The following is a 452,523-nucleotide window of genomic DNA, read 5'->3' on the forward strand; positions in this document are numbered from 1 at the left end:
AGAGCGGGAACGCCAGCAAAGCTCTTCGCGACATTTTCAGCGCTGAGGAGAAGCGGCGCAGCGGCGCCGTTCTCGTTGGTGATACCTTCGTTCTGCATCATCTTCCCGTCCTCCCCGGGATGAGATGGCTCGGGCGCTTGTCGGCCCGCAGCCTTTCCGTTTTCAGGCAGCTTTGTTGATCTCGGCCCGACGAACGGCTTCTTCCCAACGGCTTTCGATGAAGGCCCTGGCATGCGCGGCGAGCGGATTGTTGTCGGTCCAGGTGTCGCGCCAGATGCCGCACACACGCGACAGGGCCTCGTCGACGATGGCGCTGGAGAAGCTCTCGAAGGTGACGTCGCGATTGTGGAAGCCAATGTCCACCAGCGCGGAAAAGATGCTCGAGAAATCGATCGTGCCGGTGCCGAGATAGCCGCGGTAGTTCTCGTTGAAGTGGAAATAGCCGAGCTTGTCACCGGCCAGACGGATCGCGTCGGCCTGGCTCGCCTCTTCGATGTTCATGTGGAACGTGTCGAGATGCAGGAAGACGTCGTCTCGACCTGTGTCCTTGATGAACTTCAGGCCTTGCGCGGTCGTGTTCAAGAGGTTGGACTCGAAGCGGTTCACCACTTCCAGGACGATCTCGACGCCGCTATCCTTGGCCACCTCGGCGGTCGCGGCGATAGAATCGGCGCTGTTCATCCAGCCGGTGCGCGTGGGCAGCCCGTCATACTTGCCGTGCATCGAATAAAGAATACCGCCCAACCGGATGCCGCCGATGTCACGGACCGCCTTGACCGCGTCGGACAGGAGCACCTTGCCCTTGGCGACCACGGCCTTGTCCTCGCTCGAGACGTCCGCATCCGCCGTCAGGCCCATGGTGACCACGATATCGATGTCCAGGTCCTTGGCCATTTTCGCCAGGCGATCGAGGTCGAATTTCTCGGGCCGCAGATAGGCGAACTCGATCAGGCGGTAGCCATGCTCTGCTGACTTGTCGAGCGCCATTTCCAGGCCCTCCTGGGTCTGGCCGTTTGTCCAGACAAATGAATGGATACCAAGACGCCGCATTCAGATCCTCCGATGACTAAGTTTGCATGTTTAGAATACAAACTAAGTCCTAGATGCCCAAAATTTAGCATCGGTGCAAGAGGATTCTGACAGGGCCGGTTCGAATTGATCAGATGGTATAAGAAATTACACATAAAAAACAGAGTGTTGTATAAAAATCTGGAAATGTAAAAAAGCTTCGCTCTGCTTAGGCCGAGCGAGAAAATATGCATCTTTTCACAACAAACATCGCCATTATGTGCAAATTTGAATGGCAATGGACGGCTCATTCGGGCGGATGCGGCACCGAGCCGAAGACGGGCTGACTCGGCGCCTCATGGGTTAAAGCCCGGTGCCACCAGGATATCTCGATAGAGCCGTTAAGCTTCGCGCAATCTATGCCGCCTATCCTCGCTTGCAGATTGTCGAGGGAACATGAAACGCAAGCCGCTTCTGCTTTTCGCTTTTCCGTTTCTCATTCTTGCGGTCCTGGCAGGGGAACGCATGGCGACCTTCCTGCTGGGCACCTATCCAGCCAGCCCTACCGCTTGGTGGCTATGGCTTGAACTGCGCCCCTTGTCGGGGATGCTTTGGCAGCAGGTCGATGTCTATCTGGGCGGCTCGATGGCTGTCGACGCCGCCATCCTTGCCGCCGCATCGATCGTCTGCTGGATAGCGTGCCACGCCAGAAAGTCGGCTTTCTTCTTCCTCGCCAACCATGTCGCCCTGATTTTCGCCGGGCTGATGATCGCGGTCGGCAGCCACTCGGAAACGGCGAGCACGATCGCTGCATTCACGTCGCCCAACGGTCTTCCGTTCTCGTTGACGGTTGATTTCACCTTGAAGAACAGCCTGGTGCTGCTTCTGGGCACCGTGGCCTGTGCATACTGCCACATCGCCTTCCTCGCCGAAGCGCGAGAGCGGTCCGTCCGGGCCATCCGCATCCTGGCCCTGCAGCGCGATCTCTAGATCGTTCCAGGCAGCGCTCGCTACCTGCGCCCTGCCCAAATCCAGACCCTAGAGTCTAGTTGATCCTTCGGTAATAAACCTTGCCGTCAGGCTGCTCGATGCGCTGGTAGGAAGAGCTTGGGGCAGGGGGCGATGCCGATGCGGTCCTCTTCCTGGGCGCAGGCGGCGCTTCGATGACGCCGGGTTCGCTCGTGCTCGCGCCATCGAGAGCTTCGGGCGCTTGCGCCAGCGTGCTGGTGGTGATCTCGGACGGTTCCGCCGCACTCGACATGGCCTCGCCGCCGGCGACAGGCAAATTCTGTCCCAACCGGGCAATGCTGTCATCGATCTCGTTGAAGCTGCCTTGCAACTGGCTGTCCAGTTTCTCGAACCGGCTCTGGAAGCCGTTGTTGACCGTGTCGAGCCGCGCTGCGATCCGCTGCTCGAACGCGCCGAGCTGCTCCAGCCGCGCTTCGACGAAACGCAGGTCGCTTATGCCCCGATAGAGATAGACCGCGGCCGCCATGTTGATCGCGGTGATCAGCAAGGCGCCGCCGGCGACGATGATGCCGACCGTCCTTGTGCTGCTGGGCCTTTCGACGGCCCGCTGTTCCTGGTTGCCGATGTCGATCGCCGGCATGTCCGGTTCGCTGATCGTCGTCATTGGACCACCACCTTTGCGCCGACCGCGACGCGCTTGAAAAGATCGATCACATCCGTGTTGGTAAGACGAAAACAGCCTGACGTTCCGTCGAAGCCGACACCCGACGGATCGTTGGTGCCGTGTATGCGGTAGAGCGTGTCGCGCCCGTCACGAGACAGATAGAGCGCTCTTGCGCCCAGCGGATTGTAGGGGCCGGCGGGCACCATTTTCGGCAGCTCAGGCTGGCGGGCCCGCATTTCCTGTGGCGGGCGCCATTCCGGCCATTCGGTCTTCGCCCCCACCTTGACGACGCCGGTCCAGCCAAACCCGTCGCGCCCGACGCTGATCTGGTAGCGCAGCGCCTGGCCCTGGCGGGTCACCAGGTAAAGCGCCTTCTCGTCCTTGCGGATGATGATCGTTCCCGGCTGCTCGGCGGTTGCAAAGGCAACGGCCTTGCGCAGACTTGGCCCCATCGCCGGCAGCGGCGGCCGTTCCGAAACTGCCGATCGCGCGTCGGCGAAATCGTGGACGGACATCGCCAGCGCCACGCCGAGCACGCAGGCGCCGGCGAGCCTCCGGCCGATCCGATATTTATCGGGCAGCGTCATCGAGCCGCTCTTTGAACATCCGCTTCAGATCCTTGTTGAAGCGCGCCCGTCCATCCACTTCGGAAGGTGGGATGGCCCTGTTCAGCGCATCGGTCAGAAGCGCGTTGTCCAGCGCGACCGACTTGATGTGCGGCGCCTTGAAGATCTTTTCGAGCTCGCTGCGCGAAAAGTGGTTCCCGAACCATTTGCGCTTGTGCTTGTTGGCGACCAGGGTGATGTTGACCGCGTTGCCGCGCAGCTCGCGGATCTTCTTGTAGAGCCGCTTGCCTTGCCGCAGCGAAGCGACATTGAGCTCGAAGACGATGAAGATCTCGTCGCTCGTCGAAAGCACCGAATTGTGCCAGGGCGTTTCGAGATTGGGCAGGTCGATGACGATGTCGTCGAAGCGGTAGGCGACGAGGTCCAGTAGCCGGAAGACGAAATCGCTGCCATGCGGCTCGAACGGCAGTTGCGGCCTCTCAAACGCGTAGAGGGTGAGGCCGGACGGGCGCGACAGCTTGATCACATCCATCAACTCGACATCGAGCCGTTCGGGCTGGCCTATGATGCCGGCAAGGTCGAACTGGTTGAACAAATTGAGATAGGCGCCGCAATTGGCGCTCTGGAAATCGAGGTCGACCAGGCAGGTGGACGCCGCGCGCTCAGTCGATTTCGAAGCCAGGAATTCGGCCGCCGAAAGCGCCAGCGTCGTCGCACCCGCGCCGCCGCTGGCGCCGATGAAGGTGATGATCCGGCTTTTCGTTCCCTGGTTGCCGGTGTCGTGGAAGGTCACCGCGTTGAGCAGCTCCTTGCCGTCGAGCGGCTTGTGCAGCCAGTCGGAGGCGTTCATGCGCACCAGCACGCGCGTCTGTTCTGACGTCAGCTCGTCGGAAACCGCGATCAGCGGCACGGTCGCCCACAGCGCGCGCGCCTCGACGATGCCGGGCCTGCCGAGCAACTCGCCATTGCCGAGATCGAGGATGACGATGCCCGGGCGCGTGTCGGCGGGCGGCCCCTTGAGAAAGTCGTTCGTCTCGGAAATCCTGACGTCATAGATCGCCAGCGCATCGAGCCGCGTCGCCACATCGCGCCTGAAATTCGGATCCGACGAAAACAGCGCAACCTGCTTTCGCTTGGTCGGCGTAACCTTGGTGTTGATGGCATTCATGGCCAGGTGCTCTTCATGTCTTCGCCCGTAACCGTGCTCAGCATGGAGGGCATGGTGATGTTTGCGAATCCGAGCAATCCGCCCAGAAAGAAGAACTGGAAGGGATGGTTGGTGATGCTGACTGTGATGGTCGGCACCGGCCCGCTGGGACGCGTCCAATAGCCGAGACCGGATGCCTGATATTGGATCCTGACCTCGGACTTCTTTAAAATTGGCAGGAACGTATTCATTCCAGCCCGGCTGCCGCTGCCGTTGAAGATGAAATCGAACGCAGGCTGGCTGGCATTGAGGTTCTTGCACGCGGCGCTCGCGCCGCAAGTGCATGAGGCAGTCCCGGCACTATCGGCTGTACAGATGTAATTATAGGTGGTGGAATTGGCGGGTACCGGCTTGCCTACGTCCAGCGGGTCGGTGGGCGTCTTTGCCTCAAGCAGAAGTCCGCTGGCGACCGGGGCGGAAATCTGCGCCAGCCTTGCGCCGGCTTGCACGGCCTTGTTGGCGGCATTCCACTGGTAGAAGGCGTAGCCGAAATCGACGAAGCCAAACAGCAGGGTCAGCAGCAGCGGCATGAGGATGGTCACCTCCACCATGGTGGCGCCAGACTGATCCACGCGGAAATTTTTGCTCGCCCTCACCATCCGAATACGCGCTCCTGATGGGACGCATCTATGTTGATGGTTGCAATGCCTATAAGCCCCAGCAGCCCGACGCCACTGTAAGGCAACGAAGTGCTGACCTGGACGACGACGACGGTTCCGGTGCTGCTGAGATAGAGTTGAGTCCCGCTGCCATCCACCGCTGGGAAGAAAGTTCTGTCGACATGGACCTGCGAAACGTCCCAGTTGGGAACTCTTAGGCTGCCACCGGTGATGGCGCCATTGACCGCGAGGTTCTTTGCAAGGGTGACGCAATTGTCCCAATTGCTGTCATTGCATCGCGCCAAATAGCGTGCTGCGTCTTCCACGCCAGCCTCGAGCAGCAGGCGCTTGTTCAGAACGTTGGAGAATTCGAACACACCGGCCGAGAGAAGCAGCACGAATGGAACGACGAGTGTCGCCTCTACCAGAGCGCCGCCGCTTTCATCGCTGCGGAATCGGCGGATGGCCTGGCCCAGTGCGATCAACATGGCGCTACCGGTACAACTGTGCTTCGTTGCGGAATGCTTTGTCGAGAAGGGTGTTATTCGCAAACCCACCGTCGACATCGACGATCTCCAGGCTGATGGGCTTCTCGCCGGCCGAAGAATCTTCGTCGTCCTTGCTGTTGTCCTGCTTCTGGATAGGGCTGTTCAAAAAGACGCTCGCATAGCCGTCCGGCTTGAGCTGGACATGGCCATTGATCTTGTCTCGGTTGGCGATGCAGTTGACGATTGCCATGTTGAGCAGCCGCCGATCGGGATCAGCTGTCGGCGTCGTGCCTTTGAAGCACGCCGGAACGCCTGATTCCTTGGTCGGCGCCAGGGACTTGTCGGCGACGCGTCCGTTCGCGATCTCGTATTTATAGACGTCATATCTGGAAGCCGGCACAGCGGTGCCGGTCGGATTGGTGGTGCTCGGGACGGAGGGGTATGACGCGCCATGGTTGATCAGCCAGTAATTGTTGCGATCCCAAGTCGAGTTCGTCATTCCGGTTGCGGAATCGAAGCTGTCGCCCGGCGGCAGCGCCATTGCCGTTCCGTCTGTGTTGGGCTTGTATTTGTTGCAGTTCGCGGTCTTATCCACGCCCTTGCGCACATTGCTCGCCGGCCGATATTGCCAATTGTTGTCCTGGCTCTTCAGCGAAGTGCTGTAGATGTCGAAGCGAACATTGAGACCAGCGTTGACCTGGCCCAAGGTGACGCCGGTTTTCGTGGTCAGCGCGTCACGTCGGTAGCAAGTACCGGCGGTTCCGATAGCGAGCGCGTCCCTCAGTGATGCGAAATCGTTGTCGATCAGCCCGAAATTGCCGGGGCCGGGATTGCTGTCGACTTTGAGGACGCGGAGTTCGCGGCTGTAAGTGAGACCGGCTGCAAAAGCTTGCTGGATGGTCTTGCTGGTCAGGGGGTCGGTCGTCTCGAATGGGTTGCACATGAAGAGAGGCACGGTTTCGCAGATCGACTGAACGAACCCGGCCACTGCCTGGGGCTGGATGTCGATGGTGGTTGTGCCGCCGAGATAGTTTATCGGGAAGAGCGCTGCAAAAGCGCCGGCGCCATTCGTCACCCCTGACGGATTTACGGTCACCTCTGCGAGTGAAACCGCCCTTGGGTCGGTGCTTGCCCAGTTCACGCCATTGGCGTCAACACCGTCAGCCCTCAGCCCAGTGCTGTCGTCGGTGGGTATTCCGGTCAAATATTTAACGGTCACATCTGCCAGGGCAAGCGTGTGATTGCCTGCTCTTGAAAATTTGGTCGTGTTGCTGAGAAGAGTGGTTACCGCCAGGTTTGCTCGCGTGATCGAATCCGATCTGCCGTCCAGTTCTGCAGCTGCGGCAAGGGCGAGCGCATCGACGCCTTTTTGCAGGTCGTTGTGAAGCCCGTTGGCCCGGCTCATATCGATTGCCAGAACGGCGAAGCCAACAAGAACAGGCAGCATGATCGTCACGAGGATCATCGCTATGCCGCGTTGATCGTTCCAGAATGCACGAATGGTCCTCAACATGACCGTACTCTCTGATCCCATGGCGCCAGGATCCCTCGTTTTACCTGACGCGTCGAAACCGCATCCTTCTGTGCCTTAGTTCGTAGGTGTGCCGACATTGACAGTGATCGCTGGCGGCGGTGGTGGTGGTGGTGGAAATTTGTAGCTGTGTGCAACGCCGGCGGCGCGCGCGCCGTCGCCTTCGATCCTGGTATTCCTGGAAGCCGGGTTGAGCGGGTCGACCGTCTGCAGCAGCGAATTGAATTTCTGCGTGTCGCCGGCGGCCAGGGTCACCGAATCGTAATGGTTCAGATAGTCCGCCGCGCAGCCCGACAGCGCACCGGCGCACAGGATGAGGATCAAGGCGCTATTTCTTGACATAGAGCATCTTGTCCTTCGATTTGAAGTCGAGCATGTGGCCGTACGGTCCGGTGACGCCTTCGCCCAGTTCATATTTGCGGACCATGTCCTTGGTCACTTCAAGCTGGCCGAGCACGAAGAATTCGGGATCGTTGGCAGGCCGTGTCTTGTCGAACGGCGTCGCCAGCTGCTCCCCGGGCTTCACCGGCCGCACGATGTGCGGCGTGACGATCACCACCAGTTCGGTCTCTTCCTTCTGGTTGCTCGAATTGCGGAACAGCGTGCCGATGACCGGCACCTGGCCGAGCCACGGCACCTGGTTCTGCAGCTTGGTGGTCTTGCTGGACAGAAGCCCACCGACGGCGAAGCTCTGGCCATCGCGCAACTCGACGACGGTGTCGAGTTTGCGGTTGGTGAAGATCGGGTCGCCGGCGGTGGTGAAGCCGGTCAGGTCGCTGACCTCCGGCGCCAGCTTCATATGAATCTTGTCGTCGGCGAGCACGACAGGGGTGAACTGAAGATTGACGCCGAATTGCTTGTACACGATGCTAATCTTGTCATCTTTGTCGACAGTGCGGATCGGCACTTCGCCGCCGGCGTTGAAGCTGGCCGGCTCTCCGGAAAGCGTGGTCAGGTTGGGCTCGGCCAGCGTGCGCACGACGCCCTTGGCCTCAAGCGCCTCGATGATCAAATCGACCTTGATGTTGCTGTCGATCACCTGGGTGATGAGTGACGCGAATGGATTGGTTTTCGACAACAGACCGGTCACCAAGGTTCCTGGGTCTGCTCCCGGCGGAGTGGTAGCTGCGATGCCCGTTCCAAACGTGGTTGTGTTGCCTCTGCCCCGGAGCGACACGCCGAGATCGCGTCCGGCATTGCGCTTGGCTTCCAGTACGCGCACCTCGAGATTGACCTGCTGGCTGTCGTCGACGGTGACGGCATTGATGACGGCGTCGGGGCCATATTGCTGCGCAACCTCCAGGATCGTCGCCAGCGTGGCTCCGTCCTTGACATGGCCGCCGAGCCTCACCTTGCCGTTGACGGAGCCGATTTCAATGCGCGACCTTGGCGCCACTTGCCGGATCGCCTGCGCCATGTCGCTGACGTCGACGCCGACCTCGATCTGGAGGACGCCGAGCGAGCGTTTGTCCGTCGAGAACAGATTGACCGTTGTGGTGCCCGCGCCCTTGCCGATCACATAAAGCGTGCGGTCGGTCATCGGCTGGGCATCGGCGATCTTCTCGTCGCCGACGACGATATCGCCCAGATTCGCACTCACCTGGACCGTCACCGATTGCGACATCGGCAGGAAAATTCGATGCACGCTGGGGGTCGACACATCGATGAAACGGTCGGCCGCATCGGCCGCAAGGCCCGAAAGCAACAGCGCCGCCCAACAGGACAACGCCGCCACCATCCTCAACCAAGACCCCTGCATCCCCGTCTCCCCAATTGCTGCCGGTGGCAGCCCCATTCCGTTTCGCCGCGTTTAGTTATTGTTGTCGCGGCACGTCATATGTCTCGAGCTTCACGCCCCGAAAAACGCCGATCGTCGCCCGTGCCGGAGGTTCAGGCTGCACGTATTTGACCACTTCCTTGACGACTTCCCGGACTTCAGGAGCCGATGCCACGGCCGGAGCCGGCTTCACCTTGCTCAACTGGTCGAGACGGCTTCCCACTTGTTCCACGGCCTGAGTCAACCCGGCAATCTTGTCCTCGGCGCGCTTGCGCTCGGCTGCAGCCTCCGCTTCCGCTGCTGTCTTCTTGTCGAGTTCCGCCTGCCTGGCGGCGACATCGGCCGGTGTTTCACCGGTCAGGTCGGAAAGAGTAATGCGTTCGGTCGTCTCGCCCTGGCTGGCAGCGGCCTGGCGAAGCGCCAGCGACAATTGGCCGGCACCCGCCGCGAGCGTCAGCTTCTGCGCGTCCCTTGTGCTGGCCTCGAGCGTCACTGCCTTGACAACGGTTGGACTGTCCTTGCTTTCGTCGGCGACCTGGTCGACGGCGAGCACCTTCATGCTCTGCAGCAGGACGTCGACGAAGCTCCTGTCCGCGCCGTCGCTGTCACGCGCGGTGCGCGTCAAGAGCACATCGACACGGTCGCCCGGGAAGACAAAGCCGGCAACGCCGAGGACGTCATTGACCCGGATGGAAACTGCCTTCATGCCTTCGCCGAGCACGGCCGAAAGCGTGGCGCGCTGGCCGGGGCCGGTGATCTTGGTGGCGAGTATGGGCTCGTTGGCGCTGATTGACTGCAACGCCTGCCTGGGGGCGTCGCCGGCCAAGGCTTCCTTCGTTGTCTTGAAGGCGCCGACCGGCGCCGCGCCCGCCGGCCAGGCGATCTCGCGCAATTTGTCCGATGTCAGAGCGTCGCCGAATTTGAGGGCGACAGCGGCCACCACAACGGTGTCACGCGGGACGTCGCTGGTCTGCGCCATCGCGTTGCGCTGATTGGCCAACCAGATGTTGGCTAGCACCACTGCCAACACGCCGAAAACGCCGGCGAGAACGATCATGATGACGGTGTTGGCACGCATGAAGCCTATCCGATCAAATCGAGAAACCTATCCATCAAATCCGATCGCTCCGCGACCAGTCTTGTCTTAAATTGCCTGGAGAGGCCCAAACTCTCTGGCCTGGGCCTCTCCCTAGGCTTCGGTTAGGCGGTCACGACGGCAGCGCAGGCACGGTGGCCAGCGCGGTCGTAAGGCCCTGCCACCGGCCGGTGACCCAGGTGCCGACAACGATAACCGAAGCGATGACCGCCACGGTGATGATGCCGAGCAGGATAGTGTATTCGACCATGGCAGCGCCGTTTTCATCGTCGCGGAACTGCCGGGTCATCGTCATGAGCTTGTTCATGTCAATTTCTCCCTTTGGAGTTTCAACCCGACGAGACAGAGCAAAGGATGAAATCCATACCCAAGCATCCCCCGTCATCTCGATCCTAGGTCCCACGAAAAAGCAGAGTCAAACGAGATTAAGCGTTTGTTAACGTTTGAATACCTGATTTGCCGAGGTTCGAGCCGATCTAAATTCCAACAAGATCTTGATTCGACTAATTTTTCAAGCGATCTTAACCATTCGTTCACAATTTGGCCACGGCTGAGGCTGTGGCACTTTAATATTAGCTGAACTGCATATTCCTTTATATCTAATGGGTTAGAGAGTGATTTCAGGATCACACTGCCTGCTGCGGCTCGCAGAGTTTTGTGAGGTTGGGTGGAAGGGGTGCCTCAGGCAAAATAAACCGATATTTTCAGCGCAACGGCTTAACTATGTTGTAAGTATTGGAATGCAGCGCGCCGCCGGGCGCTTGCTCCCTCCCGTGGTTAATGGTTAGTTTAGAAATTGAAAATTTAGCTGGGACTAACTTTTGTGTTGAGCCTATCGGAGACGGGGCAGGCGGGGAGTGAGGAGCGGTTCGCGAGACCGCTGCAGGACCGCGCATCCGACGTGACACCGCTGGCTCGCAATGATTCTTCGACATCCGATCGCCACTTGGTCCTGCTTCTGGCGGTCTTGCTCGCAGGGCTTGGAGCCGCAAACCTGATCTGGCTTCCGTTCTCGGCCGTGAGCGGCGGCTCAGGAGTTTTGCTCGAAGCTGCGATAGTTGCCGCGCCGTTGGCCCTGCTATGGGCTGCCCTCGCAGCCATGCGGTACCAGTTCCGAGAAATGCCTTTTCGCCACCGCGACCTGTTGAGTAATCATGCGGGTAGGATCCAGATGCTAGTCATAGCCTTGAGCGTTATATTGATGCTCTCGGTCGGCCTTCTGCCCCTGACCTATCTCGCCAGTGCAACGAGACGCCCATTGATGGATTTCTATCTGGCTGCCGGCGATGCGGCGCTGGGGTTCAACTGGGTCACCTATGTCGGCCGGCTCAACGACCATCCCTGGATCGCATCCGCGCTTTCGTGGGCTTATTTCACCTTGAAGGCTCAACTCTTTCTGCTGCCAGCGATCCTTGCCGTGACTGGTCGATCGAAGCGGTTGCAAGAATTCGTTGCGTTTTTTGGCCTGTCCGGTTGTTTGACATGCCTGGTGATGGTGGCTGTGCCAGCGGCGGGAACTTTTGATTTCTACCATCCTTCGTCGGATATTTTGAGTTCGTTTGCTCCCGGCGCCTCGATCCGGCACCTTGAACAGCTCCACGCACTCAGGACCCTGAAGCCGTTTCTGATCGAGCGTCCGGAAGGCCTTGTGACTTTCCCTTCGTTCCACTGCGCACTCGCCGCAATATTCGTCTATTCGGTGCGAGGCATCCGATTTGTCGCCGCACCGGTCTATCTGCTGAACGCCATGCTGATCCTGGCCACGCCTGCCGAAGGCGGCCACTATCTCGTCGACATCCTGGCGGGTTTCGCCGTAGCTGTCGTGTCGATCCAAACTGTCCGCTGGATAGCCCGGATTGGTGCGCCGAAGCAGACGGATTATGGGAAATCGCAGTCTCGGGGGGAACTTCCATGGGCTTGATGATGACCTTGTCTCGCGCCGAAATTGATCGCCTCACGATCCCGTGCCGGCTCACCTGCTGGTCACTTCGCGGCATTCGTCTGGGGATATTGGGGGATCACGGAACATGTTAGGCCGTTTCATCAAGGGGCCGGCGGAGCAGCCGGTCCAGCAACCATCGCCGCATGCGTCGCTGGCCGTTTCGGTATCGCCGGCGCCGGTCCCCGATCTTGCGCCGCATGGCGACGAATTCCTGGCTTTGAAAGTAGATCTCCATCGACATCTGATCGATCGGTTCAACCTGACGGCGCTTGAAAATTCGTCGAAGGACGAAATCCTGAATGAAATCCGACCGATCGTGCGCGAATTCGTTCGTGGCCGCGGCGTGCCATTGAATGCGCGCGAGCTCGACCAGCTGACGGGCGACACCGCTGACGAGATGCTCGGCCTTGGCCCGATCGAACCCCTGCTGAAAGACGATTCGATTTCAGACATCCTGATCAATACCCACAAGCGGGTCTTCATCGAGCGGCGCGGCATGATCGAAGAGACGTCGATCCGGTTCCGCGACGAGGCGCATCTGCTGCGTATCGTCAACAAGATCGTCGCAGCCATCGGCCGTCGCGTCGATGAATCCGCGCCGATGGTGGATGCGCGGCTGGAGGACGGCTCTCGCGTCAACATCGCGGTACGGCCGATCTCGGTCGATGGCCCGCTGGTGTCGATCCGCAAATTCTCAAAAAATCCCTATTCGCTGGAACGTTTGATGGCTTTCAACTCCATCCGGCCGCCGATGATCGACCTGCTGCGGATCGCTGTCCAGGCGCGCAAATCGATCCTGGTTTCAGGCGGCACCGGCAGCGGCAAGACGACCTTGCTCAATGCACTGTCGAGTTACATCCCCTCCAAAGAGCGACTGATCACCATTGAGGATGCGGCGGAATTGCAACTGCAGCAGACTCATGTCGGCAGGCTGGAGACGCGGCCACCCAATGTCGAGGGCAAGGGCGAGGTACGCCAGCGCGAACTACTCAAGAACGCCCTTCGCATGCGGCCGGACCGCATCATCGTCGGCGAGGTTCGCGGCGAGGAAGCCTTCGACATGCTGCAGGCGATGAACACCGGCCATGAAGGCTCGATGACCACCATCCATGCCAACACGCCGCGCGATGCGATCTCGCGGCTCGAACAGATGGTCGGCATGGCCGGCATGCCGATGAGCCATGATTCCATCCGGGCGCAGATTGCGTCGGCCATCGACATCATCGTGCAGACGCAGCGCCTGTCCGACGGCGGCAGGCGCGTGACGTCCATTTCGGAAATCACCGGCATGGAGGGCAATATCGTTCAGATGCAGGAAATCTACCATTTCGTCCGCCGCGACGTGGCCGCCGACGGCGCTATCATTGGCGAGTTTCGCGCCACCGGTGTGCGGCCGCGCTTTGCTCAGGAGGCGGCGACGCTGGGCCACCATTTCGCCAAGGACGCCTTCAATCCGCAGGTTGCGCTCTGATGCTGACCGGCCAGACGCTCCTTTATTTCATCTACGTGCTGGCGGCAGCGTCGGTGATCCTTGCTGCCGAATCCTTTTACCTCTCCTTTTCGGGACGGCGCGCGCGGGCGGGGGCGATAAATCGCCGCTTGCAACGGCTGGGTGAGGAGGCGCCCGCCGAACAAAGCCTCGAGAGGCTGTTGCAGGAGCGCGGGCTGACGGCATCGGGCGACTTTGCCTTTGGTGCGGTCGGGCTCAACAGGCTCTACACGCAGTCCGGGATTACCGGCAATCCTCTGACCTTCGCTGCGGTCTTCATCTTCGCCGGGGCCATATTGGCGCTGTTGCTGAATATGATCCTTGGGTTTTCGGCTCTAGCCGTAACCATCACCTTCGTTTTTGTCGGCTTCATCCTGCCGCTTCTCGTCCTACGGCGCGCGCGAAACAAGCGAATCCAGAGATTCGCCGCCCAGCTTCCCGACGCACTCGATATGATCGTGCGCTCGTTGCGCGCCGGCCATCCGACCACCGTGGCGATCGGTCTCGTGGCGCGCGAAATGCCCGATCCACTCGGCACGGAGTTCGGCATCGTATCCGACGAAATCACTTTCGGCCTCAGCCTCGAACAGGCGGTTCGAAAACTATCGGAGAGAGTTGGCTTCGAAGGCCTTCATCTTCTATCGGTGTCGCTCTCCATCCAGGCCAAAACGGGCGGTAATCTCACCGGCATCCTGTCGAACTTGTCCTCCGTATTGCGCGAGCGGCGCAAGCTGCGGCTGAAGATCAAGGCGCTTTCCGCTGAAGGCCGGATGTCGGCCTGGATCATCTCGCTCTTTCCAATCTTCATGTTCGGCATCTTGATGCTCATCGCTCCAAGCTATTACGGCGACGTCTGGGACAGTCCAGTACTCATGCCGGTTTTTGTCATCTTTGGAGGTTGGGCGTTGCTGGGCGACTTCATCATGTACCGGATGGTCACTTTCGATTTTTGACGAGCGAGACAAACCTTGTTTGCAAACCTTCAAAATCTGGGTCTGTTGTTGTCCATCGCTATTTTCCTGGCGGCGGCGGCGCTGTTCCTGCTGATTGCCTTCACGTTCATACCTGTCGTTCAGACGAGACGGCTCGTGGCCCGCAGCCTTTTGTCCGAAGGAATTACCGATCGTCGCTCGCTCTACGCCCAGCAGGAAATCAACAGGATTTCGGCGCAACGGCCCGTCGATGCCTATTTTCGCGCCCTGGAGAAGGAACGCGGCGAACCGAATGCGCTGGAGGCGAAGTTGTTCCGGGCCGGGTTTTACAAATCCGGCGCCCCAGTAATCTACACGCTATGCCGCCTCGCTGCAGTGTGTATCGGCTTTCTCGCCACCTATGCATTGTTGTCGCGTGTGCTGCCGCCGCAACTGCCCGGCTTGTTCGCATTCATGGGCGCGGCCTTGATCGGACTTGGTTGCATCGTCATTCCCAGTATTGCGCTCGACCGATTCGAGAATCGGCAAAAGCAGACCTATCGTCGCGGCTTTCCTGACTTCATGGACATGATGATCACTTGCGCCGATGCAGGCATGAGCCTGGAAGCGGCGGTCGAGCGCGTCGGCGCCGAACTGGCCGGAACCCACAAATGGCTCGGCATTCAGCTGGCCATCATGAATTTGCAGCTGCGCGCCGGCAAGCCCCTGCGTGAGGCGTTGCGCGAGCTCTCGGACCGGATCGGGCTTGAGGAGGCGCGGGCCCTGGCAGTGCTGTTCCGACAATCCGAGGAACTCGGCACCAGCCTGACGGATGCCCTGCGCGTCTACAGCGATGAGATGCGTAGCCAGCGGATTTTGCGCGCCGAGGAGCGCGGCAATGCGCTTCCGGTCAAAATGATGATTCCGCTGGGTCTGTGCATCTTTCCGGTCGTCATGATGGTCGTGATGCTGCCTGTGGTCATTCGCATGAAGGGCATTTTCTACTAGTTAGGTATATGATTTGGTCCTAATATGAGTCGGGGACCCTAGGGGACACATTTATGAAGAGGGCTATCGCGGTCGCGGCCTGTCTGTTGATGGTGGTGCTTGCCGGCTGCCAGACAAATGGGGCGGACACAACCGACGGTGTCGTTCGCACCAATGAACCGTCGAAAGGCGACGTAACCGCCTTTGGCGATGCTTTCGACGGGCTGAAGACAGTCAGCGACGTCGAATATTATGCCTCGGACCAGGCTGTTGCCGAAGCCAAGAACCAGTTCCGTGCCGAGAATTACGGCAATGCCGGCGCTCTGTTCTTCAAGGCGACGCAGCTGGCGCCCAATGATGGTGGCGCTTGGATGGGGCTGGCCGCCTGCACCGACCGCATCCACCGCTTCGACCTGTCCGACCGGGCCTATCTCAGGGCCTTCAAGCTGGTCGGCGCGACGCCCGAATATTACAACAATGTCGGCTATTCCTACCTGTTGCGCGGCAAGTTGCAGGACGCTCGCAGCAATTTCCTCAAGGCCTATGAACTGGCGCCCAACGACCCGACCGTGGCCAACAATCTGAAGCTGCTGTCGTCAAGCGTGCAGAACATCGAGCGCTAGCATGTTGCTCGTCGAGGCGCTGCTGCTGAAAGTGCTCGCCATCCCTCTGCTGGCAAGGATTGCCTGGCTCGACTTCAAGACACAGAAGATAGCCAATCGCGATGTGCTGCTGCTGCTCTGCTTGGGAGCGGGGTCGCTGCTGCTGCTGTCGCTCCAGTCCGGATCGTGGTGGGACACCGGGCTGAGTGCCCTTGCGGGGCTTCTGCTGTTTGTCGCACTCTTCCCGTTCTGGATCCTGCGCAAGGTCGGTGCCGGCGACGTCAAGCTGATGGCGGTCATGCCATTTCTGATCGGTGGCAGCGGCCTCGTCCTGTTTTCCATGCTGTTGCTGGTCTTTGCTCTGATCTCGGTAATGGTGGTGAAAACCCCTTTCATGCTGCCCGAGGGTGCATTCCGGCTCTACATCCAGCATATGGATCGCAAAGGCGTCGTCCCTTTCGGAGTGCCGATCTCGATGGCGGCGATTTGCACAGTCGTATTCCAAATCTACAGCTACTCGATGGCCTATAGCTTTGTGCAAAATTAAGCAGGGGCCAAAATGAATCGGCATTGGGATTACGACAGAGCAGTCAGGCGACCGAAGTCGTCTTGGGTGAGGATGTTAACTAATAGTAAACCTTTTTCTTGTCGAGACGTGAATGCGATGCTTCAATGAATCTTTGAGGCGGAGGGCAGGATGTTAACAGAGGATTTTATCGGTCGTGTTGCTATCGTCCTTGTGGTGACGGTTTTGACGACGTTTAGTGCAATTCATCTGTTCGTCTATTTTCAGCACGAGACCTCTGCGAGTTCCCTGGCCGTCGGCACTCGAACCGCCACAATCGCCTTTATGTTGTTGCAGCTTGTCATGACTGTCAGCCGCCTCCCCCCGAAGGGAACTGCGCGAGGCATCGAGTCAAGGGTTACCTCCGTAGCCGGAACATTCCTGATATTGGTCGCAGCGTTTCTGATTCCGGCAGTGGACAGCGAAGCCGTGCAAGTCACGGCGCTCTGCCTGATTTTCATTGGCACTGTCAGTTCGATTTTTTGTCTTTACTGGCTTGGGCGCTCTTTCTCCATCATGGCCACCGCACGCAAGCTTGTTACTTCAGGTCCGTATTCCGTTGTCCGCCATCCGCTCTATGTCTGTGAGGCGATATTTGTTTCCGGAGTCATTGTTTCGCGTTTTTCCGCGTTAATGGTGGCGCTGGGTGCGCTCCAATTTCTTTTGCAATATCGGCGCGCCAAGAATGAGGAAGCCATCCTGCGACAAACCTTCCCAGAGTACCACGCCTATGAACGAACCACTCCAATGCTGATACCATCCTTGTCGTCACTCGATTGGCGGTGAAGACCGATTTCCTATTCGTCGCCGGTAGCTGTGCAAGATCTCATTCAGATAGAGCGTTGATGACTAAATAAACGATCACAGGGAGAAGGCAGCATGGCACTTCACCTTTCGGCAGATGCCCCGGTTTCAGTCGCGGCACCCCCGCAGAAATATCTGTTTGGTCCGTTCATCGACTTTTTCCTGCTTGGCGGGAGCGCGTTCGTGATTCTGCCAATACTGTATTTTGTGCCTCTCAAATACGAAGGCCTCGTGGCACTGACGGCGTTTTTGCTGTCCCATCTCATAAACCAGCCGCACTTTGCTCATTCGTACCAGATTTTCTATCGCAATTTTGCGCGCAAGGTGCGGGGAGACGGATACGACAGGAACCTCCAGATCCGCTACATTTTCGCGGGCATTGTGGTTCCGCTGATCATGGGCGCTTTCTTTGCCTATGGTTCCGTAACCGGCAACGCTCGCCTGCTGGGATATGCAACCAATGCGATGGGCTTTTTCGTGGGCTGGCACTACGTCAAGCAAGGCTACGGCATGCTGATGGTGGACGCCGTGTTGAAGCGCAAGTTCTTCAAGGATCAAGACAAGAAAGTGTTGCTGTTCAACGGCTATGCCGTGTGGCTGTTCGCATGGCTCCAGACAAACGTGGTGATCACCGAAAGGCAGTTCTGGGGCCTGGATTACTACACATTCGCTGTCCCTCCGTGGCTCCTCAACATTGCGCTCGCGGTCGCGGCTGCTTCCTCGGCGGCCACCGTCGTGATGTTTGTCAATCGCTGGCGCAGGCACGGTGGCACGCTGCCGTATAATGGCGTCGTCGCTTACATCGTGACCCTTTATGCCTGGATTCTGCTCGTGACCTTGAATCCGCTTTGGCTGCTCGTGGTGCCGGCGCTTCATTCGCTGCAGTACCTGGCGGTGGTCTGGCGTTACCAGACCAATGTCGAGCGCGACCGCGTGGATGCCGTCAAGGATTCGGGACTCAAGGCCCTGTCGATTCTTGGACCGCTGTATAGGCTGCGGGTGCTGATATTCATCATCGCCGGCACAATTCTCGGCGCTCTTGGTTTCTGGCTCGTGCCGATGGCGCTGAGTGCCCTGGTTCCCTATGACAAACAGGTGCTCGGCTCGTCGCTTTTTCTCTTCATAGCGTGGATATTCATCAACGTGCACCACTACTTCCTGGACAATGTGATGTGGCGCCGCGGCAACCCGGAAGTATCGAAATACCTGTTCCGCTAGCCACGTAACCCTTTGCTCGCGAGATGTTCAGTCCCGCAGCAGATCGAACATCGGCTTGAAGAAGCGGTCCGCATCGACCTCATATGCGATGCGGGCATTGTCCTTTTCACCGCGCTCGCCCCAGTAATCGGCGATGGTCGCGCCGAAGGCGTAGGTACCGGACAGGTCGACGCCGATATGGGCAGGGCGCGTGCGCACCAATGTCGGGTCGATGGCCCGCGCCAGCGCCAAGGGATCGTGCATGGCCCCGCCGACGCCCATCGAGTTGCGATGCAGCTTCTCGTAGAACAGCAGCCAGTCGTTGACGAGCCGGCCGAGCGGCGTGTCGATGGTGGCGAGTTCGGCATATTGCGGCGCCTCGATCAGCACCTGCATGGTGACGTCGAGGCCGACCATCAGCATCGGCACGCCGCTGTCCAGGACGATCTTCAGCGCTTCGGGGTCGCAGAACGCATTGAACTCGGTCGGCGTGATGATCTCGCTCTTGCGATAGAACACGCCGCCCATCCAGATCAGCTCCTTGATCTTGGGCAGCGGCCCTTTGCAGGGTCAAAAAATGTCTCGAGGCTTGCTGAAACCGGTCGTCCGGTATTGCGCCTGGGTGCCTTGGGAAGATGGTGGGGCGGATGTTTCGCTGCGCGGACGAGCCTTGCGATCGTCGCCCTCCGGGCGGCGGATCGTGGCGATTACAAGACGCCTGCCTGACGGGCGAAGCGGAATTTATCAGATGTCGGCGGCTCCCGGTTAAGGCCAAGCCCCAATCTTCATGGCTCTACTTCACGCCGATGCCGGCGGTCAGGCCGCCATCGATCCTGTAGTCCGCGCCGGTGCAGAAGCCCGCCTTCGACGAACACAGGAAAGCGATGAGTTCGGCCACCTCCTCCGGTTCGCCGATGCGGCCGATGGGATGCGCTTCGCCGAAGCGCTTGTAGGCAGCCTCGACATCGGCATCGCTGCCATTGTCGCCACGCGCTGCCTTTTCCAGGATCGGGGTGCGGATCGAGCCCGGGCTGACGGAATTGACGCGGATGCCGGAGCGCGCATGGTCGAGGGCCAGGGCACGCGTCAGCGTGTGGATGGCGCCCTTGGTCGTGGCATAGGCGGCGACGTTCTGCTGGCAGGCAAAGCCCTGCACTGAAGCGACATTGACGATGGCGCCGCCGCCCCTGCGGACCATTTCCGGGATACCGAAATGCGCGGTCAGATAGATCGACCCGACATTGACCGACATCGCCTTGTTCCAGGTCTCGAAATCGGTGCTGACGGCGGTTCCGTACGGATGGACCGCCGCCGAATTGACGATGACATCGAGGCCGCCGAACCGCTCGACGCCGGCCGTGACCGCGTCGCGAACCTGCTCCGGTATGGAGACGTCGGCGCTTATGACCAGCGCCCCGGGTCCGGAATTCTCCAGTTCCGCTTGCAGCGCCGCGTTGGCCGCGCGGTCGATGCCGCAGGCGATGATTGCAGCACCGCCTGCGGCGAGGCGTCTGGCGGTCGCGAGGCCAATCCCGGTCGTCCCCGTCACCAATGCCACCTTGCCGTCGAAATCCTTCATCGCGGGAACTCCTTCATTCGCTATCCCGGTTTTGGGCAACGAAATGCATAAAACAAAGACCTACAGCGCGTCGCCTGAATCCGTTCAAACGCGACGCGCTTTAGTTTGACACTCATTGTGGTCCAACAATAGGTTGCCGCTCTCTCGCAGAAGGAAGCGGCAATGGAACAGTGCTGGCGCTGGTATGGACCGAACGACCCGGTAACACTCGATCATGTCAGGCAGGCAGGTGCGACAGGCGTGGTGACGGCCTTGCACGATATCTATGACGGGCGCGCCTGGCCGCTCGAGAGCATTGTGGAGCGCAAGCGGATCATCGAGGCGACAGGGCTGACATGGTCGGTTGTCGAGAGCATCCCGGTCCACAACTCGATCAAGATCGGCGCGCCGGAACGCGAACGCTACGCTGGCTATTATCGCGACAGCATCCGCGCGCTTGCCAAGGCCGGCATCGCGACGATCTGCTACAATTTCATGCCCGTGGTCGACTGGACCCGCACCGATCTGGCCTATCGGCTTCCGACGACGGGCTATGCGCTGCGTTTCGATGCGATCGATTTCGCCGCCTACGATTTGTTCGTGCTGAAGCGCAGCAACGCCGAGGCCGGCTACAGTGCCGCCCGCATCGCGGAGGCGGAAGCGCGGCTGAAGGAGTTGAGCAGCGAGGCGATCGACAGGATCGAGCGCAACCTGATCGCCGGCCTGCCTGCGACCGAGCGCAGCTACGACAGGGACAGTTTTCGCGAGGCCCTGGCGGAGTACGATGCGATCGGACCGAAGGAGTTGCGCGACAACCTTGCCTGGTTCCTGCGCGAGATCATTCCGGTGGCCGAAGAGGAGGGGGTGCGCATGTGCATCCATCCCGATGACCCGCCCTTCTCGCTCTATGGCCTGCCACGCATCGTTTCGACGGCCGAGGATGCGCGTTTCATCCTCAACGCCGTCGACAGCCCCGCCAATGGCTTGACGTTCTGCACTGGCTCCTACGGGACACGCGCCGACAATGACATCGTCGCCATGGTCAAGGAATTTGCCGACCGCATCCATTTCGCTCATCTGCGCAACATCACCATCGAGGATGGCGGCTCGTTCTATGAGGCCGAGCATCTCGAGGGCGGCACCGATATGGCGCATGTGATCCTCGCTCTGATGCAGGAAGAAACGCGCCGCCGCAGGGAAGGCCGCGCCGACTGGCGCATTCCCATGCGACCAGACCATGGCCATCTGCTCGCCGACGACATCGGCAAGACCAGGATCAATCCCGGCTATTCGCTGATCGGCCGGCTGAAAGGCCTCGCCGAGCTGCGTGGCATCATGCGCGCCGTCGAGCAGTTCGGGTTGGCTTAGGGATCGCTGCGCCGCGCCCCCCGGTGCCTACGCGACCTCGTTCAGCAATGCTGTTCCGGCCGCCGCGCGGGCGATGTTTTCGAGCAGCATGTCGACGACGCGCGTCTCGTAGCGGCTGGTCTCGCCCGCACTGTGCGGGGTCACCAGGACATTGGGCAGGCGCCATATCGGCGAACTCGCCGGCAGCGGCTCCTCGTAGGCGCAATCGAGCGCCGCGCCGGCAATGGCGCCGCTGCGCAGTGCCTCGATCAGGGCCGGCTCGTCGACGACACGTCCACGCGCCACATTGACGAGAAACGCACTAGGCCGCATCGCGGCCAACGCGGCAGGACCGATCAGGCCTTCGGTCTCGAGGGTGAGGGGGCAGGTGAGGGCAACAAAGTCGGCTTGCGGCAGCACATCGAGCAATCGCGCCTGCGACACCACTCGCGCCACGCCTGCCACCGCGACCGGATCGCGCTTCACGCCGATCACCTGCATGCCGAAGGCGTTGGCGAGGCGGGCAAGCCGCGCGCCGATGCGCCCCAGGCCAACGATCAGCAGCGTCTTGCAGTTGAGCTCGTCTTCACGCTGCGAACGGTCGCCGATCATCGGGCGCCAATGCTCTCTGGCCTGAAAGTCGCGCGCCAGATGCAAGTGCCGCGTCAGGCCGAGCATCAACGCCATGGCGTGCTCGGCGACAGCGATTTCATTGGCACCCTGGGCACTGGCGAGCTTGATGCCACGGTCGCGCAGGAGCGGCCGCGAGAACTGATCGGTGCCGGCGCTGATCGACTGGATCAGCCGCAGCTTCGGTGCGCGCTCCGCCAGTTCGTTGCGCCACAGGCCGGAGACGACGAGGACATCGGCCTCGGCGACGCGCTGCTCCAGTTCGGCGAGGCTGCGAACCTCGAAGCTGGGCATGGGTTGCCCGCGCGTCAGGAACTCGTCACGCAGCCGATAGGCGGCGTGAGCGAAGCCGATGGTGAGCTCAGCCATGGTGGAGCTGCGCCAATGGGACGACCCCGACACCAGGCAGCGCCTTGTCCGGCGTCGAAACGACGACAAGCGCGGCGCGTGCCGCATTCTGAGGATGCACCGCGTCGACCTCTCTGATTGCCAATTGAATCAATGCGATCCAACCTAGACCCAACCCGAACTGGCTGACAAGCCGCGACCCAGCCGCGGTCCATGTTGCCCATGGCCAAGTCGCGCTCGAAAGGCGGCCCACGAGATGCATTGCGGGTAGAATACCTGTTGGGAACATTATTTGCCGACAGACCACAATATGCAGCGTTGACGTTCTTCCATTCGACCCAGATTGGACTGTCTGTTGCTTTGATCAGCACCTCTTGCGTGTCATTTTGGAAAGGCCATTCATGCTCGAAGCTCTTGCCGGTGACCACTTCTACTTCTCTTGGGCAAGGCAGAGAAAAGAAGGAACCTGACCATGCCCAGAATTGTGCCGGTGCTTGATCTGAGCCGTCTCGAACAAGGTGCGTCCGAATATCGTACCTTTCTCCTGGACTTGCGCACGGCGGCCCGGGACGTCGGCTTCTTCTACCTCAGCGGCCACGGAATTTCCGCCTCGGAGATCGACGACGTGCTCGATGCGTCGCGCCGGTTTTTCGCATTGCCAGAGACTGACAAGCTGGCGATCGAAATGGTCAAGTCCTCGCAGTTTCGCGGCTACACCCGCGCCGGTGGCGAACTGACCAAGGGCGCGGCCGACTGGCGTGAGCAACTCGACATCGGCGTCGAGCGCCAGCCCATCGCGCAGGGGCCCGGAATTGCGCCCTGGACGCGGCTGCAAGGGCCGAACCAGTGGCCGTCGGCACTGCCTGAACTCAAGCCGGCGCTGCTGGCATGGCAGGCCAAGGCGACAGCGGTGGCGATCCGGCTGCTGAAAGCCTTCGCGCTGTCGCTCGATCAGTCCGAGGATGCCTTCGACGCGATCTACCGGGACTCACCCAACCATCGCATGAAGATCGTTCGTTATCCCGGCCGTGACGCGACCGAAGGCGACCAGGGTGTCGGCGCGCACAAGGATGGCGGCTTCCTGACCCTCTTGCTGCAGGACGACAACAAGGGGCTGCAGGTCGAGTACGACGGAAGCTGGGTGAATGTGGATCCGCTGCCTGGAACGCTGGTCGTCAACATCGGCGAACTGCTCGAACTGGCATCGAATGGCTATCTGCGCGCCACCGTGCATCGCGTCGTGACGCCGCCTGCCGGCGTCGAGCGAATTTCCGTCCCCTTCTTCTTCAGCGCGCGGCTCGATGCAACCATCCCGCTTCTCGGCCTTTCCGAGGAACTGGCGGCGCAGGCGCGCGGACCGGCAAGCGATCCTGACAACCCGTTGTTCCGCGATGTCGGGACCAATGTGCTCAAAAGCCGGCTGCGTTCGCATCCCGACGTGGCACGCCGCCACTATGCCGATCTTCTCGAGACCGGAGTTGCGGGCTCGTGAACGCTATGGGGAATATGGAGCACGAATTTTTGCCATTTTGCCTGTTCTTTGGAACGTCATTCGTCGCCAAAGCCCGGAAATAAGCTCAAACAGGTAAAATCGTTCGGCGGTTTCCTCCCATTCCGCTGGACGGTGTTCCCCTCTGAAGGTTTTAACCTTCTTTTGGCCGGGCCGCGTTCGAGCCCGGCCATTTTTTGCCCCGGGGCCTCGGGCGCAAAACTGAAATACTGCAGAAGCCCGGCTCGGCGGAACGGAATACCTTCCAGAGCTGGGCGCATCGTCCGATCCTGAGAACCAGGATTCGAGCGCTGATGCTCGACTGGATCGAACGGTCGGAACGACTTTCATGACACGAAAACAATTGCGGCTTGGCGCCTTCATGCGTCCTGTCAGTCTGCACACCGGCGCCTGGCGCTATCCGGGCGCCTATCCCGACGCCAATTTCAATTTCGCGCATCTGAAGCGCTTCGCCCAGACCCTGGAGGCGGCGAAGTTCGACGCCTTCTTCATGGCCGATCATCTGGCCGTTCTCAACATGCCGATCGAGGCGCTGCGGCGCAGCCATACGGTCACCTCGTTCGAGCCGTTCACGCTGCTGTCGGCGCTGGCCGCCGTCACCGACCACATCGGTCTGGTCGCAACCGCATCGACGACGTTCGATGCGCCCTATCATATTGCCCGCCGCTTCGCCTCGCTCGACCATATCAGCGGCGGGCGCGCCGGCTGGAACATCGTCACCACGTCCAATCCCGATGCGGCGCTGAATTTTGGTCTCGATGAGCACGTCGAGCATGACGAGCGTTACCAAAGGGCGCGGGAATTCTACGACGTCGTCACCGGCCTGTGGGACAGCTTCGCCGACGATGCCTTCATCCGCGACGCCGAAAGCGGGCTCTATTTCGATCCGGCCAGGCTGCATGTGCTCGACCACAAGGGCGAGCATCTCTCGGTGCGCGGCCCGCTCAACATTGCGCGGCCGGTGCAGGGCTGGCCGGTCATCGTCCAGGCCGGTGCGTCGGAGGCGGGGCGGCAATTGGCGGCAGAGACGGCGGAGGTCATTTTCGCCGCCCATGCCGATCTCGCAGCAGGGCAGCGTTTCTTTGCCGACGTTAAAGGCCGTGCGGAGAAGCTCGGCCGGTCGCGCGACGACATCAAGATCCTGCCGGGTGCCTTTGTCGTTGTCGGCGACAGCGTCGAGGACGCGCAGGCCAGGCGGGCGAAGCTCGACAGTCTCGTCTATTACGAGAGCGGCATTGCCTCGCTGTCGATCGCCATCGGACATGACGCGTCCGGTTTTGATCCCGACGCGCCCTTGCCCGAAATCCCCGAGACCAATGCCTCGAAGAGTGGCCGAGAGCGCGTCATCGAACTGGCCCGCCAGGAAAACCTGACAGTCAGGCAGCTCGCGCAAAGGCTGGGCGGCTATTCCGGCCTTGCCTTTGTCGGCACGCCTGAAACAATCGCCGACGAGATGGAGGAATGGCTCGTGGGCGAAGGCTCCGACGGGTTCAACATCATGTTTCCCTACCTGCCTGCCGGGCTCGATGATTTTGCCGAGAAGGTCGTGCCCGAGCTGCAGCGGCGAGGGATATTCAGGCGGCAATATGAGGGATCGACGTTGCGCGAGAATCTCGGCCTGAAGCGGCCACCCAACCGGTTTTTCGAGTAGAACGTCTTTCGCAGAGAAGGTCTCCAATGTCGATCCAGACCAACACCCGCATCGTGCTCGCGGCGCGACCGCAAGGTCGGCCGAAGCCAGGCGACTTCCGCATCGAGACCGTTGAAATTGTTCAGCCGGGGGAGGGCGAACTGCTGCTGCAGATACTCTATCTGTCGCTCGATCCCTATATGCGCGGGCGGATGAACGCCACGAAATCCTATGCCAAGCCGGTCGATGTCGACGGTGTGATGGAAGGCGGTACCGTTGCGCGAGTCGTGATCTCTCGCCACGCCGACTTCGTCGAGGGTGACATCGTCCTGTCCCATTCGGGATGGCAGAGTTTTGCATTGTCCGACGGTGTCGGGCTGCGCAAGCTCGATCCCGCGGCTGCACCCATCACGACGGCGCTTGGCGTGCTCGGCATGCCGGGCTTCACGGCCTATGCCGGCTTGCTCACCATCGGAGAGCCGAAGCCTGGCGAGACGGTCGTCGTGGCGGCGGCCAGCGGCGCGGTCGGGTCGGCCGTCGGCCAGATCGCGCGCATCAAGGGGGCACGTGCGGTCGGCATCGCCGGCGGCGCCGACAAATGCGCCTTCGTGCGAGACGAACTCGGCTTTGACGCGGCCGTCGATCACCGTGCCGATGATTTTGCCGAGCAGTTGAAGGCAGCCTGCCCTGATGGCATCGATATCTATTTCGAGAATGTCGGCGGTCCTGTCTGGGATGCGGTGTTTCCCCTGCTGAACGAGTTCGCGCGTGTGCCGGTCTGCGGGTTGATCGCGCAATACAATGCCATCGCGGATACCGGCATCGACCGGCTGCCGACATTGATGCAGCAAGTGTTGCACCGCAGCCTGACGATCAGGGGTTTCATCCAGCGCGAATTTGTCGACCAGCGCCCGGCCTTCTATCGTGAGATGGCCGACTGGATCGCGTCCGGCCGCGTTCGGTACAGGGAAGATATCGTGGATGGCATCGAGAATGCGCCACAGGCCTTTCTTGGCCTTCTCGAAGGCAGGAATTTCGGCAAGCTTGTTGTGCGTATCGCGGAATAATTGTCGCGCAACGATGAGGCGGAGGCTGCCGAGACAATTTCTGCCACGGCCCGTGGCCGCGCCTTTTTGTTCACCACATCATGAAGGAGGCGACGTCCGCGTCCGAGACCTTGCCCGCATTCACGTCAGCGATCGCCTGGTCGACGATTGCGACGCCCTCCGCCACCTCGTCTTCCGTCAGCGTCAGCGGCGGCATGAACTCCAGCACATTCGCCTTCAGCCCGACATAGGTGAAGGCCGCACCCAGTTCGTAGCCGCGATAGATGATCTTGGCCGTGGTCGTCGCCGCAACCGGCTCGCGCGTCACGCGGTCCTTGACCAGGTCGACGCCGACGGCAAGGCCGCGCCCGCGCACGTCACCGATGATCTCATGCTTGGCGCCGAGTGCCCGCAGCGCATCGGAAAACATCGTGCCGATCCGCGCCGAGCGCTCGACCAGGCCTTCCGCCTCGATTGTCTTCAGCACCGCGTTGCCGGCCGATGTCGCCACCGGATTGCCTGCGGTCGTCTGCAGCGCGAAGGCCGGCGCATGGTCCATGATTTCCTTCGGGCCGATGACGGCCGACAGCGGCAAGCCGCCGCCGATGCCTTTGCCGAAGACGACGAGGTCCGGCGTCAGTCCTTCGTGCTGGAAGCAGTGCATCAGGCCGCTGCGGGCAAGGCCGACCTTGACCTCGTCGACGACAATCTTGATGCCGTGCTTGCGGCAACGCTCCTGCAACGCCTTGAGGAAGCCGGGTGGCGGCACGATCAGCCCGCCATCCGACATCAGCGGCTCGATGAACGCCGCCGCGACCTGATGCGGCGGGCAGGTGGTCTCGAACTGGTAGTCGAGCAGCGCAAGCACGTCCTCAGCGCTGAAGTTCGGCCGGAACGGATCGGGGTAGGGCAGCAGAAGCACACCCGGCCGCGGCAGTGTGTGGGTCATGGCGGTGTGGCCGCTGATGCCCATCGAGCCCGAGAGGTTGCCGTGATAGGAACCGATAAACGAGATGAAGCGCGAACGGCCGGTGGCCGCCTGCAGCACGCGCACCGCGCAGTCATTGGCGTCGGACCCGGAATGGCCGAACCAGACGCGCCGTTCGCCTTCTCCGGGCGTGATTGCCAGCAGTCGTTCGGCCAGCGATACGGCGGGCTCGTTTGGGTAGAGCAGTAGGCTGGCGCCCGCCATGTTGCGGATCGACGTCTCGACCGCTTCGACAACAGCCGGATGGTCGTAGCCGAGCACCGCCGGACCAGCCGATCCCGACAGGTCGAGCAAGGAGCGGCCGCCTTCCTCGATCAGCCGGTTGCCCCGGCCGCCGATGACACTGAGCGGCGAGAAACGCAGCTTGCCGATCTGGGCGATGGTCGCGGCGTCGCGTTCGCGCAGGCTGAGATTGCTCACGGCACGGTTTCCGTCTCTAGTGCGGGCAGTGCCGCCGCCAGGCGGTTCGCCCATTCCTCGATGCCGGACCGTGTCGACAGCAGATCCTGCCGGATCTCGACGAGGACGGCGGGGATACCACGATCGTCGCCATGGATGGGCACGGCATAGTCGGCCTCGCGGCTGATCACATAGGGCACGTTGGCCGCGACATTGAGCGCCGCGTCGGTGCGCAGGCCCGAAAGGATCGCCGCGGCGAGATGGCTAGCCTGGCTATGCAGCACGCCGGCATGCCAGGGCCTGCTGACACCGAGGAAGACCGGCGTGAAGGAATGGATTGTCACGATCCGCGTCTGCCGGCCTGCTTGCGCCCGGCGGTCGAGATACGCGGCCACCCGGCCATGAAACGGCAAAAACATGGTCTCCGCGCGCCGGGTCCGCTCCGTCGCATCGATGCCGACATTGCCGGGAATGTCGGTGTCTTCCGACAGAACCGGAATGCTGCCTTGGCTATGAAGCGGCCGGTTGAGGTCGATCAGCAGCCGCGAATAGCCGCTGAGGAAGGCCGGAGCATCGAGCTTCGACGACAGCAGACGGGTCATCTCGGCGGCACCGATATCCCAGGCGATGTGGCGTTGCAGATGGCTGGCATCGAGGCCGAGCTGCCGATACTCGGCCGGCATGTGGTTGGACGCATGCTCGCACAACAGCACGATATCGGAATGGCCGTGCTCGTTGAGGACCTCGACGGCCTCGGGCCAATCTTTTTGAGGGAGCAGGCCTTTTTCAGTCTGTGCAGTCATCAATAGAGCGTCCGGTAAAGATCGCAGATGGAAGCCGGATCGAGACCGGCAAGGCGCTCTGCCTCGTGTTGCTTGAGGCCGACGAAGGTTTCGATGAAGACAGGCGTGAACCATCCCCTCACGGTGCTGTCGGCCACAAGCGCGTCCAGCGCCGCTGGCAGGGTTTCGGGCAGGCGCACGAGACCGAGCTTTGCCCGCTCCGCCTCGCTCATCAGCGTCGGGTCGCCGGTGACCAGCGGCGGCGAGGGCAGGTTCGCCTTCAGCCCCTCCAGCCCGGCGCGGATGATCGCCGCCAGCGACAGATAGGGATTGCCGGTGGCGTCGGCGGCCCGGTACTCGATGTTGTACTGCCGCGCCGGATCGCGCCCGCCGATCGTCACCGTCGGACAGATGCGCAAGGATGCCTCGCGGTCGCGGTCGGCAAGCCAGGTGTAGGACGAGCTCCAGCTGTGCGGCTTCAGCCGGTAGTAAGACGACACGCTCGACGCCGTCATGGCGGTGATACCAGGCAGATGACACAGCACGCCGGCGCAGAAGGCGCCAGCTTTGGCGGAAAGGCCGCCGGGTTGCGCCGGATCGTAAGTCACCGGCTTGCCGGCCTCGTCAACGAAGCTGAAATGGATGTGGACGCCGTTGCCGACGGCATTAGGCGCTGTCTTGGGCGCGAAGCTCGCACGCCAGCCGGCATTGCGCGCCAATTCGCGCGTGATTTCGCGGATGGCGACGGCGCGGTCGGCTGCTGTCAGCGCGTCCGCCGGCTCATGCGTCACCTCGAACTGGTCTTCGCCGTACTCGGCGATGACCACTTCAGGCGCGACTCCGGCTTCCTCCAGCGCCGCCATCAGATTGGGCGCAAACGGGTCGGCGCGGCGCAGTGCGGCGAAAGACATCGAATGCGCCGGTGCGAAGCCGCCGTCGGCGACATGGAATTCATGCTCGAAGGCGGCGATGACCGACAGGCCGGTTGCGGCTTTCAGCTCGGCCAGCGCGTCTTTGAGCATCGTGCGGGTACAGCCGAGCCATGGGCTGCCATCGAGCTCGACGATGTCGCCGGCGACCATGTCGAACGGCGTCGCCGATCCGGTGCGTGTCGTGCGAAAGCGCGCCTTGAGATCGGGGATCAGCCGCAGGTCGCCCGACGAGCCCCAGGGGTTGGGATCGACGATCGAGTTGAACGGCGTCAGCGACAAATTGGCCTGCAGCCAGCCGACGCCGGTCGTGGCGGTTTTCTGCAATTTGCTTTCGGCAACGAAGCGGCCCCGCGTGACGGCGGAGAGATCCGTGGTGACGACGGCAACCAGGGGCTCGACGGTCGATGTCATGCCGTTTTTCCCAAAGCGTTGAAGCGGTCGACGACGGTATCGGTGTCGGTGACCCAGCAATATCCGCCGAAGGCCTTGAGTGCGATGTCGTGGCGTTCCTGCGTGATGGTGGCGCAGGCGTCCGCTACACAGGTGACGAGGTAGCCGCGGTCGGCGCCGTCGCGCACCGTCATGTCGACGCATTGATCGGTCAGCACGCCGACCACGACGAGATAGCGAATGCCGAGGTTCTTCAGGAGGTAGTCGACATTGGTCGAGTTGAAGATGCCCGACGACGTCTTCGGCAGCATGATCTCGTCGCCGACCGGCGCCAGCGACGCCACCGGCAGGCCCTCGGGGAGGCTGGGCGCAACATGGATCGGTGTCAGCTTGTGGTCGAGCGAGCGGTCGCGACCGTCTTCGGTCAGGCTCTGGATGATCGTGTGCAGAACCTCGACGCCGTTGGCGCGCGCGGCGGCCAGCAGACGCTCCTGGTTGGGGATCGTCTGCGACGATGTCTGCCGGTAGAAATAGTGATCCGGGCCACGCTCCGGATGCGACGGATCGGCGCCCGGTTCCAGCCAGATGCGCTGCATATCGACGAGCAGCAGCGCCGTTTCACCGGCACGGAAGGCTTCGTTTCGTCTGGGTAGGGCCTGGGTCATGCTTTGTCGTCCTGCTTTGCTGATTTGGGTCCCGGCGTCTTGCGTGGTCCGGGTGTATGGCCCGCGCCGTTCTCTTGCGGGTCGCTGTCGAGCGTTACGGCATTGGCATGCCGCACCTTCTCAAGCCGCTCGATGCGAGCACGAGCGTCGTCGTCCAGCGTCGAAACAATATGAGCGGTGAGGGCTTCCATCTGGGCGATCGCCGGCGCCAGCGTGTCGTAGGGCGAGGCCACTTCGAGCGGGCTGACGATGGTGACTTCGGCGAGATCTGATATCGGCGACAGCCACTGGTCGGTGAACAGGACAATGCGCACATCGAGGGCCGCCGCCTGTTTTGCATAGGCCATCACGTCGAGCTGGTAGCGGCGGTAGTCGAAGACGACTAGCACGTCGCGCCGGTCGAGGTCGGCCAGTGTGTCGAAAGTCTGCGGAGAGAGCACACCGAGATCGCGAACCTTGGGGCGAAACTGCACGAGATATCCGGCAAGCATGCCGGCGATGTGGCGGCTGAACCGGCCGCCAACCAGCACGACCTCGCCCTTGGCCTCCATCAGCAGACGGGCCGCCCGCTCGTATGTCTGGACGGGTGTCGCGGCGGTGGCTTTCTGCAAGGCCGTGGTGACGCTGTCGAGATAGGCCAGCACGGCGCTGTCGTTGGAACCGCTCTGCCGCTTGGCCTCCATCATCAGCAGCGGCGAATGCAGCCTTGCCTCGACCTCGGCCAGAAGCCTTGCCTGGAAATCCGGAAAACCCTCATAGCCGAGTTTCATCACCAGCCGCACCACGGTCGGATCGCTGACGCCGGCGCGCCGCGCCAGCGACGAAGCGGTGCCGAGGCCGGAGGTCGGATAGTCCGTCAACAGCAGCCGGACGATCTTCTCCTCCGACGGCGTCAGCGTGAGATCCCCGCGCATCAGAACATCGCGTATCGCCATGGGCCTCCCCGAAATCCGTGTTCTCTTGTTTTGTCGAGTTTATTACAGAGATTTAAATCTCGGTCAACAATGAAGAGATGTTGACATTGCGCGATCGCTGGCCCTACCTTGTCGGAAAGCAGCCAAGAGACTGTGGGGAACAGCCATGCGAAACGGGAGCGACGTCATCGTCGTCGGTGCGGGTATTGTCGGATCGAGCACCGCCTATCATCTGGCCAAGGCCGGTGTGAACCTCACGCTGGTCGAGCAGACCCATCCGGCCGGCGGCCCGTCGGGCAAATCGTCGGCGCTGCTGCACGCCTTCTACCTGATGCCGGAACTGTCGCAGCTTTCCATCCGTGGCCGCGAGATCCTCGTGTCGCTGCCGGAAATCGGGGGCGAAGGCTCTTTCGTCACCGAGGTCGGCATGATGTGGGTCTGCGGCAACGACAACAAGGCAAGCTGGACATCGGCAGCCGAACGCATCCGCGGCGAGGGCGCGCGCATCGAGACATTGTCGCCGCAGGCCTTTGCCGACGCCGCGCCCGGCTTTGCCCTGGACAATGTCGCGCTGGCGCTGTGGGAGCCGGAATATGGTTATGCCGATGCCTTCGGCGCCACCAATGCCATCGCCCGTGCCGCTCGCGCCAACGGTGCGAAGATCATGCAGAACACGTTGGTCGAGAGCCTTCAGCGGCAGGGCGACCGCATCACCGGTGTCGCACTGACCGATGGAACCGTGCTGGAAGCCGATACGGTTGTTCTTGCCGCCGGGCCGTGGACGCGCCGCCTGCTGGCGACAGTGGGCCTCGATTTGCCGCTGCATGTCGAGCGCCATCCGATGGCCGTGCTCGACGCTGCTGGCAAGGCAAGGCAGGTCATGCCATTTGCCTGGTGCGACGACATCTCCTGCAACTATGCACGGCCCGACAATGACGGCGTCATCCTGGCCGGCACCTGGGCCGGCGGCGGCACCGGCCTGCGCCACGAACATGCGGGCCGGCCCCGCTTCGTCGAAAATCCCGACTCCTACATGGAAGGTGTCGAGGAATCAGAATCGGTCGAGATTCTGGAGACCTTCGCCACCCGTGTGCCGGCCATGGCCGAGCTTGGCATCCGGCCGGGCTATGCCGGGCTCTATGACATGAGCCCCGACGATCTGCCGGTCATCGGACCCATGCCTGGCGTCGAGGGGCTGGTCGTTTCGGCGGGATCCTCCGGCCACGGCTTCAAGACCGGTCCGGCCGTCGGCGAGGCGGTCGCCAGGCTGGTCACCGAGGGCGTGCAGCCGATCCTGGCGCCGTTTTCGCCCAGCCGCTTCAAGGCCGCGTGATGGCGTCGGTGACGATAAGCGAGAGCAAGCCCAGCGGCTTCATGCCGGCCGCGTTCCGCAACGCCACGGCCGACGCCTTGTGCATGGTGGCGGTGCTGCTGCTGGTGGCGCTTGCCGCCTTCATCTTCGGCGGCGCCGCCATGCAGCGCGTGGTCACCTATGCCGCGATCATGCTGACGGCGGTGCTTGGCCTGCAGATATTCTCCGGCAACAGCGGCATCGTCTCGTTCGGCCAGGCAGCCTTTGTCGGCCTCGGCGCCTACGCCACCGGCATCCTCACCATGCCGACCGCACTGCAGCGAACGGCACTGCGTGACCTGCCGCAGTTCCTCGCCGGGCATCAACTCTCCTTCTTCGCGGCGCTGGCCGTGGTCCTGGTCCTGGCGGTCGTCATCGGCCTGTTGACCGGCACGCCGCTGCTCAGGCTGTCCGGGTCGAGTGCCTCGATCGCCACGCTGGCCATGCTGATCATCGTCTACACGCTGCTGGTCGCCGGGCGCGAGATCACCCGTGGCAGCCAGCCCTTCTATGGTGTGCCGCGCGAGGTCGGGCTGTGGACCGCCGCAACTGTCGCTTCGGTGGCGCTGGTGGCGGCGAGGCTGTTTCGCGAAACCTCCTTCGGCCTTGCCACGCGCGCCGCCGCCAATGACGAGCGCGGCGCGGCCGCCGTCGGCGTCGACCAGCGCACGGCGCGTCTGGCCGCCTGGGTGGCGGGCGTCGTCGCCGCCATGGCCGCCGGTTCCTTGATGGCGCAATTCCTTGGTGCGTTTTCGCCGCGCGATTTCTATTTCGATCTCGGCTTCACCATGCTCGCCATGCTGATCGTCGGCGGAATGACCTCGTCGCTCGGCGCTTTCGCCGGCGTCATCGTCACCATCGTTTTGATCGAAGTGGTGCGCCGCTTCGAAGGCGGCGGCGAAGTGTTCGGCCTGCACCTACCTGTCCTGTTCGGTCTGACCCAGGGCGTGCTGGCCATCGCCATGATCCTGGTTATCTGGCGACGCCCGACCGGCCTGTTCGGCGAGCGTGAGCTGAACCTCCTGCGCCGGCCCGGACGCCAAGCCGTGACGGCTTCGGCGGCACCTCCGCGGCATGTCGAGAGTGACCGGCTCACCGCCGACCATCTGTCGCGCCGCTATGCCGGCGTCGTCGCCGTCGACGATGTCAGCCTGAATTTCCAGACCGACAGCATCACCGGCATTATCGGCCCCAATGGCGCCGGCAAGACGACGCTGCTCAACATGCTGGCCGGTGATATCAAGCCAAGTGCCGGTACCGTGTCGGTGGGTGGCGCGGTGCGGCAGGCTTCAGCCTTCCGCTTTGCCCGCTCCGGCGTTGCCCGCACCTTCCAGAACATCCGCGTCTTCCCGCACATGACGGTGCTGGAGAATGTCGTCGTCGCTGCACGCCAGGTGGAGCCGGATCTTGGCCATGCCGAGGCGGCGGCCATGGGCGAGCTCGCGCGCATGGGGCTGGAGAAATTTGCCGATCAGCCGGCCGCCAGGCTCGCCTATGGCCAGCGCCGCCGCCTGGAAGTGGCACGCGCCCTGGCGTTGAAGCCGCGCTTCCTGCTTCTCGACGAGCCGGCCGCCGGCATGAACGCTGTCGAGACCGCTGAACTGGTCTCCATCCTGTCGACGGTTCGCACTGAGCGCCGCATAGGCGTCGTGCTGATCGAGCATGACATGCGGCTTGTGATGAACCTGTGCGAGCGCATCGTCGTTATCGATCATGGCCGCGTCATCGCCGACGGCACGCCAGGCGATGTCCAGAAGAACCCTGCCGTGATTGCCGCCTATCTCGGCAGCCGTACGGCCCGCGCCAAGACCGCAACAGCTGAAAACCAGACCGCATGATCCGCAACGACAGCCAATCCAGCCAACCATAAGAAATCCAGAAGGAGAACCGACATGCCAAGCCTCTATCGACTCCATCGCGCCGCCCTGTGCGCGGCCGTGTTCGGCATCGCCGCCATTTCGACGGCCAGCGCCGAGGAGATCATCATCGGTGCCGCGACCGCGCAGACCGGCGGCCTTGCCCCTTACGATCAGCCGGCACTTGCCGGCTTGCGCATGTCGCTCGACGAGCTCAACGCCAAGGGCGGGCTCGGCGGCAAATACACCGTCAAGCTGCTGATCAAGGACACGCGCTCCGACACCGCGCAGACCGCCACTGTCGCCCAGGAACTGATCGACGCCGGCGCCAAGATCATGATCACGCCGTGTGATGCCGATCCCTCGATTTCCGCCGGCCAGCTCACCCAGCCGCTCGGCATTCCGACCCTGACGCTGTGCGGCTCTGCCCCGGTGCTCACCGGCGCGGTCGGCGACGTCATGTTCGGCACCTATCCGGCCGATAATGTGCAGGCGACGGCGGTCGCCGACTTCGCCGTCTCCGAGGGCAAGAAGAAGGTGTTCCTGCTGACCTCGCCGGACTCCACCTACACCGCCAATCTGCCGGAATATTTCGGCAAGGTGTTCGAGAAGAAGGGTGGCGCCATTGTCGGCCGCGGCACCTTCAGCATGGGCCAGCCCGACTTTTCCGCCGAGATCACCAACATCAAGGGCCTGGCCGACAAGCCGGACCTGATCATGACAGCGGCTTACGAGCCCGATTTCCCGGCCTTCATCCAGCAATTGCGCGGCGCCGGCGTCACCATCCCCGTCTATGGCGCCGATGCCATCGGCACGCCGACCATCAAGGCACTTGGCAAATTGGTCGACGGTGTCGTCTACACCGCGGCCGGCTATGCCGAGCCGGGCAGCAAGCTCGAGGCCTTCAACGCCGCCTTCACCAAATATGCCGGCCACGCACCGGAATCGACCTATGAAGTGAATGGCTACGAGATCGGCCTGATCCTCGACCAGGCGGTCAAGACGGCCGGCTCCGACGACCCGAAGGCGGTCCGCGACGCCATCGCCGGCCTCAAGGATTTCGAAGGCATCACCGGCAAGATCACCTATGCCGGCACCGACCGCATGCCGCTGCGGCCAGTGGCGCTGATGCGCTACGAGGGCGGCGAGGGCAAGCATGTCCAGACCCTGATCCCCGACGCCGCCGACGTTCCCGCGCCGTGATGTCATGCTGAGCGTCGAAGCCCTGAAAATCCGGTATGGCGAAGTCGAGGCGGTGCGCCGCGTCGACCTCACCGTCGACAGCGGCGAGATCATCGCGCTGGTCGGCGCCAACGGCGCCGGCAAGAGCTCGACGCTCGGCGCCGTCGCCGGGCTGGTGCCGGCTGCATCCGGCAAGGTGGTCTTCGACGGTGTCGACATCACCGGCCTGGCGCCGGAGGCGATCGCCCGCAAGGGCGTCGCGCTGGTTCCCGAAGGCCGCCGCATCTTCGCCAGCCTGACGGTGGCCGACAATCTGCGTCTTGGCGGCGCGGTGCACCAGCCGGCCGCCGAGGCCCGACTGCGCGAGGAGGAGATGCTGGAGCTGTTCCCGATCCTGCGCCGCTACCATCGCGTCAAGGGCGGCAATCTGTCGGGCGGCGAACAGCAGATGCTGGCCATCGCACGCGCGCTGATGGGCAAGCCGCGCATGATCCTGCTCGACGAGCCCTCGCTCGGCCTTGCCCCGCAACTGATCGACACCGTCTTCGACCTGATCGCCGAACTGCGCCGCAAGGGCCTGACCATCCTTCTGGTCGAACAGAATGTGGCGCTGGCGCTCGAAATCGCCGACCGCGCCGTGGTGCTCGCCAATGGCGAGGTGGTGCTGTCGGGCACGGCAAAAGAACTCGCCTCCTCGGACCTCGTCCGCCAAGCCTATTTGGGAGCTTAAGAAGCATGGTCGCGCAGCAGATCATCAATGCAGTGAGCCTCGGCGGCGTCTATGCGCTGCTGGCGCTCGGGCTGGCGATCGTCTTTTCCATCGTCGGCCTCATCAACTTCGCCCATGGCGAACTGATGACACTGTCGGGCTATGCGCTTCTGGCCTCGCTGGTGCTCGGCTTTCCCTTCCCGGTGGCGGTGCTTGTCGCCGTGTCCTGCGGCGCGCTCGCCGCCGTCGCCATGGAGCGTATCGCCTTCCGGCCGATGCGCGGCGCCAGCGTCACCAGTCTGTTGCTAACCAGCTTTGCCGTTTCCAGCCTGCTCAAGGTCGTCTTCCAGAACGGCATCTCGGCGCGGCCGCAGGCTGTCGCCATGCCTGGCTGGATGACCGGCGCCTTCTCCTTCGGCGATTTCACCATCGGCGTCGGTCCCAGCATCTCCATCGTCGTCTCCGCACTGGCGCTGATTGCGCTGGAAGTCTTCCTGCGCCGCTCGGTGACCGGCACGGCGATGCGCGCCGCGGCGGAAGATTTCGACGTTGTGCGCCTGATGGGCATTCCGGCCAGCCGCATCATCGCCACCGCCTTCCTGCTCTCCGGCCTGCTGGCCGGGCTGGCGGCAATGCTGTGGGTGGCGCAGCGCGCCTCGGTCGATCCGCTGATGGGCTTCACGCCGGTGCTGAAGGCCTTCATCGCCGCCGTCGTCGGCGGGCTGGGTAGCCTGCCCGGTGCTGTCGCCGGCGGCTTCCTGCTCGGCATCATCGAGGTGCTGTTGCAGGCGACATTGCCGGGAGCGATCGCGCCCTACCGCGACGCCATCGTGCTGTCGGGTGTCATCGCGGTACTGCTGGTTCGCCCGCAAGGCCTGATCCCGGCGGTTCGCGCCCAGCGAAGCTGACCCATGTACAGCAAGCCTGAATTCGCGCCGCTGTCGCGCGACGAGGTGTTCGGCCTGATCGAAGCCGCGGCCTTCGCCACGGTGGTGACGTCAGGACCGCAGGGCCTCGCCGTATCGCATCTGCCCTTCGTGCTTGATCGCATGCGCGGTGAAAACGGAACGTTGGTCTCGCATCTCGCCAGGGCCAATCCGCAAAGCGCGCTGATCGCCGAGGGCAGGGAGACGGTCGCCATCTTCCACGGCCCGCATGGCTACATCTCGCCGTCCTGGTATCCGCGCAACCCGGTGCGCGACAGCGCGCCGACCTGGAATTTTGCTGTCGTGCATTGTCATGGGCATCCGGTTCCGCTCGACGATCACGCCACCGCCCGGCATCTCTTGCAGCTTGTCGACGTGCTGGAGAAGGATCGCGACGATCGCTGGCGCATGCGCGAGCTGGGGCCAGGCGGCATGGAGCGGCGCATACCGCATATCATCGGCTTCGACCTGCCGATCGATCGGCTCGAGGCCAAGTTCAAGATGGGGCAGGATGAGCGCCTCTACGATACAAGCGAAGCCATCAGGGCGCTGGAGCAAAACGATCCGGCGCTGGCAACGATGATGAAGGCGCACAACGCGCATCGCCAGGACTGACCGCCCGCGTGCGGCAAGGATAAGAAAAAAATGATCCCCGATCTCAACATCGTGCCCTTCGTCAGCGTTGACCACATGATGAAGCTGGTGCTGAAGATCGGCGTCGAACGCTTCCTCGTCGAACTCGCCGGCTACATCGAGGACGATTTCCGCCGCTGGGAGCTCTTCGACAAGACGCCGCGCGTCGCCTCGCACAGCGCCGAGGGCGTCATCGAGCTGATGCCGACCAGCGACGGCGAGGTCTACGGCTTCAAATATGTCAACGGCCACCCCAAGAACATGCGCGAGGGCCGCCAGACGGTGACCGCCTTCGGCATGCTCGCCGACGTCCACAATGGCTATCCTGTGCTGCTATCCGAAATGATCATCCTGACAGCGCTGCGCACAGCGGCGATGTCGGCTCTGGCCGCCAAGTACCTGGCGCCGGCCGGCTCGAACTGCATGGCGCTGATCGGCAACGGCGCACAGGCCGAATTCCAGGCGGTGGCCTTCAAGGCGCTGCTCGGCGTCGACAGGCTGAGGCTTTACGACATCGACCGCTCGGCGACGCAAAAATGCATCCGCAATCTCGCTGGTCTCGGCTTTGACATCGTTGCCTGCGGCACCGCGCAGGAGGCGGTCGAAGGGGCTGACATTATCACCACCGTCACTGCCGACAAGCAGTACGCCACCATCCTCACCGACAACATGGTCGGCTCCGGCGTCCACATCAACGCGGTCGGCGGCGACTGCCCCGGCAAGACCGAACTCCACCGCGACATCCTGCTGCGCTCCGACATCTTCGTCGAATACCCGCCGCAGACCCGCATAGAGGGCGAGATCCAGCAGCTTGCGCCGGATCATGAGGTGACCGACCTGTGGCGGGTGATGTCAGGCGCCGTGCAAGGCCGGCGCGACCCTGGCCAGATCACGCTGTTCGATTCGGTCGGCTTCGCCATCGAGGACTTTTCGGCGCTGCGCTATGTCAGGGATCAGCTGCGCTCGACCGGCCTCTACCAGGAACTCGACATGCTGGCCGACCCCGACGAGCCGCGCGACCTGTTCGGCATGTTGCTGAGAGCGGCCCACAAGGGTTGAAGCATAGTCGGGTTGTTCAGATAGCCGAACCCCACATGGCATCCGGCACCACCACCAGCTTGCCGACGAAATCCTTGGCGATGAAATCCGCCTGCGCATGGTGGAAATCGGAGAGCTTGTAGACGCCGCCGACCAGCGGCCGGATTTTCTTGGCTTCGATGTATCCGACGATGCGGCGGAAATCGGCACGTGTGCCCTGGCTCGAGCCATGCAGCTGCAACTGCTTCAGATACATGGTCCTGAGGTCGAGCTGCACGACCGGACCGGCGATCGCGCCGGCGGTGGTATAGCGGCCCTCGGGCCTGAGGATACGCAACAGGTCGTTGAAGATGGCGCCGCCGACGAGGTCGGCCACCACGTCGATCGGCTGGCCGCCGGTCGCTTCAGTCATGGCTTGCGGCAGGTCGGCAACGCCACGGGTGATGACAGCCTCGGCACCGATATCGAGCACCGCCTGTTCCTTGCCTTTGCCGACGACGGCATAGGGAATGGCGCCGCGCGCTCGCGCCAGTTGCACGATGCCCGAACCGACTCCGCCCGAGGCGCCGGTGACCAGCACGCGCTCGCCGGCCTTGAGCGCGGCCCGTTCCAGCATCTGTTCGCCGGTGAGGTAGGCGCAGCAGAACGTGGCGAGCTCGACATCAGTCAGGTCGGTATCGACGACATGGGCATTCTCGGCCGGCACGGCCTGGTATTCGGCGTAGCCGCCGTCGCGGCCGTGGCCCATATAGTCGATGTCGGCGAGTGAATCGTCGTCGCGATTGTAGATCGAGAAATCGACCATCACCCGTTCCCCGATACGGTCCGGCGAAACGCCTTCGCCGACAGCGGCGATAGTGCCGACCGTGTCGGTGCCCTGGATGCGCGGGAAACTCAGCGTGTTGCCCTGGCGCCGCCATGTCGACACCGCGGCAGCGTCCTCTTCCGTGCCATAGGCGCCCTGGCGCACCCAGACATCGGTGTTGTTCATCCCGCAAGCACTGACCTTGACCAGCACTTCACCGGCAGCCGGCGCGGGCACTTTCACGTCAGTGCTGTAGACAAGCTTTTCAGGGCCACCGTGCCCGGTGAGCAGCACGGCGGCCATGGTGGTGGGGAGGGTTCTGGTCATGGCATTCATGGTCGGTCTCAGAGATTGGCAAACACGCTCTTCACCGCATCAGCCGTCTTCGACACGACGATGTCGGCCTCCTCACGAGTCAGGCAGAGCGGCGGCGCAAAGCCGAGAATGTCGCCCTGCGGCATGGCGCGGCCGATGACGCCGCTTGCGGCAAGCGCTGTCGCCACCTGCGGCCCGATCTTTTGCGAGGCGTCGAAGAACACCCGGTCGTCCCTGTCGGCAACGAATTCGACCGCCGCCAGCATGCCGTCGCCGCGCACGTCGCCGACATGTTTGTGGCCGCCGACGGCTTTGGCGAGCTCGGCGCGGAAATAGGCTCCTGTCTCGCGGGCATTGGTCACCAGATCCATCTCGTCGATCAGTTCGAGATTGGCGACGCCGGCGGCAACGCAGATCGGATGCGCCGAATAGGTCCAGCCATGGCCGAGCGAACCGAGCTTGTCGGAGCCCTCAACCAGCACCTGCCACATCTTGTCGGCGACGATGACGCCCGACAGCGGCGCATAGGCCGAGGTGAGGCCCTTGGCGATGGTGATCAGGTCCGGCTTGATGCCGTAATGGTCGGATCCGAACATGGCGCCCAGACGGCCGAAGCCCGTCACCACTTCGTCGGCGACCAGCAGCACGTCATACTTCTTCAGCACCGCCTGGATCTTTTCCCAATAGCCGGCGGGCGGCGGCACGATGCCGCCGGTGCCGAGGATCGGCTCGCCGATGAAGGCAGCGACCGTTTCCGGGCCCTCGGCCAGGATCATCTCCTCGAGCTTGTCGGCGCAATGCTGCGAAAACTGCTCCTCGCTCATCGAACGGTCGGCGCGGCGGAAGTAATAGGGCGCCTCGGTGTGCAGGATCGGCGCGCGCGGCAGGTCGAAGGCGTTGTGGAAGAGGTCGAGCCCGGTCAGTGATCCCGTCATCACGCCCGAGCCGTGATAGCCGCGCCAGCGCGAGATGATCTTCTTCTTTTCCGGCCGTCCGAGCACATTGTTGTAGTACCAGATCAGCTTGATGTTGGTTTCGTTGGCATCGGAACCCGACAGGCCGAAATAGACCCTCGACATGCCTTGCGGCGCGCGGTCGATGATCATCTTGGCAAGCGTGATCGAGGCCTCGGTGCCGTGGCCGACATAGGCGTGGTAGTAGGCGAGGTTCTTGGCCTGGGCGGCGATGGCATCGGCAATCTTCTGCCGGCCATAACCGACATTGACGCAATAGAGGCCGGCAAAGGCATCGAGGCTCTTCTTGCCATTGTTGTCCCAGACGGTGACGCCTTCACCGCCGGCCATGATGCGCGTCGGGCTCTCACCGCGCGCATGCGTGCCCATATGGGTCGAGGGATGGAAGAAGTGGTCACGATCCCAGGCGGCGAGTTCGTTGGACTGATCGAGCATTTTTTGACTCCTGACGAAGGGACGATTCCGGCGCAGCTTAGGCTACGTCCAGGCAGAGATATTTTAGATCAGTAAAGGCTTCGAGCCCGTGGCGCGAACCTTCGCGACCGATGCCGGATTGCTTGACGCCGCCGAACGGGATCGGCGCGCCGGTGATCTTGACGCGGTTGATGGCGACCATGCCGTAGTCGAGCGCGCGGCCCATGCGCTGCTGGCGGGCGCCGTTCTCGGTCACGACATAGGCGACGAGGCCATATTCGGTGGCATTGGCGCGGGCAATGACCTCATCTTCGCTGTCGAACGGCGTCACGGCGGCAACCGGGCCAAAAGTTTCTTCGCGCATGATCAGCGCTTCATCGGTGACATCGGCCAGCAGTGTCGGCTGGTAGAACAATGGCCCGGCTTGATGCCGTCCGCCGCCAGTGAGGCAGCGCGCGCCAAGGGCGAGCGCATCGGCGACCTGTTCCTCGACCTTCTTGACAGCACGCTCATGCATCAGCGGCCCGATGTCGGTGTCACCGGCAAGGCCGTTGCCGCTCCGCAACGTCTCGATGCGCCGGGCGAAAGCGGCGCAGAAGCGCTCATAGATCGGACGCTGGACATAGATGCGGTTGGCGGCGAGGCAGTCCTGGCCCGATGTCGCGAATTTGGCGTCGATGGCGATATCAACCGCTTTGTCCAGATCGGCATCGGCAAAGACGATCAGCGGCGCGTGGCCGCCAAGCTCCATCACCAGCCGTTTCATTGTGGGCGCGCTCTGTGCGGCAATCAGTCGGCCGATCTCGGTCGAGCCGGTGAAGCTCATGGCGCGGATGCGCGGATCCTCGCACATCCGGCCAACGATCGTCGAAGCCTTACCGGTGACGATGTTGAAGACGCCGGCGGGCAGACCGGCGCGTTCGCCGAGTTCGGCCAGCGCCAGCGCCGAGAGCGGTGTTTCCGAGGAGGGATGCGCGACGATGGTGCAGCCGGCGGCAAGGGCGGCGGCTGCCTTGCGGGTCAGCATCGCCGACGGAAAATTCCACGGCGTGACGACACCGACAATGCCGAGCGCCTCGCGCCGCACCATCATTTCGGCGCCGGCCAGATGGCTGGTGACGCTCTCGGCATTCAGACGCTTGGCTTCCTCGGCATACCATTCGACGAAGGAAGCGGCATAGTCGATTTCGCCCAGCGACTCCTGCAGCGGCTTGCCCTGTTCCAGCGTCATCAGCAGGGCGAGGTCTTGCTTTGCAGCGATGATCAGCTCGAACCATTTTTTTAAGATTTTCGAACGCTCCTGCGGCAACAGCGCCCGCCATGCCGGAAAGGCGCGCGCGGCGGCATCGATCGCCTTTGTCGTCTGCCGGCCATCAAGCGCGGCGACGAAAGCAACGGTGATGCCGGTGGCCGGATCGGTGACCTCGAAGCTTTCCGCCGCCTCGCTCGCTGTCCAGTGGCCGTCGACATAGGAGAGTTCGCGCAGCAGCCGGCGATCGGCCAGGCGGTCGAGCGCTTCATGGCGATGCGAGCGGGCGAAATGCGCGGACATGGTCGAGGCCTCCCGGTTCGGACTGATGCGGGAAGATTATCCGCCCGATGCAGACAGAGAGGCTGTTTGGATGCCTTGAAGGAGAGAGACTCTCTCTATTGTGCCATCTCGGCAGCCGATCTCTCCGGTCCTACGACGACGCGGGCAGCAGGTCGGCTATGGGCAGCGCAACCTCGTCCTTCACCGTCTTGATGACGATGTAGGTGAAGTAGCGATCGATGCCGATTTCGCGATCGAGCAAGCCATCGACCAGCCGCTGATAGGCGTCGATGTCGCGTGCCATCACCTTCAGCACATAGTCGACGCCGCCTCCCACCGACCAGCAGGCGACGATCTCGGGGATGTCGCGGATGACGCGCTCGAAGCGGTCGAAGTCGGCCTGGCGGTGGTTGGCCAGCGTCACCTCCATCAGCACGGTGGCGACGGGTGCGACGACGCGCATGGCGATCCTGGCGTGGTAGCCCGAGACGATGCCGGCCTTTTCCAGCTTGCGCAGCCGCATCCAGCACGGCGTCGGCGACAGGCCGACCTGTTCGGCCAGCGCCAGCTTGGTGATGCGTCCGTCGCGCTGGATGGCGTCGAGGATTTTCAGGTCGATCGGGTCGAGTTTCGCAGCGTTCATCGGCGTCCACTTTTTCGTCCACTGCACCATGACGGCGCATTATTTCGATTGTCAATTGCACTGATTTCGATCTCTAATAAGTCATGACATTGTGGCAACCCGATCCCGCGCTCATCCGGCGGCCGGCCTATCAATCGCTGGCCGACCAGTTCGCCCGCGCCATCCATGACGGGCGTCTTGCCAATGGCGCCCGGTTGCCGACCCATCGCCGGCTGGCCGACGACCTCAAGCTTTCGGTGCAGACTGTCAGCCGCGCCTATGAGGAGCTGATCCGGCGCGGCCTGATCTCCGGCGAGATCGGCCGCGGCAGCTTCGTCCAGACGCAGCGCCGCGAGCCGGAGCCGCCCTATCTGCCGGAGCGGCTCGGCGAAGTCATCGATCTGTCGATCCTGAAACCGGTCTGCGAGCCGATGCATCTGGAGCGGCTGAAGCAGGCGCTGGGCTGGCTGGCCGAGAACCTGCCGTCGAGTTCAGCGCTGTCGTTCCGCCCCAACATGGTGTTTCCGCGCCACCGCGCGGTGGCGGTCGAATGGCTGAGACTGTGCGGGTTCGACACCTCCGCGCAGAACATCAGCCTGACCAACGGCGCCACCGCGGGCATGACGGTGGCGCTGATGAGCGTCGCACCGCCGGGCTCGACGGTCGCCACCGAGGCGATCGGCCACCACACGCTGGTGCCGCTCGCCCGCTATCTCGGCTTCAACCTTGAAGGCCTGCCGATCGATGACAACGGCCTGATCCCGGAGGCGCTGGACGAGGCCTGCCGGCTTTCCGACATCCGCGCCGTGTTCGTGCAGCCCTCGGTGATCAACCCGACGGCGACGCTGATGGATGCGGCGCGGCGCGCTGAGATCGCGGCTGTGGCGCGCAAGCACGACATCGCCATCATCGAGAACGATGTGCTGGGCCCCCTGGTCGAGGACAGGCCGCCGCCTGTCGCCGCTTTTGCGCCGGAGCGCACGCTCTACGTCACCTCCTTCACCAAGATCACCGTGCCCGGCCTGCGCATCGGCTATCTCGCAGCGCCCGACCGCTATGTCGCCGCCGTCGCCAACCGGCATCTGGTCTCGAACTGGATGGCAACGCCGCTGGTGGCGGAGATTGCCACCAAATGGGTGACCGACGGCACGGCGATGGAGCTTGTCCATTGGCAGCGCGCGGCATTGCGGCGGCGGCAGGATATCGCGGCGCAAGTGCTGGCAGGGGTTGACTATCGCGCCAAGCGCGACGGGCTGCATGTCTGGCTGCAACTCCCGACCGACCGCTCCGAGGAGAGCTTTGTCGCCCAGGCTCGTCTGCAGGGCGTGGCGATTGCACCCGGCACATCCTTCCGCATCTCGGATGCGCCCTGGCATCCGGCGGTGCGCATCTCGCTGGGATCGACCACCGAGGGGGAACTGCGCGCTGGCCTCGGCGTTGTCACCAAGCTTTTGCTCGGCGATCCGGAGCATCTGCTGCTCGCAATCTAGCGAGTACGCCGCTATTCGGGTGATGCCGGCCTGCGAAAGGCAGCCCCCTGCGCTTCCGGTACTCACGTACGAAAAGTACGCTCCGTTCCGGTTCTCGGAGGCTCCCATTCTCGGCTCGGCCTGACCGTATCCCGGCGCACTCTTCGGCACTGATTGCCTGAGAATTGTGCGGAATGGGAAATATTGTCATGATATTATTTTCCCAATTGACATGATTTGGCGCGTTCCGCATCGTTAAGGGGCACAGGCTTCTCCAGCACGGGGAAATTCATTTGTCCGCATCAGCGCCCATCATCAAGATCGACGGCATCTCGAAGAGCTTCGGCAGCTTCAAGGTGCTGGACGGCCTGTCGATGCAGGTCATGCCTGGCGAGAAGCTGGCGCTGATCGGCCCATCAGGCTCGGGCAAGACGACGATCCTGCGCATCCTGATGACGCTGGAGCGCATCGATGGCGGTCATATCCAGATCGACGGCGAGCAGCTTTACCACATGGAGCGCAATGGTCAGTTGTTGCCCGCCGATGAGCGGCACCTGACAAGGATGCGCCAGAAAATCGGCATGGTCTTCCAGCTGTTCAACCTGTTTCCGCACAAATGCGTCATGGACAATGTCACCCTGGCGCCGATGCTGACCAAGGGCACGCCGCGCGCCGCCGCCGAAAAGCGGGCGATGGAACTGCTCGAGATGGTGGGCATGGCCGACAAGGCCAAAAACATGCCGGCACAGCTGTCCGGCGGGCAGAAGCAGCGTGTCGCGATCGCCCGGGCGCTCGCACTGTCGCCGAAGATCATGCTGTTCGACGAGGTGACGTCGGCGCTCGATCCGGAGCTGGTCGAGGAGGTGATGAACGTCATGCGCAAGCTCGCCGCCGAGACCGACATGACCATGCTGCTGGTCACCCACGAGATGGGGTTCGCCCATGATTTCGCCGACCGGGTGCTGTTCTTCGATCGTGGCAGAATAGTCGAGGAAGGCAAACCCGACGAGATTTTCCGTCATCCCAAGCAGGAGCGCACGCAAGGCTTCCTGAAGAAGATCATCGCGGCCGCGGACATCGCGTCTGACCGCCATGCCCCAGGGCGACGAAGTCGTCCCGGAGCGGCTACGCCGCCCCGTAACAAAAGCAAGACAAGAAACAAGGAGTTGGGAACAATGAACAAACCTAGCATTCTGGCCGGCGTTGCCGGTCTTGCACTGACGGCGGTGCTGGCCGCCTCGACCGCCGGTTCGGCTGACGACAGCAAGCTCGAGCAACTCAAGGCACAAGGCTTTGCCCGCGTCGCCATCGCCAACGAGCCGCCCTATACGGCGGTCGCCGCCGACGGCAAGGTCTCGGGCGCGGCGCCCGATGTGGCGCGCGAGATCTTCAAGCGCCTGGGCGTCGCCGACATCGTCGCCTCGATTTCCGAATATGGCGCCATGATCCCCGGCCTGCAGGCCGGCCGCTTCGATGTGGTCACCGCCGGCCTGTTCATGAAGCCGGAGCGCTGCGCTGCGGTGGTCTATTCGGAGCCGGTGCTGTGCGATGCCGAGGCGATGCTGGTGAAGAAGGGCAATCCGAAAGGCTTCAAGAGCTACGAGGATGTCGCCAAGGACACCACCGCGACCATCGGCGCCCCCGGCGGCGGCACGGAAGAGAAGCTGGCGCTCAATGCTGGCGTGCCGCGCGAGCGTGTCATCGTCGTGCCGGACGGCCAGAGCGGCGTGAAGATGCTGCAGGATGGCCGCATCGACGCCTATTCGCTGCCCGTCCTGTCGATCAACGACCTGGTCAAGAAGGCCGCCGATCCGAACCTCGAAGTCATCGCGCCGGTGCAGGGTGCGCCTGTCTATTGCGACGGCGCCGCCTTCAAGAAGGGCGACGAGGCGTTGCGCGATGCCTTCGACGTCGAACTGGCCAAGCTGAAGACATCGGGCGAGTTCGCCAAGATCATCGAGCCCTATGGCTTCTCGGCGGCAGCCGCGATGTCGACGACGCGCGACAAGCTCTGCGCGGCGAAGTAATTTTTCCTTCTCCCCGTTCAACGGGGAGAAGGTGTCACGAAGTGACTGATGAGGGGCCGCGCCATACCTTCGCAAGTTCGCGCTGCCCCTCATCTGCCTGCCGGCATCCTCTCCCGTAAAACGGGAGAAGATGCTGTCGCCGCTGCCTCGCACAACCGCAAATGAAGTGGAATAATAAACGCAGATGACCCAGTGGTCCGGCTATTTCGGCCTGATATTGCAGGGAGCGCTTGTCACCATCGAACTGACGCTGATGGGGTCGGTGCTTGCCCTGTTCATGGCCTTTCTCGCCGGAATGGGGCGGCTCTCGCGTTTCTTCGTGCTGCGCGCGCTGGCCACCGCCTACATCGAATTCTTCCGCGGCACCTCGATCTTCGTGCAGTTGTTCTGGGCCTATTTCGTGCTGCCCTTTGCCGGTATTTCGCTGACGCCGTTGCAGGCCGGCGTGCTGGCGCTTGGCCTCAATGTCGGCGCCTATGCCGCCGAAGTGGTGCGCGGCGCCATCCAGTCGATCGGCCGTGAACAGTATGAGGCCTGCACCGCGCTCAATCTCGGCCGCTGGCAAGGCATGCGCCACGTCATCCTGCCGCAGGCGCTGCTGGTGATGCTGCCGACCTTCGGCAACAACGCCATCGAATTGCTCAAGGCGACCGCCGTGGTGTCGCTGATCTCGCTCACCGATCTGACCTTCCAGGCGCAGGTGGTGCGGGCGCAGACCGGCAACACAATGGTGCCGTTCGCCACCATCCTGATCCTCTATTTCATCCTCGCTTTGCTCATCTCATGGGGCGTGCGCTCGCTGGAACGCCGCATGGCGCGCGGCCTTGATGGGGTGCGTGCCTGATGGCCGGAGTCTGCTGATGGAGTGGGATTGGAACTTCGTCTGGGAAATCATGCCGACGCTGATCCAGGGGGTGAAGATCACCATCCTGGCGACGCTGCTCGGCTCGGTGCTGGCAGCGATCGTCGGGTTGGGCATCGCGCTGGCGCGCCGCTCGCCCAACAAGGCGTTGTCGCGCACGGTCGGCTTTCTCGCCGAGTTCATTCGCGGCACGCCGTTGCTGGTGCAGCTCTATTTCATCTTCTACGTGCTGCCCGACATCGGCATCCTGTTGCCGCCGCTGGTCGCTGGTGTCATCGGGCTCGGGCTGCATTACGGCACCTACACCGCCGAGGTTTATCGCGCTGGCATCGACAATGTGCCGCGCGGCCAATGGGAGGCCGCCAAGGCGTGCAATCTCAGCGCCAGACAGACCTGGACCCACATCATCATTCCGCAAGCCATTCCGCCGATGATCCCGGCGCTGGCCAATTATTTCATCGCCATGTTCAAGGAGACGCCGCTGCTGTCGGCGATCACCGTGCTGGAACTGATGAACCAGGCGAAAAGCGTCGCCAACACCTATTACCGCTATATCGAGCCGATCACCCTGGTCGGTGCCTTCTTCCTCGTCATCAGTCTGTTTTCGGTCGTGCTGCTGCGCTGGCTGGAACGCCGCTACGGCAAGATCGAGAGGTAGCCGATGAAACCCTTGCCCGAGATCAAGGTCTATCCGAAACGGCCGGAGTTGGAGACGCGCCCGCTGGAGCGGCGCATCGGCCTGATCATCCTGGCCACCGACCACACCAGCGAGCCGGATTTCCGCCGCATGGTGGCGAGCGAGCGGATTGGCGTCTACGTCGCGCGCATTCCCTACGCCAACCCGACGACACAGGAAAACCTGCGCAAGATGCAACCGGCGCTGACGGCAGGTGCGGCCCTGATCCTGCCGGACGAGAAGCTCGATGCGATCTGCTATTCCTGCACTTCGGCGTCGGTGGTGATCGGCGATGCCGAGATCGAGGCCGCGATCCAGGCCGCCAAGCCCGGTGTTTCAGTCGTCACCCCACCGATGGCGGGCGTGCGTGGGCTGCGTGCGCTGGGCGCAAACAAGATCAGCATCCTCACTCCCTACACGGTCGAGACATCCAGGCCGATGGCCGCCTATTTCGCGGCGCGCGGCTTCGACATCGCCAGCTTCACCTGTCTCGGCTTCGAGGACGACCGCGAGATGGCGCGCATCGCCCCGGCAACGCTTGTCGATCTGGCGCGTGAGGCGACCGACGCGAGCGCCGATGCGCTGTTCGTGTCCTGCACGGCGCTGCGCGGTGCACTTGCGGTCACCGGCATGGAAAAGGCGATCGGCCGCCCCGTGGTGACCAGCAACCAGGCAACCGCCTGGAATTGTTTGCGGCTTTGCGGCGACGAGACAGCCCATCCCGAATTCGGCCGTCTGATGACGCTGCCATTGCCGCGTGATTGATGATCATGACACAGGTCACCCCTCAGCACATTCGCGCCGCGCGTGAGCGCATTGCCGGCAAGATCGAGCGCACGCCGACCGTGCTATCCCAGAGCCTTTCCGAAAGGCTGGGCGCACTGGTCCACCTCAAGCTCGAGCACCGGCAGACCACCGGCAGCTTCAAGTTGCGCGGCGCCTCGAATGCCGTCGCTTCGCTGAGCGCCGAGGAGAAGGCTCACGGCGTGGTCGCAGCCTCGACCGGCAATCACGGCCGCGCGCTTGCCCATGCGGCGAAGCTTGAAGGCATGCGCGCGGTGATCTGCATGTCGCGGCTGGTGCCTGAAAACAAGCTCGACGAGATCCGCCGGCTTGGCGCGGAGGTCCGCATCGTCGGCAACAGCCAGGACGATGCCCAGCAGGAGGTCGATCGGCTGGTGAAGCAGGAGGGGCTGGTGATGCTGCCGCCCTTCGACCATCCCGCTATCATCGCCGGGCAAGGCACGCTCGGGCTGGAGATGATCGAGCAAATCCCGGATGCTGCTCTCGTTCTGGTCCAACTCTCGGGGGGCGGGCTCGCCTCCGGCGTTGCCGCAGCCATCAAAGGCGTCAGCCCCCGGACAAAAGTCATCGGCGTCTCGATGGCGCGTGGTGCGGCGATGAAGGCGAGCCTCGATGCCGGCCACCCGGTGCTGGTGGAGGAACTGCCGACGCTGGCGGATTCGCTCGGCGGCGGCATCGGCCTGGACAACCGGCTGACCTTCGCCATGTGCCGCGACCTGCTCGACGATGTCATCCTGCTCAGTGAGGATGAGATCGCCGCCGGCATCCGCCACGCCTATGCGCAGGAACGCGAGATCGTCGAGGGCGCCGGCGCGGTCGGCATCGCCGCGCTGCTCGCCGGCAAGGTCAAAGCGAGCGGGCCGGTGGTTGTTCTGCTTTCCGGCCGCAACATCGATATGAACGCGCACCGCACAATCGTTTGCGGCGAGGCGCCGTCGCTTAAGGAGCGTGCCGCATGAGCCGGATGACGATCCTAACCGAGAAAGAATTGCGGGCGATCGTAACGCTCGATCTCGATGCCGTCGCCTGCGTCGAGAACGCCTTCCGCGCGCTTGCCACTCTGCCGGTGGCGATGCCGCCGATCCTACGGCTTGACATTCCCGAGCATCGCGGAGAGGTCGATGTGAAGACCGCCTATGTGCCAGGCATCGACGGTTTTTCCATCAAGATCAGCCCAGGCTTCTTCGACAATCCGAAGCTCGGCCTGCCCAGCGTCAACGGCATGATGGTGCTGCTGTCGGCCAAAACCGGCTTGGTTGAGGCGCTGCTGCTCGACAATGGTTATCTCACCGACGTCCGCACGGCCGCTGCGGGGGCCGTCGCGGCCAGACATCTGTCGCGACCCGATTCCGCTGTGGCCGCGATCTTCGGCGCCGGCGTCCAGGCCGGGCTGCAATTGGAAGCACTCATATTGGTGCGGCCGATCGCCGAAGCACGCATCTGTGCCCGCGATGCGGTCAAGGCCGAGATGGCCGCCGCCGCCTTGCGCGAAAAGCTCGGCATCGCCGTGCGCGCTGTATCAGACGCGGCAGAGGCGGTTGCCGGCGCCGACATCATCGTCACCACCACGCCTTCGGCCGAGCCGCTGATCAAGGCAGGGTTCGTTTCCGCCGGCCAGCACATCACCGCCATGGGCTCCGATGCCGAGCACAAGAACGAGATTGCGCCGGCAATCCTGCGCATGGCCGATCTCTATGTCGCCGACAGCGCCCGCCAGACAAGGCGGCTGGGTGAATTGCATCATGCCATCGCGGCGGGCGTGATGGCCGCCGAGGAAGAGGTGACCGAACTCGGTCAGATCATCGCCGGCGAAAAACATGGCCGCCGCTCGGCCAGCGACATCACCATCGCCGATCTCACCGGCACCGGCGTGCAGGACACGGCGATTGCCACGCTCGCCCGCGACCGGGCGCGGGCGGCCAATTCCGGGACCATTTTCGAAAGCTGATACTGGCCGCGAGGCCCAACAAACGAGGACTAAGAACAATGCAACCGAACCTGAAGTTCTCGCGCGGCGAATATGCGGATCGCCTCGCCACGACGCGCAAAGCCATGGAGGTGAAGTGCGTCGATCTTCTTGTTATCAGCGACCCTTCCAACATGGCCTGGCTGACCGGCTATGACGGCTGGTCGTTCTATGTGCACCAAGCCGTCATCGTGCCGCCATCTGGCGAACCGGTCTGGTACGGCCGTGGCCAGGATGCCAACGGCGCCAAGCGCACTGCCTATCTCGCGCACGACAATATCGTCGGCTATGCCGACCACTATGTGCAGTCGACCGAGCGCCATCCGATGGATTTTTTGGCCAGCGTGCTTGCGGATCGCGGCTGGGGCAAGCTCACCATCGGCGTCGAAATGGACAATTACTGGTTCTCGGCGGCCGCCTTTGCCTCGCTGCAGAAGCATCTGCCCAATGCCCGCTTTGTCGACGCGACGGCGCTGGTCAACTGGCAGCGCGCGGTCAAGAGTTCGCCCGAGATCGACTATATGCGCAAGGCCGCCCGCATCGTCGAGGCGATGCACCAGCGTATCGTCGACAAGATCGAGGTCGGTATGCGCAAATGCGATCTCGTTGCCGAAATCTACGATGCCGGCACGCGCGGTGTCGATGGCATTGGCGGCGACTATCCGGCGATCGTGCCGCTGCTGCCGTCGGGTCCCGATGCCTCGGCGCCGCATCTGACATGGGACGACAGACCGATGCAACGGGGCGAGGGCACCTTCTTCGAGATCGCCGGCTGCTACAACAGGTATCACTGCCCGCTGTCGCGCACCGTCTTCCTCGGCAAGCCGACGCAGGAATTCCTCGATGCCGAGAAGGCGACGCTGGAGGGTATGGAAGCAGGCCTGGCCGCGGCGAAACCCGGCAACGCCTGCGAGGACATCGCCAATGCCTTCTTCGCCGTGCTGAAGCGATACGGCATCGTCAAGGACAACCGCACCGGCTACTCGATCGGTCTGTCCTATCCGCCGGACTGGGGCGAACGCACGATGAGCCTGCGCCCCGGCGACCGCACCGAACTTAGGCCCGGCATGACCTTCCATTTCATGACTGGCCTGTGGTTGGAGACGATGGGGCTGGAGATCACGGAGTCCATCCTGATCACCGAAACCGGTGTAGAGTGCCTGGCCAATGTGCCGCGCAAACTGGTGGTGAAGAATTGAGCCCGATGTCCAGTCTCCGCCCATCGCCAATCGCGCCGACCGTCGATTTCGACCGCGATGGCATACAGCACGGCTTCCTGCGTTTGCCCTACAGCCGCGACGACTCGGCGTGGGGCTCGGTGATGATCCCGATCTGCGTCATCCGCAATGGCAAGGGGCCGACGGCGCTGCTTTCCGGCGGCAACCATGGCGACGAGTATGAGGGGCCGCTGGCGCTCTACGATCTTGCCCGCACGCTCGACCCCAAGCAAGTCAGCGGAACGGTCATCATCGTGCCGGCGATGAACTATCCGGCCTTTCGCGCCGGCACGCGCACCTCGCCGATCGACAAGGGCAACATGAACCGCAGCTTTCCCGGCCGGCCGGACGGCACGGTGACCGAGAAGATCGCCGACTATTTCCAGCGTGAACTGCTTCCCCGCGCCGACATCGTGTTCGACTTCCATTCCGGGGGCAAGACGCTGGACTTCGTGCCGTTCTGCGCCGCCCACACGCTGCCCGACAAGGCGCTGGAGCAGAAAGCCTTCGACGCGGTCGCTGCATTCGCCGCCCCGTTCTCGATGCGCATGATCGAGATCGACGCCGTCGGCATGTACGACACGGCTGCCGAGGAGATGGGCAAGGTCTTCGTCAGCACCGAGCTTGGTGGTGGCGGGACGTCGCGCGCGCAAACCGTGCGGATCGCGCGGCGCGGCATTCTCAATGTGCTGCGTCATGCGGGCATTGTTGATGGTGCGGTCGAGAAGGCCTCGACCCAATGGCTCGACATGCCATCCGGCGATTGTTTCTCTTTCGCCGAAGATGACGGCATGATCGAAACCATGGTCGATCTCGGCGAGCCCGTCGAAGAAGGCGCGGTGCTAGCGCGTATTCATTCCACCGGCCGCACCGGCATCGCTCCTCAGGAAATCCGGGCAAAAATGTCGGGCATGCTGGCGGCGCGGCATTTTCCCGGCCTGGTCAAGGCCGGCGACTGCGCGGCCGTGGTGGCTGTGCACGTCTGAGCGGTTCCGCCAGAGCCCGCCCCGCACGGGTCCATCAACTGCTCTGCATCCTTCGCGGAGCGCTTCGGCGCGGCGGAAAGAAGCAGCATGGCGAGCGGAGTCGACATTGCATGAGGATGACACTATATACCGGCGGCTTCGACCCGCGCGCCTGAGGGTTTGCGCCGCGAAGCGACTGTAAATGTGTTGTGTGTTGCGCCATCTATTGTGACGAAAATCGGCTCGGAAACCGGAAAAAAGCAAATAGAAACAGTGGCGCAAAGCTGGGCATGGCCCAGCCAATGGTAGCGACCTCCCAGAATCAGAAAATGCTCTTGACCCCTCGATTTCCTATGGCTCTGTGGACCTTGGACGGCATCGGCTTGCCGGTTGGTCGCGACTCGGCTCGAATGGGGACATGCATCCTTTGTGGGGTGTCGACGTTTGTGATTACCAACCGGCTTTGCCGCCAGGGAACAGCAGTATGAGTGAACACGCGATCGAGTTCTTGCGGGGATGGATCGGCGAAAAGGTCCATTGCCAGTCATCCCAGGCCCGAATCGACAAGCAGGCCGAGACTTTGGCCAAGGAATGCGCTGCCGAGGCGGCCGAGGTCGGCATTCCGCTGGAGGATATCCAGGAAGAAGTCGGCGATATCAAGGAACTCATCGCCTCCCGGCTCGAGGAAGCGGCCGAGGCCGACGAGCAGCAGGCATCCAGCAAAGCCGCGGAATAACCGCATAAGATGATTCCATCTGAAACACGCGGGCTTGCTCGGCCCGCGTTTTCGTTTCAGCGATCGCTTTCAGCCAAATTTTTCTTTCAGCCACGTCTTCGGCAGCGCCGGTACGAAGTTTCCGTCGCGCCCGGTCATGTCGTCATTGGCGACCAATGCGTTGAGGATCGCTTCCTCCACGCTCTGGATCACCGCATCGAAAAACGGATCGATGTCGGTGTCCGGAATAAAATCGGCGCTGGCGATGCGGCCAGATGGCGAAAGCGCCGCGCTCGCATTGGCGGTCGAGAAGGCGATAAAGATGTCGCCTGAACTGTGGTAGCCGAAGCCGCCGGTCATGGCGACGCCAAGCGGCACGCGGCGGGCCAGTCGCTTCATCTGATGCGGCAGGAACGGTGCGTCGGTGGCGACGACGGCAATGATCGAACCCTTTTCGGCGCGCGGCGTGCCTTCGCGGACTGCCGGCTGGATGAGTTCCGGCCCGGCGCGCAGGCCGCGAACCGTAAAATTGTGCCGCTTGCCGAAATTCGACTGCACGAAGGCGCCGACCGTGTAAGTGCGGCCGTGCCATTCGACGATGCGCGACGCGGTGCCGGAGCCGGCCTTGAAGCCGAAGGTGATCATGCCGGTGCCGCCGCCGACACTGCCTTCCTCGATCGGTCCGCCCACAGCACCGTCCAGTGCCTGGGCGACGTGCTCTGACGTCACATGGTGGCCGTTGATGTCGTTGAGGAAGCCGTCATAGGTCTCCGCCGCCACCGGCAGCCCCCAGCCGCTGTCGAGCGCCGCCGGCAGCACGCTTTGCATCCATCGCAGCGTGCCGTCGCGTGAAACACCGCAGGAATGCGTGTTGGTGATGGTGATCGGGAAGTTGAATGCACCAGTTTCCTCAACGATATGCGAGCCGGTCAGTTCGCCATTGCCGTTCTGGCTGAAGATGCCGGCAAAAACCGGCGTGGCCAGATCGGCGCGAGGCCTGGGCAGGATCGCGGTCACGCCGGTGCGCACCGGTCCCTGGCCGACGACGAGCGCGCCATCGCCCGAAATAAGCGTCGCATAACCGACCGCTACACCAGGTACATCGGTGATCGCATTGAACGGCCCAGGCGTCCCGTCGAAGCCGATACCGAAACTTCGCGCGCGCGGCTTGCCGGAAGGCGTTGCCAGATGGTTCGGATTGTCGGTCATCGTGTCAGAACAGGGACCCTTGATTGCCCGGCTCTTTGGTCTTGGCTGCCGGCTTCGCCAGGACTTTCGGCTTTGCCGTGCCGCTGATTGCCACCGCATCGGCGGTGCCATCGGCGAACTCCAGCGAAAGCGCCATTCCCGATGCCACATCGGCCGCCTGCTTGATCACCACCCCGTCGGCATCCTTCACCAGGGCAAAGCCGCGTGCCAGAACGGCCTTGTGCGACAGTGTGGTGAGTAATCTGTCGGCCTGGCTCAATTGGCCGCGCAGGCGCTCTAACCGCACCGAGATCACCCGATCCTGTCGCCGCGCCAGCACCGCCAACGTGTCCCCCAGCAGTTTCTGGCGCCGTACGATCGGTGCCGGCGACAGCCGCGTCGCGGTGCGCGAAAATCGCGCGCGGCGTTCGCGCACGATGGCAAAAAACGCTGCCTGCGCGCGGGCGAGGTCGCGGCCGGTCAGCGTGCGGGCTTCATTGATGCGCCGCGACAGGGTGGCCGGCGTCAGCCTTTGGCCTTGCAGCCGCGCCCGCTTGCGGTCGACGCTGACGGACAGCGCCCGGCCGAGCCTGGATGTCGCTTCGTCGAGGCGCCGCCGCGGCAGCGCCAGCAATTGATCGGGCGAGGGCAGCGCGCGGGCGGCCGCACGAGCGGCTTGCCGCTTGCGCTCGAAATTGCGCAAGACCGCCGCTTTCAGCCGCGCACCGAGACTGGCCAGCGTCGCTTCGAGGTCGGCCTTCACCGGCACGGCAATTTCGGCCGCGCCCGTCGGTGTCGGCGCCCGCACATCCGCGACGAGGTCGATCAGCGTCCAGTCGGTCTCGTGGCCGACAGCCGAGATCACCGGAATGCCGGAGGCGGCGACGGCGCGGGCCAGCGCCTCATCGTTGAAGCCCCAGAGGTCTTCGAGACTGCCGCCGCCGCGCGCCACGATCAGCAGATCGGGCCGCTGGATGGCGCCATCCCATGCCAGCGCATTGAAGCCGTTGACCGCGGCGGCCACTTCCGCGCCTGATGTCTCGCCCTGTACACGCACTGGCCAGACCAGGATATGCAGGGGGAACCGGTCCTTGATGCGGTGGATGATGTCGCGGATGACGGACCCTGTCGGCGAGGTGACGACGCCGATGACCCGCGGCATGAACGGCAGCAACTGCTTGCGGCCGGTGTCGAACAGGCCTTCGGCCTGTAGCCGCCGCTTGCGCTCTTCCAGCAGCGCCATCAGCGCGCCGGCGCCGGCCGGCTCCAGATTGTCGATGACGATCTGGTAGTTGGACTTGCCGGGATAGGTGGTGAGCTTGCCGGTGGCGATCACTTCCATCCCCTCCTCGGGGCGGAACTTCAGCCGGCTCATCGTGCCTTTCCACACCACGGCGTCGAGCCGCGCGCGGTCGTCCTTCAGCGCGAAATAGGCATGACCTGAGGAATGCGGCCCGCGATAGCCTGATATTTCGCCACGCACCCGCACATTGCCGAAGACGTCCTCGACCGTGCGTTTCAGCGCGCCGGAAATCTCGCTCACCGTGTATTCGGCGGCGTTGGTGCGTGATTCGGATGCTGCGTCGCTCATCGCCCGATTGGGGGACGGTTGGGCGCCCGCGTCAAGGTGGCCGTGTCAGGCCAGGCGTTCATAACCGGCATGCCTGACCCTCCCTACCAGCCATATGCGCTAAGATAGGTGTTGCAGCGGGGAATCGGTTGTGATTCTACGCTGCGATGACTCACGAATCGCTTGTAGATGACGGCTGGGCCGAGACGATTGAACTCCTCGGCGGTGAAGAGTTGATCACAGGGAGTGCTCGCGAGACGAGGGCGTTCCTGCGGCCGCGGGGTGTCAGGTCGGCTACTGATCTGTTGCGCCTGACGCTGGCTTATTGCCTTGGCAAGGTGGGCATGCGGGGCGTCGTGGCCTGGGCGGCGGCAAGCGGGATCGCCGACATCTCGGATGTGGCGTTGCTCGGCCGGCTGCGCAATGCAGGGCCGTGGCTGCAGCAGTTGATTGGGTATCTTTTGAAGCGCGAGGAGAAAGGCCTGGCCAAAGGCCGGCTGATCCGCATCCTCGATGCGACGGCGGTTGCCAAGGCCGGTGTGCATGAGAAGAAGAACAATGGCCTTTGGCGGATGCACTGCGCCTTCGAGCTTGAGCGCGAGCAGTTCGATTTCATCGAGATCACCGACCAGAGCGAGGCCGAGCTGATCGACCGCGTGCCGGTGATACCGGGCGAGATCCGCATCGGCGACCGCGCCTATCTGCAGGCCGAGCGGATCGCAAAGGTCCTGGCGCAAGGCGGCGACGTTCTCGTGCGCGCGGCGTGGAAGAATGTGCGATGGCTCGACGCCAGCGGCACGGCGTTCGATCTCATCGGCCACCTGAAGAGCTGCCGCGAGGAGGTCATCGAAACGCCTGTCTGGCTGGGCCTCAAGAAGGGCGATCCCCTGAAGATGCGCCTGATCGCCTTGCGCAAATCCGAGGCCGCGGCACAAGAAGCACGACGCAAGATCAACAAGGAAGCCAAGGCCAAGGGCACGCAGGTTCGACAGGAGACGCTGATTGCTGCCGGCTTCGTGATCCTTGTGACCTCGCTCGACCAGGATGAGTTTGACGCCGACACAGTTCTCAAGCTCTATCGCATGCGCTGGCGCATCGAGCTCGCCTTCAAACGTCTGAAGAGCCTGATCGGACTGCGCGCTCCCCCCGCCAAAGACCCAAGGATCGCAAAGCCTTGGATTCTTGCCCACTTCCTCATCGCGCTTGTGACCGAACCCCTCTCGCAGGAGTTTGGTGTCTCTCCCCCTTGAGCGACGGGCGCCCGCTACTGTGGCGCGCCACCCGCCAGATCGTCGCCTCTCTGATCGCAGCGATCTTTGCTCAACCTCCCTTGGCAATCCTGCGCCAAAATCTCCCTGCCTTGCGACATCGATGGCGTGAGCCACCACGAAAGCGCAAATTTCAGTCCATGCCAAAACTATCTTAGCGCATATGCCCTACCAGCCGGGCAGGATCTGGTTCGGCTTGGTTCGCCGCAGCTTGGTGAAGGCAAGTGCTGCGAAATCGAATGTCCCGGTGTCTTCGCCGATCGGCACCGAAATATTGTCCAGGCTTTCCGAAATATGGCGGGCGAGCGCATCGACGATCTCGGGTCGCGACGTCTGGCCGCGCATGATGCCGATGCGGCAATCGGGCAGGGCGCCGAAGCCGTCGGCTTCACCCAGCACCCGCATACCGGGCCTGAGCGCGCATTCCGGCAGCACCGAGATCGCCAGGCCGGAAAGCACGGCGGCGGTGATGACGGTTGCCGAGAAGCTGGTGAACAGGATGCGATAGTCGCGGTTCTGCTGGTCGAGCACATCGACGGCGGCGCGCCGCCAGATGCAGTTCGGCCGGCCAAAGGCCATCGGCAGCGTTACCTGCTCATGCGTCGCGTGGTTGGCCGAGGTGACCCACAGCAGCGGTTCGCGCCGCACCACCTCCGACTGGCCGCGTACGTCGTTGTGCGTCACCAGCGCCAGGTCGAGATTGCCGCGCTTGATATGTTCGACCAGCCCCGGCGTCGGCTCGCAGATCACCGTCAGTTCGACGCGTGGATTGGAGCGCGTGAACCGCGCCATGATCTCCGGCAGGAAACGGTCGGCATAGTCGTCGGGCGTGCCGATGCGGATCGTGCCTTCGAGCCGCCGGTCGTCGAAGGCAGCCAGCGTTTCGCGGTTGAGATAGAGCAGCCGCCGCGCATAGGAGAGCAGCTTGTCGCCTTCCTCGGTCAGTCTGTTGGTGCGCCCGTCCTTTTCGAACAGCGGCTTGCCCAGCCGCTCCTCCAGCCGGCGCATCTGCATCGACACTGCCGACTGGGTCCGGTGCACCTCTTCGGCCGCCCGTGTGAAGCTGCCGGTGTCGGCAATCGAGATGAAGGTCTGCAACTGATCGAGATCGAGCGGCGATTTCATCGATATGATCCATCACTGGTGTTGATGCTAAAGATTAGAAACATTCGTTGGATTAATCAATCGAGCGATGGCAAATTCGCATTGTCCACATGAAGGCATGTGAATTGAAGCCGGAACGGCCGCTGACGCCAGCGCCGATCGTCGGGTTTCGTCCGTTCGAGTCTGAAGGAGACCGACATGACCACGTTTGATTTCGCCACCGAGACCTCGCGCATCACCTCGCGTCCGGCCGTTGCGACGCGCGTGGCGAACACCGTCTCCAACGCCTACCGCGCCTGGAAAAATCGCCGTGCCTTCTATCGCCTTGGCGAGATGTCGGATTCCGAACTCGCCGATATCGGCCTGACGCGCGCCGACCTTCATGTCGCCATCGACGTGCCGTTTGGCCGCGACCCGACGGCGATGTTGCGCGAAATCGCCAGCGATCGCGTCGAGACGATCGAGGACATCGCCCGCAAGGTGGCCTGATCTATCGCTTGTCGTTCAGGTTGCCGTGAACCTTTTCGAGGTTCGACGCGACTGAAAAGTATGCAGGCCCCCACTCCCTGCCGGTCCCCGCCGGCCCGCCTGCACTCTGCCCGGTCCCAGGACCGGGCTTTTCTTTTCTTGGCCGGGATGGCGCTTGTTGTCGGCCTACCGCCGGTCCATGTCCCGCTTGAACTGGTCGAAGATCGTTTCCACGCCCTTCTGGTAGTCGTCACGCTGCTGGGCGCCGGTCTCGAACATCTTGCCGAACAGGTCGTCGAACGGATTCCTTGGCCTGCCGCTCGGATTGGCCTGTGGCTGCGGTGCCTGACGTTGCTGCGGGGGCGCTTTAGGCTGTTGCGGCGCCGGCTGGCCGCCCGGCACGCCGAAGCCGCCACCGCCGCCTTGCCGCAGCATCTCCTCGAAGATCTTTCCCAACGGATTGTCGCCATAAGGGCTTTGCGTCTGCTGAGGCTGAGGCTGCGCCCGGCCTTGCGGCTGCGGCTGCGGCGCGCCACCGCCGAACATGTCCTGCAGCACCTTGCCGAGCGGATTGTCGCCATAGGGATTGGGTGCTGGCTGCGGCTGGCTTTGCGGCTGTGGCGTCCCGCCGCCGAACATGTCCTGCAAAACCTTGCCGAGCGGGTTGTCCATCGGGTTCTGGGGCTGCGGCGCCTGGCGTTGCTGCGGCGCCGGGGCCTGCATGCCGCCGCCCTGCCGCATCATCTGCTCGATGATCTCGCCGAGCGGATTGTTGCCGCCGCCGCCAAAGCCGCCGGCGGCTTGCATCTGATTTGTCGTCTGCTTGAACAGCCCGCCCATGACCATCGAGGCGATCGCCGGCAGCATCTGCTGCAGGATCTGCTGATTGACGCCGCTCGCTTGCGCCGCTTGGCTGGCCACGGCACGTGACAGATCCTTCGAGCCGAACAAATGTCCGAGAATGCCGTTGCCCTCATCGACGCCTTGCGGCGAGAAGGCTCGGGTTGCGTCCTCGAAATACTTGGCGTGCTGGCCGCTGGCCATCGCGGTCATGAAGGCGCCGAGCCCATAGGGATCGGCAGTGTTGCGTTGCAGCCCCTGCGAAAAGGCCGGCAGCAATGCGGCAACCGCCGCCTGCGTCTGCTGCATCGAAAGCCCGTATTGTTGGGCAAGGGCCTGCATGCCGTTGCCGTTCTGGGCCTGCGTCAGCATGTCGAACAAGGTAGGCATCGGCGTCTCCTCCGGAAATCCTCGCCGAAGAAGCCTAGTTTGTTTCCACTTCCGATTGAAGCGACTTTTGCCGATCAATCGGCTGCGTCAAATCCGAGCGTTAATAGGCATATTCCATGAACACCGGCTCGATCGAGCCACCCCAGCGCGTGTGGTAGGCGGACAGCATCTCCTCGGCGCTGGTGGTGCCGCGCGCCACGACTTCGTCCAATGTGTTGAGGAACGAGGTCTCGTCGTAGCCGTCGCGGTTCTTCCTGGCGCGGTTCTTCAGCCCCATGCGCGAAATGACCATCACGTCACGCGCGATCTCGCGCAGCGTGGTGTTGCGGAACGGCGCGGAAATGCCTTGTTCCGGCACCGCGTTGCGCATCGCCAGCGTTTCTTCATACGTCCAGCTCGACGTCAGCGCCTCGGCGGCATCGAGTGCGGCCTCATCATAGAGCAACCCGACCCAGAAGGCCGGCAACGCGCAGATGCGCCGCCATGGCCCGCCGTCGGCGCCGCGCATCTCGAGGAAACGCTTCAACCGCACGTCCGGGAATAGTGTCGACAGATGGTTTGCCCAGTCGCCCATGGTCGGTAGCCCGTCCGGCACCTCATCGCGCGCCGCACCGGCCATGAATTGGCGGAAGGTGATGTGCGTCATGTCGTGATAGTGGCCGTCGCGGATGACGAAATACATCGGCACGTCGAGCGCCCATTCGACATAGTCGGCGAAACCGAAATCGGGCGAGAAGCAGAACTCCAGCAGGCCGGAGCGCTGGTTGTCGGTGTCGCGCCAGATGTCGCCGCGCCAGCTCTGCAGCCCGTTCGGGTGGCTCTCGGTGAACGGCGAGTTGGCGAACAATGCCGTCGACAGCGGCTGCAGCTTCAGCGACACCTGCATCTTGCGACGCATGTCGGCTTCGCTCTCGAAGTCGAGATTCACCTGGATCGTGCAGGTGCGGTACATCATGTCGAGGCCCTTGGTGCCGACCTTGGGCATGTAGCGCGTCATGATCTCGTAGCGCGATTTCGGCATTTTCGGCGTCTCGGCCAGCGACCATTTCGGGCTGCCGCCGAGGCCGAGGAAGCGGATGCCCATCGGTTCAGCGATCTCGCGCACCTGCGCCAGATGGGCATTACCCTCCCGGCAGGTCTGGTGGATCGTCTCCAGCGGTGCGCCGGAAAGCTCGAACTGGCCGCCGGGTTCTAGCGAAATCGCACCCTGGCCGGTCGGTTCGACCAGGCCGATGATACGGCCGTCATCGACGATGGGATCCCAGCCGAGCTTCGACTGCATGCCTTCGAGGATGGCGCGGATGCCGCGCTCGCCACCATAGGGGACCGGTGCATTGCCGTCGACATAGAAGGGAAATTTCTCGTGCTCGGTGCCGATGCGCCATTTGTCGCGCGGTTTGTTGCCTTCGGCCAGATGCTCGACGAGTTCGTCGATGCCTTCGATGGGCCGGAAATCGGTTGTGTCACGCGCCATGATCAAGCCCTCAGAGGCGGTTGGACAACCGCCGGCGCTAAATGGACGAAATGTCAGCAGACGATCAAGCAAAAAATCCTGAGCCACAGGTCAACAGGAATTGAACGTTACTGCACTCTCCGTCCCTTGCAAGAGATGAAGTCTCACCAGTCTCCGACCGTTGCCTGCATCACCGCGAGCGCGGCCACCGCCGCGGTATCGGCGCGCAGGATACGGGGGCCGAGCGGAATGGCGGTGACGAAGGGCAGGGCGCGCAGCATCTTGCGCTCGTCGTCGGAAAAGCCGCCCTCCGGCCCGACCAGCAACCCAAGCTTCTTTTCCTTGACCGCCTGCAGCGCGGGCAGCGGATTGTTGGTCGAGGCGTCCTCGTCGCAGAAGATCAGCCGTCGCTCCTTGTCCCAGCCGGTCAGCAGGCGGTCGAATTTTTCCGCGTCGCGCACCTCCGGCACCGCCAGGATGCCGCATTGTTCGGCGGCTTCGACGACATTGGCGCGCAGGCGATCGATAGAAGGCTTGGCCACCTGCGTGTGCTGGGTGATGACAGGCTGCAGGACGCCGGCGCCCATCTCGACCGCCTTCTGGACGAGATAGTCGAGCCGGCCCTGTTTCAGCGGCGCAAAGCAGTAAACGAGATCGGGCAGCGGCGGCTGTGGCCTTTGCAGCGCCGACACCTTCAGCCGCACCACCCTTTTTGTCTTCGCTGCGATGGCCGCTGACCACTCGCCGTCGCGGCCATTGAACACCAGGATTTCGGCGCCTTCGGCAAGCCGCAGAACATGCAGGAGATAGTGGCTCTGCTGTTGGCCGGCGTCGAACTCGATGTCCGGCCGCAGATCGTCGGGCACGAACAGACGTTGCATCTTGTAATTGGCGCGCATCGCCGAGGAATGAGCGAGCCGGTCGCCGGCGTCAAGCCTCGGCGGTCGGATGCCACACCGGCCGAAAGCCGTGCCGCAGCACGCCGAGCGTCGTGGCCGGCGTCAGCAGCGACAGCGTCTTGCCTTTGAGCAGGCCGAAATCGTCGGGTTGCCCATATCCCGCAAAGGACCAGCGCAGTGCCTTGCCCCTACGCAGAGCATAAACGGTGCTGCCATCCGCAACCATGACGCCGTCCGGCAGGCCGGCAAGGCCTTCAACAGCAACCCCTGGCGGCTTGCCGCCCGACGCCAGCCGCTCCTTGTGCAGCCGCTTGTCGACCATCGGCGCACGCGGCTCGGCAATGCCGAAAGCCTCGCCGAAGCGGCTGACGAAATCCTTGGCCCGTTCGCGCTGGCAAAAGAAGCAGGGGCGATGCCCGGCCGCCAGTGCCGTTGCCTCGTCGAGGAAGAACAGCTCGGTCCAGCCCGCTTTACCGCCCTTCCGGTTGCGGCCCATCGGCTCGCGCCGCACATCGCGGAATTGGCAGATGCAGATGATCCAGGCCTGAAGCGCCCAGCGCCTTTTCAGCAGCGTCTTCGTCTGGGGATCGTGGAGGATGCCGCGATTGCCGGTGAACAGTCCGCGCTCGGGCACGGCGTGGATGGCGCCGAACGGATCGACCCGGTTTTGCAGTGGCATAGCTTTCTCTCCGAACGCGCATCTTGGCTGCAATGCTGACGACATGGTATCGCTCGTCGCATCATTTCCATGTCAGCAGGGTTTTTCATGCGGGTGCTGGTGGTCCAGAACTACGACAATACCGGCCTTGGCCAGGTTGGTGCCGCCCTTGCGGAGGCGGGCGCCGATCTCGATCTGCGTCTCCCCTACAAGGGCGATCCCCTGCCGGATGACGCGGCCGGGCACGATGCCATGATCGTGCTCGGCGGTGGCCAGAATGCGCTGGCCGACGATGAGTACCCCTATTTCCCGGCACTGCTCGAACTGACCCGCGATTTCGCCGGCAAGGATCGCGCCGTGCTCGGCATCTGCCTCGGCAGCCAGCTCGTCGCCCGCGCCTTCGGCGGCGAGAACCGCATCGGCGGCGCCAACGAGTTCGGCTGGCACGGCGTGTCGCTGACGCCGGATGCCAAGGCCGATCCGGTGCTGGGTGCGCTGCCGGAAAAATTCCCGATCTTCCAGTGGCACGACGACACCTTCGTTTTGCCTGAAAACGCCGTGCGGCTCGCCGGCAACGATGTCGCCGAGAACCAGGCGTTCCGCGTCGGCCGCGCCGTCTACGGTTTCCAGTTCCATTTCGAGGCCGACAGGCCGATGGTTAGGGACTGGAGCACGTCCTTTGCCCCGACCATTGCCGCGCGCCATCCCGACTGGGCCGGCAAGCTCGATGGCGAAATGGCCCGCAACGGGCCCGACGCGGATGCCGCCGGCCTGGCCATCGCCCGCGCCTGGGTGGCGACAATCTGAGCATCCATCCCTCGGTGCCCTGCCGCGTGACATAATTGGCACGCCGCAATGAATCCGCCTGGGGAAAACGCCTTTCACCCTTGGCTTGTGTGCGCCCGCCAGCCTAGAAGGCGCGCGCTCTGCATCTTCTGTGCAACCGCGATGAACCTTTTGTGTGACCCGCGCGACACACCGTTGATACAGAACATGCCTAGAAGCGCGAAATCGTCGAAACTTTGAAGCGAATTCTCCGTTTCAACGCATTGGTAACCGCCTCGTGCACAGATGCAGAAAGCTCAACAAGAGATGACGTCCGTGAAAGCAGCGCTTCTGTCCTTTGCCATGGTATCCGCTATCGTGCTGTGCGGCCTCGGCATTTATGCCGCCGACGCAGCCAACAACCACAACGCCGTCGACGGCTACGGCGTCACCGCCTCGCTTCGCTAAAGCCGGGGCTGCGTCACGAGCCGAGCGTCTCGTCTTTGGACGCGCCGCGCTCAAGCTTCCTTTATCGTCCCAGGTTCCTTGATCGTCCCGGGTTCCTTGATTGTCATTGTCAGGATGCGTTTGTCCGGCCCGTCGACGACGAGCGCGGTCAACATGCCTGATTGCCAGGCGAGCGTGTCGACATTGACGCGGTTGGCCATCACCTCTGCCTCCGGCACCGGCGTGTGGCCGTGCACCACGATCTTTGGATAAAGGCCGGGGTGGTTGTGGAAGACGTCACGGATCCAGATCAGATCCTGCGGGTTTTGCCTGTCCAGGGGAATGCCCGGCCTGATGCCGGCGTGACAGAAGAAGAAGTCGCCCAGCGTCACCGAAAACGGCAGCGATCGCAGGAAATCGATGTGGCTTTGCGGCACGGCCTCGACCAGGGCCTGATGTCCTTTGCGCACGGCGGACTCGGCCTTGCCGAACCATGCGCTGGTGCCTTCACTGATCGCCACGCCGTAGGACTGCGCCGTCTGGATGCCGCCAAACCGGATGAAAAGTCCGTCCGGGTCGGGGGTCTTGAGAAAATCGAGAAAGCCGATGTCGTGGTTGCCGGCCAGCATCAGGTAGCGCGGGTCGCGCTCTCGCGCTTCGATCAGGAAATCGATGACGCCCTTTGAGTCCGGCCCGCGGTCGACATAGTCGCCAAGATGGATGACGCGCCAGTCGGCAGGCGCCTCCCGCTCGATCTCAACCTTGATGCGCTGATGCATGGCGGCCAGCAGGTCGAGCCGGCCGTGGACGTCGCCAATGGCGTAGAGACGCACACCGTCCGGCCCATGCGCGTCGAGAAAATGGATACCGGGTTCCGCCAACGTCTCGTCGTCTCCGTGGGTCAGGCTGTCACGGGACTTAGCGCCGGAGCTGGTCCTTGCCCATGTCGGTGACCAGACGCTTTCCGCACAGCGCCAGCGTGATGTCCATCTCCTTGCGGATGATTTCCAATGCCTTGGTAACCCCTTCCTTGCCAAGCGCACCCAGCCCGTAAAGAAATGGCCGGCCGATATAGGTGCCCTTGGCGCCGAGGCAGAGCGCCTTCAGCACGTCCTGCCCGGAGCGGATGCCGCCGTCCATGTGCACTTCGATCGTGTCGCCGACCGCATCGGCAATCTCTTCCAGCACGCCGATCGACGAGGATGCGCCATCGAGCTGGCGTCCGCCATGGTTTGAAACGATGATTGCGTCGGCGCCGGTCTTGGCCGCCATCAGTGCGTCTTCCTTGTCGAGAATGCCTTTGAGGATCAGCTTGCCGCCCCAACGCTCCTTGATCCAGGCGACGTCCTTCCACGACAGATGCGGATCGAACTGCTCTGTCGTCCACGATGCCAGCGAGGCCATGTTACCGACGCCTTTGGCGTGGCCGACAATGTTGCGGAAGGTCCGGCGCTTGGTGCCGGCCATGGCGGCACACCAGCGCGGCCGGATGGCCATGTCGACGATGTTCGTCAGCGTCAGCTTGGGCGGCGCCGAAAGCCCGTTGCGGATGTCCTTGTGGCGCTGGCCGAGAATCTGCAAGTCGAGCGTCAGCACCAGCGCCGAGCATTTCGCCGCCTTCGCCCTGTCGATGAGGTTGAGCACGAAATCCTTGTCGCGCAACACATAGAGCTGGAACCAGAACGGCTTGGTGGTTACGGAGGCAACATCCTCGATCGAGCAGATGCTCATCGTCGAAAGGGTGAACGGCACGCCGAACTCTTCCGCTGCCTGCGCCGCCAGCATCTCGCCATTTGCGTGCTGCATGCCGGTCATGCCGGTTGGCGCCAAAGCAACCGGCATCGAAACCTTCTCGCCGATCATCGTCGAAGCCAGCGAACGGTTATCCATGTCGACGAGGACGCGCTGGCGGAACTTGATCTTCTGGAAGTCCTCTTCGTTGGCCCGATACGTGCCTTCGGTCCACGAGCCGGAATCGGCATAGTCGAAGAACATCTTCGGCACGCGCCGGCGCGCGAGGTCCTTGAGGTCGGCGATGGTCAGGATTTGGCTCATGGGCTTCCCGTTTCGATGGCTAGGAGCGTTTGCGTGCAGGTTCGGTATCGGTGGCGTCGACGCGCTGTTTCAGCCGCAGCCGCGAGACGCGCTGCCAGTCGCCGCTGCGCTCGGCCTCCGCCATCGACCGTTCGACGTAGGTGATGTGGTCCATCGCCGCTTGCCGGGCAGCGGCCGGGTCGCCGGCCTTCACTGCCGCATGGATCGCCCGGTGCTGCGCAAGCAGCGCCTCGCGCGCGCCGGGCACGGTGAACACCAGCAGCCGGTTCTGGAACACGCCTTCCGACAACAGCCGATAGCAGGAGCGCAGCGTGTGCAAAAGGATGATGTTGTGGGCGCATTCGCAGATCGCGTGGTGGAACTCGACGTCGATTTCAGCCTCGTCGTCGAAGTCGCCGGTCCGGTGCGCGTCGTCCATGCGTGCCATGATCTTGTCGAGCAGCGCCATGTCGTCCGGCGTGGCGCGCCGCGCCGCGTATTCGGCCGCCACCCCTTCGATCTCGCGGCGGTATTCCAGATAGTCGGTCACAGCCTTGCGGTGCATCGAGATCAGGTCCGTCACCGGCTTGGTGAACAGCTGGCCGATGACATCGGCGACATGCGTGCCGCCGCCGGGTCTTGTCGTCAGAAGGCCGCGCCCTTCCAGCGCCTTCAGTGCGTCGCGCAGGATCGGCCGCGACACGTCGAACTGGCGTGCAAGCTCGCGCTCGCCCGGCAACCGGTCGCCGGTGCGCAGCACGCCTTCGAGGATGAGGCTCTCGATCTGCTGCACCACCTCGTCGGCGGTCCGCGAATGCTCGATCCTGGAAAAAATGTCGCTCAACTCAATGCCTGGAAGGTGAACCGATGTCGCGCAGGATAAAGCCTGCGTCGCCAACTGGTCAAATTATTTATCCAATTGGCCGAAGCGTGTCGAATTTGCCGCCCGACGCCATATCATCTTCGGCTAAACTTTGCTGTTTGCGTCATCAGGCTATTGGCTCTAGAGGGACGCGAGTGCAAGAGGGTTCAGAGAAACCCGGGGGACAAGCCGTGTCAGACGACCCGTCCAATCTCGAATTCCAGCCGCGCGCCAAGGGCAGCGTCATGGGGTTTCCCGCGCATGAGGGCCGGCCCGGTGCGCTCGGCGAGGTCCATGCCCGGCCGCATCCGCTGATCGAAAAGCCGCGTGTCCTGGTGCAACTCGCCTTCATGACGGAGGGCGGCTCCGGCGTCGACATGGCCGTGCTTTCCGAACTGTCACGACGCCTCGGTATCGCCGCTCCCGACCGCCAGGCCCGCCACCACGCCATGAAATGGGGCAAGGGCTCGCTGCGCTGGGAGCGACATACCGAATTCTCGACCTATCTGTGGGAAGGGCCGCTCTCCGAGAGCGGTAGGACGCAGGAAGATTCGCCTTTCGGCAACGGTTTCTCACCTCCAGGCACCGTGATTTCCGGCATCAGGCTCGAAATCCGCAAATGGACGCAAGCGAGCGAGCGGCTGATCGCCGGCTTCGATCCGACCAGCCTGTGCTATTCGCTGGTCGAACGCGGCAACGCCGCCATCATCACCGACTTCCGCCAGGATGGCGACGGCATGACCCGCATGCTGGTGCTCGATCGTGGCCTGACCCCGGCGCGCACCGGCGCGTTGTCGCAGCGGCTGATCGACATCGAAACCTATCGCACGCTGGCCATGCTCGGCCTGCCGCTGGCGCTGAACCTGTCCGGCCGCGCCCGCCGCATCGAGGACCGGCTGGCGCAGACCACGCTGGAGATGAAGGTTGCTGAGACCCGCGACAGCCAGACCTTGCTGGCCGACCTGACCGAACTTGCCGCGGAACTGGAGGCGGACGCGGCGTCGAGCCTCTACCGCTTTGGCGCCAGCCGCGCCTATGACGGCATCGTCGTCGAGCGGCTGGAAGCGCTGGAGGAAGAAGCCGTGCCCGGCTACGACACGTGGGGCGGGTTTCTGCAGCGGCGCGTAGCGCCAGCCATGCGCACTTGCCGCTCGGTCGAGGAGCGGCAAGCCAATCTATCGCGAAAACTGACCCGCGCCACGACGCTGCTGCGCACCTGGGTCGATGTCGAGGTCGAGAAGCAGAACCGCGACCTGCTCGCTTCGATGAACAACCGGGCCCGCCTGCAACTGCGCCTGCAGCAGACCGTCGAAGGCCTCTCGGTCGCCGCCGTCTCCTATTATGTGGTCGGCCTGATTGGCTATGTCGCCAAGGGCGCCTCGATCTTCGGCCATGCCTTCGCTCCGGAGGTCGTTACGGCCGCTTCCGTGCCACTTGCCATCCTACTGGTCTGGTGGGGCGTGCGCCGGGTGCGCCGGATGCATTCCGAACCCGGCAAGCTGGCGGGCGAATAGCGGAACAGGAGGCAGCGGCAGATTGCCGCTGCGGAAGCCCGTCTCGACCCTGAGGCTGGATTCCCCGCCAAGGCAGGATTTGCAACCAACGCGCTTCACTGGTAAAAGATTTTGACCAGTCAAGCGAGAAGAGGCTGCTGATGTCCGGCCTGGCCATGCCGAAACCAGACGACGCCACGATGCGCCGGCGCGACGAGATCGTCGCCGACATGCGCATCATCGTGCCGGGCGAGGGCGTCGTCGACGCCGCAAATTCCATGCGTGCGTTCGAGAGCGATGGCCTGACCGCCTATCGGCAGCTGCCGCTGGTTGTCGTTTTGCCGCAAACGGTGGCGCAGGTTTCGCGCGTGCTGAAATACTGCAACGACCGCAACATCCGCGTCGTGCCGCGTGGCTCCGGCACCTCACTGTCGGGCGGCGCGCTGCCGCTCGAGGACGCGGTGCTGCTGGTCATGAGCCGCTTCAACCGCATACTTGCGATCGATTTCCCCAACCGCGTCGTCGTCGCCCAGCCGGGCGTCACCAATCTCGGCATCACCACCGCCGTCGAGCAGGAGGGCTTCTACTACGCGCCCGATCCATCCTCCCAGATCGCCTGCTCGATCGGCGGCAATGTCGCGGAGAATTCCGGCGGGGTGCACTGCCTGAAATACGGCCTCACCGCCAACAATGTGCTCGGCATCGAGATGGTGCTGATGAACGGTGAGGTGGTGCGGCTCGGCGGCAGTCACCTCGATGCGGAAGGCTATGACCTGCTCGGCGTCATGACCGGTTCGGAAGGGCTGCTCGGCATTGTCACCGAGGTCACCGTGCGCATCCTGAAGAAGCCGGAGACGGCGCGCGCCTTGCTGATCGGCTTCCCGACCAGCGAGCAGGGCGGCCAGTGCGTCGCCGACATCATTGGCGCCGGCATCATTCCGGGCGGCATGGAAATGATGGACCGGCCGGCAATCCACGCGGCCGAGGATTTCGTTCATGCCGGCTATCCCCTCGATGTCGAGGCACTGCTGATCGTCGAACTCGATGGGCCGGGCGTCGAGGTCGATCATCTGATCGGTCTTGTCGAGGCGATCGCCTACAAGAACGGCTCGACCACCTGCCGCATATCGCAGTCCGAACAGGAGCGGTTGAGCTTTTGGGCCGGCCGCAAGGCGGCATTCCCTGCCGTCGGCCGCATCTCGCCCGACTATTACTGCATGGACGGCACTATCCCGCGCAAGGAGCTGCCGCGTGTGCTCGCCGGCATGCGCGAGCTGTCGGAGAAATACGGTCTCGGCGTCGCCAATGTCTTCCACGCCGGCGACGGCAACCTGCATCCGCTGATCCTCTACGATGCCAACGTGCCGGGTGAGCTCGACAAGGCCGAAAGCTTCGGCGCCGACATATTGCGTCTCTGCGTCAAGGTCGGCGGCGTGCTCACCGGCGAACACGGGGTGGGCGTGGAAAAACGCGACCTGATGCCGGAAATGTTCAGCCAGGTCGACCTCGACCAGCAGATGCGCGTCAAATGCGCCTTCGATCCCAACCATCTGCTCAACCCGGGAAAAGTCTTCCCGCAACTGCGCCGCTGCGCCGAGCTTGGGCGCATGCACATTTCGGGCGGCAAACTGCCGTTTCCGGACATTCCGAGGTTTTGACCGGGCATGTCGGTGCTTGAACACCCCCCTCTGTCCTGCCGGACATCTCCCCCGCAAGGGGGGAGATTGGATGTCGTATTGGCTTTCGCCAATCACCAAGGTTTGAAAGACGCGGTCGTGCGAGCTGCCAATCTCCCCCCTTGCGGGGGAGATGTCCGGCAGGACAGAGGGGGGTGTGAAGGAACGCGGCCGATATGGCCTTCCCCGCTTCGCGGGGCGAGGAATCAGCGATAGCCATGACCACCTTCACCCCAACCACGTCAGACGAAGTCCTGTCCACCGTCGCCTGGGCCGCGGCGGAAGGCTCGCCGCTGGAAATCCTCGGCCATGGTTCGAAACGCGGCATCGGCCGTCCGCTGCAAACCGAGCACACGCTCGACCTGTCGAGGCTCACCGGCGTCACGCTCTATGAGCCGGCTGAACTGGTGCTGTCGGCCAAGGCCGGCACATCGCTGGCCGACATCGAGAAGCTGCTGGCGGAAAACGGCCAGCAGCTCGCCTTCGAACCCATGGATTACGGCCCGCTGCTCGGCGGCGAGCCTGGAAAAGGCACGCTGGGCGGTGTGCTCGCCGCGAACCTCTCCGGTCCTCGCCGGCTGAAGGCGGGTGCTGCGCGCGATCATATTCTGGGTATCAATGTGGTGTCCGGCCGTGGCGAGGCCTTCAAGTCGGGTGGCCGCGTGGTCAAGAATGTCACCGGTTATGACATGTCCAAGCTGATGGCCAACAGCTGGGGCACGCTGGCCGTATTCACCGACGTCACTTTCAAGGTCTTGCCCGCCGCCGAAACCGAAGTGACGCTCGCCATTCGTGGCCTGCTCGACGATGCGGCTGCCGCCGCCATGGCCATGGCGCTAGGCTCCAGCGCAGAAGTGTCGAGTGCCGCCCATCTGCCGGAACGGATCGCCGCGCGCGTCGCCGGCGGCAGTCTCGGCAGCGAGGCCGCAACGCTGCTGCGTGTCGAGGGTTTCGGCCCGTCGGTCGCCTACCGCATCGCCGCGCTGAAAACGCTGCTCGGCAAGGCCGGGCCGCTGGAGGAGATTGCCGGCGAAGCTTCACGGCTGATCTGGCGCGACGTGCGCGATATCAGACCCTTCGCCGACAACAGCGAGAAACCGGTCTGGCGCGTGTCGATGACGCCGGGACAGAGCCACCAGATGGTTCTGACACTGCGCATGCAGGCCGCCGTCAGCGCCTTCTATGACTGGCAGGGCGGGCTGGTGTGGCTGCGCATGGAAGAGGGCGACCCGGAAGCCGCTCTGCTGCGCGGGCTTTTGAGAAAACATGGCGGCGGCCATGCGACGCTGGTGCGCGCGGCACCCTCCCATCGCGCCGCCTTGCCGGTGTTCGAGCCGCAGCCGCCCGCACTTGCCGCATTAGCGGCGCGCCTGAAACAGGAATTCGACCCCAAGAACATCCTCAATCCCGGCCGAATGGCCTAGGATCCAACGCGATGCAGACCAGTTTTTCCCTTGCTCAACTTGCCGATCCGCATGTCGCGGAATCGGAAAAGATCCTGCGCAAATGCGTGCATTGCGGCTTCTGCACCGCGACGTGCCCGACCTATGTGACACTGGGCAATGAGCTCGATTCACCGCGTGGGCGCATCTACCTGATCAAGGACATGCTGGAGAACGGCCGTCCGGCCGACAAGGAGATCGTCACCCATATCGACCGCTGCCTGTCGTGCCTCGCCTGCATGACGACATGCCCGTCGGGCGTCAACTACATGCATCTGGTCGACCATGCGCGTGCCCATATCCAGGAGACCTACAGGCGGCCGCTGCTCGACCGCCTGACCCGCGCCATGCTGGCCTTGATGCTGCCCTATCCCGCGCGTTTTCGCGCAGCACTCAGATTGGCGAAGCTGGGCAAGCCGTTCATTGGCCTGTTCGACAAAGTCCCGGCGCTGCAACCGCTCGGCGCAATGCTCAGGCTCGCCCCGGCCGCGATCCCCACGGCCTCACCGATGGCTTCCCCTGGCATCCATGCCGGGCAGGGGGCGAAAAAAGGTCGCGTCGCCATTCTCACCGGCTGCGCGCAATCGGTGCTCGATCCCGCCATCAACGACACGACGATTTCGCTGCTGACGCGGCTCGGCGTTGAGGTGGTGGTGCCGCCGGGCGAGGGCTGTTGCGGCGCCCTGGTGCATCATATGGGGCGGGAGCAAGCTGCCCTTGCCTCGGCCAGACAAAATGTCGATGCCTGGACGCGCGCCATCGAGCAGGGTGGGCTCGATGCCATCGTCATCACCGCATCCGGATGCGGTACCACCATCAAGGACTACGGTTTCATGCTGCGACTGGACCCGGCCTATGCCGACAAGGCCGCGCGCGTGTCGGCACTGGCCAAGGACATCACCGAATATCTGGCCGGCCTCGACTTGCCCGACCCGGTGCGCAAGCCCGGCACCATCGTTGCCTATCACTCGGCCTGTTCGATGCAGCATGGCCAGAAGATCACGCGCCAGCCGAAAGAGTTGCTAGCCAAGGCCGGCTTCATCGTGCGCGAGCCGCGCGAAGGCCATCTGTGCTGCGGCTCGGCCGGCACCTACAACATCCTGCAGTCCGAGATTTCAGCCAAACTGCGCGACCGCAAGGTGAAAAACATCGAGGCGACGGGTGCGTCGATCGTTGCCACCGGCAACATCGGCTGCATCACGCAGATCGCCTCGGCGGCTAAGCTGCCGGTGGTTCACACGATCAAGCTGCTCGACTGGGCCTATGGCGGGCCGAAGCCGGAAGGCGTTGCAGAAGAGAGCCTAGTCGCCGCCGAATAGTGCGTTCGGCGTTTACTCCGCCGCGAGCCTGTCCGCAGTGCCGTAGGTCGCCTCATAAAGCGCGCGCTGGCGGCTGAGCGCGACCATCGTGTTGCGCAGCAGGATGGCCACCGTGATCGGGCCGACGCCGCCCGGCACCGGGGTGATCCAGGATGCAACCTCGCGCACGCTTTCGGTGTCAACGTCGCCGACGATACGGCTTGACCCGTCAGGCCCAATCTCGGAATTGATGCCGATGTCGATGACGGCCGCACCCGGCTTGACCATGTCGGCCTTGATCAGCCGCGGCTTGCCGACGGCGACGAACAGCGCGTCGGCGCGCCTTGCATGGGCGGCAACCGATCGCGTCATGTGGTGGCAGACCGTCACTGTCGCGCCTTCGCTCATCAACAGGAAGGCGATCGGCTTTCCGACGATTTCCGAATGGCCGACGATGACGACTTCCAACCCCTTGAGGTCGAGGCCGGTCTCCTTCAGCAGCTCGACCGAGGCGGCCGCCGTGCAGGGGGCGAGGTCGAGCTGGTTGTAGACGATGTTGCCGATCGAAGCCGGGTGCATGCCCTCGACATCTTTCAGCGAGTGCACCGCCGCCTGCAGCGTCCTGATCGGGATATGGGCAGGAACCGGCCGCTGGATAATGATGCCGGTGACGCGCGGATCGGCGTTCAGGCCGTGGATCGCCGCTTCCAGTTCGCCTGAGGTGATGGTGGCGGGAAAGCGCCGTTCCTCGAAATCGATGCCGGCCAGCTGCGCCTTGGCGCGCTGGTTGCGCACATAGACATCCACCGCGTCGGTGTCGCCGACGGTGATCGAGATCAGCTTGGGCGGAAAACCCTCGGCTTTGGCAATCGCGGCATCTTCGCGCACAGCGGCGATGATGCGCTGGGCGACCGGGCCGCCCTTGAGATAGCGGCTGTCATCGGACAGGGGCATGAATGAACTCTCTGGCTGGAACGTGCCGCCGAGATAGCAAAAGAATCTGGCGAAGGGCAGCATGAAAGCGAACCGCTATGCCCTTGGCGCGACGTTCGGGCGAAGTCTTGCCTTGCTGTCAGCTCGCTTTTTGCTCAAAAACGGAAAGGGCAGCGCGGTTTCCCGTGCTGCCCTTCCTGACTGGCCGCATCCCCATACGACCCGTCCCCCGTTATCTCTGAACTGATCTCGAAAAGCGGACTGCTTTGCCGGCCAGGTGATTCGCCAACACTATCATATCACCTCGACCGTGGTTCCGACATTGACGCGTTCATAGAGGTCGACCACGTCCTCGTTGCGCATGCGGATGCAGCCCGAGGACACCGCGCCGCCGATCGTCCACGGCTGGTTGGTGCCGTGGATGCGGTACTCGGTCGTGCCGAGGTAGAGCGCGCGTGCGCCAAGTGGGTTCTCCATGCCGCCGGCCAGATAGGTCGGCAGATAGCGGCCCTTGGCGGCTTCGCGCTTGATCATCTCCGCCGGCGGACGCCAGTCCGGCCACTCGCGCTTGTTGGTGATCTTGTGCGTGCCCGACCACTCGAAGCCGGGTTTGCCGGTACCGACGCCATAGCGGCGCGCCTTGCCGTTCTTCTCGACCAGGAAGAGGAAATTCTGCGTGGTGTCGATGACGATCGTGCCCGGCTTCTGCGGGCCGTCATAGGCGACTTCCTGCGGCAGGTAGATCGGCTTGATCTGTGGGCGCATCGCGATGCGCTTGGCCTGTGGCTGCACCGCCGCCGTCTGCACCCGGTCGGGCTGGGTCAGGCGCAGGCGCCGCTGTTGCTGGACGACCTGGCGGTTCTGGCGCACGATGCCGGGCGCCTGGCCAAGCTGCAGCACCCAGGGTGCGGAAAGGTCGGGACTCACCATCACCGGCGGCCTGTCGGCATAGCGGTCGCCGGCGGTGGAGGGCGTGACGCCGGCGGCAAACACAGCCACCGCGCCGAGCACGGGAAACAACACTGTCTTCATCGGAACGCACCTTGATCGTCTGATACAAACGGGTGGAAACGTCCGCCCGGTTCGGCGATCATTGGCGTGGAAGCAGCAACCGAAACATGAATCGGAATGCGTAAAATGCGCAAGTGTCGATAAACCTTTTGGTGTGGTTACCGCCGGGTTCAGGAATCTGGTAAAGCCGCAGTAAATGCAGCGCAAAAGCGCGTTAACGAACGGATTTTGGCTTATGGACAAGGAAAACACCGGCCTGCTCGCCGGTCCAGACGGTATCGCGCGCTGCTTCTGGCACGGCAATCTGCCCGACTATCTGCACTACCACGATCATGAATGGGGCCGGCCTGTGGCGGACGACCGCAGGCTGTTTGAAAAGATCTGCCTCGAAGGTTTTCAGTCGGGCCTGTCATGGCTGACCATCCTGCGCAAGCGGGAGAATTTTCGCGAGGCCTTCGCCAATTTCGAATTCGACAAGGTCGCCGCCTTCACCGACAAGGATGTCGAGCGCCTGCTCGGCAATGCCGGCATCATCCGCCATCGCGGCAAGATCGTCTCGACCATCAACAACGCCAAGCGCGCCCGCGAAATGGCCGATGAATTCGGCTCGCTGGCAGCCTGGTTCTGGAAGTTCGAACCCGGCAAGGACGAGCGGCCGGTGATCGTCGATCTCGCCCATCTGCGCGCCAACCCGACCACGGCGGTCTCGGTGCGGATTTCGAAGGAGTTGAAGAAGCGCGGCTGGAGCTTCGTGGGGCCTACCACGGTCTACGCCTTCATGCAGGCGATGGGTCTGGTCAACGACCATCTCGAGGGCTGCGTCTGCCGCAAAGAGGTCGAGAAGGAGCGGAAGGCGTTCAAAAGGCCGAAGTAACCCCTCCTGCTTTCGGTAAGCCGAGTAATTTCAGGTGCCGTTGGCGCTGGCCAGCATCAGACCGGCGACGATCGCCACCACCGTGGCCACGGTCGGATAGATCACCAGCAGGCCGGTCATCAACGCGTCGCGCATGGAAGGTCCCTTGCCGGTGTCGGCAGGTACTTCGAACGGGCCGGCAGCCTGGCTGACCATTTTCGGAGCGTGGATGTCGGCCGGGCGCAAGCACGCGGGCAATTCGCCCGCATCGCTGTCGATGGCATGGAATCTTGCTGTGCTGGTCATGGCCGCGAACCCCTCATTTCGACGCGTTTATGTCTTGCGATTGTGTCGGCACGATGCCGCGCTCATGGCGGGATTGTTTCATTTTTGGTGCGGTTTTGTTTCGGAGGCAACGGAAACGAAGGCAAGCGCCCGCGTCCATCTTGCTGAGAGAGCGGAGATGGCTGCCCCTCGGCGGCCTTGCCGCACAAAGCCGCTTCGGCTAGGACACGCGCACTCGAAACAAGTCCGCATTTACCCAACAAAAAGACCCCAGCTCATGGCCGACAAATCGGAAAAGACGAAAGCGCGACTGCCGCGCGGTTTTGCCGACCGCAGCGCCGAGGACATCCGCGCCGTCGAGAAGATGATGGCAACGATCCGCTCGGTCTATGAGCTTTATGGTTTCGAACCGGCCGACCAGCCGCTGATCGAATACACGGATGCGCTCGGAAAATTCCTGCCCGACCAGGATCGGCCGAACGAAGGTGTGTTCTCGTTCCAGGACGATGACGACCAGTGGCTGTCGCTGCGCTATGACCTGACCGCGCCGACGGCGCGTTTTGTCGCCGAGAATTACGAGCGGCTGCCCAAACCCTATCGCAGCTATCGTTCCGGCTGGGTGTTCCGCAACGAGAAGCCCGGTCCCGGCCGCTTCCGCCAGTTCATGCAGTTCGACGCCGACACGATCGGCACGCCGGGCGTGGCCGCCGACGCCGAGATGGCCATGATGATGGCCGACGTCATGGAAGCGCTTGGCGTCAAGCGCGGCGACTACGTCATCCGCGTCAACAACCGCAAGGTGCTGGACGGCGTGCTGGAGGCGATCGGCCTTGGCGGCGAGGAGAATGCCGGCCGCCGGCTGACGGTGCTGCGGGCGATCGACAAGCTGGACAAGCTCGGGCCGGAAGGCGTGAAGCTTCTGCTTGGGCCGGGGCGCTGGGATGGCGGCAAGGAAGGCGAAGGCGACTTCGCCAAGGGCGCCGGGTTGAACAGCGGGCAAGCCGAGGCGGTTCTTCTCGCGACAGCGAAGAATATACAGGCCGGCCAGGATTCCATGGTCAGTTCGAACTCGACCTATCAGGAAGGCGTTGGAGAACTCGCGACGATTGAAGCCCTGGTCAGGGCGGCAGGATATGGCGAGGACCGTATTGTCATGGACCGCTCGGTCGTGCGTGGCCTTGAATACTACACCGGTCCGGTCTTCGAGGCCGAACTGCTGGCCGAAATCCCCAACGAGGACGGCCAGATCGTGCGCTTCGGCTCGGTCGGTGGCGGCGGGCGCTATGATGGCCTCGTCTCGCGCTTCCGCGGCGAGCCGGTGCCGGCGACAGGTTTTTCCATCGGCGTTAGCAGACTGATGACCGCGCTGAAGAACCTCGGCAAGCTCGACGCCTCGGATGTGATCGCGCCGGTCGTCGTGCTGGTGATGGATAAGGACACCGACAGCCTCGGTCGCTATCAGAAGATGGTGGCGGAGCTGCGTGCCGCCGGCATCCGTTCCGAAATGTATCTCGGCGGCGCCGGCATGAAGGCGCAGCTCAAATATGCCGACCGGCGAGGCTGCCCGGTCGCAATCATCCAGGGCGGTGATGAGCGCGCCACGGGCGAGCTGCAGATCAAGGATCTGATCGAAGGTGCGCGCATGTCCGCCGAAATCACCGACAACGCCGAATGGCGCGCCGCGCGCCCGGCGCAGGTGACCGTGGCGGAGGGCGAACTGGTCGCCGAGGTCAAGAAGATCCTGGCGGCGCAGGCTGCTGATCGCGCGAAATAAGAGCGCGACCAGTGACATCCCGCTACCCCGCCATATCAGCCGACATCACAAACCTCTTCGCCAGCCGCAACACGCATGCGGTCGAGGTTGCCGTGCTGCAGCCGGCCGACCCGTTCCTCGATATGGCCGGCGAGGATTTGCGCCGCCGGATATTCCTCACCGAAAGCGAGACCGGCCAGACATTGTGCCTGCGGCCGGAGTTCACCATCCCGGTCTGCCTTGATCACATAAGTTCGCAGGCCGGCACGCCGCGCCGTTATTCCTATCTCGGCGAGGTGTTTCGCCAGCGCCGCGAAGGCGGCAACGAGTTCTTCCAGGCCGGCATCGAGGATCTCGGCGACCGTGACACCGCCGAGGCCGATGCCCGTTCGCTGGCCGACGCGCACGCGCTGCTGTCGCTGGTGCTGCCTGGCCAGGCGCTGGCGGTCACGCTCGGCGACCAGACCATTTTCGAGGCGGTGCTGGCCGCCCTTGGGCTGCCGCGCGGCTGGCGCATGCGCCTTGCCCGCGCCTTCGGCTCGGCGCCGATGCTTGAGGCGGCACTCGCCGACCTCGCCAATCCGCCGCGCAACAGCCAGCTCTCCGGGCCGGTCGCTGCCCTTGTCCTCGACGGTGACCTGGACGGTCTTTCTGCGCACATCACCAGTGGCATGGAAGAGGCAGGCTTGTCGGCCTCCGCCGGACGCGCACCGTCCGACATTGCCCGGCGGCTGATCGAGAAAGCCGAATTGCGCAGCGTGCGGCTGTCGAACGAGGCCTTCGCGGCGCTGAAGGGCTTTCTGGCGATCGACGTGCCACTCGATAGCGCGTCCGAGGCGCTGGCGACCTTCGCCAGCGATGCCGGGCTTTCGCTTGAGACGGCGCTGGAGAAGTTCGCTGCCCGCGCCAAGGCGATCGAGACGCATGGCCTGCCGGCTGGAAAAATCCGTTACGACGCCGCCTTCGGCCGCCCGCTCGATTACTACACCGGGCTGGTTTTCGAAATCGCGGCTGACAATGGCGACCGGCCGTTGGCCGGTGGCGGCCGCTATGACCGGCTGCTGACCCTGCTCGGTGCGAAGACGCCGATCCCCGGCGTCGGCTTTTCCGTCTGGCTCGACCGCATCGAGGCGTTGCGGGAGACGGCGCGCCATGATCACGCTGGCGGTTCCGTCGAAAGGCCGGCTCAAGGAACAGGCGCTGGACGTGCTGGCCAAGGCAGGGCTCGCCGTCAGTCTGCCCGGCGACGAGCGCAAGTACCACGCCCGCGTCGAGGGCCTGGACAATGTCGAAGTGGCGTTCCTGTCGGCTTCCGAGATTGCGGGAGAGATCGGCCAGGGCACGGTCGATCTCGGCATCACCGGCGAGGATCTGGTGCGCGAGAACCTCGCCGACTGGGAGACCCGCGCCGAAATCGTCGCCCGTCTTGGCTTCGGCAATGCCGATGTCGTGGTGGCCGTGCCCGACATATGGCTCGACGTCGACACCATGGCCGATCTCGACGACGTCGCCGCCGATTTTCGCCAGCGTCACGGCAGGCGGCTGCGCATTGCCACCAAGTACTGGCGATTGACCCAGCAATTCTTTTCGCAGAAACACGGCATCCAGGTCTACCGCATCGTCGAGAGCTTAGGTGCCACCGAGGGGGCGCCGGCGGCGGGACTGGCCGATGTCATCGTCGACATCACCACGTCAGGCTCGACGTTGCGCGCCAATCATCTCAAGGTGCTGGGCGATGGCCTCGTCCTGCGCTCGCAGGCCTGTCTCGTGGCGTCGCGCAAGGCGCGAGCGGTGGCCGATGAAGCAGTCTTGCGCGACATTGCCGCCAGGATGGCATCCCAGGTCGGATAGACCCCAGTACCATGGACGGGATTTCCTCCATCCCGGCAGGCTGATAGGCTCGGCCAGTCCCGGGAGGAGAGAGCGATGCCAGTCAATCTCGACGAGCTGAAGAACGCCACCAATTTGCGCGGACGCGGAGCGCACAATGGCGGCACCTTCGTCGCACCCGTCGACGGCAAGGCGCATGTCTCAGGCGAGCGCACGGTGCCGCTGCTCAACAAGACAATCCCCGCGCTGTTTTCCGACACGGCCAGCAAATATGCCACGCAAGACGCCGCCGTCTTCGTCGACCAGGACAAGCGCTTCACCTGGAGCGAACTGTCGGACACGGTCGATGCGCTGGCCGCCGGCTTCCTGGCGCTGGGCCTCGAAAAGGGCGATCGCCTCGGCATCTGGTCGCCCAACCGCTGGGAATGGCTGGTGACGCAATTCGCCACTGCCCGCATCGGCCTGATCCTGGTCAACATCAACCCCGCCTATCGACTGACCGAGCTCGACTATGCCTTGAACAAGGTAGGCTGCAAGGCGCTGGTCACGGCGGCCAAATTCAAGACCTCGGATTATCTCGGCATGATCGAGACGCTGGCGCCTGAGATCGCGAAGGCCACGCCGGGCAAGCTCAAGGCGCAAAAGCTGCCGGCGCTGAAGATCGTCATCCGCATGGGCGATGAGAACTCACCCGGCATGTTCAATTTCGGCGACGTGCTGGCCATGGCCGGCCGCGACGAGCACGACAGCCTCGACCGCATCTCGGAGGGGCTGAAGCCCGGCGACGCCATCAACATCCAGTTCACGTCCGGCACGACAGGGGCGCCCAAGGGCGCGACGCTGACCCACAACAACATCGTCAACAACGGCAATTTCGTCACCTCGGCGATCAAGCTGACCGTCGACGACCGGCTCTGCATCCCGGTGCCGCTCTATCATTGCTTCGGCATGTCGATGGGCACGATGGGCTGCGTGTCGAAAGGCGCCACCATGGTATTCCCAGGCGAGGGGTTCGATCCCGGCGCCACGCTGAAGGCGGTGGCGCAGGAACGCTGCACCGGGCTCTATGGCGTGCCGACCATGTTCGTCGCACTCCTCGATCACCCCGAGTTTTCCTCCTTCGATCTCTCCAGCCTGCGCACCGGCATCATGGCTGGTTCGCCCTGTCCGATCGAGGTGATGAAGAAGGTGGTGTCGCTGATGCACATGGAAGAGGTGACCATCGCCTATGGCATGACCGAAACAAGCCCGGTCTCGTTCCAGAGCGGCGTCGACGACCCGCTGGAAAAGCGCGTCTCGACCGTCGGGCGCATCCACCCTCATGTCGAGGTCAAGGCGGTCGATGCCGATGGCGCCACCGTCGCCGTCGGCGCGCCGGGCGAGCTTTGCACGCGCGGCTATTCGGTGATGAAGGGCTATTGGGACGACGACGACAAGACCCGCGAGGCGATCGACACCGACGGCTGGATGCACACCGGCGACCTCGCAACAATAGACGCAGAGGGCTATTGCAACATCGTCGGCCGGGTCAAGGACATGGTCATCCGCGGCGGCGAGAACGTCTATCCCAGAGAGGTGGAGGAATTTCTCTATCGCCATCCCAAGGTCAGGGAAGTGCAGGTGTTCGGCATTCCCGACGCCAAATATGGCGAGGAGCTCTGCGCCTGGATCGTGCTCAAGCCCGGCCAGATCGCCACCGAGCAGGAGATCAGGAATTTCTGCGCCGGCCAGATAGCCCACTACAAGATCCCCCGCCACATCCGCTTCCGCAGCGAATTGCCGATGACGGTGACCGGCAAGCCGCAGAAGTTCCTGATGCGCAATGCGATGGTCGAGGAACTGGGATTGGTGACGCAGAAGACGGCGTGAACGGATGAACGCTTCGATCTGTCGGTGCGCGAATGCAGCCACGGTTCGCAGAAGCGCGCAGGGGCTTGCATGAGCGGTTTCGGACGATCAGTGACTTCTTATGCGATGCCGCTGGCCGCCTTGGTGATGGCTGTCGCCGTCAGAGCCAGCGGGCTGTCGGTAGACGTAGGTTCGCCGAGCACCAGGGTCCTTGTCGGAGCGCTTTCGAGTGCGATCATGTTCGTCACCATTTTCGTGGTGCTCGACCACGCCGAGGCGGTAGCTCGGCGGGTAGGGGAGCCGTACGGCACGCTGGTGCTGACGTTTGCCGTCACGGCGATCGAAGTGTCGATCATTGTTTCCATGATGCTGCATGGAGAGAACAACCCGACGCTGGCACGGGAGTCCGTCTTCTCGACGGTGATGATCGCATCCACCGGCGTTGTCGGCATGTGTCTCGCGCTTGGCGGCTGGCGTCATCGCAAGCAGGCCATCGTGCGGCAAGGGACCAGTGCCTATCTGGCGGTTCTGATCGCGCTGACCGTCATGACGCTTATTCTGCCGACCTACACCCAGACCACGGGTCCCGGCACGTTTTCGGCAGCCCAACTTGGTTTCGTCAGCGTCCTTTCAGTGTTGCTCTATGCAAGCTTCGTGTTCGCGCAGACCGTCCGGCACCGGGAAGACTTTATCCAGGGACAACCACACGACGTTTCGGTGCGCGCTGCCCCTCACGAGAACATCTCTGCCAGCGCTCTGCTGCTGATGGCCGGGCTGATCGGAATTGTCATGCTCGCCGAGCAGGTCGCGGCAAGCGTCGAAGATACGCTCGTTGCCTACCAGGTAACCCAGGCTGACAGCATTGTGGGGGCAATGATCGCGGGGCTGGTGTTGATGCCGGAGGCCATTTCGGCGGTGCGCGCTTCACTCAACAACGAGCTGCAGCGCGGCTTGAATGTCGCGATGGGTTCGGCTTGCGCCACGATCGGCCTGACCATACCGGGAGTCGCAGCCGCCAGCCTGCTGACGGGGAGAGGAGTGACCCTGGGGCTGCCGGCTGCTGATGCGGTCCTTTTGGTCTTGGCGCTTTTCATATGCAATGTAAGCTTCAGCACTGAAAGAACGACGTTCTTGACCGGAATGGTCCATCTTGTAGTATTTTTTACTTATGTATTTCTGATATTTATACCATGAAGGCTCCGGTGCAACCGAAGCGCCAAGGTGCGGCACCTTCGTTACCTCAGGCCGCGGATTTGAGGTGATCGATGAAGGCGCGCAGCTTCGGCAGGACCTGGCGTTTGCCGGGATGATAGAGGAAGACGCCCGGCGTCGTGGCGGCGACGTCGTCCAGCACCGATTTGAGTTTTCCCTGTTCTATCGGAGCTTCGGCGACGGGTCGCGGCACCTGTGCCAGCCCGATGCCCTGCATCGCGGCCCCGAGCAACGTCGGGTAGTCGTGCGCGATCAGCGGGCCTGAGACCATCGCTTCGATCGCCCCGTTGCCGTCGACGAAGGACCAGGGTGCGATGGCGCCGTTCGAGCGGCGCAAGCGCAAGCAGGCGTGGTGGCGTAAGTCCTCGACATGCTCGAGGCTGCCGTGGCGCTCGATATAGTCCGGGCTGCCGACGACCACGAACGGGAACGACGGCGTCAGCCGCACAGCGACCATGTCGGGCGCGATGAACTGGCCAAGGCGGATGCCGGCATCGAACCCGCCGGCCGCGAGATCGACCATCTCGTCACTCGCGGCGATCTCCAGTTCGATCTCGGGATAGGTTCGGCAGAACGACGCGATCATCGGCTCCAGGATCAACGGCACGACGGCGCGGGGTACGGACAGGCGTAGCAGACCGGTCGGCCGCTGGCCGACATCGCGCGCGGCCTCGCCTGCCGCGACGAGTTCCTCGAAGGCGGGGCCTGCACGATCGAGGAACCGCTGACCAGCCTCGGTCAAACCGACGCTTCGCGTCGTGCGCACGAACAGCGCAGCACCTATGCGAGCCTCCAGCGTGCGCACCGCCTGGCTCACGGCGGACGGCGTCACGCCGAGATCGGCGGCCGCACGGCGGAAGTTGCGGCGCCTGGCGACGGTCAGGAAAACCTCGACGCCCTCCAGCGCACCGTGCCGGACTGTGTAGTTCTGCTTCATAGGTTGTTGTGATTACACCGGGTAGTCGAACTATGGAAGCGGGCTTAGAGGTAACCGACTGAAGCAGGGGCCGCGTGAACCAGCTGCTGACAGGAGGCCAAATGTCCACGGAAATGCTGTTCCAAACCCATCTCGTTCTAGGCTACGTCGCGTGGCTGCTCTGCTTCGGCGCATACGGTCTGCCGTGGCTGAGCTCAATGGACCGGGTCGCGGCGCAACGTGCTATCGCCACTCTGCACAGCTTCCGCTTCTTCGGGCTCGTCTTCATCCTGCCGGGCGTCGTGGGCCTCGATCTCCCAGCCGGCTTCGCCGTGTTCGCCGCCTACGGTGACTTTGCAACAGGGCTGCTGGCCATGCTGGCGCTGCTCACGGTGAGGCTACCTCGGCTATTCTGGCCGTTCGTCGTCGCCTTCAATCTCGTAGGCACAGTCGAACTCGTCATCGACTATTACCATGCCATCCAGGTCGGCCTTCCTGCACACGCGGAAGAACTGGGCGCTGCCTATGCGATCCCCGTCATTTATGTGCCGCTGCTGATGATCACGCACATTGCCGCATTCTATTTTCTGCTGCGTCCTCACCGGAGCGCGACTCGCGCCATCGCAGACGGTGCGACTGTTTCCTAGAGGATCGAAGAAGGTCCGTCTTCGGATGCTAACGCCGCCCGCTCCGCATCTCCGACGGCCTCGGCGCCGTACCCGGCTCCTGCACAAGCGGTCCGAGCAGCACTTCTCCGAACAGCGGCTGGTAGCGGCGGCGCACGGCCGGGTCTTCCTTGAAGGACAGTGCGTACTGGCCGATCTGATGGAAATAGGTGATGCGCGCCCGCACGATGCTCTCGTCCTGCGAATAGCCCATGGCGCGGAACGACCGGATGAGCAGCTCGATGCGCAGATCGTCGATATCCTTGACCTCCTGGGCGAGCTTTTTCGACGTCCGCGACCAATCGCGCACGGCCAGGTCAAGCAGCGGGCTGAAAGGGGCTTCATCCACCCAGACATGCACGATGTCGGTGAAGAACTGCAGGCCGTCTATGTCGTGAATCTCCCGCATTGCCCAGAACGGCGCGCAGTTGCTGTTGCGCCATTCCTGCAAGAGGCCGCCGCGCAGGTCCGCCAGGCTAGCAAAATGGAAATAGAAGCTGCCGCGCGTGACCTTCAATTGCTGCGCCAGGCGGTCGATCTTTACCTCGCCGATGCCACGCTTTTCGAGCACCTTGCGCGCCGCCGCGATCCAGGCCTCGCGGCTCAGCGTCTGCCGCGCCGCTTTTGATCGCGCCGCCGGTCGAGGCGTTTTTTTCGTTTTCGCCAGCGCGCCTTTCTCGTTCATCGGATTCGAGACCTTCGTCGCCGCGCGCAATGCGCATGGCCGATTCGCCAATCGAACCGACCCCTGACTGCTTCGCAATTCTCCGTGTCACCGTCTATCGCTGAACACGCATTTTCAGGGCAGTGCACTGATCCGCTCCAGCATCAGCGCGAAGAACGGAGCCGGATCGATCCGGCGCAGGACGTTGCAGTTCTTGCGGCGGCCGGTGACATGCCACCAGTCGACGACGGTCATGCCTATGGTCTCCGGCGAGACGATATCGACCGTCACGGCGCACTGGCGTTGCTCGTAGATTTCGGGCGCCAGCAGGTAACCGGTGACGCACGCATCGTGGATAGGGCGTGCCGCGGTCGCGAATTTATGGGTGCCGTATTGGCGATAGAAGTCGGCCATGTTGGCGGCCTCGATCGCCGCGCGACTGCCCGTGGCACGCAGGGCGTCGAGCCATTCGGGCGTCATCAGGGCGGTGTAGGTGCAGTCGATGCCGGCCATCGTCACCGGCGCGCCGCTGTCGAACACTTTGTGCGCGGCATGCGGATCGACGAAGATGTTGAACTCCGCGGCAGGCGTGGCATTGCCGCCCTGGAAAAAGCCGCCGCCCATCAGCACGACTTCGCGCAGCCGGGGGATGATTTTCGGTTCCATGGTCATGGCCATGGCCAGGTTGGTCATCGGGCCGAGCGTGCAGACGGTCAACTCGCCTTCCGGCGCATTCATGATCGTGCGCACCAAATAGTTGACCGCGTGTTCGCCCTGCAACGGCGTAACAGGTTCGGGCAGATCGGCGCCATCGAGGCCGGTTTCGCCGTGGACATATTCGGCCGTGATCAGCTTGCGCACCATCGGCGCCGGGCAGCCGGCAAAGACCGGCAAATCGGACCGCCCGGCCAGTTCCACGACCTTGAGCGCGTTCTTCGACGTCAGGGCGAGCGGCACGTTGCCGCCGACCGTCGTGATGCCGACCACCTCGAGTTCGGCTGGCGAACCGAGCGCGAAAAGGATTGCAAACGCGTCATCCTGACCAGGATCGGTGTCGATGATTATCTTGCGTGGTGCCATTGTGCCGCGTTTTTCCCGTTGCGTTCGAAAGCCTATTGCTGAGGCGATTTGGATGTGTAGAAATACAGTACTGTATCTTATGTTCAAGACAAGGTGTTCGAATGGACGCACGCGGCGACTTTTCCGAAATTCCGATCCTCGACGTGTCGGCGCTTTACGGCGGCGACCAGGATGCGATCGCCGCGACGGCGGCGACACTGCGCAGCCATCTCGAGACGATTGGCTTCGTCTATGTCGTCGGGCACCCGATCCCGCGTGCCGACGTCGAGGCGGTTCGCGAAGCCAGCAAGCGCTTCTTCGCTCTGCCCGACGAGCAGAAACTGGCGCTGAAGATCGACAGGAATTTCCGCGGCTACCTGCCCTTTGCCGGCTCCACCATCGTGACGTCGTCGGTGGCGACCGTGAGCAAGCCGAACCAGAGCGAATCGATCTTCTTCATGCACGAGGTCGAGGCCGACGACCCCAGGGCGTTGGCCGACAAGCCGCTGCAGGGTCCCAACCAGTGGCCGGACGAGGCAGCACTCGCCGACTTCCGGCCCATCATTGAACGCTATGTCGATGAGATGAGCACGCTGGCCCGCAAGATGGTCGGCGCCATCGCGCTTTCGCTTGGGCTTCCGACCGACAGTCTCGACCGCTATTTCGATCAGCCGACGACCTTCCTGCGGTTGCTGCACTATCCGACGCAGCCCCAGGAAGAGGGGCTTTTCGGCTCTGCCCCGCACACCGATTACGGCTTCATCACACTGCTGGCGCAGGACAATGTCGGCGGCCTGGAAGTCAAGAACAAGGCGGGCGACTGGGTTCCCGCGCCGCCGGTCCCGGACTCCTTCGTGATGAATGTCGGCGACATCCTGGCGCGCTGGTCGAACGACCAGTTCGTCTCGACGCCGCATCGCGTCATCAACCGGTCGGGGCGTGAGCGTTATTCCCAGCCCTTCTTCTTCGACCCGTCGATGGATGAAACGATCGAAGCGCTGCCGGTCTGCGTGCCGGCCGGTAGCCAGCCGAAATATGAGCCGGTGCTTTACGGCGACTATCTGATGGAGCGCATCGACAAGAACTATCACTACCGCAAGAAAAAGGCTGCGGAAGCGGCCGGTTCATAGACGGATCAATGCTTGGCTGCGTCGGTGCGGACGCGAGGCCCGGATTGGAGAGCAGACTGCAAGAACCGTTGTAATCAAAAAAGGGGAACGAAAATGAGAGCACATTTGCAGATGGCCGGCTTCGCGCTGGCTGCACTTGCCGTAGCCTGGGGCGGACCTTCGGGCGCCGCCGAGGTGACGAAATCGGCCGAGGTCCAGCGGACCGGCATGCTGACCGTCGCCAACACGCTGGACTATGCGCCGTTCGAGTATCTCGACGCAGAGGGCAAGCAGACCGGGATCATTATCGAACTGGCCGGTGAGGTGGCCAAGCTGGTCGGCGCCAAGCTGGACGTGGCGCGCACGCCTTTCCCCTCAATGATACCGGGGTTGGCGGCCGGCCGTTTCAAGGTCGCCTGGGAGACGTTCTCGGCCACGCCCGAACGGCTCAAGCAGGTCGATTTCGTCATGTTCCTGAAGGCCGGCCTGGCCGTTTCGACGTCGCCGGACAAGAAGGCGAGTTTCAGCGGCGACACCCCGCTCTGCGGCAAGCGGATCGGTGTCTCGGCCGGCAGCGCATCGGATTTCCTGGTCGACAAGCTGAGCACGGAGTGCTCCGGCAAGGGCCAGGCGGCGATCGAAAAATCGGTCTTCAACTCGTCGACGGATATCGTCCAGGCGGTGCTGTCCGACCGCGTCGACGCCCGCATGGACGATGCGACCGCATCGAGCTATTTCGAGGTCACCAGCAAGGGCCAGCTTGTGGTGCTGCCGACCCTCTATGAAGTCGCGCCGCTCGGCATGGCGATCGCCAAGGACGACAAGGAGACCGCCGACATGATGGTGGGCGCACTCTCCGAACTGTTCAAGAATGGCACCTACAAGGCTGTTCTCGACAAATACGGCATGGGCGCCTACGCAATCAAGGAGCCCTATTTCGTCGGCACCATGGAGGCGCTGCGCGCCGACTGAGGCCTTGTGCGTCCCTTCGGACGCGCTTTGAGACTTTGAAAGTTCGCATCGTGCTTTTCGCACGCATGTGGGAGCGATTGTCGGCGCCCGGTCTCGCATCGGGCGCCGTTTGCGGATCAAGACCAGGAGAAGCCGAGATGGGCGTGGCCCACCCAACCGAGATACGCATCGAGCCAGGCGTCGCCGAGGCGGTTTCGCGCCTGACCGTCGTGCCGCAGCGCCGCTACGGCATCTGGGTCGGCACCGCGCTGGCCCTGTTGTTGGCGTTCCTCGTCATCCGGGCCTTCGCCAGCAACCCTGCCTTTGCCTGGCCCACGGTCGTGGGTTACCTCCTGCATCCCTCTGTTATGCGCGGCCTCGGCAACACCTTGATGCTGACCGGCGTGATCATGATATTGGCGATCATTGTCGGCACGGTCATTGCCATCATGCGCGTGTCGCCAAGCCCGGTGCTGCGTTCATTCGCGGGTCTGTACGTCTGGTTTTTCCGCGGCGTACCGGCCCTGATACAGCTGATCTTCTGGTTCAACCTGTCGCTGCTCGTGCGCGAGGTCTCTTTGACCATCCCGTTTGTCGGCACGCTGTTTTCCGTGCGCACCAATGATTTCATGACGCCGTTCTTTTCTGCGGTCGTTGCCCTTTCCCTGTGCGAGGCGGGCTACATGGCCGAGATCATCAGAGCCGGCATCAAGTCGGTGCCGTCGGGCCAGGCCGAGGCGGCGAGCGCGCTTGGCATGCCCTACCGCATGATCCTTAAGCGCATCACGCTGCCGCAGGCGATGCGCTTCGTGCTACCGCCAACCAGCAACGAAGCCATCAACCTCCTGAAGATGACGTCGCTGGTGACGTTCATCGCCGTCGACGATCTGTTCTACTCGGCGCAGAGCATCTATGCGCGCACCTTCGAGACAATCCCGCTGCTGATCGTGGTCGCCTTCTGGTATCTCGCTGTGGTCAGCATCATGTCGGTGGGACAGCATTTCCTCGAGCGCCATTTTGGTCGCAGCGACACGCGCCGCGATCCCATGACGAGGCGCTTCCTGCGCAATGTCATCAGTCTGCGGGGCATGTCCCGATGAGCGACGTGAAGGACGAAAATCGCGCCCGCTTCGGCGTGCCAGCCGACTCCATGGTTTTCGCGCGCGGCGTGCGAAAGTCCTATGGTCCGCTCGAGGTTCTCAAGGGGGTCGATCTCGACGTACCCGCCGGATCGGTCGCCTGTATCATCGGCCCTTCGGGTTCCGGCAAGAGCACATTCCTGCGTTGCATCAACCATCTCGAGAAGCTTAGCGCCGGCATCCTGCTCGTCGACAGCCAGTTCGTCGGCTACGACCTCAGGGACGACAAGCTCTACGAGGTCAAGGACGACCTGCTTTGCCAGCGGCGTGCCGAGACCGGCATGCTGTTCCAGTCGTTCAACCTGTTCTCCCACATGACCGTGATGGAGAATTTGATCGAGGCGCCGACGCAGGTGCGGCGCATCCCGCCGGACCAGGCAAAGGCCGAAGCGGAGATCCTGCTCCGGCGCGTTGGTCTCCTGGACAAGGTCGACCGGTATCCAAGGGAACTGTCCGGCGGCCAGCAGCAGCGTGTCGCCATTGCGCGGGCCATGGCGATGAAGCCCAAGGTTCTGCTCTTCGATGAGCCGACATCGGCGCTCGATCCCGAACTGGTCGGCGAGGTACTGCAGGTCATGCGCGATCTGGCCGAAAGCGGCATGACGATGGTCGTGGTTACCCACGAGATCGGCTTTGCCCGTGAGATCGGTGATCAGTTGGTGTTCATGGATGGCGGCGTGATCATCGAACGCGGCGCTCCGCGCGAGATGATCGCCAATCCGGTATCGCCGCGAACCCGCGAGTTCCTGTCGCGGGTGCTTTGACGGCAAGGCATCCACCAAAGAAAAAGGCGCGGACCTGGCCCGCGCCTTTTTTGTTCAGCCTTCCAAAGCTCAGTCCTTCTCGAAGATGCGTGCCTTGGCGACGACGCCGGCGATGGCGCCGCCGATCAACGGTGCAACGATGAACAGCCAGAGCTGGCCGATCGCCGCAGTTCCCGAAAACAGCGCCAGGCCGATCGACCGAAAGCATCACGCCTATCAGAAGGTCGGGCACAAGGGTTATTGACCAGCGCGCCTCAAGCCGGGCTGCTTCTGGCCGGTTTGGTCAGTTCCTGCTCCAGATCGATCAGTTCCTTGCCGCCCGCCATCAGATTGAGCAACTGATCGCGATCAATTTCGCCCTTTGCGTAAGTGCCGGTGCTTTTGCCGCGCTTCAACAGCGTGAAGCGATCGCCAACCACATAGGCGTGATGAACGTTGTGGGAAATGAAGATGACGCCGATGCCGCGCGCCTTGGACTGCACGATCAGCTTCAAAACCACGGATGCCTGATGGACTCCCAGCGCCGATGTCGGCTCATCCAGGATCAGAACCTTGGCGCCGAAGTATACGGCGCGGGCGATAGCCAGGCACTGACGCTCGCCGCCTGAAAGCGTGCCGACGGGTTGCTCGGGATCGCGCAGCTGGATTCCCATCGCCGCCAACTCGTCATACGCGGTGCGGTTCGCGAACTCGGTGTCAAACTGTCGGATCGGTCCGAACTTTCGCATCGGCTCGCGCCCGAGAAAAAAGTTTCGCGCCACGCTCATCAGTGGCACCAAGGCGAGGTCCTGGTAGACGGTGGCAATGCCGCTGTTGCGCGTATCGGCCGGTGAGGCAAACCTTGCGGGCTTGCCCTGTACGCGGATTTCACCTTCGTCAGGGGTGTAGACGCCGGATAGCGTCTTGATCAGCGTCGACTTACCGGCGCCATTGTCGCCGAGCAGGCAATGCACCTCACCGGGACATACATCGAAAGACACGTCTTTCAGCGCGACGACCGACCCAAAATACTTGCTGACCGATCTCAGTTCGACATAGGGCTCGGCCATCACCGGCTCCTCATGGCGCGGTTGCGCACATAGCTGTTGAACAGCACCGCGATGACCATCATGGCACCCATGAACAGCTTGAACCAGTCTGTGTCGATGCCGGTGTAAAAGATGCCCATTTGCACCACGCCGAAGATCAATGCGCCGAACATGGCGCCTATGGCCGATCCGTAGCCACCGGTGAGCAGCGTGCCGCCGATGACGACGGCGATGATGGCCTCGAATTCCTTCTGGGTGCCGCGCAGCGTGTCGGCAGAGCCGGTGACCAGGACCTGGATGGCCGCAAAGAGCGCCGCCGCCATGGCCGTCATGACGAACAGCGTGATTTTGGTGCGCGCCACCGGCACGCCGAGGTTGCGCGCGGCATTGGCTTCACCTCCCGCAGCGAAGATCCAGTTGCCGAAGCGGCTGCGCGTCAGCAGCCACGTACAGCCTAGGGTCAATACGATCCACCAGACGATCGACACTGGAATTCCTGATATCGACGGCAGGCCGTCTGCCCGCTTGCCGACAAGGCCGATGTCCGAAAGCCACGCGATCAGACCGGAAAACACTTGTCCCGAAAACAGGCTGTTGAGAGGATCGTTCGCCGCCAGTTCATGCACGCCGGAAACCTGGGTCCGCCCTGAAATGCCGCGCGTGAGACCGAGCGTCAGGCCGCGCAGCATGAACAGGCTTCCAAGCGTCACGATGAAGGAGGGCAGGCCGGTCCTGACGACGGCGAGCCCGTTGAGCGCACCGATGCCGCCGCAAACTGCGAAGGAAAACAGCAGCGAAAGCCAGATCGGCCAGCCCCAGAATACGGAGGGGATGGCGATCAGGATTCCGGCAAACCCGATCATCGAGCCGACCGACAGGTCGAACTCACCCGCGATCATCAAAAGGGCCACGGGCGCAGCGAGAATGCCAAGCTGGGCCGAGACTTCAAGGAAATTGATGATGCCCTTGGCGCTGAAAAGCCCCGTATTTCCCGCCGTGATGGCGAAGAACACAAAGACCAGAACGGTTCCGGCCGCCGCGCCAAGCTCCGGCCTGCTCAGAAGACGGCTCAGGCGGGAGACGGAGCGGACCCGCTCGTCGCGAAGCTCTGCAGTCATGGATGCGTTACCTTCGTCAGTGAAGGCGGCCGGGCTGATGCCCGGCCGCGAACTGTCAACGCTTGCCCAGTTTTGCCAGCTCGATGACCGAGGCGGCGGTATCCTTGGTGACGAAGCCAGGCCCCGTCGGATAGTCGGCGATCGGCATGATCTTGTACTTCTTCCAAAGGTCGAACATGGCGACCGGTATATAGCCCATGGCATATTGCTGGGCGTCGATACCCCATTCCATCTTGCCGGCAACTACGGCCTGCAGGATCGTGGGAGAAAGGTCGAATGTGCCAGTCTTCACCTTGCCAGAGAGGCCCAATTCATCAAGCGCGGCCAGCGTCGGTTCGGCGCCGCTGGCGCCGACGGCGAGAATGAACTGTGTATCGGCATGAGCGGTCATATAGGCGATCACGCGGTTCTTCATTTCGGTCGGGTCAATGACGCCGTTCATCACCGGAACATCGACACCAAGACCTTTGGCGAAGCCGGCACAGCGGTCATCAAGGCTCGAATTGCCCACTTCATGATTGGCGCAGACTGCCTTGGTGAGGCCGAGCGCCTTGATGCGCTCGCCCGCCATGACGCCCGCCTGGAACTCGTCCTGGCCCATGAACAGCAGGCCGCCAAGGTCATGCGTCAGTTTGGAGCCACCGGAATCGATGACGATGACCGGGATGCCAGCGGCAATGGCATTCTTGACAGGCGCTGACAGAGCCGCCGCGTCGGGGATCGAAACAACCATTCCGTCAGGCTTCGAGGCTGCAATGGCGTCTATCATCTGCGCCATCTTGGCCATGTCGAAGGTTTCGGGCGCCAGATATTCAGCCTTGACGCCCAGGGTCTTGGCCGCGTCGTCCATGCCGTTCTTCACGACCGACCAATACGGATCGCCGCTCTGGCCATGGGTCACAAATACCACGCGCGTATCGTCGGCGGCCGCAAGGCTCGTGGCCGCTGTCATCAGTGTGACGCCGGCCAAAAGGCCGAGCGCAGGCTTTATTAATTTCGCGAGCGAAAACATAGAACCTCCTGTTTGTTTTCCGCCGCCGCAGTTACGGTCGGCAGTCCAGTTGCCCCTTCAGTCCAGTTTCATTCATCAGCACTGGTTCCCTTGGAGGCCGCATCGCGGCCTCGATCATTCCATGACGGTAAATCCGGCTCCCCTGGCCATGCGCGAGAGATTTTGGAATCCCATTGTCGCATAGGTCAGCGGGTTGGCCTTGTTGGGATCCTGCTCGGCCTCGACGACCATCCAGCCACTGTAACCGTTGTCGGCAAGCACCCGCAAAATGGCCGGGTAATCGATGAATCCGTCACCGGGGACCGTGAAGATCCCTTCCATGACCGCGTCCATGAAACTCATGTCGCCTGCGCGGGCACGATCAAGGACGGCTTTGCGCGCGTCTTTGCAATGCACATGCACGACGCGTTTGACATGCGCCTTGATCAAAGCCAGCGGGTCGCCGCCTGAAAATATCGAATGGCCGGTGTCATAGAGAAGGCCTACCGCCTCGCCGGTGTGTCGCATCAGCGAGCCCACCTCGGCATCGGTCTCGACGATGGTCCCCATATGGTGATGAAAGGCCATGCGCACGCCGAGATCCGCCATCCTCTCGGCCAGCGCGGTCAGTTTTCTGCCGTAGGCCGGCCATTCCTCAGTGCCAAGAGCCGGGCGCTGCGAGATCGGCCCCCAAATGGCATTGTGGCGCCCTCGCGAGGTGTCGGCATAGACGACATGGGTCGAGCCCATATCCTTCAGAAGCTGGAGATGCGGCGTGATCGCATCCATTTCCGCGCTGACATCCTTCTCGTCGCAACGGCCATCATACCAGCCGGAGATCACGGCAAGTCCATACTGCTCCATGATAGGCTTCAGTTCAGCCGACCGCCGCGGAAACTTGCCGCCAAGCTCGGTGCCGGAATAGCCGGCCTGTTTGGTTTCACGAAGACAGACCTCGAGTGGCGTATCGCCGCCGAGTTCCGGCACATCATCGTTGGTCCAGGTGATGGGATTGATGCCGACGCGAACCTTCACGGGCGAACTCCTGATTGCTTGAGTTGGGCAAGGTGATGCCGCGTGAGGCCGACCAGAAGCACCATGTCGCGACGAGCGTGTTCGGCCGTGTTGCGCACCGGCGTGCCTTCGACGATCGCCGACCAAAAACCTTTCAACTCTTCGACAAACGCCGCTTCGTAGCCGCTTCGAATCTCCCGGCTGGAGAGGGTGTGGCCGTCACTTGTGCGCACGGTCAGGCGCGTCGGCTGGTGGTTGAGATAAGGCGAGGGAAATTCCAGTTCCAGCGAGGCATCGTCGAAGTAGAGAGTGATGCGCTCGCGGTAGTCGGCCAGTCCCGGTACGGCCAGATGCACCATGTTCCACAGTGCCTGGCCATCGAGCAGCCGTACGGCGCCCTGGCCGCCTTCGCCCTTGGCAAAAAGCGAGCCACCAACAATTTCGCCGTCCGCGACTCCGAGCGCGTCGAGCAACCCGTGGATGGCGTTCACGTCATGCACGATCGACGAACAGTAAGCGCCAACGAAGCCGCGAAAGGCGTCCGTGTCGTCTATACCGGGCAAGGCGCGTTCCACCTGCTCGCGCTGCTTGGCTGTGGTCGAGGCAATCAACATCGCCGCGACGTCGTCCCCCCGGCATGTGGAATGATGACGTACGAAGGGCCACGCGTCGGCATCATTGACCTCGACCGAAACGTAGCGAAGCGCTTGCGCCGTGCCCGGCAGCATTTTCAGTGCCGCCTCGTAGCTCGGATCGAAACGCTTCATGTAGCCGACCTGAAGTACCGTTCCGGCGCGGCCCCTGGCGACGATCAATTCGTCAATGTCCTCGGCGCTGTAGCAAAGCGGCTTTTCGCAGAAGACGTGCAGGCCCCTGGCGAGGGCAGCGAGACTCTGTTCCAGATGCAACGCATCCGGCGAAGCTATGACTACGGCGTCAAGCGGCATCGCAAGAAGCTCATCGAGCTCGGCAAATGTCCTGAGGCCGAACTCCTCTTCGACAAAGGCGCGGACTTTCTGCGACGGATCATAGACCCCGAGGACCTCGAACTGCCGGTGCAATTTGAGCAGATTGGGAATGTGTTCGACCTGGGCAACGCCACCGGCACCGATCACACCCACCCTTATGCATTGCATCGGTCAGCCCCATCTGAACCTGATCGCATTTTTCTTGAGCCTAGGACTGCTTTGGTTCCATTGTTAGAACCAGATCGCTTTGATTTTTTGGAACCACAATGAAGACCAGCTTTCCAATCGACGGCATTTCACTGGATCGCGACAGCCCCGCCAATTTGCATCGGCAGATCTATGTCCAGTTGCGTGATCTGATCGAGCACCGTGTGTTGCCGAGCGGTCACGCGCTGCCCTCGACACGGGTTATGGCGCGGGATCTGCACGTTGGCCGCAACACCGTGATTGCCGCTTGCGACCAGCTGGCGCTGGAAGGCTACCTGGCCATGCGGCCGCGTAGGCCCTCGGTGGTGATGGATCTACCAACCCGTTCGACCGTGCAGGAACATGTCTCGGCAGCGGACGAGAACCCAATATCCTTGCGTGGGCAGACTATGCTCGCCCAACCCTACCATCATGGCCGGCCCGGTATGCTGGCATTTCACCCCGGCATGCCGGACCCGGATAACTTTCCTTTCAACACCTGGTCCAAGCTGCTCAGTCGCCGTGCAAAATTCGCGCACATCGACCTTTTCGGAACCTATCACGTCAAAGGCTATCCTCCTCTTTGCGAAGCCATAGCTCGCTATCTCACGGCTTCGCGGGGCGTGAAGTGCAGCCCCGAACAGATCGTCGTGACCAATGGTGCCCAGTCGGCGTTCGATCTTCTGGCTCGGCTGCTGATAGATGAAGGCGACACGGTATGGATGGAGGAGCCAGGATACTACGGCGCGGGTTCGGCTTTCGTCTCGGCGGGAGCGAAACTGGCCCCGCTGCGGGTGAGCAATGCAGGGTGGGACCTTGATCCACCGCCTGTCATTCCGCGCATGATTTTTGTGACGCCCTCCTGCCATCACCCTCTCGGCATAACCATGCCGATGGAACAGCGGCTCAATCTCCTGCACATGGCCGAGACCTGGCGCTCATGGATCATCGAGGATGACTATGACGGCGAATACCGTTTTCAAGGACAGCCGATTCCTGCGCTGCAGGGCATCGGCGCGTCAAATCGCGTGGTCTATGTCGGCACCTTCGCGAAGATACTGTTTCCAGCCATGCGCCTCGGCTTTCTGGTGGCGCCCAAGGCCATAGACCCTACGATCGTCTCGGCGCTGAGCGTGACCGGCCAGTTTGCCCCACTGCTTACCCAGGCTGCACTGGCCGACTTCATGAACGAGGGGCACTTTACTCGCCATCTTCGACGCATGCGGCGTCTCTACTCGGAAAGGCGGCAATTCTTCCTGGAAAGCTCCCAGAGATATCTCGGAGAATGGCTGGATTTCCACGCCACCGAATCCGGCATCCAGGTTGTCGGCATTTTCCGCGAGAGATGTAACGACACGTCGATTGCCGAGGCGGCGCTCCAGCACGGGATCAATGTATCAGCCTTGTCGATTCAGTACCGTCATGGCACGAAACAGAACGGTCTTGTCATGGGCTTTGCGGCTGCCGATGCGCAGGCGACCGAAAAGACTATGCAGAAATTTCGGACCCTGCTGAAAACCTGTTTCTCAAGAACACCTGATCTCGGGTAAAATGCGAGATTAATCATTGTTTTGAGGCCGAGCCGTTGGCGAGAATTGGATGGGTCTATGGCCAACAAAAAAAGGCGCGGACCTGACCCGCGCCTCTCGATGTCCGAGCTTTCGAAACTCAGTCCTTCTCGAAGATGCGTGCCTTGGCGACGACCCCGGCAATGGCGCCGCCGATCAACGGTGCAACGATGAACAGCCAGAGCTGGCCGATCGCCGCACTTCCCGAAAACAGCGCCGGGCCGATCGAACGGGCCGGGTTGAGCGACGTGCCGGTCACCGGGATGATGGCGAAGTGCAACCCTGCCAGCGTCAGGCCGATGACCAGCCCGGCGAACGCCGTCGAGTGCTTTTCAGCCGTGACGCCCAGGATCACGGTGACGAAGGTGAAGGTGCCGATCACTTCCCACAGGAATGCCGAGCTGACACCCCATTTTGCCACGTCCCAGCCATTGGCGCCGAAGCCTGTGGTGTGTCCGCCAACCTGGCCGGAGACGATGATCCACAGCGCCAGCGAAGCAAGGACGCCGCCGATGACCTGCGCGATCCAGTAGGGGATGACATCCTTGGCCGGCAGGCGGCCGGCAAGGAAGACGCCGAGCGTCACCGCCGGATTGAGATGCGCGCCCGAAATGGGGCCGATCGCATAGGCCGCCGCAATCAGGCCGATGCCGAACGCCAGACCGATGCCTTCCTGGCCGAGCGGCAGCGCACCGCCGAAGCCACCCGTCACCACCGAAGCCGTACCGATGAACACCAATAGAAATGTGCCTAGAACTTCCGCCAGATAAGTCTTCATTGCCCTCTCCTCGTGTCGACCCGCCGGTCCGCCTTTTCCGCGCCGCGAATCACAACCGAAAGAGTATTCGCAACCAGAAAAGTTGGAAAGCAGAGCGGTTGTGCTGGCCGGCCTGCTTGTGCGCGCCGGTTGCGCGCTCTAGAGCAGGGCCGGAATAATTTTCTGCGTAACGGAACAAGACCATGCGACTTGGCGGACGGCTGGCTGCGGCCATCGAAGTGCTGGAAGACATCGGCCGGCGCCACCGGCCGGTGGCGGACGCGCTGAAGGATTGGGGCCTGTCGCATCGCTTCGCCGGCGGCGGTGACCGCGCGGCGATCGGCAACATCGTCTATGACGCCTTGCGCCACAAGCGTTCCGCCGGCTGGCTGCTGGGCGAGGACACGCCGCGCGCCATCGGCTTCGGCGCGCTGCTGCTCGAATGGGGCCAGACGGCCCAGTCGCTCAACGACGCGCTCGATGGCGACAAGTTCGCACCGCCGCTGCTGACCGCCGCCGAGCTTCAGGCGATTGCCGGGCAACGGCTTGCCGATGCGCCGGACGCGGTGCGGGCGGATGTTCCCGACTGGTGCGCGCCGCTTTTCGAGCGAGCCTTTGGCTCCGCTTGGGTCGATGAGGGTGCGGCGCTGGCGACACGCCCGCCGCTCGATCTCAGGGTCAACACCTTGCAGGCCAGTCGCGACAAGGTGCTGGCCGAACTGACGGGAACCGGCGCGAAACCCGCGGCAATAGCCCCGCACGGCATCCGCATCCCGCCGATCGACGGCGACGGCAGGCACCCGAACGTCCAGGCCGAGCCGGCCTTCCAGAAAGGCTGGTTCGAGGTCCAGGACGAAGGCTCGCAAGTGGCGGCCGCCCTTGCCGGGGCGCAAGCCGGCATGCAGGTGCTGGATTTCTGCGCCGGCGCCGGCGGCAAGACGCTGGCATTGTCGGCTTCGATGGACAACCGTGGCCAGATCTTTGCCCACGATGCCGAAAAGGCGCGGCTGGCGCCGATCTTCGACCGCATTCGCCGCTCGGAAAACCGCAATGTCCAGATCGTCACCAAGCCGGCCGAACTCGCCCCCCTCGCCAACCACATGGACATCGTGCTGGTCGACGCGCCTTGCACCGGCAGCGGCACCTGGCGGCGCCGTCCCGATGCCAAATGGCGGTTGACGCAAAGACAGCTCGATGCCCGCAAGGGCGAGCAATCGGCGATCCTCGATGCGGCCAAGGCCTATGTAAAACCCGGCGGCCTGCTGGTCTACATCACCTGCTCGGTCTTCGATGAGGAGAATGGCGAGCAGGTCGCGGCCTTTCGGGATCGTGACAACGGATTTGTCCCGGTCGACCATCGCGCGCTCTGGGACGGCCGTTTTCCCGGCCATGAGGCGGCCGCACGCATCGGTGCCAAAGGCGACATCTCGCTGTCGCCAGCGCTGAGCGGCACCGACGGGTTTTACTTCTGTGCGCTGCGCCGGGCAAACTGACGCTGCCGTTGACAGATGACGACAGCGTCCCAGTTTCAGATGCGCGGCGTCGGCCGCCCATCAATGGGGAAATCCTTGCAAAGATATCTGTCGCTTCTGCTCTTTCTCATCGTGGTGTTGGGTGGTGGCCTGCTGATCGGCTACGCGACGCTGCCGGGCGAATGGTACAAGTCGCTGGCCAAGCCGCCCTTCAACCCGCCGAACTGGGTCTTCGGACCGGCCTGGACACTGCTCTATGTGCTGATCGCCGTGGCCGGCTGGCGGACATGGCAGCGGGAGCCCACGGGGGGCGCGATGAAGATCTGGGGTACCCAACTTGTCCTGAATTTCCTGTGGTCGCCAACGTTCTTCGGTGCCAGGATGATGGGGCCGGCTCTGCTTGTCATCGCGCTTCTTCTCGCCACCATCGTCCTGTTCATCGCCAGGGTCTGGAACCGCGATCGGCCTTCCGGCTGGCTGTTTGTGCCATACGCGGCATGGGTGGCGTTCGCCGCTTTGCTCAACGCTTCGCTTCTCTGGTTGAACTAGTGCGACCTTGGATCGTTTTGCTGCAGTGCAGCAAAAGCATTTGCCTGCCGCCCATGCCTCTGCAATAAGCTTATCCGCATAAAGGAAGGCAGCGGCCATGGCAGCAAAGATCGTACCCGCCCCGGACTATGAAGATCGCGTCAGGACCTCCTTCGCGCGCCAGAAGGCGATGGCGACGATCGGCGCCGAACTGACGCTGGTGACGCCCGGCATCATCGAGATCGAGATGCCCTATTCGGCGGCACTGACCCAGCAGCACGGCTTCCTCCATGCCGGCGTCATTTCGACGGCGCTGGACTCGGCCTGCGGCTATGCCGCCTTTTCGCTGATGCCTGAAAACTCCGGCGTGCTGACCATCGAGTTCAAGGTCAATCTGCTGGCGCCGGGCAGGGGCGAGCGCTTCCTATTTCGCGGCTCTGTGACCAAGCCCGGCCGCACCATCATCGTCGCCGATGGCCAGGCCTATGCCTTCGCCGCCGATGGCGAGGCCAAGCTGATCGCCACCATGACCGGGACCATGATGACGGTGGTCGGGCGGGACGGCATAGAAGGGTGATCCTATGGGCAACGTTGCACGAATAGGCGGCAAGGACGTCCTTTTCGTCATGGCGGCGCAGGCCGAATACGGCCCGCACCTCAAGCGGCTGTTCACGCCGCTGATGACCGGCGTCGGACCGGTCGAGGCCGGCGTCAGGCTGGGCGCGGAACTCTCCTGGCTGAAGTCGCAGAAGGCACTGCCGGATCTTGTCGTTTCGCTCGGCTCAGCCGGCAGCCGGACGCTGGAGCAGACGGAAATCTACCAGGCCGTTTCGGTCAGCTACCGCGACATCGACGCCTCGCCGCTCGGCTTCGAGAAGGGGGCCACGCCATTTCTCGACCTGCCGGTGACGGTGCCGCTGCCGTTCAGGATTCCTGATGTAAGGGAGGCGACGCTGTCGACCGGTGGCGCGATCGTCACCGGCGCGGCCTATGACGCGATCGCCGCCGACATGGTCGACATGGAGACCTTCGCTTGCCTGCGCGCTTGCCAGTTGTTCGACATCCCCCTGATCGGTCTGCGTGGCATCTCCGATGGTGCTGCCGATCTCAGGCACGTCGGCGACTGGACCGAGTACCTGCACGTCATCGACGAGAAGCTGGCGGACGCCGTCATACGGCTCGAACGGGCCATCGGCTCAGGCGCGCTTCGGACGGAACCATCCCATAAAGATGCCAGACCCGTCTGAAGGTCAGGCCTCGCAACCCATTGCGCCGACTCATTTCTTTCTCTAAACGCTCGCCATGAAAACAGCCAATCATCCCGATACCGTCCTGATTGTCGATTTCGGCAGCCAGTTTACCCAGCTCATCGCCCGCCGCATCCGCGAGGCAGGTGTGTTTTCCGAGATCGTGCCGTTCCAGTCGGCCGAAGCGGCGTTCAAGCGCATCAATCCGAAGGCTGTCATCCTGTCCGGTGGCCCGGCGTCGACCGGCGATATCGGCAGCCCGCGCGCGCCGCAGATCGTCTTCGACGCCGGCGTGCCGGTGCTTGGCATCTGCTATGGCCAGATGGCCATGTGCGTGCAGATGGGCGGTGTCGCCGAAAGCTCCGACCATCGCGAGTTCGGACGCGCCTTCGTCGAGATCGAGAAGGACAGCCCGCTGTTCGAGGGCCTGTGGGCACCCGGCCAGCGGCACCAGGTGTGGATGAGCCATGGCGACCGCGTCATCTCCTTGCCCAAGGGGTTCGAAGTGTTCGGCAAGTCGGAAGGCTCGCCCTTCGCCATCTTCGGCAACATCGAGCGCAAGATGTACGGCATCATGTTCCACCCCGAGGTGGTGCATACGCCGGACGGTGCCCGGCTGCTCAGGAACTTCGTCCACAACATCGCCGGCATCCAGGGCGACTGGACCATGCGTGCCTACCGTGAGCACGCGGTCGAGACGATCCGCAAGCAGGTCGGCAATGGCAAGGTCATCTGCGCGCTGTCGGGCGGCGTGGATTCCTCGGTCGCGGCCCTGCTGATCCATGAAGCGGTCGGCGACCAGCTGACCTGCATCCTTGTCGACCACGGGCTGATGCGCAAGGACGAGGCCGCCGGTGTGGTGGCGATGTTCCGCCAGCATTACAATTTGCCGCTGATCCTGGTCGATGCCTCCGAAAAATTCATCTCGGCGCTGGAAGGCGAGTCTGACCCCGAGAAAAAACGCAAGACCATCGGGCGGCTGTTCATCGAGGTGTTCGAGGAAGAGGCCAAGAAGCTTGGTGGCGCCGATTTCCTGGCGCAAGGCACGCTCTATCCCGATGTTATCGAGAGCGTCTCCTTCACCGGCGGCCCGTCGGTGACGATCAAGTCGCACCACAATGTCGGCGGCCTGCCCGCGCGCATGAACATGCAGTTGGTCGAGCCGCTGCGCGAACTGTTCAAGGACGAGGTGAGGGCGCTCGGCAAGGAGCTCGGCCTGCCCGAAAGTTTCATCGGCCGGCACCCGTTCCCAGGCCCCGGTCTCGCCATCCGCTGCCCGGGCGGCATCACCCGCGAAAAGCTGGAGATCCTGCGCGAGGCCGACACCATCTATCTCGACGAGATCCGCAAGGCCGGCCTCTACGACGCCATCTGGCAGGCCTTCGCCGTGCTGTTGCCGGTGCAGACGGTCGGCGTGATGGGCGACGGCCGCACCTACGAGTTCGTCTGCGCGCTACGCGCCGTCACCTCGGTCGACGGCATGACGGCGGATTTCTATCACTACGACATGACATTCCTCGGCGCCGCCGCCACCCGCATCATCAACGAAGTCCGCGGCATCAACCGCGTCGTCTACGACGTCACTTCGAAGCCGCCGGGAACAATCGAGTGGGAATAAAGCTTGGTCGTTCGCCAGCATTTGGTGGCTATCGGCGGCATACATGTAACTCCTTGAACTGTAACTGTTTTCCCCTCTTTGCCTATCGCTGACTATCGCCCACAAGCGGAATCATTTGGCGGTAGACGTGACGGCATCCTTTCCCTCATCATCCTCCCTTGAAGCTAGTACCGTCACGACCTTGTTTCCTAGTACGTTAGCTAATCTCTAGGTAAGCCGTTGAATTTTCGATGATACGGTCGGGCCTTGACGGTAAAATCGATGACGGTAAAATCTGGCGCTGGATATGTGGCCACGCACTTAGATTGTCCTCGCCATGCTTACTGACATTGCACTTAAGAAGCTGAAACCAAAAGACAAAATATACAAGGTCGCTGATCGTGACGGTATGTACGCCACGGTGTCCCCCGCAGGGCAGATCTCGTTCCGATACGACTACCGAATGAATGGTCGGCGAGAGACAGTCACGCTAGGCCGCTATGGTGAGGGTGGCCTCTCGCTAGCAGAGGCGCGCGACCGCTGCATTGCAGCTCGAAAAATGGTGGCAGCCGGACAATCGCCGGCGCACGAAAAGCAGCGTGAAAAGCGGCGCCTGTCTGCAATGGCCACCTTCGGCGATGCCGGCGGGGGGTGGTTTAAGGAGGCCAAGATGGCGGATAGCACGCGCTCAATGCGCAAAGCCATCTTCGATCGAGACATCTTGCCGATTTGGGACAAAAGGCTCCTCACAGAAATAACAGCTGACGACTTGCGGGCGCTCTGCGCAAAGGTGCGCGACCGCGGCGCGCCGGCAACAGCCATTCATGTCCGGGATATTGTTAAGCAGATCTATGGTCATGCCATTCTGCACGGCGAGAAGATTCCCAATCCAGCGGACGAGGTAGGACCGGCCTCGATTGCCACGTTCGAGGCAAAAGACCGAGCATTGTCCCCCGCAGAAATCCGAATCATGCTGAACGAGTTGGAAAATGTGCCAACGTTGCCGACGATACGGCTCGGGCTAAAGCTGATCCTGCTCACGATGGTTCGGAAGGGTGAGCTGCTGGACGCGACGTGGGACGAGGTCGATTTTGAGAATGCTGTTTGGAGCATTCCCAAAGAGCGAATGAAACGGAAAAAGCCGCATAACGTCTACCTGTCCCGCCAATCCCTCGATATCCTGATTGCGCTCAAGACTTGCGCAGCGAACTCGCGATACGTGCTGCCATCTCGCTATGACGCCGACGAACCCATGTCGCGCGCCACCTTCAATCGGGTCACCATGGCCATTGTCGACCGCGCAAAAAAACAAGAATTGCCGCTTGCGCCCTTTACAGTGCACGACCTACGGCGGACCGGCTCGACACTCCTAAACGAGATCGGATTCAATCGCGACTGGATCGAAAAATGCCTTGCCCACGAAGACAGCCGTACCTCTCGCGGTGTTTATAACAAGGCTGAATATGAGCCGCAGCGTCGCCATATGCTGCAGGAATGGGCGGACATGGTTGAGGCATGGGCGGCGGGCAAGAAGCACACGCCCGTACTCCAGCCGGCTGCCGGGGCGGCGATCATCCTCGATCCGATTTGACAGGTCTCGTCTTCCGCGACCGCACATCTGGACCTGGGGCAATTTCGATCGCGCCGGCAGACGATGCGTTTCGCCTTGCCTGAACCCAGGCTTCGACCTCCGCCAGATCCCAAACAACACAGCGGGGGGTCAGATTGAAGCGTCGTGGGAACTCGCCACGCTGTTCCATCTCATAAATGGTCGTGTCCGATAAGGGGACGATTTCTCGCAATTGTGACCGGCGGACAGTTCGCACGACTTGTCGCGCCTTAATGTGCGGCAAAACGGGGAGGGACCGGTCTTCTGGTATGCTTCGGTAGCTTTCCGGTTGATTCTGCCATTTGACCATGTGTATGACCGGGAAGACTCCTTGGGAGCGAATGATCGCGTGTCTGCCCAAATTCCGATATAGCTCTCAATTACGACCACATCGTCGTCTTTGACCAGCAGGCGGACCTCATCAAAGGGGAGCATTCCCTAGCGGAACCTCAGGCCTGGTTCTCAAGCATTCTGATTTTGGGAACGTCGGAAATTTCCGGTCAGTGGGTTAGGGTCCGTCGGCGCGCAGACATTCGAGTCTCTGGCTCCTCCGGCAAATGCTGGAGTGTTCGACTTAGAGAGCGTCTTTCGACTTCACACCTAACGCGCTGAAAACATTGACCTGTTCGCGCTGTTCGTTACACAGTTTGTTACACGGATACAACGACGATTTAAGCTCTTGGCTTCTGAGCTTGCCCGCCCAATCCATCCCACCTGATGGAGCCGAAGCCTTGTCAATACCTGCTTGCGCGGGTGCGCCAGCCGGACGAGCCTGTGCGCCAGATGCGGGCGGTAGAGCGTATGGGTGATGAAGAAGCGCAGCGCCGACACGATGCTGTTCATCGTCGGAACGGGAACGCCGTCCTCCTGCTGTTCAACCTGGAATCGTCGCAGGTCGTCGGCCGTGGCCCTATGCGGAGATCGGCCGAGGAAGCTGGCGAACCTTCCGACATCGCGGAGATAGTTGCGCTGCGTCTCCTTGCCGAACCGGCGCAGGGTCATATCGTCGATCAGCCGCTGGCGCAACGGGCTGATCGGAGCTTGAGAACAGGATGGGGCATGGTTAGGCTCCTTGCTGAAGAAGCCCGTCATCCTCTGCCGCTGCCGGATTATGCTCAATGCGAGTGCGACGGCCGGCAAGTGCCCTCTACCTAACCGCGCGCGCCCATCCCGCGTAGCGGGTTCGTTCTTCGGCCCCACTCCAGCCATTCACCACGTGGTCACCAACCTTCGCAAAAGGCGCGATCTGGACACCCCATGTTGGGTGCCTGCATCGAAATTTGGAGAGCGAACGGCCCCGGAGGTTTTTATGCGTCTTTCAGCCGTTCTTGGTTCGCCCATCTTTCGGGGCGCAGTCGCCATGCAAAGTGCGATCTTCTGCACGACGATCACTCTCCGGTTTTGAGGTGCGCTTCCCGCGGCGACGAAACTGAGTGGAGCAGCGCTGCGCGAGCGATGCGCCTAGAGCGTTTCCAGATTTGACGGAATCGAGGGGATTCCAGATCTGTCTGTTTTGTGATTCAAGATGCTGGCTGGAATGGAGGCCAGCATCTGATGACCCGACCCCTTTCCAATGATCTTCGCGAGCGGGTGGTGGCGGCGGTTTTGAGCGGCGAGAGCCGCCGGTCGGCCGCGAAACGGTTTGGCATTTCGGTTTCGGCGGCAGTGAAGTTGTTGCAGCGCCATCGGGCGACCGGCTCGGTAGCACCTGGCAAGATGGGTGGACATCGCAAGAGAGTGCTGGAGCCGCACCGTGCCTTCATCGAGGCGCGTATACGTGAGACACCTCATCTGACGCTGCACGGTCTGAAGGATGAGTTGGCTGGTCGCGGGGTCAAGGTCTCGCACAACGCGGTGTGGTCGTTCCTGCGCCGTGAGGGTCTGAGCTTCAAAAAAAACGCTGTTCGCCCTTGAGCAGGCACGCGCCGATATTGCCCGCAGGCGCCAACGATGGCGATCCTGGCAGGCAGGCCTCGATCCGCAGTGCCTGGTCTTCATCGACGAGACCTGGATCAAGACCAACATGGCTCCGCTGCGCGGTTGGGGGCCGAAGGGCAAACGGCTGCGAGGCTTGGCTCCGCACGGCCACTGGCGCACATTGACCTTCCTTGGCGCGCTGCGCTGCGATCGGCTCGCGGCACCTTGCGTCTTCGACGGGCCAATCAACGGCCAATGCTTCCGCGCCTATGTCGAGCAGCAGCTCATCACCGTGCTGAAGCCCGGCGATATCGTCGTCATGGACAACCTGGGAAGCCATAAGTCGGCCGCCATCAGGCAGATGATCAAGGCTGCCGGCGCCAGGCTTTGGTACCTGCCGCCCTACTCCCCCGACCTCAACCCGATCGAGCAGGCCTTCGCCAAGATCAAACACTGGATGCGCCAAGCCCAAAAGCGCACCATTGAGGACACTTGGCGCCACATCGGCCACCTCGTCGAAACCATCGGGGCAGCCGAATGCAACAACTACTTCAAAAACGCTGGATACGCTTCCGTCAAAACGTGAAACGCTCTAGTCCAACTCGAGACTGCCCAATCTGGTCGAGCTGGTGCTCTCTCGCCCGCCTTGTCTCCACCGGCATGGTCCAGGAGAGGCTAAAAGGGAGCATGGAGCGCTCCACCTCCTCGGGAAGCCAAGTCTGCGCGAGATAACGCGGAGGGGGAAGGTTCCGAGCGTCGCGAATGATCCGAGACCGAGCTTCTCCGTAATCCTCAGCGACCGGGACGGTCGCCTCGCAACACTCTCTTGATCCACGGAAGCAGGTCGTCGCGGTCGACTTTCCCTTTGGCACGCTCTCCCCGCTGAATTGCGTGCTGTGAGAATCCGCGGCTACCGAAGGACGCGGCCGAGCACCCCGACATCTATGCGTCGTCGGCCGTCGGCGTCTGCATGGAGCCCCTGATTTCTCGGGGCTCAAAGACGCGGTTTTCGAAGCTGAAGAAGCTGGTGCCCGGGGATATCGTGATTGAATGGGTGAAGCCGGAAGGATACGGCGCGGGCTCGAGCAATGCCGCGTCAAGCGCCCTGCTGGCGATCTCTGAAAGGGTTATCTCCTCAAGTTGTTGAACCTCGGGAGCGAAAGCGGTTCCGTTGGGAGAGCAACGCGCTAAATAAGTGCGTCGGCTTGTCTGCCGCGTCACATTATTCCGCTGGAGCCTGCGAACTGCCTCCTTGATCTCTACGGCCTGAAGGGTTCCCAAAGCGAACCTTTCCGTTTGGGCGGTGCATTCGGTCCGTCAGATAGAACAATCCCAGCAATGTGTTCGACAGAATGTTGGAAATGATAAGCGAATACGTGAACCAGAACACACCGAAAGCCAGATCTAACCCCTCAGGCCAAAAGGGACGGATTAGATAAGGCTCTGCGATGGTAAAGGCGATGCCGTACACGTAAACCGCCAATGCCATAAATGCTAAATATCCAAACAAGAAAGACAGGAAGCGGCGTCGAGTGAGCTTCTCCTCGTGGGGGACTGAATTCCGATTGTGCTGAAGAACAACTGGACCCGGCATCTCCTCGTCCATTTCGGAACTGCCAAATGTCGCAACAGCCGCGAGCGCCGCAATAAAAAAACCGACTAGCAAGCCGACAAAGTTGCCAAGCGTGCCAACTATGTCGAGGGTAGCGATCGCGTCGGAGCGGAACTTCGCGGAAAATAGCGGGAGGCAAGAAAAAGTACAAAAGATCAGCGGCAAAATCAAGTCGAACTTGATTTTCTCCGGATGCAATATCCGCAAGTAGTAAAGTGGGACTGCCGCTCTCCACATAGCCTAGGATATCTGCTTTAGCATTCTTCCGATCAGTTCTTCACTTATGTCGGCGGATATGTCGGGCAAGGGGTTGTCGAGCGATAGTTCCGCACTTTTGGTGAAAAGGGCTTCGCCAGCATCCTGGCGCGCTGTTTCCACTTTCGCTGACTGAGGCTTTTTCACGCCCTCTTCACGCCAACGCACCCTCATACTCTCATATCCGTTGTTCTTTGCCCATACCTTCACCTTTTCGATAAAGCGGAGACCCTCACCATGGGGCAGCGTTTTGGCGATAGAAAGGCTGATATCCTGCCGGGCGTTTTTTATATATCTCCCTTCGTCGAAGCCCCAATCCTTCTCAATCGGCGTGAAGAGTTCAATGTGAAGCAGCCGTCCTCTTTCTAAGGAATTCCGTAGACAATCGGATGCGTGGCCAGCTATGTCGACCATCGGACGAGTTTTGATGCGACTTTTTCCCTCTCTGAGGAAATGTGTGTCGAGGTCGTCGCATACGATGCGAAATTGGCTCCGAAGAAAACGTTCGATCAGGCTCCTGCCAAACCCCGTCACATCTTCGTATAGCATCCGGTAGATGTGCCCCTTGGGCTTTGTGGGCTGCAGCTCAAGAAGCGCGTGAACGGACAATCCACCGGCTTCACCTCGCTCGGGTTTGATGACACGTACCTTCCCGGTGCTGAAATTGGTGAACCCTGGCTCAGCTTTGTTTTTGTCCCCAAGACAGAACAGCAGAGCGATTGCTTGCCTCGTCTCGTCGACAGCCAAGCGCTTTGTTGCCGCAAGCCGGATCACGCGTGACTCGTTGTCGATAACTTCGAATGCCTTACCATCATCGCACGCCTTTTCGAGGTGCGGCATCAACTCATCAAGTGGAATAGGCTCCGCATCAGAAGGATAGGGCGACATGGCCAAGTCAAAGAATAGCACATGTCGGATGTTTGCCTGGATCATTACGCGCCTACCCCACCCTTAAGCGATTGCAGCGCATCTCGCGCATCTCCTGACCCTCAGGGATTCTCGCTCCCATTGCAATAAGGGTAAAGGTTTTCCACCACAGAGATAGCGCCCTGCCGCTATCGAGCCAAAGAGGAGACCGGCATCAGCTTCCGTTGGCGATTTCTGATAGCAGCTTCTTCAAGAATGATGTGAAGTGTTGCCTTGTGAAATTGTCTATTGTGCCCCGGAATCCAGCGTCGCGACTTCCATTTTGCCCCTGCACCTGAGCGTATGTCGCGACATGCCGGGCATCATCCACCTCCAACGTGTATCGCGGGCTCTTATGTCCTGAACTTTCCAGTGCGCCGACAAAAAAGGTGACACTGCAAATCACGTGTCCGCTTATCTCGCGAACCTCAACGTCTTCGTAATTAACCAACACCTTCCCAGCCAAGCCATCCTTTGCTGACTTTAATTCAGGCAGAATATTATCTGTCAGCCAGGTTGTTGCGTCTGCGCGATTCTTTTCGGACTTGTCTTTGTTTTCCTGAGCCTTGGCCCTGGCTAGCGCCTCTCGTGCGGTCTTTGCCGCCTGCGCCTTATCCCAGAGATCGCTGTAATCGGTCATGTCACCCCTCCATTAAATCCCGCTTAGAATGGCATCGCGGGGCGGGGGAGTCGATTCGCGTCTTGCCGGCCGACCGTATTCTAGGGCAGGCTGAAGAGCGAGTTGGTTTTCCAACTGGCCACTGCGTTACACGCGACAGCCGTCGCTACACTGATCCCAGTGATCCAACAGGCCAACCATGACGCGCGACTGGGAACATGAAATACGTCCCAAGCATGGAAACCAAGATGGCGCGATCGGTGCCAACCGGTTGCTAAAGATAAGGTTTCCTGAGATAGACGCGCGCATTAGAGAGATGGAGCGATTGGCAGACACAGGCCGATGGAAGGTATGTTGGCATTATTCTAGTCGAGATCAAATCCCGCGCCTGATAGCGGAATAATCGAGGATTTTCACGGCTGAGAGCTTAAAATGGGGAGCGGGGGAGACGAAGGAATGTCGAAGGTAAAAACACTCATCACTTCATGCCAACAAGCTGACGCCGATCCTGGAATCGATCGCAGACGCCGTGCATCTCCTCCGAAACATGGCTCCGAGCGAGAGAGTGGGTGAGGCGGAAGCTTTAACCAACCGGATCTTGGCTGAGTTGTCGAAACTGGATACGCCGCGCTCGATCAACGAACGCACAAAGCAAGCTCAGAAATTCAATTTGGAAACGGCAAAACCGCTTTTATGGCGAAAGCTCCGCGACTGAATTTTGTCCTTTCGGACGGGATTAGGGATAAACGAAAGTTTCGTGAATAGAAGCTGTTAAAACAAATAGATAGCGACAACAAGTGGCGGAGGGAGTGAGCGTATTTTTGTGGCGTCAAATGTCGTCACAAACAGCCAGAAGCGCCTCTATTGTTTTGATTATCCTCAACCTTAGCCGCTCACTAGCGATCAAGAGCGGTCAGGGTCAAAAATCAGATGGTGAGGCGGATTTGGTGAGTGGTTAGCGTGGCGACTAACCAAAAAGGACACCCACCAGATGACCGTCGCAACTCCCAAAAAGGGCTTGTCGCCCCGCATCATTCAAACCCTTGTTGAAGCCGCCGAGCCGGGCCTTTGGTCGCATCGGTACGGGTTTTCGCGATCTATCAGCAAGGCCGGTTCCGCGACATGGACGTTTCGCTACAGTGCACCGGACGGTAAGCGCCGATTGATGACGCTGGAAACCGTCAAACTCAAATGAGCCGATAACCGTCGCCAGCCTGAAAGCCCTTGAAGTGCAGGCGGAAGGATTGCGGCTGAAAGTCCCGGGCCGGTCACGATCCGCTTGCGGCACGGAACGCCGCTGCGAACAAGCCAGAGCGTAGCGCAGGACCACGCACCGCGTCGCGCGCGACTAAATTGCGCAGCATGAAAGCGACTGGAAAAACGACAAGCACCGGGCGCAATGGACGGCCACACTCGAAACCTACGTCTATCCGAAGATCGGCAACAAAGCGCCGCACGAGATCACAACCGATGACGTGTTGGACGGTAAGCGGTGCACCAAGGCACCTTGCAATACGCCGATGAACATGGAGTTTTTGCGCCATGACATTGGAACATGCAAGGGGCGATACGGTCGCCGAGTTAAGCGGCGCCGCGGCGGCTGAAGATGGTGCAACGATTCCCGGCCGCGCGCGGCAACGGAGGCTGTGGAGTTGCGCCGAGAAGAGCGCGTTGGTCGACCTTGCGAGCGCGGCGGGATCGTCGGTGACCGAGGTCGCGCAAGCGTTCGGCGTAGCTCCTTCGCAGCTCTATGCCTGGCGCAAGCAGATGGCCGGCGGCGAGCTCGATGTCGACCAGGCGGTGGCAACCTTCGCGCGGATCGAGGTGAACGATCTGCCCGAGGTCGAACGCCCCGTTGCCGATTGCCCGCATCCGGCCGGCAGGATCGTCGTGGTTTTTCCGAGCGGTGCGCGATTGCGCATCGACGGTCCCGTCGATCCGACAGCGCTGCGTATCGTTATCGCGGAGTTGACCAGGTGATCACAGTGGTGCCGACCGACCGGATTTATCTGTGCTGCGGCGCGACCGATATGCGCCGCGGGATCAACAGCCTGGCGCGGATGGTGCAGCAGGTTCTCGCGCTCGACCCGCACACCGGCGCGATCTTCTGCTTCCGTGGACACAAGGGCCATATCATCAAGATTCTGGCGCATGACGACCAGGGGTTCTGCCTGTTCACCAAGCGGCTTACCGATGGTTGTTTTGCCTGGCCAACCACCAAGGAGCAGGTCACCGTGTCGCTCACCAAGGCGCAGCTTTCGCTGCTTTTGGACGGGATCGATTGGCGCCGACCGAGCAAGATTTATCGACCGCGTTTGGCTGGCTAATTTGGACGTTTCTTATTGATTTTGTGATGATTCTGCTTCCGTAACGAGGGCCTTTCGGGTATAGGTTTTGGGTGTCGGAACAAGCTCCCTCAACCGCAGATTTCTTCGCTCGGATCGCCCTTCTGGAGGCGGCCGTTTCTGCCCGCGACATCACCATCGCCGAACGCGATGAACAGCTGCGAAGAGAGCGCGCCGAGGCCTCACTTCGCATCCAGCGCCTGCAGCTGCAGATTGATCGCTTCAACCGCAAGGCCTTCGGCCGCTCGTCCGAGAAGCTGGGCCAGATGCGGCTAGAACTCGAAGATCTCGAGACTGATTTCGCCGCGAGCGTGCCCGATATCGAGCTGCCCATCGTCGCTGACACCGACAAGGTTCGGGTGTTGCCGGTGCGCAAGCTCACCCGAACCTGCCGCGCAAGCGGGTCGTTCGCGAGCCGTCTTGCGCATGTTGCCCAGGCTGCGGCGGCGATCTGCGCGCCATGGGCGAAGATAGCGACGAGATGCTCGATCTGGTCGCCCAGACCTGGCAGGTGATGGAGACCGTTCGACCCAAGTACAGCTGCCGGACCTGCGATAAAATCATCCAGGCGCCGGCACCAGCCAAGGCCATTGCACGCGGCAAGCTCAGCTATGCCGCGCTCGCCCATATCATGATGGCGAAGTGGGGTTATCATCTGCCCTTCTACCGTCAGGGCCAGATGATGGCCGCCAAGGGCGTCGATATCGAGCGATCCACGCTTGCGCGCAGCGCCGGCTACGCCGCCGCCTTGCTCGATCCCATCTACAACCGCATTCGCGAGATCGGCCGTACCCGCACCAAGATCCACACCGACGACACGCGGCTTCCGATCCTGGCGCCCAGCACCGGCAAGACACACAAGGGCGCGCTCTGGGTTTACGTCGCCGACGACCGCAACTCGGGTTCGCAGGAGCCGCCGATCGCCTGGTATCGCGCCACCATGGGCCGCGCCGGCGAGAGCGTGATGACCGAGCTCGCCGGATTTGCCGGCACGCTCCAGGCCGACGGTTTCAGCGGCTACAATCAGATCTACAAGGGCGGCGCCATTCGCGAAGCTGCCTGCCTGGCCCATCTGCGTCGCAAGATATTCGACGTTCACGACAGCCAGCCGACCGAGCTCAGCACGACGGCGATGGCCGGGATCCAGGCGATCTACCGGATCGAGGAAGAGATACGGGGGCTCCCGCCCGCCGAGCGATTGGCCGCACGACGAAGGCGGTCCCGACCACTGGTCCGGGCGCTGCGACGACAGCTCATGCGGCAGGGCAAGGGTTTGTCGCGCCATGCCGATATCGCGAAGGCCTTCGCCTACGGCACCAGGCGATGGCGCGCGTTCAACCGCTTCCTCTACGATGGCCAGCTCGAGCCCGACAACCTGATCGCGGAGCGGGCCATTCGTGGATTTACGGTCGGCAGGCGCAATTGGCTTTTCTCGGGCAACTTCGCCGCGGCAGAGCGGTCAGCGGTCGTGCTCAGCATCATCGAGACCTGCAAGCTCTGCGGCGTCGATGCCGAAGCCTACATGGCCGATGTCACCGAGCGCATCCAGAACCACTGGCCAGCCTCGCGCTGGGACGAGCTGATGCCCTGGAACTGGGCGCGCCGCCAAGAGATGCCGCTCCCGTTGGCGGCATGAGCGCGCTCGATGACATGGCGCTGTCGGACGAGGCGCTCGAGGCCTGGATGGCTGCCAAGACCAACCGCCCGCTGGTGCGGACCATGTCGGCGCTGGATGGCTTCGTAACGGCAGCGATCACCGGGCCGCGGTTTGCGGACCCGCAGGACTGGATGTGCCCGCTCATGGGGTTGCCGCGCGACGTCTTGGCCAAAGGGTCTGCAACCGATCACGCCGTGTTTGCCAGCGTCGCCAGGATCCACAACCGGATCAACGAAACGCTGTTCGACAGACCGCAGGATTATGCGCCCCGATTCGCCATCAAGCCCAGCGGCGGCATCGATCCCCGGCCGTGGTGCCAGGGGTTCTACGCGGCCATGAATCTCAACATCAAAAGGTGGAAACGGCTACTCGACCTCAACAATCCCAATCACGGCCTGCTGCTGCCGATCCTGATCTACTGCGTTGACAAAAAGGGCAGGCCCGTCCTCGGCAAGCCCAGGCCGGGGCCCGAGACCGCGCACATCATCGAGCACGAGGCGTAAAAGACATCGCCCTGGTCATCCCCGCCCTCCGCGAACTCCACTACGTCACCCATACCCGGAGTGATCGCCGCCGGCGCGCCGACTAACGGCTGACCTACCATAGACGCATCACAAGACGATATTGGGAGGTGCCTTGGCGCACCGCTTACGTTGGACGTGCTGCCGCAAGATCACTCTCGCAATGGAAAGACGGGGCCGCTTTGGAAGAATGCCCGCGAGACGGCATCGCGGACGGCAGAAAAGAACGCTGCATCCAGATACAGTTGCAGAAATGGCGTTGGCACAAAAAGGTTGTGCCGCTTATCGCCGTGGCACGAGGCTTTTTGAACGTCGTTAATGCAACAATGGTGTGACTATTTTTTTGTTAATCCAAATATGTACGTGAAAAAATGGCGCCGACTGCTTGCACAACCTTATGCAAAAGCATCATGAGCGATGAAGCATACCGCTCATTTCCGCCGCAATCCCACGCCGGAGCAGGTACATAACACATCGACCTTCACGAAATGAGACGGAGTTGGAATGGAGCTAGCCGCGAACCATCAACATCTGTTCCCGGCTTTGTAGCCAAGCCAAACAAAAGGTTCTCGATTTCTTCCTTTGGCAGGTCAAGATCGTTAGCAATCTCTGCCTTGGTCACTCTCTCTTTCCAAAGTTCAGTCAAAACTTTCTGCCAAACAACGGACTGTTCCCGTTCAATCCCAAACGGCTCGGATCGACGATAACCGAGTTCTGTCGCCTGGATGCAAAGCATCCGGTATTGCCAATTCGACATCGTTCCAAGCTGGTGTAGGCGGTGAATAAGAGCCATTGCTGAGACAGCCCATCGCTTCTTTAGCGCGACAACTTGATTCAACGTATGAACGCGTGGGATAGCCGCGATTACATCAGCCGCCGGCATCAAGAATGCGGATGCAAAACCATTCGCATCGTCCTCAGCACGGCGGCCACGTGGTCCACCATGTCGGTGCAAAACCAGATGTCCGAGTTCATGAGCAGCATCAAACCGACTGTGTTCCGGCGTCTTTGACGTGTTAAGGAAAACAAACGGACGATTGCCGCGCCAAAGGGAGAAAGCGTCAACGGTCCTGGTGTTTTCCGCCAAAGTAAAGACGCGGACACCTTTCGCTTCCAACAAGTTGACCATATTTTTGATTGGCCGCTCACCGAGCGCCCAACGCTCCCGCAGCGAACGAGCCGCAATTTCGGGGGGATCGCCGTCCAAATCTTCCAAGTCAACACGGGGTAAATCGAACCGCTGATCAACCCAATCTGAAAGAAGGAAGGATAATGTGCCCGCCGCTAGCGCGGCATCTCTTTCGCCTGCGGACATTGCTGACATGCTGCGGAAACTCGCAGCGCCGTCTTGGGGTTCTTGGATGTCATTTCCTGCGAAAAATTCCACAGGGAACTGAAGCGTTCGTGCTATTACCCGGAGCGTTTCGGGTCCCGGCACTATTTCTCCAGCCTCGTACCGAAAGACAGTGTTAGGCTTTACCCCGACCGCCTCGGCGAGTCCTTTCTTGGTCAACCCTCGCCGGCGGCGAGCGAGGCTAAGTCTGCTAGGCGTGAACATAAAAGCTACCGGCGGCGAACGGCGATATCGAAATCCGGTTCCTGCGGCTCAACCGGAGACGCCACGGCAATTTTCGACCAATCATCCCCGCTTAGGATGAATATGCGCTCGCTGAATTTTTCGAAGTACCCAGACTTAAAGCTAACGGGTCTAGAAAGCTCCGCTCGGACGTTCTTACCGTCATCAAAAATGCACAAATACCAAGTTGGATAACCACTCGGCTCCGGACCGACTTCCTTGTGAGAAAACATTTCCAACTGGTCATTTAAGTCCGTAACTTTACCGGCGGCTGGTCCTTTTATTGTATGGTTGCGCGGAGAACGCGCGGGATCAGAAGTCCCTTTGTCGGCATTCATAATAGTGACTTGTACTTTAAGCTCATGGTTGACAATGGTTTCGATCCCGCCATCGTCCCCTTTCACCCATCCTTCCCTGCGGAAGGTCTGACGGAGGCGTGCTATTGCGCCTGACCAAGCATGAAATCCGGGGGCCGACTTTGGGTAGTCGTCGGTACATCCACCGCGGGCCGCTACAGCCGCCTTTACAACCTCCGTCCACTGACCTCGATCCGACCAAAAGTACTTCCGAAGGCGGCGATCAGCCTCACGGGCGGTCTCATAGATAACGGCAGCCATTAGAATCAGCCTTCACGTTGTTTTCTTCGATCACGTTCGTGAGCCGAAAAAACGACGCGGTCAAGGCAAAATGAAGCGATTTCCCTGTTTTGCCCATTCCGACAGGCAAGTAGACGCTTATAGCCCTTGGCCATTCAAGTGCTTCGGTACGCGTCAATTGCGTGATATGGATTCCAGTACATGCGGTGGGGCTCTAATGTCCGACGGCATCGATCAAATTTCGAATGGCTTCTTGAAAGCGATTTTCGGCGCGGCGGGATCGGCGGTTGATAATTGGCGTCGAAAACGACGCCTGAAGCAAATGCTTCAGGACAAACGATTCCCGAAAGGCTTCAGAACGACTAAGCAGCTTACTGATGGGATCGGCTGTGACGTCGAGACTACCAGGCGGCTGCTGCTCGCAATCGGCGCGAGAAAATCAGAAACGACCGATGAATGGACACTCCGCCCACGGGCGGCCTGAGGCACATGCAAGGCATTCAACTACTCGAGATGCGCCACTAGGTTCAAAATGGCAGCGAAATGGGGCGCGGATTCGTGCGCAGCCTTCGCCTCTCGGTGCTGTTTCAAGTGGTACACAGTCGCTGATCTTGATACCTGCACGTACTGGTCATGCTGGCAGGCGGAGTCCGGCACACCGCTTTTGCTGACTTCCCGGACTTGAAAGTCGAATGCAAGCTGTCGAGCATCTTCCTTATGCATAGTCGACCTCCGCCTTAATCAGGTGCTTCTCACGGAGGCCCTTCACAACCAACGCTTCGAGCGTAGGAAGAGCTTCCAATGTTTTGTCGAAGCGCGGTTCAGAACGCCTCGGGTCTACTCTAACCATCTTGCCCCCCGATTTGCGGGTATCACGAGGCACCTTGAAGAGCTTCATGAAACGTGATGGAGCAACGCCATCGTAGGGTAGTATCCTGACTCTTCCACTATCCGACTCTTCTTCGGTAACGGCATCATTGTGCAATTTGGTTGCCAAACTTTTACGATAGGGCTCGATGTAGTAAATTTCGGTTATCCCAGCAGCGACCAAGTGTCTCGCACAATTATGGCAAGGATATGTTGTCACAAACGCTTTTCCGCCTTCAATCCGATCGCCCGCCAATTGCCCCGCTCTGATAAGTGCATGCATCTCTGCATGAACTGCACGAGAGAATTCAATTAAACTTTTCAGTTTGCCATTCTTCAGTATCGTATGCTTGGCAACAGCCATGTTCTTATCGTCTATGACGCCGGCTTTATTAAGTTCATGCACTAGCAGATGCGAAATTGCGGTCTTCTCTTCATCATTAAAGCAGACCCCTCCCTGAAGATTCCAGCAGCGCTTGTCCTTGTCAGAAGTCGGGTCGTTTACGGGGTCAGTCATATACAGGCTGCCGCCAAATTTCGGAACGTCATTCCATCCAACGGCAATTACCGCGCCGCTCTTATCCGTCAAGGCGGCACCGACCTGGCGAGAGAGGCAGGCAGAGTTCCCAGCCGCCGAAGCCGCTGTATACATCGCAGTTTCTGAAGGGGTGGGGGTTATAACCCGCGTCCCCAAAATCAGGTGAAGAAAGCGCTCCACTCGTGACTTTATCTGCGTATCGGTATCCGCATCTATCCGTAGAAAAAAATCGGCATTTGGAAAGGTATCGCGCACCGTTTGACCATGGATCACCTCTTCCCCAGAATCTTGGTCGATTAGTTCATATATTTGCGCCTGAGACATTCCGTTCTGCTCAAGTGACTTCACTCGCGCGGGCAACGGTGCATAAACGCCAACGAAATAAATCATGTCTCCGTAAACAAGGCGCAGAAGTTCCAATTCTTCCTGATTCTTTATCGAATCGATGATGTGGCAAGAACGGCGGGGGACAAAAGCGGCAGAGCCGGACGCGGATTTAATCCGTTGCCGCTCAAGGACTATTTCACTCACGGCCAATTCTGCGAGCACACTCGGTCCGTGCTTCTCCCGGAGCAGGTCACCTTTTTCGATAAGGCTTTTGGTGCGGTCGAAGGGATTGCTGTCGGCTGCATAGCCCCCGTGCTGTTCGATGATTTTGCTGAGACGTAGAATTGTGCATGGATCGTATCCGAACTCGGTTTCCAGGGACGCCTTGAATGCCTGGGCGACCTTATGGAGTGGCGACCCGATAGGCCCACAAAGCGCTATTACTAGTTCGCTCGTGTGGGTGGATTGAATCTGCTGCTTGGCATCGAATAAGCCAGCGCCTGCTGCTGGTGCTTTCTTGATCTGCGCGACGGTACTCATGTTGATAAATGGCCCCCCTGCCAATGGAGAGCGTAAACGGGAATCAGGCCAGCCGCAATTGGGTATGGGCCGGAACTGTGGACTGCTTCCACTACAGGTCCGTGACTGCTTGACGCACGTGAGCGCTTGTGTTTCGTCATGAATGCCGCTCGACCGGATGGCAGCCGCGCAATGGTCGGATGACCTAAGCCGCTTGGACCTGCGCTCGCTGAGCGGATGACAGCAAATCCCCAAAAATCCGAGATTTTTGAAGGCATCCTACCATGTCAGACAACACCACAAAATTGTGTGTCTTCTCATATTCTCACGCTGACGAGGCGCTGAGAGGTCCGCTCGAAAAGCAGTTGTCGATGCTCAAGCGCCAAGGGGTGATCGATACCTGGCACGATCGCAGGATCGGAGCCGGCCAGGAATTCGCCCATGCAATCGACGAGCAGATCAACTGCGACGACATCATCTTGCTGCTCGTCAGCGCCGACTTCCTAGCTTCCAACTACTGCTACGACATCGAGATGAAGCGGGCGATGGAACGCCATGAGGCCGGGGAGGCGATCGTCATCCCGGTCATCCTGCGGGCTTGCGACTGGCATCATGCGCCATTTGGCAAGCTCAACGCGGGTGCCGGGCGACGGCAAGCAGATCACCCAATGGGCGGACATCGACGAGGCATTCCTGCAGGTCGCGAAAGCCGTCCGCGAGGCTGCGGCTCGACTGAACAAGGCAGCCAAGCACCTGCCCTGGGTGCGTCGGCCACTACCCAGCCAGACCACGTGCCGCTGAAGGGCCGCGTTCCAGCAACCTGCGCCTGGCCAAGTCCTTCACCCAGCGGGACAAGGACCGCTTCTAGTCGGAAGCGTTCGAGTTCATGGCGCGCTTCTTCGAGAATTCGCTGGCCGAACTTGCCGAGCGCAACCCAGGCATCGAAGGAGTATTTCGGCGGGTCGACGCGTTGCGACGCTCTATCGTGACGGCAAGGACGTTGCCAAGGCGACTATCTACATGGGCGGCGACAGCTTCGGACGGGGCATCAACTACGTCCAGGGCCACACGACAGCCAAACAATACGATCAACGAGTCCCTCAGCGTCGAGGCCGACGACCAGACCATCTACCTGACGACTATGGGCATGATGCATTACGGCAGCCAGAAACCGAAAAGAAGCTCTCCCACGAAGGCGCTGCAGAGCTCTATTGGGAGAACCTGATCCGTCCGCTGCAGGAAAGGTGGTAGTCGATGCTTGCGCCTGAAGAGTTCACCGTCGGGACGTTTGCCTGGCTCCCGCTGGAAGCCTGATCCTGCCTCGCAACAATCATGAAGCGCCGTCATTGTCGGGCTCCTCGACGAGGCACCGACAGCCGTCTTCCTCAGCGATCAGTTCCACTTCCACTATTTCCCCACTGCAGGTTCAGAGAACTGGTCAGGCCTGATCATTCCGAATGTGCGTATTGAGGTCGACGAGTCGACTGCCTTCGATCCGACGTATACTGCTTCACCCTTGGGTACCGTGGTGATGGAAGCCACCCAGTTGAGCGTCTACGCCAAGACGGAACGATCCGATTGGCCGGTGTCGAGCGGTGCCGCTGGTGTCAAACCTGCCGGCTACCGACAACGGCAGCGTTGGGTTCACGAAATGGCAGGTCGTGCTTAGGGTGGGGCCTGACAAGCGAACACTCCACAAGATCGAGGTGCACTGCGGTTCATGAGCCGCAGATCGCTTGTGGACCGAAAGGTAGCGGGGCGATGCTCGTGAATGCGGAGGGATCCAGGCGGAGAGGCCGCACTAAGGGGACAGCGACACCTGGGCAGGCGGATGCATATGCCTCTCCACCGTTGCGATAGACCTGTTCACTGCCGCGGCTGCCGTGACGCGAACACCTCAGAACGACAACGGTCAGGCGGAGCGGGAGTTACCTCGCCAGTCCCCCCGGGCCGCCAATCTGTGCTAACCCGCCACTGAACAACCAAAGGAGTACAACCGTGAGCGAGCCGACCGTGTCCGAGGCAACCGACAGCATCTATGCATCGCTCCAATCAAACAATGCCGAACATCGACCTACATATCGCGATCCTCAAGGCAGCGCTGACACGGGAGGCATGAAAGAGGCAGTGTTCGATCCGACCAGGCTGGCATAGAACAACCGTTCGGGCCGCAAGCCGATGCAGGCTTATTTTCGGCACGCGGTGTGAGCGTGAGGTTTTCCGCCTAGTAAAGCCGCCCGGGTGCGTGATTAGTACTCACGGCAGCGGGTGACCACATGATTGGAAGCGTTCGTCTGGCGCTTCCGTGCCGCGAGCGGCAATGATGGCTTTGCGCCGATCAGCTTCGATTGAGAGTCTGAAGAACGGGCGACGAAACGAAGGATTGCGGAAAAAGAGCATGACAACAGTCACCCCTTTCCGAGGTCTGTCAGCCTTCCCGCTCACGACGGCGGACGAACACGGTCGCGTCGACACCGAGACGCTTGCCCGCCTCGTGGAGCGGCTATGCGAGGCAGGTGTCGACTCGATCGGCCTTCTCGGATCGACGGGCATCTATGCCTACCTCTCGCGCGAGGAGCGGCGGCGTGCCGTCGAGCCCGCAAGCGAATGCGGGCGCGGGCGCGTGCCGCTCTTCGTCGGAGTGGGCACGCTGCGGACCGACCATGCGATGGATCTCGCGCGGGACGCCGAGGCCGCGGGTGCCGACGCGCTCCTGATGGCGCCGGTCTCCTACACGCCGTTGACGCAGGACGAGACCTACGAGCATTACCACGCGGTGACGGGCGCCTCGGGCCTGCCGCTATTGCATCTACAACAATCCGGGCACGACGCAGTTCACCTTCGGGATCGACCTGCTAGCGCGGCTGTCACGCCGTCCGCCCCCGCCAGCATTGCATCGGCCATGCCCCAGTCGCCGCTGTAGCCCACAGCGAGCGCCGTGCGGCCGCGCAGGCTCCCCAACTCGCCTACGAAGTCACCGCCTGCCGGAAGGGGCATCTTCACAGCCCGGATCGTCGGGAGACGGCGCTGGTACCAGCCGAGCGACCTGAGGGAAATCTTTGGGGACGTTGAGGCCGAATTGGTGGGAGCAAAATGAGTTGCAAACGCGAATGGACGCTCAGCAATGCCCATGAGATTGGGCAGCTTGTGGTCGTTCAAGTTCGGGCTCTGCAACGTCAGGCGCGCTGCCGCGCTTTCGTCTTCCACCAGTATCGGGCATAACCAAAAATAGGAACTCATTCCTCGATGAGTCAATTCGCACTTGACTCTTTTGTTCCGTTTTTGTTCACTGCAGCCAATGGAACGTTCGGGGTGATCGCCATGGACCACATAGTGACGCTAGACAGCCGCTAGGAGGCCCGCCCTACAAGCAATCGCCGACAAGTTCTTGCCCAGCACAAGGGCGATCCAGTGAAGGCGCTCAAGGAAATGAGCGTCCTCAACGGACACCTTCAGGAGCGGCTCGACGCCTTGTCCGTACCGCGCCGGGCAACGCGGTAAGCCACCAAATGGGCATTATGCATCTTGATCCCGACGCCAAGGCGGAACTGCACTCCGAAGCCGAGAGACTCATCGCTCGCTACGACAGCCCGCTTGAGACCGTGAAGGCGCTCATGGCCTACAACTGTGAGCTTGAGACTCAAATCGTCGCCCTCGCTCACCGGCATCCGGGGCTGGTGCACGTCAGCTACGACGACACGCCTGCCGTCTTGGGCTGACAATCCGGGAAACGCGAACAGGTCATGCAGGAACTCATCGCCTTTTTAGAAACCAACTCAGCGCTGGTGCTGTCGAATCCTGCCCCGTTTGCCACGTTTGCCGTTCTGTTCGGAGGAGGCGGCTTCCTAGTTGGCCGCTACTTGCTGACCGAACGCGTCTCCAATCTGGAAAGCCGCATTGCAAGACGTGATGAGGAAATCACAGACCTTAAGGCCAAACAGAAAGCGCCAAAGCGGGAGCTGCCGATGGTGCCAATAGTCGGCACTGTTGAGGCCAGTCCGCGTGAAGTCCTACCATTGAATAAGCTCGTCCCCTTGGGGGCTGAGCGGCGGTTCAACGAAAGACAATGAGCATGTCAGAGAACATTCTTCCGCAGCAGAAGACCCCCAAGCTCATTGTCGTCACCGCGTTCGACCGTGATGAAACCGGCGACCTTCAGCCTGCCTTCGGTCCAGCCGAGCAGCAGACCGAAGACCGCGCAATAAGGACCGCCAAGGGTCTGGCGGGGAAACATGCTGGTGTCATTGCGTGGTCGCGCGATGCTAAACCGGCGCTCGGCGAATACGGCGAGCCGACAACGCTCTTTGTGGGTGGCGACGTGCCGGACATGGAGTGACGGTTGGCCAGTACCCCTTAGGCTCCCCCTGAAGTTCCTCTCAGGGTGTAGCCGAGGGGGCACAGGGCACAGGAGATCCGCCTGTTTATTAGTCCAGACCGTAACCAATGCCCCCTGACAGCTATCTACCGGTAGAGTCTCGGGTACTTGGCCTTCTCAGTCTGGCAATCATCCCCGCGCCGCACCGCTTTGTTGTAAGCGGCTTCATAGGCGCGGATGGCCCTCTTGAACTTAGGTGGATTGGGTGTCAGGTGTTTATCCAGACCGTCCCACAAAAGGGATGGAACAGCTATAATGGCTTTTCCAGCCTCAGCGCCCGGCATCTTTGCATAGCACCGATGACGTTACCTGCCATTGTAGCGGTCAAATTCAACCTGGCGTCGGGCATCCGAGCCATGAAGTTAATGTTTTGCTGCTCTCCCTGTCCGGCTGAAGCAGCCGAAGATATGACGCAGACTGCCGCGCCGAGGGTAATCAAAATGCGGTTCAAAAGTTGCCCCCTCAATATTTCGGATTGGAGACCGCCCTGGCGGTTCGGGCATGGCCGCAAATCTCAGCAGATGACCGATGTCTAATACAACCGAGGCCGAAGGGTGCCTTCCCCCAGGGCCTCGGTTTTCAGAGCACTATTCGTCGTCCTCATCATCTGAGGAGTCGGCATTCTGTTCGACGTAGGACTGACAACCTTCGATAAACGAGTTGCTGTTCCCGCCGCAATCGGAAGCGCTCGCAACGCCTTTCCGTTCTGCCCAGTCATAACCGGCCTGATGGCCGAGCAATCCTGAGTGCAGTCGTAGCCGTTAAAAGTCTGAGCGAGGCACAAGCTCGGCACAAAGACACCCACGAAACACGTCAGGCATAGCAGCTTGAGTGGCTCACGAATGCCTAGTGACAATGGTATTCCCCCGTCTTCCTATTGTGGTGACACCCGTTTTCGTCTGTGCCACCGCTGTGTGCGACGGCAGTGCCGATTGAAAAAAGCAAGCAAGCAATAGCCAATGCGTACTTCATTTTTAGCCCCTATGTTAAGCCCAAGTGCGAATCCCAATAACCACGGATGGCCTGAACTCTACAAGTGGGCCTTTGACTTGCCGGTAAAGAAAGCATGTATCCGAAGGACCGCAAAACGCATCGGCGTGACCTACAACGTGAACAACGCCCATGCTGCAGCCGAGCAGCCGATTGAGTGGTACAAGAGGGGCCCCAAGTGGCAGAAGGCCGGGGAGGTTGGAGGGCACGGGTTCCCCTCATGAAGTCCGCAAGTGCCTCGAGGCAGCGGCCAATGCCTCGGGGATGCTTCCCTGGTCGATAAAGTGGCGCGCGGTCTCCAGCCCGAAGCCAGAGGAACATCCGGTGATCATCACGGTATTCATGATTGTGTCTCCTTTTCTTGGATGCCTCGGCATATCGACCTTGCAGCGCGAACTTTCTATAATCACATGTCCGTAGTTGTTTATCGAAAGTCCGAAATGTCAGATCCACTCTCCGAAGTGATTGCCCTTTTGCGCCCGCGGGCGCCCTTTTCGAAGCTGGTGGATGCTTCCGGGGCCTGGCGCGTGCGTCGGAATGAGGTGGGCCAAGTCTACTACTGCCTGCTCCTTGCCGGTCGGGCGCGTCTCGAGGTGGACGGCAAGCCGCCGATGGAACTGCGCCAAGGCGATTTCGTGCTGGTGCCGGCAGTGCAAGGGTTTTCCATGTCGAGCGCCGATCCCGCGCCACCACCTGGGCTGGAAAGCCGCCCTTCGATCCGTCCGGACGGAACGGTGCGGATCGGGCCAGAGCGACGCCCCTGTCGAGGTGCAGCAGCTCATCGGGTATTGCAGCTTCGGCGCCCCGGACGCGGAGCTGCTGGTGCCGCTGCTTCCCGACATAGCCGTGGTGCGGGGTGAGCAGCGTCTTGGCGATCTAGCGCGGCTGGTGCGGGACGAGGCGTTGGCAGATCGCCCGGCCCGCGACGTGGTTCTGGAACATCTGCTGCAGGTGCTGCTTATCGAAGCTCTGCGTTGTTCGACGGAGACGTGCGCGACGCCAGGCCTACTGCGCGGCCTGGCGGACGACCGGTTGACCGGCCCGCTGCGCGCCATTCATGCGGCGCCGGCCCGCGCATGGAGCGTCGCCGAACTGGCGCGCGAGGCGGGGCTGTCCCGCTCAGCCTTCTTCACGCGGTTCAACCGGGTGGTGGGCATAGCGCCGATGGAATACCTGCAAAGCTGGAGGATGACGCTAGCCAAGCACATGCTTAGATCGCGGCAGCGCAGCATCGCAGAGATTGCGGCGAAGATCGGATATGGCTCGACGAGCGCCTTCAGCTCGGCGTTCTCGCGGCGCATGGGGGGCACCGCCAGCGCAGTACGCCCGCGGTGCATGAAGCTGCGAAATAGGTGTTTATAGCGGTGCCAGTTTGCGGCCGTTTGCCGACCGGCAGTTTCTGGCGTCCAAAAAAGCGATAGCGACATTCGATCCGGTAGGTCCGAGGTCCCTGACTGACCCGTTCGAGACCTTCATTCTCGGCGTTGCGAATGGCAGCAACGCGCCTCAAGTCGGTCATTCCACGTACAATTGCGGGTGTCAAAAGCCGCCATTGTGGCGCCGTCGCAATGGCTCAACGGCTTGCCCGATTTCCTATCCCGGTTTCCCCGGCACTAGATCGATAGCGACATGAACCAGTCGGTCGGGTATCGGCGCACAGACAAAACGCGACAGGGCATTCTCTTGCAAGGCTGATTTGGATGAACAAAGTTATGATAACAAGAAGATCCGGTCACCTCCGCACGCTAGGAGTCTCGATCTTCAGGCCGGGGCCACATGGTCGTAAAAAGCTCGAGATCGACATACTCCTGAGAGTTCGGTTAGTGGGGCTCGTCGCGCGCTGCGTCGTTGCACCGAGCAAAAAACGTCCACAACGCGAATCTGATAAGCGCCAAAATTTGATACTCATAATCCTACTCTCCCTAGCCTCGCCGCCCATCCGACACAGTCAGAGATGATCCGGATTGCCAACATCGACGCGCGGAGATCCACGACGCCAAGTGCGACGCGGAGAAGCGCCTTGGCTAAGTGTCCTAGAGGCGGCTCGGTGAGTTAGCGTCGGGGAGGGGCGCCGTGCATCCAGGCGATCCGGGCACGAAGCGCATGCGCGACCGGCACGGCCGTTTACTGGTGACGATCACGGTTGACGGCCGCGACGTCGGCAAGAGCATGATTGCTGAGCGTGGTGCGCGCGTGCGAGGACAAGCGAAAGCTATGGTGCTCTCATCATCAGGGGCACTAGAAGTGGTCGCGGCATTTAAACTCCAAATCCCTGGCCCTTGTCGAGTACGGGCTGAACTGGCAACGGCACGACACGCCTCAACCGGTGTTCCAATGTCGTGACGAAAAAGCGCATCGCCGCGTAGATAAGAACAACGAATATCAGCATCTGGCCAGCCATGAACGCCGGCTGACGCACATAGCCTTGATCCGTCAACAAGATCAAAGCGTGTAGCCCAGTAGGTAGAATACAAGCAAGCAAACAGATCTGGTTGAAGTATCGTCTATTCTGTTTGATGCCACGATTCACATCCTCCGCCGCCCGCGCAGAGACAATGTCGGTCACTATGCAAAGGCAGACCGACGCTGAAGCCAAGGCGAAAGCTATGCCAACGTTTATCTGCATGACATGGATCAGATTGTCGCGATCCGCCAACTCGCCAGCTCTCGCATAGTATACGATCCACTGAAGCATCAGCGCCGGCAACGCCATGATCCAGCCGATCAAAAACAACCCAAAATAGGACGAAACGGGGGTCGTTGGCAAATCATAAAACGGCAGCCATTCCTCATTTCGAATTCGTGACGACCTCATAAAGAGCGCGATCGACGCGGAAAGTAAGAATGCTAGGCCAAGAAAACCAACGTCTGACGCCGAGCTTGTGAATGAGTTACTTATGAGACTGTCCAAGGTCTGGGGCTTAAGCTTTTTCAGATTCTCGGCCGGAAGGACATATCTCCGAATGACGTCATTGTCGGTCGCTAATCGATAGAGCACGCAGAAAGGATATGCAAACCCGGAACCCACCAACGTTGCAAGCAAGATACTGTTGAACCATGGCTCGGCGGATATGTTGTTGCTTCGTAGGAGTTGCGCGAAGAAGCGCAGTCCAGGGTCAGCGTAACGCTTATCAAGCACGCCAGGCGAGGTAGTTTTGGAGCTTTTCGCATTCTCCGGACGGACGAGCTCACGCATCGTGCGACGGTCGTTCCGAACAACTATTGAAAAGAGAGCGATCAGCCTCTTAGCGTCAACTTCGGACGCCTTTATATGCTCTGACCATTCCTGACGTGCGAACTTCAGATCTTCTAAGAGCGGAATCTGATTAGGGACCACGCCCTTCTTCTTGCCCTGAGTTAGCAGCTTCTCTGCCTCGACCCGAAGGGTCTGCGCCGAACTCGCATCGATCCGACCGCCAAGTAGCACAGTTGGGTTGCTAGCTAGAACGCTCTTCACGAACGCGTTGGATTCCGTCTCAAAAATTAGATCTTCAGTCTTCGCGCGGAGAGAGAGGTACTGTGGCTTCAGCATAGCAACGACGTCGGTGTAGCGCTGATATTCCGCTTGAGACCAGAGGTCTGGTCGTTCCAACGTCCACTCGCCAAACAATCGCAGGGACACACATCTGCGCGATCCGCGCACGGCGTCATCGTATTCGATGCCGAGTATCGACAGGACAGCGATCAGCGTCCAGAACGTCTCAATATCACTTTCGTATTCGGGCGCTCCTGCCACCACCGTCTCTATCTCTTGGGCAGAAAGAGCGGTTACACGATTGTAGAACTCGTCTGGAATGTTCGCGATCGCGTGCGCAAACCTACGAAGTGAGTGTTCGATCTGGGCCACAACAGGAGTAGCGGGGAGAACGCCAACCACCAGAAGAGCTGCGAAAAGTGGCCAGGAAGCACCCTGGAATTTGATCGTTGTCTGTCCGCCGATAATATCCACCAGCGGCTGGAAAATACAGAGGACGAAATAGAAATACAATAGAAGAAAAACGTAAAAAATTTTTGCTCGATTATATGTATCTCTCCCTACAAGTAGAGGGAGAGTCAGCATACTGGTGAAATCGTATTCTGCGCCCTTGGGCGGTGTAATCAACTCGCCCAGTCGCTTCCCGGCATAGAGAGCAATGACCAAAGTGCCGAAGAGGAAAGACAGACCGAAAGATTTCTCTGCCAGTTTGGAAAGAAGTTCTACTAACGAACCCGCAATTTGATCCGGGGCTGGAGCCTGCTGAATCGGCTCGGGCACGTTAACAAATCGATACGTTCGGGTTGCAACCTGCTGCAGAACTGGTCGTGGGCATTGCGGCAATAAATGTCGTGCAGATGCTGAGGGCCGCTATCAGCAAAGCTGCATTCTTAAGCGCCTTGCGCATTACGCGTCTCCATATATACAAGCTGCAACATTAGTATGCGCTTCACAAGCCGTCAATCGGTGTGAGTGCTGATCGCTGGAAACTCGGCCTTGCGACCAGTTGCTGAGGGTTCCTGAGCTTGCCTCCAGCCAGACCTAGCCGCCCGGATTGCGGTGGAATTTATTCTGGAGCAAACCGGGCCTTGTTGCAGCGGTACCCGACGGGGGGCTTAAAGCGAGTGCGACAATACACGGCTCTTCCAATGACCTAGACGAGTTCGCACCGCGACTAACTCGTTCGCGCATAGGCTGCACACCTATGCTCAGGATGCTAAGCGGTATGTCACCATCGACGCCTGTCTTGTCGCGGCGGCAGCCAAAGAAGACAAGCGTCGCCGCCACTGCCGCCGACGGCGAGGAGGTCGGTTACCGAATGACAGCTATCCGCTGAACTCGCTCGATAGCGGACAGTCGGCTGTCGTGAAGAGTTTCGGGCGCCGGCAGGCGTACGAAAGTCCCCGAGGAAGGAACCCGCGGGCCACGGCGATGGCTATGGAGATTTCGATTTTCGGCTGGTGAGGGGGATGGCGCGACCGCCGCCGGGAAGCGGCGGGATTGATGCACACGGACCGCCTTGTCTTCCGGCCGTGCGGCATCGTCGGCTCGGCACGCGGTCGGACGCAGCCCTGTCGACGCCGATGATCACCATGGACGCGCGTGGGTTCGTTGCCGGAGGCTGAGTGCCTGCGCCTGAAGGCTGCATCAAGCTATGCCGGGTCATGGGGCGTTCTCCCGGCCCGGTGTACTTGCGTAGGGCGGTCCGCGCTGCTGCCTCCACCGTTCGAACATCTCGATGACGATCATGCGCCCGCCGCAGCACGGGCACGGCGGGCGGAAGTCGTCCGGTTCGGCCGATGATCGTTCGTGGCGGGAGGCGCGGCCGCGAGCAGTTCGCGCGCGAGTGCGAGGCTGCCTTGCGGGCGGAGCGGGCGAGCAAGCCGTAATGGCGGATGCGATGGAAGCCACGCGGCAGGACATGGAGCAGGAACCGACGGATGAACTCGTCTGCGGTGAGCGTCATGACCTGCTGCCGGTCCGCGCCGTTGAGACGATAGTCCTTGTAGCGGAAGGTGACGTCGCTCTTGTCGAACGGATGATGCGGCGGTTCGAGATGGCGACCCGGTGCGTGTAGCGCGACAGATAGGCGAGCACCGCTTCCGGCCCGGCGAAGGGCGCCTTGGCGTAGGCCGACAGCATGGCATTGCCGTACCGCCCGCCCTTGCCACGCTCGATGCGCAGCAGCATGCGCTCGCTGTCGACGTCGGTGACCTTCAGCGTCGACACCTCCGCGACGCGCAAGCCCGCGCCATAGGCGACCGAGAGCGCGGCCTGGTGCTTGAGGCAGGTGGTGGCGTTGAGGAGACGGGCAACCTCGTCGCGGCTCAGGACCACCGGCAGCTTGCCAACCGGACCAGCTTGCGCGCCAGGTCCGGGCGGTCGACCGTGTGGGTGAAGAAGAAGCGCAGCGCCGACACAATGCTGTTCATGGTCGGCACGGGAACGCCGTCATCCTGCTGCCCGACTTGGAACCGGCGCAAGTCATCCGCTGTCGCCGTGTCCGGCGATCGGCCAAGGAAGCTTGCGAACCGCCCGACATCGCGGACGTAATTGCGCTGCGTCTCCTGGCTGAACCGGCGCATGGTCATGTCGTCAATCAACCGTTGGCGCAGCGGGCTGATCGGTGCATCGAGAACAGGGTGGGGCATGGTCAGGCTCCTTGTTGAAGAAGCCTGTGATGCTCTGCCCCCGCCGAACGACGCTCAATGCGGGCGCGGCAACCGGATCGCGACCTCTACCTCACCGCGCGCGCCCATCCCGCGCAGCGGGTTCGTTCTACGGCCCAAAGCGGACGTACATGGCGCGAACGCCTTCCCATCTGGACGTCGACAGAACCAGCCACGCTTGAAAGCTGGACATCGACCTGCAGCGGCTTAGACTATACGATGCCCAACGAAGTTGGAGCCATAGTCACCTTTTCGACCGGCCCCAACCAGCCGCGCGCGCCTCGTCTTCCGAACAGAACATTTGCTCACCCGTGGCAGGGCTGATTACTGTCTTGTCATAGAAACGCTGGCCGGGGAGGTGGTAGATGCGAACGCCCTTGTTGCTGATGTTGCCCTTGATGTCGCATGAGCGGGAGAGCAGTCGAACTGGATTCGTGGTTTCACGCTTAGGCGCCTGCTGCGCGGCACGCCATTCCCACGGAGGCTGAAACTCGCCTTGCCAGATTCCGCGCTTCGCCGGCCGAGCTTCATCCTGATAGCTCGCGTAGGCGCCGCCCGAATGCCGCGGCCAGTCCATTGCGTGCCCAGCGCTGACCAGCCATGCGGCCACCGCCGCGCCATCGGAACGATAGCAGTCGCCTACGAAGCGGCCGTAGCTATCCCACTCTACAAAAATGCAAGTCACGGGCCGGGACTTCGCCAGCCAAGCATCAAGCGCTTTCGCGGCTGACTGGCCGCAGCGGTAATTCTTACCGTTGGCGTTCTGGCAGAGCTGAGCGCTCTCAGGCGCATCGATGCCATTGAACCGCACTCTTGTGCCGGAAATGTCGATCGTGTCTCCGTCGATGATGGTAGCGCGGCCTGAGATTGTGTTATTGTCAGAAGTTGACAGTGCGCTTGCGACCTGCGGTGCTAACGGCGAAGTAGTTGCCGCTGGTTCAGGACGCGGCTCCGCGAGATAATCGCCTCGAATCCAGCCCGAATAGTTCCCGTATGAAACGTAGTGCCAAGGCCCCTCGCTCTTTGACGACAATACTGCAGATCCAACTGGGACGGTAAGCACAATCGGCGACTCAGCCGATGGGGATGTCCGTAGGCGAACATTTGTAGTGCTATAAAGTGTCTTTTCAACGGAAGAGGCGGGCCCGGCATAAGCTTCTGTAATCTGGGAGGCCCGCGGGTCCGGTTCTGCTGTCGCGGGTTTTAGGTTCGGCTGTTCAGACCCGTTCGTCGGGGAGCGCTCGCTGGTAAACTTGGTTTCGTTGGACGGCGCGGCGCACCAGACCAGTCCAGCACCAATGGCAAGTAGCAGAAGCGCGATCGGGCCCTTCGAAGACGGCTTGGTTTGAGAAGCATCAAGTTGCGATGGGGCGCTAGGCACTGACTGTCGCTTCGAAGAAACACCCTTCGAATACGAAAGACCTGTGCCGGGGATGCTCGCACTAAAGCGCTTTTTGCCTGTCGTGCTAATTGTATACCCGAGCCCTTTCGGTCCAACCCGAACGCTGGCACTTTTCGCGCTGAGATTTATCCGGACTCCTGGCGCAATCCTTAAAGATTTTCGAAATCGGAATGCCATCCCTCAAGCGTTCCCCCCATGAATATTATGATGTGACGAAAGCGATCGCGAGTCGAGTCGGTTGGCGAAACACTTCATACACTGCATTCAACTGACGAGGGTTACGAAGGAGCGAAGCTGCAGAAACCTCTTCGTACTTGAAAGCCTCCCGTCCGGTCCCGGCCGATCTTCAGTCACCTGCCCATTGAAGCACTGTGGAGGGAAAGGGCGCAAAACTTCTACGCTGCGGCGAAGAACGTTGACGCGGATGTTCGCATTCGCTCGTACATACTTGAGAAGACAGCTTCGAAGCCTGCCGGCATGCCGCTGGCGCTTACAGTAGCCAAAGGAGATCGTAGATCGGACCAAGCTTCCGACACTGACCTCGGAAGGCAGAGGTCACGGTTCGAATCCTGTTGGGTGGTACGCCTCCGGCGAAGGCCGCCTTGCGAGAAGATGGCACGATAGCGAGGCTGCGCTCTTAAGGTCGTCCTTACGAGCGAAGTTAGCAGCACAGCATGAGCCATGTGACGTTATTGACCGGGCCGGAGCGGCGGCGTCGTTGGAGTGAAGCGGATCAGTGCCGGATACTGGCCGCGGCATTCGCGCCCGGGGCCACAGTGGCGGCGGTGGCGCGTCAGTACGATGTCGCGACCAGCCTGATCTATAAGTGGCGCCGCACGATGAGAGCCCGCGAGACGGGCTTTGCCGAAGTTGTCGTGGCTCCCGACGAGCCTGTCGCCGTTTCGCGGCCGGCGGCATCCCCAGCGGTGATCGAGCTGGAGGTCGCCGGCAAGGTGCGGCTGCGGATTCCGCTGACCACGCCGCCAACACTGGCGGCGGCGATGGTGAAGGCGCTGGGCGTTTCATGATCCCGGTCCCGAGCCAGGTGCGGATCTGGTTGGCGGTCGGCCGGACCGATATGCGTCGCGGGATGCAAGGGCTCGCTCTGCAGGTTCAGGAGACGTTGGGCCGGGACCCGCATGCCGGCGATATTTATGTCTTCCGCGGACGCAGCGGCAATCTGATCAAGATTATCTGGCATGATGGGCTCGGCATGTCGCTGTATGCAAAACGGCTCGAGAAGGGCCGGTTTCTATGGCCGTCGCCGGCGGACGGCACGGTTTCCATATCACCGGCCCAGCTCGCCTACATGCTCGACGGGATCGACTGGCGCAACCCGCGTCACACGTTCCGACCGCAGCGCGCGGGCTGAGTTTTTCTTTGAGTTTGCGCCATTTTCCGCGAGTCAGCGGACTCGTTTTATGATTCACTCCAGGGCATGGTTGCCACCGCCCAGGATGCTGTTCCGGACGATATCGGCGCGCTGAGAGCAGCGCTGACCGCGGCGCTGGCCAGAGCCGAAGACGAGGCCGCGCGCGCTGCGCTGGTCGAGGCCGAACTGGCGGTCGCCAGGGCCAAGGCATCGGATGATGCGGCGCTGATCGCACATCAGGATCTGACGATCCGGAAGCTGCAGCGGGCGCTGCATGGTCAGAGTTCTGAACGCTCAGCCCGCCTGCACGACCAGATGGAGCTCACCTTCGAGGAGCTCGAGAGCACCGCGACGGAAGACGAGATCGCCGCCGAACAGGCCGCGGCCCGGACCACCGAGGTGGCGCCTTATATGCGCAAACGACCGGCGCGCCAGCCATTTCCCAAGCATCTGCCGCGCGAACGCGTGGTCGAGCCGGCGCCGGCCGCTTGCCATTGCTGCGGCGGTCATCGGCTGCGCAAGCTCGGTGAGGATATCACCGAGACGCTGGAGGTGGTGCCGCGGCAATGGAAGGTGATCCAGCACGTGCGGGAGAAGTTCACCTGCCGCGACTGCGAGACGATCAGCCAGGCTCCGGCGCCCTTCCACGCCACCCCGCGCGGCTGGGCCGGTCCCGGCCTGCTGGCGATGATCCTGTTCGAGAAGTTCGGCCAGCATCAGCCGCTCAACCGCCAGGCCGAACGCTATGCCCGCGAAGGCGTGCCGCTCAGCCTGTCGACGCTCGCCGATCAGGTCGGCGCCGGCGCCGCGGCGCTGATGCCGCTGTTCAAGCGGCTCGAAGCCCATGTGCTGGCCGCTTCGCGTCTGCACGGCGACGACACGACGGTGCCGGTCCTGGCCAAGGGCAAGACCGATACCGGCCGATTATGGACCTATGTGCGCGATGACCGACCGTTCGGCGGCGCCGATCCGCCGGCGGCAGTGTTCTACTATTCCCGCGATCGTCGAGGCGAACATCCCGCGGCGCATCTCGCCGGCTGGAGCGGCATTCTGCAGGCTGATGCCTTTGGTGGTTATGGCGATCTCTATGCGACGGGTCGTCAGCCGGCGCCTGTTCTTGAAGCCAGCTGCTGGGCCCACAGCCGGCGCAAAGTGTTTGAGCTGGCCGATGTCGAAGCGGCGGCGCGCAAGAAGGCGCACGGCGAGAAGCCCAACCTGGTCTATCCGCTAGCGGTGGAAGCCGTGAAGCGCATCGATGCCCTGTTCGATATCGAGCGCGCGATCAACGGCCTGTTGCCGGCCCAACGCCACGCCGTGCGCCAAGAGCGGAGCGCGCCGCTGGTCACCGAGCTCGAGCGCTGGATGATCGAGACACGCGACAAGCTCTCGCGCGGGCACGACCTGACCAAGGCGTTCAACTACATGCTGCGCCGCTGGTCATCCTTCACCCGGTTCCTCGATGATGGGCGGATCTGCCTATCCAACAATGCAGCCGAGCGAGCCCTGCGCGGCATCGCTCTCGGCAGAAAGTCCTGGCTGTTCTGCGGTTCCGATCGCGGCGGACAGCGCGCGGCCATTCTCTACAGCCTGATCGTCAGCGCCAAGATGAACGATATCGACCCGCAGGCCTGGCTCGCCGACGTCCTCGCCCGACTGCCCGCCTATCCGGCCCATCGGATCGATGATTTGCTGCCGTGGAATTGGAGATCCGCAAAACTGCGGACCCAACCAGCTGCGGCCTGATCATGCAGCGCAATAAGGTGCATCACGTCTACACCGTCGAACGTGTCGCCAGGGACCTCGGCGTCAGCGAAGCGCTCATCCAGGAACTGACCCTCGGTCTCGAGCCCGAGGACGGCGTCATCTGGGTGTACGGCGCCAACGATGACGACGGGATCTTGGCCTTCACCGATGAAGGCATCGAGGAGGTCATACTCCTCCTCGAAGAATATCATCGCGTCTCCCCATCGAAAGCTTGACCTCAGCACCGCGGTGCTCAGGCCCTCACGGCCGCCCGATACGCACGTCTGCGGTCTTCACCGGATGCGTACGTTGGGTGCGCCGCACGAGATGAAAATGGGCACGCTTATGTCATTGCTTTTGCAGTGTAATTTCTGATCAGCCTAAAAAGGGCTAAATTCACATACGTAACCGACCATGCGTGAATCCGCGCAATATCGCCGACCCCATGAGTGCGCTCGAACCCAAACCATCCGCACGTTTCGCGCGCGCCGCCCCTTCTCCCGCGGGAAGCCTCAAAAAGGCCGCGAAGCTGTAGCCAATCTGCTCCTTGATCGTTTCAAGCTTCATCAGGTCCGTTTCATCCGGCACTGCGTTGGTCGACTTCTTGACCTCAATGACAAGGATGTTCTCACGATCATGGCCCGGTTGATGGACAATGATGTCGGGAAACACGCGCGACCTTGTAAGAACGCCATTTGCATTCGGAAGCTCAATTTCCTTAGGATCAACGCCATGCCGGTTGTACTCGGCATGGACGGAGTGGTCGCGAAAGGAAGGCTGCAAGATAGCTGACAGCCGCGCGCATAGTGTCCGTTCCGCGACGTCCACAACGATCATCTGCTGGTCGTGCTCGTAAAGCGCATCGAGGGCAGCGTTCAAGATTCTATCAAGGTCCTCCTGGTCCATAGGCGCTTCAAGCGGTTTCTAATATTCTGTTTTCACGTACATGCCGCTGCGGCCCAGACACGCGTACGGTGCTGCTCGGCTACCGGACACAGATGCAGATGACGCATTCCTATATTGCCTGTGTGTCAGGGCTGTCGAAAGGGCGGGCACGTCTTCACACCATCTTTGACTGGGCGTGTACGCCACTCGACGCTAACCTGGAGCCGGTCTCGCCCGCGGTAGTGCGCGGTGAGATAGAAGACCTGCTCGCCAGTTAGCTGGAAGCAAACGTATACGGCGGCACAATTCGAAGGGCGGCCGCCCAGACGATCGCGATGCAGCCGCCCCGCCGGTCCGCGGCCGCGCGGAAGCTTTGCTCCTTGGCACCGGCGGCCTTCATCAACGAGCGGCAAAGACATGGCGCCATCCTGGTGCGCAATCAAGGGATTCAAGAAAGACTGAGCATCCTAATGAGGTTGGGCAACCCAGCCCCTTGCATATAACGATCACGCCCGAGATCGGTACAACTGTCCAAGAGGATTTTCTTTGACCTGTCCGGATAGCCAATGAACTCGCGTCGCATCGATAGGAACGCGGCAAGCACTCCGGATACGTGGGGGGTTGCCATCGAAGTCCCGCTCATCTCCACGTAGAGGTCGTCCACAATCCGTTGTTCGTCGTCCGTCCAGTTGTGGAGAGCAGACAGAATCCGCTCTCCGGGAGCAACAAGGTCCGGCTTTTGACGACCGTCTGCTGTCGGGCCGCGGGAGGAGAAATAGGAAATCCCATACGTGTGTGGGTTTTCCTTGTGAACCGACCCGACAGCGATAGCCTCTTCCAGATTGGCTGGATCACCGATTGACAGATCCCGGTTCGTCGGCACGAAGCCGCCCTGTTCCTGGACAAGTGCCCAACCCTCGTTTCCTGCCGCGAGGCACACGACAACACCTTGCCGCCAGAGACGGCGAAGCTCCTGGCAGAGGGGCGTATGCCCGACACCGTAGACGCGGGGGTCGAAGTTGCCGCCGAGAGAGAGATTCACCCCATGGATGAGCGGACTCGATGAACTCTCGTTCACATCGGCGATGCAATCGAGCGCCTTGATGATATACGAATCTTGGCCGTTGCCGTTATCGTCGAGAACTCTGAACCCGTAAAGCTTCACTTCAGGGGCCATCCCAGCGAATTCAATCGTTGGCACCTCTTCCGGCTTTTCCTCTCCCTTTCGTCGGCGCGGCTGCACCTTGAGCGCTCCACCGATCGTTGCCGCGACATGGGTACCGTGTCCGTTCCTGTCAAGCTGGTTCCATTTTCGCGAATCCGGTTCGAGCCTGACTGGATCGCCTCGACCTACGCAATCCCACTGAGGTCCCAAATTCCGATGTTTTCTAAAGTGCGGATGGTCGCCTCTTATGCCCGTATCGAGGATTGCCCAGCCGATGCCTTTACCCGTCGCTCCATAGCCGAGATTGGCTGGTTTCGCCTGCACGGTATGGGTCGATTGATGGATCAGGGCTCGCTTGGCGGCATCGGCCCAAATGTATGAAATCTTCAGGTCTGCGTGCCTCGTGCGTAAGGTCTCGGCTTCCGCTCTGGTGAGATCAGCAGCAATGAAACGCTTGAGACGTTCAGGTTGGAGGCGTTCGCTGTTACCACTTGCCGCGACAAGTGCACGGATTTCCTCGACGAGACGATTTCCGAGCGCTGTTAGGTCTTCGACCTGTCCGTCGAGAGATGCATCGTTCGATTTTAGCTGGATGAGCGTGGGAATGGGCTCGTTCTGCCGGGCATCCTCGAAACGCTCGGAAAGATCACGCGAAATGACAAATCGGCTTATGGCCTGAGTAAAACCATTTCCTAGTGTCTGCAGCACAGCTCTCCGCACCCAGTCGGTCCCGAGGTATCCAGTTCCCGAGTGGGGATGACGCGGGCTATCGAGGTTCAGGCCGAATGAAGCATGGTTTTCGATCTTGGGGGTGGCTACAAAATCGTTGCTGATGTCGGAATCGAACGCGACCGGATCGAACTTGTCTGCGACATTGACCCAGCGTGAGACACAGGATGGCGCCTCCAATTTCTGCTTTCCGGTCCAGGTCCGGAAGGCGTCCTGAACTTCTTTGAGCCCAAGCGGCGATCCGATCGTGACAAAGAGCGGCACCTCCACCTTGGCACGATCGAGCTGTCGCAGGACCTCGTACGCAATCATAGTCCCTTGGCTATGGGCGATGACCACGAATGGCCCGCCGCCACTCGCAAGGCGCTCGACAAGGCTGTCCGTCATCGCCTTGCGGCGATCTGCGTGAAATAGGAAATCGTTGACGTCACGCAAAAAGGCACGCGTTAGGTGGCGAACGACGATCCGACGAAGAAACCGTGGAAGCGGCAAAACCCGGGCGCCAACCGCAGCCGCAGAAGTACCGGTCGGAAGGGCTGCTTCAGACAACGCCATCTTGTCAGCAATCGAGGCTAGGAAGGACTTCTGCTCCGGGGTTTCGGCAAGTGCATCGATTTCCCGTTGTATCGCCTCGCGGTCGGCTTGGCCGAACTTTGCGGCATCGCCCGACAGAGCCATAATAGTCGACGTGGTGACCTCGTCGTCTTCCACTTCGATCAGATCCTGGTCACGACATGTAGCGATCTCTGGCCTGGGGTAGTACTGTCGATTGACCCAGTAAGCCATTCGGCTCCTGTCACCGAGTTCGGTCCCGAAGAGCGCGTGATCCCACTGACATTTCAAGACAGAGGCGATCGGCTTGTTGCCGATGCCATGAACGTAGACGACTGTACGAGCGTTCGGTTCAGCACCGGCCGAGACCGTAAGATTGCCGCGAAGCACGGTGACGGGAGGGTCGATCTCGATATTTCCGGGGGCTGGCATCTGACTCAGCGCGGAAGATCTCGCAGCTTTCGGATATTTCCTGTGGACGGGCGACCCTGAAGTCCTGGTTTTGTTTCGGGCAAGTCCTGTGCGCGCCCTCGTTACCTTCTTTACCATGGTATTCCTCCTCCCTATGGGTCCGTACTTAAGCGGCAATATTGGAGACGACGGCAGAGTAGAAGGTGATAACGCTCTAAGTAAGGACGAAATACTTGGGCCGGTAAGTAGCCGACGTCAGCTACTGTGCAGCCGCTGCAATTTCGCTATCTTATCCAACGTTGCCGTGAAGCCTGCCTCTTCTTCCCCCATCCTGCTCCAATCAGAGCAGTGATCTCCTTTGTGTTGCCCTTCTCGTCCACATCCGTGAAGATTCTGACTAGATCACATCCTTTGTTCTTCAGCCATTCTCACACAGCCTTCGCGCCCGGGGCACTTCCCCGTAAAGCGGCAGTTCGCCTGTCTTATTGACACCGATCACCACGGCCGCACGTTTCATCCCCAAGACCCCTTCTAGCATAAGTGGTTCGAGGACCCGTCGATTGTGATCCTAGCCGTAAGGTAAGACTGGAACGCAACTCAGCGTATTAGCTCACAACATCCATCCCATTCCTATGGGCAATTGCAAGCTTGCGGTTAAGGCTTTAGGGCACGCGATACATAATCGGGCCAATACAAGTTCACGATCCAACCGAATCTCGTAAGCGCCAAGCAGGCCCCGTGTTTCGCGGACCGATGAAGGACGCGACACTCTCGTGATGATTCTCACGGGAGGTTTGTTTGCAGTCTGCACCCAAGTCCAGACCTGGAACTTTTACAGTCATCGAGGCGGTTCCCGATCGTCTCGAGGCGAGCCCGGCGGTGCCGCGCCGTCGCTGGTCGGATGAAGCAAAGGCGCGGATTCTGGAAGAGGCGATGACGCCGGGCGCGAATGTCTCGGCGGTAGCGCGATCGCACCAAGTAAGCCCGCAGCAGGTGTTTGCCTGGCGGCGGAAGGCGATCCGCTCCGGCGCCCTCGCGATCCTGTCGGCAAAGCCGGAGATCCAGACGCAGAGCTTCGCGCCAGTGGAAGTGGCGCCTGGGGAGGGCGATCGTGCGGGCGGTCTGGAGATCGTCATCGGCGATGCGACGATCCGCGTGGGCAGCGGTATAGCAGCGACCCTTCTGGTCGAGGCGATCCGGGCGTTGCGATCGGCATGATCCCTTCCGGAGCCAAGGTCTATGTGGCGACGCGGCCGGTCGACTTCAGAAAAGGTCCGGACGGTCTGGCAGCGCTGGTGCGCGACACAGGCGCTGATCCGTTCTCCGGCGCGCTTTACGTGTTCCGAGCCAAGCGTGCGGACCGCGTGAAGATCGTATGGTGGGATGGGTCGGGTCTATGCCTGTTCGCCAAGCGGCTGGACGAGGATAAGTTCCGCTGGCCAAGGGTGGAGAATGGGGTGATCCGGCTTGCCGCGCCGCAATTGATGGCGCTCGTTGAAGGCATGGATTGGACGCGTGTTCGGGCCGAGCGGAGGCGACGCCCGACATCTGCCGGATAGACCGTGGCGAAGTGACTCAGGCGGCACAAAAGCAGTCCCGGAAGCGGGTCGAATATGCTTCTGTTGGCCTATGACGAATAGCGCTTCGGCCCTTCCCGACGACGTCGACACGCTCAAGGCGATGCTCGTCGCCATGGCGTCGGAAAAGGCCGAACTGCAGACCGAGGCGGGACAACTCCGGGGCGAAACGGCGGAACTCAAGGCCGAGATCGTCCGGATGGCGACGCTCAACGAGCGCGCCGAAGAGCGGATCGCCAATCTTCATGTGATCATCAAGCAGTTGGAGCGCGCCCGCTTCGGCCGTAGTTCCGAGAAGCTCGATGCCGACCAGCAGGCCTTCGCCTTCGACGAGGTCCAGACCGGGCTTGGCGCGATCGAGGCCGAACTCGAGGCGGCAAGGTCGACAGGCGAGCGGCGACGTGCGAGCCGCCCGCGCAAGGCGTTCCCGGCGCATCTGGAGCGCGTCGAGATCATCGTCGAGCCGGAGACTGTCGCCTGCGCCTGCGGCGCTTGCCAGCCGGTCAGGATCGGCGAAGACGTCTCCGAGCGGCTCGACGTGACGCCGGCGAAGTTCCGCGTCATCGTCACCCGTCGCCCCAAATATGGCTGTGCGCAGTGCAAGGAGGGCGTCAGCCAGGCGCCGGCGCCGGGTCACCTCGTCGAAGCCGGTGTGCCGAGCGAAGCGCTGCTCGCCCATGTCGCCGTCTCCAAATATGCCGATGGCCTGCCGCTCTATCGCCAGGAGGGCATCTATGCCCGCGACGGCGTCGAGATCAGCCGCAACTCCATGGCCAACTGGATGGGTCATGTCGGCTTCCATCTCGCCCCGCTCGCCGACCGTATCCTGGCGCTGATCAAGGAGGGCGCGCGGGTCTATGCCGACGAGACGACGCTGCCGACCTTGTCGCCAGGTTCCGGCAAGACGAAGACGGCCTGGCTATGGACCTACGCACGGGACGATCGAACCTTTGGCGGCACGGCGCCGCCCATGGTCGCCTACCTCTTCGAGGACAGCCGCAGCGGCGACTGCGTGGAGCGCCATCTCTCCGGCTACACAGGACTGCTTCAGGTCGACGGATGGGGTGCCTATAACCGGCTCGCGGAAGCGAAGCGCGCCGGGGGTCCGCTGACGCTGGCGGCGTGTTGGGCGCATCTGAGGCGCAAGTTCTATGAATTGCACGTGTCCGGCGTCTCGCATGTGGCGAGCGAAACCGTCGAGCGGATGGCCGAGCTGTGGGCGGTCGAGGAAGAAATCCGCGGCCAGGACCCCGACGTCCGCCGTTCCGCACGCCAGGAGCAGTCGGCCTCCATCGTCGCCAAGCTCTGGCCGTTCTGGGAAAAGGAACTGGGCCGCATCTCCGGCAAATCGAAACTCGCCGAGGCAATCCGCTACACCAGGAGCCGCCGTGAGGCGCTCGAACGCTTCCTGCACGACGGCCGTCTCGACATCGACTCCAACGCTGTCGAGCGGGCAATCCGGCCCCAGACAATTACAAGAAAGAATGCATTGTTCGCGGGCAGCGACGGTGGCGGGAAGACATGGGCCACGATCGCCACACTCCTGCAGACCGCCAAAATGAACGGCGTCGACCCCTTCGCTTGGCTCACGAAAACGCTTGAGCGCATCGCCAACGGCTGGCCGAACCGCGATCTCGACCAACTCCTGCCCTGGCATCATCACGCAAACTGAACGGCCACGGCTGGGCGCTTACCGAATCTCGCCTGTTGACCGCAGTCAATCGCAGTCTCGCTTCGTCGGGCGCGGGTTCATAATCATTGCAGTCCTTGCGGCGTGGAAAGTTGTGCGAATGTCTTCGTAGTCCGTATTGTAAGCCAACAGGCGCAAACAAACGGATAGCGGTGTACCAGACAGCACGGTGCGGAAAAATTGTTGCATTGCCGCATGCTTTTGTTGCGTAATGATGACGTTGACAATCTTCTGCTCATAACTTGTCTCAGGGGCTTATGTTGCCGCACCAGAGATTGTCCCCTTAAAACTTATTGCCCGCATCATAAAAACGATATCGACAACAATTACTGATTGCAGTTAAATCAATTGGAGTGTTTAGTCGTACTTCGCTTCGTGTTTAAGTTGCCGACGCTGGGGGCATTGGATTTCATGGCGCGATTGCTCGTCGTTGCCACCGTGACGATGCTGGTGCTTCAGACCACCGTTTGTGGCCAAGCGGCAGCGTTGCGCGATCTCCCAACATCGCAAGCGGAACTCTGCGCGTTGCGCGACAACCTTGCAGCAGCACTGAAAACGTACAGGAACCTGAATTGGCCGGCGATTCGAGAAGCCTGTAGCGCCCAAGTCGATACCGCTAAGAAACGCGACCCAATCGGCTTTTCCTGGTTTGCCAACGCCGGAAATGGGTTCGTCGGAACACCGCTCGTCATTCAGAAGATCTTGCCAGACCTAGCGCCGGAGATTTGGGGCCCACCGCACGATCTCTTCCAGAGCTTCGGGCTTTTCACAGACCCAAATCAGCCGAGCCGCATCCTGCCGCGTGGTCTTGGTGTAACCGCTACCAGCGGGCGACCTGTCAATGCGACCGGCAATGTCCTCGGTGAGATCGACTACACCAAGCCTGACCTCTACTTTGTCACTCTAGCCTGCGGCGCGTGCCACACAGGCCAGGCAATCGGTCCCAACGGACGGATCGTACTGGAGGGTGCCCCAAATACGCAGTTCGACGTGCGCAAATGGCGGCAGGCGTTTTCGATGACACGACAGCGCTATCTCACTCGCGAGCAGATCGGCACCCCTGATGCCCCAGGAGATACCACGCAGCGGATCATCGCTATGATCGACTCTAAGCCGGTCGGCTTCTTTGCCCGTGGCCTGCCTGGCCTGAAGGACGACGCGATCGCTGCGGTCGATGAGATGCAGCGAGCAGTGGTGAAGGGGCGTATTGTCCCAATTCTCGAGGCGTTCTCAACCGGCACAGGCGTGCGTGCCGCCGCAGTCATGCTGCAGACGAGGCCGGGGTCAAGCTATGGCCACGGGGACCGGTCGCCGCCACTCGTCGGCTTCAGCGCCGGCCAGTCCGACGGCAGCGGCGATCTGTTGGCCGACCTCTTGGCGGCTCAGAAGCTCGGTAGCGGAATGGATCTGCAGACCTTCCTTGGCGGCACCTATGCCGAACTACCGCCCTTCGCCACCGTCACCGACGCGCCGTCGGTGTGGAATCAGGAGAAGCGCTCCGTGGGACAATGGGATGGCAGCGTGCTCTATAGCTTCTGGCGCAACATCGCTGCCCAGCTTCCGATCGTCGGCGACCCGAGAAAGCTCGATCTGCACAACACCCACATTGTCGCCGACTTTCTACGCGGGCTGCCGGCGCCGCCCTATCCCTTTGAGGTCAATCTGGACCGCGCGGCACGGGGCGAAGAGTTGTTCAACCGCCATTGCAGCGACTGTCATCGGCCTGCAAACAATCGGCAATATTGGCAACTGCATACCGACTTCAACCGCGCCCAGGTGCTGACCCGGGCCGGCGCGGCGCTGTTTACTAACGCATTTCGCGCCGCCTGCCACGACAAGGATTTCGCCTATACCGATCGCAACGGCACCCGCGTCCAACCTTGCATCGCCCCAGACAGCCATATCCTTAAGGACACGACGGCAGCGCAAAACCAAGGCTATATTGCCGGCGTGCTCGACGGTATCTGGGCGCGGGCGCCTTATCTGCACAACGGCTCGGTGCCCTCTCTGATGCATCTGCTCAAGCCGATGACGCGGCCTGAACGGTTTTTGCGCGGCGTCATTGAATACGACACCACCAATGTCGGTTGGATCTGGAACGTCGACTTCAAGAACACCTACAAGGCGAATATGCCCACTATGTCCGAACATGACACTCGCCGGGACGGTTGGACCAATGTAGGTCATGACAAGGATATCGTGATCGACGGCAAATCCTACCAGCTCGATTGGAGTAATCCAATGCGCGCCGAAGCGCTGCGCGACCTCATCGAATATCTCAAGACCATATAGAGCACCGTAATGGTCGACCTGCGGACCACAATACCTCTCGTCATGAAGGGACGATCATTTACATGGCCGATATTGCGCTTCCAATTCAGACGGTAACAGCCATTCAACTTGCCTTGCAGAAGGCCACGGCACCCGACGGGCGCGGCCAGCATGCCAAGATGCACGGCTGCGTTGAGGCGATATTTCGTGTCAGATCGGATGTTCCCGAGGCGCTGAAGGTCGGCCTCTTCGCGACCCCGAAAGAATATGCTGCTGCGGTCCGCTTCTCCAACGGCGCGCAACGCGATGACCGCAAGCCGGATATCCACGGGATGGCAATTAAGCTTTTCGACGTTCACGGCGCCAAGGTTTTGGAGGCCGAGACGGAATCACTTGAGCACGATTTCATTCTCGCCGACAATCCAGTGTTCTTTATCCGCACAGCCGCCGACTACGTGCTCTTCATGCAGGACTTTGCTGCCTCGGCGCCCCGCGGCCTGGGGCCAGAAAAGTTCATCGCCTATTTGAAAGATCACTACCCTGCGGACATTCCTGTCCTCCTCGGCTTCCGCCAGCATCTACAGGACAATCCGCTGACCACTACTTACTGGAGCCAAGTGCCCTACGCGTTCGGTCGTGGGGTCATCTGCCGGTACCGCTGCATGCCTCTTCCAGCAGCGCCGCCGTCCGGCTCAACAGGCCCGACCCATGACTATCTTAGAGAGCGTATGGTTGAACGGCTTGGCGATGGACAGCAGGATATCGTCTTCGAGTTTGCGGTTCAGGTGAAAAATGGCGCCGATGCCGAAGTAATCGACAACCCGACGATCGAATGGCCCGAACCCTTTGTTCCCGTCGCAACTATCCACATTGCGGCGCAGACCTTCGACACAGGCGAGCGCCGGCAGTTTGGCGACCGGCTTTCTTTTACGCCGTGGCATGCCCTCGCCGAGCACCAGCCTGTCGGCGAGGTCAACGAAATCCGCAAAGTTGTCTATCTGGCCAGCAAGAATGTCAGACAGCAGACGCTGGCGATCGCCCACGACAATCTGCGGCTAACCGAGCAAGAACTAACCCAAAATATCGACGATGAGTTCAAGGCCATTATCGATACCTTGCAGCGCACTTTCGGATTTCTCGCCCATCAGAAGCGTGGCCGGGCGACCCACACGTGGGGTGCGGCCGGACGGGGCACCGCGCGCTTCATTGTAGCAGCGGAATTCCCGACCAACGGGTATTTTGTCGCCGGCAAGACAGTGCCGGTCATTCTGCGGCATTCGTCGCCCGGCGCGCGCGAGGACGATCGGGCTCGCGATGGCGTCGCGGCGTCGATCAAGTTCTTTCCAGAGAAGTCGAATTATTCCGGACCAGGCGAACTCGACATCCTGATGAACGCCGGGCAGCAGTTGTTTGTGCGCTCGATCCGCGATTTTAGCAGCTTCGTCCACGCATCTCCCGAACAGCGCAAGGAACTGGTGGCGCAAGGAATCATGATGGAACCGGAATTAATCGAGGCCTATCGGATCAGAGGATCGTTCCTCAATTCGCGCTACCATTCGTGGCAGTGTTTTGAATTCCTCCCCGACGACGGTGTGATGCGCTATATCCGCTTCCGGCTGATCCCCGGCGACCGCGGACCTGAACGCGGGCTGCCAGCAGGAGAATTCCGTGCTGAAGGCGCACCGTCGATGGACCCGGTAGCCGACGATCCGCGCGCGCCCGACTTTTTACGCCAGGAATGGATCTACCAGGTCAAGTATTCGCAGGTCGCGTACATCCTTCAAGCCCAGCTTCATAATGCGCCCACAACCGGCGACAAGAACCCGGAAGTCCTCAATCCGGCAAAGGCGTGGGACGAGAAGCTAAATCCATGGATGGACTTATGCGAGATTCATATCGACGAGCCTATCCTGGACCGCGATGTAGTCAGCCGTCTGGAAATGAATCCCAATCGTAGCCCGCCTTGCATCACGATCCCGCTGGCGACCTCGCCGGATCAGTTCGCATCGCTCGGCCACGCGCGGGCAATCGTCTATCCCGGATCCCGAGCTGTACGGGCGGCCGTCGAGAAGCCGGAGAATAACTAGTCGAGATCGGGCAGGGGGCAGCCATGCGTGACAAGAGCCGTGATGGCCTTATCAATCGAGTCGAAGCTTATTCACTCTCTCATTTCTCGCTGTTTTGGCGCCTGATAATGGCAATACCGCCGCTACGCCGGTGGGCCAACAAGCGGATCATTGGGCGGGCGGCGCAACGCGCGCCGAGTCGGCCCCACGCCTTAAGCTCAATGCCGTGCAAGGGCGATCCTAGCGCCGCGATGGCTGGCTACACATCTTGGGAATCGCTGACCGACCGCAACTGGTTTTCACGGCATCTGCCGCCCAGGACACTAAAGGTCTATCCCGACATGAAGCTTGTCGCCGAACTTTTCAAGGTTCGTGATGATGGCCCGGTGATTTCCGAGGATTCGACTGTCCTTTTCCTGTCGTTTGCACAATGGTTCACTGACGGATTTCTGATGACCGACACCGCTGACCGTCGGCGTACCCACGCTTCACATCATATCGATCTCAACCCGCTTTATGGCCTCACGCGCGAGCAAACCCACGCGGTCCGAATGATGTCGGAAATCCGCGGAGAGAGGGGGCGGTTGAAATTCGAGGAGATCGGCGGTGAGATCTATGCGCCCAAGCTGTATGATGAGAAAGGCGTGGTGAAGCCGGAATTCGCAGTCCTGCGCGCTCCGCTCGGCATCGGGGATTATCTCAACAGGCTTCCGCCAGACCGCGCTGCGGAAATTCGCAAGAACCTCTTCGCATTCGCCGGGGACCGAGCAAATTCAACGCCCTTTACGACAATGCTGAACACACTGTTCCTTCGGGAGCACAATCGCCTCGCGAAGATATTGGAGACGGCCTATCCCGCTTGGGATGATGAGCGGATCTTCCAAACTGCCCGGAACATCAATATTGTTGAGCTGATAAAGATCGTTGTTGAAGATTATATCAATCACATTTCACCTTACCACTTTCAGCTCTTAGCCGATCCGAATGTATGCTGGCGGGAATATTGGAACAAACCGAACTGGATCCCGATCGAGTTTAACCTGCTCTATCGCTGGCACAGCTTGGTGCCCGATAGTTTTATGTTTGAGGGCGAGCGTGTAGCGGCGAAAGAAGTCGGCTTCGACAATTCCTTTCTTATCGCATCCGGCCTCGGGTCACTTGCCGCTTCGGCGAGCCAGCAACGCTCCTGGGAGATTGGCTTGTTCAATACCGCGCCATTCCTCGTTCCAATCGAACTCGCTGCGGTCGAACAGAGCCGGACCCATCTGGTTGGCTCGTACAACGACTACCGCGAGGTCTACGGCTATCCTCGAGTCAATCGGTATGAACAGATCACCGGCGACCAAGGCAAGATCGATGCTTTGCGACGGCTTTATGGCGACGATCCGGGCAATGTTGAACTCGTCATTGGTCTGTTTGCGGAGGATGTCGGACCGCGAGCGGCCGTGCCGCCGCTGATTGGCCGCATGGTGGCGTTCGATGCCTTCTCGCAGGCTCTCACCAACCCGTTGCTCGCCGAGTGTGTCTTCAACGAAAACACCTTCACCAAGGAAGGCTTGGGCGTGATCGCAGCAACGGCGCGTCTACAGGATGTCGTCAATCGCAATCTTGCGGCAGGCCAGAAGTCTGTCGTCATCAGTATGCAGATCACCAAACTCGAATGACATACGTGGGGAAGCTGATTACAATGCCTATGAGAATAGGGGGAAGTAAACATGGACGCGCAAGCCGTAAGCGTGCAAATCAACAGTACGCTATTTTGGATTGGTGGGGGTGTAATTTTCTTAGCCGCATTGCTTGCAATAATCACGAATAGAGCGGTGTCGACCGGGCATAGCTTGATGATTGCGATCGGCGCGGCCGTTGTGCTTGTGCCGTACGTAAGCAACTTCGAGTGGTCTGACAAAAGCATCAAGTTCACTACTCGGCTGGAATCGGCTGCACTCACCCGAAACGTTGCAGACACTGCACAGAATGAAGTGCAACTCCGCAGTCAGCTCACCGAACTCGCAGCGGCGCTTAAGGCGGCGACGGATCGTATCGCTGCCCTCGAAGCAAGTACCGGTCAGGGCACAGGCACGCAAAACGGTGGGCTGACCGGACTGACGTTGGAGGAGTTCATGAAACAAAACGACTGGGCAAAAGACAAGGCTCAGAAGCGCTTCGATAATCTTCTGGGATTGGAACAGCAGCTAACCCGCCCCGCTATGTAGGCCATGCGTATCGGCCTGCTCCCCCGAAGGTTCACAGCGCATCGGTTGCCATCGTTGGCCGTGGATGCTGGTTGCGACTTGGTCTTCTTCGACGACTCTTCTCACATGCAAGTCTCGGTAACGAAATGAGAAACGGAAACCGGATTGGGGACAACCAATGAGACGCTTCAGCAAACTGGCCCTTGATGCAGGGTCGAGGCTCTACAACTGGCTTGGAGAGAGGGTGAAGCGATTTGTCCGCTCGTGGCGACGGTTTGACGCCTATGCCAACCAGCCGATGCCGGAGGGGCGGAAGTGGTTCTGGACATGGCTCGGACCCGATGGGTACGCTTGGTTTGCTCCGGCGCTGGCAATATCGCTCATAACTTCGCTCGCCCTCGGCCCGACGGTTGAAACTACCCCAGCCAATATCGGTTTGCTGGCGCTAGGTCTTGTCCTTTTGCTTTTCCTGCATATCGGTGTCCGCTACTCGCCTTGGCTGCACGAACACTTGTTGGCCGGACAGCTTGCAATCTTCGGCCTACTCGCTGCCATTCTGGCCTACTTTTCCGTCCCAGAGACCTTTAGTGACGGTTCAGAATCATTACACTTGCACGTGTGCGTCGCGATTGTCGTCACCCTGATAGTGTCGCTCGGCCTGGTGTGGCTGATGGCCCGAGGTCTCTTCCGACCTGCGGCCTACGACAATCTCGATGCGTTCCTGCCAGAGGTCGAGTTGTTCGCGCCGAAGGACCGTTACGATTTTATGGGGCGCGAGCCGGTCGTCGCGCTGCTTTCGGCCTGGTTTGTTGTGCCGGTGCGTCATCCGGTCGAACTTCTTCTGCCAGGGTCGCTGTTCGCGCTTTTTGTTCCCGACCGTTATTTGCTCGCTGTTTTTCTTCTAGCCGGCGTTGCCACTTGGAGCGCACTTTTCCTCGGGACGCTTTTCGACCGGCTGATGGAAGTGCTGAAAACCGTCGGGCGTTTGTTCTTCATCGGACCGCAATACGCCGTGAGCGTGGCGGTGATCGCCGTCGCGCTGCTGCGCCTCTTCGAGGTTCACTACATCACCTACCTCTTTAATGCCGGCAGCGGCGGGTACGGCAATACCAGCATCATGATCTATGTGCTGATCACCTATGTCGCAGCTTGGTACTACGCGTATTGGAGCGATGTTTTTCTGGCCCGGCGGGTCATCCGCCTCCTCAACAACACTTACGGCAAGGCCGCGCCGGTGCAGGTTGCCTATCCCTATCACGGGAAATCGAATCTCAGCCCCGTCAAGCCCGAAGGGCGCACGATTGCGCAGCACGGCGCAGGTCGATTGAAAATCCAAGGAGATTATGAGGCGGACTATGACGCCGATGGGCCTGCCCTGCAGTTTCAGACCCCGCTCGAACTCCTTTCGTGTTTCCGCAGTCAGCTTGAAAGCCTGGCGCAGACGAAGACGCAAGGCTCCGATGTTCTGGCCGGCCTGCGCAATCTCCAGCGCTCCGCACTCGTCTATCCAGTGATCACCAGCACGCTGGCGTTTCTTATTCTGGGCATGCCCGCGTGGCTGGCATTCACGGCCTCGGTCCAGCCGCCGGAACTTTTAATCCGGGAGACCAGTCCGGCAGAAATCAATCTGGCAAGCCTCCTGACGTCCGGGACTGGCAAGACCGGCGAGTGTCCTCCGCTTGGCGCCGACGCACCACGCATCGCTGTGGTAGCATCTGGGGGTGGCACGCGCGCCGCAATTTACACCGCATCAGTGCTGCGTGGTCTGGCGGAGCAGGGGAAAATCTGCAACGTCGTGCTTGCAAGTGGCGTTTCAGGAGGCAGTGCTGCGCTGGCCTACTTTGCCCTGCATGAACGCGAACTGCGGCGCTCGGGGCCGATCGATGAGCAGGGGTCGAAGGCGTGGGACCGTTTCGCCGAGACGATGGCGCTCCCGTTTATTGAATATGTGCTCGACGGTGCCAGCGACATGCGCATCGCATTCGGACGGCGTAGCTGGCGGAATTTTGCCTGCGATGAGCCGGCAGAGCCGGAAGGGAATGTGACCGGATGGTTGCCGGCGCGCAGCCGTTTTGGCAACATCCTGGCTGAAGCCTTCGTTTGTAAGATGGGCGCAGGGAAGATGAGCGATCCGTCGTTCGGCTTGATGCTGAACACGGCGATGCTTGGCTCGTTCGATGCCGGGAGCCGCTCCTGTGATGGAAAGGAGCTTTCGCTAGCGGAGCACGCCAGCAAATGCCGCGACGCGCTCGACGGCAGTTCCGCTGGCGGCAGGCTCGTGCTCACCAATCTTCCGGTGCCGCCGCAACCTGCTCCTGTCGGGAACAGCGACCCCGTCCTGCAGATCGTGACGCTCAACGATGCCAGCATGTCCATCGCGCGTGCTGCTGCATTGAGTGCCAATTTTCCGCCGGTTTTTTCCGATGCGGCAGTCGACGTGTTGCCCGCCGACGGCGGTGCCGGCAAGCGGTACTGGGTCACCGATGGCGGAGCCGTCGAAAACCGCGGCGCGATGACGCTCTATCTCGCCATCCGGGAAACCATGAATTGGACGATGGCGCCACCGCCACCGCCACCGCTCCATATCGTCGTCGCTGACGTGTCCGCAGCCGCTGGGAACTACGAGGAGAGCTTCGGTTTCGGATCTGTCCTTGGGGCTGGCGGACAACTCGGACTGGGGATGGAGGGCGAGGTGCTCTCCGACATAAGGGATATCTATTGCAACCTAGGTTCGACGGTCACAGTGCATGAGATCACTATGCCGCCTGTGTTGCGCAACGGCGGCATAGGCACCCATTGGCTTCTTCCAGGGACACTTACGTTCAGGGAACCCATTTCGGATGGCGCACGCGTAACCCTCACCGCAGCCGATGTCAAAAAGGTTGTGATTGCCCTGCACAGCAACCAAAGCTCGAAATTTGAAAACGCCGCCGATGCTGAGACTTTGCTGGGCTGGGCAAGAAGTGACCCGCAATCGCTGCATCGGGTGAAATGGCCTGAATTGGTGGCTGCACTGTCACGTGCAGCGAGCGCCTCGCCAGCGACAACTTGCAGGAACTATTTCGAAGGCGGCGTCAGCTACGTGCAATAGCTGCGGAAAGGGCGAACAATTGACAACTGGCCGGGAGCTGCAAAAATACTGTCCCGAAGAAATGGCGGCAAGCGGAACACCTCTTGCGCGATCGGTATGGCAAAAACGCCGAGCCTCGGGCGAAACTAAGCGGATTGCTTCTGAATAGCCGACAAGCAGCCTTTGAACCACGCCTGCATTCCGGCGACGGGTCCAACATGTGGTTGGATGCATCGAAATAGGCCGCAATCGATCTCGCCAACAACAGGGGAGGCAACATATGCCGGCGCTCAAGTTCAAAGACATATCGGATCTAGTTGCAAAATGGATAAGCATTGTCGCGGCGATTTCGGTGGAGTTATTTGGCTAAACACCTATGTAGACAGCAAGAGAAATGAGGTCACTGGACGGCAGCAGGAAAGCATTAAATTCGTCAGAGAATATAATAATCCGGATACCTTGAAGCTCAGGCAGGATTATTTCGGCGTGAAGCAAGCAGTTCATAACGACGTCGATGAAAAGAGATCGCGTCGCTGGGAAGTTTGGATGCGGCTTTGGCCGAAGCCGAGCGTCTAATCCGCAGCACTGCGTTGAGAATCACACTAAATAACAACAAGGGTTTGGAAATGCGAAGACTGATCGAACTCTTCGACCGAATTGCAGCTTGTGTCGAACATCAACGTCTGCGACAAGCAGGTAGTTTATCGATTTCTCAACGCTGAGGCTTACGACATTCGCTACGTGCTGATGGACTTCATCAACCAAGTAAAACGAACCCGTCCAGATTTTGGCAGTGGCATCGAGGCACTCTCGTACAGGCCGAAGGCTTGACCAGGCTTCCGGCCGAAATCGAACCCGTGACTTGTGATGAATGCGCCATGCCAGCGCACTCCTTACCGTCGAACCGGCAGTGGCGCGCCTTGCGACGCTGCGCGCTACGGAGAAAGACATCGCGGTCGTGCGATGGGCGCGTTCGGGTTGGAGAGCGACTTCACACTCGGACCCGCGGCGGCGGAACAGCGGCGCGCAATGGTCGCCGCCAGGTTGCCTCGCCCTGGATGGTCGGACAGGCCGATGATCGTAGTGGCCATCGACGCGCATACCGGCGAGTTGGCTGCGTTCGACCGCGATTCCGGCGCCGACCTCGTGGACGCTGTCACCGCGAGTACCGCGATGCCTGGTCTGACACCCACGCACAGCATCAACGGCCCCCGCTACATCAACGGTGGCGTGCGCTCCGCCGAAAACGCCGACTTGGCCTCGGGCTATGTGAACGTCATGGTGCTCTCGCCGTTTGGCGGGCGGAGCGGGACACTACCGGCAGGCCAGTTCGAGGGCCTGCGCAGACCACCGGAATGGGGCGCGGACCTAGAGGGCCAGGTCGAGGGCCTGCGCAACCAGGGCAGCCGCGTCGTGGTGATCACACCGGACCCCGATTCCCGAGCCGCAAAGGGCACGAACCAGATGGATCTGGCGACCCGCATCCCCGCGGCCCGTGCCGGCTTCGCCCAAGGCAAGCAGGAAGCGACCCGCGTGACGTTCCTCTGACGATTGCACGCCGACGCCCAGCGCTACACCCGTCATCTGTGAGAAGCCCCTGAGGTTCGTGCCCGAGCCGGAAATCTAGCCAAGTGATGCCGCGGCCACCAGGATCGATGCTTGGCTAGAGGCAAGGCTTAGCGAAGGCAAGAAGGACTTCCAAACTCATCTCGACCTTGCGGCGCGTGCTGGTTCCACCAAGAGCAACGGCGACGAAACCGCGCGCTGTGTTTGCCCTGCTTGTGGGGTGCCGCGGCGCAATGCCGGCAGTTCGCTCGGCAGGGGAAGAACTCGCGACCAATTCCAAGCGCCGGTCTATTTTGCTCCTAATGATATGGATGCTCAAAGATCGCGATCAGCATGTTGCTGAGCAAATAGGCGCGATGCTGCCCGCAGGCCACCAAGGCGTAGCATGGGCATTGGGCTCCACGCTTCTCAAAGTCGAGGATACGACGATTACCGATCTTGGCGATCGTGCCGTTTGTGCGGAAGTCCTGCGCTATATGAAGATCAGGCCCGATGATCCCAAGCGTACTGCGAGGAGCCGTCGAAAGGGCAAAACTCGGAGATAGCCGGTACGCCAATCTGATCGCATTGCAATGCGAGTCGTGCTGATGGTTGCGGCTACTTTCCCCGCCACACGACGTGCAGGGCGCGGAACGTCACAAACACCGCGAACACGCTCAACAGCAACATGACAACCGGCTGGACGAACGGAAAGAAGGTTGTCGCATCCTTGCAGGCGTCTTTGTCTACGACTTCGCCGGCTAGCCGATAGTAGTCGCCGAAGATGCGTCCGAAGGTGGCATTTGCTGGAAACCGGAAGAAATCATGCGCACCGACGGCCAGGGAAGACCAATTGTCTTTGGTGATTTCGCTGCAAAGTCTGCCCTCGCCAAGGAACACACGCCAGAAATGCCCTAACGCAAAAAGAGGCAGGATCGAGAAGAAAACATAGGCGAGAACCTGGCCCTTTCGCCCAAGGCCTATCGACGGCGAAGCATCCCAAAGCCGGAACGGATATCGCTCGTACCAGGTCGGGCCCGAGCGATGGGCATGCTCGCGCATGACCGCTGCGCTAAGGATGAGCAAGATCGACAGGATCAGGATGCCCCACATCGCAACGATGGAGTCCAGCAGACCTGGCACGAACGAAAAGCCGACGCTCGCACTGAGCTTGGGGTCGATGTCCGAACCTTGAGTCTGGCCATGTGCAACAATGGCGAACAGGTTTGTCGCAAGCGCGAGCGAGAGCCAGAGCTTCTGTGTTGTCGCAAGCGTAATCCCATTGATCGCGGGATCATCGCTCGGCTTCGTCTTCGGTGCTTCGAGCTTCGAATTCATCGACGTCCCTCACTTCACAGGTTGAGCAACAGTCCGGCTACCGCCGGCAAGGTGCCTTCGACGACCAGACTTGGCTTGGCGCCGATCATGACGAAGCGGCCGGTAGAGAGCGTCACGCCGAGGGCCTGAACCGCCGGCGGCAGTGTCAGACCCGCGTCAGGCGCAGATAGGGCCTCATTCAGCAGCGCGCCCAACTTGTCGCTTACCAAGTCGTCGAGATTCAATGCTTTAGCGGCGTTTCGCGTGAAATCGTTCGAGATGTTGAACTCCGCGATACGACCGGTGAGCGCGACACGATTGTCGGCCACCGTTGGCACGAAATAAGCCACAACGCTGCCATTGGAGCTTGGCACGACTTCGGGGCGCACGTGAAAATGCACCTTGGCGCGAAGCGCCGGACCTTCGATCGAAAGAAGGGTGCCGTTGTGTGTCAGCTTGCCGCCGAGGTCGATGTTTCGCTTTGTCCAAACGGCCCCGATCAAGGGATTGACCTTGGCCACAAGGTCGGACAGGTCAATCGTCAACGCGATGGCCACGGGCTGCGCGGGATCATTTCTGTTAGCGGTGATGCCAACTGGGAATTTGATCTCGATCCCTTCGATGGTTTTGGAAATGACGGTAGCCGGCAGCTCGACGCTTTTGGCGTATCCCGGCAATAGTCCAACGATCATCCAGAGGCATGCCGTGACCAGTCTAATTCCCATTGTCGCGCTCCTCCGTGCTCTGTTCACTCGCCATCGCCGCTGGTGTTCCAGACTCGCGATCAAACTCAACGCGGCCTAGTCGATCGCCATCCAGTCTGCCTCATAGGCACTACCCTTGATCCTGCTCTTGTCGGGCCGGTCGTAGACGATCAAGTGGCCGGGCTTCCCGTTACGCTCGAGAAAGCACAACCCTTCCGGTTTTTCGCTGCCGGTCGGCCAATCGTAGAGCTTTTCGGGGTGCTGGATCAGCGGGGTTGCTGCCGGCTGCCAGCGATAGAGGCGAAACGGCTCCATGGCATCGCCCACCGGGCCGGCGATGATAAAAATGGCGCTTCCATTCCGACTAAGGTCACGGATCGCGAGGCTGCCGAGATCGAGAAAGGACAACCTGTAGCTCTTTACCTCCAGATCCTTGTTGAGCCTGAGGTGAACGACCAGCGCGCTGTTGTCGAGCCGCGGACCGCGAAGCCCCAGAAGCGCCTCGTTTTCGGTTACCACCAGACCTTCAATATCGAGGCCGTTCTCCTTGCTCGGCAGATCGAGGAACGGCTTGAGATAGGCATCGCCGGCCAGCACGGCGCGAATGGAACCCACGCCCTTTCTCGGGGCGACTTTCACCTTGCCCAGGCGCGATGCATTGCCCTTGAGGTCGATGCGCGCCAGCAGATGCCGGCTCGGCCGCGCGCGGATTTTTGACCGAAGTAGGTCCTTGTCGTCATCGTCGGAGGCCAGGCGGACATGGCAATGGGAGCCGCAAAGCCAGAGTGCTCCCTGCGCGACATCGACCGCTTCCAGGTCGAGTTCGGCACCGCCCTTGCTTTCCCCGGCGCCGGGCCAGCGCGCGATCAAGTCATCAATTCGATACTGGCGGGTCAGCATATACCCGGCTTCGTGTGCCTCCAGGCACTCGAATGTCCGCCCTTCGTCCGAAACGGTCCACAGCAGGCTCCCGTCGGCCGCTAACCCCGACAGATTGTGCAACAAATCCTCCGAGGCGGCCGCCGCATAGTCGAGCCGCACGCGTTGGGCCGGGTTCTTCGCCATCGCGCCCTTCAGCTCTGAAACGGTATGGTGCGACCAGGCTGCTGTGCCTGTTCCTTGGTATAGGAAACGCCATGCACCTTGATGCCCCGCTCGTCGAGCAAGGTAATGATGCCGCCCTTGTTCGACAGCGCAACGGGCGCGACGATCTCGACGACCCGGGCCGCGCCGGCTTCGATGGTGCCGGCCAACTTCATGCGCTGCTTCTGCTTGTCGGCGATCGCCCAGCCTGACAGGTCGACGGCCACGTCTGCCGTATTGAGCAGGGTCACGGTCTCGCGCTCCGGCGATTTCGTGTCGTTGACATAGGCGGCGATGATCCGGATCAGCCCGTCTGGCACCTCGAAAGTCGGGATGTTGTCACGCTCGATCGGAGTGTGCGGATCCTTTGGATGTTCCGCGTCGGGTGCCAGGATGACGTTTCCCGTGGCATCGTCGGTATGCCAGGCCTGCGTCTGGAACTTCAAGAAGACGGCCATCCACTGCCCCTCGTCGGGAAAATTGAACAGCAGCGCGCCGTCCTGATAGACGCCATTGTCCTTCTCATATTTGCCGGGCGGATTGCCTTGGTTCATATGGATATCGTGAATGCCCTGGCCGGGTTTGAAGCCGAAAAACTTGTCGGCGGTTGCCGGCTCTGGCCCCCACGGCGCGCCGAAGGCATAGACCATGGCGTTCTCATCGGACATGGCGCGTTGCACAAAGGCGTCGATCTTCTCGTTCAGGTCGTTGTCGGGTCCGGCCGCGTCATAGGGCAGGGGTTGGAATTCCCAAGGCTGACCAACGTTGCCGCGGATGAAGTCAATCGCCATACCGCCAGGGGCGGATACCAGCTTGTGCAGCCCCGGTTCCAGCGCGGCGAGCCCGTCGATGACCGGGTGTTCGAACGGCGCACGCACCAGGAACGCGACCTCGCTGCCATCGCCTGACTCGACATTGATGGCGATCCGGTACGGATCGCCATTGGCGGATATCAGCACCTGGTAATGCTTGTTCTTCTTCATCCCCAAGCGGTTATTGGTCGGGCGCCCCTTGAGCACTGCATACGGTATCGGCATCGCACATCCTCCACGAATCGGCGTCAGGAAATTCGACAGCATCACAATTTTATGGGCACGTTTCCCGGCCGCCGCTCCGCGGCGACCTACTGATCGAGAATCGTGTATTCGAAATAGAGATCGGTCGCGGTTACATTGGCGACGAATTTCTGCCAGTCGGCCTTGATGGCCCCATCTGGCAGCTCCGGGTCGAAATCGGTGTCCGACTTGAACAGCCGTCCGCTGGTCTTGGCCTCCAGATCCTCGCGGATGGCCTTGAGCGGATGCTCCCAGTGTGGGTCGTTTTCATCCCACGCCCATTGGGTGTTGGCGGGAATGACGGCGACGAATTCCTTGGCGTGTGCGCCCAGAGCCATCCAGTCGAGATTGGCGTAGTCGCTGTCGGCCTCGCCTTTCAGAGTCGCATTATGGCTGCCATGGTGCCCGACCTTGTAGAAGACCGTCCGCGCCAGCAGATCCTGTACCGTCACGGTCCTGGCCTGGGCGCCACCTTGGGCGGGAATCTGGAAAGGCGCAGCAGCCCATGACATCCATGAGCCGTACTGGGCATCGCCCGGGAACAGCAACACCTTGCGGCTGTTGACCAGCTCGATGGCCACGACCAGGCTCGAATTGTTGAGTTCGGTGTTGATCTTGTCGGCAAACCAGCCGGCGGCTGCCAGCCACTCGATATTGATGCGCCGCCATTCCTCGCCCGTCGGCGGCGCGAAATAGCCAAAGAATGCGGCAATCTCGCTGCTCCACTCCGGCCCGTTCTCCACCAGTTTCAGACCGGGAGCGAACGGGTCGTGGCTTTCGGCATCTTCCCCCAGGAAGCCGTGATCCGCTCCCAAGAACATCCCGTCCAGGCCGCCGATGAAGCCAAAGCCCAGGCCGTGGCCGCGATCCGTCCTTTCATACATCCGCGCCTGCCCTGCCGCATCGCTTTTTGCGGGCTCGTCTTCGTTGAGACGGTCGTCGCGCGGGGGACCCAACGGATAGAGCCTGAGGCCGCTCACTCCATTTAGCGCGAAAGGGGTTTCGTGAGGCGAAAAATAGCGTGGTTTCCCGACCTTGCTGGTCACATAATCCATGCATTTGGCGACGCTGAGGCCCTGGACAATGGCTGCGCTTTCGGCGGCTCCGAACACGCTGCCATCCGTCGGACCCAGTTTCTTCAGAAAGTCCGCGTCGGCCCCCTCGAATGCGAGCATCGCGTCAACGAAATCCAAAGTCTGTTTTACGTCCTCGCCCGCGGCGGCGAGCCCCGCCAGTCGCCGTCGCGCCGCCAGCAGCCGCATTAGCGCCTGAAGCTTCATCTGGCGCAATTGCTGCGCTTCGGTATCGTCCGGATTGGCGGTCCAGCCCAGAAGTACGTCGCCGAATGTGATGTCGTCGAACATCGATTTCCCGCCAAACTTTGCGAGAAACATGTTGGTGTGATCCTGGTGCTCGTGCGTGATTAATACCGCATGAATGTGCCCGCCGGTGGCGTCCCGGATATTGGCTATGACGTCCTCGATCGTGGCCTTGATCTCCGAGCCTGGCTTCAGCCCACAATCGATCAGCAGATAGAACGGATTGCCGGCATCGTCGGGCATGGCCAGAAGGAAACAGTCGCCATGTCCTTGGCGATACATCCTGATGGTAACCCCGCTTGGCGGCGCCTGCAGTTGCGGTGCTGGCATCTTCGTCCCCTAATCCCGGTGCACGGCAGCGAACGGATTGCTCACCCGTCCGGGCGCGACCGGCCCTTGAAAGGCGTTCTGCACCGAGACTGGGTTGCTCAGCAGGAATTGCCGCAGCGCATCGAGTTCGCCATTGTCGCAGATATTCTTGTCGGTGCGCGCCACCCAGCGGATTTCACCGGTCCGCTGATTGACCACCAGGGTGCAGCCGCGGCGGAAGGTGAAATCGCCCTTGCCCGCTGTGTCGCCGGTCGGCTTGGCTTCGTCGGCAGCTTGCTGGTCTTTCGTGTCGAAATAGCCGGCCCGGCGCTGTGTGATCTCGATAACCAGGTCGGGCACCAGGTTGGTTTTGCTGCCGCGCCGCAGCGCAGCCCGCACCGAGTGGACCTCGAAGACAGGCCGGCCTTTCCTCCGATTGACCGTGCCCGGCACCTTGTCCTTCGTGCCGGTGACGATACCCATTGCCTCGAGCAACCCGGCGCGCTTCGGCCGCGCCAGCCATTCGTGCACTTCGGAGGCGGCGCTGTTCATCAGGTCATAGGCATCCTTGCGGTCAGTCTCGTTGTCGACATCAGCCTTCATCCCCGGTGGCACCGCCCGTCCTAGGGCGGGATTGCCCGCTTGCAGTAACAAGCCTTCGAGTGACACGTTGCGTACCGCCCGCGGCCGGATGCCGAACAGCGAGAACGACTGCATAATCGCGGTGCGGTAGTTGTGCTCGTCCGCCGGGTAGAGATCTGCGTCGGCGGTAACGATGGCCTGGAGATAATCGCCAAAGGTGACGTTGACAGGCGGACAATAGTCCAGCGCCCGGATGCACATCTGCAGTACGTGCTCCGACGTCTTGGCCGCCTCGTCGGCCAGACGATTGACCAGGTCGATATTGAGTTCCCCGGCCGGTAACTGGCCCGTCCCCTGCGAAGCAATGCGCAACAGGTCGACGACCCGGGCTTTGTACATCTTGAGGAAGGCGTCGAACACCGCAGCGACCAGGATCGCGCCTCGTTCATGGGCTTCTGTGGCGTCGCGCAGGTAGGTGGGGTTGGGCTTGTAGCGCTGCCAATTGCCCTGGCCGTCGACATAGCCCAGCGCATCGCGCAACGCCTCGCCGCGGCGCGTGGCACGGCCGAACTGCTGCGCCAACTGCCCCAGCATGTTCTGCTTGTCGAGGTCGCCGCGCGTGCGCCCGATCTGGTCTTTCAGCACATCGGAATTGGAGAAATGCTGGAAGATTGCCACGATATCCGCAAATCCCTCATGCAGGCCGAGCACATCGACATTGGTTGACTCGGCAAAGCGCCGGTGCAAGCCGTCGAGCAAAGCGTGCGTCACCTCATGTGCGATGACGTCATGCGACAAGCAGGTGAAGACCGTGGTGCCGGGCGCGACGGCGGTGGAATCGGGAGGCACCTGAAAATAGCCGAACAATACGGCCTTCTTGTCCGGGTTGTAGTAAGCATTGGCCTCGCGCAGCGCATGCGGATAAAGCCGCAGCCGAGGCACATACTCATAGCTCTTGTCCGGCAGACGGCGCGGGGCCCACAATGCCGAGCGCCCCAGCGCACGCTCGAACTTGTCGATCGTGATCATCGCCACGGCATAGACCATTTGCTGGTGGAATTGTGGATTGAGCTCGGAGGGGTTGAGCCCGTCCTGTGCGAGAACGAAAGTCTCGTTGAGATCGACGGGGGCGTAGTAGCAGCCGCTCGCCGGGTCGTAGTCCACCACCTCCAGGTAATTGCCGACCGGCCCCAACATCTGTGGGCGGCTGAGCACGCCCTCGATCCTCGGATTGCTTTCCCAGGGCACCATCAGGGTTAGTTCATTGAGCCCAACCGTTTCGTGCCGGGCGGCAAGGCCAGGATCGATGGCGTAGACGCGCAGACGGCGGAATTCGGGCGAACGCCTGACCATGAATGCCCCCCCATTTACCCCAGTCGACGATAATACTTTCACATAACCGAGGTTGCTGCAAGCTGGAGAATATTACTGTCATAATTCACCGGGTAGAACTTCGTTGTAATCTTGCCCCCTGTCATTGCGTGTTTGAGCGGCAAGCCAGACTTTAAAGTCTTACCCGCCGGACGAGTGGACAGAACAACACAGGGTCCGCGGTCAGCGGATGGATGCCTACTTGACCCTCAGACGATACGACAAAGCAAAATTTGAGCGGGCGACCCGCGAGTCCAAAGCCGTGCTGCCAGGGAAGCAAAAACCGCCCACCTCACAAAGCAGCGCCTGGAACGGCAGACGCCAACTTCATTACCCGAGCCGGTTGCCGTAAAGCGAACATCCATCCACCGAAAGCCGACGCGCAAAATCATCGAGATCGACTGACTGGATAGCGTTGCTTAGCCATGATGGAACGCCTGATTTTTGACAAGCCGGCAACAAAAGCAGACCGTCAACTTCCGGCCCATTGCGGTCATTCGCGAGTATGGATCTGGCTGACTGGTATTGGCGCGAAGGAGGCATTGGACGGCTAATTTGAGCGGGCGGCGGGTGGGCGGAACCATACGGAACGATACGGGAAGGATGTCCGACATGTCCCCACGAAAAAGCCAATGAAATCAATGATTTTTCTACGTCCTCCGGGCCCACCAGATTATTATATATCAATAACTTGCGCCTAATTCTTCGAGTTTGAATTGAGTGCTGTCGGGCAAATCTATGGCTTCTGGGTGAAATGGTTTTGGGCCCGTTCGTCAATTTTCTCCGTTTCGTTGATGGCACCGTCACACGTAGCCCAACATTCCTGGCTTCAAAAGACCTTTCAGCGATGCGTGCGGTAATCGGCGGCAACGACGTGCAATCAGGCAGGTTCTGACCTCAGCCGCATCCTCAAAATGCTCGAAGGTGCTGGTCAGTTCGGTTGATCTCGGGGGCAAAGGCGCTGCAGTGAGCGCGATAGCAGGCTCCAGGGAGAACCGTCCGGATCCTCGGGCCTTGTAGCGTCATTTGTCTACGCACCGCAGACGCGATCGCTCCTTGCCGGTCCAACGGTGCGGGCGTTCAGTCTCGATAACGACAGCAGCGTCACTGGGATCGTCTGGGGGGCGCGCAGCCGGAGTTGCCCTCCGAGGTTTTCGTTCCGATGGGCGGCGCGGCTGCTGCTCTTCCCAATTGCTCAACAGAGAGCGGATTCCGCTAAACACCAGGGCTATAGCTTCGTCGCGACCGACATCATCGGCAGCCGCCTTGCGCAGCCAAAGCCCACCGATCAGGGCCGCGATGACAAGGCTTCCCTCACGAAGGCGTGCCTGATCGAATATCCCATCAAACACCGAAGCCAGATTCGAGCGCAGCCGCTGGTAAGGCAGCCGCTGCAGTCGGGCATATTGCGGATTTACGCCCGCAGAGCTTCTTGCGCAAAACTGGCTTTAGAACGCTTCTTGGATGTCAGCGGACTAGCAGGCTTTAAGGCTGCCTGCAGGTGCTCCGCGTGTTCGATGGACTGCACGCACGGAGCACCCTGGGCCTTGGGAGGCAACGCTTGCTCAGTGCGGCCCAGCCATTAGGGCATATGCGCTAAGATAGGTGTTGCAGCGGGGAATCGGTTGTGATTCTACGCTGCGATGACTCACGAATCGCTTGTAGATGACGGCTGGGCCGAGACGATTGAACTCCTCGGCGGTGAAGAGTTGATCACAGGGAGTGCTCGCGAGACGAGGGCGTTCCTGCGGCCGCGGGGTGTCAGGTCGGCTACTGATCTGTTGCGCCTGACGCTGGCTTATTGCCTTGGCAAGGTGGGCATGCGGGGCGTCGTGGCCTGGGCGGCGGCAAGCGGGATCGCCGACATCTCGGATGTGGCGTTGCTCGGCCGGCTGCGCAATGCAGGGCCGTGGCTGCAGCAGTTGATTGGGTATCTTTTGAAGCGCGAGGAGAAAGGCCTGGCCAAAGGCCGGCTGATCCGCATCCTCGATGCGACGGCGGTTGCCAAGGCCGGTGTGCATGAGAAGAAGAACAATGGCCTTTGGCGGATGCACTGCGCCTTCGAGCTTGAGCGCGAGCAGTTCGATTTCATCGAGATCACCGACCAGAGCGAGGCCGAGCTGATCGACCGCGTGCCGGTGATACCGGGCGAGATCCGCATCGGCGACCGCGCCTATCTGCAGGCCGAGCGGATCGCAAAGGTCCTGGCGCAAGGCGGCGACGTTCTCGTGCGCGCGGCGTGGAAGAATGTGCGATGGCTCGACGCCAGCGGCACGGCGTTCGATCTCATCGGCCACCTGAAGAGCTGCCGCGAGGAGGTCATCGAAACGCCTGTCTGGCTGGGCCTCAAGAAGGGCGATCCCCTGAAGATGCGCCTGATCGCCTTGCGCAAATCCGAGGCCGCGGCACAAGAAGCACGACGCAAGATCAACAAGGAAGCCAAGGCCAAGGGCACGCAGGTTCGACAGGAGACGCTGATTGCTGCCGGCTTCGTGATCCTTGTGACCTCGCTCGACCAGGATGAGTTTGACGCCGACACAGTTCTCAAGCTCTATCGCATGCGCTGGCGCATCGAGCTCGCCTTCAAACGTCTGAAGAGCCTGATCGGACTGCGCGCTCCCCCCGCCAAAGACCCAAGGATCGCAAAGCCTTGGATTCTTGCCCACTTCCTCATCGCGCTTGTGACCGAACCCCTCTCGCAGGAGTTTGGTGTCTCTCCCCCTTGAGCGACGGGCGGCCCGCTACTGTGGCGCGCCACCCGCCAGATCGTCGCCTCTCTGATCGCAGCGATCTTTGCTCAACCTCCCTTGGCAATCCTGCGCCAAAATCTCCCTGCCTTGCGACATCGATGGCGTGAGCCACCACGAAAGCGCAAATTTCAGTCCATGCCAAAACTATCTTAGCGCATATGGCCATTAGGGGCGGCTCGCCACTGTCGTTCCGAAGTGATGAGTATGGCGCCCCATCAGGCTGTAGTGTAGGCTTTAACTCGCTGGGAGGAACGGGTTCGAAATGAACTGCGTCAGTGATCGCGTCCTCGAGGATTATGTCAGCTCCTTTCGCACCGATCATAATCGTGGCTGCATTCGTATTCCCACCGATGAGGGCAGGCATGATCGAGGAGTCGACGACGCGTAAGCCCGTGAGGCCGCGCACACGAAGGCGCGGATCCACAACTGCTGCGTTATCGACTCCCATCCGACAGCTTCCGACGGGATGGTAGTCTGTCTCAGCTGATTGCCTGACATAGTCCAAGATTTCTTGATCGGTCTTGATGTTCGGCAGCGGAGCGTAGGCACCCGAGACAAACGGCCTGAAAGCGTTCGATTCCATGACTTCGCGCCCAATCCGCACGCAGGCGATCATCTTTTTAACGTCGACCGGATCAGCCATGTAGTTCGGGTCGATGAGAGGGGCGTGGTTGGGATCGCTGGACGCGAGTTTCACCTCGCCACGACTTAGCGGTCGCATATTGTTGTTGTGGAGCGTGATGCCGCTTCCGATCTCCTTCTTGAAACCGTGCTCGATAACCCACGCAGGAAGGAAATGAACCGAAATGTCTGGCTGCTCGAGGCCGGGTTCGCTCTTGGTATAGGCCACGGCCTCGCATCCGGATGAAGATACCGGACCCGTCCGCGACAACAAATAGCGGGCGCCGTGCAGATACTTCCGTGGAAAATGCGCGTCACGGTCGTAGGTCAGCGGCGTCGACGCGCGATAGAGAGTGGCGGCGTCCAAATGATCTTGAAGGCCCTTTCCAACACCTGGCAGGTCGTGAACCACGGGGACTCCGAGGGGCCGCAGTTCGTCGGCTGGTCCTATCCCCGAGAGAAGAAGCATTTTCGGCGAATTGAACGCCCCGGCGCTCACGATTACTTCGCGCGTTGATCGGATTGTCCTACGGGTCTTGTTTTCGATAATCTCGACCCCGACGGCTCGCTGCCGCTCGACGAGAATCTTGCTCACCACAGTGTTGGCACAGACGTCCAGATTTTGGCGGGAGCGTCTTGCCGGGTGAAGGAATGCGCGAGCTGCGCTGAGGCGCCGGCCATTTTTAACCGTGTGCTGGAAATACCCGGCTCCATACTGCTGGGTGCCATTGAAATCGTCGTTGTTCGGGATACCGATTTCGGTGCAGGCTTGGAGGAACACCTCCGTCAGGGGGTTCCGGTAGGTGAAGTCGGTGACGTTGAGCGGTCCGGCGTTTCCATGAAACTGGTCTCGGATCCGCGTGTTCGCCTCTAGGCGCTTGAAGATGGGCAGGACGTCTTCATAGGCCCAGCCCGTGCAACCTTGGCGTGCCCAATTGTCGTAGTCCTGGCGGCTTCCCCGAATATAGATCATCCCGTTGATCGAGCTTGTTCCGCCAATCGCCTTGCCCTGCGGGATGAACATCCGCCGGTTGTTCATGTGTTTCTGCGGAACTGTCTTGAAGGCCCAGTTGTAGCTGGTTCCTTCAATGAGGCTTTGGATCCCCGCAGGCATGTGGATCATGGGTGACCAGTCCCAACGACCCGCTTCGATCACCAGAACCCGATGATCGGCATTTCGACTGAGTTCACTGGCAAGGACGCATCCGGCAGATCCGGCGCCGATGATGATGTAGTCGTACTCGCTATGCATATTTCCTCCGCCGAACGGTCGGCTATGGGTCGGGATGCGAGAGCAATCGCCCGCCGCAGTATTCAAACTGAGACAATCCGGCCCGTCATCGTGGCGTGGCCGGATAAGTGAGGCGTATGTCCGACGCTTACCGTTCAGGCCACCAATCGCGGCCGGATGGCGTCGGCGCCCGGTATGGGCCGCAGCTTAGCGCTTTGTGCCGCCTTCCAAAGACGGTCAAGCTCCGCGGGGCCCAGGCGCAGTTGCGGCGAGCGCACTGCGGGCGAGGAAATGGCACCCACCATGAAGGCGACCTCTTTGTAGCGCGTGTGGAGGTCCGCATAGGGGAATCCGTAAATCGCGTGATTGAGGGGAGCAAGCCGCGTGTGCAGGGATTGTGCCGAATACAGGTCACCTTCCTGGATGAACTGGAGCATCGACACGCACTCGTAGGGTGCCAAGGCAGCGAGACCCGACAGGATGCCGTCTCCGCCGGTCGACAGGTTATGGAAAAATGAAGAGCCCACCGATGGCAGGCATACGATGTTCTTATTCAGCGACTTGAGCGCGTAATAGTCGCGATCGTAGCGGACGCAGTCCCCGGCCTGCGCCATTTTCACGCCAACGACGTGGTCAATCTCGGTCGCCATTTTGACCAGCGCCTCATGTGGATAAGATAGTTGGTCGCCGGACGCGAGTTGGAAGAGCAGCATGGGCATGTCGAGCCCTTCGGCGATCTCCTTGTGGTAGTGGAAGGCATATTCCGGGCTATGGTTGGCGTTGTAAGCCGACAGGTAAGGCGAACAGACCATCACCGCGTCCGCCCCGGCTTCCTTCACCTCCTCGCCGCGTCTGATCGTCGCCGGCGGTGCCCAGTCCATGATAGCTGCCACGATCGCCTGATCCGGGCGAGCATTTTCACGGTGTACGGCAACGGCCCGCTGCCTTTCTTCGGGCGAGAGCGAGGGCGCCTCGGCTGCAAAGGCGTTCACGACGAACCCGCGAATGCCAGCGACTGATGCAAGGTCCCGCGTGCGTTTGGCCATTTCGACCCAGTCCACGCTGAGGTCTTCTGAAAACGGAGTGATATTGGCAATCAGGACGCCGCCGTCGAGTTTCATGACTGTATCTCCTAGTGATTATTCGGCTGCTTGTGATTTCTGGTCGGCTGGCATGTAGACGATCCCATCGTCGAGGAGCCGCTCGATCTCGGGAAGGCTGAACCCCAGTTCTCCCAAGATCTCGATTGTGTGCGAACCGGTCGCCGTCGATAGCGTATGCAGAGGCGGCACCTGGTCGTCATACCGTAGCGGGTGATTCACGAGCGTTGCCGTTTCGCCATTGACGTCGACGTGACGAAAGACGTTGTTTGCTGCGATCTGCGGATCGTTCGCGACGTCCTCGTAATCCTGAACTATCCCGTACCAGACGCCGTGCCCATCAAATGCTTTTGCCAGATCATCATACGTCCAATGCTTGACCGCTTCGGCTACAGTGGCCGCCAGTTCGTCCCGGTCGGCGTACCGGTCCAGATGCTGCAAAGCCCGAAGTGCGTCGCTGTCGAGCGCTTCAGCCAGCTTTGGGATTTCATTCGTTGGAATGACAACGTCTCTGTCGGCAATTTTATAGACGCCGTAGGGTGCCTCGTGGAACCAGGAGATGAGATTTTCCTGCCTTTCGAAGACCGATCGGCCTGGACGGCTGGACATATAGTTCGTCAAAGGCTCCGTCTGCAGATCGAGACCTGAGTTCAGCAAACTGCCCTGAACATGCGTGCCTTGGCCGGTCGTGAGCTTCTTCACGTAGGCGGCAGTTACCCCGAGCGCGAGCAGAGCCCCGCCATGCTGGTCGACCACCGCACAACCGATCGCCGTCGGGCGGTCATGGGGACCGGTTGCCGCAACCAGGCCCGAACGTGCCTGAATAATCAAATCCTGTGCGGTGCGCCCGACCATCGGCCCGTGTAGGCCCCATCCGGTGCCGCTCGCGAAAATGATGTCGGGTTTGCGTTTGCGCAGGTCCTCATAAGCCAGTCCAAGCTTTTCCATGACGCCTGTGCGGAAATTCTCCACCACGACATCCGCCTGATCAATGAGGCGAAGGACCAGTTCCTTTCCCTCAGGGTTCTTCAAGTCGACGGCAAAGCTACGCTTGTTGCGGTTTGCGGCCAGAAAGAAACCGCTTACACCACCGACAAATACGTTCGCGCCAGACCAATGCCTCTCGAACGGTCCCTTTGCAGGCTCGATTTTGATGACATCAGCACCCATGTCCGCGAGGTATTGTGTGCACGCTGGGCCCTGCAGAAAATGACAGAAGCTGACGACCTTCATGCCGTTAAGCAACATCCTGGTTATTCCTTGTTTATGCGCGACACGCTATTGCGCCGCTCGAAGGGAGCGCACTCCGGTCTCGATCGTCGCAGCGGTTGGGCGAGGCGCGCTGTGCGCAGTGGTCAAGCTGAGCCCAGATATCGGATCGAAGACATGAATGTGTTCCGCGGAAAAGGTGAGAGAGACTGGCTCTCCGGAAGCAAGCCTGAGGAAGGGGTCAACCCGCGTGACGGTGATCTGCCGATCATCGACGCGGACCTGAACGAGTTGCTCGGACCCCAGCAACTCCGTGAGATCGACGGTCCCTGAAGCAAGCCTCTCGCGGCCTCCGTGGCTCCCCCCGAGTTGAATGTGCTCCGGCCGAATTCCGACGAGGGCCGTTGATCCGTGGAAGTTGCTAAGCGCCTCCACAAGGCGCGGCGGCACAGCGAATTCCATGCTGCCCGCCTGGAAAACCTGTCCTCCAGCACGATCGATTATGGCCGCCTCGATAAGATTCATTGGAGGCGAGCCGACGAAGGTGGCGACAAATACGTTACTCGGGCGATGGTAGATATCCTCAGGAGACCCAGCTTGTTGAACGATGCCTTGCGACATAACGACGACACGGTCGCCAAGTGTCATCGCTTCCACCTGATCATGTGTGACGTAGATCGACGTCGCGCTAATGCGAGCCTTCAGGCGCTTCAGCTCCTGGCGCATTTCCAAACGAAGCTTCGCGTCCAAATTGGAAAGCGGTTCGTCGAACAGGAATACCTTGGGATGGCGGACGAGACAGCGTCCGAGCGCGACCCGCTGCTGCTGGCCGCCGGAAAGCTGCCGCGGTTTACGCTCAAGCAGCTTCTCGATACCTAACACGTCCGCCGCACGTTTTATTTCCCGTGCGACCTGTTCACGTGTGGCCCCTCGGTTGCGGAGACCGAACGCCATGTTGTCGTAGACATTCATATTGGGGTAGAGCGCGTAGTTCTGGAACACCATCGCGATATCGCGTTCAGCGGGAGAAAGGTCGTTCGCGCGTCTGCCGCCGATCAACAGATCGCCAGAGGAGATCGACTCGAGCCCGGCGACCATCCGCAAAGTCGTCGTCTTGCCGCAGCCCGACGGGCCGACAAGGACAACAAACTCGTCCGATTGTATCGCAAGCTGCACGTCCTTTACGACGTGCACGGCGCCGTAAAGCTTGTTCAAATTGATCAGTTCAACACCCTGCATACCGGAGTCTCATTCCCTTTGGTGGGCACATCGGGGCCGCTTACCCTTGACGATGCGATTTGATCGTGGTGTAACCGCTTACAAATGAAATGTCCAGAGGGTGGCCGTGACAACTGCAAACCAACAGTTTGCCTTCAATCATGCGACCTTCGGCTGGAATCTGCCCTTCGTTGATTTCGTGTCTGTCGTGGCGGAAGCGGGCGCGGGCGGCGTGGGCGTCTGGTCGGACAGGCTAGGCGGCCTTTCGCCCGAAGAGGCGCATCGGCGGATCGAGGACGCCGGCCTGAAGATCACCGCACTCAATCGAGGTGGCTTCTTTGTGGCTGGCTCCGCAGACGGCCGCCAGCAGGCCATCGACGAGACTCTTCGACAAATCGACATTGCTTGCCGCATCGGAGCGAGGGTGTTGCTCGTCGTGCCAGGCGGGATGTCCGACGAGGTCCGCGACATCGAGCGCGCCCGCGATCAGGTTCGAGAGGGGTTGGATGCTGTGACCGCCCATGCTTCGGCCGCCAGGATCCGCCTTGGAATCGAGCCGTTTCACCCGGCGCTCACAGCGAGCCGTGGCGTTATCAATACGCTGGATTCCGCGCTCGACCTTTGCGACGGGCTTGGCCTGCCGCTCGGCGTGGTTTTGGATATCTACCATCTTTGGTGGGATCCGAACGTATTGGCAGCCATTGCTCGGGCGGGCGATCGCATTCTCGGGCATCATTTGTGCGACTGGAAGCTTCATCCGGCAGATGTGTTGACGGATCGCGCGATTATGGGCGACGGCGTAGCTGACGTTGCGGGTATAACCCGTGCGGCCCGACGGGCGGGCTATAGCGGGTTGCTGGAGATCGAGATCTTTTCTAAAAACGACCTGTGGCTGCGCCCTGCGCGGGAGGTTGCGAGTCTTTGCTTGGAAAGGGCGCGGGATTGCCTTGCGGGCGGTCTCTAGGCGTAGCGCACGGCATCCTTTGAAATGCTGCGCGTGTGCAAACGATTGATCAAGCGGATGGCCCTCTTTTCACGACCGTAGTGGTTGCGATATTGGCCCTGGCCGCATTATGAGACAGGGTGATGATCTGGCGACTTGACTGGGAAATGGGTAGGTATGACCAATTGACGACCGCGGCAGTAACCGACCCTGGGATGCCGAGATTGGAAAAGGCGTGACGATTTCTCGAAACGACAAAGTGCCGAGAAGCCGCGTGCAGAGCGGCAGCCGCCAACAACCGCGCCTCGCAGACGTCGCCGAGGCAGCAAATGTCAGCACGGCCACCGTCTCACGGGTCATTAACACGCCCGGTGTGGTTTCCGACGAAGTCAGGGAGCGGGTGCAAAGGGCCATCGAGGGCTTGAGCTGGGTTCCAAATGCATCGGCAATCGCGTTGGCGACAAACCGTACGCGCACCGTCGGGGCGATCATGCCCACATTGGATCACCAGAACTTCGCCCGTATTGTCGAGAGGTTACAGGCTACCCTTTCGGCTTCGCGTTACGATCTGCTGATCAGTTGCACACACTACGATCGTGGGTCCGCAACCCACCAGGCAAGGACAATGGTCGAACGCGGGGTGGAGGCCTTGGTTCTCGTCGGCGCCGATCAGCCCGAAGATTTGTTCGCGCTCATGGACCGGCAAAAGACGCCGCATGTGCTGTTGTACGTGGCGCCTGGTAGCGTTCCCACGCGACAGGTTGTCGGCTACGACAACTATAAATCCTTTGGCCTGATCACCCAGCATCTAATCGAGCTTGGGCACCGTTCATTCGGTCTCATCGCTCAGTCGACGGTTTTCAATGACCGCGCGCGAGCCCGACAGGAAGGCGTTCGGGATACACTGGCTGAGCAAGGTCTGGCTATACGCCCGCGCCACTTCGTCGAAGGAAATTGGAAAGTTGAGGACGGCATGAAGGCGTTTCAGGCCATCATGTCGACCGGCGATCCGCCGACAGCCGTAGTCTGCGGCAACGACTATCTGGCGATCGGTTGTCTGCTCCAGGCGCGCGCCATGGGACTGGACGTGCCGCGCGATGTTTCGGTAACCGGCTTTGATGATGTCGACATGGCGCGACTACTGGACCCTGGTCTTACGACCATGCGGGTTCCGGATGCCGAGGTCGGAACGATGACTGGCCAGTATCTGGTCGATGTGCTCGAGGGGCGGGCCGCGGTCCTGGGCAATGTGCCGGCACCCGAACTGATCCTGCGCGGTTCGACCGCCGAGCCAATCTCAACAAAACCGTAGGGAGACTCACAAATGTACCGGCTAGCTTCAGACCTCAAAAATTGTAAGCGCTTACCAATTGGTATGATCGGAGGTGGGGCCGGATCGTTCTTCGCTCCCTATCACCGGGCGGCGATGCGCTTGAGCGACCGGTGGTATCTGGCCGCAGGGGTCTTTTCCTCTGATCCGGAAAAATCGATGAGTGCTGGCGGCGCTCTCGGCGTCGAGGAAACGCGTGTGTACCCGGATGCCGCCACTCTAGCGCGCGAGGAACGAGGCCGCGCCGATGGTGTGAAGGCGGTCGCTGTGGTCACCCCGAACCACCTTCATTTCGAGGCCTGTCATACCCTTCTGCAGGCCGGCATCGGTGTTATCTGCGACAAGCCGCTGGTGAATGACCTCGATGAGGCCAAGGCACTTAGGAAACTGGCAAAGAACCAGGGTGTCTTCTTTGGAATGACCTACACGTATTGCGGATATCCGATGGTGCGCGAGGCGCGCGCCCGGATTCTGGCTGACGACATCGGTCCAATCCGTTTCGCCTATGCAGAGTATCTACAGGAGTGGCTGGCCGACAAACCGGAGAATTTGGGAGCCAAAGCAGATGGTTGGCGCACTGACCCGACGAAAGCCGGGCCAACAGGGACAATGGGCGACGTCGGAACCCACGCCTTCAACCTTCTGGAATTTGTCACCGGAGCCCGTGTCTCGGAGCTGTCGGCGACCCTTCTTACAACGGTTGAGGGCAGGCAACTCGACGACAACGATATCCTCAAATTGCGTTTTGATCACGGGTTTTCAGGCCTCGTCTGGGCGACCCAGGCCGCTCCGGGACACAGAAACGGATTGCGATTCAAGATCGTCGGCACGCGAGGAAGCCTCGAGTGGCGGCAGGAAGCGCCAGAGACCCTGTTTATCGGCCGCTTGGGAGAGCCCGATTCGATCCTGCATCGCGGGCAGAGGACCATGACGCCGGCTGGAGCGGGTGAGGTTACGCTTCCGGCGGGAAATCCGGAAGGCTATCTGGAAGCCTTGGCTATCCTGTACAGCGACTTCGCGGATGCCGTAGGGGCGGAAGCTGGAGGCGATCGGTCTCCATCAGCGCATTTCCCTTATCCCGATCTGGAAGAAGGCTTGCGCGGCGTAGCTCTATGTGCCGCTGCCCTGGAATCCAACCGGAATGACGGCAGGTGGACTCATCTCGCCGTGTAATGACCCTGTTGACAATCTTCTGTAAGCGGTTACATTGCCGACGACTTGATAGGTGGAATGATGATCCAAGCGAGAAGACATGAACGAGATAGCTGACGCAAAAGTCTGGCTGACGCCCAAGCAACCGCGTGAGTTTAAGCTCCTGATCGATGGGAGCTTGGAGAGCGGCAGTTCGGGCGAGTGGATAGAGCGGAACAGTCCGGCGCACCGCGCCGCCGTTAGTCGGTATCCGAGGGCAGGTGAAGTCGATGCCGAAAAGGCAGTCGCCGCGGCGAAGCGCGCTTTCGACGAAGGCCCCTGGCCGCGCCTGACAGGCGCAGAGCGAGCACGCTTGCTCCTGCGGGTCGCCGATCTCATCCGCGAGCATCGAAGCGAACTGGCGCTTATCGAGGCCTTGGAGGGTGGAAAGCCCGTGTCGTCCGTCGAGGGCGAGATCGACGTCTCCGTTGATCTTTGGGAATATGCCGCGACCCTGGCGCGCCATTGCTACGGCGACACCTACGATTCCCTCGGGGACAAGACGATGGGCTTGGTACTTCGCCAGCCGATTGGTGTGGTGGCGATGATCACGCCGTGGAATTTCCCACTCCTCATCCTCAGCCAAAAGCTACCGTTTGCACTGGCTGTCGGATGTACGGCGGTGGTCAAGCCGAGCGAGCTTACCTCGGGTACGGCCCTGAGGCTCGGCGAACTTCTTCTCGAGGCAGGACTCCCGCGGGGGGTCGTAAACATTCTCGCGGGCTCCGGCTCGGCCCTTGGATCGGTCTTGTGCAAGCACCCCGACGTGGCCATGGTGTCATTCACCGGTTCGACCGCCGTCGGGAAAACCATCAGCCACTATGCCGCCGACACACTCAAGCGTGTCTCCTTGGAGCTTGGCGGCAAGGCTGCGCACATTGTGTTCGAAGACGCGGATCTCGATGCTGCGGCAGACAAGGTCGCATTCGGAATCCTGCACAATGCGGGTCAGTGTTGTGTAAGCGGTACCAGACTCTTGGTTCAGAGGGGAATCGCAGACCGCTTTTCCCAGACTGTAGCGGGCTTGATGAAGTCGGTGCCCTTCGGCGATCCGTTGGACCCGCACGTCAAGGTGGGGCCGGTGATTTCGCGGCAGCAGTACGACACGATCACCTCCTACATCGAGACTGGCAAGCAAGAGGGTGCCAAGCTGGTTCTTGGCGGGGTCGCCAACGAGGAACGGAACGGCGTCGCCGGATACTTCGTCGAGCCGACAGTTTTCACCGACGTCACGCCATCCATGCGGATCGCCCAGGAAGAGATCTTCGGGCCTGTCCTGTCGGTGATCCCGTTTGACACGATCGACGACGCCATTCGGATCGCCAATGGCACCATTTACGGGCTGGCGACTGGGGTGTGGACCAGCAACGTCGACACCGCCTTTCAATGCGCGCGCGAAATCCGTTCCGGCACCGTGGAAATCAACACCTACATCGCCGGCGCCGCCGAACTCCCGCTGGTCGGGCATCGACAGAGTGGCGTGGGACACGAGAAGGGGCGTTTCGCCGTCGAAGAATTCACGGAACTCAAGACGGTGCAATTTCAATTTGGGCCGCTGAAGGACCGCTGGGTTCCGCGCTCGTAGCAACTTGGACCGGCTGGAGAAGACCAGCCGTAGACCAAGACAACGAAAGGGAGGAAGTGAAATGACAACAAAATTCACCCGTCGCGGGTTGATGAAGACCGGCTTGGCGCTCGCTGGCGGGACGGCAATCGGTTCGGCCGGATGGACGCCGGCCAAGGCCGCCGGGAAGCTCGAGATTTTCTCCTGGTGGACGTCCGGCGGCGAGGCAGCGGCTCTTGATGCCCTGACTTCCTCCTATGCTCAGAAGTTTCCAGGAACGGACCTCGTCAACGCGACTGTCGCGGGCGGCAGCGGTACCAATGCGCTACCGGTTCTGCAGGCTCGTCTGGCCGGCGGCAACCCGCCTGACAGTTGGCAGGGCAATACTGGGACGGCCTTCTTCAATTCCTATGTCGATCCAGGATTCGTGGAGGACATCACAAATTTGTATGAAAGCGAGGGCTGGATCGACAAGATCCCTCCCGCGGTTCTCGACCTCATTCGCAAAGATGGTCACTACTACGCCGTGCATGTGGGCGCCCACCGCTGCAACGAGGTCTGGTTCAACAAGAAGGTGCTCGCGAAGAACGGTATCGAAATCGGCGACACCTTGTCGTTCGATCAATTCTTCGCAGCCGCCGAGAAGTTGAAGAAGGTCGGGGTGAACGCACTCGCCGTCGGCGACAACGGCATCTGGGCCAATCAGCGCATGTTCGAGAACACCTTCAACGGTGTCCTCGGCTACGACCAGACCCAGAAATTGTGGAAGGGTGAACTCGCCTTCAACGCGCCCGAGATGAAGGAGGCGATGAAGATTCACCTGCGGATGCTGGAGTTCCAGAATCCCGATCATTCCGCCCTGAGTTGGGATCAGGCTGTGGGCAAGGTGATCAACGGCTCGTCAGCCTTCAACATGATGGGCGACTGGGCCTATGGCGAGTTCGTCAAAGCAGGCGCCAAGGACGACGTGGATTTCGGATGGGTCAGCCATCCCGGCACCGACGACATCTTCATCATCGTCACAGACTGTTTCCCGATAGCGAAGGGCGCGCCAAATGCCGTCGAGGCCCAGAACTGGTTGAAGACGATTGGCTCGGCCGAGGCGCAGCTCGCCTTCAGCTTGAAGAAGGGCGCGGTGGCGCCGAGGCTCGACGTCGACAAGTCGAAGCTGCCTCCGTACCTGAAGTGGTCCTACAACAAGTTCGCGACGAACAAGTTCATCGGCTCCAGCGTGAACGGTGAACAGGTTCCCAGCTCGTTCATCCAGGCAAGCACCGATGCTCTGACGACCTTCGTGGTGAGCAAGAACGTCGATCGTTTCGCCGATGCGCTGAAGGCCGCACAAGACGCCATCAAGAGCTGATCAACGTTCGGAGCCGCACGCCGCGGTGCGGCTCCGAAACGCAACAGGTCGGGCCAATCGCGAGTGATCGGAGACGCCAATGGCACGCTCATCGTCTGAACGATGATTGCGCCGCTGCGAGACTGCAAAACCGCATTTTTATCCAGGGAGGACTTCAGTGAACAACAGGGTGACGCGTCGTGGTGTGATGAAGGACGGCTTGGCCTTGGCCAGCGGAGCGGCAGCTGCTTCGATCTTTGGACCGAGCACCAAGGCTTGGGCGGCAGGCAAACTTGAGATTTTCTCGTGGTGGACGTCCGGGGGCGAAGCCGCCGCTCTGGAAACCTTGACGTCTGCCTACCTGAAAACGTTCCCCGGCACCGAGTTGGTCAACGCGACCGTGGCTGGCGGGGGCGGCACCAATGCCCTGCCGGTTCTGCAGGCCCGTCTTTCGGGGGGCAATCCGCCCGACAGTTGGCAGACCATCAGCGGGCGCGCGCTTCTCGACACCTACGCCGCGCCTGGCTTCGCCGAGGACATCACGGATCTGTATGAAAGCGAAGGCTGGATCGACAAGATCCCGCCCGCGGTGCTCGATCTCATTCGCAAAGACGGACGCTACTATGGCGTAAACACCGGCGCTCATCGCAGCAACGAGGTTTGGTTTAACAAGAAGGTGCTTGCGAAGAACGGTATCGAAATCGGCGACACCTTGACGTTCGATCAATTCTTCGCAGCCGCCGAGAAGTTACAAAAGGCCGGAGTGAATGCACTCGCCGTCGGCGACAACGGCATCTGGGCCAATCAGCGCATGTTCGAGAACACCTTCAACGGCGTTCTCGGCTACGACCAAACCCAGAAATTGTGGAAGGGTGAACTCGCCTTTAATGCGCCCGAGATGAAGGAGGCGATGAAGATTCACCTGCGGATGCTGGAATTCCAGAATCCCGATCATTCCGCCCTGAGTTGGGATCAGGCTGTGGGCAAGGTGATCAACGGCTCGTCGGCCTTCAACATGATGGGCGACTGGGCCTATGGCGAGTTCGTCAAAGCAGGCGCCAAGGACGACGTGGATTTCGGATGGGTCAGTCATCCCGGCACCGACGACATCTTCATCATCGTCACCGACTGCTTCACGGTTGCCAAAGGCGCGCCAAATGCCGTCGAGGCCCGGAACTGGTTGAAGGCGATCGGCTCGGCCGAGGCGCAGCTCGCCTTCAGCTTGAAGAAGGGCGCGGTGGCGCCGAGGCTCGACATCGACAAGTCGAAGCTGCCCCCGTACCTGAAGTGGTCCTACGACAAGTTCGCGACGAACAAGTTCACCGGCTCCAGCGTGAACGGCGAACAGGTGCCGGCCTCGTTCGTGCAGGCTAGCGCTGATGCTCTCACCTCCTTCGTAGTGAGCAAGAACGTCGATCGTTTCGCCGATGCGCTGAAGGCCGCGCAAGACGCCATCAAGATTTGAACCAAGCGTTCGAACTGGCTCGCATGGCGAGCCAGTTCGTTGAGCCTAACGCGGAACGGGCGCCAGGGCGCGGTTCCATGAAGAGCAGGAAACATGGCCATCATAGAAAGCGTCGTGACCCCCGACGACTACAAGTCATTCAAGTTTTCTGCCAGACGCAGCTTCCTGTGGGACAAGTTAGCGCCGGTACTTATCATCTCACCGGTTATCGTGACGACACTGATCTTTGTCTATGTGTTCATCGTGCTGACGGTGCTCATTTCACTCTCTGACTGGTCAGCGGTCAATCTTGGCGGCGGGTTTTCCACGCCTCTGCTGAAGAATTATTCGGAGCTGTTTGGCAACCCGAGATTTCAGATGGACCTCCGCAACACCGTGGTTTTCACGGTTTTGTTCCTCGTGGGTTCGGTCGGACTGGGGCTGGTGCTCGCCCTGCTGGTCGACCGCCAAATCAGGGGAAAGGGCCTGTTTCGGACCATCTTCTTGTTTCCGTACGCCATTTCGTTCATCGTGACGGGAGTCGCTTGGCGATGGATTTTCAATCCTGAAACCGGCATCAACGAGCTGTTCAACGTTCTTGGTATCAACAATCTGTTGCTCGCCGTCGGCCTCGATCCATTCAAGCCCGGATGGCTGACAGACCCCACGGTGTGGCCTCCGTTGAATGAGGCTCTCTCCAACATCTTCCCATCTGTCGCGCAGCTGCAATTCGACATTGGTGTGCCCGTCGCGTTGATCGCGGTGGCAATTGCTGCGTCGTGGCAACTGGCCGGATTTGCCATGGCGACATTCCTGGCTGGCCTTGCAACCATCCCCGCGCATATCCGCGAGGCCGCCCAGATCGACAACGCAAGCGGGTGGACCTATTTCAGCAAGATCACCTGGCCAATGCTGGCGCCGTTTACCGTCATCAATCTCGTCATTCTCGGGCACGTCTCGCTCAAGATTTTCGACCTGGTCTATGCAATGTCCGGACCGGGCCCCGGATTTGCCACGGATGTTCCCGGCATCTTCGTATTCGAGATTACTTTCCGCGCATTGAAGTACGGAGTCGGGGCAGCCGGGTCGCTCGTCATGCTTTTCATGGTCGGCGTGGTCGTCGTCCCCTACCTCATTCGCAACATGCGGGAGGACTCGTGATGAGTGCAGTAGCTTCAAACATCGCGTCCGTCCGCAAGAGCCGCCTGCCTGTCAAGCAAGTTCTGACCTACGCACTTTTGATCCTGCTGTCGGCATTCTTCCTCATGCCGGTCTACATGATGGTAGCGAATGGCCTGAAGACGGCGAGCGAAGTGTCCGTTGCCTCGATGTGGACGTTGCCGTCGCATCTTGGCACCGGTGGATTTTCCGGCGCATGGGAGAAACTGGCACCGTCCTTCATGAACAGTCTCATCGTCGCAGGGACCGCGACGGTGATTTCGTGCATGATCGGTTCCATCACAGGTTATGTGCTCTCTCTTTGGCGCATAAGATGGTCGAACGTAATCTCGACCCTCATCATATTTGGAATGTTCATCCCCTATCAGAGCATTATCATTCCGCTGGTTTTTTTTGCGCAGAAGATTGGGCTCTACGGCACTTTGGCAGGGCTGATCACGGTGCATGTTATTTACGGCCAGTGCATCAATATCCTGATCTTCGGCAATTATTATAGGAGTATTCCACGTTCTTTGATCGAGGCTGCTCGTGTCGACGGAGCCAATGTTCTCGTCATATATTGGAAGATCATTTTGCCCTTGTCGGCGCCAGGCTTCGTCGTGGCGGCAATCTTCCAGTTCACCAACATTTGGAACGACTTCCTTTTTGGCGTGACGCTTGTACCCAACCCATCATCACAGCCCATCACAGTGGCGCTCACTAACCTGTCAGGAAACTACTCCGTCGATTGGAATGTCGTGATGGCTGGCGCGGTTATCGCCGCCCTACCGACAGCCGCTGTCTATCTGGTCATGGGCCGTTTTTTCGTTCGAGGGCTCGTGTCAGGATCGGTGAAATCATGACCGGTCGATCGGAGGCAAAGATGACAGGCGTAGCCATCGTAACAGGCGCCCGTCGCGGCATCGGCCGAGCCATCGCAAATGCTCTTGCTTCGAGGGCGTTCAACATCCTTGTCGTCGACATCGAAGACGACGCCTCAGCACGCGAGACCATGTCGGCCTTGCACGAGAAGGGCGTGATGGCACGTTTCGTAGCCGCCGACATTGGCGATGAGTCAGCGCATGGCAGCATTCTGGACGCAGCGGTGGAACTGGGGACACTGACCACACTGGTCAACAACGCTGGGGTCTCTTCAACCGTGCGCGGTGACATGCTGGATCTTCCCATCGACAGTCTGGATCGGTCGTGGCGCGTCAACCTTCGCGCCCCTTTCCTGCTCACGCAGGCTTTCTCAAAGAGGGTGATTGCGCAGGCCGCCCGTGGCGAGGGGACCTTTCGCTCGATCGTCAACATCACTTCGGTGAATGTCGAGATATTGGGCCTCAATCGCCCGGACTACTGCATGACCAAGGCGGCGCTTTCGACCATGACGCGATTGTTCGCGGCGCGTCTGGCGGAAGCCGATATTCATGTCTACGAGGTTCGCCCGGGGATGACCATGACGGATATGACGGCGCCCTCTCGTGAAAAATATGACCGGGTCATCGAGGAAGGCCTGGTTCCCATGCGGCGCTGGGGCACTCCGGCGGACGTCGGGGAGGCAGTGGCGGTCCTCGCCACTGGAGCTTTCCGCTTCTCCACAGGAGACGCCGTGAATGTCGATGGCGGTCTCCACATGTACCGGTTGTGAGTACAATGTCTGAGCAAGATCACCTCCTCGTCGAACGTCCCGTGCCGTCTGTCATGCTGCTGCGGATCAACCGTCCGCAGCGCCGCAACGCGCTCACCGCTGCTCTCGTCATCGACCTGGCGCATCGCCTTGGCGAAGCGGCTGCGTCAGCCGAGATCCGCGTCGTTGTGCTGGGGGGAGACAGCAAGGCGTTTTGCGCCGGTGCCGACATTCACGAGATGAACGAGCGTGGTATCGCAGCCATCCTTGATACGGAGCGGCTGTCGGCGTGGCGCAGCATAGAAGCGTTTCCCAAGCCGCTGATTGCGGCCGTGCGTGGCGTCGCGTTCGGCGCCGGTTGCGAACTCGCGATGGTTGCCGACCTGATGGTCGTGGGCGAGGGGGCACGGTTGGCGCAACCGGAGGTGAAGATCGGAGGTCTAGCGGGAGACGGCGGAACCCAGCGCCTGCCGCGCCTGGTCGGACGCCAGCAGGCCGCCAAGATGCTGCTGACAGGGGAGCCGGTCAGCGGAACCGAGGCCAAGGCGATTGGTCTTGCCTGCGAGGTTGTCGATGACGACAAGGTGGAGGCCACCGCAATCCAGATCGCTGAGAAGATTGCTGGAAATGCTCCCCTGTCAGTCATGGCGACCAAAAGGCTGATCCGGCAGTCCGATGAAACCGGAATTGCCGATGGCATTCGAACCGAGCGTGATTTTCTGCTCAGGCTCTTTCAGTCGGCTGACCGGGTGGAAGGTATGACGGCCTTTGCAGAAAAACGCCCCCCCACTTGGCAGGGGAAATGACGCAACGGATTTGGCGACCGTATTGCCATGTCGCGCCGAATGTAAGCGCTTCCATCAAGACTAAACCAAGGAGGAGAAAATGATGAAATTGTCCAAGATCGGAACAGGACTTGCGATGGCGCTCATCGCAATAGGCGTTGGCCACGCGCAGGCGGCAGGGAAATCCTACGTGGTAGGCGTCTCCAATACGCTGATTGGCAACGGCTGGCGTGAAGAGATGATCTGCTCGATCAAGGCGCAAGCGAAAGCGTCGGGCCTCGTGAAGAAGGTTATCCTCGCCAACCGCAATGCCGGACCAACCGAGCAGATCGCCGACATTCGCAATCTGATCTCTGCCGGTGCGAATGCCATCATCATCAACCCGTCTGACAGGACGGCGCTGAACGCGGTGATCAAGGAGGCGGCGGGGCGAGGCATAGTCGTCGTCTCGGTCGATCAAGCGGTCACGGCGCCTGATGCCTATGTCGTCAGCAACGACCAGGTTGCCTACGGAGCCACGAGTGCGAAATGGCTGGCGGAGCGATTGGGCGGCAAGGGATCGGTGGTCGAGATGCGTGGCATCGACGGCGTGCCTGCCGACAACGATCGACACCAGGGCTTTACCGACGCGATGAAGGCCTATCCGAACATCAAGGTGACGACCGTGTTCAACGGCTGGTCCTTGAACACGACCTCCAAGAAGACCAAGGACATCATCGCTTCTGGCCAGAAAGTCGATGGCATTTTCACGACTGGCCAGGACGCGGTTGTGGTCGAAGCCTACAAGGCCGCCGGACTTGCCTATCCGTTGATTGTGGGTGCCGACAACAACTCGTTCATTGGCCAACTCGTCGACCTCAAGGCTGCGGGCCTGACAGGGGCGGCGGTCACCAATCCCGCGGCGATCGGCGGCGCCGGGCTGGCGGTCGCTCTGGATGTTCTTGAGGGCAAACATGTCGAAAAGGCCGTGAAACTCGACCCGGAAGTCTGGACAAACGTCGATGAGGCGAGCGTGGCGAAGCTCAAGGCGGCCTACAACCCCTCTCTCGATCCGTACTACAGCGTCGCGGTCGAGCTCAAACCCTACACCACTTACGAGACGAAGGACGTGCTGGCCTGCGAAGGTCCCTGATCTCGAGGATTCGCATCAAATTCCGGGGCGCCGCCAGGCGGCGCCCCGGTCCAGGACGCACCGTGAATGCAGGTTCTTAAACTGCCTATGAGCAACTCCCCTGTCCTCGACATAAGTGGTCTGGCGAAGCGGTTCGGCAAGGTCATAGCCTTGCGGAGCGCATCGCTATCCGTGATGCCCGGCGAGGTTCACGCATTGATGGGCGCAAATGGCGCCGGCAAGAGCACACTGGTCAAGGTGTTGACAGGCGCGCTGCGTGGCGATGGCGGCACTGTGCTTTTGAACGGCGAGGCGCGGTCGTTCCGCTCGCCACGAGAGGCGCGCGAAAGCGGTATCGTATCGGTCTATCAGGATCCGGCCCTCGTGCCCGACCTCAGCATTCGTGACAATTTTCGTGTGGCCGGCGTTGATTTCGACAAGGGCGGACCCTGGCTTGCAAAGTTTGGGTTGGACCGCCTTGACCCTGGGAGGCGCGCCGGCGACATGCCTCTGGCGACATTGCGGATGATTGATCTTGCCCGCGCGCTGGCCTCGGATCCGCAGATCCTGATGCTTGATGAGATTACCGCATCGCTGTCTGCTGATCTTGCCGAACTGGCGTTCGATGCCGTCCGCGCATGGCGTGATATGGGCCGCTCGATCATCTTTATCTCGCACCGGCTCGCCGAGATTTCATCTATTTGCGATCGGGCCACGGTTCTTCGCGACGGCCATACGGTGGGTGTGATTGACCCGGTCGCCGGCCATGAGACCGATATCGTCAATTTGATGCTGGGACCAGCCGCCCATGGGTTGGACGCTTCTGCGAGCGCGCCATCGGCGGTGCAGGCGTCAAATGTCAGGACCCAACTCGACGTTCTCAATTTGAGCGTCATGCACCGCCTGCGTGATGTGAGCTTCACCCTGCGGGCAGGGGAAGTCTTGGGAATTGCGGCTCTGGAGGGGCAGGGTCAGCATGAATTGTTCGAATGCCTTGCCGGCTTAAGAATACCCGATAGCGGTCGGATCGAGCGGCGAGGCCAACGTTTGGTTCTCAGGCATCCCGCCGACGCGATCGATGCAGGCATTGCACTCGTCCCGGCGGACCGAACAGAGGCACTGCTGCCGCACAGGTCAGTGCGCGAGAACGTCACGCTTCCCGACATCCGCAAAATCGGTGGTTGGGCCAAGCTTTCCCTTACGGCCGACAAAAGGCGAGCCGCCCAGGCCATAAGTCAACTCGAAGTCGATACCAGGGTGGGATCCGAAGTCAGGCTGTTGAGCGGCGGAAACCAGCAGAAGGTTGTCATTGCGCGCTGGATGGCCTCAGGGTTTGAGGTCCTGCTTTGCTATGATCCGACGCGCGGTATCGATGTTGGCACAAAGCGCCAGATCTATGCACTGCTGCGGAAGGTGGCTGCGGGAGGAGCGTCCGTACTGCTCTATACCTCCGAGCTGGCCGAGATTGCGATTGCATGCGACCGAGCTCTCGTCATGTTCGGTGGCCAAATCGTCGGTGAGGTCGCAGCGTCCCAAGCGGACGAAGCCAGCCTGCTCAAGATGGCGCACGGCATTGTCTCCAGCCAGGTGGCGTCAGCATGAACTCCTCTCTGAACAAACACGGCGATGTGATCTCGAATGGCCGCAATGATATCGTCGGCCAGCCTATGCAAGCTTGGTTTGTGCGCCATCGCACCGCTTTGCTGCTGCCTGCTGTTTTCGCGTCGTTGCTCGGCCTGGCCGCCTGGATACATCCTGGCTTTGGCGCTTTCGATATCCAATCCCTGGCGTTGGTCGCATTGCCTCTGGCCTTGGCTGCCGCGGCTCAGGCATGCGTCGTGGTCGGCGGGGGTATTGATCTCTCGGTCGGCTCCTTGATGGCTGTCAGCAATGTCCTTGCCGCGCGCACGATGCAGGGTGCGTCGATTTCCGAAACATGTGTGCTCGTTTTTGTGGTTCTTGTGATTGGCGCCCTGTGCGGCGCCCTGAACGGCTTCATCATCATCGCCTCGGAAGTTCCAGACGTCGTCGTGACGTTGACGACCGGCTTTATCTGGGGCGGCGTCGCGCTGCTGATCCTGAACCAGCCAGGCGGCGGCGCGCCCGACGAGTTCGTTGCGCTTGGCGCCGGTCAGCTATTGCCGTGGATTCCCAATGCTCTGGTCCTGCTCCTGGCAGTCGTGATTCTGATCTGGGTCCCGATCAGCCGGACGCGGCTGTTCCTTCGCATTCAGGCTGTCGGAAGCGACAGGACGGCGGCCTTTCGCAGCGGGGTTGACGTCACGCGATCGGTTGTCGCTTCCTACGCCATCGGCGGTCTGTTCTGCGCTTTGGGCGGCCTCTTTCTCGTCATGACGACGGGCATCGGCTCGCCTTTGGGAAGCGCCCACTACACGCTCTCAAGCATTGCAGCGATCGTGTTGGGCGGCGTGAGCCTGACTGGCGGGCGCGTCCACATTTTCGGACCGGTGGTTGGGACCTACATTCTATCGTTCATTCCCGCGATCCTCATCTTCCTCGAGATCGATCCAAATTACGGTGAAGTTGTCCAAGGCGGCCTCCTCGTCGGCATCGTGATGGCTGCAGGGTATTTCCAGCTCGCCGGGAGGAGCACGCTGTGACACACATCAACACGACGAGCAGCAGCGCGGCGAGCCTGCAGGCCAGACTCGGTCTGGCCCTCCTGTCCAACCGTTCCTTCATCGTCTTGCTTGCGCTTTTGTTCGGGCTGCTTGTGATTGTTCAACTCATACGGCCAGGCACTCTTGGTCCTGCGTGGGCGTCGAATATTGTGCTGTTTGCGGCGCCTTTGGGCTTGCTGGCCGGAGCTCAGACACTGGCCTTGTTGACCGGTGGGATCGATTTGTCGGTCGCCAGCATAGCAACAGCGTCGGCCTATGTGATGGCGACCAACATCGATCTGGGGGCCGGTCAGGCCGTTGCGCTCGGATTGCTGGTTGCCATTCTTGTCGGTCTTCTCAACGGTATCGGTATCGCACTGTTTCGGGTGCTGCCGATGATCATGACCTTGGGGACAAGCCTGATGATCATGGGTCTTCTCACGGTCTACAGCCAGATCGCGATGGCTCAGCGGTCGGGCGTTCCTGCGTTCTTGCTGGTCCTCGGCAGTTCGAAGGTTGGCGGTTTGGTGCCATACTCGCTTTTCGTTTGGCTGCCGATTGGCGCGGTGCTGATCCTTGGTTTGAGCCGGTCGGGCTTCGGCCGGTCGCTCTACGCCGTTGGCGACAATCCCAAGGCATGCAAGATCGCCGGGATCAGGATCTGGAAGGTGCTCGTCGCAGACTATGTCGTGAGCGCAGTCCTGTCGGGCGTGGCTGGCCTGCTTCTTGTCGGAAGCACCAATGCTGCCGATCTTGGCCTCGCAAACACCTACCTGCTGCCTTCCGTCGCGGCAGCTGTGATCGGTGGAACCTCGATCTTTGGTGGTCGTGGTGGCTATGGCGGCACCGTTATCGGCGCGTTCATCCTTACAATCCTTGAGAGCTTGATGACACTGCTCGATGCGAGCGAGCCGATCAAGCAGATCATCTATGGATCGGTCATCCTGTTGATCGCCACCGGATACACGAAATTTTCGAAGTGAAACCTTGCCGATCCACGGATCAAGAAATCAGGACCAGAGCATGCACGTAATGATAATTGGGGCGGCTGGAATGATCGGCCGGAAGCTGGCGGACCAGTTGGCCAGCGACGAGGCGTTAAACGGTAGCGAGATTCGATCTCTTACCCTTGCCGACGTGGTAAAACCGCAGGCTCCCGTCGGCTTCACGGGCGCGGTGGATACCGTGGAGACGGACCTGTCCGAGCCTGGCGCGGCGGAAAAACTCGTGGCCGCTCGACCCGACACGATCTTCCATCTTGCAGCAATCGTGTCAGGGGAAGCCGAGGCGGATCTCGAGAAGGGCTACCGGATCAATCTCGATGGCACGCGCTATCTCTTTGATGCGATCCGCAAGGAGGGCTCGCGGGAGCCTTACAAACCGCGCGTGGTCTTCACATCATCGCTGGCGGTGTTTGGTGCGCCGCTTCCAGACAAGATCGGGGATGAGTTCTTTTCGACCCCGCTAACCAGCTATGGAACCCAAAAAGCCATCTGCGAACTGCTGCTCTCTGATTATTCTCGTCGAGGCTTCCTTGACGGCATCGGCATCCGCCTGCCCACCATCTGCGTGCGGCCTGGCAGTCCCAACAAGGCGGCCTCAGGCTTCTTCTCCAGCATTCTGCGTGAGCCGCTGAGTGGCATCGAGGCGATCCTGCCGGTCCCGACCAGCGTCCGTCACTGGTTCGCCAGTCCACGAGCAGCTGTGCGTTTCTTGACGCATGCGGCAACGCTGGACCTGTCACAGCTCGGATGGCGCCGAAACCTCAATCTGCCCGGTCTTTCGGCGAGCGTTGGTGAGCAGATCGAGGCGTTGCGCCGCATCGCGGGCGACAAGGCTGTCAAGCTCATCCGGCCGAAACCCGATGAAGCGATCTTCAAGATCGTCGAGGGTTGGCCGCGCGAATTCGAAGCCATGCGCGCCGAGAAACTCGGCTTCGAAGCCGAACACTCCATGGACGAGATCATACGTGTCTTCATCGAAGATGAGCTTGGCGGGACGATCGGCGGATGATGCGACAATGCCATTCCTGCTGACAAGGCCAGCGCGAGCGATCTTCGAGCCGCACGTCAGTACCGGTTTCGGGGCAGATCATTTTGAGGCGACATCATGCTGTTAGGCTGCATAGCGGACGACTTCACCGGCGCCAGTGACCTCGCCAATACACTGGCCAAGAGCGGAATGACGACCGCGCAGTTCTCGGGCGTGCCAACGGGGACGACGCCGGAGTGCGAGGCCGGGGTCGTCGCGCTCAAGACACGCTCAGCAGCTGTGGCCGATGCCGTGGCCCAGGCGCTCGACGCATTTCGCTGGCTTGAGCAACAGGGCTGTACTCAGTTCCTCTTCAAATATTGTTCGACATTCGATTCGACGCCTTCAGGCAACATTGGACCGGTCGCGGAAGCCCTGCTGGATGCGACGGGCGCGCGTGTGGCCGTGGCCTGTCCTGCTTTCCCGGAGACTGCACGCACTGTCTATCAGGGCCACCTCTTCGTGAAGGACCAGCTCTTGAATGAGTCCGGCATGGAGAAGCATCCGCTCAACCCCATGACTGACCCAGATATCCGGCGCTGGCTGCGTCTCCAGACAACCGGTGATGTCGGGTTCGTCGGCTACGAGACGGTTCGAAAAGGGGTGCAGACCATTCGCGCGGCTTTTGAGGCGCAGGCGACCACAGGCCGCCGACTTGTCGTCGTGGACGCCTTGGCGAATGAGGATCTGCGCACGATCGGAGCAGCGCTTGCCGACCACAAGCTTGTGACCGGAGGGTCAGGGATCGCTCTCGGGCTTCCCGAGAATTTCCGGAAGGCCGGCAAGCTCGGGACATCCGGCGTCGGGTTTTCCGGCATTCGGGGGCCTGGCGTCGTGCTGTCCGGCTCCTGCTCCGTGGCCTCGCGGACCCAGCTGGCCCACCATCTGCATGGGCATCCAGGCTTTGCCGTCGAACCCGAAGCCCTGATGGAAGGCAAGACGACTGTCGACCATGCGGTTGCTTTCGTGCGCAACCATAGAGACTCTGCGCCGGCGGTCTACTCAACTGCCGACCCCGTGGCGGTTGAAGCTGCCCAGGAGCGCTATGGGCGCCAGCCTGTGGCGGACGCCATCGAGCAGTTCTTCGGGCAACTCGCGAAAAGGCTGGTCGCCGATGGTGTCACCCGTCTGGCGGTCGGCGGAGGCGAAACCTCTGGTGCAGTGGTCACTGCGCTGGGCTTCGAACATTTCATCGTCGGTCCAGAGATCGATCCAGGCGTACCAGCCCTCGCCACCTTCGGTCCCCACCACAATGTCCGTATCGCGCTGAAAAGCGGCAATTTCGGCGCAACCGACTTCTACGAAAAGGCTTTGCGCGTTCTGGAGGCAATATGATGGAAGGCGAAATGCGCCGACGAATAGCCCTTTGGGGTGGTTCCCTGTTTGGCCGCAACTTTACCGTGGGCTCTTCCGGCAACATCTCGGTGCGCTGCGGGGATGGCTTTCTGGTCACCCCGACGAATTCCTGTCTAGGCATGCTTGATCCCGACAGCCTGTCGAAACTGGACGCCAATTGGACCTACGTTTCAGGCGACAAACCGACCAAGGAATTGCCCTTGCATCGGGCCTTCTATGAGGGACGCCCGCAAACGCAAGCGGTTGTGCACCTGCATTCGACATTTGCAACCGCTTTGTCGTGTCTCGCCGACACCGATCCGCAAGACGCGATCCCGCCCATCACGCCCTATGTCGTGATGCGTGTCGGTCGCGTGCCGGTATTGCCCTATACGATGCCAGGCTCGCCCGACGTTGCGCCTCTGGTGGCAGCCGTGGCACCACGGCACGCTGCCGTCTTGCTGGCCAACCACGGTCCAGTCGTGGCCGGCCTCTCTCTCGAGGCGGCTGTCTACGCTGCCGAAGAACTGGAGGAGACCGCCAAGCTCGTCGTGCTGACGAGAGGACTTGCGGTTCGGCACCTAGCCGGTGATCAGATCGCGGCACTGAATGCCGCCTTTCAATTGAGGTGAGATCGTGCTGCGCTTTTCTGCCAATCTCGGCTTCCTGTGGCCGGACAGACCCCTTCTCGACAGGATCGACTCTGCCGCCCGTGCGGGCTTCAAAGCCATCGAATTGCATTGGCCTTACGATGTTCCGGCCAGCGCTGTGCGTGACCGTTGCGTCCAACACGGTCTGACTTTGCTTAGCACCAACACCGCTCGGGGAGACGTCAAGGCTGGCGAGATGGGGCTCGGGGCGCTTACCGGCCGGGAGGATGAGTTCCAAGCCACGGTAGATCAAGCGATCCGGTTTTGCGTTGAGGCGGGCGGCTCGGCAATTCATTGCATGCCAGGCAAGATTCTGGAGCGGAGGCGACGCTCCGCCCACAGCGTCTTCGTACAGAACCTCAAAGAGGCCTCGTCCAAGGCCGCGGCAGATGGCCTGACGTTGCTCCTCGAGCCGCTGAACACGCGTGATGCGCCTGGATATTTCTATTCGACACTCGCGGAGGCGGCGGCCGTGCTCGAGGAAGCCGATCGGCCGAACATCAAACTGATGTTTGACGCCTATCATGTCGGAGTGTGCGGCAAGGATGTGATCATGGAACTGGAGCAGTACTTTCCATGGGTAGGCCACGTCCAGATCGCCGCAGTTCCAACGCGCGATGAACCAGATCAGGGCGCGTTTGAATACCGCCCCTTCTTTCTTGCATTGGAAAGGCTCGGCTACGATGGCTGGATCGGTGCAGAGTACAAGCCGCGCCTAGGAACCGATGATGGGCTGCGTTGGGTAAGGGCCCTTGGCGTGGAGCTGTAATGAGGGCGTCCAGCGGTCGGCGGCAAACGGCCGTCCATCACGGCGATTGCGCATGCGTCACGTGATCCGAAATGACCGTGGGGTATCGAGCGGGATCGTTGTGCACCAGGATTATCCTGCTGTTTTGCATCGAGACGAATTTTCCATTCAGATGGCCACCATCAGCGAGTGTCGGTATCGGTGGTTGGCGCCTCTCTGCACGCCCCTGGGTCGTTGCCTTTGACGATGTGACGAGGCGAGCGGAGCAGAGCCTCAACTGGAGTCTCATTATTGGGTTCGCCACCGAATACGAGAACATACGAAGGATATGGCTGGGCTAACCACCCGCTAACCGATTGTTTTTGTTGAAAAGACGACGTCCCTCCGGGCCTACCATAACCATCGATTTTATTGATAGAAATATGCCTCGGCTCAAAACGTTGTGGGGCCATTATGGGCCCACAGGAAAAGGGCGGCCGATATGCCATCCTGCGCATGGGGGTAATCGAGCGATACGGACTACCGACGGTTCTCGCTCCTGGCAATCACGAGTTCTACAGCAATCGCGGAGTCTGGCCGCCGCAAACGAGGCCTTCAGACCATCTCCTGATGAAGGAGGTGTAGCGTGTAGCAAGCCGGGCGCCGGTTCGTGCGTTCAGTTTTTGATCCCATAGCGGATCAGCAAACAAATAGTTGGAATCGCGCATCGTGCCATGGGAGACGGCGAGACCGATCCCCAGCGTACAGCGCGGATCAGGTTCTTCAACCCCAGTCGAACGTCACGCCGTTGAATTCGCGGGGACCTCCTGTTTGACGCGGACAGTCGGAGGCGTCTCCAGTTGATCCGCTATGGCCTGCCAGCGATCGGCGAAATGGCCGTATGCGGTCTTGATCTGCACACCGACAGGAAGTTCGGGGCATTCATTCTCGCCATTGCTGCCCCAATTGACCCAACCGGACTGGCGCCGCTGGACGATCTGGAAAGCCCCTGACGGCTCCGAGGTCCACCAGATCATGGCACGGCCCGTGGCCTCGTCGAATTCCACCGTCTTGTCGGCTGGACCGGGGAAGATCGTTTCGTGCGCGACGGCCGACACGTCGACCGGTTGATCTGTCAGGATCCAGTGCCGGTCCGTAAGATCGGCCTTGACATGCGCCGCGGCGCGCACATGTGCGAGGCGTTCGCGTAGCTCATCGTCCGTAAGCACGCCTTCCCATTTGCAAAACAGCCGCCAATAGAGGTCCCAATGGGCGGATTCGATGTCGCCGAGGTGCGAACGGAATTCCTCGAACTTCCGGCTCTGGTTGGCCGAATTGGTCACCGTGTCGGCCACCATGGCGACGAGTTCGCCGGCGTAGGGGTCACCTGCACGATAGCGCGTTCCGCCATAGGCGGCGAAGCGATCGAACACGAGCTTGCCCTTGCCGCCCTCGAACTCGTCCCCGACGGTGATCTTGTTGGTGACGGAGCGGCCGTTAATGACGGTCTGGAAAGGGTCGACGCAATAGCGGCGCTGGAAAAAGGGTGTCCCGTGGGTGAACATCCAGTCGATCGAGAAGCACTTGCCCTTGAGTTCATCCAGCAGGCCGTCCGGGATCGTGCCGTGCATCCGGTAATGGTGCAGAACCGGACCGCGCTCCAGCGTCTCGATTTCGACGGTCGTATGCTCGGGAGGGTTGATAAGGCCGTTCTCCGGGGTGAAGAAAGGCCCGTAAAAGCCGCCGATGGCATTGTTGCCGGAGGGCAGCAGCTCGAAATCGTCGGCCAATGACCGGAAGTGGCGGATTCCCCACTTGGACGAACCGAGGCCTTGCGCTGTGCCTGAGCAGAGCTCGAGGTCGAATACACCGGTATCAAGGCGTACGAAGCAGTCCGCTTCCCTGCCTTTGAGAACAGTGATGCCGTGGGCGTTAACCGAAGCTGCGTCGCAGGGCTCGTCCAGCGTTAGCCGTAGGTGGCCGCTGAAGCTCACGGTCGCCGTGAAACGCGTTTCGCCTGGCTTGGCGTCCTGCGTCAGGCGCTGGCACAACACCCGGTTGCCGGCGTCGTCGCGAGCCCACCAGAGGGCATGCGGCAGGTCCGCGGCGACGGAAAAGACGATCGGCTCATGGTCGCGCCGGCCTGCAAGAGGATCTGTAATGGTGACGGCAAGGGTCATGGAGGTCCCTCCAATGGAAAGTGGTGAGTTGGGTAATGCCTGCCGCGTCAGGGCGGGCCGAGACGCCGTGGCGGTTATTGGCTGGACGCGCCGGGTGGCGCGTTTCTGCGAAAGCGGAAAAGCCCCGGCCGCTGCTTCAGGCTGTCGATGGCGACGGCCAGGATGATGACCACACCCTTGATCAGCAACTGAGTGAAGAAGGGCACGTTGAGCAGGATCAAACCGGTACCCAGCACACCAAGGATCACCGATCCTATGAGCGTGCCGACAATTCGGCCGCGGCCTCCGGCAAGGCTGGTACCGCCGAGCACGACCGCTGCGATCGCGTCGAGTTCATAGCCGGTCCCGGCGGTGGGCTGGGCCGAGATGACGCGAGCGGAGAAGATGACGCCTGCCAGACCAGCACAAGCGCCGGCCAGGACATAGACGGATGTGATGACCCGCTTGACGCGCACGCCGGCGAGCTTGGCTGCCTCGGCATTGCCGCCCACGGCATAGACATGGCGGCCATAGCGCGTCCGCTCCAGGATGAACCAGATGATCAGGTAGACGATTGCCATCACAATGACCGGCACAGGGATGCCCCACAGGTATCCATTGCCGATGTCTTTGAAATTCAGGGAACTCGAAACGATCGGCTGGCCTTTGGTGATGGTATAGGCAAGGCCGCGCAGGAAGGTCATCGTCCCCAGGGTGACGATGAATGGCGCGAGCGAGAGGTAGGCGGTCAGCGCTCCGTTGACCAGGCCACAGGCTGCGCCGACGGCAATGCCGACAAGGATGGCGGCGGGGGCGGGCACACCCGCTATGGCGGCGATGACAGAGACCACGCCAGAAACGGCAATGATCGATCCGACGGAAAGGTCGATGCCGCCGGTCAGGATGACGAGTGTCATGCCTGCCGCCAGGATAGCGTTCACCGAGATGGCGCGCGCAATGTTGAGCAGGTTGTCGATACGGTTGAAGTTCGGCGCGATGGCCGACATCAGGATCACCAGCGCGACCAGCACCATGAGAATGCCCACGCGGTCCCACCATTTGGCGAAATCGAAGGGGGCGCGATCCCGCGTGGTCGGTGTTGGCTGAGTGGTCTCGTCTCGAGCAGTATTCACGGTTGCACTCCTGTGGTTCCGCCACGGGTCGCGGTACCCGTCGCATGAAGCATCACCTCCTCTTCCGAGGTTTTCTCCGAAACCAGTTCGGACACGATCCTGCCCTCGCGCATGACCAGCAGGCGATCGCTTATCCCGATCGCCTCCGGCAGATCCGACGATATGATCAGGATTGCCTTGCCGGCGCGGGCCAGTTGGTCGATCTCCTCGTAGATCTCGCGCTTTGCCCCGATGTCGACACCGCGGGTAGGCTCGTCGAGGATCAGCACCCTGGAATCGCGAAGCAGCCACCGGGCGAGTGCCGCCTTTTGCTGGTTTCCTCCAGACAGGGCCTTCACAGGCAGCGAGAATGCGTTGAGCCGAAGGTTGAGCCGCTTCATCTGCTCCATGACGGCATCGCGTCGTTCTGTCCGATTGACCACGCCTGCCGCGACGAAGCGGTCGAGCGAACTGATGGCAATGTTGTCTTCCACCGAATGGTCGAGGAACAGGCCTTGCTCCTTGCGGTTCTCGGGCACCATGCCGATGCCGTCGGCAATCGCCTCGAAGGGATCAGACGGATGACTGGGACGGCCTTCGATCCTGACTGAACCAGCGGTGCGCGGGTCGGCGCCGAAAATCAGGCGTCCGACTTCGGTTCTACCCGAGCCGATCAGCCCCGCCATGCACACCACCTCTCCGGCGCGAACCGAGAGGTCGACCGGGCCGACGTCTTCGCTGGCTAGTCCCTCGACGTCGAGGACGGCGGCGCCGGGGGTGCGTTTGTCGTGGTGGTAGAGGTCGGCGACCGGACGGCCGACCATCATGCGAACCACGTCTTGCGGACTGATCTCGGCCAGGGTGCCGGTCCCCACGTAGCCGCCGTCACGGAACACGGTAACCCGGTCCGCCAACTGCCAAACCTCTTCCATGCGGTGCGAAATGTAAATCAACCCCACGCCCGCCGAGCGCATCTGGCCTATGATCCGATAGAGTTCCTGTGCCTCGGCGCGCGACAGCGCCGCGGTCGGTTCATCGAGGACGAGGACGCGGGCGTTTTCGCCGACGGCGCGCGCGATCTCGACCAATTGCTGCATGCCCACGCTCAACGAGCCGAGCGGCTGCCGCGGATCGATCGTCGAGTGTATGCGTGCCAGTTTCTCACGCGCCTGTTGCTCCAAGCGGCGACGGTCGAGCATGCCGAAGCGCGTGCGTGGCTCACGTCCGAGCGCAAGGTTTTCCGCGACCGTCATGTCGCGAACGGTATTAAGTTCCTGGTGAATGATGGCGATGCCGTTGGCGGAGGCATCGATCGGGGAGCGAATCTCGACTTCGTGGCCATCGATAAGGATACGCCCCGCGTCACGTTGGATGTTGCCGGCGAGGATCTTCATGAGGGTCGACTTGCCTGCGCCATTCTCGCCCATCAGCGCATGCACCTCGCCCGCTCTCAGGTCGAAATGGACCTTGTTCAAGGCCAACGTTGCCCCGAAGCGTTTGGAGACGCCTTCGATGACAAGAAGCGGACGTTGGGTACTCATGGCAGCCTCACGGGTCCTGAGGCGGGGAGCGGCGCAAGGCCGCTCCCCGCAGGGCTGGTCTGGGAGATGGTTACCAGCCGGGATACTGGGTGACGTTGTCGCGAGTGACGAGAACGCTTTCGATGAGGATTGTCTTGTCCTTCGGCGCCTTGCCGGCAATCATGTCCTGCGCGACCTTGACCGCCTGGCGCACCATCTCCGCCGGGTTCTGCGTGGCGGAGCCGATGAACGGCGACCCTTCCCGCTTCAGTTCGGCGACGGCTTCGGGGCTGCCGTCCACGCCGGTGACCTTGATCTGGCTGGTCTTGCCGGCCTGTTCGACAGCAAGCACCGCGCCGAGCGCTGACGGATCGTTCATGCCGAAGATACCGGTGACGTCCGGATTGGCCGTCAGCATGTCGGTCGTCACGGCGAGGCCTGAGGCACGGTCATTCTTCGAGGCTTGCTGGCCAACGATCTTGATGTCGGGAAACTTCGCGGCGACCGTCTTGCAGCCATTGATGCGGTCGATGATCGTCTGGATGGGTGTGCCGTCCACCAGGAGCACCTGACCCTTTCCACCCATTTGCTGGAAGAGGTACTCGCATGATTTCTCACCCGCCTGTACCGCATTGGTCATGATCACCGCGTCGGCGCCGTGAGCCGGAGTATCGACCGCGATAACGATGATGCCGGCATCCTTGGCCCGCTGGATAGCCGGCTCGATGCCGGCTTCGTCTACCGCAGAAATGACGATCAGATTGACGCCCTGCTGCATGAAGGCGTCGATCTGGGTGTTTTGGTTGGCCAGGTCGAGTTGCGCGTCCTGCACGTTGACCGTGGCGCCGATCTGCTTGGCTGCATCTTCCGCGCCCTTCGTCATGGCGGAGAAGAACGGATTGGACATGTCCTGCACCATCAGGCCGATCTTCTCGATCTTGCTGGGTAGCTTGCCTTCCGCCGAGGCGGGGGCTGCCCCGAAGGACAAGCCAAGCGCCACAAGGGATGCAGCAGTCATAAGCCGGATACTGGTCTTTGCTTTCATGTTTTTTCCTCCTTGTTGTCTGCCGCCGTGATGTGACGGCAAATTCGGTTTCCTCGACTTCCAAGCCGCGACTATCACCGCGGCAGATTCCGGGTTTCGATCTGCCTAATCGTTTAGGTTCAAGCGCGAAGTAGTCCGGTCATCGTCCTTCCATTCCAGTTGTCGCTAAGCTGCCTGCGAGGTCATTGGGCCTTGCGCATGCGCGCTGTCTCTCGAACAGCCGCAGGAGCAGCGGATTATCAGGCGGGCAGGCACGCGCTGCTGATCCTCCGGAAGATAGACCGGGGTGGGCGCCTGGCCCCTTTTCTCGGCTTCGACCTGCTTGTCGATGATCCTGCGCAGGGTCATCGCAGCAAGGCGGCCGATCTGTTCGCTGTGCTCGTTCAGCACCGTCATCGGCGGATCGGTAAGCTCCGACCAGGCGAATTCGTCATAGGCCACCACCGCCATCTCCTGCGGTATTGTGATGCGCCTTTCAGCGGCAAGTTTCATGGAGCCGAGCAGCAGCGGGTTGTTGCCTGCGATCAGCGCGCGCGGAACCTTGCCGGTGGAGTCGAGATGGCGTGCCAGCGTGCCGTAGCCGGACTGGGCGTCGTTCTCCGACTCCAGCACCAGCAGGTCGGCCCCGTGGATCCGCGCCGCCTCCTTGATGCCGCGCTCACGGTCGAACCGCGTCGACCATTTCGACGGATAGACCAGAAACAGCCAGTCCTTGTACCCATGATCGGCGAGATGCTTGCCCACCATCAGGCTGGCATTGTAGTTGTCGGTGGTCACGCTTGGTGTGTGCGCGGCCTCGGCAGGCGGCGAGGAGTCCACGAAGACCAGCGGGATATCCCAGCGCTCGAGCAGTCGCGTGTTCTCTGCCTTCAGGGTTAGCGTCGAAATGACGCCGGCGGTCCGTGACTCGATGAGGCGGCGGATCATCCGATCCTCGAGGCGGGCGTCATACACGCCGTTGACCGCGACGTCGCCGACAACCACCGTCCACTCGGAAGGTTCCAGAGCTTGCTGTATGCCTGCCATCAGGTCGAGATAGTAGGAGTTTGAGGTGCTTGCGGTAATGACGGCAACCGAGTCGCGGCTGGCCCGCCGCAATTCCTGGGCCGCGCGGTTGAGCACGTATCCGAGATCGCTCGCCGCCTTCAGCACCTGCTCACGACTTGCCTCGGAGACCCCGTCGGCTCCGCTAAGAGCCCGGGATACGGTGAACACAGACAGGCCTGTTGCGCGACTGATGTCGCGCATCGTTGATCTTGCCAAGATGCGATCCTCCCTCGTCGAGGCCAGTCCAAAAACTCTGACCTAAACGATTAGGGTAACAAATAGCCCTTATTCCGCGCCTTGTCAATGAAAGCCGAGTTACGTCCAGGCGACCGGGTTCGTTTTCGCGGCCTTGGCAGTTGCCGCAAGATATCCCAGTTGGGTCGCTCGGCGCGATCTGTCTGCCGGATTCGGTCGTTCCGAAACAATGGCGGCACCAGAACGCCGACACCAATGCCAGACCCACAATGCCTCCGCCTGCTTTCAGCCTGTCTGCAATCGAAGGGATGATGAACTTCGGCTGCCGGTTGGAGTCATTATAGGCAAGCCGTGGAATCGTGTCAGCAATCTTGGGGTTCAGGAGGCGCTGTTGGACCAAGCTTTCCTTCTGCAGGATTTCCCATAGTCGCAGCAATGGGAAACTGCGGCCATTCGATAAGTCATACTTATCAATTCAGCGGCTGCAGCTTTCTGGAACTATGGGTGATGCTGGACCACAATCATCATGACGAAGGTGCTCTGAGGGCGAACCTTCAAAGCATCGGGAGGGCGTCGCAATGCAGGACTGTATTTCGCACGCGGCCCGGTCTTTCCGTCGGGCCACTGACTGACCCGCCGTCGCAAGGATCGGATGGACCGGAAAATACTGCAGTCCCCGGTCGACTGACATCTTTGACAGCCGGGGCAAGGAGAACTCCACGGATTGAAATGAAATCGCTAACCATAAGAAACAGGGGAAAGGGTAAAAACCCATGAGCAAGAACTTTCACATTCTCGACCTGATCCGGCGCAACCGTTCGCCGCTTGAAAATCACCTGATCGATGGCCTTGTCGACGGCCGTGTCAGCCGCCGCGACTTCGTGCGCCACGGCAGCCTGCTTGGCCTGTCGCTGCCGCTGCTGGGCCGTATCGGCATGGCAGCCGGCCTCGGCGGCATGCCATCGCTGGCGCGCGCCCAGGGCGCACCCGGCGCCACCATCCGCGTCGCATGCCACGTGCCTGGCGGGGTGATCGATCCGGTGACCGTCGCTGACGGCGGTGGCCTGGTGATACTGCAGCAGGTCGGCGAATTTCTCTGCATCGACGGCCCCGACCTTGTGCTGCTGCCGGCGCTGGCCGAAAGCTGGAAGCCGAACGACAACGGCTCGGTGTGGACCTTCAAGCTGCGCAAGGGCGTGAAATTCCACAGCGGCGGCGAGATGAAGGCCGACGACGTCGTGGCCAGCATCGACCGCCTTGCCGACCCGGCCAATTCGTCCAACGCACTGTCGGCCTTCAAGGGTATCCTGCAGAAGGGCGCCTCGAAGAAGGTCGACGACTACACGGTGGAATTCCACCTCGACGCGCCGAACGGCAACTTCCCTTACATGCTGTCGTCCGACAACTATAACGCCATCATTCTGCCTGCGAACTACAAGGGCGATTACGAGAAGAGCTTCGACGGCACCGGGCCGTTCAAGATCGAAAAGTACACGCCAAAGGTCGGCGCATCCTTCATCCGCAACGACGACTATTGGGGTGAAAAGGCGCTGCCGGATCGCACCGAATTCACCTTCTTCGCCGACATTCAGGCGGAAATCCTGGCGCTGCAGGGCGGTCAGGTCGACATCATCAATCTGTTGCCGATAACGGCCGGCGTCGGCCTGCTCAACGACCCGAATACCGAGATCGTCAGTTTGAAGTCTGTTGGCCACTATCAGTTGCACATGCGATGCGATACCGGACCATTTCAGGATCCGCGCGTGCGCCGCGCCGTCGCGCTCAGCCTCGACCGCGAGAAACTGGTCGCCGGACTGCTGAAAGGGCGGGGTCTGCAAGGCAACGATAGCCCATTCGCTGCGGTCTTCCCCTCCACGGACACCAGCGTGCCGCAGCGCAAGCAGGACATTGCCCAGGCCAGACAGCTGATGGAAGCGGCTGGTGTCGGCCAGGGCTTCAAGATGACGCTGACCACCGAGCGCTATCTGGAAATCCCCGAATACGCCCAGCTCATCCAGAACTGGGTCAAGGAGATCGGCATCGATCTCGACCTCAACATCCTCGACCAAGGCGCCTACTATGGCGACGCGGTGCCGGGCAAATCCAACTGGCTGGATTCGGTGATGGGCATGACCGACTACGGTCACCGCGGCGTGCCCAACGTTTATCTCAATGCGCCCTTGAAGAGTGACGGCGCCTGGAACGCGGCGCATTTCAAGAACAAGGACTATGACGCGCTGGCGGCCAGCTACGTCGCCGCACTCGATCTCGAAGCGCAGAAGGCCGACGCCGGCAAGATCCAGAAGCTGCTGCTCGAGGAAACGCCGGTGATATTCGGCTATTTCTTCGATTTTCTGATGGCGACGGCCAAAGGCGTGACCGGCGCACAGCCGACCGGCATGTCGCAATTGTTCCTGGACAAGGCGTCGAAGGCCTGAGCGGAAGACAATTGTCTTCTACGACCGGCCCTTCGCAAAGGACCGGTCCCAACAGGAGTATCCCGCTATTTCTGCCTTTCTTACGCGGCGTGTCTCGCTGTCGCTCGTCACGCTGTTCCTGCTCAGCATCATGGTGTTTCTGGGCGGCCAGGTGCTGCCCGGCAATGTCGGGCGCGCCATATTGGGGCCGTTTGCCGACCAGCGCGCGGTCGATGCACTCAACCACACGCTCGGCGTCGACCGCCCGCTGCTGACCCAGTACTGGGGCTGGATCTCCAACTTCGTCCAGGGCGACATGGGCACGTCCTACATCTTCCGCTCGCCGGTCGCGCCGTTTGTCATCGATGCGCTCGGCAATTCGATGAAGCTGGCGGCGGTCGCCTTCGTGCTGGTGGTGCCGATCGGCATCCTCGGCGGCGTCGTTGCCGCGCTCAATCTCAACCGCCCGCTCGATCGCATCATCAGCCTTGGCGGCCTGTCGGTGACCGTGCTGCCGGAATTCGTCACCGGCATCATCCTGATCCTGATCTTCGGTGTGTGGCTGCGCTGGCTGCCGATCTCGGCCGCATGGCCGCGCGATGCCGGCTTCTTCACGCAGCTCTACTACCTGATCCTGCCTTCACTGCCGCTGTTCCTGGTGCTGTTCGGCTACATCGCCCGCATGGCGCGCTCCGGCATGATCGAGGCGCTCGATTCCGACTACACGCGAACGGCCGTGCTGAAGGGCCTGCCGTGGCGTACGGTGATCTGGCGGCATGTGCTGCGCAACGCGCTGTTGCCGACCATCACCGTCATCGCGACGCAGACCGGCTATCTCATCGGCGGCCTCGTGGTCATCGAAACGCTGTTTCGCTACCAGGGCATCGGCTCGCTGATCTTCACCGCGGCGCGCGGCAAGGATTTCCCGATGCTGGAATCCGGCATTCTCACCATCGGCATCGTCTATGCCGTGGCCACCCTTGTCGCCGACTTCCTCTATTCCGTGCTCAATCCGCGCATCCGGCTGGGGTCAGACCAATGAGCGCTGTCCAAACCAGCTCCCCGACACCAGACGACACGCGTAAGCGCGGCCCGCTGGCCGAGGTCTTTTTCTCCCTGCTGCGCTCGCGAACGTTCCTTGTCGGTTTCGCCATCGTGCTGTTCTGGGTTGCCTGCGCGCTGTTCGGCGAGCATTTCGCGCCCTACGATCCGCTGGCCGACGACATCATCAATGCGCTGGCGCCGCCCTCTTCAGAACACTGGTTCGGTACCGACCAGATCGGCCGCGACGTCTTCTCGCGCGTCATTGTCGGGTCGCGCGACATCCTCACCGTCGCACCGCTGGCGACCTTGCTGGCGACGGTGGCCGGCACGGCGCTCGGCCTCATCACCGGCTATTTTCGCGGCCTCGTCGACGATGTCGTCAGCCGCATCCTCGAAGCCTTCATGGCGATCCCAGTGGTCATCGTCGCGTTGCTGGCAATCGTTGCGCTCGGCACGTCGAAGACGACGGTCATCGTCGTCATCGGCCTCAGCTTCGCGCCGATCATCGCGCGCACCGTGCGGTCCGCGGTGCTGGCCGAGCGCGAACTCGACTATGTCGCCGCCGCACAGCTCAGGCATGAAAGTGCGCTGCATACGATGTTCGTCGAGATCCTGCCCAACGTCATCCCGCCGATCCTGGTCGAAACCACCGTGCGGCTCGGCTATGCCATTTTCGCGGTCGCCACGCTCTCCTTCATGGGGTTTGGCATCCAGCCGCCGTCACCCGACTGGGGGCTGTCGATCTCCAACAATTACGGCATGATCGGCGGTGGCTTCTGGTGGACGGTGCTGTTCGATGCGCTCGCCATCGCCTCGCTGGTGATCGGCGTCAACCTGGTGGCCGACGGCGTTCACGGAGCGCTCAATGACTAACACCGCCAAGGGCAAAAACGCGCTCGAACTCACCGATCTGTCGGTCGCCTACCGCGTCACTGGGCGCAACCGCGCGGTGCTGCGCAACCTCAGCCTCACCATCGGCCAGGGCGAGGCCTACGGGCTGGTCGGCGAATCCGGCTGCGGCAAATCCACCGTGGCGCTCACCGTCGTGCGCTATCTGCCGCGCAACGGCTCGATCACTGGCGGCGCCATCTCGCTCGATGGCCAGGACGTCATGAAGCTGGATGCCGAAGCACTCAGACGCGCCCGTGCCGAAAGCGTCTCCATGGTCTACCAGGACCCGGGCAAGGCGCTGAACCCGTCGATCCGCATCGGCCGCCAGTTGACCGAGATTTTTGAACTCGGCGGCGTCTCGGGACAGGCGGCTACCGACCGGGCGATCGCCATGTTGAACCGGGTGCGCATCTCCGATCCGGTCAGCGTCATGCAGCGCTATCCGCACCAGCTTTCCGGCGGCATGCAGCAACGCGTGGCGATCGCCATGGCGCTGGCCAACGATCCCTCGATGCTGATCCTCGACGAGCCGACGACCGGCCTCGATGCGACTGTCGAGGCCGAGGTGCTCGACCTGATCGCGCAACTGCGGCAAGAACTGTCGGCCTCGATCCTGTTCATCAGCCACAACCTCGCTGTCGTCTCCAACATGTGCGACCGGGTCGGCGTGCTCTATGCCGGCATGCTGGTGGAGGAAGGGCCGACGGATGTCGTGTTCAACGATCCGCGCCATCCCTATACCGTAGCCTTGCTGCGCTGCCTGCCGCGCGGTGGCCAACGCAAGGATCAGGGCCGCCTCGACACCATCCCGGGTTTTTCTGCCCGGCATTGGAGCTGACATCAAGGGCTGCGCCTTCGCCGACCGCTGCGCGCTCGCCGACGATCGCTGCCGCAGCGAATTGCCGCCGCTCTACGATCTGAGTGACGAGCGCGGAAAACGCCTGTCGCGCTGCTTCCATCATGACAAGGCGCAGGCGCTGCCGCGCGCGACACCGAGCGATGTGGCGCCTGCACCAAAGACGACAGCCGCACCGGTGCTGCGGGTCGCCGGGCTGAACAAGACCTATGCAAGCCATGGCCATGCACTGCGCGCCGTCAAGGACGTGTCGCTTGATCTCAGGCCCGGCGAGACGCTTGGGCTGGTTGGCGAGTCCGGCAGCGGCAAGACGACCTTCGCCAGGCTGCTGCTCGGCCTGGTGCCGCCTGACGCGGGCGGTACCATCGAGCTCGAGGGCAAGGCCCTGGCGCCCAGGCTGGAGAACCGCAGCGACGACCAGATCAAGGCGATGCAGATCGTCTTCCAGAATCCGGACTCCGCACTCAACCGCTCGCATTCGATCCGCCACCTGATCGGCCGCGCGTTGAAGCGGCTGGCGGGCCTCTCCGGCAAGGCGCTGGAGGCCCGTCTCAACGACCTCGTCCGTTCGGTTCGCCTCACCGAGCGCCATCTTGCCGTCAAGCCGCGCCAGCTCTCCGGCGGCCTGAAGCAGCGCGTCGCCATCGCGCGCGCCTTCGCCGGCGACCCGCGCATCGTGGTGTGCGACGAGCCGACCTCGGCGCTCGACGTCTCGGTGCAGGCTGCCATCCTCAATCTGCTCGCCGACCTGCAGTCGAAGGAAGACGTCAGCTACATCTTCATCTCGCACGACCTTGCCGTGGTGCGTTACCTCTCCGACAAGATCGCCGTGCTCTATCTCGGCCGCATCATGGAACTCGGACCGTCGGAAGACGTCTTTTCCGGGCCGCATCACCCCTATACCGAAGCGCTGCTGTCGGCCGTGCCCAAGCTCGACCAGACCGAGACGGCGCGCATTCGTCTCGACGGCGAAATCCCCAGCGCCACCAACCCGCCGTCGGGCTGCGTCTTCCACACGCGCTGCCCGCGCAAGATCGGTGCGATCTGCGAACAGCAGGAGCCGCCACTCAGCGAGGCTCAGCCCGGTCATTCGATCCGATGCCATATCCCTTACGCTGAGTTGGCCAGGTTGCAGAGGGCGCAGGCCCTGGAGCCCGTATGATCGTGGGCAAGAGCCCGCCATGCCGAAGCGGCAGTTCCTAAAGGTAACAAGGGTAGGAGCGACGACCATGCCCGTGCTGCTCGACTATGCCTACCAAGGTGGCTCTGTGCAGCCTGGGCCTCTCAAGTGGTTCTGGCCTGGATCGGATCGAACAATCTGGAGATGTCGCGTTGACCGAGCGCAATGAAAGTCTGCAGTCCTTCGTGGCTGCGGCCCATGAAGCATTTGGCAAGTTTGCCATGGGGCCACAGGCGCGCCGATCCGTCGGCGGCATATTCACCGCGTTGCAGCGCCCGGGTGTCATGCGCTCCGGACTCGGAAGCCGGTTGCCCGCCTGCGATCAGCTCGAAGCGGCACTCTCCATCCACACCACAGACCCGGCGCTCATGCGCTTGGTCGAGCGGTTCAAGGCAATCGAGCCGCAGCTCCAATGGCGTCGAAAGATCAACTATGACGCGACCGCGAGTGCGAATTTCGACGCCGGGCATGCCAATGCGATGATTGTCGGACCCGGCGGGCTTGAAGAGCGCAGGGACTTATGGCTGGGCGTCACCCTGATGGCGCCGAATGTGCGTTATCCTGATCATGACCACGCGCCCGAAGAGGTCTACCTTGTCCTCACCCCGGGGGAGTTCCGGCAAGGGGAGGGGGTCTGGTTCGCCCCTGGCCTGGGCGGATCGTTCTACAACCCGCCGGGACTCCGACATGCGATGAGATCGCTCGATGCGCCGTTCTTGGCGTTCTGGGCCTTGTTGGCAGACCACTCCGGCTGAGTGTCATCGTCCCATAAGTCACACCTATCAATCTCGCTGGAAGCGCATATTGAAACAATGTGTCTACCTGTCATGATGGATTGCACCGGAAGCTTCTGCCCCGATGGCAGTCGATCATCAAGTGCCGGTCAACATCTGAGAGAGCAGGTTCCTCCCTCCGTAACTGCACCCTCACGGGCCGCGGCGGGAGAGGCGACGAGATCGGGACCTGACACCGAGAATTGAAAGAGAGAAGGCGAGATGGGAGCGCTGTCCGGCGTAAAGGTCATCGACCTCACCTCAGTGCTGATGGGGCCATTCGCGACCCAGTATCTTGGGGATTTCGGCGCGGATGTGATCAAGGTGGAGCCGCCCTCGGGAGATCTGATGCGCAGCGTCGGACCGTCGCGCTCGCCGGCGATGGGGCCGTTGTTTCTGAATGCAAACCGCTCGAAGCGGTCGGTCGTCCTGGATATCAAGACCGCCGAAGGGCGCGAACTGCTTCTGGACCTATGCCGTGATGCGGATGTCATGGTCTATAACGTGCGACCCGCGGCGATGAAACGCCTCGGCCTGTCATGGGAAGAGGTCCGCGTCGTCAACCCGCGCCTCATCTACGCCGGGCTCTACGGCTACGGTCAACAGGGGCGCTACGCGGCGCGCCCCGCCTACGACGATCTGATTCAGGGCGGCGCGACGCTTTCGCATCTGTTCATGCTCTCGGGGTCGGATGAGCCGCGTTATGTTCCGGCGGCCATTGCTGATCGCGTCGTCGGACTGACCGCATTGAGTGGCATCCTCGCCGCTATCATCGAGCGCAGCCGCTCCGGCAGCGGTCAGCGCGTGGACGTGCCGATGTTCGAAACGATGGTCAGCTTTGTCCTGAACGATCACCTGGGCGGGTTGACCTTCGATCCACCGCTCGATCATGGCGGTTATATCCGCCAGCTCGTACGTGATCGCCGCCCGCTTCGCACGGCCGATGGCCACGTTTGCGCGCTGGTCTACACCGACGATCACTGGCGGCGCTTTCTGGCGGTCATCGGCCAAGACGATCTGACGCACACCGATGGCCGCTTCGCCAGTTTCCGCGCGCGGATGGACAACATTTCATTTGTTTATGGCTGGCTTGCCGAGATCTTCCTGACCCGCTCGTCCGGCGAGTGGATCGATCTGCTCGACGCCGCCGATGTGCCTGTCATGGCGATGCACACTTTCGAGACCGTCCTGCGCGATCCCCATCTGGCGGATGTGGAATTCTTCAAGACGGTCGAGCATCCGAGCGAAGGCAGAACCATTGCCATGGCCAACCCGGTGCAAATGTCCGCGACCCCGGTCGAGATCACCCGCTTTGCCCCCATGCTGGGGGAGCACACAGTCGAAGTGCTACGGGAGCTTGGCGTGTCGCAAGACCGGATATCAGACCTTCTGGATCGGGGCATCGTCGCCACCTCCGCCGCGGCTGTTGACAAGGCAGGTCACGGCTTCGGCGATCGGCCGCCCGCATAACTCCAATCTGCTCGGGCCCGTCCCGACCGTCAAACGGGGAAACAAAATGCCTCTCAGCCCGCCGGGCCCTCTCAGCCTCGTGCCCTTCGTCAGTGTCCAGCACATGATGCAGTTGGTTATCGACACCGGAGTCGAACGGATGCTGTCCGATCTCGCCGCCTACATCGAAGAAGATTTTCGCCGCTGGGAACTGTTCGACAAGACCCCGCGCATCGCTTCACACTCCACGGACGGCGTGATCGAGCTGATGCCGACCAGCGACGGAACCACCTACGGGTTCAAATACGTAAACGGCCATCCCAAGAACATGCGCGGCGGGCGGCAAACCGTCACTGCCTTCGGCGTTCTGGCCGATGTCGACACCGGTTATCCCATGCTCTTAACGGAGATGACGCTGTTGACCGCGTTGCGGACGGCCGCGACTTCGGCCATCGCCGCGAAATACTTGGCGCCGAGAAACAGCCGTGTCATGGCGATCATCGGCAACGGCGCGCAATGCGAGTTTCAGGCGCTGGCCTTCAAGGCGATCTGCGGTATCGACACCGTGCGGCTGTATGACATCGATCCCGCGGCAACAGCCAAGGCGCTGGCAAACCTGCAGGGCAGCGGCCTCATAGTCGTCGCCTGTGCAAGCGCGGAACAAGCGGTCGAAGGTTCGCAGATCATTACCACCAGCACCGCCGACAAGCAGTGTGCGATGATCCTGACCGACAATATGGTCGGCGCCGGCGTCCACCTCAATGCCATCGGCGGAGACTGCCCCGGCAAGACGGAATTGCACCGCGACATCCTGCTGCGGTCCGAGATCTTCGTCGAGTATCCTCCCCAGACCCGCATCGAGGGAGAGATCCAGCAGCTGGTTGCAGACTACCCAGTGACCGAACTATGGCGCGTGATTGCAGGCACCGCCATGGGGCGTGCGGACGAACGGCAGGTAACGCTTTTTGACAGTGTGGGTTTCGCGATCGAGGATTTCTCGGCCCTGCGCTACGTCAATGACCGGATCAAGAGAACGGCGCATTACACCGCTTTGGATCTTGTCGCAGATCCGGACGAACCGCGTGACCTTTACGGAATGATTCTGAGAGCGGCTGCGTGACATGACGAACCGATTGTCTTTCCCCCTGCCGACCGAAGATGACCTTCGCGAACTGATGGCCTTCCGCCACGAACTTCACCGCAATCCCGAACTTTCGGGTGAAGAACAGGAGACCGCTCGGCGTGTCCGCGAGATGCTGGTGCCGACGCATCCCGACAGGGTTTTGACGGAACTGGGCGGTCACGGTGTCGCTGCGATCTATGACAGCGGTGCGCCGGGGCCGACGATCCTTTTCCGCTCGGAGCTGGATGCGCTGCCTATTCAAGAACTGGGTGGGGTCGAGCACCGTTCCGCGGTGCAGGGAAAGGCGCATCTTTGCGGCCATGACGGCCACAGCACGATTCTGCTGGGGCTCGGCCGCATCCTGTCGCGAGCGCGCCCGGCCAGCGGACGGGTCATCCTGATGTTCCAGCCGGCCGAGGAAAACGGCGCCGGGGCCGCCGCCGTGATTGCCGATCAGCGCTATGGTGAGATCAAGCCCGACTGGGCATTCTCGCTGCATAACATGCCCGGTCTGGAGTTCGGCATCGCCAAGCTTGGCCCCGGCCCAGCAAATTGTGCCTCTCGCGGCATCTGGATCCGGCTGATCGGCAGCACCGCTCACGCCTCGCGCCCCGCCGATGGCCGTTCCCCCATGAAGGCAATCTCCGAGTTGATGCCTGTCTTGGAGTCCTGCGGCAGCGGCAAGCCGCTGGGGCAGGGATTTTCGATGATCACGATCACGCATGCTTCTATGGGGGCGGTGTCTTATGGCGTGGCGCCCGGCGAAGCCAAAATCCTTGCAACGCTGCGCACGATCGCCGATGAGGATATGAATGCGCTGATCGCGCGGGTCGAAAGCCTGGTTCGCGCCACGGCGGATCGCCATGGGCTCGCCTGCGAGATTGGCTATGAGGATATATTCCTTGCCTGCACGAACGATTTGGAGGCAACCGAGCTTCTCCAGAGCGGGGTCGAGCGCGCTGGGGTCGTGCACCAGGTTCAAACCCTGCCATCGGTCGGCTCCGAGGATTTCGGCCGGTTCGGCCTGAGCGGTGCGAAGTCGGCGATGCTTTTGCTTGGTTCCGGCCTGGATTGGCCGCCGGTGCATACGCCGGAATACGACTTCCGCGACGACCTGATCCCGATCGGCATCCGCGTCTTCTCGGAAACGCTGGCGGCTTGCCTGGAAAACCATTGAGCATTTTCGCCGGCCGCCGCCCCAAGAGGCGGCTGCGCGCGCCATTCAATCTTCCGGAGTTCACATGAAGTCGCATTACAAGGTCGTGGTCATCGGTGGCGGCGTGGTGGGCACCGCCATCCTCTATCATCTCGCCAAATTCGGCTGGAACGACACGCTGCTGATCGAGCGCAACGTGCTGACCTCCGGGTCGTCCTGGCACGCTGCGGGCGATTTCCACCGGCTCAACGCCAACACCAATGTCGCAGCGCTCCAAGCCTACACGATCGATTTGATCTCCGAGGTAGAGAAGGAGTCGGGCGTCAACATCGGCATGCACCGAACAGGTGGCATTTCCTATGCCTGCAACGCGGATCGGTGGGATGCGCAGAAGGCATCTTTCCGCATCTACCAGTCCATGGGTATCGACGATGTGCGACTGATCACGGTCGACGAGATCCTCGAGCGCTGCCCGATCGTCAAGCCTGACGGCATCGTCGGCGGTATGTATTCCGAGCGCACGGGCCATCTCGATCCCTCCGCCGTGGTGCACGCCTATGCCAAGGCGGCCCGCATGCGCGGCGCCTCGATCGTCGAGAAGAACCGCGTGGTGGAGCTCAAGCAGAGACCCGACAGGTCCTGGGACGTCATTACCGAACAGGGCACCCTCCAGGCGGAGCACGTCGTCAATGCCGGCGGCCTCTGGGCCAAGCAGGTCGGCCGCATGGCTGGCCTCGAACTGCCGGTCTCGCCGCTCGAGCACATGTATCTCGTCACGGAAGCGATCCCCGAGGTCGCCGCGCTCAAGGCCGAACTGCCGACCATCGTGGATCTCGACGGCTTCTCTTATCTGCGCCAGGAGCAAAAGGGACTCATGCTCGGCATCTATGAAACGGATCACCGCCACTGGAACATGGATGGCGCACCGTGGGACTACGGCTTCGACCTGATCCAGGAAGACCCCGATCGCATCGAGCACGAACTGACACTGTCCTACGAACGCTATCCGGTCTTGCAATCGGCTGGCATCAAGCGCTGGGTCAACGGCGCCTTTACCTTCACGCCCGACGGCAACCCATTGGTCGGCCCGGTGCGCGGTGTCAACAACTACTGGGTCGCGTGTGGCGTCATGGCCGGCTTCTCGCAGGGTGGCGGCGTCGGTAAGGCATTGGCCGAATGGATGATCCTGGGCGAGCCTCAGGACGACATTTTCGGCATGGACATCGCCCGCTATGGCCAGCATGCGTCCAACCGCCGTTACATCAAGGAAACCACCGGCCAGTTCTATTCCCGCCGCTTCGTGATGACCTACCCGAACCAGCAACTGCCCGCCGGTCGTCCGCTGAAGGTCCCGCCTTCATACGATCCGATGACCGAGGCTGGCGCCCGCTGGGCGACTTCCTGGGGCCTCGAAGTGCCGATCTACTTCGCGCCGAAGGAGTATGTGGAAAATCACACGCTGCGCCGCTCCACCGCCTTCGACATCGTCGGCGAGGAAGCGCTGCACACCAGGGAAAAGGCGGGCCTGATCGATATTTCGGGCTACTCCCGTTACGAGGTCGGCGGTCCAAACGCAGAGCGCTGGCTCGACCGCGTCTTCGCCTGCAGGCTGCCGAAGCCCGGCCGCTCCGTGCAGGCGCCGATGCTCGCGCCCAACGGCAAGCTCAAGGGTGACCTCACCATCTTCAACTGGGGTGACGGCACCTTCTGGATCATGGGCTCGTACTATCTGCGTGAATGGCACATGCGCTGGTGGGATGAGTTCGCAGAGCCTGGCGTGGCCGTCCGCGACCTCTCCGACGACTGGGTCGGCTTTTCGCTCTGCGGCCCGCTCTCGCGCGAAGTGCTGCAGCGCGCGACCGAGGATGATGTCTCCAATGACGGCCTCAGGTTCCTCGGTTGCAAGACCATTGATGTCGGTCTCGCCAGAGCCAAGGTCGGCCGCCTGTCCGTGACCGGCGAAATGGGTTTCGAGGTCAACGTTCCCGCCCGCTATCACCGCACCGTCCGCGAGACGCTGCTCAAGGTCGGCAGGGATGTCGGCCTCAAGGAAGTCGGCTTCGCCGCTCTGAACGCCATGCGCCTGGAAAAGAGCTACGGCATCTGGAACCGCGAATTCACGCAGTCCTATACACCGCAGGAAACCTTATTCGACCGCTTCATCGACTTCTCCAAGCCGGATTTCGTTGGCAAGAAAGCGGCGGTGGCGGAAAAGCAAACCCAGTCCGCGAAGAAGCGGCTGGTGACGATTGAAGTCGACGCGACCGATGCCGACGCATCGGGCTACGAGCCGATCTGGAAGGACGGCGGGCTCGTCGGCTATGTCACATCGGGTGGCTATGGCTACACGATCGGCAAGTCGATCGCGCTTGCACTGGTCGACCGCGAATTCGCGGTGCCTGGCACCGAACTCCGGACCCACATCGTCGGCGACGAGCGCGTATGCCGCATCATCGAGGACTCGCCCTACGATCCGATGGGCAAGGTAATGAGGGGCTGATCGGGAATGAAGACCCTTTCCCTAAGGAAGGGACCAAACCGGGCAGGTTGGCGCTGGCGAGAGTTTGAAAAGTCAATACTGTAGGCAGCCTGAGCAACGTCCCCGGGGCAGGTTCTCAGGCTCTGGAGCACGCGTAGAGGTCGCTTTGGGCAAAAAGTCGAGCGCCGCAAATCTTGAGCTTCGCCATTTGCGATATTTCCTGGCCATCGCCGATGAAATGAATTTCGGTCAGGCGGCCGAACGGCTCGACATTGCGCAACCGGGGCTGAGCCAGCAGATCAAAATGCTCGAGCAGATCCTTCAGGTCACGCTGTTCGACCGGTCCCGCCGTCGCCTTCGCATGACCCTTGCGGGCGAACTGTTTGAGGCCGAAGCGCGCAAGATCATGGCCCATGTCGAGCGCGCCACACAGACTGCGCAGCGCGCCGCACGCGGAGAAGTCGGCCGGCTGGCCATCGGCTATGTCGGCTCGGCCGCCTATACGGGGATGCTGACGAAACTGGTCGGGGAGTTCCGCGGGAATTACCCTCAGGTGGACCTCGAAATCTCGGAAGTTGAAATGCTCCGCCAGCTCGAGGCCATCGCGGAGGGGCGTCTGGATATTGGCTTCATCCGACCACCGGTGCCGTTGCCGGAAGGTCTCGCTTCGGTTTCAGTTTTGACGGAATATCTTTTGATCGCCTTGCCTGGTGTGCACCAGCAAGCCGATCGGACCTCTGTCGCCCTCGGCGACCTTTCCGAAGAGACGTTCATAACCCCGCAACACCCGCCCTTGGTCAGCTTTCATGCCCACACTGTGACAGCCTGCGGTTCCGCGGGTTTCGAACCGCGGCTCGGGCCGCAAGGGCGAGATTTCATGACCATTGCCAGCATGGTTTCAGTAGGTCTCGGCGTTGCACTCGTTCCGCAATCCGTGCATTGCATCCAACTGCCAAATGTCGTCTACCGCCCGCTTGTCGATCCCATTCCGAAAGCGGAGCTTTCAGTGGCATTTCGGCGCGGGGATGTTTCGATGGCCGTCAATAACTTCATTGCATTGGCGCGCAGGTTCTCAAAGTCGACCCAGTAGTAGCTGACCATCAATCCCCTCACGCGGCGCCGACATTCCACGGAAGCGGCCAGCTGTCGCCGCCAGGACAAGTCTGTAGACCGGATACCGCCGTAGCATACCAATAAGGAAGTGCTCTTTGACAATCTTCCCCTTCACCGAAGCCACTCCAATCCAGTTTCAAGAGCCGCTGCCGAAGACCTCGGACGTCGTGATCATCGGCGGCGGCGTCATTGGCGTGACCACGGCACTGTTCCTGGCGCGACGCAACATCTCGGTGACGCTGCTGGAAAAGGGACGCATCGCCGCCGAGCAATCCTCGCGCAACTGGGGCTGGATCCGGCAGCAGGGCCGCGATGCCGATGAACTGCCGATCGTGATTGAAGCGCAGCGCCTCTGGCGGCAACTGGCCGAGGAGTGCGGCGAGGACATAGGGCTGAAGCAGACGGGCGTTACCTATCTTGCGCGGACGGACAAGGAGATGGCCGGTTTCGCGAAATTCCTGAAGATCGCCCAGACTCATGGCGTCGACACACGTCTCCTCGACCAAGGTGAGGTGGCAAGCCTGATCCCGGCCATGTCGCGACCGTTCAAAGGCGCCATGACCACCCCATCGGACATGCGCGCCGAGCCTTGGGTCGCCGTGCCCGCGATCGCTCGCCTGGCCGTCCGGCAGGGCGTCACGATCATCGAGAATTGCGCGGCACGTATGCTCGACATCTCGGCGGGCCGGATCAGCGGCGTCTGGACCGAGCGGGGCCACATCGCCACCTCGAGCGTCCTCGTCGCCAGCGGCGCGTGGACGTCGCTCTTCCTGCGCGCGCACGGCATCTCGATTCCGCAACTCAGCGTCAGGGCGACCGTCGCCGCGACAGCGCCTATGGCGGAAATCCACGCCGGTGCCGCCACGGACGAACACATCGCTTTCCGACGCAGGCAGGATGGCGGGTACACGCTGGCAGCGGGGGGCAGTCACCTGCTCTATGTCGGGCCGGACGCAGTTCGCCACGCAGCGAAATATTTCCCGGCCCTGAAGGCGAATCCCCTCGGCACGCGCTACCTGCCGGTGGCGCCGCGCGGGTACCCCGATGGCTGGTCGACCCCGCGCAGATGGGACGCGGATACAGAAAGTCCGTTCGAACGGATGCGCGTCCTCAATCCCGCTCCCGAGGCCTCGGCACTTCGTTCCATCGACAGCGGGTTCAGAGGGCTTTTCCCGCAATTCAAGACCGTGCCGATCAGGGCGAGCTGGGCAGGCATAATCGATGCGATGCCGGATGTCGTGCCTGTCGTCGATCGCGCCGCTGCGATCCCGGGTCTCGTTATCGCGACCGGGATGAGTGGCCACGGCTTCGGCATAGGACCCGGCATGGGCCGCATCCTGTCCGATCTGATCCAGGGCAACGAGACCGGGCACAATCTCCACAGGTTCCGTCAGTCCCGTTTCAGCGATGGCAGCCCGATCCGATTGGGGCCATCGCTGTAAGCGTTCCAGCCGCCCGCCGGCCCGTCGGCATGCACCGTTGGCGGGAGCGAGACGAGGTTTGCCGCATTCACTGCCTTCTTTCCCGGGCGCGCGCCGGCGCGCGCCCCTAAACTCGGTCCATTCGAAACGGTCCTCGAGGTTGCGAAATGGATGATCGTGCGCGCTCGTTCATCGAGAAGGCGCCCCTGCTGTTCATTGCGTCGCGCAACGCAGCCGGGGCAATGGATGTGTCCCCCCGGGGAGGACAGCCGTCCGTCGCAAGGCTGCGTGATGATGGCTGCCTGCTGCTGCCCGATTATGTGGGCAATCGCAGGCTCGACACGATCGGCAATGTGCTGGGCAATCCCGACGTGTCTCTCATCCTGCTCAACAGGCGCGCGGAAGACTATCTGCGGATCGGCGCCCGGGCCGAGATATGGCGGTCGCAGGCCGACATCGCGATGTTTCCGGCGGATGAAAACCGGCCGTTGAGCGTCATGGTGCTCACCCCGCGGTCGATGGAATTCGTCGCCACCGCGGCTTTCGCCAGAGGCGGCCTATGGGTAGACGCCGACGCCAGAAAGCCGCCGCTCGACCTGATGGATATCTATGTCAAGGACACGCGGTGGCAGGCCGATGGCGGGCACAAGCCTGTCGCGTGGGATGTCGCGGGCGAACGCAATATCGCGGACGCCGGCCTGCGGGAGATCTACGGAACGCCGAGCATTCCCGTGCAAACGAAGGTCTACAGGGCTGCGGGGCCGGGTGCCATGGCCTATCTCGACGAAGCGCGCTTTATCGTCTTCGCGCGCGAGGGCGAAGACGGTGGCATCGCGCTCGATCTTGTCGGTGGCACGACGCTGCGCCAGGATCCGGTCGCGAACGGGCAGTCCTTTCTGCTCTTTCTGCCGCACGGCCAGGCCAAACACTGGATGCTTCCGCGATCGGGAAAATGCGCGCTGCTGGCCGTGGAACCCGGCCGATGCGAGAACATGCGGATGAATGGCGCCTACCGCAGCCGTCAGCCGGCCGCCGGAGACGCGCGCCAGCTCACCATCATGCCCGAGGAGATTTACTTTCATTGCTCCGCGGCGTTCGCGCGATCGCGCATATGGAGCGATGCGCGTCCGTTCGCCTGGAGCGGCCGGCGCGGCTTTTCCTGTGTCGAGCGGCGACAGGAGAGCCCCGACGTCATGTCCTTCGTCCTGGCGCCGCGCGACAACGCGCCGCTCGGCGCGGTCGCGCCCGGACAGTATGTGACTGTGTCGCTGCCGAAGGATATGCGCCAGCCGCCACGGTCTCGATGCTACTCGGTTTCCCGCATCCCGCACGAACGATCGCTACGCATATCGGTGCGCCGTATCGGGGGAGGGGGCGTGTCGGATTTGCTGCACGAGTCGGTCGAGGTTGGAGACGAGATCCTGCTCGGCGCTCCGGCCGGCGGCTTCGTGCTCGACAGTGCGCCGCCGCGTCCGGTGGTGCTGATCAGCGCCGGCGTCGGTATCACGCCGCTCCTGCCGATGCTGGAAGCATTGGCGCGCGAGCCAGCCGGCCGCGATGTCTGGTTCATCCACGCGGCTCGTGATGCCAGACATCACCTGTTCAAGGACGAGGCGTTGCGCATAGCGGGGCAATCCGCGGCAACGATCCGGCTCTTCAACGCATACTCCCGGCCCCAGCATGGCGATGCATACGACCATCGCGGCCGCCTGGATGCCAGCATGATCGCATCGCTGGTGCGGGTCTCAGATGCCGATTTTTACATCTGCGGTCCCGACGGTTTCATGTCGTCGCTCCGGCAAGACCTGATTGCCCTAGGTGCGACCGCCGAAAGCGTCAGGACCGAGGCGTTTGAACCGCGCGCTGGGGGCCTTGCGGGCGCGCTGTCCAGCGCCATGGCAGGTCGCGCGGCATGCACGGTGACGTTCGCGCGCTCCGGCAAGAGCGCGACATGGAAACCCGAAAGCGGCTCGCTGCTCGACCTTGCCCTGGCGAACGAAATCGACATTCAATATTCTTGCCGCAACGGCGAATGCCAGTCCTGCGTGCAGCGCCTCATCGATGGAGACACCGACTATCCGGCGGGGGACGAGCCGTTCCTGGCAAGCGGGCAGGTGCTGCTCTGCCAGGCCATTCCGCGCGGGAATCTGGTCATCGACTGCTGAACGTCGGACGAACACGAAAGTCGCTGGGCGGGGCTCCGACGATCTTGCGGAATATCGCGGCGAACGCGCTGGGGCTGTCATACCCGGCTTCCCAGGCGACGGTCTGGATCGGCCGGCCCTGCTGAAGCCAGGGTATCGATGCCAGGACCCGGCACAGCTGCCGCCATGCGGCAAAGCTCATTCCCGTCTGCTCGCGAAACAGGCGCTCAAGCGTGCGCCTGCTCGCGCCGGTCTTGCACGCCCATTCGGCAAGCGTCCGGCGATCGGCGGGATGGGTGATCAGAGCACGGCAAACCGCAAGCAGGCGCTTGTCGGATGGCATCGGCAGGGTCGGCGGGCTCGGCCTTGCCACGGCGAGTTCGCTCAAGGCGAGGGCGACGAGATGCCGGTAGGTCGTCGGGTCGCCTTGTCCGCAGGAAAGGCCGACCAGGCGCACCAGAAGCTCGGCCATGAAAGGCGAGACACCGACGATGGTCATGTGTCGATTGAAGGCCTTGGCCAGATCCGGCCTGACATAGAGCGAGCGAAAGACCGGCGCGACGGCGCCGGAGACCCTGTGGTCGAGACCGCCGGGCAACCATGCCGCCTGGCCTGGCACCAACCGGCAGCGGTTGGCCGAGGTTTCCAGATCCATTGAGCCGGCGGCCGCATAGACCAACTGTGCCCGGTCATGCCTGTGCATTTGTCCGGAAATACGCGTCGCATGCCGCACTTCTTGCGCCACGATCGGGTCGGTGGACGCCTGAAGCTCGTCGAAATCGCCTTCCGGAAAGCGAATGGCGGCATCAGGGCTCGCCGCATCGCCTCCGAGAGGCAAGTCGACGGGATGGCTCCTATTCCAGGGCATCCGCCTTGTCCGCAAGCGTGGCGGCCGCTTTGAAACCCGATTCTTGTATCGCCGCCGCCATGATCCGGGCGGTTTCGGGCCTGCGTTCCAGGCAGCGCGAAACAGGCCCGGCCACGACAATGGAAAGGCATTTCGCGTCCAGGGCGATCGGGAAGGAAACGCCCGCCAGGTCGGGGATGTATTCGGAATTGCTCTGATGGTAGCCACGCTCGGCGGCCGCGCGCAATTCCGTCTCGATGTGCTCGATGCCCATAGGGGTGGTGTTCGAATATTTCTCGAAGACAAGCTTGCGGTAGAGCAGTTCCCGCTCCTTCGGCCTCATCTGCGCCAGGATAGCCCGTCCGGCCGAGCTGGCGTGAATCGGAACCCGTGTTCCAACCTCTGCGAAGTAGCGGATCGGCTGGCGTGATTCCTTTACATAGAGGAAGATCGCGGACACGCCGGATGCGCATCCGACGGCCGTCGTCTCCCCGGTGCGTGCCGAAATATCGTCTACCAGTTCAAGCAGGGCGCTCGGAAGCGGATCCCTTTCGCCGATAAGCTGCACGACCGTTTGCCACCGTGGGCTCGGGAAGTAGCCACCGCGCAGACGGGGTTCGTAGAAATAGCCCATGTCCACCAGCGTTCCGACGATGTTGAACGTGCTGGAACGAGGCCAGTTGAGTGCGTCCGCGATCTCGGCGAGCGTGGCGGGCTCGCCGCGCTTGGCGAAAAACTCCAGAAGCTCAACGACATTCGCGGCTTGTCTGACATGCATGCAGCGCCGATCCTTCCGCCGAGGCCCGGCCCGCCATTACGGCCGCCGCGCGCGCTCAACGAAGACGTCTATAATTCAGGTATGTGAACACCGCAATCGCTTATGTGCATTTCATGGAATACAGGTCGTCGACTGGAAGGCAATCGCAACTGGTTACAAGTCGTAAATTTGCCGATCGCGGAGTTCCTTGGGGAGTGAGGCACGGGTCGGAGTTGACATTATTCCTGGCTGTGATTTAGAAATTCACAAACAGGAATTATGTGGAGAGCTGCCTTGATCGCTGATGATGTCCCTGGTCGCAACGGGACGGAGCCGCTGGGGCAGCTTGTCCGTTACGAGAAGCTGTTCATCGGCGGTGCCTGGATCTCTCCCGAAGACGGCGGACTTATCGAGAGCATCGATCCCGCGACCGGCAGGCCCTGGGCCGTCGTCGCCTATGGCGGCAAGAAGGACATCGATCGGGCGGTGGGGGCGGCCCGCGCGGCCTTCGAGGGGCCGTGGGGCAGGATGCCGGCCCATGAGCGCGCGGCGCTGATGCGGCGTTTTGCTGACCTCTACCAGAGGCATGCGGCGGAGCTTGCGGTCGTCGAGTCCCGCGACAATGGTCGGGCGCTGCGCGAGTCGCGGGTCGATGTCGGCGGTCACCACAACTACTATCACTGGTTCGCGTCCCTGTGCGACAAGCAGGGCGGCCGCACGATCCCGCTCGACGACAGCGTCCACGCCTTCACGTCGCGGGTTCCGGTCGGTGTCGTCGGCGCGATTACGCCGTGGAACGTGCCGCTGATGGCGGCCTGCTGGAAGCTCGGACCGGCGCTGGCGGCGGGCTGCACCATCGTGCTCAAGCCCGCCGAGCTGACTCCGGTGAGCTCGCTGGAACTGGCGCGGCTGTTCGAGGCGGCGGGTTTTCCTGCCGGTGTGGTCAATGTCGTGCCGGGCTACGGTCGCGATGGAGCGGGTGACCATCTGGTCACCCATCCCGGCGTGGACAAGATAACGTTCACCGGCGAGGGCGCCACCGCGCGCGAGATCCTGAAGCGTGGATCGGATACGCTCAAGCGCTTCACCTTCGAACTCGGCGGCAAGGCGCCGCACATCCTGTTCGCCGACGCGGACCTGGAGCAGGCGCTGAATGCGGCGACAGGCTCGGCCTGGGCGCTGTGCGGCCAGAGCTGCGCGCTCGGCTCCCGCATTCTGGTCGAGCGGCCCGTCTACGAGAAGGTGGCGCAGGAATTCGCCCGCCGCGCCGAAAAGGTCCGCGTCGGCAGGCCACTCGACGAGGCGACGCATATGGGGCCGCAGGCTAGCCAGGAGCAACTCGACAAGACGCTCTCCTATATCGGCATTGGCCGCGAGGAAGGCGCCCGTCTGATTGCCGGAGGCAACAGGATCGAGCGCAACGGGCTAGAGGGCGGCTATTTCGTTGAGCCCACGGTCTTTGCCGATGTGGGCAACGACATGCGCGTCGCCCGCGAGGAGATTTTTGGTCCGGTTGCGGCGCTCATTCCGTTCGAGGGCGAGGAGGAGGCGATCGCTCTCGCCAATGACACCAGCTATGGCCTGACGGCGGGCCTGTGGACCCGGGATGTGGGCCGGGCGCATCGGGCGGCGGCACGGATCCGGGCCGGCGTCGTCTGGGTGAACACCTATCGCTATCTGCGCTGGAGCATCCCCTATGGTGGATTCAAGGCGAGCGGATGGGGGCGCGAGAACGGCCTGGAAGCGCTCGATCCCTATCTGGACACGCGCGCGACCGTTGTCAGCACGACGGGCATGTTCCCCGACGCCTACGCACAGTGACGTCTTGAAGAAAGTTGGAGAAATACAAGCATGCGTCTGGCCAACAAGCTCGCCGTCATCACCGCAGCCGCCTCGGGCATGGGGCGCGCCGGGGTCGAACTGTTCCTGCGCGAGGGGGCTACAATCTGTGCAATCGACATCAACGCCGACGCCCTTTCCACACTGAAGGCCGATCTCGATCCGTCGGGTAAGCGCATCCACACCGTACAAGCCGATCTCGCGGAGCCCGAGGGCGCGCGCGATAGCATCAATCAGGCTGCCGAAGCGCTCGGCGGCGTTGACATCCTCTGGGCCCACGCCGGCATCCCCGGCCCCGGCGGGATCGAGGCGCTCGACATCACCGCTTATCAGCGGGCGCTTGCGCTCAACGTCCAGTCGGCCACGCTCGCTGCCGGCGAAGTCATCAAGCATATGCGCAAGCGCCGCGGCGGATCGATCGTCTTTACCGCATCGGTCTCCGGTCTCGTCGGCTCGATGTTCAGTCCGGTCTATTCGAGTTGCAAGTTCGCCGTGGTGGGCTTGACGAAATCGTTGGCGCAGACGTTCGCCCCCGATGGAGTACGCGTGAATGTAGTATGTCCGGGACTGGCCGATACGCCGATGAAGATGGGCTTCACCGGCCGCAGTGGCGATGCCGGGGAAGCAGACGCGAACGAGCGAAAGATGATGGCGCTGGTACCGATGGGGCGGCTCTGCAAGCCGGAAGAGGCTGCTCACGCGGTGCTCTGGCTCGCGTCCGACGATGCTTCCTTCGTCACCGGCGTGGCCTTGGCTGTGGACGGAGGTTTTACCTGCCGATGAGGTCGATCAAGCGCCCTTGAACGTTCACCAACGCTCGATCTTTCGAGGAAAGCCCTGGACATCCGGGGCCCATCTGCTTCCATCCAAAGCGTCCATGCCGATGCCAGCCCCGGCGCCTCAAATCTAATCCAGGGAGTCTAATGTTAACCCATTCGTTTATGTCGGTCAGTTCACGCCCAGGTCGACGGTCCCCTTGCGAATAATCACGTTGCCGTAGAACAAGGTTTCGCCAGTGGCTATGACGGCGAATGCCTGCTTGGCGCGCTCGTAAAATGCGAAACGCTCAATCCGGGCAAGCTTTGTCGGCTGGCCGGGCAAGGCATCGAGCACCGCCTGTATTGCGATATGTGCCGGTACGATCTTTTCAGGATCGCCTATGACTTCCATGCCCATCACCGGATCTGGCTCGGAATCGTCCACTGGCATCACCGACAGCACCGCCTTCAACATGCGCGGCAAGTCGCTCGCTTCCATGCGGACAAGACGCTTCGACACCGTTTGTGCGGGGAAGCTCCCATCGGCGATAACAATTTCGTCGCCATGGCCCATGGCACGCAATGCGTGGAGAATGTCAGCATTCAGGATAGGGTCGATGCCAATCAGCATTGTGAAGGATCCTTCAGCTCAGATCATGGAGATCGGTGGTGATGGCCGGACCGATCGAGAATTCCGAAAAGCGGACGCTCAGCCCGCTGCGCTCCGGCGTACAGGCCGTCGGGCCGACCGCGTAAGAGGCGGCGGCCGGGAAGGGCGCCAGGCGTAACAGCGGCCAGAATTTACCGTCCCGCGAGGCTTGAATGCGCATGGCGCCCCTGGCAAGCGTCAGCCGGATGTGGAAGTCCTCCAGTTCCTTGAAGGGCTGCGAGACCGACCAGTCGGATTTTCCATCGGTGATGACGGTGCTGAGGAAGAGTTCGCCATCGGTGAACTCCACGCCGGTCTTGACCCAGCGTCTCTCGTCGATACGGACCATGAGGCCTGCCTGATCGTACAGGGTGCGAAATTCGCCCTGGATGCGAATCCTGGCGGTGAAGTCATCGGTCGCCGGAAAGCCAAGGAAATGACCGCTGTCCCGGGTGAAATCGTAATGGGTTTCTCGCCAGAAATCGGTCTTGGCGTCAGTCGTCATGGTGAGGCTGGCATCCTCCGCCAACCAGTTTGCCGGCTGATTGAGCCATGTGCCGTCCTTGAAGTTAATGTTCATTCCGTTTCCTCTGGTGAGAATGATGGTCATGGCCCCGCGGCCTACCGCAGACGATACGCATCGCTCGCGTTGAGATAGAAAAATCGGCCGGCCAGTTCGGGATTGGCATCGCCCAGCCGGCCTGCGATGTCTCTCACGTCCTTGTAGCCAGCCGCCAATGTGCAAACCGGCCAATCAGAGCCAAACATTATGCGCTCCGGCCCGAAAGCATCCAATGCCAGCCGCATGTATGGATCGAAATCTTCAGCCCGCCATGATCCCCATTCCGCTTCGGTAACGAGGCCGGAAATCTTGCACCAGACATTTCCATGCGCGGCGAGCCTTTTCAGGCGGGACTGCCAGGGGAGCTTGACCCCGGACGCGATCGGGGGCTTGGCCATATGATCGAGCACGAACCGCCCGCTTGGAAATTCTCGCACCAGGTCGATTGCGGCAGGCAACTCCCGGGTGCGCACGAGCAGATCGAAGGTCAATCCCGCCTCGAAAACGGCCGAGACGCCGGCACGGACCGCAGGCCGTCGCAGCCAATCCGCATCGGGCTCGTCGTGAACGTTGTGGCGGATGCCGATGAGCCGGTCCCCGCCGGGAAGAGCACGCAGCTTCTCGATATGGCGCAAGCAGTCGTTCGACTGAAGATCAATCCAGCCGACAACGCCGGCAACGAAGGTATGCTCTTGCGCTATCGCGAGAAAGTCGCGGGTCTCCTCCCCATCATGACGGCATTGCACCAAGATGGTAGAATCGACGCCGGCTTCCGCCATGAGCGGCAACAAGTCGTCGGGACCGAAGTCACGCCGTAGCGGGCGCATGGCGTCGCCCGCCATCCATGGGTAGCTGCCTGTTTCCAGATTCCAGAAATGCTGGTGAGCGTCGATCACGCGCGGTCGCATGCGGTTCAGGCGGTGGGGGCTTGAGATGAGATCAGGCCCGCAGATCGTAGGTCGTCCCACATGGCCGCTGGGATGGGCTGCCGGAAAAGCTTGTCGTTTTCGATGATCTCCTCCCGGCTTCTGGCTCCGGTCAGGACGCTTGCGACCGCTGGGTGCAGCGTCGGAAACTGAATGGCGGCAGCCTTCAGCGGCACGCCATGGCGCAGGCAGACCCTTTCGAGTTGCAGGGCGCGGTCGATCAGCGCCTTGTCGGCCTCCTGGTAGTCGAATTTGGCGCCGGTTCCCGGATTTGCGAGAAGGCCGCTGTTATAGACGCCGCCAATGATGATGGAGATCTGCTTTTCCACGCAAAGCGGAAGGAGCTCGTCGAGCGCACCTTGTTCGAGAAGCGTGTAGCGGCCGGCAAGCAGGAAGCAGTCAAAGATGCCGTCGCGCGCGAACTCCACCAGCATTTCGCTCTGGTTCATGCCGGCACCGACGGCGCCGATCTGCCCTTCGGAGCGCAGTTCATCCAATGCCTTGTAGGCGCCGTCCATTGCCTGCGCAAAATGCGCATCCGGATCGTGGATATGCAGCACATCGATGCGGTCGAGACCGAGACGCTGCAGGCTTTCTTCGACCGATGTCATGACCCCGTCATAACTGAAATCGAAGACCGGCCGCTCAGGGGGCGTTCCCTTGTAGTACGCATCCTCGTCCTCGGGCTCTTGGGGAAGCCGCAGCAGCCTGCCCACCTTGGTGCACAGAACATAGCTGTCGCGCGGTTTGGTTTTCAGGAAGGCGCCCAGGCGTTGTTCGGCCATGCCGTTACCGTATTGTGGCGCCGTGTCGAACAATCGTATGCCGAGATTCCAGGCAGCTTCCATCGTCTCAAAAGCGGCAGCGTCGCTGGTCGCGGAGTACAGCCCGCCGATCGCCGTCGTCCCCAGGCCCAGGGCTGTGGCCTTCAGCGAGGTGCGGCCTAGAGGCCTCCGTACAGATGTTTCTCGCATGAAAGATTCGCCCCAAAAACGCGCCTCAAATCCGTTGGACAGCTAATTCCCACTCTCTTTCTTGTGTGTCAATAAATTTCTTTGAAGAAAATTATCTTGCAAATAGGCAATTTTCTTGTCATCTTGTGCATGCCGATTTCAGGAAGTTAGAAGCATCCATGAGCGCTAAGCATGCAAACGGCGTCGCCTTTAGCGATGGCAAGTTCGTCCCAGTCGGCGATGCCAAGATATCCGTTCTCGATTGGGGTTTTACCCGTTCGGATGTCACATACGACGTCGTGCATGTGCGGGACGGAAGTTTCTTTCGTATGGACGATCACCTTGCGCGGTTCGAGCGATCGATGCTGGGCGTCCGGCTGACTCCACCTCATTCGATGGCAGAGATTGCTTCGATAGCAGAGCGATGTGTTGCCCTTTCTGGGCTGCGGGATGCCTATGTAGCGATGGTCTGCACCCGTGGGAGCCCGCGCGTTTTCGGCTCCAGGCGGCCGCAGGACTGCGACAACAAGCTTATCGTTTATGCCATTCCATGGATCGACGTCATCCCGCTCGATGTGCAGGCCCGCGGAGCCCATCTCCATATCGCTTCGGTGCCACGCATCCCCCCAGCCTCCATCGACCCGACCGTCAAGAACTACCATTGGGGCGATCTGACACGCGGCCTCTTCGAGGCCCATGATGCGGGAGCCGACACCGCCGTCCTGCTGGATTGCGACGGCTATGTCACCGAAGGGCCGGGGTTCAACGTCTTCATCGTGCGCCACGGCGAAGTGCTCACCCCCGATCGCGGCGCACTGGAGGGAATCACGCGCCGCTCTGTGCTCGAACTTTGCGAAATGCTCGCCATTCCGGCGCGGATTGCGCCGTTGCGGAAGCAGGATCTGCTGTCGGCGGATGAGATGTTCTGCACAACGACGGCGGGCGGCGTCATGCCCGTATCGCGCGTCGACGATCACATCATGAGCGGCGGCAAACCAGGAAAAATAAGCACGCGGCTCAAGTCATTCTATTGGGAACAGCACAAGGCAGGTTGGCACCAGACACCAGTTAACTACTCCGCATAAACTCAACGAAGGGGAATCAAAATGAAAAGACGTGAATTTCTGTCTCTGACCACCACTATGGCAGCCGGCGCATTGGCGTCTTCCGCGTTCAAGCCGGCCAGGGCGGCCGGCAAGGAGCTGCGCATCCTGACCTGGGAGGGATATGCCGACGATCAGTGGGTCAAGGCCTTCGAGCAAAAGACCGGATCGACCGTAAGCATCAGCTATACGGGCAGCGTTGATGAAATCTTCGCCAAGATGACAGCGTCGGGTGGCGCGGATTTTGACGTCATCGCCATCGAGACGTCATCCTACAAGCGGCTGACGCAGGAGAAGCTTCTCCAGCCTGTCGATCTCGCCAAAGTCCCGCAGTCGAGCAATCTTTTGCCGGCTTTCCGTTCCGTGTCGGCGATTATTTTCGATGGCAAGCCATACGCGGTTCCCTTCGCCTGGGGTTCCATTCCGCTGATTTACAGCACCGACACGTTCAAAACAGCGCCTGATAGCTGGAGCATTCTTTGGGACAAGAAATACAAGGGTCGTATCATCGTGATGGATGATGCCAACAACGCGATCGTCACCACGGCGCTCTTGCTTGGCATCAAGGATCCCTTCAACCTCTCCGTCGACCAGTTCTCACAGGTCAAGGCCAAGCTTCTGGAGCAGAAAGCCAATGTCGCGAGCTACTATGCCGGCTTCGACGACGGCGTCAGTATTTTCGCTCAAGGAGGCATCGATCTAATGATGTCGATGGGTGAGCCTCAGGCGCCGATGTTGCGCAGCCGTGGCGCCAATGTCGGGCTGACAATCCCGAAGGAAGGTGCGATCGGCTGGATCGATTGTTGGGCGATCAGCGCCAAGGCCCGCGATACCGAACTCGCTCACGCGTGGGTCGACGCCATGCTTGAAAAGGCGGTTGGAACCTACATCAGCGAAAAGACCGGTTACGGCAACACCACCAACGGCGACGCCAATGACAAGATCGGCTTGACCTATTCCGACAGGCTTGTCTTCCTCCAGGCGCCCGAAGATTTCGGCCGTCGCATCGAATTGTGGAACGAGATCAAGGCAACTCCGGTTCAACAATGACTGCTGCACTCTCCGAAGAAGAGGTCGTCAGACCAAACGTCATCCAGCTGGTTGGCGTGACCAAGTCCTATAGGAACCTCAACGTTCTGAAACCGGTCGATCTCGACATCAAGGATGGTGAGTTCCTCACCATCCTTGGACCATCCGGATCGGGAAAGACGACAATCTTGCGGATGATCGGCGGCTTCACGCCGCCGACGTCCGGCCGCATCTTGCTGCGCGGCGCCGATATCTCCCAGGTGCCGATCTTCAGGCGGCCGTTCAACACGGTGTTCCAGGACTACGCGCTTTTCCCTCACATGACGGTGGCAAAGAACGTGGCCTACGGGTTGCGGATCAGGCGCAGACCGGCTGAGGAGATCAAGACAAAGGTCTCTGCCGTCCTTGACACCGTCAACCTGACTGACAAGGCCGAGCGCTATCCCAGCGAATTGAGCGGTGGCCAGCGCCAGCGCGTGGCCCTGGCGAGAGCCATCGTGTGCGAGCCGCAGGTCATCCTGCTGGACGAGCCGCTGGCAGCGCTGGACGCCGAGTTGCGGCGTTCGATGCAGGAGTTTCTGAAGGACCTGCAGCGGCGCATCCGCACGACATTCGTGTTCATCACACATGACCAGGAAGAGGCGATCTCCATGTCGGATCGCATCGCCGTCATGGATCACGGCAATCTGGTTCAGGTCGGCACCCCTCAAGAAATCTACTACAAGCCGCGGAGCGAATTCGTGGCGAAGTTCTTTGGCGAGAACAATCTGCTGCCCGCGCGGCTCGATACCGACGGTCCTACGAGCGTTGTCCAAAGCCCGCTTGGGAGGCATCCCATCCCCGCATTGGCGAACAGTGGCGCCGACCTCTTGCTCGCCATAAGACCAGAAAGTTTCGCAATCCACGACGGCAACGAATTGCGCGGCGATCAGCGTGTTTCCAAGGCGCGTCTGGAGAACGTCACCTTCCTCGGTGCTACAACCCAATTGTCGCTTGCCATGGCGGGGGCAGAACACAGGATCAAGGTCAGGGTGCCGACAGACCAGTCAGGGAAGAATCTGAGTTCGGGCGACGATGTGCTGCTTCGATGGTCTGAGGCAGATGTCAGCTTTCTGCCGAGAGGATGATGCGATGACCGTGTCTACCGCCGACATCGCGCACGCCAACAATGGCGGCCCGTTATATTGGCGCCCGTCGTTCGGGAGACTTGCTGCCAGGATACTGGTCTATGGTGTCCCGACAATCCTCATTCTAGTGCCGCTTTTGTCGTTTCTGACTTACAGCTTTCTCGAGATGAAGGACAACCAGGTCACAGGGCAACTGACGCTGTCAAACTATGCGGCGTTTTTCCAAAGCGGCAGCTATCTCTATGTCTTCTTCGGGACGGTAAAGCTTGCCTTTGTCGTTGCGGCGGTAGCGCTCATTCTGGGATATATCATCTCCTATCTGATATGGCGGCTGGAAGGCTCAGTACGCTATCTTTTGCTGCTGCTCAGTGCACTGCCGCTGGTCATGAATTATGTAGTCAAGATCTATGCAATGCGCAGCATTCTCGGCTTCAATGGCTTCCTGAATTCCCTCCTGCTCACGGCTGGCATCATCGATGCACCGAGCAAACTGTTCATCTTCAACCAGACCGCCGTGATGCTAACGATGGCGGTGATCTATCTGCCATTCGGAATCCTTCCGATCTTTCTGGCACTGGAGCGCATACCGCAATCGCTTCTGAGTGCAGCGGCCGATCTCGGCGCCAAGCCTGGCCAGATATTCCTCAGTGTTGTCCTACCCCTCAGTCTGCCCGGGTCGATCGCCGGCGCGCTGTTCGTGATGGTGATCGCGCTCGGCGACTACCTCACTCCACAGATGGTAGGCGGAAGCGAGGGCTTCACTTTCGGACGCGCCATATGGAGCCAGTTCGGGATGGCCTTCAACTGGCCTTTCGGCGCTGCATTGGCTGTTGTGCTTCTCGTTACCGTAATCACGCTGATTAGCGTCGCGTCTCTCATCTTGCGAAATGCGAGGGTGAAATGACCAGACTGGAACGTCTAACCGTCGCGTGTCTCTGGGTTATCGCCGGCCTCACTTTCGCGGTACTCTACGCGCCAGCGCTGATCGTAATCCTGTTTTCATTTTTCGCCATGAAGAACCATCAGATCGACTGGTCGAACTTCAGTCTGGAATGGTACGGGCGGCTGGCCGACAATTCGCAGCTATTGGCGGCCCTTTACAATTCGATCGTCGTCGGAATCTGCGCTGTGGTCAGCGCGACGATCATATCGTTGGCGCTGGCGTACTACATGAAAACCGGGGTGCGACGTGGCCGCGCCTATGTCGAGTTCATCATCTTTCTGCCGTTCGTGCTGCCGGCCATCATCACCGGAATCTCGCTGCTGGTCGCATTTCGGGAAATCGGACTGGAGCGGAGCCTGATCACGGTCACTATCGGCCATATCGTGCTGATCCTGGCGGTGGTCTATCGCATGATCACAATCAGGCTCGACACACTTGAGAATTCGCAGATAGAAGCGTCTCTCGATCTCGGCGCAAACGGTCTCGAAACCTTCCTCTATGTTGTTCTCCCCCAGTTACGATCGGCGCTGTTGACCAGCTCGCTGCTTGCTTTTGCGCTGTCGTTCGACGAAACATTGGTTACGTTCTTTCTCGTCGGCGGGGAAACGACGCTGCCCATGCGGCTCTGGGCAATGATGCGAACCGGCTTCACCCCTGAAATAAATGCGCTCGTTTCGATCGTGCTGTGCGTGACATTGTTGTTCGCAGCGTTGGGTGCGATGTCACTTCGTGAGAGTATTGGACGCAAGCCATAGGTTGGCGAAGATTGTGGTCTAGGCAATTGGAATCGACGGCAAGATATGAATAAAAAAACCAAAGATCTTGGAAAATTGCTGAAGGAGCGGCGCGCCTATCATGGATGGACGCTTGCCGAAGTCAGCTCCATGACTGGCATTGCCACTTCGACATTGTCGAAGGTCGAGAATGGTCACATCTCACCGAATTTCGACACCATATTGAAGCTGTCGCACGGCCTTGGCGTCGAGATCGGCGACCTGCTGAATTCGGCGCCCAGCGAGCCCACGCCACCGCTTGTGGTTGCCCGGCGCAGCATCAGCCGCAATTTCGAAGGCCAGAGGCTCGAGCGCCAGCATTACAGCTACAGCTATCTGTCCGCCGACGTGGCGCACAAGCGCATCATCCCGATCTATATCGAGGTGCAGGCGATGACCCCTGAGGAGATGGGGCCGTTGACCGCGCATGTGGGTGAGGAATTCATGCTCGTCCTGAGTGGCAAGGTGCGCCTGTACAGCGAGTATTATGAGCCGATGGATCTGGAGCAGGGGGATAGCGTCTATCTCGATAGCACCATGAAACATGGCTACATGTCGCTGCAGGAGCCAACCAGTTCCATTCTCGTTTGCTGTTCGAGCGCCACGCCGAATCTGGCGCAGACGTTGCGGGAGATCATCAAGGACCAGATCATTCAGGAATCGCAGTCCGGCCCCAAAGCTGACTGAGCGGCGCTGCCTGCGTGTCCCGGTGCTAATCGAGCAGATAAGGCATATGCGACACAACGCTGATTTTGCGAAACGCCCGCAAGCGCTCAATGGCCTTGTCGCTCGACCGCTGCAGATGTTCGCGCAGCGCGCCCTGCGCCGAAGCCGGGTTGCCAGCAGTGATGGCGTCCATGATTTCCAGATGCTCGTCCATGAACGCATCGATAGGCAATTTGCCCCTCACTGCCCTCTGGATATGCTTGCCCGCGACGAGGATGCCACGCGTGCGGATAAGGGTTTCCAGTATGTCGGAATTGGAGCTGTACTGCAGCAGATTCACGTGCAGGTCCTCCTCGAGCCCATCCAGTTCGGCCGGCTCCACCAGTGGAAATCTTGCCGAGGCCTGCGTCAGGCGATCGCGCATTTCGGAAAGCGCGTCGCTAGGAATGTGGGCCATGGCGGTACGCAAGGCCGCCGGTTCGAGCAACAGCCGTATTTCATACAGATTCTGGAATCGGCGCTCGTCGAGCGGATTTATCCACCAGCGGGATTTCTCGTCGCTTGTCACGATGCCGTTCTTCGCCGCATGGTTCAATATGTCGCCGGCAACAGTCCTGCCGACCTTGTAGTGGCGCGCCAGAGCCAGTTCGTTGATGCGGCAGCCCCCAAATACGGCGCGCAGGACGACCGTTTCCTCGAAGTCATAATAGAAGGTTTGCCAGGCGAAGGCCTTGGCATTCTTCGGCACTTCAAGATCGAGCATCTCGCCCGTTATCTTCAGCCGCAGCGGCGGCCCGCCTTTTCCAGCCAGCACGCCACGGCCCTCGAATCGACGCACCAGCCCTTCCGCCTCCAGTGTAGCAAGCGCCTGCTTGACCGGCGACCGGCTCGAACCAAAGAGGGCGGCAATCGGTCCCTCGAGCAAGACAGTGCCTTCCGGAACAGATCCGCCAAGGACAGCCCTTCTGAGGTTGTCGGCGATGGATTCATAGGCGAGCGGGCGATACCCCATGCGATCCCTTCCGAAAAGTCAGGTTACCGCCCCTATTTGCCAAGGGACGAATTCGGAGTCACCATAATTGTAACCTTCGCTCAGCGTGCGTTCGCCCGAAGCGATGGCGACAATCTTTTCGAAAATGCGCTCGCCTGCCTTGGCGATGCTGTCGCTTCCATCGATGATGCCGCCGCAATTGATGTCCATGTCCTCGCTCATATGCTCGAACATGGCATTGTTCGTGGCAACCTTGATGCAGGGCGCCGGCTTGAACCCGGAAACAGAACCGCGACCCGTCGTGAATACGATCAGGTTGCAACCGCCCGCGACCTGTCCGGTGACAGCGACCGGGTCGTAGCCGGGAGTGTCCATGAAGACGAAACCGGGTTCCCGGATCGGTTCGGCATATTCATAGACTTCTCGCAGCGGCATCGATCCGCCCTTGGCGACCGCACCCAGGGATTTCTCGAGGATTGTCGTGAGGCCGCCCTCCTTGTTGCCGTGCGAGGGGTTGTTGTTGAGCTCCGCGCCGTTCTTTGCGGTGTAGTCGCGCCACCATTCAATTCGCGCCATCAGCTTGCGCGCGATCTCCGGTGTCGCCGCGCGGCGCGTCAGCAAGTGTTCGGCGCCGTAGATTTCGGGCGTTTCGCTGAGCACCGCGGTGCCGCCATGCTTGACCAGAAGGTCGGCGGCATAGCCGAGCGCGGGATTGGCGGTGATGCCGGAGTAACCGTCGGATCCGCCGCACTGAAGCGCCAGCTTGATGCCGGAAAGCGAAACGGTCGTCCTTTGCTCGGCATTGATGGCCGGCAGTATCTCGCGAATAATGCCAATCGCCTCTTCGATCGTCTTGCGCGTGCCGCCAAGCTGCTGGATCGTCATGGTCCGCAGCATTGGCCCTTCCTCCAGGTCGAAGGCCTTGACGAGATGGCTGATCTGGTTCGTCTCGCAGCCGAGCCCGATCATCAGGATGGCGGCGAAATTCGGGTTCCTCGCGTAGCCACTCAACGTTCGGCGCAGATACTGATATCCCTCGGTGTTCGTGGGGATAGCACATCCCGTACCGTGAGTGAGCGCTACGACGCCGTCGACATTGGTGAATTCACCGAAGCCGTTTGTCTTGAAATGATCGGCGACTGCGCGAGCCACCGTGGCCGAGCAATTCACCGAGGTGATGATGCCGATATAATTCCTGGTGCCGATCAGTCCCGATGTGCGCTGGTACCCCTCAAAGGTCCTGCGTTCATTTTGGGGCAGCAGAGGCGTCGGTCCGCCGTCAACGGCGAATTCATGCGAAACGGCGCTGTCGAGCATTGCCAGGTTGTGCAGGTGGACGTGGCTACCGGGAAGGATGTTGGTACTCGCACGGCCGATGATCTGTCCGTATTTGGACACCGGTTCGCCTTCGCCGATCGCTCGCAAGGCAATCTTATGACCGCTGGGAATCTCTGCTTGAGCGATAACCTCGCCGAGGTCTTCGGCTATTTCAATCCGCCTCGTGGCGACCGCGACATTGTCCGCGTCGTGCAGTCGGATGATGGCCGGAGCCGATCGACGAACTGGCATTGTCATCTCCATTAATGAGTATTGCATGCAAAAATCATTCATGTTAGGTAGGTGAAAGTCAAGAGAAGACTTTGAATCACGAAGGTTCTTGGGGGATTTTCCGAAAATGGCTAAGGACGAACCGTATTCGGGCCTGTTTCCGGTGGCGCCGACACCCTTTACCGAAACCGGAGAGATCGATATTGCAGGCCAGCGCCGCGTGCTGGATTGCATGATCGATCAGAAGGCCGACGGCATCTGCATTCTGGCCAATTATTCAGAGCAGTTCCTGCTTTCAGACGACGAGAGGGGGCAACTCACCGATCTATGCCTGGAGCACGTGGCGGGTCGCGTTCCGGTGATGGTCACCTGCAGCCATTTCAGCACCGAGATCGCCAGTGCGCGCGCTCGCCACGCGGCTGATCGCGGTGCCAAGCTGATCATGTTGATGCCTCCCTATCATGGCGCCGGCATTAAGCTCGACGAAGCGTCGATTCAGGAGCATTTCGCCAGGGTTGCGGACGCAGCGCGGTTGCCGATCATGGTCCAGGACGCTCCATTGAGCGGCGTTTCTCTCTCTGTCGAATTCCTCGTGCGCCTGGCGCAGTCCCTCCCTCTGGTCCGTTATTTCAAGATCGAGGTGCCGGGTACGGCCGCCAAGCTGCGCGACCTGATCGAAAAGGGTGGCGACACGATCGAGGGTCCATTCGATGGCGAAGAAGCGATCACCTTGATGGCTGATCTCGACGCTGGCGCAACCGGCGTCATGTCGAGCGCATTGCTTCCTGATCTCATTCGTCCGGTCATCCAGCATCATTGCGCTGGCCGGCGACAAGAGGCGATGAAGGCTTACGAGCGCATCCTACCTCTGATCAATTACGAAAACCGGCAATGCGGATTGCGGGCGACGAAGACGGTGATGGCCGAAGGCAAGGTTATCAAGTCCGACCATGTCAGGCATCCGCTGAAGGCCCTGCATCCAGCGACGCGCGATGGCTTGCTGGAACTTGCCCGTAGTATCGATCCTTTGGCCCTGCATTGGGGCAAGTGAGACTTGGCGGTATCGCTCAACCACATGATGCCGTCACGGACAATGCATCACGGTAAAACCGCATGCCGAACGGAGCTCGACCGGTCTGTGGCGAAGCAAAGTTGCTCTGCCCGTAGAAGGGACTTGCCTTAGATGCTGTCAGGTCTTGAGCGCAAAAATGGCGAAATTACCGGTAGGACACGCCTTCTTGGAATCCTGGCGCATCCAACCGAACATGTCAAAGCGCCCCCTGAGATCAACCGCATTGCCCGGCTGAGGGGCGCAGACGCTGTCATGGTGCCTCTGAATGTGGCGCCGGCCGATCTGGAGAGCTTTGTCGGCGGACTGCGCGTCCTGAAAAGTTTCGACGGAGCGATCGTCACCGTCCCGCACAAGCAGGCAATCATCCGCCTCTGCGACGAGGTCAGCCCGCAGGCTCGCGCTGTCGGCGCTGCCAATGTGCTGCGCCGCGACCATGATGGCCGGATAATTGCCGACCAGCTCGACGGTATCGGCTTCGTCGACGGGCTGCGGCACGCTGGCATCGAGGTAGAAGGCCGCTCAGTCTACATCGCAGGCGCGGGCGGAGCGGCGAATGCTATTGCCTTTGCACTTGCCGCAGCAGGCGTGCGGCGTCTAACCCTTGCCAACCGAACGCAGGACAAGATCGAGGCACTTCGCGAAAAGCTGATCGCAACCTACGATCAGATTGACGTCCGACTGGGTTCTGGGAATCCCACTGGCCACGACCTTATCGTGAACGGAACGACGCTGGGCATGAATGCATCCGATCCGCTTCCGCTCGACACGCTCCTGCTGACTGCGGACATGGTGGTCGCCGAAGTCATTATGGAGCCCGAGATAACGCCGCTCCTCGATGCCGCACGCACAATCGGGTGCAGGATCCATCTCGGCCGACACATGCTCGAGCACCAGCTTCAACTCATGGCCAACTTCCTCGGCCTTTAGGCATTCATCAATTCGCCAGCAAACAAATGTTCCAGAACCCGAAGAGAGACATCCTAATGCAAGACCTGGCCATCAATGGCGGTCCTCGCGCTATAGAGGGGACCCTTCCGAGCTTTCGCGATGCATCGGGGCGCACGCTCGGCGACGAAGAGATGAAAGAGTTGTCGGACGTCCTCAAGTCTGGCAGCCTTTCCTTTCTCGTTGGCCCGAAAACGGGTGAGTTCGAAAGGCAATTTGCGGCGAGATATGGCGTCAGCCACGCGGTAGCCGTCAGCAGCGGGACTGCAGCACTTCACACGGCAGTCATCTACCTCAACCCCGAGCCCGGCGATGAGATCATACTCTCTCCCATTACAGACGTTGGCACGGTCATCCCGATCATTTCCCAACTCGCCATCCCGGTTTTTGCTGATGTCGATCCACACACCCACAACATCGACCCGGCGTCCATCGAGCGGAACATCAGCCCGCGCACCCGCGCGATCATCGTCACGCATGTTTATGGTCATCCAGCGGACATGGACGCCATCATGGCGATCGCGAAAAAACACAACCTCTTCGTCATCGAGGATTGCGCGCAGGCCCATCTTGCCTTGTACAAGGGAAAGCTGTGCGGCACCTTGGGCAATCTCGGCTGTTTCAGTTTCCAGCAGTCGAAACACATGACCACCGGCGACGGTGGCATGGTGATAAGCAATGAAGACGAGCGTTTCGGACGAGGGCTCAGACATTGCAGCGACAAAGGTTGGCCGCGAGAAAGGGGAGGGCGCGACCATTTGTTCCTCGCGCCGAACTACCACATGACGGAGTTGCAGGCGGCCGTGGGCCTGGCCCAGCTGAAGAAGCTGGACCAGTTTGTTAAGGCACGGGTAGACGCAGCCGACCGGCTCACCACGTTGCTTTCGAGTGCCGATGTCATCCCGATCCTTCCGTTGCAGGGGACGACAGGCGTCTATTTCTTCTACTCATTTCGCCTGGATCCCCAAAGACTGTCACGGCCGATCCCGGAAGTCATGAAAGCCCTGACGGCCGAGGGCATCGACGGATTCATCGGCTATCCCGGTCAGATCCCCCTCTATCGCTATCCCTTGATCAGGGAACACAAAACGTTCGGCAATTCCGGCCTGCCGTTCACGCTCGCTGGCGTTCGCAAGGACGACTTCGAAACCGAACTTTGTCCGGCGGCTGAGCGTGCCTGCCGAGAAACTGTCTGTATGTGGTGGACCGACAGAATGGAGGACCATCATCTCAGGCAGATCGCCAATGCGATCCAAAAGGTCACGACGGCATATCGCACCTAGCTTAGGAATACTCATGTCGCAAATGATGTGCCGATGCTGCGGTCAGGCCCGACAGGCAAGCTTCTTCGACCGTGCGCCAGCGGAGGACCTCACCGCATGGCCTCTGCTATCCGCAACAAGGCTGAATACATGATCTCCGGATCGCTTGGTGCAACGGCGTTTCGGGTAAGCACTTCGGCGTTAGCGACAATCTCGTGGGCCGCACGCAATGCCGACCGCCCAGCCGGCGTAAGTTCGGTAGTTCTGACCCTACCATTTACAGGGTGGGCCATTCGCTTAATGAGGCCGGCCCGTTCGAGTATCGCTATGATGGACTGCATCGTCTGAGGCGTTACGAAGGCCCGCCGCGCCAGCTCCGCACTTGACAAGCCCGCGCTGAACTCGAGTCCCGCAAGTACCGAGTATTGTGGGGTCGTCAATCCGATGTTTCTAAGTTCATTGTCGAGATGGCCCCGCAGCGCCTGTTGCGCCCGCTTCAGCGCATATCCGAGCGAGCGGTAGGTGTCATCTATCGGCGGGACTATCAGGCTGGACATATCAGGGCCCTTACATTATATCAGGGCCCTGATGGTACTGCGTCACGTGTACAAAGGAAAGATAGCTCATGCCCCGACTAATTGGACCGGATTTCATCGGAATCCAGACGAAGGATCTGGACGCAGCACGGACCTTCTATCGGGATATTGTCGGGCTTACGCCATCGGCAAAAGCCCCTCCGGGCGCGGTTGTTTTCGAAACGCACCCCATCCCATTCGCCGTACGCACGCCGATCGAGGACTTTGACGACACCGACAAGCTGGGGGTTGGCATCGCGATCTGGTTTGGCTGCGACGACGCTGACGAATTGCACGCTCATCTATGCGAGCGCGACGTGCCTATAGCTTTCCCGCCGAAGGACGGTCCGTTCGGACGCTATTTCGCCTTCGTCGATCCATTTGGCTATACGATAACTGCGCATACCGTCCCAACGAAGTAACTGAAACCGCGTCCGCATATAACGATTTTACCCTAACGGTCGTGGCAAAAAGGCGATCCGGAAGGCCCCACTACTGTTCCGCGTTCCCGCCAATCAGATACGAGTGATCGGTTGAGCCGACCGACCGCTCCTTGGCGGGAAGCGGTACCTTTGGGACTTAGGCGCACGACATGCCTACAGGCAGTTGGCGTCGACCGAGGCAGACGTGCAAAACATGGCCTCGCCGGAAATGCGGCCCACCGAAGGCGCCACAAGCAGGACATGTCATTCCATCGGCCGTTTCTTGTCCGAACGGGCGACAAAATAGAGCACCGTGATCGCGGCAAACACCAGAATGTTGATGATCGACGAAAGCGCGTAGAGTTCGGGCTTGACGCCGTAGCGCAGTGCGCCCCAGGCGACCGATGGCATGGTGGGGGTTGCGCCGAGCAAATAGAACGAGATGTCCAGGCCATTGAGCGACAGCACGAAGGCTACGATCAGGCTGCCCAATATGCCCGACCAAGTCAGTGGTAGCATCACCTCGTAGAAGGCGCGTGCCGGCGAAGCGCCACAGACCACAGCTGCCTCGTTCATGCGCCAATCATAGCGGTAGAGCAGGGCGGCCATGATCAGGAAACAGAACGAGAAGCAATGCACCGAATTGGCGATTATGGCGGTGACCATGTTGCCCTGCAGTTCGAAGACCAGATAGTAGAGCGACATGGACGAGATGCCGAGCAGTATCTCGGATACGAACAAAGGGCCCGCAAAGAAGGCCGCGTAGAGGAGGGCTTTACGCCCGCCGAACCGCAACACCCCTACCGTTGCCAGGAAGCCCAGGACTGTCGAGAGGATCGATGTACAGGTCGCGATGATCAAGCTGTTCAGGAATGCGTCCTGGTATACAGTATTGGTGTAGAGCCTGATGTAGCTCCCATAGTCGAACTCCGGAGGATAGGGAAAGTTCGGCCGACTCGACAGCGAGGCGAACAGGATGTGGATGATCGGCATGTAGAGGAACGCATAGGCTATCACCAGGATCGCGCCCATCAGCCATTTCGTCAGCCTTTCATTGCTTGCCTGTGCATACATCACTGTCGTCCCATTCCGGTGAAGCCTGTGCGGCGCAGGTCGATTCCGAGGCTGAAGACGCCGAGCACCAGCATCGAAAACAAGAAGAGCACGACACCCATGGCGGCGCCGAGCGCCCATGTGCCGGACTCACCGAACTGCTGCGCGATCGACATGCCGTAAAGAACGCCATTAGGACCGCCGAGAAAGCGAGGCGCCAGCGCGGCCGACAGCGTCGGGATGAAGCAGAGGAGGAACCCTACGATTGTGCCCGACAGATTGAGTGGCCAGACGATCTCTGAAAATATCCGGAAACGGTTAGCACCACAGGCGCTCGCCGCGCTGGCCAGCCGGAAGTCGAAATTCAAGAGCGACAAATACACTGTCGTTACCACCATAGGCAGGTAGAGATAGACCAATGCGATGAAGGTGGCCGAATTCGAATACATGATAAAACGCAGCGGTGCGGCCCCTAGCTTCAAAAGCACCCCGTTGACCAAGCCGGTCGGCCCCAACATGCCTTGCAAGGCGATAAGGCGCAGCACTTCGCCGGAGAGGAACGGCACGGCAAGCAACAGCGAAAGGATCAGCTTGTAGCGCCCCCCGTGGCGCACGATGAAGAAGGCGATCGGCCAGGAGACGACGACCGAGAACACTGAAACGAAGATCGCCATGAACAGCGAACGTATGAAGAAAATGAAATAAGCTGGCTCGGTCGCCAGCGTCACATAGTTCATCGCCGTCCATTCCCGGACGATCTTGTAGTTCTCGGTCTGCCATAGGCTCAAAACGACCAGTGCGATCAAGGGCAGGACAAAGAAGATGACCAGGAAGACGGTTGGTATGTGCAGGAACAGGCGCCTGTTAAGCCTATTTTCGGCCTCGGACATCATTCACCTCCCTGCCGGAAACACGTGGCACTGTGAGGGGTTCCACGACAGCGAAAGCTTGGTTCCGAGTGCCAGAGGTTCCTCTCTCTTGGGCTGCACGGCGATAATGCGCTCGTCGGCCTCGGTTTCGAGGATGTATTCCACGAAAGGTCCCCTCAGCACCACGTCGGCGACAATGCAGGGAATGCCGGCACCTCCCGATTTTGACGGCAACAGTTCGAAACGCTCGTTCTTGACGAAGACCTCGACGCGGGCGTTGCCCTTGCGCTCGGCAACCTCTTCATAAGGGAAAGAATAGTTGTAACGCTGCAGATCGACCCTCTTCGAGGCTGCATCGAACGCCCCATCAAAGCGTGTCGACTTGCCAACGAAGCGCGCGACGAAAGGCGTCGGCGGATGGTCGTAGATCAACTGCCGTTCGCCGAGGGCTTCGAGTTTGCCACCGTTGATCACGGCGACGCGATCGCTCATCGACAGCGCTTCCTCCTGATTGTGGGTCACGTAGACGAAAGGGATTCCGAGTTGCTTTTGATAGCGGCGGATTTCCACTTCCATTTCGTTGCGCAATTCACGGTCGAGATTGGCGAGCGGCTCATCGAGCAGCAAGAGAGTGGGATGGGTGACCAATCCACGGCCGAGCGCGACGCGCTGCTGCTGGCCGCCGGAAAGTTGATTGGGGTACCTGTCCATCAGCCCGTTAAGCGACAATATGGACTCGGCCCAGTCCAGGCGCTCGAGGATCATCTTCGGCGGCTGGTTGGTCATCCGCAGCGGGAAGGCCAGATTTTCGCGAACGGTGCGATGCGGAAACAACAGGAATTCCTGAAACACCATCCCGATGCCGCGTTTGTGCGGCGGCAGGTCTGTGACGTCGGCGCCGTCGAAAAAAATGCGTCCCGCGGTGGGCCGGTCAAGTCCCGCTATCAGCCTGAGCAGCGTGCTCTTGCCCGAGCCGCTGGGGCCAAGAATGGCGATGAACTCGTGCTTGTCGATATCGATGCTGAGATCGTGCAGCGCGCGGACCTGGCCATATTGACGCGAAATATTGGCAATCCGGATGTAGGGGGCCTCGGCGCCGTTTTGGCTCTGATTCATGTTGGATCACCTGACATTGAGGGCCGTGGTCCCTCCGACAGGGCAACGCCCTGCCGGAGGGTAGCGTCATTGCTTGGGAGAATGACGGACAATTAGGCTGCCTGTACGTTCGACCACACGCGTTCCCATTTCTCGGGAGAGGATGGCTGATCAAACATGAAAAGATCCGCGATCTCGCTCGACCGGTCCATCAGATAGACTTTACGCTCTTCCTCGGTCGAGATTCCTCTTAGATCGATTGTGGTCGAGCAGCCGGCCACCTCGCCGATCCGCTTCATGATTTCAGATGAGATCATTCTGTCGATGAACTTGTTGCACAGGTCGAGCTTGGGGCCATCCTCGACACCGGACGTTACAAGCCAAGTGTCGACCCAGCCCAATCCCCCTTCCTTCATCTTAAGCGTATGGCGGAAATCCTGTTTCGGGTTACGGTCTTTGGCCGTCAGAAGCTGACGGAATACTTGCGCGAATTCGGTCGCCGCCACGACGGCGCCACTCTGCAGAAGCTGGAACAACGTCGGGTTGTCCTGATAGCGGGTCAGAAGCAGCGCCTTCTGTTCGATCAGCAATTTCTTGACACCGTCAAGTTCCTCATCGGTCAGGACATATGGGTTGAAAGGCTTTCCATCCGGGCGAGGTTTCTCGCGCGAGCCCAGCCGGTCCGTCACCAACAATGCCGCCAGGGCGATGTTTTCCTCGAAACGCGCGCTGGTGGACAATTGGCCTGACAGGGCGGGATCGAACATGCATTCAATCGTGCCCGTCTTCTCCGGTGCAACGACTGCCGCGTTGTACGTGATCCCATAGGCGCCCCAGCAGAACGGATAGCCGATCTTACTGCCGGATGCCGGGTCAGTCAGCACCTTGAACTTTTCGGCATGGAATTCCGGAAGGTAGTTTGCCGCGCTCGGCACATGTGCGTAGTCGACACTTCGGATCAGTCCGTCTCGAAAATAGAGTTGCGGCCAGAAGCCATCAGCCTGGACCAGATCGAATTCCTTGGCACCGCCGACGCGCAGTTTGTTATAGGCTTCTGAATTGCCATCGAAGAACGTGGCGACAAACTTGACGTTGTTCTCTTCCTCGAATTTGGAAACGACATCGGGAAGTACATAGGCTTCCCACATCAGCGCCCGCACGGTCTGTGTCTGTGCCCAGGCGGGCCTGATGAATGGCATGCATAGGGCAGCGCCCGCACCCGCGGCCAGCACGGTCCGTCTGCTAATCGTTTTGTTCTGCATAGTGATCCCCTTTTCGATGTTAGTATCTTTGTACTAATTTCATGGTCTGTGGCACGTATAGATTCTGATCTGTTCTCCCGATCGCCTGATTTGGGCTTCTGAATCAAGCGATTCCATCGGCCTCGATTGAACCTAATACGTCATCAAGCACATCGAGCGCGCGCGACATGTCTTCATGCGAGCAGTCTAACGGCGGCTTCACCTTGATCAGATTGCCGAGACCGGCGTAGCGGCTTTCACCAAAGAGCACCCCCTTCTCAAGAGCGCGCCGATAGACTTCCGAGGCGGCCTTGGTGGCGGGCTCTTTGCTAACCCTATCTTTGACGAGCTCGAGCGAGACGAACAGGCCAGGACCGCGGATGTCGCCAATCAGCTTGCGGCGGTCCGCCATCTCGTGGAGTCGCTGCGTAGCATAGGCACCATGGTCGCGCGCCTTGCCGCACAGATCGTCGGCAATGATCGCGTCGATGGTGGCGACGGCTGCCGCCATCGCGACAGGGAACTGGCCGAAGGTCAGTGCATCCTCGCCAGATTCGAAGCCGTTCAGCCGTTCACTTGCCAGGATGCCGGCAAGCGGAAAGCCGCCGCTGATGCCCTTGCCGAAGGTCATGATGTCGGGAACGATGCCGAAGTAATCGGCCGCGAACATCGCGCCTGTGCGGCCGAAGCAACTCTGGATCTCGTCCCAGATCAGGATGATGTCGTGCCGGTCGCAAATGTCGCGCACGCCTCTAAGGAAAGACAGCGGCAGAGCGATGTGACCCCCATTGCCAGGGATCGGCTCCATCATGATCGCGACGACACCGCCGTCGACGCCCTTGTGGATCGTCTCTTCCAGCAGTTGCAGACAGAGTCTCGATTCCATCTCGACGTCCATGCCCAGTCGCGGGCGATAGGGGTCCGGATGCGGCACACGGGTGAAGCGCGGCTGGATTGGCAGGAAAGGGTTGTTTGGATGCGGCCAGCTCGCCGCCATCGTGGTCAGCGAACGACCATGATAAGCGTCCTGCAGCACGATGATATTGTGGCGACCAGGCTTGTTCTTGAACGCAAGCTTGATGGCCATTTCGACGGCCAGGCTGCCGTGCAGGCAGTAGCCAATGCGATTCAAGTCGCCGGGCGAAATCTCGCGCAGCTTTGCAGTGAGCTTCAGCAGTGGGATCGTGTTGAAATTCGGCCGGGCGTGGGTGATTTCGCGCAACTGAGCGATCGCGGCTTCCACCACACGTGGATCATTGGCGCCGAGATTGTTCGACCACGCCTGTGAGGTGCAATCGAGATATCGGCGGCCCTGGTCGTCCCAGACATACGAGCCTTTGGCGCGCACCAGCGTGATCTTTGCTTCGTCGCCCCCCAATGGATCGTGGATCAGCGACTGCTTACCCTGTTCCAGAATGTTTCTAGAATGAGACGTGTCTGTCTGGCTGATATTCATGGCTCACCTCAACCTATTGGAATGTGGCTGATTATCGGCGTGGACCGCTTGACAACAAGGACGAATAGCTGAACGATTAATTCGTGACGCTTATGAATATCCAAGTCCGCCACATTCATTCCTTCATCGCCGTCGCGAATGAGAAAAGCTTCGCGCGGGCTGCCGAGAAGCTGAATGTCTCTCAACCAGCCCTGTCGCAGACCATCATCCAATTGGAACAGACCCTGGGCTTTCCAGTGTTTGAGCGCACCACCCGAAGTGTCAGCCTGACGCCGTCGGGCGAAAAGCTGTTGGCTAGGGCGCGGGCGCTTAGCCAATCGCTCGAAGCACTGTACGGTGAGGCACGGTCGCTGCAACTCGCGCTCAAGAACGAACTGCGCGTGGGCTATATGATCGGTACCGCCGTGCAGTTTATCCCAGCGATCGTTCGCGCGTTTGAGCGAATTCGTCCGGGTGCCTCCCTCCACCTGCAAGAGTTTGATTTCTCGGATCCGAGCGCCGGCCTGAGAGACGGCAAGGTCGATTGTGGTATCATTCGGCCGCCGATCGACCTGGACGACATCGACCTTGTCGAAATCGCACGCGAGAAATGTGTCGCATGTCTCCCTACGGGACACCGCCTTAGTCGGCAGGAAACGGTTGTGCTCGACGATATACTCGACGAGCCGATCATTGCCGCGCCGGTGCCGGGCGTATGGCGCGACTACTGGTTGGCAAATGACTACCGCGTCGGCAGGCCGGCGAAAGTTGTGTTCGAGGCGGCCACCGTCGAATCCGAGCTTCAGGCGGTCGCATCCGGCCGCGGCATAAGCATCACCGCCGACAGCACCGCGCAATACTACGCTCGGCCAGGCGTGGTCTTCAGGCCGATCCGTGACATGCGGGAATGCGTCATCGCCATCGGTTATCGAGGCACGCCGAACAAGCTGGTCGCAGATTTCATTTCGGTGGTAAACCGGGTTTCCCAAGGCCACGATGGCTAAGTTGGGATATAGCGGCGCGCCATGTTTCTGCTGTCCATGTCCTCTGCCGCCTAACAGCACCTCGATCGAGGCATGAGGATTGCGGAGTTGCAGCCACTCCCCCGAGAATTCCAGCCTGTCGTCACGCGCCCTGGCCGCAGACGCTTCAACACGCCGTGATCATTGGTAGGCAACCCACGCTTCGCCAGCGGCGGGGAAATCATCCGCGGGTATGATGAAGTCAACAGCCCTCGACAGTGCATCCATATCGCGTCGTTCAGGACATATGTCCTTAGTCGCCATATAGAGCGCTCCCGTTTTCGCGGTCGAAGACGTAAATGCTTTTGGGATCGACGCATAGGGTAAGCCGGCTTCCCCGTCTTAGCGAGGCATCAGGCGACACGCGCGCAACGGCCTTCGTACCGGCGATGATGAAGTGTACCAGGGTATCCATCCCAAGAGGCTCGACAAGCCCTGCAACGGCTTCGATCCGGGTCGATATTTGGCCTCCGTTTGGACCGAGGGATAAATGTTCGGGCCGGATACCGAGGTCGACTGTCCGCCCCACCGCGTCGGCGAATCTGGAAATGCCTCCAGGCAGTTCGAGACGCGAGCCATCGGACAGGACGCCAATCAGTTGTTCTCCATGTCGTTCTAACGCTGCGCTGACGAAATTCATGCCAGGCGACCCGATGAACCCGGCTACGAACTTGGTCGCCGGTTTCAAGTATAGTTCCTGAGGCGCAGCGATCTGCTCTATCTTGCCAGCATTCATGACGACCACCCTGTCGGCAAGCGTCATCGCCTCGATCTGGTCATGGGTGACATAGACCGTTGTGGTCGGTACCGCCTCGTGGATCTGTTTGATCTCCGCGCGCATCTGGACGCGGAGCTTGGCATCCAAGTTCGAGAGCGGCTCGTCGAACAGGAATACCGCCGGATTTCTGATCATGGCGCGCCCCATGGCAACGCGCTGGCGCTGCCCGCCAGATAACTGCCTTGGTTTGCGTTTGAGCAGGTGTTCGATATCCAGGATCCGCGCGGTCTCGGCCAGTCGCGTCTGGATCTCGCCACGTGGCGTCTTCTTCAAACGCAGCCCGAACGTGATGTTGTCCTCAACCGAAAGATGCGGGTAAAGCGCGTAGTTCTGGAAAACCATGGCGATGTCACGTTCTCCCGGCAGGAGGTCGTTGACCCGTCGCTCGCCGATTTTTATCTCTCCACCCGTTAGGGTCTCGAGTCCGGCGATCATGCGCAGTGTGGTGGATTTTCCACATCCGGAAGGGCCGACCAGCACCACGAACTCGTGATCTTTGATGCTGAGGTCGATTCCGTGGACGGTTTGAACGTCCCCATAGGCCTTGACGACTTTGTTCAGCTCGATGGCGGCCATAAGCCCTCCGGTGTTGGGTCTTGGCGGTTATCGATCACGGACGAGGATGTTATCGCTCTTGAGCCAGAATGGCGCGAAATAGAGCGGTGTCGAGGAAAGCGGCAGGATGTCCGCCCGTAGTTCCACGCCAATCACGTTCTTCATGAAATCGCGGCGCGCGGCGATGCGCTTGAACGTCGATGGATGCTTGACCTCGATCTGGGATCTCAGCGGTGCGTCGGCAAACACCACGGCGTCCTCGCAGTTCAACGCCCAGCCGACTGCGATCGGCGTCGGGATCACGTCGACCTGGAAATGCATGCCCGAGCGGATGCGGTCGTTCGAGTCAGGCCGAACCGGGCTATGTGTCCACTCCTCGTAGCCGCCGAGATGCCCCGGATTGAGAGCCGGCCCGAGCTTCGATTTTGCAAGCGTCGATACTACCGTTTCATGAAGAGTGCCGCCCTCGACGCCGATCGTGGCCGTCTCGTACCAGGAAATCAGACCTTGAAAATAACCCTTGGCGATAGCGAGAAAATCGTCGTTGGCGACATCGAAAAGGCCCGCTCTGGAGGAAAGACCGCCCCAATGTCCGATTGCGGTCGTAACACCGTCGCCACGCTTGAGCTTGCGGCCCGTTGCGCTTCGCAGGCCAATCACGGTTTCACCCTTGCTGGCCGACGCGAACATGGTGTGGACGTTCAGCGGGTCTCCAGCATATCCCATGCGCGAGACGGCATCGAACTCGCTGTCACCCTCCCGGACCCCGGAAACGATCCTCCACGTCGCCAGTGAGCTGCGTGTTGCAGCCCATTCGAACGCCGCGATCTGATCGGCGTCGACGGTGACGGCGACGCCGTTTTCCGGGTGCATCAGGACATGGGTCGTATCCCGCAGCCTGCCGGAAGGGCCGACCGCCCGCTGAAACGCCTGTACGTAGACCGCGGGGACGAAATAGGCTGTTTCGGAAGCTTCGTCCTCAAATGGCTCGAGATACTTCCAGCCCACCAGCCCTATGGTGTCGCCAGCCTTGATTCCAGCGTCGCCAAGACGGTCGGAAAAGCGCGGGAAACGAGAGCGATCCTGCGCCATGAGGCTCAGGGTCTGGCTCAAAAGCACCGTCACTCCCGACAAGCGCGCGAGTGGAGCGTAGCTTTCGGACTCGTTGCCTGTGAGCAGTACGCGCTTGTTGTTCGGCCCAAGAAGAAGGAAGGCTTCTTCGAAGCGGGGCTCGAAACCCGTCAGGAAAGCGATGTTGCCGAAATGCTCCCGATCGGCATAAACGGCCAGCCAGTCGCACCCCGCTTTGCCATAGGCGGCGCGGACACGAGCGTCATATATCTCAGCGGGAACGTGCGGCCTTTCGCCGAGAATGCCGAAGTCCGGCAACCGAACGGATGTGAGGGAAATGGTCATTTGGCATCCTTTTGTTTGTGCCGGCGCGAGAGCTGTTGAAATTGGCTACGAGGGAGATCAATCGCCGTACATCCGGGCCTGCGCGTCCCATTCGAAATCCTTGTCGAGGGGGTAGGTCGGACGAGGCAACAGGTTCCATTGCAACTGCGTCATATCCAATTGCGAGGTACCGTCGCTCAGCAGCAGGATATGGCGAGCCGAGACATCTTCGAGCTGAGGATGGAGATATCCGAGCTTGACGACATATGCCTTGTGCTCGGTTGGACTGATGTCCATTGCAACGAAATGGTGCGGCGTGGTTATGCCGATGGCATTGGCGTGGAATGTTGCAATCACGTTGCCGCTTCGCACCTTGGCCCACGCGCCCTCCTTGGATCGGTATGGCTGAAATCCCGGCAGCACCAGCTCTTCTCCGCATGCCTCCACGAGCACGCTGACGCGGCGCGCCGTCTTCGGACGGGAAAGATGCTCGGCCCCCAATTCGATTTCCACCGTCGAGCCGACACCGGCCTGGACGAGTTTGCGGACAGTCTCGGGAGCCGTAATGCCGGCGACCACGACATCGCGGACCTGTTCGTCGTCGAGCGCTGCCTGCAAGACAAGGGTCAAATCTCCGGCCGCACCCGCCGTGGTGTTGTCTCCCGAATCGGATACGAACACGGGGCGCTGCGGGCATTCGACCGCGAGTCTCAGTCCCTGCCGAACCTCCGCGGTCTCCATCTTGAGATTGAATTCTGCGCGCTTTGCCCATATCGCTTGCGCCAACCGTGTGGCCTGTACGCGCGCCAGCTCGGCGTCGCCGTCGCTTACTGCAATCGCCGATACGGCGGTCCAGGGTCTGTCGTTCCACGCGAATCCGACAAGGATGTTCGCCTCCATCATGCCTGGCACGCTGTCGTATTCGGGCAAGGAGCCATAGAGGCTTTTCGCGGGCTCCAGGGCTGTGACCGCCGTCTCCCCGGGGACGAGAATTGGTAGGCTCACGACGGATTTCTTGGGCGTAATGCCGGTTCGAATGACCCGGATAAGCTGGTCGGCGGCTCGGTACCCCGTCTGCCTGTCGTCACGATGCGGCGCGGTGCGCAGAACGCTGATGACCGTGGACGCCTCGAGAAGTTCCGGAGTCATGTCGCCATGGAGATCGAGCGACACGCCGATCGGCACATCAGGCCCAAGGACATTCCTGATGGCTTGTATGAAATCGGTGTCTGCGTCGATGTCCAAACCCTGGACCTCCAACGCGCCGTGATTGGCAACGAGCATCCCGTCGAACGGCCCGCGTTCGCTGATGAGCGCGAGCGTCTTTTCCTTGACGTCTTGGTATGCCGACAGTTCCAGCGGCCCGCCGGGCAGCGCAGTGGCCCAGTACAACGGGACCGCCTCGACGTCGCTATCCTGCGCCATGCGCGCTAGCATGCCCCGGACCATCCAGACATCGCCTTCGGACAAGTCCCTGCCGGTGTAGTGTTGTATCGCGTCCCGCGTGGTTGGAACCGGAGAGGCGAGCATGATTTCAATGGAGAGGCCGACAATAGCTATGCGCATTCTCTGACTTTCGAACGGACTTGGATTGAGTTCATGGAAGGACGTGCGGAGAATCGAGACCCGTGACACCGTCCAGCGCGAGTGCGACACCGCCGAGAAACGGGCTGACCGTCGACAACTGCGAGAAAATGACCTTGGTCTGGACCGACATCGAAGGATGCGCCAGTCGCTGCAGGGCGCGTTCGACCGCTGGCCGAAGGTAAGGTTCTGCGCTCGCCATATCGCCGCCAAGGCAAACCAATGGCGGATTGAAGATGTTCACGAGACTGGAAATCGCGGAACCCAGGACTGCGCCAGCATTGTCGAGCACACCGACAACGACCTCATCATTCGCGTTGGCGCGCTCAATGATCTCTTTGAAGGAGGATGGCAGATTGCCGGTCAGCCTGCCGATCTCCTCTGCCAGTGCAGGCTCGCAAAGGTAGGCTGAAAGGCAACCCGAGGCGCCGCAGGAACAATAGCGGCCTTGCGGGACCACCTTGATATGTCCCAGTTCTCCCGCCAGTCCCGTCGAACCGCGATAGATGTCGCCGTCGAGGAATAGAGCGCCGCCGACGCCAGAGCCCGAGAACAGATAAATAAAATCTCTGACGTCGACGCATTCACCGAACATGTATTCCGCCATCGCGGCGGCCTTGCCGTCATTGCCCGCAAAAACGGGAGCATCCAGTGCGGAGGAGAACATGTCCACCACAGGGACGCCGCGCCATCCAAGGACGGGAGCGTGAAGCAGTATGCCCTCGTCCGTGAGGAGGCCTGGAAGTGAAATGCCGACTCCGAGCGTCTCGCTGCCGCGACCGCATTCACTGACGATTTCCTTCACCCCCCGAGCGACGACATCGGCGACCTCGTCGAGCTTTCCATCGAAAGCCTGGACCTTGGAGCACACAGGGATTCCGTCGAGTGCGGCGGCGACATAGCCGATTGTGTCAGCCTCGATCTGAACGCCAACGATCAGACCGCTTTCGGGAGAGATGGTGAGGCCTTCCATAGGGCGACCAGGTTTGTTGCTGGTCGCCACAGGGTTGCGTTCAACCAGTCCCAACTCACTGAATTGATTGACAATGGAGGAGACGACAGACTTGTCGATGCCCGTCTTGGCGACGATGTCGCGCTGCGAAACGTTCGGCTCGATGCGTATCCTGTGAAAGATCGCATTGGCATTGAAATGCCTGATGTACGACTTGCTCAAGCCTTGCTCCGATATTTTTCTTGTTTTGAGAATAATTCATACGAGGAGGCCGTACGAGTTGTCAATCGACGAACGCCTGTGAATTTCATTTTCGTATAAAGATCGTTGCATATCAATCTGTTGTGTGAATTGTCTTCATCGTAGGGGCTCGCTCGCTGGGATATTTTGAACGCGATCTGTTGACGTGCATCGTTTTTTGGAGGTAGGTTTTTCTTGTTTACAGAATATATGCCGACGGCAAAACGCTCGGCTCAACAGAGGGTAGAACAATGAGTAACTTGAAATGGATCGGCATGGCGCTCGGGGTGCTCGCGAGTGCATCAGCGGCAAGGGCCGACGGTCCCAAGGAGCTTTGGCACTATTATGCGGCGGGATCTGAAAAGGCCGGTATCGAAGCCCTGATCGCTTTCGCCAACAAGCAGAATCCCAACAACCAGATCGTCGGCAAGGTGATTCCGGGCAACGCCGTTGAAATGCGTCGTCAATTGCAGACCGCGTTCATGGGAAACACGCCGCCCGCCGCCTATCAGAGCTCGATGGCATCGGAGCTGAAGACGTTCGTCGACAGCGGCAAACTCCATGATCTCTCGGAGACCTGGGCAAAAATCAAGGGCGACGAGATTTTCCCGGAGGGCGTTCAGCGGGTCGTCAAGATCGGCGGCAAGCCCTATGGCATTCCCTATGACCTGTCGCTGATAAACAACATCTTCTACAACAAGGCCATCTTCGAAAAAGCCGGGCTTCAGCCTCCCAGGGACTACGAAGGCCTGGTGGCTGCATGCGACAAGCTGCGCGCGGCGGGCGTGGAGCCTTTGGGCAATGCGGGGGGGCCGTTCTGGAGCCTGTATAATTTCTACGCCCCTCTCGTCTCCACTGTGGGCACCGAGGGCTACTACAAGATCGCGAGCGGCGAACTCGGCTTCGATAGTCCGGATTTCCGCAAGGCCCTCGACCTCTACCGCAGCACCATGGTGAAGTGCTACGCCAAGAACTGGAGCGGCAAGACCTGGACTCAAACGGCCGACGATGTCGTCAACGGCAATACCGGAATGTTCATGATGGGCGCCTGGGCGGCCGCCTATTTCAAGCAGGCGGGTTTCGCACCCGTTGAGAAGTTCGATGTGTTTCCGGCGCCAGGGACAGAAGGCAAGGCGATTTTCCAGATGGATGCCTTTGCGGTTCCGGAAGGACCGGCTGATACGCTTGAAACCGCTGAAAAATTCGTCATCTCCGCTGCGTCGGCGGAAGGTCAGGCGGCATTTGCCGTTCCGAAAGGTTCACTCGCACCAAATGTGACGGTCGATCCGTCGATCTACGATGCCGTGGGTGCCAAATTCGCGAAGGAACTGGCGGATGCATCAAAGGCCAACGCTGTGCTGCCGAACCTGTTTTTCCTGCTGCCCACCAAGGTCGGCACGGAATTGGGCGTCCAAATGGAGAAATTCGCGATCGACCCCTCCGATGCAAACGAAAACGAGATGATAACGACGCTTGAGGGCTTGCGGCAGGAAGCTTTGACGGAGGGATCTTATCTGAAGTGGTGATACCGTGGTCGGGCCGACACATGTCGGCCCGACATCCCGGGACGTTGACGATACGATTTGTTGATTCCGCTCGCCGAGAGAACAACCCGACATGCCGAACTTCCAACTTATGCGCCGGAAGTTTCAGACTGCAGGGGTGACCCACGCAATCTTTCTGTCGCTTCCTGTAACCCTTTTTGCTGTTTTCTATGTCTATCCCATCGTTTCCACATTCAATCTGTCGCTTCACAGCTGGGATGGTTTCTCACCCTCTCCGAAGTATGTCGGGCTGCAGAACTACGTCGTGCTGCTTCACCAATCGCGCTTCTTCCACGCCCTTTTGAACAACATTTCCTGGCTCGTCTTCCTCCTGCTTGGGCCGACGAGCCTCGGCCTGCTCCTGGCGGCTTTGCTCGACAGGGGCATGAAGGGTGAATCGGTGTTCCGGGTCATCTTCTTCCTGCCCTTCACGATCCCGGCCGTGGCCGTGGCCGCGATCTGGCGCTGGATGTATGAGCCGACTAATGGTCTGCTGACTACAATCATGCGGTCGGTCGGGTTGGGCGGCCTGGCTCAAAACTGGCTGGGGGACCCGTCGATCGTCAACTTCGCGCTCATGGGCTCGATGATGTGGTGGACGACGGGTTTTGCTTTCCTGGTATTCTTCGCGGGGCTTCGCAACATTCCCGTGGAGTACATAGAGGCCGCGAGGATCGAAGGGGCGACACCCTGGCAGGTCTTCTGGAAGGTCAGCTTCCCGCTTCTATGGCCCTCCACGATCGTCGTCCTCGGTATGGCCGCGGTCGACGCGATGCGCCTGTTCGATATTGTCTGGGCGATGACCAACGGCGGCCCCGCATATGCCTCCGAAGTCCTGGCCACGCAGATGTACGACACCGCCTTCGGTAGGTTCGAGATGGGCCGCGCCAGCGCGATTTCGGTCTACCTTCTGGTGATCGCCGGGGTCATCATCATGCCGTACATCTACCAGCTGGCAAAACGCGTCCAGGACAGCGAGGCGGAATAGATGAACACTGCAACCGCCAAGCGCACGGCTCTACCCTTTTCGATCCTGGTGGCGGCGGCGGTGATCTTTGCCGCTCCCCTGGTGGTTGCGTTCCTGACGTCGCTCAAATCGCCGTCCGAAATAACGCGAGTGATCGCGTTGCCGAACGAACTCTTCTTCCAGAATTACGCCATCGCCTACGAGCGGATGGGGCGAAGCTTCCTGAACTCGATTGCGATTACAGTGCCATCCGTGATCCTGTCGCTGCTGGTGGGGGCGATTTCTGGCTACCCGCTTGCCTATATGCGCGGAGCTGGCGGACGAGTGGTCTATCTTTTCCTGCTGACTGGGATGCTCGTTCCCTTCCAGATCGTCCAAATTCCTTTGTTTTTTCTGATCAGGGCGATTGGTCTTTACGACACTATTCCCGGCATGTGGCTGGTCCACACCGCCTACAGCGTTCCCTTCTGCACCTTCTTCATGCGGAATTTCTTCGCGTCGGTGCCCAGGTCCATGTATGAGGCGGCACTCATCGACGGCTGCACCCCGGCAGCTTACTTCTGGCGGCTTCTTCTTCCGGCGTCGGGATCAGGTCTCGCCGCTCTCGCGATCATCCAGAGTCGCGCCATCTGGAACGACCTTCTCTTTGCCATTACCTTGACAACGAGCGACGAGGCCAGACCTGTCACGGTGACGATAGCCGGTTTCGCCAGCAGCCTGCAGGTTGAATACGGTCCGCTCATGGCCGCCACGCTTATCTCGCTTCTGCCAGTGATGCTCGCCTACCTGCTCTTCCAAAAGGCCTTCGTGCGCGGTTTGCTCGGGGGAGCCGGGAAATAATCGGATCCAGATCCATCAGATCTGAATAGCGATCACCAGTTTTAGTCCGACGCATGCTTGGTTGAGTCAGGTAGCGCCAGCTCGACGTCGTCGACAAGCGCGCGTCAGCAGATGGTTCCTGATTCGAAGGTCGGGTGATAATGACGGCGCTATTCGGCATCGTTGGGGATCCGATCGCCCAGGTTCGGTCCCTTCAGGTCTTCAGCGCATTATTCCAAGCTCAAGGCATCGACGAGTCATCCCGCTGGGGCGCGCTGTCGTGGGCCAACTGTGTCGCAGATTTCTCCAGCGCCGCCGTCCGCCTCGTCGTCAGGTACCAAAATAATAGCGTCGACGTCCCTACCATGGGCGCTCCAGGCAGATCGCGACGCCAAGCCCGCCGCCGATGCAGAGCGAGGCGAGGCCACGCTTGGCACCACGCTTGCGCATCTCGTGCAGCAGGGTGACGACGATGCGGCAGCCGGATCCGGCCAGCGGGTGACCCAGCGCGATGGCGCCGCCATTGACGTTGATCAGCCCGCTGTCCCAGCCCATCTCGCGGTTGACGGCGATGGCTTGAGCGGCGAAGGCCTCGTTGATTTCCATAAGGTCGAGGTCGGATCCCGCCCAGCCGGCCTTGGCAAGCGCCTTGCGCGAGGCCGCCACCGGCCCCAGCCCCATCTGCATCGGCTCGACCCCGGCCGAGGCATATGCGGCGATGCGCGCCAGTGGCGTCAGGCCGAGTTCATTCATGCGCTTTTCCGATATGACCATCACCGCCGCGGCACCGTCGTTTAGTCCGGACGAGTTGCCCGCCGTGACGGTGCCTTCCCGATCGAAGACCGGCCGCAGACGCGACAGGCGTGCCAGCGTCGACGCGGGGTTGGGATGCTCGTCGCTGGCGATGACGCGCTCCTCGCGCTTGCCCATGATTGCTACAGGCACGATCTCGCCGGCGAAGCGGTCGGTCGCGATGGCGCTGCCGGCCTTTTCCTGCGAAGCCACGGCGAAGCGGTCCTGCTCGTCGCGGGTAATCTGGAAGCGCCGTGCCAGGCCCTCGGCGGTCACGCCCATGTGAACCTGGTTGGGTGCGTCCCACAGGCCGTCGACGATCATCGAGTCCTTGATCTCCTGGTCGCCCATCCTGATGCCGCGCCGTGCGCCGTAGAGCAGGTGCGGCGCCTCGGTCATCGAGTCCTGGCCGCCGGCAATGACGATGTCGGCGTCGCCGCAGCGGATCGCCTGGGCGGCGAGATGGATCGATTTCTGGCCGGCGCCGCAGACCTTGTTGACGGTCATTGCGGGCACGCTAACGGGAACGCCGGCCTTCAGCGCCGCTTGTCTTGCGGGGTTCTGTCCGGCACCACCGGTCAGGACCTGGCCCATGATGATTTCGGAGACCGCGTCGCCTTCCACCTGTGCCTCCTCGAGAAGTGCGCGAATGACGGTCGCGCCGAGTTCGGCGGCAGGGACGCCGGCAAACGCTCCGTTTAGCTTGCCGATCGGCGTGCGCCTGGCGGCGACGATGAACACATCCTGCATACGCTTTTCCGCTCCTAGGCAAGGCGGACAAATGGCCGCCTCGGCGTTCTTGACATTCTGGTTATAACCAATATTCTAGCTGCTGTCGGGCGTATCGCCAAGAGCGAAACGCCAAACGAATTTCCGGGAGGACTTGATGACATCCAGCGTGCTTTGGACGCCGGCGGCGGCCGCGTTCAAAACCTCCGGCCTTGCGCGTTTTGCCGCCGCAAACGGCTTCGATCCGCATGACTACGAAACGCTGCATCGCTGGTCGATCGGTGAAAAAGGCGCCTTCTGGCGCGCCGTCTGGGATTTTGCGGGCATCATCGGCGAGCCAGGCGAGGAGGCGTTCCAGGTCGATCCGTCGGCGCCGATGACCGGCAGTGCCTTCTTTCCGCAAGCCAGTCTCAACCTTGCCGAAAACCTGTTGCGCGGCGATGACGCGACGCTCGCCGTCGTCGAGGCCGACGAGACCGGCCATTTCCAACATTTCAGCCGCGCCGAGCTGCGCGCCATGGTCGCTCGCACGGCGCATGGCCTGAAAGCGGCCGGCGTGGTGCGCGGCGACAGGGTCGGCGGCATCCTGCCGAACCGCATCGAGGCGCTTGCCGCGCTGCTCGCCACTTTGTCGATCGGCGCGGTGTGGTCGTCCTGTTCTCCGGATTTCGGCGTAGCGGCCATTCTCGACCGGCTTGGCCAGATCGGGCCGAAAGTGCTGTTCGCCACGCCGCGCTACCGGTATGGCGGCAAGGAACACGACATCGCTGGCAGGCTCACCGAGATCGCGGCGGGAATGCCGGAGTTGACGATGCTGGTGATTTGCGGCGATCAGGCAGCGATACCGGCGCCGGCCGGCGTCACCGGCATGAGTTTCGAGGCGTTCGGCAAACCGGGCGAGCTTGAATTCGAGCGGGTGCCTTTCGCCCATCCGGCCTATGTCCTCTACACCTCAGGCACGACCGGCACGCCGAAAGCCATCGTGCATTCGGCCGGCGGCGTGCTCATGCAGCACGTCAAGGAGCATCTGCTGCATGGCGATGTCCGGCCGGGCGACATCATGAGCTGGTACACCAACACCGCCTGGATGATGTATCACTGGCTGCTCTCCGGTCTCGCCTGCAACGCGGCCGTCGTTCTCTATGACGGCGCGCCGATCCTGAAGACTTCAGAGGGGCTCGACCCGAGCCCGCTGTGGCGCGTCGCCGAAAAGGCCGGCGTCACGCATTTCGGCATCAGCCCGAAATATCTGGCGACACTCGCCGACGAGAATTATGCGCCGGGCAAAAGGTACGATCTGTCGGCGCTGCGGTCGTTGCTGTCTGCGGGCGCTCCGGTCTCGCCCAGCCAGTTCGACTGGGTCTACCAGAACGTCAAATCGGACATGATCTTCGCTTCGATCTCGGGCGGCACCGAGATCATCGGCTGCTTCCTGCTGGGATCACCGCTGCACCCGGTGCGCCGCGGCCATCTGACCGTCAAGGGCCTCGGGCTGGCGGTGGCGGTGATGGACGAACGCAATGCGCCTGTCATTGCCGTGCAAGGCGATCTGGTCTGCACCGAGCCGTTCCCGTCGATGCCGCTGACCTTCTGGGGCGAGGGCGGCACCGAGCGCTATCACGCGACCTATTTCGCCGCGCGGCGCGAGATCTGGACCCATGGTGATATCGCTGAAATGACCGTGCATGGTTCGGCCATCGTGCATGGCCGTTCCGACACCACACTGAAGCCCGGCGGCGTCAGGATCGGCACCGCCGAAATCTACGCGGCCTGCGAAAGATTTCCGGAGATCGAGGACTGTCTGGTGTTCGGCGCGCCGATCACCGGCGACGAGGAAATCCTGCTCTGCCTGAAGCTGAGGGAGGGCCGCGCGCTGACGGCGGAGCTTGCCCTGCGCATCCGCAAACACATTCGCGAACAGGTTTCGCCGCGTCATGTGCCGCACCGCATCCACGCCGTCTCCGAGATTCCCTACACGCTGAACGGCAAGCGGGTGGAGGGTGCTGCCCGCACGGTTGTCGAGGGCAAGGTGGTGAAGAACCTGGGGTCGCTCGCCAACCCCGAAGCGCTCGACGAATATCGCCATCTCGACCGGAGCCATGCGGCATGAGCGTGGCACGATCACGCGGCGCCATTGCCGGCATTGGCGAGCTCAAGCCGACGCGCCGCACCGAAGGGCGCACGACGCTGGAAATGATCGCCGAGGTCTCGCGTCTGGCCGTTCTCGATGCTGGGCTGGAGCCCGCCCATATCGATGGCCTGCTGGTCGGGCCGCAGGTCGGCGAGACGCCGCAGCACGTTCCCGCGACGGTCGCCGAATATCTCGGCCTCAGGCCCAACATGGCCGATGTCGTCGATCTCGGCGGCGCCTCAAGCGCCGGCATGGTCTGGCGCGCGGCGGCGGCGATCGAGGCCGGCATGTGCGAGGCGGTGCTGTGCGTTTTGGCCAACACCCGCGAGGCGGAGCCGGCGCGCTCTCCCAACCGCAACCCGATCCGTGAATTCGATGTGCCGTTCGGCGCGTCCGGCGCGAACATTTCCTACGCACTGCTGATGCATGCCCATATGGCCGAACACGGCTCGACGCCGCACGATTTCGCCGCGATCGCCGCCTGGGCCCGCGCCAACGCGCAGCTCAATCCCGACGCGATCTTCTATGGCAAGCCGGCCGATGTCAGCGACGTGCTGGCGTCTCCCATCGTCGCCTCGCCTTTGCACCTGCTTGAGATCGTCATGCCGGTTGCCGGCGGCGAGGCGCTCGTCGTCGTCTCGGCCAAGCGCGCCCGCCAACTGGCAAAGCCCGCCGTGCATCTGCTCGGCGCCGGCGAGAAGGTGACGCACCGCGCCGTCTCGCAGGCGCCGAACCTGACCTCCGGTCCGCTCAAACCGGCCATGGCGCGCGCCTTCGCGCAGTCCGGCACAAATGCCGCCGAGATGAGCCTTTTGTCGCTCTATGATTGCTACACGATCATGGTGGCGACGACGATCGAGGATGCCGAACTCTGCGCGCCGGGACAGTTCGGCCGCTGGATCGCTGATCATGACCTCGGACCGTCCGGCGATGCGCCGCTGAATACGCATGGAGGCCAGCTCGGCTTCGGCCAACCTGATCTCGCCGGCGGCATGACCCATGTCGTCGAAGCCGTGCGACAATTGCGCGGGCAGGCAACCGGACGGCAGATCGCCAACGCGAAACTGGCGCTGGTCACGGGCAATGGCGCGACGATGAGCGAGGCGACGGCACTTGTCCTGGGAGCCGATCAATGAGCGTCGATCTCGATCTCCTGAAGACGCCGGGGCCGACGATCACCATGCTGACCGCGCCATTCTGGCAGGCGGCGTCCGAGGGGCGGCTGGTCATCCAGTCCTGCGAGGCCTGCGGCAAGGCGGTGTTCTATCCCCGGTCGATCTGCCCGCACTGCTGGAGCAACCGACTGATGTGGCGCGAGGTGTCGGGCCGTGGCCGGCTCAAATCCTTCTCGGTCGTGCACAAGCCCGGCCATCCCGGCTGGCTGCCCGCTGCGCCCTATGTCGTCGGCCTGGTCGAGCTCGAGGAAGGGCCGACCATGTTGAGTTTCATCGTCGCCGAAGAGGCCGCATGTGCGGTTGGGCAACTGCTTGTGCTCGCGCCGACGCGCATTGGCGGCCGCACGCTGCCGGCGTTCAGGCCGTCGGCCAAGTACACAAACCAAAACATCTCAGCAGGACAGGACATACGCTCATGAGCACAGAGACGAAGGATGGCTGGATCGGTGTTGTCAAGGGACGGCCGCAAGTCGGCGCTTTCGCCGAGCGTTCGCGGCGCACGCGCCTCGAGGACATCGAGGCCTTCACCGAAATGACCGGTGATCGCAATCCGCTGCACTATGACAAGGCGCTGGCCGAGGCTTCCGTGTTCGGCAAGCTGATCGTCCAGGGCGGCGTCACCTCCGGCATCCTCAATGCGCTGGTGGCCGAGGATCTTCCCGGCCCCGGAACCGTGTTTCTCGAAGTCGGCTGGAAATTCGTCAAGGCGGTGGGCGTCGATGAGATGATCACGGGCCGCGTCGAGATCAAGGAGGTGCGGCCCGACAAGCCGATCTGCAAGATCGAGACCTCCGTGCGCAACGAGGCCGGCGATGTCTGCCTGACCGGCACCGCGACGGTGTTCACCGTGCCGCTGGCCAAGGCCTGAGTTTTGGCAATGACGCTCTGGCGGGATTCCAATGCGGCTTTGCCGGCAAAGCTTGCCGAAGATGCGCATCGTTGGAGCGTCCTTGGCCTGCTCTGTCTTGCCGTCGTCCTGTCGCTGACCACCTGGTTCTCGGCAACTGCGATCACGCCCGAACTGAAGGCGGCATGGCATCTGTCGGGCACGATCGAGGCCTGGCTGACCAATGGCGTGCAGATCGGCTTCGTTGTCGGCGCGCTTGTCTCAAGCCTCGTCAACCTGCCTGACGTGGTCAGGCTGAACCGGCTGATGGCGGTCTCCGCCCTGCTTGCCGCCGCCGCCAACGCCTGCCTGCTGTTGCAGCCCGGGCCGGTCGGCCTCGTCGCCGCGCGCATCCTCACCGGCGTAGCGCTGGCCGGCGTTTATCCGCCGGCGCTGAAGCTGGTCTCGACCTGGTTCATAAGGGGCAGGGGAGTGGCGCTCGGCGCCGTTATAGGTGCGCTGACGCTGGGCTCTTCGCTGCCGCATCTGTTCCGGGCACTCGCCGGTACGCTCGACTGGCAATCGGTCGTGCTGGCCGCAAGCATCGCGACCCTCATTGGATCCACGCTCTTCTGGTTCTTTGCCAGCGAAGGCCCGCATCCGTTCGGCAAGGCGGTGTTCGATCCGCGCCAGATCGGCGCGATCTTCCGTGACAGGCCGCTGGTGCTGATCAACATCGGCTATCTCGGCCACATGTGGGAACTCTATGCCATGTGGGCCTGGCTGCTGGCCTATACCCGCGCGGCCCTCGAGACACAGCAACAGGCCTCCCCTTTCCTGGCGTCGCTGCTGACGTTCTGCGCGATTGCCGCCGGCGTCGGCGGCTGCCTGGTCGGCGGCGTGCTGTCCGACCGCTTCGGGCGCAGCTTGACCACGGCCGCAATGATGATCGTCTCTGGCTTCTGCGCGCTGACGATCGGCTTCGTCTTCGACGGACCGCTCTGGTTGTTCGCACTGATCGCGCTCATCTGGGGCATTTCGGTCATAGGTGATTCCGCGCAGTTCTCGGCGGCGGTGACCGAGCTTGGCGACCGGCGTTTTGTCGGCACGGCGCTGTCGGTCCAGCTTGGCCTCGGTTTTGCGCTCACCGTGCTTGCGATCTGGTTGGTGCCGCATGTCGCGACCCTTCTTGGCGGCTGGCGCTGGGCGTTCCTGATGCTGGTGCCTGGGCCGCTCGTCGGTGCCGCCGCGATGCTCGTCCTGCGCGGGTTGCCCGTCGCGGCGAAGATGGCTGGCGGCAGGCGGTGATTTCGTCAACCTTGCCGGCTCGCACGGCCGGACTTGATTTCTCGCGCAAAGATTGAGTGTATCAGGCACGGTGATGATGCTGGTGCCCGGTTCGCCGACCGAGGCCTGAGAATTCAAGGTGGGGAATGCTGAAGACCCGGGGAAGACCGCGCTACGACCAGGAAGACGCGGAGGCCGCGGAAACCTTTCGCGCCATCGGCGAGAAGATCCAGCTCAACCGCAACGATGCCGCGCCGCTGTGGGTGCAATTGCGCAACCAGATCGAGGAGGCGATCAACACCGGCGTGCTGGCCGCCAATTCGCGCATTCCGTCCGAACAGGCGCTGTGTGACTTCTTCGGCGTCTCGCGGCCCGTGGTGCGCGCCGCCATCGGCTCGCTGTCCAATGGCGGAAGGGTCATCAAGATGCCGCGCAAGGGCATGTTCGTCGCGGCACCACGGGAGCATGTCGACTTCATGACCTCGAACCTCAGCGTGTTCGGCGACTTGACCGCGAAGGGCCACGTCGTCTCGACCCGCACCTTCGAATTCTACCGTTGCCCGCCCAACGAAAAGGAAAGCAGCGTCTTCGGCATCCCGGAAACCGGCAGTGTCGTGCGCATCGGACGCGTCTACATGACCGACGGCTCGCCAATCACGCTTACCCATATCAGCCTGCCCGGCCACAAGGTGCCGGGGCTGGAGACCGTGGACATCGAGAACCAGTCGGTCTTCCAGACGATCCGCGAACGCTATGGCCTGACCGTGCTGCGCGCCGAGCGCTGGTTCACCGCGGCGCTGCCGACCAAGGAAGAGGCAGAGCGCATGGGCGTGTCGCCGGCGACGCCGCTGATCTCGATCGAATCGATCGCCTACGATGCCGATGGCGCGGCGCTCGAATATTACCAGGCGCTCTACAATTCCTCTGTGGCACGCATCCACATGTCGATCGAGCAGAGCAGCGCCACGAACGCCTAGGATTTGCCAAGGCAAGACATTGCCGGTCAGGCCAGATTCCGGAAATATTATTTCTGGTAATAACCAGATTGACATGAGTGGTCGAGGACTTTAGGGTCTGCTCATGCCGCCGTCCTTCGGGGTGGCGGGAGGAGTATTTCGGACGTGGGTCTTGTCAAAAGCCGCCAGCGCGATTGGCGGCAGGCGCAAAGCTGTTGCTCTGCGCTCGGCGAAGCCGTGTCCGCGGAGGAATTGCAATGGACTACAGGCGTCAACTCGATCTCGATGGCGAGATCGCCATTGTCACCGGCGGCGCGCGCGGCATCGGCTTCGAGGCCGCGAAGGCGCTCGGCAGTTGCGGCGCGCATGTCGTGCTGATCGACCTCGACCGGAGCGCACTAGACGCCGCTGTGTCGGCACTCGCTGATGCCGGCGTCACCAGAGTCTCCATCCGGCAACTCGACGTGACCGACCCGAGCGCAGTGGAGGCAGCCGCCGCCGATCTGGCGGCTGAATTCGGCAAGATCGATATCCTCGTCAACAGCGCCGGCATTGCCCGCCTCAACTCGGCGCTCGACACGCCCGACGAGGAATGGCGGCTGGTCATGGACGTCAATGTCAACGGCGTCTACTGGGCATCGCGCGCTTTCGGCCGGCACATGGTGGCCAAAGGCAAGGGCAGCATCGTCAATCTCGGCTCGATGTCGGGCCTGATCGTCAACCGTCCGCAGACGGCGGCGTCCTACATGGTCAGCAAGGGCGCGGTCCACATGCTGACCAAGGCGCTCGCGGTGGAATGGGCGCCGATGGGCGTGCGCGTCAACGCGCTCGCCCCCGGCTATGTCGCGACCGACATGACGCTGAAAATGCGCGACCGCCCCGAACTGTTCAACGTGTGGATGGACATGACGCCGATGGCGCGCTGCGGCGAGCCGCAAGAGATCGCCTCGGCGATCCTGTTCCTGGCGTCGCCCGCATCGAGTTACGTCACCGGGGCGATCTTGTCGATCGACGGCGGTTATACGGCCTGGTGACGGGTCGACAAGCAATGGGAAAAGACATGTCCGCCTCAGACACGCAAATACGCCAGTCGATCATCGATGCCTGCATCGAGATGAACAGGGTCGGCATCAACCAGGGTACGTCAGGCAACATCAGCGTGCGCCACGGCGAGGGCATGCTGATCACGCCGACGAGCACGCCCTATGCGACGCTGAAGCCGCAGGACATCGTGTTCATGAACTGGGCCGGCGACGCCGAAGGCAGGCTTGACGCCTCGAGCGAATGGCGCTTTCACCTCGACATCCTCAAGGCGCGGCCGGAGGTCAATGCGATCGTCCACGCCCACCCCACCTACTGCACGACGATCGCCATCATGGGCAGGAAGATCCCGGCGATCCACTACATGATCGCCGTCGCCGGCGGCAGCGACATACGCTGCGCCCCTTACGCAACCTTCGGCACGGCCGAGCTGTCGGTCAATGCGGTCAAGGCACTTGAGGGCCGCAAGGCGTGCCTCCTGGAACATCACGGCATGATCGCCGTCGGTACCTCGCTCGACAACGCCATGTGGCTGGCGGTCGAGGTCGAAACGCTGGCACGGCAATATCATGGCTGCCTGCAGGTCGGCGAGCCGCCACTGCTTTCGGATGAAGAGATCGAGAATGTCATCGGCAGGATGGCCAGCTATGGCCACCGCGATGCCGCCGATGCCGCCTGAGGAGGCGGCTACCAATTCCGGGCGATGCGTCCGGTGCAACGCTTCAGAGACGGCTCTGGAGTTTCTTTGGCTAGGGAGGAATTCGACATCATGTCCAACATTTCCGGAAAGAGCATTGTAAAGGCGGTTGCTCTCGCGCTTGCCATCACCAGCGGCGTTGTTGCCGCCTCTGGTGCGCAGGCGGATGAGCTTTCCCTGAAAGGCAAGACCATCGGCGTCTCGGCGATCGGCACCGATCACTATTGGGACCTGATGGCGTTCCGCGGCATCCAGGACGAGGTCAAGCGCCTCGGCGGTGAAGTGATCGCGCTCGATGCCGGCCGCAAGGACCAGCAGCAGATCGCCCAGTTGCAGACGCTGATCGCGCAGAAGCCCGACGCCATCATCGAGCAGCTCGGCAACCTCGAAGTGCTGAACCCGTGGCTGGCCAAGATCCGCGAAGCCAACATTCCGCTGTTCACCGTCGACACGGCGACGCCTTACGCCATCAACAACACGACCTCGAACAACTACAACATCGGCGCCGAGATCGCGCTGCAGATGGTCGCCGATATGGGCGGCAAGGGGAATGTGCTGGTCTTCAACGGCTTCTACAGCGTGCCGGTGTGCAAGATCCGCTACGACCAGATGAAATATGTGCTGACTTCGTTCCCGGACGTCAAGATCATCGAGCCGGAACTGCGCGACGTCATCCCCAACACCGTCCAGGCGGCCTATTCCAACGTCACCGACATGCTGACCAAGTCCCCGGAGAAGGGCTCGCTGAATGCGGTCTGGGCCTGCTGGGACGTGCCGCAGATCGGCGCCACCCAGGCCGCAGAAGCCGCCGGCCGGCCGGAGCTGAAGACCTACGGCATCGACGGCAGCCCGGAAGTCATCAAGATGGTGATGGACGAGAAGTCGCCGGCCGCCGCCGTCGCAGCCCAGCAGCCCTATGAGATCGGCAAGACCTCGGTGCAGAACGTCGCAAAATTCCTAGCCGGTCAGAAGGTGGCGCCGTTCACCTTCGTGCCCGCCGTGCTGATCAACAAGGAGAACGCCGCCGTCACCGGCAAGCCGTTCCTCGAGGCGGCCGAAAAGGCCGGCGTGAAATAAGGCCTCCCAAGGCTCCCATCCAGTCGGTAAGCATTGACTGGTTCCGGCCGCGCCGTTTCGACGGCGCGGCTGCCAATTCCTCCGCGCAAGGAGCAGGCATGACCGCCGCAGCAACTGAAATCGCCATCTCGATGACCGGCATCTCCAAACGCTTCGGTCCTGTCCAGGCGCTTCACGACGCCGACCTTCAGGTGGCGCGTGGCACCATCCATGGTCTTGTTGGCCAGAACGGCGCCGGCAAGTCGACGATCATCAAGGTGCTGGCCGGAATCCTCAAGCCCGACAGCGGCACCATCGCCATCAATGGCGAGACCGTCGGCAATCTCACGCCTTTTTCGGTCGAGCGGCTCGGCGTTCACTTCATCCACCAGGACCGCCTGCTGGTGCCGACCGCGACGGTTGGCGAAGCGGTGTTCCTGCGTCACGAACTCGGCTTCGGCCCCTTCGTCAGCCGCCGTTCGATGAATCGGCGCGCCGCCGAACTGCTCAAGCGCTATTTCGATCTCGAACTCCCGGCTGGCATCCTGATCCAGGACCTGACGACGGCACAGCAGAAGATCGTCCAGATCACCCGCGCGCTGGCGCAGAAGGCCTCCGTGCTGGTGCTCGACGAGCCGACCGCGGCACTGGTCAAGCGCGAGGTGGACAGCCTGTTTGCGGTGCTGCGCCGGCTGCGCGACGACGGTATCGCCGTTATCTTCATCTCCCACTACATGCAGGAGATCGAGCAGCTCTGCGACCGCGTCACGGTGATGCGCAACGGCACCGATGTCGGTACCGTCGATCCGGCGCGGACCCCGATCGACGAGATCATTGCCATGATGATCGCGCGCGATGTCGGCGAGATGTTTCCCAAGCGCACGGTCGAGATCGGCGCGCCGATGCTGGAGGTCTCGCATCTCGGCATGGCCGGCAGTTTCGAGGACATCTCGTTCTCGGTGCGCCGCGGCGAGATCGTCGGCCTGACCGGCCTGCTCGGCTCGGGCGCCAAGGAGGTCGTGCAATGTCTGTTCGGGCTGGATCGCGCCGAGCGTGGCGCGATCAAGGTCGAGGGCAAGACACTCTCGCTGTCGTCGCCGGTGCATGCCGTCCAGGGCGGCATCGCCATGCTGCCGGAGGACCGTCGCGCCCATGGCGTGGCCATCGACCTGTCGGTGCGCGAGAACATCAGCCTTGCCAGCCTTGGCCGCTACAGCGGCAGCGGCTTCGTCAAGCGAGGGGTGGAGAACAAGGCGATCGACGGGCTGATCCGCGAACTGTCGATCAAGACGCCCGGCCGAGATACGCTGGTGCGCCAGCTCTCCGGCGGCAACCAGCAGAAGGTTGCGATCGCCAAATGGCTGAGTTGCCAGTCACGCGTCTACATCCTTGATGAGCCAACCGTAGCTGTCGATGTCGGCGCCAAGGTCGAGATCTACAATCTGTTGAACCGGCTGGCCGGCGAGGGCGCCGCCATCCTTCTCCTGTCGTCCGACCTGCTTGAACTGGTCGGCGTCTGCGACCGCGTGCTGGTCGTCTATCGCGGGCGGCTGTCAGGCGAATTCTCCGGCGCCGACCTCGACGGCGACCGGCTGCTTGCCGCCTCGTCGGGCGCGCGCACTGCGAAAGCGGAGGCTTGATGATGACCGCAACAACGATGAAACCCGCCGTGAAAGCCGCTGGCGCGTCCTCTGGCGTCGTGCACAACGAAAAGCCGCAGCTGCAAAACACCGGCAAGCGCATTGGCGCGGTCGCGGTGCGGCTTGGCGCCATCGCCACCTTCGCCGCGATCCTGGCCTATTTCGCGCTGTTCGCGCCCGGCTTCCTGTCCTCCTTCAACCTGATCAACGTCGTCGAGCAATCGGCGATCCTCGGCGTGCTCGCCTTCGGCATGGCGGTGGTCATCATCGGTGGCGGCTCCAATGTCACCGAGGGCGGTATCGACCTGTCGATCGCCGCCAATATGGGCCTTTGCGCGGCGGTGTTCGCAACAGCCCTGCAGGCGGGCTATCCCGATGTGGTGGCGATCCTGGCCGCCATCGTCGTCGGCATCGCGGTGGGGGCGCTGAACGCCATCGCCGTCGTCGGTCTCGGCATCCTGCCGCTGCTGGCATCGCTGGCGGTGATGAACATCGCCGCCGGCGCCGAACTGACGCTGACGCAGAACACGGTGGTGGGCGCCGCTTCGCCTCTGCTGGCCTTCCTGGTGTCGGGCAGCTTCCTCGGCATCTCGGCGCTCGCCTGGTGCCTGATCCTGTTCTCCGCCGTCATGCTGGTCTTCATCCACAAGACGGGTTTCGGGCTTAGGCTCTATGCCGTCGGCGGCCATCCGGAAGCGGCGCGCGCCGCCGGCATCAGCGTGCCGCTCTATGTCGCCTTCACCTACATGTTCTCAGGATTTTGCGCCGCCACCGCCAGCGTGCTGGCCGTCTCGCGGCTGAGCGCCAGCACGCCAGGCTCCGGCGAAATGCTGCTGTCGGTGCTGGCCGCTGCCCTTCTCGGCACCGTCTTCTCGCGGCGCCTGGTGCCGACGATCGGCGGCACGCTGCTCAGCGTGCTGTTCATCGGCTTCCTCGCCAACGGTTTCCAACTGCTCAACGTCTCCAGCTACTGGGTCAATGGCGTGCAGGGTGCGCTGATCCTGCTGGTCGTCGCCGTCACATCCTTTGCCCGCGGACCGGAGGCATCCCGATGAGCATCGCTCCCAACACTGAGGCAACCGGCGCGCAGAAGATCGGCGGCTTCCTCGCCAGCTACAGCGTGGTCATCACCTTCCTCGCCATCTGCCTGTTCTTCGCCATCGCCAGCCCGACCTTCCTGACCGGCGCCAACCTCTACAACGTGCTGGTCAACAATGTGGTGATGCTGGCCATCGTCGCGCTCGGGCTCACCATCGTCATCTCGTCGGGTGGCATCGACCTGTCGGTCGGCGTTTCCGTCGACATGGCCTCGATGGTGTTCGTCATGCTGCTCGCCGCCGGCTATGGCGGCGTCTTCGGCGTCACGGTCGGGCTGCTGGCGGCGGTCGCCGTCGGCGTGCTCAACGCCATCCTGATCACCAGGCTGAAGATCAGCCCGTTCCTGGCGACGCTCGGCGTGCTGTTCATCGGACAGAGCACGCAGCAATTGGCGACCAGCGGCGGCCAGCCGATCTATCTCATCACAGGCTATGCCGGCGACCAGTTCAACGCCATCGCCAGGACCACGCTGCTCGGCGTGCCGACGCCGGTGCTGGTGCTGATCGCCTGCATCGTCGTCGTCTACCTGCTGCTGCACCGCTCGGTCTTCGGCCGCGCTGTGCAGGCCATGGGCGCACAGCCGGGCGTCGCCTGGTATTCGGGTCTGCGAGTGCCGCGCCAGCAGTCGCTGGTCTATATCGGCTGCGCGCTGCTTTGCGGCATCACCGGCATCCTGCTCTCGGCGACGGTCAAATCCTATGTGCCGCTGTCGGGCAACGCCTTCCTGCTCGATGCCATCGGCGCCACCTTCATCGGCACCACGCTCAGCGCCGAACGCCGGCCAACGGTGGTCGGCACACTGCTCGGCGTGCTGCTGCTGGCGGTGGTCAAGAACGGGCTGCTGCTCATCGGCTGGAATTTCTACTGGCAGCAGGTCGGCATCGGCGTGCTCGTCTTCCTGGTCCTTGCTGTCAGCTTCGGCCTGCGCCGAACCCGCCACTAATCTCACTGCCGCTTCGTCAAAGGAATTGTCCCATGCCCAGGTTTGATGTCAGTTCGGTCGGCTTCTACGTGCTTGACATTCTCGGCCGTCCGGTCTCGCGCATTCCCGAAGGCGGCAGGGCCGACTACATCGAGGAAATCCGCATGACCGTTGCCGGCACCGCCGGCGCGACCGGAATGGACTGCGCCATCCTTGGCTTGAAGACACAGGCCGTGACCACGCTAGGCACTGACGACATGGGCGACTGGTTCGTCGCCAAGCTCAAGAAATACGGCCTCGACTGCGGCCTGGTCCGCCGCGACGGCAGCGTCCAGACCTCGTCGACCATCCTGCCGGTTCGCCCCAATGGCGAGCGGCCGGCGTTGCATGTTCCCGGCACCGCGACGGTGTTCCGCGTCGCCGACGAGGATCTTGACGCCGCGCTCGACGCGACCGTTGTCCATGTCGGCGGCACCGGCCTGCTCAAGAGCTTCGACGGCGAGCCAACGGTGCGGCTGCTGAAGCGCGCCAAGGAGCTCGGCCGTATCACCACTTTCGATCTTATCCAGGCCACACCGGAAACCATCGCCTTCGTCGAGCCGTGCCTGCCTTACATCGACTATTTCGTGCCGAGCATCGACGAGGCCAGCGAGATGGCGCATGAGCAGGATCCCGCTAGGGTCGCCGCCTACTTCATGTCGAAGGGCGTCAAGAACTGCCTGCTCACGCTCGGCGGCGAAGGCGTCTATGTCGCGCCTGAGCATGGCAAGCCGTTCCACTTGCCAGCCTTCGACATTGGGGTCGTCGACACCACCGGCTGTGGCGACAGTTTCACCGCCGGCATCATCGTCGGCATCGTCAAGGGATGGGATCTCCACCAGTCAGCGCGCTTTGCGTCGGCGGTCGCGGCCAAGGTGGCGATGGGCCTCGGCTCTGACGGCAAGCTGGTCTCCTTCGACGACACGCTTGCGGCCATGAATTCACTTCCGATCAAGACGCCCAAGCGTTCCTACGCCGCGGCTTGAGCAGCATTTGAAAGGACATCTTATGAGCAATTCCAAAGTCGGCACGGTTGCACTGGTCACGGGCGCCAGCCGCGGCATCGGCCGCTCCATCGCCGTCGGCCTGGCCAGGTTCGGCTACGATGTCGCGGTGACCGATCTGCCGGGGCAGGCCAGGGAGCTCGACGTGACGCGCGCCGAGATCGAAGCCATCGGCCGCAAGGCCTATGTCTACACGATGGACGTCAGCAGCAAGAAGGATGTGGACGCTACCGCCGCAACGCTGCTGAAGGATGCCGGCCGCATCGACGTGCTGGTCAACAATGCCGGCATCCTCAAGCCGAGTCTGCTCCAGGATCTCGATGAAGCGTCCTGGGATGCCCATTTCGACGTCAACGCCAAGGGCGTGCTTTTGATGTGCCAGGCGGTGCTGCCGCATATGCGGGAGCGTAAATCCGGCCGCGTCGTCAACATCGCCTCGATCGCCGGACGCCAGGGCGTGCCGACGCAGGGCCACTATGCCGCGACCAAGGCGACCGTCATCACGCTGACCCGCGTGCTGGCGCAGGAAGTCGGCATGGACGGCGTCACCGTCAATGCCATCTGCCCGGGCATCATCCTGACCGAGATGGGCAAGAACAATCTCGGCAGTGACGAGGCCATCCGGCACTGGGAAGAAGTCGCGGCGCTGAAGCGCCTCGGCTATCCCGAGGACATTGTCGGGCCGGTCTGTTTCTTCGCCTCCGACCAGTCGGCCTTCGTCACCGGACAGGCGTTGAACGTCTGCGGCGGGATTTACTTTCATTAGCCCATAGTTCTGGGCATCGGCCTCCAAAGCTCCGGGGAACTGATCATTATCGGCCATCGCGACGAGGCGGTCTGCAGCGGCTCGTTGTGCACCAGGATCATAGTTCTGTTTTGCTTCGAGACGAATTCTCCATTCAGATGGCCACAATCAGCGATTGTCGGTATCGGTGGTTGCGCCTTCCGCAACCTAGCTTCTTGGTCGCGGGACTGTATGGAACGATACGGGAAGATTTCTGATTTGGGCCTACGGAAAAGCCAATGAAATCAACGCTTTTGCCACATCTTCCGGGTCCGCAAAACTATTGTATATCAATACGCTACGCTCAATCCCTCGAGATTGAATTGAGGGGTATCGGATAAGTCTAAAGCTTTCAAAGAAAATGATTTTGGGCCTGTGCGTCAATATTCTCCGTCTTGTCGATGGCACCTACCATTCGTAGTTCGAGCTCCCCGGTTTCGAAAGACCTTTCAGCGATACGTGCGGTAATCGGCGGCAACGAGGTGCAATTAGGCGGGTTCTGACTTCGGCCGCAGCCTATGCTCGGAAGGCCCTGATCGCCACCGAGGTCGTCGCCTTGTCTCGCGCCACATTGTTCCCGGCTTCGAGAGCGTGCAGCAGCACCGGCGAACATTCCGCCTGGATGCCGACGACGCGGACATGCGGCGCCATCAAGCCCACGTAGTTCGTCACTTAATAAAGCGCTGGTTGGAGCGCACCGCCAAGGCGCAATCCGGGAGAGGAAATTTAATCTATAAACTTAGTAGAAAATAGAAAGACAGGTCATTCTCTATTTCTCGTATGGCAGGCTACTCTCTCGGCTCAGGAACAGCGACGAAGTGGATGGGGCAACGACATGGCCGTGGAATTCATCAGCATGGTTTACCCCAATGCCTCGACGGACATCAGTCCGCTGCCGGGCGCGCCCGTCGATCCGCAGTTTCTTGCCCGCTATGCCAAGGCGGTAGAGGATGCCGGGTTCAACTACACGCTGGTACCCTACGACTCGTCGTCTTTCGACAACTGGACACTCGCAGCGACGATCGCGGCCCACACGACACGGCTAAAGATAATCGTCGCGCTGCGGCCCAACACCGTCTATCCGACCGTGGCGGCAAAGGCCCTGGCGACGCTGGATCAACTCTCGAACGGCCGTGTCCTCGTCCATTTCATTGCCGGCGGTAGTGACGACGAGCAGGCGAAGGAGGGCGATTTTCTTCCAAAAGCCGAGCGTTACGCGCGGCTGGAGGAATATATCGCCATCCTGAAGCGCATCTGGTCGCAGACCGAACCTTTCGATTTCGATGGCCAACATTACCAATTCAAGGGCTTCCGCAGCAATGTGCGGCCGATCCAACCGACCATCCCGGTGTCGGTCGGCGGTTCATCGGCGGACGCGTATCGGATCGGCGGCAAGGAAGGCGACATCTTCGGACTGTGGGGCGAACCGCTCGCCGCGACCCGCGAGCAGATCGACAAGATCTATGCCGCTGCTCGCGATGCAGGGCGCACTGACAGGCCGCGTATATGGGTGACCTTCCGACCGATCATCGCCGAGACGGATGAATTGGCCTGGGCCAAGGCGCACCGCATCCTGGAGCGGCTCAACAAGCAGCATGGCGGTCCTGGCAAGCCGCAGCCGCAGAACGTAGGCTCGCAGCGGCTGCTTGATCTCGCCTCCAAGTCGGAGGTCCATGACAAGGCACTCTGGTTCGCCCCCGCGGTCGCCACCAACGCGCGGGGGGCTTCCACCGCGCTCGTCGGAAGCCCGGAAACTGTTGCCGGAGCTATCCTCGACTACGTCGATCTCGGCGCGGAGCTGGTTTCGATCCGCGGCTACGAGAACCTCTACGACGTCATCGACTATGGTCGTTACGTGCTGCCGCTAGTCAGGGAAGGCCTGGCGCAGCGCGGCCTGATCCGGCCGAGCGAGGCCGCCGAATAGGTATCCGCTTCCTCGCGTTACGTCCTTCAACTGGCTGAGATTTATGACAACCGCGAAGCTTTCCACTTGGGCTACGTCCGACGTGCACCCGATCGATCTCGATCGCCTGGATGCGATCGTCGAGACGATAGCCGGACACGCGCCGCTGCATGACGCCGAGGGCTCGTTTCCGGCCGAGGCGATCGATCTCATGCATGCTGCAGGGTTGCTGACGGCGTCGGTCAGGCCTGAACACGGTGGTACAGCGTTTGGCGTTGCGGACCTCGTGCGTCTCGTGTCCTCGATCGCTCGCGGCGATCCGTCGGTGGCGCTTATCCTGCTCATGAATCTTCAGTTTCACGCCGGACAGACCAACAACTCGCCACGCGCGGTCGCGCCGCATCTTTACAAAAAACTGCTGGCAGAATCCTTTGAGCGGCCAACGCTCGTCAATGCCTTGAGGGCCGAGCCGAATCTTGGGGCGCCGGCGCGCGGCGGGCTGCCGGCGACTGTCGCGCGCTATAGTCGCGAGGGCTGGGTGCTGTCAGGCCGCAAGATGTTCTGCACTGGATCGACCGGTCTCAGCTATCATCTCCCCTGGGCCGTGACGGACGAACCGGTGCCGCGCGTCGCCGAATTCCTCGTGCCGGCATCATCGGCCGGTATCGGCACCGTTCCGACCTGGGATCATCTCGGGCTCAGGGCGACCCAGAGCCACGACATCGTCTATGACGAGGTCGTCGTCCCGCACGACCATATCGTCGGTCCGCAGGTGATCACCGCGGACACGAGGCAAGATCCGCGCGCCGCCGCATCGACGGTTCTGCTCATCCAGTCAGTCTATCTCGGCGTCGCCAGGGCGGCCCAGCAAGCATACGCGCTGTTTGCTCATAACCGAGTGCCGACCAATCTCGGCCGGCCGATCGCCACCACCGAGCACATCCGCAGCGCAGCGGGCCGGATAGAGATCGCCATTATCCAGGCCGAGTCGCTTCTTTATCATTTCGCCGAACGGATGGATGCCGGCGACGAGACGGCCTTCGCAACCGTCGCCGCCGCCAAGACCGCGATCTCGGCATCGTTGATTGCAGCCGTCGAAGTGGCGGTCAAGGCGCTCGGCAATCCGGGCCTTTCCCGCAGCAACCCGCTCGAGCGCCATTTCCGCGACGTGCTCTGCTCGCGCATCCATTCGCCCCAGGAAGATTCGGTCTTGCTGACCGTCGGTGCCGAAAGCCTAAGACGGTTCGCCCCCCAAAACCGACCAACGACAATCCAAATCCAGGCAAAGGAGCACTGACACATGACCCGCATTCTGAACGACTCCGGACGGCTCAAGCTCGTTCTCTCCGACGGCATTCTCGACGTCGCCCGTGCCAGCGACGGACGCTTCGGCTCCGATCCGCAGGAAATCTATGCTCAGTGGGACGCCTTTACCGAGTGGGCGGCGTCAGCCAAACGCTCGGCGGAAGAGCCGCTACCGCAAGGCACGCGCATCGGTTCGCCCGTTTCGGCACCGCGCCAGATCATCGGCGTCGGCCTGAACTACCATTCCCATATCCGCCATTCCGGGCTGAAGACCCCAACCGAACCCGGCGTTTTCGCCAAGTTTCTGACGTCGCTGACAGGCCCCTATGACGAAATCCCGCTGCCGAGCGAAGCGGTATTGACCGAGGCGGAACTTGCCGTCGTCGTCAAGCGCGAGGCCTACCACATCTCCGAACGTGAGGCACTCAGCCATCTGGCCGGTGCGACAGTGGCCCAGGACCTGCTCGACCCGGCTTCGATCGTCAAGGTGCCGAAGCTCGACGGCGGTCCCGGCGCCACCTACCTCAATCCGTCCAAATCCCTGGCGGCCTTTACGCCGATCGGTCCGCAGGTCGTTTCGCTGGACGAAGCCGGAGACCTCGGCAATCTGGACATCGAGCTCGACTTCAACGGCGCTCCGGTGCAGCGCGGCAATACCAGTGACCTGATCTTCGCGGTGCCGGAACTGATTGCCCGCCTGTCGCGTAAGCTGCGTCTGCTGCCCGGCGACGTTATCCTGACCGGTAGCCCGGACCGGGTGCATGGCTCTGAATCACTGGTGCTGAAGTCCGGCGACAGGATCCGCGCCTCGGTTGGCAATCTGGGCCAACAACTTTCGGTCGCTGTCGCCGTCACGCAGTCCGTCGCTGCCTGAGCCGCGACATGAGCTCGGTGGTCCTGCAACCGCTCGAAATCCGGCAGCAGCGGGCACTTGCCCCGCTGCGCTGGTACGCGTTGCGCAACATCGTCCGCTTCCTGGTTCCGGTAGTCATACTGGCGGCCTGGCTGATTAGCAGCTCAGCGGGCTGGATATCGTCGCAAACCCTGCCGTCACCCGGCGAGGTCGTCGATGCCTTTGCGGAACTCATCGAGACCGGCGACCTGCAGGCCGCCCTGCCGGCCTCACTCGGCCGCGCCGCGGCCGGGCTTTTTCTCGGCCTGATCATCGGCATCGGGTTTGGCCTGCTGACGGGGCTATCGCGGCTTTCCGAAGAGGTCTTGGATTCAACCTTCCAGATCGCCCGGCTCGTGCCATTCATCGCGCTGGTGCCGCTATTCATCGTCTGGTTCGGGATCGGCGAGCAGCCGAAAATCCTGCTGATCACGCTCGCTTGCATCTTCCCGGCCTATCTCAACACCTATGCGGCCGTCCGCAATGCCGACGGCCGCCTGGTGGAGGCCGCCCGGACCTTCGGCCTCACGCCGGCAGAAATCACGTTTCAGGTGCTTCTGCCCGCCGCGTTGCCGGGCGTTCTGGTCGGGGTGCGCTATGCCATGGGCGTCTCGCTCCTGGCGCTGATCGTCGCCGAGCAGACCAACAGCCGGGCCGGAATCGGCTACCTGATCTTCGTCGCCAGCGGCGCGATGCGCATCGATCTGATCATCGCCTGCGTCCTGATCTACGCAGTGCTCGGTATCGCCATCGATGTCGTCATGCGCGTGGTCGAAAAGCTGGCGCTGCCCTGGAGGTAAGTTCGTGAACGCAATCACCAACATCTGGCCTGTGACGGCCAATAGCGACGACTTCCCGGCAGCTGGCGCGACTGCTGCCGCGGAGCAGCGCGATCCGGTCGTCCGTCTCCAGCATGTTTTCAAGAGCTTCGGCACGCAGACCATTCTCGACGATGTCGATCTCGCCATCGGGCAGGGGGAGTTCGTGGCACTGCTCGGCGCCTCCGGCTCGGGCAAGACGACGCTGCTGCGCATTCTCGCGGCTCTCGACCATGCCAATGCCGGGGAAGCGCTGGTTGCCAAAAACCGCTCCGTCGTCTTCCAGGAGCATCGGCTCCTGCCTTTCCGCCGCGCCTGGCGCAACGTGCTGCTCGGCACACGCTTCGGGCGCGGCGCCAGGGCTGTGGCCGAGAAGGCTCTTGCCGAGGTCGGGCTCGCAGCGAAGGCTAATTCCTGGCCAAAACATCTTTCCGGCGGCGAGGCGCAGCGCGTGGCGCTCGCCCGCGCCTTGGTGCGGGCGCCGACGCTTCTCTTGCTCGACGAGCCCTTCGCCTCGCTCGACGCCCTGACTCGCATCAAGATGCATGCCCTCGTCGAGCGGCTGTGGGGCGAGCACAAGCCGGCCGTCCTCATCGTCACTCATGACGTCGATGAAGCGATCCTTCTGGCTGACCGGATTCTGGTGCTGAAGAACGGCCGCTTCTCGCTCGACATCAGTCTCTCCCCGGCACTGCGGCGCAATCGCGCAGCCCAGGAGGAAGCAGCCGAGGAAATTACCCTTCTGAAACATCGCCTTCTTGCCGAGCTCGGTGTCTCGGTCGGGCGGCAGACTCAAAAATTGTGAGAACGGACATCCAGGAGATCGGAACATGACAGGATTTAAGATTGAAACACGCATGCGCGGCCTCTTCCGCTTTGCCGGAATATCGGTGCTCGCTGCGGTGGCGCTTGCCGCTGGGCTTGGTGAACACTGCGCCGAAGCGCAGCAACTGACGCTTGTGATCGGCCAGAACGGCCAGGAGTTGGAGCCCGGCTGGGAGGCTTCCGGCATCTGGAAAGACGCGCCCTACAAGCTTGAGTTTGCGACCTTCCCAAATGCCGTCGAGAACGCCACGGCGCTCGCCGCCGGGAGGGTCGACGTCAGCTACTTTGCGCAGTTCACGGCCATCCAGGCGCAGGCGGCCGCAAGCCCGGACTGGACCAAGGACACCGTTCCCTACAAAACCATCGTCGTGGCCGCCACAGGCGACACGGTCAACCACGAGCGTTTCGTCAGCGTTGCGTCGAAGGCTTCGGGCATTACGAGCCTGACCGCGGATTCCGTTCGCGGCAAGAAATGGGCATCGTCGCCGGGAGCCACGAACTTCCTGCTCTATCTCCAGAGCCTCAAGCATCTCGGCCTGACGCCGAAGGACGTTGTCCCAGTGACGTTGAACAATGAGGCCGGGGCTCTGGCACTTCTGCACGGCGAGGTCGATCTGGTTTCCGGTGGCATTGATTCCTATGGCGTAGCAATTAGCAACGGCGCCAAGGTGATCGCCAAAAGCGGCGACGTTGGTCCCGGCAGCCCCGGCGGCCTGATTGCTAACTCGAAGTCGCTGGCTGATCCGGCCAAGGAAGCAGCGATCCGCGACCTCGTTCGCCGCTATGTCGAATACCAGAACTGGTACAACACACATCCGAAGGAAGCCAGGGAAGCGCTGGTCAAGGTCCGCAAGCTGAAGCCGGAGATCGCCGAATTCACCTGGTCCTATACTCGCGTAAGGCCGCAGCCGATCGACGAGGCCCGCATAGACGAAGCACGCAGCATCGCCAAGGTCACATACGATTTCGGCGCCATCGGCAAGTCGATCGATCCATCGCTCGCCTACGACAACCGCTATGCCGACACGATCGAGGCGGCACTGAAGGAAACCCATTTCGATGACAACCTCAAGCAGTCGCTGGCCGGCGAATAAGGAGGACACCATGACCCGTTACGTGATCATCGGCGCTGGCGCGGTCGGCGCAAGCCTGGCCGCCCAGTTTGAAAGCGCCGGCATCTCCTATGCTCTCGTCGGGCGCGGTGCCCAGATCCGCCACATCCGCGAACATGGGCTTACCTACGAGCGGCCGGCCGGAGCACGGCAGGTGCGCCTCAATGCCTTCGATACCGACAATCCGCCCGAGCTGACCGTCGACGACGTTCTCGTTCTCACCGTCAAGTCGCAGGACGTCGAGCACGCTACCGCTTTCTGGGCGCGCCGGCCGGTCGCCGGTACGCCCGAGACGGCTGGCTACCGCCTTCCGCTCGTCACGCTCCAAAACGGCCTTGCCGCCGAGCCCCTGGCGAGCCGGCGCTTCGCGCATGTCTACGGCGCGAGCATCATGACACCGGCCCGCTTCACCGAAACGGGAACGGTCGTCGCGGGCGGGTCGCCGCAGGTTGGCGCATTCATCCTCGGCACATATCCCTCCGGCGTCGACGATACCGCCAAAGCCATCGGCGCCGATCTTGCCAAGGCCAACTATCTTGTCGAAGTGCGGGCCGATGTCCTGCGCTGGAAGGCGGCCAAGCTGGTCTACAACGTCAAGAATGTTCTGGAGATTTTTGCCGGTAACGCCGAAGAGGTCGCCTCGATCGGCGAGGCGCTTTCGCAGGAGGCGGCTCAGGTTCTGGCAGCCGCCGGCTACCAAATCGCCCAGCCGTCGGAGCGAAAGGTCAGCCTCCAAGGCTGGGGTCCCGCACCCGACAGCGGCATCAAGCCCGGCCAGCAATCGACTTGGCAGAGTTTTACGCGCGGGGTGCCAAACGAGGTCGATTACCTGAATGGCGAAATCGTCCAGCTGGGCCGCATTCACGGTATCAAGGTGCCTTGGAACCGGTCGGTTCAGGAAGCGGCGGCCCGCCTGGCCTTGGCGGGAGCGGCACCAGGCGCCATTACGCTTGCGGAAGTGCGCGCCATCCCGCAACAAGGCAGGCTGGCCGCGTGACCATCATCGACGAGGCCCTGGGCATGGCCGGGGCCTTCGGCCATAGAAGTAGGGATCAAGAAGTCCATATTCATGAAAGTCACCATTCGCGATGAAATACTGACCGTGGCCGGGGCCTTGTTCTATAGCGAGGGAATCCGCGCGGTGGGCGTCGACCGTATCATCGAAAAGGCGGGCGTCGCCAAGGCGACGCTTTACCGCCATTTCCCCTCGAAGGAAGACCTCGTCGTCGCTTATCTGAGCGACCGCCACGAACGCGTGCTGAGCTCGCTGGACGACGTGCTGCACGCGGTTCCGGAACCGCGGGAACAGCTACGCACGATTTTCGAAAAGCTCCACGAGAAGGCGGACAGCCCGGAGTTCCGAGGCTGCGCCTTTGCGCTGGCTGTCGCGGAGCACGGCGAATCCGAGCGTGTGGTGAACATTGCCCGCCGGCACAAGCAATCGGTACGCGACATCTTCGCCTCGGTCCTGACCCGCGCCGGATCGACGGATGACCAGCCTGTCGCCCATCTTGCCCTGCTTTATGAGGGCGCACTGGCGACGGTTGCCGTCAGCCGCAATCCGGCGGCTGTCCTTGCAGCGCGCGACGCCGCCCTTGACGTCTTCGATTGGGCGCGCCGCACGTCAACGAAAGCGACTTGAATGACCTCGATCGATTATTATTTCGGCATCGGGTCGCCTTGGTCCTATCTCGGCCTTGCTCCGCTGCTCGATCTTTCACGGCGCTTCCAGCTCGATATCCGACCTGTTCTGATACCGCTTATCGAGGAGAACGGTGCGATCTATTCCCGAAACCGGCCGGAGGCCCGACGCACCTACTGGTTCACGGAACTGCGTCGATGGGCGGAACTGCGCGGCAAGACGCTCAAGCTTGAAGGCCGTGTTGGCCTGTCCGATCCGACGCCGGCGGGCTTTCTCGTCATCGGCGAGATCATCGACGGCGGCGACTGGGCGTCGCTGGCGGCAACCCTTCAGGCAGCTTTTTGGGAGGACGCGCTCGACATTGGCGACGCCGTTGTGCGCCGATCGGTGCTCGACGCCGCCGGCTTTGATGCCGCTCGACTGGAGGCGCGGGGGCGGGCGGAAGATGTCGCAGCGGCATGGAAGGCAAATTATGCCGAAGCGCGTGATCGCGACGTATTCGGGCTGCCGACATATCGTTTCGAGGACGAGCTTTACTGGGGACAGGACAATCTTCCTTTCCTGGAGCGCCATCTGGAAAGCCGCAAGCTGCCGGCTTGAGTCCGACGTCCTCACCATTCAAGACGCGCACCGGTTCGGCGGCGTTGACCGAAGCATTTCCATACAGGTGACCGTCAATACCGCTGACATGCCCCGAGGCGCGCCGACATGGCGTTGTTAAAAGAAACGGTCGATCCGGCTGAAATATTGAATCCGGGAAAAATCTCCCAACCTCAAGACTGAGGTGAAGGCCTGACACGCAAGTCGGCGGCGCGATCATGCCGCCCCTAAAACCAGAATTTTCACGAGATCGCCTGAATGAAAATATAATCTATAGACTTTATAGATTATAGAAAGACAGGTCGTTCTCGTTTGCCTCCCGCCCGCTACAGTACCCCTCGACCGCATTGGCAGGCGGTTTTTCCAAGGACGCCCGCTTGGCGGGTCGCTTGGGAAATCGGTCCTTCAAGGAGAAGCAAGATCACATGACCCGGTTGATAAATGTGTCCGGAAGGCTGAAACTGAAACTTGCCGATGGCGTGATTGATGTCGAGAAGGCCAGTAACGGTCGGTTTACCTCCGATCCGCAACGCGTCTATGAGCAGTGGAATGCCTTCGCCAGATGGGCTGCCTCGAAGACGTCGGCGGAAGAACCGCTTCCAGACACCGCGGCCCTCGATGTGCCGGTTCCGGCGCCGCGTCAGATCGTCGCCGCCGGCCTCAACTATCATTCGCATATCACGCATTCCAAGCTCATCGCGCCGTCCGAGCCGGGCGTCTTCGTCAAGCTGCTGACCTCCCTGAGCGGCCCAAGGGCCGAAGTCGAGGTCGAAGGTGATGCGGTCTTCACCGAGGCGGAACTGGCCGTGGTGCTTGGGCGAGAGGTTGTCCGCGTCAGCGAAAAGGACGCGCTGGACTACGTGGCCGGCGCGGTACTGGCCCAGGATCTTTATGATCGTCACTCGGTCGTCAAGGTCGTCTCCGCGGAAGGGGTTGGCGGCGTCAGCTATATCAATCCGTCGAAGTCGCGGCCGGGCTATACACCGCTCGGTCCGGAAGTCGTGTCGCTCGACGAGGCCGGCAATCTTGCCGATCTGCCGATCCATCTCGACATCAACGATACGCCAATCCAGCGTGGCAACACCTCCGATCTTGTGTTTTCGGTACCGGAGCTTATCGCCCGGCTCTCGCACAAGATCCGGCTCCTGCCAGGCGACGTTATCTTGACTGGCAGCCCGGCGCGGCTTCCCGAAGCCGAAAGCAGGGCACTGCGGCCGGGCGATATCGTCCGCGCCTTCATCCCGGGTCTTGGCGAGCAACGAACCGTCGCCATCAAGCCGACGTACGAGGTCGCGGTTCGAAAGGCCGGATAGGCAATCGCGCCAGCCTTAGAGGCCGGACATTCCCAAGCATCTCATTTCAATGCGCCGCGCCGATTGCGCGACGAAACGATCTGCCTTGCCAAAATTCCATGAAGGACACGCCATGACCGATCGGCAAATCGACGAAGGGTTCGAAAGCCTTCCCCGGCTTGTTTCGCTGATTTGGCCCCAGGACAAAACGGCGGAGGAAAACGATGCCGACCTGACGCGGCACATCAACCAGCGTCTGATCGAGAAATTGAATTCCGATTGGGGGCGCGGTGCGTCGTCCTACCCGTCAGCCCCGTTCCGTGCCGATGCGCATGCCTCCGCCGGCTGGCAGGATTCGCGCAGCCCACGTGACCTCGTCGTCCTGCTTCTCGCGGTTCTCGGCGAAAGAGCGGGCGTAAAGCGGTTCCGCGATCTCGATGACGAGGCAGCCGGGAACGTCCTTTCATTGGTAACGGCGGCTGGCGATGCGCAGTTCGGCAAGGACACATCGACGGCCTTCGGCCTGTTGCGGCAGCTCGTCTACGACGTGTTGTTTGTCGATACATGGGAAGGCGAGGCTCTTGGCTGGGGCTGGCTCGACCGCGGCGGAAATCGCGGCACGATGGGAGCCTGATATGGGCAGCTCACATGATCTCGTCGTCGTTGGGGGAGGCTGGGCCGGCGCGGTGGTCGCAACCGTTGCTTGTCGTAGCGGCTTGAAGACACTGGTGCTGGACAAGGGCGAGACCGCAGGGCTGATAGGCTCCGATGTCTTCTATCGCCCGCGCGCCGCCAGCATTCCGCCAAGGCGCCTGCCCGATCCGACGCAAGAAACCTTTACCCTGCGGCATGACAGCCGCTCGCCGTCCTTTCCGATGCGGACACTCGGCACATTCCTGGCCGGTCGCGGGCTTGGCGGCGCTGGCTTGCTGTGGGGTGGCATCAGCGCCCGCTTCCACCCACACGCTTTCCAGTCCAAGACTTTCTATGGCGAATTGCTGGGTCTTCCCTGGGCTCGTGATTTCGATTATCTCGACTGGCCGATCGGCTATGCCGACCTCGAAGCCGATTATAGCTGGGCGGAAGCCATCCTCGGCGTCGCGACGACCGACGGCTTGCCGCCGGAAGCCTATCGGCGCTCCCGAACGCTCCCCGGCAAGCCGCTGCGGATGGGCCGCGGGGCGGCCCTGCTAGCGGAGGCCGCGTCGGAGATCGGCCTTGCGGTCACGGAGATGCCGGCAGCGGTTGGCTTCGAACCCTATGCCAACCCGCTTGGCGTCGTGCGCGGCATCAACCCGCGCCACGGCTATTCGCTGGCCACGCCGCTCAACACACTCTGGCCAGCCGCGGCTGCAACTGGCAACCTCGAGATTCGGTCGGGCCATGCCCATCGCATCCTGCATGATCGTGACCGGGTAACGGGCGTCGTCTATTCCGATGAAGACGGCGAGCGGAGGACTGTTTCCAGCGCGTGCGTGGCCCTCTGCTGCTGGACGCTGAACAACGTCCGGTTGCTGCTGCTCTCCGGCATCGGCGAACCCTATTCGCCGGGCGAGGGCGGCCGGGTCGGACGCCACTATGCAAACCACATCGGCGCCCAGGCGCAGGGCTTTCTACCTGACGCGGTATCCAAGGTGCAGTCGACCGATGTTGCCGGCTGGGCGAATTCCGATTTCGATCCGGGTCCGAGCCTACCGGCAGACTACGTCGGCGGCGCCCGCATTCATGTGCCGGGGCTGAACAACCCGCGGCGGGAAGCACCGACGGTACCAGCGGATGCGCCGCAATGGGGCGCTGGCTGGCAGCAGGCCTTGCGCACCTATGCCGGCCGTGCCGTCAGCGTGAGCATGCTGGGTGAGGTCGTGCCGCACAAGCACCGCTACCTCGATCTCGACACGACGTATCGCGACGCCTGGGGCGATCCGCTGCTGCGGTTGAATTTCGACTGGCTGGACAACGACCGGCGCATGGTCCGAAGGGTCGGCGCCACGCTGGACGCCATCCTGCGGAAGGCAGGCGCAGCCCTCTCGAAATCCGGTACGACGCTGCCGGAGCACTACGACACCGTCCACTACACCAATTCCCACGCGACCGGAGGAGCGGTGATGGGCAGCGATCCGTCGACCTCGGTGGTCGATCCGGACCTGCAATCGTGGGACGCTCGCGGCCTCTGGGTCGTCGGTGCGTCAGCCTTCCCGACAAGCCCTGCGCCCAACCCGACGCTCGCCGTCATCGCCCTTGCGCACCGTGCGGCCCGCTCCCTCGTCCGTCAATCGATCGGCACCAGAATTTCCGAAACAGTCTAACCCCGGCCCCAGGTCAACGGAGAACACCATGCAGTTTGCCATCAACAGACGCCATCTTCTTCTCGGCTCAGCCGCCCTCGGCACAGCGCTTTATTCTGGTATTGCCGGCGCGGCCGGCAAGCTGGCACTGACCGATCCGCTGCCGACCGAAGTTCCGAAAGGCACGAAGCTTCGCATCGCCGACCAGAACCAGACCAACGTGACGCTGCTTCGCTTGTCTGGTGGGCTCAAGGAACTGGAGAAAGACGTCGATATCGAATGGCAGAACTTCAATGGCAACAATTTTGTCCTTGAAGCGCTGAGGGTGGGTGCCGCCGATGTCGGCTGGGGCACGGATATCGCGACGGCCTTCGGACGCGCCCAAGGCGCGGAAATCTACAATATCGGCTATACTCGCAACACCCGCGACTACTATGGCTTCTACTCGGCGCCCGGCAGCGGCATCACCTCGGCGACCGAGCTCAAGGGCAAGAAGATCGCCTATCCCAAGGGAACGCAGATGTCGGCCTATATCCTGCGCGTGCTCAACAAGGCCGGCCTCAAGCCAGCCGACGTACAACTGATCAATGTCACAATCCCGGACGTGGCGGACACTTTCCGCTCCGGCGAGGTCGATGCGGCCGCCATCACCGCGCCGCTGCGCTCGCGGATCGAGGCGGAGTTCAAGGACCGGATCCACCTGCTTCCAGAGGGTGTGAATCAGGGTAGCGGCCTCGGACCGATCTATGCGACCCGTGCTGCCTTGGAGGATCCGGCAAAGGCGGCCGCGCTCGTCAAGTTCGCTCGGCTCTGGACCATCGCCCAGCTCTACAAGGACGACCATCTCGACGAGTATGCTGACGCGGTCTATGTGAAGCTGCGCAACTACGATCCGGCTACGGCCAAGAAACTGGCCCAGCTCGAAGGCAAGACCGATATCCCGGCCTTCACGCCGGAGCTTGCGGCCGAATTGCAGACCACGGTCGACTTCATGGCGTCGGTCGGCGAGCTTCCGCAAGGTCTCAAGATCGCGGACTACTTCGACTATCGCTTCGACGCGATCAATCAGGCTGCCCGCAAGGAATACGCAGGCATATGAGTTTTTCACGGACGGTCCGCATCAGGACCGAACAGCCCATTCCGTTTCTGAGGCTGCTCGGCCCCTTGCTGCTTCTTGCCATCTGGGCCGCTGCATCGGCATTCGGCGTACTCGACCCCAGAACGCTTCCGGCGCCCTGGGAGGTCGCCGAAAGGGCGTGGCAGTTGCTGGCCGACGGAGTCCTTCAGAAGGCCCTTGCCGCATCGTTGCGCAGGTCGATGAGCGGCCTCGCCCTCGGTGTTCTGTTCGGAGTCCTGTTCGCGCTGATTTCTGGGCTCAGCCGTTGGGGCGAAGCGCTTGTCGATGGGCCGCTGCAGATATGGCGTGCCACGCCGGTTCTCGCGATCATCCCTCTCGCCATCTACTGGTTAGGCCTCGGGGAGCAGATGAAGATCATCCTTATCTGCCTCACTACGATGATTCCTGTCTACATCAACACCTCGGCGGCAATCGCCGGTGTCGAGAAGCGCTACATCGAACTGGCACATACGATCAGGCTCACCCACTGGGAATTCATCCGCCTTGTGGTCGTGCCTGGCGCCCTTCCTGGCTTCTTTACCGGCTTGCGCCTTTCGGCCGTGAGCGCCTGGCTGGTGCTCGTCGTGGTGGAGCAGACGAACGCGATCAACGGGCTTGGCTATATGGTGGGTGAGGCGCGGCTGAATGGTCAGGTCGACATCATGGCCGTGGGCCTCCTGGTCTATGCCCTGCTAGGCCTGATAACGGACGGCATTCTCAGAGTGGTTGAAAAAAGGGTGCTTTCATGGCGCAAGACGTTTCGGTGATCCCGCCCAAGCGTGGCGTAGAGGCTCGCGGCCTGACCCGGCGTTTCGAGGGCAGAACCATTCTCGAAAACATCGACCTGACCATAGGTCCAGGCGAGTTCGTCGCCCTGCTCGGTCACAGCGGGTCTGGAAAAAGCACCATGCTTCGCGCGCTAGCAGGGCTCGATCCGGACGTCGAGATCAGCGGCGCTCTTGTGGTGCCGGATGCCACAAGCGTCATTTTCCAGGACGCGCGACTGCTCCCCTGGCAGCGAGTGCTCACAAACGTCAAGGTTGGACTTAGGGTCGCAGACGCGGGGAAAGTGTCCATAGCTGCCCTTCGCGAGGTCGGCCTGGCCGGACGCGAAAAGGCCTGGCCGGGCGATCTGTCGGGCGGTGAACAGCAACGCGTGGCGCTGGCGCGAGCGCTTGTGCGCGAGCCGGAACTACTCCTGGCCGACGAACCCTTCGGCGCGCTCGACGCATTGACCAAGATCGTCATGCATCAGTTGCTGCGCGATCTCTGCGCGGTTCATTTGCCCGCCGTCCTGTTGGTCACCCACGACGTTGACGAGGCCTTACTACTGGCCGACCGCACGATTGTCCTGCACGGTGGGCGGATCGTGCTGGACGAGATCGTGCAACTGCCCCGTTCCCGCAGCCGCGCGGATCCAGAATTCATTTTCCATCGCGCAAGGCTACTTGAGGCATTGGGTGTGTCAGCTTACTGATCCGCATGCGCACTGTCGATGAGATCGGCTTTGTCTGCATCGACGACGCGCCTGCGATTGTCTCGTCGAAGGTCGGTACGCGCGGCTCTTCCAAATGGGTGTGTTCATTCTCAAGCTTATGCGGAACTCCTCGGCTGAGACGCTGAGATCAAGACCTTTCCCAATCCAGCCCGATATCGAGGATCGGCGCACTGTGTGTGATCCAGCCGATCGAAATCAGGTCGACGCCGGTCGCGGCAATTGCAGGGGCCTTCTGCGCAGTCACGCGGCCCGATGCCTCGGTAATCGCCCGTCCGCCAACCATTGCCACGGCCTGGGTCAGCTGCTCGAGCGACATGTTGTCCAACAGCACTGCGTCGGCTCCGGCCGCAAGTGCCAGTTCGAGCTGCTCAATCGTGTCGACTTCCGTTTCGATCCGCACCAGGTGGCCGACCCCGGCGCGTGCCCGCTCGATGGCCGTGCGGATATCACCGGCAATCGCAATGTGATTGTCTTTGATGAGAACGGCATCGTCGAGGCCGAAGCGATGATTGGCGCCGCCACCGGCGCGCACCGCGTATTTCTCCAAGGCACGCAGGCCAGGCGTCGTCTTTCGCGTACATACGATTTTGGCCTTGTGGCCACGCACGGCGTCGACGACCGCTGCGGTTTGCGTGGCGATGCCGCTTAGATGGCAAAGGAAGTTGAGCGCGGTCCGCTCGGCGGCGAGCAGCGCTCGGGCAGGTCCTCGCACTCTCGCGGCGACATCTCCGGCCGAAATGGCGGCGCCATCTGAATGAATCACGGTGACTTCGGTCCGTGGATCGATCAGCGCGAAGGCGAGGGCGGCGACATCGAGGCCAGCAATCACGCCCGGCTGCCTTGCCGCGAGCACCATCGTCGCGGTGGCATCACCTGGAACGATCGCGTCGGTGGTGATGTCGCCGGCGCGCCCCAGATCCTCGAGCAAAGCGGCGCGCACCGCCGGCTCGACCATTATGCGCGACAGCGGCGTCAGCGTCATGGTCAAGCCCTTCCGCCGAGCAGCATCGCGGTTTCGGAAGTCCTGTCCCAAAGGATCGCCGCCGCCTCGAAGGTCCCGTCAATGGTCAACCGCATCGATCGTGACCACGCATCGCGCCGAGCGAAATCGGTCCGAAAATGCGAGCCCCGGCTTTCCTCGCGACGAAGCGCTGCGATGGTGATCATCAGCGCCACCAGAGCTGGATCTGACGCAGCATCCCGACCGGCGGCGATCGGCGCCAGGCTCCTCGCCGCTTCGCACAGCGTCTCGCCGTCGCGCTCGATACCGAGCGCGTGCGAGGCGATCGCGCGTATGCGCGAGGCGTCGGGCCGCGCCGGCACGATCGCCGGCTTCAGCCGTTTGTGCGTGCCCGGCGGCGCCGCGGCTACGCTCTTCGCGACCCACGCGGCCGACGTCACGGCTTCTGTGAGCGAGTTGCTGGCAAGGCGGTTGGCTCCATGCAGCCCGGTCCTGGCGACCTCGCCACAGGCCCACAAGCCGCGAAGCGAACTGCGGCCGTCGGCGTCGACGGCCACTCCACCCATGTGATAGTGAGCGGCGGGACGCACGGGGATCCGCTCCACGGCAGGGTCGATGCCGGCCTCGTGGCAGAGCAACGCGATCGCCGGAAAGCGCTCGGCAAACCTCGACCCGAGACACTGCCGCGCATCGAGGAACGTGCGATGCCCGGCGTTGAGCTGGCGCCAAACGCCCCGCGCTACCACATCGCGCGGCGCCAATTCGCCCGCAGGCGTGTCGGCGAGGAAGCGCCGGCCAGCCTCATCGACGAGAACCGCGCCTTCGCCGCGCACCGCTTCGCTCACCAGCGGCATCGGGCGCCGCAGGCCGTCGAGCGCGGTCGGGTGGAATTGGACGAATTCAAGGTCAGCAAGCTCCACGCCGGCGCGAGCGGCAAGTGCCAGACCCTGGCCGAATGAGCCAAGCGGGTTCGTCGTGTGATGGAACAGGCCGCCTATGCCTCCCGTCGCGAGGATCACACGGCCTGTCGAGAGCGTCATCGCGTCGGTGGGTCCGACGGCAAGCACGCCGGCTATCTCACCGTCCTCGACAAGCAGGCGCCGCGCCTCGACACCTTCAAGGACTGCGATCGAAGGCGCCCGTCGTACGGCTGCGGCGAGCGCTCGGATCAATTCACGGCCGGTGGCGTCGCCGCCGGCGTGGACGATCCGCCGGCGCGAATGCGCGGCTTCGAGCCCAAGCAGAAACGTACCCTCGCAATCATGGTCGAATCTGACGCCCAGCTTCGCGAGATGCTGAACCGCTTGCGGCGCCATCTCAACGACGCGCCTCACCGTCATCTCGTCGCAAAGGCCATCACCGGCCGCGAGTGTATCGGCAAAATGAAGGTCCGGGCTGTCATCGCTGCCGAGGCTGGCCGAAAGCCCGCCCTGGGCGAGCATGCTGGAGGCTTCGCCTCCCAGCAAGGCCCTGGAGATAAGGACGACCGGTTCCGGCGCGAGATGAAGCGCCGTCATCAGCCCCGCAATCCCGCCGCCGACGATGACCGGCAGGCCATGGAGGTCTCGCCCGTTCATATGGCGAGCATCCGCTCCACCGCCCGGCGTGCCCGCTCGGCTACTTGCGGATCGATGGTGACGATGTGACGGTTCTGCTCGAGCGCTGCGCGTATGGTGGCAAGCGTGATGCGCTTCATGTGCGGACAGAGGTTGCATGGGCGCACGAAGTCGACTTCCGGATGGTCGACGGCGACGTTGTCGCTCATCGAGCATTCGGTCATCAGCACGACCCGTGCCGGCTTGTGCCGCCCGACATAGTCCGACATTGCCGCTGTCGAGCCCGCGAAATCCGCTTCCGCGACAACGTCCGGCGGACATTCGGGATGGGCTAGCACCGTGACGCCGGGATACGCCTCGCGCACCTCGCGAATGTCGGCGGGCGTGAAGCGCTCATGCACTTCGCAGTGCCCCTTCCAGGCGATAATCTCGATCTTTGTCTGCGCCGCGATGTTCTTTGCCAGATATTCGTCGGGCAGCATCATCACTCTCGGCGCGCCGAGCGCCTCCACCACCGCCAGCGCATTGCCTGACGTGCAGCAGATATCGGACTCGGCCTTTACCGCGGCGGACGTGTTGACATAGGTCACGACCGGCACCCCTGGATAGCGTTGCCTCATCAGGCGCACGTCCGAGGCCGTGATTGAATCCGCCAGTGAGCAGCCGGCGTCGAGATCCGGAATGAGTACAGTCCTGTCAGGATTGAGCAGCTTGGCGGTCTCGGCCATGAAATGCACGCCGGCGAGCACGATGACATCGGCATCGACCGCCATCGCCTTGCGGGCTAGTGCCAGGCTGTCGCCGACGATGTCGGCGACGCAATGGAAAATCTCAGGCGTCTGGTAATTGTGCGCCAGGATGACGGCGTTGCGTTCGCGCTTCAGGGAGAGAATGGCGTCGATATCGTCGGTGAAAGCCGGCCATTCCATCGGCGGGATCACCCGCCGAACGCGATCATAGAGCGACGCGGCTGTAGGCAGCAAATTGGACATGAGCACTCCAATTATTCTCACAGTGAGTATAATTAACGATATACTCACTGTGAGAATAATGGTTGTCAAGCCCGTGACTGTGGTAATTTCGTCCCTGCGACAACCCGCTCGTCGAGAATGGCGTGGCGGAAGCGGAAAAGCTTGGCCGGCCGTCCGACAGCGTCGGCTGTCGTTTCTCCCGCTTCCTCCACCAGGTCCTGCTGCTCGATCAGGCGCCGGAAGTTCGGCTTGTGAACCAGCCTTCCGGAGAGCGCTTCCACGGTGCGCTGCAGCTGAAGCAAGGTGAAGACGGGTGGCATCAGTTCGAACACGACGGGCCGATACTTGATCTTGGAACGCAGTCGCTCCATGCCCGTCGCCAGGATGCGGCGATGATCGGCTATCATTGAGGTCCCGGATGCCGACGGAGAGGAAGGCCCCAACTCCGACCCCCGCTTGGCCTCTTCGACCAAGGCTGCCTCATAGAGGAGTTCGTAACGTTGCAGTACGAGCTCCTCGTTCCAGGGACGGCCGTCAAAGCCGAAGGCAATCGCAGCCCGCTGCCTCCGCTCGCGCTTCAACGAATCCTGGCCAGCATCGTCTGCCCAAGCCAGCAGCCGCGGTTGAAATATGGATTCTATGATGGACGGGATACCGGCGCGGCGGTCTTCCCAAGGGAAACAATCGTACCAGCCCCGCCACGCGCGCTTGCTGGAGCCGGCAGCATGGTCGGCCCGCGTCAGAGCGAGGTAGCTGATCGAGATCACCCGCTGCTGGCGTTGCTCGCCGATCCTGTCGCTGTCGGCGAAAGTATAGAGCTGCTCGATATAGCCGAGTTGGTGACCGGTCTGGTGTTCCACCCAAGCCCTCAGGCCAGACTGCAGGGAGCGATGGCCAAGCTCGAAGGGACCGGAGGGCAGAGTGTCGGCCTGCCCGATGGTGAGAACGCTCGGTCCTTGATCCGTCATGGCCACGACAACCGCGATCAGATCCACGTTCGCTTCGTGGGCTTTTCTGGGAGCTGTCTCTTCGCGGGTTATTGTTTTCTGGTTCTGCATGATTATCGCAAGGGCCTCGGCCCGCTGTAATTGAGGCCCGATTGGATTGAATCGATACGAAGGTGAACCGCCTCCGTTTCTTCGTCAACGGGCACCCGGGGACGACGCGATGGATGAAGAGTTACGTCGGCTATATCGAGCTCAATTCCGTCCGGGACGGACGCTTGCCAGGGGCAGGCCCACGCTGGTGCGTGAATCGGTGGCTTTTGTGGTCTCGTCGCATTCCGCGAGCAAGAACGGCTTCCTCAATCCGCAACGACGGCTACTTGCAGACAAGGCGCATGATGGTATCGATATTGAACTGCAGCCTTGTATCGAGAGCTTCCCGTGACATCAGATCACGCTCGTAGATGATGGCGCCCGTAAAGCGATTGGTGAAGTAGTAGTAGCCGATGGCGGCGATCGTGATGTTTAGCTGAACCGGATCGATGCCGTCTCTGAACAAGCCCTGCTTCGCGCCGCGCTCCAGAAGCGTGTCGACCATCGTGACCAGGCGTCGGCTGATGTCCTGAACGACCTTGGATTTCTTGAGATGGCGCGCCTTGTGCAGGTTCTCGCTGTTCACCATGGTGAGGAATTCCGGATTGTCGAGATAATATTTCCAGGTGAAGCGCACCAGCTTTTCCAGCGCATCCTTGGGGTCGAGATGGTCGAGTTCCAGCTTTTGCTCGGCCGTTCGGATATCGACATAGGCGTCTTCGAGCACACGCTGGAACAGGCTCTCCTTGCTGTCGAAATAATGGTAGATCATGCGTTTGTTGGCTTTTGCGCGCGCGGCTATGTCATCCACTCTGGCGCCGCCCAAACCCTTCTTGGCGAATTCCTGCTTGGCGGCCGCGAGTATCCGCTTCTGGGTAGCCTCCGCATCGCGAATTCTTGGCTTTCGTGTCTTCGCCACCAACATCTTTTTTCCTAACTGGTCCATTTTGGCTCCGCCATTTGACCATCGATATGGCGCACTAACTGGATTGTGACCAGAGCGGCCAGCGAATTGTCACAAGGCACTCCGCGGCGGCCAGGGGTCGGCCGATAGCGTTGGTCGGGTTCACGGCAGACATCGGCGTTCTGCTGCATTCTGCAAAGGCTTCCTATTCCCGTCTGCCTCCGAAGTTAAAGGCCAGTTCAACTAACCCAATAGTTACATAGAGACACCCTGCAGCGCAATCGGGTGGGTCGCCCAATGTCCAGAGGGACGCCGGCACAGCGGCCGGAGTCCTGTTGACAAGCTGGTTCTAAAAAAGTAACTAGATAGTGCGTAAAGGTTCAACGGAGTGCGCGTCTTGGGAGGATGCTCACTCGAATTCGGATCAGCAGGGAGAGAGAAAAAATGTCGTTCATCAAGAAATTCATCGAGCAGGAAACCATCAATCGCCGCAACCTGCTTCTCGCGTCGGCCTACGGGCTTGGCGGTGCTGCGGCGCTGCGCACCCTGGGTGCGACACCGGCGCGCGCGACAACCGCAAATCCGACGATCGCCTGGAGCTACCGCGATCGCACAAACCCCTACTGGAACTACATCGTGTCGGGCGGCGAGGCCTTTGTCGAAAGCCTCGGCAAGCCGAAGAGCGCGCTCGTCAACCTCATCAACGAAGGATCGAGCGAGAAGTCCCTCGCCGACGTGAAGGCGCTTCTGGGCAAGGAGGGCAGCAACCTCGCGCTTGCGATCGATGCGAACGACGCGCCGAACTGCCGTCCGGTCGTCGAGGCGGTCGCCGCCGCCGGCGCCTATGTCTCCACCATCTGGAACAAGACAGACGACCTGCATCCATGGGATTTCGGCGACAACTATGTGTCGCATATGACCTGGTCGGACGAGGGGCCTGCCGAGAAGACCGCCCGCATCCTTTTCGATGCCATGGGCGGCAAGGGCGGTGTGGTACATCTCGGCGGCATCGCGTCCAACAATCCGGCGATCGAGCGCCTCAACGGCTTGAAGAACGCGCTGAAGGATTATCCGAATGTGCAGTTGCTCGACGCCCAGCCTGCCGACTGGGACACGCAGAAGGCAAACCAGATCATGGCGAGCTTCCTGACCCGCTATGGCGACAACATCAAGGGCGTGCACTGCGCGAACGACACGATCGCCTACGGTGTCATAGAGGCGCTGCGTGCCGAAGGCATCGAAGGCATGCCGATCGTTTCCTATGACGGCAACCAGCAGGCTGTCGAACTCGTGGCCAAGGGCGAGATCCTGGCGACCGTCTTCACCAATCCGCATTGGGGTGGCGGCATCACGGCGGCACTTGCCTATTATGCGGCGACAGGCGCGTTCAAGCCTTCGGCCGAGCCCAAGGAACATCGCGAATTCTACGGCCCGACCATCCTCGTCACGCCCAAGGATGCCGCCGAGTTCAAGGCGAAGTACCTCGACAGCACGCCGAAATACGACTGGAAGGACTTCTGGGGTCCGGGCAACGGTCAGATCAAATACAAATAATCGACCTGCCGGCGGACGCGCACCGGCAGCGGCGCGCGTTCCGATTCCGGCGGTCTGCGATATGCTTGCGACGGCGACCCGCTTCGCCGTCCCTTGCCCGTGGGAGAAGAGCGTGGACAATTTCTTGACCAGAGACAATTTGCAGAAATGGGCGCCGCTTCTGGTGCTACTCGCGCTCGTCCTGTTTTTCTCGATCGCCAATCCGAATTTCCTTTCCATGCGCAACTTCGCGCGCATTTCCATTCTGTCGACCCCGTCACTGATGATCGGCGTCGGTGTGACTTTCATCATCCTCATGGGATCGATCGACCTCTCCATGGAAGGGGCGGTGGCTGTCTGCGCTGTGCTGTTCGCCACCATGTTCACGGCATTGGGGGGGAGCCTGGCAGGATGGGGATGGCTGGCGATCCTTGGCGCGCTGTTCGTTGGAGCTCTGTTCGGTCTGATCAATGGGCTGGTGCATGTCGGGCTGAAAATACCGTCCTTCATGGCGAGCCTGTCGATGGGCTTCGTCGGCATCGGCCTGTCACTGCTGATCACGGGCGGTGACCGAATCCGCGTCGAGGACCCGCTCTTCCGCTCGCTGCTTACCTATCGGCTGGGTGGCTTTCCACTGATGGTCTATGTCGCGCTGGCCGCGCTGCTCATTGCCGGCTTTATCCAGGGACGGACGAAGATCGGGCGCAATTTCTATGCCGTCGGCGGGGGTGAGGATCTCGCCCATGCATCCGGCCTGAACGTGGCCAGGGTGCGCATCATAGGCTTCGCCATTGCCGGGGTTTTCTACGCACTCGGCGCAATGCTGGCGGTAGCGCAGATCGGCATTGCCGAGACAGTTACCGGACGCAACCTGATGTTCGTCTCCATCACTTCCGTGGTCGTGGGCGGCACCGCGCTTTGGGGAGGCGCCGGCGGCGTGTGGAACACACTCGTCGGCGTCCTGATCGTCAATGTCATCGGCAACGGCATGGTGGTCATGGGATTGCCGAGCTACGTCCAGGACGGTGTGCTCGGCCTGCTGGTCATCATCGCGGTCTATCTGTCGACCGATCGTCGCTCTTTGTCTTTCGTGAAGTGACGCGCAAATGTTCGAACTTCAAAAAGTCGAGAAGAAATTCCCCGGCGTGCACGCGCTGAAAGGCATCGATTTCACCATCAAGCGCGGCGAGATCGTCGGCCTTGTCGGCGAGAACGGTGCTGGCAAGTCGACGCTGATGAAAGTCATCTACGGCGCCTATCAGCATGACGGCGGGCAGGTGCTCGTGGATGGACGGGCGGTGCGCTTCCACAACCCACGCCAGGCCATGGATATGGGCGTCGGCATGGTGTTCCAGGAGCAGTCGCTGATCCCGAACCTGACCGTCATGGAGAACATCTTCCTCGGGTTCGAACAGCAGTTCGTGCGCCTCGGCGTCGTCAACTGGAAGAAGATGGCGACGGCGGCTCGTCAGCAGCTCGAGAAGGTCAAGCTTTCGATCGATCCGGCAACGGTCACCTCGAAATTGTCCTTCGCACAGCGCCAGTTGGTGGAGCTCGCCAAGGTGCTGACTCTGGAGGAGCGCGTGCAGGGCGATCTCGTCATCCTGCTCGACGAGCCGACATCGGTGCTGGCCAAGGAGGAAATCGAACTTCTGTTCAGCCTGGTCAGGGACCTGCGCAACCGCGCCTCCTTCATCTTCGTTTCGCACCGGCTGGACGAGGTCATCGAATTATCCGACCGCATCTATGTGATGAAGGACGGCTCCGTGGTCGATGTCGTCGATGGCAAGGATGCCGATGTCGCGTCGATCCAGCACAAGATGGTCGGGCGCAACATCAGCAAGGAATATTACCGCGAGGAGAAGCAGAAGCCCTTCGATGCCGCAAAGCCTCTGCTCGAAGTCGACGGAATCAGCCTTGCGGGTCGCTACAAGGACATTTCGCTCAAGCTGCATGCCGGCGAGGTTCTCTGTCTGGTCGGTGTCGAGGGTTCGGGGCGCGAAGCGATCTTGCGCACCATCTTCGGCCTGCAGAAGCCGCATCTCGGCCACGTCACCCTGAAGGGCAGGCGCGTCGAGACCTTCAGTGCCGCGCATGGGGTGGAGTGCGGTGTCGGCTACGTGCCGCGCGAGCGCAAGGTCGAGGGCATGGTCGGTGGCATGACCGTCTATGAGAACATGACGCTGTCGCAGATGCACAACTATTCGAATGCAGGCGTATTGGAGATTGCCAAGGAGCGAGGGCTTGCCCGCGACTGGATCAAGCGGCTTTCGATCAAGGCGTCTTCAGAGAACGTCGATTGTGCCAATCTCTCCGGCGGCAATCAGCAGAAGGTGGTGCTCGCCAAATGGCGGAGCGGCGGTTCCGACATCATCCTTCTCGACCATCCGACGCGCGGCCTGGACATCGGCGCCAAGGAGGACGTCTACGATATGGTGCGCGACATGTGCGGTGCCGGCGTAGGCATCATCCTGGTCGCCGACACGCTCGAGGAGGCAATCGGCCTCAGCCATACCATTGCCGTCATCAGGGATGGCGAAATCCGCAAATGGTACGACTGCCCGCCCGGTGGCAAGCCGTCTCTTTACGATCTCATCCACTACATGACATGATCCAGGAGCGCGCAATGTCATTTGGTCGGCTCAAGCGACACTTTCCATGGATCACGCTGGTGGTTCTGGTGCTCATCGTCGGCACCATCCACCCGAGTTTCCTGCGGCCGCAAAATCTGATCGAGCTCGCCGGAGACATCGTACCGCTGTTTATCATGGCGCTTGGCATGACGCTCGTCATCTATATCGGTGGCATCGATCTTTCCGCCCAGTCAGTGGCGAACATGACCACTGTGCTTGCGACCATATCGCTGCCGATGTTCGGCGTGTTCAGCGGTGTGCTCGTCATCCTGGCAGGGTTGGTGTTCGGTGCCCTTTCCGGCTTCGTGACGACACGGCTCAAAGTGCCGTCCTTCATTGCCACGCTTGCGGTGGGGGGCCTGGCGCTATCCGTCGGGCAATATGCTTCCAGCCAGCGCGCGCTTTACATGGATGCCGGCGAACGCGACCGTGCCTTCGGTTGGATGGTCGGCAGCGGGTGGAGCGGCGTGCCGCATGAACTGATCCTGGCCCTGGTCCTGGTCGTGCTTGCCTGGTTCCTGCAAAACCGCACCACGACAGGGCGCGCTTTGAAGGCTATCGGCGCCGGCGAGCCTGCCGCCGTCGCTTCCGGCCTGAAGGTCGAGCGCTACAAGATCCTGGCTTTTGCCTTCTCCGGCATGCTCGCCGCGATTGCCGGGCTGCTCTTCTCCGTCAAGCTTTCCGGCGGTTCGCCGACGCTTGCCGAAGGCTTTCTGCTGCCGGCGATCGTCGCCGTCCTGGTCGGCGGTACGCCGCTGACCGGCGGCGTTGGCGGCGTGCTGAACACCTTGGTCGGTGTGCTGATCGTGGCGGTCGTGCGCGCCAGCATGCTGTATTTCGGCGTGCCGGCGACAAGTCAGCAGATCGTCTTCGGCATCGTGCTGATCGTTGCGATCGCGCTGACGATCGACCGTTCTAAAATGCGTATCGTGAAGTAGGCCCGGCCATGGAAACGATGACGGCGGCGGTCCTGGTTGCGCCGCGGCGCTTCGAGATCAAGGAATTGCCCGTCCCGGTTTGCGGACCCGATGACGTCCTCATCAAGGTTGATCGCTGTGGGATCTGCGGCACTGATATCCACATGTTCAATGGCCACTATGCCGTCGAACGGCTGCCCATCGTCCCCGGCCATGAATTCACAGGCACGATCAGCCGGATGGGCGAAAAGGCGGGCCCATTCGTCCTCGGGCAACGGGTGGTGGCCGACATCAATATCGGCTGCGGCGGATGCTACTACTGCCGCAGGAATGAGGTGCTCAACTGCGCCGAAGTTCGGCAGGTCGGCATCTCGCGCGACGGTGCATTCGCGCAATATGTCTCGATTCCGGGTCGTCTGGTCATTCCGGCGCCCGACGACGCCGCGCCGCCCATGCTGGCGTTGACCGAGCCGGTCGCCTGCGTCGTGCGGGCCGCGCGCAAGGCCGAGGTGCGATTTGGCCAATCCGTCGTCGTTCTTGGCGCGGGGCCAATCGGCAATCTTCATATCCAGATGATGCGACTGGTCGGGGCGGCGCCCATCATCGTGGTTGAACTTTCTCCAGAGCGTGCTCGGCTCGCCGGGCTGGCAGGCGCCGACGCGGTTGTGAGCGATCCCTCGCGGGTCAAGGGCACCGTGCTCGCCATGACCGGCGGCCGCGGTGCCGACATCGTCATTGAAAGCGTCGGCCTGCCGCAGCTCTACGCTCAAGCCTTTGACCTGATCCGGCCCGGCGGTCATGTCGCCGCATTCGGCATAACCGGTCCTGGTGACAGCATTCCGCTCGCGCTGCTCGACACCGTGCTCAAGGAAAATTCGGTCAAGGGATCGGTCGCGGGCATGGGAGAGGATATGCACGACGCGCTGACCCTGCTGCTGCATGGCCGGTTCGATGTCGCCCCCTTCGTGAATACTACCTACGAACTCGCCGCGATTCAGGAGGCGTTTGAGACGCTGAAGGACCGGCCGGGTGTTCTCAAGACACAGATCGCAATCTGAGCAAGCCCAGGAACCCAGCGAGCAGTGGTACTTGGAATAACCGAATAGTTACTTATAGTGCTGTCGCGGCGACGGCCGGAGGAGAAAACCATGGATCATCAACCCGCCAATTTCTTGCTGCCGTCCGATCCACGGACGTTCGGTTTCTTTGTCGACGGCAAGATCGTTGAGGCTGGCGCACGTCCGTATTTCGAGCGGCACAGTCCGGGGCACGGCGTTGCGGTCACCCGCATCCCGAAATGCACCAGGGATGATCTCGACCTGGCGGTTGCCGCAGCGCGGCGGGCCTTCGAGGACGGGCGCTGGTCGCGCATCCCCTCGGTCGAACGGGCGAGCGTGCTGCTACGGGCCGCGCAGATCATCCGCCGGCGTGCCGAGGAGATTGCGCTTTGGGAAACGCTGGAGAATGGCAAACCGATCAGCCAGGCCCGTGCCGAGGTCGATGGCTGTGCCGGGATCTTCGAATACGCGGCCGGCGCAGCCCGTGCACTGCATGGCGACGCTTTCAACAATCTTGGCGATCGCCTGTTCGGGCTCGTCACGCGGGAGCCAATCGGGGTCGTTGGTCTCATCACGCCCTGGAATTTTCCCTTCCTCATCCTGTGCGAGCGCGTGCCGTTCATTCTCGCAGCTGGCTGTACAATCGTCGCCAAGCCGTCCGAAGTGACTTCGGCAACGACGCTGATCCTCGCCGAAGTGCTGGCGGAAGCCGGCCTGCCAGCGGGCTGCTACAATGTGGTGACCGGGTCGGGCAGCACGATCGGCCAGGCGATGACGGAGCATATGGATATCGATATGCTGTCCTTCACCGGCTCGACCTCCGTTGGCCGGCGCTGCGTCCAGGCGGCCACCGGAAATTTCAAGAAGCTCGGCCTGGAACTCGGCGGCAAGAATCCGCAGATCGTCTTTGCCGACGCTGATCTCGAGGACGCTGCCGACGGTGTCGCCTTCGGGATAGGCTTCAACACCGGTCAGTGCTGTGTTAGCGGCAGTCGGCTGATCGTCGAGCGCTCGGTGGCGCGCGCGTTCGAAGAGATGGTCGCGGCGAAGTTCGCCAAGGTAAAGGTCGGCGACCCGCTTGATCCAGCGACGCAGGTCGGCGCCATCACCACGGCCGCGCAGAACGACACCATCATGACCTATATCGCCAAGGGCAGGGCGGAGGGCGCAAGACTGGTCTGCGGCGGCGATCAACTCGACTTCGGCCATGGCCACTACATCGCACCGACCCTGTTCGGCGACGTGACCGGCAACATGGCGATCGCGCGCGACGAGATCTTCGGGCCAGTGCTAAGCATCATGCCGTTCGATACGGTCGAGGAGGCGATCGCCATCGCCAACGACACCATCTATGGGCTGGCGGCCAGCGTGTGGAGCAAGAACATAGACAAGGCGCTGACGGTGGCGCGGCGCGTGCGCGCCGGACGCTTCTGGATCAACACAACGCTTGCCGGCGGACCGGAACTGCCGCTGGGCGGCTTCAAGCAGTCAGGCTGGGGGCGCGAGGCCGGCATATACGGTGTCGAGGAATACACCCAGATCAAGTCCGTCCATATCGAACTCGGCAAGCGTGAGCCTTGGGTGTCGTGACAAGCGAACGCGGATACGATTTCGTCATCGTTGGCGGCGGCTCGGCGGGCTGCGTGCTCGCCGCACGCCTGTCGGAAAATGCGGATGTGCGCGTGCTTCTGCTCGAAGCCGGCGGCCGCGACAGCAACCCTTACATTCACATGCCTGTCGGCTTTGCCAAGATGACCTCCGGCCCTTTGACCTGGGGATTGAAGACCGCGCCGCAGAGGCATGCCAACCAGCGCGAGATTCCCTATGCCCAGGCCAAGGTGATCGGCGGCGGATCGTCTATCAACGCCGAGGTCTATACGCGTGGTCATCCCGCCGATTACGACCGCTGGGCGCGCGACGAGGGAGCCGAGGCTTGGTCCTTCGCCGACGTGCAGCCCTATTTCCTGCGCTCGGAAGGCAACACCATGTTTTCGGGAGAGATGCACGGCACGGATGGTCCGCTCGGCGTTTCGAACATCCCTGACCCGCAGCCGACGACCCGTGCATTCGTGCAAGCGTGCCAGGAATTCGGCATGCCCTACAATCCCGATTTCAACGGCAAGGCTCAGGAAGGAGCGGGCATCTACCAGACGACCACCAGGAACGCACGGCGCTGTTCCGCAGCCGTCGGCTATCTCAGGCCGGCCCAGAGCCGCCCCAATTTGACCGTCGAAACCGGATGCCTGGTCGACCGCATCCTTTTCGAGGGAGTTCGAGCCATCGGCGTGGCGTATCGCCGTGCCGGCGAGATGCGTGTTGCGCGTGCCGACAGCGAAGTGCTGGTTACCGCCGGCGCGATCGGTTCGCCAAAGATCATGATGCTGTCCGGCGTTGGGCCCGCGGCGCATCTGAAACAGCACGGCATCGAGGTCGTCCATGACCTGCCGGGCGTCGGTGAGAACCTTACTGACCACTACGGTGTTGATATCGTTGCCGAGCTGAAGGGCCCTACCAGCCTCGACAAGTACAACAAGCTTCACTGGATGGTCTGGGCTGGCCTCCAGTACAAACTGTTCAAGAGCGGCCCGGTGACGTCAAATGTCGTCGAAGGCGGCGCGTTCTGGTATGGCGACCAGTCGTCCGCCATTCCTGACCTTCAGTTTCATTTCCTGGCCGGTGCCGGCGCAGAGGAGGGCGTTCCGAGCGTCCCGTCCGGCTCTGGCATCACGCTCAATTCCTATACGCTGCGGCCGAAGAGCCGCGGCACTGTCAGGTTGCGCTCGTCCGATCCCGCCGACAAGCCGGTCGTCGATCCGAATTTTCTTGCCGATCCCGCCGATCTGAAAATCTCGGCGGAAGGGGTGCGCATCAGCCGCGAAATCTTTCAGCAGCCTTCCCTGCAAAGATACATCCAGCGCCTGCATTTGCCGGGCGAGGACGTCAGGACGCAGAAGGATTACGAAGACTATGCGCGCCGCTATGGCCGTACCTCCTACCATCCGACCTGCACTTGCAAGATGGGCGTCGATGCCATGGCAGTGGTGGACCCGAAACTTCGAGTGCGGGGGCTGGAGAACATCCGCATCTGCGATTCGTCGGTCATGCCCAGCCTTGTCGGCTCGAACACAAATGCCGCGACGATCATGATCGGCGAAAGGGCAGCAGACCTCATCCGCGGCAACAGGTAGCCGGAATTCTCCCGACAGGGCGCAGCCGTGCAGGCTGGCGCGCCCTGTCGTCTACGTTCCGGGGCTTGGCTGCCCTGTTAATCCCAGTCGGGTGCCCACGGCACCAAATCGGAGCCTATTATGCGTTTGTTCGTATGGGTGAGCGCATCGATGCGCGCCATGTCGACACTGGAAAGCGTGAAATCCATGATGTCGAAATTCGCCCGGATATTCTCGGGCTTGGTCGACATGGTGTTCACCGAAACACCTTTCTGCAGGATCCAGCGCAGCACCACCTGACCGGCGGATTTGCCATAGGCTTTGCCGATTTCAGCGAACTGCGGATATTTGAAGACTTCGCCGCGGGCAACGGAGGTGAATGACGACAGCGGAATGCCGGTCTCGTTAGCCGCCCGAAGCAGGATGTCCTGGTTGAGAAGCGGGTGGAACTCGACCTGGTTGGTGACGATCGGGCCGTCGAGGATGGCGCGCGCATCGCGCATCATGCCGGCAGTGAAATTCGACAGGCCGATATGGCGTGCCAGGCCCTTGTCGTGCGCGCTCTGAAGCAGCCTCAGGGGTGACGCAATGTCACCATCGAGCGGCGGCCAGTGCAGAAGCAGCGCGTCGACATAGTCCAGCCGCAGATCCTTCAAGCTCTTTTCGACGGAGGCCAGGAAGAGCGCTTCAGCGTAGTTGTCGGGATGGACCTTTGTAGTGATGCAAAGATCCTGGCGCGGCACATCGGCCTGCGCGAGGCCTTCTCCGACCTCGGCCTCGTTGCCGTACATCTGCGCGGTGTCGAATGCCCGATAGCCGACGTCCAGCGCGACCGCAATCGCGGCCATGCAGGCGTCATGGCGTAGCGGAAACGTGCCGAAAGCCCTCTGGTGCGTCTTCTGAAAAAAGATGTTCACGACTTTACCTCCAGCGTCGTCGGTTGCTCTCAGTAAATAACTGAATAGTTACTTATATCACCTTGCACACCATTGGCAAGATCGCCGGCCGCCGATCCCGAAGTGATTTTTTGGCGCCCACGCACGACCGTCGTCGATCGGTCTTGACCAAATTCAGAGGCGTGGTAATAACTAAACAGTTACTTTACTCGATGTAGGCGGGCTACTTCATGTCCAAGGTTACCAGCGCGGCGGACGCGGCAAGGGCAGTCAAGGACGGCGCGATTGTCGCGGTCAATTCGTCGAGCGGGCTATGCTGTCCCGATCTGGTCCTGAAGGCGCTTGGTGAGCGCTATCGTGATGAGCGCCATCCGGCCGGGCTGACTATGGTCCACCCGATCGCAGCCGGCGACATGTTCGGCACCAAAGGTATCGACCATCTGGCGCAGGATGGCATGATCGACACCATCATCGGTGGGTCCTACCCGTCGGGACCGTCCTCGTCCGAGCCGCCGCTGATCTGGCAGATGCTCGGCGAAGACCGGATCGCTGCCTACAACGTCCCAAGCGGCATCATCTTCGACATCCTGCGTGAAGCGGCCGGACATCGCCCGGGCGTCATCACCAAGGTCGGCCTCGAAACATTCGTCGATCCCAGCCTGGACGGTTGCGCCATGAACGCACGCGCACGGGCACGGCCAATCGTGCGCAAGATCGAGTTCGAGGGCGATGAGTGGCTGTATTTCCCGTCGATCAAGCCGGATGTGGCGATTATTCGTGCCACGACCGCCGACGAGCGCGGCAACCTGACATTCGAGCATGAGGGCGCCTATCTCGGCGCGATGGAGCTTGCGCTTGCTGCGCACAATTGCGGCGGGGTGGTGATCGCCCAGGTCAAGCACGTCGCCCAGGCCGGCACGCTGCGCCCGCATGACGTGCGCGTGCCGGGCGTTCTGATCGATATGATCGTCGAGGATCCCGAGCAGATGCAGACCACTGCAACGGCTTACGATCCGGCCATCTCCGGCGAATTGTTCAGGCCGCTCGATACCTTTCGGCTGCCAGCCTTCGATGCGGCCAAGACGATGGCGCGCCGGGTCGCGATGGAGCTGCAACGGGGATGGGTCGTCAACATCGGCTTCGGCATTTCGGCCAACGTGCCGCGTATCTTCCTTGAGGAGGGCCGCCATGGCGACGTGACGTGGGTGATCGAGCAGGGCGCGGTCGGCGGTATTCCGTTGCTCGATTTCAAGTTCGGCTGCTCGGCAAATGCGGAGGCGTTCGTCGCCTCACCGCACCAGTTCACCTATTTTCAGGCGGCGGGCTTCGACGCGTCCTTGCTCTCCTTCCTGCAGATCGGTGCCGACGGATCGGTCAACGTCTCGAAACTGTCGGCGCGGCCGCACGTCACCGCCGGCGCTGGCGGCTTCGTTGACATCACCGCGCGGGCGAAGAAGATTGTCTTTTCCGGGTACTTCAACGCGGGGGCGAAACTCTCAGTCAGCAACGGAAAGCTCTCCATCGACAAGGAGGGCAAGGTGGCCAAGCTGGTGCCCAGCGTCGAGCAGGTGTCCTTTTCCGGCAAGCGTGCAACGGCGCAGGGACAGGATGTGACCTATGTCACCGAGCGCTGCGTGCTTCGGCTCATCGATGGCAAGGTCACGGTGACCGAGATCGCGCCCGGAATTGATCTGAACCGGGACATTCTTGGCCAGGCGGCGTTTCCGTTAGCGGTTGCCGACACCATTCGCCCGATGTCGGGACATCTTTTCATGCCCGACCGTATGGACGGCCATTTTCGCCCCGCCGTGGCTGCCGAATGATGCCGGAAAACCGGATCGGCCTTGAGATCGACGGGCAGGTCGCGGTCGTGACACTCGACCGTGCCGAAAAGCGCAACGCGCTGAATGCGGCGATGATCGACGGGCTTGCGATGGTCTGCAGGACCATCGAGCACAGTGCGGCGGTCAGGGTCGTGATCCTGACCGGCGCGGGCAACAGGGCCTTCTCGGCAGGTGGTGATATCCAGGCCTGGAGCGGTCAGGCGCCGGAGGATTTCGGCCGCTTCTGGCTGCGCGAAGGGCATGATGCCTTCGCGGCCGTTGCCCGGCTTCGGCAGCCGGTGATCGCCGTCCTCAACGGGGATGTGTTCGGCGGCGGACTGGAATTGGCAGCTTGCGCGGACCTCCGGATTGCCGAGCAGCATGTCAGGATCGCTCTGCCGGAAACCGGGCTCGGCATTATTCCGGGTTGGTCGGGCACACAGCGCGCGGCGCGCCGTTTCGGCGCGCAACTGGTGCGGCGGATGGCACTGTTCGGCGAGGTCTTCGACGCCGGACAGGCACTTGGCCTCGGCATCGTCGATCATATCGCGCAGAGCGGCGCGGGAATGGCCAGGGCACGGCAGATCGCCACGCAAGTCTGCGGTCGCGCGCCGCTTGCGACCGAGCTGACAAAGATGCTTGTCAACGCGGCCGAAGGCGAGGAATCAGAACGTGTTCTCGAAGCGCTTGCCGGCATTGCGGCGGCGCGATCGAAGGATCTCCAGGAGGGGCTAGCTGCCTTCCGCGAAAAACGGCCTGCGCGCTTCTGAAGGCCGTCAATCTGCCGGCCGGCAAATGCCATATGATGAGGGAGAGGTTCCGATGATCCGCCATTTTGTGCTGCTGCGGTTTCGTGCCGATGTGAGCGCCGAAACCAAATCCGGGCTCTATGAGGAACTGGATCGCTTGCGGGACCATCTGTCGGGCATTATCGCCTTTCATGGCGGATCGAATGTCAGCGTGGAAACGGACCTGATCCGCGGCAACCATGACGCATTCTGGGTCGACTTCGCGGATGAGAATGCGCGTGATGACTATCTTCGCGATCAAAAGCACCAGGAGGTCGGTGCGCGGATCGTGGCTCATACCGAAGGCGGCATTGATGGCGTGACGGTGGTCGATCTTCGGTTCTAGACGAGACACAACTCGACTGATCTAGTGATAGATCATCAGTTTGTTCTCTCCGGACTGCACCGTTTCGCCGCGTTGGTTGGTGACGGCGAAGCGCAGGGTGAGGATCCCGCGCGCCGCATTCCGGGTCTCCCGTTTGTTGGCAACGACAATGCGCGCGCGGATCTCATCGCCGGCAAGGACAGGCGTCACGAACGTCCAGTCCCAGCCCAGCGAAGCGATTGCCCGAAACCCGACCTGTGCCTGGTTCTTCAATCCGTCCACCAGCGACAGCACCAGCAATCCATGCGCGACGCGGGCCTGGAAGCCATGGCGTTCCGCGCCTGCCGTGCTCATATGGATTTCGAAACGATCGCCTGTCAGCTCGGCGAAAGTGTCGATCATCTGCTCTGTGACGGCCACGGCACCGGTCTCGAACCAATCGCCGACGGCGATCTCCCCATAGGACAGGCCTTGCGCTGTGAGCTGGCGGCCCGGCGCGTTCTCGGCCGTCATGCCGGCACCGGGGCATCCTCCCGGATCAGCTTGCGCTGCTTCAGGTCGGCCCAGAACTCGGTCGGGATCGGATGGCTGAACCATGTGAGGTTCTGGGACAGCTGCTCCACCGTTCGTGTGCCGGCGCAGAAGGAGGGAATGGCGGGGTGGGCCACCACGAATTGCAGCGCGGCCGCGGGGAGGGGCACGTTGTGGTCACGGCAGACGGCCTCGATCCTGGCGACCTTGTCCATGACCGCCAAGGGCGCCGGTGCGTAATTATACTTGGCGCCGTCGACCGCGCCTGTGGCCAGGATGCCGGAGTTGAAGCCGCCGCCAACGATCACCGCGACATTGCGCTCCTCGCAAAGCGGCAGGAACTCGTTGAGCGCATCCTGCTCCAGGAGCGTATACCGCCCTGCCAGCAGGAAGCAGTCGAAGTCGCGTTGCCTGAGCGCTTCGAGGCAAACCTCCCACTCGTTGACCCCAACGCCGATCGCCTTGACCAGGCCTTCCGAGCGCAGTTTTTCCAGCGCGCGCCAGCAGCCGTCCATTGCTTGCCTGAACACTTCGGGCTGGGCGTCGCCACGCGTAAAGCGATCGATGTCATGGATGAATAGCATATCGATGTGCTCCAGCCCCAGGCGCTGAAGCGAATCCTCGAACGACCGCATCGTCCCATCATAGCTATAGTCGAAGATCATCTCGTTGGCCGCAGCATTCGTCCATGGCGAGAAGTCGATCTCGGATCGCTTCTTCGCCTTCAGCACACGTCCGACCTTCGACGCGAGTACGAAATCCGAACGGTTCTTCCAGCGCAGTGAATGGCCGACGCGCAGTTCTGAAAGTCCATGACCGTACATGGGGGCGGTGTCGTAAAATCGGACGCCGGCGTTCCAGGCATGCTGGACCATGACATCGGCCGTGGTTTCGTCGATTTCCCTGAGAAAGTTCCCGATCGGCGCGGTGCCGAAGGCGAAAGTCGTGACATCGAGACCGACCCGGCCGAACCTGCGCCTGTCTGAAGGTTGCATCCAATTTCCTCCCATTAGTAACCATCTGGTTATTTTTATCGTAACTTCTCACGCTGGGCAAGCGGCAGTTACACGGGTCGACCGGCCGCTTCGATTTTCCGCGCTTGACGGGGAAGCCGCATCCGCGTTAGGAGTAACTAGATAGTTACAAAATGATGGACGCGATGCTTATCACAGACACTCAGCGCCAAGTGCGGGACATGGCTCGCCAGTTTGCCGACGATGTCATCAGGCCGGCGGCCGAGGCCCTTGATCGCGACGAGCGATTCCCAGTGGAAATCTACGAGCAGATGGGCGCGCTCGGTCTGTTCGGCGTCGGCGTTCCCGAGGAGATGGGTGGTCCCGGTTTCGATACGCTCACCTACGCGCTGGTGATGGAGGAGCTGTCGCGGGGCTACGCCTCGGTCGCGGACCAGTGCGGCCTGATCGAACTGATCAGCACGCTGTTGGTGCGCCACGGCACGCCGTCTCAGCGCGAGCAATGGCTAGGTTCGATGATGCGTGCCGAAATCAAGGTTGCTTACTGCATCACTGAACCGGAAGCCGGCACCGACGTCTCCGGCATCCGCACCACGGCAACGCGTGACGGAAGCGGCTGGCGGCTGAACGGTGGAAAAATCTGGATCCACAACGCGCCAGTCGCCGATGTCGGGTTCGTGCTGGCCCGCACCGACAAAACCGCCGGGCATCGTGGCATGAGCATCTTCATCGTCGACCTGCATGCCAAGGGCGTCGAGCGCGGTCCGAAGGAGCACAAGATGGGCCAGCGCGCCAGCCAGGTCGGCGCGCTCAATTTCGCCGATGTCATGCTCGGTGAAGAGGCCCTGCTCGGCGAGGAGGGCAAAGGCTTCCACATGATGATGAGCGTGCTTGACAAGGGGCGCGTCGGCATTGCTTCGCTTGCCGTGGGCATCGGGCAGGCCGGATTGGAAGCGGCCGTCGACTATGCCCAGCAGCGCAGACAATTCGGCAAGGCCATCGCCGAGTTTCAAGGTGTCCAGTGGCTTTTGGCCGACATGGCCAAGGACATCGAGGCGGCGCGCCTTCTGGTGCAAAGCGCGGCCGCCAAGATCGACGCCGGCGAGAACGCGACCAAGGCCTGCTCGATTGCGAAATGCTTCGCCGGCGACATGGCCGTCGCCCGCACCGCGGACGCAGTGCAGGTCTTCGGTGGCTCCGGCTATATCCGCGGTTTCGAAGTCGAGCGGCTCTATCGCGACGCCAAGATCACGCAGATATACGAAGGCACCAATCAGATTCAGCGCATGATCATCGCGCGTGAACTGCTGAAGCACGGGGCACGGGGATGAGTGCAGCGCCGCGCCATGCTGCCCTGATCACCGGTTCGAGCCGCGGCATCGGGCTTGCCGCCGCGCTTGAGCTGGCCAGCATCGGATTCGCCATCGCGCTTAACGGCCCGACCGACGACGACGAATTGCGCGAGGCCGAGGCGACGGTCGCCGCGACTGGTGTTCCTGTGATCCGGATAGCCAGTGATGTCGGCGATCTTTCATCGCATGATACGCTCCTCGACCAGGCCGAAAATGCGATCGGCCCGCTGTCGACGTTGATCAACAATGCCGGCGTGTCGGTGATGGATCGCGGCGATCCGCTTGATGTTTCGGAAGCGAGTTATGACCGCTGCCAAACGGTAAACGCCAAGGCGCAGTTCTTCCTCGGCCAGCGTTGGGCCCGGCGGTTGCTGACGCGCCCGCGCGACGATGGCCGTTTCTACAGCCTCATCAACGTCTCGTCGTCCAACGCCTCCGCGGTGGCCGAGCCGCGCGCCGAGTACTGCATCTCCAAGGCCGCTTCCGCCATGATCAGCAAGGTGTTGGCCGTGCGTCTCGGGCGGGAGAACATTGCGGTTTACGACATCCAACCGGGTTTGATCGAGACGGCGATGACCAGACCCGTCTCGCAGACCTATCAGCGGCGGATCGATGAGGAAGGCCTGACCCTGATCCGCAGGCTCGGGCAGCCGCAGGATGTCGGTCGCATCATGGCAACCCTGGCGTCGGGCGCGCTACCCTATACGACCGGTCATGTCATCTCGGCAGATGCCGGGATGCTGGTGCCACGTTTCTGAGCTCCCGAGCCCCTGTGAGACAGGAGACGACCCGATGATGATCAGGCTTCCCGATGCAAAGGGCGTATTTTCCGACTATCGCATGAGCGGAAAGACCGTTCCGGTGGCCAGGCTTTCGGAGCGTTCCGCTCGCGTCGTCTTTTCGGCCGCCCATGTCGTTGCCGACCCATTCACGGGCAATGATCCGATGGGGCCGGCCACCGTGGACTGGGACGCTACCATGGCATTTCGGCGCTATCTCTCGGATATGGGCCTGGGCATCGCGGAGGCGATGGACACGGCACAGCGTGGCATGGGCCTCGATTGGTCCGGTGCGCTCGAACTGATCCGCCGCACGAGACAGGAGCTTCCTGGAGCGCTGGTGTTCAACGGTTGCGGTACCGATCATCTCGATCCCGCCGGCGCGGGCTCGCTTGACGACGTGCGGCGTGCCTATTTCGAACAGATCGAGGCGATACAGGCGCTCGGCGGACGGCTGATCCTGATGGCGAGCCGCGCTTTGGTGGCGGTCGCCTCCTGCCCGGACGACTATTTGTCCGTCTATCGCGACGTGCTTGGCCGATGCGACAATCCGGTGATCCTGCATTGGCTAGGCGACATGTTCGATCCGGCACTTGCGGGCTACTGGGGAACCGACAGCTTCGAACAGGCGATGGAAACGGTGCTTGCCATCATCGCCGAGAACGAAAGCAAGGTGGACGGCATCAAGATTTCGCTGCTCGACAAGGACAAGGAGATCCAGATGCGCCGCCGGCTGCCGGTGGGCGTCAAGATGTATACGGGCGATGATTTCAACTATCCCGAACTGATCGCCGGCGACGAGCACGGCTTTTCGCATGCGCTGCTCGGCATTTTCGACCCGCTGGCGCCGGCGGCTGCCCATGCCGTGGCAAGGTTGGGAGAGGGCGATGTCAAGGCGTTCCGTGACACGCTGGACCCCACCGTGCCGCTGGCGCGGTTGGTCTTCCGGGCACCGACGCAACACTACAAGACGGGTGTGGTCTTTCTCGCCTGGCTGAACGGCTTCCAGGATCATTTCGTCATGTTGGGCGGTGCGCAGGCGAAACGCCCGCTGCCCTATTTCGTGGAGGCCTTCAAGCTCGCCGATGGCTGCGGACTGTTGCGCGACCCCGACATGGCGGCCAACCGCATGCAACGGCTGCTGGCGCTCCACGGCGCCTGAAACAGACCGATGCGCGATTTTTCGAACGATCATTCCGCGTTGGCCCTCAACACAGCCACGCTCGGCCACAATGTCGACGGGCATGGAGCCGGTTGGCCGGTCGAGCGGGTCATCGATGCCTGCGCCGAGCGGGGTTTCGGCGGCATCGTCTTCTGGCGCCGGGAGATCGGCAGCCGCGGTGTCGAGATCGGCAATCGCGCCCGTGCGGCGGGGCTAGCCGTGGCCGGCCTCTGCCGGGCGCCTTTCCTCGTCGGTCCTTTGGCGCTGCCCACAAGATCCGCGATCATGGACGAATTTCGCGCCTCCATCGATATGGCGGCGGACCTTGGAGCGCCGGTCCTGACCATCGTGACGGGCGGTGTCGAGCCACGCACGCTCGGCGTATCGGAAAGTCTGAAGCGTGTCGCCGACCGCGTCGCCGAAGCAGCCTCGTATGCCGCGAAGTGCAGTGTCAAACTGGCGCTCGAGCCGCTCAATCCCGTTTACGGCGGCGACCGCTCATGCCTGGTGACCATTCGCGACGCGATCGATCTCTGCGATGCCATCGGGCACGCCAACGTCGGCGTGGCCGTCGATGTCTACCACGTCTGGTGGGATACCACGCTCGACGCAGAACTGAAACGCGTCGGCGCGGGTCGCATCCTTGGCTACCATCTGTGCGACTGGCTGGCCGAAACGCGCGACGTTCTTGTCGATCGGGGCATGATGGGCGAGGGCGTTGCCGATCTAAAGGCGATCCGGGCCGCGGTCGAGACGGCCGGCTACAGCAGCTTTTGCGAAGTAGAAATCTTTTCCGCTGGGAACTGGTGGAAACGCGATCCGGCCGACGTGCTCGATATCTGCGTCGAGCGCTTTCGAACAGTTTGCTGAAAACGGCAGCGATCGCGAGTGGAGTTGCAGCCATGAAGATCCTTGTGCCCGTGAAGTGGACTGCGGATGCGAATGTGAAGGTTCGCGTGAAGGCTGACGGTTCGGCGGTGAAACTCGCCAACGTCAAGATGGCGATGAACCCGTTCGACGAGATCGCGGTCGGAGAGGCGATCCGGCTGAAGGAGGCCGGCAAGGCGGAAGAGATCATCGTCGCCTCGATCGGCCCGCAGCCCCGCCTCGTCATCCTCGGCAAGCAGGCGATCAACCACGATTCCAACCAGACCGGCCAGATGCTGGCGGCACTGCTGGGCTGGGCGCAGGGCACCTTCGCCTCCAAGATCGTGCTCGACGGCGACAAGGCCAAAGTGACGCGCGAAGTCGACGGCGGCCTGCAGACGGTGAAACTGAAGATGCCGGTGATGGCCCGGGAGTCTGTCGTTAAATTGAGCGCGTAACATCGGCAATCAGATCGACGCTGGTTCGATCCAAGATTGATCGACTAGTTATAACCAGTTAGTTACTTGTAATCAAAGACGCGACCTGGCCGTCACTTGAAGGAGGAACCCTTATGGCAGCACCGTTTGATTACATCATCACCGGGGCGGGGTCGGCAGGGTGTGTTCTTGCATCGCGCCTCACGGAAGATCCGTCCGTCTCGGTTCTGCTGCTTGAGGCCGGGGGTGGCGACGACAATTATCTTTTCCACTGGCCGGCGGGCTTCGCCAAGATGACAAAAGGGGTTGCCTCGTGGGGCTGGTCTACGGTGCCTCAGCGGCACATGCAGGACAGGGTTCTCTGGTATACCCAAGCAAAGGTGATCGGGGGCGGCTCAACGATCAACGCCCAGATCTATACCCGTGGTAACGCGCTTGACTACGACGCATGGCCGGCTGCGAGGGCTGGGGCTACAGGGACATTCTTCCGTACTTCAAACGCGCGGAAGGCAATGAGCGATTCTGCGATGATTTCCATGGCGCGGAGGGGCCGCTTGGCGTCTCCATGCCGCGTGGTGCGCTGCCGATCTGCGACGCTTTCATTCGTGCCGCCCAGGAGGCGGGTATTCCCTACAATCCTGATTTTAACGGCCGGCAGCAGCGTGGTATCGGCTACTATCAGTTGACCCAGCGCAATGCGCGTCGCTCCTCGGCGGCGACAGCCTTTCTGTCGCCGGCGCGAACGCGGCCCAATCTCACGGTTATGACCGGGGCGCAGGCGATCCGCGTTGCGGTTGAGGCGGGGCGCGCTCGCGGCGTTTACGTGGCGCAAGATGGCAAGATCGAGCGTATTGAATGTGCGCGAGAGGTCTTGATCACCTCAGGCGCAATCGGTTCACCACGTCTCCTCCTGCTGTCGGGCATCGGGCCGGCCGACGACATCAAGGCCCTTGGCATCGATGTGGTTCACGATCTGCCAGGAGTGGGGGCTAACCTCCAGGATCATGTCGACATCTGCGTGCTTTGTGAATGCACTGGCGACCATTCCTATGACAGCGTGCAGCGGCCGCACCGAACGCTCATGGCCGGGCTGCAATACCTGCTTTTCAAGTCTGGGCCGGTCGTCTCATCGCTGTTTGAGACGGGTGGCTTTTGGTACGCCGATCTTGATGCGCGTTCGCCAGATATGCAGTTTCATTTCGGGCAAGGCTCGGGGATAGAGAAGGGCATCGCCCGTCTGGATAACCCAGGTGTTACACTGAACACGGCGTTCATGCGCCCACGCTCCAGGGGAACGGTTCGACTGAAGAGCGCCGATCCTGCAGCCATGCCGTTAATCGACCCGAACTACTGGGCCGAGCAGTATGATCGTGAGATGTCTATGCGCGGCCTTGAGATGGCGCGCGAGATCATGTCGCAGCCGGCGTTGAAACCGTTTATCAGGCGCGAGGCGCTGCCGGGCGCTGCGGTTGCCGAGGATCCGAAGGCGCTTCTCGGCTACGCGTGCCGCATGGCCAAGACGGACCACCACCCTGTTGGAACTTGCAAGATGGGGCATGACTCGATGGCGGTGGTGGGCACCGACCTGAAGGTGCATGGGCTGGAGGGGCTGCGCGTCTGCGACTCTTCCATCATGCCGTTGATCAATTCCTCGAACACCAACGCGCCTACCATAATGATAGGCGAGAAGGCCTCCGACATGGTGGCCGGCAAACCGGCGCTTGCTCCGACAATCTTCGATTGGGAACGGAACGACGGACCACGCTTCGCCGAAGCTTAAGAGAGCCCGCGATCGCGTCTTGTCGGTTGACAGCTACCTGGCGCTATGAAATAACTAATTAGTTACAAATGAGCTGCCTCAGATAGCTTAATCGAATAAGCATGGCAGACGAAGGGGAGCAGCGATGATCAAGGTTCACGGCATACAGCATGTCGGTCTGACAGTGCCCAATATGGAAGAGGCAGTGCGTTTCTTTCGGACGATGTTCGGTGCGGTGACTATCATGGAGTGCGGCGGCGTCGATGTCGACGATACCTTCATGGTCCGCCGGCTCGGCGTGCCCGCGGGTTGCCGCATCAAGGATCAACGGGTCATTCGGTGCGGGAATGGCGGCAATCTTGAACTCTTCGAATATAGCGGCGAAGCCGAATCCGGCAAAATCAAACGCAACAGCGAGGTCGGGGCGTTTCATCTGGCTCTTGCCGTCGACGACGCGGTCGCTGCGGCCGATCGCTTGCGCGCCGCGGGTGTCGACGTCCTGGAGGGACCGACACTGATTTCATCGGGTCCCATGGAGGGCCTGACATGGGTCTATCTGCGGACGCCTTGGGGCCAGTTTCTTGAACTGGTGAGCACGACCGGCCCGATGGGGTACGAGGAGAGCGGCGGTCCGAAAATGTGGTCTCCAATCAGCGAATAGCTGAAGACCAGGACAAGGCATTCTCTCTCGATGCTTGCGTTTGGGAGGGCCAATTTTCGATCGACGCTTAAGCGTATCAGCAAGATTTTTTCTGCAACGCAAGCCAATGGAGGATCAAGCTAATGATGCAATTGAAAACAATGGTCTGGGCAGCCAGCGTGGCGACGCTTTTAGGCGGAAGCGCCCTTGCCGATGACAAACCTTTCGCCGGCGTCGAGCTGAAAATGCTTGGCATAGGGGATACGTCTGTCACCCGTGTCGCGCCAATCGTCGGCGAATTCGAGAAGCAGACGGGAATAAAAATCCATATCGATCAACTCCCGTATCCCGGCCTCATCGACAAGATTGTCGTCGAGGCGAGTTCGAGCAGTCCGACATATCAACTGCTTTGGGTCGACAGCCCGTGGGTCGGTCTTTTAGGTGAAGCAGGGGCGTTGGAGGATATGACCGCCCGCGCCAAGCGTGATGCCAAGGAGATCGGGCTGGATGACATCATTCCAGTCCAACTGCAGGAAAACACCTGGCAGGGCAAGCTTCTCGCTTTCCCCGCTTCAGGCATGATCTGGATGCAGCAATATCGAGCGGATTTGCTCGAAAATGCTGACGAGCAGGCCAACTTCAAGAAGAAGTACGGCTATGATCTGGCGCCTGCCAAGACATGGGCTCAATATCACGATATTGCGGAATTCTTCACACGCAAGAAAGGTGAGCTTGCCGGGGGTAAGCCGCTCGATTTCGATCTCTATGGTGCGAGCCAATCCTATAGTCGTGTCCAGGGGGCTATCACTCACGACTACTTTCCATTCATGCGCTCGTTCGGCGGTGATTACTGGGATCCAAAGACTGGGCTGTGCGCCATGACGAGTGACGCGCATGTCAAGGCAGCAGAGTACATGAAGTCCCTCATTCCGTTCAATCCGCCGGACTACCTCGGTCTGATGTGGGACATTCAGTCGGGCTTCATGGAGCGAGGCGAAGCTGCCGAGGCGGCCTATTGGAGCGTGCGTTCGGTGCGCCTGACGAACCCCAAGGAAGCGACGCTTGCTACAATCGGCAAGGCGGGCTTTGCAGAAAGCCCCGTATCTGACGCTGGTCCCCAGCCGACCTATACCGGCACACTTGGCTTCGCCATTAACGCCAAGTCCTCCGACAAGGAAAAGGATGCCGCATGGGAGTTCATCAAATGGGCAACCAGCGAAAAGCTGATGAGGCGGTTCGCTGACGAGGGAAATGGCGTCAGCCAGTTCCGCAAGTCGATCCTGTCTGACCCTGCGCTGCAGAAAAAGTATCCCTACTACAAGGTGCTTCTCGACAGTCAGGTCAATGCTCGCCGCCGCATCTTCCATCCCTTCTATCAGGATATGGAAGAAAACTTTGGCGTGGAGCTGAGCAAGTACATGGCAGGTGAAACGCCGACTGCTCTGGAGGCACTTACCAACGCATGCAATGCCGTCAACTCGCGGCTCTCGATCTTTCCGCTGGAACAGCGTCTGCGCTGGATCCAGGACGTACCGGCCGAAGTTCTAGCGAAGTAATTCTGATCTACCCGCCCCGACCTTTTCGCGGTCAGGGCGGGCTCCTTCAAATGGGAGGAGGAAGGAGCCGTCATGAGCCACGCTGCCAGCCGTAACAAAAGCATCGCGCTGATATTTCTTTTACCAGCTGTCCTCATTCTGTTCGTTACGACCATCTACCCGATGGTCTACGCATTGTGGCTAAGCTTTCGGAATTACGACCTTTCCAAGCCCTTCATCCCGCGAATTTTTGTCGGACTTACCAACTATATCGAGATCCTGAGCTCACAGGCTTTCTTCCATGCGCTGCTGACGACGTTCAAGCTGATGGCGATGACGCTTTCCGTACAGCTTGTGCTTGGAGTGGGGATTGCCCTGCTCGTGACCCAGAAGTTGCCCGGCATGGCGTTGGTGAGGACGCTGCTGCTTATTCCGATGATGATTTCGCCGGTCATCGTTGGGTTGGTCTGGCTCTTCCTCTATTTTCCCGAGCTTGGCTATCTCAACTATTTCATCGGTCTTGTTGGCCTGGGTCCCATACCTTGGATTACGAGCACCCGCTGGGCGCTCACCGCTATAGCGATAGCTGATATCTGGCAGTGGACGCCCTTCATCATGATGGGAACCGCTGCCGCGTTGCAGAGCCTTTCGCCGGAACCTTATGAGGCCGCGCGCATAGACGGCAATTCGCGTTGGGATGTGTTCCGCTACCTGACATTACCGCAGCTCAAGCCGGTTCTTATAAGCTTGCTATTCCTGCGTGCCATCGACGCCTTCAAAATTTACGACATCATCTACGTGTTGACAAAAGGTGGGCCGGGCGACGCGACCGAAGTCATGTCGCTCTACATCTATCGGCAGAGTTTCACCTTCTGGCGCATGGGCGTCGGGGCCGCTGCGTCTTTCGTGTCGCTCATCATCATAACTGTACTGATCACTTTCTTTTTCAAGTCGATGCAGCGCAGCCAGGCCACCCAGGCTCGGTAGGAGGGAAATCGCCATGACATCGAGTGTTCGCGAAAAGTTTCTCGTCTACCTGCTGCTCAGCGCTGTGCTCATTATCTTCATGACGCCGATCTATCTGATCCTGGTGTCCTCGCTGAAGCCGGCGGCGCTTATGTTCTCCAGACCGCCAGCCTTTATCTTCACGCCGACGCTCGACAACTACTATGACCTCTTCACGATGCGGCCGTTTCACCTGCAAATCCTGAACAGCCTGATCGTGGCGCTTGGTTCGACCGCGTTCAGCCTGACGGTTGGGACGCTCGCCGCCTATGCGATCTCGCGCATCAAGAGCAAATGGATCAACGATGTAGCGTTCTGGATCCTGTCGATGCGCATGTTTCCGCCCATCGCGGTCGTAGTTCCCTACTACATCATCTTCCAGTCGCTTGGCCTGCTCGACACGCCGCTGGCGCTCATAATCGTCTACTCGACTTTCAACATCCCGCTCACTGTCTGGCTGATGAAAGGGTTTTTCGACGAGGTGCCGGAGGTGCTGGAGGAGGCAGCCCAGGTTGACGGTCACGGCGTGTTCGCGACCTTTCTTCACGTGACCCTCCCGCTGACGGCTCCCGGCCTCGCTGTATCCGCGGTGTTCTGTTTCATCTTCTCATGGAATGAGTTCCTGTTCGCGTTGATGCTGACGGGATCGAAAGCCCAGACGGTGACGGTGGCGGTCATGTCCTTCTGGTCGAGCGATGCGGTCCAGTGGGGCCGCATCATGGCGGGATCTTTGGTCGTCCTGATTCCAGGTGTGATCTTTGTGCTCACCTGCCAGCGTTGGCTTGTGAAGGGCCTGACCATGGGGTCGGTAAAGGGATGAGCGCGATCCCAGAAATCAATTCAAGAGGAGGACGTCAATGTCGTCGGTGACGTTGCGAAATGTGGTCAAGCGCTATGGCCAGGTCGAAGTAGTGCACGGTATCGACTTGGCTGTCGAGGAGGGCGAGTTCGTCGTTCTGCTTGGCCCGTCAGGCTGCGGCAAAACCACTACCCTTCGGATGGTCGCCGGACTTGAGGACATTTCGGGTGGCGAACTTGAGATCGCGGGCCGCCGGGTAAACGATATTCAGCCGAAGGACCGGCAGATCGCGATGGTCTTCCAGAACTATGCGCTCTACCCGCATATGACTGTCCGACAGAACATGGAGTTCGCGCTAAAGCCTCAAAAACTCTCCGCGACTGAAGCGGAAGGTCGTATCAGCGAAGCTGCGCGTATTCTCGGCCTCGAATCGCTCCTAGCGCGAAAACCGTCGCAACTTTCAGGCGGCCAGCGACAGCGCGTCGCGATGGCGCGGGCCATGGTGCGAACGCCGAAGGTTTTCCTATTCGACGAGCCGCTTTCCAACCTCGACGCAAAGCTGCGCACGCAGGTCCGGGTCGAGATCGCGAAGCTGCACAAACGGCTTGGCACCACGGTCCTTTATGTCACCCATGACCAGATCGAGGCGATGACACTGGCCGACAAGATCGTCATCATGAAGGATGGCCACATCGAACAGATCGGGTCGCCGGTGGAGGTCTTCTCGCTGCCACGCAATCTGTTCGTTGCCAGTTTCATTGGCAGCCCAGCGATGAACCTCATGCCGGGGGTCGTCGAAGCCGCTGGCGGAGTGGCGGTTCTTACCTGCGGGTCATTGCAGATCCCGGCCCCCGACGCTCTGAGCCGCGTCCTGAAAACAGCGCAGCAGGTGACGGTTGGCGTACGACCATCGGACATCCGGTTGGTAAGTGGCGACGTGGCGGCGAGCTCGTATGACACGTCGATCGAGGTCGTCGAATATCTCGGCACAGAGGCGCTGCTCAATCTCAACGCTGGCGGCCAGGAACTTGTAGCACAGGTGCCTGCTTCGGCCAGGCCCGCGCCCGGCCAGGAAAATATCCGCATCGCCTTTGATCCCGACAAACTGCACATCTTCGATACGCAAAGCGGGCAGGCCATTCGGCCCTGATCTTGCGGCCACTACAGAATCCACTGGAGGACGCCATGGGGCGAGAGATCGTCTTCACCGGAAAGCGCAAGTTCGAACTCATGCATTACGACGACGCTCCAATCGGGCCAAACGAGGTACGTGGTCCAACATTGGCGACGCTTGTGAGCCCCGGCACTGAACTTGCGTGGGCTGATGGCGGTGATTTCCCGGTTCGTCCCGGCTATGCCGCCGTGTTCGAGGCAGAGGAGATCGGTTCGGCCGTCTCCGGCATCAAGTCAGGCGATAGAGTGCTATGCATGGGTGCCCACCGGTCGACCCAGAAATTTGACGCCAGATACGCAATCAAGCTTCCTGAAGGTATGGCGCCGGAAATAGCGGTGGTGGCTCGTCTTATGGGGGTGTCGATGACCACCTTGATGACGACCAACGCGCGACCTGGCGACAAGGTCATCGTCTGTGGTGCGGGTCCTGTGGGTTATCTGGCGGCGCACCAGTGCCGAATCGCCGGCTATGAAGTTACCCTTGTCGAGCCTAACGAAAGACGGCGGGCTCAAGCGGTTCGATCAGGCATCGTCAACACTCTTCCTGCGATGCCAGTGGGCGATCCAGCCTATGTGGGTTCGGTCGCATTGGTCATCGATTGCTCGGGGCATGAACAGGCGGTACTTGACGGCTGCAAAATTGTCCGCAAGCGCGGCGAGGTCGTGTTGGTCGGCGTGCCGTGGAAGGCGAACACAGCAATCCTGGCCCACGAGATCCTTCATGCGGTATTCTTCAACTTCGTCGTTTTGCGCAGCGGGTGGGAATGGGAAGTTCCGATCCTCGCCCGTACCTTCGTGTGGGAGGAACTTTACGAGGGCTACAACAATGCCACTCACAGCACCTTTACCGGTCTAGCCAAGGCGCTGAAATGGTTGTCGGAATGCCGTGTCCCGATCGATGGCTTGGTGCGCAGCCTGAATCCTGGTGACCCGTCCGCAGTCTATCATGCGCTGCTCAACGGAGAGATCGATGAGCCGTTCGTGGTGCTCGATTGGAGCGATGCCACGTGAATGACCAGTTGGTTTGCGATCTCCTAGAGTGGTGTGATTGGAAAAAGCGGGGGCACAATTACGCAATGGTATTGAGTGCAGCCAGACGTGCACCTGAACCCAGGCGCTCCCGGCAGTCCTGTCACAATACCGAGCGTAGGAAGTCGGCCGTCTCGGGTTTTTGAGGGCTGTCGAAAATCTGCGCGGGCGTGCCGAGTTCATGAATTTGCCCTTGGCAGAAGAAGGCGACACGATCCGACACCTCTCGTGCGAAACGCATTTCGTGGGTCACCACGATCATGGTCATCCCTTCTTTCGAGAGCATACGCAGAGTGTCCAGAACCTCGCCGACCAATTGCGGATCGAGAGCGGAGGTCACCTCGTCGAACAGCATGTAGTCAGGCGACATGGCAAGCGCGCGTGCGATTGCCATTCTCTGCTGCTGTCCGCCAGAAAGACGTGAGGGAAACGCCGTAAGCTTTTCACCGAGCCCGACATGGCCAAGCTGCTTGACGGCGATAGCCTCTGCTTCCTGCTTCGACTTGCCCAACACCTTTCTGGGGGCGAGCATGACGTTTTCGAGGACGGTGAGGTGTGGGAAAGCGTTCCACTGCTGGAAGACGATGCCGATCCTGCGGCGGAGCTTGTTTAAATCTGTGCTCTTCGCATGGACGTCGGTGCCGTCAACGCTGATCCGTCCCTTCTGGATGCCCTCGAGACCGTTGATGCACATCAGCATGGTCGATTTGCCGGAGCCTGATCCGCCAATCATCGATAGAACTTCGCCCTTCTTCACATCCAGGCTGACACCCCTGAGAACGTGCAGAGTGCCGAAGTGCTTATGTACGTTTTCGATCTCTATCATTGTATCCGCCATCTCTTCTCGAGCTGTGCTCCGAGCCTCGCGATTGGGAAGCTCATCAGGAAATAGATCACACCGGCGATGGACAGGATCAGGAGCGGTTCCTGCACTCTGGTCGTGACAATCTGCGAGCTTCGCAGGAGCTCGACGATGCCGATCCAGAGCACGAGGGCGGTGTCTTTCATGACCCCCAGCGCCAAACCTATCCAGCTCGGAAACACGATCCTGGTTGCCATGGGCAAGGTGATTGCCACGACCTCCTGAAACCAGGTCAAACCAAGCGATCGGGCCGCTCGCCTCGTCGTTGTCGGGACTGCCGTTACACCACTCCTGACGATCTCGGTGCAAAACGCCGCGGCATAGATGCCCAGGCAAAGGCAGGCCACCAGGTAGGTCGGCCAGTGAAGACGAAACATGCTGTTGAACGAGTTGAACAGCACCAGCTGGATGAGCAACGGAATGGACCGGAAGATGTCCAGAATTCCGCCAATTGGCCAACTGACCCACCAGGGTGAACCGGCCCTGGCAAGGCCGAACAACACGCCAAGGCCAGTGCCGATGGCCACGGAGGCCAGGGTGATGGCGATTGTGGTAACAGCGCCATTCAACATAAAGAGAATGTCGCTCCACGATAATGAGGCGCCAAAAAACATTTGCAGCTCCTCAGTAACGGAACAGGCGTGACGCAAGCAGTCGTGCACCTACGGTGAATATTTTTGATATGAGATAGTACAGGCAAGCCGCGACAAAGAAATATTCGAATGTGCGGTAGGTCACAACGTTCAATTGTTGCGTAACGCCGGTCAGGTCACTTGTCAGGCCGACTACCACCCCAAGCGATGTCATCAGGATCGACCAGACCATCTGGTTCGTCATGGCGTGGAACACCGCGCGCAGCATTTGCGGCAGGACGACGTGCCACATGGTCCGAATCTGACCCAATCCCAATGAACGTGCCGCACGTGTCTGGGTCTCAGGGACAGCGGAAAACCCGCCGCGGAAGGTTTCGGCGAGATAGCCGGCATTGTTGAAGGTGATGCCCAGCAGGAGCGCGGAGTAGGAGTCGACACGCAGCCCAAAGGATCCCAGGCCGAAATAGATCAGGTAGATTTGAAACAAGGCAGGGGTGTTTCGCGCGGTCTCGATCCATATGTCGGCCAAGCCCGAGAGCGTTTTTCCGCCCGACCTTTTTGCGAGAGCCAGCAGAATGGCGAAACTCGTGCCAATTGCCATCGCCAGGGCAGCAATTTCGAGCGTCACCAACGCCCCCCACAGCATCTCTGGCAGTGAGTGGAGCACGGGACGCCACTGGAAGGTGTATGCCATGCGAGTATCCCTTCATGCGATGGATACTGTTCTTCGGATCAGCAAAGACGTGTCGTCGCCGAGCATCCCGGACGCAATCGCAAGACTGCATCCGGGACGACCGTGAACTGCTACCGATAGACGCCTGCAACGGTGAGATCGGGAGCCGGGCCGCCTTCTGTCCCAACCCACTTCTTGTAGAGTTCGGCATAGCGACCGGAGCGAACCTGCCGGTTCAGGAACAGGTTCACATAGTTGAGCAGCCCCTGCTCCTGGCGCTGTACGAGGATGGCGCAATAGTCGGCATCGACGGGAGCGTCACCGACAATCTTCAGGCCTGGATACTTGCCCGACTGGATGATGGACGTCGCGATCGTGGACGTCGTGTAGGTCGCGTCGATCTGCTTCTGGCTCAACGCCAGGAAGGTGTCCGATTGAGACTGGAAGGTCAGCATCTTGCTGTTTGCGTCATTGAACCCTTTGACGGACGATTCAAGAGCAAGCGTCTCGTAGGCGCCTGCCGGCCCTCCGACGGTATGCCCCTTGATCTCAGCAGGGCTTTTGATGCCGGAATCTTCCCGCACCAGAACGATGGTCTTGAAGACGAAATAGGGGATCGAGAAGCCGATCGTTTTTGCCCGCGCAAGCGTGTCGGATGCAACCGCAATGCCGACGTCAGCACGCCCTGAAAGAATAGCCGGAATTCGATCCGGATCCGGCGTGTCGACGATCTCGGCTTCCACACCAAGCGCCTTCGCCAGGTCATTGCAGTAATCGACGTCAAAGCCGATCGGCTTGTTGTCCTTGTCGCGCGCCCCGTTTGGTGGGAAATCCAGTTCGATCGCGCATCGCAGCTTGCCGGCCGAGATGATGTCGTCCAGCTGGTCGGCATGCGCTGCAGTTGCAAGCCCGGATGCCAGGGCGGCGGCGAATATGAACGGAGAAATGCGCATTTCAGTTCCTCTCTTTGTTTTGGGTTGTAAGTTTGCAAATTTAATATCGTATCTAGGATATCGTATACGATACTACTGTACAAGAAATCCGTAGGTAAGCGGATCGGACTCATCGATGACCCAGTTCGCGAAACCGCAGATGGAGGCTCGCCCGCTCACTTCGGGGATGACAGCGTCGAATTCTCCGACCTTTGTTTCGCTGAGAACACGTCCTTTGAAGATTGTCCCGATGATCGACTCATTCACCAGGGTTTCTCCGGCGGACAGCTCTCCACGCAGATACAGTTGCGCAAGCCGGCCGGCTGTGCCCGATCCTGTCGGAGATCGGTCGATTGCCCGATCAGCGTAGACACAGCAATTTGCCTGGGTTGATCCCTGGTGACGAGGTGCGCCATAGACCATGACGCCGTAGACGTCATTGAACTCGGGAATTTCAGGGTGAACAAAGGGCATCTTAGCATTGACGGCGGACTTGATCTCGTAGCCAAGCTGCATGACTCTCTGCAGATCCTTCTCTCGGATGGCGACGTCGTGCCGGCGCCCGTCGACGTAGAAGTATGTCGCGCCGCCATAGGCAATGTCTCCAGTCACCTGCCCGAACGTCGGCGTCTCAACGGTGACATCCCGTTTGAAGACGAATGAGGGCACGTTCACAAACCGAACAGACCCAACCCTCTCGCCGTCCCATTCGACGAAGGCTTCGATGAAGCCACAGGGAGCGTCGATGCCGACGCGGGTCTCCGGGGACATCCGCTCGATCCAGCCCAACTCCACCGCAGCGGTTGCGAGCGCGATGACGCCATGGCCGCAGTGCGGGCTGTAGTCCGTGTTATTCAGGAAAATTATGCCGAAATCCGCTCCTGCGCTGACAGGCGAGGTCAGGTAGCCACCATAGAGGTCCTTGTGGCCGCGCGGCTCCAGCATCACGGCGCGCCTGTAATGATCGGCGTTTTGCTTCAACCAGGCGGCCCGTTCCACAATGGTCTTGCCCGGAATTTTCGGGAGCCCCTGCGTTACAAGTCGGAACGTCTCACCACAGGTATGCAGTTCGACAGTATTCAATGCCCTCTCGTATTTCATCGTACTCCCCAAAACGGTATTTCTCGCCAGTCCTGCAACGGAGCAGCGGGCAGGTAACATCGTTCAGCATCCGTTGGAGGCTCTGAGATAAACGAGGTGTCATTCAGAACGCTCATTTAGAATATCGTATACGATAAACGATGCGTGTCAAGGGGAAAAGTTGCCGCTTGGAATCGTCGCAGGCGTTCCGGCCGCGGAGACGAGTGCTTCGCCCGAAAGTGCCTATTTGCGAATATTTGCCAGCAGGGACACGCATGCCTTGGAAATGTGGTCATGCAGCAATTGTGCGGCTCGATCGGCATCGCCATCGCGACACGCCGCCAGAATCTGGCGATGTTCCCTGTCGTCAACGCCAGTTCCGCCCGAAAGCGTGAGCTGGATGCGCAGATAGCGCTCAATCCGGTCGTTGACAGACCGAATGAGGTTCATGAGGAAGGTTCGGTTGGCGTCTTCGTACAGGCATGAGTGAAACTGCCAGTTGAGCTCGGCCCATCGAGCCACATTCGTCTCGCGTGCGAACGCGTCGCAATATTCTTCAGCCCGCCGGAACGTCTTTGCCGTCATGTGCGGCACGGACAATTTCAGTGCGCTCGACTCCAGCATGGCTCTTACTTCGAATATCTGCGCGATCTCAGGCTCCGAAACGCTTTTGACGACAGCGCCGCGGTTGCGCTGGAATTCCACCAGACCTTCGGCTTCGAGGCGCTTGAGCGCTTCCCGTACCGGAATCTTGCTGACATCGAAGAGTTTCGCGACGTCGTCCTGGCGAATGGGTTCGCCCTCATCGAACTCGCCGGTGATGATGGCTTCCCGTATGTGCTTGGCGATGAGGTCAGAGGCCGTTGGCGCTGAGCCGAGAGATGGCAGACCTGCAGGGTTCAGGGGCAATGGTGTCTCCAGGTCCGCAAGGGATAGCGGTCGCAGAACATGTTGCAGCATTGGTGTTTGCCTTCCACACCCGGCAACGGTTCACCGGTTTCTGGAGCGCAAAACGTATACAATATTCGGCATAGTGCTGGGTTCATTGGATGTCCAGTGCTGTAGCCTGTTTCCAACCGGGGTGACCGTTGGGCTGACAAAACTCCTGTTGACAAAATGGAGTATCGTATACGATATGCTATCTAGCATGTTATCTAGAGCATGCGTTTCATCATTGCAAGCTGTTGTCCGCGTCTTCGCCGAACACTGAGCTTGGTGTCTCTCGCAAGGTACGACATGCTCAATACCGAACATCCTCTCCCGGCGGTCATCGGCTACGTGACGCCCCTCAGTGCGAAAGCGGGGGAAATTCTCCAGTTCAAGATCTCGTCGGCGGGTAACCGGGATGTCGCGGCAAGCGCCTTCAGGCTGAACTGTTGCGACCCGAATCCGGCCGGCCCTGGGCCAAAGAGCGAGAGGGTCGATTTTAGATTGGAACGGCGGTATCGGGCAGCTGAGCAAAGTGCTCATTTGGGCTCCTGCGCCATCGGACCCATCCCAGAACGTCCGGAAATTCAGGGTCTGGTCGTCCGCCTTATCGTCCAGCCCAAACTCTCAGTCGCCTTCAGCCAGACTATTTTCTCGCTGCAGAATTCTGATGCTTCCAATGGCTTTGCTTTGCTTCTGGTCGACGGAACTCTCTTTCTGAAGACATTGCGGCAGCCTCAAACAACCATCGACCTGAAGCTTGATCTGCGATTGAACGAATGGACCAAGCTCGCTCTCGCCTTCAGCGAGGAAGGTATTTCCGCCTATAGCTCTGCCATTCGCGGCCACGACAATTCAGAGGTGGCCGTGGCGGCGAACGATGTTTTGAATGTGCTTCGCGATGTCGACCATATTTGCTTCGCGGCTACCTGGGTCGGGCATCCCGAGGATTGCTTCAACGGCTCGATTGAAGCACCCGATATAAGCGATGCCTGCGGCGACGTTCTGGCCAGTTGGAGCTTCGCGGCTGCCATCGGCGACGAATGGATCGAGGACGACGTCGATCGGTCGCGGCGCCTTGCATTGGTCAACATGCCGATGCGCGCTGTCCGGTCATCAAGCTGGACCGGGCACAACATGGATTGGAAGGTTGCGCCACAGGATTATGCCGCGATCACTTTCCATTCCGACGATCTGAGCGACTGCAAGTGGGACACGACGATAGCAGTTGAGGTGCCGGCCGGCATGCCTTCAGGCGTCTATGGTCTCTCGATCGACAATGGGATCGGCAGCGACATCATTCCGTTTTATGTCCTTCGCAGTCCGGACCTGCCCAGGCAGAGAATTCTGTTCCTGGCGCCAACGTTTACCTACATGGCCTACGCGAACCACGCTCGCGGAAATTTTGCCGGCGCGCTCGAAGCGCGGGTCAAGGAGTGGAACGCTTACCCCCACAATCCCGATGTCGTCGGTGCCTATGGCTATTCCACCTACAATCGCCATCTAGACGGATCGGGCGTAACCCTGTCATCGCGGCTGCGGCCGATGATGACGATGCGCCCGCACTATCTCACATACTTCGACGCAAATGGCTCGGGCATGCGCCATTTCTCCGCGGATTCCCACCTGACGGACTGGCTGAGGGTCAAAGGCTTCGGGTTCGATGTCTTGACCGACGAAGACCTGGATCGCGACGGGGCCAGCGCCCTGTCCGCCTATGATGTGGTCCTGACGGGAACGCATCCCGAGTACCAAACGCGTGAGACCCTTGAAGCACTCATCTCCTACAGGGAGGGAGGCGGCAAGCTGATGTATCTCGGCGGCAACGGCTTCTACTGGAAGATCGGTCGCAATCCGGATGTGCCCCACATGATTGAGATTCGCCGCGCGGAGGGCGGCATGAGAGTTTGGGCCAGCCAGGCTGGGGAATACTACAATCAGCTTGACGGCGAATATGGCGGGTTGTGGCGGCGCAACGGCATAGCACCACAGAAGGTCGCCGGTGTCGGCTTCGCCGCCGAAGGCGCCTTTGAAGGGACCTACTATGTCCGCACCAAAGAGTCGTTCGAAGCCGACCTGGCATTCTTGTTCGATGGCATCCCGGACGACGAGAAAATAGGCGACTTCGGCCTGTCCGGTGGTGGCGCTGCCGGATTTGAAATCGACCAGGCCGCCGCGGATCTTGGGACGCCGGATTTTGTGCGCGTTGTTGCCGCGTCCGAAGGCCATGGGCCGACGTTCGAAACAACATTTGAAGAACTGCTGCTGCCAGGCGTCTTCGACGGCGGTCCACGACCCTATGGCGGCATCCGCTCGAACATTGTTTACGGGATGGCGGCCAATGGCGGAGGCCTGTTCTCCGTGGGTTCGATCACCTTTTGCGGCAGTCTCTCGCACAATGGCTACGAGAACAACGTTTCACGCCTTCTCGAAAATTGCCTGCGGAAATTTCTTGAGGCGCCGCAATGACCAACCAACTGGCCGATGTGCACATCAATTTCGACGATCTCCAATCGCTGCTTCGGGACATCTTTCTCAACAACGGAACATCGAACATCGCTGCCGACATCCTCGCCACAAACTGCGCAGGCTGTGAGCGAGACGGCGCCATCAGTCATGGCATATTCCGCATTCCTGGATATCTGGCATCACTCAAGACCGGCTGGGTTGACGGCAATGCAAAGCCCGACGTCGATCTGGCAAGTCCTTCCTTCATTCGTATCGACGCGCGGAATGGCTTTGCTCAACCAGCTCTGGCCGCAGGCGCGGAGGCGATCAAGATCGCGGTGGAAAGCACCGGCATAGCCGTCGTCGCAATCCGAAACTCTCACCATTTCAGCGCGCTCTGGCCCGATGTCGAGCCGTTTGCCCGTGGAGGCTTCTTCGCGCTCAGCTTCGTCAACGGTTTGGCCAATGTTGTGCCGTACGGTGGCCACATCCCCGTTTACGGAACGAATCCCATTGCCTTCGCAACGCCTGTGGCAGACGGCGAACCACTGGTGGTCGACCAGGCGACAAGTGTTATGGCCAATGGCGAGGTCAGACTTCATGCCCTTGCGAACAGCCCGCTCCCGCCAGGGACTGGGATAGACAGTGCCGGAAGGCCTTCCACCGATCCTCATGCGATCCTGGCAGGCGGAGCGCTTAACACCTTCGGCGGCTACAAGGGGTCATCCATCGCGCTCATGGTTGAGCTCATGGCCGGCGCGTTGACTGGCGGTCAACTGTCCTTCGAAAACGACTTTGGCGACTGTGTCGGCGCGCAGACACCGAAGGCTGGACAGCTGCTTCTGGTTATAGACCCAACGCGCGGCGGCAATGCCGGATTTGCTCAGCGCGTTTCACATCTATGCTCACGACTGATCGACGCCGGCCAGGATCGGCTGCCAGGTCAACGACGGTACGCAAGCCGCCTCAACGCAGAACGCTTCGGCATTCCGATCTCAAAGGACAACCTTGTTCAACTAAAAATCTTGGCTGCCTGACGAGACGGTTTTCTTACGGAAACGCCCGATCGAATTCACATCCAACGTCATTGGAACCAACATGACCAACCTTGTTCAAGACAAAACCCGGCTCGCCCTCAAGCGGTCGCTTACATCCTCGCAGATCGACCAGTTGGTTGCCTTGTTCCAGACCGAGTGGTGGACAAAGGGCCGAACCCGGGCAGACACCGAAAGAGCCTTGCAAATGGGCGGGCCGATGTTCGCGTTCGTGGATCCCGAGGGCGACGATCTCGTCGCATTCGCCCGCACCATTACAGATGGCATCTACAAGGCGATGATCTTTGACATCATCGTCAACGCCTCATGGCGCGGCACAGGATTAGGCGCCCTGTTGATGGAGACCGTGTTGAACGATCCAGCACTCGTCAATGTCAAACATCGGGAGCTCTACTGTCTGGAGGACATGGTGCCTTTCTATGAAAAATGGGGATTCACGGCTGGCCTGCCGGGTCTGTATTTTATGCGGAAGTCCGCCTGAGAGACGAGATTCGGATGTGGTCTACACCAATCAGATCTCTTCTTCGGGTCGCCTGGCCATACGGCGGCAGCGACGTATGAATGGGATGGTTTGAGCGCGCTCGAGCGTCCGGCGCCATAGCGGACTACGGCTCTGCAAATATATCCGCCGTGCTTCCGGGCTGATCGAGCGTCCAGATGCGGGCTATGCACACGCGCATCTCGTCAGCGGTGGCGCCGCCTCGAAATTCGGCAAGGCGTATGGCCTTGGCTTCCAATTCCTGTTTCGCAAGCGTGTTGCCGGGGTCGCCCTTGGGCTCGTCGACGCGGGCATCGAGTTTGCGGCCGTCAACGGTCGTGACGCTGACCTTGCCAACCCATTGCTTGGGATAAAGTCTGTCGACCTCGGCGTCGCGTTCCATACGCACCTTCGCGCGGAAACGGGCGACGCGGTCATCGGCAAGTGCGTGGTGTTCGAACTCGTCGAGGTCGGCGACACCATGGACGGCGATCAGCCCCAAAACCGTACCCATGGAGAACTTCGCCTGATGGACGGTTTGCGGAATGACCACCGCGCCCAAGACATCGATGGCCCCGTGGTGGACATGGGTCACCACATCCGTAATGTCGTCCGGGCCGAGCCCTTCGCGGCGCATGAGAGACTGCAGCGCGTCAGCGGCCGGATGGGTGTGCCGGCAGGCGGCGTGCCATTTGAAGGAGGTCTCCTCGGTTGCCCAACGGCTGCCGAGGCCGTCCGTCAGCCGGGCCGGATCTGCGTCGCTGGACATGCCCGCCGCCATGCCCTTTTTCCCTTCGAGGATCTGCGCGGCCCCCTTGAAGCCTTCGCGCGCCAAATAGGCAGAAAACAGGCCGTTGGCGGCCGCTCGCGCCGTATGAAGCTGCTTGGAATCGGCGGCATCGCGCAGGAATTCCCAGAGTCCCGCCGCCTGGGTGCCGGCGGAGCCGAGAGCATGGTTGAGGCCGGCTGCGTCCAGTCCGATCAACTTGCCGACCGCCGCGGCCGCGGCGACAGCGCCAGCGGTGCCGGTGGTGTGGAATATCTCGTAGTGCGAGCGTCCGAGGAACTCGCCAACACGAATACCCGTCTCGTAGCCGGCTATGCAGGCAGTCAGGATATCGCGGCCGGACTTGTTCTCCGCCTCGGCAACCGCCAGGACGGCCGGAAAGATCACCGCAGCCGGGTGAAAGACAGAGCCGTTATGAACGTCGTCCTGTTCCACGACATGGGAGGCCGCCGCGTTGACCATCGCCGCGAAGTAGGGGCTGGCGCGCCGCCTCGTCGGGATGATGGTGCTTGGACCGTCCGCCGGTCCCATCGCACGAGCGAAGCCGTCGATCATCTCGACCTGGTGCGCGCCCTTGCCGGCCAGCGCCGAGCCGAGCCAGTCGATCATCAGTCCTTGCGCGAAATGAACGACGCGCGGCGGAATTTGCTCGAACTCGAGTTCGGCAATGAAGGCGCAAAGTCTGGCAGTCGGCCAATCGGCAGTGTCGGGGCTCATATGTTCCTCCTCTGCACGCGGCCTCTAGACCGAGGCGGTCCGGTGCAGGATCCGCCTTGCACGTTCGATGACCGGCCGATCCACCATTTCGCCGTTCAATTGGCTAGCTTCGCCTGATGAGGCTGCGCCAATGATGTCTCGTGCCCATGTGATGTCATTTTCGCTCGGGCGAAAGCCGTTGCGAATTGGCTCGATCTGCCTTGGGTGAACAGCCATCTTGCCGCCGAAGCCCATCTTCATGGCGTGGCGGGCGTCATCCTCGGTGATTTCGGGATTGCTCAGGTCGGTCGTTACGCCGTCGATCGGCGCGGCGCGGCCAGCCGCTCGCGAACGCCAGACGATTTCGTTGCGCGCCGCAAGCAGGATCAGCCGGTCATGCGCGCAACCGAGATCGAGCGAGAAGTCGACCGAGCCGAACGCGGCGGCAACGACGCCGGGCGTGGCCAGTATATCCGGCAGGTTGGCGAGGCCGACGGCGCTCTCGATGAGCGCGATGACGGAAACGCTGCGGGCCATATGCCTGGTCATACTGGCAATGTTTTCCGGACGTTCGGCCTTGGACAGCATGACGGAAACGCCATCGAGGCGCCGCACGGCGTCGATGTCCGCTTCATGCCAAGGTGTGCCGACCGCGTTGATGCGGACGATGACTGGAGATTTCAGCCCGGCTGCATGAGCGACAATTGCCTCGCGAGCGCGGTCCTTGTCGCCAGGGGCGACGGCATCCTCGAGGTCGAGAATGACTGCGTCCGCGCCGCTGCCGTCGGCCTTGGCAAACCGCTCCGGCCGCGAGCCCGGTACGAAAAGCGGTGCGACAGGCGTGACGAAGCTCACCATTGTGCCGTGGCCTTCACTGTCACATGGCCGTCCGCAGACCGCACCTCGAGGGCCATGCCGTCTTGGCCTGGGGATGTTGCGCTCAGAAGCAGGCGCTGTGGGCCGGTCGCCGGACGCACACCCCTGAACGAGAAGCGGCGCGGCGAGGTGCCGACAATGGCGGCGGCGAAGTTCATCAGCAGCGTCGCCTGCAGCGGGCCATGGATGACGAGCCCGGGATAATGCTCGACCGTCATGGCGTAGGGCGTGTCGTAGTGGATGCGATGCCCGTTGAAGGTCAGCGCCGAATACCGAAACAGCAGCACCGGATCGACGTCGACCGAAAGCTCGTGCGATGCTGCCGGGGTTGGACTTGCCGGTGGGGCAGGGGTCGCTGCGGCAGCGTCGGCTGCGCGATAGACGATGGTCTGATCCTCCTCGATCACCAGACCGGAATCGTTGGTGATGTCGTGCCGGACCGTGACGAAGGTGAGCGGCCCGGTGCGGCCCTGCTTCTCCTCGATGGCGGTCAATGTCGAGCGGCGGCGGATGCGATCGCCAGAGCGGATCGGAGCGATGAAACGCACATCGCTGGCAGCCCACATGCGGCGTGGAAGCGGCACCGGCGGCAGGAAGCTGCCTTTGGCCGGGTGCCCGTCAGGCCCGAGTTCGCGCATGTCGGCAATATCGGGCGTCAGGCACCAGTGCAGCCCGGGCGGGGCCGCGCCCTCGGCCGTTTGCGCTGCGTGGTCTCCGAGCGTGGCGCCAAAGCTGGCCAGCAGGCGCGGGGTCACAACATCCTCGACCTCGTGGGTGCGTCCAACCCATTCCTGCAGAGTGCTTGTGTCCAGGCTCATGAGTTCCTCGTCAGGCGGCGAATTCGAACCGGATCCGGTCCGTGTCGGCACCAAGGGCGGGAACGCCGGGGACCGTTGCGAATCCCTCCGGCCGCCCTGCCGGCACCGGCACGGAGATGCGCCTGCCGTCCGGCAGCGCTAACTCTGTCCGGCGCAACGCCTTGTGGTGCGGCAGGTCGTGCATTGCGCTCACCCGGCCCCAGGCGATCTGCGCCTCGTTGAGACGGTCTATAGCCGCTTCGCAGTCGATTGCCGCGAAGATCGGTTCGATCTCGGCGTCGAGTGCCGTGCGGTTGGCCACCCGCCAGGCATTGGTGGCGAAGCGTTCGTCGGCGAACAGATCCTGCCTTTGCAGCACGAGGGTGCAGAAGCGCTTCCATTCATTGTTCTGCTGGATGGACACGACCACGCTGCCATCCCGACAGGCATAGGGTCGATAGGGGTAGATCGAAGCGTGCGCCAGGCCATATCTCTGGGTCTCGCGGCCCGCATGTTCGTAGTGCAGCAGCGGCACGGTCATCCAGTCGGCCATGGCGTCGAACATGGCAATCTCGACAATGCGACCGCGCCCGGTCTTCTCGCGCGCCAACAAGGCTTCGAGGATAGCCGCATGGGCATTCATGCCGGTGGCGATGTCGGCGACGGAAACCCCGACCTTGCTCGGCGTGTCCGGTGTGCCGGTAACGGCGCAGATGCCGCTTTCGGCCTGCACCAGCATGTCGTAGGCGCGCATGGCCGCGTAAGGCGTGTCCTGTCCGTAGCCGACGATGTTGATGGCGATCAGCCGAGGAAACTCTTTCGCAATTGCATCGGCGGAGAGGCCGAGCCTGTCGATCGCGCCCGGCGCGAGATTCTGCACGAGAACATCCGCGCGCGCGACCATCCGGTGCAGCAAAGCCAGGTCGTCCTTTCCCTTCAGGTCGAGCACCGCGCTCTCCTTGCCGCGGTTGAGCCAGACGAAGTAAGCCGACATGCCTTCAACAGTGGAATCGTAATGACGCGCGGTTTCACCTTCCGGGCGCTCGATCTTCACGACACGTGCGCCAGCGTCGGCAAGGCGGACCGTGCAGAGCGGAGCGGCGACGGCCTGCTCGATGGAAACGACAAACAGGCCCTCCAGCGGGCGGGCGCCGTCAGACATTGCGCTGCACTCCGGAGCGGGCGAGTACGCCAGGCTTCAGCCGCTCGTTCTTGCCGTAATCCCCCGCTGGATGGAAGAACAGCCGGGGCGTGTCATCGATGTCTTCGAGCCTCTTGCTATAGGCTTCCAGATAGGCCTTGCGACCATCGTCGCCAACACGGCCCGGCATATAGGCGACGAAGGGCGGCAGCACGTCGAAGCCGGAGTAGCGCAGCAGGCCATTGTGGATCGGCCACAGCACCGTGAGGATGTCGCCATCGATGCCATCGGGCGCGTAGGTGTCGGCCGATGTGCCCGTGGTGGCGGCCACCATGGCGAGCTTTCCCCTGAACATGCCGGTGTCGTATTTGCGGCCCGGCAGATAGGCGAAACCGCGCGCGAACACACGGTCGGCCCAGCCCTTGAGGATTGCGGGCATTCCGAACCACCAGACCGGGAACTGGAACAGCACGAAGTCCGCCCGCTTCAGTCTGTCGATCTCGGCGTTGATGTCGACCGACAGTGCGCCGGCCTCATAGGCGGCGGTCTGCTCGCGCGGCAGGCTGAAGAAGTCCGGATCGTTGCGCTCGCCTGATATGTCGCCCAGCCCTGCGACAGGATTGAAGCCCATCGCATAGAGGTCGCTGACGACCACATCGTGGCCTGCGCGGGTCAAGGTTTCCACAGCCAGATCCTTCATGGCGCCGTTGAAGGATTTTGCTTCCGGGTGGGCGTAGACGATGAGGACGTTCACGGCGGCACCTCCTAATAGGAACGCGGCAGTCCAAGCACGTGCTCGGAAAGATATGACAGGATGAGGTTGGTCGAGATCGGCGCGACCTGATAGAGACGCGTCTCGCGGAACTTGCGCTCCACATCGTACTCTTCCGCGAACCCGAACCCGCCATGCGTCTGGATGCAGACATTGGCGGCTTCGTTCGAGGCGTCGGCCGCCAGCATCTTGGCCATGTTCGCTTCGGCGCCGGGGTTCTTGCCGGCCTCGTAGAGGGTCAGCGCCTCGCGTACCATCAATTCGGCCGCGCGCATGTTGGCGTAGGCCCTTGCGATCGGAAACTGGATGCCCTGGTTCTGGCCGATCGCCCGGCCAAACACGTGCCTTTCCTTGGCATAAGTGCTTGCCTTCTCGATGAACCATTTCGCATCGCCGACGCACTCGGCGGCAATCAGGATACGCTCGGCGTTCATGCCCGAGAGGATGTAGCGGAATCCCTTTCCCTCTTCGCCGATCAGGTTTTCGGCCGGCACGCGCAGATCGTCGAAGAAGACTTCGGTGGTGGCGTGGTTCATCATGGTGCGGATCGGCCGTATCGTGAGCCCGTTGCCGACCGCTTCGCGCATGTCGACGATGAGGACGGAAAGGCCGTCGGTCTTCTTCATGCCGTCCTTGAGCGGTGTGGTCCGCGCCAGCAGCAGCATCAGATCCGAATGCTCGGCGCGGCTGGTCCAGATCTTCTGGCCCTTGACCACGAAATGATCGCCATCTAGCCGCGCGGTGGTCTTCAGCGCCCCCGTATCGGTGCCGCTGGTCGGTTCGGTGACGCCGAAGGCCTGCAGGCGCAATTCCCCCGCCGCGATCTTCGGCAGGTATTGCTGCTTCTGGGCTTCCGAGCCGTGGCGAACAAGCGTGCCCATCGTGTACATCTGCGCATGGCAGGCGCCGCCATTGCAGCCGGCGCGCTGGATTTCCTCCAGCACGGCAGCGGCGGCCGAAAGTGGCAGGCCCGAGCCGCCATACGCCTCCGGAATGAGGATCGAGAGCCAGCCGGCCTGCGTCAACGCTGCGACGAATTCACCGGGGTAGGTCATGTCCCTGTCGAGTGCGCGCCAGTATTCTCCGGGAAAGCGCTCGCACAGCCTGGCGACGGCATCGCGAATGTCCTGATAGGATTCCATGAGGTTTGTCCGGCTTTTCGTCTTTCTGCGGGCCTCACTATCGCGCCTCCATGCTCTGTCAGCAATGCAAGGCGGACGTGAGCAGATATAACGGAATTCGAATGCTTAGGGCGGAGGACCGAGAAGCTGGCCGACCCAGACGGCCCGCCCGACAAAATCCTTGGCGATGTCCTCTATCGCTTGTCCGGCAAACCGCGCCAGCCGCGAGGCAGGCCGGTCCGCCGGGTATGCAAGGATCAGGCGGCGCACGGGCACCGGATCGATCAACGGCGCGGCGGTGAGCAGCCCGGCGGTCACATCGGCATGGATGGGAGCGAGCGGCAGGATCGTCCAGCCATGGCCGTTGCGCACCAGGTCCTTCAGCGCCGAGTACGAGTCCGCTTCGATGCCGACATCGAGCGTGATGCCGGCATCCGTGGCGCAGCGTTCGACGATGATGCGCAGCCCGTGCTTGATGCTGGGCAGCAGCAGGCGCTTGCCGGCGAGCGAGGCGAACGATACGGCGCGCACGGTTGAAAATCCCGCGTCTGGCGGTCCGATCAGGAAGAGGTTTTCCAGGAGCAGCGGGCGCGAGCGCAGCGAACGCGCCATGCGGGGGTCGTAGAGCACCGCAACGTCCACCTCGCCGCGATGCATCCAGTCCAGCAAATAGCCTGTGTAGGCGCTGACAAGTCTGAGCTTCGCCTTGGGGTGGGCCTTGCCGAAGGCGGCCGCCAGCGGCAGCGAAATAATGTCGGCAACGGTGGGTGGCAGGCCGATGGCCACTTCGCCGGTCAGCGGCGCATCGGCAGGCGTGGCCGTGGCGCGGATCTCGTCGATCTCGGCCATCACGCGCATGGCGTGCGTCAGAACCTCCTTGCCCTGCTCGGACAGCACCATGCCGCGTCCGTGGCGCAGGAAAAGGGCAAAGCCCAGTTCCTCCTCCAGCATGCGAACCTGCCGACTGAGTGCCGGCTGCGCAATGTGCAGCCGGTCGGCGGCCTTGCTGAGGCTGCCGAGTTCGGCGACGTGGATCAGGGTGCGTAGCTGCGATAACTCCATGAGCTATCGAATATCATTATATCTGGTCACGAGAAAGGGACGAAGATTAGATCGGATGACCGAGGTAATCTAATGGCAGTTCAGTTCTCGGAGGTCCAAGGTGACGGCGAGCGTAGAAGCAAAACATCCGGAAGCAGCAGCGCTTGCAGCCGCTCCAGCGGCGTCTGAGAAGCAGTGGCCAGATCAGGTCTATGACGTGCTCAAGGCTGCCGGCATCAGCCATATGTCCTATGTGCCGGACGCGGGCCATACCACATTGATCCGCCTTTTCAGTGAGGATCCCGAGGTCGTCACCAACGTGCTGACGACGGAGGAGGAGGGCATCGCCATTGCCGCAGGCTCCTGGCTCGGCGGCAAGCGGAGCGTCGTGCTCATGCAATCGTCTGGTGTCGGCAATTGCATCAACATGTTGTCGCTTCCCGTGCAGGCGCGCTTTCCCTTGCTCGTCCTGGTGACGATGCGGGGCGAATGGGCCGAGTTCAACCCGTGGCAGGTGCCGATGGGGCAGGCGACGGAGGCCTCGCTGAAGGCGATCGGCCTCAGGGTGCTGCGCGCCGAGACCGGCCCCGACCTGGTGGAGACGGTGGCGCAAGCAGCCTTGATGGCTTTTGACGCTGACCAGCAGATTGCCGTGCTGATCGGGCAGCGGCTGCTCGGCAAGAAGAAGTGGTGAGCGAGATGAATCTACCGACGATGGATCGCCGGATCGCGGTGAAGAAGCTGCTTGACGCCCGCGACGGCGCGTTGGTCGTGACCGGTCTCGGCTCTCCGAGCTACGACGTGCATGCCGCCGGTGACCGCAACGACAACTATTATCTGTGGGGCGCCATGGGGGGTGCGGCGCTGATCGGCCTCGGGCTCGCCCAAGCCCAGCCCGACAAGCGGGTCATGGTGATTACCGGAGATGGCGAACAGCTGATGGCGTTCGGTTCGCTGGCGACGATCTCGGTGGCGCGGCCTAGGAATCTCGACCTGATCGTGCTCGACAACCAGCATTTCGGCGAAACCGGCATGCAGTCCAGCCATACGGGCAAGGGCATTGGTTTCGACAAGGTCGCGGCCGCTTGCGGTTTTTCGAAAACAGCTGAGTTGCGTTCGCTGGAGGAAGTCGACACGCTGTGTGAAGAGCTGCGTCGCCCGGCCGACGGCCCACGCCTTTTCGTGCTGAAAATCACCGCCGAGAACCTGCCGCGCTCGCTGCCGCCGCGCGACGCGGTCGAGGTCAAGAACCGCTTTCGCGCCCATCTGGGCTTTGCCACCTGTTGAGGGCCGATATGACGCTGGTCAGTTTCCAGAACACGGTCGGCGGTCGGCTCCAATCGACAGCCGATACATTCGAGAGCCATGATCCGTTTACCGGCAAGCCCTGGGCGCTGATCCCGCGCGGCGGAGAGGCCGAGGTGGACGCTGCCGTGGCGTCCGCCAAAGCGGCTTTCCGGTCGAAGGAATGGGCCGGCATTACGCCCACCGCGCGCGGCAAGCTGCTTGTGCGACTGTCTGAGCTGATCGCCGAGAACGCGGATCGCATTGCCGCCATCGAGACGCGCGACAACGGCAAGCTGATCACCGAAATGACGGCGCAGCTGCACTATATCCCGGAATGGTTCCGCTATTTCGGCGGCCTTGCCGACAAGATCGAAGGTGCGGTGCTGCCGATCGACAAGGCTGGCATGTTCGCCTTCACCCGCCACGAGCCGCTGGGCGTCATTGCGGCAATCGTGCCCTGGAACTCGCCGCTTTTGCTTCTGACCTGGAAGCTCGCGCCGCTGCTGGCGGCTGGCAACACTGTTGTCATCAAACCGTCGGAACACGCCTCGGCCTCGACGCTGGAGTTCGTGAAACTGTTTGCGCGGGCGGGCTTTCCCCCCGGTGTGGTCAACACCGTCACCGGCATGCCGCTCGACGTCGGCGTGCCGCTCGTCGCTCACCCCGACGTCGCCAAGATCGCCTTCACCGGTGGCGAGCCCGGCGGGATTGCCGTCTACCGTGCGGCTGCCGAACAGCTCAAGACCGTCACGCTGGAGCTCGGCGGCAAATCGGCCAACATCGTTTTCGACGATGCCAATATCGAGAGCGCGGTCAACGGCGCGATATCAGGCATTTTCGCTGCTAGCGGCCAGACCTGCATCGCCGGCTCACGCCTGCTTGTGCATCGCAAAATCCATGACCGGTTCGTGGAGGGCGTCATAGCGCTGGCGGCCAGCGCCCGATTGGGCAATCCGGCGCTGCCCGAGACGCAGGTGGGGCCGATCACCACGCAAGGCCAGCGCGAGAAGGTGCTGTCCTATCTCGGCATCGCGCGCCGCGAGGGTGCGCTTTGCGTGCTGGGAGGCGGCAAGCCGGCGGCTGGCGAACTGGCCGAAGGCTGGTTCGTCGAGCCGACCATCTTCACCGGCGTGAACAACACCATGCGGATCGCGCGTGAAGAGGTGTTCGGGCCAATCTTGTCGGTCATTCCGTTCGACGACGAGGACGAGGCCTTCGCCATTGCCAATGACAGCCCCTACGGGCTGGCGGCGGGGATATGGACCAGCGACATGGGCCGGGCGCTGCGCGGCGCGGCCGCGATGGAAGCGGGGATGGTCTGGATCAATTCATACCGGGCCGTCTCCTACATGGCGCCCTTCGGCGGCTACAAGAGGAGCGGTATCGGTCGCGAGAGCGGGCAGGAGGCGATCAATTCCTATCTGCAGACCAAGACGGTGTGGATAGACACGGCCGGCAAGACCGCCAATCCCTTCGTTATCCGCTAAAGCCGGATGATTTCAGGTCGAATCGACCTGAAATCTGAATCCGCCTCTAAATCAAAGAGATAGAGCATGATGTCGTCCGAAAACCGCTTCACACTTTTCGGCATCATGCTCTAGGTAGGCTTCGGTGGGAGAATTATCCTTATCCGTGGCCAAGCTCGGCACATCGCTCCCTGAGACGGTGGCCGACTTACAATGATCGAGGGACTGGACATGAGACAGGCAGGCAAGGTGGCGGTTGTCACGGGAGCGGCGCGCGGCATCGGACGCGCTTGCGCGGAACGCTTTCTGGCCGAAGGCGCGAAGCTCGTGCTCGGCGACATCGATGCCACGGAACTGAGAAAATGTGCCACTGAAATCGGCACCACCGACAGCCTCCTGGCTCTCGTTACGGATGTCAGCAAGAAGGACCAGATCGATGCGCTGGTTGCGGCGGCGGTGGCGAAGTTCGGCCGTGTCGACATCATGGTCAACAATGCCGGCATCGCTCCGGTCCAAGACTTTCTCGACATCAGCGAGGCGGACTACGACAGGGTTCTCGCCGTCAATCTGAAGGGCGCGTTCATGGGCACCCAGGCCGCGGCCCGCCAGATGATCGCGCAGGGTGGAGGCGGCGTCATCATCAACATGTCGTCGATCAATTCGGGCCTCGCCAACCCGCGCGTCGCCACCTACGCGATCTCCAAGGGCGGCATGAACCAGGTCACCAGCACCGCGGCCGTCGCCTTCGCTCCTCATGGCATCCGTGTGGTCGGTGTCGGCCCGGGCACCATCGCCACGGACATGGTCATGGACGGGACATTCATCGATTCGGAAGAAATGCGACGGGCGGTTCTTTCGCGCACACCGCTCGGGCGCCTTGGCACGGCAGCCGAGATCGCCTCGGTCGTGGCCTTCCTGGCCAGCGACGACGCTTCCTACATCACCGGCGAGACGATCTACCCCGACGGGGGGCGCCGCGTTTTGAACTATACGGTCCCGATCAAGGAGTGAGAAGAATGGGGAGTGAGGACATGGGCAATTTCGACAAGCTGCATCACATCTGCATCGTCGTGCACGATATCGACAAGGCGCAGGCCTATTATGACTCCATCGGCATCGGGCCATGGGAGTCCTATCCGCCGCTGGCCGAATACGAAGAACTCCAGGTCCCAAGCCCTGAGGGTTTCAAGGCGATGCAATACCGGATTTGCAACCTGCCGAACACTCAGCTGCAACTGTGCCAGCCGAACCACGATCCTTCGCCGCAGCGGATTCATCTCGACACCAAGGGTGAAGGCGTCTTCCATATCGGCTTTGAGGTTCGTGATGCGGACGCAGCCGAAACCAAGGCGAAAACCGACGGACTTGCCGTGCTGATGCGCGGGCGCCGGGAAAACCGTACCGGCTTCACCTACTACGACACAGCCGACAAGGCGGGCGTGATCCTGCTGACGCGGGCGACCAATCTGCCCGGCAAATGATCCAATCGCGTGAAGGGAAAGGCGACACGGGTCGAGTGGGGCATGACTGGTCCGTCAGCTGCCCCGCAATTCCTGAAGCCGGTCGACCAAGAATTTGCCGCTGGTGATGATATGCATTTCCAAAAGGCCGACGGCGCGCAGCGTATCCTTGGCTTCGCACAGGTCGATGAGCTGCCAGTGGTCGCGGTCGGACTGGGCCTGGATCTCGGTCAGCGTCACCATCATGCGCGTGTACCGTTCCAGCTGCTGGTAGATGCGCCCCACCAGTTCGATCGTAGCTTTGCGGGCGGACGGCGCGTAGAGCGCGGCGTGGAAGTTCCAGTTGAGCTGGTTCGAGTACTCGCCTGTCTTGCCCTGCTCCTGGTGCTGCTTTGCACGTTCCCGGGCAAGCGCGAGGTCGGCCTCCGTCATCCTTGGAATGGCAAGGGCCAGTAGCCATGTTTCGATCCGGGCCCGCAATTCGTAGAGCTCGAGGATCTCGTCCAGGGAAATGGAGGTGACGACGGCGCCCTTGTGGGAAACCAGCGTGACGAAGCCTTCCGAATGAAGCTGATGCAGCGCCTCTCGTACCGGAATTCGGCTGACGCCGAACTCGGCGGCCAGATGCTCCTGCCGCAGCTGGAAGTTGGCCTCGTATTCGCCGACCAGGATCTTCTGCCTGATGGCATCGGCGACCTGGGTCGAGATGGTTTTCTTCTGTACGAGCATGAATCAGCCTGGGGCGGCCGCCTTGTTTGTCGACTGGCGCCGTTTTGATTGAAGAAGTGGACGCATAGCACCGTTGTCACTGCGATGCCATGTCGCCCGTTTCGCTTCAGTAGACATGTTCCTCGATAGGCTGGTTGCCAGCGATCCGTTCGTAGCGGAAGGCGGACAGGTCGACAGAGCGGTACTCGCCATAGGCAATGAGGTCACTGACACCCGACCCGGTTGCCGCCGCATGCATCATGCCGTGGCCGCTGAAGCCGGTGGCCAGGACAAAGTTCGAGACCTCGGGATGCCGGCCGATGATGCCGCTGTGGTCGAAGGTGTTGTACTCGTAGAGTCCCGCCCAGGCGCGCAGCATGCGCAATTGTTCGAAGCCGGGCACACGATGGGCCAGCGCCGGCCAGATCAACTCGTCGAACAGGTCGTAGTCCACATCCAGGCCGAAATCGTCTGGCTCGTTCTCGCGCACCGGCGGAATACCGCACAGGAAGAGCTGGCCTTCCGGCCGCAGCCAGAAGCCGCTCGAGTCGAAGACGAATGGGCAGTTGTCGATCCTTGCTGGCGTTTCGAAGACGAAGACGCAGCGCTTGCTCGGGACAACCGGCAACTCGGCGCCGGCCATCCTGGCAATGCCCGCGCTCCATGGTCCGGCCGCGTTGATCACCGTGCCGGCGGCAAGTCGGTCGCCATTGTCGAGCACCACTTCGCCAACCTTGCCAGGAGACGCCATGGTCAGTCCGGTCACGGTCGCGGCAACATAGTCCACGCCTTGCGTGCGCGCCTTGCGACGAAATGCCTGCATCAGGCCAGGGCCGTCGAACCAGCCTTCGCTGCCAAGGCCGAGTGAGCCGAGCGCGAGATCGTCCGTGTTGAGCCACGGGAAGCGTCGCGCCAGATCGGCCTGCTCGATCAGCTCGGCGTCGACGCCCATGCCGCGCTGAACGCTGTTCTTGGCGCGCTGCGCGTCGGCCCGCTCGGGGGTCGCCAGTATGAGATAACCGGACTCATGCAGCCCGATGTCGGCCAACTCGTCGCCAATGGCGAGCCGTGTCTTTACCTGGCGCAGGAAGTCGATGCTGAACTTCGACATGGCGATGTTCGGCGCCGTGCCGAACTGCTGGCGTATGGCGCTGGTCGATAATGAGGACGAGGAGGCCGTGTAGTAGGGGTCCCGCTCGATCACCGCGATCCTGCCATCGAAATCCGGATTGGCTGACAGGAAATAGGCGATCGAGCTGCCGACAACGCCGCCGCCGACGATCACCACATCATAGTTTGTGCCCATTCCAATCGTGTTCCCTATCTCGAATGTTATCCGTGGCGACGAAGGATTGGATACTTTCCTCTATCGACCCACCTCCAAAATGAGACATAACCCGGTCTTCGACGCAGAAAAAGGGGTTTGACGCGAAAATCAGAATACATTATCCAATTTGTACCAAATATCAGACATGCCGAGGATTGCTCCGTGGCCCTCATCGCTCCCCGTCTCGACGTCATCAAGCCAAGCCCCAGCATGGCGGTCACCGCGCGGGCCATCGAAATGCGCTCCGCCGGCATCGACGTCATCAGCCTGAGCGCCGGCGAGCCGAATTTCCCGACGCCTCCGCACATCGTCGAGGCGGCCTACGAGGCGATGCGCAGGGGGGAGACGCGCTATACGGCGGTCGACGGCACCGCCGCGTTGAAGAAGGCGGTGGCCGGAAAATTCAGGCGCGAGAACGGCCTCGACTACAAGCCTTCGCAAATCAGCGTCGCGGGTGGCGCCAAGCAGATCATCTACAACGCCCTGCTGGCAACGCTGGCCCCCGGCGACGAGGTGGTGGTCCCCGCGCCCTATTGGGTTTCCTACACCGACATCGTCCTGCTCAGTGAAGGCAAGCCCGTGGTCGTTCCCTGCACGGAGGCGGAGGGCTTCAAACTGACGCCGCAAGCCCTGCGCGCCGCGATTACCGAGCGCACCAAATGGCTGCTCCTCAACACACCATCCAATCCGACTGGCGCCGTCTACAGCCGCGACGAACTTGCCGGCCTGGCCGAAGTGCTGCTCGACCATCGCCAAGTCCATGTGCTGACCGACGACATCTACGAGCATATCCTGTTCGACGGGCGCGCCTTCCATACCATCGCCGGTGTCGAGCCGCGGCTGAAGGACCGCACGCTGACGGTCAACGGCGTGTCGAAGGCCTATGCCATGACCGGCTGGCGGATCGGCTATGCCGGCGGGCCGGAGGAGTTGATCCGCGCCATGGCGACCGTGCAGAGCCAAAGCACGTCGAACCCGTCATCCATCTCGCAGGCCGCGACCATAGCAGCACTGGAAGGTCCTCAGGACTTTCTTCGCCCGCGGGCGCTCGAATTCCAGGCGCGGCGCGACCGCGCTCTGGAGCTGCTGCGCAAGATTCCCGGTCTCACCTGCCAGACGCCCGAGGGCGCCTTCTATCTCTATCCCAATTGCTCGGCCTTGATCGGCCGTCGCCGCCCGGACGGCACTCCCATCGGCAGCGATGACGACTTCTCGCTCTACCTGCTCGACCAGGCACGGGTCGCGGTGGTGCAGGGCTCCGCCTACGGCCTGTCGCCGCATTTCCGCATTTCCATAGCCACGTCGATGGAGCTGATCGAAAAAGCGATCGGGCGCATCGCCGAGGCTGTCGAAGCGCTGCGATAGGCCGGCGATGGATCTCGACTTCGTCCAGAAGCTGATCGAATTTGTCTCGCGTTCGCCGATTGCCGAACTGGAGATCGAGCGCGACGGCGTTCGCATCCGCATGTCCAGGCAGGCGGCGCCGGCGCAATCCGCGTCGCAGGCGCAGCCTTCGCCACAGCCAGCCGCAGGCCCTGCCGTCTCCTCAAATCCGGCTTCGACAGTTCCGCCCATCACGCGGCATTCGATCCGCGCGCCGCTGACGGGCGTGTTCTACCGGTCCGGCACCGAAGGCGAGCCGCCGCTCGCTTCGGTTGGCGATGTGGTTGCGGAAGGGCAGAAGGTCGGCGTCCTCGAAGCCATGAAGACGTTCAATGTCGTGGAATCCGATCGCACTGGGCGGATCGTCCAGATCGCGTTCGACGATCATGCCGCCGTGCAGTCCGGCGATGTTCTGTTCGTTCTCGAAGATTTGGGCTGAGGGGCGATGTTCGATACTGTCCTTATCGCCAACCGCGGTGAAATCGCGCTGCGCATCCTGCGCGCCTGCCGCGATCTCGGATTGAAGACGGTGGCGGCGCATTCGGAAGCGGATGCGAGCCTTCGCCATGTCGCGCTGGCGGACAGGGCGATCTGCATCGGGCCGGCTGCCGCGACGGAGAGCTATCTCAACATCGCGGAGATCATCGCGGCCGCGCAACTCACCGGCGCGGGCGCGGTCCATCCGGGCTATGGTTTCCTCTCTGAAAACGCCGCCTTCGCCGAGGCTGTCGAGACAGCCGGCCTTGCCTTCATCGGGCCGTCGGCGACTGCGATTCGCACCATGGGCGACAAGGTCTCCGCCAAGCGCACGATGATCGCTGCCGGCGTTCCCTGCGTTGCGGGGTCGGAGGGGGCGCTGCCGCAGGACGAGCAGGCGGTGCGCGCCATTGCCGAGGCCATCGGCTATCCGGTCATCGTCAAGGCGGCGGGTGGCGGCGGCGGACGCGGCATGCGCATCGTGCGCGAGGAGCGCGCATTGACGGAAGCCGTTTCGATGGCGGTGAAAGAGGCGGACCGGGCCTTCGGCAACCCGCAAGTCTATCTGGAGAAATTCCTCGAGCACCCGCGCCATATCGAGATCCAGATTCTGGCGGACAAGCATGGTAGGGCGGTCTGGCTCGGCGAGCGGGATTGCTCCATGCAGCGCCGCCACCAGAAGATCATCGAGGAGGCGCCGGCGTCCGGCATCGCCCGCGAGGCGATTGCCGAGATCGGCGAGCTGTGTGCCCGCGCATGCCTGACCATCGGCTATACGGGCGCCGGAACGTTTGAATTCCTCTACGAGGATGGGCGCTTCTATTTCATCGAGATGAACACCCGCGTGCAGGTGGAGCATCCCGTCACCGAACTCGTCACCGGCATCGATATCGTGCGCGAGCAGATCCGCATCGCCCGGGGCGAATCCTTGTCGTTCAGCCAGGAAGACATCCGCATTCAGGGCCATGCTGTCGAATGCCGCATCAACGCTGAAGATCCTTACAGCTTTCGGCCGCATCCGGGCCGCGTCGAGCGCTGGACGCCGCCTGGCGGCCCCGGAATCCGCGTCGAATCGCATCTCTACTCCGGCTACACGGTGCCGCCGCATTACGATTCGCTGGTGGCCAAGCTCTTGGCGCATGGCGCGACGCGGGCCGAGGCGATCCGGCGCATGAGCGGCGCGCTGGGCGAGATGGAGGCTGTCGGCATCGCCACCAACGCGCCGCTGCACGGCCTCCTGATGGAGGAGCCCGGCTTCGCCGCCGGAGGCTTCGATATCCATCATCTCGAACGTCTCATTGAAGGCGGTCTGCTCCAGGGGCGAGGCGGCAATGACGGTTGAGGAGATCGAAAGGCTGACCGCCTGGTGCGCAAGCGCCGGCATCGGCGAGATCGAACTGTCGGAGTCCGGCTTTTCGCTGCGCCTGCGTGTGCAGGCCGTTGCCGAAACACCCGCAGCCGCGGCCGAAGCGCCGAAGGCCGAAACGGTCTTCAAGGGCGTGCGCGCGCCCGGCGTCGGCGTGTTCCGTCTCGATCATCCAACGACCGGCCGCCCGGTTGCCGAACCTGGCCAGACGGTCCGCAAGGGCGAGACGGTCGGCGTCCTGCAGGTCGGCACATGCCTGAAGGCCGTGCTCGCGCCGGCAGACGGCGTTCTGGGCGCGGCGCTGGCCGAGGACGGCGCGGTCGTCGGTTACGGCACGCCACTCTACGAGCTGGCGTGAGGGCAAAGGCGATGGTTCGAACCACTGAGGAAAGTGCCATGGCGGCCACGGGATTGCAGGTCGATATCAATTCCGACATGGGCGAGGGTTTTGGAGCCTACAGGCTCGGCGACGACGCAGCGATCCTCGACATCGTCAGTTCCGCCAATGTGGCCTGCGGCTTTCATGCAGGCGACCCCGAGATCATGGCGGCGACGTTCTCGATGGCGCGCGACAAAGGCGTCGCCGTTGGCGCGCATCCGAGCTTCGCCGACCTGTGGGGATTCGGACGCCGCATCATTCCGCATTCCATGGATGAGATCGAAAGGCTGGTCGCCTACCAGATCGGCGCGGCGCAGGCGCTTTCCGCCTATGCCGGCCACCCGATCCGCTACGTGAAGGCGCATGGCGCGCTGGGCAACCTTACCCAGACAGACCGTGGCGTCGCCGAAGCCGTGACGCGCGCGGTGAAGGCCGTCGATCCCGGCCTGATCTGCCTGGCCATTGCACTCGGCTTCCAGGACAGGATCGCACGTGACGCGGGCCTGACGGTCAGGTCCGAGATCTTCGCCGATCGCGCCTATACGGAGGAAGGCTTTCTTGTTTCGCGCAAGCTGGAAGGCGCGGTCATCCACGACGCCGAGAAGGCGGCGGAACGGGTCGTGCGGATGGTCAAGCAAGGCGCCATCGAGACGCTCTCCGGGCAGATGCTGCAGACGCCGATCGATTCGATCTGCGTCCACAGCGACACGCCGGCCGCCGTCGCCATCGCCGCGCGCGTCAGGAGAGGGCTGGAGGCGAGCGGCGTCAGGGTTAGAGCATTCGCGGCAACAGCCTGAGCACGGCCGAACGGTTATACGGCCGTGCCGAAGGGCACGGCCGCGTCCGTTTCAGAACCAGACGTCGCTGAGGCGATGCCCGCGCGGATAGGGATCGGTGGGGTCGAGGCCGTATTGGCCGATGCTGGTGATCCAGGCCTGTCCGGCGATGGTGACCACGACAGCGTCGTGATCGCCGACGCGCGCATTGGCGATCACGCGGGAATCGAAATGGGTCCCGATGATCGACTTGTTGCGGAACAGTTCGCCCTTGGCGATCTGCCCCTTGGCCGACATCACCGCCAGCCGCCCGGTGGTGCCGGTGCCTGTCGGCGAGCGGTCGAGCCTGCCATGCAGGCACACCGTGCCGTTGACGCTTTCCACGCGCCCATCGATGCGCTCGATCGGGCCTTCGAAAATCACGTTGGACACGTCTCGGATCTTCGCGTTCTCCGGATGTACGACCTCGAGCTGCTCGTTGACCGCCTTCTTGATGCGTTGGCCCATCAGTGACATCTGGTGGGCCTCGTCGGGTGTTATGGAAAAGCCCAGTGAGCGCGCATCGACATGGGCGAAAGTCATGCCGCCATAGGAGGTGTCGACGGTGATCGTGCCGAGCCCTTCCACCTCGATGTGTGTGTCGAGGTGGAGCGCGAAAGCCGGCACATTGGTGAACTCCACCTGTGTCACCTTGCCGTTCTCGCAGAGGCAGCGCACCTCGATCATGCCGGCCGGCGCCTCCATGCGCAGCCGCGTCTCGGGTTCCTTCATCGGCACCATGCCCGTCTCCAGCGCCACGGTGGCGACGCAGATGGTGTTCGAGCCCGACATGGGCGGATATTCAGTGCTTTCCATGATCACATAGCCGAGGTCGGCCGAGCGATCGCAGGGTGGCAGGATGATGTTGGCGTTGACGTAGGGCGCACCGCGCGGTTCGAAGAGGATGAGCCCGCGTATGTCGTCCATATACTCCTGGAGATATTCCTTCTTTTCGAACATGGTCTTGCCGGGTACGTCCATGACGCCACCGGTGATCACATTGCCGACCTCTCCCTCGGCGTGGCAGCCGACGACCGTGAATGTTCTCGACCAGCGCATTTTTTCTCCCTTTCCGATTGATGACCAAAGCCTGGGTGAGGCGGACGAATCCCTTCAAACGCTGCCGAGTCCTCGTTCGAGAAAACGGTCGAGCTGTTCGATCTCTGGGGCTGAGAGGCTGATGCCCTCTCTCTCCGATGTCGCACGGGCAAGGAACCGCCGCTGCGAGGGCAGGCGTGCACCCTGGCCAAGGATCGCCTCGAACAGAGCTTCAGCACGGCCCAGCGGATTGCCGGGACGGCCGGCGGCGAAGGCTTGCGGCGAAAAGGCGATGATCAGCTCTCCATGCGATGGATAAAGCGTCGTGGTGCCGAGCAGATCGAGCGCCTCGGGGCTGGTCAGGTCGCCGATCATGATCCCGGCGAGCAGCTCGATCATCGTCGCGATGGCGGAGCCTTTGTGCCCGCCGAACGAAAGCATGGCGCCCGCCAGGGCCGCCTCGGGATCTGTCGTCGGCCTGCCATCGACATCGATCGCCCAGCCTTCCGGCAGCTTCTTGCCGGCCCGGCGATGAAGCTCGATCTCGCCCCGCGCGGCAACCGATGTCGCGAAGTCGAAAACATAAGGCGGCTGTCCTTCGCGCGGCCAGCCGAATGCAAAGGGATTGGTCCCTAGCAGGGGACTGTTGCCGCCGGTCGGAGCGACGGTGGCATAGCTGGGGCACATGGCCAGGCCGGCAAGGCCGGCTTGCGTCAAGGCTTCGACCTCCGCCCAAAGAGCGGAAAAATGCACGGCATCGTTGATCGCCAGCGCGGCAAGGCCGCAGGCGCGGGCTCGCTCGACCAGCACCGGCAGGCCCAGCTCGAAGGCCGGGTTGGCGAAGCCGCCCTTGGCATCCACTTTTACGATGGCGGGCGCGTCCTGCGGCAGCAACTCGGGCACTGCTTCCGGTTTCACCTTCCCGGCCTTGATCGTCCGCAGGGCACCTTCGATCCGGTAGATGCCATGTGACTTGCAGGCGTCGCGTTCCGCAGCGACGATGACCCTTGTGATGGCGCTGGCCTGGATGGGGTTCAGTCCGGCCTTGCGGAAAATTGCATCGACGCGCTCATGCAGGGCATTGATGGTGATCGTGGTGTTGGTCATTTCTGGCCTTCGGGTTTGGCTGCGCGCAAACGCTGCCTTTAAAAATCCAGACCACCGGCAAAGGCTCTTAGATCCTGTGCAAGCAAAGCGGGCTGCTCGAGGGCTGCGAAATGACCACCGCGCGGCATCGCTGTCCATTGCCGAACGTCCTTGAAGACGCGCTCGACCCAGCTCCTTGGCGGCATCGGCAGCTCTTTGGGAAACAAAGCCACCGCAAGCGGGACGTGGATCGCCGTGCCGGGCGCGAATGCAAGCGGGCGGGCGCGCGTTTCCCAATAGAGGCGCATCGACGAAGCGACGGTCCGGGTGAACCAGTAAAGCGAGATGTTGGCGAGCATGTCGTCGCGCGAAAAAGCGGCGTTGGCCAGATCGCCATCGCAATCGCTCCAGTCGCGGAATTTTTCGATCATCCATGCCGCCAGTCCGACCGGCGAATCGGTCAGCCCGTAGGCAAGCGTTTGCGGGCGCGTCGCTTGAATATGAGCATAGGCGCCATGAAGATCCGCCCATCCGGCCTTCCGTTCCAGGAAGGCGCGCTCTTCCAAAGTCAAATCGCCATCCGGGCTAGCATCGTGAGGCGGTGAGTATGAGCCTGGGATGAAATTCAGATGCACCCCGGCGAGACTGTCGGGATGCGCGTGTGCCAGACATGTCGACACGCTGGCGCCCAGATCCCCTCCCTGGGCGAGATATCGTTTGTAGCCAAGGCGGCTCATCAACTCGGCCCAAAGGTCGGCAATTGTGAACAGGTTGAGACCAGGCTTGGTCGGCCGGCTCGAAAGGCCATAGCCGGGGATCGAGGGGACCACGACATTGAAGGCGTCCTCCTGTCTTCCGCCATGTGAAAGCGGGTCGGTCAGAAGGGGGATCATCCTGTGAAATTCGAAGACGCTGCCTGGCCAGCCATGAGTGAGTATGACCGTTCTGCCGGTCGAAACAGCGGCGCGCGCATGGATGAAATGGATGGTTTCGCCGCCGATATCCGTCTGGTAGTGCGGATGGATGTTCCAGGCGGATTCCTGCTTGCGCCAGTCGAAGCCGGTGCGCCAGTGCTGCATAAGCCGCCGCAGTTCCTCGTGCTCCGTTCCCTGCGCCCAGCCTATTGCCTGCAACTGGTCCGGCTCGCGCCAGTTCGAGATGCGCTTGTTCAAATCGTCGATTTCAGACTGGGCAATCTCGATCGTGAAAGGGCGAATTTTCATGGGGCCCTCTGCTCGCCGGCCATCAGATTCCGGGCGGTGATAAAGTCGCTACGTCGCTGCCAGTTCGCGCGGAGCGCTTCTGTCGATGCTTCCATCGAGACTGGCAAGAAACGCAGACGCGCGCCGACCGGCGCTTGCGCCAGCCGCCAGAAATCGGCTTCGATCACCGTGGCGATCTTCGGATAGCCGCCGCACGTGTTGGCATCGGCAAGCTGGATGATCGGCTGGCCGGACGGCGGAACCTGAACGGTGCCCGGGACGATGCCGTGGGATAGCAATTCCAGCGGTGAGAGGAGGGAAAGCGTCGCCCCGGAAAGGCGATATCCCATACGGTTGGCGTCGTTGGTGATGCTCCATTCGCTGCCGGTGAAAGCCGCCTGGGCCTCCGGCGTGAAGGCGTCGAACTCGGCGGCCGGCAGAACCCGCAATTCGATTGCAGAGGCCAAGCTGTCCGCCGCGCCGCGCCGCTCCTCCAGCGCTGCGCCAAACCCGCCCGCGGGAAGGCGGCATTGCGCAGGGTTGAGCGCAAGCCGGTCGCCGCGGGACAGGCCGCGTCCGGCGAGCCCGCCGAAACCGCCTTTCACATCCGTCGCGCGCGACCCCATGACGGGCGGCAGATCGAGCCCGCCGGCAAAGGCGATGTAGGAGCGAGCGCCGACGTGCGGCGCTTCGAGGACAAGGGTCTCGCCGGCGCGGATCGTTATGGCCCACCAGGGCGGGCAGGGCCGGTCGCCGACCCTGACGGCGCAATCCGCGCCGGTGATGGCGATGGCGGTGTCCACGTGCGCGCGCAGCCGGAACGGATGAAGCGCGATCTCGATCCCGGCAGCCGAGGGATCATTGCCTAGCATGAGATTGGCGATCGCCAGCGCTTGCCTGTCCATGGCGCCGCCATGGCTGACTCCTAGTGCCAGATGACCGGGCCGGCCGAGGTCCTGGATCGTGTTCGGCAGGGCCGGTGGTGAGGATCTCGATCATGCCTCGATCCCTGCGATCGTGAATCGGATCTTGTCTCCGGGCCGGAGCAGCACGGGCAATTCCGCTTCGGCGTTGAAGAGCTTTACATCGGTATGGCCGATGATATGCCATCCGGATGGCGCGGTCATCGGCATGACACCCGCCTGCGCGCCGCCAATGATGACGGCGCCCTCCGTGACTTTCAGGCGAGGCGTACTGCGCCTCGCCCAGGCAAGCTGTGGGTCGAGACCGGACAGATAGGGAAAGCCCGGCATGGCGCCGATGGCGGCAACGGTATAGCTGGCCGCCGCGTGCCGCCTCACGGTCTCGTCGATAGATAGGTCGCAATGTGCGGCCCAACCGGCGAGATCTTCGCCCCGAGTTCCGCCATAGCGAACGGGGATGGTATGATGCGTGCCGGTCACCGCGTGGGCATCGGTGCAGGCCCAGAGCGACATCAGCTGATCGCCGATGCTGTGGGCGTCGGTGGTGAGCGGGTCGAACACGACGAGCAGGTTGTTCATGCCGGGAACGGCCTCGCGCACACCGTCGAGGGTCAGCGCCGCGTTCGCTACCGCCCAGACCAGCTCCTGGGTGGCGTCGGTGAAGGCGCCCTGAGCGCCATCAAGCAGCAGCGCGCCTGAACCCGCAAGGCTGATGTGGGGCGTGCCGACAACCATGGGCGGTCAGTCCTTCACCGGCACCGTATAATTCAGGATCAGGCGACCGCCATCCGGATAGATGGTCTGGCCGACAATGTAGGAGGCGTCGTCGCTGGCCAGGAAGGATGCGACGCTGGCAATCTCCGAAGGTTCGCCGCAGCGACCGCTCGGCGTGCGCGACAGAATGGTCTGGCGCTGCGCTTCGCTGGCCATGACCGAGCTCTTGACCATGTCGGTCAGGATGGTGCCGGGGCCGATGGCGTTGACGCGGATGTTGTGCGGGATCAGTCCGACGGCCATCACCGCCGTCAGCTGCTTGATGCCACCCTTGGACACGGCATAGGCGACGGAATTGGGAATGGCCAGAATGGCATTGATCGACGACATGTTGATGATCGAGCCGCCGCGTCCCTGCGCGATCATGGCTCTTGCCGCGGCCTGCCCGAGCAGGAAGGGCGCCTTGAGATTGACGCGCTGAACCAAGTCGAAGGCCTCCTCGGGGAAGTCGACGAAATCGTCCAGATGGATGATGCCGGCATTGTTGATGAGCACGTCGACACCGCCGAAGCTTTGCATGGCCTTGGCAATGATGCCGTCGGCCATGTCCCTGCTGATTTCGGACAGGTCGGCGGACAGCCAGACGGCGCGCTCGCCAAGACGTTCGGCATGCGCGCGCCCGCGATCGGCCTGCACGTCGACAAGCACAACCTTGGCGCCATCGGCATGAAAGCGCTCGGCGCAGGCGAGGCCCAGGCCTTGTGCCGCCCCGGTAACGATCACGACTTTTCCTGCGTGCTTCACAACCCAATCCCTTTTTCACAATCATGACGTTTATGGATATGTTATCCAATCTATCTTGAACTTTGACGCCATTGCAAGTCCGGATAGGTGAAGTTGTTGGGTCGTGCAGGCCGGCACTACGCCGTTCCAAGACTGCTTTGGCTTTTTTCCGCCGACCATCGCAAGGTCGGTTGACTCCACCGAATTAATTGTGATTGGATACTATATTCACAAAACGTGCCGATGGTGGGAGTGCAGGCGATGGCAGATGGATCACTGGGAAGCGAACTGATCGACGCGTTCCGCGCTCTTGCGACGCCGTTGATCAGTGACAATCTCGCCCGTGTTCCCGGGGCTGTCGGGTTGCGGCCCTTTCATCGGGTGAGCGGCGTCATGGTGGGGAGGGCGCTGACGGTCAGGACCCGCCCCGGCGACAACCAGTTCATCCATCGTGCGCTCGATCTGCTGCAGCCCGGCGACGTCATCGTCGTCGATGGCGGGGGCTATGAGGGGCGCGCGCTGGTCGGCGAGATCATGACAAGTGTGGCGGCGTCGCGCGGTGCCGCAGGCATTGTCATCGACGGTGCCATCCGCGATGCCGGTGCCATCGGCCGCAGTCCGTTTCCATGCTTCGCACGGTCGGCCATCCATCTCGGACCGTACAAGGATGGTCCGGGAGCCATCAATGTTCCCGTCTGCATAGGCGGCATGGTCGTCGGTCCTGGCGACATTGTCGTCGGCGACGAAGATGGCGTCGTGGCGTTTCCAATCGACGGTGCCGCGGCCTTGCTGGCCGCCGTCCGGGCGCAGGAAGCCCGCGAGGCCGAGATCATGCTCAGCATCCGGGAGAACCGCTATCAGGGAGCCTATGCCCGGGCCTCCGGCGACAGTCACTGATCTGCCAGGTCAGCCCTTGCCGGAGACAAATCGCGTGGCCGGCTGGCGATCTTGCTCAACATAACCGCTCCGCAGCCGAACGAGGGGCGAAACAATGCATTTCGGGCACGCCGCCTGGATGCGCCAACAGGGGAAATGGAGAGAATTAATGGTTGTTTCCTTCAAGAGGCTTGCCAAGAGGCTGGCTTGTGCGACCGCCCTTGCCGGGCTGGCTATGACCACTATGGCCGCGGCTGCCGACATCAAGATCGGCATTGTGGCTCCCATGACTGGCCAACTGGCCAGTGAAGGGCAGGATATGGAGAACGCCGTGAAGATGGCGATCGATGCCGTCAACGCCAAGGGCGGCGTCAACGGCGACAAGATCACCACCACGACGGCCGACGACGCCTGTGATCCGCAGCAGGCGGTGACCGCAGGCAGCAAGCTTGTCTCGGAAGGTGTGACCGCCATCGTCGGCGGCTACTGCTCGGGCGCCGTCTTGCCGACATTGAAGATCTACGGTGACGCCGGCATTCCGTTCGTCATCATCGGAGCGAACTCGACCAAGCTCGTCGCCGCCAATCAGGGCAATGCCTTCCTCGCCAATTCGACCGGTGACATGCAGGCGACGACAGCCGTCGAGCTCTTCAAGAAGAACGGCTACAAGAAGATCGCGGTCGTGGACGAAGGCGATGCCTATTCGTCCGACCTGGCCAAGCTGACCGCCGAAGCCTTCAAGAGCGCAGGCGGCGAGATTGCCGCCAAGGAGACCACCACGGCCGGCGAGCAGGACTATTCGGCGGTCGTCACCAAGATCAAATCAAGCGGCGCCGACGCTGTCTTCTGGACCGCCTACCATGCCGGTGGCGCCCTGCTCACCAAGCAGCTTCGGCAGGCCGGTTTCCAGGGCGGTATTGTGCTCGGCGACGGCAACAATTCGCCGGAATATCTGGAAATCGCCGGCTCGGCCGGTGAGGGCGTGTATCTGTTGTCCCCGCCCACCGTCGACCTCTTGTCTGGTGCGGCCGACTTCAAGGCCAAGTACAAGGAAACCTATGGCCGCGACGCCGGCGCCTATGCGGCTCTCTCCCATGATGTGGGCAACCTGATCGCCGATGCGATCACGCGGGCCAAATCGGCGGATCAGAAGGCAATCATCGAGGCGCTCAAGGCAAGCGACTTCAAGGGCCTCGCCGGTGAAATCAAGTTCACCGACAAGAACACGCTCCAGACCTCGAACTTCCGCCCGGTGATCGCCAAGGGCGGCAAGTGGGTGGCAGCCGAATAAGGCGAACGGGTCGAAGCCGAGGCGGGCCTTCCAGCTGCCTCGGCTTCATTGCCGATTGCCTGGCGTGCACTGACGCTGCGCCCAGCCAAGACTCACTCAATTCTGTACCTGGAGCATCAATGACGCTCGACCTGCTTATTCAGCAACTGGTGAACGGTCTTATCGTCGGCTCGTTCTATGCCCTGATCGCGCTTGGCTACAGCATGGTCTTCGGCGTCATCAAGCTCCTGAATTTCGCCCATGGCGACATCTACATGAACGGCGCCTTCGTCGGCCTCATCGTGTTTTCCTTCGTCGGCATATGGGTCGGCAACGGATGGCTGGGCGTGGTCTGCGCCCTGCTGGTGTCGATGCTGGTCGTCGGCTTGCTCGGCGTCGTCATCGAACGCTTCGCCTATCGGCCGATGCGCAATGCGCCGCGCCTCTCCATCCTCATCACGGCGCTCGGTGCGTCGATGGTGTTGAACGGCACGGCACTCGCGCTGACAGGTGGGCGACACTATGCCTTCAACACGGACCTCGGTTTTGCCGGCGTCGATATTTCCACCGTTCACATCACCTACACGCAGATGGTGCTGGTGGCCGCCTCCATCGCTCTTATGGCCGGCATGCAGGCCTTTGTCTCACGCACCATGTACGGCAAGGCGATGCGCGCGGTGTCCATCGACATGGGGGCTAGCCGCCTGATGGGCATCGATGTCGACCGGGTGATCGCCTTGACCTTCTTCATGGGTTCCGCGCTCGCCGCCGGCGGCGGGGTCATGGCCGGCGCCTATTATGGCAGTGTCCATTTCTTCATGGGCTTCATCATGGGGCTGAAGGCGTTCACCGCCGCGGTCATAGGCGGGATCGGCAGCGTGCCGGGTGCCATGCTCGGCGGACTGCTGCTCGGTCTGCTCGAGGCTTTCGGTTCGTCCTTGCCCTTCGTCGGATCGGAGTGGCGTGACGTCTTCGTGTTCGGGACCCTGATCCTGTTCCTTGTGTTCAAGCCGACCGGCCTTCTTGGTCGCTCGGTGGTGGAGCGGGTGTGATGACCGACGAAGTGAGGACCATGTCGGCCACCGCGCAACCGCGACTGATGCGCTGGTCCGTCGTGCTGCCCGGCCTGGCGGCGCTCGCCGTTGCGCTGGTGTTGCCGCAATTCGCCAACGCCTATGTAACGGAGGTGGCGACCACGGCGCTGCTCTATGTCGTTCTGTGCCTCGGCCTCAACATTGTCGTCGGCTATGCGGGCCTGCTCGATCTCGGCTACGCCGCCTTTTTCGCGGTAGGCGCCTACACATCAGGCATCCTGACTGCGGAATTCGGGTTCAATTTCTGGCTCACCATCCCGGTCGCCATGGCGGCAGCCTGCGTGGCTGGCATCATCATCGGTGCTCCGACCTTGAGGCTGCGCAGCGACTATCTGGCGATCGTGACGCTGGGCTTCGGCGAGATCGTGCGCATCATCGCCCGCAACCTCGACATCACCGGTGGCGCCAGCGGCCTCATCGGCATCGAGCGGCCGGAGATCTTCGGCTTCAAGCTGATGCAGGTGCAGCATTTCTACTATGCGTTCCTGGCGCTCGCGCTGCTCACCGCCTTCGTCTGCCTGAGCGTCGAGCGGTCGCGAATGGGACGAGCCTGGTTCTACGTTCGCTATGATGAGGACGCCGCCGCCGGTATCGGCATCAACCGTGTCACGGCCAAGCTGCAGGCCTATATGATGGGCGCGGTGATCGCTTCCGTGGCGGGGTGCCTCTACGCCGCGAAGATGACGGCCATCTCGCCAGAGAGTTTTACCTTCAACCAATCGCTTCTCATCCTGCTTGGCGTCGTCCTGGGTGGCATGGGCCGCATTCCCGGCGTTGTGCTCGGTGCTGTTCTCGTGGCCCTGCTTCCGGAGGTGCTGCGCGGGGCGGGCACCTACCGTCCATTGGTGACCGCGGTTGCGCTGCTGGCAATCATGCTCTTCAGGCCGAACGGGCTGTGGCCGGACAAGCGAGTTTGACCATGGCCTTGCTGGAAGTCCGCGATCTGCGCCTCAGTTTTGGAGGACTGAAAGTCCTTCACGACATTTCGTTCTCGGTGGAGAAGGGCGCCATCAACAGCCTTATCGGACCGAACGGGGCCGGCAAGACGTCGCTCTTCAATTGCCTGACCGGCTTCTACAAGCCGAAGGGCGGCTCGATCAGTCTGGGCGGCCGGCCAATTATCGGTTTGCCGCCGCATCGCATCACCGCGCTCGGGCTCGCCCGCACGTTCCAGAACATCAGGCTGTTCAAGGAAATGACCGTTCTGGAAAACGCCATGTCCGGCCAGCATTGCCGCAGCCGCCACGGCATTGTGTCGGCGATCCTGCACTTGCCGGCACAGCGGCGCGAGGAGGAGGCGATCCGCGCGGCCGGCATGCACTGGCTCGGTTTCGTCGGCATCGAGCAGCATGCGCATCGCCGTGCCGGCGGTCTTTCCTATGGCGATCAACGGCGGCTCGAACTCGCAAGAGCCCTGGCGTCGGCGCCCGAGCTCATCTTGCTGGACGAGCCTGCCGCCGGCCTGAACGAGCGCGAGAAGCTGGACCTTGTGCACCTGATCCGCCGCATCCGTGACGAAACCGGTATCACGGTCCTGCTGATCGAGCATGACATGGGCCTGGTCATGCAAGTGTCGGAGAAGATCGTGGTGTTCGACTACGGTCAGAAGATCGCCGACGGGCCGCCGGAGACCGTCCGAGCGGACCCCAGGGTCATCGAAGCCTATCTGGGTACGGAGGAATGATGGACGCCGAAATCGTTCTTTCCGCGGACCGCATCGTCGCGCGCTATGACGGCATCGAAGCCCTTCATGGTGTCAGCCTTTCGGTCAAACGCGGCCAGATCGTCGCCCTGCTTGGCGCGAACGGTGCTGGCAAGAGCACCACGCTACGCACGCTGTCCGGCCTTGTTGCCGCATCCTCTGGGAGTGTCCGCTTCCTGGGCGAGGACATAACCAAGGTCCCTGCCCACCGCCTGCCGCATCGCGGGCTCGTCCACGTCCCGGAGGGAAGGCGCATTTTCGGCGACATGACGATCAAGGAGAACCTTGACCTCGGCTCGTTTACGCTTGCCGACGACGTCGAGCGCCGGCGGCGGCTGGACCATGTTTTTGAGCTCTTCCCCATCCTGGCGCGCAGACAGAATGGCGATGCAAGGAACCTCTCGGGCGGTGAGCAGCAGATGCTGGCGATCGGCAGAGCCCTCATGGCGGCGCCGAAGGTGCTCTTGCTCGATGAGCCTTCCATGGGCCTGGCGCCGCAACTGATCAAGGAAGTCATGAACATCGTGCAGCGCCTCAATCGTGAAGGCGTGACCATCCTGCTCGTGGAGCAGAACAGCAAAGTCGCCTTGAAGTTCGCCGACTACGGCTATGTGCTCAAAGCCGGGCGCGTTGTGCTTGAGGGACTAGGCAGCGATCTCGCAAGCAACGAAGCGGTCATCAGCGCCTATCTAGGCGGCGTCGCCGCCTAAAGGCGACATGGGCTCAAACCGCTCGTGGCTGGGTCGCGGGACCATACGAAACAATCCGGGAAGTTTGCGAGGCCGGTCGCGAGTCGGCTGTCGCGCTATTTGACCGTCATACGGGTTTGTCATCCGGGTGGCCGAGTTCGCAAAACCAGCCGCCCAAATACTTCACCGAGGGTGCCTTCGGATCGGGAACCGGCGTCCTCGCCTCCACCGCTGCGCGGAACGGCTCGGCACTGTCCTGCGGTACAAATCCGATATGGTCGGCGCCACTGTTGTCGACCATCTTCAGCTTGTTGTCGGATATGCCGAAGGAGATCGTATGCCCGACGCGCGGCGCGGTCAGCGCGGCCTCGACCAGGCGCACGCAGTCGGCGAAGGAAAGATACGACCACAACATGCGGCGGTCGGCCGGTTCGGGGAAGGACGAGAAGATGCGCAAGCACGCGGTCTCGATGCCGAACTTGTCCCAATAGAGCCGGCTCAGGCTCTCGACGAAGTTCTTCGAGACGCCGTAGAGGCTGTCGGGGCGCACCGGCGCGTCGACGCCGATATGCGCTTCGACTTCATGGTAGCCGATGGCATGCACCGAGGAGGCATAGATGACGCGCTTCACACCGTGTTTCCGGGCGCCTTCGTAGATATGATACGAACCACGGATGCTGGAATCCAGGATCGTCTGCCAGGCGCATTCGAGCGGCGCGCCACCGAAATGCACGATCGCGTCGCAGTCCTTGGTGGCCGCAATTGTCGCCTCCATGTCGGCGAGATCGAAGACCGCTTCTTCCTCGTGAGCAGCAAGATCGCCGAACGGCTCGCGACCCGCCAGGCGGATGGTTTTTGCCAGCGGTACCAGTCCCTTCCGCAGTTCCGAGCCGAGCCGGCCGGCGGCCCCGGTGATCAGGATGCGTTCGTAACGGGGCATGGTCTACTCCACTTGGGCGACGGCGGCGTTGATCCGCGCAATCGCCTCGGCAAGCACCTCCTCGCTGGTGGCGGTGGAGATGCGGAAATAAGGTGAAAGTCCGTAGGCAGCACCCGGCACCGATGCCACGCGGCCTTCGTTCAGGAGATAGGTCGCCACCGCCGTATCATCCTCCAGCACGACGCCTTTGGGTGTCTTGCGGCCGATCAGGCTGGCGCAGCCGATATAGGCATAGAAGGCGCCTTCCGGCGGCGGAAGCGTCAGGCCGTTGATGCGCCTTATGCCATCGACCACCAAATTCCTGCGCGCCTCGAATGCCCCGCAGAAACGAGCCACCTCGTCCTGCGGGCCGTTCAGCGCGGCGACCGTTGCCGCCTGGGCGATCGAGCAAACTGAGGTGACCGACTGGCTCTGGATGGTCGACATCGCCTTGACGAGTGGTGCCGGCCCGGCTGCGTAGCCGACACGCCAGCCGGTCATCGCATAGGCCTTGGCCACGCCGTTGACGATAAGACTTCGGCCCCGAAGATCCGGGCAGGCCTTGCCGAAGGATACGAATTCGCGGCCGTCGAAGATGATGTGCTCATAGATCTCGTCGGACAGGATGAGCACCTGCGGATGCCTGGCAAGGACAGCACCCAGCGCCTTGAGATCGTCGGCCGAGTAGACCGCGCCGGATGGATTGCCGGGCATGTTCAGGAACAGCCATTTGGTTCTCGGCGTGATCGCCTTTTCCAAGAGCTCGGGCGTCAGCCTGAAGCCGCCGCTTTCCCTGCATTCGACCGTGACTGGCGTGCCGCCAAGCAGCTTCACCATCTCGGGATAGGACACGAAATAGGGTGCGGGCAGGATGGCCTCGTCGCCGGGTTCCAGCGTCGCCATCAGCGCGTTGAAAATGATCTGCTTGGCGCCGTTGGCCACGACGATGTCGTCGGCCGTGAAGTCCAGCCCATTCTCGCGCCTGAACTTTCCGGCCACGGCCTCGCGCACTTCTGGCGAGCCGGCTGCGGCGGTGTAGAGGGTCTGGCCCGCCTTGGCGGCTGCATAGGCCGCTTCGATGATGTGGGCAGGTGTCGGAAAATCAGGTTCGCCAAGGCCAAGGTCGATGACGTCTACGCCTTTGGCCCTTAGCGCCTTGGCCGCCTGCGAGGCCGCCATCGAAGCCGACGGCTTGACCACGGACAGGCGCGAGGAAATGTAGCTCATCGGCTTTTCTCCGAAATATAGCCCCTGGACACGTCCTGTGCCCGCGCCTCCGTACTGCGCCTGGAGGGATCGCCATAGCCGCCACCGCCGGGAAGTTCCAGAACCAGACGACGCCCTTCGGGAACGTGCTGCCAGCCCTTGGGGCGCATCAGCGTGCCATCGTCGAGCCTGACGATGCCGGCGATCCCGTCCTTGCCGCCATCGCGGCCCTTGGCTGGATGGTTGACCCGGTCGAACATGGCGGAGAAATCGAACTCGTGTCCCTCGGTGGCTGCGATTTCGAGGATCTGGCCGAGGCCGCCGCGAAATTCCCCGTCGCCGCCGGAATCGGGACGCAGTTCCTTGCGCCAGATGACGATCGGTCCGGTGTGCTCGGTCGCCTCGATCGGCATCGTATGGACACCGGATGGAAAGGCGGTGGCGGAAAGCCCGTCCAGCGTCGGGCGCGCGCCCATGCCACCGGAATTGAACATCAGCACCTCGGCGCGGCGCCCGTCGCCGCCGGCGACCGGCCTGACAGAGATGTGGATGTTCCAGAGTGCTGCCGCGCCTTCGGCCAGGATCTGGCCCGGCAGCGCCTTGGCCAGCGCGCCCAGCACCAAATCGGGCACCATGTGGCCGATGACGTGGCGCAGGGACACCGGCGCCGGCCGCGGGGCGTTCAGGATGTTGGCCGGCGACGAAATGGTGAACAGAGCGAGCGAGGCCGCATTGTTCGGGATCTCCGGCGCCACCACGCATTTCAGCGCGTAGCAGGCATAGGCCTTGCTGTAGATGATCGGGACGTTGATGCCCCATCGGCTTATCGGATCGGTCCCGGAGAAATCGACGTGCAGATGGTCGTCGCCGATCGTGACGGCGGCCGCCAGCTTGACCGGCGTGTCGTAGCCGTCGGTCACCAGTTCGTTCGACCAGGTGCCTTTCGGCAGCGCCTTGATGCGCTCCAGCGTCGCGTCATGCGTGCGCGTGAAGATGAACTCTCCCAGCCTGTCCAGCGACGCCAGGCCGATCTCCCTCATCATGTCGACCAGGCGGCGGTGGCCGACCTCGTTGCAGGCGGCCAGCGAATAGAAATCGCCGACAACCTGGTTCGGCTCGCGCACATTGGCGCGCAGGATCTTCACCAGGTCGAGGTTCACCTTGCCGCGCTCGGCGAACTTCATGATCGGAATCTGGATGCCTTCCTCGTAGACCGATTTGCCGTCGGCGCCGAAGCCGCGGCCGCCGACATCGACCACATGGGCGGTGCAGGCAAAGAACGCCACCAGTTCGCCGTTCAGGAACGAGGGCGAGACCATAGTGATGTCGTGCAGATGGCCGGTGCCTTTCCAGGGATCGTTGGTGACATAGGTGTCACCCTCGTACATCCCCTCGCGCGGGATTTCGTTCATGAACTGCAGCACGGCCTCGGCCATGGTGTTCACATGCCCGGGCGTGCCGGTCACGGCTTGCGCCAGCATCTCGCCGCGCGGATTGAACACGCCGGCCGACAGGTCGCCCGATTCACGCACCGATGTGGAGAAGGCCGTGCGCAACAGGGTCAGCGCCTGCTCCTCGACCACCGAGATGAGGCGATTCCACATCACCTGCATGCGGATTTCCAAGATGTCGCTCATGCCTGGACCCCTTTGCGGATCAGGAGGATCGAACCGTCGCTCTGCAGCACGGCATCGAAGAGAGTGGTGACGACCGTCGACGTCTCACGCTCGACGATCACCGCCGGGCCGCTGATGCGATCCCCGGGCGAGAGGTCGGCGCGTTCGATGATGGCTGAAATCTGCACGGTTCCGGTCGACGGATCGAAAACCTCGCGCGTCTGCGCAGCCGCGACAATCCTGGTTCCCATGGTGATCTCGTGCCTGGCAGGGGCCGGCCGCATGTCCTGCGCCTTGACCGACCAGGTGACGATCTCGATTTCCAACCCGTCGAGGCCGTCGATGGCGCGGCCGAAGAAGCGCGCGTAATTGTCCCGGAAGGCGTCCTTGACGCCGACCTCATCGCCGGGCTTGAACGCCCTGTCGGGCAGCGGCACCGGGATCTCCCAACCCTGGCCAGCATAGCGCATGAAGGCGGTGATCTCGCGGGTGATGGCACCGTCGGTACCGGCCCGCACGAAGCTCTCAGCCGTGGCCTTCAACCCGTCGAGCAGCGCATTCACCTCGCAGGCATCGAAACGCGACAGCCGCATCAGCTTGGACGCCAGCGCCTCATAGCCGAACGGCGCCTTGAGGAAGCCGATGGCCGAGCCGACGCCGGCGCCTTGCGGGACAAGGCACTGTTCGACGCCAAGCTTTTCGCACAGCCGCGCCGCATGCAGGGGAGCGGCACCGCCAAAGGCGATCATGACATTGTCGGAGATGTTCTTGCCGTTTTCCACCGCATGGACGCGGGCGGCATTGGCCATGTTCTCGTCGACGACCTCGCAGATGCCGAAGGCGGAGGAAACGGAATTGAGCGAAAGCCGGGTGCCGACATCGCGGGTGATCGCCTGCTCGGATGCCCCGGTGTCCAGCCTGATGGCGCCGCCGGCGAAATTGTCGGGATCGAGCTTGCCCAGCACCAGATCGGCATCGGTGATGGCCGGGCGGTTGCCGCCGCGCCCGTAGCAGGCGGGGCCGGGTTCGGACCCGGCACTTTCCGGACCGGTCTGGATGCGCCCCATGGCGTCGACCCAGGCGATCGATCCGCCGCCGGCGCCGATCTCGATCATCTCGATCACCGGGATCGAGATCGGCATGCCGGAGCCCTTGCAGAAGCGATAGGTGCGGGCGACCTCGAAGGTCCGCGCGGTGCGCGGCGAATAGTCCTCGATCAGGCAGATCTTCGCGGTCGTTCCGCCCATGTCGTAGGAGACGACGGAATCCAGGTCGAAGCGCCGCGCCACGTCGGCGGCGAAGATCGCGCCGCCGGCCGGACCGGACTCGACCAGGCGCACCGGAAATTCGGACGCGGTTTCCACCGAGATCAGGCCGCCGCCCGAGTGGATCATGAACACCGGGCAGTTCGCCCCCATCTCCTTCAGCCGCACCTGGAGGCGCACCAGATAGTCGGCCATCTGCGGCCGCACATAGGCGTTGGCGCAAACCGTGTTGAAGCGTTCGAACTCGCGCATCTGCGGCGAGACCTCGGCGCTGATGGAAATCGGTATGTCCAGCTTCGCAGCGAGGATCTCGCGCGCCCGCCGCTCATGCACCGGGTCCATGTAGGAATGGATGAAGCCGATGGCGACGGCTCCGAAGCCGCCGGCGGCGATGCTGTCGGCGATCTCGTCGAGCGCCGCCTCGTCCAGCGGCTGCAATTCCTGCCCATCCGCGCCGATGCGACCCTTGACCGTATAGCGATGCTCGCGCGGGATCAGCGGCGGCGGCAGCTTCAGGTTCAGATCATACTGTTCGAACCGGTTTTCCGTGCGCATCTCGATGACATCGCGAAACCCTTCGGTGGTGACCAGCGCCGTCTTGGCGCCACGCCGTTCGATGAGCGCATTGGTCGCCAGCGTGGTGCCGTGGATGACGATGTCGAGGTCGGCCAGCGTGATGCCGGCGTCGCGCACGACGATCTCGATGCCGTCGAGGATGGCCTGTTCGGGGGCGGCATAGTTGGTCAGTATCTTGGTCGAAAAGATCGTGCCGCGCACATCGACCACGATATCGGTGAACGTGCCGCCGATATCCGCGCCGAGACGGATGTCATTTGCCGTACTGGTCATGCGTTGGCCTTCTGCGAAGCGAGCGCTGCGTCGCGCATTTGGGAAAGGGTCTGACGCGGCGTGATCGCCTCCGGGGAAATATCCAGCTCCAGGACCGCGCCGGTCGCGGACGCCAGCGCCCTGCCGAAAGCGCCAGCGAAATCGCTGGTCGTGCCGACCCGCTCGGCATGGAAGCCATAGGCCCGGGCGATGCCGACGAAATCCGGGTTCTCGATGTTCGTTCCCGACACGCGCGCCGGATAATGCCGCTCCTGATGGGCGCGGATGGTGCCGTAGATGCCGTTGTTCAGGATGAGGACGATCGGCTGCGCCCCGGCCTGCATCGCCGTCCCCAGCTCCTGGCAGTTCATCTGGAAATCGCCGTCACCGGCAAAACAGACCACAGTGCGTGAGGGAAAGGCAACCTTGGCGGCGATGGCCGCCGGCAGGCCGTAGCCCATGGCGCCGGATTGCGGCGCCAGCAGCCGTGCCTTTGGTCCGAATTTGAAGAACTTGTTTGGCCAGACGGTGAAATTGCCGGCGCCGTTGGTGAGGATCACATCGTCGGGCAGGTTCTCGCGGAGCCAGCGGCTGACTTCGACCATGTCGACCGGACCCGGCTGGGCCGGCGCCTCGAACGTGCCCTCATAGCTTTCGCGCGCCTGCGACCGCCACGCCGCCCAGTCGCCCTTGACCGGTGAGAGCGCCTTGGCGAAGGCGTTTGGCCCGGCATGGATGCCAAGCAAGGGCACATAGATCTTGCCGATCTCGCGATCTGAACCATGGACATGGATCAGCTTCTGCTTCGGCTCTGGCACCGACAGCAGCGTGTAGCCGTCCGTGGTCATCTCGCCAAAGCGCACATTGATCGCCAGGATCACATCGGCGTCGCGGATCAGCTTCTTGACATGCGGGACCATGCCGACACCCGCCTCGCCGACGAAGACCGGCGAGCCATTGTCGAACTGATCCTGGAAGCGGAATGCCGCGACCACCGGAATGTCGGACGCCTCGGCGAAAGCCTGGAGCGCGGCACGCCCTTGCGCCGACCAGTTGGCGCCGCCGATCAGGATGACCGGCCTGCGGGAGGCGGCCAGCATCGACCGGGCCTCGGCCAGCGCATCGGCATCGGCCGAGGCCTCGAAAACCTTGGCAGGCCCGCTGAGTGCCGCGACATCGGTCAGCGTCGTCAGCATGTCCTCGGGCAGGGCGATGACCACCGGGCCGGGCCGCCCGGTGAGCGCCGTGGTCCAGGCCCGGGCAACGATTTCCGGCAGGCGCTCGACATCGTCGATCTCTACAGCCCACTTCGCCATCGTGCCGAACACGGCGCGGTAGTCGATTTCCTGGAACGCCTCGCGGCCGCGCATGTCGGTGCCGACCTGGCCGACGAAGACGATCATCGGCGAACTGTCCTGCATGGCCGTGTGCACGCCGATGGACGCATTGGCAACGCCGGGTCCGCGCGTCACGAAGCAGATGCCCGGCGAGCCCGTCAGCTTGCCATAGGCCGAGGCCATGAATGCCGCACCGCCCTCATTGCGGCAAAGTACGTAGTCCAGCTTGCCATGCGTGTCGTGCAGCGCGTCCAGCACGGCCAGGTAGCTTTCGCCCGGCACACCGAAACTCTTGGTCGCGCCGAGCGCGATCAGGCACTCGACAAGAAGGCGACCGCCATTGCGGATCATGCTTGGACATCCTTCATTCACGCGGCAAGCGGACCGAGCCTGCCCTTCGGATTCATACGTGCACGCTGGCGGATCAAGACGAAACCAAGAAATGCCGTCTATTCGAAAGTTTTTCTTTACTGAGAGACGCGCACCAGGACGTCCGGGTTCATCGTGCCCAGCGGATCGAACGCACCCTTGAGCCGCGCCATGAGCTCTCGCTCCACCAGGCCGCGATTGCGGTCGGCCATGACGATTTTTGCCCGGCCAAGCCCGTGCTCGGCTGCAAAGCTGCCGCCCATCTGGGTGGCAAGAGATGACAGCGCCTCGGCGAACAGCTCTGCCTTGCCGTCGAAATCGGCACGACCTTCCGGCGGAGACAAATTGTAATGGATGTTTCCGTCGCCAAGGTGCCCGAACGGGTTTATCCGCACGCCGGGAAGAATGCCGCCGCAGATCTTCGCGCCTGCCTCGACGAAACGGGCGATTGCACCTGGAGGCACCGAGATGTCGTGCTTGACCTGCTCGCCTTCCAGCCTCTGTCCCTCCGGTTGCTCCTCGCGCAGCCGCCAGAATTGCGCCCGATGCGCACCCGTCGCCGCCAGCGCGCCGTCGCGGACCAGGCCCTGTTCCACGCCCCATTCCAGCGCCGAAGCCAGGATCTCGTCCAAGGGAACACGTAGCGACCCCGATGCCAGTTCCACCAGCAGATAGACGTCGCCGCGTGTCTCCAGTTGGTAGGCAAGGTCGGGCAAATGCTTGAGCGCCAGTTGCAGGCCGAAATCGGAGAAGAATTCGAGGCCAGTCAGGAATTCCCCGGCCTCGGCGCGCAGGAAAGCGCCGAACGAAACGGCGGCGGCAAAGCCGGGCAGGACCAGAAGGGCGCTCGCCTGCTGCCGAGGCTTGGGATAGAGCCGCAGGATCGCGCGGGTGACGATGCCGAGCGTGCCTTCCGCGCCGCAGAACAGCTTGCGCAGCTGATAGCCGGCATTGTCCTTCTGCACCGCGCGCAGTCCATCCCAGACCTTGCCATCGGGCGTCACGACTTCGAGACCCAGGACGAGATCCTGCATCATGCCGTAGCGGAAAGCCTGGCTGCCGCCGGCATTGGTGCCGATCAGGCCGCCGATCCTGGCGCTCCCTTCCGCGCCGAGATGCATTGGAAACATCAGGCCATCCGGTTCCAGCGCCTGGTGCAGCGCGGCCAGCACGACGCCGGCCTCGACGACGATCGATCCGCTGTCCAGATCCGGATTCCCGATCGCCGTCATGCGGGAAAGCGAGACGACCACCGCATTCGACTGCTGGGCGACGGCGGCGCCGCAAAGCCCGGTGTTTCCGCCTTGCGGCACCACTGCCAGTCCGACCTCTCGGCATAGCTTGACGACACTGGCAACCTGCGACGTATCCGCGGGCCTGGCAACGCCCAGAGGTGCGACGCCATAGCGATTGAGCCAATCGCGCCGGTAAGGCTCGGCATCGCTGCCCGAAAGCCAGCCTTTCGGCCCGAGAATCTCGTGCAATGCGGCGGCGGGATCAATCATGGAGATGCCTGAGGGCGTGCGGCGCGGCGCATTCGGAGCGTTGCTTTCAATCAATGACCCAGCACCTGCGACAGGAATTCTCGGGTGCGCTCGTTGCGGGAAGAGGTGAAGAACTCGTCCGGAGGCGCCTCATCGAGAATCTCGCCTCCATCCATGAAAATCACCCGATCGGCGACCCGGCGCGCAAAGCCCATCTCATGGGTCACGCAGATCATCGTCATGCCCTCGGAGGCGAGCGTAACCATCACGTCGAGCACTTCGGAGACCATTTCCGGATCGAGCGCCGAGGTCGGCTCGTCGAACAGCATGATCTGCGGCTGCATGCAAAGAGCGCGCGCGATCGCCACCCGCTGCTGCTGACCGCCGGACAATTGGCTGGGATATTTCATGGCCTGCTCTGGAATGCGCACCTTTTCCAGGTAGCGCCTGGCGGTCGCCTCGGCTTGCGCTTGCGGCTGCTTGCGCACGATCATCGGGGAGATCATGCAGTTCTCCAGCACCGTCATGTGCGGAAACAGGTTGAAGTGCTGGAACACCATTCCGACCTCGCGCCTGATCTCGTCGATGTTGCCGACATCGTCGTTGAGCTCGGTGCCGAGCACCTCGATGCGGCCGCCATTGTGCTGCTCGAGGCGGTTGATGCAGCGGATCATGGTCGACTTGCCGGAGCCTGAGGGGCCGCAGACGACGATTTTTTCGCCCCGTTGCACGGAAAGGTTTATCCCGCGCAGCGCGTGGAACGTGCCGTAGTATTTGTCGAGGTTTTCGATGCGGAGCGCCGGCCCAGCGGTCGAATTGGTCGAGATCACCTGCACGCCTCCTTACCGTTCGCTGACCGACATGCGGCGCTCGAGAAAGGCGCCATAGCGGGACAGGCTGAAGACGAAGATGAAGTAGATGAAAGCGATGAAGGCATAGACTTCGACATAGGCGAAGCGCCATTCGCCGGTGCCGTAGGCGGCATTGCCGGAAGCCAGGATCTCGAAGAAGCCGACGATGACCACCAGCGAGGTCTCCTTGAACGAGATGACGAACTGGTTGATCGTCGCCGGCATTGCGTTGCGCATGGCCTGAGGCAACAGGATTCGACTGATGCGTTGCCAATAGCGCATGCCAAGCGCCATGGCAGCCTCCTCCTGTCCTGTCGCAACGCCCTGCATGCCGCCTCTCACGATCTCGGCCTGATAGGCAGAGAAGAACAGAGCGGAGCCGAGGATCACCCGGTAGAGCTTGTCGCCCTGCAGCCATTGCGGCAGCGCGAACGGCAGAACAACGGCAAAGGTGAAGAGGATCGATATCAACGGAAGCGAGCGGACCCCGTCGATGATCAGGCCGGTGGTGCGCGAAATCCAGGGCAGCTCCGACCGGCGCAGCAAAGCGAGGCAAATGGCCAGCGGGAAGCCGATCAGGCAGGTGGTCACGAAGATGAACAGGGTCAATGCCAGCCCGCCCCAGGCTTCCTCGCCGACATGGGCAAGACCAAGCACGCCGCCTTTCATCAACACGTAGAAAAGGGTGGTTCCGGCTCCCCATACCAGCGCGATGCGGCGGCCGGTCCAGAATGCCGGGATACAGCTCAGCACCGTCATCACCACCACGACCACGCAGGCCAGGGCCGAACGCCATTGTTCTTCATAGGGATAGAGGCCGAAGAAGATGATCCGCCATCTCGCTGCGATGACCGACCAGCAGGCTCCCGCCGCCGCCTGACAGGCTTCGGGCCCGCCACTGGTGGTGAAGACAGCCGAGAAAACCGCCCAATTCAGCAGCTGCCAGGCCAGGAAGACCATGATCGTCAGGCAGGCCAGCGACAACACCGCCTGAAGCGGCGTCGCGAAGAAGCGTCGCCTCAGATCCTCGAGCCTGCCGGGAGCGGGTGGGAGCGACAACGACCATCTCCATCTCTCAGCCCCTCAGTTGATTGCCCTTGAGGGCAATGGCCTTGTTGATGCGATTGAAGACGGCGGCAAGGCTGAGATTGATGGCGAGGAAGCCTGCCATCAGGATGCCGATCGCTTCGAGGGTCTGCCCGGAATGGTTGATCGTCAGCGCCACGATCATGAAGAAGTCGGTGAAGCCCACGGCGATGCCCATCGTGGTCGCCTTCATCAGCCAGACATACTGGTTGGCAAGGATCGGCAGCATGGCGCGCAGCGCCAGCGGCAGCCGCACCAGCGTGAAGACCCGCCAGGGGCTGAGGCCCAGGGAAAGTGCCGCCTCGACCTGGCCGGTGCCAACAGCCTTGAAGCCTCCGCGTACGATCTCCGCGATGTAGGAGCCGCCATAGATCGCGATGGCAATGGCGAGTGTGGCGAACTCCGGCGGGATACGCAGGCCGCCTCTCAAATTGAGGCCTTGCAGGGCAGGGAAGTCCAGCAGCGGCGTATCCGGCAGACGTCCGACGGCCAGAATGATGGCCGCGCAAGCCAGCGCCACCGCGGCGGCGGCAAACTGGATGGTGCGCCGCTGGCCGATGGGCTGCGCAAGGCGCGACGTCCTGCCCAGCCAGGCCGGCAGCACGATGGCCGCGATGACAGCCACCGTGGCTGCGGCAAACGCGGCACTGCCGACGTTCGGGAATGGGATGTAGAGCCCCCGGCTGGTGAGCAGGAAGCCCCAGGCTTCGTGCGCGCTGCGCGGCGTCGGCAGGTGCGTGATGATCGCGTACCAGAAGAAGACCTGGAGGATCAGCGGGATGTTTCGAAAGATGTCCACATAGGTGCGACCGAGCAGCCGCGCCAAATCGTTCGAAGATGTCCGCGCCAGGCCGACGATCGTTCCCACGATCGTCGCCAGTATCAGGCCGACGCTGCCCAGGAACAGCGTGTTGATGATGCCGATGAGGAAGTACCACCAATAGGGATCATTGGCCGTGGCGGGCAGCAGCGAGAAATTCACATCCCAACCCGTCGACTTGAACAGAAAGTCGAATCCGGAGGTGATCCCCTGGTCAGCCAGGTTGCGGCGCGCGATCACGATGCCGGCAAGCACCATCGCGGCGATCGAGCCGACATAGAGGACCTGCAACAGCGCGTTGCGGACCTTTTGATTTCTCAGCAGGCTGACCATCCAAAGATCCTTGCCGAATTGTCGCCGGCCCCGCCCGGCAAGTGCCGGGCGGGGCCTGAAGCGGGATGCGTTCAAATTTGCCTAGCCGCATTTCTGCGACGCCAAATGATTTCATTTGGCTGCAAAAAAATGCTCCAACGGATCAGTCGATCACCAGCGGGAACAGGACACCGCCATTGTTCCACAAATTGGTCAGCTCGCGGTCCATCTTGTAGGGCGAGTCCTTGCCAAGGTCGCGCTCGAAGATCTCGCCGTAATTGCCGACGTTCTTGATCACCTTGTAGGCCCAGTCGTCATCGAGACCGAGACCCTTGCCCATGCCTGGCGTGACGCCGAGGAACTTGGCGACTTGCGGCGACGTCGGCTTGGCCTTGATCTCATCGACATTCTTGGAGGTGATGCCTTCCTGCTCGGCGAAGATCAGGGTGCTCAGCGTCCAGTTGGCGATGTCGACCCAGTTATCGTCGCCTTGCCGCATGATCATGACTTCAGGCTCGACGGCGAGCACATCGGGCAGGATGACATGGTCGTCGACCTTGCTCTTGGCGATGCGCGCAATGGCCAGCGTCGGGCCCCACTGCGCATAGAGATCGCAGCGTCCCGAGAAATAGGCCTGCTCGAGCTCCTCCGTCTTTTCGATGAGCACGGGTTCGAGCTTGATGCCAAGCTTGGCCGTATAGGCCGCGACCTGCTGTTCCTGCGACGTGCCGGCGGGAATGCAGATCGTGCCGCCAGCGGCATCCTTGAGCGACTTGAGGTTGAGCTCCTTGTGCGCCATCACCTTGGTGGTTCCGAGGTAATAGGACATGGAAAATTGCAGCCCGAGCTCGGTGTCTCGGCTGAGCGTGCCGCCCGACGCCTTGATGATGATGTCGACATCGCCCGACTGCAGGGACGGCCAGCGCTGCGCCCAGCTGATCGGAACGACCTTCAGCTTTGCCGGGTCGCCGAGCACGGCCGTGGCCACCGCCCGGCAGAGATCGATGTCCATGCCTTTCCAGTTGCCCTTGTCGTCGACTTCGGCGAAGCCGAGATAGGATCCGTCATGGCCGGTGCAGTTGAGCACGCCGCGCGCCTTGACGGCTTCCAGCGTCTTGCCGCCGGCTGCTTCTGCCGGCGCTGCAAAATGCACAAGTCCAAGGGCCATGGCCGCGGCCCCCCATTTCATCGTCTTCATGTTCCGTCTCCACTGTTGAGGTTGTTTGGTTTCTTGTTGTTGGAGGTCCGAAAGTTTTCTTTCGGAGCTCGGTCTCAAAGCCGCTCCTAGTCGGAAAGCGGGGTCGGTTTCGGCACGGAGGAAATCTTCAGATCGCTGCCCCAGTCCTGCTGGGCGAGCCATCGATGAAGGGCAGCGACCGCCTTCACGCGCAGGTGCCCGCGCGGGACGATCAGGTAGAACCCAGGAACTTCCTCCGGCCGCATATCGGCAAGGGCGTCGCGGCCAACCGGCGCGACCAGCGCGCCCGACCTCAAATCTTCCTCGGCGTCGATGACGGAGACCAGACCGACGCCGATGCCTTGCAGGGTTGCACGGCGCATGGTTGCGGCATCGTCGAAGCTGATGCTTCGGTTGCCATCCGTCTGCTCGATGGCAAGGTGCCGTAAAATGTCCGGCCAAAGGCGCTTCGACTTGACGGTGTCCAGCAAGGTGAACAGCGTCAGGTCCTGCGCCGACTTGATGCTTTCGCCGATGGCCGGGGTGCAGCAGATGACCTTGGGATCCGGCACCAGCAGGATGGTCTCGTAGTCCGACCAATTGCCGTAGCCCCACTGGACGGTCATATCGATGTCGTCGCGTCCGAAATCGGGCAGGTCGACCATCGTCGTCAGGCGCAGATCCGCACCCGGCAATATCTCCCGGAACAGGGATAGCCGAGGCAGCAGATAGTGGGTCGCGAAGTAGGGGCTCGCATTCAGGTTGATGCGGTCCCGATAGTTCGACTTGGTGACGCGGCGAACGCCTTCGGAAAACTCGTCGAACCCGGCTTTGACATAGTGCGAGAGAAGGATGGCCGATTCTGTCAATTCGACCGACCGCCCCTTGCGCTCGAACAGCGTCACCTGAAGCGTATCCTCCAGAAGCTTGATCTGCTGTCCGACGGCCTGCGGCGTGACCAGCAATTCGTCCGCCGCCTGCCGAAAACTCTTGTGCTGCGCGACGGCGTGGAAAACGCGAAGCGCGTTCAGCGACGGAAGGCGGAGCTTGCCGGTCATCGTGTATTCCACCTCCTTTCGCTTGCGTTCCTGTTGGACAAATCAGCGCCGCAGGCACCGCGAAGATAGTTCAGGCGTATATGTAACCACCTGAAACAATTACATTTTCTCCGGTCATGTAGGTATTCTTAGGACCACCCGTCATGAGCACCCACTCGGCAATCTCCGTTGGCTCGGCACCACGACCCAGCGGACTTGCCTTGGCCAGTTCCTCCAGGAAGCCGAGGGCCTTGGCCCGCTCCGTGGCCATGCCTGCGGGGGCCACCGAATTGACCAGGATCCCGTGTTTTGCGACGTCATGGGCAAAGGAGCGCGTGAGGCTGACCACGGCGGCCTTGGTTGCCGCATAGTGGGCGTTCTGCGGATGCGCCTTGAAGGCGTCGACGGAGGTCAGGTTCACGATCCGCCCGCGCACATGGCTCTTCGGCTCCTGCGACTGCATGTGGCGAACGGCCGCCACCATCATGTGGTAGGTGCCCTTGATGTTGATGCCATTGGAGGCATCCCAATCGGCGTCGCTGATCTCGAGGAGCGGACGGCGAGGGTAGATCGCGGCGCAATTGATCAATGTGTCGATACGCCCGAGCTTCGAAACGATGGCGTCGAAGGCGGCGTGGCACTGAGGGCCGATCTGGATGTCGCATGGGGCGGTCGCGGTCGGCAGCCCGTTGGCCTTTGCTGGTTCCAGCGCGGCTTCGGCGGCTTCCTGGTTGATGTCGATGATGCCGATCTTTGCCGCTCCGGCTTCGACAGCCATCCGGGCCAAAAGCGCGCCGAGGCCGGCGCCGCCGCCTACGATCAGAACGGAGAGATCCTTCATTCCAGTTTTCCTTACTTGCTGCCGCTTGGCGAGGTCGGCCAGGTCGGCATGATGTCGAAACGGGTAACGTCAGCCCATGCGGGCAGGCCGAGGACCGCGACGACCATTCTGGCCACGTCATCCGGCTGCACCACTTTGCTGGCGTACATAGCCGCGCGCGCCTTGGCGTCGAGGATGTCCTGGTAGAGCTGCGTCTCGACACGACCGGCGACGATCTCGGTGACGCGTATACCTGATGGGGAGAGGTCGGCGCGCAACGCGGCGGCAAAACCGGAGATCGCCGCCTTGGTGGCTGAATAGACGGCAATGTTGGAATATGCCGCGTGGCCCGCGGTGGAGCCGGTAAACAGGACGTGGCCGGACTTGCGCTCGCGCATCTGTGGGACGACGAGGCGGGTGAGCAGGATTGCCGCGCTGAGGTTCACCTCCAGCGTGGTGTCGATGTCGGCGATCTTCATGTCGGCGAAATTGCCCAGCGGCGGCATGATCCCGGCATTGTTGATCAGCACGTCGATGGTCAGATCCGCCAGAACAGCCTCCAGCGCCTCGCGATCGGTGACATCGACGGCAATGGGCACGATGCCGGATCGCTCGGCCTGCAGCTCCTTGAGCGCGGACTGGCTGCGCCCGACCGCATAGACATCATAGCCGGCGTCGGTCAGTGCGATCGCCATGGCCCGCCCTATGCCGCTCGTTGCACCTGTGATGAAGGCTGTCGTCACGTGGGGCTTCCCTGATTGCCTAGTTTCAGTCTGCGGCCTGGGCCGATGCCGCGAAACCAAGAAAACCAGCAAAAAGGAAAGATAAACTTTCGAAAGCCCATTCAGCCTGCAAAACCTCCTAGGGTGCCCGGGCGATCGCGGAAGCCGCAAACCCAAGGAAACGCCGGGAGAATGGCGCTTTCAACGCGTGGGGAAACGGGTGCCGCTGGTCAGCGGAGCAAAAACAAGGCTTTCGCTATGCGTGGCCGATCTGGTCCACGCGCCTGTGCATGCGAAGCGAAGTCGCCGGCCTTACCCGCCTGTCTAAGCAGGCCTCTTCATATCGGTAAAGAGCGAGGCCGCAGCCGCCTTCTGCTCGGCCTCTGTCGCCGCGACGCCCGAAGCCCGGGCCAAGGCGCGCACGCGCCCGAGGCTGTTGTGCAGGTGCTTGCGCATCGCCTGGCGAGCAGCGCGACCGTCCTGCCTTTCAATGGCGTCCACGATGGTTTTGTGTTCGTTGTGGATGCGTGCGTAGTAGCTGTCCTTGAGCGCTGACGTGACCACATAGTCCAGTTGAAAGCGCGGAACGATCATCGGCCTGAGATAGCTTAGGAAGCCGTGGATGAATTCGTTGCGCGCGGCTTTGGCGATCGCCAGATGGAAATCATAGTCGTAATGGATCTGTACGACAGCGGGATCCGCTTGCTGGGCGTCGACCTGTTCCATCAGGGCCCGGATTGCATTCGCCTCCGCGTCGGTGCGCCGTTCCGCGCACAGCCCGGCGGACTCCACTTCGACGCTCAATCTCAGTTCGAGCAAGGCAATGGTTTCCGGCAAGGTCCTGAGAGCCTCGTCCGGTATCGAGAAATTGCGTGGCGCCGGCGTTTCGCTGACGAACATACCGCGGCCTTGCTGCGGCACCACCATGCCTTCGGATCGCAGCCGCGCCACCGCTTCCCGCACCACCGTGCGGCTGACGTCGTATTCGGCGCAGAGCTCGGCTTCTGTCGGCAATTGTGCGCCGGGCAGCAGCTGCCCGGAGCGGATCTTTTCGGACAGGCTCTCGGCCACGACAGTGGAAAGTGGCTTGCGCTTCGTCATCAGTGTTCCTCAGTCCGATGCCAGATGCAGGATGATGCCCGAACCGGCAAGGCCATTCAAACCGCCGCGGTGACGATCAGCTCGACCAGCATTCCGGGCTTGGCCATGCGCCCTTCGCCGGAAGAGCGCGCCGGTGCGTGCTCCTTCGGCATCCATGCGTCCCAGACCGTGTTGACTTCGTCGAAATCCCTGATGTCGTCCAGCCACATCTGCACGTGAAGGATGCGGGTCTTGTCCGTACCAGCCTTAGCAAGCAGGACGTCGACCTTGCCGAGCGCCTCGCGCATCTGGTCGGCGGCGGACTGACCCGGCTTTGCGACCTGGCCGGTGAGGTAGAGGGTGCCATTGTGGATGACCCCGTGGTGGATGCGGGTGTCGAAGTCGAAGCGCTTGATGTCACTCACTGGATTGTCCTTGTCAGATTTCCGGCCTCCGCCGGATGGGGTCAGATTTCCGGCCTCCGCCGGAAGAGTCAGATTGCCGGCGTCGGGCGGATGGGGTTTCCCTGCAGATATTGCGCGTAGGGCGCCTGAACGAGCCAGCCGGCGTCGACGGGCAGGGTCACACCGGTTATCGACGCGGCCCGGTCCGAGCAGAGGAACAGGGCCGCCTCGGCAACGTCGCGCGGCTCGACGAAACGGCGTAGCGCGGTGGTCGCCCGGATGGCTTCGGGGTTGCGCTCTCCCTTGGCTATCCTGGCTTTCAGCCCGTCCGAAAGCGTGTAGCCAGGTGCCACCGCATTCACCCGCACCCCGTGCGGGCCGAGCTCGGCGGCCAGGATCTGGGTCAAGGCCAGAACGGCATGCTTTCCGGGCGTGTAGGCAGGCAGGGACAGCGGCGCGAAAGAGGCCAATGAGCCGACATTCAGGATGGCGCCTCGCCCGGCAGCCGACATCAGCCGGCCAAAGATCTGGCAACCCAGCAGGGTGCCGCGATAATTCACCCGCCACATCCTCTCGTCCTCGTCCAGATCCTGGTCGAGGACGTGCTTGCCGCTCTGCAGGATGCCGGCGCAATTGACGACGATTTGAGGTGTGCCGAACGCAGCGCTGACGGCCTGCGCCAGCGCTTCCACCGAGCCGGATTCGGCAACATCGGTTTGGACGAACAGCGCGCGCGGTGCGCCCGCCGCCTCGCAAGCGCCAACCGCCTCCTTGCCCCGTGCCGCATCCCTGCCGGCGACCACCACGTGGTAGCCGTCCTCGGCGAAGCGCAGCGCTATCGCGCGTCCGATACCGGAAGTGCCGCCAATGACGACGGCCGTCAATGTCTCAGCCATTGCCGCGGCCCTTGCGCTCGATGTCGAAGAATTCGGACATGGCCCGGACCTGGAAATCCATCATCGGACGCCCCGGTTGAACGCGGCAGCCAGCCTCTTTCGCCGCCCGCAGCAGGGCGGTCTCGGCGGGCTCCATGATGATGTCGACGACCGTCATGTCCGGGGTCAGCCGGCTCACATCCAGCGGCAGCGGGTCGCCGGCATGCATGCCGACCGGCGTGGCGTTGATGGCCATATGCATGCCGGAAGGCTCGGCCTCTCCGACCTGGATGCGGCATTTGGGGAAGACCTGCGCAACCAACGCCGCCAGTTTTTCGGCGCGACCGGTATCGATGTCGGCGAGGCGGATCTCTTCCGCGCCGGCTTCCGCGAGACAATAGGCCAGGGACGCGCCGGCACCACCGGCGCCGACCTGGAGGATGCGGCGGCCGGCAATTTGATGCCCGCCTGCGTTGAGGCCATCGATAAAGCCGACGCCGTCGAAATTGTCGGCGTACCAGCTTCCATCCGGCTGGCGGCGTACCGAGTTGGCGCTTTGCACGCGCGCGGCGCGGTCGTGAGCGGCAGTGCATTTGTGATAGACCGCGACCTTGTAGGGCACCGAGATGATGACGCCCCTTATGTTCTCGGCCGCCGTGATGCCGGCCCAGAAGGTTTCGAAATCCTCCGGGCGGCAGCTCAACGGCACCATGAGGCTGTCGAGCCCCTTCTGCTCGAAGATCTCGTTGAATATGCCGGGGCTCTTGGCATGTGCCACGGGATGGGCCAGCATCACGAAGATGTCGGCCTTGCCGGTTCCGCGCATCGGTTCACTCCTTTTCTTTTGACAATTCATGGGCGTTGAGGATCTCCAGCGCCTGGACGAGGGACGAGTGGCCGTTCTCAAACCCTGCACGAAGGTTGGTGCGCATTGCATCTTGCAGCAAATTATTGCCATATGATATAGGACATCATACAAATTTCAACGTCCTTTCGCTCATCGGAGACTGTTCGCAAAATGCAAGAGCGCCTCAACACGTTGAAGGCTGCCGTGTCGGCCGGCCGGGCTCATATCGGCATCTGGTGCTCTCTGGCTTCCGCCCTCACCACCGAGATCGTTGCCGGCTCCGGAGCCGGTTGGGTGCTGATCGATGGCGAACACAGTCCCAACCATCTGCGCAGCATCATGGCGCAGCTGCAGGTCATGGGCGGCTTCGATAGCGAGGCCGTCGTCAGGCTGCCTTCCGACGATTCCAATCTGATCAAGCAGGCCCTGGATATCGGTGCACGCAGCCTGATGATCCCCAATGTGCGGACGGCCGATCAGGCCCGCGCCATTGTCGCGGCCATGACCTATGCGCCTGGCGGGTCTCGCGGCTTCTCGGTCGGTCATCGTGCCAACGCGTTCGGCCGTATCGCCGGCTACCATGCCAAGGCGCGTGAGCAGCAGCTTCTCGCCGTGCAGATCGAGGATGAATTGGGCGTTGCCAATGCTGCCGAGATCGCGGCGGTGGACGGCGTCGACGTTCTCTTCGTCGGGCCCGGCGACCTCTCGACCAATATGGGCGCGATGGGCAATCCTGGGGCCGCACACGTTCAAGAAGCGATCGCCTCGGTTCGCAAGGCAGCAACAGCGGCAGGCAAGGCCAGCGGAATCCTGGCTCCCGCAAAGACCGATGCCGACCGCTACCTCGCCGACGGCTTCACCATGGTTGCCGTCGGTTCCGACCTCGGCCTGCTTGCGCGGGGCTCGGATGCCCTGATCGCTTCGTTCAACCAATAGGCCGGAGACAGAATATGGCGATCCCCCCTTACAAAGCGCCGTCGCGCACCGTCTACGACATCGTCATCGTCGGCGGCGCCGTCGTCGGTTCGTCGACCGCCTACTGGCTGAGCCGGGCACTGGGCAGCGGCGCTTCGATCCTCGTGGTCGAACGCGACTCGAGCTATGAGTTCTCGTCGACGGCGCTCTCCACCAGCGCGATCCGTCAGCAATATTCCAATCCGATCAATGTGAAGATCAGCCAGTTCGGCATCGAGATCATCCGCGGGTTCCAGGAGCGTATGGCACCTTTCTACAAGGACGAACCGGCGCCCGACCTCGGCTTCAAGGAGCATGGATATCTCTACTGCTGTTCACCTGACGGCGTCGAAGCAGCGCGCGAGCGCGTCGACCTGCAGCGCAGTCTCGGCGCCCACACGGTGTTCCTCGAGCCGGGCCCGCTGAAGGATCGCTTTCCCTGGCTCAATGTGGAGGATCTCGGCGGCGGTTCCTGGGGGGCCCGGGAAGAGGGCTGGTTCGATTCCATGGGGCTGTTGAACGGTTTCCGCCGCGCCGCCCGCGCCAGCGGCGTCGAGTATATCGACAATGCCGTGACGGGGCTGGATATCGCCGATGAGCGGGTCGTCTCGGTGCGCCTCGCGACCGGCCAGACGGTTCGTTGCGGAACATTGGTCAACGCTGCGGGCCCGCGCGCGCAACAGGTCGCCGCCATGGCCGGCCTGTCGATCCCGGTCGCGCCCTACAAGCGCTACAGCTTCGTCTTCGCCAGCACCAACCCGATCCCCGGCCGGATGCCCAATGTCATCGACCTTTCCGGTACATTCGTGCGTCCCGAAGGCGAACTTTTTCTCACCGGCAACACGCCGCAAGGCGACGGGCCGGCCGGCTACGATGACTTTGAAATGCACCATGAAGAGTTCGACGACTACATCTGGCCGGCGCTCTGGCATCGCATTCCGTCCTTCGATGCACTCAAGGTCCAGACCAGCTGGACTGGCCACTACGAGTACAACATGCTCGACCACAACGGCATCGTCGGCTTCCACCCGCAGGTGACGAATTTCATGTTTGCCAACGGCTTTTCAGGGCACGGGCTGCAACAGTCGCCAGCCGTGGGTCGGGCCGTTTCAGAACTCATCGTTCACGGATCTTTCCAGACGCTCGACCTGTCGCCGTTCTGTTACGAGCGCATAGAGCGCAACGAGCCGTTCCTGGAAGAGGCAGTGATTTGAGATCGGTTCACCTGTGTTTATTCAAGGGAAGAATCGATGAATCCTTGTGCCCGTGAAGCGGGCTGCGGATGCGAATGTGAAGGTTCGCGTCAAGGCTGACGGTTCGCGGTGGAAGCGGGCTGAAGGAAGTCGGCAAGGCGAAAGAAATCATCGTCGTCTCCATTGGCCCGCGGCAGGCGCAGGAACCCAGAGCGGCACTGAAAGACAGCGGTTCAACGTCTGATTCATTGAACCGCTCCAACCATTTGTTTTTGCGCGATTATGGATGGAAGACCGCTGCACTCTTTTTTCGCGAATTGCGCTACAGCGACGATCCCCGGCCCAGGGTCATCTCCGCTGCCCGCTGTCCGATCATCATGCTGGGCGCATTGGTGTTGCCGCCAGGCTTAAACGCCTGATAGGTGCCGAACACCTTGCAGACGCCCTTGATCTCGACAGCCTTTCGAGGTGCGCCGTGGCCGGCCTCACCATTCATAGTCAGGCGCTCCGGTAAGGACTTTTGCGAGCTCGGCGATGAAGGATTTCGACGCCGCGCACCAAAAGCGGGCGCGGCGTCGATCCGGTGGTTACATCTTCTCCCATTTGCCGTTGCGCACGACGAACATGTCGATGTCGATGGCCATGTTGGTCTGTCCGTTCGCATCGAACGAGACGTCTCCCAGAATGCCGTCGTGATCGAGGACATCCGCGAATGCATCGGCTGCAACATCTGCATCCCCGGCGACATGACCATGTCGATCTCGCGCTGCACGCAGAACCCGACCTTCATGGAGGAGTGGCGCAAGGGCTGGCATCCCGAACGCATGCAGGTCAAGGGCGACAGCGACAGCGTGCTGATCGTCGGCGCCGGTCCCGCCGGGCCGGAAGCGGCGCGTGCGCTCGGCCTGCGCGGCTATCAGGTGGCCATTGCCGAAGCCGGCACCGAGCTCGGTGGCCGCGTTGCGCGCGAGTGCCGCTTGCCCGGTCTCTCCGCATGGGGGCGGGTGCGTGACTATCGCCAGTACCAGATCAGCCAGATGTCCAATGTCGACGTCTATTTCGAAAGCCGGTTGTCGGCGCAGGACATTCTGGACTTCGGCTTCCAAAACGTCGCCGTCGCCACCGGCTCGACATGGCGCCGCGACGGCGTGGCGCGCGCGCATGTCGTGCCGATGCCGGTCGACCCGGCCATGCCGGTGTACACGCCGGACGATCTGATGGGCGGCAATGTGCCGACAGGCAGTGTGGTGCTGTTCGACGACGACCACTATTACATGGGCGGTGTTCTGGCCGAGCTGATGGCGCGCCAGGGCGCGAAGGTGACGCTGGTGACGCCTTCGGCCTATGTGTCCGACTGGACCCGCAACACGCTGGAGCAGGGCGCCATCCACCGCCGGCTGGCCGAACTCGGCGTCGAGATCGTGCTGAACCGGACCGTGACGCGCATTGTGCCGGGCGGCGTTGCCACGGCCTGCGCCTATACGGGCAGCCAATTTGACATCGCCGCGGACGCCGTGGTGCCGGTGACGTCACGCCAGCAGGACGATGGCGTCTGGCACGAGCTGAAGGCGCGGCGGGACGAGTGGGCCGACAGCGGCATTCGCTCGATCAAGGTCATCGGCGACGCCGAAGCGCCGGGCCCGATCGCCTGGGCAACCTACGCCGGCCACCGCTTCGCCCGCGAGCTGGATGAAGCCGATATTGGCGACGCACTGCCCTTCCGCCGCGAGGTCACGGCGCTGGCTGTGGAATAGACGCCGGTCGTTGCGGTCAGCGAATGTCGGGGTTGTTCAATCATACCGCATTGCACAATTCCTTCGCTTGGTCACAATACAGGCATGGTCCGAACCGCACTCGCCGTCCTGGTGATCGACGAAAACCGCATTCGCGCCGCGATCATCGAGGCGGGTTTGCGCGAGGCCGGCCATGAGCGGGTCACCGTCATCCATGACGTGACCGGCATTGCGCGGCGGATCGCCGAGATCGAGCCGGACGTCATCGTCATTGATCTCGAAAATCCGAACCGCGACATGCTGGAAAACATGTTCCAGCTGTCGCGCGCGGTGAAGCGGCCGATCGCCATGTTCGTCGACCGCTCCGACCAGGCCTCGATCGAGGCGGCGGTCGATGCCGGCGTTTCGGCCTATGTCGTCGACGGTCTGCGGCAAGAGCGCGTCAAGCCGATCCTCGACATGGCGGTCAGCCGCTTCAACGCCTTTTCGCGCATGGCGCGCGAACTGGATGAGGTTCGCGGCGAGCTCGAAAGCCGCAAGGTGATCGATCGCGCCAAGGGCATTCTGATGAAGTCGCGTGGCCTCACGGAAGAGGCGGCCTACACGCTGCTGCGCAAGACAGCGATGAACCAGAACCGCAAGATCGGCGACATTGCCCAGAGCCTGGTGACCGCCGCCGGGCTGCTGGGACCGGCGGAGGACGAATGAGCATGGGCGCCGAACACCAGATCACCGCCGGCTTCATGCCGCTTTTCGACAGTGCAGTGCTGGTGGCGGCCGGCGAGATTGGCTTCGCCGCACGCGAAGGCATTGACCTTACGCTGCACCGAGAGACTTCCTGGGCCAACATCCGCGACCGCATCGCCATCGGCCACTTCCATCTCGCCCATATGCTGGGGCCGATGCCGCTTGCCTGCAATCTCGGGCTGACGCCGCTCGCCTCGGAGACCATCGTGCCGTTCTCGCTCGGCCTCGGCGGCAATTGCGTCACCATCTCCAACACTGTGTGGGAAGGGATGGCGGCGCATGGCGCCGTGGCCGACCTCGATCCGGCGCGCGCCGGTGCCGCACTTGGCGCGCTGATCCGCGAGCGCGCTGCTGCCGGTGGCGATCCGCTGCGCTTTGCCGTCGTGCATCCGCATTCCGGGCATAATTACGAACTGCGCTACTGGCTCGCGGCCTGCGGCATCGATCCAGAGCGCGAGATCGAGATCGTCATCGTGCCGCCGCCCTTCATGGCCGATGCATTGGCCGCCGGGCGGATCGACGGTTACTGCGTCGGCGAACCCTGGAACAGCGCCTCGGTGGCCGCCGGCACCGGCCATATCGTCACCGTCAAGGCGCTGCTGTGGAGGAATAGCCCTGAGAAGGTGATCGGCGTGCGCAAGGCCTGGGCGGACGAGAACCCCGAGGCACTGGCCGCACTGCTGCGCGCTCTGCATCACTCTGCGCGCTGGTGCCAGGATCCGGCCAACCATGGCGAATTGGCTGCTGTCATGTCGCAGCCTGGTTTCCTCGGCCTGCCGCCGGCCGTGCAGATGCCGATCCTGACTGGACATCTCCAACTCGGCGACGGCGCGGAGCGGACGATCGACGACTTCTTCCTGCCCTTCGACAAGGCCGCGAACTTTCCGTGGAAGAGCCATGCGCTGTGGTTCTACACGCAGATGGTGCGCTGGGGGCATGTGGCGCACACGCCTGAGAACCTCGCCATCGCGCGGGATTGCTATCGTCCCGACCTCTACCGCTCGGCGCTGAAGCCGCTTGGCGTCGCACTTCCCGGCGCCAATTCGAAGGTCGAGGGCGCGCTCCGCGTCGCCACCGCGGTCGGTGCGACCGGTGCCGGTCTGGTGCTCGGCCCGGACGGTTTCTTCGACGGCCAGATCTTCGATCCCGACGAGATCGATGCCTACATTGCCGGCCAGAAATCGGCCCGCACGGAAGCCTGATCATTTCCGCGTCATTCTTGTGCATTGCACAAAAATTGTGCGTGCATTTGCTCTAATGAACAATCTTTGGCCTGCCCGCTATATCGCCGGGCGCGCTGTCGATCGGTGCGTATCGCGGATTTCATTGATGTTTTTTCTGTTTCTCCAAACTGGCATGGTTCATGCTTTGAAATAATCAGGCCCTTCGTGGGTCACGGAACAGGCGTCCAATGGCGGGCGCCACAGGCAAAGCTGCCGCTCAGGTTCATGCGCTCCCGGTCACCCGGACGCGAAGACCTGGCTGGCGGCTTTTTTGTTTTGATCAACACGCAATCGACGACGCGGATCCCAAGCCGCGCCCAACCGGAGACGACGATGACGAAACGGATCAGGACTGGAACAACCCTCAAGGACATGACCCGCCGCGATTTTCTGGTCAGCAGCGCGATGACGGCGGGGCTGTTCGTGGCCGCCCGCAAGCTCTTCCCCTCCGGTGCCTATGCCGCTACCGCCACTCCGGAGGTCACCGGCGCCAAACTCGGCTTCATTGCGCTCACAGATGCGGCACCGCTGATGATCGCCAAGGAGAAGGGACTGTTCGCCAAGTTCGGCATGCCCGATGTCGAGGTGCTCAAGCAGGCTTCCTGGGGTGCGACGCGCGACAATCTGATGCTCGGCGGCGCGGCCAACGGCATCGACGGCGCCCATATTCTGACGCCGCTGCCTTACCTCATGCACACCGGCAAGGTGACGCAGAACAACCAGCCGATGCCGATGGCGATCGTGGCGCGGCTCAACTACGACTGCCAGGGCATTTCGGTCGCCCAGGAATATGCCGACACCGGCGTCGGCCTCGACGCCTCGAAGCTGAAGGACGCCTTTGCGGCCAAGAAGGCGGCCGGTAAGGACATCAAGGCCGCCATGACCTTCCCGGGCGGCACGCATGATCTGTGGCTGCGCTACTGGCTGGCCGCCGGCGGCATCGATCCCGACAAGGACGTTTCGACCATCGTCGTGCCGCCGCCGCAGATGGTGGCCAACATGAAGGTCGGCAACATGGACGTGTTCTGCGTCGGCGAGCCGTGGAACGAGCAGCTCGTCCACCAGGGCGTCGGCTTCACCGCTGCCACGACGGGCGAGTTGTGGAAGGGTCATCCGGAAAAGGCGCTCGGGCTGCGCGCCGAATTCATCGAGAAGTACCCGAACGCCACCAAGGCGATCCTGATGGCCGTCATGGAAGCCCAGCAATGGTGCGAGGCCACTGAAAACAAGGACGAGATGGCCGCCATCATCGGCAAGCGGCAATGGATGAACGTGCCCGTCGCCGACATCATCGGCCGCCTCAAGGGCGACATCAACTACGGCAATGGCCGCGTCGCCAACGGCACCGATCTCTACATGAAGTTCTGGAAGGGCGGCGTCTCCTACCCGTTCAAGAGCCACGATTCGTGGTTCCTCGCCGAGAACATCCGCTGGGGCAAGTTCGCGCCGACCACCGACATCAAGGCGCTGGTCGACCAGGTCAACCGCGAGGATCTGTGGCGCGAGGCGGCCAAGGATCTCGGCGTCGCGGCAGCCGACATTCCGGCGTCCTCGTCGCGCGGCGTCGAGACCTTCTTCGACGGCAAGATCTTCGATCCGGCCAACCCGTCCGCCTATCTCGATAGCCTGAAGATCAAGGCATCGGCTTGAACCCCCCGCGCAAACGGCGCATTGCGCCGTTTGGCGCTCGAATTATCTGCCCCACGGAGTTTTCCCCAGACATGTCGATCCAGACTATCGAGGACACAGTTGTGAAGGCGTTCCCCGCGAAGCCGGCGGAGGTCGTCGCCTTCACCGCCAAGGCGCGGCGCCGCTTCGATCCGCTCGCCATCGCCGGCAAACTGGCGAGCGCGTTGGTGCCGCCCATCATCGTCATCGCCCTGATGCTGGTCGTCTGGCAGATCGCCTGCTCGTCGCCGACATCAAGCCTGCCGCCACCGAGCCAGGTTTGGAACGAGGCCTACGATCTGATCGCGCATCCGTTCTTCGACAATGGCCCGCAGGATATCGGGCTGGCGTGGCGGGTGCTGATCTCGCTGCAGCGCGTTGCCATCGGCTTCGGCCTGGCGGCGGTCGTCGGCGTCGCTCTCGGCGCGCTGGTCGGCCAGTCGATCTGGGCGATGCGCGGCCTCGACCCGGTGTTCCAGATCCTGCGCACGGTGCCGCCGCTGGCCTGGCTGCCGCTGTCGCTGGCGGCGTTCCGCGATTCCAGCCCGTCGGCGATCTTCGTCATCTTCATCACCTCGATCTGGCCAATCATCATCAACACCGCCGTCGGCGTGCGCAACATCCCAGAGGATTACCGCAACGTCTCGCGCATCCTGCGGCTCAACCAGTTCGAATTCTTCGTCAAGATCATGGTGCCGGCCGCCGCGCCCTACATCTTCACCGGCCTGAGGATCGGCATCGGCCTGTCCTGGCTCGCCATCGTCGCCGCCGAAATGCTGACCGGCGGCGTCGGCATCGGCTTCTTCATCTGGGACGCGTGGAACTCGTCGCGGCTGCCCGACATCATCGTCGCGCTCGCCTATATCGGCGTCACCGGCTTCTGCCTCGACCGGTTGGTCGCGGCGGTCGGCGCCTTCGTCACCCGCGGCACAACGGCAAAGTGAGGAAAGCGCCATGACGGCCTATCTGAAGCTCGACCACATCGACAAATCCTTCGCCCGTGGCAATCAGGTCAGCGAGGTTCTGAAAGACATCAGGCTGACCATCGACAAGGGCGAATTCGTCTCCATCATCGGCCATTCCGGTTGCGGCAAGTCGACCTTGCTCAACCTGATCGCCGGGCTGACCAAGGTGTCCGCGGGCGCCGTGCTGCTCGAGGACAAGGAGGTCGACAGCCCCGGTCCCGAACGCGCCGTGGTGTTCCAGAACCACTCGCTGCTGCCGTGGCTGACCGTCTACGAAAACATCAACCTCGCGGTATCGAAGGTTTTCGGTCGTTCGAAGAGCAAGGCCGAGCGGCACGACTGGATCATGCGCAATCTCGACCTTGTGCAGATGGCGCATGCCAAGGACAAGCGCCCGGCGGAAATCTCCGGAGGCATGAAGCAGCGCGTCGGCATTGCCCGGGCGCTGGCCATGGAGCCGAAGATCCTGCTGCTCGACGAGCCGTTCGGCGCGCTCGACGCGTTGACGCGCGCCCATCTGCAGGACGCGGTGATGGACATCCATTCCAGGCTCGGCTCGACGACGATCATGATCACCCATGATGTCGATGAAGCGGTGCTGCTCTCCGACCGCATCGTCATGATGACCAACGGCCCGGCGGCGACCATCGGCGAGGTGCTTGCCGTGCCGCTGGCGCGCCCGCGCCGGCGCGTCGAACTCTCTTCCGACCGGACTTTCCTGCGCTGCCGCGAGGCGGTGCTGAAGTTCCTCTACGAACGCCACCGCTTCGTCGAAGCCGCGGAGTAGCACCATGAGCGAAAGATTGGTCATCATCGGCAACGGCATGGCCCCCGGGCGCATGCTCGAGCACCTGCTGGAACAGGCGCCGGGCCGCTACACCGTCACCATCTTCAATGCCGAGCCGCGCGTCAATTACGACCGCATCATGCTGTCGCCGGTGCTGTCGGGCGAGAAGGCCTATGAGGAGATCATCATCCACGGCGACGGCTGGTACATCGCCAACAACATCACCCTCTACAAGGGCCACAAGATCGTCGCCATCGACCGGGCGGCGAAGACCGTCACCTCCGACCATGGCGTCACCGAGCCCTATGACAAGCTCGTCATCGCCACCGGCTCGGTGCCGTTCATCATTCCGGTGCCCGGCCATGACCTGCCGGGCGTACTGACCTATCGCGATCTCGACGACGTGCAGGCCATGATGCTCGCCGCGCAGTCGCGGGCCAAGGCGGTGGTCATCGGCGGCGGCCTGCTCGGGCTGGAGGCGGCGGCGGGCTTGAACGCACAAGGCATGGACGTCACCGTGCTGCATGTCATGCCGACGCTGATGGAGCGCCAGCTCGATCCGGCCGCCGGCTATCTCTTGCAGCGTGCGGTGGAGCAGCGCGGCATCAAGGTCATCACCAAGGCCAACACACAGGCGATCACAGGCAACGGCAAGGTCGGGCAGGTGGAACTGGCTGACGGCACCATCATTCCGGCGACGCTGGTGGTCATGGCCGTCGGCATCAGGCCGAATTCGGCGCTGGCCAAACAGGCCGGCATCGCCGTTAACAGGGGCATCGTCGTCGATGCAGGCATGCGCAGCAACGATCCCGACATCTACGCGCTCGGCGAATGCGCCGAGGTCAACGGGCAGGTCTATGGCCTCGTCGCACCGCTCTACGAGATGGCGCGCGTTACTGCCAGCCAGCTTGCCGGCAACGAGGCGGCGGCCTTCGTCCATATGGACACGCCGACCAAGCTCAAGGTCACCGGTATCGATCTGTTCTCGCTCGGCGACTTCGCCGAGGGCGAGGACCGCCAGGAGATCGTGCTGCGCGACGCGGCCGCCGGCGTCTACAAGCGCCTTGTGCTCAAGGACGACCGCATCATCGGCACCGTGCTCTATGGCGAGACGGCGGACGGCGCCTGGTTCAACGATCTCAAGAAGAAGCAGACCGACATATCCGAAATGCGCGATACGCTCATCTTCGGCCAGTCCTACCAGGGGGGTGCCCCGCTGGACCCTATGGCGGCCGTTGCAGCCTTGCCGGATGATGCGGAAATCTGCGGCTGCAACGGCGTTTGCAAGGGAAAGATCACCGGCGCGATCACGGCCAAGGGCCTGATCTCGCTCGACGACGTGCGCGCCCACACCAAGGCCTCGGCCTCGTGCGGCTCCTGCACCGGGCTGGTCGAGAAGCTGATGGTGCTGACCATCGGCGACAAATACAATCCGGCGGCGGTGCAGCCGATGTGCGGCTGCACGACGCTCGGCCATGACGAGGTGCGCCGGCTGATCATCGCCAAGAGCCTGAAGACCATTCCGGCCGTCATGCAGGAACTGGAATGGACGACCTCCTGCGGCTGCGCCAAATGCCGGCCGGCGCTCAACTACTATCTCGTCTGCGATTGGCCGGACGACTATGCCGACGACTACCAGTCGCGCTTCATCAACGAGCGCGTCCACGCCAACATCCAGAAGGACGGCACCTATTCGGTGGTGCCGCGCATGTGGGGCGGCGTCACCAATGCCGCGGAATTGCGCGCCATCGCCGACGTCGTCGACAAGTTCGAAATCCCGATGGTCAAGGTCACCGGCGGCCAGCGCATCGACATGCTCGGCATCCGCAAGGAGGACCTGCCGGCGGTGTGGGCCGATCTCGGCCAGGCCGGCTTCGTCTCCGGCCACGCCTATGCCAAGGGCCTGCGCACGGTGAAGACCTGCGTCGGCTCCGACTGGTGCCGCTTCGGCACGCAGGATTCGACGGGCCTCGGCATCCGCATCGAGAAATTCATGTGGGGTTCGTGGACGCCGGCCAAGGTCAAGATGGCGGTGTCGGGCTGCCCGCGCAACTGCGCCGAGGCGACCTGCAAGGATGTCGGCGTCATCTGCGTCGACTCCGGCTACGAGATTCATTTTGCCGGGGCTGCCGGCCTCGACATCAAGGGCACCGAGGTGCTCGGTATGGTCAGGACCGAGGATGAGGCGCTGGAGCATATCGTGGCGCTGACGCAGATGTACCGCGAGCAGGGCCGCTATCTCGAGCGCATCTACAAATGGGCCAAGCGCATCGGCATCCCCGAGATCAAGCGCCAGATCATGGACGATGGCGACAAGCGCAAGGCTTATTACGACCGCTTCGTCTTCAGCCAGAAATTCGCCCAGGTCGACCCGTGGTCGGAGCGCGTTTCCGGCAAGGACAAGCACGAATTCCGGCCGATGGCCTCGGTCGGCTTTGCGCAGGCGGCGGAGTGACCACGATGAACTGGGTATCAATCGGTTCCATTTCGGACATCCCCCGCCGCGGCGCGCGCTGCGTCGCAACGCCAGAAGGCAAAGTCGCGGTCTTCCGCACCCAGGACGACCAAGTCTACGCCATCGACGACCACTGCCCGCACAAGGGCGGACCGCTCAGCCAGGGCATCGTGCACGGCACGGCGGTGACCTGTCCCTTGCACAATTGGGTGATTTCGCTGGAGACGGGCAAGGCGCTGGGCGCCGACGAGGGCGCCGTGCGCACCATTCCGGTGCGGGTCGAAGGCGAGCGTCTGTTCATTGCGCTGGAAGCGCTGGCCAGCCGCGCGGCCTGAACCATGGAGATCGACGCAGCGCGCGAGGTGAGGACCACCTGCCCCTATTGCGGGGTGGGCTGCGGCGTGCTGGCGAAGGTCGCCGCGGACGGGCAAGTGTCCGTCCGCGGCGACCCCGACCACCCGGCCAATTTCGGCCGGCTCTGCTCCAAGGGCTCGGCACTGGCCGAGACCATCGACCTCGACGGCAGGCTGCTCCATCCGGAGATCCACGGCCGCCGTGCCGGCTGGGACGAGGCGCTCGACCTCGTCGCCTCGACCTTCTCGCAAACCATCGCCGAGCACGGCCCGGATGCGGTCGCCTTCTATGTCTCCGGCCAGTTGCTGACCGAGGATTATTACGTCGCCAACAAGCTGATGAAGGGCTTTGTCGGTTCGGCCAACATCGACACCAATTCTCGGCTGTGCATGGCTTCTTCGGTCGCCGGCCACCGCCGCGCCTTCGGCTCCGACACCGTGCCGGGAACCTATGACGATCTGGAGCTTGCCGACCTGATCGTACTGGTCGGCTCCAATCTCGCCTGGTGCCATCCCGTGCTCTACCAGCGAATCGCGGCGGCCCGGGAAAAGCGGCCGGAGATGAAGATCGTTCTGGTCGACCCGCGCCGCACCATGACCGCTGACATCGCCGACATGCATCTGGCGATCGCGCCCGATGGCGACGTCGCATTGTTCACCGGGTTGCTCGCTTATCTCGGCCAGCACAACGCGCTCGACCGTACCTATATCACGGCGCACACGACCGGCTTCGGGCAGGCGCTTTTCGCTGCATCGGCGCTCGACCTGGCCGGCGTCGCCGCCGCCACGGGCCTGAGCGAGGACGAGCTTGGCCGCTTCTACAGCCTGTTTGCGGCGACCGCGAAAACGGTGACGGTCTACAGCCAGGGGGTGAACCAGTCGTCTTCGGGCACCGACAAGGTCAACGCCATCATCAACTGCCATCTGGCCACAGGCCGCATCGGCAAGCCCGGGGCTGGGCCGTTCTCGGTGACCGGCCAGCCCAACGCCATGGGCGGGCGCGAGGTTGGCGGCATGGCCAACATGCTGGCCGCCCATATGGAGATCGAAAACCCCGACCATCGCGAGCGCGTGCGGCGCTTCTGGAACGCGCCTGATATCGCGCAGAAGCCCGGCCTGAAGGCGGTCGAGATGTTCCAGGCGCTGGCCGACGGGCGCATCAAGGCGCTGTGGATCATGGCCACCAATCCGGTCGATTCGATGCCGGATGCCGGCGCCGTCGAAGCGGCGATCAAGGCGTGCCCGTTCGTCGTGGTGTCGGATGTGCTGGCCCAGACCGACACCGTCCGCCACGCCCATGTCCGGCTGCCCGCCGCCGCCTGGGGCGAGAAGGACGGCACCGTCACCAATTCCGAGCGCTGCATCTCACGCCAGCGCGCTTTTTTACCCGTGCCCGGCGAGGCGCTGCCCGACTGGCGGATTGTCGCCGAGGTGGGCAAGCGGATGGGGTTTGGCGAGGCGTTTTCGTATGCGGCGGCATCCGAGATATTTGCTGAGCACGCCGCTTTGTCGGGGTTCGAGAATGACGGCGTGCGGGATTTCGATATTGGGGCTTATGCTGGTGTCGATGCGAAGGGGTATGAAGAATTGGCTCCGTTCCAATGGCCAGCGCCGAGCCAAGGCACCCCCCTCTGGCCTGCCGGCCATCTCCCCCGCAAGGGGGGAGATCAGCTGGTGTCGCGGTCTTCGCCAATTACCAACGATGAAGGAGATATGCGACCATCAAAGCTGCCAATCTCCCCCCTTGCGGGGGAGATGGCCGGCAGGCCAGAGGGGGGTGTTCAAGCTGGACTTAAACCAGAAGGCGAAAACACCCGCTTCTTCGCCAACGGCGGCTATTTCACACCCGACCGCAAGGCGCGCTTCCTCGCCATCCGCCCCACTGCGGAAACCCGCACCAGTCCCGACTATCCGCTGATCCTGAACACCGGCCGTATCCGCGACCATTGGCACACCATGACGCGGACGGGGAAAAGCCCGCGGCTTTCGCAGCACATCGCCGAACCCTTCGTCGAAATCCACCCGGCGGATGCCCAGCGCTTCGGCATCGGCGACGCCGACATCGCACGCATTTCCAGTCCGCGCGGCGACGTGCTGGTGCGTGCGCTGGTGACGGCGCGCCAGCGCCAGGGCAGCCTGTTTGCGCCGATGCACTGGACCGACCAGTTTTCGGCAAAAGGCCGGCTCGACACGCTGACCGCGCCGCTCACCGATCCCATTTCCGGCCAGCCGGCGCTGAAACATGTCGCCGCCCGTATCGAGAAATTCACCGCAAAGACCTTCGGCTTCGCCGTGACGCGGCAGAGGCCGGCGCCTGATACCGCGGCCTACTGGGCCGTGGCCAGATGCAAGGGCGGTTGGCGGGTCGAACTGGCCTTTGCCGATGACGACATCGACTGGGCGGGCTTTGCCGGGTCACTGTTCGGCGCGTCACCGGGTACCGAAATGCTTGCCTATCACGACCGCGACGCCGGTCAGCATCGCATCGCCGCCTTCGATGGCGATCAACTGTCCGGAGCCTTGTTCGTCGCGCCCGGCCCGGTCGCGGTGTCGCGCGGCTGGGCGGCGGAACAGTTGAGCGCCGATCCTATCGAGCGGCGCGGCAGGCTGGCGATCGTGGCCGGGCGGCCGGGCGGGATCGACGTCGACCGCGGCGCCATCGTCTGCTCCTGTTTCAGCGTCGGCGCCAACGAGATCGCCGAAGCGGTGCGCCTCGGCTGCGGCAGCGTCGCGGCAATCGGCGCGGCCCTGCATGCCGGCACGAATTGCGGTTCCTGCCGGGCCGAGATCAGGGTGATCATCGACGCACAGAGTCTCCAGGCAGCCGAGTGATTGTCCCGACCAAAGGGGGCCTGCGCGACGGCGCCGGTTGGGCTATGGTGGCGCAAGCGTGCGGCGTCGTGCACGAATCGCTTCAGTCAGGGTCATCCAATGGCAAATCCCCCGCGCCGACCGACAAATCCGATGACGGCCGCCGAGGCGGCTTTCAAGCCGGTGAAGAAGCCGGCTGCCCCGGTTCGTGAGCCCTCCGCCGCTCCAGGCGTCAGGGAGCTTGTTTCGATCCGGATCGACCGCGCCGTGCTGGACCATTTCCAGGAGGACGGTCCCGGTTGGCAGGACCGCATCAACGACGCCTTGCGGCAGGCGATTGAAGGCAAGCCGATCGCCGCCGGGGATGTTCGTTCAGACGACGAGTAGCGGCAGTTCCACGGGCTCACGCCTCGAAGTGCAGGATATAGAGCTTCCGCGTCTTCTCGTGGATCGTCCATTCGCCCTTCCAGCCTTTCGGCAGCACCAGCATTTCGCCCGGGCCGACGTCCTCGCTGCGGCCGTCGGGACCATGCAGCGAGACGCGGCCCGAGACGATGTGGCAGGTTTCGGAGTTGCTGTCGCGCGACGCGGTGAAGCGGCCTGATGTGCACTCCCAGACGCCGACTTCCAGTGTGCCGTCTGGCGAGGTCCACAGCGTCTTCGACGCTTCGAGCTGATCGCCGCTGATTGAAGTCGGCTTGGGTTCGGGCTCACCGAGGTCAATCGAGGCGAGATGGGCGAAGGTCTGGAAGTCGGTCATGGCGGTCTCCGGGCAGGCACTGAAAATGCAGAAGGTTTTTGGGGTCGCTCCGAAGGCTCAATGCCCGGTGATGCGGTCGGCGATTGCGGCCAGTTTCGACGTGTGCTGGAGGCCCGCCTCCTCACGTTCGTCGGCGACGCGGTAGAGCTGATACATCGAGTGGACGCCGAGCCAGCGCATCGGCTCGGGCTCCCATTTGCTGACCTGCCGGTTAACCCAGGGCAGGCGGGTCAGTTCGGTGTCGCGGCGCAGGATGAGGTCGCGCAGCGTGCGGCCCGACAGGTTGGAGCTCGACACGCCGAGCCCGACATAGCCGCCGGCCCAGCCGATGCCGGTTTCAAGGTCGAGGCCTGATGTCGTGCACCAGTCGCGCGGCACGCCAAGCACGCCGCACCAGGCGTGGTCGATGCGAAGCTTGGCTGTCTGCGGCAGAAGCCGGGTGAGGATCGCGTGCAGGCTCTCGATGGTCGCCTGCTGCGTCTGGCCGCGCACATCCGTTTGCGATCCGTAGCGATACGGTACGCCGCGTCCGCCCATGGTGATGCGGCCTTCCCTTGTGCGCTGCGCATAGCAATAGGCGTGCGCTGCATCGCCCAGAAGCTCATGGCCTTGCCAGCCGATCTCGTCCCATAAGGATTGCGGCAGCGGCTCGGTGATGATCTGCGCGCTGTTGAGCGGCAGCCAGAGCCGCTCATTGCCCGGTATGCCGGCCGTGAACCCCTCGGTGGCGCGGATGATGATGGGCGCTCGCACGGTGCCGCGGTTGGTCGTGACCTTGCCCTTCTCGATACCGGCCACCGTAGTCTGTTCATAGATCGGCACGCCAAGCCGCTCGACGGCTTCGGAGAGCCCGCGCACCAGCTTGGCCGGCTGCACGCGCGCGGTGCCGTGGTGGATATAGCCGCCAAGCACATTCCTGATGTTGATGCGGGCCTTGGCCTCTGCCTGGCCGATCAGGCTGACACGCTCGCTCGGGACGCTCCAGCCGATCGCATCGGCATAGGCGGCTTTGATCCGTTCGAGCTGCGGCGGGTTGGTGGCAACCGTCAGATTGTCAACGCGGCGGATGTCGGCATCGATGCCTTCGGCCTCGGTCACCTTGATCACTTCATCGACCGTGCCATGCATGGCGGTTTCCATGTCGATGACGGCGCCACGGGTCGACGTCTGCAGATATTTCTCGCGCGACCAGCTGAAGCCACCGGACAACCAGCCGCCATTGCGGCCCGATGCGCCGAAGCCGGCGAACTCCCGTTCGACGATGGCGATGCGGATCGAAGGATCGGCCTGCTTCAGATAGTAGGCCGTCCACAGGCCGGTGTAGCCGGCGCCGACGATGCAGACATCGGCTTCGAGGTCGCCCGGAAGCGGCGCGCGATAGGCCGGCAGGCCGATGTCGGCATACCAGAACGAGACGTTGCCGTTGACTTTGGCGTCCATGTCTAAAATTCCTGCGGGGAAAAGAGCGGTCAGGTCATCGTCATGTCGGCGCGGTCGTCGTCGGCAAGAAGTTTTGCATCGACGACGGACCAGCGCAGATCGACCGTGTCACCAATCGAGAACGATGTGGCTTCCAGAGACGAGCGAACGATGGCGACCGAGCCGTCGCGAAGCGTCACCTGGTATTTCGAACCGGACCCAAGATAGATCGCTTCGCTGACCTCACCGGTGAGGCTGTTCTGCCCTGCGGTCAGAGTCGTTTTTGCACTGGCGAGCGAGAGCTTTTCCGGCCGCAGCAGGACCACCGGTTTCTGACCGCCGGCGAGCTTGCCGCCAACAACGATCTTCTGGCCGGCGATCGTCAGGCTGGTCTCGTTGCCGGACGTCTGGGCCGCGCCACGCAAACTGGTCGATTCGCCGATGAACTTGGCCACGAACAGGGTCGTCGGCTCGTCGTAGAGCTGGCGGCCGGTTCCCACCTGTTCGATGCGCCCCTGGTTGAACACGGCGATGCGGTCGGACAGAACCAGTGCCTCTTCCTGGTCATGCGTCACATAGACGAAGGTGGTGCCGAGTTCGCGGTGGATGCGCTTGATTTCCAGCTGCAGCCATTCGCGCAGTTTCTTGTCGAGCGCGCCGAGCGGCTCGTCCATCAACAGCAGCGGCGGATCGAAGACGATGGCGCGCGCCAGCGCCACGCGCTGCTGCTGGCCGCCGGAAAGCTCTGAGGGATAGCGATGCGCGAAATCGGCCATCTTGACCATGTCCAGCGCGCGCACGACGAGACGGTCGCGCGCCTGCTTGTCCATGCCGCGCAAGGTGAGGGGATAGGCGACGTTCTTGCCGACGGTCATGTGCGGAAACAGCGCGTAGTGCTGGAAGACGACGCCGATGTTGCGCTTGTGTGCGGGCAGGGCGACGATGCTTTTGCCGCCAACGGCAAGATCGCCGGAGGTCAGGTCGGTGAAGCCGGCAACGACGTTGAGCGTAGTGGTCTTGCCCGAGCCGCTGGGGCCGAGCAGCGTCATGAACTCGCCCGGCTCGATATGCAGGCTGACATCGTCGAGCGCGGTGAAATTGCCGTAGCGCTTGGTTGCGCCCTTGATGTCGATGGCCGCGCCACGTTCCCTCGCAGTCATCTCAACTCCTCGTCGATTTCGAGCTGATGATCAGCCCGGCGCTGATGATCAGCGTCGTGGCAATGAAGATGATGGTTCCAACGGCCGTCACCGTCGGGTCGGCGTCGCGGGTGATGCTGGTGAAGATCTGAACGGGCAAGGTCTTCAAATACGGGCTGGTGATGAACAGCGCGACGATGATTTCGTCGAAAGAGGTGACGAAGGCAAACAGCAGCCCCGACAGGATGCCGGGCGCGATCAGCGGCAAGGTCACCGTGCGGAACGTTGTGAGGCGGTTGGCGCCGAGGCTTGCCGCCGCCGTCTCCAGTCGCACGTCGAAGACTTCGAGGCTTGCCGACACGGCGATGATGACGAAGGGGATCGCCAGCATCGTGTGCGCGATGACGAAGCCGGTGGTGGTGCCGACGAGCTGGTAGTCGAGATAGACGGCATAGATGCCGATCGCCAGCACCACGCCGGGCACGATCATCGGCGTGATCAGGATGGCGCGCAGCAGGCCGGCGCCGGAATGTTTCATGCGGCTGAGGCCAAGCGACGCCAGCGTGCCGATCAGCGTCGCGGCGATGGCGACGAGGCCGGCGACCCTGAGCGAATTGAAGAAGCTCGACAGCCAATCGGGATTGGTGAAGAAATTCTCGTACCACTGCCAGGAGAAGCCGGAGGGCGGGAAGGCCAGCGACTTCTTCTCGTTGAACGACATCGGGATGATGACCAGCGTCGGCATCACCAGCCACACGGCGACCAACAGGCAGAACAGGCCGAGCAGAATGCGGAATGGCGCCAGTCTCATGATCTGGACGCCTGCTTGTGGCGCTGGCGCATCAGCGGGGCGGCGAGCGCCAGAAGCACGAAGGTCGCGACCAGCAGCACGACGCCCATGGCGCCGCCACGGCCCCAGTTCAGCAGGCTGAGCACCTGGCTCTGCACCAGCGTCGACAGCATGGTGCTGCGCGGGCCGCCGAGCAGGGCCGGGGTGATGTAGAAGCCGAGCGACAGGATGAAGACGATGATGGCGCCGGCGAAAACACCAGGCAGCGACAGCGGCAGATAGATTTGCAGGAAGGCACGTGCCGGCCGCGCACCGAGGCTGCGCGCCGCCTGGACGAGGCGCAGGTCGATACCGCGCATCACCGAATAGAGCGGCAGGATCATGAACGGCAGCAGCACCTGCGCCATGCCGATGACCACGCCGGTCTGCGTGCGGATCAGCTTCACGCCGTCAAAGCCGAGCAGCCTGATCACGGAATTGATGATGCCTGAATCCTGCAGCAGGATCACCCAGGCCAGGGTGCGCACCACGCCGCTGACCCAGAACGGCACCAGCACGCACAGGATGAGGACGAGCCGCAGCCGCGGCCCGACGGCCGTCATGAGATAGGCGTAGGGATAGGCGGCGATGACGCAGACGATGGTCACCCAGGCGGCGATGGAAAAGGTGCGCCACAGGACGGTGACGTTCACCGGCGTGGAAAAGAACCAGACATAGTTCTGCAGGCCCCAGGCCGGGTCCGAAAAACTGCGCAGCGTGACGGTCAGCAAGGGATAGCCCATCGCCGCGATGAGCAGGAGCAAGGCCGGCATCGCCAGCAGCGAAGGATAGGCGGCAAGGCGCGGGCGCCGTTGCGGCCCCTGCACGGCACCTGCCGGCCGGGGATTTTCACCCCCGGCCGTCGGCGTATGCGATGTCTGGCTCACGCCGTCACCTGCGGTAGCCGGCTCAGTTGCCGGCCATCAGCGCCGTCCACTTGTCGGACGCCGTGGCGAAGTTGGCGACCCAGAACTTGATGTTCTGCTGGTAGCCGAGCTTGGCGTGGTCCGGCGTGTTGGTCAGGAAGGCGCCGACGGAGGCATCCACCTTCGGCTGTGCCTCGCTGTTGATCGGCGAGTAGGAGGTCTGCTCGGTCAGGATCTCTTGCGACTTCTTGCCGAGATAGGCGTTGATCAGCGCATAGGAGGCGTCGGTGTCCTTGGCGCCGACCGGGATGGTTAGCTGATCCATGACGACCAGCCAGTCCTTCCACACCGGCGTGTAGGCGGCGCCGTTCTTGACCGCCGTCATGGCGCGGCCCGTCCACATGATGATCATGTCGGCCTCGCCGGATTCGGCGAGCTGCTGGGATTCGGCGCCGGTCTTCCAGAAGATCGTGTCCGGACCGATCGCTTTGATCTTGGCGATGCCCTTGTCGATGTCGGCCGGCGTCATGGCGTCGACCTTGCCGCCGTCGGCCAGGATGGCCTGTTCGATCAGGCCGCCGATCGGGCTTCCGCTGCCATCGATGGCGCGCGTGCCGGGGAATTTCGCGGTGTCGAAGAAATCCTTCCAGTCCGTCGGCGGATTGTCCTTGTACTTGTCGTTCTTGTACATCAGGACCATGCCGTAGTTCATCGCCGGCACGCTGCATTCACCGACCTGTCCGGCCGGGATGTGCGAGATGTCGAGCTTGGTCAAATCGAGCTTCTGGAACAGTTTGCCGCAATGCACGAAGGGCGGAAAGTCGTCGGTGTCGACGACATCCCAGGTCACATTGCCTGATTCCACCTGCGCCTGAAGCTTGGCGATTTCGGTCGGTCCGTCGTTCAAGAGCTTGACGCCGCTCTTGTCGACGAATTCCTTGAGCGCCGCGACCTGGCCGTCCTGGTAGATGCCGCCATAAGAGACGAAGGTCAGCGTCTTGCCCTTCAGCGACCCGTCGACGACGGTTCCCGCCGGCGGTGCGTTCTGCGCGTGAGCGGCGGCCGCGAGCAAGGCCAGTGCGGCGGCACCGACAAATCCGGCCAATCTTGATCTGCTTCCCATTTTCTAACCCTCCGATGGCTCGCTGTTTGATTTTGGCAGACCGGGCGCGAGCGTTTTCCGGGCTACATATTGGTCGAGGTCGACGGCGCCGCTGGTCGGCGGCGCAATGATCCAGAGCACTTCGGCCACCGTGTCGCCGACATTGATTGTTCGGTGCGGCGTCGAGGTCGAATATTCGATGCTGTCGCCCTCTTCGAGGATGAAGCTCTCGTCACCGAGCGTCAGCTGCAGCCGGCCGCGCAGCACGAGGAACATTTCATGTGCGCTGCCATGCGTGTAGGGCACGTCGCCGGTCGAGCCGCCGACGGCGAATTCGCCGCAATAGACTTCCATCTCACGGATTGGCCGGCGCGACAGCAGCGTCTTGCGATAGCCTTCGCTGGTCGGCAGCGCCGGCCGCTCGGCGCGTGTCAGCACCGCGTGCGGCGAGACTTCGCATTCGTCGAAAAGGTCGGCGAGGCTGATGCCGAGCGCATTGGCGATCAGCATCAGCGTGCTGGTGTTGGCGCCGGAAAGGCCGCGCTCGAGCTGGCTCAGGAAACTGGCGGTGGTGCCGATCATGTCGCCGAGCTGGCGCAGCGTCAGGCGTCGCGTGGTGCGATAGGCTTTGACGCGATCGCCCAACACCGTCGAGCGGCGCGCTTCCGCGCTGGACGCGGCGCTGTCGTCTGGGATGTGATCCTCGGCAATCTTCATGGCGATCTCAGGGTTCACTTAACATGCTATTAAGTGAAGCCTCCTGGCAAGCGGATTCGCTCGGGTCACCTGAAAATCACCGATGGACCTGCAGAGGGATGCATGATCGGCCGACCGGCAGGAGCAAACGCCGGTTCGGCCCGATCACTGGATCATGAAGCGCGAACTGAACGGCAGGCTTGCCGCGCCGACGGCCTTCGGGCTGATGGTGACGCGCGCCGGCAACGCTTCGATGGTGGCGAATTCCCGGCTGATGTCGGCGCACAAAGCCTTGGCGATCTTCTGCGGCGCGTAGCTGGACAGGACGACCGTCCTGAATTCGACAAACTGGGTCAGTGCCGAGATCGACGCTTTCAGGCGGTTGGAGCATTCCCCCAGCCATTCGCTGTAGGCCTCGCCAAGGTCAGGCCACTCAGGGCTGCTGCTCCAGATGATTTCGGACGGGCGCCCGCGCCTGGTCAGTTCGCTCTCCAGGCGCACAAGGCCATGATCGAAGCTGGCGCTGGCGTTTCCCTTGTAGATCTGGTGGTTGAGGATGAGCCTGCTCTGCAGCCTTGCCCCGAGATAGAAGAACAAATAGTCGTTCAGCGGCTTGGCGACGCCGAACATGCTTTCGCCGCCGGCCGCTGCGGTGATGTCGTTTTGCACGAAAACCGGCAGCTTGCTCTGCTCTTCGATCTCGCCTTGCAAAGCCTTGAGGGAGGTGCTCGATCCGTTGCGGGTTGCAGCCATGGCGTCGACTTCGTCGGGAACAGCCAGCCCGATGCCGGCGACCCGGCTGCGCGCCTCGACGGGCAAGCTCGTCATGGCTTGCCCGATTGCCCCCAGCAAATCACTGCTTTGCGGAAACGGATTGGCTTCATCCGCCGGCAACTGCTTGTGGAAGCGCACGGTGCCGATGAAGTCGATGAGCGCGATGTCGATCCTGCGCCGGCTGAAGCCGACGCCGACCGCATAGGCGCCCTCCGGATTGAGCGAAAGCGGTATGGTTGGCGGGCCGACGCGGCCGCGCTGCGCCTCGCCCTGCGAGACCAAGCCTTCCTGCTCGAGCGAGCGGACGATGACCGAGGCCGTCTGCGCCGACAGGCCGGTCTTCTCGCCGATTTCCATCCGCGAAATGCCTTCGTTCTGCAGCAGCAGCGACAGCACCAGCCGCTCGTTGTAGCTGCGCACGCTCAACGCATTCAGCCCACTCGCACGATCGGCGATGCGCAAGGGATTGGGTGGTGCGAATCTCATGTCAGGCAAGGGTCGCCCCGTCGGTAAGAGCGCATTGCCTGGCGGCGCCGGGATTGCTCATGTCGAGCGGCTCCAGCCGATGGCATCGACCGCGCGGGCGAGTGCGGTGCCCAGCAATCTGTGCGCCTCGGCATCTATGTGAAATCCGTCTGCTTCGCTGCACGACACCACCGCGCCGGCATCGAAAAAGTGCAGTTCGAGCGAGTCCGCCAGAACCTCGAATTCGAGCGCGAGCAGGCGCGATTTCTCCGGCGCGCCGGCGAAGATGGACTTCCATTCCTTGACGTCGTTCTGCATCGGCGGCGGCGCCACGATCATGATCTCGGGCGTCGAGCCGCCCGGACCGGGCGCCAGCTCCTTGATGTCGTAGACGAGGCAGCCAATGCCCATCGCCACTTCCGACGGCGGCTTGTTGAAGCGGATCTTCAGATCGTTGGTGCCGAGCATGATGATGACGAGATCAAGCGTCGCATGGCTCTGCAGGCAAGGACGAAGATAGGTCCGGCCGTTCTTGTGGGCGCCCTCGATCGGGTCGTCGTGGACGGTGGTTCGGCCGCTCAATCCCTCCTCGATGACATACCAATCGGGACCTAGCTGAGAACGCAATATCCCCGGCCAGCGCTCACATGGACCATAGCGCTCGAGCGGCCCCCTGCCGGGGATCTGGCCGTGCGTGTTGGAGTCGCCGTAGCACAAGACTGATCGCATGTTTTTCCCGCCGGAACTGACAGCGCGCCGATGCCGGCGCGCGCCATTCATGATGGATAGAGGAGCGATGAAAGGCAAGCAAGCGAATAGTCATTCAACATGACTAACTATTGACAGGCCGAATCCGCTGTGCTTCTAAAGTGCCCGGAGGAGTTCTCGACCGTCATCATCGTCCAGCAGAAGTTGGGCCTCGACACGCGTGTGTTCGGGGGGGCGGGATTGTGTGCATCGGTCGGTTTGCGACGACGAGCATGCATTGGGAGAGCGTCTCGCGGCCGTACGAATTCGTAAGGCCGGGGCAACCACAAGGAGGAGAGTTCAATGTTAGGATTGCTGAAAACCGTCGGTCTGGGAGTGCTCGTCGTATCAGCGCTTGCCGTGACCTCCCTGGCGCATGCGGAAGACGTCAAGCTGATGGACGGCGTCGCGCCGCGCGCCGACGACACGCGCATGACCGCGGCCGGCGCGTTCAAGAAGGACCCGCCCTGGGTCATCGGAATGAGCGACTTCGGCGTCAACGCCAACACCTGGACGGTGCAGGTGGCGCATGAGGCGGAGAACGCCGCGGCAAAGGACAAGCGCATCTCGAAATTCATCCTGCTCGATGCCGGCTTCGACCAGAAGAAGCAGGTGGCCGATATCGAGGATCTGATCGCGCAGCATGTCGACGCGATCATCGTTCAGCCGGTGACCAGCACATCGGCCAACGCCAGCATCGCCAAGGCGGTCGCCGCCGGCATTCCCGTCATCCTTCACACCGGCCGCATCGATTCCGACGCCTACACCACAGAGATCCAGGGCGGGGCCGAGCACTTCGGCAAGGTGATGGGCGACTGGCTGGTGAAGACCGTCGGCGACAACGGCAAGATCTGGGTCCTGCGGGGTCTGGCCGGCCATCCGGAAGACACCAACCGCTACAACGGCCTCCTGGAATCGCTCAAGGGCACGCATGTGCAGATCATCGCCGAGGAGCATGGCGACTGGCAGTACGACAAGGCCAAGAAGCTGTGCGAGACGCTCTATCTGAACAATCCGCAGGTCGACGGCATCTGGTCGTCGGGCGCCGACATGACGCGTGCCTGCGTCGATGTCTTCAAGCAGTTCGGCACGCCCATTCCGCCGATTTCCGGCGAAGGCAACAATGGCTATTTCAGCCAGTGGATCACGGATGGATTCAAGTCGATCTCGCCGGAATACAGCCCCGCCCAAGGTGCGGCCGGCGTGCGCGCCGCTGTCGCTTTGCTCGAAGGCCAGCAGCTCTACAAGCGCTATGTCTACAACCCCGACGGCTGGGACAAGGACAAGGCCGCCAAATACTATCGCGACGATTTGACGGCCAATGTCTGGTGGCCGAGCGAACTGCCCGAGGACAAGCTCAAGGAATATTACGGCAAGAAGTGACGGCGCCGTGGCTGGCGGGGAGTGGACAAACATTCCCCGCAGGCCTTTCCAGCTGTTGAACCCGGTTCGTTCGAGGATTTCGTGACCAATCTTATCGAGATGTCCCACATTTCGAAGGCGTTCGGAGGGAGCAAGGCGCTCCACTCCGTTTCCCTCGATCTCAAGGCGGGCAGCGTTCACGCCCTGATGGGGGAGAACGGCGCCGGCAAATCGACGTTGATGAAGATCCTGGCGGGCGTGCATCAGCCCGATTCCGGCGAGATCTTCATGAACGGGGAAAAGCTCGATCTGAAGTCGCCGCGCGACGCACTGGATGCAGGTATTTCCACCGTTTTCCAGGAGCATTCGCTGCTGCCCAATCTGTCGATCGCCGAGAACATGTTTCTGGGCCGGGAGCCGACGACCCGGTTCGGCTCGATCGACTATTCCGCGATGAGCAGCCAGACCGCCAAGGCGCTTGGCGAACTCGGCCTCACGCTCGACCCGTCGCAACTCGTTTCCAACCTGACGATCGCCGAGCGGCAATTCGTCGAGATCGCGCATTGCATCCATGCCGACGCCAGCGTGCTCATCCTCGATGAACCGACGGCCGCTCTCAATGCGGCCGATGTCGATGTGCTCAACCGCAACATCCGCCGGCTGCGCGATAAGGGAAAAGCGATCGTCTACATCTCGCATCGCATGGAGGAGATCTTCGAGCTGTGCGACACGGTGACGGTGTTGAAGGACGGCGCACTGGTCGGCACCAGAATGGTGTCCGAGATCACCACCGACGAACTCATCGCCATGATGGTCGGACGCGAACTCCAGGACCTTTTCCCCGATCGCACTGATGACAAAGGCGATGAGATCCTGCGCGTCGAGAACCTCAGGATCACGGAGACCTCGCAGCCGCTGTCGCTGACATTGCACAAGGGTGAGATCGTCGCCCTGGCCGGACTGGAGGGGCAGGGCCAGCAGCGCTTCCTGAGATCGCTGATCGGCCGCTACCATCCCTTTGCCGGGACGATTTCCATCAACGGCAAAGCGCTGAAGATGCCGCTCTCGGGGTCGGCAGGCGTTCGCCATTTGCAGCAGCTGAAGGTCGGCTTCGTTCCCGAGGACCGCAAGGAAGAGGGGCTCTTTCTCGCTTTGCCGATCGCCCACAACATCGCCATCGGATTGCATTCGAGGCGACCCGAACTTGCGCCGGCGCGGCCCTATCGAAACGTCATCGCCCGCATGATGGAGGTCATGAACATAAAGGCGGCGGGTCCATCGGCTCCGGTCGGCTCCCTGTCGGGTGGCAACCAGCAAAAGGTTCTGCTCGGCCGGTATCTGGCCGCCGATCTCGATCTTCTGTTGGTGGAGGAGCCGACCCGCGGCGTCGACATCGGCGCCAAGTCCGAGATCTACCATCTGCTGCGCGACTTCACCCGCAAGGGCGGTGCCGTGCTGGTGCTGTCGCGCGAGACGATCGAGCTGATCGGGCTCTGCGACCGCATCTACGTCGTCCATCATGACACGATCGTTGCCGAAATGCCGGCAGCGCAGGCGACGGAACACAAGATCCTCGACGCGGCCCTGACGGGCGGCTCCACGCGCCAGCATTAGGGGCCTCCATGCATCGTTCGCTTTTCAACATCCTGAGTGGCCGGAACACACGGCAAGGCCTGTGGGGCCTGCCACTGCTGGTTGCCTTGCTCATTTCGCTGTGGCTGACCGTCGAGACGACACAGTTCGCGACGGCCGAGAACCTCTTCAACCTGGTTGCCCAGGCAATGCCGCTGATCATCGCGGCGATCGGGCAGCTCGTCGTCGTGCTCATAGGCGGGCTCGATCTGTCGGTCGGCTCTGTCATCAGCTTCACGACGGCGGTGCTGGCGCTCGACCAGCCGGCGATCGTGCTGATCCCGGCGGTCTTTCTGCTGGCCGCATTCATCGGTCTGATCAACGGCCTGGCGATCACCCGCTTCAACGTCCATCCGATCATCGCGACGCTGTCGACGCAGTACATCGTACTTGGCGTCACGCGCATCTTGCGTCCCGTCTCCGGCGGCACCGTGCCGGAGATCGTCATCGCCGCCGTCTCGGGTAGTTTCCTCGGCATTCCCTATCCGGTTTTCTGGGGCATCGTCGTGATCCTGGTGGCGTGGAAGCTGCTCTACGGATCGCGATACGGGCTGCATCTGTTTGCGATCGGCGGCGGCATCGCTTCGGGTGCAGAGAGTGCTGCCCGCAATTTCGGCGTGGCCGACCGTCGTAACATCATCCTCGCCTATGTGGTCTGTTCCTGTTTCGCGGCCGTTGCCGGTGTCTTCCTGGCCGGGCGCATCGTGTCGGGCGATCCGAATGTCGGGCTGCTTTTCGAACTCGACACCGTCACCGCCGTGGCCCTTGGGGGCACCCAGCTCTCAGGCGGCATCGGCAGCCTGCACGGCACGGTGATCGGCGCGCTGGTCATGGCGCTGCTGGCCAATGGCATGAACCTCGCCAACGTCTCGCCCTTCGTCCAGACGGCGATCAAGGGCGGCATCCTGCTGGCGGTGGTCGGGCTGCAATCGCGCAAGAAGATGGGGCTCTGAACCATGGCTGCCGTTCTCGCAAATCCGATCGCCCGACGACTGCTGCGCATACCGCCGTCCTATTTTGTCTTCCTCGTGCTGCTGGCCACGCTGTGGATCGCACGGCCGAACATGCTCAACCTCAACATCATGGGCATCTTCATCAGGCAGATCGTCCCGCTCGGTATCCTGGTGCTGGGGCAGCTCGTCGTCATGCGGGTGAAGTCGATCGACCTCTCCGGCGGTGGCATCATCCTCTTGATCAACTATTTCATCTCGTCGGGCAGTTTCCCGGGCGCGTCGCTGCCATTCTTCGTCGTGCTGGCGCTCGCCACGGGCCTCGTCATCGGTCTGTTCAACGGCTTCATGATCGGCAACCGGCGGGTGTCGGCCGTCATCGTCACGCTGGCGGTCAGCATCATCCTGGTCGGGCTGGTGCAGTTCCTGTCGAGTGGCAATCCACCCGGCGACGTGCCGAAGCTGTTCAACGACCTCTACAACACGAAATTCCTGTCGGTTCCGACGCCGGTGCTGTTCTGGATCCTGCTGACCGCCGCGGTGTGGCTGCTGCTGTCGCGGACGGTGTTTGGCCGCTACGTCGCCTCGGTCGGAGAGAATGCCGAAGCAGCCCATTTTTCCGGCGTGCCGGTCCAGCGCACCGTCATCCTGGCGCATACGCTCGCCGGCCTGATCGCGGCGATCGCGGCCCTGGTGCAGACAGGTTCGATTGCTGTCGGCAGCGTCCGCGTCGGTCTCGACCTGCCGATCCTGGCCGTCGCGGCAACGATCCTTGGCGGCGTCGTCTTCGGCCGTGGCGACGGCGGCGTCTGGGGGCCTTTCTTCGGTGCGCTGTGTTTTGCGCTTTTGTTCGTGGTGATGACGGTGCTCGGCATTGACGAGCCCGGCAAGCTGATCGCCCAGGGCGTCATCATCCTCGGCGCGGCGATCTTCTACGGAGTGCGCGTGCGAACCCCCTGACTTGAAGCAGCGAAGGCAAACCGCACCGGCGTCCGCCCGGACCGAACCGCGTGTTCAGACAATTGGCAAACAAATGGAGAAACATGGATGTCACCGCCAAAAAACATCATGTGCTACGGCGACTCGCTCACCTGGGGCTGGGTTCCGGTCAAGGAGGGCTCACCGACCCTCCGCTATCCCTATGACCAGCGCTGGACGGGCGTCATGGCGGCGGCGCTCGGAGCGGGCTATCACATCGTCGAAGAAGGCTTGAGCGCACGCACGACCTGTCTCGACGACCCCAACGATCCGCGCCTGAACGGGGCCAACTATCTGCCCTCGGCCATCGCCAGCCATCTGCCGCTGGACCTGGTCATCGTGATGCTCGGCACCAACGACACGAAGTCCTATTTCCGCCGGACGCCCTACGAGATCGCCAATGGAATGGCGAAACTGGTCGGGCAGATCCTGACCAGTGCCGGCGGCATCGGCACCCCTTATCCGGCGCCCAAGGCGCTGGTCATTGCACCGCCGCCGCTGACGCCGATGCCCGATCCGTGGTTCGAGGGCATGTTTGGCGGCGGCCACGAGAAGTCCAGGGACCTGGCCAGGCAGTACAAGGCGATGGCGGATTTCATGAAGATCGACTTCCTCAATGCCGGCGATTTCGTCACAACGGACGGTGTCGACGGCATCCATTTCACTGCCGCAAACAACGCCGATCTGGGGCGCGCCGTCGCCGACAAGGTCAAGTCGATCCTCGAGATGGGCAAGGTCAGCACCGCCGCCTGAATCCGCCACGCCCGTCGGCTTGCGGCACACAGGCCCAGGGCGCAGGTGTATCGCAGGTTCCTCCGGCGATACACATCGATGCGGGGCCGAACGATGCGTTTGGCCCCGTATTGATGTGGCCAAGCCTCCGGCAGATGTGCGTCGATCTAGGGCTTTGGCCCCAGAGGAATATCATCGGCGGACGCTTTGGTTTGGCGATCGAAAACGACCGCCAGCCCGTTCTTGACGGCAAGCGAGGCGACCATGTTGTCGAGTTCGCGATCGGGAATGGCAGGTTTGAGGACGTGCCGGATGGCCTGATAGGCCTGCTCGGTCGACACATAGTCGTGGCGCTTTTTGCGCGCTTCCACATATTGCTCGATGAGAATGCCCAATCGGCGGGCGGCGATGTCATCTGGTTGCTGCTGCAAGGGAGCCTCCTCAAGCGTCGATCGTTTGCAGACCCCTCAGATGTAAAAACCCACGCTGCGAAAGTTAAGGCCTGCAGCCGGCCGGAGGCCAAATAAATACGCTGTCGTCATCGACGAACCGGGCGGCAGCCAGCAAGGCTCGCTCAAAGGCCTTGTCAAAATCAGGATGACAAACGATCGGGTCCGAGTGGGGAACGATCCGCCCGCTGCGACATTTTCCGCAGAAGGAGGCACGCAATGCTTACGAAGAACGACACCGCGAAGGCCGCCCAAAAACAGCGGCGCATTCAGCGCAAGGTGGATGAAGACGACCGCCAAAAAGGCCGGTCGAAACCGGATCGCGCCATGCAGGCCGGCGCACGCAACTACCCGGTGCCGCCTTTCCCGAAACAGCATCATCCCAAGCCTGGCGAAGAGGGGCGGGTCGAGCCCGCACCGCTATACGATGCGCCCTACTGGATCGGCTCGCGCAAGCTGGATGGCAAGATAGCGCTGATCACCGGCGGCGATTCCGGCATAGGCCGTGCGGTCGCGGTTCTGTTTGCACGTGAGGGAGCCGACGTGGCGATCGCCTATCTGTCCGAAGACAAGGATGCGGACGAGACCAAGAAGGCCATCGAGGCGGAAGGCCGGCGCTGCCTGCTGCTGCGCGGCGACGTCTCCCGCCGTGCCTTCTGTCGCCGGGCGGTTGCCGCCACTGTGAAGCAGCTAGGCGGCCTCGACGTGCTGGTGAACAATGCCGCCTTCCAGGTCCACTCGGCCGATTTTGCCGACCTGACCGAGGAACATTTCGACACCACGTTGAAGACCAACCTCTACGGCTATTTCCACATGGCGCAGGAGGCGGTGCCGCATATGAAGCCAGGCTCGGCCATCGTCAACACCGGCTCCGTGACCGGCATAGACGGCTCCAAAGCGCTGGTCGACTATTCGATGACCAAGGGCGGCATCCATGCCTTTACCAGGGCGTTGTCGGGAAACCTCATCAGCAAGGGAATCAGGGTGAATGCGGTGGCGCCGGGGCCTGTCTGGACCCCCTTGAACCCCTCCGACAAGAAGGCGGACGACGTTTCCAAATTTGGTGCCGACACGCCCATGAAGCGTCCGGCGCAGCCCGAAGAACTGGCTCCGGCCTATGTGTTTCTCGCTTCCGCGCAGTGCTCCAGCTACATCACGGGCGAGATTCTGCCGGTGGTCGGCGGCTACTGATCCTGGCATCGCCGGCTGGCGGCCAAGCGCAGGGTCGACAGACGTGTGTTCACTTCAGCTCCGACAGAACCGCCATGAAATGGTCGTTCTCCGAAACCGAGCCGATGCTGACGCGGACATAGGTGTCGAAGCCCTGCTGCTTCCACGGTTTGACGATGACGCCTTGGCGCAGCAGGCTCTCGACGAAGACGGAAGCATCTTGCCGGCAGTTGAAGAACAGGAAATTGCCCCTGGAGGCGGCGACGTCGAGCCCCTTGCTCCTGAGGAAAGTCTCGACGCGCGCTCTCTCCGCCGTGGCCAGCGCGACGACCCTGGCAAGATGATCCTCATCTGCCAGCGCCGCCAGTGCGGCGGCCTGGGCCATGGCGTTGGCGTTGAAGGGTGTGCGGACACGGTCGAGCAGCGCGCGCAGTTCCGGGTCGCCGACGATGCCGAAGCCGATCCGCAGTCCGGCCAGGCCGAATGCCTTGGAAAAGGTCCGCAGCACGATCCAAGGCTGGTCGAGCTTGCTTAGATAGGCGAGGGACGACGCATAGTCGTCGCCCTTGGCATATTCGGCATAGGCTTCATCAATGACGATCAGCGTCTCGTCGCTTGCCGCATCCAGAACCCTCGAAAGGTCGCCGCCGGGGAGCCAGCTGCCGACCGGGTTCATCGGGTTCGAGAACAGCAGCATGCGGGGCCGTTCGCGCACCGCCTCGACCAGCGCATCGACGTCGATGGTGAGATCGTCGTTGACCACAACGCGTTTGACGGTAGCCCCCATCAGCGTCGCGTAGTCCTCATGCAGTGGGAACGACGGGTAGAGGGTGACGACGGTATCGCCGGGCCGCAACACGGCACGGCTGATGACGGAGAGAAGATCTTCGGAGCCGTTGCCCAGGATAATCTGGTCTTCGGTGACAGCATGCCTGTCGCCGATCGCCTGGCGCAGCTTGCGCCCGGCAGGGTCCGGATAGAGGCGGAACATCTCGGAGCCGGCATGCATGGTCGTGGCGAGGGTTGGGCTCGGCCCGAGCGGGTTTTCGTTCGAGCCGAGTTTGGCGATCCTGGCCGGCGCGTATCGCTCCATGACCTCGTCAATGGTCAGCCCGGAATTGTAGGGCGACAGACGCGTGACTTCGGTTCGCACCATATCCGAGGCTTTCGACACGAGCGGCTCCTCTGGGGCTGGCCGACGGATTCCCGTCATCGGCCGGGTTCTCAAACACTGGCTTTCGCTGCATCTTGCCCTGGGCAAGCCTGGTCACCGGCGGGGGTACTCGTGCAGCGGATTTCGTCATCAGTACCGTAGCAGAAATAGTTTGTATATGCTTGTATATGTAACCTATGGCCTGATAGCATTGAAACCGGTGCCGAAGCCGACACCGACCAGGAGGATCACATGCGCAATGCTTCTCTCTTCGATCTCTCCGGCAGGAAGGCGCTTGTCACCGGCGCAAGCCGCGGCATCGGGCGCAGCATCGCAGAAGCGCTCAGCGCTGCCGGCGCCGACGTCGCGGTCACGGCGCGCAGCCTGACCTCATTGGAGGAGACAACGACAGCCATCCGCGCGGCCGGCGGGGTGGTGCACGCCATTGCTCTCGACGTCACCGACGTCGGGCGGTGCAGCGCGGCAACCGCCGAGGCCGCCAGCCTGCTTGGCGGTCTCGACATTCTCGTCAACAATGCCGGGATAGAAGAGGTGCGGCCCTCGCTCGATGTCGACGAGGCGCTGTGGGACAGGATCGTCGACACGAATCTGAAGGGAGCGTTCTTCTGCGCCCAGGCCGCCGCGCGGCAGATGCGGGACGCCGGCCGGTCCGGCGCCATCATCAATCTATGTTCGCTAACATCGGAAGTCGGAATCCCCACCGCGGTGCCGTATGGCTCGTCGAAGTCGGGCCTGCTTGGCATGACACGGGCGCTGGCGGCGGAGTGGGCGGAGCTTGGCATAAGGGTCAATGCGATCGCGCCGGGCTATTTCAGGACGGCGATGACTGACGCTTTCTACAGCAACGAGGCATGGCAGCACTCCATGCTGGCCAAGATCCCGCAGCGCCGTTTCGGCGATCTGCGCGATCTGCACGGCATCGCGGTGTTCCTCGCTTCGGATGCGGCAGCCTACATCACCGGCCAGTCCATCCCGGTCGATGGCGGCTTTCTCGCCTCGATCTGATGACGCGGTTTGTCTCGGCAGTTTCGACCGGAAGGATGATGGAAAAATTGCTGGCGACCATCATACATACATGTATATACTTTTGCCTGAGTGAAGCCATCTCGATGGCTTTGATCCTTGTCCCGGGTCGGCCTGTCGGCCCGCAGAATTATGGCCGACCTGCGCCAACCGTCATTGCGTTCCAAGAGTTCCAGGAGAACGAGCAGCCATGTCCGACATCAGCTTCCACGATTTGTCATCCATTGATGCCGACCAGCGCGCCAGTCTGCTGAAGCGCGCCGAGGCCGATCTGACGGTCTTCGTCGAGAAGGTCCGGCCGATCATCCAGGCCGTCAAGGACGAAGGCGACGCCGCCTTGATCCGGTTTGCCAGGGAACTCGACAAGGCCAATGTCGCTGAGGGCGAACTACGGGTGTCGGAAGCCGAGTTCGACGCTGCGTTCGACAAGGTGGAAAAGGATGTCGTCGAGAGCATCCAGTTCGGCATCGACAACATCAGGCATTTCCATGAGGAGCAGAAGCCGGAAACGATGTGGCTCAAGGAAGTCCGGCCGGGCGCCTATGCCGGCGACAGGTACACGCCGATCGCGTCCGTTGCGCTCTACGTTCCGCGCGGCAAGGGCGCCTTTCCGTCGGTGACGATGATGACGTCGGTGCCGGCGGTGATTGCCGGCGTGCCGCAGATCGCCATCGTGACGCCGCCGACATCGGATGGTTCGGTGGATGCGGCAACGCTGGTCGCCGCGCGCCTCGCAGGCGTCGGGACCGTCTACAAATGCGGCGGCGCGCAAGCGGTCGCCGCCGTCGCCTACGGCACGCAGACAGTGAAGCCCGCGCTCAAGATCGTCGGCCCCGGCAGCCCGTGGGTGGTGGCCGCCAAGAGCGTGTTGTCGTCGGTCATCAACACAGGCCTTCCGGCCGGTCCGTCCGAAGCGATCATCTTTGCCGATGACAGCGTCGACGGCGGCCTTGCCGCGCTCGACCTTTTGATCGAAGCCGAGCACGGGCCAGATTCCTCGGCCTATCTGGTGACGCACAGCCGCAAGGTCGCCGAAGCCGCATTGGCCGCAATCCCGGAGCACTGGTCGCGAATGACCGAACAGCGTGTCGAGTTCTCGCGCGCGGTGCTTACCGGCAAGCGCGGCGGCATCGTGCTGACCGCGTCGCTGGAAGACAGCTACCGCTTCATCAACGACTATGCGCCCGAACATCTCGAGATCCTGTCGAAGGAGCCGTTCGCGCATCTCGGGCGCATCACCGAGGCCGCCGAAATCCTCATGGGCCCGCACACGCCGGTGACGCTTGCCAACTTCGTCCTCGGCCCCAATGCGGTGCTGCCGACCAGCCGCTGGGCACGGACCTACGGGCCGCTTTCGGTGACGGATTTCGTCAAGCGCTCGTCGGTCGGCTATGTCACCTCGGCGGCCTATCCGGAACTGGCGCTGCATGCGCGCAGGCTCGCCCGCTACGAAGGGTTCAGCTCGCACGAGAACGCGGTCTCGGAAATCCGCGACCGCTATCTCGCCGGCTGAGCGGAACGATCGCGATGAAGGCCGCTCGACTTTATGGACCCGGCGATCTGCGCGTCGAGGACATCGCCACGCCGGGCGCGCCGGATGCGGGCTGGGTGAAGCTCAGGGTCGCCGCCGCCGGCATCTGCGGCTCGGACCTGCACAATTTCCGCACGGGACAGTGGATAAGCCGGTCGCCTTCGACGGCCGGCCACGAGCTGACCGGCACGGTGACCGCCATCGGCGCGGGCGTCGACACCGTCGCCATCGGCGACAGGGTGGTTGCCGATTCCCGGTTCTGGTGCGGAGACTGCGCGCAATGCCAAGCCGGCAGGCGGCATCTCTGCGCGTCACTGGGCTTCGTGGGAGAGATCTGCGACGGCGGCTTTGCCGAACAGGCGGTGCTGCCCGCACGGCTTTTGCATGTCATCGATGCCGGGCTCGACGAGCGGGTCGCGGCGATGGCCGAGCCGCTGGCGGTGGCGCTGCATGCGGTGCGGCGGCTGCCGAAGACGGCAGGCTCCGTGCTGGTCGTCGGCTGCGGGCCTATCGGCGGTCTTGCCGCGCTGCTGCTGTCGCGAACCTTCGCCGGTACCGTACTCGTCGCCGACCGCAACCAGGCCCGCTGCGCTCGCGTGGCGCAGGTAACGGGCGCCACGATTGTCGATCTGAACCGGGATGCCATTGCCGCCGCAACCGCCAATGCCCCGCTGCTCGCGGCCATCGAAGCGACCGGCAGCGTCGCGGCCCTCAATCAGCTGCTCGGCGTTCTCGATCCCGGCGGTACGGTCGCCATGGTCGGCATCTTCCATGACCGCCTCGACATCGATCCCAACACATTGGTCGAACGCGAGATCGGGTTGCTGGGATGCCACGCCTTTGCCGACGAACTGCCCGAGGCCGTGCGGATGCTGGGTGAACTGAGCGAGCCGCTGCTGGCGCTGATCGACCAGGAGATCGGCCTCGATGAGGTTCCCGCCGCCTATCAGCGGCTGTTGGCGGGGCGCAGCGACGGCTTGAAAACAATCATCCGCATGCGGCAACCTGTCGAGCAGTCGTGATTTCCGATAAATCGCCGGAAAGGACTTTTGAAATGATCACTTTGCCCGATACCGCCAGCCCTCTCTACGAGAAGGTGAAGGACTACATCCTGGCGAACATCGGAACGGGCCGGTGGGGCAAGGATCGCAAGCTGCCGTCCGAAAATGAGTTGGTGGCGTCGCTGGGCGTGTCGCGGATGACGGTTCACCGGGCCCTCAGAGAGTTGACCTCGGCGGGATTCCTGATCCGTCTGCAAGGTGTGGGAACCTTCATCGCGCCACCGCGGCCGCAATCGACGCTGATCGAGATCAACAACATCGCAGCCGAGATCGTCGAGCGCGGCAATAGGCATCGCTCCGAAGTCCTCGTCCTCGAAACCATCATGCCGACAAAGGAGCTGGCGCTGTCATTCGAGTTTCCAAAGCGCGTCTCGATCTATCATTCCGTCGTCGTCAATTTCGAGAACGATTTGCCGGTGCAGCTCGAAGAGCGTTTCGTCAATCCGAGCCTCATCCCCGACTATGACAAGCAGGATTTTTCGAAGACGGCGACCTATGACTACCTCATGCAGAAAACCCCGGTGACCGAGGTCGAGCACATCATCTCTGCCATCCCGGCGGATGCCGAGACGGCGCGGCATCTGGGCATCGATGTCGGCGCCTGCTGCCTTTTCCTGCATCGCCGGACATGGACGGGCGCGGTGGTGGCGACGATCAGCAAGCTGACTTATGCCGGCAGCCGCTACTCGCTCGGCAGCCGCTATTCCCCCTCCAAAAACAGCTGACGGCAATGGAGCGAATGCAAGCCGGAGCGGTTTCGTTGCCAATGTATATACATGTACTGATGAGACCGGTTTCGCCCTCGGCGAACGAACTGGCTGGAAGGAGCGACAGATGACGCCGATACCGAGCCGCACGGCGCGGATCCGGGCACTCGCGCAGCATGATGTTGCCGAGGCACAGAGCGCGCTGGCGGCGCTGCTGGGCGACCTGTTCGCGATGCGCCCCCGCAACGTCCGCATCAACTTCGACAAATACAGCCTCAATTCCCTGAACGGCTTCTTCGAGGACGACGGCAACGCCTACTTCTTCAAATTCCACCAGGAGGAACGGGAAGAGGCGATGACGGGCGAGTATTACCGCGCCGAGATTCTGTCGCGCGCCGGCCTGCCGGTCGATCAGCCGGTTCATATGTCCGCCCAACCCGGCGAGCAGATCCTTGTCTATCGCCGCCGCACGGATCCGCGCTTCTCGGATGTGCTGTTCGCGCTGGATGCGCAGGACGATGCCGGCAAACGGCGAGAAGCCGTTCTTGCAGAGCGCGACCTGTCGGCAAGGCTGCTCAAGGTCTATCTGGAGACGCTGCATCCCGTGACTGTCGAGGACGTAGCGGCGGAGCCGATCCACAGGCTGTTTCATGAGCGGCTGATCGATGCCGACACACGCTTGTCGCCAGGCGGCCGGCTGGCCGATTTCTATGTCGGCAAACCGTTTGTCTTCCCCGGTGCGGAGCTGGATTGGGATCGGTTTTCCCGGCTGAAATTCGTCATCAACGGCCAGCGCTACGCCAACAGCGTCGGCGAACTTTTCGATGCCGCCGCGGTGCGCTTGCGGCCGGACCGGCTTGCCGATGCCGGCGGCGTGGTGGCGCATGGCGACGCCCACAATGCCAATGTCTGGTACACGGCGAAAGCGGGGAGGGCGGAGTTGTCCTTCTTCGATCCCGCCTTTGCCGGCTCGCACATCCCGACGCTGCTGGCGGAGGTGAAGGCGACGTTCCACAACATCTTCGCCCACCCGTTCTGGCTCTATGATCCGGCGACCGCGACCGAGGCTTTCCGCGCCCAGGCGCGGCTGGACGGAAACCTGCTCCATGTCGACACGGACTGGGACCTGAGCCCGGTTCGTCGCGACCTGCTGGAGGTCAAGGCGACAGCGCTGTGGCGGCCATTGCTGCTGGAACTCAAACGGCGTGGCATGCTGCCGGTCGATTGGCGCGCGGTGTTGCGCTCAGGACTTTTCCTGTCGCCGACGCTGGTCATGAACCTGCGCGCCGGCGCGCGCAGCCACACGCCGGTCTCCTCCCTCATTGCCTTTTCAGTCGCGGTCATGGTCGGCAGCGAGCCCGTTGCCGGGGTCGATCGAGTGACCGATTTCCTTGACCGGATCGATCCGGAAAAAGCCTGAGTGATCGTCGCGGCGGGGCAGGCGGATGCGCCGATCAAGGTGAAAAATTGAGTCCGAGCAACTTGTATATGCATGTATGTATTTTAGCCTTGACATCCGCTCCCGCTGACGCTGAAATATCCTCGCACTTCACCATGAAGTGGCAGGTAAGACGCCGAGGCACAGTGCCGCAAGAGCAGAAACCCGCAGTCTCACCAGACCGGCTACCTGGGTTAGAAAAAGCGGTCTGATCATCAAGGGAACAAAGATGATGCGTAACCTAACAGGACAATTTCGCGCGCTCGTGATGGCCGCCGCCATCGGGCTCGCCGCTGCCCCGGCAGCCTACGCGGCCGATGCGGCCATTCCCACCACGCCCGAGGCAGGATCGTTCAAGATCGGCATCGAGCCCTGGCTTGGCTATGGCCAGTGGCATGTCGCCGAGGCCAAGGCGCTGTTCAAGGCAAATGGTCTGACGGACGTCCAGATCGTCAACTTCGCCGAGGACAAGGACATCAACGCAGCACTTGCAAGCGGCCAGCTCGACGCCGCCAACATCGCCACCCACACGGCGATGGGCATGGTGGCGGCCGGCCTGCCGGTGAAGATCGTGCTGCTGCTCGATGTCTCCATGACCGCCGACGCCATCATCGCAGGCAAGGACGTCACCTCCATCGCGGACCTCAAGGGCAAGCAGGTCGCTTTCGAGGAAGGCACGACGAGCGACATCCTGCTCAAATACGCACTCGCCAGGAACGGCATGTCGATCGACGACGTGAAGCCGGTTCCGATGCCGGCGTCTGACGCCGGCAGCGCCTTGATCGCCGGCCAGGTGCCGGTCGCGGTGACCTATGAACCGTACCTCACCGTCGCCATGGCGCAGAACAAGGATCTCAAGCTGCTGTTCACCGCCGGCGAGGATCCCGGCCTGATCAGCGACGTGCTGGTGGTGCGCGACGAGGTGATCAAGTCGCGGCCCGGCCAGGTGCTGGCCATGATCAAGAGCTGGGACGCGGCGCTCAAGGATTACAATGCCGACACGCCCGGCGGCCGCGCCATCATCGCCAAGGCCGTCGGCTCGGACGTCAAGGACCTCAACACGGCCTTTGACGGCGTGCGCTACTACTCGCTGACCGAAAACAAGACGGCGCTGACCGGCGACTTCACCACCAAGACCTTCGCCGATGTGGAAGCCGCCGCCAAGAACGCCAAGCTGCTGCAGGCCGATGTGACGCCGGAGCAGATGATCGACCCGTCTTTCGTCAAGGCGGCGGAATGACCAAGGCCGGATCGCGGTGGTGACGCAGATGCCCGGGGAGCCCCCCGCGAAAACGGGTCCGGCGCACTCGGCGCCAAGCCCCATCGCGAAACTGGCGAGGCGCCGCCGATCCTCCGGGATCGGCGTGCCCATCGCCAGGTCGCGCTTCCTGATGATCGCGGTGGCCGTGTTCGTCGGGCTCGGCCTTGCCTGGTGGGCGGCAACCGGACTGGGGTTGGTAAAGGCGATCTTCCTGCCGTCGCCGGGCAGCGTCGCGACGCAGATCGCCAAGCTCGCGACCGACGGCACGTTGTGGCTGGACCTCAAGGCCTCGATGTACCGCATTTCCATCGGCTTCCTCATCGCCTCGGCACTGTCGATACCGATCGGCGTGCTGATCGGCAGTTTCCGCTCCTGGGAGGCGGCCATCGAGCCGCTGGTGGATTTCATCCGCTACATGCCGGTCGTCGCCTTCGTGCCGCTCTCCATCCTGTGGGCGGGCACCGGCGATTCGCAGAAGTTCCTGATCATCTTCATCGGCACCTTCTTCCAGCAGGTGCTGATGATCATGGACAATGTGAAACGGGTTCCCGCCGATTTCATCGGCCTTGGGCGCACACTCGGCCTGCCGGATCGCAAAATCCTGACGCGCATCGTCGTTCCCAGCGCCTTGCCGGGCATCTGGGATACGCTGCGCATCAGCCTGGGCTGGGCATGGACCTGGCTGGTGCTGGCCGAACTTGTCGCGGCGACATCGGGGCTCGGCTATCGCATCACCGTGTCGCAGCGCTATTTCCAGACCAACACCATCATCGGCTACATCCTGCTGCTTGGCCTGCTCGGCCTCATCACCGACCAGGTGATGAAGGCGCTGGAAAAGGTGCTGTTCAAGCAAGAGGGCCGCTCGCAATGAGGTCCAGCCGATGAGCCCCCCCAAATTGCGGATCGCCGGTCTGCACAAGAGCTTCGGCACCGGCGAGCGGCGCAAGGAAGTGCTGCGCGATATCAACCTCGATCTTGCCGACAACGAGTTCGTCTCCTTGGTCGGTACGTCGGGTTGCGGCAAGAGCACGCTGCTGTCGATCGTGGCCGGACTGCAGGACTTCGACGCCGGCGATCTCAGCATCGATGGCGCGCCGATCCTGCAGCCGGGTCTCGACCGTGGCGTCGTCTTCCAGTCCTACACGCTGCTTCCCTGGCTGACGGCGCGGCGGAACATCGAGTTTGCCCTCAAGGCCGCCGGTTACGATCGCCCGACCTGCCGCAGGATCGCGCTGGAGCATCTCGAACTCGTCAAGCTGTCCGACAGCGCCGACCGCTATCCGGCCGAACTCTCGGGCGGCATGAAACAGCGCGTCGCCATTGCGCGTGCGCTTTCCTATCGGCCCAAGATGCTGTTGATGGACGAGCCCTTCGGCGCGCTCGATGCCTTGACCCGGCACCAGATGCAGGAATTGCTGACCCAGATCTGGGAGGAACACAGGTTGACCGTCCTGTTTGTCACCCATGACGTGGAGGAGGCGGTCTATCTGTCGGACCGGATCGTGGTCATGGGCATCGGCCCGGGACGCATCACGCAGACCTTCAACGTCGATATCGAGCGCCCGCGCCGCGAAGAGGTGATGGAAAGCCCTGCGTTCATGGATCTGCAGCGCGGCGTGCACAAGGCCATCCGCGAGGGCTCAAAACGTCCCGAAATGGCGTAAGCGCCTGCGGTCACGTGCCGGCTTCGGGGCACCAATCACGTCGCCTTGCCGCGACCGCCGCTTCCAGTTCCAGCTCGCCTTCCGAAATGTCGTCGAAGGAGGCGTAGTTCATGTTGTAGAGGCGGGCGTAGAGGCCTTTTCTGGCCATCAGCTGTTCGTGGTTGCCGCTTTCGACGATCTCGCCGTTCTGCAGCACGATGATGCGGTCGGCGCCGCGGATGGTGGCCAGACGGTGGGCGATGACCAGCCCGGTGCGACCTTCCAGCAGTGTTATCAGCGCCTTCTGGATCAGCATCTCTGTATAGGAATCGATGCTGGCCGTGGCTTCGTCGAGCACCAGGATCTTTGCATCCGCCACCAGGGCGCGCGCAAAACTGATCAGCTGGCGCTGGCCGAGCGAGAGGTTGCCGCCGCGCTGCTCGAGTTCGGTGTCGTAGCCGTCGGGCAGGTTCTCGATGAAATCGTGCGCGCCGACGGCCTGCGCTGCGCGCACCACCTCCTCGCGGCTGGCTGATGTCTTGTGGTAGCGGATGTTTTCCAGCACCGAGCCGGAGAACAGGAACGGCTCCTGCAGGACCATGGCTACCTGATCGCCGAGCGAATCCTGGGTCAGGTCACGCACATCGTGGCCGCCGACTAGGACCTCGCCTGACCAGACATCGTAGAAGCGGTGCACCAGCGCCATCGAACTGGATTTGCCCGACCCGGTCGGGCCGACCAGGGCCACGGTCTCGCCCGGATTGACGCGAAAGGAGATGTTCTTCAGCACCGGCTGGTTCGGCCGGTAGCCGAAGGTGACGTTCCTGAACTCGACCGAGCCGTCCATGTCGCGCGACAGCGCCACTGCACCTTGCCTGTCGCTGACGTCGACCGGCACGTCGAGCACTTCGGAGATGCGCTGACCCGAAGCCATGGCGCGCTGCATGACGCTGTACTGCATGGTCAGCGAGCGGATCGGGTCGAAGAAGCGCTGGATATAGAACAGGAACGCCACCATGACGCCGATGTCGAGGCTGTGCGAGAGCACCATCGAACCACCGACGACGATGACCGTCGCCATGGCGATGCCGGTCAGCGTGTCGACGATCGGCACCATCACCTGCGCATATTTCGCCGAGGTCAGATGGGCATTGAGATTGGCCAGCACCTTCTCGTCGTAGAGGTCGAAATTGACGTGCTGGCGCTCCAGGCTCTGCACCGTGCGCACGCCATGGATGCCTTCGGCCAGCGCGCCGTTGGCGATGGAGTTGGTCTCGTGCGCGGCCATGAAGGCGACCTTGGCGCGCGGCAGCCAGAACAGGCGCACGATGAACAGCACCGGCATGGTCGACAGCGTCAGCAGGCCGAGCCGGAAATCGAGCCACAAAAGCACGCTGACGATGCCGAACAACAGCACGATGTCACCCACCGACATGACCGACGTTTCGAGGAATTCCTGCATCGAATTGACGTCGCCCTGCAGGCGCGACATCAGCCGGCCGACCTCGGTCTTGTCCATGAAGCTCAGCGAGACACGCTGCAGGTGGCTGAACATGGCGCGGCGCAGATCGGACAGGACATTCTCGGCCACCTTGCCGACGACGCTTTCCTGCACATAGCTGGCAGCATAGTTGATGAGGATGATCGCTGAGAAAGCGCAGATCGCCGCGATCATCACCGACCGGTCGAGCCTGCCCTCCGTCATGCCGTGGTCGATGGCGTAGCGGATGACCAGCGGGATCGCCAATTGCGTCAGCGTGAACACCAGCACCGCGGCGACTGAGATGAAGATCCGGCCCTGATACGGCTTCACGAAGCTCCAGATGCGCCTGACGATGCGCGGATCGTAGGCCTTGCCGAAAACCTCTTCCTCGTCGCGATGCGAGCCGACGACGGCTTTCGTCGGCCGCCCGCTGGTGTCTTCCTTGTCGTCGTCGGCCTGTGTCGACATCACGCGGCTCCCGCCACGACAGGCCGATCGTCGTCCGGCCGCAGCTGCAAATCGTAGAGCGCGCGGTAGCGGCCACCGAGCGCCAGCAGTTCCTCATGCGTGCCGCGCTCGACGATCCGGCCGCCTTCGACGAACAGGATCTGGTCGGCATGCATCAGCGAGCTCAGCCGGTGCGAGATGATGAGCGTGACGCGATCCTTGGCGAAACGCTTCATCGCCGCCCGGATCCGCTGCTCGGTGCCGGCGTCGATGGCTGCGGTCGAATCATCGAAGATCAGCACCGATGGCCGCAGCATCAGGCTGCGCGCGATGGTCAGGCGCTGCCGCTGGCCGCCGGAAAGCGATGCGCCGCGTTCGCCGACGACCGTGGTATAGCCGGCCGGAAGGCCGATGATGTAGTTGTGCAGCTGGGCGTACTCGGCCGCTTGCCCGATGAGGGTCTCGCGCGCCCAGGGATTGCCGTAGGCGATGTTGTTCTCGATCGAGGTGGTGAACAGGAACGCGTCCTGCTGCACGACGCCGACGGCCTTGCGCAGCGATTGCAGCGTCACCTCACGGATGTCCTGGCCGTCGATGGTGATCGCACCCGAGGTGACGTCGTAGAAGCGCGGGATCAGGTGCGCGATGGTCGACTTGCCGCTGCCCGGTGGGCCGACAAGGCCGATCGTCTCGCCGGATCGGGCCTCGAACGAGATGCCGGACAGCGTCGGGCGGCCGCCCGCGCCCTCATAGCGGAAGCCGACATTGTCGAAGCGCAGCACGCCGTCGGTGACGATGAGGTCCCTGGCGCCGGGCGCGTCCTCGATGTCGAGCTCGGCGTCGAGCAGTTCGAACAGCCGGGTGCCGCAGGTCGAGGCGCGCGCGAAGGAGTTGACCATCAGGCCGAGCTGGCGCACCGGCATCTGCAGGATGGTCATGAAGGTCAGGAACTGGGCCAGCGTGCCGACGCTGATCTGGCCTGCGATCACCTTCTGGCCGCCGAACCAGAGCACCAGCCCCATGGCGGCCAGGAACGAGAAGTTCATGGCGCTGGTGTTCGAGACGCGGATGTCGACGCGCTGATTGGCAAGCTCCAGCGCCGACAGCTTGGCGCGGTCGAATTTTTCGAGCTCATGCCGCTGTGCCGCAAAGGCCCGCACGACGCGGATGCCACCGAGATTCTCGTCCATCACCCGGCTCAGCACCGAGAGGCGCTCCTGCAAAGTCAGCCAGGTGCTGCGCAGTGCCAGCTGAGTGACCGAGGACCGCCAGGCGACGAAGGGCACGAAACTCAGGCTGAGCAGCCCGAGCACGAGATCGGTGCTGATCAAGAGATAGGCGCCGACGCCGATCAGCACGCCGAGCAGCACGACGCGCAGGATGCCGGTGGAAAAGAACATGCGCACGCCGTCGAGATCGAGCAGGCCGAGCGTGATCAGATCGCCGGTGTGGACCCTGTCGTGGTAGGCGAAGCTCAGGCGCTGGATCTTCTCATAGAAGGCCAGCCGAAGTTCATAGCCGGTGCGGTGGCCGACGGCCTCGCCATAGTAGTTCTGCGCCATGGTGAAGAGGCCGCGCAGGATGCTGACGACGAGCAGCGTCAGCGCCGTGTTCCACAGCGCCTGCTCCGCCGCGGCTCCGGCACCCGCGGCCATCACGCCCTGCGCCTGGTCGATGGCGCGCCCCAGCAGGCGCGGAATGAAAAGCTGTAAAGTCGCGGCGATGAAGGTCGAGACGATGGTGATGGCGACCTGCCAGGGATGGCGCAGCGTCATGCGCACGATGCGGAGCAAGGTGCTGAGGCCCTTGCCCCAGGAGGCTTCCGCCACATGGGCAAACGATTTGCCGCGCTCCGGCGCGCCGCCGATTGCTTGCGTGTTCAAGGAAAATATCCAAGCCGATCCGGACGTTAGCCCGGACTAATAAAGCAGACTCAATTCAGATGGTGCGATGTTACGCGTGTCCGAGTTGACCGTTCAAGAGCCAATTCGAGTAGCGCACTGGGCCTGAAAGAAAACGTGCTGTTGTTCGTGTTCGGAGTGCGGGTGAGTCGTCCTCGGCGGTCGGCGAAGCAACACTCTTGTTCGAGATGTTGGCAGGTCCGTTCCGCGCTTGGACAGATGGTTTCGGTTCGGAACAGGACATCTAGAAGCGGGCTCTTCTCTGCTGTTGTCAGCACCAAAGGCGGGGACTCTTCTTTGATTTGAAAACAGAGTATAGATGTCTCGGGCTGTGGTTTCTTTAAATCTGGGGGTTTGTCTATGCGTTTGAAATTGTCCGCGCTCTTGTCGCTGTCTGTCGCCAGCCTCTGCTTGACGTTGATTCAAAGCCGCCCTGCCGGCACGCAGAATATGCAGGCCCAACAGGTGCAAGGCCTGCCGGCCCAACCGGGTGGCGGCGACAGGTTCGACAACCGGCTGTTGCGACCTCGGGAATTTCAGCCGTTACTGGACGATGCGCCAAGGAAACCCATGGGGCTGACCGACTTCACCAAGATCGACAAGACAGGTTTCGACCTGAATAGCGCTTTCATTAAGGGGAAGCAGGATACTTTCGACCTCGAAATCAGATCCTTTAACACAGAATTTGCGCATAAGGCTGTTCCTGACGCGCTTCAGGACAAGTTCGTTGACGTGCTGAAGTCCGGTGGACTCACCGGCAAGGGGCCAGCCGCCTTCTTCGTCGACCCGGCCTCTCCACTGATTTCCAAAAACGAAACCGAGATTGCCGCACTGTCCTACAGTGCGAAGAAACTGATCAATATGGGCGCTTGGGAGGGGTCGTCTTTCCAGAGCCTCTACGGGCGGTTGCTACACGAGAAGGATCCGTTGATCTCGCCCGGCCTGCCCGTGAGTTCTGACCGGGATTTCTTCGAACGGACGCAGGTCTCACTCAGAGGCAATCTCGGCTATGTCGAGCATGTCGTCGTCGATGATTCCAAGTATGATTCCGGCACGCTTTTCACCCCACCTGACCCACTTGGGCCGAAGCTCTTCCCGCCGCCAATCTTTGCTGGCGCGCCGACCGGCCAGTTCTTCCCTCACGTGCAGCCCTACTATTCAGACAAGGGCGGCTTGTTGCCGGGTGTTGGCGTCATCGTGCAGAGGGACAGGCTGACTTGGACTGGCAGTGGCTGGCACCTCGCCACGACCGACATGAACATTCCTTTTGATACTACCGGCACCAAATATCCGCCTTGCGCGGTACCGGAAAGCTTTGTCTACAAATCGCGCGATAAGCCGCGTGTGGATGGCCGGGTGTGTACCGGCTTCCTGCTTGGTGGCGCCGACCATTTGGTCACAGCACGTCACTGCATGCACGATATCAATCTGCCGATTCCCAAGGATATTGAGATCAACCCTTTGCTGGCTTCGGTACGGGCTGATCAATATGCCGTGGTGTTCGGATTCAAATACCTGGAGAACGTTGCTGGCAACTATCTTGCAGTTTACCCGAGGGAAAACGTCTATTTCCTGTCTGAAGCGTCGACATCAATTGAAATAGCCCAGTCCGACATCATCGAACTTCAACTTGACCGGTCAGTGCCAGGTGACATAGCGACGCCTTTCGAGATGGATGAGCGTCCGCTCGACGATGCGTTGCGCCCGCTGCGTCTGACGATCGCGGGTTATGCTGAAGGCCTGCCGATGAATGTAGATTTGGCGGAACCTCAGATTAGCCAGATCAACCAGGACTATTTCGGTACCTTCTTTATCGGTGCCGACAACTACGGCGGTGATTCCGGCGCTCCAGTGTTCGATTCCCAATCCGGTAAGGTGATCGGAATGATGCGGGCAGGGCGGACCGATTTCTCGCTGACCGAACAGCCACCCGGCAACAAATGCTATATTTCGGAGATCACCAAACTGGCGGCGGATTCGCAAGAGGCTGCCCTCCACCTGAAATCGTTCTTCTGAATTGCCAAGGAACGTTTCCGGCAGATTCAGTTGTTCACATCAGCAGCCAATTCGGCTGGTGTCACCGATTGCAACTGGACACCTTCTCGGGTCAACCAGGCAAGAACGTCAGAGTGGCCGACGCTGCTGTAGATGCCGCCACCGCCGCAATGGTCGGTTCCCGCAATGTGGACGACCCCGGCCATCGGCCGTGAGGTGATGCCGACCAGTATGCTTTCCATGGACACGGCAGCAGAGTTGCTTGGATCTTCGGACTGGCGTTTGTGACGAAAGGCAAATACCGGCCCGCCGCTATCGCCACCGCAAGTGTCCACTTTCTTGTCGGTCGTCGCGTCGCGCGCGCCCGAAAGCGCAAATTCCCGAAATGGCTGGCACACGGAAAGTGCGGCCCTACCCGTCGAGCAGTAGAGCGAGAACACCGGTACGAAGCCAATTTTCGGCGGTGTTGGCAAGGTGTTGTTTTCATCGAGGCCGAAGCCGACCACTGCCAGTTTCTCGATCGTTTTCGCGAGCTGCAGGTCAAAGAGATGAGCGACTCTTGGTGCAATGCCCGGGTGCACACGGCCAGCGACGTTCAAAAGCGCCATGTCTCTGCCGGCCTGGGCGGCAGGTGAAGCAGCGCAATAGTAGCCGGGGAAAGGACGCGGGTAACCGACTATGCCTTCGGGCTTGGTCCCGTCGGAAAACATGATCTTGTAGTCGGTGCCGCATGCGCAATGGCCGGCCGTGAGCACTTGGGTTGGCCCTACAACAACCCCGCTGCAGATGTCATGCTCGCCATTGGCGACACGATAGACGATGCGCACGAGCGATTTGAATTCATGCCAGTCAACGACGGCGCCATTGGTAACCTTGATGGTATAGTCCGACCTAGCGGGGTCGAGGCTGTTGGCTTCGTCGGACTGTCCCGACTGCACTGCCATATAGTCGTGCCACACGTCCGCCGCGGCGGCTGGATGCGCCCGAACAAGCGCCGCAAACACCACAAGCAGAAGGGCGAAGCTCCGCCGCATCAGGTCACTGCCCCTGATCGACGATCTGCTGACACAGGGTCAGGCCATCCGGATCAGTGCGGAAACGCTCGTCGAGCATGCAATTGGTGATAGCCGTCGAGCGTGGGCTGACCGGAAGGCCTGCCGGAGTTGCCGCTACCGCCCCCGGCTGAACCACCTCGCCAGCCTCGGCCAACACCGCGGTTCTCGGTGTAATGATGGTCTGTTGCGCGCGTTCGTAATCGTCGATCGCCTTGAGCAACTGCGAGTTGGCGGCGATCAACTTCTGTTCGTTCTGGGCCGTGTTCAGCCGAATGGTCAGCGCCCGCATCGGCACCGAGACAGCGACCTGAACGGCCCGAACGACAACGTCGGCGACAGCGTTCAGTTCGCTCTTCTTGGCGATGGTCACATCATAGGGTACGCCGTTCTCGAACAGGATGTCGGTGACGCGCTCGACGAACATGGAGCGCTTGACCTCCAGCAGAAAGATCGGTGCGCCGTTCGGCAACTGTATGTCGACCGATTTCTGCAGATACCAGGGGAAACGCTTGGTATCGCTCGAAGTCGGATCGTCGCGCTTCATGATCACCAGCGAGTATGTGACCGGTGGCCGATAGAGGATGCCGCGACCGACGAATTTGATCGGATCTACCCTTGCCGCGGCCCCGGCCGGATCCTTCAGGTCGAAGCGCGGTGGTGCGGCTGGGTAGCCGGTGTCAGCGCAGATGTCGTTGGTCCAGGATGGAGCGAAGGCGCTTTGCCGGGCATCGATGAACACGCAATAGCCGATCTTCTTCAGATCGTCGTTCTTCTGCTGCATGTCGGCACGGTCGAAAGGGTCGATTTCGTAGTGGCTGTAGATAGGCTTGGTGCCGCTGGTGACCTTGGAGTCGATATCGACCGAGCGCCCGCCGCCCGCTTTCGCTGCCGCCGCGTCTCCCGCCGCCTCGAGCAGGGAAATGGTGACTTCCTTCGAACGGTCGAGCGCCCGATTGGAGACGCGCAGCAGCGCCTCGTTGTTCTCCTCCTTGTCAATGCCCAGCGTGTCCTCGGCAAAGGGCGAACCGAGATAGTTGAGGCAGAACGGGCCATAGGCGCCGTCGGTCACCCATTTCACCTTGGGCGCGGTCAGCGTGAAGCGGCGTGGTGGCCCATCACTTTCCTCGGCGTCGAAGACGATGATCGCTTTCGGCAGAGAGTAGGCGCTGGCCGAGCCAGCGCAGCTTTGCGCGCCCGCGGCCTCATCGGGCGCATAGGCCGCCGCCGCTCCATCGGTGGAGTATGACTGCGTGTCGAGCACTGCCGAGCACGCTGGCAGCGCCATTAAGGTGCAAAGGACGAAAAGGCGGCGGACAAGACGACTGACCATGGTCAGCCCCCACTCGCGGGCGGGTTTTCGAAGTTGTTGAACGAGGCGTTGAAATAGCTTGTGAACGTGCTTTTCGGATCGTCGGTCTTCAGGCCCTTGCAGATGGTATCGATCTCCGTCGTGCTCACTGTCGCCGTCGGCTCAGGCACCGCAGGTAGCGTCGCCACCTGTGAAGCCGCGTCGGTTTTGCCGAGCACAACGCCATCCTTGGCGGTGGTGCTGTTCTGGCCTGCGAGTTCCGCGATTTTTGCAGCGTTGCGCTCAAGCTGAGCCTGCCTCAACTGGATCAGACGGTTTTGCATATCGATCACGGATTTTTCCGCCGCGTAGACTTCCTGACTCTTGTTGATCAGGGCGATCTCGGCACTGATCGTGGCCGAGGGCAGTTGCACGAGATCACTGACCAGTTCCAGCACCGGCGTGATGGCGCCCTTGACCTCCGACCCCTTCAGCAGGCACACGGTCTTCAGCCGGCCATTGTCGAAGATGACCGCGGTCTTTTTCTGGGCGAACATCGCCCGATTGATGCGCAGTGCCAGCACCGGTGAGATGTTTTCCATTTCGATATAGACAGTTTTGCCAATGCGCCATTCGCCACTACCCTGTGGATCCGGATTGACGAAGATGGTGACCGGATAAGCAATCCGCGGTCGGTAGTAGAGGCCTTCGATGTGGCGGATGGATGCATCGCGGATCGCCTGGGCTCCCGCCATCCTGGGCGAGGGATGCGCCGCCTCCACTTCGACAGGATTGTCGCAATAGTGCGTGGCATCGATGGCGCTGTCGAAGGAGTAGTCGGCGACCGCCACGCAGAAACCATAGCGGCGCAGCGACTTGTTCCATTGCGCTACCGAGGCGGCGTCGAACGGATCGATGCTCGGCTCCAGCACCGGCGACCAGTCAGATTCCGACACGTCGGTAGCCGAACGTCCGCTAATGTAGCCGTTGCCACCGCTGAGGTAGATAAAAATCGCCCTGATCACCTTGGTCAGGATGACGCCTGACATGTCGACCGAATGGGAAGCGACAAGATTAAGCAGTCCGGACGAAGCCCTGTTCCTGATCGCGCCGATGGTGCTGCCGGTGTCGGCGACCAGCGTGGTGCGCCTGACTTGCACCTTGTCGTCGGCGAACCAGTTTTCCATGAAGTCGAGGCAGAAGGAGTAGCGCTGCGGATCGTCCGCCACCTTGATGTCGGTGACATCCCTGAGAACGCTAATGCCGCTCGTCTTGTTTTGAAGCACCGTTAAAAGGAGCTTGGTCTTCGGCAGCGTGTAGCTGCCCAGCGAGCTTTCGCATTTGTGCTCGACGACAGGGAAATAGGCGCTCGTCGGGTCGTAGACCGGGCTGGTGGCAACGACGCTGCAGGCTGCAACCAGCATAAGACCGATCAGGCCGGACGCGGCCACGCACGCTCCCACGAGCGGGTATCGCCTGCGGGGTGACTGTGGGGCCATCACTTCGGAATCTTGGCGCACGCGATCTCCATTTCCCTGCTCTGGATCACGACCGGTCGAGGTAGCCTTTTGGACAAGAGGGCGCCGTGCGGCGCGGTGACGTTGCGCGTCCAGGTATCTTCGTCGCCTTTCTGGCAGTCATAGGAGATGAAGGCGCCGCGATCCCGTTTCTCGACAAAGGGAGCCGGATCGTAGCCGCACAGCGTCGTCTCGAACCCGTCAGGCAAGGTACAGCTTGGCTGTGCCTCACAAGCCTTGCGCACGGCGGCGGTGGCGTCACAGATGCGATTCGATGAGCCGGAACCGCGTATGTCGCCATAGTAGGCGTAGAAGACGTGCACGCGCGGGATGGCCACAGCCGTGATTTTGTCGATCTCGCCGCGTAGTGTCTTCAGCGTGTCGATCGTGGTCGCTTTATCCTTGAGGAGGGCTTCGGCGATGGCGGCGTCAGTGAGTTGCGGCCACGCCATCTTGATCGTTGCCGTCAGCTTGTCGGCATTGTCCTTGACGTTCTTCAGCAAGTCCTGGTCGCCGTAGAGCAGCGGGCCAAGCGCGACCCACATGGCCTTTGCCGAGGAATTGATGGCGGAGTCCTGAAACAGGGCGGAGTATTTTGCGTTGCCGGCGAAAGCCTGGATCCGGGCAATGTGGCCGGTTAGCTCATCCCCGGTAAAAAACGAAACTTTCGAGATTATGGTGCCCGCGAGTTTGCTCAGCTCAACATCCGAGCCCACCTGGTCGAGGACCAGCAACCGATTCATCTCCTTGATGACTTCCGGCAGCAATTTGGCCGGGGTTTTCGCCAGCTTCGCTTCAAAGTTGGTCGAAGACAGGCTGTTCAGCTTCTCTTGCACCTCTTCTGGCAGAGGAATTTCAGGGTAATCATGCTGAAAAGTCTTGATGTAAAGCTTCGATTGCTGAAGCATTCTTGCAGAAATCGCTGACCTGTTGGCTGCGATTGGTCGATGTGTCCGCACAGGTTGCCGCGGCCGCCCCGTGCGATGCCATAGCTATGCAAGCTGCCACCAGAGCAGCAGGTAAAGCATCCAAGTATTTCAAGAATCAGCCCCACCTGTTTCCGACTAAAGATTACACAAGACCCGTGGCCCATGTGAGTGGATAAGATGATTGCTGATAAAGTTTTCTGTGGAAAATGCAGCCATGGGCAAGCGGCAGCATTTGCCAGTCACCTGTCTGGACAAATTTTTTGGGGGCACGATTGAAGCAAACCTCGAAACGCCCGCTCAACGAGACTGTCTCAGAAGGTGTTGATGTTTGGGGGGAAATGCTATGTTAGACTATCGATTTGAGGTTGGTGCGAGCTGATCTGGTTGTCCGGCTTAATAGCTGGTGAGCCGCTCAAAAACCCTGGCCGCGCCGCCAGCAGGCGATCCGGTGGCCGGCTGCGACCTCCATGGCTGATGGTTCCGCCTTTCGGCAGTCGGGCAGGACCAGGGGGCAGCGGTCGGCGAAGGAGCATCCCGTGTTCGGGACAGCTGTAGCCTCGATCTCGGCTGGAGCAGATAGTTTCGGCGCGGCCTCATCGGAAGATGCCGCCAGAAGCAGAGCGGTATAGGGGTGGTTGGGGCCGCGAAAAATCTGGTCGGATGAGCCGGTCTCGACGAGGCGGCCGCGATAGAGCACGCCGATCCTGTCGGCCATGTAGCGCACGACCCTGAGGTCGTGGCTGATGAACAGATAGGTCGTGTCCTTGTCGCGCTGCAGGTCGTTGAGCAGGTTGAGAACGGTCGCCTGGACGGAGACGTCGAGTGCCGAGGTGGGTTCGTCGAGCACGACGACCTTCGGCACGCCGGCGAAGGCGCGTGCGATGGCGGCCCGCTGCCGCTGGCCGCCGGACAGCGATCGCGACTTCTGCTCGGCCGTGCTGCCGGCGAGGCGAACCGATTGCAGCAGGTCGCTGACGCGGGCTCTCACCTCACCGCTGCGCAGGCCGGCGAGCCGCCGCAGCGGGCGGCCGAGGATCCGGCCGATCCGCTGGCGCGGGTTGAGCGTGCGATCCGGCGACTGGAAGACCATCTGCACGTCGCGGCGCTCGGCAAGGTTCCTTTTTTCGACGCGCGGCGCGACCGTCCTGCCGAACAGCTCGACCGATCCGGCGTCAGGCGTCTGCAGGCCGGTGACGATCCGTGCCAGGGTCGATTTCCCGGAGCCGGATTCGCCGATCAGCCCGAAGGTCTCGCCCTGGCCGATGTCGAGATCGATATCGTTCAGTGCTGGCTGGCTGCCGAAGGCATGGCTGATGCCTTTGCAGGCGATCGCGATCGAGCGTTCTTTCGGCGCGCCGGCGTCTTCATCCCGGACAGCCGGGTGCGGTGGCAGATCGGGTCTACCGGTCTCCGCCAGCCTTCCGTCCCGCTTGGTGTAGTTGAGCGCGGGGATCGAGGCGATGAGCGCCTTGGTGTAGGCGTGAGAGGGGTTGTCGAAGACATCGCCGGCGCCGCCGCTTTCAACCACGGTGCCCTCCTGCATCACGGCCACCCGGTCGCAGGAGCGGCGGATCATGTGGATGTCGTGGCTGATCAGCAGGATGCTGGTTTTGTGATCCTTGCGCAGGTCATGCAGGATGGCGATGATCTCGGACTGGACGCTGGCATCCAGCGCCGTCGTCGGCTCGTCCAGCACCAGCAGCGACGGGTCGAGCGCAATCGCGATGGCGATGTTGGCGCGTTGCTGCATGCCGCCGGAGAGTTCGTGCGGATAGAGCCCCAGCACCCGTTCCGGATGGCTGACGCGGACACGGCCGAGCAGTTCTGCGGCGCGCTCGCGCGCCTCGTCGAGGCGAACCGGGCGATGCCGCATGATCGTCTCGGTGATCTGGCGGCCGATCGTCATGCTTGGATTGAGGGCCGCGCCGGGGTGCTGATAGACGGCGGCGATGCGATTTCCCCTGAGCCGGCGCAGCTGCTCGGTGGAGAGGTCGCGGATTTCCCGGCCCTGGAATTCAAGCGCTGACGCCGCGATGCGGGCGTTCTTCGGCAGATAGCGCAGGATGGCGAGCGCCACCGAGCTTTTGCCCGATCCCGACTCGCCGACCAGACCGAGCGCTTCGCCTTCGCCGATGTGCAGCGACACGCCGCTGACGGCGGGATGCGATCCCTTGCGCCCGTCATAGGCGATGGACAGCTGGTCTACGTTTAGAACCGAGGAGGACATGGGACTTGAAACCACTTTCTTCGAGCGCCGCCATCGAGGGCAATCGCTTCCGCTTTCGCAATGCATTATCTCTATAAAATTACTCGAATTAAGCTGGAGCGCAATCTACCTTTCTCGGATCGGGAGAGATTGTCGCCGCTTGCCGAGGCAGCGTGACGGTCTCCGGAGCAGATCTGGAAGGAGGCCGGCATGGCTCGAGACCACATGATCCTCAGCGCATTCTTCTTCAACCCGCAGGGCGATCATCGGATGTCGTGGCGCCATCCGCGGGCGCCGGGCCGGGACGTGCTGGATTTCGAGTTCTACCGCGATCTCGTGCAGGCGGCGGAACGCGCCAGGATCGACACGATCTTCGTGGCCGACCACGTGTCGATCTGGGATTCGGTCAAGAGCGGCGTCGCCCACTATGCCAATGCCCGCCTCGAACCGCTGACGCTGCTGTCGGCGCTGGCCGGCGTGACCAAACACATCGGCCTGATCACCACGGCGTCGAGCTCCTACAGCGAGCCCTACAATGTGGCGCGCATGTTTGCCTCGCTCGACCATATCAGCAAGGGCAGGGCGTCGTGGAACGTCGTCACCTCGGCCATGGACGAGGAGGCGCGCAATTTCGGCCGCGACGGCAATATCGAACATGCGTTCCGCTATGAGCGCGCTGCCGAATTCCTCGATATCGTCAAGGCGCTGTGGGACAGCTGGGAAGACGAGGGGCTGCTGATCGACAAGGCGTCAGGCTATTTCGCCGACCCCGACAAGGTCCATCCCATCGATCACAAGGGCAAGCATTTCAAGGTGCGCGGGCCGCTCAACGTCTCGCGGCCGCCACAGGGCCATCCGCTGATCGTCCAGGCCGGATCGTCCGAGGACGGCAAGAACTTCGCCACCGCCCAGGCCGATGCGCACTTCGCTATCTACAGCACCAAGGAGGATGGCATCAGATATCGTCAGGATATCAACGAGCGTCTCGCCCGCCACGGCAGGCGGCCGGAGAGCTTCAAGATCCTGCCCGGCATCCTGCCGATCGTCGCGGCTTCCGAAGCGGAAGGAAGGGAAAAGCAGGAATATCTGCAGACCCTGCTTCCCGATCAGGTCGGCATCGACCTTCTGTCCAGCTGGAGCGGGCTGGACCTGTCGGTGTTCCCGCCGGACGGGCCGCTGCCGCCGCTGCCGGACGAAAGCACCTTCAATGGCGGGCGCACGTCGCTCAACCGGGTCAAGCAGTGGGCGAAGCAGAATCTCAGCCTGCGCGAGATCGCCCGCAAGCTCGCCAACAGCGGTTCGGTGCCGACCGTCGCCGGCACGCCGAAGCAGATCGCCGACCAGTTGCAGGACTGGTTCGTTTCGGGTGCAGCCGACGGCTTCAACCTGATGTTCCCGCTGCTGCCCGAGGACTGGGTGAACTTCGCCGAACAGGTGGTGCCGGAGCTGCAGCGCCGCGGCGTGTTCCCGACCGAATACGCGCCGGGAACGCTGCGCGACCGCTTCGGCCTGGCGCGGCCCGCCAACCGCTTCGCCGACCAGCGCGACAACACGCGCGCCGTGTCCTGACCGGGAGAACAATCATGACCGTCGCTCCAAGATTGCAGCCGCGCGAAGCGACCACCCCGCAGCTCGTCAATGTCCTGCACAGCCCCAAGCGCGTGCGCGTCAAATTCGGCGGCCGCACCATCGCCGACAGCCGCAACGTGCTGGTGCTGCGCTCCAACCATTTCCTGCCGATCTATTTCTTCCCGCCGTCAGCGGTCGACCCATCGGTGCTGAAACCCTCGCTGCATCGCGAACCGCATCCGGTTGGTGGCGAGACCGCCTATTGGGATATCGACAGCGGCGACAGGCGCAGCGCCAACGCCGCCTGGTCATTCGTGTCACCGCCGGATGAAAACCTGTCGCCGCTGGCCGGCCGCATCGCCTTCACCTGGAAGGCCGTCGACCAATGGTTCGAGGAGGAAGAGGAAGTCTTTGTCCATGCCCGCGACCCCTATGCACGCATCGATGTGCTGCAAAGCTCCAGCCACGTGCAGATCTGGTTCGACGGCGAGCCGATCGCCGACAGCCACCGCCCTGTGCTGCTGTTCGAGACGCATCTGCCGACGCGTTTCTATCTGCCCGCGGAAGACGTCCGTCTGGAGCGGCTGACAGCGTCCGTCACAACGACGCGATGTCCCTACAAGGGCATCGCCTCCTACTGGTCGGGCCTGCTGAGCGACGGAACGGTGCGCCCGGACATCGCCTGGAGCTACCGCGATCCCGTAGAGGAAATGCCCAAGATCAAAGGGCTTATCGCCTTCTATCCGCAGGCTGTCGACCGCATCCATCTCGACGGCGAACCCGTCGCATAGCTTTTCAATCTTCATTTCAGAGCAGGGGTTTAACATGACCAAACGCAGAGATATCGACGCACTTCGCAACCTGTCGGGGGACATCTGGAATGTCGCCGTCGACGAATATCAGGGCGGCTTTCTCAAGCGCCGCGATCTCCTGAAATATGCCGCACTGCTCGGCCTGACCGGCTTTGCCGCCTCGCAGGGGCTGGGAGGCGCGCGCGCCGCGGCTGCCGCCGGCGGCACGGTGCGTGTCGGGCTCGGCCAGCCGACCAAGGCGATCGATCCGGTTTCGGTCACCGATCCAGCCAGCATCGGGGTGATCAGCCAGGTCGGCGAATATCTGATCCTCGACGATCCGAAGGACGGTCTGCAGCCGAAGCTCGCTCTGTCCTGGGAGGCCAACGAGACGGCCAGCCGCTGGACCTTCAAATTGCGGCCAGGGGTGAAATTCCACGATGGCCGTGCGGTCACCGCCAAAGACGTGGTGGCGAGCTTCGAGCGGCTGGTCGACCCGGCCAGCGGCTCATCGGCCTTGTCGGCCTACAAGGGCATCCTGTCCAAGGGCGGCGCCAAGCTGGTCGACGACGAAACCGTCGCCTTCGATCTCGATGGTCCGAACAGCAACTTCCCGTTCTATGTCTCGTCAGACGTCTACAATGCCGTCATCCTGCCGGCCGACTATGCCGGTGATTTCGAGAAGAGCTTCAACGGCACTGGTCCGTTCAAGCTCGAATCCTTCCGTCCCAAGCAAGGCGCGAGCTTCGTTCGCAACCCGGACTATTGGGGGGACAAGGCGCTGCCCGACCGCGTCGAGATCAAGTTCTTCGACGATGAGCAGGCGCAGGTGCTGGCCTTGCAGGCCGGCCAGCTCGACGTCATCCCGAGCACGACGCGCCTGGAACTGGCGATCGAGGGCAATCCCAACTTCAAGCTGCTCAGCGTGCAGGCAAGTTCGCATGACCAGGTGCATCTCAGAACCGACCAGGCGCCGTTCACCGACAAGCGCATCCGCCGCGCGCTGGCGCTCACCATCGACCGTGAGGCGGTGGTCAAGGGCCTGCTCAAGGGCCGCGCCATTGTCGGCAACGACACCCCGTTCGCGCCGATCTTCCCTTCGGCCGATCCATCGGTGCCGCAGCGCAAGCAGGACATTGCCGAGGCCAAGCGCCTGCTTGGCGAGGCCGGCGTGCCGAACGGCTTCGAGGTGACGCTGACCACCGAACGCGCCTATGACATTCCCGACTATGCGGTGATCATCCAGAACTTCGCCAAGAAGGCCGGCATCGACGTCAAGCTCAATGTCCTGCCGCAGGACGCCTATTACGGCTCGGCGACCTTCGGCAGCTCACCATGGCTCGATTCGGTGCTCGGCATCACCGACTACGGCCATCGCGGCACGCCCGACATCTTCCTCAACGCGACGCTGAAGAGTTCGGGAGCCTGGAACGCGGCGCATTTCAACAACCCGGCCTATGATGCGCTGCTGCTCGACTACTCGAAGGCGCGCGACCTGCAGGCACAGCGCCTGGTTGCCGGCAAGATCCAGACCTTGCTGCTCGACGAGACGCCAGCGATCATCAGCTACTTCTCGCAATACAGCCGGATCGTCAGCTCGAAGGTCGAGGGCGTGCGCTTCACCGCGATCTCGCATCTGCTGCTCGATCGCGTTTCCTTCGTCCAGGCATGATCGCGACATGCTGACCGGCCGCATTCTGTCAGCGCGTGTGGGCACGCTTGTCCTCACGCTGTGGCTGGTCAGCATCCTGGTGTTCTTCGCCGGGCAGGTTTTGCCCGGCGATGTCGGCCGTGTGATGCTCGGTCCCTTTGCCGATGCGCAGGCGGTGGCGGAACTGAACAAGCGGCTCGGCGCCGACCAGCCGGTTCTCGTCCAGTATTGGCTCTGGTTCAGCAAGGCCGTCACCGGCGATTTCGGCACCTCACTGTCGATGCGCGGGCCGGTGGCGCCGTTCGTGCTGGAAAGCCTCAAGCGCTCCGCGGCCCTTGCCGGCATTATCTTGATTTTTCTCGTTCCGCTCGGGGTCGGTGCCGGCGTCGTCGCCGGTCTCAATGCCGGCCGCCTCATCGACCGGCTGATCGTGATGGCGGGTGTTTCCTTCGGCATCGTTCCGGATTTCGTTTCCGGCCTGATGCTGCTCATCGTTTTCGGCCTGTGGCTGAACTGGTTCCCGATCTCGGGTGTCGCGCCCGATGGCGCGGGCTTCTGGACGCATGGCTATTATCTGATCCTGCCGGCGCTGCCGCTGGTGCTGAACCTTGCCGGCTACATCGCCCGGATGACGCGGGCAGGGGTGATCGAGGCGATGGCCGCCGATTACACGCGCACCGCCGTCCTGAAAGGGCTCGAGCGGCGCGAGATCATCTTTCGACATGTGCTGCGCAATGCGCTGACGCCGACCATCGCGGTGCTGGCGACGCAGACCGGATACATGCTTGGCGGGCTAGTGGTGATCGAGGCGCTGTTCGGCATCCAGGGACTTGGCAATCTGGTTCTGAACGCGGCCAGGGCGCGTGACTTCCCGATGCTCGAGGCCGGCGTGCTGGTGATGGCGGCGATCTTCGTGCTGTCGGCGGCGGCGGGTGACCTCGTGCTGGCCCTGCTCGATCCGCGGCAACGCCGCCGGACCTCGCCATGACGGATCTTGCGGAGTTTCCCGCACCGCGGCGCGCCGTGGTTGGCTTTCCGGCAGTGCGCCGAATCCGCAGTGCTTTCTCCGAAATGCCCCTATCGGTCGTGGTCGGATCGCTGCTGCTGCTGTTCTGGGTCGCCTGCGCGCTGTTCGGCAACCTCTTCGTTCCATACGATCCCTATGCCGAGGATTTCCTCGCCATGCTGACGCCGCCCGACGCGCTGCACTGGTTCGGCACCGATCAGCTCGGCCGCGACGTCCTGTCGCGCATTATCGTCGGATCACGCGACATCCTGCTGGTTGCGCCGCTGGCCACACTTGCCGGCGTTACCGCCGGCAGCATCATCGGCCTGGTGCTCGGCTATTTCGACGGCCTGGTCGATGCCATCGGGGCGCGGCTGCTCGATACGCTGATGGCGTTTCCTTTCATCGTTCTCGTCACCATGACGCTGGTGGCGATCGGACCGTCGAACCTGACCGTCATCTTGGTGATCGGCATCGCCTACGCGCCGCTGGTGGCGCGCACCGTCCGCGCCGCCGTGCGCGAGCAGAAGGAGCGCGACTATGTCAGCGCCGCCCGGCTCGGCGGCGAGGGCGCGCTTGCCATCATGTTCCTGGAGATCCTGCCCAACATCAGGGAAACGATCCTGATCGAGCTCGTCACAAGGCTGGGCTACGCGTTCTTCTCGATCGCGACGCTGAGCTTTCTCGGTCTCGGCATCCAGCCGCCATCGGCCGACTGGGGGCTGGCCGTCGCCGACGGCTACGGCTTCCTGACCGGCGGCAAATGGTGGGTCGTCATCTTCAATTCCGCGGCAATCGTCTCGCTGGTCATGGCGACCAACCTGATCGCGCAAGGCATCGGCGCCTTCGAGAACAGCGATGCATGAGCCTTGATCGGGCGTGCCGAAAATCTCTTTTGCATTGAAGCCTGACGCGCATCCTTATATCGCATGGCTATGAAGAAAATCGGTTTCCTGTCATTCGGGCACTGGACGCCCTCGTCGCAATCGCAAGTGCGCTCGGCTTCGGACGCGCTTTTGCAATCCATCGATCTCGCCGTCGCGGCCGAGCAGCTGGGCGCGGACGGGGCGTATTTCCGCGTGCATCATTTCGCCCGCCAGCTCGCTTCGCCATTCCCGCTGCTGGCGGCCGTCGGCGCCAGGACCAGCCGCATCGAGATCGGCACCGCCGTCATCGACATGCGCTACGAGAATCCGCTCTATATGGCCGAGGATGCGGGCGCGGCCGACATCATCGCCGGCGGCCGCCTGCAGCTTGGCATCAGCCGTGGCTCGCCCGAGCAGGTGATCGATGGCTGGCGCCATTTCGGCTACGCGCCGCCGGAAGGCAAAAGCGACGCCGACATGGCAAGGCACCACGCCGAGGTCTTCCTCGAGACGCTGCGCGGCGAGGGGTTCGCGCAGCCGAATCCACGGCCAATGTTCCCTAACCCACCCGGCCTCTTGCGCATCGAGCCGTATTCGGAGGGTTTGCGCGAGCGGATCTGGTGGGGTGCGGCCACCAACGCCACGTCGGAATGGGCGGCGAAGCTCGGCATGAACCTGCAAAGCTCGACGCTCAAATTCGACGAGAGCGGCAAGCCGTTCCACATCCAGCAAGCCGAGCAGATCCGCATCTATCGCGAGGCCTGGAAAGCGGCCGGCCACAGTCGCGAGCCGCGCGTCTCGGTCAGCCGCAGCATCTTTGCGCTGGTCGACGATCGCGACCGTGCCTATTTCGGGCGCGGCAATGAGAGCCGCGACCAGATCGGCTACATCGAGGAGAACACCAAGGCGATCTTCGGGCGCAGCTACGCGGCCGAGCCGGATGTGCTGATCAAGGAACTGGCGCAGGACGAGGCGATCGCCGAGGCAGATACGCTGCTGCTCACCGTTCCGAACCAGCTCGGCGTCGATTACAATGCGCATGTCATCGAGGCGATCCTGACCCATGTCGCGCCGGCGCTGGGCTGGCGCTGACGCCGGATCGATCGAGGCGACGTTCCAGGGAGGTACACCATGCCAAAGAAGGCCCTGATTGCCTGGGGTGGCTGGGAAGGCCATACACCGGAGCAGAGCGCGAAGATCGTTCGCACGCTGCTTGAGCGCAATGGGTTCGACGTGACGCTCGGCGAAGGCACGGCGATGTTCGCCGATCCGCAGCTTGCTTCCTTCGATCTCATCGTGCCAGTCATCACGATGTCGACGATCGAGAAGGCCGAACTGCAGAACCTGACACTTGCCGTTCGCGGGGGCAGCGGGCTCGGTGGTTTCCACGGCACGATGGGTGACAGTTTTCGCAACGAAACCGACTATCAGTTCATGACCGGCGGCCAGTGGGTCGCGCATCCCGGCGACATCATCGACTACACGGTCGCCGTCACCCGGCCTGATGATCCGATCATGTCGGGCATCGGCGATTTCGCCTACCGATCGGAGCAATATTACATGCATGTCGACCCGAGCAACGAGGTGCTGGCCACGACCACCTTTACGGACGCGCATTTCCCGGGGATAGGCGGCGTTATCATGCCGGTCGTCTGGAAGCGCCGCTATGGTGCGGGAAAGGTCTTCTACAGCGCACTCGGACACAATGCCGATGAGTTCGCGGTTCCGGAAATGGCCTTGATTGTCGAGCGCGGCCTTGTCTGGGCTGCCCGCTAGATTCTGAGGACACGAGCATGACCGTACCGGTGAGGGACTTGCCGCTGCACACGCCCATCGACGGCCGGCACCGCAAGATGCTGATCGACGGCGCCTGGTGCGACGCGCTCAGCGGCCGGACCTTCGAGACGCGCAACCCGGCGACCGGCGCCGTGATCGGCACCGTGCCGCTCTCCGATTCCCGTGACATCGACCTCGCCGTGGCCGCCGCCCGGCGCGCCTTCGACGGGCCTTGGAGCCGGTTCAAGCCCTATGAGCGCCAGGTGTTGTTGTTGAAGATCGCCGACCTGATGGAGCGCCATTGGGAGGAGATCGCGCTTTCGGACACCACGGATATGGGAATGCCCATCGTGCGCACGCTGGCCAACAAGAACCGGGTGCTGGGCATGCTGCGCTTTTATGCCGGCATGGCGACGTCGATCCACGGCCACACGATCAGCAATTCGCTGCCGGGCGAGATCATCTCCTACACGCGCAAGGAGCCGGTCGGCATCGTCGGCGCGATCATTCCTTGGAATGCGCCGACCGCCGCCTCGATCTGGAAGATCGGCCCGGCGCTGGCGACCGGCTGCACCATCGTGCTGAAGCCTTCCGAGGAAGCGCCGCTGACGCCGCTTTTGATCGGCGCGCTGATGATGGAGGCCGGTGTGCCGCCCGGCGTCGTCAATATCGTCACCGGTACCGGTGCGGAGGCCGGCGCGCCGCTTGCCGCACATATGGATGTCGACAAGATCGTCTTCACGGGCTCGACAGTGACCGGCCAGAACATCCTGCGCGCCTCGGCCGGCAACATGAAGCGGGTTTCACTGGAGCTCGGCGGCAAGTCACCGGTCATCGTCTGCACTGATGCCGATCTCGAACGCGCCGTGCCGATCGCGGCAATGTCGGTGTTCGCCAATTCCGGCCAGATCTGCATCGCCGGCTCGCGGCTGTTCGTCGAACGGCCGATCCATGACGAATTCGTCGAGCGGGTCTCGGCCTATGCGGCAAAACTCAGGATCGGCGACGGCGCCGACCCCGCGACCGAGATCGGACCGCTGATTTCGCTGAGGCAGCTCGAACGCGTCGCGGGTTTCATCGAGGACGGCACCAGGCAAGGCGCAAGGCTGGTCACCGGCGGCACGCGCATCACCGAAGGCGCGCTCGGCGCCGGCAACTTCATCACGCCGAGCGTCTTTTCCGGCGTCACCGACGACATGCGCATCGCCCGGGAGGAAATCTTCGGCCCGGTCATCTCGGCGCTGCCCTTCGACACGCTGGACGAAGTGGTGCGGCGCGGCAACGACACGCCCTATGGGCTGGGCGCCGGCGTGTTCACCCGAGATCTCGGCAAGGCGCACCAGCTGGCCAACCGCCTGCGCGCCGGCTCGGTCTGGGTCAACACCTACCACGCCATCGACCCGGCGGTGCCTTTTGGCGGCTACAAGATGAGCGGCTACGGACGTGAGGGCGGGGCCGAGCATCTCGACGAATATCTCAACACAAAGGGCGTGTGGATTCGCACGGATTGAGAGGGGTCGTCTGGCGACGTTTTGACGATGGGGTAATCCAAGGACGGAGAAAATCATGGATTCCAGGGAAAGCTGGTCCGCATCCGAAAAGAAGATCGCACGCCACGCCTTCGACGCGGCACTTGAGGTGGCGCTCGCAAGGACGATGGCCGAATTCAAAAGCAAGGCCAACGCCGCGACGCTCCCCGGCGAGATGTGGGAGGTCGAAGACTATTTGCGTGAACGGCGGCGGGAGATCGACCGGACGTTCGACTACCGCTACTCCCAGCTTCTGTACGTCTTCGCGGGTCTCATTCGGGCAGGCTATCTCGACGAAGGCCTGCTTGCCGGCCTGTCGCAGGACAAGCGGGACGCCATTCGCCGGGATATTGCTTTTGCCGAGAGCCGCTGAGTCTCAAGGGCGCAGGAAAGGCAAGATGGCGCTCTACGGCGCCCCCCTCTGTCCTACCGGACATCTCCCCCACGAGGGGGGAGATTGGCTGTCACCACGGCTTTCGCCAATTTTCAACATTGCAGAAGAGAGCCGACGCCGAAGCTGCCAATCTCCCCACCTGTGGGGGAGATGTCCGGCAGGACAGAGGGGGGCGCGAAGGAACTCGACGTTTGTTGCTGGACTCTTCCCGCTCCGCTCACCCGATGCCGCCAGTGACCGCATAAGTACCTGCGGTGCGCCCATCCTCCAGCCGCACTACCGCCGTCGCGATCGAGCCATACGGACCGCGCCAGACACTGTGGAGCCGCTGATGCTCTGCGGCCGGGACGAGCGTGCGACCGCTGAAGCGCGCGCCGCTTCGCTGCAGCGCGACGGCCTCTCCGTTGACATGCACCTGGATGCTGGCCGTCTCGGCTCCCTCACCAGGCAGGTCGAGCGTGATGACGATCTCGTCCTGATCGCCGGAAGGCCGGGTCTCGGCGGCAAGCACTATTGCAAGCGGAGGCGCCTTGCTGTTCCCGGCGTCGGGGCGGCAGGAAAAGACATCGCCGGGCAGTTCGGGCGTGCGCGGCGGGCGGGTGCGGCGGTGGGTGGAGCGTTCGTAGTCGCCGGCCATGCACAGCAGCCTTTCGTCGTCATAGGCCTTGCCGGCGAAGGTCAGGCCGACCGGCATGCCGATGTCGGCCATGGTGCCCATCGGCACGGTGACGGTCGGGATGCCGAAATGACGCCAGACCAGATTGCCGTTGGCGACCCAGGTGCCGTTGCGCCAGGCAAGCGCGGCGGATGCCTCGTTGATGTCGGCATCGGCCGGGCCGACATCGGCGGCGGCGGGCAGCACCACGGCGTCGATGCCTTGCGCGTCCAGCCAGTCCTCGAAATCGATCCGCCTCGTCGTTTCCAGTCCCTTGAGGCCGTCCGCAAGCGTTGGAATATCCAGCACAGGCGTGAGGCCTGATCGCGCGCGTTCGACATACTCTCTCAGGTCGAAGCCGCCCTCATAGCGATCGGGCAGCGTGCCCGGCGGCTGCGGGAAGATTTTTGGGCCGTCGACCGAGACGAGATCGGGCAAAGCCGGGTCGGCATTGGCGCGCAGGAAATCGTCCCAGCCCCAGATGCAGAGATCCCAGAGCTCGCGCTCGGCGAAATCTTCCGGCACCAGCCCACGCTCGACCATGCTGCGTGCGCCGGGGCGGTCGCGTTCGTAGTTGGAGACGACGGGAAAATCGACCTCGACCACCTCGGCGCCAAGCCGGGTGAGATCGGCCGCTGCCTGCTTCCACAAGGTGAGCACCGAGGCGCGGGTTTCGATCTGCGCATCGGCCTCGCTGTCGCGGCCGATATACATTCTGGGCACGCCGAGCCGCTTGCCTTTCAGCGAGCCGGCAAGTGTCAGGTCAGCGTAGCGCGGCGGCCGCACGTCGGCGCTTTTCGGCAGCTCTACCCAGGGCTGCGCGCGCCAGAAATCGCCTCGCGTCTCGGGATCGTCGGCGACGATCACGTCGAGCAACTCCAACATGTCGGGCATGGTCCGCGCGTGCGGCACCACGACATCCATGGTCGGCACCAGTGGCCAGTTGCCGCGTACCGAAATGACGCCGCGCGACGGCGTATAAGCGACCAGCGCGTTGTTGGTGGCCGGGGCCCGGCCGGAAGACCAGGTTTCCTCGCCGAGCCCGAAGGCGCAGAAGCTGGCTGCCGTCGCCGTACCGGAGCCGTTGGACGAGCCGGACGCGAAGGCGGCGGTCAGGTAATCGGCATTGTAGGGGCTTTCGGCGCGGCCATAGACGCCGCGCTGCATGCCGCCATTGGCCATTGGCGGCATGTTGGTGAGGCCGACCAGCACCGCGCCGCCGGCGCGCAGCCGGGCGATGGTGAAGGCGTCCTCATTGGCAATGAGATGTTCGACGGCCGGCGAGCCGGCGGCCACCGTCAGGCCTGACACCTTGTAGCTGTCCTTGGCGGTGTAGGGGATGCCATCGAGCGGCCCGAGCACCGTGCCGTTGCGCCGCCGCTGGTCGGAAGCGGCGGCCTCCTCGAACATCGCTGGATTGAGCACCGGGACGGCGTTGAGGGCGATGCCGTGGCGGTCGAAATGCGCGATGCGCCTGAGATAGGCCCCGACCAGTTCGACGCTGGTGACGGTGCCATCGTCGAGCGCGCGGCGCAGTTGGTCGATCGTCGCTTCGACGAGATGAAGGCCGGCATCGTTCATCACTGGTTCCAGGCTGTCGTTTCCACGCACCATGGATGAGCAAGCCCGCAGGCTTCGGCAAGAGCCTATCGCGGTCTTCGTTGGAACTTTTGTCCGGCTGGCGATTTTGGATGTATGGTATAATTCCGGAATGGCCAGGAGGGTGTTGCCGATGACCACGAAATGCGTTGCGATCCTAGCTCTCGCTCTGGCAATGGGCTCAAGCTTGTGCGCCCCGGCCTTCGCTGGCGACCGGCATCACGACCGCCGGGTCCAATCCGAACGCTACGTTCCCGCCGATGGCGATCTCATCGACGTCCTGTTCGGCGGACCGCGCTACTACGATCAGCAGTTGGTCACGACGGCGGCCGGCGCGTGCTCCTACCATCGGGTCGGACCGGACGCGAATGCGTTGAACAAGATCAACGATCATCACTGCGGGAAGTAGGGCAGTAGGGCAGTAGGCTTCGCCTCAGCGCCGGTCGCTCTCCTTCATCCGGTCGATGATTTCGGCCATCAGCGCCAGGTCGCGACGGGAATCGGCAAGGTCGGTCAGGGGCTTCGTTCCTTCGGTGATGTGGCGGTGGAAGATTTCCAGTTCGTTGGAGAAGGCATCGCCGTAGAGTGGGCCGAAGGTTTTCGTCACCGGGCCGAGCGGGCCGGCATCGGTGACTTCCAGCCGCGTCGGCAGGCTGCGGATGTAGGGCGTGTCGTATATGATGCGCACGCGCCTGGTGTTGGAGCGCACCTCGATCATGGCGTCGAACAGGCCGAGATCGTCGACAACGGCGTCATACAGGCAAGCGAAATGGCCATAGTCGAAGGTGATGCTGGTGTTGGCGCCGCCATTGGTGCGGTGCGCGGCCAGCACGCGCGCCGGCTCGCCGATCAGCCCCCGCATCGCCGAAATGTGGTGCGAGGACAGCGCCGTCAGCCCGCGATAGGCGCGCACCAGGTCGGCCGGTGCGTCGGCGCCGACCACCTCGCGGATCAGCGCGTCGCGTTCGCTCGCGCCACGCGCCAGCAGGGCAGGGTCGATATCCCTGGGATAAAGCACGTTCTGGCTCTTCTTGAGGAAATGCCGGCCTTCCGAGATCAGGTCGAAGATGCGGACATGGGTGATGTCGGCGTATGCCGGCAGCTCGTCCCTGGCCGCCAGATAGGCCGGCGCGTAGCGGCGCATGTAGCCGACGAACAGCGTCTTGTCGTAGCCCGGCATCAGCGCCAGCAGGTCGTCGATCTCGCGCACCGTCAGGCAGGCGGGCTTTTCCAGCAGGATGTGTTTGTTGGCAGCTATCGCCGCGCGCACGAAGCGGCTGTGGGTGTCATCGGACGACAGCACGAACACCGCGTCGATGTCGGGCGAATTGATCAGCGCCTCGGCCGTCTCGAAGGCCTTAGCCGTCGGATGTTGCGACGTGCACAGCGCCACCAGGCTCGGCGACACGTCATACACGCCCGCGATCACCCAGCGGTCGCGCTGGTCGCCCAGAACCGGCAGATGGATCGACTGCGCGACCTCTCCAAGACCGACAAGTCCGACGCGAATTGGTGCCATTCGCAAACTCCCTTTGATTTCAAGTCTGGGGCTGGCCAGGACGGCCAGCTGTTGATTGACCGATCAGGCCGCGCCGGTAACCAGCGCGACAAGCTCGTTGCCTGATGTTTCCGAGGCACGCACGGTTGCCGCCATCTTTCCGGCCCGCATCACCCAGATCTGGTCGGACAGGCGGCGGACCTGATCGAAATTGTGGCTGACCAGGATGACGCTGACCGACTGCTCGCGCAGACGCCGGATCAGCGCCTCGACATTTGCCGTTTCCTGCACGCCGAGCGCCGCTGTCGGTTCGTCCATCACCACCAGCTTGGCGCCGGAGCCGACGGCGCGGCAGATCGAGATCGCCTGCCGCTGGCCGCCCGACAGGCGCCGCACACGCTGGTTGATTGACGGCACGTTGATCGACAGCCGCGACAGCATGGAACGGGCCTCGCGTTTCATCGCCTTGCGGTCGAGGAAAGCGAAGGGGCCGATGCGGCGCACGATCTCGCGGTTGAGGAACAGGTTCTGCGCCACCGTCAGTTCGTCGATCAGCGCCAGGTTCTGGTGCACGGTCTCGATGCCGGCCTTGCGCGCCTCGTCGGGATTGGCGAAGGGCCGTGCGCGGCCGTCGAAGAACAGATTGCCTGCGTCGGGCTGATGCACGCCGACCAGGCTGCGGATCAGCGTCGACTTCCCGGCGCCGTTGTCGCCGATGACGGCGGTGACCTCGCCGCGGCGGGCCTGGAAGGCGACGTCGGTGAAGGCGCGGATGCCGCCGAAATGCTTGCTCAGCCCTTCGCAGGCGATGATCGCCTCGGTGGCGGGGATGTGATGGGGAGCGCTCATTTCTGATACCGCATGATCAGCGCCGCCAGCACCACGATGGCGCCCACGGCAAGCGGTTGGTAGAAGGCCGACACGTTGAGCAAGGTCAGGCCGTTGACGAGTGCCGTGAGCATCAGCGCGCCGATGGCGGGTCCCAGAATGCTGGCGCGGCCGCCGAACAGGCTGACGCCGCCCAGCACCACCGCCGCCACCGAATTGAGCAGCAGGCTGGTGTTGATCTGCGGTTCGGCCGAGCCGATGCGGGCGACCAGGAGGATTGCCGCGATGCCGGCGCAGAGACCGGAAATGGTGTAGGCGGCGATCTTGACCCGGTCGGTGCGGATGCCGAGCGCGCCGGCACTTTCGGCCTGGCCGCCGGTCGCCAGCAGATGCACCCCGAAGCGCGTGTGGTAGAGCGCGATATGCGCAACGATGACGGCTGCGATCGCCACCCAGACGGGGTAGCCGAACGGTCCGAACGAGCCGGAGGCGAGCCTGAGCAGGAACGTCGAGCCCACCATGGTCGGTTCACCGCCCGACAGGATCAGGCCAAGGCCGGTGATGCCCGACAGCGTGCCGAGCGTCACCACGAAGTCTGGGATCTTGCCTGCGGTGATGATCAGGCCGTTGAGGAAGCCGACGGCGCTGGTGGCGAGAACCGCGAGCACGCAGGCGATGAAGATGCCGTAGCCGGCGGCATTGACGAGGCCGAGGATGATGGCGCCGAGCATGACGGCTGCCGCCAGCGACAGGTCGATGCCTGAGGTCGCGACGACGAAGGTCTGGCCGATCGACAGCACGACCAGGATCGCCGCCGCCAGCAGCAGCGCCTGCAGATTGGCGACGCTGAGAAACACCGGCTGGGCGATGCCGAAGACGATGACGAGGCCGACCAGGCCGACGACGGATGCCCAGTCGGCCCAGAAGGAGGGATCGAGGAGGAGAGCCGCCAGGGAGGGACGGCTCTCCTCCGCACCCGCCGAATGGGCGGCGGGCGCGTTGTCTGCAGGTGTGCTCACTTCAGCATCTCGCGGAAGGGATCTGGATAGTCGCCGCCGGGACGCGGAAAGTTCTTCAGCGAGGCTTCGGCATTGTCCTTGTTGATCAACAGCACAGGCGCCGGCACGTTGGCGGGCAGTTCCTTGCCCTTGGCGGCGATAGCACAGGCTTCGACGCCCATGGCGCCGACGACATAGGGGTATTGCGCGACGGTAGCGGTGAGTTCGCCTGATGCAATCGACTTCAGCGCGTCGACGATGCCGTCAAGGCCGATCACCTTGACGTCCTTGCCAGAGGTCTGCACGGCACGCTCGACGCCGAGTGCCATGATGTCGTTGGCGGCGAAGAAGCCGGCGAGGTCCGGATGGGCGGCAAGGATATCGGTGGCGGCGGTCAACGCCTTCTCGCGATCCCAGTCGGCGCTGACCATCACCACGACCTCGAGCTTGCCTTCGACGGCCTGCTTGAAGCCCTTGATGCGGGCGTTGGAGCCGACATCGCCGACGATGCCGGCGACCAGCGCGACCTTGGAACCCTTCGGCACCAGCTTCAGCATCTCTTCGCCGGCCAGCGCGCCGGCGGCGACATTGTCGGTGCCGATATAGGTCGAGACGGCAAAGCCGGCGGTCTTGGCCTGCTCGGGATCGATGGTCGAGTCGATGTTGACGATCGGCTTCTTCTTCTGAGCGACCGGCACCAGCGCCTGGACGAGATTGGAGACGCTGATCGGGTTGACCAGATAGCAATCGAAATCCTGCATGGCCATGGCCGTCAGGCGGTCGGCCTGGCCGGTGGCATCACCCATATTGGCGGCGGCCTGGACGCTGACATTGACGCCGTTGGCCTTGGCCTGCTCCTCGATGCCCTTCTGCATGGTCTGGAAGAACGGGTTGTCTAGGCCTTTGACGATGGCCGCGACTTTCGCCGCATCCTCGGCGTGGGCGGGCGCTGAGACGATGGTTGCAAGCATGCCTGCGCCAAGCAGGCTGGTGCCGAGTTTCAGGCAATTGTACACGCGCATGGTTTTTCCTCCTCCTGATTGTTTTATGTGCTGCATCAATGTCGCTGTCGGGCGACTGCAATGTCCGACGGTGCGCAAGCGACACCGGCGCCTGGCGCGACGATCCGCCAACAGGTTGCTGCCCGCCCTGTGGTGTGCGGGTCGCAGCCCCGGTTCGGGCGCTTTTTGATGTCAGGCATTGCTCCTCCCAGAGCGCTGGCCGATGCCATGCCAGCGTTTCCGCATGTTTTAGAAAAAATTGACACGCGTCAAGATTTAAAATTGTGCGCAGCGATTTTTACTGTGCGGTCTCCTAAGGCATGACTGGCCAACTGATATGCGCTACAACCAAGACGCGAAAAAAATGCCGTTCGAAGGGAACCTCTTGGAGGGCATCCGCGTTGGTCGCTGCTTTTTGTGCAAGGGGGAGGTTTGGGGATGGAGCGTTTCGAAATCCTGGAAGAGCCAACAGGCACATTCTCGATTTTCGATACGTTCACGGAATTGCCGGCAACGGTCGAGGGCCACGCGTGCATCGGGCTTTACCGGCACGAAGTGCCGCTGGTGCTGCTTGCAGCGATTGAAACGGTTCAGCCCGGCAATTTTTCGCTGCTGCCATCCTTGGCGGCGTTGAACGGCTGGCGGGCCAATGAAGACGATCGCTCGCTTTCAGATGACCTGCTGGCATGAACAAAGCCAGCCGCCATCGGATCAGAAAATCATACCGCAAGGGAAATCACGCCCTGTCGTCGAAAGCGGCGGTCAGGCATGGGGGCAAGGGGAGGTTGCAGAGTGTTGGGAGGTAAACAATGTCTGATCAGGACGACCTGATCCGAGCGGCCATCGGACGGCTGCTCGCCGAGAAGACAGGCACCGCCGTCATATCGATGAGAGAGAGCATCACCGAACTCCTGGCGCTGACTGGTGTCGCGCTGGATGAAAGACTGCAGGACCTTTTGCTGGAAATGGCCGAAGTCCGCGGCATGACGGTCGCTCTCGATATCTAGAACCGCCATCGATCTGGCAGGTCGTGCCGACGCCGTCCGCCGACCGCGACACGTCGGGCGCTTCAGAAGGTCTCATAGACCCCGCCGTTCTCGCGGTAGGTCGGAGATCACGATCGTCGTGGATCAATTCGTCCTGGTGGGATCGATCGTCGTCAGGCGTGCCCTGGCCTCGATGAGGCGCCTTTGCGCAGCCCTTATCCGTCCGCACAATGCGAGATTAAGGGCGACGCCACCTTCCTCATCCAGCAAGGCATTCGCGCGCTTAAGAGAGTTCTCAGCTGTTCTTATGCGCAGTCTGGCGTTGGCCGTTTCGATGCTATGAATTTCAATCATCTGTCCAGAGTCCTTTTTGGAGTTCCGGTCCCTTCATTGAGTAAACCGCTGCTGATCGGATTGGTTCCGGCGATGGCGGGCACCGCCGTGGCGCGCGGCGCGATCCGGTCGTGCCTTCAACGCTATCGAGGCGATGGTGACGATACCTCCCAGGCTTTGACCGGATGACCTCCGGCTCGGCGTGATCCAATCCGGCACTGTCGTTTTGCCCCCGGCTTCGAGAGACAATCCGCCACTTCCCTGGGCCTATGGCTGCGGCTTACCCCGTGGGGGCGATCCGCTCGCTATTTCGTTGTGGTGTTGAATTCACGGTTTGCCGCATAATCGATAGTGAAGGTACCCGCTGGAGCGCGATCGCCCTGCTTCACATTGAATATCGTGACCGTCGTGGTGAGGCCCCTTTCGTCGGTAAGGCTCCATTTGCGTAAATCGAGCGATTTCCTGTCAAACACCATAGTAATGTTCGAATTGCCGAAGGCCGACTTGTCAGCCAGCTTAATGATAATTTGAGCGCCATCGTCTCTGATGCTTTTGAGGCGACGGCCAGAGAAGTCGACCTTGTTGTCGAGCAGCAGCTTGAGCGGCGTCTTCGAGAGGGCATAAAGCCGCGATGTCTTCAGCTTCTTGTTGTAAACCACCAAGGATTTGCCATCTGCAATGACGCTGATACCTGACTGGCCTGCATAGTTGAACCTGATCCTGCCCGGGCGTTGGAGAAAAAACCTGCCGCTGGTCTTTTCCGCTTTTGGGCCCGACTGGACGAAGTCCCCGGACATCGACTTTATCGATGAGAAGTGATCGGCAATCGTCTTCGCGTCCACTGGCGCGGCCGAGATCGCGGTCGTAAGTCCGGCATCTATCGCGGCAGCGCAGACAACGGCGAACCAGAAACCCAGCAGTTTTTTGATTTTAGATGCCATTCACCTGTCCTATCGCGAGCAGGCGCGTGATCTAAAGAGATCACGCGCCTTGAGATCAGTAGCCGTCTGGGCAGCATGCAACATAAACTCGACCATGCCGACCGCGATATCTGCACTGGCCGGCTTCGACCCTTGCCTGTCGAGCGTCAGCCGCGCCGCGCCGCGTCGATCACCGCGACGTCGATCTTCTTCATGTCCATCATCGCATCAAAGGCGCGCCTGGCTTCGTCGCCACCTGCCGCTATCGCCTCGGTCAGCGTGCGTGGCGTGATTTGCCAGGACACGCCCCATTTGTCCTTGCACCAGCCGCACGCGCTTTCCTGGCCGCCATTGCCGACAATGGCATTCCAGTAGCGGTCGGTTTCCTGTTGATCGTCCGTGGCGATCTGGAACGAGAAGGCTTCGCTTTGCTTGAACGCGGAGCCGCCGTTCAATCCGATACAGGGAATGCCGGCAACGGTGAATTCGACCGTCAACACGTCACCCTTCTTGCCGGACGGAAAATCGCTCGGCGCACGGTGAACGGCGCCCATCCTGGTGTCTGGAAAGGTTTCCGCATAGAAGCGAGCCGCGGCCTCGGCGTCCTTTTCGAACCAGAGGCAAATCGTGTTCTTCGGCGTCTTTGGCATTGCGTGTTCCTTTCGATCTGAAGCCTGATTTCCGTCTGTCCCAGCCAAGCCCTTCCGAAATAGGTCGCCAACCGCTTTTCTCCACCGTGGCGCAAGCAAGCCGACAGGCGCGGCTGACCGCTTCGCGTCAGCGCGCTCGGCGGAATGCCGTTTTCCGCGCCAGAGGTGATCTGGCAGACGTCAGCCCAGAAGATTGCGTGCCGTGCGCATGAAGATTTTTGAGCCGATCGGGATCAGGTCGTCAGGAAAGTCATAGTCTGGATTGTGCAACGCAGGGTGCCGCTCGCCTGCACCGAGGAAGAACATCGCCGACGAAGCGCTGTGGCCGAACAGGCCGAAGTCCTCCGAGGCGCGCATCGGCAGGGCTTCTTCGCCGTGCACGACGCCCTCTTCCTGGAGCGCCCGTTGCAGATGCGCCACCGCATCCGGCGCGTTGACGCTGGCGACGAAGATCTCGTGATAGTCCCAGCGGGCGGAAAGGCCGTGCTTGCCGGCGATCTTGGCGACCAGCGCTTCAGCGGTGGCGCACAGGTTTGCCATGCGCTCGTCGCGGCGGGTGCGCAGCGTCGCCCAAACCTCGGCGTAAGCAGGCGCGATGCCGAACACGGCTTCGCCCATCGCGGCATGGGTGACGGTCACCATGGAGAAGTCATCATCGGCGAATGTTCCGCTGCCGAGTGCCGGCAGCGCCGGCATCAGCTCACTGATTGCCAGCATCGGCGAGGTGCCGGTCTCGGGCATGGATGAATGCGCGGTCTTGCCCTCCAGCACGATGCGCATGCCGCGTGAAGCGCAGTTGACCACGCCGGTTTTGACCCGCACCTCGCCCAAGGGTACGCCGGGCAGATTGTGCAGCGAGAAGGCGAAATCCGGCGCGATCTCGCCGAAGCGGGGATCGGCGACGACGCCGGCCGCGCCATTGCCGGTTTCTTCCGCCGGCTGGAACATCAGCACGACGCGGCCGCTTGCAGGCCTCTCGCGCCCCAACTGGCGGCCGAGTGATGCCAGGATCGCCGTGTGTCCGTCATGGCCGCACATATGCGACTTGCCGGGCACGCGCGAGGAATGCGGCACGCCTGAAAGCTCTTCGATCGGCAAGGCATCGAGTTCCGAACGGAACAGCACGGTCGGCCCCGCTCTGCCGCTGTCGTATATCGCCGCCACGCCGTGCCCGCCCAATCCGGTCAGCACCTTGTCCGGTCCTGTATCGGCGAGGAAATCGACGACCTCTTTTGCCGTCTTCTCCTCTTCGTTCGAGATTTCCGGGTTCTGGTGCAACTGGCGCCGCCACGCGGTCAACTCGACAATATCTCGATTGGTCAGGGTCACGCTTTTAGCCTCCGCTGCATTCTTCATGACACGCGCCGGGCGTGTCCAAACGCGATGATGAATTGCTAGCGATAAATGGCGGCCCCCGCCACAGTCCAAGTTTCAGGTGTCAGGGGGCCAGAAACGCGGCAGCCTCCTACTGCGCCAACGGCTGGGAAGGGGTGCGCGGATGCGCTCCGACCTGCGCTGAAGAGACAAGAACGAGCGGCGAGCCTGCCTTGGCGTCGACGTCAAATCGACGGCCGGTCCTTCCAGCGGCAGCTTCCACCGCCCTGCTTATTGATTGATCTCGGGTTCGACGAGCCTTGCCAGGTTTCTGAGCGACTCCTGCCAGCCGAGATAGCAGGCCTCGACCGGAATGACGTCCGGAATGCCGGCCTGGGTGATGTCGATTTCGGTGCCGACCGATACTTTTTTCAAGATTACGGTCACCCGGATTTCGCCGGGCAGATTGGGATCGTCGAACCTGTCGGTGTAGAGCAGGCGCTCGGCCGGAACGAGTTCGAGATACTCACCGCCGAAGGAATGGCTGTCGCCGGTGGTGAAATTGCGGAAGGACATCTTGAACGTGCCGCCGACCTTTGCCTCGAGGTGATGGACCGTGCAGGTGAAGCCGTTCGGCGGAAGCCACTTGGCCAGTGCGTCCGCTTCAACGAAGGCGCGATAGACCTTCTCCGGGCTGGTTGTCAGAACGCGATGCAAACGTACGGTGCCGGGCATATCCTGTATCCTTTCATGATTGCCATTCGATACTCCAAGGACGAACGAGGCTCGGTCAATCCGACAAAGGCTCTCTGATTTTCTTAAAGTGCGTGACTGCGGCCTGACCGGCTGGCGGCCGCATTGAAGCGGGAACGTACAGTTCATCAGAAGTTCCGGGCCGATGCCTTCGCACGGCCCGAGTGCAGAAGTTGCTCAACCAACCCGGACGACCTGCATCGCCCCCATCTCGGCGGATAGGTGCCGGTGTTCATTCGCTGAATCGGAATCCCGCTCTATCCTCTTGTTCATAACGATCCTGTACCGAAGGCGTCAGCCTATGCGAGCAATCCGTGGATGGTCGCGGCGACCGTCTCCGGGGCATAGGGCTTGGGTAGGAAGACGCCGCCGCTCGGCATCGCATCCTGGGTCGGCCGGCGCTTGCCGGAGGTGACGATGATCTTGACCGGCGGCCAGCGGTCGCGCACGGCGGCCGACAGGCGCAGGCCGTCCATCGATCCCGGCATGTCGATGTCGGTGAACAGGATGGCGATATCCTGCCGTGTCTCCAAAATCCGGATCGCCTGATCGGCGTTGGTGGCTTCCAGTACGTCGAACCCGGCCTCCCGCAATTCGTCGGCGATGGCAAACAGCAGGAACGCTTCGTCTTCGACGATGAGGATGGTGGCAGGGGACGGAACTGTCATGATACGCTCTATCTAGTCAGTAGGGCGCTGTCGGCAACTGGGGTGCCGGTGCATTCAGGACACATTCGACCCCGTCGAGATGGTAGTCGATCTGCACGGAACCGCCGAAATCCGTGCCAAGCACACGCTCGACCAGGAAGCGGCCGAAGCCGCGCCGGCTGGGCGGCGTCACCGGCGGACCGCCACTTTCGCGCCAGCGCCAGATCAGGCGCGGTTCGCCTGAAGTCTCGTACGGCTGCTGCAGCGACCATTCGATCGATACCTTGCCGTCCGATACCGACAGCGCGCCATATTTCAGCGCGTTTGTGGCGAGCTCGTTGACGGCGAGAGCGAGCGTCAGCGCCATCTTCGGATTGATCGGCAGCGCCGGTCCCGAAACCGAGATCTGATTGACCGGGAAGGCGGCAATGGTGTTGTCGACCACCTCGCGGATGGAGGCGCTGGTCCAGCGCGTCTTGTTGAGAATGTCATGGGCGTTTGCCAGTGCCCGCAGCCTTTCGTTGAAGGTGGCGCTGGCGGTCGCGATGTCGGTGTTGCGCAAGGTCTGCGAGGCGATGGCCGCGACCATGGCCAGGATATTCTTGATGCGGTGCTCCAGTTCGTGGGTCAGGAGTTCCTGCCGCGCCTGCGCTTCGCGCCGGTCGGTGACGTCCTGCATGACCCCGAACATCTTGATCGGCTTGCCGGTCTCGTCATGGACGAAGTCGATATGGCGCGACAGCCAGCGCAGCTCGCCATTGTCGGGCCGGCGAATCCGGTATTCGACGGCAGGCGCCGCGGTGCCCTGCCTGCGCGTCTCGGGGTTGGAGCGGACGTCCTTGTCCTCGGGAATGACGATGTTTTCCAGAACGCTGATATGCACGCTCTCGCGCGCGGAGAGACCCCAGAGATCCCAGAAGCCCTCGGAGCCGACCACGGTCCCGCTGGCGATATCGAGCTCCAGCGCGGCGATGCCTGCCGCATTTTGCGACAGCTGCAAGCGGCGCTCGCTCTGCAGCAGGGCCTGCGTCGCCTGCTTCTGGTCATCGATATCGGTGTTGGTGCCGATCCAGCGCAGGATGGCGCCGTCGCTGTCGCGGATCGGTACGGCGCGTGCGATGAACCAGCGATAGGCGCCGTCCTGCCGTCGCAGCCGGAACTCGGTCTCGTAGAACAGGCCGGCCGACAGCGCCTGCCGCCATTTCTCCGCTGCCGGGCCGACATCGTCGGGATGCACGATCGCGGCCCAGGCCTGGCCGTCGAGTTCACCCGGCCTGGCACCCGAATAGTCGTAGACGCGCGGGTTGAACCAGTCGAGCGAGCCGTCTGGCGCGGCGGTCCAGACATGGTTGGGCATCGCCTCGGCGAAGGTACGAAACTGCATCTCGCTCTGGCGCAGCGCCTGTTCGGCAATCAGCCGGTCGGTGACGTCAACACCTTGCACGAAGATGCCGAAGACGTCGCCCGAGGGGTTGCGCACCGGTTGATAGACGAGATCGATGAAGCGCTCTTCGGTCGCGGCTCCAGGTGTGCGCTGCAATTCGGCCTTCAGCGCGTAGCCGATGAAGGCTTCGCCGGAGGTGAAAACCTGGTCTAGCAGCTCGAAAAACCCTTGTCCCTCGACCTCGGGCAGGGCCTGCCGGATCGGCATGCCGATGATGTCACGGTGGCCGACAAGTTGCATGTAGGCGGCGTTTGTCAGGTCGACGACATGCTGTGGGCCGGACAGCATGGCCATGAAACCAGGCGCCTGTTCAAACATCTGGCGCTGCCGGTCGCGCTCGCTCGACCGCCAGCGCTCGGCCGCGACCTTCGCGGTCGTTTCGATGACGATGGCGATGACGCCAGCCGGCTCGCCGCTTTCGTCGAGCACCGGGGAATAATCGAGATCGAGCCATACCTGCTCGGGTTTTCCCGTGCGATTGAGCGTCAACACCTGCTCGCGATAGGCAAGCGTGCCGCCGGCCAGGCACACCTTCATGATGTTGTCGTTGAAATCGGCCACTTCGGGCCAACCTTCGCGCACCTTGGAACCGAGAAGTCGGGGGTGGCGGCCGCCGGCGAATTCCGAATAGCCGTCATTGTAGATCATGACGCCGTCCTCGCCCCACAGCATGACGATCGGCACGTTCGAGCGCAGGATGAGCGACACCGCCGTCTTCAGGCTTTGCGGCCAGCCTTCTATCGGCCCGATCGAGGTCGACGCCCAGTCGAAGGCTGCGATCAGGCAGCCAAGCCGGCCGCCGCCGGCGAGGAAAGCATGCCTACGATCGACTACGATTGTGCTGGAGTCTGGCATGGCGTCTCATGGATCCGTCGGCGTTGTTTCGAAGGGGGATTGGCTAACGTGTCAGAGTCTCCGGACGACCAGCCGCATGGCCTGTTCAGCCACAAGCGAGCTGAGCTGTTGCCGGTGTTTGATGAAATCTCGAACATCATGCCCCCGAGCGCCACAACACGGGACGATCCATTCGGTTCCCGCCGAGCGCCGATTTTCCTATGGTTGCCGAGCATTAGGTCGGGGACAGGCAGGCGATAGCCGGCAATTCGACCTATTTTTTTTGCAAACCGTTAATGCGGCCATGCTGTTAATCAGTATTGGCTAATGAAGAGGTCGACCTCGGGGGTACGCCATGACCAAGAATCTCGGCAACGCACGTTACATGCCGCCAAAGGATGCCAAAGTCTCCTTGTTCGGCAAGGCCGCACCGGCTCTGTTCCCGCTGGTCGCAGCGGCGCTGGGCTACATGATCGGCAAGCAGTTTTTCGGCATCTAGGACCGGCGACCATCCACTAATGTCGCTTGCCGCCTATGGCCTTGGCTGCCGGCAAAACTTTCGCGGACAGAGTCCTGGGACGGCGCCGGGGCGTCGGCGGGAGGCGGCTCCCAGCCGAAGACGCTGCGGCCGCCGAGCTGGTGCGACTGGTCGAATTCGCCGGCGACGATCTCCTTCAGGCTCGGCCCGGTGACGTAGCGCTCCAGCCGCCGCGCCTGGCCGTCCAGCCGCTGCAGGGCGCCGAGTTCCTCCTCATTGCCGAGCTTTGCCTTGCGCACCGCGGACTTCATCACCGCGATGGTCTCGTCATAGACTTTCAGCGGCACCGGAGAGGGATGCCGGTCCTTGCCGCCATGCGCCAGCGAAAACCGCGCCGGATCGGAGAAGCGGCACGGCGCGCCATGCACGACCTCGGCCACCATCGCCAGCGCTCGCACGGTGCGGGCGCCGACGCCCGGCACCAGCAGCAGTTCGGGAAAATCCGCCGGGCCGCTTTCGATCGCCGCGGAAATGTTGCCGTGCAGGCGGCGCATGACGATATCGCTTTCGCGCACATCATGGTGGGCCGGCATGACCAGATTGGGCAGCATCGGCTGGGCGGATTGCGGCTTTGCCGATGGTTCGATGGCGGCAAACTCGCGCACGATGCTGTCGGGACCGAGTTGGCGCAACAGGTCCAGCTGGCCGCTGCGCGAGGCCTCGGCGCGGTGATCGGTGAGATTGACGATCTCGCCCTGCCGCTCGCCCTCGATGGCCGCATGCGGCTCGTCGACGAAGCTTTTCAGGCCTTCAGAGAGCCAGTGGTAGCGACGCGCCAGCTTGCTGTCGCCGTTCATGCCTTGCTGGACGACCACCCAATGGCTGTCATCGGTGACGATGAAGCCGTGCAGATAGAGATCGAAGCCGTCCTGCACGGCGGCGCTGTCGACCTTGGCGACCAGCCGGCTGGCCGTGGCCAGAGCCTTGCCGTCGAAGCCGACACGCTCGCCGATCGCCTCGAGTTCATGCGGCGTCTTGCGCGAATGGGTGCCGCGCCCGCCGCAGACATGGATGCCGAGTTCGCCCGACAGCGGTGTCAGCCCGCGCTTCAGCGCGCCGATGACGCTGGTGGTGATGCCGGAGGAATGCCAGTCCATGCCCATCACCGCACCGAAGGACTGGAACCAGAACGGATGCGCCAGCCGGCGCAGCAACTCGTCGCGGCCATAGTGGTGGATGATGGCTTCGCACAGCAGCGCACCCAGGCGCGTCATGCGATCGCCCAGCCATTTCGGAACCCGCCCGCCATGGAGCGGCAGGTCGGCGCTGCCGCTTCGCTGCGTCACTGATACCTCCGGCCGGTGAGTCGGGCACCGGCAGCCTCGGATAGAGATGGCACCGGGGCGGCGATTTGCAAGCGGATGCGCGAACGCCGATTCGGGACCTGAATCAGGTTGGGGCTCTATCTCACTGTCTGGCAATGATTTTCTTCAGTCGGCTCTTCTAGACATGGACGTCGCCGAAGGAGAGTTCGCCGTCGTCGCCAGGCGTCAGGAAGGCAGCCGCCAGGAGGCCGGCGTAGAGGAGCGCAACCACGGCGACAATGACTGCACCCGGAATGGGACCGAGGGCGGCGGCGCTGACGGCCTCGCGCAATGTGCCGACGAAGCCGGGCGGCACAGCTTGATCGATCAGGCTCGGCGTCGACAGTTTGAGGATCCAGGCGAGGAGCAGAATCAGCATCATATGCAGGTAGTTGCGGCGCAAACGCCGCGCCAGCGCCACCCTTTGCGAGACCAGGAACTTCGGCGTGCGCAGGCTTTCGCCGACGATCAGCAGCCAGTCAGAAGCGAAGTCCGGCTGCGGCGAGAAGATCTGCGCGAAATAGTGGCGCTCGAACTGGCGCACGCGGGCGCGATAGACATCGAAGAACCGGTAGCGACGCGCCTCGATCCATAACAGAAGGAGTACCAGCAGCATGGCGAAAAGCAGCACGCCGTGATGGGCACTGGCCGTCGACAGCGACACTGACAGCATGGCGGCGACAACGGTGATCGCCCAATTGCTCGTGCGGTCGAGGCGGTCGCGCCAACCGGCCATGCGGGCGATCTCGGCGCGGTGGAAATGCGACATCACGGTGACCAGTTCGCCTGACGAAAGCGGCCTGCCGATAGGCGTTGCCGGCGCATCGTTCATGGCTTCCTCCCAACCAGATAAAACGCATCAGATTTGATCTCGTTCCGGTGGAAGTCATCGATTGCCCGGACTTCAAGCCGCAGGTGCGCGCATGGCTGCTGCATCGCCCGCCGGCGGGAAGGTGCCGATGCCGCTGGTGTCGTAGATTGGGGCGGGGAGGGTCCGCCCCGGGACCGTCTAATCCCGTTCCGCCTCCAGCCGCTCGCGAAAATCGTCAAGCTCTGCCTGCGCAATGCCGGCGACTTCGGCGTTGGCGGGATAGCTGCCGCCCGCGACCTCGTTGCGGAAGCCCGACAAAGCCTCGACGCGCGCGTCCCTCACTGCCTTTTGCAGAACGGCCAGATTGCCCCAGGCGCGCGCATGGCGGGGCAGGCGGACGCTCTCGCCGCAAATGTCCGAGGTGAACAGGAAGATCACGTCGGCCTCCGCGCCCGAGCCGAGCGACACGGTGACCAGCGAGGTGCGGCGGTTGATCTCGGCCATCACCTCAGCCGCGATGATCTCGCATTCGACGGCAAAGGCGCCGGCATCTTCCAGCCGGCGAAAACGGTCCCACAGCTCAAGTGCCTCGGCTGCGGTCTTGCCGACCGCCCGGATGCCGCCGACCCAGGTGGATTTGC

General features: G+C 61.9%; 413 protein-coding genes and 16 pseudogenes (2 of these 429 only partly in view). 247 read left to right on the forward strand and 182 right to left on the reverse strand.

The genetic code is table 11. The annotated features are described in order from the left end of the window. Together ACZ89F_RS05370 and ACZ89F_RS05375 are read right to left on the reverse strand one after the other, a co-directional pair. Positions 1–101 carry the 5' end (the start) of a sugar ABC transporter ATP-binding protein gene (locus tag ACZ89F_RS05370; protein ID WP_476090737.1) on the reverse strand. The gene continues 1,423 nt to the left of window position 1, outside the view, so 101 of the gene's 1,524 nt are visible here — the first part of the coding sequence; its start codon is at positions 99–101; the stop codon falls past the left edge of the window. Between the two features lie 61 nt (positions 102–162). Beyond that, positions 163–1,050 (reverse strand): sugar phosphate isomerase/epimerase family protein, encoded by an 888-nt coding sequence (locus ACZ89F_RS05375; RefSeq protein WP_476090738.1) that lies wholly within the window; start codon positions 1,048–1,050, stop codon positions 163–165. A gap of 414 nt (positions 1,051–1,464) precedes the next feature. On the opposite strand from ACZ89F_RS05375, the gene ACZ89F_RS05380 reads away from it, so the two are divergent. Continuing rightward, a complete protein-coding gene (locus ACZ89F_RS05380; RefSeq protein WP_476090739.1) occupies positions 1,465–1,998 on the forward strand; it encodes a hypothetical protein in 534 nt (177 codons plus the stop codon). Positions 1,999–2,053: 55 nt separating this feature from the next. Here ACZ89F_RS05380 and ACZ89F_RS05385 read toward each other — a convergent pair whose 3' ends face one another. The 10 genes from ACZ89F_RS05385 to ACZ89F_RS05430 form a co-directional block, all read right to left on the reverse strand. Beyond that, a complete protein-coding gene (locus ACZ89F_RS05385; protein ID WP_476090740.1) occupies positions 2,054–2,641 on the reverse strand; it encodes a hypothetical protein in 588 nt (195 codons plus the stop codon). Further along, positions 2,638–3,228, reverse strand: a complete 591-nt coding sequence (locus ACZ89F_RS05390) for a L,D-transpeptidase (RefSeq protein WP_476090741.1) — start codon at positions 3,226–3,228, stop codon at positions 2,638–2,640. The genes ACZ89F_RS05385 and ACZ89F_RS05390 overlap by 4 nt, the downstream gene beginning before the upstream one ends. Next, positions 3,212–4,375, reverse strand: a complete 1,164-nt coding sequence (locus tag ACZ89F_RS05395) for a CpaE/TadZ family protein (protein ID WP_476090742.1) — start codon at positions 4,373–4,375, stop codon at positions 3,212–3,214. The genes ACZ89F_RS05390 and ACZ89F_RS05395 overlap by 17 nt, the downstream gene beginning before the upstream one ends. Next, positions 4,372–5,013, reverse strand: coding sequence for a TadE/TadG family type IV pilus assembly protein (locus tag ACZ89F_RS05400; RefSeq protein ID WP_476090743.1), 642 nt, complete (start codon positions 5,011–5,013; stop codon positions 4,372–4,374). The genes ACZ89F_RS05395 and ACZ89F_RS05400 overlap by 4 nt, the downstream gene beginning before the upstream one ends. Then, positions 5,007–5,501, reverse strand: a complete 495-nt coding sequence (locus ACZ89F_RS05405) for a TadE/TadG family type IV pilus assembly protein (RefSeq protein WP_476090744.1) — start codon at positions 5,499–5,501, stop codon at positions 5,007–5,009. Before ACZ89F_RS05405 ends, ACZ89F_RS05400 begins: the two co-directional genes overlap by 7 nt. A gap of 4 nt (positions 5,502–5,505) precedes the next feature. Beyond that, entirely contained in the window at positions 5,506–7,014 is a 1,509-nt protein-coding gene (locus tag ACZ89F_RS05410; RefSeq protein WP_476090745.1) for a TadE/TadG family type IV pilus assembly protein, read from the reverse strand. 75 nt (positions 7,015–7,089) lie between these two features. Next, positions 7,090–7,374: a hypothetical protein gene (locus ACZ89F_RS05415; protein WP_476090746.1), complete on the reverse strand. Its 285-nt coding sequence runs from the start codon at positions 7,372–7,374 to the stop codon at positions 7,090–7,092. Then, entirely contained in the window at positions 7,361–8,791 is a 1,431-nt protein-coding gene (locus ACZ89F_RS05420) for a type II and III secretion system protein family protein (protein ID WP_476090747.1), read from the reverse strand. The genes ACZ89F_RS05415 and ACZ89F_RS05420 overlap by 14 nt, the downstream gene beginning before the upstream one ends. Positions 8,792–8,846: 55 nt before the next feature. Next, a complete protein-coding gene (cpaB, locus tag ACZ89F_RS05425) occupies positions 8,847–9,887 on the reverse strand; it encodes a Flp pilus assembly protein CpaB (protein WP_476090748.1) in 1,041 nt (346 codons plus the stop codon). Between the two features lie 130 nt (positions 9,888–10,017). After that, on the reverse strand, positions 10,018–10,212 hold the full coding sequence (locus ACZ89F_RS05430) for a Flp family type IVb pilin (RefSeq protein ID WP_476090749.1): 195 nt from the start codon (positions 10,210–10,212) through the stop codon (positions 10,018–10,020). A gap of 639 nt (positions 10,213–10,851) precedes the next feature. Between ACZ89F_RS05430 and ACZ89F_RS05435 the strand changes: the two genes are divergently transcribed. The 8 genes from ACZ89F_RS05435 to ACZ89F_RS05470 all read left to right on the forward strand — a co-directional run bounded on the left by ACZ89F_RS05435 (position 10,852) and on the right by ACZ89F_RS05470 (position 18,423). Next, positions 10,852–11,826: a phosphatase PAP2 family protein gene (locus tag ACZ89F_RS05435; RefSeq protein WP_476090750.1), complete on the forward strand. Its 975-nt coding sequence runs from the start codon at positions 10,852–10,854 to the stop codon at positions 11,824–11,826. Between the two features lie 106 nt (positions 11,827–11,932). After that, on the forward strand, positions 11,933–13,318 hold the full coding sequence (locus tag ACZ89F_RS05440) for a CpaF family protein (protein ID WP_476090751.1): 1,386 nt from the start codon (positions 11,933–11,935) through the stop codon (positions 13,316–13,318). Beyond that, positions 13,318–14,289: a type II secretion system F family protein gene (locus ACZ89F_RS05445; RefSeq protein ID WP_476090752.1), complete on the forward strand. Its 972-nt coding sequence runs from the start codon at positions 13,318–13,320 to the stop codon at positions 14,287–14,289. Before ACZ89F_RS05440 ends, ACZ89F_RS05445 begins: the two co-directional genes overlap by 1 nt. 15 nt (positions 14,290–14,304) lie before the next feature. Beyond that, a complete protein-coding gene (locus tag ACZ89F_RS05450; RefSeq protein WP_476090753.1) occupies positions 14,305–15,255 on the forward strand; it encodes a type II secretion system F family protein in 951 nt (316 codons plus the stop codon). Positions 15,256–15,308: 53 nt separating this feature from the next. Next, complete coding sequence (locus tag ACZ89F_RS05455) at positions 15,309–15,857, forward strand: tetratricopeptide repeat protein (RefSeq protein ID WP_476090754.1); 549 nt, start codon at positions 15,309–15,311, stop codon at positions 15,855–15,857. 1 nt (position 15,858) lies between these two features. Then, positions 15,859–16,383, forward strand: coding sequence for a prepilin peptidase (locus tag ACZ89F_RS05460; protein WP_476090755.1), 525 nt, complete (start codon positions 15,859–15,861; stop codon positions 16,381–16,383). Positions 16,384–16,533: 150 nt separating this feature from the next. Continuing rightward, positions 16,534–17,187: a methyltransferase family protein gene (locus ACZ89F_RS05465; RefSeq protein ID WP_476090756.1), complete on the forward strand. Its 654-nt coding sequence runs from the start codon at positions 16,534–16,536 to the stop codon at positions 17,185–17,187. 93 nt (positions 17,188–17,280) lie between these two features. Beyond that, positions 17,281–18,423: a hypothetical protein gene (locus tag ACZ89F_RS05470; RefSeq protein ID WP_476090757.1), complete on the forward strand. Its 1,143-nt coding sequence runs from the start codon at positions 17,281–17,283 to the stop codon at positions 18,421–18,423. 27 nt (positions 18,424–18,450) lie between these two features. Here the strand turns inward: ACZ89F_RS05470 and ACZ89F_RS05475 are convergent. Together ACZ89F_RS05475 and ACZ89F_RS05480 are read right to left on the reverse strand one after the other, a co-directional pair. Then, positions 18,451–18,957: pseudogene (locus tag ACZ89F_RS05475) on the reverse strand (nucleoside hydrolase); the annotation flags it as partial. 238 nt (positions 18,958–19,195) lie between these two features. Continuing rightward, positions 19,196–19,981 carry an SDR family NAD(P)-dependent oxidoreductase gene (locus tag ACZ89F_RS05480; protein WP_476090758.1) on the reverse strand — a complete coding sequence of 262 codons (786 nt, stop codon included), beginning with the start codon at positions 19,979–19,981 and terminating at the stop codon, positions 19,196–19,198. Between the two features lie 162 nt (positions 19,982–20,143). Between ACZ89F_RS05480 and uxuA the strand changes: the two genes are divergently transcribed. Then, on the forward strand, positions 20,144–21,328 hold the full coding sequence (gene uxuA, locus ACZ89F_RS05485; protein ID WP_476090759.1) for a mannonate dehydratase: 1,185 nt from the start codon (positions 20,144–20,146) through the stop codon (positions 21,326–21,328). Between the two features lie 27 nt (positions 21,329–21,355). Here uxuA and ACZ89F_RS05490 read toward each other — a convergent pair whose 3' ends face one another. Further along, a complete protein-coding gene (locus tag ACZ89F_RS05490) occupies positions 21,356–22,306 on the reverse strand; it encodes a D-2-hydroxyacid dehydrogenase (protein ID WP_476090760.1) in 951 nt (316 codons plus the stop codon). Then, complete coding sequence (locus ACZ89F_RS05495; RefSeq protein ID WP_476090761.1) at positions 22,299–22,430, reverse strand: hypothetical protein; 132 nt, start codon at positions 22,428–22,430, stop codon at positions 22,299–22,301. Before ACZ89F_RS05495 ends, ACZ89F_RS05490 begins: the two co-directional genes overlap by 8 nt. Before the next feature lie 327 nt (positions 22,431–22,757). On the opposite strand from ACZ89F_RS05495, the gene ACZ89F_RS05500 reads away from it, so the two are divergent. Then, positions 22,758–23,777, forward strand: coding sequence for an isopenicillin N synthase family dioxygenase (locus ACZ89F_RS05500; protein ID WP_476090762.1), 1,020 nt, complete (start codon positions 22,758–22,760; stop codon positions 23,775–23,777). 56 nt (positions 23,778–23,833) lie between these two features. Here the strand turns inward: ACZ89F_RS05500 and ACZ89F_RS05505 are convergent, their stop codons facing one another. Further along, on the reverse strand, positions 23,834–24,055 hold the full coding sequence (locus ACZ89F_RS05505) for a hypothetical protein (RefSeq protein WP_476090763.1): 222 nt from the start codon (positions 24,053–24,055) through the stop codon (positions 23,834–23,836). Between the two features lie 68 nt (positions 24,056–24,123). On the opposite strand from ACZ89F_RS05505, the gene ACZ89F_RS05510 reads away from it, so the two are divergent. Both ACZ89F_RS05510 and ACZ89F_RS05515 read left to right on the forward strand, forming a co-directional pair. Next, positions 24,124–25,446, forward strand: coding sequence for an LLM class flavin-dependent oxidoreductase (locus ACZ89F_RS05510; RefSeq protein WP_476090764.1), 1,323 nt, complete (start codon positions 24,124–24,126; stop codon positions 25,444–25,446). A 26-nt stretch (positions 25,447–25,472) separates the two neighbouring features. Next, positions 25,473–26,492 (forward strand): NADP-dependent oxidoreductase, encoded by a 1,020-nt coding sequence (locus tag ACZ89F_RS05515; protein WP_476090765.1) that lies wholly within the window; start codon positions 25,473–25,475, stop codon positions 26,490–26,492. A gap of 70 nt (positions 26,493–26,562) precedes the next feature. Here the strand turns inward: ACZ89F_RS05515 and ACZ89F_RS05520 are convergent, their stop codons facing one another. From ACZ89F_RS05520 to ACZ89F_RS05540, 5 genes are read right to left on the reverse strand one after another with little or no spacing between them, the layout of a single operon-like run. After that, the gene (locus tag ACZ89F_RS05520; protein ID WP_476090766.1) at positions 26,563–27,879 is read right to left on the reverse strand and encodes an aspartate aminotransferase family protein; all 1,317 of its coding nucleotides are present in this window, start codon (positions 27,877–27,879) and stop codon (positions 26,563–26,565) included. Beyond that, a complete protein-coding gene (locus tag ACZ89F_RS05525) occupies positions 27,876–28,661 on the reverse strand; it encodes an N-formylglutamate amidohydrolase (protein WP_476090767.1) in 786 nt (261 codons plus the stop codon). The genes ACZ89F_RS05520 and ACZ89F_RS05525 overlap by 4 nt, the downstream gene beginning before the upstream one ends. Further along, on the reverse strand, positions 28,661–29,983 hold the full coding sequence (locus tag ACZ89F_RS05530; RefSeq protein WP_476090768.1) for a glutamine synthetase family protein: 1,323 nt from the start codon (positions 29,981–29,983) through the stop codon (positions 28,661–28,663). Before ACZ89F_RS05530 ends, ACZ89F_RS05525 begins: the two co-directional genes overlap by 1 nt. After that, a complete protein-coding gene (locus tag ACZ89F_RS05535) occupies positions 29,980–30,627 on the reverse strand; it encodes a cysteine hydrolase family protein (RefSeq protein ID WP_476090769.1) in 648 nt (215 codons plus the stop codon). Before ACZ89F_RS05535 ends, ACZ89F_RS05530 begins: the two co-directional genes overlap by 4 nt. Then, positions 30,624–31,562 carry a MurR/RpiR family transcriptional regulator gene (locus ACZ89F_RS05540; protein ID WP_476090770.1) on the reverse strand — a complete coding sequence of 313 codons (939 nt, stop codon included), beginning with the start codon at positions 31,560–31,562 and terminating at the stop codon, positions 30,624–30,626. The genes ACZ89F_RS05535 and ACZ89F_RS05540 overlap by 4 nt, the downstream gene beginning before the upstream one ends. A 145-nt stretch (positions 31,563–31,707) precedes the next feature. On the opposite strand from ACZ89F_RS05540, the gene ACZ89F_RS05545 reads away from it, so the two are divergent. The 7 genes from ACZ89F_RS05545 to ACZ89F_RS05575 are packed head-to-tail and all read left to right on the forward strand — an operon-like array spanning position 31,708 to position 39,257. Further along, the gene (locus ACZ89F_RS05545; protein ID WP_476090771.1) at positions 31,708–32,874 is read left to right on the forward strand and encodes an NAD(P)/FAD-dependent oxidoreductase; all 1,167 of its coding nucleotides are present in this window, start codon (positions 31,708–31,710) and stop codon (positions 32,872–32,874) included. Further along, positions 32,874–34,730 carry a branched-chain amino acid ABC transporter ATP-binding protein/permease gene (locus ACZ89F_RS05550; RefSeq protein WP_476090772.1) on the forward strand — a complete coding sequence of 619 codons (1,857 nt, stop codon included), beginning with the start codon at positions 32,874–32,876 and terminating at the stop codon, positions 34,728–34,730. The genes ACZ89F_RS05545 and ACZ89F_RS05550 overlap by 1 nt, the downstream gene beginning before the upstream one ends. 54 nt (positions 34,731–34,784) lie before the next feature. Next, positions 34,785–35,951, forward strand: coding sequence for an ABC transporter substrate-binding protein (locus ACZ89F_RS05555; RefSeq protein WP_476090773.1), 1,167 nt, complete (start codon positions 34,785–34,787; stop codon positions 35,949–35,951). A gap of 4 nt (positions 35,952–35,955) precedes the next feature. After that, a complete protein-coding gene (locus tag ACZ89F_RS05560) occupies positions 35,956–36,660 on the forward strand; it encodes an ABC transporter ATP-binding protein (RefSeq protein ID WP_476090774.1) in 705 nt (234 codons plus the stop codon). A 5-nt stretch (positions 36,661–36,665) separates the two neighbouring features. Next, complete coding sequence (locus ACZ89F_RS05565) at positions 36,666–37,547, forward strand: branched-chain amino acid ABC transporter permease (protein WP_476090775.1); 882 nt, start codon at positions 36,666–36,668, stop codon at positions 37,545–37,547. 3 nt (positions 37,548–37,550) lie between these two features. Beyond that, a complete protein-coding gene (locus tag ACZ89F_RS05570; protein WP_476090776.1) occupies positions 37,551–38,180 on the forward strand; it encodes an FMN-binding negative transcriptional regulator in 630 nt (209 codons plus the stop codon). A 30-nt stretch (positions 38,181–38,210) separates the two neighbouring features. After that, positions 38,211–39,257 carry an ornithine cyclodeaminase gene (locus tag ACZ89F_RS05575; RefSeq protein ID WP_476090777.1) on the forward strand — a complete coding sequence of 349 codons (1,047 nt, stop codon included), beginning with the start codon at positions 38,211–38,213 and terminating at the stop codon, positions 39,255–39,257. Between the two features lie 16 nt (positions 39,258–39,273). On the opposite strand, the gene ACZ89F_RS05580 is transcribed toward ACZ89F_RS05575, so the two are convergent. From ACZ89F_RS05580 to ACZ89F_RS05595, 4 genes are all read right to left on the reverse strand, one after another. After that, positions 39,274–40,377, reverse strand: coding sequence for an alcohol dehydrogenase family protein (locus ACZ89F_RS05580; RefSeq protein ID WP_476090778.1), 1,104 nt, complete (start codon positions 40,375–40,377; stop codon positions 39,274–39,276). A gap of 8 nt (positions 40,378–40,385) precedes the next feature. Further along, a complete protein-coding gene (locus ACZ89F_RS05585) occupies positions 40,386–41,765 on the reverse strand; it encodes an aminotransferase (protein ID WP_476090779.1) in 1,380 nt (459 codons plus the stop codon). A gap of 37 nt (positions 41,766–41,802) precedes the next feature. Further along, entirely contained in the window at positions 41,803–43,296 is a 1,494-nt protein-coding gene (locus tag ACZ89F_RS05590; protein WP_476090780.1) for an NAD-dependent succinate-semialdehyde dehydrogenase, read from the reverse strand. Between the two features lie 130 nt (positions 43,297–43,426). Beyond that, a complete protein-coding gene (locus ACZ89F_RS05595) occupies positions 43,427–43,918 on the reverse strand; it encodes an Lrp/AsnC family transcriptional regulator (RefSeq protein ID WP_476090781.1) in 492 nt (163 codons plus the stop codon). An 83-nt stretch (positions 43,919–44,001) separates the two neighbouring features. On the opposite strand from ACZ89F_RS05595, the gene ehuR reads away from it, so the two are divergent. The 11 genes and pseudogenes from ehuR (at position 44,002) to ACZ89F_RS05650 (ending at position 54,619) form a co-directional block, all read left to right on the forward strand. Continuing rightward, a complete protein-coding gene (gene ehuR / locus ACZ89F_RS05600) occupies positions 44,002–45,387 on the forward strand; it encodes a MocR-like ectoine utilization transcription factor EhuR (RefSeq protein WP_476090782.1) in 1,386 nt (461 codons plus the stop codon). Between the two features lie 272 nt (positions 45,388–45,659). Further along, positions 45,660–46,453: pseudogene (ehuA, locus tag ACZ89F_RS05605) on the forward strand (ectoine/hydroxyectoine ABC transporter ATP-binding protein EhuA). 88 nt (positions 46,454–46,541) lie between these two features. Further along, positions 46,542–47,393 (forward strand): ectoine/hydroxyectoine ABC transporter substrate-binding protein EhuB, encoded by an 852-nt coding sequence (ehuB, locus tag ACZ89F_RS05610; RefSeq protein WP_476090783.1) that lies wholly within the window; start codon positions 46,542–46,544, stop codon positions 47,391–47,393. A gap of 184 nt (positions 47,394–47,577) precedes the next feature. Then, positions 47,578–48,237, forward strand: a complete 660-nt coding sequence (gene ehuC / locus ACZ89F_RS05615; RefSeq protein WP_476090784.1) for an ectoine/hydroxyectoine ABC transporter permease subunit EhuC — start codon at positions 47,578–47,580, stop codon at positions 48,235–48,237. A 16-nt stretch (positions 48,238–48,253) separates the two neighbouring features. After that, positions 48,254–48,913 (forward strand): ectoine/hydroxyectoine ABC transporter permease subunit EhuD, encoded by a 660-nt coding sequence (gene ehuD / locus ACZ89F_RS05620; protein WP_056588914.1) that lies wholly within the window; start codon positions 48,254–48,256, stop codon positions 48,911–48,913. 3 nt (positions 48,914–48,916) lie between these two features. Further along, positions 48,917–49,696, forward strand: coding sequence for an ectoine utilization protein EutA (gene eutA / locus ACZ89F_RS05625; protein WP_476090785.1), 780 nt, complete (start codon positions 48,917–48,919; stop codon positions 49,694–49,696). 5 nt (positions 49,697–49,701) lie between these two features. Then, entirely contained in the window at positions 49,702–50,694 is a 993-nt protein-coding gene (gene eutB, locus ACZ89F_RS05630; RefSeq protein WP_476090786.1) for a hydroxyectoine utilization dehydratase EutB, read from the forward strand. Beyond that, complete coding sequence (gene eutC, locus ACZ89F_RS05635; protein ID WP_476090787.1) at positions 50,691–51,683, forward strand: ectoine utilization protein EutC; 993 nt, start codon at positions 50,691–50,693, stop codon at positions 51,681–51,683. The genes eutB and eutC overlap by 4 nt, the downstream gene beginning before the upstream one ends. Positions 51,684–51,721: 38 nt before the next feature. Then, entirely contained in the window at positions 51,722–52,900 is a 1,179-nt protein-coding gene (gene doeA / locus ACZ89F_RS05640) for an ectoine hydrolase DoeA (protein WP_476090788.1), read from the forward strand. Between the two features lie 5 nt (positions 52,901–52,905). Then, positions 52,906–53,904, forward strand: coding sequence for a N(2)-acetyl-L-2,4-diaminobutanoate deacetylase DoeB (gene doeB / locus ACZ89F_RS05645; RefSeq protein WP_476090789.1), 999 nt, complete (start codon positions 52,906–52,908; stop codon positions 53,902–53,904). A gap of 463 nt (positions 53,905–54,367) precedes the next feature. Next, positions 54,368–54,619 (forward strand): hypothetical protein, encoded by a 252-nt coding sequence (locus ACZ89F_RS05650; RefSeq protein WP_476090790.1) that lies wholly within the window; start codon positions 54,368–54,370, stop codon positions 54,617–54,619. A 69-nt stretch (positions 54,620–54,688) separates the two neighbouring features. On the opposite strand, the gene ACZ89F_RS05655 is transcribed toward ACZ89F_RS05650, so the two are convergent. After that, on the reverse strand, positions 54,689–55,807 hold the full coding sequence (locus tag ACZ89F_RS05655; protein WP_476090791.1) for a DmpA family aminopeptidase: 1,119 nt from the start codon (positions 55,805–55,807) through the stop codon (positions 54,689–54,691). Positions 55,808–55,811: 4 nt separating this feature from the next. Next, a complete protein-coding gene (gene xseA / locus ACZ89F_RS05660; protein ID WP_476090792.1) occupies positions 55,812–57,377 on the reverse strand; it encodes an exodeoxyribonuclease VII large subunit in 1,566 nt (521 codons plus the stop codon). A 146-nt stretch (positions 57,378–57,523) separates the two neighbouring features. On the opposite strand from xseA, the gene ACZ89F_RS05665 reads away from it, so the two are divergent. After that, positions 57,524–58,606, forward strand: coding sequence for a transposase (locus tag ACZ89F_RS05665; RefSeq protein ID WP_123150424.1), 1,083 nt, complete (start codon positions 57,524–57,526; stop codon positions 58,604–58,606). Between the two features lie 186 nt (positions 58,607–58,792). Here ACZ89F_RS05665 and ACZ89F_RS05670 read toward each other — a convergent pair whose 3' ends face one another. Further along, a complete protein-coding gene (locus ACZ89F_RS05670; protein WP_476090793.1) occupies positions 58,793–59,749 on the reverse strand; it encodes a LysR substrate-binding domain-containing protein in 957 nt (318 codons plus the stop codon). A 177-nt stretch (positions 59,750–59,926) separates the two neighbouring features. On the opposite strand from ACZ89F_RS05670, the gene ACZ89F_RS05675 reads away from it, so the two are divergent. After that, on the forward strand, positions 59,927–60,217 hold the full coding sequence (locus ACZ89F_RS05675) for a DUF1127 domain-containing protein (RefSeq protein WP_109670192.1): 291 nt from the start codon (positions 59,927–59,929) through the stop codon (positions 60,215–60,217). 165 nt (positions 60,218–60,382) lie between these two features. Here the strand turns inward: ACZ89F_RS05675 and ACZ89F_RS05680 are convergent, their stop codons facing one another. The 4 genes from ACZ89F_RS05680 to ACZ89F_RS05695 form a co-directional block, all read right to left on the reverse strand. Beyond that, positions 60,383–61,426, reverse strand: a complete 1,044-nt coding sequence (locus ACZ89F_RS05680; protein WP_476097216.1) for a DUF937 domain-containing protein — start codon at positions 61,424–61,426, stop codon at positions 60,383–60,385. A 100-nt stretch (positions 61,427–61,526) separates the two neighbouring features. Beyond that, positions 61,527–62,900, reverse strand: coding sequence for a glutamate--cysteine ligase (locus ACZ89F_RS05685; RefSeq protein ID WP_476090794.1), 1,374 nt, complete (start codon positions 62,898–62,900; stop codon positions 61,527–61,529). A gap of 143 nt (positions 62,901–63,043) precedes the next feature. Next, a complete protein-coding gene (locus ACZ89F_RS05690; protein WP_476090795.1) occupies positions 63,044–63,778 on the reverse strand; it encodes a 16S rRNA (uracil(1498)-N(3))-methyltransferase in 735 nt (244 codons plus the stop codon). A gap of 31 nt (positions 63,779–63,809) precedes the next feature. Then, positions 63,810–64,457, reverse strand: a complete 648-nt coding sequence (locus tag ACZ89F_RS05695) for a hypothetical protein (protein WP_476090796.1) — start codon at positions 64,455–64,457, stop codon at positions 63,810–63,812. An 87-nt stretch (positions 64,458–64,544) separates the two neighbouring features. Between ACZ89F_RS05695 and ACZ89F_RS05700 the strand changes: the two genes are divergently transcribed. Continuing rightward, entirely contained in the window at positions 64,545–65,243 is a 699-nt protein-coding gene (locus tag ACZ89F_RS05700; RefSeq protein WP_476097217.1) for a type 1 glutamine amidotransferase, read from the forward strand. A gap of 294 nt (positions 65,244–65,537) precedes the next feature. Continuing rightward, the gene (locus ACZ89F_RS05705; protein WP_274533732.1) at positions 65,538–65,669 is read left to right on the forward strand and encodes a hypothetical protein; all 132 of its coding nucleotides are present in this window, start codon (positions 65,538–65,540) and stop codon (positions 65,667–65,669) included. Between the two features lie 50 nt (positions 65,670–65,719). On the opposite strand, the gene ACZ89F_RS05710 is transcribed toward ACZ89F_RS05705, so the two are convergent. The 3 genes from ACZ89F_RS05710 to ACZ89F_RS05720 are packed head-to-tail and all read right to left on the reverse strand — an operon-like array spanning position 65,720 to position 68,526. After that, on the reverse strand, positions 65,720–66,529 hold the full coding sequence (locus ACZ89F_RS05710) for a metallophosphoesterase (RefSeq protein ID WP_476090797.1): 810 nt from the start codon (positions 66,527–66,529) through the stop codon (positions 65,720–65,722). A 37-nt stretch (positions 66,530–66,566) separates the two neighbouring features. Then, entirely contained in the window at positions 66,567–67,703 is a 1,137-nt protein-coding gene (locus tag ACZ89F_RS05715; protein ID WP_476090798.1) for an alpha-hydroxy acid oxidase, read from the reverse strand. A gap of 19 nt (positions 67,704–67,722) precedes the next feature. Continuing rightward, the gene (locus ACZ89F_RS05720; protein WP_183445146.1) at positions 67,723–68,526 is read right to left on the reverse strand and encodes an FCD domain-containing protein; all 804 of its coding nucleotides are present in this window, start codon (positions 68,524–68,526) and stop codon (positions 67,723–67,725) included. A 209-nt stretch (positions 68,527–68,735) separates the two neighbouring features. Here ACZ89F_RS05720 and ACZ89F_RS05725 point away from each other — a divergent pair, with 209 nt between their 5' ends. From ACZ89F_RS05725 to glcF, 4 genes are all read left to right on the forward strand, one after another. Then, a complete protein-coding gene (locus ACZ89F_RS05725) occupies positions 68,736–70,058 on the forward strand; it encodes a DUF3422 family protein (protein WP_476090799.1) in 1,323 nt (440 codons plus the stop codon). A gap of 140 nt (positions 70,059–70,198) precedes the next feature. Further along, a complete protein-coding gene (locus tag ACZ89F_RS05730; protein WP_476090800.1) occupies positions 70,199–71,695 on the forward strand; it encodes an FAD-linked oxidase C-terminal domain-containing protein in 1,497 nt (498 codons plus the stop codon). 236 nt (positions 71,696–71,931) lie between these two features. Then, positions 71,932–73,137 carry an FAD-binding protein gene (locus ACZ89F_RS05735; RefSeq protein WP_476090801.1) on the forward strand — a complete coding sequence of 402 codons (1,206 nt, stop codon included), beginning with the start codon at positions 71,932–71,934 and terminating at the stop codon, positions 73,135–73,137. Between the two features lie 11 nt (positions 73,138–73,148). After that, positions 73,149–74,474: a glycolate oxidase subunit GlcF gene (gene glcF / locus ACZ89F_RS05740; RefSeq protein ID WP_476090802.1), complete on the forward strand. Its 1,326-nt coding sequence runs from the start codon at positions 73,149–73,151 to the stop codon at positions 74,472–74,474. 12 nt (positions 74,475–74,486) lie between these two features. Here glcF and ACZ89F_RS05745 read toward each other — a convergent pair whose 3' ends face one another. Both ACZ89F_RS05745 and ACZ89F_RS05750 read right to left on the reverse strand, forming a co-directional pair. Continuing rightward, positions 74,487–75,407: a bifunctional 5,10-methylenetetrahydrofolate dehydrogenase/5,10-methenyltetrahydrofolate cyclohydrolase gene (locus tag ACZ89F_RS05745; RefSeq protein ID WP_476090803.1), complete on the reverse strand. Its 921-nt coding sequence runs from the start codon at positions 75,405–75,407 to the stop codon at positions 74,487–74,489. Between the two features lie 273 nt (positions 75,408–75,680). After that, positions 75,681–76,418 (reverse strand): L,D-transpeptidase, encoded by a 738-nt coding sequence (locus ACZ89F_RS05750; RefSeq protein ID WP_476090804.1) that lies wholly within the window; start codon positions 76,416–76,418, stop codon positions 75,681–75,683. 214 nt (positions 76,419–76,632) lie between these two features. Between ACZ89F_RS05750 and ACZ89F_RS05755 the strand changes: the two genes are divergently transcribed. Next, on the forward strand, positions 76,633–77,271 hold the full coding sequence (locus ACZ89F_RS05755) for a DNA-3-methyladenine glycosylase I (RefSeq protein WP_476090805.1): 639 nt from the start codon (positions 76,633–76,635) through the stop codon (positions 77,269–77,271). Between the two features lie 30 nt (positions 77,272–77,301). Here ACZ89F_RS05755 and ACZ89F_RS05760 read toward each other — a convergent pair whose 3' ends face one another. After that, complete coding sequence (locus ACZ89F_RS05760; RefSeq protein ID WP_476090806.1) at positions 77,302–77,556, reverse strand: hypothetical protein; 255 nt, start codon at positions 77,554–77,556, stop codon at positions 77,302–77,304. Positions 77,557–77,812: 256 nt separating this feature from the next. Between ACZ89F_RS05760 and hisS the strand changes: the two genes are divergently transcribed. From hisS to ACZ89F_RS05785, 5 genes and pseudogenes are all read left to right on the forward strand, one after another. After that, positions 77,813–79,309, forward strand: a complete 1,497-nt coding sequence (gene hisS / locus ACZ89F_RS05765; RefSeq protein ID WP_476090807.1) for a histidine--tRNA ligase — start codon at positions 77,813–77,815, stop codon at positions 79,307–79,309. Positions 79,310–79,320: 11 nt separating this feature from the next. Continuing rightward, positions 79,321–80,436: pseudogene (locus tag ACZ89F_RS05770) on the forward strand (ATP phosphoribosyltransferase regulatory subunit); the annotation flags it as partial. Between the two features lie 4 nt (positions 80,437–80,440). Further along, a complete protein-coding gene (hisG, locus tag ACZ89F_RS05775; RefSeq protein WP_476090808.1) occupies positions 80,441–81,139 on the forward strand; it encodes an ATP phosphoribosyltransferase in 699 nt (232 codons plus the stop codon). A 75-nt stretch (positions 81,140–81,214) separates the two neighbouring features. Next, the gene (locus ACZ89F_RS05780; RefSeq protein ID WP_476090809.1) at positions 81,215–82,987 is read left to right on the forward strand and encodes an AMP-binding protein; all 1,773 of its coding nucleotides are present in this window, start codon (positions 81,215–81,217) and stop codon (positions 82,985–82,987) included. A gap of 216 nt (positions 82,988–83,203) precedes the next feature. Continuing rightward, positions 83,204–84,160, forward strand: coding sequence for a calcium:cation antiporter (locus ACZ89F_RS05785; protein WP_476090810.1), 957 nt, complete (start codon positions 83,204–83,206; stop codon positions 84,158–84,160). Between the two features lie 46 nt (positions 84,161–84,206). Here ACZ89F_RS05785 and ACZ89F_RS05790 read toward each other — a convergent pair whose 3' ends face one another. Further along, complete coding sequence (locus tag ACZ89F_RS05790; protein ID WP_476090811.1) at positions 84,207–85,115, reverse strand: LysR family transcriptional regulator; 909 nt, start codon at positions 85,113–85,115, stop codon at positions 84,207–84,209. Between the two features lie 101 nt (positions 85,116–85,216). On the opposite strand from ACZ89F_RS05790, the gene ACZ89F_RS05795 reads away from it, so the two are divergent. Next, the gene (locus tag ACZ89F_RS05795) at positions 85,217–85,741 is read left to right on the forward strand and encodes a hypothetical protein (protein ID WP_476090812.1); all 525 of its coding nucleotides are present in this window, start codon (positions 85,217–85,219) and stop codon (positions 85,739–85,741) included. Positions 85,742–85,769: 28 nt separating this feature from the next. Here the strand turns inward: ACZ89F_RS05795 and ACZ89F_RS05800 are convergent, their stop codons facing one another. Together ACZ89F_RS05800 and ACZ89F_RS05805 are read right to left on the reverse strand one after the other, a co-directional pair. Then, positions 85,770–86,444, reverse strand: coding sequence for a TetR/AcrR family transcriptional regulator (locus tag ACZ89F_RS05800; protein WP_476090813.1), 675 nt, complete (start codon positions 86,442–86,444; stop codon positions 85,770–85,772). A gap of 114 nt (positions 86,445–86,558) precedes the next feature. Beyond that, on the reverse strand, positions 86,559–87,503 hold the full coding sequence (locus ACZ89F_RS05805) for a nucleoside hydrolase (RefSeq protein ID WP_476090814.1): 945 nt from the start codon (positions 87,501–87,503) through the stop codon (positions 86,559–86,561). Positions 87,504–87,604: 101 nt separating this feature from the next. Between ACZ89F_RS05805 and ACZ89F_RS05810 the strand changes: the two genes are divergently transcribed. The 4 genes from ACZ89F_RS05810 to ACZ89F_RS05825 all read left to right on the forward strand — a co-directional run bounded on the left by ACZ89F_RS05810 (position 87,605) and on the right by ACZ89F_RS05825 (position 91,445). Continuing rightward, complete coding sequence (locus ACZ89F_RS05810; protein ID WP_476090815.1) at positions 87,605–88,612, forward strand: isopenicillin N synthase family dioxygenase; 1,008 nt, start codon at positions 87,605–87,607, stop codon at positions 88,610–88,612. A gap of 93 nt (positions 88,613–88,705) precedes the next feature. Beyond that, a complete protein-coding gene (locus ACZ89F_RS05815) occupies positions 88,706–89,563 on the forward strand; it encodes an ABC transporter substrate-binding protein (protein WP_476090816.1) in 858 nt (285 codons plus the stop codon). A gap of 137 nt (positions 89,564–89,700) precedes the next feature. Further along, complete coding sequence (locus tag ACZ89F_RS05820) at positions 89,701–90,642, forward strand: amino acid ABC transporter permease (RefSeq protein ID WP_476090817.1); 942 nt, start codon at positions 89,701–89,703, stop codon at positions 90,640–90,642. After that, positions 90,639–91,445 (forward strand): amino acid ABC transporter ATP-binding protein, encoded by an 807-nt coding sequence (locus ACZ89F_RS05825; RefSeq protein ID WP_476090818.1) that lies wholly within the window; start codon positions 90,639–90,641, stop codon positions 91,443–91,445. Before ACZ89F_RS05820 ends, ACZ89F_RS05825 begins: the two co-directional genes overlap by 4 nt. Before the next feature lie 69 nt (positions 91,446–91,514). On the opposite strand, the pseudogene ACZ89F_RS05830 reads toward ACZ89F_RS05825, so the two are convergent. The 6 genes and pseudogenes from ACZ89F_RS05830 to ACZ89F_RS05855 all read right to left on the reverse strand — a co-directional run. Beyond that, positions 91,515–91,646: pseudogene (locus ACZ89F_RS05830) on the reverse strand (aquaporin); the annotation flags it as partial. A gap of 53 nt (positions 91,647–91,699) precedes the next feature. After that, a complete protein-coding gene (locus tag ACZ89F_RS05835; protein WP_476090819.1) occupies positions 91,700–92,494 on the reverse strand; it encodes an ATP-binding cassette domain-containing protein in 795 nt (264 codons plus the stop codon). Further along, positions 92,494–93,591 carry an ABC transporter permease gene (locus ACZ89F_RS05840; RefSeq protein WP_476090820.1) on the reverse strand — a complete coding sequence of 366 codons (1,098 nt, stop codon included), beginning with the start codon at positions 93,589–93,591 and terminating at the stop codon, positions 92,494–92,496. Before ACZ89F_RS05840 ends, ACZ89F_RS05835 begins: the two co-directional genes overlap by 1 nt. Positions 93,592–93,646: 55 nt before the next feature. Then, positions 93,647–94,543, reverse strand: a complete 897-nt coding sequence (locus tag ACZ89F_RS05845) for a rhizopine catabolism ABC transporter substrate-binding protein (RefSeq protein WP_476090821.1) — start codon at positions 94,541–94,543, stop codon at positions 93,647–93,649. 174 nt (positions 94,544–94,717) lie between these two features. After that, positions 94,718–95,617 carry a myo-inosose-2 dehydratase gene (gene iolE, locus ACZ89F_RS05850; RefSeq protein WP_476090822.1) on the reverse strand — a complete coding sequence of 300 codons (900 nt, stop codon included), beginning with the start codon at positions 95,615–95,617 and terminating at the stop codon, positions 94,718–94,720. Further along, entirely contained in the window at positions 95,614–96,732 is a 1,119-nt protein-coding gene (locus ACZ89F_RS05855) for a Gfo/Idh/MocA family protein (protein WP_476090823.1), read from the reverse strand. The genes iolE and ACZ89F_RS05855 overlap by 4 nt, the downstream gene beginning before the upstream one ends. A 98-nt stretch (positions 96,733–96,830) precedes the next feature. Between ACZ89F_RS05855 and mocR the strand changes: the two genes are divergently transcribed. After that, the gene (mocR, locus tag ACZ89F_RS05860; protein ID WP_476090824.1) at positions 96,831–98,300 is read left to right on the forward strand and encodes a rhizopine catabolism transcriptional regulator MocR; all 1,470 of its coding nucleotides are present in this window, start codon (positions 96,831–96,833) and stop codon (positions 98,298–98,300) included. A 118-nt stretch (positions 98,301–98,418) separates the two neighbouring features. Here mocR and ACZ89F_RS05865 read toward each other — a convergent pair whose 3' ends face one another. Next, on the reverse strand, positions 98,419–99,096 hold the full coding sequence (locus ACZ89F_RS05865; RefSeq protein ID WP_476090825.1) for an MIP family channel protein: 678 nt from the start codon (positions 99,094–99,096) through the stop codon (positions 98,419–98,421). Positions 99,097–99,278: 182 nt separating this feature from the next. Between ACZ89F_RS05865 and ACZ89F_RS05870 the strand changes: the two genes are divergently transcribed. The 6 genes from ACZ89F_RS05870 (at position 99,279) to ACZ89F_RS05895 (ending at position 105,510) form a co-directional block, all read left to right on the forward strand. Continuing rightward, on the forward strand, positions 99,279–100,568 hold the full coding sequence (locus ACZ89F_RS05870) for an RsmB/NOP family class I SAM-dependent RNA methyltransferase (RefSeq protein WP_476090826.1): 1,290 nt from the start codon (positions 99,279–99,281) through the stop codon (positions 100,566–100,568). A 75-nt stretch (positions 100,569–100,643) separates the two neighbouring features. Continuing rightward, positions 100,644–101,096, forward strand: coding sequence for a TspO/MBR family protein (locus ACZ89F_RS05875; protein WP_476090827.1), 453 nt, complete (start codon positions 100,644–100,646; stop codon positions 101,094–101,096). A 97-nt stretch (positions 101,097–101,193) separates the two neighbouring features. Further along, positions 101,194–101,652, forward strand: a complete 459-nt coding sequence (locus ACZ89F_RS05880) for a PaaI family thioesterase (protein ID WP_013530371.1) — start codon at positions 101,194–101,196, stop codon at positions 101,650–101,652. A gap of 4 nt (positions 101,653–101,656) precedes the next feature. After that, positions 101,657–102,322: a 5'-methylthioadenosine/S-adenosylhomocysteine nucleosidase gene (locus ACZ89F_RS05885; protein WP_476090828.1), complete on the forward strand. Its 666-nt coding sequence runs from the start codon at positions 101,657–101,659 to the stop codon at positions 102,320–102,322. A gap of 55 nt (positions 102,323–102,377) precedes the next feature. Then, positions 102,378–103,940: a glutamine-hydrolyzing GMP synthase gene (gene guaA / locus ACZ89F_RS05890; RefSeq protein ID WP_476090829.1), complete on the forward strand. Its 1,563-nt coding sequence runs from the start codon at positions 102,378–102,380 to the stop codon at positions 103,938–103,940. Between the two features lie 316 nt (positions 103,941–104,256). Next, positions 104,257–105,510, forward strand: coding sequence for a tyrosine-type recombinase/integrase (locus tag ACZ89F_RS05895; RefSeq protein WP_476090830.1), 1,254 nt, complete (start codon positions 104,257–104,259; stop codon positions 105,508–105,510). On the opposite strand, the gene ACZ89F_RS05900 is transcribed toward ACZ89F_RS05895, so the two are convergent. Together ACZ89F_RS05900 and ACZ89F_RS05905 are read right to left on the reverse strand one after the other, a co-directional pair. Next, positions 105,491–105,838 carry a helix-turn-helix transcriptional regulator gene (locus ACZ89F_RS05900; RefSeq protein ID WP_476090831.1) on the reverse strand — a complete coding sequence of 116 codons (348 nt, stop codon included), beginning with the start codon at positions 105,836–105,838 and terminating at the stop codon, positions 105,491–105,493. The genes ACZ89F_RS05895 and ACZ89F_RS05900 overlap by 20 nt on opposite strands. A 290-nt stretch (positions 105,839–106,128) precedes the next feature. After that, complete coding sequence (locus ACZ89F_RS05905) at positions 106,129–106,620, reverse strand: phage integrase N-terminal SAM-like domain-containing protein (RefSeq protein ID WP_476090832.1); 492 nt, start codon at positions 106,618–106,620, stop codon at positions 106,129–106,131. A gap of 462 nt (positions 106,621–107,082) precedes the next feature. On the opposite strand from ACZ89F_RS05905, the gene ACZ89F_RS05910 reads away from it, so the two are divergent. Beyond that, a protein-coding gene (locus ACZ89F_RS05910; protein WP_476090833.1) for an IS630 family transposase occupies positions 107,083–108,031 on the forward strand; the annotation gives its coding sequence in 2 pieces (ribosomal slippage) (positions 107,083–107,418 and positions 107,420–108,031; 948 coding nt in all). Between the two features lie 636 nt (positions 108,032–108,667). On the opposite strand, the gene ACZ89F_RS05915 is transcribed toward ACZ89F_RS05910, so the two are convergent. The 3 genes from ACZ89F_RS05915 to ACZ89F_RS05925 all read right to left on the reverse strand — a co-directional run bounded on the left by ACZ89F_RS05915 (position 108,668) and on the right by ACZ89F_RS05925 (position 110,858). Beyond that, entirely contained in the window at positions 108,668–109,228 is a 561-nt protein-coding gene (locus ACZ89F_RS05915) for a hypothetical protein (RefSeq protein ID WP_476090834.1), read from the reverse strand. A gap of 69 nt (positions 109,229–109,297) precedes the next feature. Continuing rightward, positions 109,298–110,245 carry a hypothetical protein gene (locus ACZ89F_RS05920; RefSeq protein WP_476090835.1) on the reverse strand — a complete coding sequence of 316 codons (948 nt, stop codon included), beginning with the start codon at positions 110,243–110,245 and terminating at the stop codon, positions 109,298–109,300. Positions 110,246–110,393: 148 nt separating this feature from the next. Then, the gene (locus ACZ89F_RS05925) at positions 110,394–110,858 is read right to left on the reverse strand and encodes a hypothetical protein (protein WP_476090836.1); all 465 of its coding nucleotides are present in this window, start codon (positions 110,856–110,858) and stop codon (positions 110,394–110,396) included. Positions 110,859–111,402: 544 nt separating this feature from the next. On the opposite strand from ACZ89F_RS05925, the gene ACZ89F_RS05930 reads away from it, so the two are divergent. The 9 genes and pseudogenes from ACZ89F_RS05930 to ACZ89F_RS05970 all read left to right on the forward strand — a co-directional run bounded on the left by ACZ89F_RS05930 (position 111,403) and on the right by ACZ89F_RS05970 (position 115,342). Continuing rightward, a complete protein-coding gene (locus ACZ89F_RS05930) occupies positions 111,403–111,552 on the forward strand; it encodes a hypothetical protein (RefSeq protein WP_476090837.1) in 150 nt (49 codons plus the stop codon). 276 nt (positions 111,553–111,828) lie between these two features. After that, entirely contained in the window at positions 111,829–112,032 is a 204-nt protein-coding gene (locus tag ACZ89F_RS05935) for a hypothetical protein (protein ID WP_476090838.1), read from the forward strand. Positions 112,033–112,189: 157 nt separating this feature from the next. Continuing rightward, a complete protein-coding gene (locus ACZ89F_RS05940; RefSeq protein WP_476097218.1) occupies positions 112,190–112,441 on the forward strand; it encodes a phage integrase central domain-containing protein in 252 nt (83 codons plus the stop codon). Beyond that, entirely contained in the window at positions 112,380–112,817 is a 438-nt protein-coding gene (gene tnpA, locus ACZ89F_RS05945) for an IS66-like element accessory protein TnpA (RefSeq protein WP_476090839.1), read from the forward strand. Before ACZ89F_RS05940 ends, tnpA (ACZ89F_RS05945) begins: the two co-directional genes overlap by 62 nt. Further along, the gene (gene tnpB, locus ACZ89F_RS05950) at positions 112,814–113,164 is read left to right on the forward strand and encodes an IS66 family insertion sequence element accessory protein TnpB (RefSeq protein WP_258117211.1); all 351 of its coding nucleotides are present in this window, start codon (positions 112,814–112,816) and stop codon (positions 113,162–113,164) included. Before tnpA (ACZ89F_RS05945) ends, tnpB (ACZ89F_RS05950) begins: the two co-directional genes overlap by 4 nt. Positions 113,165–113,235: 71 nt before the next feature. Beyond that, entirely contained in the window at positions 113,236–113,697 is a 462-nt protein-coding gene (locus tag ACZ89F_RS05955; protein ID WP_476090840.1) for a transposase domain-containing protein, read from the forward strand. Continuing rightward, positions 113,619–114,668: pseudogene (gene tnpC / locus ACZ89F_RS05960) on the forward strand (IS66 family transposase); the annotation flags it as partial. The gene ACZ89F_RS05955 and the pseudogene tnpC (ACZ89F_RS05960), both read left to right, overlap by 79 nt. A gap of 36 nt (positions 114,669–114,704) precedes the next feature. After that, entirely contained in the window at positions 114,705–114,818 is a 114-nt protein-coding gene (locus ACZ89F_RS05965) for a transposase domain-containing protein (RefSeq protein ID WP_476097219.1), read from the forward strand. Positions 114,819–114,832: 14 nt separating this feature from the next. Further along, positions 114,833–115,342, forward strand: a complete 510-nt coding sequence (locus ACZ89F_RS05970) for a UPF0149 family protein (RefSeq protein ID WP_476090841.1) — start codon at positions 114,833–114,835, stop codon at positions 115,340–115,342. Positions 115,343–115,841: 499 nt separating this feature from the next. Here ACZ89F_RS05970 and ACZ89F_RS05975 read toward each other — a convergent pair whose 3' ends face one another. The 3 genes and pseudogenes from ACZ89F_RS05975 to ACZ89F_RS05985 form a co-directional block, all read right to left on the reverse strand. Then, positions 115,842–116,675, reverse strand: coding sequence for an ImmA/IrrE family metallo-endopeptidase (locus tag ACZ89F_RS05975; protein WP_476097220.1), 834 nt, complete (start codon positions 116,673–116,675; stop codon positions 115,842–115,844). A gap of 75 nt (positions 116,676–116,750) precedes the next feature. After that, positions 116,751–116,918, reverse strand: a pseudogene (locus tag ACZ89F_RS05980) (helix-turn-helix domain-containing protein); the annotation flags it as partial. A gap of 5 nt (positions 116,919–116,923) precedes the next feature. Next, on the reverse strand, positions 116,924–117,340 hold the full coding sequence (locus ACZ89F_RS05985) for a hypothetical protein (RefSeq protein WP_476090842.1): 417 nt from the start codon (positions 117,338–117,340) through the stop codon (positions 116,924–116,926). Positions 117,341–117,749: 409 nt separating this feature from the next. Between ACZ89F_RS05985 and ACZ89F_RS05990 the strand changes: the two genes are divergently transcribed. After that, complete coding sequence (locus ACZ89F_RS05990; protein WP_476090843.1) at positions 117,750–118,016, forward strand: hypothetical protein; 267 nt, start codon at positions 117,750–117,752, stop codon at positions 118,014–118,016. Positions 118,017–118,247: 231 nt separating this feature from the next. Here the strand turns inward: ACZ89F_RS05990 and ACZ89F_RS05995 are convergent, their stop codons facing one another. Further along, positions 118,248–119,804 carry an anti-phage dCTP deaminase gene (locus ACZ89F_RS05995; protein ID WP_476090844.1) on the reverse strand — a complete coding sequence of 519 codons (1,557 nt, stop codon included), beginning with the start codon at positions 119,802–119,804 and terminating at the stop codon, positions 118,248–118,250. Between the two features lie 263 nt (positions 119,805–120,067). Here ACZ89F_RS05995 and ACZ89F_RS06000 point away from each other — a divergent pair, with 263 nt between their 5' ends. The 6 genes and pseudogenes from ACZ89F_RS06000 to ACZ89F_RS06025 all read left to right on the forward strand — a co-directional run bounded on the left by ACZ89F_RS06000 (position 120,068) and on the right by ACZ89F_RS06025 (position 124,119). Beyond that, the gene (locus ACZ89F_RS06000; protein WP_476090845.1) at positions 120,068–120,772 is read left to right on the forward strand and encodes a toll/interleukin-1 receptor domain-containing protein; all 705 of its coding nucleotides are present in this window, start codon (positions 120,068–120,070) and stop codon (positions 120,770–120,772) included. Between the two features lie 1,009 nt (positions 120,773–121,781). After that, positions 121,782–122,011, forward strand: a pseudogene (locus tag ACZ89F_RS06005) (hypothetical protein). A gap of 170 nt (positions 122,012–122,181) precedes the next feature. After that, positions 122,182–122,695: pseudogene (locus ACZ89F_RS06010) on the forward strand (dihydrodipicolinate synthase family protein); the annotation flags it as partial. A gap of 597 nt (positions 122,696–123,292) precedes the next feature. Beyond that, the gene (locus ACZ89F_RS06015; RefSeq protein ID WP_476090846.1) at positions 123,293–123,502 is read left to right on the forward strand and encodes a hypothetical protein; all 210 of its coding nucleotides are present in this window, start codon (positions 123,293–123,295) and stop codon (positions 123,500–123,502) included. Between the two features lie 24 nt (positions 123,503–123,526). After that, positions 123,527–123,853: a hypothetical protein gene (locus ACZ89F_RS06020; RefSeq protein ID WP_476090847.1), complete on the forward strand. Its 327-nt coding sequence runs from the start codon at positions 123,527–123,529 to the stop codon at positions 123,851–123,853. A 2-nt stretch (positions 123,854–123,855) separates the two neighbouring features. Beyond that, positions 123,856–124,119 (forward strand): hypothetical protein, encoded by a 264-nt coding sequence (locus ACZ89F_RS06025; protein WP_476097221.1) that lies wholly within the window; start codon positions 123,856–123,858, stop codon positions 124,117–124,119. Positions 124,120–125,004: 885 nt separating this feature from the next. Here the strand turns inward: ACZ89F_RS06025 and ACZ89F_RS06030 are convergent. Beyond that, entirely contained in the window at positions 125,005–125,130 is a 126-nt protein-coding gene (locus ACZ89F_RS06030) for a YHYH domain-containing protein (protein ID WP_476090848.1), read from the reverse strand. A gap of 458 nt (positions 125,131–125,588) precedes the next feature. Between ACZ89F_RS06030 and ACZ89F_RS06035 the strand changes: the two are divergent. Further along, positions 125,589–126,487 (forward strand): annotated as a pseudogene (locus tag ACZ89F_RS06035) (AraC family transcriptional regulator). Positions 126,488–127,405: 918 nt separating this feature from the next. Here ACZ89F_RS06035 and ACZ89F_RS06040 read toward each other — a convergent pair. The 5 genes and pseudogenes from ACZ89F_RS06040 to ACZ89F_RS06060 all read right to left on the reverse strand — a co-directional run. Then, on the reverse strand, positions 127,406–129,403 hold the full coding sequence (locus tag ACZ89F_RS06040; RefSeq protein WP_476090849.1) for a hypothetical protein: 1,998 nt from the start codon (positions 129,401–129,403) through the stop codon (positions 127,406–127,408). A gap of 882 nt (positions 129,404–130,285) precedes the next feature. Then, positions 130,286–131,047, reverse strand: a pseudogene (locus ACZ89F_RS06045) (IS91 family transposase); the annotation flags it as partial. Next, entirely contained in the window at positions 130,951–131,274 is a 324-nt protein-coding gene (locus ACZ89F_RS06050) for a site-specific integrase (protein ID WP_476090850.1), read from the reverse strand. The gene ACZ89F_RS06050 and the pseudogene ACZ89F_RS06045, both read right to left, overlap by 97 nt. Before the next feature lie 262 nt (positions 131,275–131,536). After that, positions 131,537–132,325, reverse strand: a complete 789-nt coding sequence (locus ACZ89F_RS06055) for a thermonuclease family protein (RefSeq protein ID WP_476097222.1) — start codon at positions 132,323–132,325, stop codon at positions 131,537–131,539. Positions 132,326–132,712: 387 nt separating this feature from the next. Beyond that, a pseudogene (locus tag ACZ89F_RS06060) lies at positions 132,713–132,871 on the reverse strand (DUF4236 domain-containing protein); the annotation flags it as partial. A gap of 497 nt (positions 132,872–133,368) precedes the next feature. Here ACZ89F_RS06060 and tnpA (ACZ89F_RS06065) point away from each other — a divergent pair. The 4 genes from tnpA (ACZ89F_RS06065) (at position 133,369) to ACZ89F_RS06080 (ending at position 136,045) form a co-directional block, all read left to right on the forward strand. Beyond that, positions 133,369–133,722: an IS66-like element accessory protein TnpA gene (gene tnpA, locus ACZ89F_RS06065; RefSeq protein ID WP_376702193.1), complete on the forward strand. Its 354-nt coding sequence runs from the start codon at positions 133,369–133,371 to the stop codon at positions 133,720–133,722. Continuing rightward, complete coding sequence (gene tnpB / locus ACZ89F_RS06070; RefSeq protein ID WP_292674676.1) at positions 133,719–134,066, forward strand: IS66 family insertion sequence element accessory protein TnpB; 348 nt, start codon at positions 133,719–133,721, stop codon at positions 134,064–134,066. Before tnpA (ACZ89F_RS06065) ends, tnpB (ACZ89F_RS06070) begins: the two co-directional genes overlap by 4 nt. Positions 134,067–134,132: 66 nt before the next feature. Next, a complete protein-coding gene (gene tnpC / locus ACZ89F_RS06075; protein WP_476090851.1) occupies positions 134,133–135,809 on the forward strand; it encodes an IS66 family transposase in 1,677 nt (558 codons plus the stop codon). A gap of 2 nt (positions 135,810–135,811) precedes the next feature. Then, on the forward strand, positions 135,812–136,045 hold the full coding sequence (locus ACZ89F_RS06080; protein WP_476090852.1) for a hypothetical protein: 234 nt from the start codon (positions 135,812–135,814) through the stop codon (positions 136,043–136,045). Positions 136,046–136,205: 160 nt separating this feature from the next. Here ACZ89F_RS06080 and ACZ89F_RS06085 read toward each other — a convergent pair whose 3' ends face one another. Both ACZ89F_RS06085 and ACZ89F_RS06090 read right to left on the reverse strand, forming a co-directional pair. Further along, on the reverse strand, positions 136,206–136,688 hold the full coding sequence (locus ACZ89F_RS06085) for a hypothetical protein (RefSeq protein ID WP_476090853.1): 483 nt from the start codon (positions 136,686–136,688) through the stop codon (positions 136,206–136,208). 454 nt (positions 136,689–137,142) lie between these two features. Then, positions 137,143–139,689 (reverse strand): S8 family peptidase, encoded by a 2,547-nt coding sequence (locus ACZ89F_RS06090; RefSeq protein ID WP_476090854.1) that lies wholly within the window; start codon positions 139,687–139,689, stop codon positions 137,143–137,145. Positions 139,690–140,349: 660 nt separating this feature from the next. Here ACZ89F_RS06090 and tnpA (ACZ89F_RS06095) point away from each other — a divergent pair. From tnpA (ACZ89F_RS06095) to ACZ89F_RS06140, 10 genes are all read left to right on the forward strand, one after another. Next, positions 140,350–140,769, forward strand: a complete 420-nt coding sequence (tnpA, locus tag ACZ89F_RS06095) for an IS66-like element accessory protein TnpA (protein ID WP_476090855.1) — start codon at positions 140,350–140,352, stop codon at positions 140,767–140,769. After that, a complete protein-coding gene (tnpB, locus tag ACZ89F_RS06100) occupies positions 140,766–141,110 on the forward strand; it encodes an IS66 family insertion sequence element accessory protein TnpB (RefSeq protein WP_476090856.1) in 345 nt (114 codons plus the stop codon). Before tnpA (ACZ89F_RS06095) ends, tnpB (ACZ89F_RS06100) begins: the two co-directional genes overlap by 4 nt. A 70-nt stretch (positions 141,111–141,180) precedes the next feature. Then, a complete protein-coding gene (gene tnpC, locus ACZ89F_RS06105; protein WP_476090857.1) occupies positions 141,181–142,800 on the forward strand; it encodes an IS66 family transposase in 1,620 nt (539 codons plus the stop codon). A gap of 429 nt (positions 142,801–143,229) precedes the next feature. Next, complete coding sequence (locus ACZ89F_RS06110) at positions 143,230–145,110, forward strand: c-type cytochrome (RefSeq protein ID WP_476090858.1); 1,881 nt, start codon at positions 143,230–143,232, stop codon at positions 145,108–145,110. 62 nt (positions 145,111–145,172) lie between these two features. After that, on the forward strand, positions 145,173–147,176 hold the full coding sequence (locus tag ACZ89F_RS06115) for a hypothetical protein (RefSeq protein WP_476090859.1): 2,004 nt from the start codon (positions 145,173–145,175) through the stop codon (positions 147,174–147,176). Positions 147,177–147,199: 23 nt separating this feature from the next. Beyond that, positions 147,200–148,819 (forward strand): peroxidase family protein, encoded by a 1,620-nt coding sequence (locus tag ACZ89F_RS06120; RefSeq protein ID WP_476090860.1) that lies wholly within the window; start codon positions 147,200–147,202, stop codon positions 148,817–148,819. 51 nt (positions 148,820–148,870) lie between these two features. Further along, positions 148,871–149,368 carry a hypothetical protein gene (locus tag ACZ89F_RS06125; RefSeq protein ID WP_476090861.1) on the forward strand — a complete coding sequence of 166 codons (498 nt, stop codon included), beginning with the start codon at positions 148,871–148,873 and terminating at the stop codon, positions 149,366–149,368. 157 nt (positions 149,369–149,525) lie between these two features. Then, positions 149,526–152,438, forward strand: coding sequence for a hypothetical protein (locus ACZ89F_RS06130; RefSeq protein WP_476090862.1), 2,913 nt, complete (start codon positions 149,526–149,528; stop codon positions 152,436–152,438). 303 nt (positions 152,439–152,741) lie between these two features. Continuing rightward, positions 152,742–152,993, forward strand: a complete 252-nt coding sequence (locus ACZ89F_RS06135; RefSeq protein ID WP_476090863.1) for a hypothetical protein — start codon at positions 152,742–152,744, stop codon at positions 152,991–152,993. 387 nt (positions 152,994–153,380) lie between these two features. Continuing rightward, the gene (locus ACZ89F_RS06140; protein WP_476090864.1) at positions 153,381–153,965 is read left to right on the forward strand and encodes a patatin-like phospholipase family protein; all 585 of its coding nucleotides are present in this window, start codon (positions 153,381–153,383) and stop codon (positions 153,963–153,965) included. Between the two features lie 615 nt (positions 153,966–154,580). On the opposite strand, the gene ACZ89F_RS06145 is transcribed toward ACZ89F_RS06140, so the two are convergent. The 7 genes and pseudogenes from ACZ89F_RS06145 to ACZ89F_RS06175 form a co-directional block, all read right to left on the reverse strand. Further along, the gene (locus ACZ89F_RS06145) at positions 154,581–155,300 is read right to left on the reverse strand and encodes a hypothetical protein (protein WP_476090865.1); all 720 of its coding nucleotides are present in this window, start codon (positions 155,298–155,300) and stop codon (positions 154,581–154,583) included. A 14-nt stretch (positions 155,301–155,314) separates the two neighbouring features. Next, positions 155,315–156,004, reverse strand: coding sequence for a hypothetical protein (locus tag ACZ89F_RS06150; RefSeq protein ID WP_476090866.1), 690 nt, complete (start codon positions 156,002–156,004; stop codon positions 155,315–155,317). Positions 156,005–156,079: 75 nt separating this feature from the next. Further along, positions 156,080–157,048, reverse strand: a complete 969-nt coding sequence (locus tag ACZ89F_RS06155; protein ID WP_476090867.1) for a DUF3616 domain-containing protein — start codon at positions 157,046–157,048, stop codon at positions 156,080–156,082. An 8-nt stretch (positions 157,049–157,056) separates the two neighbouring features. Then, positions 157,057–158,103, reverse strand: a complete 1,047-nt coding sequence (locus ACZ89F_RS06160; RefSeq protein ID WP_476090868.1) for a DUF2278 family protein — start codon at positions 158,101–158,103, stop codon at positions 157,057–157,059. A gap of 86 nt (positions 158,104–158,189) precedes the next feature. Next, positions 158,190–159,683 carry a hypothetical protein gene (locus ACZ89F_RS06165; RefSeq protein ID WP_476090869.1) on the reverse strand — a complete coding sequence of 498 codons (1,494 nt, stop codon included), beginning with the start codon at positions 159,681–159,683 and terminating at the stop codon, positions 158,190–158,192. A 96-nt stretch (positions 159,684–159,779) separates the two neighbouring features. Beyond that, complete coding sequence (locus tag ACZ89F_RS06170) at positions 159,780–161,684, reverse strand: hypothetical protein (protein ID WP_476090870.1); 1,905 nt, start codon at positions 161,682–161,684, stop codon at positions 159,780–159,782. Positions 161,685–162,724: 1,040 nt separating this feature from the next. Continuing rightward, a pseudogene (locus tag ACZ89F_RS06175) lies at positions 162,725–163,117 on the reverse strand (TetR family transcriptional regulator C-terminal domain-containing protein); the annotation flags it as partial. 228 nt (positions 163,118–163,345) lie between these two features. Between ACZ89F_RS06175 and ACZ89F_RS06180 the strand changes: the two are divergent. After that, positions 163,346–164,428, forward strand: a complete 1,083-nt coding sequence (locus tag ACZ89F_RS06180) for a transposase (RefSeq protein ID WP_123150424.1) — start codon at positions 163,346–163,348, stop codon at positions 164,426–164,428. Here ACZ89F_RS06180 and ACZ89F_RS06185 read toward each other — a convergent pair. The 4 genes from ACZ89F_RS06185 to ACZ89F_RS06200 all read right to left on the reverse strand — a co-directional run bounded on the left by ACZ89F_RS06185 (position 164,373) and on the right by ACZ89F_RS06200 (position 169,852). Next, positions 164,373–166,325 (reverse strand): GMC family oxidoreductase, encoded by a 1,953-nt coding sequence (locus tag ACZ89F_RS06185; RefSeq protein ID WP_476090871.1) that lies wholly within the window; start codon positions 166,323–166,325, stop codon positions 164,373–164,375. The two genes, ACZ89F_RS06180 and ACZ89F_RS06185, sit on opposite strands and share 56 nt — an antisense overlap. Before the next feature lie 134 nt (positions 166,326–166,459). Then, positions 166,460–167,425, reverse strand: coding sequence for a dihydrodipicolinate synthase family protein (locus ACZ89F_RS06190; RefSeq protein WP_476090872.1), 966 nt, complete (start codon positions 167,423–167,425; stop codon positions 166,460–166,462). Between the two features lie 18 nt (positions 167,426–167,443). Beyond that, positions 167,444–168,652: a CaiB/BaiF CoA transferase family protein gene (locus ACZ89F_RS06195; protein ID WP_476090873.1), complete on the reverse strand. Its 1,209-nt coding sequence runs from the start codon at positions 168,650–168,652 to the stop codon at positions 167,444–167,446. 30 nt (positions 168,653–168,682) lie between these two features. Then, positions 168,683–169,852, reverse strand: coding sequence for an ABC transporter ATP-binding protein (locus ACZ89F_RS06200; protein ID WP_476090874.1), 1,170 nt, complete (start codon positions 169,850–169,852; stop codon positions 168,683–168,685). Positions 169,853–169,958: 106 nt separating this feature from the next. On the opposite strand from ACZ89F_RS06200, the gene ACZ89F_RS06205 reads away from it, so the two are divergent. The 18 genes from ACZ89F_RS06205 (at position 169,959) to ACZ89F_RS06290 (ending at position 189,735) form a co-directional block, all read left to right on the forward strand. Continuing rightward, a complete protein-coding gene (locus tag ACZ89F_RS06205; protein WP_476090875.1) occupies positions 169,959–170,795 on the forward strand; it encodes a sugar phosphate isomerase/epimerase family protein in 837 nt (278 codons plus the stop codon). Positions 170,796–171,009: 214 nt separating this feature from the next. Continuing rightward, positions 171,010–172,086 (forward strand): LacI family DNA-binding transcriptional regulator, encoded by a 1,077-nt coding sequence (locus tag ACZ89F_RS06210; RefSeq protein WP_476090876.1) that lies wholly within the window; start codon positions 171,010–171,012, stop codon positions 172,084–172,086. A gap of 12 nt (positions 172,087–172,098) precedes the next feature. Further along, positions 172,099–173,277 (forward strand): Gfo/Idh/MocA family protein, encoded by a 1,179-nt coding sequence (locus ACZ89F_RS06215; RefSeq protein ID WP_476090877.1) that lies wholly within the window; start codon positions 172,099–172,101, stop codon positions 173,275–173,277. 79 nt (positions 173,278–173,356) lie between these two features. Continuing rightward, on the forward strand, positions 173,357–174,880 hold the full coding sequence (locus ACZ89F_RS06220; protein WP_476090878.1) for an aldehyde dehydrogenase family protein: 1,524 nt from the start codon (positions 173,357–173,359) through the stop codon (positions 174,878–174,880). Positions 174,881–174,941: 61 nt separating this feature from the next. After that, positions 174,942–176,222 (forward strand): ABC transporter substrate-binding protein, encoded by a 1,281-nt coding sequence (locus ACZ89F_RS06225; protein WP_476090879.1) that lies wholly within the window; start codon positions 174,942–174,944, stop codon positions 176,220–176,222. A gap of 157 nt (positions 176,223–176,379) precedes the next feature. Then, on the forward strand, positions 176,380–177,666 hold the full coding sequence (locus ACZ89F_RS06230) for an ABC transporter substrate-binding protein (protein WP_476090880.1): 1,287 nt from the start codon (positions 176,380–176,382) through the stop codon (positions 177,664–177,666). Positions 177,667–177,759: 93 nt separating this feature from the next. Beyond that, complete coding sequence (locus tag ACZ89F_RS06235; protein ID WP_476090881.1) at positions 177,760–178,806, forward strand: carbohydrate ABC transporter permease; 1,047 nt, start codon at positions 177,760–177,762, stop codon at positions 178,804–178,806. Further along, positions 178,806–179,666 carry a carbohydrate ABC transporter permease gene (locus ACZ89F_RS06240; RefSeq protein WP_476090882.1) on the forward strand — a complete coding sequence of 287 codons (861 nt, stop codon included), beginning with the start codon at positions 178,806–178,808 and terminating at the stop codon, positions 179,664–179,666. The genes ACZ89F_RS06235 and ACZ89F_RS06240 overlap by 1 nt, the downstream gene beginning before the upstream one ends. Before the next feature lie 20 nt (positions 179,667–179,686). Then, positions 179,687–180,454, forward strand: a complete 768-nt coding sequence (locus ACZ89F_RS06245; protein WP_476090883.1) for a 3-ketoacyl-ACP reductase — start codon at positions 179,687–179,689, stop codon at positions 180,452–180,454. A 5-nt stretch (positions 180,455–180,459) separates the two neighbouring features. After that, positions 180,460–181,239, forward strand: coding sequence for an enoyl-CoA hydratase/isomerase family protein (locus ACZ89F_RS06250; protein ID WP_476090884.1), 780 nt, complete (start codon positions 180,460–180,462; stop codon positions 181,237–181,239). A gap of 79 nt (positions 181,240–181,318) precedes the next feature. Beyond that, positions 181,319–182,350, forward strand: a complete 1,032-nt coding sequence (locus ACZ89F_RS06255) for a substrate-binding domain-containing protein (RefSeq protein WP_476090885.1) — start codon at positions 181,319–181,321, stop codon at positions 182,348–182,350. Positions 182,351–182,416: 66 nt separating this feature from the next. Beyond that, positions 182,417–183,931 carry a sugar ABC transporter ATP-binding protein gene (locus ACZ89F_RS06260; protein ID WP_476090886.1) on the forward strand — a complete coding sequence of 505 codons (1,515 nt, stop codon included), beginning with the start codon at positions 182,417–182,419 and terminating at the stop codon, positions 183,929–183,931. Beyond that, positions 183,928–184,950: an ABC transporter permease gene (locus ACZ89F_RS06265; RefSeq protein WP_476090887.1), complete on the forward strand. Its 1,023-nt coding sequence runs from the start codon at positions 183,928–183,930 to the stop codon at positions 184,948–184,950. The genes ACZ89F_RS06260 and ACZ89F_RS06265 overlap by 4 nt, the downstream gene beginning before the upstream one ends. A gap of 170 nt (positions 184,951–185,120) precedes the next feature. After that, a complete protein-coding gene (locus ACZ89F_RS06270) occupies positions 185,121–185,933 on the forward strand; it encodes an ABC transporter permease (RefSeq protein ID WP_476097223.1) in 813 nt (270 codons plus the stop codon). 40 nt (positions 185,934–185,973) lie between these two features. Then, entirely contained in the window at positions 185,974–186,963 is a 990-nt protein-coding gene (denD, locus tag ACZ89F_RS06275) for a D-erythronate dehydrogenase (protein ID WP_476097224.1), read from the forward strand. A gap of 96 nt (positions 186,964–187,059) precedes the next feature. Next, positions 187,060–188,316, forward strand: a complete 1,257-nt coding sequence (gene otnK, locus ACZ89F_RS06280) for a 3-oxo-tetronate kinase (protein WP_476090888.1) — start codon at positions 187,060–187,062, stop codon at positions 188,314–188,316. Continuing rightward, a complete protein-coding gene (gene otnC, locus ACZ89F_RS06285) occupies positions 188,313–188,948 on the forward strand; it encodes a 3-oxo-tetronate 4-phosphate decarboxylase (RefSeq protein WP_476090889.1) in 636 nt (211 codons plus the stop codon). Before otnK ends, otnC begins: the two co-directional genes overlap by 4 nt. Positions 188,949–188,952: 4 nt before the next feature. After that, positions 188,953–189,735: a hydroxypyruvate isomerase family protein gene (locus ACZ89F_RS06290; protein WP_476090890.1), complete on the forward strand. Its 783-nt coding sequence runs from the start codon at positions 188,953–188,955 to the stop codon at positions 189,733–189,735. A 758-nt stretch (positions 189,736–190,493) separates the two neighbouring features. On the opposite strand, the gene ACZ89F_RS06295 is transcribed toward ACZ89F_RS06290, so the two are convergent. The 6 genes and pseudogenes from ACZ89F_RS06295 to ACZ89F_RS06320 all read right to left on the reverse strand — a co-directional run. After that, positions 190,494–191,873, reverse strand: coding sequence for a hypothetical protein (locus ACZ89F_RS06295; protein WP_476090891.1), 1,380 nt, complete (start codon positions 191,871–191,873; stop codon positions 190,494–190,496). Positions 191,874–191,947: 74 nt separating this feature from the next. Beyond that, positions 191,948–192,985 carry an ABC transporter permease subunit gene (locus ACZ89F_RS06300; RefSeq protein WP_476090892.1) on the reverse strand — a complete coding sequence of 346 codons (1,038 nt, stop codon included), beginning with the start codon at positions 192,983–192,985 and terminating at the stop codon, positions 191,948–191,950. Next, complete coding sequence (locus tag ACZ89F_RS06305; RefSeq protein WP_476090893.1) at positions 192,982–194,664, reverse strand: sugar ABC transporter ATP-binding protein; 1,683 nt, start codon at positions 194,662–194,664, stop codon at positions 192,982–192,984. The genes ACZ89F_RS06300 and ACZ89F_RS06305 overlap by 4 nt, the downstream gene beginning before the upstream one ends. Then, entirely contained in the window at positions 194,576–195,529 is a 954-nt protein-coding gene (locus tag ACZ89F_RS06310; RefSeq protein WP_476090894.1) for an ABC transporter substrate-binding protein, read from the reverse strand. The genes ACZ89F_RS06305 and ACZ89F_RS06310 overlap by 89 nt, the downstream gene beginning before the upstream one ends. A 165-nt stretch (positions 195,530–195,694) precedes the next feature. Next, a complete protein-coding gene (locus ACZ89F_RS06315; RefSeq protein WP_476090895.1) occupies positions 195,695–196,777 on the reverse strand; it encodes a LacI family DNA-binding transcriptional regulator in 1,083 nt (360 codons plus the stop codon). 120 nt (positions 196,778–196,897) lie between these two features. Further along, positions 196,898–197,171: pseudogene (locus ACZ89F_RS06320) on the reverse strand (mannitol dehydrogenase family protein); the annotation flags it as partial. A 373-nt stretch (positions 197,172–197,544) separates the two neighbouring features. Between ACZ89F_RS06320 and ACZ89F_RS06325 the strand changes: the two are divergent. The 12 genes and pseudogenes from ACZ89F_RS06325 to ACZ89F_RS06380 all read left to right on the forward strand — a co-directional run bounded on the left by ACZ89F_RS06325 (position 197,545) and on the right by ACZ89F_RS06380 (position 214,838). Beyond that, positions 197,545–199,209, forward strand: a complete 1,665-nt coding sequence (locus tag ACZ89F_RS06325) for an ABC transporter substrate-binding protein (RefSeq protein ID WP_476090896.1) — start codon at positions 197,545–197,547, stop codon at positions 199,207–199,209. Positions 199,210–199,276: 67 nt separating this feature from the next. Then, positions 199,277–200,230, forward strand: a complete 954-nt coding sequence (locus ACZ89F_RS06330) for an ABC transporter permease (protein ID WP_476097225.1) — start codon at positions 199,277–199,279, stop codon at positions 200,228–200,230. Then, positions 200,227–201,105 (forward strand): ABC transporter permease, encoded by an 879-nt coding sequence (locus ACZ89F_RS06335; protein WP_476090897.1) that lies wholly within the window; start codon positions 200,227–200,229, stop codon positions 201,103–201,105. The genes ACZ89F_RS06330 and ACZ89F_RS06335 overlap by 4 nt, the downstream gene beginning before the upstream one ends. After that, positions 201,098–203,141, forward strand: a pseudogene (locus tag ACZ89F_RS06340) (dipeptide ABC transporter ATP-binding protein). The gene ACZ89F_RS06335 and the pseudogene ACZ89F_RS06340 overlap by 8 nt, the downstream one beginning before the upstream one ends. A gap of 170 nt (positions 203,142–203,311) precedes the next feature. After that, a complete protein-coding gene (locus ACZ89F_RS06345; RefSeq protein WP_476090898.1) occupies positions 203,312–203,914 on the forward strand; it encodes a dimethylsulfoniopropionate lyase in 603 nt (200 codons plus the stop codon). Positions 203,915–204,154: 240 nt separating this feature from the next. Further along, positions 204,155–205,402, forward strand: coding sequence for a CaiB/BaiF CoA transferase family protein (locus tag ACZ89F_RS06350; RefSeq protein WP_476090899.1), 1,248 nt, complete (start codon positions 204,155–204,157; stop codon positions 205,400–205,402). A gap of 46 nt (positions 205,403–205,448) precedes the next feature. Next, positions 205,449–206,501 carry an ornithine cyclodeaminase gene (locus ACZ89F_RS06355; protein WP_476090900.1) on the forward strand — a complete coding sequence of 351 codons (1,053 nt, stop codon included), beginning with the start codon at positions 205,449–205,451 and terminating at the stop codon, positions 206,499–206,501. 1 nt (position 206,502) lies between these two features. Next, the gene (locus tag ACZ89F_RS06360) at positions 206,503–207,681 is read left to right on the forward strand and encodes an amidohydrolase (RefSeq protein WP_476090901.1); all 1,179 of its coding nucleotides are present in this window, start codon (positions 206,503–206,505) and stop codon (positions 207,679–207,681) included. A gap of 64 nt (positions 207,682–207,745) precedes the next feature. Then, the gene (locus ACZ89F_RS06365) at positions 207,746–210,160 is read left to right on the forward strand and encodes a GcvT family protein (RefSeq protein ID WP_476090902.1); all 2,415 of its coding nucleotides are present in this window, start codon (positions 207,746–207,748) and stop codon (positions 210,158–210,160) included. 145 nt (positions 210,161–210,305) lie between these two features. After that, complete coding sequence (locus ACZ89F_RS06370) at positions 210,306–211,229, forward strand: LysR substrate-binding domain-containing protein (RefSeq protein ID WP_476090903.1); 924 nt, start codon at positions 210,306–210,308, stop codon at positions 211,227–211,229. Between the two features lie 118 nt (positions 211,230–211,347). Next, complete coding sequence (locus ACZ89F_RS06375; protein WP_476090904.1) at positions 211,348–212,694, forward strand: NAD(P)/FAD-dependent oxidoreductase; 1,347 nt, start codon at positions 211,348–211,350, stop codon at positions 212,692–212,694. Between the two features lie 146 nt (positions 212,695–212,840). Then, positions 212,841–214,838, forward strand: coding sequence for a 2Fe-2S iron-sulfur cluster-binding protein (locus ACZ89F_RS06380; RefSeq protein WP_476090905.1), 1,998 nt, complete (start codon positions 212,841–212,843; stop codon positions 214,836–214,838). Here ACZ89F_RS06380 and ACZ89F_RS06385 read toward each other — a convergent pair. Both ACZ89F_RS06385 and ACZ89F_RS06390 read right to left on the reverse strand, forming a co-directional pair. Further along, positions 214,825–215,685 carry an AraC family transcriptional regulator gene (locus ACZ89F_RS06385; protein ID WP_476090906.1) on the reverse strand — a complete coding sequence of 287 codons (861 nt, stop codon included), beginning with the start codon at positions 215,683–215,685 and terminating at the stop codon, positions 214,825–214,827. The genes ACZ89F_RS06380 and ACZ89F_RS06385 overlap by 14 nt on opposite strands. Then, positions 215,672–216,442: an IclR family transcriptional regulator gene (locus tag ACZ89F_RS06390; RefSeq protein WP_476090907.1), complete on the reverse strand. Its 771-nt coding sequence runs from the start codon at positions 216,440–216,442 to the stop codon at positions 215,672–215,674. The genes ACZ89F_RS06385 and ACZ89F_RS06390 overlap by 14 nt, the downstream gene beginning before the upstream one ends. Before the next feature lie 273 nt (positions 216,443–216,715). Between ACZ89F_RS06390 and ACZ89F_RS06395 the strand changes: the two genes are divergently transcribed. Both ACZ89F_RS06395 and ACZ89F_RS06400 read left to right on the forward strand, forming a co-directional pair. Next, positions 216,716–218,242 carry an aldehyde dehydrogenase gene (locus ACZ89F_RS06395; RefSeq protein ID WP_476090908.1) on the forward strand — a complete coding sequence of 509 codons (1,527 nt, stop codon included), beginning with the start codon at positions 216,716–216,718 and terminating at the stop codon, positions 218,240–218,242. Between the two features lie 30 nt (positions 218,243–218,272). Then, entirely contained in the window at positions 218,273–219,043 is a 771-nt protein-coding gene (locus tag ACZ89F_RS06400) for an SDR family NAD(P)-dependent oxidoreductase (protein WP_476090909.1), read from the forward strand. A gap of 165 nt (positions 219,044–219,208) precedes the next feature. Here the strand turns inward: ACZ89F_RS06400 and ACZ89F_RS06405 are convergent, their stop codons facing one another. Genes ACZ89F_RS06405 through ACZ89F_RS06420 form a run of 4 tightly spaced genes read right to left on the reverse strand, consistent with a single transcriptional unit; the run spans position 219,209 to position 222,129 of the window. Beyond that, entirely contained in the window at positions 219,209–219,649 is a 441-nt protein-coding gene (locus ACZ89F_RS06405; protein ID WP_476090910.1) for an RbsD/FucU family protein, read from the reverse strand. Positions 219,650–219,662: 13 nt separating this feature from the next. Beyond that, positions 219,663–220,247 (reverse strand): DUF1349 domain-containing protein, encoded by a 585-nt coding sequence (locus ACZ89F_RS06410; RefSeq protein WP_476090911.1) that lies wholly within the window; start codon positions 220,245–220,247, stop codon positions 219,663–219,665. Positions 220,248–220,288: 41 nt separating this feature from the next. Next, a complete protein-coding gene (locus ACZ89F_RS06415) occupies positions 220,289–221,125 on the reverse strand; it encodes an amidohydrolase family protein (protein ID WP_476090912.1) in 837 nt (278 codons plus the stop codon). A gap of 17 nt (positions 221,126–221,142) precedes the next feature. After that, entirely contained in the window at positions 221,143–222,129 is a 987-nt protein-coding gene (locus tag ACZ89F_RS06420) for an aldo/keto reductase (RefSeq protein WP_476090913.1), read from the reverse strand. A 158-nt stretch (positions 222,130–222,287) separates the two neighbouring features. Here ACZ89F_RS06420 and ACZ89F_RS06425 point away from each other — a divergent pair, with 158 nt between their 5' ends. The 6 genes from ACZ89F_RS06425 to ACZ89F_RS06450 are packed head-to-tail and all read left to right on the forward strand — an operon-like array spanning position 222,288 to position 227,770. Further along, positions 222,288–223,193, forward strand: coding sequence for an aminotransferase class IV (locus ACZ89F_RS06425; protein ID WP_476090914.1), 906 nt, complete (start codon positions 222,288–222,290; stop codon positions 223,191–223,193). Positions 223,194–223,214: 21 nt separating this feature from the next. Then, the gene (locus ACZ89F_RS06430) at positions 223,215–224,261 is read left to right on the forward strand and encodes an ABC transporter substrate-binding protein (protein ID WP_476090915.1); all 1,047 of its coding nucleotides are present in this window, start codon (positions 223,215–223,217) and stop codon (positions 224,259–224,261) included. Continuing rightward, entirely contained in the window at positions 224,258–225,367 is a 1,110-nt protein-coding gene (locus ACZ89F_RS06435) for an ABC transporter ATP-binding protein (protein ID WP_476090916.1), read from the forward strand. The genes ACZ89F_RS06430 and ACZ89F_RS06435 overlap by 4 nt, the downstream gene beginning before the upstream one ends. Positions 225,368–225,371: 4 nt before the next feature. After that, positions 225,372–226,271, forward strand: coding sequence for an ABC transporter permease (locus ACZ89F_RS06440; protein ID WP_476090917.1), 900 nt, complete (start codon positions 225,372–225,374; stop codon positions 226,269–226,271). Then, the gene (locus ACZ89F_RS06445) at positions 226,268–227,065 is read left to right on the forward strand and encodes an ABC transporter permease (protein ID WP_476090918.1); all 798 of its coding nucleotides are present in this window, start codon (positions 226,268–226,270) and stop codon (positions 227,063–227,065) included. Before ACZ89F_RS06440 ends, ACZ89F_RS06445 begins: the two co-directional genes overlap by 4 nt. Positions 227,066–227,110: 45 nt before the next feature. After that, positions 227,111–227,770 (forward strand): helix-turn-helix domain-containing protein, encoded by a 660-nt coding sequence (locus tag ACZ89F_RS06450; protein WP_476090919.1) that lies wholly within the window; start codon positions 227,111–227,113, stop codon positions 227,768–227,770. A 25-nt stretch (positions 227,771–227,795) separates the two neighbouring features. Here the strand turns inward: ACZ89F_RS06450 and ACZ89F_RS06455 are convergent, their stop codons facing one another. Continuing rightward, on the reverse strand, positions 227,796–228,761 hold the full coding sequence (locus ACZ89F_RS06455; RefSeq protein WP_476090920.1) for a GntR family transcriptional regulator: 966 nt from the start codon (positions 228,759–228,761) through the stop codon (positions 227,796–227,798). 18 nt (positions 228,762–228,779) lie between these two features. After that, positions 228,780–230,309 carry a UxaA family hydrolase gene (locus ACZ89F_RS06460; protein WP_476090921.1) on the reverse strand — a complete coding sequence of 510 codons (1,530 nt, stop codon included), beginning with the start codon at positions 230,307–230,309 and terminating at the stop codon, positions 228,780–228,782. Between the two features lie 106 nt (positions 230,310–230,415). Here ACZ89F_RS06460 and ACZ89F_RS06465 point away from each other — a divergent pair, with 106 nt between their 5' ends. From ACZ89F_RS06465 to ACZ89F_RS06475, 3 genes are all read left to right on the forward strand, one after another. Continuing rightward, positions 230,416–231,339, forward strand: a complete 924-nt coding sequence (locus ACZ89F_RS06465; RefSeq protein ID WP_476090922.1) for a dihydrodipicolinate synthase family protein — start codon at positions 230,416–230,418, stop codon at positions 231,337–231,339. Positions 231,340–231,471: 132 nt separating this feature from the next. Continuing rightward, on the forward strand, positions 231,472–232,287 hold the full coding sequence (locus tag ACZ89F_RS06470) for a shikimate dehydrogenase family protein (protein ID WP_476090923.1): 816 nt from the start codon (positions 231,472–231,474) through the stop codon (positions 232,285–232,287). 56 nt (positions 232,288–232,343) lie between these two features. After that, entirely contained in the window at positions 232,344–233,588 is a 1,245-nt protein-coding gene (locus ACZ89F_RS06475; protein WP_476090924.1) for a DegT/DnrJ/EryC1/StrS family aminotransferase, read from the forward strand. An 89-nt stretch (positions 233,589–233,677) separates the two neighbouring features. On the opposite strand, the gene ACZ89F_RS06480 is transcribed toward ACZ89F_RS06475, so the two are convergent. Then, positions 233,678–234,124 (reverse strand): MarR family winged helix-turn-helix transcriptional regulator, encoded by a 447-nt coding sequence (locus ACZ89F_RS06480; RefSeq protein WP_476090925.1) that lies wholly within the window; start codon positions 234,122–234,124, stop codon positions 233,678–233,680. Between the two features lie 68 nt (positions 234,125–234,192). Here ACZ89F_RS06480 and ACZ89F_RS06485 point away from each other — a divergent pair, with 68 nt between their 5' ends. Next, positions 234,193–234,564: a VOC family protein gene (locus tag ACZ89F_RS06485; RefSeq protein WP_476090926.1), complete on the forward strand. Its 372-nt coding sequence runs from the start codon at positions 234,193–234,195 to the stop codon at positions 234,562–234,564. Between the two features lie 264 nt (positions 234,565–234,828). Here the strand turns inward: ACZ89F_RS06485 and ACZ89F_RS06490 are convergent, their stop codons facing one another. The 5 genes from ACZ89F_RS06490 to ACZ89F_RS06510 all read right to left on the reverse strand — a co-directional run bounded on the left by ACZ89F_RS06490 (position 234,829) and on the right by ACZ89F_RS06510 (position 240,278). After that, entirely contained in the window at positions 234,829–235,638 is an 810-nt protein-coding gene (locus ACZ89F_RS06490) for an ABC transporter permease (protein WP_245951644.1), read from the reverse strand. Next, positions 235,638–236,507, reverse strand: a complete 870-nt coding sequence (locus tag ACZ89F_RS06495; RefSeq protein ID WP_476090927.1) for an ABC transporter permease — start codon at positions 236,505–236,507, stop codon at positions 235,638–235,640. The genes ACZ89F_RS06490 and ACZ89F_RS06495 overlap by 1 nt, the downstream gene beginning before the upstream one ends. Before the next feature lie 3 nt (positions 236,508–236,510). Continuing rightward, positions 236,511–237,602 carry an ABC transporter ATP-binding protein gene (locus ACZ89F_RS06500; protein WP_476090928.1) on the reverse strand — a complete coding sequence of 364 codons (1,092 nt, stop codon included), beginning with the start codon at positions 237,600–237,602 and terminating at the stop codon, positions 236,511–236,513. 92 nt (positions 237,603–237,694) lie between these two features. Continuing rightward, entirely contained in the window at positions 237,695–238,843 is a 1,149-nt protein-coding gene (locus ACZ89F_RS06505) for an ABC transporter substrate-binding protein (protein ID WP_476090929.1), read from the reverse strand. A 103-nt stretch (positions 238,844–238,946) separates the two neighbouring features. Continuing rightward, entirely contained in the window at positions 238,947–240,278 is a 1,332-nt protein-coding gene (locus ACZ89F_RS06510) for an aspartate aminotransferase family protein (protein WP_476090930.1), read from the reverse strand. A gap of 92 nt (positions 240,279–240,370) precedes the next feature. Between ACZ89F_RS06510 and ACZ89F_RS06515 the strand changes: the two genes are divergently transcribed. Then, positions 240,371–241,261, forward strand: coding sequence for a LysR family transcriptional regulator (locus ACZ89F_RS06515; RefSeq protein ID WP_476097226.1), 891 nt, complete (start codon positions 240,371–240,373; stop codon positions 241,259–241,261). 271 nt (positions 241,262–241,532) lie between these two features. On the opposite strand, the gene ACZ89F_RS06520 is transcribed toward ACZ89F_RS06515, so the two are convergent. Genes ACZ89F_RS06520 through ACZ89F_RS06535 form a run of 4 tightly spaced genes read right to left on the reverse strand, consistent with a single transcriptional unit; the run spans position 241,533 to position 246,765 of the window. Next, a complete protein-coding gene (locus ACZ89F_RS06520) occupies positions 241,533–242,633 on the reverse strand; it encodes an ABC transporter ATP-binding protein (protein WP_476090931.1) in 1,101 nt (366 codons plus the stop codon). Positions 242,634–242,660: 27 nt separating this feature from the next. Beyond that, positions 242,661–244,028 (reverse strand): M24 family metallopeptidase, encoded by a 1,368-nt coding sequence (locus ACZ89F_RS06525; RefSeq protein ID WP_476090932.1) that lies wholly within the window; start codon positions 244,026–244,028, stop codon positions 242,661–242,663. 57 nt (positions 244,029–244,085) lie between these two features. Further along, complete coding sequence (locus tag ACZ89F_RS06530; protein ID WP_476090933.1) at positions 244,086–245,573, reverse strand: M81 family metallopeptidase; 1,488 nt, start codon at positions 245,571–245,573, stop codon at positions 244,086–244,088. Positions 245,574–245,604: 31 nt separating this feature from the next. Beyond that, positions 245,605–246,765, reverse strand: coding sequence for an ROK family protein (locus tag ACZ89F_RS06535; RefSeq protein WP_476090934.1), 1,161 nt, complete (start codon positions 246,763–246,765; stop codon positions 245,605–245,607). A 269-nt stretch (positions 246,766–247,034) separates the two neighbouring features. On the opposite strand from ACZ89F_RS06535, the gene ACZ89F_RS06540 reads away from it, so the two are divergent. The 3 genes from ACZ89F_RS06540 to ACZ89F_RS06550 all read left to right on the forward strand — a co-directional run bounded on the left by ACZ89F_RS06540 (position 247,035) and on the right by ACZ89F_RS06550 (position 250,134). Next, positions 247,035–248,309: an ABC transporter substrate-binding protein gene (locus tag ACZ89F_RS06540; RefSeq protein ID WP_476090935.1), complete on the forward strand. Its 1,275-nt coding sequence runs from the start codon at positions 247,035–247,037 to the stop codon at positions 248,307–248,309. Positions 248,310–248,400: 91 nt separating this feature from the next. After that, complete coding sequence (locus ACZ89F_RS06545; RefSeq protein WP_476090936.1) at positions 248,401–249,315, forward strand: carbohydrate ABC transporter permease; 915 nt, start codon at positions 248,401–248,403, stop codon at positions 249,313–249,315. Next, on the forward strand, positions 249,316–250,134 hold the full coding sequence (locus tag ACZ89F_RS06550) for a carbohydrate ABC transporter permease (protein ID WP_476090937.1): 819 nt from the start codon (positions 249,316–249,318) through the stop codon (positions 250,132–250,134). Between the two features lie 339 nt (positions 250,135–250,473). On the opposite strand, the gene ACZ89F_RS06555 is transcribed toward ACZ89F_RS06550, so the two are convergent. Beyond that, on the reverse strand, positions 250,474–251,655 hold the full coding sequence (locus ACZ89F_RS06555; RefSeq protein WP_476090938.1) for an acetyl-CoA C-acetyltransferase: 1,182 nt from the start codon (positions 251,653–251,655) through the stop codon (positions 250,474–250,476). A 136-nt stretch (positions 251,656–251,791) separates the two neighbouring features. Here ACZ89F_RS06555 and ACZ89F_RS06560 point away from each other — a divergent pair, with 136 nt between their 5' ends. From ACZ89F_RS06560 to ACZ89F_RS06625, 14 genes are all read left to right on the forward strand, one after another. Next, positions 251,792–253,744, forward strand: coding sequence for an acetoacetate--CoA ligase (locus ACZ89F_RS06560; protein WP_476090939.1), 1,953 nt, complete (start codon positions 251,792–251,794; stop codon positions 253,742–253,744). Beyond that, the gene (locus ACZ89F_RS06565) at positions 253,741–254,901 is read left to right on the forward strand and encodes a thiolase family protein (protein ID WP_476090940.1); all 1,161 of its coding nucleotides are present in this window, start codon (positions 253,741–253,743) and stop codon (positions 254,899–254,901) included. The genes ACZ89F_RS06560 and ACZ89F_RS06565 overlap by 4 nt, the downstream gene beginning before the upstream one ends. Beyond that, complete coding sequence (locus tag ACZ89F_RS06570) at positions 254,898–255,359, forward strand: Zn-ribbon domain-containing OB-fold protein (RefSeq protein ID WP_476090941.1); 462 nt, start codon at positions 254,898–254,900, stop codon at positions 255,357–255,359. The genes ACZ89F_RS06565 and ACZ89F_RS06570 overlap by 4 nt, the downstream gene beginning before the upstream one ends. Then, positions 255,356–255,808, forward strand: coding sequence for a MaoC family dehydratase (locus ACZ89F_RS06575; protein WP_476090942.1), 453 nt, complete (start codon positions 255,356–255,358; stop codon positions 255,806–255,808). The genes ACZ89F_RS06570 and ACZ89F_RS06575 overlap by 4 nt, the downstream gene beginning before the upstream one ends. Positions 255,809–255,817: 9 nt before the next feature. Then, on the forward strand, positions 255,818–257,074 hold the full coding sequence (locus ACZ89F_RS06580) for an MFS transporter (RefSeq protein ID WP_476090943.1): 1,257 nt from the start codon (positions 255,818–255,820) through the stop codon (positions 257,072–257,074). A gap of 125 nt (positions 257,075–257,199) precedes the next feature. Then, positions 257,200–258,030 carry a GntR family transcriptional regulator gene (locus ACZ89F_RS06585; RefSeq protein ID WP_476090944.1) on the forward strand — a complete coding sequence of 277 codons (831 nt, stop codon included), beginning with the start codon at positions 257,200–257,202 and terminating at the stop codon, positions 258,028–258,030. Between the two features lie 236 nt (positions 258,031–258,266). Continuing rightward, complete coding sequence (locus tag ACZ89F_RS06590; protein WP_476090945.1) at positions 258,267–259,043, forward strand: SDR family NAD(P)-dependent oxidoreductase; 777 nt, start codon at positions 258,267–258,269, stop codon at positions 259,041–259,043. A gap of 26 nt (positions 259,044–259,069) precedes the next feature. Further along, positions 259,070–259,729, forward strand: coding sequence for an L-fuculose-phosphate aldolase (locus ACZ89F_RS06595; protein WP_476090946.1), 660 nt, complete (start codon positions 259,070–259,072; stop codon positions 259,727–259,729). Positions 259,730–259,819: 90 nt separating this feature from the next. After that, the gene (locus ACZ89F_RS06600; protein WP_476090947.1) at positions 259,820–260,824 is read left to right on the forward strand and encodes a sugar ABC transporter substrate-binding protein; all 1,005 of its coding nucleotides are present in this window, start codon (positions 259,820–259,822) and stop codon (positions 260,822–260,824) included. A gap of 98 nt (positions 260,825–260,922) precedes the next feature. Next, positions 260,923–262,443, forward strand: coding sequence for a sugar ABC transporter ATP-binding protein (locus ACZ89F_RS06605; protein WP_476090948.1), 1,521 nt, complete (start codon positions 260,923–260,925; stop codon positions 262,441–262,443). Between the two features lie 2 nt (positions 262,444–262,445). Beyond that, positions 262,446–263,498 (forward strand): ABC transporter permease, encoded by a 1,053-nt coding sequence (locus ACZ89F_RS06610; RefSeq protein ID WP_476097227.1) that lies wholly within the window; start codon positions 262,446–262,448, stop codon positions 263,496–263,498. Beyond that, positions 263,495–264,484 (forward strand): ABC transporter permease, encoded by a 990-nt coding sequence (locus ACZ89F_RS06615; protein ID WP_476090949.1) that lies wholly within the window; start codon positions 263,495–263,497, stop codon positions 264,482–264,484. Before ACZ89F_RS06610 ends, ACZ89F_RS06615 begins: the two co-directional genes overlap by 4 nt. A 32-nt stretch (positions 264,485–264,516) precedes the next feature. Next, the gene (locus tag ACZ89F_RS06620) at positions 264,517–265,488 is read left to right on the forward strand and encodes a carbohydrate kinase family protein (protein ID WP_476090950.1); all 972 of its coding nucleotides are present in this window, start codon (positions 264,517–264,519) and stop codon (positions 265,486–265,488) included. Positions 265,489–265,510: 22 nt separating this feature from the next. Then, positions 265,511–266,272, forward strand: a complete 762-nt coding sequence (locus tag ACZ89F_RS06625; protein WP_476090951.1) for an SDR family NAD(P)-dependent oxidoreductase — start codon at positions 265,511–265,513, stop codon at positions 266,270–266,272. A 534-nt stretch (positions 266,273–266,806) separates the two neighbouring features. On the opposite strand, the gene ACZ89F_RS06630 is transcribed toward ACZ89F_RS06625, so the two are convergent. Next, positions 266,807–266,962 (reverse strand): hypothetical protein, encoded by a 156-nt coding sequence (locus tag ACZ89F_RS06630; protein WP_476090952.1) that lies wholly within the window; start codon positions 266,960–266,962, stop codon positions 266,807–266,809. 163 nt (positions 266,963–267,125) lie between these two features. On the opposite strand from ACZ89F_RS06630, the gene ACZ89F_RS06635 reads away from it, so the two are divergent. The 15 genes from ACZ89F_RS06635 (at position 267,126) to ACZ89F_RS06705 (ending at position 281,558) form a co-directional block, all read left to right on the forward strand. Further along, positions 267,126–268,214, forward strand: coding sequence for an LLM class flavin-dependent oxidoreductase (locus ACZ89F_RS06635; RefSeq protein WP_476090953.1), 1,089 nt, complete (start codon positions 267,126–267,128; stop codon positions 268,212–268,214). A gap of 43 nt (positions 268,215–268,257) precedes the next feature. After that, entirely contained in the window at positions 268,258–269,490 is a 1,233-nt protein-coding gene (locus ACZ89F_RS06640) for an acyl-CoA dehydrogenase family protein (RefSeq protein ID WP_476090954.1), read from the forward strand. 3 nt (positions 269,491–269,493) lie between these two features. Further along, positions 269,494–270,372 carry a fumarylacetoacetate hydrolase family protein gene (locus ACZ89F_RS06645; RefSeq protein WP_476090955.1) on the forward strand — a complete coding sequence of 293 codons (879 nt, stop codon included), beginning with the start codon at positions 269,494–269,496 and terminating at the stop codon, positions 270,370–270,372. An 8-nt stretch (positions 270,373–270,380) separates the two neighbouring features. Then, positions 270,381–271,190, forward strand: coding sequence for an ABC transporter permease (locus tag ACZ89F_RS06650; protein WP_476090956.1), 810 nt, complete (start codon positions 270,381–270,383; stop codon positions 271,188–271,190). Positions 271,191–271,203: 13 nt separating this feature from the next. Then, the gene (locus ACZ89F_RS06655; RefSeq protein WP_476097228.1) at positions 271,204–272,013 is read left to right on the forward strand and encodes an ABC transporter ATP-binding protein; all 810 of its coding nucleotides are present in this window, start codon (positions 271,204–271,206) and stop codon (positions 272,011–272,013) included. A 25-nt stretch (positions 272,014–272,038) separates the two neighbouring features. Further along, the gene (locus ACZ89F_RS06660) at positions 272,039–273,127 is read left to right on the forward strand and encodes an ABC transporter substrate-binding protein (RefSeq protein WP_476090957.1); all 1,089 of its coding nucleotides are present in this window, start codon (positions 272,039–272,041) and stop codon (positions 273,125–273,127) included. A gap of 10 nt (positions 273,128–273,137) precedes the next feature. Then, the gene (locus tag ACZ89F_RS06665) at positions 273,138–274,142 is read left to right on the forward strand and encodes a ketopantoate reductase family protein (RefSeq protein ID WP_476090958.1); all 1,005 of its coding nucleotides are present in this window, start codon (positions 273,138–273,140) and stop codon (positions 274,140–274,142) included. A 72-nt stretch (positions 274,143–274,214) separates the two neighbouring features. Continuing rightward, positions 274,215–274,787 carry a TetR/AcrR family transcriptional regulator gene (locus tag ACZ89F_RS06670; protein ID WP_476090959.1) on the forward strand — a complete coding sequence of 191 codons (573 nt, stop codon included), beginning with the start codon at positions 274,215–274,217 and terminating at the stop codon, positions 274,785–274,787. Then, the gene (locus ACZ89F_RS06675) at positions 274,788–275,387 is read left to right on the forward strand and encodes a DsbA family protein (protein WP_476090960.1); all 600 of its coding nucleotides are present in this window, start codon (positions 274,788–274,790) and stop codon (positions 275,385–275,387) included. 425 nt (positions 275,388–275,812) lie between these two features. Then, entirely contained in the window at positions 275,813–276,700 is an 888-nt protein-coding gene (locus ACZ89F_RS06680; RefSeq protein ID WP_476090961.1) for a fumarylacetoacetate hydrolase family protein, read from the forward strand. A 112-nt stretch (positions 276,701–276,812) separates the two neighbouring features. Continuing rightward, a complete protein-coding gene (locus ACZ89F_RS06685) occupies positions 276,813–277,313 on the forward strand; it encodes a hypothetical protein (protein ID WP_476090962.1) in 501 nt (166 codons plus the stop codon). Position 277,314: 1 nt separating this feature from the next. Beyond that, positions 277,315–278,985 (forward strand): GMC oxidoreductase, encoded by a 1,671-nt coding sequence (locus tag ACZ89F_RS06690; RefSeq protein ID WP_476090963.1) that lies wholly within the window; start codon positions 277,315–277,317, stop codon positions 278,983–278,985. A gap of 28 nt (positions 278,986–279,013) precedes the next feature. Beyond that, positions 279,014–280,063 (forward strand): ABC transporter substrate-binding protein, encoded by a 1,050-nt coding sequence (locus tag ACZ89F_RS06695; protein ID WP_476090964.1) that lies wholly within the window; start codon positions 279,014–279,016, stop codon positions 280,061–280,063. Positions 280,064–280,128: 65 nt separating this feature from the next. Continuing rightward, positions 280,129–280,848, forward strand: a complete 720-nt coding sequence (locus tag ACZ89F_RS06700; RefSeq protein ID WP_476090965.1) for an ABC transporter permease — start codon at positions 280,129–280,131, stop codon at positions 280,846–280,848. Further along, complete coding sequence (locus tag ACZ89F_RS06705; RefSeq protein WP_476090966.1) at positions 280,827–281,558, forward strand: ABC transporter ATP-binding protein; 732 nt, start codon at positions 280,827–280,829, stop codon at positions 281,556–281,558. The genes ACZ89F_RS06700 and ACZ89F_RS06705 overlap by 22 nt, the downstream gene beginning before the upstream one ends. Before the next feature lie 148 nt (positions 281,559–281,706). Here ACZ89F_RS06705 and nadC read toward each other — a convergent pair whose 3' ends face one another. From nadC to ACZ89F_RS06730, 5 genes are all read right to left on the reverse strand, one after another. Next, positions 281,707–282,561, reverse strand: a complete 855-nt coding sequence (nadC, locus tag ACZ89F_RS06710) for a carboxylating nicotinate-nucleotide diphosphorylase (RefSeq protein WP_476090967.1) — start codon at positions 282,559–282,561, stop codon at positions 281,707–281,709. A gap of 2 nt (positions 282,562–282,563) precedes the next feature. Then, on the reverse strand, positions 282,564–284,117 hold the full coding sequence (locus tag ACZ89F_RS06715) for an L-aspartate oxidase (protein ID WP_476090968.1): 1,554 nt from the start codon (positions 284,115–284,117) through the stop codon (positions 282,564–282,566). Next, entirely contained in the window at positions 284,114–285,088 is a 975-nt protein-coding gene (nadA, locus tag ACZ89F_RS06720) for a quinolinate synthase NadA (RefSeq protein WP_476090969.1), read from the reverse strand. The genes ACZ89F_RS06715 and nadA overlap by 4 nt, the downstream gene beginning before the upstream one ends. A gap of 65 nt (positions 285,089–285,153) precedes the next feature. Next, on the reverse strand, positions 285,154–286,125 hold the full coding sequence (locus tag ACZ89F_RS06725; protein WP_476090970.1) for an NUDIX hydrolase: 972 nt from the start codon (positions 286,123–286,125) through the stop codon (positions 285,154–285,156). A gap of 262 nt (positions 286,126–286,387) precedes the next feature. Further along, on the reverse strand, positions 286,388–287,023 hold the full coding sequence (locus tag ACZ89F_RS06730; RefSeq protein ID WP_476090971.1) for a TetR/AcrR family transcriptional regulator: 636 nt from the start codon (positions 287,021–287,023) through the stop codon (positions 286,388–286,390). A gap of 429 nt (positions 287,024–287,452) precedes the next feature. Between ACZ89F_RS06730 and ACZ89F_RS06735 the strand changes: the two genes are divergently transcribed. From ACZ89F_RS06735 to ACZ89F_RS06765, 7 genes are all read left to right on the forward strand, one after another. Beyond that, positions 287,453–288,562 carry a sugar ABC transporter substrate-binding protein gene (locus tag ACZ89F_RS06735; RefSeq protein ID WP_476090972.1) on the forward strand — a complete coding sequence of 370 codons (1,110 nt, stop codon included), beginning with the start codon at positions 287,453–287,455 and terminating at the stop codon, positions 288,560–288,562. Positions 288,563–288,674: 112 nt separating this feature from the next. Continuing rightward, entirely contained in the window at positions 288,675–289,640 is a 966-nt protein-coding gene (locus ACZ89F_RS06740) for an ABC transporter permease (protein WP_476090973.1), read from the forward strand. Between the two features lie 7 nt (positions 289,641–289,647). Next, positions 289,648–291,153 (forward strand): sugar ABC transporter ATP-binding protein, encoded by a 1,506-nt coding sequence (locus tag ACZ89F_RS06745; protein ID WP_476090974.1) that lies wholly within the window; start codon positions 289,648–289,650, stop codon positions 291,151–291,153. A 14-nt stretch (positions 291,154–291,167) separates the two neighbouring features. Continuing rightward, the gene (locus ACZ89F_RS06750; RefSeq protein ID WP_476090975.1) at positions 291,168–292,112 is read left to right on the forward strand and encodes an ABC transporter permease; all 945 of its coding nucleotides are present in this window, start codon (positions 291,168–291,170) and stop codon (positions 292,110–292,112) included. 8 nt (positions 292,113–292,120) lie between these two features. Further along, complete coding sequence (locus tag ACZ89F_RS06755) at positions 292,121–293,149, forward strand: zinc-dependent alcohol dehydrogenase (RefSeq protein WP_476090976.1); 1,029 nt, start codon at positions 292,121–292,123, stop codon at positions 293,147–293,149. Between the two features lie 90 nt (positions 293,150–293,239). Continuing rightward, positions 293,240–294,739, forward strand: coding sequence for an aldehyde dehydrogenase family protein (locus ACZ89F_RS06760; protein ID WP_476090977.1), 1,500 nt, complete (start codon positions 293,240–293,242; stop codon positions 294,737–294,739). Continuing rightward, on the forward strand, positions 294,736–296,337 hold the full coding sequence (locus ACZ89F_RS06765) for a GMC family oxidoreductase (RefSeq protein WP_476090978.1): 1,602 nt from the start codon (positions 294,736–294,738) through the stop codon (positions 296,335–296,337). Before ACZ89F_RS06760 ends, ACZ89F_RS06765 begins: the two co-directional genes overlap by 4 nt. Positions 296,338–296,414: 77 nt before the next feature. Here the strand turns inward: ACZ89F_RS06765 and ACZ89F_RS06770 are convergent, their stop codons facing one another. After that, positions 296,415–297,233 carry an aldo/keto reductase gene (locus ACZ89F_RS06770; protein ID WP_476090979.1) on the reverse strand — a complete coding sequence of 273 codons (819 nt, stop codon included), beginning with the start codon at positions 297,231–297,233 and terminating at the stop codon, positions 296,415–296,417. Between the two features lie 209 nt (positions 297,234–297,442). Between ACZ89F_RS06770 and ACZ89F_RS06775 the strand changes: the two genes are divergently transcribed. From ACZ89F_RS06775 to ACZ89F_RS06785, 3 genes are read left to right on the forward strand one after another with little or no spacing between them, the layout of a single operon-like run. Beyond that, positions 297,443–299,035, forward strand: a complete 1,593-nt coding sequence (locus tag ACZ89F_RS06775) for an acyl CoA:acetate/3-ketoacid CoA transferase (protein WP_476090980.1) — start codon at positions 297,443–297,445, stop codon at positions 299,033–299,035. Continuing rightward, positions 299,035–299,805, forward strand: a complete 771-nt coding sequence (locus ACZ89F_RS06780) for an enoyl-CoA hydratase/isomerase family protein (RefSeq protein WP_476097229.1) — start codon at positions 299,035–299,037, stop codon at positions 299,803–299,805. Before ACZ89F_RS06775 ends, ACZ89F_RS06780 begins: the two co-directional genes overlap by 1 nt. A gap of 52 nt (positions 299,806–299,857) precedes the next feature. After that, entirely contained in the window at positions 299,858–300,169 is a 312-nt protein-coding gene (locus ACZ89F_RS06785; protein ID WP_476090981.1) for a Dabb family protein, read from the forward strand. Positions 300,170–300,190: 21 nt separating this feature from the next. On the opposite strand, the gene ACZ89F_RS06790 is transcribed toward ACZ89F_RS06785, so the two are convergent. Together ACZ89F_RS06790 and ACZ89F_RS06795 are read right to left on the reverse strand one after the other, a co-directional pair. Next, positions 300,191–300,661 (reverse strand): MaoC family dehydratase, encoded by a 471-nt coding sequence (locus ACZ89F_RS06790; protein ID WP_476090982.1) that lies wholly within the window; start codon positions 300,659–300,661, stop codon positions 300,191–300,193. After that, the gene (locus ACZ89F_RS06795; RefSeq protein WP_476090983.1) at positions 300,658–301,674 is read right to left on the reverse strand and encodes an aldo/keto reductase; all 1,017 of its coding nucleotides are present in this window, start codon (positions 301,672–301,674) and stop codon (positions 300,658–300,660) included. Before ACZ89F_RS06795 ends, ACZ89F_RS06790 begins: the two co-directional genes overlap by 4 nt. Before the next feature lie 164 nt (positions 301,675–301,838). Between ACZ89F_RS06795 and ACZ89F_RS06800 the strand changes: the two genes are divergently transcribed. The 12 genes and pseudogenes from ACZ89F_RS06800 (at position 301,839) to ACZ89F_RS06855 (ending at position 314,172) form a co-directional block, all read left to right on the forward strand. Further along, complete coding sequence (locus ACZ89F_RS06800) at positions 301,839–302,984, forward strand: acyl-CoA dehydrogenase family protein (protein ID WP_476090984.1); 1,146 nt, start codon at positions 301,839–301,841, stop codon at positions 302,982–302,984. Next, the gene (locus tag ACZ89F_RS06805) at positions 302,981–303,763 is read left to right on the forward strand and encodes a 3-ketoacyl-ACP reductase (protein ID WP_476090985.1); all 783 of its coding nucleotides are present in this window, start codon (positions 302,981–302,983) and stop codon (positions 303,761–303,763) included. The genes ACZ89F_RS06800 and ACZ89F_RS06805 overlap by 4 nt, the downstream gene beginning before the upstream one ends. A gap of 34 nt (positions 303,764–303,797) precedes the next feature. After that, positions 303,798–304,946 carry a dihydrodipicolinate synthase family protein gene (locus ACZ89F_RS06810; protein ID WP_476090986.1) on the forward strand — a complete coding sequence of 383 codons (1,149 nt, stop codon included), beginning with the start codon at positions 303,798–303,800 and terminating at the stop codon, positions 304,944–304,946. Positions 304,947–304,955: 9 nt separating this feature from the next. Further along, the gene (locus ACZ89F_RS06815) at positions 304,956–305,816 is read left to right on the forward strand and encodes a sugar phosphate isomerase/epimerase family protein (protein WP_476090987.1); all 861 of its coding nucleotides are present in this window, start codon (positions 304,956–304,958) and stop codon (positions 305,814–305,816) included. Positions 305,817–305,848: 32 nt separating this feature from the next. Continuing rightward, positions 305,849–306,238, forward strand: a pseudogene (locus ACZ89F_RS06820) (electron transfer flavoprotein subunit beta/FixA family protein); the annotation flags it as partial. A 146-nt stretch (positions 306,239–306,384) separates the two neighbouring features. Beyond that, a pseudogene (locus tag ACZ89F_RS06825) lies at positions 306,385–308,030 on the forward strand (GMC family oxidoreductase). Between the two features lie 124 nt (positions 308,031–308,154). After that, entirely contained in the window at positions 308,155–308,670 is a 516-nt protein-coding gene (locus tag ACZ89F_RS06830; protein ID WP_476090988.1) for a VOC family protein, read from the forward strand. 122 nt (positions 308,671–308,792) lie between these two features. Beyond that, a complete protein-coding gene (locus ACZ89F_RS06835; RefSeq protein ID WP_476090989.1) occupies positions 308,793–310,205 on the forward strand; it encodes an extracellular solute-binding protein in 1,413 nt (470 codons plus the stop codon). A 72-nt stretch (positions 310,206–310,277) separates the two neighbouring features. After that, positions 310,278–311,171: a carbohydrate ABC transporter permease gene (locus ACZ89F_RS06840; protein ID WP_476090990.1), complete on the forward strand. Its 894-nt coding sequence runs from the start codon at positions 310,278–310,280 to the stop codon at positions 311,169–311,171. Positions 311,172–311,184: 13 nt separating this feature from the next. Then, the gene (locus ACZ89F_RS06845; protein ID WP_352809151.1) at positions 311,185–312,009 is read left to right on the forward strand and encodes a carbohydrate ABC transporter permease; all 825 of its coding nucleotides are present in this window, start codon (positions 311,185–311,187) and stop codon (positions 312,007–312,009) included. Positions 312,010–312,046: 37 nt separating this feature from the next. Further along, on the forward strand, positions 312,047–313,138 hold the full coding sequence (locus ACZ89F_RS06850) for an ABC transporter ATP-binding protein (RefSeq protein WP_476090991.1): 1,092 nt from the start codon (positions 312,047–312,049) through the stop codon (positions 313,136–313,138). Positions 313,139–313,173: 35 nt separating this feature from the next. Then, positions 313,174–314,172 (forward strand): zinc-binding dehydrogenase, encoded by a 999-nt coding sequence (locus ACZ89F_RS06855; protein WP_476090992.1) that lies wholly within the window; start codon positions 313,174–313,176, stop codon positions 314,170–314,172. Between the two features lie 121 nt (positions 314,173–314,293). On the opposite strand, the gene ACZ89F_RS06860 is transcribed toward ACZ89F_RS06855, so the two are convergent. The 6 genes from ACZ89F_RS06860 to ACZ89F_RS06885 form a co-directional block, all read right to left on the reverse strand. Then, positions 314,294–315,016 carry an amino acid ABC transporter ATP-binding protein gene (locus ACZ89F_RS06860; protein ID WP_476090993.1) on the reverse strand — a complete coding sequence of 241 codons (723 nt, stop codon included), beginning with the start codon at positions 315,014–315,016 and terminating at the stop codon, positions 314,294–314,296. After that, complete coding sequence (locus ACZ89F_RS06865) at positions 315,013–315,666, reverse strand: amino acid ABC transporter permease (protein WP_476090994.1); 654 nt, start codon at positions 315,664–315,666, stop codon at positions 315,013–315,015. Before ACZ89F_RS06865 ends, ACZ89F_RS06860 begins: the two co-directional genes overlap by 4 nt. Positions 315,667–315,676: 10 nt before the next feature. Beyond that, entirely contained in the window at positions 315,677–316,339 is a 663-nt protein-coding gene (locus ACZ89F_RS06870) for an amino acid ABC transporter permease (RefSeq protein WP_476090995.1), read from the reverse strand. Positions 316,340–316,449: 110 nt separating this feature from the next. Continuing rightward, on the reverse strand, positions 316,450–317,271 hold the full coding sequence (locus ACZ89F_RS06875; RefSeq protein WP_476090996.1) for a transporter substrate-binding domain-containing protein: 822 nt from the start codon (positions 317,269–317,271) through the stop codon (positions 316,450–316,452). A 72-nt stretch (positions 317,272–317,343) separates the two neighbouring features. Beyond that, positions 317,344–318,351, reverse strand: coding sequence for a trans-3-hydroxy-L-proline dehydratase (gene lhpH / locus ACZ89F_RS06880; RefSeq protein WP_476090997.1), 1,008 nt, complete (start codon positions 318,349–318,351; stop codon positions 317,344–317,346). A 222-nt stretch (positions 318,352–318,573) separates the two neighbouring features. Beyond that, positions 318,574–319,239, reverse strand: a complete 666-nt coding sequence (locus tag ACZ89F_RS06885) for a GntR family transcriptional regulator (RefSeq protein WP_476090998.1) — start codon at positions 319,237–319,239, stop codon at positions 318,574–318,576. Between the two features lie 327 nt (positions 319,240–319,566). Between ACZ89F_RS06885 and ACZ89F_RS06890 the strand changes: the two genes are divergently transcribed. The 3 genes from ACZ89F_RS06890 to ACZ89F_RS06900 all read left to right on the forward strand — a co-directional run bounded on the left by ACZ89F_RS06890 (position 319,567) and on the right by ACZ89F_RS06900 (position 323,241). Continuing rightward, positions 319,567–321,726 carry a N,N-dimethylformamidase beta subunit family domain-containing protein gene (locus ACZ89F_RS06890; RefSeq protein ID WP_476090999.1) on the forward strand — a complete coding sequence of 720 codons (2,160 nt, stop codon included), beginning with the start codon at positions 319,567–319,569 and terminating at the stop codon, positions 321,724–321,726. After that, complete coding sequence (locus ACZ89F_RS06895) at positions 321,723–322,742, forward strand: Ldh family oxidoreductase (protein ID WP_476091000.1); 1,020 nt, start codon at positions 321,723–321,725, stop codon at positions 322,740–322,742. Before ACZ89F_RS06890 ends, ACZ89F_RS06895 begins: the two co-directional genes overlap by 4 nt. Positions 322,743–322,803: 61 nt before the next feature. Then, on the forward strand, positions 322,804–323,241 hold the full coding sequence (locus tag ACZ89F_RS06900) for a GNAT family N-acetyltransferase (RefSeq protein ID WP_476091001.1): 438 nt from the start codon (positions 322,804–322,806) through the stop codon (positions 323,239–323,241). 124 nt (positions 323,242–323,365) lie between these two features. On the opposite strand, the gene ACZ89F_RS06905 is transcribed toward ACZ89F_RS06900, so the two are convergent. From ACZ89F_RS06905 to ACZ89F_RS06935, 7 genes are all read right to left on the reverse strand, one after another. After that, a complete protein-coding gene (locus ACZ89F_RS06905; RefSeq protein WP_476091002.1) occupies positions 323,366–324,742 on the reverse strand; it encodes an MmgE/PrpD family protein in 1,377 nt (458 codons plus the stop codon). A 24-nt stretch (positions 324,743–324,766) separates the two neighbouring features. Then, positions 324,767–325,579: an HpcH/HpaI aldolase/citrate lyase family protein gene (locus ACZ89F_RS06910; protein WP_476091003.1), complete on the reverse strand. Its 813-nt coding sequence runs from the start codon at positions 325,577–325,579 to the stop codon at positions 324,767–324,769. Beyond that, the gene (locus ACZ89F_RS06915; protein ID WP_476091004.1) at positions 325,573–326,415 is read right to left on the reverse strand and encodes an HTD2 family dehydratase; all 843 of its coding nucleotides are present in this window, start codon (positions 326,413–326,415) and stop codon (positions 325,573–325,575) included. Before ACZ89F_RS06915 ends, ACZ89F_RS06910 begins: the two co-directional genes overlap by 7 nt. A 10-nt stretch (positions 326,416–326,425) precedes the next feature. After that, positions 326,426–327,556 (reverse strand): CaiB/BaiF CoA transferase family protein, encoded by a 1,131-nt coding sequence (locus ACZ89F_RS06920; protein ID WP_476091005.1) that lies wholly within the window; start codon positions 327,554–327,556, stop codon positions 326,426–326,428. After that, positions 327,549–328,289, reverse strand: a complete 741-nt coding sequence (locus tag ACZ89F_RS06925; RefSeq protein ID WP_476091006.1) for an NAD(P)H-dependent oxidoreductase — start codon at positions 328,287–328,289, stop codon at positions 327,549–327,551. Before ACZ89F_RS06925 ends, ACZ89F_RS06920 begins: the two co-directional genes overlap by 8 nt. 11 nt (positions 328,290–328,300) lie before the next feature. Beyond that, positions 328,301–329,449: an acyl-CoA dehydrogenase family protein gene (locus tag ACZ89F_RS06930; RefSeq protein ID WP_476091007.1), complete on the reverse strand. Its 1,149-nt coding sequence runs from the start codon at positions 329,447–329,449 to the stop codon at positions 328,301–328,303. Between the two features lie 105 nt (positions 329,450–329,554). Further along, entirely contained in the window at positions 329,555–330,490 is a 936-nt protein-coding gene (locus ACZ89F_RS06935; RefSeq protein ID WP_476091008.1) for a LysR family transcriptional regulator, read from the reverse strand. A 100-nt stretch (positions 330,491–330,590) separates the two neighbouring features. Between ACZ89F_RS06935 and ACZ89F_RS06940 the strand changes: the two genes are divergently transcribed. The 5 genes from ACZ89F_RS06940 to ACZ89F_RS06960 all read left to right on the forward strand — a co-directional run bounded on the left by ACZ89F_RS06940 (position 330,591) and on the right by ACZ89F_RS06960 (position 334,703). Further along, the gene (locus ACZ89F_RS06940; protein WP_476091009.1) at positions 330,591–331,163 is read left to right on the forward strand and encodes a thiamine pyrophosphate-binding protein; all 573 of its coding nucleotides are present in this window, start codon (positions 330,591–330,593) and stop codon (positions 331,161–331,163) included. Between the two features lie 5 nt (positions 331,164–331,168). Further along, positions 331,169–331,756 carry a thiamine pyrophosphate-dependent enzyme gene (locus tag ACZ89F_RS06945; RefSeq protein WP_476097230.1) on the forward strand — a complete coding sequence of 196 codons (588 nt, stop codon included), beginning with the start codon at positions 331,169–331,171 and terminating at the stop codon, positions 331,754–331,756. 8 nt (positions 331,757–331,764) lie between these two features. Next, positions 331,765–333,243: an aldehyde dehydrogenase gene (locus ACZ89F_RS06950; protein WP_476091010.1), complete on the forward strand. Its 1,479-nt coding sequence runs from the start codon at positions 331,765–331,767 to the stop codon at positions 333,241–333,243. 210 nt (positions 333,244–333,453) lie between these two features. Continuing rightward, entirely contained in the window at positions 333,454–334,233 is a 780-nt protein-coding gene (locus ACZ89F_RS06955; protein ID WP_476091011.1) for an SDR family NAD(P)-dependent oxidoreductase, read from the forward strand. Positions 334,234–334,238: 5 nt separating this feature from the next. Continuing rightward, a complete protein-coding gene (locus ACZ89F_RS06960) occupies positions 334,239–334,703 on the forward strand; it encodes a VOC family protein (protein ID WP_476091012.1) in 465 nt (154 codons plus the stop codon). 54 nt (positions 334,704–334,757) lie between these two features. Here the strand turns inward: ACZ89F_RS06960 and ACZ89F_RS06965 are convergent, their stop codons facing one another. Beyond that, entirely contained in the window at positions 334,758–335,411 is a 654-nt protein-coding gene (locus ACZ89F_RS06965) for a GntR family transcriptional regulator (RefSeq protein ID WP_476091013.1), read from the reverse strand. 106 nt (positions 335,412–335,517) lie between these two features. Continuing rightward, positions 335,518–336,696 carry an NAD(P)/FAD-dependent oxidoreductase gene (locus tag ACZ89F_RS06970; RefSeq protein WP_476091014.1) on the reverse strand — a complete coding sequence of 393 codons (1,179 nt, stop codon included), beginning with the start codon at positions 336,694–336,696 and terminating at the stop codon, positions 335,518–335,520. A 183-nt stretch (positions 336,697–336,879) separates the two neighbouring features. On the opposite strand from ACZ89F_RS06970, the gene ACZ89F_RS06975 reads away from it, so the two are divergent. From ACZ89F_RS06975 to ACZ89F_RS06995, 5 genes are read left to right on the forward strand one after another with little or no spacing between them, the layout of a single operon-like run. Further along, complete coding sequence (locus ACZ89F_RS06975; RefSeq protein ID WP_476091015.1) at positions 336,880–338,082, forward strand: pyridoxal phosphate-dependent aminotransferase; 1,203 nt, start codon at positions 336,880–336,882, stop codon at positions 338,080–338,082. Between the two features lie 7 nt (positions 338,083–338,089). Next, entirely contained in the window at positions 338,090–338,539 is a 450-nt protein-coding gene (locus ACZ89F_RS06980) for an acetyl-CoA carboxylase biotin carboxyl carrier protein (RefSeq protein ID WP_476091016.1), read from the forward strand. A 6-nt stretch (positions 338,540–338,545) separates the two neighbouring features. Next, complete coding sequence (accC, locus tag ACZ89F_RS06985) at positions 338,546–339,919, forward strand: acetyl-CoA carboxylase biotin carboxylase subunit (protein ID WP_476091017.1); 1,374 nt, start codon at positions 338,546–338,548, stop codon at positions 339,917–339,919. Next, the gene (locus ACZ89F_RS06990) at positions 339,909–340,301 is read left to right on the forward strand and encodes a biotin/lipoyl-containing protein (RefSeq protein ID WP_476091018.1); all 393 of its coding nucleotides are present in this window, start codon (positions 339,909–339,911) and stop codon (positions 340,299–340,301) included. Before accC ends, ACZ89F_RS06990 begins: the two co-directional genes overlap by 11 nt. A 38-nt stretch (positions 340,302–340,339) precedes the next feature. Continuing rightward, complete coding sequence (locus tag ACZ89F_RS06995) at positions 340,340–341,119, forward strand: LamB/YcsF family protein (protein WP_476091019.1); 780 nt, start codon at positions 340,340–340,342, stop codon at positions 341,117–341,119. A 51-nt stretch (positions 341,120–341,170) separates the two neighbouring features. Here ACZ89F_RS06995 and ACZ89F_RS07000 read toward each other — a convergent pair whose 3' ends face one another. Genes ACZ89F_RS07000 through ACZ89F_RS07025 form a run of 6 tightly spaced genes read right to left on the reverse strand, consistent with a single transcriptional unit; the run spans position 341,171 to position 346,904 of the window. Next, positions 341,171–342,196, reverse strand: a complete 1,026-nt coding sequence (locus tag ACZ89F_RS07000; RefSeq protein WP_476091020.1) for a proline racemase family protein — start codon at positions 342,194–342,196, stop codon at positions 341,171–341,173. A 54-nt stretch (positions 342,197–342,250) separates the two neighbouring features. Continuing rightward, positions 342,251–343,282 carry an Ldh family oxidoreductase gene (locus ACZ89F_RS07005; RefSeq protein WP_476091021.1) on the reverse strand — a complete coding sequence of 344 codons (1,032 nt, stop codon included), beginning with the start codon at positions 343,280–343,282 and terminating at the stop codon, positions 342,251–342,253. A gap of 38 nt (positions 343,283–343,320) precedes the next feature. Further along, the gene (locus tag ACZ89F_RS07010; RefSeq protein ID WP_476091022.1) at positions 343,321–344,484 is read right to left on the reverse strand and encodes an epoxide hydrolase family protein; all 1,164 of its coding nucleotides are present in this window, start codon (positions 344,482–344,484) and stop codon (positions 343,321–343,323) included. Then, positions 344,481–345,437: a 5-oxoprolinase subunit C family protein gene (locus ACZ89F_RS07015; RefSeq protein ID WP_476097231.1), complete on the reverse strand. Its 957-nt coding sequence runs from the start codon at positions 345,435–345,437 to the stop codon at positions 344,481–344,483. Before ACZ89F_RS07015 ends, ACZ89F_RS07010 begins: the two co-directional genes overlap by 4 nt. A 21-nt stretch (positions 345,438–345,458) precedes the next feature. Further along, the gene (gene pxpB / locus ACZ89F_RS07020; RefSeq protein WP_476091023.1) at positions 345,459–346,121 is read right to left on the reverse strand and encodes a 5-oxoprolinase subunit PxpB; all 663 of its coding nucleotides are present in this window, start codon (positions 346,119–346,121) and stop codon (positions 345,459–345,461) included. Positions 346,122–346,127: 6 nt separating this feature from the next. Continuing rightward, a complete protein-coding gene (locus ACZ89F_RS07025) occupies positions 346,128–346,904 on the reverse strand; it encodes an SDR family NAD(P)-dependent oxidoreductase (protein ID WP_476091024.1) in 777 nt (258 codons plus the stop codon). A gap of 240 nt (positions 346,905–347,144) precedes the next feature. On the opposite strand from ACZ89F_RS07025, the gene ACZ89F_RS07030 reads away from it, so the two are divergent. The 6 genes from ACZ89F_RS07030 (at position 347,145) to ACZ89F_RS07055 (ending at position 352,535) form a co-directional block, all read left to right on the forward strand. Then, entirely contained in the window at positions 347,145–347,780 is a 636-nt protein-coding gene (locus ACZ89F_RS07030) for an RraA family protein (RefSeq protein WP_476091025.1), read from the forward strand. Between the two features lie 148 nt (positions 347,781–347,928). Then, positions 347,929–349,050, forward strand: coding sequence for a branched-chain amino acid ABC transporter substrate-binding protein (locus ACZ89F_RS07035; protein ID WP_476091026.1), 1,122 nt, complete (start codon positions 347,929–347,931; stop codon positions 349,048–349,050). A gap of 119 nt (positions 349,051–349,169) precedes the next feature. Beyond that, the gene (locus tag ACZ89F_RS07040; RefSeq protein WP_109660147.1) at positions 349,170–350,081 is read left to right on the forward strand and encodes a branched-chain amino acid ABC transporter permease; all 912 of its coding nucleotides are present in this window, start codon (positions 349,170–349,172) and stop codon (positions 350,079–350,081) included. Beyond that, positions 350,081–351,040, forward strand: a complete 960-nt coding sequence (locus ACZ89F_RS07045) for a branched-chain amino acid ABC transporter permease (RefSeq protein WP_476091027.1) — start codon at positions 350,081–350,083, stop codon at positions 351,038–351,040. Before ACZ89F_RS07040 ends, ACZ89F_RS07045 begins: the two co-directional genes overlap by 1 nt. A gap of 2 nt (positions 351,041–351,042) precedes the next feature. Continuing rightward, a complete protein-coding gene (locus tag ACZ89F_RS07050) occupies positions 351,043–351,807 on the forward strand; it encodes an ABC transporter ATP-binding protein (protein WP_476091028.1) in 765 nt (254 codons plus the stop codon). Next, positions 351,807–352,535, forward strand: a complete 729-nt coding sequence (locus ACZ89F_RS07055) for an ABC transporter ATP-binding protein (RefSeq protein ID WP_476091029.1) — start codon at positions 351,807–351,809, stop codon at positions 352,533–352,535. The genes ACZ89F_RS07050 and ACZ89F_RS07055 overlap by 1 nt, the downstream gene beginning before the upstream one ends. A gap of 106 nt (positions 352,536–352,641) precedes the next feature. On the opposite strand, the gene ACZ89F_RS07060 is transcribed toward ACZ89F_RS07055, so the two are convergent. From ACZ89F_RS07060 to ACZ89F_RS07140, 17 genes are all read right to left on the reverse strand, one after another. Then, positions 352,642–353,454, reverse strand: a complete 813-nt coding sequence (locus ACZ89F_RS07060) for an NAD-dependent epimerase/dehydratase family protein (protein WP_476091030.1) — start codon at positions 353,452–353,454, stop codon at positions 352,642–352,644. 3 nt (positions 353,455–353,457) lie between these two features. Further along, positions 353,458–354,660 (reverse strand): pyridoxal phosphate-dependent aminotransferase, encoded by a 1,203-nt coding sequence (locus ACZ89F_RS07065; protein ID WP_476091031.1) that lies wholly within the window; start codon positions 354,658–354,660, stop codon positions 353,458–353,460. Next, positions 354,657–356,276: a hydantoinase B/oxoprolinase family protein gene (locus tag ACZ89F_RS07070; RefSeq protein WP_476091032.1), complete on the reverse strand. Its 1,620-nt coding sequence runs from the start codon at positions 356,274–356,276 to the stop codon at positions 354,657–354,659. The genes ACZ89F_RS07065 and ACZ89F_RS07070 overlap by 4 nt, the downstream gene beginning before the upstream one ends. Continuing rightward, complete coding sequence (locus ACZ89F_RS07075; RefSeq protein WP_476091033.1) at positions 356,273–358,369, reverse strand: hydantoinase/oxoprolinase family protein; 2,097 nt, start codon at positions 358,367–358,369, stop codon at positions 356,273–356,275. Before ACZ89F_RS07075 ends, ACZ89F_RS07070 begins: the two co-directional genes overlap by 4 nt. Next, complete coding sequence (locus tag ACZ89F_RS07080) at positions 358,366–360,036, reverse strand: thiamine pyrophosphate-binding protein (RefSeq protein WP_476091034.1); 1,671 nt, start codon at positions 360,034–360,036, stop codon at positions 358,366–358,368. Before ACZ89F_RS07080 ends, ACZ89F_RS07075 begins: the two co-directional genes overlap by 4 nt. 116 nt (positions 360,037–360,152) lie before the next feature. After that, a complete protein-coding gene (locus ACZ89F_RS07085; protein ID WP_476091035.1) occupies positions 360,153–361,559 on the reverse strand; it encodes an FAD-binding oxidoreductase in 1,407 nt (468 codons plus the stop codon). Positions 361,560–361,609: 50 nt separating this feature from the next. Next, entirely contained in the window at positions 361,610–362,368 is a 759-nt protein-coding gene (locus tag ACZ89F_RS07090) for an amino acid ABC transporter ATP-binding protein (protein ID WP_476091036.1), read from the reverse strand. 12 nt (positions 362,369–362,380) lie between these two features. After that, a complete protein-coding gene (locus ACZ89F_RS07095) occupies positions 362,381–363,448 on the reverse strand; it encodes an amino acid ABC transporter permease (protein WP_476091037.1) in 1,068 nt (355 codons plus the stop codon). A gap of 16 nt (positions 363,449–363,464) precedes the next feature. Then, positions 363,465–364,628 carry an ABC transporter permease subunit gene (locus ACZ89F_RS07100; protein WP_476091038.1) on the reverse strand — a complete coding sequence of 388 codons (1,164 nt, stop codon included), beginning with the start codon at positions 364,626–364,628 and terminating at the stop codon, positions 363,465–363,467. 142 nt (positions 364,629–364,770) lie between these two features. Next, entirely contained in the window at positions 364,771–365,805 is a 1,035-nt protein-coding gene (locus tag ACZ89F_RS07105) for an amino acid ABC transporter substrate-binding protein (RefSeq protein ID WP_126070000.1), read from the reverse strand. A gap of 86 nt (positions 365,806–365,891) precedes the next feature. Further along, entirely contained in the window at positions 365,892–366,842 is a 951-nt protein-coding gene (locus ACZ89F_RS07110) for a LysR substrate-binding domain-containing protein (protein WP_476091039.1), read from the reverse strand. A 70-nt stretch (positions 366,843–366,912) separates the two neighbouring features. After that, a complete protein-coding gene (locus ACZ89F_RS07115) occupies positions 366,913–367,662 on the reverse strand; it encodes an SDR family NAD(P)-dependent oxidoreductase (protein WP_476091040.1) in 750 nt (249 codons plus the stop codon). Between the two features lie 11 nt (positions 367,663–367,673). Continuing rightward, a complete protein-coding gene (locus tag ACZ89F_RS07120) occupies positions 367,674–368,384 on the reverse strand; it encodes an SDR family oxidoreductase (RefSeq protein ID WP_476091041.1) in 711 nt (236 codons plus the stop codon). Positions 368,385–368,687: 303 nt separating this feature from the next. Continuing rightward, positions 368,688–369,464, reverse strand: coding sequence for a FadR/GntR family transcriptional regulator (locus ACZ89F_RS07125; RefSeq protein WP_476091042.1), 777 nt, complete (start codon positions 369,462–369,464; stop codon positions 368,688–368,690). A 56-nt stretch (positions 369,465–369,520) separates the two neighbouring features. Continuing rightward, positions 369,521–369,868 carry a RidA family protein gene (locus ACZ89F_RS07130; protein ID WP_109660178.1) on the reverse strand — a complete coding sequence of 116 codons (348 nt, stop codon included), beginning with the start codon at positions 369,866–369,868 and terminating at the stop codon, positions 369,521–369,523. A 68-nt stretch (positions 369,869–369,936) separates the two neighbouring features. Continuing rightward, positions 369,937–370,743, reverse strand: coding sequence for an SDR family NAD(P)-dependent oxidoreductase (locus tag ACZ89F_RS07135; RefSeq protein ID WP_476091043.1), 807 nt, complete (start codon positions 370,741–370,743; stop codon positions 369,937–369,939). Next, on the reverse strand, positions 370,736–371,548 hold the full coding sequence (locus tag ACZ89F_RS07140) for a shikimate dehydrogenase family protein (RefSeq protein ID WP_476091044.1): 813 nt from the start codon (positions 371,546–371,548) through the stop codon (positions 370,736–370,738). Before ACZ89F_RS07140 ends, ACZ89F_RS07135 begins: the two co-directional genes overlap by 8 nt. 192 nt (positions 371,549–371,740) lie before the next feature. Here ACZ89F_RS07140 and ACZ89F_RS07145 point away from each other — a divergent pair, with 192 nt between their 5' ends. Together ACZ89F_RS07145 and ACZ89F_RS07150 are read left to right on the forward strand one after the other, a co-directional pair. Further along, a complete protein-coding gene (locus ACZ89F_RS07145) occupies positions 371,741–372,505 on the forward strand; it encodes an HpcH/HpaI aldolase family protein (protein WP_476091045.1) in 765 nt (254 codons plus the stop codon). Positions 372,506–372,519: 14 nt separating this feature from the next. Further along, positions 372,520–373,737, forward strand: a complete 1,218-nt coding sequence (locus ACZ89F_RS07150; protein WP_476091046.1) for an NAD(P)/FAD-dependent oxidoreductase — start codon at positions 372,520–372,522, stop codon at positions 373,735–373,737. A 301-nt stretch (positions 373,738–374,038) separates the two neighbouring features. Here the strand turns inward: ACZ89F_RS07150 and ACZ89F_RS07155 are convergent, their stop codons facing one another. Beyond that, positions 374,039–374,212, reverse strand: a complete 174-nt coding sequence (locus ACZ89F_RS07155) for a hypothetical protein (RefSeq protein ID WP_476091047.1) — start codon at positions 374,210–374,212, stop codon at positions 374,039–374,041. A gap of 196 nt (positions 374,213–374,408) precedes the next feature. Here ACZ89F_RS07155 and ACZ89F_RS07160 point away from each other — a divergent pair, with 196 nt between their 5' ends. From ACZ89F_RS07160 to ACZ89F_RS07205, 10 genes are all read left to right on the forward strand, one after another. Then, on the forward strand, positions 374,409–375,470 hold the full coding sequence (locus ACZ89F_RS07160; RefSeq protein WP_476091048.1) for an NAD(P)-binding protein: 1,062 nt from the start codon (positions 374,409–374,411) through the stop codon (positions 375,468–375,470). An 84-nt stretch (positions 375,471–375,554) separates the two neighbouring features. Beyond that, positions 375,555–376,157 (forward strand): ANTAR domain-containing response regulator, encoded by a 603-nt coding sequence (locus ACZ89F_RS07165; protein WP_476091049.1) that lies wholly within the window; start codon positions 375,555–375,557, stop codon positions 376,155–376,157. 2 nt (positions 376,158–376,159) lie between these two features. Further along, positions 376,160–377,398, forward strand: coding sequence for a CmpA/NrtA family ABC transporter substrate-binding protein (locus ACZ89F_RS07170; protein ID WP_476097232.1), 1,239 nt, complete (start codon positions 376,160–376,162; stop codon positions 377,396–377,398). A 354-nt stretch (positions 377,399–377,752) separates the two neighbouring features. Further along, positions 377,753–379,069 (forward strand): CmpA/NrtA family ABC transporter substrate-binding protein, encoded by a 1,317-nt coding sequence (locus tag ACZ89F_RS07175; protein WP_476091050.1) that lies wholly within the window; start codon positions 377,753–377,755, stop codon positions 379,067–379,069. A gap of 71 nt (positions 379,070–379,140) precedes the next feature. Continuing rightward, a complete protein-coding gene (gene ntrB / locus ACZ89F_RS07180) occupies positions 379,141–380,031 on the forward strand; it encodes a nitrate ABC transporter permease (RefSeq protein WP_476091051.1) in 891 nt (296 codons plus the stop codon). A gap of 10 nt (positions 380,032–380,041) precedes the next feature. Beyond that, positions 380,042–380,839 carry an ABC transporter ATP-binding protein gene (locus ACZ89F_RS07185; protein WP_136620067.1) on the forward strand — a complete coding sequence of 266 codons (798 nt, stop codon included), beginning with the start codon at positions 380,042–380,044 and terminating at the stop codon, positions 380,837–380,839. 4 nt (positions 380,840–380,843) lie between these two features. Then, the gene (nirB, locus tag ACZ89F_RS07190; protein WP_476091052.1) at positions 380,844–383,294 is read left to right on the forward strand and encodes a nitrite reductase large subunit NirB; all 2,451 of its coding nucleotides are present in this window, start codon (positions 380,844–380,846) and stop codon (positions 383,292–383,294) included. 5 nt (positions 383,295–383,299) lie between these two features. Further along, positions 383,300–383,629: a nitrite reductase small subunit NirD gene (gene nirD, locus ACZ89F_RS07195; RefSeq protein WP_476091053.1), complete on the forward strand. Its 330-nt coding sequence runs from the start codon at positions 383,300–383,302 to the stop codon at positions 383,627–383,629. Positions 383,630–383,632: 3 nt separating this feature from the next. After that, positions 383,633–386,479 carry a nitrate reductase gene (locus ACZ89F_RS07200; RefSeq protein WP_476091054.1) on the forward strand — a complete coding sequence of 949 codons (2,847 nt, stop codon included), beginning with the start codon at positions 383,633–383,635 and terminating at the stop codon, positions 386,477–386,479. A 99-nt stretch (positions 386,480–386,578) separates the two neighbouring features. Continuing rightward, on the forward strand, positions 386,579–386,845 hold the full coding sequence (locus ACZ89F_RS07205) for a BrnA antitoxin family protein (RefSeq protein ID WP_476091055.1): 267 nt from the start codon (positions 386,579–386,581) through the stop codon (positions 386,843–386,845). Positions 386,846–386,861: 16 nt separating this feature from the next. On the opposite strand, the gene ACZ89F_RS07210 is transcribed toward ACZ89F_RS07205, so the two are convergent. The 9 genes from ACZ89F_RS07210 to ACZ89F_RS07250 form a co-directional block, all read right to left on the reverse strand. After that, positions 386,862–387,218 (reverse strand): cupin domain-containing protein, encoded by a 357-nt coding sequence (locus ACZ89F_RS07210; RefSeq protein ID WP_476091056.1) that lies wholly within the window; start codon positions 387,216–387,218, stop codon positions 386,862–386,864. A gap of 57 nt (positions 387,219–387,275) precedes the next feature. Then, a complete protein-coding gene (locus tag ACZ89F_RS07215; RefSeq protein WP_476091057.1) occupies positions 387,276–388,658 on the reverse strand; it encodes an NAD(P)/FAD-dependent oxidoreductase in 1,383 nt (460 codons plus the stop codon). A 29-nt stretch (positions 388,659–388,687) separates the two neighbouring features. Next, entirely contained in the window at positions 388,688–389,797 is a 1,110-nt protein-coding gene (locus tag ACZ89F_RS07220) for an ABC transporter ATP-binding protein (RefSeq protein WP_476091058.1), read from the reverse strand. A gap of 1 nt (position 389,798) precedes the next feature. Next, complete coding sequence (locus ACZ89F_RS07225) at positions 389,799–390,587, reverse strand: ABC transporter permease (protein ID WP_476091059.1); 789 nt, start codon at positions 390,585–390,587, stop codon at positions 389,799–389,801. Beyond that, positions 390,584–391,492: an ABC transporter permease gene (locus tag ACZ89F_RS07230; RefSeq protein WP_476091060.1), complete on the reverse strand. Its 909-nt coding sequence runs from the start codon at positions 391,490–391,492 to the stop codon at positions 390,584–390,586. Before ACZ89F_RS07230 ends, ACZ89F_RS07225 begins: the two co-directional genes overlap by 4 nt. 22 nt (positions 391,493–391,514) lie before the next feature. Then, positions 391,515–392,594 (reverse strand): extracellular solute-binding protein, encoded by a 1,080-nt coding sequence (locus ACZ89F_RS07235; RefSeq protein ID WP_476091061.1) that lies wholly within the window; start codon positions 392,592–392,594, stop codon positions 391,515–391,517. Positions 392,595–392,597: 3 nt separating this feature from the next. After that, complete coding sequence (locus ACZ89F_RS07240) at positions 392,598–393,290, reverse strand: helix-turn-helix domain-containing protein (protein WP_476091062.1); 693 nt, start codon at positions 393,288–393,290, stop codon at positions 392,598–392,600. Positions 393,291–393,434: 144 nt separating this feature from the next. After that, on the reverse strand, positions 393,435–394,529 hold the full coding sequence (locus tag ACZ89F_RS07245; RefSeq protein ID WP_476097233.1) for an ROK family transcriptional regulator: 1,095 nt from the start codon (positions 394,527–394,529) through the stop codon (positions 393,435–393,437). A gap of 57 nt (positions 394,530–394,586) precedes the next feature. Continuing rightward, positions 394,587–395,237 (reverse strand): SGNH/GDSL hydrolase family protein, encoded by a 651-nt coding sequence (locus ACZ89F_RS07250; protein WP_476091063.1) that lies wholly within the window; start codon positions 395,235–395,237, stop codon positions 394,587–394,589. Positions 395,238–395,558: 321 nt separating this feature from the next. On the opposite strand from ACZ89F_RS07250, the gene ACZ89F_RS07255 reads away from it, so the two are divergent. The 5 genes from ACZ89F_RS07255 (at position 395,559) to ACZ89F_RS07275 (ending at position 400,930) form a co-directional block, all read left to right on the forward strand. Next, positions 395,559–396,638, forward strand: coding sequence for a substrate-binding domain-containing protein (locus ACZ89F_RS07255; protein ID WP_476091064.1), 1,080 nt, complete (start codon positions 395,559–395,561; stop codon positions 396,636–396,638). Positions 396,639–396,719: 81 nt separating this feature from the next. Continuing rightward, positions 396,720–398,231 (forward strand): sugar ABC transporter ATP-binding protein, encoded by a 1,512-nt coding sequence (locus tag ACZ89F_RS07260; RefSeq protein WP_476091065.1) that lies wholly within the window; start codon positions 396,720–396,722, stop codon positions 398,229–398,231. A gap of 8 nt (positions 398,232–398,239) precedes the next feature. Further along, the gene (locus ACZ89F_RS07265; protein WP_476091066.1) at positions 398,240–399,202 is read left to right on the forward strand and encodes an ABC transporter permease; all 963 of its coding nucleotides are present in this window, start codon (positions 398,240–398,242) and stop codon (positions 399,200–399,202) included. Positions 399,203–399,205: 3 nt separating this feature from the next. After that, on the forward strand, positions 399,206–400,159 hold the full coding sequence (locus ACZ89F_RS07270) for an ABC transporter permease (RefSeq protein ID WP_126069971.1): 954 nt from the start codon (positions 399,206–399,208) through the stop codon (positions 400,157–400,159). Positions 400,160–400,246: 87 nt separating this feature from the next. Further along, positions 400,247–400,930: an SGNH/GDSL hydrolase family protein gene (locus tag ACZ89F_RS07275; protein WP_476091067.1), complete on the forward strand. Its 684-nt coding sequence runs from the start codon at positions 400,247–400,249 to the stop codon at positions 400,928–400,930. 146 nt (positions 400,931–401,076) lie between these two features. Here the strand turns inward: ACZ89F_RS07275 and ACZ89F_RS07280 are convergent, their stop codons facing one another. Then, positions 401,077–401,340: a hypothetical protein gene (locus ACZ89F_RS07280; protein WP_476091068.1), complete on the reverse strand. Its 264-nt coding sequence runs from the start codon at positions 401,338–401,340 to the stop codon at positions 401,077–401,079. 237 nt (positions 401,341–401,577) lie between these two features. Between ACZ89F_RS07280 and ACZ89F_RS07285 the strand changes: the two genes are divergently transcribed. Further along, positions 401,578–402,549 (forward strand): SDR family oxidoreductase, encoded by a 972-nt coding sequence (locus tag ACZ89F_RS07285; RefSeq protein ID WP_476091069.1) that lies wholly within the window; start codon positions 401,578–401,580, stop codon positions 402,547–402,549. A 49-nt stretch (positions 402,550–402,598) separates the two neighbouring features. Here the strand turns inward: ACZ89F_RS07285 and ACZ89F_RS07290 are convergent, their stop codons facing one another. Continuing rightward, positions 402,599–403,702, reverse strand: a complete 1,104-nt coding sequence (locus tag ACZ89F_RS07290; protein WP_476091070.1) for a histidinol-phosphate transaminase — start codon at positions 403,700–403,702, stop codon at positions 402,599–402,601. A gap of 231 nt (positions 403,703–403,933) precedes the next feature. On the opposite strand from ACZ89F_RS07290, the gene ACZ89F_RS07295 reads away from it, so the two are divergent. The 8 genes from ACZ89F_RS07295 to ACZ89F_RS07330 all read left to right on the forward strand — a co-directional run bounded on the left by ACZ89F_RS07295 (position 403,934) and on the right by ACZ89F_RS07330 (position 412,387). Continuing rightward, complete coding sequence (locus ACZ89F_RS07295; RefSeq protein WP_476091071.1) at positions 403,934–404,707, forward strand: SDR family NAD(P)-dependent oxidoreductase; 774 nt, start codon at positions 403,934–403,936, stop codon at positions 404,705–404,707. A gap of 208 nt (positions 404,708–404,915) precedes the next feature. After that, entirely contained in the window at positions 404,916–406,238 is a 1,323-nt protein-coding gene (hisD, locus tag ACZ89F_RS07300; RefSeq protein WP_476091072.1) for a histidinol dehydrogenase, read from the forward strand. Positions 406,239–406,252: 14 nt separating this feature from the next. Then, the gene (locus tag ACZ89F_RS07305) at positions 406,253–407,278 is read left to right on the forward strand and encodes a zinc-dependent alcohol dehydrogenase (protein WP_476091073.1); all 1,026 of its coding nucleotides are present in this window, start codon (positions 406,253–406,255) and stop codon (positions 407,276–407,278) included. A 32-nt stretch (positions 407,279–407,310) separates the two neighbouring features. Beyond that, complete coding sequence (gene hutC / locus ACZ89F_RS07310) at positions 407,311–408,042, forward strand: histidine utilization repressor (protein WP_476091074.1); 732 nt, start codon at positions 407,311–407,313, stop codon at positions 408,040–408,042. Positions 408,043–408,151: 109 nt separating this feature from the next. Continuing rightward, the gene (locus tag ACZ89F_RS07315; RefSeq protein ID WP_476091075.1) at positions 408,152–409,444 is read left to right on the forward strand and encodes a hypothetical protein; all 1,293 of its coding nucleotides are present in this window, start codon (positions 408,152–408,154) and stop codon (positions 409,442–409,444) included. A gap of 250 nt (positions 409,445–409,694) precedes the next feature. Beyond that, on the forward strand, positions 409,695–410,702 hold the full coding sequence (locus ACZ89F_RS07320; protein WP_476097234.1) for an ABC transporter substrate-binding protein: 1,008 nt from the start codon (positions 409,695–409,697) through the stop codon (positions 410,700–410,702). Between the two features lie 124 nt (positions 410,703–410,826). Next, complete coding sequence (locus ACZ89F_RS07325; protein ID WP_476091076.1) at positions 410,827–411,594, forward strand: ABC transporter permease; 768 nt, start codon at positions 410,827–410,829, stop codon at positions 411,592–411,594. 10 nt (positions 411,595–411,604) lie between these two features. Beyond that, on the forward strand, positions 411,605–412,387 hold the full coding sequence (locus tag ACZ89F_RS07330) for an ABC transporter ATP-binding protein (protein ID WP_476091077.1): 783 nt from the start codon (positions 411,605–411,607) through the stop codon (positions 412,385–412,387). A gap of 10 nt (positions 412,388–412,397) precedes the next feature. Here ACZ89F_RS07330 and ACZ89F_RS07335 read toward each other — a convergent pair whose 3' ends face one another. Then, the gene (locus ACZ89F_RS07335; protein ID WP_476091078.1) at positions 412,398–414,317 is read right to left on the reverse strand and encodes an ABC transporter ATP-binding protein; all 1,920 of its coding nucleotides are present in this window, start codon (positions 414,315–414,317) and stop codon (positions 412,398–412,400) included. Next, positions 414,317–416,179, reverse strand: coding sequence for an ABC transporter ATP-binding protein (locus ACZ89F_RS07340; protein ID WP_476091079.1), 1,863 nt, complete (start codon positions 416,177–416,179; stop codon positions 414,317–414,319). The genes ACZ89F_RS07335 and ACZ89F_RS07340 overlap by 1 nt, the downstream gene beginning before the upstream one ends. 378 nt (positions 416,180–416,557) lie before the next feature. On the opposite strand from ACZ89F_RS07340, the gene ACZ89F_RS07345 reads away from it, so the two are divergent. After that, positions 416,558–418,213 (forward strand): trypsin-like serine peptidase, encoded by a 1,656-nt coding sequence (locus tag ACZ89F_RS07345; protein ID WP_476091080.1) that lies wholly within the window; start codon positions 416,558–416,560, stop codon positions 418,211–418,213. Positions 418,214–418,239: 26 nt separating this feature from the next. Here ACZ89F_RS07345 and ACZ89F_RS07350 read toward each other — a convergent pair whose 3' ends face one another. From ACZ89F_RS07350 to ACZ89F_RS07370, 5 genes are all read right to left on the reverse strand, one after another. After that, positions 418,240–419,226, reverse strand: a complete 987-nt coding sequence (locus ACZ89F_RS07350; protein WP_476091081.1) for a trypsin-like serine protease — start codon at positions 419,224–419,226, stop codon at positions 418,240–418,242. Positions 419,227–419,230: 4 nt separating this feature from the next. Continuing rightward, entirely contained in the window at positions 419,231–420,577 is a 1,347-nt protein-coding gene (locus ACZ89F_RS07355) for a hypothetical protein (RefSeq protein WP_476091082.1), read from the reverse strand. Between the two features lie 2 nt (positions 420,578–420,579). Continuing rightward, positions 420,580–421,986: a hypothetical protein gene (locus ACZ89F_RS07360; protein ID WP_476091083.1), complete on the reverse strand. Its 1,407-nt coding sequence runs from the start codon at positions 421,984–421,986 to the stop codon at positions 420,580–420,582. Positions 421,987–422,033: 47 nt separating this feature from the next. Then, positions 422,034–422,960: a hypothetical protein gene (locus tag ACZ89F_RS07365; protein ID WP_476091084.1), complete on the reverse strand. Its 927-nt coding sequence runs from the start codon at positions 422,958–422,960 to the stop codon at positions 422,034–422,036. 433 nt (positions 422,961–423,393) lie between these two features. Next, positions 423,394–425,208 carry a dipeptide ABC transporter ATP-binding protein gene (locus tag ACZ89F_RS07370; RefSeq protein WP_476091085.1) on the reverse strand — a complete coding sequence of 605 codons (1,815 nt, stop codon included), beginning with the start codon at positions 425,206–425,208 and terminating at the stop codon, positions 423,394–423,396. Positions 425,209–425,397: 189 nt separating this feature from the next. On the opposite strand from ACZ89F_RS07370, the gene ACZ89F_RS07375 reads away from it, so the two are divergent. From ACZ89F_RS07375 to ACZ89F_RS07415, 9 genes are all read left to right on the forward strand, one after another. Next, positions 425,398–426,756, forward strand: coding sequence for an LLM class flavin-dependent oxidoreductase (locus ACZ89F_RS07375; protein ID WP_476091086.1), 1,359 nt, complete (start codon positions 425,398–425,400; stop codon positions 426,754–426,756). A gap of 14 nt (positions 426,757–426,770) precedes the next feature. After that, positions 426,771–427,547: a DUF427 domain-containing protein gene (locus ACZ89F_RS07380; protein WP_476091087.1), complete on the forward strand. Its 777-nt coding sequence runs from the start codon at positions 426,771–426,773 to the stop codon at positions 427,545–427,547. Between the two features lie 34 nt (positions 427,548–427,581). Continuing rightward, positions 427,582–429,219, forward strand: coding sequence for an ABC transporter substrate-binding protein (locus ACZ89F_RS07385; protein ID WP_476091088.1), 1,638 nt, complete (start codon positions 427,582–427,584; stop codon positions 429,217–429,219). A gap of 7 nt (positions 429,220–429,226) precedes the next feature. After that, entirely contained in the window at positions 429,227–430,186 is a 960-nt protein-coding gene (locus ACZ89F_RS07390; protein ID WP_476091089.1) for an ABC transporter permease, read from the forward strand. After that, positions 430,183–431,070 (forward strand): ABC transporter permease, encoded by an 888-nt coding sequence (locus ACZ89F_RS07395; RefSeq protein WP_476091090.1) that lies wholly within the window; start codon positions 430,183–430,185, stop codon positions 431,068–431,070. The genes ACZ89F_RS07390 and ACZ89F_RS07395 overlap by 4 nt, the downstream gene beginning before the upstream one ends. Before the next feature lie 69 nt (positions 431,071–431,139). Further along, positions 431,140–432,162, forward strand: a complete 1,023-nt coding sequence (locus tag ACZ89F_RS07400) for an LLM class flavin-dependent oxidoreductase (protein ID WP_476097235.1) — start codon at positions 431,140–431,142, stop codon at positions 432,160–432,162. Positions 432,163–432,201: 39 nt separating this feature from the next. Next, positions 432,202–432,846: a ThuA domain-containing protein gene (locus tag ACZ89F_RS07405; RefSeq protein ID WP_476091091.1), complete on the forward strand. Its 645-nt coding sequence runs from the start codon at positions 432,202–432,204 to the stop codon at positions 432,844–432,846. Between the two features lie 17 nt (positions 432,847–432,863). Continuing rightward, positions 432,864–434,357 (forward strand): aldehyde dehydrogenase family protein, encoded by a 1,494-nt coding sequence (locus ACZ89F_RS07410; protein ID WP_476091092.1) that lies wholly within the window; start codon positions 432,864–432,866, stop codon positions 434,355–434,357. A 55-nt stretch (positions 434,358–434,412) separates the two neighbouring features. Next, on the forward strand, positions 434,413–434,748 hold the full coding sequence (locus tag ACZ89F_RS07415; protein WP_476091093.1) for a hypothetical protein: 336 nt from the start codon (positions 434,413–434,415) through the stop codon (positions 434,746–434,748). 238 nt (positions 434,749–434,986) lie between these two features. On the opposite strand, the gene ACZ89F_RS07420 is transcribed toward ACZ89F_RS07415, so the two are convergent. Beyond that, positions 434,987–437,005 carry an amidase gene (locus tag ACZ89F_RS07420; protein WP_476091094.1) on the reverse strand — a complete coding sequence of 673 codons (2,019 nt, stop codon included), beginning with the start codon at positions 437,003–437,005 and terminating at the stop codon, positions 434,987–434,989. Positions 437,006–437,156: 151 nt separating this feature from the next. Between ACZ89F_RS07420 and ACZ89F_RS07425 the strand changes: the two genes are divergently transcribed. Beyond that, positions 437,157–437,432, forward strand: a complete 276-nt coding sequence (locus ACZ89F_RS07425; protein WP_476091095.1) for a hypothetical protein — start codon at positions 437,157–437,159, stop codon at positions 437,430–437,432. Between the two features lie 24 nt (positions 437,433–437,456). Here the strand turns inward: ACZ89F_RS07425 and ACZ89F_RS07430 are convergent, their stop codons facing one another. From ACZ89F_RS07430 to ACZ89F_RS07445, 4 genes are all read right to left on the reverse strand, one after another. Then, a complete protein-coding gene (locus ACZ89F_RS07430) occupies positions 437,457–438,542 on the reverse strand; it encodes a Gfo/Idh/MocA family protein (protein WP_476091096.1) in 1,086 nt (361 codons plus the stop codon). 63 nt (positions 438,543–438,605) lie between these two features. Further along, positions 438,606–439,370 carry an ATP-binding cassette domain-containing protein gene (locus tag ACZ89F_RS07435; protein ID WP_109660272.1) on the reverse strand — a complete coding sequence of 255 codons (765 nt, stop codon included), beginning with the start codon at positions 439,368–439,370 and terminating at the stop codon, positions 438,606–438,608. After that, the gene (locus ACZ89F_RS07440; protein WP_476091097.1) at positions 439,367–440,368 is read right to left on the reverse strand and encodes an ABC transporter permease; all 1,002 of its coding nucleotides are present in this window, start codon (positions 440,366–440,368) and stop codon (positions 439,367–439,369) included. Before ACZ89F_RS07440 ends, ACZ89F_RS07435 begins: the two co-directional genes overlap by 4 nt. Further along, the gene (locus tag ACZ89F_RS07445) at positions 440,365–441,369 is read right to left on the reverse strand and encodes a sugar ABC transporter substrate-binding protein (RefSeq protein ID WP_476091098.1); all 1,005 of its coding nucleotides are present in this window, start codon (positions 441,367–441,369) and stop codon (positions 440,365–440,367) included. Before ACZ89F_RS07445 ends, ACZ89F_RS07440 begins: the two co-directional genes overlap by 4 nt. Before the next feature lie 417 nt (positions 441,370–441,786). Here ACZ89F_RS07445 and ACZ89F_RS07450 point away from each other — a divergent pair, with 417 nt between their 5' ends. From ACZ89F_RS07450 to ACZ89F_RS07460, 3 genes are all read left to right on the forward strand, one after another. Continuing rightward, entirely contained in the window at positions 441,787–442,038 is a 252-nt protein-coding gene (locus ACZ89F_RS07450; protein ID WP_476091099.1) for a hypothetical protein, read from the forward strand. A gap of 119 nt (positions 442,039–442,157) precedes the next feature. Then, a complete protein-coding gene (locus tag ACZ89F_RS07455) occupies positions 442,158–442,355 on the forward strand; it encodes a hypothetical protein (protein WP_476091100.1) in 198 nt (65 codons plus the stop codon). Between the two features lie 183 nt (positions 442,356–442,538). Further along, positions 442,539–442,856 (forward strand): hypothetical protein, encoded by a 318-nt coding sequence (locus ACZ89F_RS07460; protein ID WP_476091101.1) that lies wholly within the window; start codon positions 442,539–442,541, stop codon positions 442,854–442,856. 116 nt (positions 442,857–442,972) lie between these two features. Here ACZ89F_RS07460 and ACZ89F_RS07465 read toward each other — a convergent pair whose 3' ends face one another. From ACZ89F_RS07465 to ACZ89F_RS07490, 6 genes are all read right to left on the reverse strand, one after another. Further along, positions 442,973–443,608: a LolA family protein gene (locus ACZ89F_RS07465; protein WP_476091102.1), complete on the reverse strand. Its 636-nt coding sequence runs from the start codon at positions 443,606–443,608 to the stop codon at positions 442,973–442,975. Between the two features lie 146 nt (positions 443,609–443,754). Continuing rightward, entirely contained in the window at positions 443,755–444,237 is a 483-nt protein-coding gene (locus tag ACZ89F_RS07470) for a VOC family protein (RefSeq protein ID WP_476091103.1), read from the reverse strand. Between the two features lie 180 nt (positions 444,238–444,417). Next, positions 444,418–445,566, reverse strand: coding sequence for an amidohydrolase (locus tag ACZ89F_RS07475; protein ID WP_476091104.1), 1,149 nt, complete (start codon positions 445,564–445,566; stop codon positions 444,418–444,420). 276 nt (positions 445,567–445,842) lie between these two features. Next, on the reverse strand, positions 445,843–446,286 hold the full coding sequence (locus tag ACZ89F_RS07480) for an SRPBCC family protein (RefSeq protein WP_476091105.1): 444 nt from the start codon (positions 446,284–446,286) through the stop codon (positions 445,843–445,845). 317 nt (positions 446,287–446,603) lie between these two features. Continuing rightward, on the reverse strand, positions 446,604–446,972 hold the full coding sequence (locus tag ACZ89F_RS07485) for a response regulator (protein WP_476091106.1): 369 nt from the start codon (positions 446,970–446,972) through the stop codon (positions 446,604–446,606). Between the two features lie 16 nt (positions 446,973–446,988). Continuing rightward, the gene (locus ACZ89F_RS07490) at positions 446,989–449,250 is read right to left on the reverse strand and encodes a PAS domain-containing sensor histidine kinase (protein ID WP_476091107.1); all 2,262 of its coding nucleotides are present in this window, start codon (positions 449,248–449,250) and stop codon (positions 446,989–446,991) included. 334 nt (positions 449,251–449,584) lie between these two features. Here ACZ89F_RS07490 and ACZ89F_RS07495 point away from each other — a divergent pair, with 334 nt between their 5' ends. Beyond that, entirely contained in the window at positions 449,585–449,728 is a 144-nt protein-coding gene (locus ACZ89F_RS07495; protein ID WP_136616333.1) for a hypothetical protein, read from the forward strand. On the opposite strand, the gene ACZ89F_RS07500 is transcribed toward ACZ89F_RS07495, so the two are convergent. From ACZ89F_RS07500 to ACZ89F_RS07510, 3 genes are all read right to left on the reverse strand, one after another. After that, positions 449,725–451,053, reverse strand: a complete 1,329-nt coding sequence (locus ACZ89F_RS07500) for a DUF763 domain-containing protein (RefSeq protein WP_476091108.1) — start codon at positions 451,051–451,053, stop codon at positions 449,725–449,727. The two genes, ACZ89F_RS07495 and ACZ89F_RS07500, sit on opposite strands and share 4 nt — an antisense overlap. Positions 451,054–451,210: 157 nt before the next feature. After that, positions 451,211–451,903 carry a DUF2270 domain-containing protein gene (locus ACZ89F_RS07505; protein ID WP_476091109.1) on the reverse strand — a complete coding sequence of 231 codons (693 nt, stop codon included), beginning with the start codon at positions 451,901–451,903 and terminating at the stop codon, positions 451,211–451,213. 177 nt (positions 451,904–452,080) lie between these two features. Further along, a protein-coding gene (locus ACZ89F_RS07510; protein ID WP_476091110.1) for a 3-methyl-2-oxobutanoate hydroxymethyltransferase crosses the window boundary here: on the reverse strand, positions 452,081–452,523 show its 3' portion. Its footprint extends 388 nt past the window's final position; only the last 443 of its 831 coding nucleotides appear in the window; its start codon lies off the right edge, out of view; the stop codon is at positions 452,081–452,083.

Source organism: Mesorhizobium sp. USDA 3734 (assembly GCF_056279665.1).

What these genes read in the sequence shown, in the direction of transcription:
- ACZ89F_RS05375 (WP_476090738.1), bottom strand. Translation starts at nt 1,050, where the DNA reads ATGCGGCGTCTTGGTATCCATTCATTTGTCTGGACAAACGGCCAGACC.
- ACZ89F_RS05380 (WP_476090739.1), top strand. Translation starts at nt 1,465, where the DNA reads ATGAAACGCAAGCCGCTTCTGCTTTTCGCTTTTCCGTTTCTCATTCTT.
- ACZ89F_RS05385 (WP_476090740.1), bottom strand. Translation starts at nt 2,641, where the DNA reads ATGACGACGATCAGCGAACCGGACATGCCGGCGATCGACATCGGCAAC.
- ACZ89F_RS05390 (WP_476090741.1), bottom strand. Translation starts at nt 3,228, where the DNA reads ATGACGCTGCCCGATAAATATCGGATCGGCCGGAGGCTCGCCGGCGCC.
- ACZ89F_RS05395 (WP_476090742.1), bottom strand. Translation starts at nt 4,375, where the DNA reads ATGAATGCCATCAACACCAAGGTTACGCCGACCAAGCGAAAGCAGGTT.
- ACZ89F_RS05400 (WP_476090743.1), bottom strand. Translation starts at nt 5,013, where the DNA reads ATGGTGAGGGCGAGCAAAAATTTCCGCGTGGATCAGTCTGGCGCCACC.
- ACZ89F_RS05405 (WP_476090744.1), bottom strand. Translation starts at nt 5,501, where the DNA reads ATGTTGATCGCACTGGGCCAGGCCATCCGCCGATTCCGCAGCGATGAA.
- ACZ89F_RS05410 (WP_476090745.1), bottom strand. Translation starts at nt 7,014, where the DNA reads ATGTTGAGGACCATTCGTGCATTCTGGAACGATCAACGCGGCATAGCG.
- ACZ89F_RS05415 (WP_476090746.1), bottom strand. Translation starts at nt 7,374, where the DNA reads ATGTCAAGAAATAGCGCCTTGATCCTCATCCTGTGCGCCGGTGCGCTG.
- ACZ89F_RS05420 (WP_476090747.1), bottom strand. Translation starts at nt 8,791, where the DNA reads ATGCAGGGGTCTTGGTTGAGGATGGTGGCGGCGTTGTCCTGTTGGGCG.
- cpaB (WP_476090748.1), bottom strand. Translation starts at nt 9,887, where the DNA reads ATGCGTGCCAACACCGTCATCATGATCGTTCTCGCCGGCGTTTTCGGC.
- ACZ89F_RS05430 (WP_476090749.1), bottom strand. Translation starts at nt 10,212, where the DNA reads ATGAACAAGCTCATGACGATGACCCGGCAGTTCCGCGACGATGAAAAC.
- ACZ89F_RS05440 (WP_476090751.1), top strand. Translation starts at nt 11,933, where the DNA reads ATGTTAGGCCGTTTCATCAAGGGGCCGGCGGAGCAGCCGGTCCAGCAA.
- ACZ89F_RS05445 (WP_476090752.1), top strand. Translation starts at nt 13,318, where the DNA reads ATGCTGACCGGCCAGACGCTCCTTTATTTCATCTACGTGCTGGCGGCA.
- ACZ89F_RS05455 (WP_476090754.1), top strand. Translation starts at nt 15,309, where the DNA reads ATGAAGAGGGCTATCGCGGTCGCGGCCTGTCTGTTGATGGTGGTGCTT.
- ACZ89F_RS05460 (WP_476090755.1), top strand. Translation starts at nt 15,859, where the DNA reads ATGTTGCTCGTCGAGGCGCTGCTGCTGAAAGTGCTCGCCATCCCTCTG.
- ACZ89F_RS05465 (WP_476090756.1), top strand. Translation starts at nt 16,534, where the DNA reads ATGTTAACAGAGGATTTTATCGGTCGTGTTGCTATCGTCCTTGTGGTG.
- ACZ89F_RS05470 (WP_476090757.1), top strand. Translation starts at nt 17,281, where the DNA reads ATGGCACTTCACCTTTCGGCAGATGCCCCGGTTTCAGTCGCGGCACCC.
- ACZ89F_RS05480 (WP_476090758.1), bottom strand. Translation starts at nt 19,981, where the DNA reads ATGAAGGATTTCGACGGCAAGGTGGCATTGGTGACGGGGACGACCGGG.
- uxuA (WP_476090759.1), top strand. Translation starts at nt 20,144, where the DNA reads ATGGAACAGTGCTGGCGCTGGTATGGACCGAACGACCCGGTAACACTC.
- ACZ89F_RS05490 (WP_476090760.1), bottom strand. Translation starts at nt 22,306, where the DNA reads ATGGCTGAGCTCACCATCGGCTTCGCTCACGCCGCCTATCGGCTGCGT.
- ACZ89F_RS05500 (WP_476090762.1), top strand. Translation starts at nt 22,758, where the DNA reads ATGCCCAGAATTGTGCCGGTGCTTGATCTGAGCCGTCTCGAACAAGGT.
- ACZ89F_RS05505 (WP_476090763.1), bottom strand. Translation starts at nt 24,055, where the DNA reads ATGCGCCCAGCTCTGGAAGGTATTCCGTTCCGCCGAGCCGGGCTTCTG.
- ACZ89F_RS05510 (WP_476090764.1), top strand. Translation starts at nt 24,124, where the DNA reads ATGACACGAAAACAATTGCGGCTTGGCGCCTTCATGCGTCCTGTCAGT.
- ACZ89F_RS05515 (WP_476090765.1), top strand. Translation starts at nt 25,473, where the DNA reads ATGTCGATCCAGACCAACACCCGCATCGTGCTCGCGGCGCGACCGCAA.
- ACZ89F_RS05525 (WP_476090767.1), bottom strand. Translation starts at nt 28,661, where the DNA reads ATGACTGCACAGACTGAAAAAGGCCTGCTCCCTCAAAAAGATTGGCCC.
- ACZ89F_RS05530 (WP_476090768.1), bottom strand. Translation starts at nt 29,983, where the DNA reads ATGACATCGACCGTCGAGCCCCTGGTTGCCGTCGTCACCACGGATCTC.
- ACZ89F_RS05535 (WP_476090769.1), bottom strand. Translation starts at nt 30,627, where the DNA reads ATGACCCAGGCCCTACCCAGACGAAACGAAGCCTTCCGTGCCGGTGAA.
- ACZ89F_RS05540 (WP_476090770.1), bottom strand. Translation starts at nt 31,562, where the DNA reads ATGGCGATACGCGATGTTCTGATGCGCGGGGATCTCACGCTGACGCCG.
- ACZ89F_RS05545 (WP_476090771.1), top strand. Translation starts at nt 31,708, where the DNA reads ATGCGAAACGGGAGCGACGTCATCGTCGTCGGTGCGGGTATTGTCGGA.
- ACZ89F_RS05550 (WP_476090772.1), top strand. Translation starts at nt 32,874, where the DNA reads ATGGCGTCGGTGACGATAAGCGAGAGCAAGCCCAGCGGCTTCATGCCG.
- ACZ89F_RS05555 (WP_476090773.1), top strand. Translation starts at nt 34,785, where the DNA reads ATGCCAAGCCTCTATCGACTCCATCGCGCCGCCCTGTGCGCGGCCGTG.
- ACZ89F_RS05560 (WP_476090774.1), top strand. Translation starts at nt 35,956, where the DNA reads ATGCTGAGCGTCGAAGCCCTGAAAATCCGGTATGGCGAAGTCGAGGCG.
- ACZ89F_RS05565 (WP_476090775.1), top strand. Translation starts at nt 36,666, where the DNA reads ATGGTCGCGCAGCAGATCATCAATGCAGTGAGCCTCGGCGGCGTCTAT.
- ACZ89F_RS05570 (WP_476090776.1), top strand. Translation starts at nt 37,551, where the DNA reads ATGTACAGCAAGCCTGAATTCGCGCCGCTGTCGCGCGACGAGGTGTTC.
- ACZ89F_RS05575 (WP_476090777.1), top strand. Translation starts at nt 38,211, where the DNA reads ATGATCCCCGATCTCAACATCGTGCCCTTCGTCAGCGTTGACCACATG.
- ACZ89F_RS05580 (WP_476090778.1), bottom strand. Translation starts at nt 40,377, where the DNA reads ATGAATGCCATGACCAGAACCCTCCCCACCACCATGGCCGCCGTGCTG.
- ACZ89F_RS05585 (WP_476090779.1), bottom strand. Translation starts at nt 41,765, where the DNA reads ATGCTCGATCAGTCCAACGAACTCGCCGCCTGGGATCGTGACCACTTC.
- ACZ89F_RS05590 (WP_476090780.1), bottom strand. Translation starts at nt 43,296, where the DNA reads ATGTCCGCGCATTTCGCCCGCTCGCATCGCCATGAAGCGCTCGACCGC.
- ACZ89F_RS05595 (WP_476090781.1), bottom strand. Translation starts at nt 43,918, where the DNA reads ATGAACGCTGCGAAACTCGACCCGATCGACCTGAAAATCCTCGACGCC.
- ehuR (WP_476090782.1), top strand. Translation starts at nt 44,002, where the DNA reads ATGACATTGTGGCAACCCGATCCCGCGCTCATCCGGCGGCCGGCCTAT.
- ehuB (WP_476090783.1), top strand. Translation starts at nt 46,542, where the DNA reads ATGAACAAACCTAGCATTCTGGCCGGCGTTGCCGGTCTTGCACTGACG.
- ehuC (WP_476090784.1), top strand. Translation starts at nt 47,578, where the DNA reads ATGACCCAGTGGTCCGGCTATTTCGGCCTGATATTGCAGGGAGCGCTT.
- ehuD (WP_056588914.1), top strand. Translation starts at nt 48,254, where the DNA reads ATGGAGTGGGATTGGAACTTCGTCTGGGAAATCATGCCGACGCTGATC.
- eutA (WP_476090785.1), top strand. Translation starts at nt 48,917, where the DNA reads ATGAAACCCTTGCCCGAGATCAAGGTCTATCCGAAACGGCCGGAGTTG.
- eutB (WP_476090786.1), top strand. Translation starts at nt 49,702, where the DNA reads ATGACACAGGTCACCCCTCAGCACATTCGCGCCGCGCGTGAGCGCATT.
- eutC (WP_476090787.1), top strand. Translation starts at nt 50,691, where the DNA reads ATGAGCCGGATGACGATCCTAACCGAGAAAGAATTGCGGGCGATCGTA.
- doeA (WP_476090788.1), top strand. Translation starts at nt 51,722, where the DNA reads ATGCAACCGAACCTGAAGTTCTCGCGCGGCGAATATGCGGATCGCCTC.
- doeB (WP_476090789.1), top strand. Translation starts at nt 52,906, where the DNA reads ATGTCCAGTCTCCGCCCATCGCCAATCGCGCCGACCGTCGATTTCGAC.
- ACZ89F_RS05650 (WP_476090790.1), top strand. Translation starts at nt 54,368, where the DNA reads ATGAGTGAACACGCGATCGAGTTCTTGCGGGGATGGATCGGCGAAAAG.
- ACZ89F_RS05655 (WP_476090791.1), bottom strand. Translation starts at nt 55,807, where the DNA reads ATGACCGACAATCCGAACCATCTGGCAACGCCTTCCGGCAAGCCGCGC.
- xseA (WP_476090792.1), bottom strand. Translation starts at nt 57,377, where the DNA reads ATGAGCGACGCAGCATCCGAATCACGCACCAACGCCGCCGAATACACG.
- ACZ89F_RS05665 (WP_123150424.1), top strand. Translation starts at nt 57,524, where the DNA reads ATGACTCACGAATCGCTTGTAGATGACGGCTGGGCCGAGACGATTGAA.
- ACZ89F_RS05670 (WP_476090793.1), bottom strand. Translation starts at nt 59,749, where the DNA reads ATGAAATCGCCGCTCGATCTCGATCAGTTGCAGACCTTCATCTCGATT.
- ACZ89F_RS05675 (WP_109670192.1), top strand. Translation starts at nt 59,927, where the DNA reads ATGACCACGTTTGATTTCGCCACCGAGACCTCGCGCATCACCTCGCGT.
- ACZ89F_RS05680 (WP_476097216.1), bottom strand. Translation starts at nt 61,426, where the DNA reads ATGCCTACCTTGTTCGACATGCTGACGCAGGCCCAGAACGGCAACGGC.
- ACZ89F_RS05685 (WP_476090794.1), bottom strand. Translation starts at nt 62,900, where the DNA reads ATGGCGCGTGACACAACCGATTTCCGGCCCATCGAAGGCATCGACGAA.
- ACZ89F_RS05690 (WP_476090795.1), bottom strand. Translation starts at nt 63,778, where the DNA reads ATGCGCGCCAATTACAAGATGCAACGTCTGTTCGTGCCCGACGATCTG.
- ACZ89F_RS05695 (WP_476090796.1), bottom strand. Translation starts at nt 64,457, where the DNA reads ATGCCACTGCAAAACCGGGTCGATCCGTTCGGCGCCATCCACGCCGTG.
- ACZ89F_RS05700 (WP_476097217.1), top strand. Translation starts at nt 64,545, where the DNA reads ATGCGGGTGCTGGTGGTCCAGAACTACGACAATACCGGCCTTGGCCAG.
- ACZ89F_RS05715 (WP_476090798.1), bottom strand. Translation starts at nt 67,703, where the DNA reads ATGAGCCAAATCCTGACCATCGCCGACCTCAAGGACCTCGCGCGCCGG.
- ACZ89F_RS05730 (WP_476090800.1), top strand. Translation starts at nt 70,199, where the DNA reads ATGTCCGGCCTGGCCATGCCGAAACCAGACGACGCCACGATGCGCCGG.
- ACZ89F_RS05735 (WP_476090801.1), top strand. Translation starts at nt 71,932, where the DNA reads ATGACCACCTTCACCCCAACCACGTCAGACGAAGTCCTGTCCACCGTC.
- glcF (WP_476090802.1), top strand. Translation starts at nt 73,149, where the DNA reads ATGCAGACCAGTTTTTCCCTTGCTCAACTTGCCGATCCGCATGTCGCG.
- ACZ89F_RS05745 (WP_476090803.1), bottom strand. Translation starts at nt 75,407, where the DNA reads ATGCCCCTGTCCGATGACAGCCGCTATCTCAAGGGCGGCCCGGTCGCC.
- ACZ89F_RS05750 (WP_476090804.1), bottom strand. Translation starts at nt 76,418, where the DNA reads ATGAAGACAGTGTTGTTTCCCGTGCTCGGCGCGGTGGCTGTGTTTGCC.
- ACZ89F_RS05755 (WP_476090805.1), top strand. Translation starts at nt 76,633, where the DNA reads ATGGACAAGGAAAACACCGGCCTGCTCGCCGGTCCAGACGGTATCGCG.
- ACZ89F_RS05760 (WP_476090806.1), bottom strand. Translation starts at nt 77,556, where the DNA reads ATGACCAGCACAGCAAGATTCCATGCCATCGACAGCGATGCGGGCGAA.
- hisS (WP_476090807.1), top strand. Translation starts at nt 77,813, where the DNA reads ATGGCCGACAAATCGGAAAAGACGAAAGCGCGACTGCCGCGCGGTTTT.
- hisG (WP_476090808.1), top strand. Translation starts at nt 80,441, where the DNA reads ATGATCACGCTGGCGGTTCCGTCGAAAGGCCGGCTCAAGGAACAGGCG.
- ACZ89F_RS05780 (WP_476090809.1), top strand. Translation starts at nt 81,215, where the DNA reads ATGCCAGTCAATCTCGACGAGCTGAAGAACGCCACCAATTTGCGCGGA.
- ACZ89F_RS05785 (WP_476090810.1), top strand. Translation starts at nt 83,204, where the DNA reads ATGTTCGTCACCATTTTCGTGGTGCTCGACCACGCCGAGGCGGTAGCT.
- ACZ89F_RS05790 (WP_476090811.1), bottom strand. Translation starts at nt 85,115, where the DNA reads ATGAAGCAGAACTACACAGTCCGGCACGGTGCGCTGGAGGGCGTCGAG.
- ACZ89F_RS05795 (WP_476090812.1), top strand. Translation starts at nt 85,217, where the DNA reads ATGTCCACGGAAATGCTGTTCCAAACCCATCTCGTTCTAGGCTACGTC.
- ACZ89F_RS05800 (WP_476090813.1), bottom strand. Translation starts at nt 86,444, where the DNA reads ATGAACGAGAAAGGCGCGCTGGCGAAAACGAAAAAAACGCCTCGACCG.
- ACZ89F_RS05805 (WP_476090814.1), bottom strand. Translation starts at nt 87,503, where the DNA reads ATGGCACCACGCAAGATAATCATCGACACCGATCCTGGTCAGGATGAC.
- ACZ89F_RS05810 (WP_476090815.1), top strand. Translation starts at nt 87,605, where the DNA reads ATGGACGCACGCGGCGACTTTTCCGAAATTCCGATCCTCGACGTGTCG.
- ACZ89F_RS05815 (WP_476090816.1), top strand. Translation starts at nt 88,706, where the DNA reads ATGAGAGCACATTTGCAGATGGCCGGCTTCGCGCTGGCTGCACTTGCC.
- ACZ89F_RS05820 (WP_476090817.1), top strand. Translation starts at nt 89,701, where the DNA reads ATGGGCGTGGCCCACCCAACCGAGATACGCATCGAGCCAGGCGTCGCC.
- ACZ89F_RS05825 (WP_476090818.1), top strand. Translation starts at nt 90,639, where the DNA reads ATGAGCGACGTGAAGGACGAAAATCGCGCCCGCTTCGGCGTGCCAGCC.
- ACZ89F_RS05835 (WP_476090819.1), bottom strand. Translation starts at nt 92,494, where the DNA reads ATGGCCGAGCCCTATGTCGAACTGAGATCGGTCAGCAAGTATTTTGGG.
- ACZ89F_RS05840 (WP_476090820.1), bottom strand. Translation starts at nt 93,591, where the DNA reads ATGACTGCAGAGCTTCGCGACGAGCGGGTCCGCTCCGTCTCCCGCCTG.
- ACZ89F_RS05845 (WP_476090821.1), bottom strand. Translation starts at nt 94,543, where the DNA reads ATGACAGCGGCCACGAGCCTTGCGGCCGCCGACGATACGCGCGTGGTA.
- ACZ89F_RS05855 (WP_476090823.1), bottom strand. Translation starts at nt 96,732, where the DNA reads ATGCAATGCATAAGGGTGGGTGTGATCGGTGCCGGTGGCGTTGCCCAG.
- mocR (WP_476090824.1), top strand. Translation starts at nt 96,831, where the DNA reads ATGAAGACCAGCTTTCCAATCGACGGCATTTCACTGGATCGCGACAGC.
- ACZ89F_RS05865 (WP_476090825.1), bottom strand. Translation starts at nt 99,096, where the DNA reads ATGAAGACTTATCTGGCGGAAGTTCTAGGCACATTTCTATTGGTGTTC.
- ACZ89F_RS05870 (WP_476090826.1), top strand. Translation starts at nt 99,279, where the DNA reads ATGCGACTTGGCGGACGGCTGGCTGCGGCCATCGAAGTGCTGGAAGAC.
- ACZ89F_RS05880 (WP_013530371.1), top strand. Translation starts at nt 101,194, where the DNA reads ATGGCAGCAAAGATCGTACCCGCCCCGGACTATGAAGATCGCGTCAGG.
- ACZ89F_RS05885 (WP_476090828.1), top strand. Translation starts at nt 101,657, where the DNA reads ATGGGCAACGTTGCACGAATAGGCGGCAAGGACGTCCTTTTCGTCATG.
- guaA (WP_476090829.1), top strand. Translation starts at nt 102,378, where the DNA reads ATGAAAACAGCCAATCATCCCGATACCGTCCTGATTGTCGATTTCGGC.
- ACZ89F_RS05895 (WP_476090830.1), top strand. Translation starts at nt 104,257, where the DNA reads ATGCTTACTGACATTGCACTTAAGAAGCTGAAACCAAAAGACAAAATA.
- ACZ89F_RS05900 (WP_476090831.1), bottom strand. Translation starts at nt 105,838, where the DNA reads ATGGTCAAATGGCAGAATCAACCGGAAAGCTACCGAAGCATACCAGAA.
- ACZ89F_RS05905 (WP_476090832.1), bottom strand. Translation starts at nt 106,620, where the DNA reads ATGACGGGCTTCTTCAGCAAGGAGCCTAACCATGCCCCATCCTGTTCT.
- ACZ89F_RS05920 (WP_476090835.1), bottom strand. Translation starts at nt 110,245, where the DNA reads ATGATCCAGGCAAACATCCGACATGTGCTATTCTTTGACTTGGCCATG.
- ACZ89F_RS05925 (WP_476090836.1), bottom strand. Translation starts at nt 110,858, where the DNA reads ATGACCGATTACAGCGATCTCTGGGATAAGGCGCAGGCGGCAAAGACC.
- ACZ89F_RS05935 (WP_476090838.1), top strand. Translation starts at nt 111,829, where the DNA reads ATGACCGTCGCAACTCCCAAAAAGGGCTTGTCGCCCCGCATCATTCAA.
- tnpA (WP_476090839.1), top strand. Translation starts at nt 112,380, where the DNA reads ATGACATTGGAACATGCAAGGGGCGATACGGTCGCCGAGTTAAGCGGC.
- ACZ89F_RS05965 (WP_476097219.1), top strand. Translation starts at nt 114,705, where the DNA reads ATGGCCGATGTCACCGAGCGCATCCAGAACCACTGGCCAGCCTCGCGC.
- ACZ89F_RS05970 (WP_476090841.1), top strand. Translation starts at nt 114,833, where the DNA reads ATGGCGCTGTCGGACGAGGCGCTCGAGGCCTGGATGGCTGCCAAGACC.
- ACZ89F_RS05975 (WP_476097220.1), bottom strand. Translation starts at nt 116,675, where the DNA reads ATGTCCGCAGGCGAAAGAGATGCCGCGCTAGCGGCGGGCACATTATCC.
- ACZ89F_RS05990 (WP_476090843.1), top strand. Translation starts at nt 117,750, where the DNA reads ATGTCCGACGGCATCGATCAAATTTCGAATGGCTTCTTGAAAGCGATT.
- ACZ89F_RS05995 (WP_476090844.1), bottom strand. Translation starts at nt 119,804, where the DNA reads ATGAGTACCGTCGCGCAGATCAAGAAAGCACCAGCAGCAGGCGCTGGC.
- ACZ89F_RS06000 (WP_476090845.1), top strand. Translation starts at nt 120,068, where the DNA reads ATGTCAGACAACACCACAAAATTGTGTGTCTTCTCATATTCTCACGCT.
- ACZ89F_RS06015 (WP_476090846.1), top strand. Translation starts at nt 123,293, where the DNA reads ATGGGCATTATGCATCTTGATCCCGACGCCAAGGCGGAACTGCACTCC.
- ACZ89F_RS06020 (WP_476090847.1), top strand. Translation starts at nt 123,527, where the DNA reads ATGCAGGAACTCATCGCCTTTTTAGAAACCAACTCAGCGCTGGTGCTG.
- ACZ89F_RS06025 (WP_476097221.1), top strand. Translation starts at nt 123,856, where the DNA reads ATGTCAGAGAACATTCTTCCGCAGCAGAAGACCCCCAAGCTCATTGTC.
- ACZ89F_RS06030 (WP_476090848.1), bottom strand. Translation starts at nt 125,130, where the DNA reads ATGAAGTACGCATTGGCTATTGCTTGCTTGCTTTTTTCAATCGGCACT.
- ACZ89F_RS06050 (WP_476090850.1), bottom strand. Translation starts at nt 131,274, where the DNA reads ATGCCCCACCCTGTTCTCGATGCACCGATCAGCCCGCTGCGCCAACGG.
- tnpA (WP_376702193.1), top strand. Translation starts at nt 133,369, where the DNA reads ATGAGCCATGTGACGTTATTGACCGGGCCGGAGCGGCGGCGTCGTTGG.
- tnpB (WP_292674676.1), top strand. Translation starts at nt 133,719, where the DNA reads ATGATCCCGGTCCCGAGCCAGGTGCGGATCTGGTTGGCGGTCGGCCGG.
- tnpC (WP_476090851.1), top strand. Translation starts at nt 134,133, where the DNA reads ATGGTTGCCACCGCCCAGGATGCTGTTCCGGACGATATCGGCGCGCTG.
- ACZ89F_RS06080 (WP_476090852.1), top strand. Translation starts at nt 135,812, where the DNA reads ATGCAGCGCAATAAGGTGCATCACGTCTACACCGTCGAACGTGTCGCC.
- ACZ89F_RS06090 (WP_476090854.1), bottom strand. Translation starts at nt 139,689, where the DNA reads ATGGTAAAGAAGGTAACGAGGGCGCGCACAGGACTTGCCCGAAACAAA.
- tnpB (WP_476090856.1), top strand. Translation starts at nt 140,766, where the DNA reads ATGATCCCTTCCGGAGCCAAGGTCTATGTGGCGACGCGGCCGGTCGAC.
- tnpC (WP_476090857.1), top strand. Translation starts at nt 141,181, where the DNA reads ATGACGAATAGCGCTTCGGCCCTTCCCGACGACGTCGACACGCTCAAG.
- ACZ89F_RS06110 (WP_476090858.1), top strand. Translation starts at nt 143,230, where the DNA reads ATGGCGCGATTGCTCGTCGTTGCCACCGTGACGATGCTGGTGCTTCAG.
- ACZ89F_RS06115 (WP_476090859.1), top strand. Translation starts at nt 145,173, where the DNA reads ATGGCCGATATTGCGCTTCCAATTCAGACGGTAACAGCCATTCAACTT.
- ACZ89F_RS06120 (WP_476090860.1), top strand. Translation starts at nt 147,200, where the DNA reads ATGCGTGACAAGAGCCGTGATGGCCTTATCAATCGAGTCGAAGCTTAT.
- ACZ89F_RS06125 (WP_476090861.1), top strand. Translation starts at nt 148,871, where the DNA reads ATGGACGCGCAAGCCGTAAGCGTGCAAATCAACAGTACGCTATTTTGG.
- ACZ89F_RS06130 (WP_476090862.1), top strand. Translation starts at nt 149,526, where the DNA reads ATGAGACGCTTCAGCAAACTGGCCCTTGATGCAGGGTCGAGGCTCTAC.
- ACZ89F_RS06135 (WP_476090863.1), top strand. Translation starts at nt 152,742, where the DNA reads ATGGATAAGCATTGTCGCGGCGATTTCGGTGGAGTTATTTGGCTAAAC.
- ACZ89F_RS06140 (WP_476090864.1), top strand. Translation starts at nt 153,381, where the DNA reads ATGGGCGCGTTCGGGTTGGAGAGCGACTTCACACTCGGACCCGCGGCG.
- ACZ89F_RS06145 (WP_476090865.1), bottom strand. Translation starts at nt 155,300, where the DNA reads ATGAATTCGAAGCTCGAAGCACCGAAGACGAAGCCGAGCGATGATCCC.
- ACZ89F_RS06150 (WP_476090866.1), bottom strand. Translation starts at nt 156,004, where the DNA reads ATGGGAATTAGACTGGTCACGGCATGCCTCTGGATGATCGTTGGACTA.
- ACZ89F_RS06155 (WP_476090867.1), bottom strand. Translation starts at nt 157,048, where the DNA reads ATGGCGAAGAACCCGGCCCAACGCGTGCGGCTCGACTATGCGGCGGCC.
- ACZ89F_RS06160 (WP_476090868.1), bottom strand. Translation starts at nt 158,103, where the DNA reads ATGCCGATACCGTATGCAGTGCTCAAGGGGCGCCCGACCAATAACCGC.
- ACZ89F_RS06165 (WP_476090869.1), bottom strand. Translation starts at nt 159,683, where the DNA reads ATGCCCGACGATGCCGGCAATCCGTTCTATCTGCTGATCGATTGTGGG.
- ACZ89F_RS06170 (WP_476090870.1), bottom strand. Translation starts at nt 161,684, where the DNA reads ATGGTCAGGCGTTCGCCCGAATTCCGCCGTCTGCGCGTCTACGCCATC.
- ACZ89F_RS06180 (WP_123150424.1), top strand. Translation starts at nt 163,346, where the DNA reads ATGACTCACGAATCGCTTGTAGATGACGGCTGGGCCGAGACGATTGAA.
- ACZ89F_RS06185 (WP_476090871.1), bottom strand. Translation starts at nt 166,325, where the DNA reads ATGCATAGCGAGTACGACTACATCATCATCGGCGCCGGATCTGCCGGA.
- ACZ89F_RS06190 (WP_476090872.1), bottom strand. Translation starts at nt 167,425, where the DNA reads ATGAAACTCGACGGCGGCGTCCTGATTGCCAATATCACTCCGTTTTCA.
- ACZ89F_RS06195 (WP_476090873.1), bottom strand. Translation starts at nt 168,652, where the DNA reads ATGTTGCTTAACGGCATGAAGGTCGTCAGCTTCTGTCATTTTCTGCAG.
- ACZ89F_RS06200 (WP_476090874.1), bottom strand. Translation starts at nt 169,852, where the DNA reads ATGCAGGGTGTTGAACTGATCAATTTGAACAAGCTTTACGGCGCCGTG.
- ACZ89F_RS06215 (WP_476090877.1), top strand. Translation starts at nt 172,099, where the DNA reads ATGTACCGGCTAGCTTCAGACCTCAAAAATTGTAAGCGCTTACCAATT.
- ACZ89F_RS06220 (WP_476090878.1), top strand. Translation starts at nt 173,357, where the DNA reads ATGAACGAGATAGCTGACGCAAAAGTCTGGCTGACGCCCAAGCAACCG.
- ACZ89F_RS06225 (WP_476090879.1), top strand. Translation starts at nt 174,942, where the DNA reads ATGACAACAAAATTCACCCGTCGCGGGTTGATGAAGACCGGCTTGGCG.
- ACZ89F_RS06235 (WP_476090881.1), top strand. Translation starts at nt 177,760, where the DNA reads ATGGCCATCATAGAAAGCGTCGTGACCCCCGACGACTACAAGTCATTC.
- ACZ89F_RS06240 (WP_476090882.1), top strand. Translation starts at nt 178,806, where the DNA reads ATGAGTGCAGTAGCTTCAAACATCGCGTCCGTCCGCAAGAGCCGCCTG.
- ACZ89F_RS06245 (WP_476090883.1), top strand. Translation starts at nt 179,687, where the DNA reads ATGACAGGCGTAGCCATCGTAACAGGCGCCCGTCGCGGCATCGGCCGA.
- ACZ89F_RS06250 (WP_476090884.1), top strand. Translation starts at nt 180,460, where the DNA reads ATGTCTGAGCAAGATCACCTCCTCGTCGAACGTCCCGTGCCGTCTGTC.
- ACZ89F_RS06255 (WP_476090885.1), top strand. Translation starts at nt 181,319, where the DNA reads ATGATGAAATTGTCCAAGATCGGAACAGGACTTGCGATGGCGCTCATC.
- ACZ89F_RS06260 (WP_476090886.1), top strand. Translation starts at nt 182,417, where the DNA reads ATGCAGGTTCTTAAACTGCCTATGAGCAACTCCCCTGTCCTCGACATA.
- ACZ89F_RS06265 (WP_476090887.1), top strand. Translation starts at nt 183,928, where the DNA reads ATGAACTCCTCTCTGAACAAACACGGCGATGTGATCTCGAATGGCCGC.
- denD (WP_476097224.1), top strand. Translation starts at nt 185,974, where the DNA reads ATGCACGTAATGATAATTGGGGCGGCTGGAATGATCGGCCGGAAGCTG.
- otnK (WP_476090888.1), top strand. Translation starts at nt 187,060, where the DNA reads ATGCTGTTAGGCTGCATAGCGGACGACTTCACCGGCGCCAGTGACCTC.
- otnC (WP_476090889.1), top strand. Translation starts at nt 188,313, where the DNA reads ATGATGGAAGGCGAAATGCGCCGACGAATAGCCCTTTGGGGTGGTTCC.
- ACZ89F_RS06295 (WP_476090891.1), bottom strand. Translation starts at nt 191,873, where the DNA reads ATGACCCTTGCCGTCACCATTACAGATCCTCTTGCAGGCCGGCGCGAC.
- ACZ89F_RS06310 (WP_476090894.1), bottom strand. Translation starts at nt 195,529, where the DNA reads ATGAAAGCAAAGACCAGTATCCGGCTTATGACTGCTGCATCCCTTGTG.
- ACZ89F_RS06315 (WP_476090895.1), bottom strand. Translation starts at nt 196,777, where the DNA reads ATGCGCGACATCAGTCGCGCAACAGGCCTGTCTGTGTTCACCGTATCC.
- ACZ89F_RS06325 (WP_476090896.1), top strand. Translation starts at nt 197,545, where the DNA reads ATGAGCAAGAACTTTCACATTCTCGACCTGATCCGGCGCAACCGTTCG.
- ACZ89F_RS06335 (WP_476090897.1), top strand. Translation starts at nt 200,227, where the DNA reads ATGAGCGCTGTCCAAACCAGCTCCCCGACACCAGACGACACGCGTAAG.
- ACZ89F_RS06350 (WP_476090899.1), top strand. Translation starts at nt 204,155, where the DNA reads ATGGGAGCGCTGTCCGGCGTAAAGGTCATCGACCTCACCTCAGTGCTG.
- ACZ89F_RS06355 (WP_476090900.1), top strand. Translation starts at nt 205,449, where the DNA reads ATGCCTCTCAGCCCGCCGGGCCCTCTCAGCCTCGTGCCCTTCGTCAGT.
- ACZ89F_RS06360 (WP_476090901.1), top strand. Translation starts at nt 206,503, where the DNA reads ATGACGAACCGATTGTCTTTCCCCCTGCCGACCGAAGATGACCTTCGC.
- ACZ89F_RS06365 (WP_476090902.1), top strand. Translation starts at nt 207,746, where the DNA reads ATGAAGTCGCATTACAAGGTCGTGGTCATCGGTGGCGGCGTGGTGGGC.
- ACZ89F_RS06380 (WP_476090905.1), top strand. Translation starts at nt 212,841, where the DNA reads ATGGATGATCGTGCGCGCTCGTTCATCGAGAAGGCGCCCCTGCTGTTC.
- ACZ89F_RS06385 (WP_476090906.1), bottom strand. Translation starts at nt 215,685, where the DNA reads ATGCCCTGGAATAGGAGCCATCCCGTCGACTTGCCTCTCGGAGGCGAT.
- ACZ89F_RS06390 (WP_476090907.1), bottom strand. Translation starts at nt 216,442, where the DNA reads ATGCATGTCAGACAAGCCGCGAATGTCGTTGAGCTTCTGGAGTTTTTC.
- ACZ89F_RS06400 (WP_476090909.1), top strand. Translation starts at nt 218,273, where the DNA reads ATGCGTCTGGCCAACAAGCTCGCCGTCATCACCGCAGCCGCCTCGGGC.
- ACZ89F_RS06405 (WP_476090910.1), bottom strand. Translation starts at nt 219,649, where the DNA reads ATGCTGATTGGCATCGACCCTATCCTGAATGCTGACATTCTCCACGCA.
- ACZ89F_RS06410 (WP_476090911.1), bottom strand. Translation starts at nt 220,247, where the DNA reads ATGAACATTAACTTCAAGGACGGCACATGGCTCAATCAGCCGGCAAAC.
- ACZ89F_RS06420 (WP_476090913.1), bottom strand. Translation starts at nt 222,129, where the DNA reads ATGCGAGAAACATCTGTACGGAGGCCTCTAGGCCGCACCTCGCTGAAG.
- ACZ89F_RS06425 (WP_476090914.1), top strand. Translation starts at nt 222,288, where the DNA reads ATGAGCGCTAAGCATGCAAACGGCGTCGCCTTTAGCGATGGCAAGTTC.
- ACZ89F_RS06430 (WP_476090915.1), top strand. Translation starts at nt 223,215, where the DNA reads ATGAAAAGACGTGAATTTCTGTCTCTGACCACCACTATGGCAGCCGGC.
- ACZ89F_RS06435 (WP_476090916.1), top strand. Translation starts at nt 224,258, where the DNA reads ATGACTGCTGCACTCTCCGAAGAAGAGGTCGTCAGACCAAACGTCATC.
- ACZ89F_RS06440 (WP_476090917.1), top strand. Translation starts at nt 225,372, where the DNA reads ATGACCGTGTCTACCGCCGACATCGCGCACGCCAACAATGGCGGCCCG.
- ACZ89F_RS06445 (WP_476090918.1), top strand. Translation starts at nt 226,268, where the DNA reads ATGACCAGACTGGAACGTCTAACCGTCGCGTGTCTCTGGGTTATCGCC.
- ACZ89F_RS06450 (WP_476090919.1), top strand. Translation starts at nt 227,111, where the DNA reads ATGAATAAAAAAACCAAAGATCTTGGAAAATTGCTGAAGGAGCGGCGC.
- ACZ89F_RS06455 (WP_476090920.1), bottom strand. Translation starts at nt 228,761, where the DNA reads ATGGGGTATCGCCCGCTCGCCTATGAATCCATCGCCGACAACCTCAGA.
- ACZ89F_RS06460 (WP_476090921.1), bottom strand. Translation starts at nt 230,309, where the DNA reads ATGCCAGTTCGTCGATCGGCTCCGGCCATCATCCGACTGCACGACGCG.
- ACZ89F_RS06465 (WP_476090922.1), top strand. Translation starts at nt 230,416, where the DNA reads ATGGCTAAGGACGAACCGTATTCGGGCCTGTTTCCGGTGGCGCCGACA.
- ACZ89F_RS06470 (WP_476090923.1), top strand. Translation starts at nt 231,472, where the DNA reads ATGCTGTCAGGTCTTGAGCGCAAAAATGGCGAAATTACCGGTAGGACA.
- ACZ89F_RS06475 (WP_476090924.1), top strand. Translation starts at nt 232,344, where the DNA reads ATGCAAGACCTGGCCATCAATGGCGGTCCTCGCGCTATAGAGGGGACC.
- ACZ89F_RS06480 (WP_476090925.1), bottom strand. Translation starts at nt 234,124, where the DNA reads ATGTCCAGCCTGATAGTCCCGCCGATAGATGACACCTACCGCTCGCTC.
- ACZ89F_RS06485 (WP_476090926.1), top strand. Translation starts at nt 234,193, where the DNA reads ATGCCCCGACTAATTGGACCGGATTTCATCGGAATCCAGACGAAGGAT.
- ACZ89F_RS06490 (WP_245951644.1), bottom strand. Translation starts at nt 235,638, where the DNA reads ATGTATGCACAGGCAAGCAATGAAAGGCTGACGAAATGGCTGATGGGC.
- ACZ89F_RS06495 (WP_476090927.1), bottom strand. Translation starts at nt 236,507, where the DNA reads ATGTCCGAGGCCGAAAATAGGCTTAACAGGCGCCTGTTCCTGCACATA.
- ACZ89F_RS06500 (WP_476090928.1), bottom strand. Translation starts at nt 237,602, where the DNA reads ATGAATCAGAGCCAAAACGGCGCCGAGGCCCCCTACATCCGGATTGCC.
- ACZ89F_RS06505 (WP_476090929.1), bottom strand. Translation starts at nt 238,843, where the DNA reads ATGCAGAACAAAACGATTAGCAGACGGACCGTGCTGGCCGCGGGTGCG.
- ACZ89F_RS06510 (WP_476090930.1), bottom strand. Translation starts at nt 240,278, where the DNA reads ATGAATATCAGCCAGACAGACACGTCTCATTCTAGAAACATTCTGGAA.
- ACZ89F_RS06515 (WP_476097226.1), top strand. Translation starts at nt 240,371, where the DNA reads ATGAATATCCAAGTCCGCCACATTCATTCCTTCATCGCCGTCGCGAAT.
- ACZ89F_RS06520 (WP_476090931.1), bottom strand. Translation starts at nt 242,633, where the DNA reads ATGGCCGCCATCGAGCTGAACAAAGTCGTCAAGGCCTATGGGGACGTT.
- ACZ89F_RS06525 (WP_476090932.1), bottom strand. Translation starts at nt 244,028, where the DNA reads ATGACCATTTCCCTCACATCCGTTCGGTTGCCGGACTTCGGCATTCTC.
- ACZ89F_RS06530 (WP_476090933.1), bottom strand. Translation starts at nt 245,573, where the DNA reads ATGCGCATAGCTATTGTCGGCCTCTCCATTGAAATCATGCTCGCCTCT.
- ACZ89F_RS06540 (WP_476090935.1), top strand. Translation starts at nt 247,035, where the DNA reads ATGAGTAACTTGAAATGGATCGGCATGGCGCTCGGGGTGCTCGCGAGT.
- ACZ89F_RS06545 (WP_476090936.1), top strand. Translation starts at nt 248,401, where the DNA reads ATGCCGAACTTCCAACTTATGCGCCGGAAGTTTCAGACTGCAGGGGTG.
- ACZ89F_RS06550 (WP_476090937.1), top strand. Translation starts at nt 249,316, where the DNA reads ATGAACACTGCAACCGCCAAGCGCACGGCTCTACCCTTTTCGATCCTG.
- ACZ89F_RS06555 (WP_476090938.1), bottom strand. Translation starts at nt 251,655, where the DNA reads ATGCAGGATGTGTTCATCGTCGCCGCCAGGCGCACGCCGATCGGCAAG.
- ACZ89F_RS06560 (WP_476090939.1), top strand. Translation starts at nt 251,792, where the DNA reads ATGACATCCAGCGTGCTTTGGACGCCGGCGGCGGCCGCGTTCAAAACC.
- ACZ89F_RS06565 (WP_476090940.1), top strand. Translation starts at nt 253,741, where the DNA reads ATGAGCGTGGCACGATCACGCGGCGCCATTGCCGGCATTGGCGAGCTC.
- ACZ89F_RS06570 (WP_476090941.1), top strand. Translation starts at nt 254,898, where the DNA reads ATGAGCGTCGATCTCGATCTCCTGAAGACGCCGGGGCCGACGATCACC.
- ACZ89F_RS06575 (WP_476090942.1), top strand. Translation starts at nt 255,356, where the DNA reads ATGAGCACAGAGACGAAGGATGGCTGGATCGGTGTTGTCAAGGGACGG.
- ACZ89F_RS06580 (WP_476090943.1), top strand. Translation starts at nt 255,818, where the DNA reads ATGACGCTCTGGCGGGATTCCAATGCGGCTTTGCCGGCAAAGCTTGCC.
- ACZ89F_RS06585 (WP_476090944.1), top strand. Translation starts at nt 257,200, where the DNA reads ATGCTGAAGACCCGGGGAAGACCGCGCTACGACCAGGAAGACGCGGAG.
- ACZ89F_RS06590 (WP_476090945.1), top strand. Translation starts at nt 258,267, where the DNA reads ATGGACTACAGGCGTCAACTCGATCTCGATGGCGAGATCGCCATTGTC.
- ACZ89F_RS06595 (WP_476090946.1), top strand. Translation starts at nt 259,070, where the DNA reads ATGTCCGCCTCAGACACGCAAATACGCCAGTCGATCATCGATGCCTGC.
- ACZ89F_RS06600 (WP_476090947.1), top strand. Translation starts at nt 259,820, where the DNA reads ATGTCCAACATTTCCGGAAAGAGCATTGTAAAGGCGGTTGCTCTCGCG.
- ACZ89F_RS06605 (WP_476090948.1), top strand. Translation starts at nt 260,923, where the DNA reads ATGACCGCCGCAGCAACTGAAATCGCCATCTCGATGACCGGCATCTCC.
- ACZ89F_RS06610 (WP_476097227.1), top strand. Translation starts at nt 262,446, where the DNA reads ATGACCGCAACAACGATGAAACCCGCCGTGAAAGCCGCTGGCGCGTCC.
- ACZ89F_RS06615 (WP_476090949.1), top strand. Translation starts at nt 263,495, where the DNA reads ATGAGCATCGCTCCCAACACTGAGGCAACCGGCGCGCAGAAGATCGGC.
- ACZ89F_RS06620 (WP_476090950.1), top strand. Translation starts at nt 264,517, where the DNA reads ATGCCCAGGTTTGATGTCAGTTCGGTCGGCTTCTACGTGCTTGACATT.
- ACZ89F_RS06625 (WP_476090951.1), top strand. Translation starts at nt 265,511, where the DNA reads ATGAGCAATTCCAAAGTCGGCACGGTTGCACTGGTCACGGGCGCCAGC.
- ACZ89F_RS06635 (WP_476090953.1), top strand. Translation starts at nt 267,126, where the DNA reads ATGGCCGTGGAATTCATCAGCATGGTTTACCCCAATGCCTCGACGGAC.
- ACZ89F_RS06640 (WP_476090954.1), top strand. Translation starts at nt 268,258, where the DNA reads ATGACAACCGCGAAGCTTTCCACTTGGGCTACGTCCGACGTGCACCCG.
- ACZ89F_RS06645 (WP_476090955.1), top strand. Translation starts at nt 269,494, where the DNA reads ATGACCCGCATTCTGAACGACTCCGGACGGCTCAAGCTCGTTCTCTCC.
- ACZ89F_RS06650 (WP_476090956.1), top strand. Translation starts at nt 270,381, where the DNA reads ATGAGCTCGGTGGTCCTGCAACCGCTCGAAATCCGGCAGCAGCGGGCA.
- ACZ89F_RS06660 (WP_476090957.1), top strand. Translation starts at nt 272,039, where the DNA reads ATGACAGGATTTAAGATTGAAACACGCATGCGCGGCCTCTTCCGCTTT.
- ACZ89F_RS06665 (WP_476090958.1), top strand. Translation starts at nt 273,138, where the DNA reads ATGACCCGTTACGTGATCATCGGCGCTGGCGCGGTCGGCGCAAGCCTG.
- ACZ89F_RS06670 (WP_476090959.1), top strand. Translation starts at nt 274,215, where the DNA reads ATGAAAGTCACCATTCGCGATGAAATACTGACCGTGGCCGGGGCCTTG.
- ACZ89F_RS06675 (WP_476090960.1), top strand. Translation starts at nt 274,788, where the DNA reads ATGACCTCGATCGATTATTATTTCGGCATCGGGTCGCCTTGGTCCTAT.
- ACZ89F_RS06680 (WP_476090961.1), top strand. Translation starts at nt 275,813, where the DNA reads ATGACCCGGTTGATAAATGTGTCCGGAAGGCTGAAACTGAAACTTGCC.
- ACZ89F_RS06685 (WP_476090962.1), top strand. Translation starts at nt 276,813, where the DNA reads ATGACCGATCGGCAAATCGACGAAGGGTTCGAAAGCCTTCCCCGGCTT.
- ACZ89F_RS06690 (WP_476090963.1), top strand. Translation starts at nt 277,315, where the DNA reads ATGGGCAGCTCACATGATCTCGTCGTCGTTGGGGGAGGCTGGGCCGGC.
- ACZ89F_RS06695 (WP_476090964.1), top strand. Translation starts at nt 279,014, where the DNA reads ATGCAGTTTGCCATCAACAGACGCCATCTTCTTCTCGGCTCAGCCGCC.
- ACZ89F_RS06705 (WP_476090966.1), top strand. Translation starts at nt 280,827, where the DNA reads ATGGCGCAAGACGTTTCGGTGATCCCGCCCAAGCGTGGCGTAGAGGCT.
- nadC (WP_476090967.1), bottom strand. Translation starts at nt 282,561, where the DNA reads ATGACGCTGACGCCGCTGTCGCGCATAATGGTCGAGCCGGCGGTGCGC.
- ACZ89F_RS06715 (WP_476090968.1), bottom strand. Translation starts at nt 284,117, where the DNA reads ATGAACGGGCGAGACCTCCATGGCCTGCCGGTCATCGTCGGCGGCGGG.
- nadA (WP_476090969.1), bottom strand. Translation starts at nt 285,088, where the DNA reads ATGTCCAATTTGCTGCCTACAGCCGCGTCGCTCTATGATCGCGTTCGG.
- ACZ89F_RS06725 (WP_476090970.1), bottom strand. Translation starts at nt 286,125, where the DNA reads ATGCAGAACCAGAAAACAATAACCCGCGAAGAGACAGCTCCCAGAAAA.
- ACZ89F_RS06735 (WP_476090972.1), top strand. Translation starts at nt 287,453, where the DNA reads ATGTCGTTCATCAAGAAATTCATCGAGCAGGAAACCATCAATCGCCGC.
- ACZ89F_RS06745 (WP_476090974.1), top strand. Translation starts at nt 289,648, where the DNA reads ATGTTCGAACTTCAAAAAGTCGAGAAGAAATTCCCCGGCGTGCACGCG.
- ACZ89F_RS06750 (WP_476090975.1), top strand. Translation starts at nt 291,168, where the DNA reads ATGTCATTTGGTCGGCTCAAGCGACACTTTCCATGGATCACGCTGGTG.
- ACZ89F_RS06755 (WP_476090976.1), top strand. Translation starts at nt 292,121, where the DNA reads ATGGAAACGATGACGGCGGCGGTCCTGGTTGCGCCGCGGCGCTTCGAG.
- ACZ89F_RS06760 (WP_476090977.1), top strand. Translation starts at nt 293,240, where the DNA reads ATGGATCATCAACCCGCCAATTTCTTGCTGCCGTCCGATCCACGGACG.
- ACZ89F_RS06775 (WP_476090980.1), top strand. Translation starts at nt 297,443, where the DNA reads ATGTCCAAGGTTACCAGCGCGGCGGACGCGGCAAGGGCAGTCAAGGAC.
- ACZ89F_RS06780 (WP_476097229.1), top strand. Translation starts at nt 299,035, where the DNA reads ATGCCGGAAAACCGGATCGGCCTTGAGATCGACGGGCAGGTCGCGGTC.
- ACZ89F_RS06785 (WP_476090981.1), top strand. Translation starts at nt 299,858, where the DNA reads ATGATCCGCCATTTTGTGCTGCTGCGGTTTCGTGCCGATGTGAGCGCC.
- ACZ89F_RS06790 (WP_476090982.1), bottom strand. Translation starts at nt 300,661, where the DNA reads ATGACGGCCGAGAACGCGCCGGGCCGCCAGCTCACAGCGCAAGGCCTG.
- ACZ89F_RS06795 (WP_476090983.1), bottom strand. Translation starts at nt 301,674, where the DNA reads ATGCAACCTTCAGACAGGCGCAGGTTCGGCCGGGTCGGTCTCGATGTC.
- ACZ89F_RS06800 (WP_476090984.1), top strand. Translation starts at nt 301,839, where the DNA reads ATGCTTATCACAGACACTCAGCGCCAAGTGCGGGACATGGCTCGCCAG.
- ACZ89F_RS06805 (WP_476090985.1), top strand. Translation starts at nt 302,981, where the DNA reads ATGAGTGCAGCGCCGCGCCATGCTGCCCTGATCACCGGTTCGAGCCGC.
- ACZ89F_RS06810 (WP_476090986.1), top strand. Translation starts at nt 303,798, where the DNA reads ATGATGATCAGGCTTCCCGATGCAAAGGGCGTATTTTCCGACTATCGC.
- ACZ89F_RS06815 (WP_476090987.1), top strand. Translation starts at nt 304,956, where the DNA reads ATGCGCGATTTTTCGAACGATCATTCCGCGTTGGCCCTCAACACAGCC.
- ACZ89F_RS06830 (WP_476090988.1), top strand. Translation starts at nt 308,155, where the DNA reads ATGATCAAGGTTCACGGCATACAGCATGTCGGTCTGACAGTGCCCAAT.
- ACZ89F_RS06835 (WP_476090989.1), top strand. Translation starts at nt 308,793, where the DNA reads ATGATGCAATTGAAAACAATGGTCTGGGCAGCCAGCGTGGCGACGCTT.
- ACZ89F_RS06840 (WP_476090990.1), top strand. Translation starts at nt 310,278, where the DNA reads ATGAGCCACGCTGCCAGCCGTAACAAAAGCATCGCGCTGATATTTCTT.
- ACZ89F_RS06845 (WP_352809151.1), top strand. Translation starts at nt 311,185, where the DNA reads ATGACATCGAGTGTTCGCGAAAAGTTTCTCGTCTACCTGCTGCTCAGC.
- ACZ89F_RS06850 (WP_476090991.1), top strand. Translation starts at nt 312,047, where the DNA reads ATGTCGTCGGTGACGTTGCGAAATGTGGTCAAGCGCTATGGCCAGGTC.
- ACZ89F_RS06855 (WP_476090992.1), top strand. Translation starts at nt 313,174, where the DNA reads ATGGGGCGAGAGATCGTCTTCACCGGAAAGCGCAAGTTCGAACTCATG.
- ACZ89F_RS06860 (WP_476090993.1), bottom strand. Translation starts at nt 315,016, where the DNA reads ATGATAGAGATCGAAAACGTACATAAGCACTTCGGCACTCTGCACGTT.
- ACZ89F_RS06865 (WP_476090994.1), bottom strand. Translation starts at nt 315,666, where the DNA reads ATGTTTTTTGGCGCCTCATTATCGTGGAGCGACATTCTCTTTATGTTG.
- ACZ89F_RS06870 (WP_476090995.1), bottom strand. Translation starts at nt 316,339, where the DNA reads ATGGCATACACCTTCCAGTGGCGTCCCGTGCTCCACTCACTGCCAGAG.
- ACZ89F_RS06875 (WP_476090996.1), bottom strand. Translation starts at nt 317,271, where the DNA reads ATGCGCATTTCTCCGTTCATATTCGCCGCCGCCCTGGCATCCGGGCTT.
- lhpH (WP_476090997.1), bottom strand. Translation starts at nt 318,351, where the DNA reads ATGAAATACGAGAGGGCATTGAATACTGTCGAACTGCATACCTGTGGT.
- ACZ89F_RS06890 (WP_476090999.1), top strand. Translation starts at nt 319,567, where the DNA reads ATGCTCAATACCGAACATCCTCTCCCGGCGGTCATCGGCTACGTGACG.
- ACZ89F_RS06895 (WP_476091000.1), top strand. Translation starts at nt 321,723, where the DNA reads ATGACCAACCAACTGGCCGATGTGCACATCAATTTCGACGATCTCCAA.
- ACZ89F_RS06900 (WP_476091001.1), top strand. Translation starts at nt 322,804, where the DNA reads ATGACCAACCTTGTTCAAGACAAAACCCGGCTCGCCCTCAAGCGGTCG.
- ACZ89F_RS06905 (WP_476091002.1), bottom strand. Translation starts at nt 324,742, where the DNA reads ATGAGCCCCGACACTGCCGATTGGCCGACTGCCAGACTTTGCGCCTTC.
- ACZ89F_RS06910 (WP_476091003.1), bottom strand. Translation starts at nt 325,579, where the DNA reads ATGGTGAGCTTCGTCACGCCTGTCGCACCGCTTTTCGTACCGGGCTCG.
- ACZ89F_RS06915 (WP_476091004.1), bottom strand. Translation starts at nt 326,415, where the DNA reads ATGAGCCTGGACACAAGCACTCTGCAGGAATGGGTTGGACGCACCCAC.
- ACZ89F_RS06920 (WP_476091005.1), bottom strand. Translation starts at nt 327,556, where the DNA reads ATGTCTGACGGCGCCCGCCCGCTGGAGGGCCTGTTTGTCGTTTCCATC.
- ACZ89F_RS06930 (WP_476091007.1), bottom strand. Translation starts at nt 329,449, where the DNA reads ATGGAATCCTATCAGGACATTCGCGATGCCGTCGCCAGGCTGTGCGAG.
- ACZ89F_RS06935 (WP_476091008.1), bottom strand. Translation starts at nt 330,490, where the DNA reads ATGGAGTTATCGCAGCTACGCACCCTGATCCACGTCGCCGAACTCGGC.
- ACZ89F_RS06945 (WP_476097230.1), top strand. Translation starts at nt 331,169, where the DNA reads ATGAATCTACCGACGATGGATCGCCGGATCGCGGTGAAGAAGCTGCTT.
- ACZ89F_RS06950 (WP_476091010.1), top strand. Translation starts at nt 331,765, where the DNA reads ATGACGCTGGTCAGTTTCCAGAACACGGTCGGCGGTCGGCTCCAATCG.
- ACZ89F_RS06955 (WP_476091011.1), top strand. Translation starts at nt 333,454, where the DNA reads ATGAGACAGGCAGGCAAGGTGGCGGTTGTCACGGGAGCGGCGCGCGGC.
- ACZ89F_RS06960 (WP_476091012.1), top strand. Translation starts at nt 334,239, where the DNA reads ATGGGGAGTGAGGACATGGGCAATTTCGACAAGCTGCATCACATCTGC.
- ACZ89F_RS06965 (WP_476091013.1), bottom strand. Translation starts at nt 335,411, where the DNA reads ATGCTCGTACAGAAGAAAACCATCTCGACCCAGGTCGCCGATGCCATC.
- ACZ89F_RS06970 (WP_476091014.1), bottom strand. Translation starts at nt 336,696, where the DNA reads ATGGGCACAAACTATGATGTGGTGATCGTCGGCGGCGGCGTTGTCGGC.
- ACZ89F_RS06980 (WP_476091016.1), top strand. Translation starts at nt 338,090, where the DNA reads ATGGATCTCGACTTCGTCCAGAAGCTGATCGAATTTGTCTCGCGTTCG.
- accC (WP_476091017.1), top strand. Translation starts at nt 338,546, where the DNA reads ATGTTCGATACTGTCCTTATCGCCAACCGCGGTGAAATCGCGCTGCGC.
- ACZ89F_RS06990 (WP_476091018.1), top strand. Translation starts at nt 339,909, where the DNA reads ATGACGGTTGAGGAGATCGAAAGGCTGACCGCCTGGTGCGCAAGCGCC.
- ACZ89F_RS06995 (WP_476091019.1), top strand. Translation starts at nt 340,340, where the DNA reads ATGGCGGCCACGGGATTGCAGGTCGATATCAATTCCGACATGGGCGAG.
- ACZ89F_RS07000 (WP_476091020.1), bottom strand. Translation starts at nt 342,196, where the DNA reads ATGCGCTGGTCGAGAACATTCACGGTCGTCGGCTGCCACGCCGAGGGA.
- ACZ89F_RS07005 (WP_476091021.1), bottom strand. Translation starts at nt 343,282, where the DNA reads ATGACCAACACCACGATCACCATCAATGCCCTGCATGAGCGCGTCGAT.
- ACZ89F_RS07010 (WP_476091022.1), bottom strand. Translation starts at nt 344,484, where the DNA reads ATGAAAATTCGCCCTTTCACGATCGAGATTGCCCAGTCTGAAATCGAC.
- pxpB (WP_476091023.1), bottom strand. Translation starts at nt 346,121, where the DNA reads ATGGTTGTCGGCACGCCCCACATCAGCCTTGCGGGTTCAGGCGCGCTG.
- ACZ89F_RS07030 (WP_476091025.1), top strand. Translation starts at nt 347,145, where the DNA reads ATGGCAGATGGATCACTGGGAAGCGAACTGATCGACGCGTTCCGCGCT.
- ACZ89F_RS07035 (WP_476091026.1), top strand. Translation starts at nt 347,929, where the DNA reads ATGGTTGTTTCCTTCAAGAGGCTTGCCAAGAGGCTGGCTTGTGCGACC.
- ACZ89F_RS07040 (WP_109660147.1), top strand. Translation starts at nt 349,170, where the DNA reads ATGACGCTCGACCTGCTTATTCAGCAACTGGTGAACGGTCTTATCGTC.
- ACZ89F_RS07045 (WP_476091027.1), top strand. Translation starts at nt 350,081, where the DNA reads ATGACCGACGAAGTGAGGACCATGTCGGCCACCGCGCAACCGCGACTG.
- ACZ89F_RS07050 (WP_476091028.1), top strand. Translation starts at nt 351,043, where the DNA reads ATGGCCTTGCTGGAAGTCCGCGATCTGCGCCTCAGTTTTGGAGGACTG.
- ACZ89F_RS07055 (WP_476091029.1), top strand. Translation starts at nt 351,807, where the DNA reads ATGGACGCCGAAATCGTTCTTTCCGCGGACCGCATCGTCGCGCGCTAT.
- ACZ89F_RS07060 (WP_476091030.1), bottom strand. Translation starts at nt 353,454, where the DNA reads ATGCCCCGTTACGAACGCATCCTGATCACCGGGGCCGCCGGCCGGCTC.
- ACZ89F_RS07065 (WP_476091031.1), bottom strand. Translation starts at nt 354,660, where the DNA reads ATGAGCTACATTTCCTCGCGCCTGTCCGTGGTCAAGCCGTCGGCTTCG.
- ACZ89F_RS07070 (WP_476091032.1), bottom strand. Translation starts at nt 356,276, where the DNA reads ATGAGCGACATCTTGGAAATCCGCATGCAGGTGATGTGGAATCGCCTC.
- ACZ89F_RS07075 (WP_476091033.1), bottom strand. Translation starts at nt 358,369, where the DNA reads ATGACCAGTACGGCAAATGACATCCGTCTCGGCGCGGATATCGGCGGC.
- ACZ89F_RS07080 (WP_476091034.1), bottom strand. Translation starts at nt 360,036, where the DNA reads ATGATCCGCAATGGCGGTCGCCTTCTTGTCGAGTGCCTGATCGCGCTC.
- ACZ89F_RS07085 (WP_476091035.1), bottom strand. Translation starts at nt 361,559, where the DNA reads ATGATTGATCCCGCCGCCGCATTGCACGAGATTCTCGGGCCGAAAGGC.
- ACZ89F_RS07100 (WP_476091038.1), bottom strand. Translation starts at nt 364,628, where the DNA reads ATGGTCAGCCTGCTGAGAAATCAAAAGGTCCGCAACGCGCTGTTGCAG.
- ACZ89F_RS07105 (WP_126070000.1), bottom strand. Translation starts at nt 365,805, where the DNA reads ATGAAGACGATGAAATGGGGGGCCGCGGCCATGGCCCTTGGACTTGTG.
- ACZ89F_RS07110 (WP_476091039.1), bottom strand. Translation starts at nt 366,842, where the DNA reads ATGACCGGCAAGCTCCGCCTTCCGTCGCTGAACGCGCTTCGCGTTTTC.
- ACZ89F_RS07115 (WP_476091040.1), bottom strand. Translation starts at nt 367,662, where the DNA reads ATGAAGGATCTCTCCGTTCTGATCGTAGGCGGCGGCGCCGGCCTCGGC.
- ACZ89F_RS07125 (WP_476091042.1), bottom strand. Translation starts at nt 369,464, where the DNA reads ATGACGAAGCGCAAGCCACTTTCCACTGTCGTGGCCGAGAGCCTGTCC.
- ACZ89F_RS07135 (WP_476091043.1), bottom strand. Translation starts at nt 370,743, where the DNA reads ATGGCTGAGACATTGACGGCCGTCGTCATTGGCGGCACTTCCGGTATC.
- ACZ89F_RS07140 (WP_476091044.1), bottom strand. Translation starts at nt 371,548, where the DNA reads ATGCGCGGAACCGGCAAGGCCGACATCTTCGTGATGCTGGCCCATCCC.
- ACZ89F_RS07145 (WP_476091045.1), top strand. Translation starts at nt 371,741, where the DNA reads ATGCAAGAGCGCCTCAACACGTTGAAGGCTGCCGTGTCGGCCGGCCGG.
- ACZ89F_RS07150 (WP_476091046.1), top strand. Translation starts at nt 372,520, where the DNA reads ATGGCGATCCCCCCTTACAAAGCGCCGTCGCGCACCGTCTACGACATC.
- ACZ89F_RS07155 (WP_476091047.1), bottom strand. Translation starts at nt 374,212, where the DNA reads ATGAATGGTGAGGCCGGCCACGGCGCACCTCGAAAGGCTGTCGAGATC.
- ACZ89F_RS07165 (WP_476091049.1), top strand. Translation starts at nt 375,555, where the DNA reads ATGGTCCGAACCGCACTCGCCGTCCTGGTGATCGACGAAAACCGCATT.
- ACZ89F_RS07170 (WP_476097232.1), top strand. Translation starts at nt 376,160, where the DNA reads ATGGGCGCCGAACACCAGATCACCGCCGGCTTCATGCCGCTTTTCGAC.
- ACZ89F_RS07175 (WP_476091050.1), top strand. Translation starts at nt 377,753, where the DNA reads ATGACGAAACGGATCAGGACTGGAACAACCCTCAAGGACATGACCCGC.
- ntrB (WP_476091051.1), top strand. Translation starts at nt 379,141, where the DNA reads ATGTCGATCCAGACTATCGAGGACACAGTTGTGAAGGCGTTCCCCGCG.
- ACZ89F_RS07185 (WP_136620067.1), top strand. Translation starts at nt 380,042, where the DNA reads ATGACGGCCTATCTGAAGCTCGACCACATCGACAAATCCTTCGCCCGT.
- nirB (WP_476091052.1), top strand. Translation starts at nt 380,844, where the DNA reads ATGAGCGAAAGATTGGTCATCATCGGCAACGGCATGGCCCCCGGGCGC.
- nirD (WP_476091053.1), top strand. Translation starts at nt 383,300, where the DNA reads ATGAACTGGGTATCAATCGGTTCCATTTCGGACATCCCCCGCCGCGGC.
- ACZ89F_RS07200 (WP_476091054.1), top strand. Translation starts at nt 383,633, where the DNA reads ATGGAGATCGACGCAGCGCGCGAGGTGAGGACCACCTGCCCCTATTGC.
- ACZ89F_RS07205 (WP_476091055.1), top strand. Translation starts at nt 386,579, where the DNA reads ATGGCAAATCCCCCGCGCCGACCGACAAATCCGATGACGGCCGCCGAG.
- ACZ89F_RS07210 (WP_476091056.1), bottom strand. Translation starts at nt 387,218, where the DNA reads ATGACCGACTTCCAGACCTTCGCCCATCTCGCCTCGATTGACCTCGGT.
- ACZ89F_RS07215 (WP_476091057.1), bottom strand. Translation starts at nt 388,658, where the DNA reads ATGGACGCCAAAGTCAACGGCAACGTCTCGTTCTGGTATGCCGACATC.
- ACZ89F_RS07220 (WP_476091058.1), bottom strand. Translation starts at nt 389,797, where the DNA reads ATGACTGCGAGGGAACGTGGCGCGGCCATCGACATCAAGGGCGCAACC.
- ACZ89F_RS07225 (WP_476091059.1), bottom strand. Translation starts at nt 390,587, where the DNA reads ATGAGACTGGCGCCATTCCGCATTCTGCTCGGCCTGTTCTGCCTGTTG.
- ACZ89F_RS07235 (WP_476091061.1), bottom strand. Translation starts at nt 392,594, where the DNA reads ATGGGAAGCAGATCAAGATTGGCCGGATTTGTCGGTGCCGCCGCACTG.
- ACZ89F_RS07240 (WP_476091062.1), bottom strand. Translation starts at nt 393,290, where the DNA reads ATGAAGATTGCCGAGGATCACATCCCAGACGACAGCGCCGCGTCCAGC.
- ACZ89F_RS07245 (WP_476097233.1), bottom strand. Translation starts at nt 394,529, where the DNA reads ATGAGATTCGCACCACCCAATCCCTTGCGCATCGCCGATCGTGCGAGT.
- ACZ89F_RS07250 (WP_476091063.1), bottom strand. Translation starts at nt 395,237, where the DNA reads ATGCGATCAGTCTTGTGCTACGGCGACTCCAACACGCACGGCCAGATC.
- ACZ89F_RS07255 (WP_476091064.1), top strand. Translation starts at nt 395,559, where the DNA reads ATGTTAGGATTGCTGAAAACCGTCGGTCTGGGAGTGCTCGTCGTATCA.
- ACZ89F_RS07265 (WP_476091066.1), top strand. Translation starts at nt 398,240, where the DNA reads ATGCATCGTTCGCTTTTCAACATCCTGAGTGGCCGGAACACACGGCAA.
- ACZ89F_RS07270 (WP_126069971.1), top strand. Translation starts at nt 399,206, where the DNA reads ATGGCTGCCGTTCTCGCAAATCCGATCGCCCGACGACTGCTGCGCATA.
- ACZ89F_RS07275 (WP_476091067.1), top strand. Translation starts at nt 400,247, where the DNA reads ATGTCACCGCCAAAAAACATCATGTGCTACGGCGACTCGCTCACCTGG.
- ACZ89F_RS07285 (WP_476091069.1), top strand. Translation starts at nt 401,578, where the DNA reads ATGCTTACGAAGAACGACACCGCGAAGGCCGCCCAAAAACAGCGGCGC.
- ACZ89F_RS07295 (WP_476091071.1), top strand. Translation starts at nt 403,934, where the DNA reads ATGCGCAATGCTTCTCTCTTCGATCTCTCCGGCAGGAAGGCGCTTGTC.
- hisD (WP_476091072.1), top strand. Translation starts at nt 404,916, where the DNA reads ATGTCCGACATCAGCTTCCACGATTTGTCATCCATTGATGCCGACCAG.
- ACZ89F_RS07305 (WP_476091073.1), top strand. Translation starts at nt 406,253, where the DNA reads ATGAAGGCCGCTCGACTTTATGGACCCGGCGATCTGCGCGTCGAGGAC.
- hutC (WP_476091074.1), top strand. Translation starts at nt 407,311, where the DNA reads ATGATCACTTTGCCCGATACCGCCAGCCCTCTCTACGAGAAGGTGAAG.
- ACZ89F_RS07315 (WP_476091075.1), top strand. Translation starts at nt 408,152, where the DNA reads ATGACGCCGATACCGAGCCGCACGGCGCGGATCCGGGCACTCGCGCAG.
- ACZ89F_RS07320 (WP_476097234.1), top strand. Translation starts at nt 409,695, where the DNA reads ATGCGTAACCTAACAGGACAATTTCGCGCGCTCGTGATGGCCGCCGCC.
- ACZ89F_RS07330 (WP_476091077.1), top strand. Translation starts at nt 411,605, where the DNA reads ATGAGCCCCCCCAAATTGCGGATCGCCGGTCTGCACAAGAGCTTCGGC.
- ACZ89F_RS07335 (WP_476091078.1), bottom strand. Translation starts at nt 414,317, where the DNA reads ATGTCGACACAGGCCGACGACGACAAGGAAGACACCAGCGGGCGGCCG.
- ACZ89F_RS07345 (WP_476091080.1), top strand. Translation starts at nt 416,558, where the DNA reads ATGCGTTTGAAATTGTCCGCGCTCTTGTCGCTGTCTGTCGCCAGCCTC.
- ACZ89F_RS07350 (WP_476091081.1), bottom strand. Translation starts at nt 419,226, where the DNA reads ATGCGGCGGAGCTTCGCCCTTCTGCTTGTGGTGTTTGCGGCGCTTGTT.
- ACZ89F_RS07355 (WP_476091082.1), bottom strand. Translation starts at nt 420,577, where the DNA reads ATGGTCAGTCGTCTTGTCCGCCGCCTTTTCGTCCTTTGCACCTTAATG.
- ACZ89F_RS07365 (WP_476091084.1), bottom strand. Translation starts at nt 422,960, where the DNA reads ATGCTTCAGCAATCGAAGCTTTACATCAAGACTTTTCAGCATGATTAC.
- ACZ89F_RS07370 (WP_476091085.1), bottom strand. Translation starts at nt 425,208, where the DNA reads ATGTCCTCCTCGGTTCTAAACGTAGACCAGCTGTCCATCGCCTATGAC.
- ACZ89F_RS07375 (WP_476091086.1), top strand. Translation starts at nt 425,398, where the DNA reads ATGGCTCGAGACCACATGATCCTCAGCGCATTCTTCTTCAACCCGCAG.
- ACZ89F_RS07380 (WP_476091087.1), top strand. Translation starts at nt 426,771, where the DNA reads ATGACCGTCGCTCCAAGATTGCAGCCGCGCGAAGCGACCACCCCGCAG.
- ACZ89F_RS07385 (WP_476091088.1), top strand. Translation starts at nt 427,582, where the DNA reads ATGACCAAACGCAGAGATATCGACGCACTTCGCAACCTGTCGGGGGAC.
- ACZ89F_RS07390 (WP_476091089.1), top strand. Translation starts at nt 429,227, where the DNA reads ATGCTGACCGGCCGCATTCTGTCAGCGCGTGTGGGCACGCTTGTCCTC.
- ACZ89F_RS07395 (WP_476091090.1), top strand. Translation starts at nt 430,183, where the DNA reads ATGACGGATCTTGCGGAGTTTCCCGCACCGCGGCGCGCCGTGGTTGGC.
- ACZ89F_RS07400 (WP_476097235.1), top strand. Translation starts at nt 431,140, where the DNA reads ATGAAGAAAATCGGTTTCCTGTCATTCGGGCACTGGACGCCCTCGTCG.
- ACZ89F_RS07405 (WP_476091091.1), top strand. Translation starts at nt 432,202, where the DNA reads ATGCCAAAGAAGGCCCTGATTGCCTGGGGTGGCTGGGAAGGCCATACA.
- ACZ89F_RS07410 (WP_476091092.1), top strand. Translation starts at nt 432,864, where the DNA reads ATGACCGTACCGGTGAGGGACTTGCCGCTGCACACGCCCATCGACGGC.
- ACZ89F_RS07415 (WP_476091093.1), top strand. Translation starts at nt 434,413, where the DNA reads ATGGATTCCAGGGAAAGCTGGTCCGCATCCGAAAAGAAGATCGCACGC.
- ACZ89F_RS07420 (WP_476091094.1), bottom strand. Translation starts at nt 437,005, where the DNA reads ATGAACGATGCCGGCCTTCATCTCGTCGAAGCGACGATCGACCAACTG.
- ACZ89F_RS07425 (WP_476091095.1), top strand. Translation starts at nt 437,157, where the DNA reads ATGACCACGAAATGCGTTGCGATCCTAGCTCTCGCTCTGGCAATGGGC.
- ACZ89F_RS07430 (WP_476091096.1), bottom strand. Translation starts at nt 438,542, where the DNA reads ATGGCACCAATTCGCGTCGGACTTGTCGGTCTTGGAGAGGTCGCGCAG.
- ACZ89F_RS07435 (WP_109660272.1), bottom strand. Translation starts at nt 439,370, where the DNA reads ATGAGCGCTCCCCATCACATCCCCGCCACCGAGGCGATCATCGCCTGC.
- ACZ89F_RS07445 (WP_476091098.1), bottom strand. Translation starts at nt 441,369, where the DNA reads ATGCGCGTGTACAATTGCCTGAAACTCGGCACCAGCCTGCTTGGCGCA.
- ACZ89F_RS07450 (WP_476091099.1), top strand. Translation starts at nt 441,787, where the DNA reads ATGGAGCGTTTCGAAATCCTGGAAGAGCCAACAGGCACATTCTCGATT.
- ACZ89F_RS07455 (WP_476091100.1), top strand. Translation starts at nt 442,158, where the DNA reads ATGTCTGATCAGGACGACCTGATCCGAGCGGCCATCGGACGGCTGCTC.
- ACZ89F_RS07465 (WP_476091102.1), bottom strand. Translation starts at nt 443,608, where the DNA reads ATGGCATCTAAAATCAAAAAACTGCTGGGTTTCTGGTTCGCCGTTGTC.
- ACZ89F_RS07470 (WP_476091103.1), bottom strand. Translation starts at nt 444,237, where the DNA reads ATGCCAAAGACGCCGAAGAACACGATTTGCCTCTGGTTCGAAAAGGAC.
- ACZ89F_RS07480 (WP_476091105.1), bottom strand. Translation starts at nt 446,286, where the DNA reads ATGCCCGGCACCGTACGTTTGCATCGCGTTCTGACAACCAGCCCGGAG.
- ACZ89F_RS07485 (WP_476091106.1), bottom strand. Translation starts at nt 446,972, where the DNA reads ATGACAGTTCCGTCCCCTGCCACCATCCTCATCGTCGAAGACGAAGCG.
- ACZ89F_RS07490 (WP_476091107.1), bottom strand. Translation starts at nt 449,250, where the DNA reads ATGCCAGACTCCAGCACAATCGTAGTCGATCGTAGGCATGCTTTCCTC.
- ACZ89F_RS07495 (WP_136616333.1), top strand. Translation starts at nt 449,585, where the DNA reads ATGACCAAGAATCTCGGCAACGCACGTTACATGCCGCCAAAGGATGCC.
- ACZ89F_RS07505 (WP_476091109.1), bottom strand. Translation starts at nt 451,903, where the DNA reads ATGAACGATGCGCCGGCAACGCCTATCGGCAGGCCGCTTTCGTCAGGC.